This window comes from Micromonospora sp. CA-259024 (assembly GCF_050936255.1).
Taxonomy (GTDB): Bacteria; Actinomycetota; Actinomycetes; order Mycobacteriales; family Micromonosporaceae; genus Micromonospora.
In genome coordinates this window covers 112335-573707 of sequence record NZ_JBNJND010000002.1, presented here as the reverse complement: position 1 = coordinate 573707, position 461373 = coordinate 112335, and the positions used below count along the sequence as shown (strand labels likewise).

The 461373-nt window shown below is 70.9% G+C and carries 415 protein-coding genes, 5 tRNA genes, 3 rRNA genes, 3 pseudogenes and 1 riboswitch (2 of these 427 running past the window's edge); of the genes and pseudogenes, 261 read left to right on the top strand and 165 right to left on the bottom strand.

The annotated features are described in order from the left end of the window. The 9 genes from lysA to ACQEUX_RS21900 all read left to right on the top strand — a co-directional run. On the top strand, positions 1-1074 hold the 3' portion of the coding sequence (lysA, locus tag ACQEUX_RS21940; protein ID WP_433051414.1) for a diaminopimelate decarboxylase. The gene continues 312 nt to the left of window position 1, outside the view; 1074 of the gene's 1386 nt are visible here — the last part of the coding sequence; its start codon lies beyond the left edge, outside the window; its stop codon occupies positions 1072-1074. A gap of 8 nt (positions 1075-1082) precedes the next feature. Next, entirely contained in the window at positions 1083-2393 is a 1311-nt protein-coding gene (locus tag ACQEUX_RS21935) for a homoserine dehydrogenase (protein ID WP_433057051.1), read from the top strand. A gap of 139 nt (positions 2394-2532) precedes the next feature. Next, on the top strand, positions 2533-3582 hold the full coding sequence (gene thrC, locus ACQEUX_RS21930; RefSeq protein WP_433051411.1) for a threonine synthase: 1050 nt from the start codon (positions 2533-2535) through the stop codon (positions 3580-3582). Between the two features lie 152 nt (positions 3583-3734). Then, positions 3735-7001 carry an efflux RND transporter permease subunit gene (locus tag ACQEUX_RS21925; protein ID WP_433051408.1) on the top strand — a complete coding sequence of 1089 codons (3267 nt, stop codon included), beginning with the start codon at positions 3735-3737 and terminating at the stop codon, positions 6999-7001. Between the two features lie 98 nt (positions 7002-7099). Then, on the top strand, positions 7100-7375 hold the full coding sequence (locus ACQEUX_RS21920; protein ID WP_433051405.1) for a hypothetical protein: 276 nt from the start codon (positions 7100-7102) through the stop codon (positions 7373-7375). Between the two features lie 11 nt (positions 7376-7386). Further along, entirely contained in the window at positions 7387-8631 is a 1245-nt protein-coding gene (locus ACQEUX_RS21915) for an MFS transporter (RefSeq protein ID WP_433051402.1), read from the top strand. A gap of 64 nt (positions 8632-8695) precedes the next feature. Continuing rightward, entirely contained in the window at positions 8696-9640 is a 945-nt protein-coding gene (gene thrB / locus ACQEUX_RS21910; protein ID WP_433051398.1) for a homoserine kinase, read from the top strand. Positions 9641-9936: 296 nt separating this feature from the next. Then, the gene (gene rho, locus ACQEUX_RS21905) at positions 9937-12045 is read left to right on the top strand and encodes a transcription termination factor Rho (protein ID WP_433051395.1); all 2109 of its coding nucleotides are present in this window, start codon (positions 9937-9939) and stop codon (positions 12043-12045) included. 176 nt (positions 12046-12221) lie between these two features. After that, positions 12222-15614, top strand: a complete 3393-nt coding sequence (locus ACQEUX_RS21900; protein ID WP_433051392.1) for a phosphodiester glycosidase family protein — start codon at positions 12222-12224, stop codon at positions 15612-15614. Positions 15615-15673: 59 nt separating this feature from the next. On the opposite strand, the gene ACQEUX_RS21895 is transcribed toward ACQEUX_RS21900, so the two are convergent. Then, a complete protein-coding gene (locus tag ACQEUX_RS21895; protein ID WP_433051389.1) occupies positions 15674-16570 on the bottom strand; it encodes an AAA family ATPase in 897 nt (298 codons plus the stop codon). A 275-nt stretch (positions 16571-16845) separates the two neighbouring features. On the opposite strand from ACQEUX_RS21895, the gene rpmE reads away from it, so the two are divergent. Together rpmE and prfA are read left to right on the top strand one after the other, a co-directional pair. Further along, the gene (gene rpmE / locus ACQEUX_RS21890; RefSeq protein ID WP_030333150.1) at positions 16846-17070 is read left to right on the top strand and encodes a 50S ribosomal protein L31; all 225 of its coding nucleotides are present in this window, start codon (positions 16846-16848) and stop codon (positions 17068-17070) included. A gap of 132 nt (positions 17071-17202) precedes the next feature. Further along, a complete protein-coding gene (gene prfA, locus ACQEUX_RS21885) occupies positions 17203-18291 on the top strand; it encodes a peptide chain release factor 1 (RefSeq protein ID WP_433051385.1) in 1089 nt (362 codons plus the stop codon). Between the two features lie 51 nt (positions 18292-18342). Here the strand turns inward: prfA and ACQEUX_RS21880 are convergent, their stop codons facing one another. Next, positions 18343-19890: a diguanylate cyclase domain-containing protein gene (locus ACQEUX_RS21880; protein WP_433051382.1), complete on the bottom strand. Its 1548-nt coding sequence runs from the start codon at positions 19888-19890 to the stop codon at positions 18343-18345. A 73-nt stretch (positions 19891-19963) separates the two neighbouring features. Between ACQEUX_RS21880 and prmC the strand changes: the two genes are divergently transcribed. From prmC to ACQEUX_RS21860, 4 genes are all read left to right on the top strand, one after another. After that, entirely contained in the window at positions 19964-20911 is a 948-nt protein-coding gene (gene prmC / locus ACQEUX_RS21875; protein ID WP_433051379.1) for a peptide chain release factor N(5)-glutamine methyltransferase, read from the top strand. Continuing rightward, positions 20911-21558, top strand: a complete 648-nt coding sequence (locus ACQEUX_RS21870; RefSeq protein ID WP_433057049.1) for an L-threonylcarbamoyladenylate synthase — start codon at positions 20911-20913, stop codon at positions 21556-21558. The genes prmC and ACQEUX_RS21870 overlap by 1 nt, the downstream gene beginning before the upstream one ends. After that, the gene (locus ACQEUX_RS21865) at positions 21559-22170 is read left to right on the top strand and encodes a phosphotyrosine protein phosphatase (protein ID WP_433051376.1); all 612 of its coding nucleotides are present in this window, start codon (positions 21559-21561) and stop codon (positions 22168-22170) included. Between the two features lie 106 nt (positions 22171-22276). Beyond that, a complete protein-coding gene (locus ACQEUX_RS21860; RefSeq protein ID WP_433051373.1) occupies positions 22277-24391 on the top strand; it encodes a transglycosylase domain-containing protein in 2115 nt (704 codons plus the stop codon). An 11-nt stretch (positions 24392-24402) separates the two neighbouring features. Here the strand turns inward: ACQEUX_RS21860 and ACQEUX_RS21855 are convergent, their stop codons facing one another. After that, entirely contained in the window at positions 24403-25866 is a 1464-nt protein-coding gene (locus tag ACQEUX_RS21855) for an SDR family oxidoreductase (RefSeq protein WP_433051370.1), read from the bottom strand. A gap of 35 nt (positions 25867-25901) precedes the next feature. Between ACQEUX_RS21855 and glyA the strand changes: the two genes are divergently transcribed. The 13 genes from glyA to ACQEUX_RS21790 all read left to right on the top strand — a co-directional run bounded on the left by glyA (position 25902) and on the right by ACQEUX_RS21790 (position 36886). Further along, the gene (gene glyA / locus ACQEUX_RS21850) at positions 25902-27191 is read left to right on the top strand and encodes a serine hydroxymethyltransferase (protein ID WP_433051368.1); all 1290 of its coding nucleotides are present in this window, start codon (positions 25902-25904) and stop codon (positions 27189-27191) included. A gap of 7 nt (positions 27192-27198) precedes the next feature. Beyond that, positions 27199-27609, top strand: a complete 411-nt coding sequence (locus tag ACQEUX_RS21845) for a hypothetical protein (protein ID WP_433057047.1) — start codon at positions 27199-27201, stop codon at positions 27607-27609. A gap of 188 nt (positions 27610-27797) precedes the next feature. After that, positions 27798-28034: an AtpZ/AtpI family protein gene (locus ACQEUX_RS21840; protein ID WP_091405894.1), complete on the top strand. Its 237-nt coding sequence runs from the start codon at positions 27798-27800 to the stop codon at positions 28032-28034. Between the two features lie 11 nt (positions 28035-28045). Further along, positions 28046-28843: a F0F1 ATP synthase subunit A gene (gene atpB / locus ACQEUX_RS21835; RefSeq protein ID WP_433051364.1), complete on the top strand. Its 798-nt coding sequence runs from the start codon at positions 28046-28048 to the stop codon at positions 28841-28843. Between the two features lie 63 nt (positions 28844-28906). After that, entirely contained in the window at positions 28907-29134 is a 228-nt protein-coding gene (locus tag ACQEUX_RS21830; RefSeq protein ID WP_074314047.1) for an ATP synthase F0 subunit C, read from the top strand. A 26-nt stretch (positions 29135-29160) separates the two neighbouring features. Continuing rightward, entirely contained in the window at positions 29161-29700 is a 540-nt protein-coding gene (locus tag ACQEUX_RS21825; RefSeq protein ID WP_433051361.1) for a F0F1 ATP synthase subunit B, read from the top strand. Further along, complete coding sequence (locus tag ACQEUX_RS21820; RefSeq protein WP_433051358.1) at positions 29700-30521, top strand: F0F1 ATP synthase subunit delta; 822 nt, start codon at positions 29700-29702, stop codon at positions 30519-30521. The genes ACQEUX_RS21825 and ACQEUX_RS21820 overlap by 1 nt, the downstream gene beginning before the upstream one ends. Positions 30522-30660: 139 nt before the next feature. Next, positions 30661-32313: a F0F1 ATP synthase subunit alpha gene (gene atpA / locus ACQEUX_RS21815; protein WP_433051355.1), complete on the top strand. Its 1653-nt coding sequence runs from the start codon at positions 30661-30663 to the stop codon at positions 32311-32313. A gap of 4 nt (positions 32314-32317) precedes the next feature. Further along, a complete protein-coding gene (locus tag ACQEUX_RS21810) occupies positions 32318-33247 on the top strand; it encodes a F0F1 ATP synthase subunit gamma (RefSeq protein ID WP_433051352.1) in 930 nt (309 codons plus the stop codon). After that, positions 33247-34683, top strand: a complete 1437-nt coding sequence (atpD, locus tag ACQEUX_RS21805; protein ID WP_433051349.1) for a F0F1 ATP synthase subunit beta — start codon at positions 33247-33249, stop codon at positions 34681-34683. The genes ACQEUX_RS21810 and atpD overlap by 1 nt, the downstream gene beginning before the upstream one ends. Positions 34684-34905: 222 nt before the next feature. Next, the gene (locus tag ACQEUX_RS21800) at positions 34906-36048 is read left to right on the top strand and encodes an LCP family protein (protein ID WP_433057045.1); all 1143 of its coding nucleotides are present in this window, start codon (positions 34906-34908) and stop codon (positions 36046-36048) included. Between the two features lie 88 nt (positions 36049-36136). Then, complete coding sequence (locus tag ACQEUX_RS21795) at positions 36137-36418, top strand: F0F1 ATP synthase subunit epsilon (protein WP_433051346.1); 282 nt, start codon at positions 36137-36139, stop codon at positions 36416-36418. 12 nt (positions 36419-36430) lie between these two features. Further along, entirely contained in the window at positions 36431-36886 is a 456-nt protein-coding gene (locus tag ACQEUX_RS21790; protein WP_433051343.1) for a DUF2550 domain-containing protein, read from the top strand. A 225-nt stretch (positions 36887-37111) separates the two neighbouring features. On the opposite strand, the gene ACQEUX_RS21785 is transcribed toward ACQEUX_RS21790, so the two are convergent. Then, on the bottom strand, positions 37112-37684 hold the full coding sequence (locus ACQEUX_RS21785) for a cob(I)yrinic acid a,c-diamide adenosyltransferase (protein ID WP_433051340.1): 573 nt from the start codon (positions 37682-37684) through the stop codon (positions 37112-37114). Here ACQEUX_RS21785 and murA point away from each other — a divergent pair. Beyond that, entirely contained in the window at positions 37683-39125 is a 1443-nt protein-coding gene (gene murA, locus ACQEUX_RS21780; protein ID WP_433051337.1) for a UDP-N-acetylglucosamine 1-carboxyvinyltransferase, read from the top strand. The two genes, ACQEUX_RS21785 and murA, sit on opposite strands and share 2 nt — an antisense overlap. Positions 39126-39204: 79 nt before the next feature. After that, positions 39205-40053: a 3-hydroxyacyl-CoA dehydrogenase family protein gene (locus ACQEUX_RS21775; protein WP_433051334.1), complete on the top strand. Its 849-nt coding sequence runs from the start codon at positions 39205-39207 to the stop codon at positions 40051-40053. Positions 40054-40107: 54 nt separating this feature from the next. Here ACQEUX_RS21775 and ACQEUX_RS21770 read toward each other — a convergent pair whose 3' ends face one another. After that, a complete protein-coding gene (locus ACQEUX_RS21770) occupies positions 40108-40953 on the bottom strand; it encodes an ABC transporter permease (RefSeq protein WP_433051331.1) in 846 nt (281 codons plus the stop codon). Beyond that, positions 40950-41855 carry an ABC transporter ATP-binding protein gene (locus tag ACQEUX_RS21765; RefSeq protein WP_433051328.1) on the bottom strand — a complete coding sequence of 302 codons (906 nt, stop codon included), beginning with the start codon at positions 41853-41855 and terminating at the stop codon, positions 40950-40952. Before ACQEUX_RS21765 ends, ACQEUX_RS21770 begins: the two co-directional genes overlap by 4 nt. A gap of 151 nt (positions 41856-42006) precedes the next feature. On the opposite strand from ACQEUX_RS21765, the gene ACQEUX_RS21760 reads away from it, so the two are divergent. Next, positions 42007-44013, top strand: coding sequence for a protein meaA (locus tag ACQEUX_RS21760; RefSeq protein ID WP_433051325.1), 2007 nt, complete (start codon positions 42007-42009; stop codon positions 44011-44013). A 16-nt stretch (positions 44014-44029) separates the two neighbouring features. Here ACQEUX_RS21760 and ACQEUX_RS21755 read toward each other — a convergent pair whose 3' ends face one another. Together ACQEUX_RS21755 and ACQEUX_RS21750 are read right to left on the bottom strand one after the other, a co-directional pair. Continuing rightward, entirely contained in the window at positions 44030-44326 is a 297-nt protein-coding gene (locus ACQEUX_RS21755) for a DUF1540 domain-containing protein (protein ID WP_196919484.1), read from the bottom strand. A gap of 203 nt (positions 44327-44529) precedes the next feature. After that, the gene (locus ACQEUX_RS21750; RefSeq protein WP_433051322.1) at positions 44530-45147 is read right to left on the bottom strand and encodes a DUF4126 domain-containing protein; all 618 of its coding nucleotides are present in this window, start codon (positions 45145-45147) and stop codon (positions 44530-44532) included. A 72-nt stretch (positions 45148-45219) separates the two neighbouring features. Between ACQEUX_RS21750 and nucS the strand changes: the two genes are divergently transcribed. Beyond that, on the top strand, positions 45220-45879 hold the full coding sequence (nucS, locus tag ACQEUX_RS21745) for an endonuclease NucS (RefSeq protein WP_433051319.1): 660 nt from the start codon (positions 45220-45222) through the stop codon (positions 45877-45879). Between the two features lie 6 nt (positions 45880-45885). On the opposite strand, the gene ACQEUX_RS21740 is transcribed toward nucS, so the two are convergent. Beyond that, positions 45886-46545: a class I SAM-dependent methyltransferase gene (locus ACQEUX_RS21740; protein ID WP_433051316.1), complete on the bottom strand. Its 660-nt coding sequence runs from the start codon at positions 46543-46545 to the stop codon at positions 45886-45888. Positions 46546-46625: 80 nt separating this feature from the next. Then, positions 46626-48122: an aldehyde dehydrogenase family protein gene (locus ACQEUX_RS21735; RefSeq protein ID WP_433051313.1), complete on the bottom strand. Its 1497-nt coding sequence runs from the start codon at positions 48120-48122 to the stop codon at positions 46626-46628. A 255-nt stretch (positions 48123-48377) separates the two neighbouring features. Here ACQEUX_RS21735 and ACQEUX_RS21730 point away from each other — a divergent pair, with 255 nt between their 5' ends. The 7 genes from ACQEUX_RS21730 (at position 48378) to ACQEUX_RS21700 (ending at position 54844) form a co-directional block, all read left to right on the top strand. After that, positions 48378-48794, top strand: coding sequence for an FHA domain-containing protein (locus ACQEUX_RS21730; protein WP_433051310.1), 417 nt, complete (start codon positions 48378-48380; stop codon positions 48792-48794). Between the two features lie 96 nt (positions 48795-48890). Further along, complete coding sequence (locus ACQEUX_RS21725) at positions 48891-49964, top strand: alpha/beta fold hydrolase (RefSeq protein ID WP_433051307.1); 1074 nt, start codon at positions 48891-48893, stop codon at positions 49962-49964. 135 nt (positions 49965-50099) lie between these two features. After that, a complete protein-coding gene (locus tag ACQEUX_RS21720) occupies positions 50100-51890 on the top strand; it encodes a 3-hydroxyacyl-CoA dehydrogenase family protein (RefSeq protein WP_433051304.1) in 1791 nt (596 codons plus the stop codon). Positions 51891-51931: 41 nt separating this feature from the next. Beyond that, entirely contained in the window at positions 51932-52426 is a 495-nt protein-coding gene (locus tag ACQEUX_RS21715; RefSeq protein WP_433051301.1) for a SigE family RNA polymerase sigma factor, read from the top strand. Beyond that, positions 52423-53562 carry a hypothetical protein gene (locus tag ACQEUX_RS21710; protein ID WP_433051298.1) on the top strand — a complete coding sequence of 380 codons (1140 nt, stop codon included), beginning with the start codon at positions 52423-52425 and terminating at the stop codon, positions 53560-53562. Before ACQEUX_RS21715 ends, ACQEUX_RS21710 begins: the two co-directional genes overlap by 4 nt. 16 nt (positions 53563-53578) lie before the next feature. Beyond that, complete coding sequence (locus ACQEUX_RS21705; RefSeq protein ID WP_244236068.1) at positions 53579-53902, top strand: hypothetical protein; 324 nt, start codon at positions 53579-53581, stop codon at positions 53900-53902. 132 nt (positions 53903-54034) lie between these two features. Continuing rightward, on the top strand, positions 54035-54844 hold the full coding sequence (locus ACQEUX_RS21700; RefSeq protein WP_433051295.1) for an alpha/beta hydrolase: 810 nt from the start codon (positions 54035-54037) through the stop codon (positions 54842-54844). 10 nt (positions 54845-54854) lie between these two features. On the opposite strand, the gene ACQEUX_RS21695 is transcribed toward ACQEUX_RS21700, so the two are convergent. The 6 genes from ACQEUX_RS21695 to mce all read right to left on the bottom strand — a co-directional run bounded on the left by ACQEUX_RS21695 (position 54855) and on the right by mce (position 62659). Continuing rightward, positions 54855-56045, bottom strand: a complete 1191-nt coding sequence (locus tag ACQEUX_RS21695) for an AI-2E family transporter (protein WP_433051292.1) — start codon at positions 56043-56045, stop codon at positions 54855-54857. Between the two features lie 123 nt (positions 56046-56168). Beyond that, positions 56169-56300: a hypothetical protein gene (locus ACQEUX_RS21690; protein ID WP_433051289.1), complete on the bottom strand. Its 132-nt coding sequence runs from the start codon at positions 56298-56300 to the stop codon at positions 56169-56171. A gap of 279 nt (positions 56301-56579) precedes the next feature. Next, complete coding sequence (locus ACQEUX_RS21685) at positions 56580-58736, bottom strand: hypothetical protein (RefSeq protein WP_433051286.1); 2157 nt, start codon at positions 58734-58736, stop codon at positions 56580-56582. 177 nt (positions 58737-58913) lie between these two features. After that, positions 58914-60176, bottom strand: coding sequence for a DivIVA domain-containing protein (locus ACQEUX_RS21680; RefSeq protein ID WP_433051283.1), 1263 nt, complete (start codon positions 60174-60176; stop codon positions 58914-58916). A gap of 313 nt (positions 60177-60489) precedes the next feature. Next, positions 60490-61845, bottom strand: coding sequence for a crotonyl-CoA carboxylase/reductase (gene ccrA / locus ACQEUX_RS21675; RefSeq protein WP_433057043.1), 1356 nt, complete (start codon positions 61843-61845; stop codon positions 60490-60492). Positions 61846-62182: 337 nt separating this feature from the next. Further along, positions 62183-62659, bottom strand: coding sequence for a methylmalonyl-CoA epimerase (gene mce, locus ACQEUX_RS21670; RefSeq protein ID WP_433051280.1), 477 nt, complete (start codon positions 62657-62659; stop codon positions 62183-62185). Between the two features lie 62 nt (positions 62660-62721). Between mce and ACQEUX_RS21665 the strand changes: the two genes are divergently transcribed. The 6 genes and pseudogenes from ACQEUX_RS21665 to ACQEUX_RS21640 all read left to right on the top strand — a co-directional run. Continuing rightward, entirely contained in the window at positions 62722-63921 is a 1200-nt protein-coding gene (locus tag ACQEUX_RS21665) for an acetyl-CoA C-acetyltransferase (RefSeq protein WP_433051277.1), read from the top strand. 55 nt (positions 63922-63976) lie between these two features. Next, positions 63977-64981, top strand: coding sequence for a methylmalonyl Co-A mutase-associated GTPase MeaB (meaB, locus tag ACQEUX_RS21660; protein ID WP_433051274.1), 1005 nt, complete (start codon positions 63977-63979; stop codon positions 64979-64981). 257 nt (positions 64982-65238) lie between these two features. Then, entirely contained in the window at positions 65239-65655 is a 417-nt protein-coding gene (locus tag ACQEUX_RS21655; protein WP_433051271.1) for an Asp23/Gls24 family envelope stress response protein, read from the top strand. A gap of 131 nt (positions 65656-65786) precedes the next feature. Continuing rightward, the gene (locus ACQEUX_RS21650) at positions 65787-67475 is read left to right on the top strand and encodes an acyl-CoA mutase large subunit family protein (RefSeq protein WP_433051268.1); all 1689 of its coding nucleotides are present in this window, start codon (positions 65787-65789) and stop codon (positions 67473-67475) included. 219 nt (positions 67476-67694) lie between these two features. Next, positions 67695-68618, top strand: coding sequence for a tetratricopeptide repeat protein (locus ACQEUX_RS21645; RefSeq protein ID WP_433051265.1), 924 nt, complete (start codon positions 67695-67697; stop codon positions 68616-68618). Positions 68619-68684: 66 nt separating this feature from the next. Continuing rightward, positions 68685-69651, top strand: a pseudogene (locus tag ACQEUX_RS21640) (arginase family protein); the annotation flags it as partial. 691 nt (positions 69652-70342) lie between these two features. On the opposite strand, the gene ACQEUX_RS21635 reads toward ACQEUX_RS21640, so the two are convergent. Next, positions 70343-72307: a penicillin-binding transpeptidase domain-containing protein gene (locus ACQEUX_RS21635; protein WP_433051262.1), complete on the bottom strand. Its 1965-nt coding sequence runs from the start codon at positions 72305-72307 to the stop codon at positions 70343-70345. Between the two features lie 289 nt (positions 72308-72596). Between ACQEUX_RS21635 and ACQEUX_RS21630 the strand changes: the two genes are divergently transcribed. After that, positions 72597-77681: an NAD-glutamate dehydrogenase gene (locus ACQEUX_RS21630; RefSeq protein ID WP_433051259.1), complete on the top strand. Its 5085-nt coding sequence runs from the start codon at positions 72597-72599 to the stop codon at positions 77679-77681. A 73-nt stretch (positions 77682-77754) separates the two neighbouring features. Here ACQEUX_RS21630 and ACQEUX_RS21625 read toward each other — a convergent pair whose 3' ends face one another. Further along, positions 77755-78438 carry a class F sortase gene (locus ACQEUX_RS21625; protein ID WP_433051256.1) on the bottom strand — a complete coding sequence of 228 codons (684 nt, stop codon included), beginning with the start codon at positions 78436-78438 and terminating at the stop codon, positions 77755-77757. Between the two features lies 1 nt (position 78439). Further along, entirely contained in the window at positions 78440-79702 is a 1263-nt protein-coding gene (locus ACQEUX_RS21620) for a hypothetical protein (RefSeq protein WP_433051253.1), read from the bottom strand. A gap of 613 nt (positions 79703-80315) precedes the next feature. On the opposite strand from ACQEUX_RS21620, the gene ACQEUX_RS21615 reads away from it, so the two are divergent. Beyond that, positions 80316-82100: a glycoside hydrolase family 6 protein gene (locus tag ACQEUX_RS21615; protein ID WP_433051250.1), complete on the top strand. Its 1785-nt coding sequence runs from the start codon at positions 80316-80318 to the stop codon at positions 82098-82100. Positions 82101-82220: 120 nt separating this feature from the next. On the opposite strand, the gene ACQEUX_RS21610 is transcribed toward ACQEUX_RS21615, so the two are convergent. The 5 genes from ACQEUX_RS21610 to ACQEUX_RS21590 form a co-directional block, all read right to left on the bottom strand. After that, positions 82221-82607 carry a hypothetical protein gene (locus ACQEUX_RS21610; protein WP_433051247.1) on the bottom strand — a complete coding sequence of 129 codons (387 nt, stop codon included), beginning with the start codon at positions 82605-82607 and terminating at the stop codon, positions 82221-82223. Between the two features lie 81 nt (positions 82608-82688). Beyond that, positions 82689-82997 (bottom strand): hypothetical protein, encoded by a 309-nt coding sequence (locus tag ACQEUX_RS21605; RefSeq protein ID WP_433051244.1) that lies wholly within the window; start codon positions 82995-82997, stop codon positions 82689-82691. A 15-nt stretch (positions 82998-83012) separates the two neighbouring features. Continuing rightward, on the bottom strand, positions 83013-84674 hold the full coding sequence (locus tag ACQEUX_RS21600) for a sodium:solute symporter family protein (RefSeq protein ID WP_433051241.1): 1662 nt from the start codon (positions 84672-84674) through the stop codon (positions 83013-83015). A 180-nt stretch (positions 84675-84854) separates the two neighbouring features. Continuing rightward, positions 84855-85721 carry a hypothetical protein gene (locus ACQEUX_RS21595; RefSeq protein ID WP_433051238.1) on the bottom strand — a complete coding sequence of 289 codons (867 nt, stop codon included), beginning with the start codon at positions 85719-85721 and terminating at the stop codon, positions 84855-84857. A gap of 11 nt (positions 85722-85732) precedes the next feature. Next, positions 85733-86326 (bottom strand): hypothetical protein, encoded by a 594-nt coding sequence (locus ACQEUX_RS21590; protein ID WP_433051235.1) that lies wholly within the window; start codon positions 86324-86326, stop codon positions 85733-85735. 405 nt (positions 86327-86731) lie between these two features. Between ACQEUX_RS21590 and ACQEUX_RS21585 the strand changes: the two genes are divergently transcribed. The 7 genes from ACQEUX_RS21585 to ACQEUX_RS21555 all read left to right on the top strand — a co-directional run bounded on the left by ACQEUX_RS21585 (position 86732) and on the right by ACQEUX_RS21555 (position 95183). Beyond that, complete coding sequence (locus tag ACQEUX_RS21585) at positions 86732-89074, top strand: sensor histidine kinase (protein ID WP_433051232.1); 2343 nt, start codon at positions 86732-86734, stop codon at positions 89072-89074. Beyond that, entirely contained in the window at positions 89074-89496 is a 423-nt protein-coding gene (locus tag ACQEUX_RS21580) for a roadblock/LC7 domain-containing protein (protein WP_433051229.1), read from the top strand. The genes ACQEUX_RS21585 and ACQEUX_RS21580 overlap by 1 nt, the downstream gene beginning before the upstream one ends. Then, a complete protein-coding gene (locus ACQEUX_RS21575) occupies positions 89486-89875 on the top strand; it encodes a DUF742 domain-containing protein (protein WP_433051226.1) in 390 nt (129 codons plus the stop codon). The genes ACQEUX_RS21580 and ACQEUX_RS21575 overlap by 11 nt, the downstream gene beginning before the upstream one ends. Further along, positions 89856-90458, top strand: a complete 603-nt coding sequence (locus ACQEUX_RS21570; RefSeq protein WP_433051223.1) for a GTP-binding protein — start codon at positions 89856-89858, stop codon at positions 90456-90458. The genes ACQEUX_RS21575 and ACQEUX_RS21570 overlap by 20 nt, the downstream gene beginning before the upstream one ends. Before the next feature lie 74 nt (positions 90459-90532). Then, on the top strand, positions 90533-91570 hold the full coding sequence (locus ACQEUX_RS21565; RefSeq protein WP_433051220.1) for a lactonase family protein: 1038 nt from the start codon (positions 90533-90535) through the stop codon (positions 91568-91570). Between the two features lie 156 nt (positions 91571-91726). Continuing rightward, complete coding sequence (locus ACQEUX_RS21560; protein WP_433051217.1) at positions 91727-93484, top strand: substrate-binding domain-containing protein; 1758 nt, start codon at positions 91727-91729, stop codon at positions 93482-93484. A 217-nt stretch (positions 93485-93701) separates the two neighbouring features. After that, the gene (locus ACQEUX_RS21555) at positions 93702-95183 is read left to right on the top strand and encodes a sugar transferase (protein ID WP_433051214.1); all 1482 of its coding nucleotides are present in this window, start codon (positions 93702-93704) and stop codon (positions 95181-95183) included. Between the two features lie 7 nt (positions 95184-95190). On the opposite strand, the gene ACQEUX_RS21550 is transcribed toward ACQEUX_RS21555, so the two are convergent. Then, the gene (locus ACQEUX_RS21550) at positions 95191-96321 is read right to left on the bottom strand and encodes a PP2C family protein-serine/threonine phosphatase (protein WP_433051211.1); all 1131 of its coding nucleotides are present in this window, start codon (positions 96319-96321) and stop codon (positions 95191-95193) included. A gap of 58 nt (positions 96322-96379) precedes the next feature. Between ACQEUX_RS21550 and ACQEUX_RS21545 the strand changes: the two genes are divergently transcribed. Continuing rightward, on the top strand, positions 96380-97045 hold the full coding sequence (locus ACQEUX_RS21545) for a MarR family winged helix-turn-helix transcriptional regulator (RefSeq protein ID WP_433051208.1): 666 nt from the start codon (positions 96380-96382) through the stop codon (positions 97043-97045). 38 nt (positions 97046-97083) lie between these two features. Here ACQEUX_RS21545 and ACQEUX_RS21540 read toward each other — a convergent pair whose 3' ends face one another. After that, positions 97084-98322 carry an ROK family protein gene (locus ACQEUX_RS21540; protein ID WP_433051205.1) on the bottom strand — a complete coding sequence of 413 codons (1239 nt, stop codon included), beginning with the start codon at positions 98320-98322 and terminating at the stop codon, positions 97084-97086. Positions 98323-98410: 88 nt separating this feature from the next. Between ACQEUX_RS21540 and xylA the strand changes: the two genes are divergently transcribed. The 3 genes from xylA (at position 98411) to ACQEUX_RS21525 (ending at position 102553) form a co-directional block, all read left to right on the top strand. Then, a complete protein-coding gene (gene xylA / locus ACQEUX_RS21535) occupies positions 98411-99598 on the top strand; it encodes a xylose isomerase (protein ID WP_433051202.1) in 1188 nt (395 codons plus the stop codon). 8 nt (positions 99599-99606) lie between these two features. Next, positions 99607-101034: a xylulokinase gene (gene xylB, locus ACQEUX_RS21530; protein WP_433051199.1), complete on the top strand. Its 1428-nt coding sequence runs from the start codon at positions 99607-99609 to the stop codon at positions 101032-101034. Positions 101035-101128: 94 nt separating this feature from the next. Beyond that, positions 101129-102553 carry an MFS transporter gene (locus tag ACQEUX_RS21525; RefSeq protein ID WP_433051196.1) on the top strand — a complete coding sequence of 475 codons (1425 nt, stop codon included), beginning with the start codon at positions 101129-101131 and terminating at the stop codon, positions 102551-102553. A gap of 59 nt (positions 102554-102612) precedes the next feature. Here ACQEUX_RS21525 and ACQEUX_RS21520 read toward each other — a convergent pair whose 3' ends face one another. The 5 genes from ACQEUX_RS21520 to ACQEUX_RS21500 all read right to left on the bottom strand — a co-directional run bounded on the left by ACQEUX_RS21520 (position 102613) and on the right by ACQEUX_RS21500 (position 108933). After that, a complete protein-coding gene (locus ACQEUX_RS21520; RefSeq protein WP_433057041.1) occupies positions 102613-104289 on the bottom strand; it encodes a glycoside hydrolase family 13 protein in 1677 nt (558 codons plus the stop codon). A gap of 95 nt (positions 104290-104384) precedes the next feature. Further along, on the bottom strand, positions 104385-105431 hold the full coding sequence (locus ACQEUX_RS21515; RefSeq protein ID WP_433051193.1) for a LacI family DNA-binding transcriptional regulator: 1047 nt from the start codon (positions 105429-105431) through the stop codon (positions 104385-104387). Between the two features lie 68 nt (positions 105432-105499). After that, positions 105500-106468, bottom strand: coding sequence for a carbohydrate ABC transporter permease (locus ACQEUX_RS21510; protein ID WP_433051190.1), 969 nt, complete (start codon positions 106466-106468; stop codon positions 105500-105502). A 1-nt stretch (position 106469) separates the two neighbouring features. Further along, positions 106470-107516, bottom strand: coding sequence for a carbohydrate ABC transporter permease (locus ACQEUX_RS21505; RefSeq protein ID WP_433051187.1), 1047 nt, complete (start codon positions 107514-107516; stop codon positions 106470-106472). 70 nt (positions 107517-107586) lie between these two features. Continuing rightward, a complete protein-coding gene (locus tag ACQEUX_RS21500; protein WP_433051184.1) occupies positions 107587-108933 on the bottom strand; it encodes an ABC transporter substrate-binding protein in 1347 nt (448 codons plus the stop codon). Positions 108934-109183: 250 nt separating this feature from the next. Here ACQEUX_RS21500 and ACQEUX_RS21495 point away from each other — a divergent pair, with 250 nt between their 5' ends. Then, positions 109184-109957 carry a peptidoglycan DD-metalloendopeptidase family protein gene (locus ACQEUX_RS21495; protein ID WP_433051181.1) on the top strand — a complete coding sequence of 258 codons (774 nt, stop codon included), beginning with the start codon at positions 109184-109186 and terminating at the stop codon, positions 109955-109957. A 123-nt stretch (positions 109958-110080) separates the two neighbouring features. On the opposite strand, the gene ACQEUX_RS21490 is transcribed toward ACQEUX_RS21495, so the two are convergent. Genes ACQEUX_RS21490 through ACQEUX_RS21475 form a run of 4 tightly spaced genes read right to left on the bottom strand, consistent with a single transcriptional unit; the run spans position 110081 to position 111963 of the window. Beyond that, the gene (locus ACQEUX_RS21490) at positions 110081-110224 is read right to left on the bottom strand and encodes a GPGG-motif small membrane protein (RefSeq protein ID WP_165435832.1); all 144 of its coding nucleotides are present in this window, start codon (positions 110222-110224) and stop codon (positions 110081-110083) included. Beyond that, the gene (locus tag ACQEUX_RS21485) at positions 110215-110991 is read right to left on the bottom strand and encodes a metallophosphoesterase family protein (protein ID WP_433051177.1); all 777 of its coding nucleotides are present in this window, start codon (positions 110989-110991) and stop codon (positions 110215-110217) included. Before ACQEUX_RS21485 ends, ACQEUX_RS21490 begins: the two co-directional genes overlap by 10 nt. Positions 110992-111001: 10 nt before the next feature. Continuing rightward, the gene (locus tag ACQEUX_RS21480; RefSeq protein ID WP_433051174.1) at positions 111002-111277 is read right to left on the bottom strand and encodes a hypothetical protein; all 276 of its coding nucleotides are present in this window, start codon (positions 111275-111277) and stop codon (positions 111002-111004) included. Then, the gene (locus ACQEUX_RS21475) at positions 111274-111963 is read right to left on the bottom strand and encodes a nucleotidyltransferase family protein (RefSeq protein WP_433051171.1); all 690 of its coding nucleotides are present in this window, start codon (positions 111961-111963) and stop codon (positions 111274-111276) included. Before ACQEUX_RS21475 ends, ACQEUX_RS21480 begins: the two co-directional genes overlap by 4 nt. Before the next feature lie 78 nt (positions 111964-112041). On the opposite strand from ACQEUX_RS21475, the gene ACQEUX_RS21470 reads away from it, so the two are divergent. Then, a complete protein-coding gene (locus ACQEUX_RS21470; RefSeq protein ID WP_433057039.1) occupies positions 112042-112761 on the top strand; it encodes a dTMP kinase in 720 nt (239 codons plus the stop codon). Here the strand turns inward: ACQEUX_RS21470 and ACQEUX_RS21465 are convergent. Further along, entirely contained in the window at positions 112746-113438 is a 693-nt protein-coding gene (locus ACQEUX_RS21465; protein ID WP_433051168.1) for an SDR family NAD(P)-dependent oxidoreductase, read from the bottom strand. The two genes, ACQEUX_RS21470 and ACQEUX_RS21465, sit on opposite strands and share 16 nt — an antisense overlap. A 104-nt stretch (positions 113439-113542) precedes the next feature. Here ACQEUX_RS21465 and ACQEUX_RS21460 point away from each other — a divergent pair, with 104 nt between their 5' ends. From ACQEUX_RS21460 to ACQEUX_RS21445, 4 genes are all read left to right on the top strand, one after another. After that, positions 113543-114559, top strand: coding sequence for an NAD-dependent epimerase/dehydratase family protein (locus ACQEUX_RS21460; protein ID WP_433051165.1), 1017 nt, complete (start codon positions 113543-113545; stop codon positions 114557-114559). A 76-nt stretch (positions 114560-114635) separates the two neighbouring features. Then, complete coding sequence (locus ACQEUX_RS21455) at positions 114636-115550, top strand: MurR/RpiR family transcriptional regulator (protein ID WP_433051162.1); 915 nt, start codon at positions 114636-114638, stop codon at positions 115548-115550. Next, on the top strand, positions 115547-116503 hold the full coding sequence (gene murQ / locus ACQEUX_RS21450) for an N-acetylmuramic acid 6-phosphate etherase (RefSeq protein WP_433051159.1): 957 nt from the start codon (positions 115547-115549) through the stop codon (positions 116501-116503). The genes ACQEUX_RS21455 and murQ overlap by 4 nt, the downstream gene beginning before the upstream one ends. Before the next feature lie 374 nt (positions 116504-116877). Next, on the top strand, positions 116878-117867 hold the full coding sequence (locus tag ACQEUX_RS21445; RefSeq protein ID WP_433051156.1) for a sigma-70 family RNA polymerase sigma factor: 990 nt from the start codon (positions 116878-116880) through the stop codon (positions 117865-117867). 73 nt (positions 117868-117940) lie between these two features. On the opposite strand, the gene ACQEUX_RS21440 is transcribed toward ACQEUX_RS21445, so the two are convergent. Then, positions 117941-118918 carry an NlpC/P60 family protein gene (locus ACQEUX_RS21440; RefSeq protein ID WP_433051153.1) on the bottom strand — a complete coding sequence of 326 codons (978 nt, stop codon included), beginning with the start codon at positions 118916-118918 and terminating at the stop codon, positions 117941-117943. Between the two features lie 537 nt (positions 118919-119455). On the opposite strand from ACQEUX_RS21440, the gene ACQEUX_RS21435 reads away from it, so the two are divergent. Next, on the top strand, positions 119456-119938 hold the full coding sequence (locus tag ACQEUX_RS21435) for a DUF6232 family protein (RefSeq protein ID WP_433051150.1): 483 nt from the start codon (positions 119456-119458) through the stop codon (positions 119936-119938). A 47-nt stretch (positions 119939-119985) separates the two neighbouring features. Here ACQEUX_RS21435 and ACQEUX_RS21430 read toward each other — a convergent pair whose 3' ends face one another. Together ACQEUX_RS21430 and ACQEUX_RS21425 are read right to left on the bottom strand one after the other, a co-directional pair. Further along, positions 119986-120315, bottom strand: a complete 330-nt coding sequence (locus ACQEUX_RS21430; protein WP_433051147.1) for a DUF3817 domain-containing protein — start codon at positions 120313-120315, stop codon at positions 119986-119988. A gap of 25 nt (positions 120316-120340) precedes the next feature. Then, positions 120341-120763, bottom strand: a complete 423-nt coding sequence (locus ACQEUX_RS21425) for a hypothetical protein (RefSeq protein WP_433051140.1) — start codon at positions 120761-120763, stop codon at positions 120341-120343. A gap of 133 nt (positions 120764-120896) precedes the next feature. On the opposite strand from ACQEUX_RS21425, the gene ACQEUX_RS21420 reads away from it, so the two are divergent. Genes ACQEUX_RS21420 through ACQEUX_RS21410 form a run of 3 tightly spaced genes read left to right on the top strand, consistent with a single transcriptional unit; the run spans position 120897 to position 122172 of the window. Next, a complete protein-coding gene (locus ACQEUX_RS21420; protein ID WP_433051137.1) occupies positions 120897-121235 on the top strand; it encodes a DUF6158 family protein in 339 nt (112 codons plus the stop codon). Further along, positions 121235-121573: an SRPBCC family protein gene (locus ACQEUX_RS21415; protein WP_433051134.1), complete on the top strand. Its 339-nt coding sequence runs from the start codon at positions 121235-121237 to the stop codon at positions 121571-121573. The genes ACQEUX_RS21420 and ACQEUX_RS21415 overlap by 1 nt, the downstream gene beginning before the upstream one ends. 59 nt (positions 121574-121632) lie before the next feature. Then, on the top strand, positions 121633-122172 hold the full coding sequence (locus tag ACQEUX_RS21410; RefSeq protein ID WP_433051131.1) for a DUF1360 domain-containing protein: 540 nt from the start codon (positions 121633-121635) through the stop codon (positions 122170-122172). A gap of 64 nt (positions 122173-122236) precedes the next feature. Here ACQEUX_RS21410 and ACQEUX_RS21405 read toward each other — a convergent pair whose 3' ends face one another. The 3 genes from ACQEUX_RS21405 to ACQEUX_RS21395 form a co-directional block, all read right to left on the bottom strand. Next, positions 122237-122431 carry a hypothetical protein gene (locus ACQEUX_RS21405; RefSeq protein WP_433051128.1) on the bottom strand — a complete coding sequence of 65 codons (195 nt, stop codon included), beginning with the start codon at positions 122429-122431 and terminating at the stop codon, positions 122237-122239. Between the two features lie 23 nt (positions 122432-122454). Further along, a complete protein-coding gene (locus ACQEUX_RS21400; RefSeq protein WP_433057037.1) occupies positions 122455-122688 on the bottom strand; it encodes a hypothetical protein in 234 nt (77 codons plus the stop codon). A 319-nt stretch (positions 122689-123007) separates the two neighbouring features. Continuing rightward, entirely contained in the window at positions 123008-124102 is a 1095-nt protein-coding gene (locus ACQEUX_RS21395) for a 3-deoxy-7-phosphoheptulonate synthase (RefSeq protein WP_433051125.1), read from the bottom strand. Between the two features lie 273 nt (positions 124103-124375). On the opposite strand from ACQEUX_RS21395, the gene ACQEUX_RS21390 reads away from it, so the two are divergent. From ACQEUX_RS21390 to ACQEUX_RS21370, 5 genes are all read left to right on the top strand, one after another. After that, positions 124376-124588 carry a hypothetical protein gene (locus ACQEUX_RS21390; RefSeq protein WP_433051122.1) on the top strand — a complete coding sequence of 71 codons (213 nt, stop codon included), beginning with the start codon at positions 124376-124378 and terminating at the stop codon, positions 124586-124588. Positions 124589-124749: 161 nt separating this feature from the next. Then, positions 124750-126039 (top strand): M16 family metallopeptidase, encoded by a 1290-nt coding sequence (locus tag ACQEUX_RS21385; RefSeq protein ID WP_433051119.1) that lies wholly within the window; start codon positions 124750-124752, stop codon positions 126037-126039. Then, positions 126036-127373, top strand: a complete 1338-nt coding sequence (locus ACQEUX_RS21380; RefSeq protein ID WP_433051116.1) for a M16 family metallopeptidase — start codon at positions 126036-126038, stop codon at positions 127371-127373. Before ACQEUX_RS21385 ends, ACQEUX_RS21380 begins: the two co-directional genes overlap by 4 nt. Before the next feature lie 194 nt (positions 127374-127567). Next, positions 127568-128593, top strand: a complete 1026-nt coding sequence (locus tag ACQEUX_RS21375) for an aspartate-semialdehyde dehydrogenase (RefSeq protein ID WP_433051113.1) — start codon at positions 127568-127570, stop codon at positions 128591-128593. Positions 128594-128728: 135 nt separating this feature from the next. Continuing rightward, positions 128729-129169: a PPOX class F420-dependent oxidoreductase gene (locus ACQEUX_RS21370; protein ID WP_433051110.1), complete on the top strand. Its 441-nt coding sequence runs from the start codon at positions 128729-128731 to the stop codon at positions 129167-129169. An 18-nt stretch (positions 129170-129187) separates the two neighbouring features. On the opposite strand, the gene ACQEUX_RS21365 is transcribed toward ACQEUX_RS21370, so the two are convergent. Next, positions 129188-129433 carry a nucleotidyltransferase family protein gene (locus tag ACQEUX_RS21365; protein WP_433057035.1) on the bottom strand — a complete coding sequence of 82 codons (246 nt, stop codon included), beginning with the start codon at positions 129431-129433 and terminating at the stop codon, positions 129188-129190. A gap of 150 nt (positions 129434-129583) precedes the next feature. Here ACQEUX_RS21365 and ACQEUX_RS21360 point away from each other — a divergent pair, with 150 nt between their 5' ends. From ACQEUX_RS21360 to ACQEUX_RS21335, 6 genes are all read left to right on the top strand, one after another. Next, a complete protein-coding gene (locus ACQEUX_RS21360) occupies positions 129584-130000 on the top strand; it encodes a CBS domain-containing protein (protein ID WP_433051107.1) in 417 nt (138 codons plus the stop codon). Positions 130001-130255: 255 nt separating this feature from the next. Then, positions 130256-130627 carry an SCP2 sterol-binding domain-containing protein gene (locus ACQEUX_RS21355; protein ID WP_433051104.1) on the top strand — a complete coding sequence of 124 codons (372 nt, stop codon included), beginning with the start codon at positions 130256-130258 and terminating at the stop codon, positions 130625-130627. After that, a complete protein-coding gene (locus ACQEUX_RS21350; protein WP_433051101.1) occupies positions 130627-132687 on the top strand; it encodes an amylo-alpha-1,6-glucosidase in 2061 nt (686 codons plus the stop codon). Before ACQEUX_RS21355 ends, ACQEUX_RS21350 begins: the two co-directional genes overlap by 1 nt. Positions 132688-132781: 94 nt before the next feature. Beyond that, positions 132782-133534 (top strand): lysophospholipid acyltransferase family protein, encoded by a 753-nt coding sequence (locus ACQEUX_RS21345; protein ID WP_433051098.1) that lies wholly within the window; start codon positions 132782-132784, stop codon positions 133532-133534. A gap of 81 nt (positions 133535-133615) precedes the next feature. Beyond that, a complete protein-coding gene (locus tag ACQEUX_RS21340; protein WP_433051095.1) occupies positions 133616-134224 on the top strand; it encodes an isochorismatase family protein in 609 nt (202 codons plus the stop codon). A gap of 4 nt (positions 134225-134228) precedes the next feature. Continuing rightward, positions 134229-135209, top strand: coding sequence for a GlxA family transcriptional regulator (locus ACQEUX_RS21335; protein WP_433051092.1), 981 nt, complete (start codon positions 134229-134231; stop codon positions 135207-135209). Here the strand turns inward: ACQEUX_RS21335 and ACQEUX_RS21330 are convergent. The 5 genes from ACQEUX_RS21330 to ACQEUX_RS21310 form a co-directional block, all read right to left on the bottom strand. After that, on the bottom strand, positions 135091-135816 hold the full coding sequence (locus ACQEUX_RS21330) for a hypothetical protein (protein WP_433051089.1): 726 nt from the start codon (positions 135814-135816) through the stop codon (positions 135091-135093). The genes ACQEUX_RS21335 and ACQEUX_RS21330 overlap by 119 nt on opposite strands. A 72-nt stretch (positions 135817-135888) precedes the next feature. Then, the gene (locus tag ACQEUX_RS21325; protein WP_433051086.1) at positions 135889-136602 is read right to left on the bottom strand and encodes a response regulator transcription factor; all 714 of its coding nucleotides are present in this window, start codon (positions 136600-136602) and stop codon (positions 135889-135891) included. Continuing rightward, positions 136575-137696 (bottom strand): hypothetical protein, encoded by a 1122-nt coding sequence (locus tag ACQEUX_RS21320; protein WP_433057033.1) that lies wholly within the window; start codon positions 137694-137696, stop codon positions 136575-136577. The genes ACQEUX_RS21325 and ACQEUX_RS21320 overlap by 28 nt, the downstream gene beginning before the upstream one ends. Positions 137697-137778: 82 nt before the next feature. Then, positions 137779-138957 (bottom strand): sensor histidine kinase, encoded by a 1179-nt coding sequence (locus ACQEUX_RS21315; RefSeq protein ID WP_433051083.1) that lies wholly within the window; start codon positions 138955-138957, stop codon positions 137779-137781. Positions 138958-139077: 120 nt separating this feature from the next. Continuing rightward, positions 139078-139473 (bottom strand): VOC family protein, encoded by a 396-nt coding sequence (locus ACQEUX_RS21310; protein ID WP_433051080.1) that lies wholly within the window; start codon positions 139471-139473, stop codon positions 139078-139080. 136 nt (positions 139474-139609) lie between these two features. On the opposite strand from ACQEUX_RS21310, the gene ACQEUX_RS21305 reads away from it, so the two are divergent. Continuing rightward, on the top strand, positions 139610-140614 hold the full coding sequence (locus tag ACQEUX_RS21305; protein ID WP_433051078.1) for a hypothetical protein: 1005 nt from the start codon (positions 139610-139612) through the stop codon (positions 140612-140614). A gap of 6 nt (positions 140615-140620) precedes the next feature. Here the strand turns inward: ACQEUX_RS21305 and ACQEUX_RS21300 are convergent, their stop codons facing one another. After that, complete coding sequence (locus ACQEUX_RS21300) at positions 140621-141514, bottom strand: septum formation family protein (protein WP_433051075.1); 894 nt, start codon at positions 141512-141514, stop codon at positions 140621-140623. A 302-nt stretch (positions 141515-141816) separates the two neighbouring features. On the opposite strand from ACQEUX_RS21300, the gene ACQEUX_RS21295 reads away from it, so the two are divergent. After that, positions 141817-143418: an alkaline phosphatase D family protein gene (locus ACQEUX_RS21295; protein ID WP_433051072.1), complete on the top strand. Its 1602-nt coding sequence runs from the start codon at positions 141817-141819 to the stop codon at positions 143416-143418. A gap of 11 nt (positions 143419-143429) precedes the next feature. Next, positions 143430-144317, top strand: a complete 888-nt coding sequence (locus ACQEUX_RS21290; RefSeq protein WP_433051069.1) for a discoidin domain-containing protein — start codon at positions 143430-143432, stop codon at positions 144315-144317. A 100-nt stretch (positions 144318-144417) separates the two neighbouring features. Here ACQEUX_RS21290 and ACQEUX_RS21285 read toward each other — a convergent pair whose 3' ends face one another. The 3 genes from ACQEUX_RS21285 to ACQEUX_RS21275 form a co-directional block, all read right to left on the bottom strand. After that, complete coding sequence (locus ACQEUX_RS21285) at positions 144418-145467, bottom strand: hypothetical protein (protein WP_433051066.1); 1050 nt, start codon at positions 145465-145467, stop codon at positions 144418-144420. After that, the gene (locus tag ACQEUX_RS21280; protein WP_433051063.1) at positions 145467-145964 is read right to left on the bottom strand and encodes a SigE family RNA polymerase sigma factor; all 498 of its coding nucleotides are present in this window, start codon (positions 145962-145964) and stop codon (positions 145467-145469) included. Before ACQEUX_RS21280 ends, ACQEUX_RS21285 begins: the two co-directional genes overlap by 1 nt. 161 nt (positions 145965-146125) lie before the next feature. Continuing rightward, positions 146126-146509 carry a winged helix-turn-helix transcriptional regulator gene (locus tag ACQEUX_RS21275; protein WP_433051060.1) on the bottom strand — a complete coding sequence of 128 codons (384 nt, stop codon included), beginning with the start codon at positions 146507-146509 and terminating at the stop codon, positions 146126-146128. A 101-nt stretch (positions 146510-146610) separates the two neighbouring features. Here ACQEUX_RS21275 and ACQEUX_RS21270 point away from each other — a divergent pair, with 101 nt between their 5' ends. After that, positions 146611-147234 carry an NAD(P)-dependent oxidoreductase gene (locus tag ACQEUX_RS21270; protein WP_433051057.1) on the top strand — a complete coding sequence of 208 codons (624 nt, stop codon included), beginning with the start codon at positions 146611-146613 and terminating at the stop codon, positions 147232-147234. Continuing rightward, positions 147234-147704, top strand: a complete 471-nt coding sequence (locus tag ACQEUX_RS21265) for a nitroreductase family deazaflavin-dependent oxidoreductase (protein ID WP_433051054.1) — start codon at positions 147234-147236, stop codon at positions 147702-147704. Before ACQEUX_RS21270 ends, ACQEUX_RS21265 begins: the two co-directional genes overlap by 1 nt. A gap of 122 nt (positions 147705-147826) precedes the next feature. On the opposite strand, the gene ACQEUX_RS21260 is transcribed toward ACQEUX_RS21265, so the two are convergent. Continuing rightward, positions 147827-147899, bottom strand: a tRNA-Arg gene (locus tag ACQEUX_RS21260). 160 nt (positions 147900-148059) lie between these two features. On the opposite strand from ACQEUX_RS21260, the gene ACQEUX_RS21255 reads away from it, so the two are divergent. Next, positions 148060-148755, top strand: coding sequence for a hypothetical protein (locus ACQEUX_RS21255; RefSeq protein WP_433051051.1), 696 nt, complete (start codon positions 148060-148062; stop codon positions 148753-148755). 29 nt (positions 148756-148784) lie between these two features. Here the strand turns inward: ACQEUX_RS21255 and ACQEUX_RS21250 are convergent, their stop codons facing one another. Beyond that, the gene (locus ACQEUX_RS21250; RefSeq protein WP_433051048.1) at positions 148785-149795 is read right to left on the bottom strand and encodes an alpha/beta hydrolase; all 1011 of its coding nucleotides are present in this window, start codon (positions 149793-149795) and stop codon (positions 148785-148787) included. 230 nt (positions 149796-150025) lie between these two features. Beyond that, positions 150026-150466 (bottom strand): HPF/RaiA family ribosome-associated protein, encoded by a 441-nt coding sequence (locus tag ACQEUX_RS21245; RefSeq protein WP_433051045.1) that lies wholly within the window; start codon positions 150464-150466, stop codon positions 150026-150028. A gap of 304 nt (positions 150467-150770) precedes the next feature. Here ACQEUX_RS21245 and ACQEUX_RS21240 point away from each other — a divergent pair, with 304 nt between their 5' ends. From ACQEUX_RS21240 to ACQEUX_RS21230, 3 genes are all read left to right on the top strand, one after another. Further along, complete coding sequence (locus ACQEUX_RS21240) at positions 150771-151520, top strand: single-stranded DNA-binding protein (protein WP_433051042.1); 750 nt, start codon at positions 150771-150773, stop codon at positions 151518-151520. A gap of 283 nt (positions 151521-151803) precedes the next feature. Then, positions 151804-152841: a cobalamin biosynthesis protein gene (locus ACQEUX_RS21235; protein ID WP_433057031.1), complete on the top strand. Its 1038-nt coding sequence runs from the start codon at positions 151804-151806 to the stop codon at positions 152839-152841. Then, positions 152838-154382, top strand: a complete 1545-nt coding sequence (locus tag ACQEUX_RS21230; RefSeq protein ID WP_433051039.1) for a cobyric acid synthase — start codon at positions 152838-152840, stop codon at positions 154380-154382. The genes ACQEUX_RS21235 and ACQEUX_RS21230 overlap by 4 nt, the downstream gene beginning before the upstream one ends. 247 nt (positions 154383-154629) lie before the next feature. Here ACQEUX_RS21230 and ACQEUX_RS21225 read toward each other — a convergent pair whose 3' ends face one another. After that, entirely contained in the window at positions 154630-155031 is a 402-nt protein-coding gene (locus ACQEUX_RS21225) for a rhodanese-like domain-containing protein (RefSeq protein ID WP_145785474.1), read from the bottom strand. A gap of 186 nt (positions 155032-155217) precedes the next feature. Then, positions 155218-155991 carry an alpha/beta fold hydrolase gene (locus tag ACQEUX_RS21220; RefSeq protein WP_433051036.1) on the bottom strand — a complete coding sequence of 258 codons (774 nt, stop codon included), beginning with the start codon at positions 155989-155991 and terminating at the stop codon, positions 155218-155220. 54 nt (positions 155992-156045) lie between these two features. Here ACQEUX_RS21220 and ACQEUX_RS21215 point away from each other — a divergent pair, with 54 nt between their 5' ends. The 5 genes from ACQEUX_RS21215 to ACQEUX_RS21195 all read left to right on the top strand — a co-directional run bounded on the left by ACQEUX_RS21215 (position 156046) and on the right by ACQEUX_RS21195 (position 160740). After that, on the top strand, positions 156046-156567 hold the full coding sequence (locus tag ACQEUX_RS21215) for a PadR family transcriptional regulator (RefSeq protein ID WP_433051033.1): 522 nt from the start codon (positions 156046-156048) through the stop codon (positions 156565-156567). After that, on the top strand, positions 156564-157226 hold the full coding sequence (locus ACQEUX_RS21210; protein WP_433051030.1) for a uridine kinase family protein: 663 nt from the start codon (positions 156564-156566) through the stop codon (positions 157224-157226). The genes ACQEUX_RS21215 and ACQEUX_RS21210 overlap by 4 nt, the downstream gene beginning before the upstream one ends. A 142-nt stretch (positions 157227-157368) precedes the next feature. Continuing rightward, positions 157369-158712: a dipeptidase gene (locus ACQEUX_RS21205; protein ID WP_433057029.1), complete on the top strand. Its 1344-nt coding sequence runs from the start codon at positions 157369-157371 to the stop codon at positions 158710-158712. A gap of 77 nt (positions 158713-158789) precedes the next feature. Continuing rightward, the gene (locus ACQEUX_RS21200) at positions 158790-158996 is read left to right on the top strand and encodes a hypothetical protein (protein WP_030333429.1); all 207 of its coding nucleotides are present in this window, start codon (positions 158790-158792) and stop codon (positions 158994-158996) included. A 151-nt stretch (positions 158997-159147) separates the two neighbouring features. Beyond that, the gene (locus ACQEUX_RS21195; RefSeq protein ID WP_433051027.1) at positions 159148-160740 is read left to right on the top strand and encodes an ATP-dependent DNA ligase; all 1593 of its coding nucleotides are present in this window, start codon (positions 159148-159150) and stop codon (positions 160738-160740) included. A gap of 45 nt (positions 160741-160785) precedes the next feature. On the opposite strand, the gene ACQEUX_RS21190 is transcribed toward ACQEUX_RS21195, so the two are convergent. Then, positions 160786-161610, bottom strand: coding sequence for an SURF1 family cytochrome oxidase biogenesis protein (locus ACQEUX_RS21190; RefSeq protein WP_433051024.1), 825 nt, complete (start codon positions 161608-161610; stop codon positions 160786-160788). Positions 161611-161792: 182 nt separating this feature from the next. Between ACQEUX_RS21190 and ACQEUX_RS21185 the strand changes: the two genes are divergently transcribed. Both ACQEUX_RS21185 and ACQEUX_RS21180 read left to right on the top strand, forming a co-directional pair. Then, positions 161793-163196, top strand: a complete 1404-nt coding sequence (locus ACQEUX_RS21185) for a cobyrinate a,c-diamide synthase (protein WP_433051021.1) — start codon at positions 161793-161795, stop codon at positions 163194-163196. Beyond that, positions 163193-163762, top strand: a complete 570-nt coding sequence (locus tag ACQEUX_RS21180; RefSeq protein WP_433051018.1) for a GNAT family N-acetyltransferase — start codon at positions 163193-163195, stop codon at positions 163760-163762. The genes ACQEUX_RS21185 and ACQEUX_RS21180 overlap by 4 nt, the downstream gene beginning before the upstream one ends. Before the next feature lie 31 nt (positions 163763-163793). On the opposite strand, the gene ACQEUX_RS21175 is transcribed toward ACQEUX_RS21180, so the two are convergent. Further along, positions 163794-165926: a transglycosylase domain-containing protein gene (locus ACQEUX_RS21175; protein WP_433051015.1), complete on the bottom strand. Its 2133-nt coding sequence runs from the start codon at positions 165924-165926 to the stop codon at positions 163794-163796. 121 nt (positions 165927-166047) lie between these two features. On the opposite strand from ACQEUX_RS21175, the gene cobC reads away from it, so the two are divergent. Genes cobC through ACQEUX_RS21155 form a run of 4 tightly spaced genes read left to right on the top strand, consistent with a single transcriptional unit; the run spans position 166048 to position 170826 of the window. After that, complete coding sequence (cobC, locus tag ACQEUX_RS21170) at positions 166048-167142, top strand: Rv2231c family pyridoxal phosphate-dependent protein CobC (RefSeq protein WP_433051012.1); 1095 nt, start codon at positions 166048-166050, stop codon at positions 167140-167142. Then, entirely contained in the window at positions 167142-168227 is a 1086-nt protein-coding gene (gene cobT / locus ACQEUX_RS21165; protein WP_433057027.1) for a nicotinate-nucleotide--dimethylbenzimidazole phosphoribosyltransferase, read from the top strand. The genes cobC and cobT overlap by 1 nt, the downstream gene beginning before the upstream one ends. Beyond that, positions 168224-169489: a uroporphyrinogen-III C-methyltransferase gene (gene cobA, locus ACQEUX_RS21160; RefSeq protein WP_433051009.1), complete on the top strand. Its 1266-nt coding sequence runs from the start codon at positions 168224-168226 to the stop codon at positions 169487-169489. The genes cobT and cobA overlap by 4 nt, the downstream gene beginning before the upstream one ends. Positions 169490-169539: 50 nt before the next feature. Then, positions 169540-170826, top strand: a complete 1287-nt coding sequence (locus ACQEUX_RS21155; protein ID WP_433051006.1) for a hypothetical protein — start codon at positions 169540-169542, stop codon at positions 170824-170826. An 89-nt stretch (positions 170827-170915) separates the two neighbouring features. Here the strand turns inward: ACQEUX_RS21155 and otsB are convergent, their stop codons facing one another. Next, positions 170916-173477, bottom strand: coding sequence for a trehalose-phosphatase (gene otsB / locus ACQEUX_RS21150; RefSeq protein ID WP_433057024.1), 2562 nt, complete (start codon positions 173475-173477; stop codon positions 170916-170918). 41 nt (positions 173478-173518) lie between these two features. Continuing rightward, positions 173519-174919: an alpha,alpha-trehalose-phosphate synthase (UDP-forming) gene (locus ACQEUX_RS21145; RefSeq protein WP_355165123.1), complete on the bottom strand. Its 1401-nt coding sequence runs from the start codon at positions 174917-174919 to the stop codon at positions 173519-173521. 319 nt (positions 174920-175238) lie between these two features. Between ACQEUX_RS21145 and ettA the strand changes: the two genes are divergently transcribed. The 4 genes from ettA to ACQEUX_RS21125 all read left to right on the top strand — a co-directional run bounded on the left by ettA (position 175239) and on the right by ACQEUX_RS21125 (position 178823). Continuing rightward, positions 175239-176915 (top strand): energy-dependent translational throttle protein EttA, encoded by a 1677-nt coding sequence (ettA, locus tag ACQEUX_RS21140; protein ID WP_433051002.1) that lies wholly within the window; start codon positions 175239-175241, stop codon positions 176913-176915. Between the two features lie 11 nt (positions 176916-176926). Further along, positions 176927-177373: an acyl-CoA thioesterase gene (locus tag ACQEUX_RS21135; protein ID WP_433050999.1), complete on the top strand. Its 447-nt coding sequence runs from the start codon at positions 176927-176929 to the stop codon at positions 177371-177373. After that, the gene (locus tag ACQEUX_RS21130) at positions 177370-178107 is read left to right on the top strand and encodes a hypothetical protein (protein ID WP_433050996.1); all 738 of its coding nucleotides are present in this window, start codon (positions 177370-177372) and stop codon (positions 178105-178107) included. The genes ACQEUX_RS21135 and ACQEUX_RS21130 overlap by 4 nt, the downstream gene beginning before the upstream one ends. A gap of 131 nt (positions 178108-178238) precedes the next feature. Next, a complete protein-coding gene (locus ACQEUX_RS21125; protein WP_433050993.1) occupies positions 178239-178823 on the top strand; it encodes a YbjN domain-containing protein in 585 nt (194 codons plus the stop codon). Positions 178824-178844: 21 nt separating this feature from the next. Here the strand turns inward: ACQEUX_RS21125 and ACQEUX_RS21120 are convergent, their stop codons facing one another. The 3 genes from ACQEUX_RS21120 to ACQEUX_RS21110 form a co-directional block, all read right to left on the bottom strand. After that, entirely contained in the window at positions 178845-179234 is a 390-nt protein-coding gene (locus ACQEUX_RS21120; RefSeq protein WP_433050990.1) for a globin, read from the bottom strand. A gap of 159 nt (positions 179235-179393) precedes the next feature. Next, positions 179394-180767: an MFS transporter gene (locus ACQEUX_RS21115; RefSeq protein WP_433057022.1), complete on the bottom strand. Its 1374-nt coding sequence runs from the start codon at positions 180765-180767 to the stop codon at positions 179394-179396. Between the two features lie 242 nt (positions 180768-181009). Next, complete coding sequence (locus tag ACQEUX_RS21110; protein WP_433050987.1) at positions 181010-182068, bottom strand: mechanosensitive ion channel family protein; 1059 nt, start codon at positions 182066-182068, stop codon at positions 181010-181012. Between the two features lie 265 nt (positions 182069-182333). On the opposite strand from ACQEUX_RS21110, the gene ACQEUX_RS21105 reads away from it, so the two are divergent. Then, positions 182334-182870 carry an HNH endonuclease gene (locus ACQEUX_RS21105; protein WP_433050984.1) on the top strand — a complete coding sequence of 179 codons (537 nt, stop codon included), beginning with the start codon at positions 182334-182336 and terminating at the stop codon, positions 182868-182870. A gap of 64 nt (positions 182871-182934) precedes the next feature. Here ACQEUX_RS21105 and ACQEUX_RS21100 read toward each other — a convergent pair whose 3' ends face one another. Then, positions 182935-184524: a DUF6194 family protein gene (locus ACQEUX_RS21100; protein ID WP_433050981.1), complete on the bottom strand. Its 1590-nt coding sequence runs from the start codon at positions 184522-184524 to the stop codon at positions 182935-182937. A gap of 55 nt (positions 184525-184579) precedes the next feature. On the opposite strand from ACQEUX_RS21100, the gene ACQEUX_RS21095 reads away from it, so the two are divergent. Then, entirely contained in the window at positions 184580-185323 is a 744-nt protein-coding gene (locus tag ACQEUX_RS21095; protein WP_433050978.1) for a TioE family transcriptional regulator, read from the top strand. Between the two features lie 36 nt (positions 185324-185359). On the opposite strand, the gene ACQEUX_RS21090 is transcribed toward ACQEUX_RS21095, so the two are convergent. From ACQEUX_RS21090 to ACQEUX_RS21080, 3 genes are all read right to left on the bottom strand, one after another. Next, a complete protein-coding gene (locus ACQEUX_RS21090) occupies positions 185360-186133 on the bottom strand; it encodes a class F sortase (RefSeq protein WP_433057020.1) in 774 nt (257 codons plus the stop codon). Positions 186134-186208: 75 nt separating this feature from the next. Beyond that, complete coding sequence (locus ACQEUX_RS21085) at positions 186209-186733, bottom strand: hypothetical protein (RefSeq protein ID WP_433050975.1); 525 nt, start codon at positions 186731-186733, stop codon at positions 186209-186211. 105 nt (positions 186734-186838) lie between these two features. Further along, complete coding sequence (locus ACQEUX_RS21080) at positions 186839-187303, bottom strand: Lrp/AsnC family transcriptional regulator (RefSeq protein ID WP_433050972.1); 465 nt, start codon at positions 187301-187303, stop codon at positions 186839-186841. A gap of 147 nt (positions 187304-187450) precedes the next feature. Here ACQEUX_RS21080 and ACQEUX_RS21075 point away from each other — a divergent pair, with 147 nt between their 5' ends. The 14 genes from ACQEUX_RS21075 to ACQEUX_RS21010 all read left to right on the top strand — a co-directional run bounded on the left by ACQEUX_RS21075 (position 187451) and on the right by ACQEUX_RS21010 (position 200433). Beyond that, on the top strand, positions 187451-188353 hold the full coding sequence (locus ACQEUX_RS21075) for a tryptophan 2,3-dioxygenase (RefSeq protein WP_433057018.1): 903 nt from the start codon (positions 187451-187453) through the stop codon (positions 188351-188353). A 23-nt stretch (positions 188354-188376) separates the two neighbouring features. Further along, positions 188377-189699 carry a kynureninase gene (gene kynU, locus ACQEUX_RS21070; RefSeq protein WP_433050969.1) on the top strand — a complete coding sequence of 441 codons (1323 nt, stop codon included), beginning with the start codon at positions 188377-188379 and terminating at the stop codon, positions 189697-189699. Then, on the top strand, positions 189696-191033 hold the full coding sequence (locus ACQEUX_RS21065; RefSeq protein ID WP_433050966.1) for an FAD-dependent oxidoreductase: 1338 nt from the start codon (positions 189696-189698) through the stop codon (positions 191031-191033). Before kynU ends, ACQEUX_RS21065 begins: the two co-directional genes overlap by 4 nt. Before the next feature lie 23 nt (positions 191034-191056). Beyond that, complete coding sequence (locus ACQEUX_RS21060) at positions 191057-192538, top strand: 2-hydroxymuconic semialdehyde dehydrogenase (RefSeq protein WP_433057014.1); 1482 nt, start codon at positions 191057-191059, stop codon at positions 192536-192538. 22 nt (positions 192539-192560) lie between these two features. Continuing rightward, positions 192561-193358, top strand: coding sequence for a 2-keto-4-pentenoate hydratase (locus ACQEUX_RS21055; RefSeq protein ID WP_433050963.1), 798 nt, complete (start codon positions 192561-192563; stop codon positions 193356-193358). Further along, positions 193355-194290 (top strand): acetaldehyde dehydrogenase (acetylating), encoded by a 936-nt coding sequence (locus ACQEUX_RS21050; RefSeq protein WP_433050960.1) that lies wholly within the window; start codon positions 193355-193357, stop codon positions 194288-194290. Before ACQEUX_RS21055 ends, ACQEUX_RS21050 begins: the two co-directional genes overlap by 4 nt. Continuing rightward, on the top strand, positions 194287-195342 hold the full coding sequence (dmpG, locus tag ACQEUX_RS21045; protein ID WP_433050957.1) for a 4-hydroxy-2-oxovalerate aldolase: 1056 nt from the start codon (positions 194287-194289) through the stop codon (positions 195340-195342). The genes ACQEUX_RS21050 and dmpG overlap by 4 nt, the downstream gene beginning before the upstream one ends. Further along, entirely contained in the window at positions 195339-196112 is a 774-nt protein-coding gene (locus ACQEUX_RS21040) for a 2-keto-4-pentenoate hydratase (protein WP_433050954.1), read from the top strand. The genes dmpG and ACQEUX_RS21040 overlap by 4 nt, the downstream gene beginning before the upstream one ends. After that, the gene (locus ACQEUX_RS21035) at positions 196109-196531 is read left to right on the top strand and encodes a RidA family protein (protein ID WP_433050951.1); all 423 of its coding nucleotides are present in this window, start codon (positions 196109-196111) and stop codon (positions 196529-196531) included. Before ACQEUX_RS21040 ends, ACQEUX_RS21035 begins: the two co-directional genes overlap by 4 nt. Beyond that, positions 196528-197052: a 3-hydroxyanthranilate 3,4-dioxygenase gene (locus ACQEUX_RS21030; RefSeq protein WP_433050948.1), complete on the top strand. Its 525-nt coding sequence runs from the start codon at positions 196528-196530 to the stop codon at positions 197050-197052. Before ACQEUX_RS21035 ends, ACQEUX_RS21030 begins: the two co-directional genes overlap by 4 nt. Further along, a complete protein-coding gene (locus tag ACQEUX_RS21025) occupies positions 197052-198053 on the top strand; it encodes an amidohydrolase family protein (RefSeq protein WP_433050945.1) in 1002 nt (333 codons plus the stop codon). Before ACQEUX_RS21030 ends, ACQEUX_RS21025 begins: the two co-directional genes overlap by 1 nt. A 150-nt stretch (positions 198054-198203) precedes the next feature. Beyond that, on the top strand, positions 198204-199667 hold the full coding sequence (locus tag ACQEUX_RS21020; protein ID WP_433050942.1) for an amidase: 1464 nt from the start codon (positions 198204-198206) through the stop codon (positions 199665-199667). A 57-nt stretch (positions 199668-199724) separates the two neighbouring features. Next, positions 199725-200039 (top strand): aa3-type cytochrome oxidase subunit CtaJ, encoded by a 315-nt coding sequence (gene ctaJ, locus ACQEUX_RS21015; RefSeq protein ID WP_433050939.1) that lies wholly within the window; start codon positions 199725-199727, stop codon positions 200037-200039. Further along, entirely contained in the window at positions 200026-200433 is a 408-nt protein-coding gene (locus tag ACQEUX_RS21010; RefSeq protein WP_433050936.1) for a DUF5130 family protein, read from the top strand. The genes ctaJ and ACQEUX_RS21010 overlap by 14 nt, the downstream gene beginning before the upstream one ends. 97 nt (positions 200434-200530) lie before the next feature. Here ACQEUX_RS21010 and pepN (ACQEUX_RS21005) read toward each other — a convergent pair whose 3' ends face one another. After that, on the bottom strand, positions 200531-203080 hold the full coding sequence (pepN, locus tag ACQEUX_RS21005; RefSeq protein WP_433050933.1) for an aminopeptidase N: 2550 nt from the start codon (positions 203078-203080) through the stop codon (positions 200531-200533). A 219-nt stretch (positions 203081-203299) separates the two neighbouring features. Between pepN (ACQEUX_RS21005) and ACQEUX_RS21000 the strand changes: the two genes are divergently transcribed. The 4 genes from ACQEUX_RS21000 to ACQEUX_RS20985 all read left to right on the top strand — a co-directional run bounded on the left by ACQEUX_RS21000 (position 203300) and on the right by ACQEUX_RS20985 (position 206494). Further along, the gene (locus ACQEUX_RS21000; RefSeq protein WP_433050930.1) at positions 203300-203926 is read left to right on the top strand and encodes a mycothiol-dependent nitroreductase Rv2466c family protein; all 627 of its coding nucleotides are present in this window, start codon (positions 203300-203302) and stop codon (positions 203924-203926) included. Between the two features lie 192 nt (positions 203927-204118). Then, complete coding sequence (locus tag ACQEUX_RS20995; protein ID WP_433050927.1) at positions 204119-204649, top strand: hypothetical protein; 531 nt, start codon at positions 204119-204121, stop codon at positions 204647-204649. Positions 204650-204738: 89 nt separating this feature from the next. Beyond that, entirely contained in the window at positions 204739-205938 is a 1200-nt protein-coding gene (locus ACQEUX_RS20990) for a DUF1015 family protein (protein ID WP_433050924.1), read from the top strand. An 88-nt stretch (positions 205939-206026) separates the two neighbouring features. After that, positions 206027-206494, top strand: a complete 468-nt coding sequence (locus tag ACQEUX_RS20985) for a ribose-5-phosphate isomerase (protein WP_433050921.1) — start codon at positions 206027-206029, stop codon at positions 206492-206494. Between the two features lie 12 nt (positions 206495-206506). Here the strand turns inward: ACQEUX_RS20985 and ACQEUX_RS20980 are convergent, their stop codons facing one another. Beyond that, complete coding sequence (locus ACQEUX_RS20980) at positions 206507-206848, bottom strand: hypothetical protein (RefSeq protein ID WP_433050918.1); 342 nt, start codon at positions 206846-206848, stop codon at positions 206507-206509. A gap of 140 nt (positions 206849-206988) precedes the next feature. On the opposite strand from ACQEUX_RS20980, the gene ACQEUX_RS20975 reads away from it, so the two are divergent. Next, complete coding sequence (locus tag ACQEUX_RS20975; protein WP_433050915.1) at positions 206989-207534, top strand: hypothetical protein; 546 nt, start codon at positions 206989-206991, stop codon at positions 207532-207534. A gap of 184 nt (positions 207535-207718) precedes the next feature. Here the strand turns inward: ACQEUX_RS20975 and ACQEUX_RS20970 are convergent, their stop codons facing one another. Beyond that, positions 207719-207985, bottom strand: coding sequence for a hypothetical protein (locus ACQEUX_RS20970; protein WP_433050912.1), 267 nt, complete (start codon positions 207983-207985; stop codon positions 207719-207721). A gap of 343 nt (positions 207986-208328) precedes the next feature. Here ACQEUX_RS20970 and ACQEUX_RS20965 point away from each other — a divergent pair, with 343 nt between their 5' ends. From ACQEUX_RS20965 to ACQEUX_RS20945, 5 genes are all read left to right on the top strand, one after another. Further along, entirely contained in the window at positions 208329-215372 is a 7044-nt protein-coding gene (locus ACQEUX_RS20965) for an amino acid adenylation domain-containing protein (protein WP_433050909.1), read from the top strand. Positions 215373-215381: 9 nt separating this feature from the next. Beyond that, positions 215382-216293, top strand: a complete 912-nt coding sequence (locus ACQEUX_RS20960) for a pyridoxal-phosphate dependent enzyme (protein WP_433050906.1) — start codon at positions 215382-215384, stop codon at positions 216291-216293. 36 nt (positions 216294-216329) lie between these two features. Further along, positions 216330-217226, top strand: a complete 897-nt coding sequence (locus ACQEUX_RS20955; RefSeq protein ID WP_433050903.1) for a fatty acid desaturase family protein — start codon at positions 216330-216332, stop codon at positions 217224-217226. A gap of 105 nt (positions 217227-217331) precedes the next feature. After that, positions 217332-217841 (top strand): SigE family RNA polymerase sigma factor, encoded by a 510-nt coding sequence (locus ACQEUX_RS20950; RefSeq protein ID WP_347661480.1) that lies wholly within the window; start codon positions 217332-217334, stop codon positions 217839-217841. Beyond that, positions 217838-218680 (top strand): hypothetical protein, encoded by an 843-nt coding sequence (locus ACQEUX_RS20945; protein ID WP_433050900.1) that lies wholly within the window; start codon positions 217838-217840, stop codon positions 218678-218680. The genes ACQEUX_RS20950 and ACQEUX_RS20945 overlap by 4 nt, the downstream gene beginning before the upstream one ends. A 112-nt stretch (positions 218681-218792) precedes the next feature. Here the strand turns inward: ACQEUX_RS20945 and ACQEUX_RS20940 are convergent, their stop codons facing one another. Together ACQEUX_RS20940 and ACQEUX_RS20935 are read right to left on the bottom strand one after the other, a co-directional pair. Beyond that, on the bottom strand, positions 218793-219185 hold the full coding sequence (locus ACQEUX_RS20940) for a hypothetical protein (protein WP_433050898.1): 393 nt from the start codon (positions 219183-219185) through the stop codon (positions 218793-218795). Positions 219186-219276: 91 nt separating this feature from the next. Further along, entirely contained in the window at positions 219277-219888 is a 612-nt protein-coding gene (locus tag ACQEUX_RS20935) for a hypothetical protein (RefSeq protein WP_433050895.1), read from the bottom strand. 66 nt (positions 219889-219954) lie between these two features. Between ACQEUX_RS20935 and ACQEUX_RS20930 the strand changes: the two genes are divergently transcribed. Beyond that, positions 219955-220386: a hypothetical protein gene (locus ACQEUX_RS20930; RefSeq protein WP_433050892.1), complete on the top strand. Its 432-nt coding sequence runs from the start codon at positions 219955-219957 to the stop codon at positions 220384-220386. 30 nt (positions 220387-220416) lie between these two features. Further along, on the top strand, positions 220417-221271 hold the full coding sequence (locus tag ACQEUX_RS20925) for a dihydrofolate reductase family protein (protein WP_433057012.1): 855 nt from the start codon (positions 220417-220419) through the stop codon (positions 221269-221271). 369 nt (positions 221272-221640) lie between these two features. On the opposite strand, the gene ACQEUX_RS20920 is transcribed toward ACQEUX_RS20925, so the two are convergent. The 5 genes from ACQEUX_RS20920 to ACQEUX_RS20900 form a co-directional block, all read right to left on the bottom strand. Beyond that, positions 221641-222024, bottom strand: a complete 384-nt coding sequence (locus tag ACQEUX_RS20920) for a hypothetical protein (protein WP_433050889.1) — start codon at positions 222022-222024, stop codon at positions 221641-221643. Positions 222025-222486: 462 nt separating this feature from the next. Further along, positions 222487-222921: a VOC family protein gene (locus ACQEUX_RS20915; protein ID WP_433050886.1), complete on the bottom strand. Its 435-nt coding sequence runs from the start codon at positions 222919-222921 to the stop codon at positions 222487-222489. Further along, complete coding sequence (locus ACQEUX_RS20910; RefSeq protein ID WP_433057010.1) at positions 222872-223279, bottom strand: nucleoside deaminase; 408 nt, start codon at positions 223277-223279, stop codon at positions 222872-222874. Before ACQEUX_RS20910 ends, ACQEUX_RS20915 begins: the two co-directional genes overlap by 50 nt. A gap of 119 nt (positions 223280-223398) precedes the next feature. Next, positions 223399-223623, bottom strand: coding sequence for a hypothetical protein (locus ACQEUX_RS20905; protein WP_433050883.1), 225 nt, complete (start codon positions 223621-223623; stop codon positions 223399-223401). A gap of 267 nt (positions 223624-223890) precedes the next feature. Next, positions 223891-223964: transfer RNA gene (locus ACQEUX_RS20900), tRNA-Gly, on the bottom strand. Positions 223965-224278: 314 nt separating this feature from the next. On the opposite strand from ACQEUX_RS20900, the gene ACQEUX_RS20895 reads away from it, so the two are divergent. The 5 genes from ACQEUX_RS20895 (at position 224279) to clpX (ending at position 228880) form a co-directional block, all read left to right on the top strand. Then, positions 224279-224352 (top strand) — tRNA-Pro (locus ACQEUX_RS20895). A 142-nt stretch (positions 224353-224494) separates the two neighbouring features. After that, positions 224495-225841 (top strand): trigger factor, encoded by a 1347-nt coding sequence (tig, locus tag ACQEUX_RS20890; RefSeq protein WP_433050880.1) that lies wholly within the window; start codon positions 224495-224497, stop codon positions 225839-225841. A 220-nt stretch (positions 225842-226061) separates the two neighbouring features. Further along, positions 226062-226703, top strand: coding sequence for an ATP-dependent Clp protease proteolytic subunit (locus tag ACQEUX_RS20885; RefSeq protein ID WP_007464111.1), 642 nt, complete (start codon positions 226062-226064; stop codon positions 226701-226703). 10 nt (positions 226704-226713) lie between these two features. Beyond that, positions 226714-227376: an ATP-dependent Clp protease proteolytic subunit gene (locus ACQEUX_RS20880; protein WP_088988028.1), complete on the top strand. Its 663-nt coding sequence runs from the start codon at positions 226714-226716 to the stop codon at positions 227374-227376. A 208-nt stretch (positions 227377-227584) separates the two neighbouring features. Beyond that, positions 227585-228880 (top strand): ATP-dependent Clp protease ATP-binding subunit ClpX, encoded by a 1296-nt coding sequence (gene clpX, locus ACQEUX_RS20875; protein ID WP_074313784.1) that lies wholly within the window; start codon positions 227585-227587, stop codon positions 228878-228880. A gap of 24 nt (positions 228881-228904) precedes the next feature. Here clpX and ACQEUX_RS20870 read toward each other — a convergent pair whose 3' ends face one another. Next, complete coding sequence (locus ACQEUX_RS20870) at positions 228905-229282, bottom strand: cupin domain-containing protein (RefSeq protein WP_433050875.1); 378 nt, start codon at positions 229280-229282, stop codon at positions 228905-228907. A 196-nt stretch (positions 229283-229478) separates the two neighbouring features. Here ACQEUX_RS20870 and ACQEUX_RS20865 point away from each other — a divergent pair, with 196 nt between their 5' ends. Beyond that, positions 229479-230276 carry a carbon-nitrogen hydrolase family protein gene (locus tag ACQEUX_RS20865; protein ID WP_433050872.1) on the top strand — a complete coding sequence of 266 codons (798 nt, stop codon included), beginning with the start codon at positions 229479-229481 and terminating at the stop codon, positions 230274-230276. A gap of 3 nt (positions 230277-230279) precedes the next feature. Here the strand turns inward: ACQEUX_RS20865 and ACQEUX_RS20860 are convergent, their stop codons facing one another. Beyond that, a complete protein-coding gene (locus ACQEUX_RS20860; RefSeq protein WP_433050870.1) occupies positions 230280-230504 on the bottom strand; it encodes a hypothetical protein in 225 nt (74 codons plus the stop codon). A 633-nt stretch (positions 230505-231137) separates the two neighbouring features. Here ACQEUX_RS20860 and ACQEUX_RS20855 point away from each other — a divergent pair. The 3 genes from ACQEUX_RS20855 (at position 231138) to rrf (ending at position 236342) form a co-directional block, all read left to right on the top strand. After that, positions 231138-232652, top strand: a 16S ribosomal RNA gene (locus ACQEUX_RS20855). A 377-nt stretch (positions 232653-233029) separates the two neighbouring features. Continuing rightward, positions 233030-236140: ribosomal RNA gene (locus tag ACQEUX_RS20850) — 23S ribosomal RNA — on the top strand. 85 nt (positions 236141-236225) lie between these two features. Next, positions 236226-236342: ribosomal RNA gene (rrf, locus tag ACQEUX_RS20845) — 5S ribosomal RNA — on the top strand. The 16S, 23S and 5S rRNA genes sit together here, the layout of an rRNA operon. A 147-nt stretch (positions 236343-236489) precedes the next feature. On the opposite strand, the gene ACQEUX_RS20840 is transcribed toward rrf, so the two are convergent. Then, the gene (locus ACQEUX_RS20840; protein WP_433050867.1) at positions 236490-237176 is read right to left on the bottom strand and encodes a hypothetical protein; all 687 of its coding nucleotides are present in this window, start codon (positions 237174-237176) and stop codon (positions 236490-236492) included. Between the two features lie 69 nt (positions 237177-237245). On the opposite strand from ACQEUX_RS20840, the gene ACQEUX_RS20835 reads away from it, so the two are divergent. Genes ACQEUX_RS20835 through ACQEUX_RS20825 form a run of 3 tightly spaced genes read left to right on the top strand, consistent with a single transcriptional unit; the run spans position 237246 to position 241653 of the window. Beyond that, positions 237246-239864, top strand: a complete 2619-nt coding sequence (locus ACQEUX_RS20835) for a valine--tRNA ligase (RefSeq protein ID WP_433050864.1) — start codon at positions 237246-237248, stop codon at positions 239862-239864. Further along, on the top strand, positions 239861-241195 hold the full coding sequence (locus ACQEUX_RS20830) for a bifunctional folylpolyglutamate synthase/dihydrofolate synthase (protein WP_433050861.1): 1335 nt from the start codon (positions 239861-239863) through the stop codon (positions 241193-241195). The genes ACQEUX_RS20835 and ACQEUX_RS20830 overlap by 4 nt, the downstream gene beginning before the upstream one ends. After that, positions 241192-241653, top strand: coding sequence for a DUF4233 domain-containing protein (locus tag ACQEUX_RS20825; protein ID WP_433050857.1), 462 nt, complete (start codon positions 241192-241194; stop codon positions 241651-241653). The genes ACQEUX_RS20830 and ACQEUX_RS20825 overlap by 4 nt, the downstream gene beginning before the upstream one ends. 42 nt (positions 241654-241695) lie before the next feature. On the opposite strand, the gene ACQEUX_RS20820 is transcribed toward ACQEUX_RS20825, so the two are convergent. Beyond that, a complete protein-coding gene (locus ACQEUX_RS20820; RefSeq protein WP_433050854.1) occupies positions 241696-243195 on the bottom strand; it encodes a VOC family protein in 1500 nt (499 codons plus the stop codon). Positions 243196-243337: 142 nt separating this feature from the next. Here ACQEUX_RS20820 and ndk point away from each other — a divergent pair, with 142 nt between their 5' ends. Then, positions 243338-243763 carry a nucleoside-diphosphate kinase gene (ndk, locus tag ACQEUX_RS20815; RefSeq protein ID WP_091409968.1) on the top strand — a complete coding sequence of 142 codons (426 nt, stop codon included), beginning with the start codon at positions 243338-243340 and terminating at the stop codon, positions 243761-243763. 9 nt (positions 243764-243772) lie between these two features. Here ndk and sigJ read toward each other — a convergent pair whose 3' ends face one another. Both sigJ and ACQEUX_RS20805 read right to left on the bottom strand, forming a co-directional pair. Then, the gene (gene sigJ / locus ACQEUX_RS20810; protein WP_433050850.1) at positions 243773-244648 is read right to left on the bottom strand and encodes an RNA polymerase sigma factor SigJ; all 876 of its coding nucleotides are present in this window, start codon (positions 244646-244648) and stop codon (positions 243773-243775) included. After that, positions 244645-245076: a carboxymuconolactone decarboxylase family protein gene (locus ACQEUX_RS20805; RefSeq protein ID WP_433057008.1), complete on the bottom strand. Its 432-nt coding sequence runs from the start codon at positions 245074-245076 to the stop codon at positions 244645-244647. The genes sigJ and ACQEUX_RS20805 overlap by 4 nt, the downstream gene beginning before the upstream one ends. A gap of 196 nt (positions 245077-245272) precedes the next feature. Between ACQEUX_RS20805 and ACQEUX_RS20800 the strand changes: the two genes are divergently transcribed. The 3 genes from ACQEUX_RS20800 (at position 245273) to ACQEUX_RS20790 (ending at position 251170) form a co-directional block, all read left to right on the top strand. Further along, positions 245273-246823 carry an alkaline phosphatase D family protein gene (locus ACQEUX_RS20800; RefSeq protein WP_433050847.1) on the top strand — a complete coding sequence of 517 codons (1551 nt, stop codon included), beginning with the start codon at positions 245273-245275 and terminating at the stop codon, positions 246821-246823. A gap of 414 nt (positions 246824-247237) precedes the next feature. Next, the gene (ileS, locus tag ACQEUX_RS20795) at positions 247238-250384 is read left to right on the top strand and encodes an isoleucine--tRNA ligase (protein WP_433050844.1); all 3147 of its coding nucleotides are present in this window, start codon (positions 247238-247240) and stop codon (positions 250382-250384) included. Between the two features lie 96 nt (positions 250385-250480). Beyond that, positions 250481-251170: a lysophospholipid acyltransferase family protein gene (locus tag ACQEUX_RS20790; protein WP_433050841.1), complete on the top strand. Its 690-nt coding sequence runs from the start codon at positions 250481-250483 to the stop codon at positions 251168-251170. Positions 251171-251316: 146 nt separating this feature from the next. Here the strand turns inward: ACQEUX_RS20790 and ACQEUX_RS20785 are convergent, their stop codons facing one another. Further along, on the bottom strand, positions 251317-252687 hold the full coding sequence (locus tag ACQEUX_RS20785) for a hypothetical protein (protein ID WP_433050838.1): 1371 nt from the start codon (positions 252685-252687) through the stop codon (positions 251317-251319). A 157-nt stretch (positions 252688-252844) separates the two neighbouring features. Here ACQEUX_RS20785 and ACQEUX_RS20780 point away from each other — a divergent pair, with 157 nt between their 5' ends. From ACQEUX_RS20780 to ACQEUX_RS20730, 11 genes are all read left to right on the top strand, one after another. After that, positions 252845-254839 carry a TIGR03960 family B12-binding radical SAM protein gene (locus ACQEUX_RS20780; RefSeq protein ID WP_433050835.1) on the top strand — a complete coding sequence of 665 codons (1995 nt, stop codon included), beginning with the start codon at positions 252845-252847 and terminating at the stop codon, positions 254837-254839. Between the two features lie 259 nt (positions 254840-255098). After that, positions 255099-255539, top strand: coding sequence for a hypothetical protein (locus ACQEUX_RS20775; RefSeq protein WP_433050832.1), 441 nt, complete (start codon positions 255099-255101; stop codon positions 255537-255539). A 10-nt stretch (positions 255540-255549) separates the two neighbouring features. Beyond that, entirely contained in the window at positions 255550-257031 is a 1482-nt protein-coding gene (locus tag ACQEUX_RS20770; protein ID WP_433050829.1) for a hypothetical protein, read from the top strand. A 10-nt stretch (positions 257032-257041) separates the two neighbouring features. Then, positions 257042-258406 (top strand): type VII secretion-associated serine protease mycosin, encoded by a 1365-nt coding sequence (gene mycP, locus ACQEUX_RS20765; protein WP_433050826.1) that lies wholly within the window; start codon positions 257042-257044, stop codon positions 258404-258406. Positions 258407-258563: 157 nt separating this feature from the next. After that, positions 258564-259376: a TIGR03936 family radical SAM-associated protein gene (locus ACQEUX_RS20760; RefSeq protein ID WP_433050823.1), complete on the top strand. Its 813-nt coding sequence runs from the start codon at positions 258564-258566 to the stop codon at positions 259374-259376. Between the two features lie 131 nt (positions 259377-259507). Then, positions 259508-262570 (top strand): Rne/Rng family ribonuclease, encoded by a 3063-nt coding sequence (locus tag ACQEUX_RS20755; RefSeq protein WP_433050820.1) that lies wholly within the window; start codon positions 259508-259510, stop codon positions 262568-262570. Positions 262571-262679: 109 nt separating this feature from the next. Next, a complete protein-coding gene (locus ACQEUX_RS20750; protein WP_433050817.1) occupies positions 262680-263186 on the top strand; it encodes a hypothetical protein in 507 nt (168 codons plus the stop codon). Positions 263187-263352: 166 nt separating this feature from the next. Beyond that, the gene (gene rplU, locus ACQEUX_RS20745; RefSeq protein ID WP_007464063.1) at positions 263353-263667 is read left to right on the top strand and encodes a 50S ribosomal protein L21; all 315 of its coding nucleotides are present in this window, start codon (positions 263353-263355) and stop codon (positions 263665-263667) included. Positions 263668-263678: 11 nt separating this feature from the next. Continuing rightward, on the top strand, positions 263679-263933 hold the full coding sequence (rpmA, locus tag ACQEUX_RS20740) for a 50S ribosomal protein L27 (protein ID WP_030491740.1): 255 nt from the start codon (positions 263679-263681) through the stop codon (positions 263931-263933). A 93-nt stretch (positions 263934-264026) separates the two neighbouring features. Continuing rightward, entirely contained in the window at positions 264027-265499 is a 1473-nt protein-coding gene (obgE, locus tag ACQEUX_RS20735; protein ID WP_433050812.1) for a GTPase ObgE, read from the top strand. Positions 265500-265569: 70 nt separating this feature from the next. Continuing rightward, positions 265570-266019 carry a GNAT family N-acetyltransferase gene (locus ACQEUX_RS20730; RefSeq protein WP_433050809.1) on the top strand — a complete coding sequence of 150 codons (450 nt, stop codon included), beginning with the start codon at positions 265570-265572 and terminating at the stop codon, positions 266017-266019. Positions 266020-266043: 24 nt separating this feature from the next. Here ACQEUX_RS20730 and ACQEUX_RS20725 read toward each other — a convergent pair whose 3' ends face one another. Continuing rightward, positions 266044-266703, bottom strand: a complete 660-nt coding sequence (locus tag ACQEUX_RS20725; RefSeq protein ID WP_433050806.1) for a DUF6766 family protein — start codon at positions 266701-266703, stop codon at positions 266044-266046. A 63-nt stretch (positions 266704-266766) separates the two neighbouring features. Next, the gene (locus ACQEUX_RS20720) at positions 266767-267258 is read right to left on the bottom strand and encodes a DUF4383 domain-containing protein (protein ID WP_433050803.1); all 492 of its coding nucleotides are present in this window, start codon (positions 267256-267258) and stop codon (positions 266767-266769) included. Positions 267259-267488: 230 nt separating this feature from the next. On the opposite strand from ACQEUX_RS20720, the gene ACQEUX_RS20715 reads away from it, so the two are divergent. Genes ACQEUX_RS20715 through ACQEUX_RS20705 form a run of 3 tightly spaced genes read left to right on the top strand, consistent with a single transcriptional unit; the run spans position 267489 to position 269402 of the window. Continuing rightward, positions 267489-268256, top strand: a complete 768-nt coding sequence (locus tag ACQEUX_RS20715) for a hypothetical protein (protein WP_433050800.1) — start codon at positions 267489-267491, stop codon at positions 268254-268256. A 31-nt stretch (positions 268257-268287) separates the two neighbouring features. Continuing rightward, positions 268288-268755 carry a phage holin family protein gene (locus tag ACQEUX_RS20710; protein WP_433050797.1) on the top strand — a complete coding sequence of 156 codons (468 nt, stop codon included), beginning with the start codon at positions 268288-268290 and terminating at the stop codon, positions 268753-268755. Beyond that, a complete protein-coding gene (locus tag ACQEUX_RS20705; protein ID WP_433050794.1) occupies positions 268752-269402 on the top strand; it encodes a DUF3618 domain-containing protein in 651 nt (216 codons plus the stop codon). The genes ACQEUX_RS20710 and ACQEUX_RS20705 overlap by 4 nt, the downstream gene beginning before the upstream one ends. 162 nt (positions 269403-269564) lie before the next feature. On the opposite strand, the gene ACQEUX_RS20700 is transcribed toward ACQEUX_RS20705, so the two are convergent. Then, complete coding sequence (locus ACQEUX_RS20700; RefSeq protein ID WP_433050791.1) at positions 269565-270617, bottom strand: glycosyltransferase; 1053 nt, start codon at positions 270615-270617, stop codon at positions 269565-269567. Between the two features lie 23 nt (positions 270618-270640). Further along, positions 270641-271888: a cytochrome P450 gene (locus ACQEUX_RS20695; RefSeq protein ID WP_433050788.1), complete on the bottom strand. Its 1248-nt coding sequence runs from the start codon at positions 271886-271888 to the stop codon at positions 270641-270643. A 215-nt stretch (positions 271889-272103) separates the two neighbouring features. Here ACQEUX_RS20695 and ACQEUX_RS20690 point away from each other — a divergent pair, with 215 nt between their 5' ends. Then, positions 272104-272505 (top strand): hypothetical protein, encoded by a 402-nt coding sequence (locus tag ACQEUX_RS20690; protein ID WP_433050785.1) that lies wholly within the window; start codon positions 272104-272106, stop codon positions 272503-272505. An 87-nt stretch (positions 272506-272592) separates the two neighbouring features. On the opposite strand, the gene ACQEUX_RS20685 is transcribed toward ACQEUX_RS20690, so the two are convergent. After that, positions 272593-272811, bottom strand: a complete 219-nt coding sequence (locus ACQEUX_RS20685; protein ID WP_030491749.1) for a DUF397 domain-containing protein — start codon at positions 272809-272811, stop codon at positions 272593-272595. A gap of 70 nt (positions 272812-272881) precedes the next feature. Here ACQEUX_RS20685 and pepN (ACQEUX_RS20680) point away from each other — a divergent pair, with 70 nt between their 5' ends. Continuing rightward, a complete protein-coding gene (gene pepN / locus ACQEUX_RS20680; protein WP_433050780.1) occupies positions 272882-275398 on the top strand; it encodes an aminopeptidase N in 2517 nt (838 codons plus the stop codon). Between the two features lie 48 nt (positions 275399-275446). Here the strand turns inward: pepN (ACQEUX_RS20680) and ACQEUX_RS20675 are convergent, their stop codons facing one another. Beyond that, complete coding sequence (locus tag ACQEUX_RS20675; RefSeq protein WP_433050777.1) at positions 275447-276661, bottom strand: FAD-dependent monooxygenase; 1215 nt, start codon at positions 276659-276661, stop codon at positions 275447-275449. 162 nt (positions 276662-276823) lie between these two features. Beyond that, entirely contained in the window at positions 276824-277576 is a 753-nt protein-coding gene (locus tag ACQEUX_RS20670; RefSeq protein WP_433050774.1) for a PadR family transcriptional regulator, read from the bottom strand. A 342-nt stretch (positions 277577-277918) separates the two neighbouring features. Here ACQEUX_RS20670 and nadD point away from each other — a divergent pair, with 342 nt between their 5' ends. The 5 genes from nadD to ACQEUX_RS20645 all read left to right on the top strand — a co-directional run bounded on the left by nadD (position 277919) and on the right by ACQEUX_RS20645 (position 281363). After that, entirely contained in the window at positions 277919-278515 is a 597-nt protein-coding gene (nadD, locus tag ACQEUX_RS20665) for a nicotinate-nucleotide adenylyltransferase (RefSeq protein WP_433050771.1), read from the top strand. Between the two features lie 110 nt (positions 278516-278625). Then, positions 278626-279033: a ribosome silencing factor gene (gene rsfS, locus ACQEUX_RS20660; RefSeq protein WP_053656062.1), complete on the top strand. Its 408-nt coding sequence runs from the start codon at positions 278626-278628 to the stop codon at positions 279031-279033. Further along, positions 279030-279659: a histidine phosphatase family protein gene (locus tag ACQEUX_RS20655; protein ID WP_433050768.1), complete on the top strand. Its 630-nt coding sequence runs from the start codon at positions 279030-279032 to the stop codon at positions 279657-279659. The genes rsfS and ACQEUX_RS20655 overlap by 4 nt, the downstream gene beginning before the upstream one ends. A 72-nt stretch (positions 279660-279731) precedes the next feature. Further along, positions 279732-280586: a DegV family protein gene (locus ACQEUX_RS20650; RefSeq protein ID WP_433050765.1), complete on the top strand. Its 855-nt coding sequence runs from the start codon at positions 279732-279734 to the stop codon at positions 280584-280586. A gap of 3 nt (positions 280587-280589) precedes the next feature. Next, the gene (locus tag ACQEUX_RS20645; protein WP_433050762.1) at positions 280590-281363 is read left to right on the top strand and encodes an SDR family NAD(P)-dependent oxidoreductase; all 774 of its coding nucleotides are present in this window, start codon (positions 280590-280592) and stop codon (positions 281361-281363) included. 75 nt (positions 281364-281438) lie between these two features. On the opposite strand, the gene ACQEUX_RS20640 is transcribed toward ACQEUX_RS20645, so the two are convergent. Next, positions 281439-282401: an alpha/beta hydrolase gene (locus ACQEUX_RS20640; protein WP_433050759.1), complete on the bottom strand. Its 963-nt coding sequence runs from the start codon at positions 282399-282401 to the stop codon at positions 281439-281441. Between the two features lie 176 nt (positions 282402-282577). Here ACQEUX_RS20640 and ACQEUX_RS20635 point away from each other — a divergent pair, with 176 nt between their 5' ends. The 5 genes from ACQEUX_RS20635 (at position 282578) to ACQEUX_RS20615 (ending at position 288382) form a co-directional block, all read left to right on the top strand. After that, the gene (locus tag ACQEUX_RS20635) at positions 282578-283264 is read left to right on the top strand and encodes a hypothetical protein (RefSeq protein ID WP_433050756.1); all 687 of its coding nucleotides are present in this window, start codon (positions 282578-282580) and stop codon (positions 283262-283264) included. A 185-nt stretch (positions 283265-283449) separates the two neighbouring features. Next, positions 283450-284313, top strand: a complete 864-nt coding sequence (locus tag ACQEUX_RS20630; RefSeq protein ID WP_433050753.1) for a helix-hairpin-helix domain-containing protein — start codon at positions 283450-283452, stop codon at positions 284311-284313. A gap of 53 nt (positions 284314-284366) precedes the next feature. Further along, a complete protein-coding gene (locus ACQEUX_RS20625) occupies positions 284367-286730 on the top strand; it encodes a ComEC/Rec2 family competence protein (RefSeq protein WP_433050750.1) in 2364 nt (787 codons plus the stop codon). A 252-nt stretch (positions 286731-286982) separates the two neighbouring features. Further along, on the top strand, positions 286983-287963 hold the full coding sequence (gene holA, locus ACQEUX_RS20620; protein ID WP_433057006.1) for a DNA polymerase III subunit delta: 981 nt from the start codon (positions 286983-286985) through the stop codon (positions 287961-287963). Further along, complete coding sequence (locus tag ACQEUX_RS20615) at positions 287960-288382, top strand: hypothetical protein (protein WP_433050747.1); 423 nt, start codon at positions 287960-287962, stop codon at positions 288380-288382. Before holA ends, ACQEUX_RS20615 begins: the two co-directional genes overlap by 4 nt. An 82-nt stretch (positions 288383-288464) precedes the next feature. Here ACQEUX_RS20615 and rpsT read toward each other — a convergent pair whose 3' ends face one another. Beyond that, entirely contained in the window at positions 288465-288731 is a 267-nt protein-coding gene (gene rpsT, locus ACQEUX_RS20610; RefSeq protein WP_089019426.1) for a 30S ribosomal protein S20, read from the bottom strand. Between the two features lie 259 nt (positions 288732-288990). Next, positions 288991-289977 (bottom strand): phosphotransferase, encoded by a 987-nt coding sequence (locus tag ACQEUX_RS20605; RefSeq protein WP_433050743.1) that lies wholly within the window; start codon positions 289975-289977, stop codon positions 288991-288993. 61 nt (positions 289978-290038) lie between these two features. Here ACQEUX_RS20605 and ACQEUX_RS20600 point away from each other — a divergent pair, with 61 nt between their 5' ends. The 7 genes from ACQEUX_RS20600 (at position 290039) to ACQEUX_RS20570 (ending at position 297631) form a co-directional block, all read left to right on the top strand. Beyond that, positions 290039-290575 carry a DUF4240 domain-containing protein gene (locus tag ACQEUX_RS20600; protein WP_433050740.1) on the top strand — a complete coding sequence of 179 codons (537 nt, stop codon included), beginning with the start codon at positions 290039-290041 and terminating at the stop codon, positions 290573-290575. A 126-nt stretch (positions 290576-290701) separates the two neighbouring features. Continuing rightward, on the top strand, positions 290702-292579 hold the full coding sequence (lepA, locus tag ACQEUX_RS20595; protein ID WP_433050737.1) for a translation elongation factor 4: 1878 nt from the start codon (positions 290702-290704) through the stop codon (positions 292577-292579). A 697-nt stretch (positions 292580-293276) separates the two neighbouring features. Continuing rightward, entirely contained in the window at positions 293277-293561 is a 285-nt protein-coding gene (locus tag ACQEUX_RS20590; RefSeq protein ID WP_433050734.1) for a GlsB/YeaQ/YmgE family stress response membrane protein, read from the top strand. Positions 293562-294018: 457 nt separating this feature from the next. Next, a complete protein-coding gene (locus ACQEUX_RS20585) occupies positions 294019-294303 on the top strand; it encodes a GlsB/YeaQ/YmgE family stress response membrane protein (RefSeq protein ID WP_124774501.1) in 285 nt (94 codons plus the stop codon). A gap of 231 nt (positions 294304-294534) precedes the next feature. Then, the gene (locus tag ACQEUX_RS20580) at positions 294535-295821 is read left to right on the top strand and encodes a sugar ABC transporter substrate-binding protein (RefSeq protein WP_433050730.1); all 1287 of its coding nucleotides are present in this window, start codon (positions 294535-294537) and stop codon (positions 295819-295821) included. Next, the gene (locus tag ACQEUX_RS20575) at positions 295818-296804 is read left to right on the top strand and encodes a carbohydrate ABC transporter permease (protein WP_433050727.1); all 987 of its coding nucleotides are present in this window, start codon (positions 295818-295820) and stop codon (positions 296802-296804) included. The genes ACQEUX_RS20580 and ACQEUX_RS20575 overlap by 4 nt, the downstream gene beginning before the upstream one ends. Continuing rightward, positions 296801-297631 (top strand): carbohydrate ABC transporter permease, encoded by an 831-nt coding sequence (locus ACQEUX_RS20570; protein WP_355030865.1) that lies wholly within the window; start codon positions 296801-296803, stop codon positions 297629-297631. Before ACQEUX_RS20575 ends, ACQEUX_RS20570 begins: the two co-directional genes overlap by 4 nt. Positions 297632-297665: 34 nt before the next feature. Here the strand turns inward: ACQEUX_RS20570 and ACQEUX_RS20565 are convergent, their stop codons facing one another. Together ACQEUX_RS20565 and ACQEUX_RS20560 are read right to left on the bottom strand one after the other, a co-directional pair. After that, positions 297666-297980, bottom strand: coding sequence for a winged helix-turn-helix domain-containing protein (locus ACQEUX_RS20565; protein WP_433050724.1), 315 nt, complete (start codon positions 297978-297980; stop codon positions 297666-297668). Continuing rightward, the gene (locus ACQEUX_RS20560) at positions 297977-298456 is read right to left on the bottom strand and encodes a hypothetical protein (RefSeq protein ID WP_433050721.1); all 480 of its coding nucleotides are present in this window, start codon (positions 298454-298456) and stop codon (positions 297977-297979) included. The genes ACQEUX_RS20565 and ACQEUX_RS20560 overlap by 4 nt, the downstream gene beginning before the upstream one ends. A 135-nt stretch (positions 298457-298591) precedes the next feature. On the opposite strand from ACQEUX_RS20560, the gene ACQEUX_RS20555 reads away from it, so the two are divergent. Together ACQEUX_RS20555 and ACQEUX_RS20550 are read left to right on the top strand one after the other, a co-directional pair. Continuing rightward, the gene (locus ACQEUX_RS20555) at positions 298592-299233 is read left to right on the top strand and encodes an MOSC domain-containing protein (RefSeq protein WP_433050718.1); all 642 of its coding nucleotides are present in this window, start codon (positions 298592-298594) and stop codon (positions 299231-299233) included. Between the two features lie 159 nt (positions 299234-299392). Then, a complete protein-coding gene (locus ACQEUX_RS20550) occupies positions 299393-300589 on the top strand; it encodes a low temperature requirement protein A (RefSeq protein ID WP_433050715.1) in 1197 nt (398 codons plus the stop codon). A gap of 52 nt (positions 300590-300641) precedes the next feature. Here the strand turns inward: ACQEUX_RS20550 and ACQEUX_RS20545 are convergent, their stop codons facing one another. The 3 genes from ACQEUX_RS20545 to ACQEUX_RS20535 all read right to left on the bottom strand — a co-directional run bounded on the left by ACQEUX_RS20545 (position 300642) and on the right by ACQEUX_RS20535 (position 303931). Further along, positions 300642-301844 carry a low temperature requirement protein A gene (locus ACQEUX_RS20545; protein ID WP_433050712.1) on the bottom strand — a complete coding sequence of 401 codons (1203 nt, stop codon included), beginning with the start codon at positions 301842-301844 and terminating at the stop codon, positions 300642-300644. Positions 301845-302004: 160 nt separating this feature from the next. Continuing rightward, a complete protein-coding gene (locus ACQEUX_RS20540; RefSeq protein ID WP_091409805.1) occupies positions 302005-302907 on the bottom strand; it encodes a phytanoyl-CoA dioxygenase family protein in 903 nt (300 codons plus the stop codon). Positions 302908-303130: 223 nt separating this feature from the next. Continuing rightward, positions 303131-303931, bottom strand: a complete 801-nt coding sequence (locus ACQEUX_RS20535) for a hypothetical protein (RefSeq protein WP_433057004.1) — start codon at positions 303929-303931, stop codon at positions 303131-303133. Between the two features lie 376 nt (positions 303932-304307). On the opposite strand from ACQEUX_RS20535, the gene ACQEUX_RS20530 reads away from it, so the two are divergent. Next, positions 304308-305072 (top strand): SDR family NAD(P)-dependent oxidoreductase, encoded by a 765-nt coding sequence (locus ACQEUX_RS20530; RefSeq protein ID WP_433050709.1) that lies wholly within the window; start codon positions 304308-304310, stop codon positions 305070-305072. A 48-nt stretch (positions 305073-305120) separates the two neighbouring features. On the opposite strand, the gene ACQEUX_RS20525 is transcribed toward ACQEUX_RS20530, so the two are convergent. Then, the gene (locus ACQEUX_RS20525) at positions 305121-305909 is read right to left on the bottom strand and encodes an enoyl-CoA hydratase-related protein (RefSeq protein ID WP_433050706.1); all 789 of its coding nucleotides are present in this window, start codon (positions 305907-305909) and stop codon (positions 305121-305123) included. Between the two features lie 19 nt (positions 305910-305928). Between ACQEUX_RS20525 and hemW the strand changes: the two genes are divergently transcribed. Next, positions 305929-307152: a radical SAM family heme chaperone HemW gene (hemW, locus tag ACQEUX_RS20520; RefSeq protein WP_433057002.1), complete on the top strand. Its 1224-nt coding sequence runs from the start codon at positions 305929-305931 to the stop codon at positions 307150-307152. Between the two features lie 66 nt (positions 307153-307218). Here the strand turns inward: hemW and ACQEUX_RS20515 are convergent, their stop codons facing one another. After that, on the bottom strand, positions 307219-307860 hold the full coding sequence (locus ACQEUX_RS20515) for a DUF4870 domain-containing protein (protein ID WP_433050703.1): 642 nt from the start codon (positions 307858-307860) through the stop codon (positions 307219-307221). A gap of 225 nt (positions 307861-308085) precedes the next feature. Here ACQEUX_RS20515 and hrcA point away from each other — a divergent pair, with 225 nt between their 5' ends. From hrcA to ACQEUX_RS20500, 3 genes are all read left to right on the top strand, one after another. Beyond that, positions 308086-309108, top strand: coding sequence for a heat-inducible transcriptional repressor HrcA (gene hrcA / locus ACQEUX_RS20510; protein WP_433050700.1), 1023 nt, complete (start codon positions 308086-308088; stop codon positions 309106-309108). 74 nt (positions 309109-309182) lie between these two features. Further along, positions 309183-310328 carry a molecular chaperone DnaJ gene (gene dnaJ / locus ACQEUX_RS20505; RefSeq protein WP_192580165.1) on the top strand — a complete coding sequence of 382 codons (1146 nt, stop codon included), beginning with the start codon at positions 309183-309185 and terminating at the stop codon, positions 310326-310328. A 1-nt stretch (position 310329) separates the two neighbouring features. After that, a complete protein-coding gene (locus tag ACQEUX_RS20500; protein ID WP_433057000.1) occupies positions 310330-311064 on the top strand; it encodes a 16S rRNA (uracil(1498)-N(3))-methyltransferase in 735 nt (244 codons plus the stop codon). Between the two features lie 17 nt (positions 311065-311081). Here the strand turns inward: ACQEUX_RS20500 and ACQEUX_RS20495 are convergent, their stop codons facing one another. Further along, entirely contained in the window at positions 311082-311843 is a 762-nt protein-coding gene (locus tag ACQEUX_RS20495; RefSeq protein WP_433050697.1) for an SDR family NAD(P)-dependent oxidoreductase, read from the bottom strand. 46 nt (positions 311844-311889) lie between these two features. On the opposite strand from ACQEUX_RS20495, the gene ACQEUX_RS20490 reads away from it, so the two are divergent. The 8 genes from ACQEUX_RS20490 to ACQEUX_RS20455 all read left to right on the top strand — a co-directional run bounded on the left by ACQEUX_RS20490 (position 311890) and on the right by ACQEUX_RS20455 (position 319384). Continuing rightward, positions 311890-312249 carry a histidine triad nucleotide-binding protein gene (locus ACQEUX_RS20490; RefSeq protein WP_433050694.1) on the top strand — a complete coding sequence of 120 codons (360 nt, stop codon included), beginning with the start codon at positions 311890-311892 and terminating at the stop codon, positions 312247-312249. Then, complete coding sequence (locus tag ACQEUX_RS20485) at positions 312246-313649, top strand: serine hydrolase domain-containing protein (RefSeq protein WP_433050691.1); 1404 nt, start codon at positions 312246-312248, stop codon at positions 313647-313649. Before ACQEUX_RS20490 ends, ACQEUX_RS20485 begins: the two co-directional genes overlap by 4 nt. A gap of 132 nt (positions 313650-313781) precedes the next feature. Further along, positions 313782-314840, top strand: a complete 1059-nt coding sequence (locus ACQEUX_RS20480) for a PhoH family protein (protein ID WP_433050688.1) — start codon at positions 313782-313784, stop codon at positions 314838-314840. Positions 314841-314855: 15 nt separating this feature from the next. Then, positions 314856-315329 carry an rRNA maturation RNase YbeY gene (ybeY, locus tag ACQEUX_RS20475; RefSeq protein WP_433050685.1) on the top strand — a complete coding sequence of 158 codons (474 nt, stop codon included), beginning with the start codon at positions 314856-314858 and terminating at the stop codon, positions 315327-315329. Further along, positions 315305-316729 (top strand): hemolysin family protein, encoded by a 1425-nt coding sequence (locus ACQEUX_RS20470; protein WP_433056998.1) that lies wholly within the window; start codon positions 315305-315307, stop codon positions 316727-316729. Before ybeY ends, ACQEUX_RS20470 begins: the two co-directional genes overlap by 25 nt. Next, entirely contained in the window at positions 316722-317108 is a 387-nt protein-coding gene (locus tag ACQEUX_RS20465) for a cytidine deaminase (RefSeq protein WP_433050682.1), read from the top strand. The genes ACQEUX_RS20470 and ACQEUX_RS20465 overlap by 8 nt, the downstream gene beginning before the upstream one ends. Beyond that, a complete protein-coding gene (gene era / locus ACQEUX_RS20460) occupies positions 317105-318010 on the top strand; it encodes a GTPase Era (protein WP_433050679.1) in 906 nt (301 codons plus the stop codon). Before ACQEUX_RS20465 ends, era begins: the two co-directional genes overlap by 4 nt. Before the next feature lie 156 nt (positions 318011-318166). Then, positions 318167-319384 (top strand): acyltransferase family protein, encoded by a 1218-nt coding sequence (locus ACQEUX_RS20455; RefSeq protein WP_433056996.1) that lies wholly within the window; start codon positions 318167-318169, stop codon positions 319382-319384. Here the strand turns inward: ACQEUX_RS20455 and ACQEUX_RS20450 are convergent. Beyond that, on the bottom strand, positions 319371-320180 hold the full coding sequence (locus ACQEUX_RS20450; protein WP_433050676.1) for a DUF4097 family beta strand repeat-containing protein: 810 nt from the start codon (positions 320178-320180) through the stop codon (positions 319371-319373). The two genes, ACQEUX_RS20455 and ACQEUX_RS20450, sit on opposite strands and share 14 nt — an antisense overlap. Before the next feature lie 102 nt (positions 320181-320282). On the opposite strand from ACQEUX_RS20450, the gene recO reads away from it, so the two are divergent. The 5 genes from recO to ACQEUX_RS20425 all read left to right on the top strand — a co-directional run bounded on the left by recO (position 320283) and on the right by ACQEUX_RS20425 (position 323380). Beyond that, positions 320283-321149 carry a DNA repair protein RecO gene (recO, locus tag ACQEUX_RS20445; protein WP_433050673.1) on the top strand — a complete coding sequence of 289 codons (867 nt, stop codon included), beginning with the start codon at positions 320283-320285 and terminating at the stop codon, positions 321147-321149. A 40-nt stretch (positions 321150-321189) separates the two neighbouring features. Continuing rightward, positions 321190-321966, top strand: a complete 777-nt coding sequence (locus ACQEUX_RS20440) for an isoprenyl transferase (protein ID WP_433056994.1) — start codon at positions 321190-321192, stop codon at positions 321964-321966. 71 nt (positions 321967-322037) lie between these two features. Further along, positions 322038-322223, top strand: a complete 186-nt coding sequence (locus ACQEUX_RS20435) for a hypothetical protein (protein WP_433050670.1) — start codon at positions 322038-322040, stop codon at positions 322221-322223. A 159-nt stretch (positions 322224-322382) separates the two neighbouring features. Further along, positions 322383-322610: a thioredoxin reductase gene (locus ACQEUX_RS20430; protein ID WP_088988091.1), complete on the top strand. Its 228-nt coding sequence runs from the start codon at positions 322383-322385 to the stop codon at positions 322608-322610. Next, a complete protein-coding gene (locus ACQEUX_RS20425; RefSeq protein WP_433050666.1) occupies positions 322607-323380 on the top strand; it encodes a pirin family protein in 774 nt (257 codons plus the stop codon). The genes ACQEUX_RS20430 and ACQEUX_RS20425 overlap by 4 nt, the downstream gene beginning before the upstream one ends. Positions 323381-323491: 111 nt before the next feature. Here ACQEUX_RS20425 and gndA read toward each other — a convergent pair whose 3' ends face one another. Both gndA and ACQEUX_RS20415 read right to left on the bottom strand, forming a co-directional pair. Then, positions 323492-324934 carry an NADP-dependent phosphogluconate dehydrogenase gene (gene gndA, locus ACQEUX_RS20420; RefSeq protein WP_433050664.1) on the bottom strand — a complete coding sequence of 481 codons (1443 nt, stop codon included), beginning with the start codon at positions 324932-324934 and terminating at the stop codon, positions 323492-323494. Positions 324935-325036: 102 nt separating this feature from the next. Further along, a complete protein-coding gene (locus ACQEUX_RS20415) occupies positions 325037-325333 on the bottom strand; it encodes an MTH1187 family thiamine-binding protein (RefSeq protein WP_272613001.1) in 297 nt (98 codons plus the stop codon). Between the two features lie 310 nt (positions 325334-325643). Between ACQEUX_RS20415 and ACQEUX_RS20410 the strand changes: the two genes are divergently transcribed. Continuing rightward, positions 325644-325898: a hypothetical protein gene (locus ACQEUX_RS20410; RefSeq protein WP_433050659.1), complete on the top strand. Its 255-nt coding sequence runs from the start codon at positions 325644-325646 to the stop codon at positions 325896-325898. A 100-nt stretch (positions 325899-325998) separates the two neighbouring features. On the opposite strand, the gene ACQEUX_RS20405 is transcribed toward ACQEUX_RS20410, so the two are convergent. From ACQEUX_RS20405 to ACQEUX_RS20385, 5 genes are all read right to left on the bottom strand, one after another. Further along, positions 325999-326511, bottom strand: a complete 513-nt coding sequence (locus ACQEUX_RS20405) for a hypothetical protein (RefSeq protein WP_433050656.1) — start codon at positions 326509-326511, stop codon at positions 325999-326001. Beyond that, complete coding sequence (locus tag ACQEUX_RS20400; RefSeq protein WP_433050653.1) at positions 326508-328199, bottom strand: PHP domain-containing protein; 1692 nt, start codon at positions 328197-328199, stop codon at positions 326508-326510. Before ACQEUX_RS20400 ends, ACQEUX_RS20405 begins: the two co-directional genes overlap by 4 nt. A gap of 264 nt (positions 328200-328463) precedes the next feature. Continuing rightward, positions 328464-329264, bottom strand: a complete 801-nt coding sequence (locus tag ACQEUX_RS20395) for an energy-coupling factor transporter transmembrane component T family protein (protein WP_433050650.1) — start codon at positions 329262-329264, stop codon at positions 328464-328466. Then, complete coding sequence (locus tag ACQEUX_RS20390) at positions 329261-330697, bottom strand: ABC transporter ATP-binding protein (protein ID WP_433056992.1); 1437 nt, start codon at positions 330695-330697, stop codon at positions 329261-329263. The genes ACQEUX_RS20395 and ACQEUX_RS20390 overlap by 4 nt, the downstream gene beginning before the upstream one ends. Before the next feature lie 118 nt (positions 330698-330815). Continuing rightward, positions 330816-331409 carry an ECF transporter S component gene (locus ACQEUX_RS20385; protein ID WP_433050647.1) on the bottom strand — a complete coding sequence of 198 codons (594 nt, stop codon included), beginning with the start codon at positions 331407-331409 and terminating at the stop codon, positions 330816-330818. 75 nt (positions 331410-331484) lie between these two features. Beyond that, positions 331485-331589, bottom strand: a riboswitch (TPP riboswitch). A 108-nt stretch (positions 331590-331697) separates the two neighbouring features. Between ACQEUX_RS20385 and ACQEUX_RS20380 the strand changes: the two genes are divergently transcribed. From ACQEUX_RS20380 to ACQEUX_RS20365, 4 genes are all read left to right on the top strand, one after another. Then, entirely contained in the window at positions 331698-332528 is an 831-nt protein-coding gene (locus tag ACQEUX_RS20380) for an alpha/beta fold hydrolase (RefSeq protein ID WP_433050644.1), read from the top strand. A gap of 27 nt (positions 332529-332555) precedes the next feature. Beyond that, positions 332556-333305 (top strand): sugar isomerase domain-containing protein, encoded by a 750-nt coding sequence (locus tag ACQEUX_RS20375; RefSeq protein WP_433050641.1) that lies wholly within the window; start codon positions 332556-332558, stop codon positions 333303-333305. Between the two features lie 122 nt (positions 333306-333427). Continuing rightward, on the top strand, positions 333428-333931 hold the full coding sequence (locus ACQEUX_RS20370) for a DUF6328 family protein (RefSeq protein ID WP_433050638.1): 504 nt from the start codon (positions 333428-333430) through the stop codon (positions 333929-333931). A 122-nt stretch (positions 333932-334053) separates the two neighbouring features. Then, on the top strand, positions 334054-336060 hold the full coding sequence (locus ACQEUX_RS20365) for an acyl-CoA dehydrogenase family protein (protein WP_433050635.1): 2007 nt from the start codon (positions 334054-334056) through the stop codon (positions 336058-336060). Positions 336061-336120: 60 nt separating this feature from the next. On the opposite strand, the gene ACQEUX_RS20360 is transcribed toward ACQEUX_RS20365, so the two are convergent. The 3 genes from ACQEUX_RS20360 to ACQEUX_RS20350 all read right to left on the bottom strand — a co-directional run bounded on the left by ACQEUX_RS20360 (position 336121) and on the right by ACQEUX_RS20350 (position 337300). Continuing rightward, positions 336121-336288, bottom strand: coding sequence for a hypothetical protein (locus ACQEUX_RS20360; protein WP_433050632.1), 168 nt, complete (start codon positions 336286-336288; stop codon positions 336121-336123). Positions 336289-336297: 9 nt separating this feature from the next. Next, entirely contained in the window at positions 336298-336906 is a 609-nt protein-coding gene (locus ACQEUX_RS20355) for a hypothetical protein (RefSeq protein ID WP_433050629.1), read from the bottom strand. A gap of 91 nt (positions 336907-336997) precedes the next feature. Then, complete coding sequence (locus tag ACQEUX_RS20350; RefSeq protein ID WP_433050626.1) at positions 336998-337300, bottom strand: helix-turn-helix domain-containing protein; 303 nt, start codon at positions 337298-337300, stop codon at positions 336998-337000. 65 nt (positions 337301-337365) lie between these two features. Between ACQEUX_RS20350 and map the strand changes: the two genes are divergently transcribed. Beyond that, positions 337366-338148 carry a type I methionyl aminopeptidase gene (map, locus tag ACQEUX_RS20345; RefSeq protein WP_433050623.1) on the top strand — a complete coding sequence of 261 codons (783 nt, stop codon included), beginning with the start codon at positions 337366-337368 and terminating at the stop codon, positions 338146-338148. 63 nt (positions 338149-338211) lie between these two features. Here the strand turns inward: map and ACQEUX_RS20340 are convergent, their stop codons facing one another. From ACQEUX_RS20340 to ACQEUX_RS20315, 6 genes are read right to left on the bottom strand one after another with little or no spacing between them, the layout of a single operon-like run. Continuing rightward, the gene (locus tag ACQEUX_RS20340; protein ID WP_433050620.1) at positions 338212-338610 is read right to left on the bottom strand and encodes a Fur family transcriptional regulator; all 399 of its coding nucleotides are present in this window, start codon (positions 338608-338610) and stop codon (positions 338212-338214) included. Continuing rightward, entirely contained in the window at positions 338607-338906 is a 300-nt protein-coding gene (locus ACQEUX_RS20335; protein ID WP_433050617.1) for an ArsR/SmtB family transcription factor, read from the bottom strand. Before ACQEUX_RS20335 ends, ACQEUX_RS20340 begins: the two co-directional genes overlap by 4 nt. Positions 338907-338949: 43 nt before the next feature. Then, positions 338950-339816 (bottom strand): metal ABC transporter permease, encoded by an 867-nt coding sequence (locus ACQEUX_RS20330; RefSeq protein WP_433050614.1) that lies wholly within the window; start codon positions 339814-339816, stop codon positions 338950-338952. Positions 339817-339819: 3 nt separating this feature from the next. Further along, complete coding sequence (locus tag ACQEUX_RS20325) at positions 339820-340581, bottom strand: metal ABC transporter ATP-binding protein (RefSeq protein ID WP_433050611.1); 762 nt, start codon at positions 340579-340581, stop codon at positions 339820-339822. Next, a complete protein-coding gene (locus tag ACQEUX_RS20320) occupies positions 340578-341528 on the bottom strand; it encodes a metal ABC transporter substrate-binding protein (RefSeq protein WP_433050608.1) in 951 nt (316 codons plus the stop codon). The genes ACQEUX_RS20325 and ACQEUX_RS20320 overlap by 4 nt, the downstream gene beginning before the upstream one ends. A gap of 54 nt (positions 341529-341582) precedes the next feature. After that, positions 341583-341840 (bottom strand): hypothetical protein, encoded by a 258-nt coding sequence (locus ACQEUX_RS20315; RefSeq protein ID WP_433050605.1) that lies wholly within the window; start codon positions 341838-341840, stop codon positions 341583-341585. A gap of 29 nt (positions 341841-341869) precedes the next feature. On the opposite strand from ACQEUX_RS20315, the gene ACQEUX_RS20310 reads away from it, so the two are divergent. The 4 genes from ACQEUX_RS20310 (at position 341870) to dusB (ending at position 345446) form a co-directional block, all read left to right on the top strand. Next, positions 341870-342211 (top strand): antibiotic biosynthesis monooxygenase family protein, encoded by a 342-nt coding sequence (locus ACQEUX_RS20310; RefSeq protein ID WP_433050602.1) that lies wholly within the window; start codon positions 341870-341872, stop codon positions 342209-342211. A gap of 24 nt (positions 342212-342235) precedes the next feature. Further along, positions 342236-342715: an Rv0361 family membrane protein gene (locus ACQEUX_RS20305; RefSeq protein WP_433050599.1), complete on the top strand. Its 480-nt coding sequence runs from the start codon at positions 342236-342238 to the stop codon at positions 342713-342715. 114 nt (positions 342716-342829) lie between these two features. After that, the gene (locus ACQEUX_RS20300; protein WP_074313562.1) at positions 342830-344209 is read left to right on the top strand and encodes a glycine--tRNA ligase; all 1380 of its coding nucleotides are present in this window, start codon (positions 342830-342832) and stop codon (positions 344207-344209) included. A 64-nt stretch (positions 344210-344273) separates the two neighbouring features. Beyond that, positions 344274-345446, top strand: coding sequence for a tRNA dihydrouridine synthase DusB (gene dusB, locus ACQEUX_RS20295; RefSeq protein ID WP_433050595.1), 1173 nt, complete (start codon positions 344274-344276; stop codon positions 345444-345446). Positions 345447-345849: 403 nt separating this feature from the next. On the opposite strand, the gene ACQEUX_RS20290 is transcribed toward dusB, so the two are convergent. Beyond that, positions 345850-346509 carry a C39 family peptidase gene (locus ACQEUX_RS20290; RefSeq protein WP_433050592.1) on the bottom strand — a complete coding sequence of 220 codons (660 nt, stop codon included), beginning with the start codon at positions 346507-346509 and terminating at the stop codon, positions 345850-345852. 575 nt (positions 346510-347084) lie between these two features. Then, positions 347085-348860 (bottom strand): family 20 glycosylhydrolase, encoded by a 1776-nt coding sequence (locus ACQEUX_RS20285; RefSeq protein WP_433056990.1) that lies wholly within the window; start codon positions 348858-348860, stop codon positions 347085-347087. A gap of 222 nt (positions 348861-349082) precedes the next feature. Between ACQEUX_RS20285 and ppdK the strand changes: the two genes are divergently transcribed. After that, entirely contained in the window at positions 349083-351818 is a 2736-nt protein-coding gene (ppdK, locus tag ACQEUX_RS20280; protein WP_433050589.1) for a pyruvate, phosphate dikinase, read from the top strand. Between the two features lie 50 nt (positions 351819-351868). Here ppdK and ACQEUX_RS20275 read toward each other — a convergent pair whose 3' ends face one another. After that, complete coding sequence (locus tag ACQEUX_RS20275; protein WP_433050586.1) at positions 351869-352369, bottom strand: roadblock/LC7 domain-containing protein; 501 nt, start codon at positions 352367-352369, stop codon at positions 351869-351871. 253 nt (positions 352370-352622) lie between these two features. Here ACQEUX_RS20275 and ACQEUX_RS20270 point away from each other — a divergent pair, with 253 nt between their 5' ends. From ACQEUX_RS20270 to ACQEUX_RS20260, 3 genes are all read left to right on the top strand, one after another. After that, on the top strand, positions 352623-352976 hold the full coding sequence (locus tag ACQEUX_RS20270) for a VOC family protein (RefSeq protein WP_433050583.1): 354 nt from the start codon (positions 352623-352625) through the stop codon (positions 352974-352976). Positions 352977-353136: 160 nt separating this feature from the next. Then, positions 353137-354408 carry a deoxyguanosinetriphosphate triphosphohydrolase gene (locus ACQEUX_RS20265; protein WP_433050580.1) on the top strand — a complete coding sequence of 424 codons (1272 nt, stop codon included), beginning with the start codon at positions 353137-353139 and terminating at the stop codon, positions 354406-354408. Positions 354409-354423: 15 nt separating this feature from the next. Further along, positions 354424-355254 carry a siderophore-interacting protein gene (locus ACQEUX_RS20260; protein ID WP_433050577.1) on the top strand — a complete coding sequence of 277 codons (831 nt, stop codon included), beginning with the start codon at positions 354424-354426 and terminating at the stop codon, positions 355252-355254. Positions 355255-355261: 7 nt separating this feature from the next. Here ACQEUX_RS20260 and ACQEUX_RS20255 read toward each other — a convergent pair whose 3' ends face one another. Then, entirely contained in the window at positions 355262-356470 is a 1209-nt protein-coding gene (locus tag ACQEUX_RS20255; protein ID WP_433050574.1) for a low temperature requirement protein A, read from the bottom strand. 111 nt (positions 356471-356581) lie between these two features. Between ACQEUX_RS20255 and dnaG the strand changes: the two are divergent. After that, positions 356582-358484 (top strand): annotated as a pseudogene (dnaG, locus tag ACQEUX_RS20250) (DNA primase). Beyond that, on the top strand, positions 358485-359021 hold the full coding sequence (locus tag ACQEUX_RS20245) for a hypothetical protein (protein ID WP_433050571.1): 537 nt from the start codon (positions 358485-358487) through the stop codon (positions 359019-359021). A 9-nt stretch (positions 359022-359030) separates the two neighbouring features. On the opposite strand, the gene ACQEUX_RS20240 is transcribed toward ACQEUX_RS20245, so the two are convergent. Both ACQEUX_RS20240 and ACQEUX_RS20235 read right to left on the bottom strand, forming a co-directional pair. Then, a complete protein-coding gene (locus ACQEUX_RS20240) occupies positions 359031-360050 on the bottom strand; it encodes a TAXI family TRAP transporter solute-binding subunit (protein ID WP_433050568.1) in 1020 nt (339 codons plus the stop codon). Further along, the gene (locus ACQEUX_RS20235) at positions 360047-362443 is read right to left on the bottom strand and encodes a TRAP transporter permease (protein ID WP_433050565.1); all 2397 of its coding nucleotides are present in this window, start codon (positions 362441-362443) and stop codon (positions 360047-360049) included. Before ACQEUX_RS20235 ends, ACQEUX_RS20240 begins: the two co-directional genes overlap by 4 nt. A 168-nt stretch (positions 362444-362611) precedes the next feature. Between ACQEUX_RS20235 and ACQEUX_RS20230 the strand changes: the two genes are divergently transcribed. After that, entirely contained in the window at positions 362612-363544 is a 933-nt protein-coding gene (locus ACQEUX_RS20230) for an ABC transporter ATP-binding protein (protein WP_433050562.1), read from the top strand. A 77-nt stretch (positions 363545-363621) separates the two neighbouring features. Here the strand turns inward: ACQEUX_RS20230 and ACQEUX_RS20225 are convergent, their stop codons facing one another. Then, entirely contained in the window at positions 363622-363858 is a 237-nt protein-coding gene (locus tag ACQEUX_RS20225) for a flavin reductase (RefSeq protein WP_433050559.1), read from the bottom strand. Then, positions 363858-364064: a hypothetical protein gene (locus ACQEUX_RS20220; RefSeq protein ID WP_433050556.1), complete on the bottom strand. Its 207-nt coding sequence runs from the start codon at positions 364062-364064 to the stop codon at positions 363858-363860. Before ACQEUX_RS20220 ends, ACQEUX_RS20225 begins: the two co-directional genes overlap by 1 nt. Positions 364065-364270: 206 nt before the next feature. Between ACQEUX_RS20220 and ACQEUX_RS20215 the strand changes: the two genes are divergently transcribed. From ACQEUX_RS20215 to ACQEUX_RS20110, 22 genes are all read left to right on the top strand, one after another. Beyond that, entirely contained in the window at positions 364271-365074 is an 804-nt protein-coding gene (locus ACQEUX_RS20215; RefSeq protein WP_433050553.1) for a helix-turn-helix domain-containing protein, read from the top strand. Next, a complete protein-coding gene (locus ACQEUX_RS20210; RefSeq protein WP_433050550.1) occupies positions 365065-365256 on the top strand; it encodes a DUF397 domain-containing protein in 192 nt (63 codons plus the stop codon). Before ACQEUX_RS20215 ends, ACQEUX_RS20210 begins: the two co-directional genes overlap by 10 nt. A 198-nt stretch (positions 365257-365454) precedes the next feature. Continuing rightward, positions 365455-366252: an ABC transporter permease gene (locus tag ACQEUX_RS20205; protein WP_433050546.1), complete on the top strand. Its 798-nt coding sequence runs from the start codon at positions 365455-365457 to the stop codon at positions 366250-366252. 10 nt (positions 366253-366262) lie between these two features. Continuing rightward, positions 366263-367072 carry an ABC transporter permease gene (locus tag ACQEUX_RS20200; protein WP_433050543.1) on the top strand — a complete coding sequence of 270 codons (810 nt, stop codon included), beginning with the start codon at positions 366263-366265 and terminating at the stop codon, positions 367070-367072. 63 nt (positions 367073-367135) lie between these two features. Beyond that, a complete protein-coding gene (locus ACQEUX_RS20195) occupies positions 367136-368158 on the top strand; it encodes a YihY/virulence factor BrkB family protein (protein WP_433050540.1) in 1023 nt (340 codons plus the stop codon). A 261-nt stretch (positions 368159-368419) separates the two neighbouring features. Next, positions 368420-369598: an ROK family protein gene (locus ACQEUX_RS20190; RefSeq protein WP_433050537.1), complete on the top strand. Its 1179-nt coding sequence runs from the start codon at positions 368420-368422 to the stop codon at positions 369596-369598. Positions 369599-369731: 133 nt separating this feature from the next. Continuing rightward, complete coding sequence (locus ACQEUX_RS20185; RefSeq protein ID WP_433056988.1) at positions 369732-371240, top strand: sugar ABC transporter ATP-binding protein; 1509 nt, start codon at positions 369732-369734, stop codon at positions 371238-371240. Continuing rightward, the gene (locus tag ACQEUX_RS20180; RefSeq protein WP_433050534.1) at positions 371237-372364 is read left to right on the top strand and encodes an ABC transporter permease; all 1128 of its coding nucleotides are present in this window, start codon (positions 371237-371239) and stop codon (positions 372362-372364) included. The genes ACQEUX_RS20185 and ACQEUX_RS20180 overlap by 4 nt, the downstream gene beginning before the upstream one ends. 97 nt (positions 372365-372461) lie before the next feature. Further along, the gene (locus ACQEUX_RS20175) at positions 372462-373514 is read left to right on the top strand and encodes a substrate-binding domain-containing protein (RefSeq protein WP_433050531.1); all 1053 of its coding nucleotides are present in this window, start codon (positions 372462-372464) and stop codon (positions 373512-373514) included. Between the two features lie 53 nt (positions 373515-373567). Next, positions 373568-374761 (top strand): Gfo/Idh/MocA family protein, encoded by a 1194-nt coding sequence (locus ACQEUX_RS20170; protein ID WP_433056986.1) that lies wholly within the window; start codon positions 373568-373570, stop codon positions 374759-374761. 625 nt (positions 374762-375386) lie between these two features. Continuing rightward, positions 375387-376553 carry an inositol-3-phosphate synthase gene (locus tag ACQEUX_RS20165; protein WP_433050528.1) on the top strand — a complete coding sequence of 389 codons (1167 nt, stop codon included), beginning with the start codon at positions 375387-375389 and terminating at the stop codon, positions 376551-376553. Next, a complete protein-coding gene (locus ACQEUX_RS20160; protein ID WP_433050525.1) occupies positions 376537-377439 on the top strand; it encodes an SCO3242 family prenyltransferase in 903 nt (300 codons plus the stop codon). Before ACQEUX_RS20165 ends, ACQEUX_RS20160 begins: the two co-directional genes overlap by 17 nt. Then, complete coding sequence (locus ACQEUX_RS20155) at positions 377436-378428, top strand: sugar phosphate isomerase/epimerase family protein (protein WP_433050522.1); 993 nt, start codon at positions 377436-377438, stop codon at positions 378426-378428. The genes ACQEUX_RS20160 and ACQEUX_RS20155 overlap by 4 nt, the downstream gene beginning before the upstream one ends. A gap of 59 nt (positions 378429-378487) precedes the next feature. Further along, positions 378488-379096, top strand: a complete 609-nt coding sequence (locus tag ACQEUX_RS20150) for an EboA domain-containing protein (protein ID WP_433050519.1) — start codon at positions 378488-378490, stop codon at positions 379094-379096. Then, positions 379097-379951, top strand: coding sequence for a TatD family hydrolase (locus ACQEUX_RS20145; RefSeq protein ID WP_433050516.1), 855 nt, complete (start codon positions 379097-379099; stop codon positions 379949-379951). Next, entirely contained in the window at positions 379951-381150 is a 1200-nt protein-coding gene (gene eboE, locus ACQEUX_RS20140) for a metabolite traffic protein EboE (RefSeq protein WP_433050513.1), read from the top strand. Before ACQEUX_RS20145 ends, eboE begins: the two co-directional genes overlap by 1 nt. Further along, positions 381147-382568 carry an alkaline phosphatase family protein gene (locus ACQEUX_RS20135; RefSeq protein ID WP_433050510.1) on the top strand — a complete coding sequence of 474 codons (1422 nt, stop codon included), beginning with the start codon at positions 381147-381149 and terminating at the stop codon, positions 382566-382568. The genes eboE and ACQEUX_RS20135 overlap by 4 nt, the downstream gene beginning before the upstream one ends. Further along, positions 382565-383632 carry a polyprenyl synthetase family protein gene (locus ACQEUX_RS20130; protein ID WP_433050507.1) on the top strand — a complete coding sequence of 356 codons (1068 nt, stop codon included), beginning with the start codon at positions 382565-382567 and terminating at the stop codon, positions 383630-383632. The genes ACQEUX_RS20135 and ACQEUX_RS20130 overlap by 4 nt, the downstream gene beginning before the upstream one ends. A 215-nt stretch (positions 383633-383847) precedes the next feature. Continuing rightward, positions 383848-386706, top strand: a complete 2859-nt coding sequence (locus tag ACQEUX_RS20125; RefSeq protein WP_433050504.1) for a PQQ-dependent sugar dehydrogenase — start codon at positions 383848-383850, stop codon at positions 386704-386706. A gap of 75 nt (positions 386707-386781) precedes the next feature. After that, on the top strand, positions 386782-388896 hold the full coding sequence (locus ACQEUX_RS20120) for a ThuA domain-containing protein (RefSeq protein WP_433050501.1): 2115 nt from the start codon (positions 386782-386784) through the stop codon (positions 388894-388896). A 232-nt stretch (positions 388897-389128) separates the two neighbouring features. Beyond that, positions 389129-389632, top strand: a complete 504-nt coding sequence (locus ACQEUX_RS20115) for a sensor histidine kinase (RefSeq protein WP_433050498.1) — start codon at positions 389129-389131, stop codon at positions 389630-389632. 211 nt (positions 389633-389843) lie between these two features. Further along, positions 389844-390851, top strand: a complete 1008-nt coding sequence (locus tag ACQEUX_RS20110; RefSeq protein WP_030488695.1) for a sugar phosphate isomerase/epimerase family protein — start codon at positions 389844-389846, stop codon at positions 390849-390851. 64 nt (positions 390852-390915) lie between these two features. Here the strand turns inward: ACQEUX_RS20110 and ACQEUX_RS20105 are convergent, their stop codons facing one another. Beyond that, positions 390916-391320 carry a hypothetical protein gene (locus ACQEUX_RS20105; RefSeq protein ID WP_433050494.1) on the bottom strand — a complete coding sequence of 135 codons (405 nt, stop codon included), beginning with the start codon at positions 391318-391320 and terminating at the stop codon, positions 390916-390918. Between the two features lie 294 nt (positions 391321-391614). Here ACQEUX_RS20105 and ACQEUX_RS20100 point away from each other — a divergent pair. The 6 genes from ACQEUX_RS20100 to ACQEUX_RS20075 all read left to right on the top strand — a co-directional run bounded on the left by ACQEUX_RS20100 (position 391615) and on the right by ACQEUX_RS20075 (position 398024). Then, positions 391615-391687: transfer RNA gene (locus ACQEUX_RS20100), tRNA-Asn, on the top strand. Positions 391688-391846: 159 nt separating this feature from the next. Continuing rightward, positions 391847-393964 carry an MMPL family transporter gene (locus tag ACQEUX_RS20095; protein ID WP_433050491.1) on the top strand — a complete coding sequence of 706 codons (2118 nt, stop codon included), beginning with the start codon at positions 391847-391849 and terminating at the stop codon, positions 393962-393964. Then, on the top strand, positions 393954-395207 hold the full coding sequence (locus ACQEUX_RS20090) for an FAD-dependent oxidoreductase (RefSeq protein ID WP_433050488.1): 1254 nt from the start codon (positions 393954-393956) through the stop codon (positions 395205-395207). The genes ACQEUX_RS20095 and ACQEUX_RS20090 overlap by 11 nt, the downstream gene beginning before the upstream one ends. Before the next feature lie 50 nt (positions 395208-395257). Continuing rightward, complete coding sequence (locus tag ACQEUX_RS20085) at positions 395258-396205, top strand: hypothetical protein (protein WP_433050485.1); 948 nt, start codon at positions 395258-395260, stop codon at positions 396203-396205. Next, positions 396202-397884: a M16 family metallopeptidase gene (locus tag ACQEUX_RS20080; protein WP_433050482.1), complete on the top strand. Its 1683-nt coding sequence runs from the start codon at positions 396202-396204 to the stop codon at positions 397882-397884. The genes ACQEUX_RS20085 and ACQEUX_RS20080 overlap by 4 nt, the downstream gene beginning before the upstream one ends. A 66-nt stretch (positions 397885-397950) precedes the next feature. Continuing rightward, positions 397951-398024: transfer RNA gene (locus ACQEUX_RS20075), tRNA-Ile, on the top strand. Here ACQEUX_RS20075 and ACQEUX_RS20070 read toward each other — a convergent pair. The 3 genes from ACQEUX_RS20070 to ACQEUX_RS20060 form a co-directional block, all read right to left on the bottom strand. Continuing rightward, positions 397984-399636 carry a recombinase family protein gene (locus tag ACQEUX_RS20070; RefSeq protein ID WP_433056984.1) on the bottom strand — a complete coding sequence of 551 codons (1653 nt, stop codon included), beginning with the start codon at positions 399634-399636 and terminating at the stop codon, positions 397984-397986. The genes ACQEUX_RS20075 and ACQEUX_RS20070 overlap by 41 nt on opposite strands. A gap of 88 nt (positions 399637-399724) precedes the next feature. Further along, positions 399725-399973, bottom strand: a complete 249-nt coding sequence (locus tag ACQEUX_RS20065; protein WP_433050479.1) for a hypothetical protein — start codon at positions 399971-399973, stop codon at positions 399725-399727. Positions 399974-400404: 431 nt separating this feature from the next. Next, entirely contained in the window at positions 400405-401280 is an 876-nt protein-coding gene (locus tag ACQEUX_RS20060; protein ID WP_433050476.1) for a replication-relaxation family protein, read from the bottom strand. A gap of 455 nt (positions 401281-401735) precedes the next feature. On the opposite strand from ACQEUX_RS20060, the gene ACQEUX_RS20055 reads away from it, so the two are divergent. Beyond that, a complete protein-coding gene (locus ACQEUX_RS20055; protein ID WP_433050473.1) occupies positions 401736-403316 on the top strand; it encodes a hypothetical protein in 1581 nt (526 codons plus the stop codon). 62 nt (positions 403317-403378) lie between these two features. On the opposite strand, the gene ACQEUX_RS20050 is transcribed toward ACQEUX_RS20055, so the two are convergent. The 9 genes from ACQEUX_RS20050 to ACQEUX_RS20010 form a co-directional block, all read right to left on the bottom strand. Beyond that, a complete protein-coding gene (locus tag ACQEUX_RS20050) occupies positions 403379-404737 on the bottom strand; it encodes a serine hydrolase domain-containing protein (protein ID WP_433050470.1) in 1359 nt (452 codons plus the stop codon). Then, a complete protein-coding gene (locus tag ACQEUX_RS20045; RefSeq protein ID WP_433050467.1) occupies positions 404734-405657 on the bottom strand; it encodes an aKG-HExxH-type peptide beta-hydroxylase in 924 nt (307 codons plus the stop codon). Before ACQEUX_RS20045 ends, ACQEUX_RS20050 begins: the two co-directional genes overlap by 4 nt. Before the next feature lie 102 nt (positions 405658-405759). Next, positions 405760-405924 carry a hypothetical protein gene (locus ACQEUX_RS20040; RefSeq protein WP_433050464.1) on the bottom strand — a complete coding sequence of 55 codons (165 nt, stop codon included), beginning with the start codon at positions 405922-405924 and terminating at the stop codon, positions 405760-405762. 110 nt (positions 405925-406034) lie between these two features. Then, the gene (locus tag ACQEUX_RS20035; protein ID WP_433050461.1) at positions 406035-406925 is read right to left on the bottom strand and encodes a protein kinase domain-containing protein; all 891 of its coding nucleotides are present in this window, start codon (positions 406923-406925) and stop codon (positions 406035-406037) included. A gap of 11 nt (positions 406926-406936) precedes the next feature. Next, entirely contained in the window at positions 406937-407572 is a 636-nt protein-coding gene (locus ACQEUX_RS20030; protein ID WP_433050458.1) for a hypothetical protein, read from the bottom strand. A gap of 9 nt (positions 407573-407581) precedes the next feature. Beyond that, complete coding sequence (locus tag ACQEUX_RS20025) at positions 407582-408310, bottom strand: hypothetical protein (RefSeq protein WP_433050455.1); 729 nt, start codon at positions 408308-408310, stop codon at positions 407582-407584. Continuing rightward, positions 408307-408930 carry a hypothetical protein gene (locus tag ACQEUX_RS20020; RefSeq protein WP_433050452.1) on the bottom strand — a complete coding sequence of 208 codons (624 nt, stop codon included), beginning with the start codon at positions 408928-408930 and terminating at the stop codon, positions 408307-408309. Before ACQEUX_RS20020 ends, ACQEUX_RS20025 begins: the two co-directional genes overlap by 4 nt. Beyond that, entirely contained in the window at positions 408906-410810 is a 1905-nt protein-coding gene (locus tag ACQEUX_RS20015) for a radical SAM protein (RefSeq protein ID WP_433050449.1), read from the bottom strand. Before ACQEUX_RS20015 ends, ACQEUX_RS20020 begins: the two co-directional genes overlap by 25 nt. 37 nt (positions 410811-410847) lie before the next feature. Further along, positions 410848-411282, bottom strand: a complete 435-nt coding sequence (locus ACQEUX_RS20010; RefSeq protein ID WP_433050446.1) for an NUDIX hydrolase — start codon at positions 411280-411282, stop codon at positions 410848-410850. Between the two features lie 536 nt (positions 411283-411818). Here ACQEUX_RS20010 and ACQEUX_RS20005 point away from each other — a divergent pair. Beyond that, positions 411819-413198 (top strand): helix-turn-helix domain-containing protein, encoded by a 1380-nt coding sequence (locus ACQEUX_RS20005; RefSeq protein WP_433050443.1) that lies wholly within the window; start codon positions 411819-411821, stop codon positions 413196-413198. A gap of 5 nt (positions 413199-413203) precedes the next feature. Here ACQEUX_RS20005 and ACQEUX_RS20000 read toward each other — a convergent pair whose 3' ends face one another. Then, entirely contained in the window at positions 413204-414358 is a 1155-nt protein-coding gene (locus ACQEUX_RS20000; protein ID WP_433056982.1) for an alpha/beta hydrolase family protein, read from the bottom strand. A 934-nt stretch (positions 414359-415292) separates the two neighbouring features. On the opposite strand from ACQEUX_RS20000, the gene ACQEUX_RS19995 reads away from it, so the two are divergent. From ACQEUX_RS19995 to ACQEUX_RS19965, 7 genes and pseudogenes are all read left to right on the top strand, one after another. After that, positions 415293-416699, top strand: a complete 1407-nt coding sequence (locus ACQEUX_RS19995) for an APC family permease (protein WP_433050440.1) — start codon at positions 415293-415295, stop codon at positions 416697-416699. Continuing rightward, positions 416696-417709, top strand: coding sequence for an acetamidase/formamidase family protein (locus tag ACQEUX_RS19990; RefSeq protein ID WP_433050437.1), 1014 nt, complete (start codon positions 416696-416698; stop codon positions 417707-417709). The genes ACQEUX_RS19995 and ACQEUX_RS19990 overlap by 4 nt, the downstream gene beginning before the upstream one ends. Before the next feature lie 9 nt (positions 417710-417718). Next, positions 417719-418396, top strand: a complete 678-nt coding sequence (locus ACQEUX_RS19985) for a GOLPH3/VPS74 family protein (RefSeq protein WP_433050434.1) — start codon at positions 417719-417721, stop codon at positions 418394-418396. A gap of 26 nt (positions 418397-418422) precedes the next feature. Then, positions 418423-419106 (top strand): N-acetyltransferase, encoded by a 684-nt coding sequence (locus ACQEUX_RS19980; protein ID WP_433050431.1) that lies wholly within the window; start codon positions 418423-418425, stop codon positions 419104-419106. 159 nt (positions 419107-419265) lie between these two features. Next, positions 419266-420477, top strand: a complete 1212-nt coding sequence (locus ACQEUX_RS19975) for a hypothetical protein (protein ID WP_433050428.1) — start codon at positions 419266-419268, stop codon at positions 420475-420477. 143 nt (positions 420478-420620) lie between these two features. Continuing rightward, entirely contained in the window at positions 420621-421319 is a 699-nt protein-coding gene (locus tag ACQEUX_RS19970) for an AfsR/SARP family transcriptional regulator (protein ID WP_433050425.1), read from the top strand. Positions 421320-421641: 322 nt separating this feature from the next. Beyond that, a pseudogene (locus tag ACQEUX_RS19965) lies at positions 421642-422414 on the top strand (IS5 family transposase); the annotation flags it as partial. A gap of 189 nt (positions 422415-422603) precedes the next feature. Here ACQEUX_RS19965 and ACQEUX_RS19960 read toward each other — a convergent pair. The 5 genes from ACQEUX_RS19960 to ACQEUX_RS19940 all read right to left on the bottom strand — a co-directional run bounded on the left by ACQEUX_RS19960 (position 422604) and on the right by ACQEUX_RS19940 (position 433126). Continuing rightward, a complete protein-coding gene (locus ACQEUX_RS19960; protein ID WP_433050422.1) occupies positions 422604-424217 on the bottom strand; it encodes a protein kinase domain-containing protein in 1614 nt (537 codons plus the stop codon). Between the two features lie 152 nt (positions 424218-424369). Further along, the gene (locus ACQEUX_RS19955) at positions 424370-427585 is read right to left on the bottom strand and encodes a type I restriction endonuclease subunit R (RefSeq protein WP_433050419.1); all 3216 of its coding nucleotides are present in this window, start codon (positions 427583-427585) and stop codon (positions 424370-424372) included. After that, positions 427585-428847, bottom strand: coding sequence for a restriction endonuclease subunit S (locus ACQEUX_RS19950; protein WP_433050416.1), 1263 nt, complete (start codon positions 428845-428847; stop codon positions 427585-427587). The genes ACQEUX_RS19955 and ACQEUX_RS19950 overlap by 1 nt, the downstream gene beginning before the upstream one ends. Beyond that, a complete protein-coding gene (locus tag ACQEUX_RS19945) occupies positions 428844-430826 on the bottom strand; it encodes a type I restriction-modification system subunit M (protein ID WP_433050413.1) in 1983 nt (660 codons plus the stop codon). The genes ACQEUX_RS19950 and ACQEUX_RS19945 overlap by 4 nt, the downstream gene beginning before the upstream one ends. Before the next feature lie 134 nt (positions 430827-430960). Then, positions 430961-433126, bottom strand: a complete 2166-nt coding sequence (locus tag ACQEUX_RS19940) for an N-6 DNA methylase (protein WP_433050410.1) — start codon at positions 433124-433126, stop codon at positions 430961-430963. Positions 433127-433479: 353 nt separating this feature from the next. On the opposite strand from ACQEUX_RS19940, the gene ACQEUX_RS19935 reads away from it, so the two are divergent. Next, a complete protein-coding gene (locus tag ACQEUX_RS19935; RefSeq protein WP_433050407.1) occupies positions 433480-435228 on the top strand; it encodes a DUF6119 family protein in 1749 nt (582 codons plus the stop codon). A 92-nt stretch (positions 435229-435320) separates the two neighbouring features. Then, the gene (locus ACQEUX_RS19930) at positions 435321-435953 is read left to right on the top strand and encodes a hypothetical protein (protein ID WP_433050404.1); all 633 of its coding nucleotides are present in this window, start codon (positions 435321-435323) and stop codon (positions 435951-435953) included. Positions 435954-436059: 106 nt separating this feature from the next. Here ACQEUX_RS19930 and ACQEUX_RS19925 read toward each other — a convergent pair whose 3' ends face one another. The 9 genes from ACQEUX_RS19925 to ACQEUX_RS19885 all read right to left on the bottom strand — a co-directional run bounded on the left by ACQEUX_RS19925 (position 436060) and on the right by ACQEUX_RS19885 (position 443189). Then, a complete protein-coding gene (locus tag ACQEUX_RS19925) occupies positions 436060-436788 on the bottom strand; it encodes a DUF2637 domain-containing protein (RefSeq protein WP_433050401.1) in 729 nt (242 codons plus the stop codon). Continuing rightward, positions 436785-437174: a hypothetical protein gene (locus ACQEUX_RS19920; protein ID WP_433050398.1), complete on the bottom strand. Its 390-nt coding sequence runs from the start codon at positions 437172-437174 to the stop codon at positions 436785-436787. Before ACQEUX_RS19920 ends, ACQEUX_RS19925 begins: the two co-directional genes overlap by 4 nt. Then, the gene (locus ACQEUX_RS19915) at positions 437174-437425 is read right to left on the bottom strand and encodes a hypothetical protein (protein WP_433050395.1); all 252 of its coding nucleotides are present in this window, start codon (positions 437423-437425) and stop codon (positions 437174-437176) included. Before ACQEUX_RS19915 ends, ACQEUX_RS19920 begins: the two co-directional genes overlap by 1 nt. Before the next feature lie 237 nt (positions 437426-437662). After that, positions 437663-439576 (bottom strand): EAL domain-containing protein, encoded by a 1914-nt coding sequence (locus ACQEUX_RS19910; protein WP_433050392.1) that lies wholly within the window; start codon positions 439574-439576, stop codon positions 437663-437665. Next, positions 439563-440183: an RNA polymerase sigma factor gene (locus ACQEUX_RS19905; RefSeq protein WP_433056980.1), complete on the bottom strand. Its 621-nt coding sequence runs from the start codon at positions 440181-440183 to the stop codon at positions 439563-439565. Before ACQEUX_RS19905 ends, ACQEUX_RS19910 begins: the two co-directional genes overlap by 14 nt. Continuing rightward, a complete protein-coding gene (locus ACQEUX_RS19900) occupies positions 440183-440476 on the bottom strand; it encodes a hypothetical protein (protein ID WP_433050389.1) in 294 nt (97 codons plus the stop codon). Before ACQEUX_RS19900 ends, ACQEUX_RS19905 begins: the two co-directional genes overlap by 1 nt. Positions 440477-440825: 349 nt before the next feature. Then, positions 440826-441263 (bottom strand): hypothetical protein, encoded by a 438-nt coding sequence (locus tag ACQEUX_RS19895; protein ID WP_433050386.1) that lies wholly within the window; start codon positions 441261-441263, stop codon positions 440826-440828. A 75-nt stretch (positions 441264-441338) separates the two neighbouring features. Further along, entirely contained in the window at positions 441339-441983 is a 645-nt protein-coding gene (locus ACQEUX_RS19890) for a dihydrofolate reductase family protein (protein WP_433050383.1), read from the bottom strand. Positions 441984-442055: 72 nt separating this feature from the next. After that, positions 442056-443189, bottom strand: a complete 1134-nt coding sequence (locus ACQEUX_RS19885) for a GlxA family transcriptional regulator (protein ID WP_433050380.1) — start codon at positions 443187-443189, stop codon at positions 442056-442058. A gap of 212 nt (positions 443190-443401) precedes the next feature. Between ACQEUX_RS19885 and ACQEUX_RS19880 the strand changes: the two genes are divergently transcribed. Beyond that, positions 443402-444583, top strand: a complete 1182-nt coding sequence (locus tag ACQEUX_RS19880) for a low temperature requirement protein A (protein WP_433050377.1) — start codon at positions 443402-443404, stop codon at positions 444581-444583. A gap of 70 nt (positions 444584-444653) precedes the next feature. Here the strand turns inward: ACQEUX_RS19880 and ACQEUX_RS19875 are convergent, their stop codons facing one another. Beyond that, positions 444654-445862 (bottom strand): low temperature requirement protein A, encoded by a 1209-nt coding sequence (locus ACQEUX_RS19875; RefSeq protein ID WP_433050374.1) that lies wholly within the window; start codon positions 445860-445862, stop codon positions 444654-444656. A gap of 109 nt (positions 445863-445971) precedes the next feature. On the opposite strand from ACQEUX_RS19875, the gene ACQEUX_RS19870 reads away from it, so the two are divergent. Beyond that, positions 445972-449319, top strand: coding sequence for a BTAD domain-containing putative transcriptional regulator (locus tag ACQEUX_RS19870; RefSeq protein WP_433050371.1), 3348 nt, complete (start codon positions 445972-445974; stop codon positions 449317-449319). Positions 449320-449538: 219 nt separating this feature from the next. Then, positions 449539-450207 (top strand): hemerythrin domain-containing protein, encoded by a 669-nt coding sequence (locus tag ACQEUX_RS19865; RefSeq protein WP_433050368.1) that lies wholly within the window; start codon positions 449539-449541, stop codon positions 450205-450207. Positions 450208-450291: 84 nt separating this feature from the next. On the opposite strand, the gene ACQEUX_RS19860 is transcribed toward ACQEUX_RS19865, so the two are convergent. The 4 genes from ACQEUX_RS19860 to ACQEUX_RS19845 form a co-directional block, all read right to left on the bottom strand. Further along, on the bottom strand, positions 450292-451056 hold the full coding sequence (locus tag ACQEUX_RS19860) for an alpha/beta fold hydrolase (protein ID WP_433050365.1): 765 nt from the start codon (positions 451054-451056) through the stop codon (positions 450292-450294). Between the two features lie 69 nt (positions 451057-451125). Then, a complete protein-coding gene (locus ACQEUX_RS19855; RefSeq protein WP_433050362.1) occupies positions 451126-451767 on the bottom strand; it encodes a GNAT family N-acetyltransferase in 642 nt (213 codons plus the stop codon). Positions 451768-451976: 209 nt separating this feature from the next. Continuing rightward, entirely contained in the window at positions 451977-453164 is a 1188-nt protein-coding gene (locus ACQEUX_RS19850; RefSeq protein WP_433050359.1) for an NAD(P)/FAD-dependent oxidoreductase, read from the bottom strand. A 163-nt stretch (positions 453165-453327) separates the two neighbouring features. Next, positions 453328-454272 (bottom strand): RNA polymerase sigma-70 factor, encoded by a 945-nt coding sequence (locus ACQEUX_RS19845; protein WP_433050356.1) that lies wholly within the window; start codon positions 454270-454272, stop codon positions 453328-453330. A 163-nt stretch (positions 454273-454435) separates the two neighbouring features. Here ACQEUX_RS19845 and ACQEUX_RS19840 point away from each other — a divergent pair, with 163 nt between their 5' ends. Continuing rightward, a complete protein-coding gene (locus ACQEUX_RS19840; protein WP_433050353.1) occupies positions 454436-457969 on the top strand; it encodes a S8 family serine peptidase in 3534 nt (1177 codons plus the stop codon). On the opposite strand, the gene ACQEUX_RS19835 is transcribed toward ACQEUX_RS19840, so the two are convergent. The 4 genes from ACQEUX_RS19835 to ACQEUX_RS19820 form a co-directional block, all read right to left on the bottom strand. Continuing rightward, positions 457932-459248, bottom strand: a complete 1317-nt coding sequence (locus ACQEUX_RS19835) for an MFS transporter (protein WP_433050350.1) — start codon at positions 459246-459248, stop codon at positions 457932-457934. The genes ACQEUX_RS19840 and ACQEUX_RS19835 overlap by 38 nt on opposite strands. 76 nt (positions 459249-459324) lie before the next feature. After that, positions 459325-459804 (bottom strand): hypothetical protein, encoded by a 480-nt coding sequence (locus ACQEUX_RS19830; RefSeq protein WP_433050347.1) that lies wholly within the window; start codon positions 459802-459804, stop codon positions 459325-459327. Positions 459805-459841: 37 nt separating this feature from the next. Beyond that, positions 459842-460291 (bottom strand): N-acetyltransferase family protein, encoded by a 450-nt coding sequence (locus tag ACQEUX_RS19825; protein WP_433050344.1) that lies wholly within the window; start codon positions 460289-460291, stop codon positions 459842-459844. Between the two features lie 29 nt (positions 460292-460320). Then, positions 460321-460905 carry a TetR/AcrR family transcriptional regulator gene (locus ACQEUX_RS19820; protein WP_433050341.1) on the bottom strand — a complete coding sequence of 195 codons (585 nt, stop codon included), beginning with the start codon at positions 460903-460905 and terminating at the stop codon, positions 460321-460323. Between the two features lie 137 nt (positions 460906-461042). Here ACQEUX_RS19820 and ACQEUX_RS19815 point away from each other — a divergent pair, with 137 nt between their 5' ends. Further along, on the top strand, positions 461043-461373 hold the 5' end (the start) of the coding sequence (locus ACQEUX_RS19815) for an aldo/keto reductase (RefSeq protein WP_433050338.1). It continues 689 nt past the right edge of the window; the window shows 331 of its 1020 coding nt (coding positions 1-331); the start codon lies at positions 461043-461045; the stop codon falls past the right edge of the window.

Genomic DNA, 461373 nt, shown 5'->3' with positions numbered 1-461373 from the left:
ATCGCCGAGGAGGGGCTGCATCTGGACGTCTGCAGCGGAGGTGAGTTGGCCACCGCGCTCTCGGCCGGAATGCCGCCGGAGCGGATCGGCTTCCACGGCAACAACAAGTCGGTCGCCGAGCTGACCCGGGCTCTGGATGCCGGGGTGGGACGGATCATCGTCGACTCGTTCACCGAGATCGACCGGCTGACCGCGCTGGCCCGCGAGCGCGGGGTCCGGCCCCGGGTGCTGGTCCGGGTCACCGTCGGCGTCGAGGCGCACACCCACGAGTTCATCGCCACCGCCCACGAGGACCAGAAGTTCGGCTTCTCGCTGGCCGGCGGGGCCGCTGCCGCCGCCGCTTTCAAGATCCTCGACGAGGGCGTGCTGGAGTTGCGGGGTCTGCACTCGCACATCGGCTCGCAGATCTTCGACGCGAGCGGCTTCGAGGTCTCGGCCCGCCGGGTGCTCGCCCTGCAGTCGCAGATCCGCGACGCACGCGGCGTGGAGCTGCCCGAGCTGGACCTGGGCGGCGGCTTCGGCATCGCGTACACCACCCAGGACGACCCGGCGACTCCGCAGGACCTGGCCAAGCGGCTGCGCAAGATCGTCGACTCGGAGTGCGCGGCGGAGAACCTGGCCGTGCCGCACCTGTCGATCGAACCGGGGCGGGCCATCGTCGGGCCGGCCGTGTTCACCCTCTACGAGGTCGGCACGGTCAAGGACCTCGAGGGCATCCGGACGTACGTCAGCGTCGACGGCGGGATGAGCGACAACATCCGCACCGCCCTGTACGACGCGTCCTACTCGGCGACGCTGGCCTCCCGGGCCTCGGGCGCGGAGCCGATGCTCGCCCGCGTGGTGGGAAAGCACTGTGAGTCCGGGGACATCGTGGTGAAGGATGAATTCCTGCCCGCCGACGTGCAGCCCGGAGATCTTGTCGCGGTGCCCGGCACCGGTGCGTACTGCCGGAGCATGGCCAGCAACTACAACCACGTGCCCCGGCCACCGGTGGTCGCGGTGCGCGACGGCCAGGCGCGCCTGATCGTCCGGCGGGAAACCGAAGAGGACCTGCTCGCTTTGGATGTGGGATGACGTCACCTGTGCGCTTGGCGCTGCTCGGCTGCGGCACGGTCGGCCAGGAGGTGGTCCGGCTGCTGCACGAGCAGTCGGCCGACCTGGCCGCCCGGGTCGGCGCTCCGCTGGAGATCGCCGGCATCGCTGTCCGCCGGCTCGGCCGCGACCGGGGGGACCTGCCGGTCGACCCGTCCCTGTTCACCACCGACGCGCTCGGCCTGATCAAGCGTGACGACGTGGACGTCGTGATCGAGGTGGTCGGCGGCATCGAGCCGGCCCGGGGCTGGCTGGTCGAGGCGCTGCGGGTCGGCAAGAGCGTGGTCACCGCCAACAAGGCACTGCTCGCCGAGGACGGCGTGGCCCTGCACGAGGCGGCCGCCGAGGGCGGTGGCGACCTCTACTACGAGGCGTCCGTGGCCGGCGCCATCCCGTTGCTGCGCCCGCTGCGCGAGTCGCTGCACGGCGACCGGATCAACCGGGTCACCGGCATCGTCAACGGCACCACCAACTTCATCCTCTCCGCGATGGACGCGACCGGCGCCGGCTTCGCCGAGGCCCTGGAGGAGGCCACCGCACTGGGGTACGCGGAGGCCGACCCGACCGCCGACGTCGAGGGCTTCGACGCGGCGGCGAAGGCTGCGATCCTCGCCTCACTGGCGTTCCACACCCGGGTCGGCGCCGCCGACGTGCACCGCGAGGGCATCACCGAGGTGACCGCCGCGGACGTGGCCAGCGCCCAGGCGATGGGCTGCACGATCAAACTTCTCTGCATCGCGGCCCGGGGCGTCGACCCCACCGGCCAGGAGACGGTCAGCGTCCGGGTGCACCCGGCGATGATCCCGCGCAGCCACCCGCTGGCCAGCGTCGGCGACGCGTTCAACGCGGTCTTCGTGGAGGCGGACGCGGCCGGTCAGCTGATGTTCTACGGCCGGGGCGCGGGGGGCGCGCCGACCGCCAGCGCCGTGCTCGGTGACGTGGTCGCGGTGTCCCGCAACCGGCTCGCCGGGGTGCGCGCGGCCAGCGAGAGCGCGTACGCGGACCTGGCGGTCCGGCCGATGGGCGAGGCGCTGACCCGTTACCACGTCAGCCTCGACGTGGCCGACCGTCCTGGTGTGCTGGCCTCGGTCGCGAGCGTCTTCGCCCGGCACGACGTGTCGATCGCGACCGTACGTCAGGGCTCGGCGAGTGGGTCGCCCGGTCGTGACGGCGACGCCGAGCTGGTCATCGTCACCCACGTGGCACCCGACGCCGCGCTCGCCGCGACGGTCGGCGAGGTGCGCGGTCTGGACATTGTCCGGTCGGTGACCAGTGTGCTGCGGGTCGAGGGCGGGGTCTGAGTCGTTTGTCCCGGCGTGGGGAGGAACTGGTCGTCCCGCCAGGTGGGTAAGCCGGGGTGTGCCGTCGACCGCTCCGGAAGGCTGGTCCAAGGTGGCCTGATGCTCAGGTCGGCGCGGCGGTAGAGGCGAGGAGAACGACATGTGGCGGGGTCTGATCGAGGCGTACCGGGATCGGCTGCCGGTCACCCCGGCCACGCCGGTCGTCACGCTGCACGAGGGGAACACCCCGCTGTTGCCCGCGCCGGTGCTGTCCGCCCGGATCGGTTGCGACGTGCACCTCAAGGTGGAGGGCGCCAACCCGACCGGCTCATTCAAGGACCGGGGGATGACCCTCGCGGTGTCCAAGGCGGTCGAGGCCGGCAACAAGGCCATCATCTGCGCCTCCACCGGCAACACCAGCGCCTCCGCCGCGGCGTACGCGGCTCGGGCCGGGCTGACCTGCGCGGTGCTGGTGCCGCAGGGCAAGATCGCGTTGGGCAAGCTGGCCCAGGCGCTGGTGCACGGCGCGAAGCTGCTCCAGGTGAGCGGCAACTTCGACGACTGCCTGTCGCTCGCCGCGAAGTTGGCTCAGGACCACCCGGTCGCGTTGGTCAACTCGGTCAACATCGACCGGTTGCACGGCCAGAAGACCGCCGCCTTCGAGATCGTCGAGGCGCTCGGTGATGCGCCCGACATCCACTGCCTGCCGGTCGGTAACGCCGGCAACATTTCCGCCTACTGGATGGGGTATGCGGAGGAGCACGCCGCCGGCACCACCACCCGGGCGCCGAAGATGTACGGCTTCCAGGCCGCCGGGGCGGCTCCGATCGTGACCGGCCAGGTGGTCCCGGAGCCGTCGACCATCGCCACCGCGATCCGGATCGGCAACCCGGCGAGTTGGACCAAGGCGTTGGACGCCCGGGACGCCTCCGGTGGCCTGATCGCCGCCGTGACCGACCGGGAGATCCTCTCCGCGTACCGGCTGCTCGCCCGTGAGGTGGGGGTCTTCGTCGAGCTGGGCAGCGCGGCCAGCGTGGCCGGCCTGCTCCAGCAGGCCGCGGCGGGCGCGGTGCCGCCCGGTTCGACGGTGGTCTGCACGGTGACCGGCCATGGGCTGAAGGACCCGGAATGGGCGATCTCCACCGCGCCGGCGCCGCTGACCATCCAGAACGACCCGATGGCCGCGGCCCGCGCCCTCGATCTGGCCTGAGCACTTCACCGCCGGCCCGGCCGATCGGTGGTGACCGGCGGTGGGCAGGCGGTTCTTCGGGACGGCGTGGGGCGGCGGGGGTCCGGTTGATCGAGTCCGGCACACTTTCGGTTATCCCCGCCCGCATTCTCGTTCAGGAGTGAGCCAGGCCGATGTCGCTGCTCGCCAGATTCAGCCTCGCCAACCGAGGGCTGATTGCCCTCATCGCGGTGGTGACCACGGTGTTCGGAGCGTTCGCCGTGCCGTCGCTGAAGCAGCAACTGCTGCCGTCGCTCGAGTTCCCGGCCGCGTTCATCGTGGCTCCCTACCCCGGCGCCGGCCCCGAGATCGTCGAGTCGCAGGTGACCGAGCCGATCGAGAACGCCCTCCAGGGCATTCCCGGGCTGGACAAGATCACCTCCACGTCCCGCGAGGGGGCGGCCACCGTCCAGGTCACGTACGAGTTCGGCACCGACCTGGACGACGTGGTCAACAAGATGCAGACCGCGCTGAGCCGGATCGACGCCCAACTTCCAGAGAGCGTCGACCCGCAGGTCATCGCGGGTAGCACCGACGACCTGCCGGCGGTGGTCCTAGCCGCGGCCGGTACGGCGGACGAGCGGGCGCTCGCGGAGAAGCTGCGCGCGACGGTGGTGCCGGAGCTGGAGGGCGTCGAGGGGGTTCGCACGGTCGAGGTGACCGGCACCCGCGACGACGTGGTGGTGGTCACCCCGGACCCGGCGAAGCTGGCCGCGGCGCAGATCCAGCCGACGGCGATCGGCGCCGCGCTGAAGACCAACGGTGTGGCGGTTCCGGCGGGTACGGTGACCGACGGAACGCTGGCCCTTCCGGTGCAGGTCGGCACGCCGATCGCCACCCTGGAGGACCTGCGCGGCATCGTTGTCGCCCCGGGCGCGACACCCGTCCGCCTCGCTGACGTGGCGACCGTCGAGCAGCAGCTCGCTCCGGCCACCGCGATCACCCGGACCAACGGCAAGGACAGCCTCGGCATCGCGGTCACCGCCGCGCCGGACGGCAACGCCGTGCAGATCTCGCACGAGATCCGCGACCGGCTCGCCGACCTGAAGGACGCCTCCGGCGCCGAGTTGACCGTGGTCTTCGACCAGGCGCCGTTCGTCGAGAAGTCCATCGAGTCGCTGACCACCGAGGGCCTGCTGGGCCTGGTGATGGCGGTCATCGTCATCCTGGTCTTCCTGCTGTCGGTGCGCTCGACGGTCGTCACCGCCGTCTCCATCCCGCTCTCGGTGCTGGTGGCGCTGATCGCCCTGTGGATCGGCGACTACTCGCTCAACCTGCTCACCCTCGGCGCACTTACCATCGCGGTCGGCCGGGTGGTGGACGACTCGATCGTGGTGTTGGAGAACATCAAACGACATCTCGAGTACGGCGAGGAGAAGCGACACGCCATCATCACCGGCGTTCGTGAGGTGGCGGGTGCGGTGACCGCGTCCACCCTCACCACGGTGGCGGTGTTCGCCCCGATCGCGTTGGTCGGCGGGTTCGTGGGCCAGCTCTTCGCGCCGTTCGCGATCACCGTGACGGTGGCGCTGCTCGCCTCGCTGTTGGTGTCGCTGACCGTGATCCCGGTCCTCGCGTACTGGTTCCTCAAGCCGCGCGGCGGCACCGCGGACGACGAGGCGGTGCGGCGCGATGCGGAGGACAAGGAACTGCGCAGCCCGTTGCAGCGGGCGTACCTGCCGGTGATCGGGTTCGCCACCCGCGAGCGGTCGACCCGCTGGATCACCGTCGGGCTCGGCCTGCTGGTGCTCTTCGCCACCTTCGGCCTCGCGCAGAAGCTGGAGACCAACTTCCTGGACGACTCCGGCCAGGACACCCTGAACATGAGCCAGGAGCTGCCCGCCGGCAGTGGCCTGGCGGCCACCGACGCGGCGGCCAAGCAGGTCGAGTCGGTGCTGTCGCGCACCGAGGGCGTCGAGACGTACCAGGTGACCGCGGGCGGTGGGGACAACCCGTGGGCGGGCGGCGGCGGCAACAACGTCGCCAGCTGGTCGCTGGCGCTCGACGGTGACACCGACGCGAAGCAGATGCGTGAGGTGCTCCGCAAGGAGTTCGACAAGCTCGGCACCGGCGTGGGAGAGATCAGCTTCGGTGGCGGGCAGGAGGCGTCGACCAGCCAGCTGGAGGTGATCGTCCAGGCCAGCGACCCGGAGGTGCTGACCCGGGCCGCCGAGGAGGCCCGGGCGGCGATGGCCGGTGTCCCGGACGTCGAGGATGTCTCCACCAGCCTGGCTGAGCGGGTGCCGCGGGTCGACGTGACGGTCGACCGCGTCGCCGCCGGTCGGGCCGGGCTCACCGAGGCTGCCGTGGGGCAGCTCGTGTCGCAGGCGTTCCGGGGAACGCCGGTGGGACAGGTCGCGCTCGACGGCCAGCAACAGAACGTGGTGCTGCGGCTGGGCGCGCAGCCGCCGATGTCGCTGGAGGAGCTGCGGGCGCTGCCGGTGGGTCCGGTCAAGCTGGACGACATCGCGGACGTCACGCAGGCCGAGGGGCCGCAGCAGGTCACCCGGATCGACGGTGAGCGCAGCGTCTCGGTGACCGGCACGGCGACCGGCTCGAACCTGGGTGCGACCAGTCAGGAGCTGCAGAAGCGGCTGGACGGCATCGACGTACCGGGTGCGAGCTTCACCATCGGCGGTGTCAGCGCTGATCAGGCGGACGCGTTCGGCGACCTGGGCCTGGCGGTCCTGGCCGCGATCGCGATCGTCTTCCTGATCATGGTGGCCACGTTCCGTAGCCTCACCCAGGCGCTGATCCTGCTGATCTCCATCCCGTTCGCGGCGACCGGTGCGATCGGCCTGCTGCTGATCACCGGAACGCCGCTCGGCGTGCCGGCGTTGATCGGTGTGCTGATGCTGGTCGGCATCGTGGTGACCAACGCGATCGTGTTGCTCGACCTGATCAACCAGTACCGGGCGCAGGGCATGGGTGTCCGGGAAGCGGTGGTCGAGGGTGGTCGGCGCCGGCTGCGCCCCATCCTGATGACCGCGGTGGCGACCATCTTCGCGCTGCTGCCGATGGCGCTCGGGTTGACCGGTGAGGGTGGCTTCATCTCCCAGCCGCTGGCGGTCGTGGTGATCGGTGGTCTGCTCAGCTCGACGCTGCTGACGCTGATCCTGGTACCGACGCTGTACACGATGGTGGAGCACACCAAGGAGTCGCTGCGGGCTCGGCGCAGCCGGCGGCGTTCCAGTGGCCCGGCGGTGACCGACGAGGTGGCGGGCCCGAACCAGGTCGCGGTGCCGAGCGGCGGGCCTGTCCCGGCGCCGGCCGAGGGGGCACAGCCGGCCGGGCGACCCGTCCCGTCGGGGGCGCTCGTGGATGGCACGGACCAGTTCGAGGTGCTGCGACTGCCCCGTAGTCGCACCTCACCACTGCCTCCGTCCGAGCCGACCGCGTAGGTCACGGCGCACCTCTGAACGCCCCCGGCAGAGCCTGCCGGGGGCGTTCAGGGTTCACCGGCCGGTGGTGTGGCCGTCGGCGTGGGGACGTCCGAGGCATGGTGGAGCACCCCTCACCGGATGCCGCTCGCCGCACCGCAGTGGACTCCGTGGCGGTGCGCGAGTTTCCCGGCGATCCGGCCGGGCGTGCCCTGCGGATCGCGGCTGCTGTCCGGCCGGGCACCATCGTGTTCGGACACGACGTGGTCGCGCGGAGGCGACTGATCGCACGCGGCCCGACCGACATGATCAACGGGCTGCGGGCGCGGGGCGTCATCTTCGTCACGGTCTCGGCGCTGCTGAGAGCGGGTGTGGGCCCCGACCCGACCGGGTAGGGTGCCGCTCCGTGGCATCCACCCTCTCGGTCCTGACCGGCAATCGGAGCTTCCGCAACCTGTTCCTCGCCGAGTTGGTGGTCTTCGGCGCCGACTGGTTCGTCATGGTGCCCCTGCTGGTGCTGCTGCCGCACCTGACCGGCAGCGGAGTCTGGGGCGCCCTGGTGTTGGCGGTGGACACGGGCATCGTGGCGCTGCTGCTGCCGTACACCGGCACGATCGCCGACCGCTTCGACCGGCGGAAGATCATGATCGCCGCGAACGTGGCCGCGCTGGCGGGTGTGTTGCTGCTGCTCGGCGTGCGGGGCGCGGGAACGGCGTGGCTGGCGCTGGTCGCGATCGGCGTGGTGGCGGTCGCCAAGGCGTTCTACTCGCCGGCCGCCCAGGCCGCGCTGCCCAATGTGCTCCAGCCGCATGAGCTCGCCGCCGGTAACGCCATCGCCGGCTCGGCCTGGGGCACCATGACGGTGGTTGGCGCCTCGCTCGGCGGCGTGCTCAGCACCGCTGCCGGCCCGTACGCCTGCTTCTGGGTGGCGGCGGTGGGCCTGGCGCTCGCCGCCGGCCTCGCCACGCGGATCCGTCGGCCGTTGCAGGCACCCCGGGACGCCGACCAGCCGGCCCAGCGGACCTGGGCGGCGGTCCGCGAGGCGCTCGGCTACATCGGGCACCGGCCCCGGGTGCTCGCACTGGTCACGGTGAAGTCGGCGGTCGGTCTGGGCAACGGCGTGCTGACCGTGTTCCCGTTGCTGGCCGGCGTGTACGGCGTCGGCCCGCTCGGCGCCGGCCTGCTCTTCGCGGTTCGCGGGGCCGGGGCGTTGGTGGGGCCGATCCTGATGCGTCGGGTGCTGACCAACCGGGCCTGGCTGCTGCCTGGGCTCGCGTTGTCCATGTCGCTCTACGGCCTGTCCTACCTGGGCGCATCGGTGGTCCGTTGGTTCCCGCTGGTGCTGCTGCTGGTCTTCGTGGCGCACTTCGCGGGCGGCAGCAACTGGGTGATGTCGAACTTCGCCCTCCAGGGCGAGGTGCCGGACCGGTTGCGGGGGCGCGTCTTCGCCACCGACATGATGCTCGCGACGCTGGCGATCTCGGTGAGCCAGCTCGCGGTGGCCCTGGTGGTGGACGTCGTCGACGAACGGGTGGTGCTCGCCGGCTGCGGGCTGATCACCCTCGTGTACGCGGTCGGCTGGCGGATCGCCACCCGCCGACTCTCGCTCACCGACCAGGCCGCCGAGCCGGTTCCGGACCCGGCCGGCTGACTTCCGCGGTCCCAGGCTGCGGACGTCGGAACGGATCGTCGGTGCCGAGCCCTAGCATGAGCGCGTGCCGACGAACTTCACCGCCGGGCCGGTCCGGGTCCGGGTCCCCGCGACCAGCGCCAACCTTGGCCCCGGCTTCGATGCGCTGGGTCTCGCCCTCGGGCTCTACGACGACCTGGCCGCCGAGATCACGTCGGGTCGGGTCCGGGTGGCGGTGACCGGCCAGGGTGCCGGCGAGCTGCCCGACGATGACCGGCACCTGGTGGTGCGGGCCATGCGGGCCACCTTCGACGTGCTCGGTGCCCATCCCGAGGGGTTGAGCGTGGAATGCGTCAACCGGATCCCCCAGGCGCGAGGGCTCGGCTCCTCGTCCGCCGCGATCGTCGCCGGGGTGCTGCTGGCCCGCGCCCTGGTCGCCGACGGAGAGCACCGGCTGGACGAGGCGGGCGTGCTTCGGCTGGCCGCCGAGATCGAGGGCCATCCCGACAACGTCGCGCCGTGCCTGCTCGGCGGCTTCACGGTGGCCTGGTCCGAGCCGACCGGTGCCCGGGCCGTGTCCCTACCGGTCGCCGACGGGTTGCGGCCCACCGTTTTCGTGCCGGCGGAGCGCGGTTTGACCGCGACCGCCCGGGCCGCGTTGCCGGAAACCGTGCCGCATGGCGACGCTGCGTTGACCGCCGGGCGGGCGGCGTTACTGGTGCACGCTCTCACCGCCGACCCGAGGCTGCTGCTGCCGGCCACCGTCGACCGGCTCCATCAGGATTACCGCGCAGCCGGGATGCCAGGCACGTCTGCCCTGGTCAACGAGTTGCGAGCGGCCGGTGTGGCGGCTGTGGTCAGTGGGGCTGGGCCGTCCGTGCTGGCGCTCAGCGCGCCCCCGGTGAGGTTCTCGGTGGGAACAGACTGGCAGATCTGGCAGTTACCGATAGACGTCAGCGGCGCCCGGGTCGCCCGGGGTAGACTTGGACACGCCGAGCGGGACCCTGTTGCCGCAGGTCGGAAGAGTTGATTACGCTCTAGACCTAGCACAGCCGCGAAGCACGCGATCTCCTGCGGGGCGGCGCACCCCCGAAGCTCTCGGCGGTCAGCCCGTCACCCCTGCCAAGGCCCACGCCGCACCGCAGTTTCCACAGGTCGCCGCAGACGGCGAGACCTGCTCACCGACGTTGGTGGGTCGGGATACCGACCGGCTGCTGTGTCACAGACTCCCGCGACGCGTCCTTGCGAGGCGGGTGCACCGAGGCCGCCCGGCCACCTGAGTTCCGACTCCGGGCAGTCCCGGCCTTTATCGAGGGAAGGAATCCATTGAGCGACACCACCGACGTGACGTCGGATGTTTCCAACGTCGCTGGCGATGCCACCGCCGCCGCTCCCGCCCGTCGTCGGCGTAGCGGCACCGGTCTGTCGGCGATGCTGCTGCCAGAGCTGCAGAGCCTGGCCGCGTCGCTCGGCATCTCCGGCACGGCTCGCATGCGCAAGGGCGAGCTGATCGCCGCGATCTCCGAGCGGCAGGGCGGCAACGCCGCCGGGACCCCTCGACCGCGGGCCGAGGTTGCGGCCGCGGCCGCCCCGACCCGTGAGGGGGTGCGGGCCGAGGTGCGGGAGACCGCCGAGCGGCCGGCAGCCGAAGGGCGCACCGAGCAGGCGCCGGCCGAGCCGGCCGCCGAGACCGAGGGTCGCCCTCGCACCCGGCGGAGCCGGACCGCAGCGGCGGAGGCGCGTCCGACCGAGGCGCGTCCGACTGAGGCGCGCGCCGAAGAGGCGGAAGCCGGCGAGCGGGCCGACCGTGGCGAGAATCGCCGGGAGCGTGCCGAGCGGCCGGAGCGTGCCGAGCGGGCGGAGCGTGCCGAGCGGGCGGAGCGTGCCGAGCGGCCGGAGCGTGCCGAGCGGGCCGAGCGGCCGGAGCGTGCCGAGCGGGCCGAGCGGGCCGAGCGTGCCGATCGTGGCGAGCGGGCGGAGCGTGCCGATCGTGGCGAGCGGGCGGAGCGTAACGACCGGGGCGAGCGTGCCGAGCGGGGCGAGCGCAACGACCGTGCCGACCGGGGTGAGCGGGCTGAGCGTAACGACCGTCCTGAGCGCAACGACCGCGGTGACCGCAACGACCGCAACGACCGTGGTCAGCGCGTCGAGCGGGACAGCGACGACGACGACGGCGAGGGTGGCGGCCGGCGCGGCCGGCGCAGCCGTTTCCGCGACCGTCGTCGCGGGCGCGGCGAGCGTACCGAGACGGCTGCCGAGACCGGTGGACGTGAGCCGCAGGTCAACGAGGACGACGTTCTCGTCCCGGTGGCCGGCATCATCGACGTGCTCGACAACTACGCCTTCGTGCGGACCACCGGTTACCTGGCCGGCCCGAACGACGTGTACGTCTCGATGTCCCAGATCAAGAAGTACGGCCTGCGCCGCGGTGACGCGATCACCGGTGCGGTGCGGGCGGCTCGCGAGGGCGGCAACAGCGGCGACCAGCGGCGCGACAAGTACAACCCGCTGATGCGGCTGGACACGATCAACGGGATGGAGCCGGAGGAGGCGCGGCGCCGGCCGGAGTTCTACAAGCTCACTCCGCTCTACCCCCAGGAGCGCCTGCGCCTGGAGACCGAGCCGCACATCCTGACCACCCGGGTCATCGACCTGGTCATGCCGATCGGCAAGGGCCAGCGGGCACTCATCCAGTCGCCGCCGAAGGCGGGTAAGACGATGGTGCTGCAGGCGATCGCGAACGCGATCACCCGCAACAACCCGGAGTGCCACCTGATGGTGGTGCTTGTCGACGAGCGGCCCGAAGAGGTCACCGACATGCAGCGGTCGATCAAGGGCGAGGTCATCGCGGCCACGTTCGACCGTCCGCCGCAGGACCACACCACGGTGGCGGAGTTGGCGATCGAGCGGGCCAAGCGTCTGGTCGAGCTTGGACACGACGTGGTCGTGCTGCTCGACTCGGTGACCCGGCTCGGTCGGTCGTACAACCTGGCGGCGCCGGCCAGCGGCCGGATCATGTCGGGTGGTATCGACTCCACCGCGCTCTACCCGCCGAAGCGCTTCCTCGGCGCGGCCCGCAACATCGAGAACGGCGGGTCGCTGACCATCATCGCCACGGCGCTGGTGGAGACCGGATCCATGGCGGACACGGTCATCTTCGAGGAGTTCAAGGGCACCGGTAACGCGGAGCTGAAGCTGGACCGGAAGATCGCCGACAAGCGGACCTTCCCGGCCATCGACATCAACCCGTCCGGTACCCGTAAGGAAGAGGTCCTGCTCGCACCGGAAGAGCTGGCCATCATCCACAAGCTTCGGAAGGTGCTGCACTCGCTGGACTCGCAGGCGGCGATGGACCTGCTGCTGGACCGGCTCAAGCAGTCCCGTACGAACATCGAGTTCCTGATGCAGATCGCGAAGTCGACGCCGGGGGAGTAACCACCTCCAGCTGAATGACGACGAGGGGGCACGGCCGCTGCGGCCGTGCCCCCTCGTCGTGTCCGCCCTTTGCTCTGCTGTGACCGTGCTCGCCTCCCACCAGGGTGGTGGAGCTTTCTTTCTATTGGCTCAGACTTTCTTGAAACTTCTATTCATTGTCGGGTTGACTGTCGTCCATGCGTACCCGCAGACGATCCGCCCGTCGCACCGGCATCCTGCTATTGACGCCGTTGCTTGCCCTGGCCGGTCCGGTACCGGCGACCGCCACGCCGCCGGCCCCGTCGCTCGCCGTCGCTCCCCCCGCTTCGACCGCCGCCGGCCTGGAGCCGGCCGGTGGCCTGGAGACCGCGAAGACCACCCGGCCGGTGGCGCCGGGCGTGCAGCTCACCTCCTTCGACCGGTACGACGCCGACGGGTGGCTGCGTGCCGACGCGCTCACCACCGACCTCACCGGCGGAGCCACCGTCGACTACGTCAACTCCGGGGCGGTCAGTCGGGCCGAGCCGCTGCGAAAAGCGGTGGACGCTTCCCGCGCGGTCGCCGCGGTCAATGGTGACTTCTTCGACATCAACAACTCCGGTGCCGCCCAGGGCGTCGGCATCCGCGACGGCGAGCTCATCCAGTCGCCGGTCAGCGGGCATCGCAACGCGGTGGCGGTCACCGCGGACGGGCTCGGCCGGGTGATCGAGGTGCACTTCGACGGCACCGCCGCCCTGCCCACCGGGCCGGTTCCGCTGACGCAGTTCAACAACCTCGTGCAGGCCGACGGCGTCGGCGCGTTCACCGAGCTCTGGGGGACGTACTCCCGGGAGCGGGCGGTGGCCGGCGCGGCCCGGGTGGTCGAGGCCACCGTGATCGGCGGCCGGGTTACCACGGTGGCGCCCACCGCCGGCACCGGCCCGATCGTCGCCGGCAGCACCGTACTGCTCGGCCGCGATGCCGGCGCGGACGCGCTGGCCGGGCTCCGCCCCGGCGACCCGGTGACGGTGGCATGGCGGCCGAAGCCCTCCGACGGCAGCACCCTGCACGCGGCGGTTGGCGGCGGCAACGTGCTGGTCCGCGACGGGATCGTCCAGAACATCGCCGACCCGGCGCTGGCACCGCGAACCGCAGTCGGCTTCAGCGCCGACGGCCGGAAGATGATCATGTTGACGGTGGATGGTCGGCAGGCCGACAGCCGTGGCGTCACCCAGACCGAGATGGGCCGGATGATGGCCGAGTTGGGCGCCCACCACGCGCTCAACCTGGACGGCGGCGGCTCGTCCACGCTGCTGGCCCGGGAGCCGGGCGCGCAGGCCGTGCAGGTGGAGAACAGCCCTTCCGACGGCAGCGAGCGGGCCGTGCCCAACGGCCTGGCCATCTACGCGCCGACGGGCAGCGGCCAGCTCGCCGGCTACTGGGTGGAGACCGCGAGTGACCCCACCGCCGCCCCGGGCGTCTCGCCGGTCCGTGGTGGCCGACCGGACAGGGTTTTCCCCGGGCTGACCCGCAGGCTCACCGCGGCCGGCTACGACGAGACGTACGGCCCGGCGTCCGGCGCACCGACCTGGCGGGTGACCCCTGCGGTACGCGGCCACGTCGACCGCGACGGGGTGTTCCACGCCGGCACCCCGGGGACCAGCACGGTCACCGCCTCACGTGGCCGGGCCAGCGGCGCCCTGGGCCTCACCGTGCTTGGGCCGCTGGCCGGGCTCGACTCGACGGTGGAGCGCGTCGGGCTGACCGGCCGGAACGGCAACGCCGTGATCGGTGTGGTCGGGTACGACGCGGAAGGCAACACCGCGCCGATCGAGCCGGCCGACCTGAGGCTCGACTACGACCGGGACCTGCTGCGGATCACCCCGTCCAGCGACGGCAACCTCGCCGTGACCGCGCTGCGGGACACCGGCTCCGGCCCGGTCACCGTTCACGTCGGACGGGCCAGCATGGTCCTGCCGGTCACCGTCGGGCTGACCGACGTGCCGGTGGCCGGCTTCGACGACGCCGCGTCGTGGCGGTTCAGCCAGGCCCGGGCCAGTGGATCGGTCGCACCGGCGGCGGGTCACACCGGCACCGGGCTGCGCATGTCGTACGACTTCAGCCAGTCGACCGGCACCCGGGCCGCGTACGCCGATCCGCCGGCCTGGATCGAGGTGCCCGGTCAGCCGCAGGCGTTCGGCATGTGGATCCACGGCAACGGCACGGGGGAGTGGCCCAGCCTGCACCTGCACGACGCCCAGGACACCCAGCACGTGCTGCGCGGCCCGCTGGTCACCTGGACCGGCTGGCGGTACGTGGAGTTCGCGGTGCCCGCCGGCGTGCAGTATCCGGTGCGGGTGCGCCGGTTCTACGTGGCCGAGACCAACGCCGACGCGCAGTACACCAGCGAGGTGATCATCGACGACCTGGTGGCGAAGGTGCCGCCGACCGTCGACGTGCCGCCGGTGGTGCCGCAAACCGACCGGGTGGTGGTCCGCGACGGCACGGTGGACGAGGCGCCCTGGCGGTTCGCGGTGCTCTCCGACGCCCAGTTCGTCGCCGCCGACCCCGACAGCGACCTGGTTGCCCAGGCCCGCCGGACGTTGCGCGAGGTGAAGGCGGCCCGGCCGGACTTCCTGCTCATCAACGGCGACTTCGTGGACACCGCCTACCCGGCCGACTTCGCGCTGGCCCGGCGGATTCTCGACGAGGAGTTGGGCGACGCGCTGCCCTGGTACTACGTGCCCGGCAACCACGAGATCATGGGCGCCCCTATCAGCAACTTCCAGGCCGCGTTCGGCGCCACCTCGCGGGTCTTCGACCACGCGGGCACTCGGTTCGTCACGCTGAACTCGTCCACCGGGACGTTACGCGGCGGCGGCTTCGACCAGGTGCGGATGCTGCGGGAGACGCTGGACGCGGCGGCCACCGACCGGCGGGTCGGTTCGGTCGTCGTTCTGCACCACCACCCGCCGCGCGACCCCAGCCCGGCGAAGGCCAGCCAGCTCGGCGACCGTAAGGAGGCGGCGCTGCTGGAGCAGTGGCTGGCCGACTTCCAGCACCGCACCGGCAAGGGCGCGCTGTTCGTGGGTGGGCACGTGGGCACCTTCCACGCCGAGCGGGTAGACGGGGTGCCCTACGTCATCAACGGAAACGCGGGCAAGACACCGTCGACGCCGGCAGAGCAGGGCGGCTTCACCGGCTGGACGGAGTTCGGCGTGGATCCGGTCACCCCGGCCGAGGCCGACCGTGCCCGCCGCGACCCGCTCGCCGAGGGGCCCCGCTGGGTGGACGTGGAGGTCCATGCCCACGTGGATCAGCTTGCGCTGAGCGTCCCGGCCAGCGTCCGGGTCGGCGCGCCGGTGCCCGTCACCGCCACGCTGACCCAGCCCGGCGGGCGTACCGTCCCGGTGGCCGCCCCGGTCAGCGCCGACTGGTCCGGGTCACCAGGGGTGCACATCGGGCCGAGCGCCGGGGTCCGCCCATGGCACACCGCGCGCTTCGATCCGGCCACCGGAATGCTGACCGCACTACGTCCCGGTCCCCCGGTACGCCTCATGGTCACCGTCAACACCATCCGCACCGAAGCCACCATCACCACCACCCGCTGATCGCACGGAAGGGCCCCTCGTCGTCGCTTCCCACGGCGGAAGGGGCCCTTCCCAACAGCTCAGAAGTCGCCGTCCGCCACCTGGAAGACGGTGAGGCCGAGGGCTCGCCACATCTGAACCACCTGGACGCGGTCGTCGAAGACGCCGGCCACCCGGTAGCGGTCCCGGATCTCCCGGTCGTAGATCTCCCGCTTGACGATCGAGTCTTTGCGGGAGTCGCCGACGGCGCGCAGGTGCAGGCCGAGGTAGGGGACCCGGACGTGCTGGGCCAGCCACGCCTCGGTGGCCGCCCGGGCCGAGGCGTCCCGTCCGGAGCAGAAGACCACTCCGTACCCGGCCGCGTGCATCGCCCGGACCGCCGCGATCACGGCCGTGTTCGGCTGGTCCTCGCCCACCCGGGTCATGTCGTACGGGCTGCGGGAGACGGCCAGCGCAACGGTGCCGTCGATGTCCACCAGGACGATCTCCGGTGGCTCGGTCGACGGCGGGTGCACGATGCCGGGCCGTCCGGCGCGGGCCTGTGGCACCGGCAACGGCAGCACCCGCCCCTCGAGGTAACGCTCGTGCAGGCGATGAATGGCGTCCGCGCCGACCCGGTCGGCCTCCGGGCGGGCGGCGTCGCGGCGCAGGCACTCCGCCAGCGGTACGTCCGTGAAGTCGTGCACCTCGAACTCCGCGCCGTACCGGGCAGCCAGGTCGGCCCAGTCCCGCAGGGTCCGCGAGCGCAGGTTGGTGTCGTCCACGCAGACGTCCGCCCGGGCTCGCAGCAGCGCCTCGACCTGGGCCCGCTGCACGGTGGTCACCTGCGCCTCCGCCCACTGGGTGAAGAGCCGCTCGCCGTGCAGCATTCGGCGCAGGTCGTCACGGTTCACCCGGACCACGGACGGCTGGAGGGTCCGGGCGAAGGTCGTCTTGCCGGACGCCGGCAGGCCCCGGGTGGCGATCAGGCGCGTCATCTGCTCCCCTCCGACGCGGCGGGCGTACCCCCGGCGGGGTACTCGGCGGCGGCCCGCCGGGTGGATGAATGCCCCGCCGGGGGGCGGGAATGCGGATGGGGAGGCACGTGTTGACGATGCCGGACGAGGTGTGCGGCCCGATTACCGGGTCGGCTCAGGCCCATGGCACACTGGTCAATCGGCCACCGGTTCCGGTTCACGCCCGAGCCCGTCGCGTACGGCGCGACGAGCGGTGACGGCGACCCGGCGACCACCAACGAGAGGACCGAGGCGAGATGAAGGCAAACATCCACCCGGAGTACGTGACCACCGAGGTCAGCTGCTCCTGTGGCAACACGTTCACGACCCGCAGCACCGCCAAGGGCGGGGCGATCCACGCCGAGACCTGCAGCGCCTGCCACCCGTTCTACACCGGTAAGCAGCGCGTTCTCGACACCGCCGGCCGGGTCGCGAAGTTCCAGCAGAAGTACGCCAAGGTTCAGGCCAAGAAGGCCAAGTAGCTCCTCGTTCGGCGCCCGCGTCCGGTTTTCCGCCGGACGCGGGCGCCGTCCGCGTTTCACCAGTTTCCGCACGGCCGCCGGCCTTCCGGGCCGGTCCGGCCGGCGTCGCACCGTCGAAGGAGCAACCGCAGCATGAGCAGCGAGCGTCTGGCCGGTCTCCTCGACGAGTACGCGGAGCTGGAGAAGCGGCTGGCCGATCCGGCCATCCACGCCGACCAGGCCACCGCGCGCAGGGTCGGCCGCCGATACGCCGAGCTGGTGCCGCTGCACAAGGCCGCCGACGAGCTGGAGCAGGCCCGCGCCGACCTGGCCGCCGCTCGCGAGTTGGCCGCCGAGGACCCGTCCTTCGCGGGCGAGGCGGATGCCATCGCGGTGTCCCTGCCGGTGCTGGAGGAGCGCCTCGCCGAGCTGCTCATCCCGCGCGACCCGCACGACGCCAAGGACGTGATCGTCGAGATCAAGGCCGGCGAGGGTGGCGAGGAGTCGGCGCTCTTCGCCGGTGATCTGCTCCGGATGTACACCCGGTACGCCGAGCGGCACGGCTGGGTCACCGAGGTGATCGACGCACAGGATTCCGACCTCGGCGGGGTCAAGGACGTCTCACTGTCGATCAAGACCAAGGGTGTGCCGGAGGGTGGCAACGGCGTCTGGTCGCGACTGAAGTGGGAGGGCGGCGTGCACCGGGTGCAGCGGGTCCCGGTCACCGAGTCGCAGGGCCGGATCCACACCAGCGCCGCCGGTGTGCTGGTGCTGCCCGAGGCCGAGGACGTCGATGTCACCATCGACCAGAACGACCTGCGTATCGACGTGTTCCGTTCGTCCGGCCCGGGCGGCCAGTCGGTGAACACCACCGACTCGGCGGTGCGGATCACCCACCTGCCGACCGGCATCGTCGTCTCCTGCCAGAACGAGAAGTCCCAGTTGCAGAACCGGGAGCAGGCGATGCGGATCCTGCGGGCTCGGCTGCTCGCCGCCGCACAGGAGCAGGCCGACGCCGCCGCCTCGGACGCCCGCAAGGCGCAGGTACGCACGGTGGACCGCTCGGAGCGGATCCGCACCTACAACTTCCCGCAGAACCGGATCACCGACCACCGGATCGGCTACACCGCGTACAACCTGGACCTGGCGCTCGGCGGTGAGCTGGACGGGGTGTTGGACGCCCTGGCGGAGGCCGACCGCGCGGCCCGACTCGCTGGCGACACCGAGCTGACCCGCCGCTGACGGCGACGCACGGCCGCCCAGCGGAGGGCACCGCTGACGGCGGGCGGGCGGTCAGCTCGCGCGGGGGCGGGTCTTGGCGCGGAGCATCTCCCGGTCGGCCTGCTCGAAGGCGACGCTGAGCGCGTCGCGTAACCCGCTGCCGCCGGAGACCTCCGCGAACCCGATGCTCACCCCGACCGGGGTCCCAGGCACCAGCGACTCCCAATCCTCGAGTCCGACCGCGGCCTCGATCCGGCGGGCTACCTCGACGGCTTCGGCCATGCCGGTGTCCGGCAGCACCACCACGAACTCGTCACCGCCGTAGCGGGCCACGAAGTCGCCCCGGCGCATCACCCGGTTGATCACTCCGGCGATGCGCTGGAGCACCAGGTCGCCGGAGTGGTGCCCGTGCCGGGTGTTGACCGCCTTGAAGCCGTCCAGGTCGCAGACACCGATCACCACCCGTTCGCCTCGGTTGACCACGGCGGTGATGTACCGCTCCAGCCGGCGCCGGTTGGGCAGGCCGGTGAGCGGGTCGGTCAACGCCTCACCCTCGAACCGTGCCGCCTCGCGGCGCATCTCCTCGTGGTCGATGCGGGCGGCGATGCCGTCGATGTAGACGTCGCGGAGCCGGTCGTTGCGCTGGGCAGCGAGCCGGAACGCCAGCCGGTCGGCGCGGTGCGCCGCGGCGTGGTCCCCGGCTCGGGCCAGTGCGATGCTGCGTAGCCGGGCCGGTTCGGCGGCCCCGAGCGTCTCGGTGGACACCTGGATCGTGTCCAACCGGGTGACCGCCTCGATCGGCCGTCCGTCGGCGACGGCGAGGCACACCTGCCCGAGCTGACGCATGTCCCGGGCGCGGGCGCTGTCCCCACCGTGATTGATCAACCGGGCCGGCTCGGTGTCCCCGCCGGTCTCCACCTGGTCACCGAGCGCGGCCTGCCGGGCTGCCGCGTAGCCGTACGCGGCGAGGCTGCTCGGGCGCAGCCGGCCGGCCCGCCCGGTGCGGACGAAGCGGGCCAGGTCGGCGGCCACGTCCCGGAGCACCCGCAGGCAACCGTCGCTGTCGCCGTTGTGGTCCAGTGCCACGGCGTTGCGTAGCCGGATGCCCGGCGCGGCGAACGTCTCCTCCGGGATCCCGGCGGTCAGCCCGAGTTGGCGGGCCCGCTCGATGGCGCCCAGCGCGTACCCGTGGAAGCTGAGGTAGCTGTAGGCCATCGCCAGGTCGTGCCAGCCCCAGGCGGTGTCCCGGTCCGGGTCTTCCACGGCTCCCAGCGCCCGGGCGGCTCGCACGAGGTGCGTGACGCAGCGGTCCAGTGCGCCCTGGTGGTGTGCGGCGAGCGCGGCCAGGGCGTTGAGGTGCCCGTGCAGGTACGGCTCGGCGAGGTCGCGGACCGCCGCCGACGCCTCCTCGATGGCCCGGGTGAACTCCGCGGTCCGACCGAGATTGATCAGCGCGGAGAGACGCTGCACCATCGCGTCCGCCCGCGCCGCCGGGTCGGTGGTGGTGCGGATCACACGCTCCAGCAGAACGTACGCCTCCGCGGAGCGGCTGGCCTCCTGCAACGCCCGGGCGTGCGTGAGGGCGTCAACCTGGTCATCGACCCGGTCGAGCCAGCCCACCCGCCAACCTCCCGTCGTGTGCGCCTGCCCGCACCCGTTCGTCACGTCGTCCGCGACGCTTCATGATTATGTCGTGAGTACTTTGCCGCAACACCCCCCCGAAGGGACAGGTCCCACCCGCCCGTCCGCCGCGGTGGCCCGAGCGGCACGTGCGCTCGCCGCCGCCGGGGTCGGCTCGGCCCGGGTGGAAGCCGAGTTGCTGGCGGCGTACGTGCTGGGGGTGCCCCGGGGTCGACTGGCGCTCGCCGACGACCTCAGCGACGAGCAGGTCGCCCGACTCGACGGCCTGACGCGCCGCCGTGCCGGGCGCGAGCCGTTACAGCACCTGACGGGTCGGGCCGGGTTCCGGCATCTCGAGCTGGCGGTCGGCCCGGGTGTCTTCGTGCCCCGGCCGGAGACCGAGCTGCTGGCCGGCTGGGGCATCGAACAGGCCCAGGGTCGGCCCGACCCGGTGGTGGTCGACCTGTGTAGCGGCTCCGGCGCGATCGCGCTGGCGGTGGCCCAGGAGCTGCCGGGGGCACGGGTGATCGCGGTGGAGCGGTCCCCCGCCGCGCTGGCCTGGTTGCGGCGCAACGCGGCGGAGCGGGCCGCGGCGGGGGACCGCCCGATCGAGGTGGTCGAGGCCGACGTCACGGCGCCGAGCCTGCTCGCCGACCTGGTGGGTCGGGTGGACGTGCTGCTCTGCAACCCGCCGTACGTGCCGGACGATGTGGTGGTCCCGCCGGAGGTGGCCGGGCACGACCCGGCGGAGGCGGTCTTCGGCGGCGCGGACGGCCTGGCGGTGATCCGGCCGGTCGTCATCCGGGCGGCGGCGCTGCTGCGCCCCGGCGGTGTGGTCGGGGTCGAGCACGACGACACGCACGAAGCGGCGGTGCCCGGGCTGCTCGCCGAGGGTGGCCTGTTCACCGCCGTCACGGAGCATCCGGACCTCACCGGCCGCCCCCGCTATGCCACCGCGTCCCGACGGGCGGACGGCCAGCACGCCCCGATCGGGGCGGCGTGGCAGACTGACTCCTCGTGATGCTCTACGACTGCCGGTCGCCCGCCGATCGGGACCGCGGCATCGCTGCGGCGATCGAGGCGGTCAAGAACGGCGAGCTGGTCGTTCTCCCGACGGACACCGTCTACGGAATCGGCGCGGACGCGTTCACCCCGTACGCGGTCAAGGCGCTGCTGGACGCCAAGGGCCGGGGTCGGCAGATGCCGCCGCCGGTGCTGATCGGCTCGCGCCACACGCTGGACGGGTTGGTCTTCTCGCTGCCCAGCGCAGCACGGGACCTCGTGGAGGCGTTCTGGCCGGGTGCCCTGACGATCGTGGTCGAGCACTCGCCGAGCCTCCAGTGGGATCTGGGTGACAAGACGGGCACGGTGGCGGTGCGGATGCCGCTGCACCCGGTGGCGCTGGAGGTGCTGCGCGAGACCGGCCCGATGGCGGTCTCGTCGGCCAACAAGACCGGCCAGCCCGCCGCGGTGACCGCCGAGGAGGCACGTGACCAGCTCAGCTACTCGGTACGGGCGTACCTGGAGGCCGGGCCCTGCCCGGACCCGGTGCCCAGCACGATCGTGGATCTGACCGGTGAGGTCCCGCAGTTGCTGCGGGCCGGCGCGATCCCCCTGGAGAAGCTGCGCGACGTTGTGCCGGATCTCATCGACGGTCGGGGGGTCTGAGTGCCCCCGTTCACGGTTCTGCACGTCTGCATGGGCAACATCTGCCGCTCGCCGATGGCGGAGCGGCTGCTTGCCCTCGCGGTGCGGGAGCGGTTGACGCGGCGTGCGCAGGACCCGGCTCGGGCCGAGGAGCTGGTGCACAGCCACAGCGCCGGCACGGGTGGTTGGCACGCGGGCGAGGAGATGAACCCGCCGGCGGCGCGGCAGGTCACCGGCCGTGGTGGGAGCGTGGAGGGCTTTGCCGCGCGCAAGCTGCGCTCGGACCACATCGACGCCGCCGACCTGGTCCTGACCGCCACGGCCGATCAGCAGGAGTACGTGCTGGCGCTGCGGCCGGACGCGGCGGCCCGCACGTTCGTGCTGGGTGAGTTCGGCCGGCTGCTGGCCGCGGTGGACGCCGCCGCGTTGCCGTCCGGGGAGGCGACCCCGGAGGCCGTGTACGCGCGGGGTGTGGCCCTCGTGGCGGCGGCGCACGACGCCCGGCTGGGCGCCTCGGCGCTGTCCACCGACGATCTGGACGACCCGTGGGGTCGCGGCGACCAGTGTTTCAGCCGGGTGGCCGACGAGATCGAGGAGACGGTCCACCCGCTGGCCGGCGCACTGCTGCCCTGAGCCTGGTGCGAGTTTCCTCCGGGTTTGGGGAAAACCCGGGGTGAAAGGGGCGTTCCGGGTCATTCTGAACGGGTCCTAGCGTGACCGGCTCCTGCGGGGAGAGCTGATGATCCGGGCCCAACTCGACAAACTGCTGACCGTGGTAATCGCTGGAGTGCTGGCCGGGTTGGTGCTGGCCGCGGCCGCCCTACCGGCGGCCCTGGTCTTCGGGATCGGCTTCAGCGCCCTGTCGACGCCCTACTCGGAGCTGCCGAACACGCTCCGGACACCGCCCACCGCCCAGCGCTCCAACCTCTACGCCAACGACGGCACCACCCTGATCACCTCCTTCTACCAGGAGGACCGGGTGGACGTGCCGCTGCGCGAGGTGGCCCCGGTGATGCGCCAGGCGATCGTGGCCGCCGAGGACGTCCGCTTCTACCAGCACAGCGGGGTGGACCTGCGGGGCGTGGTGCGCGCGTTCACCGTCAACAAGCGCGACGGCCACACCCGGCAGGGTGCCTCCACGCTGACCATGCAGTACGTCCGCAACGTGCTCAGCAGCGACCCTCGGCTGACCGAGCAACAGCGCCAGGCGGCCACCGAGGTCACCACCGTCCGCAAGATCCAGGAGATGCGGTACGCGCTCGCGCTGGAGCGGGAGCTCGACAAGGAGGAGATCCTCACCCGCTACCTCAACATCGCCTACTTCGGCGCCGGGGCGTACGGCATCGCGGCGGCCAGCAAGCGCTACTTCTCCCGGTCGCCGGCCGAGTTGACCCTGGCCCAGGCGGCGCTGCTGGCCGGCCTGGTCCGGTCGCCGGACAGCGACGACCCGATCAACGGCGACGCCGACAGCGCGCTCATGCGGCGGTCGTACGTGTTGGAGCGGCTGGTGGAGTCGGGGCAGGTGCCGGCGGACGCGGCGGCGCTGGCGCGGGCCGAACCATTGCAGCTACGGCCCAGCCAGACCCCGAACGACTGCACGGCGGTGCCCGAGACGCACAACGACTGGGGTTTCTTCTGCGACTGGTTCACGCGCTGGTGGAGCAGCCAGTCCGCGTTCGGGGCGACCGCCGACGAGCGGCAGCGCACGCTGCGCAGGGGTGGCTTCTCCATCGTGTCGTCGTTGGACCCGGCGGTGCAGCGGGCCACCACCGAGCAGGTGCTGAAGATATATCCACCGACGAATGCCGAGGCGCTGCCGACCGCGGTGGTGCAGCCGGGCACCGGGCGGGTGCTGGCGATGTCGGTGAACCGCTCCTACAGCGTGGCGGACAACCCGGTCGGGCAGAGGAACCACCCCAACACGGTCAACCAGCTGATCGCCGGCGGCGGTGCGATCGAGGGGTACCAGGGTGGATCGACGTTCAAGCTCTTCACCATGCTGGCCGCCCTGGAGTCCGGCCTGCCGCTGTCGACCGACTTCGTGGCGCCGACCCAGCTGCTCACCAACTTCCCGGTGACCGGTGGGGCGAGCTGCGACGGTCGCTGGTGCCCGGCGAACTCCAACCCGTCGTCGATGGACGGCCCCCGCACCATGTGGAGCGCGTTCGGCCGCTCGGTGAACACGTACTTCGCCTGGCTCACCGAGCGGGTCGGCGCCGACCGGGTGGTGGAGATGGCCGAGCGGCTCGGCATCGTGCTCCGGGCCGACTCCGACGCCCGGCTGGCCCGCTACGGCGCGAAGAACTGGGGCCCGTTCACCCTGGGTGTGGCCGCGACCACGCCGCTGGACCTGGCCACCGCGTACGCCACGGTGGCGGCCGAGGGGACCTGGTGCGCGCCGCTGCCGGTGGTCTCGATCACCGACTCGGGCGGGCGGCCGGTCGACGCCGCCAAGCCGGACTGCCGGCAGGTGCTCGACGCCGACGTGGCGCGGGCGGCCACCGACGCGGCCCGCTGCCCGGTCGGCGACCAGTCGATGTACGGGCGGTGTGACGGTGCCACCGCACCTGCCCTGCGCGCGAAGCTCGGCCGCCCGGTGGCCGGCAAGACCGGAAGCTCGGAGCGGTACGAGACGGAGACGGTCGTGGCGTTCACGCCGCAGCTCGCGGTCGCCTCGATGGCGGCGAACCCGGACAATCCCCGGGACGCGGTCGGTCAGGCGGTGCAGGGCCGCATGGTGGACGCGGTCGGCGAGGTGCTCGCCGTCGCCCTGCGCGACCAGCCGGTACGCGACTTCGTCCCACCGAGCGAACGCACCGCCTTCCAGCTCACCGGAGCCCGCACCGGCAACTGACCCGGCGGTGGTCAGGGCGATCGTTCGGCGTTGCGGGCTATGTTGCGGGCCATGCCGCCGAAGACCACCGCGTGGAACGGTGCCACCGATCCCCAGTAGGCGTGCCCGCTCAGCCCGCGCGGCAGGAAGACCGCGCGTTGCTGGTAGCGGCTGCGGCCGCCGTCGCCCGGCAGCACCCGCATCTCCAGCCAGGCTCGGCCGGGCAACCGCATCTCGGCGCGCAGTCGTAGCAGCTCGCCCGGGACGATCTCCTCGACCCGCCAGAAGTCCAGCGCCTCACCGACCTGCAGGCGATGCGGGTCGCGTCGGCCTCGACGCAGCCCCACCCCGCCGACCAGCCGGTCCAGCCAGCCGCGGATCGACCAGGCGAGCGGGAACGAGTACCAGCCGTGTTCGCCGCCGACGCCCTCGATGACCCGCCAGAGCGCCGCCGGTGGAGCGTCCACCGTTCTCTCGCGGACGTCGGTGTAGGCGGTGCCGCCGGACCAGTCCGGGTCGCTCGGCAACGGCTCGGCGGGCGCGTCCGGGCCGCTCGCGGTCGACCAACGGGTCTCCACCTGGGCGTCGCGCACCTTGGCCAGCGCCAGCGCCACCGCGTCGTCGAAGCCGGTCAGCCCGTCCGGCGGGTCCGGTACGTACCGGGCGATGTCGTGTTCGTGGGCGACGGCCTCGTGGATCAGGCTCTCCACCAGGGGACGGGCGATCGCGTTCGGCACCGGCGTGATGAGGCCGACCCAGTGCGAGGAGAGCGACGGGGTGAGCGGGCGCACCGGCACGATGATCCGCCGGCGCAGCCCGGCCACCCGGGCGTAGCGCTGCATCATGTCGCGAAAGGTCAGCACGTCCGGCCCGCCGATGTCGAAGCCACGGTTGACCTCCGGCGGCAGCTCGACGCAGCCGGCCAGGTAGCGCAGCACGTCGCGGACCGCGATCGGCTGGATCCGGGTGCCGACCCAGCGCGGGGTGACCATGGCGGGAAGCCGCTCGGTCAGGTAGCGCAGCATCTCGAACGACGCCGAGCCGGAACCGATGATCACCGCGGCGCGGAGCACCGCCGTGGGCACCCCGCTGGCCAGCAGGATCCGGCCCACCTCGGCCCGGGACCGCAGGTGCGGTGACGGCACCTCGGCGTCGGGCGCCGGCTCCGGGCCGCCCAGGTAGACGATTCGGCGTACGCCGGCCGCGCGGGCCGCCGCCGCGAAGTTCGTGGCCGCCGTCCGGTCGGCCTCCTCGAAGTCGGCCCGGCCCAGCGAGTGCACCAGGAAGTAGGCGACGTCCACGTCGGCGAACGCGGCGGGCAGCGTCTCCGGCCGGCTCAGGTCCCCCTGGACGATCTCGGCCGCCGAGGCCCAGGGCACGTCACGCAGACGTACCGCCTTGCGGGCGAGGCAGCGCACGGTGTGCCCGTCGGCGAGCAGCAGTGGCGTCAGTCGACCACCGATGTATCCGGTGGCACCGGTGACGAGGCATCTCACGGTTCCCAGTGTGCGGCCCCCTAGACTCGTTCGCTGTGGAGACCGAGACGAGCACCTTCTGGGGGCCGGATTTCGCGCAGCTCAGGGCCACCGACCCGGAGATCGCCGGGGTGGTCCTCGGCGAGCTGGACCGGTTGCGGGGTGGCCTGCAGCTCATCGCCAGCGAGAACCTGACCTCGCCGGCGGTGCTGGCCGCGCTCGGTTCGACGCTGACCAACAAGTACGCCGAGGGCTACCCGGGCCGGCGCTACTACGGCGGCTGCGCCGAGGTGGACCGGGCTGAGGAGATCGGCATCGCCCGGGCCAAGGAGCTCTTCGGAGCCGAGCACGCCAACCTCCAGCCGCACTCCGGGGCGAGCGCCAACCTGGCCGCGTACGCCGCACTGGTGCAGCCGGGGGACACCGTGCTGGCGATGGACCTGCCACACGGTGGGCACCTCACCCACGGCAGCCGGGTGAACTTCTCCGGCAAGTGGTTCCACCCGGTCGGCTACCCGGTCCGGCCGGACACCGAGTTGATCGACTACGACGAGGTACGGGACCTGGCGCGGGCGCACCGACCCACGCTGATCATTTGTGGCGCGACCGCGTACCCCCGTTTGATCGACTTCGCGCGGTTCCGCGAGATCGCCGACGAGGTCGGCGCGTACCTGATGGTGGACGCGGCGCACTTCATCGGCCTGGTCGCCGGCCGGGCGATCCCGTCCCCGGTTCCGTACGCCGACGTCGTCTGCGCCACCACCCACAAGGTGCTGCGCGGCCCGCGCGGAGGCATGATCCTCTGCCGCGAGTCGCTGGCCCCGCGGATCGACAAGGCGGTCTTCCCGTTCACCCAGGGCGGCCCGCTGATGCACGCGGTCGCGGCCAAGGCGGTCGCGCTGCGCGAAGCCGCCCAGCCCGAGTTCCAGACGTACGCCAGGCAGGTGGTCAGCAACGCCCAGGCGCTCGCCGCCGGGCTGGCCGACGAGGGGATGCGCCCCGTGTCCGGTGGCACCGACACCCACCTCGCCCTGATCGACCTGCGGGAGTCGGGGGTGACCGGCGCGGAGGCCGAGCGACGCTGCGACGCCGCGTCGATCACCCTGAACAAGAACGCCATCCCGTACGACCCGCAGCCGCCGATGGTGGCCTCCGGCATCCGGGTGGGTACGCCGAGCGTCACCACCCAGGGCATGCGGGAGGGGGAGCTGCGACAGGTGGCCACCCTGATCGCCCGTGCGGTGCGCACCGATCCCGGGGCACCGGGCGGCGCCGACGAGCTGACCCGGCTCGGTGCCGAGGTGGCCGAGCTGGTCGCGGCGTTTCCGGCGTACCCCCGTGGCTGAGCCCGGGATGGTCGAGGCCGTCACCGACCGGCGTTGGCGGCTGCGACACCTGCCGGTGCTCCTGGGCGCGTCGGCCGCCCTGGCCGCGGTCGCCGCGGTGGTGGGTGGCGCGACCGGCGGCGCGACGGCCGCGCTCGGCGCGGCGGCCGGGGTGGGCGTCACGGTGCTCAGCTACACCCTCACCACGGTGGTGCTGGCCCGGGCCGACCAGATCAACCCGCAGTTGCTGTTGCCGCTCGGGCTGGGCCTGTATGCGCTGAAGTTCACCCTGTTGGGTGTGGTGCTGGTAGCGGTGGCATCCACCGGCTGGCCCGGGTTGATCCCGCTCTGCTTCGGCATCGTCGCCGGGGTGGCAGTGTGGACAGCGGTGCACCTCTGGTGGCTGACCACGGTGCACGCGCGTCGGCCGCGGGGCTGACCTGCGATCTGCCGGTCGTCCCACCCAGCGGACGCGCGGCAATGTGTCGGCCTCCGGTCATTTTCCGACGGGCGGAAGGGGAGTAGCGTGCCCACAGACGACGGCGCCCACGAGAAGCCCACACAACCACGGTTGTGCGGGGGGTGAGGCACAGCCTCGTCTTCCCGGCTGATATCGTTCGCCCCGTCATGGCTGGTGACCAAACCCCCCGTCCCGCCGGTGAACCGGACGACTATCCGTCCGGTGCCGGTCAGGGTTGGACCGCGCTCAGCTACCTCATCGGAGGCATGCTCGTGTGGGGTTTCATCGGCTGGCTGGTCGACCAGTGGCTCGACACCGGTGGCGTCGCCACCGGGATCGGCGTCGTGCTCGGCGTGACCGGGGGGATCATCCTCGTCGTCCGCCGGCTCGGCACGCCTACTTAGGAAGGGACACGGTGTTCGGACAGGCGAACGTTCTGGCAGCAGGCCAGGCGGCATTCCCACCCAGTGTGGACGACTTCTACCTGCCCGCCATCCTGCCCTGGGGTGCGGAAAACGCTCCTTGGATCACCAAGTTCACGGCGATGATCTGGATCGCGGTCGGCGTCCTGATCATCTTCTTCCTGGCGACCTACCGGAATCCGCAGCTGGTTCCGACCAAGAAGCAGTGGTTCGCCGAGTCGATCTACGGCTTCGTGCGGAACAACATCTCGGTCGACATGATCGGTCACCAGGGCGTGCGGTTCGCGCCGTACTTCACCACGCTGTTCTGCTTCGTGCTGCTGACGAACGCGTTCGCGATCATCCCGTTCTTCCAGATCTCGCCGAACTCGCACATCGCCTTCCCGGCGATCCTCGCGGTGCTCAGCTATGTGCTGTTCAACTACATCGGCATCCGGCACCACGGCTTCGTCAAATACTTCAAGCACGCCCTGATCCCGCCGGCACCCTGGTACATCCTGCCGCTGCTGGTCCCGATCGAGGCGTTCTCGACCTTCATCATCCGGCCGTTCTCGCTCGCCGTCCGTCTCTTCGCGAACATGTTCGCCGGCCACATGCTCCTGCTGGTCTTCACGCTCGGCGGCTTCGCGATGCTCAACGCCAACGCCTGGCTGGCGCCGATCTCGGTGGTTTCCTGGGTGATGACCGTGGCGCTGACCCTTCTCGAGGCGCTGGTCATCGTCCTGCAGGCATACGTCTTCACCGTGTTGAGCGCCAGCTACATCCAGGGCGCGCTCGCCGAAGAGCACTGATCCACGCACCAACCGTTGTCGTCCCGCGTGAGAGTCACGCGTGATAACCAGGAGGAACCACTAATGGATTACGTCGCCGCGGTAGAGGGCAGCACCGCCGCCATCGGCTACGGCCTCGCGGCCATCGGCCCGGGCATCGGCGTCGGCCTGGTCTTCGCCGCCTACATCCAGTCGACGGCCCGCCAGCCCGAGTCGTCCCGCATGACCCTGCCGTACGTCTGGATCGGCTTCGCCGTCATCGAGGCGCTGGCGCTGTTCGGCATCGCCTTCGGCTTCATCTGGGCCGGCTGATCCCGCCCCTAGACCGGGAGGTAACCATGATTTTCCTCGCCGCTGAGGGTGGTGAGTCGACCCACAACCCGATCATCCCGATTTGGCAGGAGATCGTGGTTGGCACGGTCGCCTTCGCCGTGCTCTGCTTCGTGCTGATGAAGTTCGTCTTCCCCCGCATGGAGCAGACGTTCCAGGCCCGGGTCGACGCGATCGAGGGCGGCATCAAGCGCGCCGAGGCCGCTCAGGCCGAGGCGAACCAGCTGCTCGAGCAGTACCGTGCGCAGCTCGCTGAGGCCCGGACCGACGCCGCCAAGATCCGTGACGACGCTCGTGCCGACGCCGAGGGCATCCGGCAGGACATCCTCGCCAAGGCGCGGGAAGAGTCCGACCGGGTCATCCAGGCCGGCAAGGACGCGCTCGCCGCCGAGCGGGCCACCATCGTGCGCGAGCTGCGTGCGGAGGTCGGCACGATCGCGGTGGACCTGGCCAGCAAGATCGTTGGCGAGTCGCTGGCCGACGAGGCACGGCGCAAGGGCACCGTCGACCGGTTCCTGAGCGGTCTCGAGAGCACGGGGGCCCGCTGATGCAGGCCGCCAGCCGGGAGTCGTACAAGGTCGCGGCCGAGCGCCTCGACGCGTACGTCCGCGGCGCGGAGCCGTCGGCGGTGGCCTCCACCGCCGACGCCATCCTCTCCGTGGCGACCCTGCTGCGGCGTGAGCCGCGGCTGCGCCGGGCGCTGTCCGAGCCGGCTCGTTCCGGCGAGGATCGCGGCGCTCTGCTCGGCGACATGCTGGGTGGGCGGATCGGCGCCGACGCGCTCGACCTGCTCGTGGCGCTGGTCTCCGGCCGTTGGTCGGCACCATCGGAGTTGCTCGACGGCACCGAGCGGCTGGGCGTGGAGGCGCTGCTCGCCAGCGCCGACAAGGCCGGCGAGCTGGGCGAGGTCGAGGACGAGCTGTTCCGCTTCGGTCAGGTCGTGGCCGGTCAGTCGGCGCTGAGCAACACGCTCGCCGACTCGGCCGCCCCGGTCGAGCAGCGGGCCACCCTGGCCCGCGAGCTGCTCGCCGACAAGGCCCGCCCGGTCACCGTCCGCCTCGTCGAGGTCGCACTCGGCGGGTTCGGGGGGCGCTCCTTCAACGGTGCGCTCACCCGGCTGGTGGAGCTTGCCGCCGACCGGCGTGACCGGCAGGTGGCGTACGTGACCGTCGCGGCCCCGTTGAGTGACGAGGACGAGCGCCGGCTGGGTGCGAGCCTTACCGCGATATACGGTCGAGAGGTCTCCGTCAAGCAGACGGTCGACCCTGCCGTCCTGGGTGGCGTGAGCGTCCGGGTCGGCTCCGATCTGTACGACGGCACCATCCTGCGCCGCCTCAACGAGACCCGCAACGCGCTCGCGAAGCGCTGAACGGCTCCGCCGCCCAGCGGCTGAGTGGCTCCGCCGCCCAGTCGGGGCGGCTCTGCCGCTCAGCGCCCGGATTGACAGACGCCATTCGGACCGGTTGGTACTAGGTATCCCGGGCCCCTGAATTTTAAGGAAGCAGAGGATGGCCGAGCTGACCATCTCGACGGAGGAGATTCGCGGCGCCCTGGAGCGCTACGTCTCCTCCTACTCGTCCGACGTCTCCCGCGAGGAGGTCGGCACCGTCGCCGACACCGGTGACGGCATCGCCCACGTCGAGGGCCTGCCCTCGACCAAGACCAACGAGCTGCTGGAGTTCGAGGACGGCACGCTCGGCGTGGCGTTGAACCTCGACGTCCGGGAGATCGGTGTCGTCGTTCTCGGTGACGCCGCGAAGCTGGAGGAGGGGCAGCGCGTCAAGCGCACCGACCGGGTGCTCTCCGTGCCGGTCGGCGACGCCTTCCTCGGCCGCGTGGTCAACGCGCTCGGCCAGCCGATCGACGGTCTCGGTGACATCGCCGACGAGGGCTACCGCGAGCTGGAGCTGCAGGCTCCGAACGTGATGTCCCGGCAGTCGGTGTTCGAGCCGCTGCAGACCGGCATCAAGGCGATCGACGCGATGACGCCGATCGGTCGGGGCCAGCGGCAGCTGATCATCGGCGACCGGAAGACCGGTAAGACCACGGTCGCCCTGGACGCCATCCTCAACCAGCGGGACAACTGGCGCACCGGCGACCCGAAGAAGCAGGTTCGCTGCATCTACGTCGCCATCGGCCAGAAGGCCTCCACGATCGCCTCCATCAAGGGCCAGCTGGAGGAGGCGGGCGCGATGGAGTACACCACCATCGTGGCCTCCCCGGCATCCGACCCGGCCGGCTTCAAGTACATCGCCCCGTACACCGGTTCGTCCATCGGGCAGCACTGGATGTACGGCGGCAAGCACGTCCTGATCGTCTTCGACGACCTGAGCAAGCAGGCCGAGGCGTACCGGGCCGTGTCGCTGCTGCTGCGCCGCCCGCCGGGCCGCGAGGCGTACCCGGGTGACGTCTTCTACCTGCACTCCCGCCTGCTGGAGCGCTGCGCGAAGCTCTCCGACGAGCTGGGTGGCGGCTCGATGACCGGTCTGCCGATCATCGAGACGAAGGCCAACGACATCTCGGCCTTCATCCCGACCAACGTCATCTCGATCACCGACGGTCAGATCTTCCTGGAGACGGACCTGTTCAACCAGGGCGTCCGTCCGGCGATCAACGTCGGCACCTCGGTCTCCCGGGTCGGTGGCGCCGCGCAGGTGAAGCCGATGCGCAAGGTTGCCGGTTCGCTGCGCCTCAACCTGGCCCAGTACCGCGAGCTGGAGGCGTTCGCCGCGTTCGCCTCCGACCTGGACAAGGCGTCCCGCGCCCAGCTGGACCGCGGTGTCCGGCTGGTCGAGCTGCTCAAGCAGCCGAACTACTCGCCGTACCCGGTGCAGGACGAGGTCGTCTCGGTCTGGGCCGGCACCGAGGGCAAGCTGGACGACATCCCGGTGGGTGACATCCGGCGCTTCGAGTCGGAGTTCCTCCAGTACCTGCGGCACAAGCACGCGGGTGTGCTGGCCGGGATCGCCGACAACCAGTGGAACGACGACATCATCGGCTCCCTGGACGCCGCGATCAGCGAGTTCAAGCAGGTCTTCCTCGGTAAGGCGGACGAGCGTCGGGTCAACGACGCGCCGGCCGCGCCGCTGGAGGGCGACGAGAACCGCGAGACGGTGACCCGCTTCCGCGACGGCGCGACCGACCGCCCGGCCGAGAGCTGATCCCATGGCGGCCCAGGTACGCGTTCTTCGTCAACGGATCCGCTCGGCGAAGTCGATGAAGAAGATCACCAAGGCGATGGAGCTCGTGGCGACGAGCCGGATCGCCAAGGCCCAGGCCCGGGTGCAGGCGTCCCTGCCGTACGCCCAGGCCATCACCGGCGTGCTCACGGCGCTGGCGTCCAACGCGCGGATCGACCACCCGCTGCTGACCCCGCGTGAGCGGGTGCGGCGGGCGGGCGTCCTGCTGGTCACCAGCGACCGTGGCCTGGCCGGTGGTTACAGCTCCAACGCGATCAGGACGGCGGAGTCGCTCATCGCGCGGCTCCGGGCGGACGGCAAGGAGCCGGTGCTCTACGTCATCGGGCGTAAGGGCGTCGGGTTCTACCGGTTCCGCGACCGGCCGATCGAGGCGAACTGGACGGGGTTCAGCGAGCAGCCGTCGTTCGAGGACGCCCGCACGGTGGGTGAAACGCTGATCAAGGCGTTCACGGCCGGTGCGGACGACGCCGACGGCAGCGCCGGGGCGGACGGGGTGCTCGGCGTCGACGAGCTGCACATCGTCTACACCGAGTTCCACTCGCTGATGACGCAGTCCCCGGTTGCCAAGATCCTCGGGCCGATGCAGGTCGAGGACCGGCCGCGCTCCGAGGGGCTGCTGCCGGCGTACGAGTTCGAGCCGGAGGCGGAGGCGCTGCTCGACGCGCTCCTGCCGAGGTACATCAACACGCGGATCTACGCGGCGTTGATCGAGTCGGCGGCGAGCGAGTCGGCGGCACGGCGGCGGGCGATGAAGAGCGCCACCGACAATGCCGAAGACATGATCGACAAGTACACGCGTGAGATGAACTCGGCCCGCCAGGCCGGGATCACCCAGGAGATCAGCGAGATCGTCGGCGGCGCGAACGCGCTGGCCGCGTCGGGAAGTGAAGTGTGATGACTGCACCAGTAGAGACCAAGACGGCCACGGGTCGCGTGGTCCGGGTCATCGGCCCGGTCGTCGACGCCGAGTTCCCGCGCGACGCCATGCCGGCCCTGTTCAACGCCCTGAACGTGACGGTGAGCCTGTCCGGCGGTGAGAAGACGCTGACCCTGGAGGTCGCCCAGCACCTGGGTGACAACCTGGTCCGCGCCATCTCGATGCAGCCGACGGACGGCCTGGTTCGCGGCGCGGAGGTGCGTGACCGCGGTGAGCCGATCACCGTGCCGGTGGGAGACGCGGTCAAGGGCCACGTGTTCAACGCGATCGGCGAGGTGCTCAACCTCAAAGAGGGCGAGACCCTGACCCCGGACGACCACTGGGGTATCCACCGCAAGGCCCCGGCCTTCGCGGACCTGGAGCCGAAGACCGAGATGCTGGAGACCGGCATCAAGGTCATCGACCTGCTCGCCCCGTACGTCAAGGGCGGCAAGATCGGCCTGTTCGGCGGCGCGGGCGTGGGCAAGACGGTGCTCATCCAGGAGATGATCACCCGTGTGGCCCGCAACTTCGGCGGTACCTCGGTCTTCGCCGGCGTGGGTGAGCGCACCCGTGAGGGCAACGACCTCATCGCCGAGATGACCGAGTCCGGCGTCATCGACAAGACCGCGCTGGTCTACGGCCAGATGGACGAGCCGCCGGGCACCCGGCTGCGGGTGGCGCTCTCCGCGCTGACCATGGCGGAGTACTTCCGTGACGTGAAGAAGCAGGAGGTGCTGCTCTTCATCGACAACATCTTCCGCTTCACGCAGGCTGGTTCGGAGGTGTCCACCCTGCTCGGCCGTATGCCGAGCGCCGTGGGTTACCAGCCGACCCTGGCCGACGAGATGGGCGAGCTCCAGGAGCGGATCACCTCCGTCCGGGGCCAGGCCATCACCTCCATGCAGGCGATCTACGTGCCGGCGGACGACTACACCGACCCCGCCCCGGCCACCACGTTCGCCCACCTGGACGCGACCACCAACCTGGAGCGGTCGATCTCCGACAAGGGCATCTACCCGGCCGTGGACCCGCTGGCGTCCTCGTCCCGGATCCTCGCCCCGGAGTTCGTCGGTCAGGAGCACTTCCAGGTCGCCACCGAGGTGAAGCGGATCCTGCAGCGCTACAAGGATCTGCAGGACATCATCGCCATCCTCGGTATCGAGGAGCTCTCCGAGGAAGACAAGATCACCGTGCAGCGCGCGCGGCGGATCGAGCGCTTCCTCTCGCAGAACACCTACGCCGCGGAGCAGTTCACCGGCGTGCCGGGCTCGACGGTCCCGATCAAGGAGACCATCGAGGCGTTCCGCAAGATCAGCGAGGGTGAGTACGATCACTTCCCCGAGCAGGCGTTCTTCATGTGCGGCGGTCTCGAGGACCTGGAGCGCAAGGCTGAGGAGCTGATGAAGGGCTGACAAGCCCATCGGATCCGTAACAAAAAGACTGCCCCGGCAACGCCGGGGCAGTCTTTTGTTCATCTTCGCGCCCTATCATCGTCGCGGTCCGTTACTCATGGCCGTCACTTCCGAGCCACCCGAGATACGGTCGTTGCGCGCGTTCACCTGAACGAGCGTTGATCTTTGCAACCTTTCGACGACGTGCGCCCGTCTTCCTCCCTGTGGGCGTAACGAACGGAGCTGCTCGTGGGTAAGGCCGGCAAGAGTGGCCGCAAGTCGTCCGTCTGGCGGGGTGTGCCGCGCTGGGCCAGGATCTGCACGGTGTTCGGCACTGTGCTGACCGTGCTCAGCGGGGCGGTGCTGGTCGGCACTGAGGTGCTCATGGCGCGCTACGAGGGGGCGGTCGGCAAGGCCGACCTGTTCGGCGACCAGGCGGCGGGTGCCCAGGCGAAGAAGAGTGAGATCAAGGGTCCGCTCAACATCCTGCTGGTCGGCATCGACCCGCGTACGCCGACGGCGGCTCCGCTGGCCGACTCGATCATGGTGCTGCACGTGCCGGCGTCGATGGACCGGGCCTATCTGTTCTCGATGCCGCGGGACCTCTACGTGGACATCCCGGCGTTCAAGAAGGCCAATTTCCCGGGCGAGACCACGAAGATCAACGCCGCCATGTCGTTCGGCAGTCGCGTGCCGGGGGCGAACCCCGACGCGGCGCGAGGCTTCGAACTGCTGGCCACCACGGTGCAGAACGTCACCGGCATCAAGCGGTTCGACGCCGGGGCGATCATCAACTTCACCGGTTTCCAGAAGATCGTCGATGCGATGGGCGGCGTCGACATGTACATCGAGCGGGACGTGAAGTCCGAGCACAAGCAGCCGGACGGTAAGCCCCGGCCGGGCAACACGCGCGGCTCGGGCTATGTCGGCCCGCAGGCGGTCTACAAGAAGGGCAACCAGCACCTGAGCGGGTGGCAGGCACTGGACTACGTCCGGCAGCGTTACCCGCAGAACGGTGTCCTGGACTCCGACTACGGCCGGCAGCGCCACCAGCAGCAGTTCGTCAAGGCCATGGTCGGTCAGGCGTTCAGCGCGGACGTGGTGTCCAACCCGATCAAGCTGGACAAGGTGCTCCGCGCCGCCGGCCAGTCGCTGATCTTCAACGGTCGGGGCAACAGCGTGGTCGACTTCGGGCTCGCCCTGAAGGACATCCGCCCCAATACCATCCAGATGATCAAGCTCCCCGGTGGTGGGCTGTACGAAGGCAAGAAATACCTGGGCGAGCAGTTCCAGGCGGGGGTCCCGGACTTCTTCGCGGCCCTGCACAGCGAGCAACTCGACCCGTTCCTGCTGGAGCACCCGGAATTCCTGAACAAGACCAAGTAGACGTGGCGCGGTTCTCCCCACCCGCGTTGGGAGCGTGTCGGCGTCAGGCTAGACTTTCGGCAATCCATCGCCGCAGCAAGGAGACAGCGTGGCACAGCAGCTTCACGTCGAGCTCGTCGCCGTTGAGGAGAAGGTCTGGTCCGGTGACGCCGAGATGGTCGTCGCCCGGACGACCGAAGGCGAGCTCGGTGTCCTGCCGGGGCACGCGCCGCTGCTCGGCCAGCTCGCCGAGCCCGGTCAGGTGCGCATCAAGCTTGCCGGCGGGGAGCAGGTCTCCTACGACGTGGCCGGTGGTTTCCTCTCGGTGAGCGCCGACGGCGTCATCGTGCTGGCCGAGAGCGCAACCCCGGTTTCCGCGCAGAGCCGCTGAGCCGTACCGGGGATGGAGATCGTCGAAGGATTCGGGATCGGCGTTGTCGTCATCCTCGGCGCGCTTCTCACCCTGTTCGTCCGGCGGGCTCTGGTCACCCGTAGCGGTGGCATCATCCGGCTCAGCGTCCGGGTCTCCACCATGCTCGACGGCCGTGGCTGGTCGCCCGGCTTCGGCCGGTTCGCCGGTGACGAGCTGCGCTGGTACCGGATGTTCAGCTTCGCGATCCGGCCCAAACGGGTGCTGTCGCGCAAGGGGCTCGCGGTGGAGCGCCGTCGGTTGCCCGAGGGTCAGGAACGGCTCTCCATGCCGGCCGACTGGGTCATCCTCCGCTGTACCAGTCACCACGCACCGGTGGAGATCGCCATGGCGCGGTCGACCGTGACCGGTTTCCTCTCCTGGCTCGAGGCCGCCCCTCCGGGGGCGGTCTCGCCGCGTATGGCCTCCCAGGACTGGCCGGCTGCCTGATCTTCGTCTTTGGTCGCCGTTGGGGTTTCCGGGGAGCCCGCCCGGCTCCGGGCGGTCAGGCTTGTTGATCGACACCGTTTTGGTGAAATCGGGGTGTCCCGCTTGCTTGGGCACCCCGATTTCGCTGATCCGGAGTTGATCAAGGTCCGACCGGGCCGGCCAAACGACGCGTGGCGGTGGCCAGATCGGGAACCCACACCTCGACGTGGTGCAGCGCGCCGACGTTCAGCGCTTGCCGCCCGGCACCCATAGCACATCTCCCGCCGGATTTGCCGTTCTTGACAGGATAAAGAGCAGATCGGAGAGCCGGTTGAGATACTTTGCCGGGAGCGTGCTGGTCCGCTCCGAGTCGTGGCTGACCAACGCCCACGCCGCCCGTTCGGCACGCCGAGCGATGGTCCGCGCCACGTGCAGCAGTGCCGCACCCGCGGTGCCGCCGGGGAGGATGAAGGAGTCGAGCTTGCTCAGGCGTGCGTTGTACTCGTCGCACCAGCCCTCCAGGCGCTCGACGTACTCCTCGGTCACGCGCAGCGGCGGGTACTTCGGCTCCGGCTCGACCGGGGTGGACAGGTCGGCGCCGACGTCGAACAGGTCGTTCTGCACCGACGCCAGCACGCCGCGCAGTTCCTCGTCGAGGTTGCCCAGGGCGAGCGCTACGCCGACCGCCGCGTTGCACTCGTCGACATCCGCGTACGCGGCGATCCGTGGATCGGTCTTCGGTACCTGCTCGTTGTTGCTCAGCCTGGTCATGCCGGCATCGCCGGCCCTGGTGTAGATGCGCGTGAGGTGGACGGCCATGACGCACAGCCTACGGATTCCCGATCTGACGATCCCGGCGCGGCCGGACACCACCTCCGGCTGGCCGGTGGTGGTGGGCCCCGGCGATGCCGGCGATCCGGCCGTCAACGATGTCGACGTCATCCGGGTCAACGGTGACGCCCGACTGGCCGGCACGGTGCACGTGGTCGGTGCCAAGAACTCGGCGTTGAAGCTGATGGCCGCCGCGCTACTCGCACCGGGCCGCAGCGTGATCACGAACGTCCCACGGATCACCGACATCGCGATCATGGGGGAGGTGCTGCGTCGACTGGGCTGCGACGTCCGATTCGACGCGGACGACCCGGTGGACCCGATGGTCGCCCGTGGTGGCGTGGCCCGATCCCGATCGGTGACCATCGACGTGCCGGAGCAGCCGGGTGCGGACGCCGACTACGACCTGGTCCGACGGTTGCGCGCGTCGATCTGTGTGCTCGGCCCGCTGCTGGCCCGCCGGGGATACGTGCGGGTGGCCCATCCCGGCGGCGACGCCATCGGGTCACGTGGGTTGGACATGCACATCTCCGGCCTGACCCGGATGGGCGCGGAGATCTCCGGTGAGCACGGGTTCGTCATCGCCTCCGCCCCGCACGGGCTACGCGGCGCGGACATCGTGCTGGACTTCCCCAGCGTCGGCGCGACCGAGAACCTGGTGATGGCGGCGGTACTGGCCCAGGGCGCCACGATGATCGACAACGCGGCCCGGGAGCCGGAGATCGTCGACATCTGCACGATGCTCAACCAGATGGGCGCGCGGATCTCCGGCGCCGGCACGTCCACGTTGCGGATCACCGGGGTGCCCGGGCTGCGACCGGTCCGGCACGCCACGGTGGGGGACCGGATCGTCGCCGGCACCTGGGCGTTCGGCGCGGCGATGACCCGGGGCGACGTGACGGTGACCGGGCTGGACCCGGCGATCCTGGAGGTCGCGCTGGACAAGGTGGTGGCGGCCGGCGGTCTGGTGGAGACCCGGGGCGACGGCTTCCGCGTGCGGATGGACGACCGGCCCCGGGCGGTGGACGTGGTGACGCTGCCGTACCCCGGCTTCGCCACGGATCTCCTGCCGATGGCGATCGGACTGGCCGCGGTCAGCGACGGCGCCTCCCTGATCACCGAGAACATCTTCGACGGCCGGTTCATGTTCGCCAACGAGATGATGCGGCTCGGCGCGGACATCAAGACCGACGGGCACCACGCGGTGGTCCGGGGGCGGGACCGGCTCTCCGGTGCCCCGGTGCGGGCCACCGACATCCGCGCCGGCGCGGGGCTGATCATCGCCGGGCTCTGCGCGGAGGGGGTCACCGAGGTCTCCCACGTGCACCACGTCGACCGGGGGTACCCGGACTTCGTGGCCGACCTGCGTGCACTCGGGGTGGCGGTCGAGCGGGGCACCACGCCGGAGGAGCCCTCGCTGGAGATCTGACACCGCAGCCACTGAGCCATCGTTCAGGCTCGCCGACTAGGGTGCAGGCAGGCACTCAATCGCAGCGAGGGAGAAGTAGATGGCGGGTCGACTCGCGGTCGTCGGGGCCGGGTTGATGGGTTCCGGCATCGCCCAGGTGGCGGCACAGGCGGGCTGGCAGGTGACGCTGCGCGACCTGGACGACGCCGCAACCACCCGAGGGCTCGGTGGCATCCGGAAGTCACTGGAGAAGTTCGCCGAGAAGGGCCGGATCGAGGCGTCGGAGGTCGAGGCGACACTCGCCCGGATCACCCCGACCACCGATCTGGAGGCCGCGGCGGACGCGGACATCGTGGTCGAGGCGGTCTTCGAGCGGCTGGAGATCAAGCACGAGGTGTTCCGCGCCCTGGACAAGATCTGCAAGTCGGACGCGGTGCTCGCCACCAACACCTCGGCCATTCCGGTCACCCAGATCGCCGCGGTCACCGAGCGGCCCGAGGCGGTCGTCGGCACCCACTTCTTCTCCCCGGTGCCGATGATGCAACTCTGCGAGCTGGTTCGCGGGTACAAGACCAGCGACGCCACGCTGGCGACCGCGCGGGCCTTCGCCGAGGAGATCGGCAAGACGGTGGTGGTGGTCAATCGGGACATCGCCGGCTTCGTCACGACCCGGCTGATCTCCGCCCTGGTGGTGGAGGCGGTCAAGCTGGTCGAGTCGGGCGTGGTGTCCGCCGAGGACCTGGACACCGCCTGCCGGCTGGGCTTCGGGCACGCGATGGGCCCGCTGGCCACCACCGACCTGACCGGCGTGGACGTGCTGCTGCACGCCTCGAAGAACATCTACACCGACACCGCCGACGAGAAGTTCTTCCCGCCGGAGCTGCTCCAGCGGATGGTCACCGCCGGCGATCTGGGCCGCAAGACCGGCAAGGGCTTCTACACGTACTGAGTCCTGGCGACGGGAAAGGGGCGGGCGCACCGCGCCCGCCCCTTTCCCGACCGCTCAGCCGTCGCGCTTGGTGGTCCAACGGAAGGTGGTCAGGCAGAGCACCACACCGATCACGCACCAGAGGGCCAGCACCAGCGCGACCCGGCCCAGCTCGAACGAGCCGCCCGGTTCCTGAGTGCCGAAGCTCTCGGGCAGGAAGACCGACCGCAGCCCCTGGCACATCCACTTGAGCGGGAACAGCGCCGCCACCTGCTGCATCCAGGTGGGCAGGTCGGTGAAGACGAAGAACACCCCGGAGATGAACTGGAGCACCAGGGCGACCGGGGTGACCACCGCCGAGCCGCTGCGGGCGGTGCGGGCCAGCGACGAGATGGCGATGCCGCACAGGGTGCACGCGGTCACGCCGAGCACGGAGACCCAGCCGAAGGTGAACCACTTGCCGGCGGTGCCCGGCAGGTCGAGGTCGAACAGCGCCACCGCGACCGCGAGCAGCAGCGCGGTCTCGGCGATGCCGATCGCCACTACCATGATCACCTTGCCGGCGAACCAGACCCACTTCGGCATCGGTGTGCCCCGGTAGCGCTTGAGCACGCCCCGGTCCCGCTCGATCGGGATCCAGATCCCGAGGTTCTGGAAGCTCACCGTCATCAGGCCGGTCGCGATCATGCCGGTGATGAAGTACTGGGTGATCTTGACCCCGCCACCGATCTCCCCGCGGAAGATCGAGGCGAAGATCAGGATCATGATGATCGGGAAGCCCATGGTGAACACCACGGACTCCCGGCTCCGCAGAAACTGGGTGATCTCCAGCCGGCCCTGCCGCAGGGCGAGAGCACCCGGGCCCAGCCGTCGGGCCGGGCGGGCGGCCAGCGGAGGCGCCGCCTTCGTCGTCACGGTCATGAGTGTCCGATCATGGTGAGGTAGACGTCCTCCAGGGTCGGCCGGGTCACCGTGAGCCCGGGGATCTCGCCGCCGTAACGCGCGGCCAGCTCGCCCACCAGGGCCGTCGGCGTGGCGCTCTGCGCGCTCTCTGGCGTCCCGTCCGGGGTACGCCAGGAGACCGTCGCCAGCGCCTCCTGCCGGTTGCCCAGCTGGTTCGGTGCGGCCACCTCGACCAGCCGGCCGCCGGCGATCACACCGACCCGGTCGGCGAGCGCCTCCGCCTCGTCCAGGTAGTGGGTGGTCAGCACGATGGTGGTGCCAGCCGCGGCGAGATCGCGGATCAGCTCCCAGAACTCGCGGCGGGCCTCCGGGTCGAAGCCGGTGGTCGGCTCGTCGAGGAAGAGCAACTCGGGGCGGCCGATGATGCCCAGCGCCACGTCGAGGCGGCGCTTCTGCCCGCCGGAGAGGGTGTGCGTGCGGGCCTTCGCCTTGCCAGCCAGCCCGACCCGTGCGATCACCTTGTCCGGGTCGTCCGCGTCGGGGTAGAAGCCGGAGAAGTGCCGGATCACCTCGGCCACGGTCAGCTCGTCGAACTCGCCGGTGCCCTGGAGCACGATGCCGACCCGGGACCGCCAGCCTGGATCCGGGTGTCGTGGGTTGCGCGAGGAGCGAGCTTGCGAGCCCCGTAGTCGCGACCCGAAGGCAAGCTCAGGGTCCGCGCCGAGCACGGCGACCTCGCCGGCATCCCGGCGGCGGTAGCCCTCCAGGATCTCCACGGTGGTGGTCTTGCCGGCGCCGTTCGGGCCGAGCAGGGCGAACACCTCGCCGCGGTGGACGTCGAGATCCACGCCCGCCACCGCCACGTTGTCGCCGTACGCCTTGCGCAGCCCTCGGACGGAGATGGCCAGCTCGTCATCCATGACGTCCAGTGTGCGTCCTGGCCGGGGCGGGGTCGTGCCCGGGGTGTGGCGGTCCGCGCCACTGCGGGAGCTTCCCACCCGGACGTCCCCGACATGGACCTGTGTGGTTTTCCACAGCCCGTTTTACTGAACGGTAACTTAAACTCCGGCCATGGATGAGATGGCATCTTCGGGGCGGCTGCCCGAGCGGGACCGCCCGTGGGTGATGCGCACCTACGCCGGGCACTCGTCGGCCGCCGCGACCAACGCCCTCTTCCGCCGGAACCTGGCGAAGGGGCAGACCGGCCTCTCGGTCGCCTTCGACCTGCCCACCCAGACCGGGTACGACCCGGACCACGAGCTGGCCGCCGGTGAGGTCGGCCGGGTCGGCGTGCCGGTGGCCCACCTCGGCGACATGCGGGCGCTCTTCGACGGTCTCCCGCTCGCCCAGACGAACACCTCGATGACCATCAACGCCCCGGCGATGTGGCTGCTCGCTCTCTACGGCACGGTGGGGTTGGAGCAGGGTGCCGAGCTGGCCCGCTGTGCCGGCACCACCCAGAACGACATCATCAAGGAGTACCTGTCCCGGGGTACGTACATCTTCCCGCCGGCGGCGTCGCTGCGGCTCACCGCCGACGTCGTGGCGTACACGCTGCGCGAGATGCCACGGTGGAACCCGGTCAACATCTGCTCGTACCACCTCCAGGAAGCCGGTGCCACGCCCGTACAGGAGGTCGGCTTCGCGCTGGCCACCGCGGTCGCCGTGCTCGACGCGGTCCGCGACTCCGGCCAGGTGCCAGCCGAGCGGATGGGCGACGTGGTGCAGCGGATCTCGTTCTTCGTCAACGCCGGGGTGCGCTTCGTCGAGGAGATCGCCAAGATGCGCGCGTTCGGCGCGCTCTGGGACGAGATCACCCGGGACCGGTACGGGGTCACCGAGGCCAAGCAACGTCGGTTCCGCTACGGCGTTCAGGTCAACTCGCTCGGCCTCACCGAGGCACAGCCGGAGAACAACATCCAGCGCATCGTGCTGGAGATGCTCGGCGTGACCATGTCCCGTGATGCCCGGGCCCGCGCGGTGCAGCTGCCCGCCTGGAACGAGGCGCTCGGCCTGCCCCGACCCTGGGACCAACAGTGGTCGCTGCGAATGCAGCAGGTCCTGGCGTACGAGTCGGACCTGCTCGAATATCCCGACCTCTTCGCCGGTTCACACGTGATGACCGCGCTGGTCGACGAGATCGTCAGCGGGGCACGGGTCGAGCTGGACAAGGTGCTGGAGCTGGGCGGCGTGGTCGCCGCCGTGGAGACCGGCTATCTCAAGAGCGCACTGGTCGCCTCGTTGTCGGAGCGCCGCCGCCGGATGGAGTCCGGCGCCGACGTGGTGGTCGGGGTCAACCGGTACGCCGAGACCGAACCCTCCCCACTGACCGCCGCCGGTGCGGAAGCCGTCGAGCAGGTCGACCCGTCGGTCGAGGCGGCCGCCGCTGACGGCGTACGCCGGTGGCGGGCTGAGCGGGATGCGGCCGCCGTCGACGCGGCCCTCTCCCGGCTCCGCGCGGACGCCGCGACCACCACCAACCTGATGCCGGCCACCCTGGAGTGTGTCCGAGTTGGTGTCACCACCGGCGAGTGGGCCGGCGCGCTGCGCCAGGTCTTCGGCGAGTACCGGGCACCGACCGGCCTGGCTGGCGGCACCGGCAGCGGCGGTGACCCGGGCCTCGCGGCCGTCCGCGAGCGGGTCATCGCCACAGCCCGTGAGTTGGGCAGCGGCCGGCTGCGGCTGCTGGTTGGCAAGCCGGGCCTGGACGGGCACTCCAACGGCGCGGAGCAGATCGCCGTACGCGCCCGCGACGCCGGATTCGAGGTCGTCTACCAGGGCATCCGGCTGACCGCGGGGCAGATCGTCGCCGCAGCCGTCGAGGAGGACGTCGACCTGGTCGGTCTCTCCGTGCTCTCCGGGTCGCACCTGGCTGCCGTGCCCGCGGTGCTCGACGGGCTGCGCGCCGCAGGCCGGGCAGACCTACCGGTGGTCGTCGGCGGCATCATCCCGGCCAGTGACGCGGACACCCTCCGGGCGGCCGGGGTCGCCCGCGTCTTCACCCCGAAGGACTTCGCCCTCACCGGCATCATCGACGACCTGGTGACCGTTATCCGTCGCGCCAACGACCTGCCCTGAACGGCTGGGACGGAGGTCAGCGGCCGGCGTAGGTCATGCAGTCGGCCATGTCGTTGTCCGGGCCGACCCTGATCGATGCGGCGTGGCACTCCAGCTGCTCGTTGTGCCGGCAGTCGGAGCGCTGGCAGGCGCCCACCTGCGCGATCAGGCTCTCCACGCCGCCCCGGACGGGCGACTCGACGAAGGTGTGGCAGTGCGCGTGATCCATGCTGCCGATCGTGATCGCGAAGGCGTGGCAGTCACCCGACTGGTTGTACGCGCACGCGGCGACCACACATTCCTGGACTCGGGGCATCTCCAACGCTGCGGTCATGCCGACCTCCTCTAGGCTCTTGCCCCGATACTAGGCATTTGCCGGCCCCCGGAACCCCGGTACGGCGAGCCTTCGATCTGCCTCTCGGCGAGATCGACTCGCCTTCATTGATCCCGGGCTGTCCCGATGCCCCGGATGGCCCGGTTTCCAGGAACCCGAGTCGACCAAGGTCGACGGCTGCCCGCGCCGCCGGCCCACTGGCGTCAGACGCGGAAGCCGGCGGCGCGTGCCGCTTCGCGTTCCCGACGGCGTTCGGAGCGTCGGCGAAGGAACCAGTAGACGAACACCACCAGTCCGAGCAGGAACACCAGCACCAGAGCCGGCAGGATGATCGCCACCAGGGAGACCACCACGCTGGTGGCGTCCTCGGCGGTGCTGGCCACCGGGGCGCCGAACCCGGCGGTGGTCGCGTTGACGACGGGGCGTGCCGCGGACTTGAGCAGGTGTACGCCCAATGCCAGCAGTACGCCGGTGACGACCGGCACCCACTGGTGTGACGAGAAGAAGCTCCCCGGGTCACTGACCGTCACCGTCTCCGACGAGGACCCGGCGCCGAAGGCCAGGCCGCCGGCGGTGGGTCGGACCACGGTCTGCACGACGTCGTTGATGTGGTCGACCACGGGCACCTTGTCCGCCACCATCTCCACGGCGAGCAGCGCGGCCAGGATGACGACCACCCAGCCGTTGCCGAGCCAGGTCCAACCACTGGGGAGGTCGATCAGGTCGGTGTAGCGGGCGAGTAGACCGAGGGTGAGCAGGGGTATGTAGGCGTTCAGCCCCGCCGAGGCGGCGAGACCGGTGCCGGTGAGGACTTCGAACACGTTTCACAGCATCGCATCGACGCGCCAGTGCCGCTCGGTGGTGTCCGGCGGGTGCTCGGCTACCCTCGTCGGGTGCGGTTGGTCATTGCGAAGTGCTCGGTGGACTACGTCGGACGGCTCTCGGCTCACCTGCCGCTGGCCACCCGGTTGCTCATGGTGAAGGCGGACGGGTCGGTGTCGATCCACGCCGACGACCGGGCGTACAAGCCGTTGAACTGGATGAGCCCCCCGTGTCGGCTGGAGGAGGCCCCCGGTGTGTGGCGGGTGGTCAACAAGGCTGGCGAGGAGTTGCGAATCACCCTGGAGGAGATCTTCCAGGACACCTCGTACGAGCTGGGTGTGGATCCGGGCCTGCGCAAGGACGGGGTGGAGGCGCACCTGCAGGAGTTGTTGGCCGCTAACCCGGGCGCCCTGGGTGAGGGGTTCACGCTGGTCCGCCGCGAATACATGACGGCGATCGGGCCCGTCGACCTGCTCTGTCGGGACGCCAACGCGGGTGCGGTCGCCGTCGAGGTCAAGCGGCGTGGCGACATCGACGGGGTGGAGCAGTTGACCCGCTACCTCGAGTTGATGAACCGTGACCCGCTACTCAGCCCGGTCGCCGGTGTCTTCGTCGCTCAGGAGATCAAGCCACAGGCCCGGGTGCTCGCCACCGACCGGGGCATCCGGTGTGTGGTCGTGGACTACGACAAGCTGCGGGGCATCGAGAAGGACGAGCTGACCCTCTTCTGACCCGGCTCACCTTCCGGTACGCACCGCGATCAGCGACTTGGGCAGGCCGAACACCCGCTCGACCAGCATGGTCGAGTCGGGGAAGTAGTGGCGCATCTGTGAGCGGTCCAGCAACTCGGTCCAGAGCACCTGGTGGATGGCGGCGTCATGGCTGCGAGTTGGCTTGTGCCCCAACGGCCAGCGCCGGGCGAGCGCGGTACGCAGTCGCACCGGCAGGAACTGCATGCCGGGCGCGATCCAGTGTGGCTCGATGGGGAAGTAGCGGTAGGGCGTCTGCACCCAGTGCCGGTCGGCCAGTGAGCGGGCGGCGGCGGCGAAGCGCAGCCGGCGTTCGTGCCCACCCACATGCTCCAGCACGGAGTTCGAGAAGACCATGTCGTAGTCACCGTTGGCGACGTGCGGCGGAAGGTCGCAGGCGTCGGCACGCTCGACGTGGGCCCATTCCGGTACGACACCCGGCGGCTGCTCCAGGTTGACGACGGTCACCCGGGCCGGCCGGACGGTGGCGCGGTGCCAGGTGCCGAGCCGGCCGCCGAGATCGACCACGTGCATGTCACCGATGTCGGGGAAGGTGCGTGCCAGCCAGTCCGAGCGATGTTGCCGCCGCCGGGCGCTCCACGACTGGTCACTGTCGACAAGGCGGTAGCGCAATCGATGAGGGCCCATTTAACGCAATGTACTGCCGTGGCCACGGAGTACAAACATGCGGATACGCCAATCTTCTGCGGAGATCGGTTATCCGACATTCACCTTCCGTACAACATCTTGATGGCCTTGACGAGCCGCGCCATGTCGGTCGGGGTCCGTTCGAAGGTCATCGACGGCAACAGTGACCGGGCCCGACGCCGGGTGATCGCCTTGGCCCGGCCGAACTCCCGCAGCCCGTCCTCCCCGTGGATCCGCCCGAAGCCGGAGTCGCCGACCCCGCCGAACGGCAGGGTGGACATGCCGGCGAAGGTCAGGGTCGAGTTGATTGAGGCCATCCCGGAGCGCAGCCGCCGGGCAATGGCCACCGCGCGTCGTCGGCCGAAGACCGAACCGCCCAGGCCGTACGGCAGGGCGTTGGCACGGGTGACGGCCTCGTCGGCGTCGCGGACCCGGCTGATGGTCAGCGTGGGGCCGAAGGTCTCCTCGCGGACGGCTGCGGACTCCTCCGGGACGTCCACGAGCACGGTCGGGTGGACGTACGGCGGCTGCACCGCGCTCGGGCCGCCGAGCACGGCACGCCCGCCGGAGGTGATCGCGGCGTCGATGTGCCGGCGGATCACGTCGAGCTGGCCGGGCATGGTGATCGGGCCGATGTCGGTGCCCTCCGCTCCGACGGTCAGCTGACCGGCGCGGGCCACCACCTTGTCGACGAAGGCGTCGAAGACCGAGTCGACCGCGTACACCCGCTCGATGCCGATGCAGGTCTGGCCCGCGTTGGTCATTCCGCCCCAGACGCACGCCTCGGCGGCGGCGTCCAGGTCGGCGTCGCTGTCGACGATCATGGCGTCCTTGCCGCCGCCCTCGATCAGCACCGGGGTCAGCGTCTCGGCGCAGGCGGCCATCACCTTCCGGGCGGTCGCGGTGGAGCCGGTGAAGGCCAGCTTGTCGACCCCGGAGCGGCACAGCGCGGCACCCACGTCGCCGAGCCCGTGCACGGCGGTGAACACCGGCTGCTCGGGCACCACCTCGACGAAGCTGTCCACCAGCCACTGGCCGACGGCGGGCGTGTACTCGCTCGGCTTGAGCACCACACCGTTGCCGGCGGCCAGCGCGTACGCGACCGAGCCGACCGGCGTGAAGACAGGATAGTTCCACGGCCCGATCACGCCGACCACGCCGTACGGCTGGTATTCGAGGTGTCCGGAGAACTCGGCGAGGATGAGCCGGGACCGCACCCGGCGGGGGCCGAGCACGCGGCCGGCGTTGCGGGCGGCCCAGTCGATGTGCTCGATCGCGGTGACGATCTCGACGATGGCGTCGGCGACCGGCTTGCCGCCCTCGACGTGCACCAACTCGGCCAACTGCTCGATCCGCTTGGCGAGCAGAGCGCGCCACCGCAGCATCCGTTCGCGGCGGCCGGTGAAGCCGAGCCCGGCCCACCACTCGCTGGCGGCGCGGGCGCGGTCGACGGCCTGCCGCACGTCGGCGTCGGTGGCGACCGGGAGGCGACCGGCCTCGGCGCCGGTCGCCGGGCTGGTCGACACCAGCAGGCCCGACTCGATCACGGGGGTGCCCGGGACATGCACAGCCGTCATGGCGGAAGTCTAGACCCGAAGATTACTCACCGGTAGTTCCCGATTTCCGGTGACGGGACCGGAGTCGCGCCGGCCAGGCCGATCGTTGATCAGTGCAGGTCACGGTGCTGATGTCCGATGCGGCCCGCCCGAATCGTCGAACGGCAGGTGGCCGGGAGGTGACGAGGAGCTGACCGGCCGGTCGGTACTGACGACTACCGTCTGATGGCAGGCTGACGCGCGGAGTGACGGTGCGGGGTGGAGGGCTGACTGTCCATGGAGGAACATCCGGAACTGATGCCGCTGTTGACGGTCGCGGGTGGCCCGATGCGCGGGGCGAGCTTTCGACTGCGGGCCGAACCACAGGTGATCGGTCGAGCGCCGACCCTCCACGTGGTCGTCAACGACCCGCACCTGAGCCGTCGCCACGCGGAGGTGTGGCTGGCCCCCGAAGGCCCGTCACTGCGGGATCTGGGCTCCACCAACGGCACCTGGCTCAACGACCGCCGGATCACCGAGGTGGAGTTGCTCTCCGACGGCGACGTGATCCGGCTCGGCCGCACCGAGCTGCGCCTGTTCGACCCCGGGGTGGCGCACACCGATCCGGTGGGGCTCAGCTTCGGCCCGTCCCGGCGTGACGTCCGACCGACACTGCCGTTGCCGTTGGCCACGCCGCCCAGCGCGCGTCGCTGACCACCGGGCCGCCGGATCTCCTGGCGGCCGGCCACACCGGGCGGCGTCGCCGGGTGGCGCTCCGGCACCTGGACCGGCACGGGTGGGCGTGGCAGCATGCCGCGGATGGAGACCGAGCAGCGGACCGTCACGGCCAACGGCATTACCCAGGCGGTACGGGTCGCCGGCCCGCCGGACGGCACGCCCGTGCTGCTGATCCACGGCAACTGCTCGTCCGCGCTGTTCTGGGAGCCGCTGGTTCGCCGGCTGCCGCCGACGCTGCGCGTGGTCGCACCCGACCTGCGGGGGTACGGCGACTCCGAGACCGCCCCGGTGGACGCCACCCGGGGTCTGCGGGACTTCTCCGACGACGTGGCCGCCCTGCTGGACGACCCGACGCTCTTCGGCGCCGGCGGCGCCCGCCCGGTGGTCGTCGGGCACTCCCTCGGTGGCGGAGTGGCGATGCGACTGCTGGTCGAAAACCCGCACCGGGTGGGCGCGTTGCTGCTCGCGGCACCGGTCTCCCCGTACGGCTTCGGTGGCACCCGCGACCTGGCCGGCACGCCGACCACCCCCGACTTCGCCGGAACCGGTGCCGGCACGGCGAACCCGGACTTCGTCGCCCGCCTCGCGGCCGGCGACCGGAGCGAGGACGCCCCGACCAGCCCACGCGCCGTGCTGCGAGCCACCTATGTGGCCGATCCCGCCTCGCTGGGCATGGACGATGACCTGCTGCTGGACACTGTTCTCTCCACCGCCACCGGGGACGACAACTACCCGGGCACGGCGGTGCCCTCGGAGAACTGGCCGGGCATCGCGCCGGGTGGACGCGGGGTGCTCAACGCGCTCGCGCCGACCTTCTTCCGGCTCGCCGACGAGCTGGTGGCCGTCGCCGAGAAGCCCCCGGTCACCTGGGTACGCGGCGACGCCGACGTCATCGTCTCGGACACCTCGCTGTTCGACCTGGCGTACCTGGGTTCGCTGGGTCTCGTGCCCGGCTGGCCCGGCGAGGAGGCCTGCCCGCCGCAGCCGATGATCGGCCAGACCCGGGCGGTGCTGGAGCGGTACGCGGCGGCCGGCGGCGCGTACCACGAGGTGGTACTGCCCGGCTGCGGTCACAGCCCGCACCTGGAGCGTCCGGCGGAGTTCGTCGCCGAACTGCTGGCCCTGGCCACCGTGTCCGCCGTCTGAGTGCTCGGAGCACCCCGCGCAGTGGTGGGTGAAATATGCCACGGCGTCTCGACAACCAAGCGTCACGTGGCAGACTCGCGCGCATAACCTTAGCGGCCGTTCAGTGGCCGTGCGGAGTGTCTGGGGAGGCCGGTCGTGGCACGCGAGTTCAGCACCGTGGGCGTGGTGGGGCTGGGCACCATGGGTGCCGGCATCGTCGAGGTCTTCGCCCGCAACGGCATCGACGTGGTGGCGGTCGAGATCTCCGAGCCGGCGCTGGAGCGCGGCCGGGTCACCCTGACCGGCTCCACGGACCGCGCGGTCGCCAAGGGCAAGCTCGCCGCGGCGGACCGTGACGCCCTGCACGAGCGGGTGCACTTCGCGGTCGGGCTGGACGCGCTGCACTCCGTCGACCTGGTCATCGAGGCGGTGCCCGAACACCTGGACCTCAAGCAGCGGATCTTCGCGGAGTTGGATCGGGTCTGCCGGCCGGAGACCATCCTCGCCACCAACACCTCGTCGCTGAGCGTCACCGAGATCTCGGTGGCCACCACCCGGCCCAACCAGGTGATCGGCATTCACTTCTTCAACCCGGCGCCGGTGATGAAGCTGGTCGAGGTGGTCCGCACGGTCGTCACCTCGCCCGAGGTGGTCGCCGACGTGGAGGCGCTCTGCGCCCGTCTCGGCAAGGTCGACGTCACCATCAACGACCGGGCCGGGTTCATCGCCAACGCGCTGCTCTTCGGCTACCTCAACCACGCGGTCGCCATGTTCGAGTCGCACTACGCGACCCGGGAGGACATCGACGCCGCGATGAAGCTCGGCTGCGGCCTGCCGATGGGCCCGCTGGCGCTGATGGATCTGATCGGCCTGGACACCGCGTACGAGATTCTGGACACCATGTACCGGCGCGGCGGGCGGGACCGCCGGCACGCCCCGGTGCCGCTGCTCAAGCAGATGGTGACCGCGGGGCTGCTCGGCCGGAAGTCCGGTCGGGGCTTCTACACCTACGAGCGGCCCGGCTCCCCGGTCGTCGTACCGGACGAGCTGACGCCGCCGGCCACGGACGCCGCGCTCGCCGACGGCGCGCGGGCCATCACCAAGGTCGGCATTGTGGGTTCCGGGACGATGGCCACCGGGATCATCGAGGTCTTCGCGAAGGCCGGCTACGAGGTCGTCTCGGTGACCCGGGGCGCGGAGAAGTCCGCGATGGTCTGCGAAGCGGTGAAGACCTCGCTGAACAAGGGCGTGGTGCGCGGCAAGCTCGCCGAGGCCGACCGGGATGCCGCGCTCGGCCGGATCAGCTGGTCGGCCACGCTCGACCACCTCGCCGACGTCGACCTGGTGGTCGAGGCGGTGGTCGAGGAGTTGAGCGTGAAGAAGGCGCTCTTCGCGAGCCTCGACGAGATCTGCAAGCCGGGCGTGGTGCTGGCCACCACGACCTCCTCACTGCCGGTGATCGACGTGGCGATGGCCACCCAGCGGCCGGCTGACGTGGTGGGGCTGCACTTCTTCAACCCGGCGCCGGTCATGCCGCTGGTCGAGGTGGTCCGCACCATCCGCACCTCCCCGGAGACCACCGCCACCGCCCGCGCGGTCTGCGCCGCGCTCGGCAAGACCGGCGTGGTCTGCGGCGACCGGTCCGGGTTCATCGTCAACGCGCTGCTCTTCCCGTACCTCAACGACGCGGTGAAGATGCTGGAGGCCAGCTACTCCACGGCCGACGACATCGACCACGCCATGAAGCTCGGCTGCGGCTACCCGATGGGTCCGTTCGAGCTGCTCGATGTGGTCGGGCTGGACGTCTCGCTGGCGATTCAGCGCGAGCTGTACCTGGAACTGCGCGAGCCCGGCTTCGCGCCCGCGCCGCTGCTGGAGCACCTGGTCACCGCCGGCTACCTGGGCCGCAAGACCCGCCGGGGCTTCCGCGACCACTCGCACCGCTGACCGGTGTCAACAGCCTGCGCCGGTGACGGCGTCTGAGTGGTGTGACCTTCGAGGAGTACGTCAGCAGCCGCGGACCGGCGCTCGTCCGGCTGGCCCGGCTGCTGACCGGTGACGAGCACCGGGCCGAGGACCTCACCCAGGACGTGCTGGCGCGCGCGTACGTGCACTGGCGGAAGATCGCCCGTGCCGATCACCCGGACGTCTACGTGCGCCGGATGATGATCAACGCCAACACCTCCTGGTGGCGCCGCCGATCCAGTCGCGAGTTGGCCACGGCGGAGTTCGCCGACCGGCCGGGGCGCGGGGACCTGGGCGGCGATGCGGCCGACCGGGACGAGATGTGGCGGCTGATCCTCGGCCTGCCCGACCGGCAGCGGGCGGTGCTCGTGCTGCGCTACTACGAGGACCTCGACGACCCGACCATCGCCCGGATCCTCGGCTGTTCGCCGGTCACCGTCCGCACCCATGCGATGCGGGCGCTCAGCCAGCTGCGGGAGCGCCACGGCGTCCCCACGACGAACGGGAGCCGGCCGTGACCGACCTCGACGAGCGGATCGTACGGGCACTCCGGGAGCAGGCCGACGGGCCCGTGGACACTGACCAGCTTCTGACGGCGGCGGTGAACGGGGGACGGGCCCGTCGGCGGCGGCGACGTGCCGTCATCGGGACAGCGCTCGGCATCACGGTGGTGCTCGGGGCCGGGGTGGCCCTTCGTACGCCGTCGGCCGCGCCGCCGCAGCCGGCCGTCACCCCCAGCCCGGTCGTGGTCACACCACCCCGGGCACCGGAAGTTCCGGGCGCATCGGCACGCCCCGACCTGGTCGGCACCGACCCGGGGCTGCTGCATTTCGGAGTCGACCCGACGGTCGCGAAGCCGGTCGCCTGGCGCTCCGCGGCCGGCGTCGAGAGCATGCGGATGGACCTGGGTGGCGGCGTGCAGGCGATGGCGGTTGTCGCCGTTGACCCACGGGCGGCCGAGACCGGTGACCCGAGCCAGCTTCATGACATCGGCCCCGACCAGGCAAGCGCCGCCACCAGCGACAAGGACGTCGCCCCGCCCGGCCTACCGAGGTACAACGGGATGATCCGTCAGCTCGACAGGGTCACGAAGGGTTGGGTGCTGCGCTGGCAGCCCGTCCCGGGCCTGTACGTCCGGGTCGCGGCTCTCGGGGAGACCAACGCCGAGGTCCGCCGGGCAGCGGCGGCGCTGCGGTTCGACGAAGCCCGCCGCTGTGTCGCGCCGGTCCAGTTGACCGCCCTGCCCCCGGGTGCCCGGATCAGAGCGTGTGAGGTGGCGGTGCGGCAGCTGTTCTGGCCCCGCACGGTGAATGTGACGGGCACCATGACGCCGACGCAGATGGCCGTTCCCGCTTTGGACCGCACCGAAGCGGCGTTGACTGTCGCACTCAACGGCGCGGCCACCCTGCCGGTGCGGCTCTACTACTCACCCCGGCCATCCAACCCCAACCGGGACAAGGCCAACCGCACGATCGCCGGCAGGCCGGTGTTCGACATGGGCGACTTCTGGCATGTGCTCGGCATCCCGAACACCCTGCTGTCCATGGGGCACGAGAACCGCTGGGAGCGGTCTCCCACGGACGCGGAGGTCAGCACCGTGATCGGAGGGCTCCGGGTAGCCGACGACCTTGGCGAGCCGGCGACCTGGGAGTGACCGTAACCTTGGCTAGGTGAGCCCCCGTCGCAACCGCCCTCGCCGGGACGAGAACGCCAACCTGGACGCCGATCGGGTCCGCCAGGGTGTCGCCTCGGTGCAGCAGTGGACCGACGGTGCCTGGCAGGTCCGCGGGATCGGCGCGGGCGCGTCGGTCAAGACGTACCGTTGCCCCGGCTGTGACCAGGAGATCCGACCCGGGGTGGCGCACCTGGTGGCCTGGCCGGCGGATGGCCTGGGTGATCTGACCGACCGGCGGCACTGGCACAGCGGCTGCTGGCGCGCCCGGGACCGGCGTGGTCCGGCGGTGCAGCGCGGCCGGGGCACCCCGCGCTACTGAGCGACCGTCCGGTGCGCCTCGCGCCACGGCTAGCGACCCGGCCGGGGCGCTTCGCGCCACGGCTTAGCGACCTGGATCACCCTGTTCGTGCCTGGGCGGGCGGCGGCGGTGAGTTCGCGACAGACTTGGGCGGTGAGCACAGCGATCCGCGCGTCGTCGATCCTGCCCGGCCGCCGGGAGGACATCGAGCTGCACACCGCCGACGGTCTGCGGTTGGTCGGCGAGCTGGCACTGCCGGCCGACCGGCCGCCGGTGGCCACCCTGGTCTGCCTGCACCCGCTGCCCACCCATGGCGGAATGATGGACAGCCACGTGTTCCGCAAGGCGGCCTGGCGGCTGCCCGCGCTGGCCGACCTGGCCGTGCTGCGGTTCAACACCCGGGGCACCAGCAGTCTGCGCGGCACCAGCGAGGGTGCGTTCGACGGTGCGGTGGGGGAGCGGTACGACGTGGCTGCCGCCATCGAGTACGCGGAGTTCGCCGAGCTGCCCAACATCTGGCTCGTCGGCTGGTCGTTCGGCACCGACCTGGCTCTGAAGTACGGCTGCGACCCGGCCATCGCCGGGGCGATCCTGCTCTCCCCGCCGCTGCGCTTCTCGGCCCCGGAGGACCTGGCCACCTGGGCCGCCTCCGGTCGGCCGCTGGTGGCGCTGGTGCCGGAGTTCGACGACTACCTGCGCCCGGCCGAGGCGCGGGAGCGGTTCGCCGCGGTGCCGCAGGCCGAGGTGATCGGGGTGCCGAGCGCCAAGCACCTCTGGGTGGGCGACGCGGAGACGGTGCTCGACGAGATCGTCCGGCGGGTCAACCCCGCCGTCGAGGTGCCGCTGCCGACGACCTGGGACGGCCCGATGGAGGCCGGCGACGTCAGCGCGTACGCCGATCGAACGGTGGCCTCGTTCGCCGACACGCCCGTTCCCGGCCCGTCCGCCCGCAAAGCCGACTGAGCCGCGCGGGTCAGCGGGTCTCCTGGCGGGGCAGCACCACCTCGCGCAGGATCAGTTGCAGCGCGGCCACCGTGGGGATGGCGATCAGCGCGCCCACCACACCCAACAGCGCCACCCCGAGCAGCGCGGCCAACAGGGCGGCCACCTCGTTGACCTCCACCGAGCGCCGCATCACCTTCGGGTAGATCAGGTAGTTCTCCACCTGCTGGTAGATGAGGAAGAAGACCGCGCAGGCGATGCCGGTGGGCAGGTCGCTGGCGAAGCCGACCAGAGTCACGATCACCGCGCCCAGCGTGGCGCCGATCTGCGGGATCAGGTCGGTCACCGCGACCACCACGGCCAGCGCGAACGGGTACGGCAGCCCGACGATCAGCGCGAACACGAAGGTGATCGCGCCGGCCAGCACCGCGATGCTCAGCGCGCCGACCATGTAGGCGCCCACCTTGGTGAGGATCGCGTCGCCGATCAGCTGCACCCGCTCGCGCCGCGACCGGGGCACCAACGAGAAGCCCAGGGAACGCAGCCGGTCGAAGTAGGCCAGGAAGTAGATGGTCAGCACCAGCACGGTCAGCGTCCGGAACACCGTGCCGAAGATCAGCTGGGCGCCGCCCAGCACCCCGCCCAGCGCCCGGCCGATGGTGTCCGCGTTGGCCGCGCCCTGCACCCGCTCCACCACGTCGTACCGCTCCACCAGGTCGTTGACCGTCGGGTTACGGCGTAATTCGTCGAGCAAGCTCGGAATCTGGTCGATGAACTGACCGGACTGCGTCACGATCGGCGGGACCAGCGCCACCACGCCGCCACAGAGCAGCAGCACCACGGTCAACGCGACCACCGCGACCGCCAGGCCGTGCGGCACGCCCCAGCGGCGTAGGCGCACCACCGCCGGGTTGAGGCCGACCGCGAGGAAGAGCGCGATCACCACCAGCACCAGGATGCCGCCGGCGTTGCGAATCCCGAGATAGAGGGTGTACGCCAGCAGCACGCCCAACGCGCCGGTGAAGCCGATCAGGAAGCTGCTGCGGCGCAGCGGGCGCCCCGGCGTGCCGAACTTTCCGGACGGGACCGCCGGCGGCTCATCCGGGTCGACTCCCGGAGCGGGAACCGGCACCGGAGGCGGCACCTCGGCGGGTGGGGAAGCGGCCGGTGGGGCGCCGGGGGTCACGTCCGGCTCGTCGGCCGACGGGTCGTGTTGCGGCACCAGAACCTCCCGGCTCAGGCCGTCGGACGGCGGGCGACGGCGACGAACGCCCGCCATGTGACGCACTCGCCATTGCCACTGCGGGTGGACGTGCGCGAGTGTGCGCCGGTCAGGTCCATGACGTCACAACTTTCTCATCAGCTCGATCGACTGCCGGCGGGAGAGCCCAATCCTTCTGATCATCTCCCAACGCGCCAGCAGCGTAGCCACCTCATCGTCGCCATCGACCACGAGGCCGTCAACCTGGTGCTCCATGCCGGAACCATGTGCGAGCTGACGTGTGGCCGCTCCTGGTTGGCGACCGAGGGGGCTGGCTCCGCCGCCCGATCATCGATCTACCCCTGACCCCGCCGCACCCCGACCGGTACGTCCTGGCCCTGAGGCGGTGCCGGCGATGCGGCACACGTAGACCTTGGACAGTTCTCGTTAGCTGGCAACGGGAACTGTCCAAAGATTGCCGGAACGCGGGCCGCGGCCGAGTCGCGCGTCGGGGGCGGCGCGGGTGGGGTGGCGCTGGGGCTGTGGGCGTACCGGTCAGTCCTTCTCGATGGTGACCTTGCTGGGCTTGGCGCTGCGCTCGTCGGTGGTCGGCTTGGTGGGCCGCTTGCCGTTCTCACCGGTGCTGGTGATCTTGGTCGGTTTGGCGCCCCGGCCGCCCTCACCCGGAACGGCGGCCACGGTCGGCTCGCCGTCCACCCCGGCGCTGGCCGTCCCACCGTCCACGGTGGTCACCGGTTCGGCCACCGGCCGCGGCGCGGACCGGCCGGTGTCCTCCGCGCCCGCGTTCGCCAGCTGCCTGGCGTCGGCGGGCTCGGCCTTGAGCCCGGTGCCCGGACCCGATCCGGACGCCGTGCCGGCGTCGGCGGTCACCGTGCCGGCGTTCGCCGTAGCGGACACGGTCGCGCCGTCGTCCCCACCGTCGGGCACGTTCCTGCGCACGCCGTCGGCGGCGGCCGGCGCGGTCGGGCCGTCGATCGGGCCGGCGACGCTCTGCAACCGCAGCTCGGCCATCTGCCGCTGGAGCTCATCGAACTCCTGCCGGGACTTCCAGGTCTCCTGCCGCAGGTCCGCGAGCTGTTGCTGGGCCTGGGCGATCTCCAGCATCACCTGGGCGAGCTGCTGCCGGCCCGCCGCCGACTCCTGCTGGGTGGCCGCCAGGTGCTGCTGGGTGGTGGCCAGGTGCTGCTGGGTCGTGGCCGCGTACTCCTCGAACTGCCGGCGGGAGGCCGCGACATGCTCGTCGGCCTTGCGGCGCTTGTCGCTTGCCTCGGCCTCGGCCCGGCTCAGCAGCTCGGCGGCCTCCGCCTCGGACCGTTGACGCAGAGCCGCCGCGTCCTGCTCGGCCGCCTGGCGGACACCGGCCGCGCCCTGCTCGATCTCGTTCTTGCGAGTGGTGTACTCGGTCTCCAGCTCGTTCTTCCGCGTGGCGTACTCGGTCTCCAGCTCGTTCTTGCGGCCGGAGTACCCGGTTTCCAGCGCGTCGCGGCGGGTGGTGAAAGCCGTCTCCAGCTCCTGCTGACGGCTGGTGAACCCGGTCTCCAGCTCCTGCTGGCGGGCCTTGTGCTGCTTCTCCAGCTCGTCGCGGCGCTTGGCGAACTCCTGCTCGGCCGTGGCCCGCCGCTGCGCCAACTCCCGGTCGGCGGCCTCCCGACGGGAGTTGACCTCCTGCTCCACCCCGGCCCGCCACGCGCCCAGCTCCTGCTGGGTCTGTGCCCGGGAGTGCTGCACGTACGCCTCGGTCTCGGTGCGCATCCGCTGCACGTACGCCTCGGTCTCGGCACGGCTGCGCTTGGCCGACTCGGCGGCCTGCGTGGTCAGCCGCTCCGCTTCCTGTTGCGCCTTGCCCCGGGTGGCCCGCCCGGCCATCGACGCGTCGTCGATGATCTGCTTGGCCTCCTGCTGCGCCTTGGCATGGGTGGCCCGGCCGGCCTCGGTCGCGGTGTCGGTGAGCCGCTTGGCCTCCTGCAGGGCCTTGGCGTGCACCTCCTTGGCGGCCTCGCGCAGGTCGCTGGCCTCCTGCCGGGCGTTGGCCAACGTCTCGCGGGCCGTCTCGCGCAGCTTGGTCGACTCCTGCTGGGCCCGGGTGTGGATCTCCTTGGCGGTGTCCCGCAGCTGGGTGGCCTCCTGCTGGGCCTTCGCCAGCGCGTCCTGCGCCGCCTTGCGCAGCTGCGCCGACTCGTCCTTGGCCGACCGCAGGATCGCGTCCGCCTCGGTCCGCCGGGCCGTGCTGTGTCGCTCCTCCTCCGCGCGCCGCGCGGCGAGGGCGATCTCGAAATCCTTCAGTGCTCGCGCGGCCTGCTCGCGGGCCTCTTCCACGATGTGCTCGGCCGCGGCACGACGGGCGTTGATCTCCTCGTTCGCCTCGGACACGATCTGCTCGGCCTGCTCCTCGGCGAGCGCGAGGATCGACTCGACCCGGGGGCCGAGGTGCCGGAACGAGGCGCGGTCGACGACGTTCATCTGCTTGCGCACCTGGGTCAGGTCGCGCTGGAGAACCTCGACCTGGCCGGCGAGCTTGTGGATCTGTGTGTACGCCTGTTCCCGTTCGGATGCGAGGGTCGCGATCTCGTGCTCGGCACGCGCGACATACCGGTCGACCTGTTTCTTCTCGTACCCCCGCAGAGCGGACTCGAAGCTGGGCTCCGTCGTCACGTCCCCGCCGAGAGCGAACAGTTCCTCGCCGTGCGACATGCCCCCATCCTCACACGCAACGGGCCCTGCTGGGGCGATACGGACGCGCCTTGTGGGAGGTACTTCACTCGGTTTCCGGCGGGGGATGCCAGGGGATGGGAAACGCATACGGCGCGAGGTCACACCGGTTACCCGGTGTCACCTCGCGCCGTCGATGCCCCGACCTGACGCCTCGCGTCAGCCGGCAGTCTCCGCGGTTACCCGCTCCTGACCGTCATCGGTCTTCTTCGCCTCCGGCTTGGCTGCCGGAGCGGCCGATGCCGGCATGCCCGGAACGATGCCGGCGAGCCCGGAGAGCATCTGACCCAGCTGCGAGGTGACCGCGTCCTTCTGCCGGGTGAGGTCCTCGACCTCGCGGCGGGCGGCCTGCGTGGTCAGCTCCGCCTCGGTGCGGGCCTCGGTGAGCAGGCGCTGCGACTCGGCCTTGGCCTCGTTGAGCGTCTTCTCCGAGTGGGCCTTGGCCTTGTCCACCGTCTCGGCGGCGTTGCGCTCCGACTCGACCCGGCGGGCCTCGGCGCGCTGCTCGATCTCCTTGGCCCGCTCCTGCGCGGCCCGGGCACGCTGCTCGGCCTCGCTGACCATCTTCTGGGTCTGCGCGACCTGGGCGGCGTGCCGCTCGGACTCCTCGCGCTCGGCCTTCTCGCGCCGCTCGGCCAGCTGGAGCTCCAGAGCCTGGAGGTCCTTGTCGCGCTTGTCCCGCGCGTCGGTCAGCAGCTTGGTCGCCTCGGCGCGCTTCTCCTCAGCTTCGCGGGCGGCCTTCGCCCGCTGCTGGGTGATCTCCCGCTCGGCGGTGGCCCGGAGGGTGGCCACCTCCCGCTCGACGGTGGACTTCAGCTCGGCCACCTCGTGTGCGGTGACCGTACGCAGCTGCTTGGTCTCGCGGTCGGCGTCCGCGCGCAGCGTGTCAGCCTCGCGGCGGGCCTGCACCCGGACCTCGGCGGCCTCGCGCTCGGCGGCCGTGCGCAGGTTGCCCGCCTCGCGCTCGGCGCTGGCCTTCATGGCCGCGGCCTCGGCGCGGGCCTTGTCGGTGATCTCGCGCGCCTCGAGGCGGGCGGCGGAGAGGATGCCCTCCGACTCGCGCTTGGCCTCGTTGCGGTGGTCGTTGGCCTGCTCCTCGGCGAGCCGCAGGATCTGCTCGACGCGGGTGCCGAGCCCGGAGAGAGTGGGCCGGCTGTTCTCCTCGAGTTGCTTGTTCGTGTCGGTGAGCTTCTGCTCCAGCGCGTTCATGCGCTGCTCGGCTTGGCGGAGCCGACGCTGGGCGTCGTTCATCCGCTGCTCGGCCTCGGCACGGGCCTGCTCGGACTGGGTCAGCGCGGCGGTCATCCGGCCGAGGAAGTCATCGACCTGGTGAGTGTTGTATCCGCGCAGGCCAACGGTGAAATCTGGCTGCGAGTTCGCGTTATCGAAGAACGCGAGAGGGGAGGACTGCTGCTGGGGCATTGGGACATACTGGCAGACGCCCCAGGGTGCTTCGCAAGAGCGGTGCGAAGCTTTCGTGCCCTCTTTACATGGTCAACTCCCGCGATCGGCGGGGCCGGACCAATCGGCGATCTTGGCAGGTCCCGGGCGGGTCGGACGCCACGCAGCGTGACGCGGAAAAGGGCCCCGGGGTTACCCCAAGGCCCTTTGTTCGATCCGGGTGGGTCTTCCGCTAATGGGGTGGAAGAACAATGACGGATCACCGCATTGGCCATCCAGCGTTCACCCGTCCAGCCGGTGACCGGGTCGGTGTCCGGACCCGGGCGTTCCGGGGTCAGTGCCCCCGGAACCGGTTGATCGCGTCCTCGTGCCGGGCCCGCAGCTCCCCGTCGCGTACGCCCAGCCCGTCGCCGGGTGCGAGGCAGCGCACCCCGACCTTGCCCTGGTGGGCGTTGCGGTGCACCTCGTACGCCGCCTGGCCGGTCTGCTCCAGCGAGTAGGTGCGGGACACCGTCGGGTGCACCTTGCCGAGCGCGATCAGGCGGTTGGCCTGCCACGCCTCGTGATAGTTGGCGAAGTGGCTGCCGACGATCCGCTTGAGGTGCATCCACAGGTAACGGTTGTCGTACTGGTGCTGGTAGCCGCTGGTGGAGGCGCAGGTGACGATCGTTCCACCGCGTCGGGCCACGTAGACGCTGGCACCGAACGTCTCCCTACCCGGGTGCTCGAAGACGATGTCCGGGTCCTCGCCGCCGGTCAGCTCGCGGATCCGCTCGCCGAAGCGCCGCCACTCGTCCGGATCCTGTGTCTCCTCGTCCTTCCAGAAGCGGAAGCCCTCCGCCGCCCGGTCGATGACCAGCTCCGCGCCCATCTTGCGGCACAACTCGGCCTTCTCCGGCGAGGAGACGACGCAGACCGGGATCGCTCCGCCGTTCAACGCCATCTGGGTGGCGTACCCGCCGAGGCCGCCGGAGGCGCCCCAGATCAGCACCACGTCGCCCTGCTTCATGTTGGCCCCGTGGTGCGAGACGAGCTGCCGGTACGCGGTCGAGTTGACCAGCCCGGGGCTGGCCGCCTCCTCCCAACTCAGGTGCCGCGGTTTGGGCATCAGCTGGTTGGCCTTGACCACGGCCATCTCGGCCAGCCCGCCGAAGTTCGTCTCGAAGCCCCAGATCCGCTGCTGCGGGTCGAGCATGGTGTCGTCGTGCCCGGCCGCGTCCTCCAACTCGACGGAGAGGCAGTGCGCCACCACCTCGTCGCCGGGTGCCCACCGGGTCACCCCGGGGCCGGTGCGCAGCACGACGCCCGCCGCGTCCGAGCCGACCACGTGGTACGGCAGGTCGTGCCGGCGGGTCAGCTCGGAGACCCGGCCGTAGCGCTGGAGGAACTTGAAGGTGGGCAGTGGCTCGAAGATGCTGGTCCACACCGTGTTGTAGTTGATCGCGCTCGCCATCACGGCGACCAACGCCTCGCCCGGCGCCAGCTCCGGCGTCGGCACCTCCTGCACGTGCAGCGCCTTGCGCGGGTCCTTGTCCCGGGTGGACATGCCGTCGAACATCCGGGCCTCCTCGGCGCGGACCACCACTCCCCGGTAGCTCTCCGGTACGGGCAGCCCGGCGACGCCGGCGAGCTCGCGGTCCGGATCGTTCGATTCCTCCGCTGCCATGATCGCTTCGAGGATGTCCTGCACGGTGACCTCCGGTTCGTCCCGCACCCGCACGGGCCCGGGTGCTGCCATCGTCGGCGCCGGTGGGCACGACCGCCATGTCGGCATTCGACACATCCGGCACCGGTCGCGCTCCTGTGGGGCCGGACGTTACTGAACGGTAGCTAGGGCGGGAAGTCCTCTGTGAAAAACTGCATCGACCGATGCGTGAAGGTGTCCGGCCACCCCGCCAACCGCGCACTGACGTGCGCGCACACCGGGCTTGGCGGGGTCGCCCCCCTGTTGATCAAGAGCTTTCGGTCGCCTTCGGGACCGAGGATGACGCAAACCTCTTGATCAACAGGGGGGTGGGGCGCGGTGGTCAGTGGGTGGTGCCGGCGGGTTGGACGAGTTCGATCAGGACTCCGCCGGCGTCCTTCGGGTGCACGAAGTTGATCCGGCTGTCCGCGGTGCCGCGTCGTGGGGTGTCGTAGAGCAAGCGCACCCCCCGCTCGCGCAGCGCCGCGCAGGCCGCGTCGATGTCCACCACGGTGTACGCGACCTGCTGCACGCCCGGCCCGTTGCGGTCCAGGAACTTGGCGATCGTCGACTCCGGGCCGAGCGGGGCGAGCAACTGCACGCAGCCGCCCTCGGTGGTCGGCCCGACGGCCAGCATCGCTTCCCGGACGCCCTGCTCGGCGTTGGTCTCGACGTGTACGCAGCGCATCCCGAACGTCCGCTGGTAGAAGTCGATCGCGACGTCCAGGTCGGCCACCGCGATCCCGACATGGTCGATCTTGCGGAGCCCGATGTCTGTGACGTAGTCCGCACCGGGCTCGGCGGGGGGGTTCTCAGCCATGGCGCTAGTCTGACCGAATAATCGTTAAGGCGTACAGCTCGGCACCCCCCTCGGAGGCAGGCATGGCTTCGGTGATCGTCAGCGGCGCGCGGACCCCGATGGGGCGGCTGCTGGGCAACCTCAAGGACCTCCCGGTCACGAAGCTCGGCGGGATCGCCATCAAGGCGGCGCTGGAGCGTGCCGGCGTCAGTCCGGACCAGGTCCAGTACGTGATCATGGGACAGGTGCTGCAGGCCGGCACGGGTCAGATCCCGGCACGGCAGGCGGCGGTCGAGGCCGGCGTGCCGATGTCCGTGCCTGCGCTGACCATCAACAAGGTCTGCCTGTCCGGCCTGGACGCGATCGCCCTGGCCGACCAGCTCATCCGCGCCGGCGAGTTCGACATCGTGGTGGCCGGCGGCATGGAGTCGATGACCAACGCCCCGCACCTGCTGATGGGGCAGCGCACCGGCTACAAGTACGGCGACGTGGTGGTCAAGGACCACATGGCGCACGACGGGCTCAGCGACGCCTGGGACTGCTGCTCCATGGGCGAGTCGACCGAGCGGCTCGGCACCAGGCACGGCATCACGCGCGAGGAGCAGGACGCCTTCGCCGCGGCCAGCCACCAGCGGGCCGCCGCCGCCCAGAAGAACGGCCACTTCGCCGACGAGATCGCCCCGGTGGTGATCCCGCAGCGCAAGGGTGACCCGCTGGTGATCAGCGAGGACGAGGGCATCCGTCCGGACACCACCGTCGAGTCGCTGGCCAAGCTGCGTCCCGCCTTCACCAAGGACGGCACGATCACCGCCGGCAGCTCGTCGCCGATCTCCGACGGGGCCGCCGCGGTGCTCGTGATGAGCAAGGCGAAGGCCAAGGAACTGGGGCTGACCTGGCTGGCGGAGATCGGTGCACACGGCAACGTGGCGGGCCCGGACAACTCCCTGCACTCGCAGCCGTCCAACGCGATCAACCACGCCCTGAAGAAGGGCGGTCTGAGCGTCGCGGACCTCGACCTCATCGAGATCAACGAGGCGTTCGCCCAGGTCGGTGTGCAGTCCACCCGTGACCTCGGCATCAGCCCGGACAAGGTCAACGTCAACGGCGGTGCGATCGCCCTGGGGCACCCGATCGGCATGTCCGGCGCGCGCCTGGTGCTCACCCTCGCGCTGGAGCTGAAGCGGCGCGGCGGCGGTACCGGCGCGGCGGCGCTGTGCGGTGGCGGTGGCCAGGGCGACGCGCTGATCATCCACGTACCGGGGAACGCAGCGGCCAACCAGTGAGCGCGACGGGTGAGCCGGTTCTGCGAGCCCCGCGGTCGCGAACGAAGATGGCACAGTGAGCGAAGCGTCTGAGCACGTCCCGGCAGGGGGCACCACCTCGGTGCGCCGCAGCCGGGACGTACCGCTGCTTGTCGAACGGGCCCGCGCGGGTGACCCACGCGCGGTGGCCCGGCTGATCACGTTGGTGGAGAACGGTGACGCGCTGCTGCCGGCGATCGCCGCCGCACTGGCGCCGTACGCCGGGCAGGCCCAGGTGGTCGGGCTGACCGGTTCGCCGGGGGTGGGCAAGTCCACCACCACGAACGAGTTGGTCCGCGCGCTTCGGGCACGCGGACACCGGGTCGGTGTGCTGGCGGTCGATCCGTCCAGCCCGTTCACCGGCGGCGCGATCCTCGGCGACCGGGTGCGGATGCAGGACCACGCCACCGATCCGGGTGTCTACATCCGGTCCATGTCCAGCCGCGGGCACCTCGGCGGGTTGGCCGCGGCGACGCCGCAGGCGGTCCGGGTGCTGGAGGGCGCCGGCTGTGACGTGGTGCTGGTCGAGACCGTCGGCGTCGGGCAGGCCGAGGTGGAGGTCGCCTCGCTGGCCGACACGACGCTGGTGCTGCTCGCCCCCGGCATGGGCGACGCGATCCAGGCGGTCAAGGCCGGCATCCTGGAGATCGCCGACGTCTTCGTGGTCAACAAGGCCGACCGGGACGGCGCCGACGCCACCGTCCGCGACATCCAAGGCATGATCGCTCTCGGTGAGCGCGGCCCTGGGCAGTGGCGGCCGCAGGTGGTCCGCTCGGTCGCCGCCCGGGGCGAGGGCATCGACGACATCGCCGCCGCGATCGACAAGCACCGGGGCTGGCTGGTCGAGCACGGTGAGCTACGCCGCCGCCAGGAGACGCGGGCCGCCGCCGAGGTCGAGGCCATCGCGCTCGGCGCCCTCCGCGCCCGGATCGGCTCGCTGCGCGACGGTACGGAGTTGGCCACGCTCGCCACCAAGGTCGCCGAGGGCGCGATCGACCCGTACACGGCGGCGGACGAGTTGCTCGCTCAGCTCGCCTCTTGACCCTGGACCTCGGCAGGGGCGAGGTGGACGTCCATGCTGGACGTCTCCGCAGACGCGGCCTGGTGGTTCGATATGTCCACGTGCGCGCGGGATGCCACCACCCGTGCGGTTGGCGAGTTGCGGCACGCAGCCTGCCCGGAAGCGAAGGTGGCTCCGGTTTTAGTAGGCTCCCAGCGCGTGGCCGAGGGCTAGGCCTCCGCGAAGCGGGCTGACGAGCCGGTCGGTCCACAATGCGTCGGGACCAGGGAGATGTGATCATGACGGACGCGGTGGAGAACGCCAGCGCAGCAGAGCCCGCGACGGACGCCGTCCGGGGCACCACGTCGGTTTCCGACGAGGTCGTGGAGAAGATCGCTGGAGCTGCCGCTCGTTCGGTGCCCGGCGTCGCCGACCTCGGTGGTGACGTGGCCCGTTTCTTCAACAGCATTCTGGACAAGGTCGGCCTGGACGAGACGGGCGACGCCCGCCGTGGCGTCTCCGCCGAGGTGAGCGGCACGACGGCGGTCATCAACGTGGTCCTGGTGATCGACTCCGGGCACGTCGTGGCCGACGTGACCGAGGCGGTGCGGGCCGCTGTGATCGAGGCGGTGGAGAAGTACGGCCTGACGGTCACCCAGGTCAACGTCACGGTCGACGACATCGAGCTGAACCAGCCGGGAGCGGCCGGGGCCTGAGGCGTGGCGGACGGGCGGTCGCGACAGTTGTCGGACCGCCTGGTTACCGGCAGGTTCGGGGCGACTTAGCGATCGTTCAGGCAAGACCTCTAGACTCGACGTGTAGTCGAGGACCGAGGAGGAGCCCGCGGATGAATGCCGACGAGATCGACGCCGGACGGGCGCGCTGGCAGGCCCGGTACGACGCCGCGCGCAAGCGGGACGCGGACTTCACCACGCTCTCCGGAATGCCCGTGGAGCCGGTCTACGGGCCGCCGGAGGGCGCCAGCTATCCCGGCTTCGAACGGATCGGCTGGCCGGGCGAGTACCCGTACACCCGGGGTCTGTATCCGACCGGCTACCGCGGACGGACCTGGACGATCCGGCAGTTCGCCGGCTTCGGCAACGCCCAGCAGACCAACGAGCGCTACAAGATGATCCTCGGCGCCGGCGGTGGTGGCCTCTCGGTCGCCTTCGACATGCCGACGCTGATGGGCCGCGACTCCGACGACCCGCAGGCGCTCGGCGAGGTCGGTCACTGTGGCGTCGCCATCGACACCGCCACCGACATGGAGGCGCTCTTCGACGGCATCGACCTGGCCGGTGTCACCACCTCGATGACCATCTCCGGCCCGGCCGTGCCGGTGTTCTGCATGTACCTGGTCGCCGCCGAGCGACAGGGCGCCGACCTGTCCAAGCTGGACGGCACCCTGCAGACCGACATCTTCAAGGAGTACATCGCGCAGAAGGAGTGGCTCTTCGACCCCGAGCCGCACCTGCGCCTCATCGGCGACCTGATGGAGTACTGCGCCCGGGAGATCCCGCGCTACAAGCCGCTGTCGGTCTCCGGCTACCACATCCGCGAGGCCGGCTCGACGGCCGCGCAGGAGTTGGCGTACACCCTGGCTGACGGCTTCGGCTACGTGGAGCTGGGCCTCTCGCGCGGCTTGGACGTGAACGTGTTCGCGCCGGGGCTGAGCTTCTTCTTCGACTCGCACCTCGACTTCTTCGAGGAGATCGCCAAGTTCCGGGCCGCCCGCCGGATCTGGGCCCGCTGGCTGCGTGACGTCTACGGCGCGACCAGCGAGAAGGCCCTCTGGCTGCGGTTTCACACGCAGACCGCCGGGGTGTCGCTGACCGCGCAGCAGCCGGTCAACAACGTCGTACGCACCGCCGTCGAGGCCCTCGCCGCGGTGCTCGGCGGGACCAACTCGCTGCACACCAACGCGCTGGACGAGACGCTGGCGCTGCCCACCGACGAGTCCGCCGAGATCGCCCTGCGTACCCAGCAGGTGCTGATGGAGGAGACCGGCGTGGTCAACGTGGCCGACCCGCTCGGCGGCTCCTGGTACGTCGAGGCGCTGACCGACAAGATCGAGGCCGAGGCGGAGGAGATCTTCGCCCGGATCCGGCAGCTCGGCGGGGAGGGCCCGCACCAGATCGGTCCGATGACCTCAGGCATCCTGCGCGGCATCGAGGACGGCTGGTTCACCGGGCACATCGCCGAGTCGGCCTTCGTCTACCAGCAGGCGCTGGAAAAGGGTGACAAGAAGATCGTCGGCGTCAACTGCCACACCGGCACGGTCGCCAAGGAGCTGGAGATCCTGCGCATCTCGCACGAGGTGGAGCTGGAGCAGCGCCGGGTGCTCGCCGAGCGCAGGGGCGCTCGGGACGAGTCAGCGGTCCGCGCGGCGGTGACCCGGATGGTCGAGGCGAGCCGGACCGACGAGAACATGATCCCCGCCATGCTGGACGCGGTCCGCGCCGAAGCGACCCTGGGCGAGATCTGCGACGCGCTCCGCGCCGAATGGGGCACCTACCGCGAGCCCGCCCGCTTCTGACCCCAACCCCCACCCCCGCGATCTTGCACTTGCTGTCCCGGCAAGCGGCGCGAATGCCGCGTTTCGGCGGCAGAAAGTGCAAGATCGCGGGGGTTCGGGCCGGGTCTGGGGCGGGGGCGGGGGTGGGTCTGGGGTGGGGTGGGACGGCGGGGTGAGAGTTGCAACGTCGGGGTTGCGGGTGAGCTGAGATCGCGGGCTCACGTGCGAGACTAGGTAACCATGAGCGACCCACGGATCACCTCGTCGATCTTCACCCGCGGCGCGGTCGACCTCAGCACGCTGCGTGGCCCCGCACCAGCCAGTACCCGCCCCGGCACGCCCCCGCAGGGCGGCCCGTCCAACGGCACCCCCGGCGCGCCCACCGCCGGCGGTGACACCGCCATCGTCGACGTCACCGAGGCGACCATCCAGTCCGAGGTGCTCGAACGGTCGATGGCCATGCCCGTCATCGTGTTCTTCGGCGCGGCCGGCTTCCCGGAGAGCGACGAGTTCGCCCCGGTCCTGGAGCGGCTGAACGCCGAGGGCGGCGGCACCTGGGTGTTGGCCCGGGTGGACGTGCAGGAAAACCCGCGAATCGCCCAGATGTTCCGGGTCCAGGGCATCCCCATGGTCTACGCGGTCGTCGGCGGTCAGCCGGTCGACGCCTTCTCCGGTGTGGTGCCCGAGGCGCAGTTGCGGCAGTGGCTCCAGGCCGTGCTCAAGGCCGGCGGTGTGGCCGTCGCCGAGCCGGAGGACCCGCGCCTCGACGAGGCGGACGACGCGCTGATGAGCGGCGATCTGGACGCCGCCGAGCAGGCGTACCGGAAGATCCTGGCCGACGCCCCGGCGGACGCCGCGGCCACGGCGGGGCTGGCCCAGGTCGGAGTGGCCCGCCGGGTGGCCGGCGCGGACCCCGCCGCCGCGCTGGCCGCCGCCGAGAGCGCCCCCGACGACGTGGCCGCCCAGTTGCTGGCCGCCGACATCGAGGTGCTCAGTGGCCTGGCCGAGCAGGCGTACGCCCGGCTCGTCGGTCTGGTCCGGCGCACCGCCGGTGAGGACCGCGAGACGGTCCGCCAGCACCTGGTCTCGCTCTTCTCCATCGCAGGCCCGGATGATCCGGCCGTCGCCTCGGCGCGCCGGGCACTGGCCAGCGCCCTGTTCTGAGTTCGTCGTACGCCAGCGCGGGCCGGCGTTCCGGCCGGCCCGCCCGATCACCGAGGACGGGAGCTCATGATGCGCCGGATCGCCGTCCTCGACGCGCCGACAAACCTGGGTCTGCGGCCGCCGACGTCCACGTCGGTCCCGGGCTGTGCCAAGGCGCCCGGAGCCCTGCGTGACCACGACCTGCTGGCCCGGCTGCGGGCCCGCGACGCCGGTTGCGTGACCCCACCCCGGTACGACCCGGGTGACTGGCGGCCCGGCGACGGCGTGTGCCACGCCCGGGAGATCGCCGACTACTCGCTGGTCCTCGCCGAACGGATCGGCTCGATCATCGATCGGGGCGAGTTCCCGGTGGTGCTGGGCGGGGACTGCTCGGTGCTGCTCGGTTCCGCGCTGGCCATGCACCGCCTCGGTGAGGCCGTCGGCGGGCGGATCGGGCTGGTCTTCGTGGACGGGCACTCCGACTTCCGGCACCCCGGCAACGCCTCCTACGTCGGCGCTGCCGCCGGTGAGGACCTGGCCCTCGTCACCGGGCGTGGGCAGGCCGACCTGGCCGCGCTGGAGGGGCGCCGGCCCTACTTCCGTGACATCGACGTGGTGGTGCTCGGCATCCGTGCACAGGACGAGTACCGGCTCGACCTCCAGGCCGCCGGGATCACCACCCGACCGGTGCCGGCGCTGCGTGCCGAAGGCGCCGCCCGGACGGCCCAATGGGCGCACGAGCAGCTCGCCGATTGCGCGGGCTACTGGGTGCACATCGACGTGGACGTGCTCGACCCCGCGGTGATGCCCGCCGTGGACGCCCCCGACCCCGGTGGGATCGCCTTCGCCGAGCTGGAGATTCTGCTCGCCGGCCTGGTCGACACCCCGCACTGCCTGGGCGTGGAGCTGACCGTCTTCGACCCCGACTACGACCCGGACGGCTCGTACGCGGCCGAGATCGTCAACACCGTGGTCGCCGGCCTGGCCCCGGTCACCGCCCCGGAAGCGGTGCCGCCGCGGCTGCTGTCGGCCCGGCCCACGCCCAGCCCACGACGCGGTAACGGCCGGTCCAGGGCCGCCGCCGCCGAGCGATCCGACCGCGCCGAGCGGCTTGACGGGCACGACCGGCTCGTCGGACCACCGAGTGTGATCGGCGGCGAGGCGAAACTCGCAGAGGTCACCTCGTGGCAGTCGTCCGTCGATGCCAGGTCGCCCGCCGAGGCCGGGTCCTCCGATGCGGGGGCCAGCGCCGCCGATCTTGCCGGCATCGAACGCTCCGGCGGTGAGGTGGCTGATGCCGGCCGCGCCGACGGTGACGCGTTCGGGGCTGTTGCCGGCGGCCCCGATGGTGACGCGTTCGGGGCTGTTGCCGGCGGCCCCGATGGCGACGCGTTCGGGGCCGGGTCCTCCGGCACCCCATCTCCTGGGCCCGGGTCAGCCCACGCCGAGCCATCGGGTGCCGCAGCTCCCATCCCGGCTCCGGTTGGGCCGGAGCCGGTCGGCCCACCCGCGTCGGCCGGCCCAGGTCTGCTCCGACGGACCTCCTCACCAGCCCAAAACCTAACGGACCGGCACAAAGCCGACACCGCCTGATTCAATTCCCGGCCGCCGGGCGAAGATCGACTCGGTGTCAACGATGTCGGGGTGTCCCGGCTGCGGGACACCCCGACATCAGCGAAAGCGAGTCGATCACGCTTGAGCGGTGCGCGCGGGCGGCTGGCACCGCGCCTCGGTGGCGTTCGTGGTCAGGGGGTTGGGAGGGCGCGGAGGAAGCGCTCGGCGATCGGGACGGCTGAGGCCGTGCTGGCGCCGCCCTTCTCCACGAAGACGGCGAACGCCACGTCACCCCGCCACCCGACGAACCAGGCGTGGGTGTGGGCCGGGTTGTCGTCGTACTCGGCGGTGCCGGTCTTGCCGTACACCTCGCCGGGCACATCCTTGAGCGCGCTGCCGGTGCCGGTGGTGACCACCTCGCGCATCATCGTGCGCAGCGCCACGACCGATTCCGGCTTGAGCTGCTCGCCCGCCGGGGCCGGCTTGGTCGGCGCCGGGTCGATCAGCAGCTTCGGCTGCTCGAACCGGCCTCGGGCGACGGCGGCGGTCGCACCGGCCATGGCCAGCGGACTGACCAGTGTGGTGCCCTGCCCGAACGACGCCGCGGCCTGCTCGGCCAGGCTGCCGCCCGTCGACACCTTGCCGGTGAAGGCGTCCGTGCCGAGGTCCCACTGACCCTCCAGGCCCAGCGAGCGGCCCGCGGCAGCCAGCCCGTCACCGCCGAGCTTCGGCGCCAGCGAGGCGAACGCGGTGTTGCAGGACTTGGCGAAGTCGGTGCGGAACGGCACCGAACCGAGCTCGAAGTTGTCCGAGTTCTTGAAGGACCGACCGTCCACGGTGAAGGTCTTCTTGCAGTCCACCGGCCCGTCCAGGGTGACCACGCCCCGGTCCAACAGGCCCAGCGTGCTGACCATCTTGAACGTCGAGCCCGGCGGCACCTGGGCGTTGAAGGCCAGGTTCTCCCCGGCCGGCCCGGGGCCGTTCGCCGCGGCGAGCACCGCGCCATCGCTGATCCGAAGCGCCACCAGCGCGGATCGGCGCGACTCGCCGCGCAGGGCCCCGTCGGCCGCGTTCTGGACGGCGACGTCCAGCGTGGTCTTCAGTGCCTGACCGGGCTGTGGCGCCCGGTGGAACAACTCGGTGCCGGTGGTTTCCAGCTTGCCGTCCTCGGCGGGACGCTCGACCACCACGGTCAGCCCGGGGCCGCCGCGCAGCCGCTCGTCGTAGCGGCCCTGCAGCCCGCCGTGCCCGACCAGGTCGCCGACGACGTACCGGTCGGGGTGCGCGGTCAGGTCATCGGCCTGCGCCGGGTCGACCGTGCCGAGCAGCGCCCGGGCGAACTCCCGGGTGGGCGCCAGGTCGATCTTGTCGGAGATGAACTTGGTGCCGGGCAGGTCGTAGATCCGGGGCTTGATCTGCCGGTACGCCTCCTCGCGGAGCGACACCACCTCGACGAATGCGCCCGGGTCGGCCTTGGCCACCCGCTCGGGCAGGTCGGCCAGGTCGACGGCGGGGACCAGCGCCGGGCGGATCGCCTTGAACGCCGCGTCGAGGTCCTTGACCAGCTTCTTGATGTCGGCGACCCCGTTGGGCTGCACGCCCACCCGGACGACGGGCCGGGGGGCCACGAGCGGTTGCCCAGCGGCGTCCAGCACCCCGGCTCGGGCACCGGCGTCGCGGCGCAGCCCCAACCGGTCACCCTTGGTGAGCTGCTCGTGCACCACCTTGGGCTCCCAGATCACCTGCCACTGGTCGTCCTTGCCCTGGGCGAGCCGCACCTCCCGGTCGTACGCCCAGCGGGTCTGGCCGGGCAGGGTCCACTCCACCTGGACGGTCGTGGTCGCGATGTCCGCCGTGACCTTCGGCTCGCCACGACGCGTCAGCGTGGGCGGGGTGGCCGCCAGCTCACCGGAGAGCTCCTTGATCTCGCGGGTCACCTCGGTCGACGGCAGCTTGGTGCCGGTCGGGTCGATCAGGCCGACCGCCTGGAGATCGCCGCTGCGCCAGCCGGCGAGGAAGGCGTCGACGGTGCGCTGCGGCCCGTCGTCACCCGAGCAGCCAGCCAGGACGCCGGCCGTGAGCAGCGCCGTGGTGAGGGCGGCGACCAGGCGGCGGGCTGGGTTCGGCCGTTGGGGCCGGGGGTACGACAGGGGCATGGAGCTGGTCCTTCCGATCTGGGACTGCCCCCGCACGGTAGTACGCGAGCGGCGTCCTCAACGTCCCCCGGGTGGGCGAACGCACCCAAAGACGGCGCCCGCCGGTGTGATGAACATCGCGTGGCGGGGTATCCCGCAGCCGGCCAACCTCGGACCCGCAACGGGTGAAAGGACAAAGTCCCGATCCGGACGTCCGGCCAGTGGTCCGCCGACGAAGGCGCAGAACGGCAGGGCCTAGGCTGGGCGGCAGAGTGACCCACAACGCGGTGGGTCGAGGGGAGTGGCACCGATGGACCGGCGTCCGGCGATCAAACCGGAACCCGACCTCCGGCAGGATGACTCCGGCCGGGACGACGACAGCTTCGATTCGGCGACCGACGGGGACGGCTACGGCCGGCTCGACACGGGAGTCACCGGGCTGACCGGGTCGAGCATCGACACCATCTACGAACTGGGCCTGCCGACCGAGGCGTTGGCCGACGACGTGGAGGACGCCGAGCTCGACGAACCTGTTCCCAACGCGGAGCGCCTGGTGGCCCAGGCTGTCGCGCTCGCCGGGGACGACCACGACGCGGCGACCCTGGTCGGCCGTTTCTGGCGGTTCGCCCCGGACGAGGAGCTGGTCGGCTTCACGGCGGAGGAGATGCTCGACGCGGCCCGGGCACACCGGGACCTCGCCCAGCAGCGGGTGCCCGGCGAGCTGAAGCTGCGGATTCACGAACCGCACGCGGACCAGCACCACACGGTCGTCGAGATCGTCACGGACGACATGCCGTTCCTGGTCGACTCGGTGACCGCGCTGCTCAACTCGTACCACCTCGACGTGCACCTGCTGGTGCATCCGCTCGTGGTGGTCCGCCGTGAGCCGCTGGGCCGGCTCACCGAGGTCTCCGCGGACGTGGAGCCGGACGACGCGATCGCCGGCGACATCATCGAGAGCTGGATGCGGATCGAGATCGACCCGGTCCGTGACGCCGCCGAGCGGGAGCGGCTGCGCCGCGAGTTGCAGCGGGTGCTCACCGATGTGCGGGAGGCGGTGGAGGACTGGCCGAAGATGCGTCAGCGTGCCCTCGCGCTCGCCGACGAGCTGTCCTCGGCCCGCACCTCCGATAACCGCCCACCGGTGCCGGAAAAGGACATCACCGACTCGGTGGAGCTGCTGCGGTGGCTCGCCCAGGACCACTTCACCTTCCTCGGCTACCGCGAGTACCGGCTGGTGGACGCCCCCAGCGGCGACGACGCCACCGGCTCGGCCGACGGCAAGGCGTTGGAGGCGGTGCTCGGCACCGGTCTGGGCATCCTGCGCTCGGATTCGCCGGATGCCCGGTCGCTGTCGTCGATGACGCCCGAGGCGCACGAGAAGGTGCTGGAGAAGCGTCTCCTCATCATCACCAAAGCCAACTCCAGGGCGACCGTGCACCGCTCGGCGTACCTGGACTACATCGGTTTCAAGATTTTCAACTCCGCCGGCGAGGTGGTCGGCGAGCGGCGCTTCCTGGGCCTGTTCTCCACCGCCGCCTACCGGACCAGCGTCCGCGAGCTTCCGGTGGTACGCCGCAAGGTCGCTGAGGTGCTGGACCGCTCCGGCCTGAGCCGGCGCAGCCACTCCGGCAAGGATCTGATCCAGATCCTGGAGACCTACCCGCGCGACGAGCTGTTCCAGATCAAGACCGACGACCTGTACCACGCGGTGATCGGCGTGCTGCGGATGGCCGGCCGTCGGCAGCTGCGGGTCTTCCTGCGCCGGGACGCGTACGGGCGGTTCATCTCCTGCCTGATCTACCTGCCCCGGGACCGGTTCACCACGCAGAACCGGCTGCGGATGCAGGACATCCTGTTGCGGGAGCTGAACGGTGTCGGGGTGGACTACACCACCCGGGTCACCGAGTCGATGCTGGCCCGGGTGCACTTCATCGTCCGTACCGACCCGACCCGGCCGCCCGGCGACATCGACGCCGACCTGCTGGCCGAGGAGCTGGCCGACGCCACCCGACTCTGGGACGACGACTATCGGCTGGTGCTCGAGCGCAAGCTCGGCGACGAGCAGGCCAAGCACCTGTTCGCCCGGTACGCCGACGCGTTCCCGGAGGGCTACAAGGACGGGCACACGCCGTACGAGGCGATGAAGGACCTGGCGAAGCTGGAGCTGCTGGAGGAGCCCGGCCAGCTGGAGATGCACCTGTTCCGCAAGCAGCTCGCGCCCCGGCCGGGCACCCGGGTGCCCGGAGCGGACCTGGCCGAGGCGATGGACGTCCGGTTCAAGGTCTACCGGTACGGCGAGCCGATGATGCTCTCCGCCGTGCTGCCGGTGCTGCACTCGCTCGGCGTCCGGGTGGTCGACGAGCACCCGTACGAGGTGGACCGGATCGACGGCCGGGTCTACCTGTACGACTTCGGCCTCATGCTGCCCGAGGGGCATCACGAGCTGGCCGAGGTGCGCCCGCACGTGGAGAACGCCTTCGCGGCGGCCTGGCGCGGCGAGGCCGAGGTGGACCGGTTCAACGAACTGGTGCTGCGCGGCGGGCTGACCTGGCGGCAGGTGGTGGTGCTGCGGGCGTACGCGAAGTACCTGCGGCAGGCCGGCACGGTCTTCTCGCAGGACTACATGGAGCAGACGTTCATCGCGTACCCGAAGCTCGCCGCGTTGCTGGTGGAGCTGTTCGAGACCCGGTTCGCGCCGGGCGAGCTCAGCGCCGAGCAGCGTCAGCAGCGCAGCGGTGAGCTGGTGGAGACGATTCGGGGCGCGCTGGACGACGTGGCCAGCCTCGACCAGGATCGGATTCTGCGCTCGTACCTGACGCTGATCGAGGCGACCCTGCGGACCAGCTTCTACCAGAAGCGCTCCGACGGGCGGCCGAAGGCGTACGTGGCGTTCAAGCTCGACCCGCAGGCCATTCCGGACCTGCCGGCGCCGCGGCCGAAGTTCGAGATCTTCGTCTACTCGCCCCGGTTCGAGGGTGTGCACCTGCGGTTCGGGCCGGTGGCCCGGGGCGGGTTGCGCTGGTCCGACCGTCGGGAGGACTTCCGTACCGAGGTGCTCGGCCTGGTCAAGGCGCAGATGGTGAAGAACACCGTCATCGTGCCGGTCGGCGCCAAGGGCGGCTTCGTGCTGAAGCAGAAGCCGGGTGACCGGGATGAGGCGGTCGCCTGCTACCAGGAGTTCGTCGGCGCGATGCTCGACGTCACCGACAACATCGTCAGCGGGCAGATCGTGCCGCCCGAGGACGTGGTCCGGCACGACGGCGACGACCCGTACCTGGTGGTGGCGGCGGACAAGGGCACGGCGACGTTCTCCGACATCGCCAACGAGATCTCCAAGGCCCACAACTTCTGGATGGGTGACGCGTTCGCCTCCGGCGGTTCCGCCGGCTACGACCACAAGAAGATGGGCATCACCGCCCGGGGTGCCTGGGAGTCGGTCAAGCGGCACTTCCGGGAGTTGGGCCTGGACACCCAGACCCAGGACTTCACGGTGGTCGGCGTCGGCGACATGTCCGGCGACGTGTTCGGCAACGGGATGCTGCTGTCCGAGCACATCCGGCTGGTGGCCGCCTTCGACCACCGGCACATCTTCCTCGACCCGGAGCCGGACGCCGCCACCTCGTACGCGGAGCGGCGCCGGCTGTTCGACATGCCCCGTTCGTCCTGGGAGGACTACAACCCGGAGCTGATCTCGGCCGGTGGTGGCATCTTCCCGCGTACCGCGAAGTCCATCCCGATCACGCCGCAGGTCCGGGCGGCGATCGGCCTGGACGACGACGTTACGCAGATGTCGCCGCAGGAGCTGATGAAGGCGATCGTCACCGCCCCGGTGGACCTCTTCTGGAACGGCGGCATCGGCACCTACGTCAAGGCGTCCACCCAGACCAACGCCGAGGTGGGCGACAAGTCCAACGACGCGATCCGGGTGGACGGGCGCAACCTGCGCTGCCGGGTGGCGGGCGAGGGCGGCAACCTGGGCTGGACCCAGCTCGGCCGGATCGAGTACGCGTTGACCGGTGGCCGGATCTACACCGACTTCATCGACAACGCGGCCGGGGTGGACACCTCCGACCACGAGGTGAACATCAAGATCCTGCTGAACACCGCGGTCGCCGACGGGGAGCTGACCACGGCCGACCGGGACGAGCTGCTGGCCGGGATGACCGACGAGGTCGCGGAGCTGGTGCTGCGGGACAACTACGACCAGGCCAGGGCGATCAACAACGCCCAGGCTCAGGCGGCCTCGCTGCTCCCGGTGCACCGCCGGATGATCAACGAGCTGGAGCGCTCGGGCGCGTTGGACCGGGCGCTGGAGGCGCTGCCGCCGGACGAGGAACTGGCGGTCCGCAGCGAGTCCGGCCTGACCGCGCCGGAGTTCGCGGTGCTGCTCGCGTACGTGAAGATCGTCCTGGAGCGGGAGATCCTCACCGAGGGGCTGGCGGACGAGGAGTGGACGACCGAGGTCCTGGTCAACTACTTCCCGACGCCGATGCGCGAGCGGTTCGCCGACCGGATGGGCCGGCACCGCCTGCGCCGGGACATCGTCACCACCGTGCTGGTCAACGAGGCGATCAACCGGGGCGGCATCTCGTTCGTCTTCCGGGTCGTCGAGGAGACCGCGGCCAGCGCCGCGGACGTGATCCGGGCGTACGTGGTGGTCCGCGAGGTGTTCGGGCTGCGCGAGCTGTGGGACGCGGTGGAGGCACTGGACAACAAGGTCTCCCCGGAGCTGCAGACCAGCGTCTACCTGGACACTCGGCGGCTGCTCGACCGCGCCGTGCGGTGGCTGGTGACCAACCGGCGCTCGCCGATCGACGTGCCGGCCGAGATCGCCCGCCTGCGGGACGGGGTGGCCCGGCTGCTGCCGGGGCTGGAGGACCTGTTCTACGGCAACGAGCGGCAGGGCATCGCGGCGCACATCGACTCGATGACCGACCGTGGGCTGCCGCGCGACCTGGCGGAGCAGGCGACCCGGCTGATGTACAGCTTCGGCCTGATGGACGTGGTGGAGACCGCGAACGCCAGCGGCCGGGACGTCGGCGAGGTGGCCTCGGTCTACTTCGTGTTGTCCGACCTGTTCCGGGTGGACTCGCTGCTGTCGAAGATCTCCCTGCTACCTCGGGAGGACCGCTGGCAGACGCTGGCTCGGATGGCGCTGCGGTACGACCTGTACGCCGCGCTGGCCGCGCTCACCGCGGAGGTGCTCGACTCCACCCCGGACAACCTGCCGCCGCATGAGCGGGTGCAGCAGTGGGAGCAGTCGAACGCGACCTCGATCCACCGTGCCCGGCGGGCGATGGGGGAGTTCGACGAGTCGCGGGCGGATCTCGCCGCCCTGTCGGTGCTGCTGCGCCAGATCCGCACCCTGGTGCGGACCTCCGCGGCCGCCTGACTCAGGTACGCCGGACGCGGTCCGGCCGGTCGGGGTGACCCGACCGGCCGGACCGCGCTTCGTTCGTCGCCGGTCACGCCACCAGGCTGGCGAAGACGACCACGTTGTCCGGGTAGCTCTTGGCGGCCTCGTCGAACTGACCGCCGCAGGTCACCACCCGCAGGCCGGGCCGGTCGCTGGGCCCGTACACCAACTCCGTGGGGAAGGCCGCCTTCGGGTACGACTTCACCGAGTCGACCTTGAAGGTGGCCGGCCGGCCATCGGCCCGCCGCACGGTGACGGTGTCGCCGGGGGTGAGGGCGCCGAGGTCGAAGAAGACAGCCGGACCGAGCACCGCCGAGTCCACGTGCCCGACGATGACCGCGTTACCGGTCTCGCCGGGGCTCGCGCCCGGCTCGTACCAACCGGCCCGGTCGGCCTGCTCCAGCGGGGGAACCTGGACTGTTCCGTCCGGGTTGGTGCCCAACGACATGATCGTCGCGTTGACACCGATCCGGGGAATCTCGATGCTGGTCGGTGCGGAACGGGCCAGCCCGACTGGCACGTCCCCCTGGTCGACCGGCTGCCCGTCGGCCGGTGGGGTACCGGTGACCTCGGGCCCGGCCTGGGCCAGTGGCTGCGGCGGGCGGGGAGCGGGCGTGGTCTTCAGGGCGGCGCCGATCATACCGGCGCCGATCATGGCCATGGTGACGACGACGGCCGCGCCGGCGGCGCGCCACGGTTTCCCGTGACGGCCGCCGGCCCGTGTCGTCGTCACGTCAGACGAGGGAACCATCGGTCCGCCGACGACGCATCAGCACGATCCCGCCCAGCGCGGCAGCGCCGAGCAGGCTCGCCCCACCGGTGGCGAGGCCACGGTCGGTGCCGGTGCTGGCGCCACCGTCACCACCGTCGACACCGCCGTGGGGCAGCACGACGAGCTCGCCCTCGCCGCACGAGCCCTTGAGTTCGTACCGACCCGGCTTGGCGTCCTTGTCGACCTTGGCCTCGCCGTAGTAGACGAACTCGCGGTCCTCATGCCGGCCGCGCTCGTCGGAGCCGCGCTCGTCCGAGCCGTTCTCCTTGGACTCCCAGCCCTTGTCGGAGCCGTACTCGTCGGAGCCGCGCTCGTCCGAGCCGTAGCCGCCGCGCTCGTCGGAGCCGTTCTCCTTGGACTCCCAGCCCTTGTCCGAGCCGTACTCGTCGGAGCCGCGCTCGTCCGAGCCGTATCCGCCGTTCTCGTCGGAGCCGTTCTCGTCCGAGCCGTAGCCGCCGCGCTCGTCGGAGCCGTTCTCCTTGGACTCCCAGCCCTTGTCCGAGCCGTTCTCGTCCGAGCCGTATCCGCCGTTCTCGTCGGAGCCGCGCTCGTCGGAGCCGTTCTCCTTGGACTCCCAGTCCTTCTTGTCTTCGTCCTTGGACTCCCAGTCCTTCTTGTCACGGCTGTCTTCCGCGTCCTGGCCGTGCTCCTCGCCCTTCCAGTCCTTGCTGCCCTCGTCGCCGTAGGCGTCGGCGGCAGCGCCGCCGCCCTGGCCGCCGTTCTCGTCCTTGCCGTTGTCCTTGCCGTTCTCGTCCTTGCCGTTGTGGTCCTTGCCGTTGTCCTTGCCGTTCTCGTCCTTGCCGTTGTGGTCCTTGCCGTTCTCGTCCTTGCCGTGGTCCTTGCCGTTCTCGTCCTTGCCGTTCTCGTCCTTGCCCTTGTGGTCCTTGCCGTTCTCGTCCTTGCCCTTGTCGTCGTGGCCGGAGGAGTTCTCCTCCTCGCTCCACTCGCGGTCCTCACCCCGGTCGTCGTGCACCGGCTTGAGCTTGACCTTGCCGGTGACCTTGGACCACACGTACGCGTGCTCCTGCCGATCCGGGCAGATCTCGAGGAGCTTGACCTCGTCGCCGGCCTTGACGACGTGCGGCTTGGCGTAGACCTTGCCGTCACGGTCCTTGCCGCCGTCGTGGTGCCCGTCGGCGAACGCGATCCCCGGTGCGAACACCAGGAGCGAGGCGCCACCGAGCGCGGCGCCCGCAACGACCTTCCCGAGCATCTTCTTAGCCATGACCTGCGTCACTCCATCCCTGTTGTCCTCAGCCCGGCGACAACCGAGCTAAGACCGACGTTAGACCGTTTCATGACTTATGAAGTGAAAGATTCGCGTTTTGACCTTTACTGCGAGTAAGCGATGAAGGGGTGCTAAGCGTCTTTCGCGGGGTCCGAGCGCCGTCCCTGCTGACCCACGGTGTTCCGTCCGCCAAACGGTGTCCGATGCTCGCCGTGCGTGGCCGACCGCGGTCGTCCGGTACCGGCTGCCGCGGTCGCGCTGGCACGACTCGGGCGCGGTCGGGGGTATCGTCCGAAACCGGCTCCGGGGTGGCCCTGCGCGCAACGCATCGAGCCATTGCCATGGAAGCGCTCCCATGCGAGAATCGGCGAACGCGGTTCGGGGAGCCACACCGCGCAGGCAGGGAGTCGAGGGCACCCGGTTCGCCGGGCGACGTCCACCGCCGATCGATCGGCCGCTGCGGCGGTCGGCACCACCACCACCCTCGCCCGTCCGGGTCGGGCACCCCCGAAGAATCCCGTTGGCGCCGGCGGCCGTCCGTGCAGGACGCCTACCGGGCCGTCTCGCCGGGCCGTACGCGAGCCCGGTCTCGCCCAAGGAGATCAGTGGCATGAATGTGTGGAGAAGGCTGTCCGGCCCACGCCGGGGCCTCGCGCTCGCCGGCGCGGGCGTCCTGGTCGCCGGTGGGTTGGTGACAATCCCGGTTACCGCGGCGCAGGCCGCGACGCAGTGCGACGTCGCCTACTCGACCACCGACTGGCCCGGCGGCTTCACCGGGAACGTCACCATCAAGAACCTCGGTGACCCGATCAACGGCTGGACGTTGAGCTGGACTTTCCCCAACTCCAGCCAGCGGGTGCAGCAGGGCTGGTCGGCCGAGTTCAGTCAGTCCGGCAGCCAGGTGACCGCGCGCAACCTGCCCTACAACGGCAACCTCGCCACCGGCGCGTCGACGAGCATCGGCTTCAACGGCGCGTGGAGCGGCAGCAACCCGAAGCCGACCTCGTTCACCGTCAACGGCGTGGTCTGCAACGGCGGCGGCCCCACCACCCCGCCGCCCACCACTCCGCCACCGACCACCCCACCGCCCACCACGCCACCGCCGACCACCCCGCCGCCCACCACGCCCCCGCCGGGCACGAGGGTGGACAACCCGTACGCCGGGGCGCGCGGCTACGTGAACCCGGAGTGGAAGGCCAAGGCGGACGCCGAGCCGGGCGGAAGCCGGGTCTCCAACAACCCCACCGCCGTCTGGCTGGACCGGATCGCCGCGATCAACGGCACTCCGGACAGCAGTTCCAACGGTGCGTTCGGGGTGCGTGACCACCTGGACGAGGCCCTGCGGCAGGGGGCCGGCTACATCCAGTTCGTGATCTACAACCTGCCCGGCCGGGACTGCTCCGCGCTCGCCTCGAACGGTGAGCTTGGCCCCGACGAGCTGCCCAGGTACAAGGCCGAGTACATCGACCCGATCGCCGCGATCCAGGCCGACGCCAAGTACCGGAACCTGCGGATCATCAACGTCATCGAGATCGACTCGCTGCCGAACCTGGTGACCAACACCTCCGGTCAGCCCGGTGGCACGGCCATGTGCGACACGGTCAAGGCCAACGGCGCGTACGTCAACGGTGTCGGCTACGCGTTGGCCAAGCTGGGTGCGATCGGCAACGTCTACAACTACATCGACGCCGGCCACCACGGCTGGCTCGGCTGGGACACCAACTTCGGTCCGACCGCCGACATCCTGAAGACCGCCGCGGTCGCCTCCGGCAGCACGGTCAACAACGTGCACGGGTTCATCGTCAACACGGCGAACTACTCGGCGCTGCGCGAGCCGTACTTCAAGGTCACGGACACCGTGAACGGCCAGACGGTGCGGCAGTCGAAGTGGGTGGACTGGAACTACTACGTCGACGAGCTGTCCTTCGCCCAGGCGTTCCGCGACAAGCTGGTCTCGGTCGGCTTCAACTCCGGTATCGGCATGCTGATCGACACGTCCCGCAACGGCTGGGGCGGCTCCGCGCGGCCCACCGGACCGGGCGCGACGACCAGCGTCGACACGTACGTCAACGGGGGTCGGATCGACCGGAGGCTCCACCTCGGCAACTGGTGCAACCAGGCCGGCGCCGGCCTCGGCGAGCGGCCCCGGGCGAACCCGGAGCCGGGCATCGACGCGTACGTGTGGGTGAAGCCGCCGGGTGAGTCGGACGGCTCCAGCAAGCTGATCGAGAACGAGGAGGGCAAGGGCTTCGACCGGATGTGCGACCCGACGTACGGCGGCAACGCCCGCAACGGCAACAACCCGTCCGGTGCGCTGCCGGACGCGCCGATCTCCGGTGCGTGGTTCTCCGCCCAGTTCCAGGAGCTCATGCGCAACGCGTACCCGGCGCTCTGACCGGAACGCTCCCGCACCCACCCGCCGCCGACAGTAGGTGAGGCACTGCCGGCGGCAGGTTCCCCCCGGGTCCCCGGCTCGACCGTGACGGTCGGGCCGGGGACCCCCCTCGTGCCCCGGTCAGGGCACGGTGCGCTCGATCGCCGCCCGACCCTGCTCGGCCAGATCACGGCGGGCCTTGTCCAGGTTCTCCGGTGTGAGGTCCTGTCCGCGGGCCATCACCAGGTCCTCCGGCTCCCAGGGTTGCTCTCCTCCGGTGCGGATGTTGTCCCCGCCAGCACCGGTGCCCGTTCCGGTCGCCCCGGTGCCGGCACCGTACGGGTCGCCGATCAACTCGTCGGTGTCCGGCGCCAGGTCGTCCGGCCGGCCCCGGGGCTCGGAGAAGGCCGGGGTGTCCCGGTCGGGGCCGCCCCCGGTTCGCAGCTGCGGGACGGTGGCGTCATCATCCACCGCCGAGGCCACCTCCGGGCTGTCCTCCAACGGCGGTTGGCGATCGCGATCGGTCATGGCTGCCTCCTGTGTCCGACACGGTGCCTGATCCCCCTCGCGTACCCCCTGGTGCCGCGCTCATGCCGCACGGCCTGGCGGTCAGCTGCCGGGCTGCTGCTCGTTGGGGGTCGGCGGTTCGGCCGGGCGCAGCCACTGCCAGACCAGCATGAGCAGGCCGAAGGCGAGCATCACCAGCCCGGCCCAGAGGTTGATCCGTACGCCCTCGGCCTTGTCGATCTCAGCCCGGCTGTCGAAGATGCCGATCAGCGTCACGATGATCCCGTACGCCACGAAGAGGCCACCGATCACCCGGCGGATGTCGAACAGCCGGGCCGCGGCCGAGCGCTGCTGCTCCGCCTGCGTCTCGTCGATCAACGGGTCCTGTGCCGGCTGGCTGTGGTTGTCCATCTGCCGACCCCTTTCCTAGAAGACCGGGATGTAGAAGAGGGCGGCCAGTGCCACCGCGATCACACCGAGCAGCACGGGGGAGCGGTACCAGACAGCGTCCCCGGCGAGCACGTCGCCCTTCAGGTCGACGCCGCCCATGCCGTAGACCAGCCCGCGCAGCTCCTCGTCGCGCTTGGGGGCGGTGAGCGGAGTGAGGACCACGGCGACGACCGCCACCGTGACGAACGCGATGCCGGCTCCCCAGAAACTCTCCTCCAGGTCAGAGTTGAAGTGGATCACGCCGCCCTTGTAGAGCAGGTACGTCGCCAGCGATGCCAGGGTGCCCAACAGCAGCGACCAGAAGCCGGCCAGCGCGCTCATCCGCTTCCAGAACATGCCGATGATGAACGTGGCGAACAGCGGCGCGTTGAACAGCGAGAAGAGCGCCTGGATGTAGTTCATGATGTTGCTGAACCCGGCCGCGATGAACGCGGTGCCGATCCCGACCACCACGGCGGCGACCGTCGCCCAGCGGCCGATCCGCAGGTAGTACTCGTCCGAGCGGCCCGGACGGAGGTACGCCTGCCAGATGTCGTAGGTGAAGACGGTGTTGAAGCCGCTCACGTTGGCTGCCATGCCGGCCATGAACGAGGCGAGCAGGCCGGTGACCGCCACCCCGAGCACACCGTTGGGAAGCAGGTCGCGCATCAGCAGCGGGATCGCGTTGTTGTACTGCAGGTCGCCGCTCTCCGCCCCGAGACCCTTCACCGTGACCAGTGCCACCAGGCCGGGGATCACCGTGACCAGGGGAATGAGCAGCTTCGGGTACGCGGCGATGATCGGCGTACGGCGGGCGGCGCTCATGTTCTTCGCCGAGAGGGCGCGCTGCACCTCGGCGAAGTTCGTCGTCCAGTAGCCGAACGACAGCACGAAGCCCAGGCCGAAGACGATGCCGATCCAGTGCGCGCCGAGCGGGTTGGCGGTGCTGCCCGTGTCCTGCCAGGCGTGCAGGCCGGCCTCGCCGAGTTTGGAGTCGCGTACCGCGTCCATCAGGCCGTTCACCCCACCGACCTTGACCAGGCCGATCACGGTGACCGGGATGAGGCCGGCGAGGATGACGAAGAACTGGAGCACCTCGTTGTAGATCGCCCCGGACAGACCGCCGATGGTGATGTACGCCAGCACGATCGCCGCGCCCACCACGACCGCGGTCCAGAGCGGCCAGCCGAGCAGGGCCTGCATGACCAGGGCCAGCGCGTAGAGGTTCACCCCGGCGATCAGCACCTGCGCGACGGCGAAGCTGAGCGCGTTCAGCAGGTGGGTGGGGCGGTTGAACCGCAGCCGCAGGTACTCAGGCACGCTGCGGACCTTCGACCCGTAGTAGAACGGCATCATCACGATGCCCAGGAAGACCATCGCCGGGACCGCGCCGATCCAGTAGTAGTGCAGCGTCATGACGCCGTACTGGGCTCCGTTCGCGGCCATCCCGATGATCTCCAACGCGCCCAGGTTGGCGGAGACGAAGGCGAGACCGGTCACCCAGGCCGGTAGGGAACGGCCGGAGAGGAAGAAGTCGACGCTGGTCCGGATCGCCCGGCGCGCGGCGAAGCCGACCCCGAGGACGGTGACGAAGTACAGCGCCAGGATGAGGTAGTCCAGGCCGTTCATGTCGAGCCGAAGACCGCCGCCGTCGTCCATCCCCGTCACCCTTCGTCCCGCTGCTTCTGGTGGAGCGGCGCCCTACTACCCGACACGTCGGTTTTCACTCCTTCGAGCCGGACGGGTTGCGTTCGGGCCTGGCCGGGCGGCTACGGCAGGAATGCGAGCGGGGGTGCCCCCGGCCGACCGGCCGGGGCACCCCCGTGGTCCGTCCCTGGCTCAGCGCCCCAGGACGCGATCCAGGAAGTCCCGGTAGCGGCGAACCGCCATCCGCAGTTGCTCGGTGTCGGCCGAGCCGGCGTCCTGCCATCCGCCCAGCCTGTTCTTCTGTGCGGCCAGCGCCGACGCGAGTGCCTGGATCGCCTCTTCCACCAGCGCCTGCGCCTCGCCGGCCGCCGCGTGCGGATCGTCCACGAAACGCAGCTGCACGTCCCGCCAGCGATCCCGGAACCCCTGTGCGGTGTCCGCGTCCAGGAGTGTGGCCGGCTCGGCCGCGACGGTCGACCCGGCGGGTCGTGAGGTCCCGGCGGACTCCAACGACCTGGCACCGTCGTCGGTGGAGATCGGCTCGGCGTCCGCGTCCGGGTCGACCATTTCCGGCGTGGCGCTCCCGTAGCCCGCCGCGCCGGCGGCCACCGCGTCCGGGTCGGTCCCCGGGGCGGCGTCCCGACGGTGCAGTTCGGCGGTGGGGTCGGCGCGCAGACCCTCACGCTCGCCGTCCTCGGCGCCGTCGCCCGGCCGGGCGGTCCGTTCGGCCCGGGGGTCCGGCTGGTCCTCCGGATGCGGGCTGGCCAGCGCGGACGCCGCCACGGCGTCGGCGACGGTGGTGGCGCCGAACGTGGTCGGCAGCGGCCCCGGCTCGTGGAACCCGCCCTCGTCGCCCGGATCGGCCGACCGGTGCCGGCGGTCGGCGTCGTTGGTCCGCTCAGCGACGGCGGTCTCGTCGTCGAAGGTGCCCCTCTCGTCCAGGGCGTCCTCGGGAACGTCCGAGCGGCCGGCCCGGTCGCCGGTGGGCGGCACCGGGACGGGCGCGGACCGGACGGCCTCCGGGTGGTCGTTGCTCACCTTCTGCTCTTCCTGGCGCATCGGTGGCCTCCTCAGCGGCTCGTGGCGTCGTGGTCCGGGTGGTGGCGCTGTTCGGGCGTACGGTTGCCGACCGGCTCCTCGCCGAGCAGATCGGCGAAGAGTGCCCGGTAGTGCACGACCGCCTGCCGCAGTTCCTCGGTGCTGGCCTCGCCCCGGGAGTTGCGCAGGTGGATGTCGTGCGCGTCCCGGTAGTTGCTCAGTGTGCGGGCGTGCTCGACGGAGAGGTGGGCAATTTGGTCGGAGAAGTCCCCGGTCGGGTAACCCTGCTCCTCGATGAGCCGGGTGACGAGTTCGTCCGCGTCACCCACGGTCTCGCCGGGCGAGTCGATGAAGCGGATCTGGAGTTCCTCCCAGGCGGCGCTGTAGCGCGCCCGGGACTCCGGGCTGAGCGGGGTGAGCGTGAGTTCGGCGTGCCGGCGTTCCCGATCGCGCAGTTCACGCTCCGCGGCGGACCGGCTGTCCTGCTCCGCCACCACCCGCTCGTACTCCGGCCCGAACCGGGTGCGCAGCGCGCGACGGCGCCCGAGCGACCGGGCGGCCACGGCCAGGACCGCGACGATCACCAGCACGACGAGCACGATGACGATTACCTGCGTGGGCGACATGGGCTCCTCCTTCGTCACCTGGTATTCCCTCCGCGCACCGATCGCCAATCCCGATCCAGGCCACTTTCCTCGCCCGACTCGCGTCCGGTGTCGGGAAATGGGCTCTCCTGCGCCGCGACGACGAGGTCCGGGGCTCGTCGCCAGGCGTAAACCTGACTCGTTCCAGACAACCTGCCGGGTCGGTGCGGCGAGGCCTACGGCCGGCGGGCGCTTCCCCGTCATCGAGTCGCTGCATGCCGGAGCGTCGATGTCAGCGCGACGGGCGGTAGTGCAACGGCCCTTGATTACGTATCCTGCCCAAGGCGCCCGCGCCGGTGCCCGGCGTCACGCCGGGCGCGCAGCCGGCCGGCGCGTTGCCCGGCGGTGCCGGCGCCCCTCCTGCCACCCCTGTACGGGCGAGGTCTGATGAAAACCCGCGACTGGCCGATCCGCTCGAAGCTGACCGCCTTGGTCGTCGCACCGGTGACCGCGCTCCTGGCGCTGTGGATCTTCGCGACCACGCTGACCTTCGGTCCCGCCCTGAACCTGCTCTCCGCCCGCACCCTGCTGTACGACCTGGGCCGCCCCGGCGAGGTCGTGGTCACCGAGCTGCAACGCGAACGCCGGCTCTCGGTGGTGCAGCTCGCCGGCACCACCGAGCTGCCGGCCCTGGCCGAACAGCGGCAGCGCACGGATCGGGCGATCGCCGAGCTGCGTCGTCGGGTTGACGGGGAGGCGTTGCGCGACGCCGCCGACGACCTGCTGGAGGACCGGGTCGACCGCCTGGTCACCGCCCTGGCGGCGCTGCCGACCGGCCGGGACTTCATCGACGACCGCATGATGGACCGCACCGGGGCGCTCGGCCTGTACAGCGGCATGGTCTCCGCGGCCTTCCAGGCGTTCGCCGCGATGGCGAACCTGACCGATCCCGGCATCAACCGGCAGGCGCTGGCGCTCACCGCGTTGGGCCGCTCCCGGGAGTTGCTCGGCCAGACCGACGCCATGCTGGCCGGCGTGTTGACCGCCGGCCGGTTCGCCGCCGGGGAGCACGCCCAGCTCGTGCAGGCCATCGGCAACCAGCGATGGCTCACCGAGAGCGCGGTGGCCGACCTGCCCGAGGCCGGGCGCGTCGCGTACCAGCGGCTGACCGAGGGCGAGGCGTTCACCAGCCTGCGCGCCATGCAGGACGCGTTGGTCGCGGCCAACCGGCCCGGTCGGCCACCGGTGGACGCGGCGTCGTGGCAGGCCAGCCACGACGCCGTACAGCAGCAGCTGCGCGACTTCGAGCTGGCCGAGGCCGACGCTCTCACCGACCGCTCGGTGCCGATGGCGGTCCGCATCCTGGCGCGGCTGGCCGCCGCCGGTGTGCTCGGACTCGTCGCCGTGGTGGTCTCGGTGCTCGTGGCGCTGCGGGTCGGTCGCACGTTGGTCCGGCGGCTCAGCGGCGTCCGCACCGCCGCCCTGGAGCTGGCCGAGCACCGTTTGCCGGACGTGGTGACCCGGCTGCGTCGTGGCGAGCAGGTCGACGTCGCCCGGGAGGCGCCGCCGCTGGAGTACGGCCACGACGAGATCGGCGAGGTCGGGCGCGCCTTCACCGAGGTGCAGCGAACGGCCGTCCAGGCTGCGGTCGACGAGGTCACCCTGCGCAGGGGGCTCAACGAGGTCTTCCTCAACATCGCCAGACGGAGCCAGAGCCTGGTGCACCGTCAGCTGCACCTGCTGGACCGGATGGAGCGGCGCGCCGAGGACCCGGACGAGTTGGCCGAGCTGTTCCAGGTCGACCACCTGGCAACCCGGCTCCGCCGGCACGCCGAGGACCTGGTCATCCTCGCCGGCTCCGCGCCCGGCCGAGGGTGGCGCGACCCGGTCGCGATGGTCGACCTGATCCGCGGCGCGATCTCCGAGGTCGAGGCGTACGACCGGGTGGACATCACCTCCGTACAGCCGGCGGGCGTGCTGGGCCGGGCAGTCGGCGACGTCATCCACCTGCTCGCCGAGCTGGTCGAGAACGCGACGGCCTTCTCGCCACCGGACACCCGCGTGACCGTCACCGGCGAACAGGTGGCCAACGGGTACGCCCTGGAGATCACCGACCAGGGGCTGGGCATGTCCGCCGCGGCGCTGGAGGCCGCCAACACCAGGCTGGGCAGCTCGCCCGAGTTCGACCCGGCGCAGAGCGCCCGACTCGGCCTGTTCGTGGTGGCCCGACTGGCGGCGCGGCACGGCGTACGGGTCCGGTTGCGACCCTCCGGGGAGGGCGGGGTGACCGCCGTGGTGCTGGTCCCCACCGACCTGGTCACCGCCGAGCCGCCGGCCGGCCCCGGCCCCGGAACGCTGGGCGCCGAGTCGGCCGACCCGGGCCGGCGGCTGCCTCGGACGGCCCGCCGGGGGACCGTGCCCCGCCCACGCACCCGCCCGCCCACGGTCCCGCCCGCCGACGCCGCCCCGGCCGCCCCCTCCACCGGAGCGCCGACCTCGGACACGTCGCCCGCCAACGGGCCCGGCGACGCGGGGTCGGCGTCCACCGACGCCACGGCCGACGAACTGGACGGCCTGCCCCGCCGGGTACGACGTCGTACCCCAGCGGCCCAGCCCCGGTCGACCGTCACCGACACCCCGACGCCCCGATCTCCGGAGGAGGTACGCCGGGTGATGGCAGCCCTGCAGGCCGGCACCGCCCGCGGGCGTGCCACCGTCATCACCCCCGCCGCTCCGGCGGCACCGGCGACGCCCCCCGAACCCCCGACCGCGACTGAGAGGGACGCCTAGTGCGGAATTCGACGAAGCCGAGTGCTGGCCTCGACTGGCTGCTCGACGAGCTGGTGCAACGGGTACCGGCCGCCCGGGAGGCGGTCGTGCTCTCCGCTGACGGTTTGCTGCTCGGCTGCTCGGCCGAGTTGGAGCGCTCCGACGCTGAGCACCTCTGTGCGCTCGCCGCCGGCTTCTCCAGCCTGGCTCGGGGCGCCAGCCGGCATGTGGACGGCGGCCCGGTCCGGCAGACCGTGGTGGAGATGGAGGCGGCGTACCTTTTCGTCACCGCCGCTGGACAGGGTGCCTGCCTGGCGGTGGTGAGCGACGCCGACGCGGACATCGGGCTTGTCGCGTACGAGATGGCGATGCTGGTCATCCGGGTGGGGGAGAGCCTCGCCGCGCCGGCCCGTTCGTCGGCGGGAGCCGGTGATGCGGGCTGAGCCGCCGGGGCCACAGCACGAGTGGCTGGACCGCGACGCCGGTCCGGTAGCGCGCCCATACACCCTCACCGGAGGCCGGGTACGCTCCGCCGTCGACGGGTTCAACCTGGTCGCGTTCGTGCTGGCCGGATCGGACGTCGACGCGGCGAGCCATCCGCACCTGCTCCCGGAACATCGGCGGCTGGTCACGTTGGCCCGCCGGCCGGTGTCGGTGGCCGAGTTGGCAGCCGAGCTGGACCTCGCGGTCGGTGTGGTCCGGGTACTACTCGGTGACCTGCTGGCTCAGGGCCTGGTGGCGGTGCACGAGCCGCCGGCCACCGGAATCCTTCCCGACGACGACATCCTCAAGGTGGTGGTCAGTGGACTCCGTGCGCTATGACCATGCGGGCACCGGCACCACCATCCCGCTGGCCCTGAAGATCCTTATCGCGGGAGGCTTCGGTGCCGGCAAGACGACGTTGGTGAGTGCCCTGAGCGAGGTGCGTCCGTTGCAGACCGAGGAGGTGTTGACCGGTGCCGGGATCGGCACCGACGACATCTCCGGGGTGGAGGGGAAGTCCACCACCACGGTGGCGATGGACTTCGGCCGGATCACCATCAACGACGATCTGCAGGTCTACCTTTTCGGCACCCCCGGTCAGGACCGGTTCTGGTTCCTCTGGGACGAGCTGGCCTTTGGTGCACTCGGCGCTGTGGTGCTCGCCGACACCCGCCGGCTGGCCGACTGCTTTCCCTCCATCGACTACTTCGAGCAGCGTGGCATTCCGTTCGTGGTGGGCGTGAACTGCTTCGACGACTCCCGCCGGTTCAACCTGGAGACCGTACGCCGGGCACTCGACCTGGACCCGGACGTGCCGATGGTGCTCTGCGACGCCCGGGACCGGCAGTCCGGAAAGATGGTGTTGATCTCTCTGGTCGAGCACGTGGCCCGGCAGCGTGGCGAGTCGGTGCCGGCGGCCTGAGATCCGGTTAACGGGCGGGCAGCGCGGGCAGCCTCTGGTTGGATCAGCGGAGGATGCCGGCGGAGGAGTGGAACGTGAGTGGTCAGGGTGAGATCGTCCACATCGGGGGTTACACCGCGCAGAGTGGCGGGCGGGGCACCGGCATCATCGCGGCACACCGTGACCCGGCGACCGGGGCGCTGACCCCGCTCGGCACGGTGGCCGTCACCCCGTCCCCCTCCTTCCTGGCGCGGCACCCCACCCATCCCGTGCTCTACGCGGTCAACGAACTGGCGGACGGTGAGGTCAGCGCCTGGCAGGTCGGGCCGGACGGCGCGTTGGAGCCGCTCGGCAGCCGGTCGAGCGGTGGCGCCGAGCCCTGCCACCTGGCGGTGCTGCCCGACGGCGGGCACCTGGTGGCGGCCAACTACGGCAGCGGCAGCGTCGCGGTCTTCCCCCTCGACCAGCAGGGGGTGCCCGGCGAGCGCACCGACCTGGTGGTGCATGAGGGGCACGGGCCCGACCCGGCGCGTCAGGACCACGCGCACGCCCACATGGTCTCCCCCGGCGCGGGCCGGGGGCCGCTCTACGCGGTGGACCTCGGCACCGACTCCGTCTACCGGTACGACCTGGATGACGCGAGCGGGCGCCTGGTGCCCCGTGCGCCACGGATCCGCACCACGCCCGGCACCGGACCCCGGCACCTGGCCCGGCATCCGGACGGACGGCGCTGTTACCTCGTCGGTGAGCTGGACGCCTCGGTCACCGCGTACGACGTGACCGACGACGGCGCGTTGCACCAGCGCGGTCGGGTCGAGGCGAGCGAGCGGGCCGGCCACGTCCAGCCGTCGGAGGTCGCGGTCGGACCGGACGGCCGGTTCCTCTATGTCGCCAACCGCGGCGTGGGCACCCTGGCGGTCTTCACGCTGGCGGGGGAGTTACCCGAGCTGGTGGCCGAAGTGGACACCGGTGGGGAGTGGCCCCGGCACTTCGCGCTGATCGGCGAGCACCTCTACGTCGCCGACGAGCGGGCCGACATGGTGCGGGTGTTCCGGCGGGACGCCGACACCGGCGTCCCGGAGCCCGTCGGAGAGCCGGTGCCGGTGCCGAGCCCGACGTGTGTGCTGCCATGAGCCGCAGAGTCGAGATGCGAGGGTGGCACTGATTTGGCGACGCCACGAGGCCGCCTCGTCACCCTGAGTGACAAAATCGAGATCAAAGTTTCTCCTGCGTAACTTTCGTCCGAACGGATGTGGCAGAGAGGGCACCTTGTACGCAAGATGGTCACCGTGTCAGCAGGCCGCCATCGCATGCGTTCGAAACTCCATCTAGCAGCCGCCGCCGGAACGGCGACGGTGCTCGTCGTCACGACCGGTGCGTGGTTCGGCTATCGGGAGTTGGTCCAGCCCAATTGCTCGGGCGAGATCCGGCTCGCCGTGGCGGTCGCCTCCGAGCTCGCGCCGGCGGTTGACGCCGCCGCGTCCCAGTGGGTCAAGGACGGCGCTGCGGTCGGCCCCACCTGCATCCGGGTCGACGTCTCGGCGTCCGACCCGGTCGACGTGGCCGCCGTGGTGGCGGCCAAGCACGGCGCCGTCCTGGCCGGAGTGGGCCAGGCCAGCGGCACCGCCGTCAGCCCGGACGTCTGGGTGCCCGACTCCTCGACCTGGCTGCTGCGGTTGAAGAAGGACGCGACCGCGTTCGCTCCGACCAACGGCGCATCCATCGCGCGTAGCCCGATCGTCGTCGCGATGCCCGAGCCGATCGCCACCCGGCTGGGCTGGCCGGACAAGAAGTTCAACTGGACCGACCTGCTCAAGCAGGTCAACAACACCAGCACGCCCCTGCGCACCGGGATCGTCGAGCCGACCCGCGACGCGGCCGGCCTGTCCGGCCTGCTCTCGCTGACCGCGGCCGCCAGTGCTGCCGGCGGCGACGCCCAGCGCAACACCGTCGGCGCGCTTCGGGCACTCGCCACCGGGCGTTCCTCGCTTCGCACCGACCTGCTGGCACGCTTCCCAACCGCGAACGACGCGACGTCCATCGCCAGCGGTCTCGGCGCGGCGGCGCTGTCCGAAGAAGACGTGATGGCCTACAACAACAAGAAGCCGCCGGTGCCGCTCGCCGCGCTCTACATGGAGCCGGCACCGATGCCGCTGGACTACCCGTACGCGGTGCTGCCCGGCATCGAGCCGAGCAAGGCGTCGGCGGCCAAGGTGTTGTTCGAGTTGCTCACCAGCCCCACCTTCCGCGACCGGCTCGCGGCGCAGTCGCTGCGTGGGCCGGACGGTAACTGGGGCGATGGCTTCAAGGCGCCGCAGGGTGCTCCGAGCCCGTCCGGCGGCGCGCCGACCGCACCGGCGAACGGCGGCACCGCGGCGGGTGGCCTCGACCCGGCCGCCATCCAGCGGGTCGTCTCCAGCTGGTCGATCGCCACCCAGTCCGGTCGGATGCTGGCCGTCATCGACGTCTCCGGCTCGATGAAGGACCCGGTGCCCAGCGCCAACAACCGCAGCCGGGAGGAGGTCACCGTGGACGCGGCCCGTCGCGGCCTCGGCCTCTTCGACGATTCCTGGTCGATCGGCCTGTGGACCTTCTCCACCAAGCTCATCGGCAACCGGGACTACCGGGAGTTGGTCCCCATTGGGCCGCTCTCCGGCCAGCGGGCCCAGCTTGAGGGGGCACTCGCCACCGTCAAGCCCTCCAGCGGCGACACCGGCCTCTACGACACCATGCTGGCCGCGTACCAGGCGGTGCAGGAGAACTGGCAGCCTGGCCGGGTCAACTCGATCGTGCTGTTCACCGACGGCAAGAACGAGGACGACAACGGCCTCAACCAGCAGCAACTGCTCGCCAAGCTCAAGCAGCTCGCCGACCCGGAGCGACCCGTCCAGGTCATCATGATCGGTATCGGCGAGGGCGTCAGCAAGGCGGAGCTGGAGGCGATCACGAAGGTGACCGGCGGCGACGTCTTCGTCACCAAGGACCCGAGTGAGATCGGCAGCATCTTCCTCAGCGCCATCGCGCGGCGTCCGCCGGCACCGCGCTGATCCGAGGCTCAGACGCGAAGGGGTCTGCCGTACCGCCGATCCGGTATGGCAGGCCCCTTTGCGGCCAGCGCGGTGGTGAAGAAAAGTGACGGCAATACGTCCGAAGCAATCGGCAGTGATAGTTGTCGAGGCAGGATGTCGACGTGTTCCGGCATAGCCGGTCCGCCTCCGGTCCGACCCGTCGGCCGGGGCCATCCTGAACAGAGTGGGAGGGCCGGTGAGCGCGGCGACACTGTTGACCCCCGCCACGGCGGCGGAGCCGGACGGCCGTCGTGCCGGGCTGGTGGCACGCGCCGACGAACGGTCCTACGTTCGGGTCCTGGTGGTGCTGGACACCACCGTCCTCATCATCGCCCTGCTCATCGGGTACGTCACCCGCTTCGGTGACGAGGAACCGACCGGCTCGGAAGTCCCGTACGTGTTGGTCGCCCCCGGGTTGGTGCTGGCCTGGCTGATCTCGCTCAAGGCGCTGGGTTGCTACGACGATCGGGTGATCGGCTACGGCGCGGACGAGTACCGGCGGGTCAGCTCGGCAAGCCTGCGCCTGGCCGGTGCCATAGCGATCGTCGGCTACATCGCCGACGTCGGCGTCTCCCGGGGCTTCCTGGGCATCTCCTTCGCGGTGGGCACCGTCGGGTTGGAGGTGGCGCGGTTCGCCGCCCGTAAGCGCCTGCACCGGGCCCGCTCGCTGGGCGCCGGCTGGTCCCGCAAGGTGCTGGTGGTCGGCGACACCGCCCACGTGCTGGAGTTGGTGCACACGCTGCGCCGCGAGCCGTACGCCGGCTACCAGGTGGTCGGCGCCTGCATCCCGGACGCGCTGCTCGCGCCGGTCGCGCAACGGCTCGGTGACGTGCCGGTGGTGGGGTCGTTCCGCGGCATCCCGGAGGCCGCCACCGCGATCGGCGCGGACACTGTCGCGGTGACCGCCTCCGGCGAGCTGACGGCCGCCCGGCTGCGTCGCCTCGGCTGGCAGCTGGAGGGGACCGGCGTCGACCTGGTCGTGGCACCCGCGCTGACCGATGTCGCCGGTCCGCGGATCCACACCCGCCCGGTTGCCGGCCTGCCGCTGATCCACGTCGAGGCGCCCGAGTTCCGCGGGGCACGCAAGCTGGTGAAGGGCCTCGTCGACCGGTCCGTCTCGTCGCTGGCGCTGACCCTGCTGCTGCCGCTGATCGCGTTCATCGCCCTGGCCATCAAACTGGACAGCCGGGGGCCGGTCCTGTTCCGCCAGGTCCGCGTCGGCCGGGGCGGGCAGGAGTTCGGCGTGTTCAAGTTCCGCACCATGGTGGTGAACGCCGACGCGCTGCTCGCCGAGTTGGCCGCCCGCAACGAGACCGACGGCCTGATGTTCAAGATGCGCCACGACCCCCGGGTCACCCGCGTCGGCCGGCTGCTGCGCAAGTGGTCGCTGGACGAGCTGCCGCAGCTGGTCAACGTGTTGTTGGGGCAGATGAGCCTGGTTGGCCCCCGCCCGCCGTTGCCCTCCGAGGTGGCCCGTTACGACGGCGACGTGGCCCGGCGGTTGCTGGTCAAGCCCGGCATGACCGGCCTGTGGCAGGTCAGCGGTCGCTCCGACCTGAGCTGGGAGGACGGCATCCGGCTCGATCTCTACTACGTGGAGAACTGGTCTCTCGCCGCCGACCTCACCATCCTCTGGAAGACCTTCGGCGCGGTACTGAACGGTCGCGGCGCGTACTGAGCCCCGGTCAGGGTTGCGGGCCGGTCCAGTCCAGGCAGACGACCACCGCGTCGTCGACCAGGTCGCCGGCCACGAACGCGCGCAGGTCACCGATCAGCGACCGGACGGCGTCCAGCGGCGCCATCGGCCCGGTCCGCCGCAGGAACCGGTCCAGTGCCGTCTCGCCGTACCGCATGTGCTGCCCGGTGGCCTCCACCACACCGTCGCTGACCACGAAGGCGCGGTCGCCGCGCTCCAGTGGGAACTTCTGCTCGTGGTAGTCGGTCGCCTCGAACATGCCGAGCGGGAACTGCGCCTCCAGGGGCTGCTGAATGACGTCCCCGTCGCGCAGGAGGACCAGTCGGGGTGAGCCCGCGTCGACCACGGTCATCATCCCGGAACGCAGGTCCAGCTCCATCAGCAACGCGGAGAGGTGCTGCGCACCCCGGTACAGGTCGTAGAGGGCCTGGTCGGCGAGGGCGGCCTGGTCGGCCAGGCTCAGCCCGGCCCGGCGCGCGTTGCGCAGCGCGTGGGTGGCCAACGAGGTGAGCAGGGAGGCGGCGACACCCTCACCGGTGCCGTTGATGGTGGACAACCAGAGCCGTTCCCCGTCGTCGGACCAGTCGAAGCTGTCGCCGCGCACCGCGTACGCCGGCTCCAACTGCCCGGCCAGGCTGAACGACGGTCGGATCCGGCTGCGGCCGGGGAGCAGGTCCCACTGCATCTCGGCGGCGAGGGTGAGGCGCTGGGCGCGCCGCGCCGCACGGTAGACGTCGGTGCCGGCGGAGACCGCCGCCAGCTCGTGGGCGAGTGCGGTGGCGATGTCGGCCAGCGCCGCGAGGACGTCCCGGTCGTCCGGGACGGGCGACAGGTACAGCACGCCCCGGCGCTCGCCACGCATGGTGACCGGCATCCAGGCGGTGCCGTCGGTGAGTATCGGCGACTGGTGGTCGAAGGCGCGCCAGGCGGGGTGCCCGGGGCTCGTGATGGAGTCACCCTCGGTGAGCGGCAGCAACTCCGAGAGCCGGTAGTCGACCTGGTAGAGCTCAACGTCGGTGATCCCGTACGACCGGGCGAGCACGTCCCCGACACTGCCGACGAGCCGGTCGGCCGGTGTCTCGTTCAGGGTACGCCGTGCCTGATTGACCGGTTCGCTCATCGTCACTCCCTCGCTGAAAGCTCGACCACCAGTGGGTTCGGAGTAGTCTCGGGCCACCATGGCCGAACTGAACGGTCCGCCGGACCCCGAGACGAGTATGGCTGCCGCGTTGGACGCGGCGGCTGCTGCACTGTTGGGCATCTGGGAATCCGCCCGAGAGGGAACCGCCAGCCGTGTTTCCGGTGCCCAACTGCGGGCGGTGATGGTGGTGGAGCAGTACGACGGGATCAACCTGCGTCGCCTCGCCACCCAACTCGACATGCTGCTCAGCTCCGCCAGTCGCCTCTGCGACCGGTTGGTCGCCGCCGGGATGCTGCAGCGTGAGCCGGGCCGCTTCGACCGGCGGGAGATCTCGCTGCATCTCACCCCGGACGCCCGCCGGCTCCTCGCTGAGCTGCGGGCCGACCGTCAGGCGCAGCTCGCCGCCGTGCTGGCCGGGATGAGCCCGGAGGGCCGCGAGGCGTTGCTGAGCGGGGTGCGGGAATTCGACGAGACGGCTCGCCGGCAGCAGGCGCAGAGCACGTCGGGGCGGGTCGAGTCGACGGAGCCGGAGGGCTGGCCGGATGACCCGGACCGGCCCACCGGGCGGTCGGGAGAGTGGCCGGTCGAGTCCGACCGGCAGACCCGCACGGTGTGGACGGACCTGTCGGGCGGCCCGGAACGGCCGGTCGGCAGCACCCGGGAGTGGCCGGCCGGCGACCCACCGGTGGCGCGGACCGCCTGAGCGGCCCGCTCGGGCCGGCGGGCCGGCCGGAGCGCCGATCAATCGGAGCGGGCCAGCCAGCCAGCGGGCTGGGCGACGATCCGGCGGACCACCGAGCCTGCGGCACCCACCGCGGCGGCCTCCGCGCCGAGCGTCGACGGCCGGACCGTGACCGGCGACCAGGCGGCGGTGAGCACCCGACCGGCGATCTCCGCGAGCACCGGAGGGCACAGCCAGGGTGCCAGCGCCGCGTAACCGCCACCGAGCACCACGGTGTCCAGGTCGAGCAGGTTGACAACGCTGGCCACCGCGACGCCGAGTGCCGTCCCGGCGTCGTGCAGCGCCCTCAGCGCATCAGCGTCGCCGGCCTCGGCCAACTCGGCCAGCCGCGCCGTCGCGGTGTCCGCGGGAAGCTCCGCCCGGGCCAGCCCGGCGGCGGCCACGATCGCCTCCTGGCCGGCGTACTGCTCAAGGCAACCCTGGCCTCCGCAGCGACACGGGCGGCCCTCGGGGTGGACCGGGAGGTGCCCGATCTCGCCGCTCCAACCGCGGACGCCGCGGAACAGCGCCCCGTCCAGCACGATCCCGGCGCCGATGCCCACCTCGCCGGAGATGTGCAGGAAGCTGGACGGGCCGGGCGGCCGGGAGTGCAGCTCGCCCAGCGCGGCGAGGTTGGCCTCGTTGTCCACCACCAGCGCCGGGACGCCGGGCACCTGCTCGATCAGCGGAGGGTGCTCGGCGAGCAGCGCGGGCACCGGCACGTCGCGCCAGCCGAGGTTCGGCGCGAGCCGGACCAGCCCGGCGTCGTCCACCAGACCGGGCACCGCGAGCGCGGCCCCGACCAGGGTGAGGCCCTGCCGGGCGGCGTCGGCCCGGGCCTCCCCGGCCAGCTCGACCAGCCGGGCCAGGGCGTCGGCGGGGGCCACCGGGCGTAGGTCGGCCCGGTGCACCGTGCGGTGCCGGACCTGGCCGGCGAGGTCCACCACGCAGACCGTCAGGTAGTCGACGTTGACCTCCAGGCCGAGCCCGGCCGGGCCCTGGTCGGCCAGGACCAGCCCGCGTGCCGGGCGGCCGGCGCCGGAGCGGGGCGCCGGATCGGACTCGCTGACCAACCGGCCGGCGAGCAGGTCCTCGACCACCGCGGACACCGTGGCTCTGGTCAGGCCGGTCACGGTCGCCAGGTCGGCCCGGGAGGGGGGTCGGTGGGCCGCGGCGATGCGGCCGAGCACCAGGGCGAGGTTGAGTTCGCGCAGGCTGCCCTGACGGACTGCGCCGGCCGGGGCGGGGGTGGGGCTCACCCCTTGACAGTGCCACAGGCCGAGCAAATAATTCAATCGTTGAACAAATACTCGACCACACCACCCCACACCACCCCGGAGGTCCGTCATGGCACCCCGCCCCACCCCCGCCGACAAGTTCTCCTTCGGGCTCTGGACCGTGGGCTGGCAGGCCCGCGACCCGTTCGGTGACGCCACCCGTCCCGAGCTCGACGCGGTCGAGGCAGTGCACCGGCTCGCCGAGCTGGGCGCGTACGGCATCACCTTCCACGACGACGACCTGATCCCGTTCGGCGCCGACGCCGCCACCCGTGACCAGCACATCGCCCGGTTCCGCAAGGCCCTCGACGAGACCGGCCTCGTGGTGCCCATGGTCACCACCAACCTCTTCACCCACCCGGTCTTCAAGGACGGCGGCTTCACCAGCAACGACCGCGACGTCCGCCGCTTCGCGCTGCGCAAGGTGCTGCGTCAGGTCGACCTGGCCGCCGAGCTGGGTGCGAGCACCTTCGTCATGTGGGGTGGCCGCGAGGGCTCCGAGTACGACCTCGCCAAGGACGTCCGCGCCGCCCTGGACCGCTACCGCGAGGCCGTGGACCTGCTCACCCAGTACGTCATCGACAAGGGCTACAACATGCGGTTCGCCCTGGAGCCCAAGCCCAACGAGCCGCGCGGCGACATCCTGCTGCCCACCATCGGGCACGCGCTCGGCTTCATCTCCCAGCTGGCCCACCCGGAGATGGTCGGCCTCAACCCGGAGGTCGGCCACGAGCAGATGGCCGGGCTCAACTACGCCCACGGCATCGCCCAGGCGCTCTGGCAGGGCAAGCTGTTCCACCTGGACCTCAACGGCCAGCGCGGCATCAAGTACGACCAGGACCTGGTCTTCGGCCACGGTGACCTGATGAACGCGTTCGCCCTGGTGGACCTGCTGGAGAATGGCGGCCCGAACGGCGGGCCGACCTATGACGGTCCCCGGCACTTCGACTACAAGCCCTCCCGCACCGAGGACATGGACGGGGTGTGGGCCTCCGCGGCGGCCAACATGAGCACCTACCTGCTGCTCAAGGAGCGGGCCGCGGCGTTCCGCGCCGACCCCGAGGTGGTCGAGGCGCTGGCCGCGAGCAAGGTCGGCGAGCTGAGCACGCCGACGCTCGGCGCGGGCGAGGGATACGACGAGTTCCTCGCCGACCGGTCCGCCTTCGAGGAGTTCGACGTCGACGCGGTGGCCGCCCGGGGCTTCGGCTTCGTCCGGCTCAACCAGCTCGCCGTCGAGCACCTGCTCGGCGCCCGCTGAGGCCCGCCATGCCGTTGGTCGCAGGCGTTGACTCGTCCACCCAGTCCTGCAAGGTGGTGATCCGGGACGTGGAGACCGGTGCCCTGCTCCGGCAGGGCCGGGCACCCCACCCGGACGGCACCGAGGTCGACCCGGAAGCCTGGTGGCAGGCGCTGCGCAGCGCCGCCGACCAGGCCGGTGGGTTGGCCGACGTGGCGGCGGTCTCCGTCGCCGGCCAGCAGCACGGCATGGTGTGTCTCGACGAGGACGGCCGGGTGGTCCGCCCGGCGCTGTTGTGGAACGACACCCGATCCGCCGACGCCGCCGCCGATCTCATCGAGGAGGCCGGCGGCGGCGCGGCCGGGCGTCGGTTCTGGGCCGAGGCCACCGGCAGCGTGCCGGTGGCGAGCTTCACCCTCACCAAGCTGCGGTGGTTGGCCACGCACGAGCCGGAGCAGGCCGCCCGGGTGGCAGCCGTGTGCCTGCCACACGACTGGCTGACCTGGCGGCTGGCCGGCGCACCGGGGTTGGGCGCACTGCGTACCGACCGGGGTGATGCCAGCGGCACCAGCTACTGGTCGCCGGCCACCGGCGACTACCGACTGGACCTGCTGGAGCGGGGCTTCGGCCGGCAGTTGATCCTGCCGGAGGTGCTCGGCCCGGCGGAGTCGGCGGGGAAGCTGACCGACGACCTGGGTGGCTCGGGCGGTGCGCTGCTCGGGGCGGGCACGGGCGACAACGCCGCCGCCGCGCTCGGCGTCGGTGCCGGGCCGGGTGACGTGATCGTCTCGATCGGCACCTCCGGCACCGTGTTCAGCGTCGCCGACGTGCCGGCGTCCGACGAGAGCGGTGCCGTGGCGGGCTTCGCCGACGCGTCCGGTCGCTTCCTGCCGCTGGTCGCCACCCTCAACGCCGCCCGGGTGCTGGACGCCGCCGCCGCGCTGCTCGGTGCCAGCCTGGACGAGTTGGCCGAGCTGGCGCTCTCCGCGCCGGCCGGCGCGGACGGGCTGGTCATGGTGCCGTACCTGGAGGGCGAGCGGACGCCGAACCGACCGCTCGCCACCGGCGCGGTGCACGGGCTGACCCTGCGTACCTCGACCCCCGCGCACCTGGCACGGGCCGCCGTGGAGGGCATGCTCTGCGCGCTCGCCGACGGCCTGGACGCACTGACCGCGCAGGGTGCCACCGTTCGCCGGGTCATCCTGGTCGGCGGCGGAGCCCGGTCGGCCGCGGTGCGCCAGATCGCGCCGCAGGTCTTCGGCTGCCCGGTCGTCGTCCCGCCGGCCGGGGAGTACGTCGCCGACGGCGCCGCCCGGCAGGCCGCCTGGGTCGCCCTGGGCGGTCCCACGCCGCCGGACTGGGCGGTCGAGGGCACCGAGGAGTACGCGGCGGAGCCCGTCCCCGTCGTGCGTGACCAGTACGCCGCCGCGCGCGGGATGGTTCTCGACCGGCGCTGATCGTCGGGATCGACGCGGGTGGGGTGCCGGGAAAGGTGGCCGGCACCCCACCCGCGTGACGACCTCCGCGACGGAGTCTGGTTGGCTGCCGGTCATGACGGTGACCAGTGGCGGGCCCGGCCAGGCCCGGGGCGGTGGCCGGGCGCACCGGCTGTACAGCGTCGTGGTGTTCGTGCTGCTCGCCTCGCTGGACAACGTGGCGATCGGGTTGGTCCCGCCGCTGTACGGCCCGATCTCCGACGCGTTCGACGTGTCGGGGCGGCTGCTCGGTCTGGTCACCGCGGTCAGCTTCCTGGTCAGCGCGGTGGCAGCGGTCGGCTGGGCGTACGTCGGCGACCGGACCAACCGCAAACCACTGCTCATGGTGGGCACACTTCTCTGGGCGGCGGGCACCGGCGGCAGCGCGCTCGCCGGTGGCTACCTGACGTTCCTCGCCGCACAACTGGTGGCGGCGGTCGGCCTCGGTGCGGTGGGCTCGGTGGGCTTCTCGGTGGTCACCGACCTGATCTCCCCGACCCGGCGGGGGCTGGTCATGAGCTTCTGGGGGCTCTCCCAGGGGGTCGGTACGCTGGCGGGCACGCTCGTCGGCGGGCTGCTCGGGGCAGCCGACTGGCGGCGACCGTTCCTGGTGCTGACCGGCGTCGGCCTGATCGCCACCCTGGCCTACCTGTTCACGTACGACATCCGGCGTGGACAGAGCGAGCCCGAACTGGCCGACAGGCTGGACGCCGGTGCCGAGTACGACTATCGGATCAGCCGCGCCGACCTGCCGCGCATCCTGGCTCGGCGGACCAACCGGTGGCTGATCCTGCAGGGCCTGACCGCGCAGGCCGCCTTCGGCTCGCTGGTGTGGCTGCCGGTGCTCTTCGCCGAACGAGCCGAGGCCCAGGGTTACTCGGCGTCGACCGCGGTGGTGGTGGGCAGCGTCTTCGCCACGCTGTTCCAGCTCGGCGGGGTGCTCTCCATCGTGGGTGGGCTGATCGGGGACGCGCTGCAGCGGCGTACGCCGGGGGGGCGGGCCCTGGTCGCGGCGGTCGGCATCCTCGCCGCGCTGCCGTTCTACCTGGTGCTGTTCTTCGTTCCGGTGACCATCGACGTGCCGGACGGCGCGACCGGCGGCGCGGTGGTCAGCGCGGTGCTGTCCAGTGTGTTCACCGAGCCGTCGGTGGGGCTGAGTCTGCTCACCGCGATCGTGGCGCTCGCCCTGACCTCGGCCAACTCGCCGAACTGGTTCGCGCTGATCGCCGACGTGAACCCACCGGAGCACCGGGGCACCGTCTACAGCCTGGGCAACCTGGTCAACGGAGTCGGTCGCGCGGCCGGAAACGGTCTGGTCGGGGTGGCGTTCCAGGGGCTGCGCGCGGCGTTCCCGCCGCCGCTGAACTTCGCCGTCGGGCTGGCCGCGTTCCAGCTCTTCTTCATACCCACCGGCGTCATGTACTGGCTCGCCTCGCGGACCTCACCGACGGACATCGACAACGTGCACGACCTGCTGCACGCCCGCGCCGACCGCCTGTAGGGAAGGGCCCCCTGTCAACGCCTCGCGTCGTACCGGGGACCCTTCCTCAACACTGATGATCAGGCGGAGCGTAGCCAGACGGTCACGTCGGTCGGGACCGCGCCGTCGTCGTCCAGGGGTGCGCTGGTGGCGAGCACCTCGGCGCCGGCCGGCACCGGCACCGGGACGTCACCGAAGTTGGTCAGCACGGTCAGCTCCCCGTTGCGGAAGGTCAGCACCTCGTCGCCGGAGGACAACCACTCCAGGGTGCCGCGACCCAGCCCGTGGGTCCGGCGCAGCCGCAGCGCCGTGCGGTACAGCTCGTACGTCGAGCCGGGCACGTCGCGCTGGCGGTCCAGCGCGTACTCCGCCCAGAGCGAAGGCTGCGGCAGCCAGCTGGCGTCGGTCGGCCCGAAGCCGTACGACGGCGCGTCGGCCTCCCACGGGATCGGCACCCGGCAGCCGTCCCGGCCGCGTTGGGTGTGCCCACTGCGCGCCCAGGTCGGGTCCTGCCGGGCTTCGTCGGGCAGCGTGGTGTGCTCGGGTAGCCCCAGCTCCTCGCCCTGGTAGAGGTACGCCGAGCCAGGCAGGGCGAGCATCAGCAGGGTGGCCGCCCGGGCCCGGTGCAGGCCGAGCGTGGCGTCCGGCTGCGGGTCGCCGACGCCGATGCCGTTGGGCCGTACGGTGCCGATCGGCAGGCCGAGGCGGGAGGCGTGCCGCACCACGTCGTGGTTGGACAGCACCCAGGTGGTCGGCGCGCCGACCGAGTCGGTCGCTTCCAGCGAGCGGGTGATCACCGCGTACTGGGCCGGCGCGGTCCAGGCGGCGAGCAGGTACTCGAAGTTGAACGCCTGGTGCATCTCGTCCGGGCGGACGTAGCGGGCCAGCCGCTCGGCCGGCTCCACCCAGGCCTCGGCGACCAGCACCCGCTCGCCGGGGTAGCTGTCCAGGACCTGCCGCCACTGCCGGTAGATCTCGTGCACGCCCTCCTGGTCCCACATCGGCGGGCGCGGCTTGTCGACCTCGTTGCCGGAGAGGATCTCCTGTGGCTCCTGCCAGTCGGCCAGGTCGGCCTGCTTGATCAGGCCGTGCGCCACGTCGACCCGGAAGCCGTCCACCCCACGGTCCAGCCAGAAGCGCAGCACGTCCAGAAACTCGGCGTGCACCTCCGGGTTGTCCCAGTTGAGGTCCGGCTGCCCGGTGTCGAACAGATGCAGGTACCACTGGCCGGGTTGTCCGTCCGGGTCGACCGTCCGGGTCCAGGCTGGACCGCCGAAGACGCTCTGCCAGTCGTTCGGCGGCTGATCGCCGGCCGGGCCGAGGCCGTCTCGGAAGATGTACCGGGACCGCTCCGGGCTGCCGGGCGCGGCGGGCAGCGCGGCCTGGAACCAGCGATGCGCGGAGGAGGTGTGGTTCGGGACGAGATCGACGATCACCCGCAGGCTGCGGGAATGGGCCTCGGTGATCAGCCTGTCCGCGTCGGCGAGGGTGCCGAACAGCGGGTCGATGTCACGGTAGTCGGCCACGTCGTAGCCGGCGTCGGCCTGCGGAGACGGGTAGAACGGGGAGAGCCACACCGCGTCCACGCCCAGCTCGACCAGGTGGTCGAGGCGGGCGGTGATGCCGGGCAGGTCACCGATCCCGTCGCCGTCCGAGTCGGCGAACGAGCGCGGGTAGATCTGGTAGATGGCGGCCTCGGTCCACCAACCGGTGACCGGGTGACCGGAGGGGGTCTGCTGCGTCGGATCGGTGTTCAGGGTCGTCTCCCGTGTCGAGCTGTGAGTGGACTGCCGGCGGTGTTGCTGTCGGCCGCGTCGCCGCCAGCCGCCGGCCGGCGGCGGATGGTTGGAGTTCAGTGTGCCCGGGGCGGTGCGGTCGACTCTCGGACCACCAACCGAGTGGGCAGGATCACCGGTGTGTCGTGACCGGCGCTCCGCTGACCCACGATGGGACCCGGAGGGTGGGCCCCGAGCGGGTCGAGCAGCATTCGGGCGGCCAGCCGGCCCTGCTCGGCGGCCGGTTGGGCGATGGTGCTGAGCCCGAGCACACCAGCCAGGTCGTGGTCGTCGATGCCGATCACGCTGACGTCCTGCGGCACCCGCAGCCCGGCCTCGCGCAGTGCGGTCACCGCGCCCATCGCCATCTCGTCGCAGGCTGCGACGATCGCGGTCGGCGGCTCACCGCGGGCCAGCAACTCGGCGGTGGCCCGCGTGCCGCCGTCGATGGTGAACGTGGACTCGACATCGAGGCTCGGGTCGGGGCGCAGGCCGGCGGAGCGCAGCTCCGCCTGGTAGCCCCGGCGTCGGTCGAGGTGCGTCGTGAAGGCCAACTCGTCGTCCGGGTCGCCGGAGATGTGCGCGATCCGGCGGTGGCCGAGGTCGATCAGGTGCCGGGTGGCGGCCCGGGCGGCGGCCACGTCGTCGATACGCACGCACGGCCAGTTGGGCACCCTGCTCCCCGAGCTGATGGTCACTCCGGGTAGGTCCAGTGCGGCGAGCGCGGTCAGGTCGGCCGGCCGCAGTGGCGTGGCGACCAGCATGATGGCGTCCACCCGCTTGTGCAGGTTGGCCGTCCGCAGGACCCGTTGGCGGAGGTGCTCCCGGCCACCCAGGTTGTAGAGCAGCAGGTCGTAGCCGGACTGGTAGAGGTACTCCTCGACCGCCTCGACGACGGTGCTGAAGAACCAGCGGGTGATCCGGGGTACGACCACCGCGACCGTGCCGGTTCGGCCACCGGCGAGCCGGGACGCGCTCGGTGAGACCTCGTAGTCGAGCTGTTCGGCGGCGGCGAGCACCCGGCGCCGGGTCGCGGCCGAGACCGTCGGCAGCCCCCGCAGGGCCCGCGAGACGGTGGCCGTGGAGACCCCGGCCAGCCGGGCGACATCATCGATCCTCGTCACGGTTTTTCCCCCGCTCGGTGCCCGGTGCCCGCCGCCGCCCAAGGGGCCGGGCGGCGGCGGGCACGCGGTCAGCCCTTGACGCTGCCGGCGAGCAGACCTCGCACGAAGAAGCGCTGGAGGGACAGGAACACGATGAGCGGTACGACGATCGACACGAACGCTCCGGCGGTCAGCCGCTGCCACTCGTTGCCCCGCGTGCCGGCCATCTCGGCGAGCTTGACGGTGAGCGGGGCGGTCTCGTCGCCGCCGCCGGCGAAGATCAGCGCGACCAGCAGGTCGTTCCAGACCCAGAGGAACTGGAAGATGCCGAACGCCGCCAGTGCCGGGGTGATCAGCGGCAGCACGATGGTGCGGAAGATCTTCGGGTGGGTGGCCCCGTCGACGCGAGCCGCCTCCATCAGGTCGCCCGGTAGCTGCGAGATGAAGTTGTGCAGCAGGAAGACGGCGAACGGGAGTGCGAAGCAGGTGTGGGCGAACCACACCTGGGCGAACTTCTGTTCGTCGACCAGGTCCCAGGCTGGCATCAGGGTGACGCCGCCGAGGGTGACGCCGGTGGAGAAGAACTTCAGCAGCGGCACCAGGGCCATCTGCAACGGCACGATCTGCAGCGCGAAGATCGCGATGTAGACCCAGTCCCGGCCGCGGAAGTTGATCCACGCCAGCGCGTACGCGGCCAGGCACGCGAAGGCGAGCGGGAAGAGCACCGACGGGATGGTGATCGCCAGGGAGTTGATGAAGGACCCGGCGAGCTGCCCGGAGGACGACGACCGCCCGAACAGGACCTGCTGGTAGTTCTCCAGGGTGAACTGCGGGTTGGTGAAGGCCGTCCACCAGCCGGTGGTCTTGATCTCGTCCTCTGGCCGGACTGAGGAGACGAGCAGGCCGAAGGTCGGGATGGTCCAGACCACCGCGATGACGATCGAGACGAGCGTCGCGGTGCGGCTGTTGAGCCGTTTGCGGACCCGACCGGCCGTGGTGGGCGGGGTGCCGTCGGTCTTCTGGGTGCCGGCGGCGACGGTGGGCGTTGCGGTCGTCATCTCAGCCCTCCCGCTGCTGACGGAGGTTGCGGATCTGGTAGATCACGACCGGGATGACCAGGATGAAGAGGAAGACCGCGAGTGCGGAGCCCTGCCCGTTCTGGCCGTACCGGAAGGCCTGGTTGTACATCTCGCTGGCGATCACGCTGGTGTCGTAGTTGCCGTTGGTCGCGGTCCGGACGATGTCGAAGACCTTGAGCGTGGCGATCGTGAGAGTCACCACCACGACGATCAGCGCGGGCCGGATGCTCGGCATGGTGATCTGCCAGAACATCTGCCACGGGCTGACCCCGTCGAGCCGGGCGGCCTCCACGATGTCCCCGGGGATGGCCTTGATCGCCGCCGAGAGCACCACCATGGCGAAACCGGCCTGGATCCAGACCATGATGACGATCAGCAGCAGCGTGTTCAGCGGTGACTCGAGCAGCCACTGCTTGGGCTCACCGCCGAGGGTGACCACGATCTGGTTGAGCAGGCCGATCTGGTCGCCCTCGCCGCGGTAGGCGTAGACGAACTTCCAGATGATGCTGGCGCCGACGAAGGAGATGGCCATCGGCAGGAAGATCAGTGACTTGGCCACCGCCTCGAACCGGGCCTTGTCCACCATTACGGCGTAGATCAGGCCGAACCCGGTCGCCACCAGCGGGACCAGGAGCACCCAGACCAGGGTGTTGATCAGGACCCGGAAGATCGAGTCGTCGGAGAACATCCAGCCGTAGTTGCGCAGCCCCACCCAGTTGGTGCTGCTCCCGTCCATCAGGGAGAGCAGCGTGGTGCGGATGGCCGGCACGACCAGGCCGATGGTGAGCAACAGCAGCGTCGGCAGCAGGAAGAAGAGCGCGAAGAGGCCCTCGCGCTGCTTGGGCCGGCGGGGCAGTGCGGCCCCACTGACGGACGCGGCGACGAGCTGGGCCTCCCGCCGTCGGGCGAACCAGGCCGGCACGGCGTCGAGCAGCAGGAGCAGACCGCCCACCACCACCACGAAGGCGACCAGCCCGTACATCAGCATGAGGAGCTTCGGCTGCTGATCGGCGAAGTCGAACTCCATCAACCCTCCCTCTCGGGTCCGCCTCGGCCGGTGGTCCGGCCCGCGTACGCGGGCCGGACCACCGCCGGGATCACTTCGGCCAGCTGCTCTCGATGCCCTGGAGCACCGGGGCGGTCGCCTTGCCGTTCAGCCAGTCGACCATGCCCTTCCAGAACGTCCCCGCGCCGACGGCGGCCGGCATCAGGTCGGATCCGTCGAAGCGGAAGGTGCCGCTCTTGTCCTGCAGGATCTGGACGGAGAGCTTGTCGATCGGGCTGGCCACGTTGGCGATGTCCAGCTTGTTGTTCGCCGTGACCCAGTTGCCGAGCTTCGCGCGGCTGTTCACGTACTCACCGGAGGCGAGGTAGGTCTGCACCGCCTGCACCTCGGGGCGGTCGGCGTAGGCGACGACGAACTCACCAGCGCCGAGAACCGGCTTGCCCTTGGCCGCGTCGATGGCCGGGAAGTAGAACGCGAACGCGTCACCGTCCTCGGCCACCTTGGTGCCCTCAGGGAACTGGTTGGCGTAGAACGACGCCTGCCGGTGCATCGCGCACTTGCCGTTGGTGATCGGCACGCCCGCCTCCTGGAAGGAGGTGGTGGTGATGCTCTTGACGCCGCCGAACCCGCCGTTGACGTACTTGTCGTTCTTGAGGATGCTGCCGGCGCGGTCGACCGCGTCGACGATCTTCGGGTCGTTGAACGGGATGGCGTGCGTGGTCCACTGGTCGTAGACCTCGGGGCCCTGCGTACGCAGGATCACGTCCTCGATCCAGTCGGTGGCCGGCCAGCCGGTGGCGTCACCGGACTCGACGCCCACGCACCACGGCTTCATGCCGCTGGCGGCGATCTTGTCGCTCAGGGCGATGAGCTGGTCCCAGCTGGTCGGGACCTCCCAGCCCTTCTCCTTGAACGTCTTCGGCGAGTACCAGACGAAGGACTTCACGTTGGCGCCGAGCGGCACGCCGTAGAGCGTCCCGTTCACGGTGCCGTACTTCAGCCAGTCGGCCGGCATGTTCTGCTCGGCCAGGGCCTTGGTGTCGGCGCTGAGGGACTTCAGCTTGCCGGCGTCCGCGAATCGCTTCACGAGGCCGGGCTGCGGCACGAAGGCGATGTCGGGGGCGTTGCCACCGTCGACCCGGACCGGGAGCTGCGCCTCGAACTCGCCGCTGCCCTCGTAGTCGATCTCGATGCCGGTGCACTCGGTGAACTGGGACCAGGAGCGCTCCAGCAGGTCGGCCTCGGCGTCACGGATGGACGCGTAGATCGACACCTTCTTGCCGTCGTGGCCCTCGTACTTGTCGTATGCGGCGCACTCCGCGGAGCCCGCGTTGTTGCTCTTCTTGTCGTCGCCGGTACCGCAAGCGGTGGCGCTGAGCGCCAGCCCGAGTACGCCGGCGATCACGAAGGCCTGGCGTGGTCTGGTAAAGACCGCCATGCCGTCCTCCTTCCTAGCCGGCGCGGTCGTGCTGGTGACCCGTCGCCGGTCCGATTGGGCGTGCACACATGTAAGCGCTTGCATCGGGTCCGGTCCACCCCCAGTCAGACACGAGCGAGTAACAATCCGGAAACCTGCGAGCTGCCTGGTGGGCGTGCTCCCGGGCTAGATCCCCGACTCTTTCGAAGATTGACGATATCTGTCAGGCTGGGCGCACCGTATCGAAGGTTTTCGACATAGGAGGAGATGTATGCGAAAGCGGTGGATCAGCCTGCTGGTGACCGGTCTGCTCGTCGGGGGAGCACTGACGCCGGCGAGCCCGGCGTTGGCCGCTCCGACCTTCAAGGTGCCGTTCCCGTGCGGCCAGTCCTGGTCCGGGCAGACCCGGTCGGGCCACAGCCCGGCGTACGCCGTCGATTTCAACCGCACCGACGACCTCGGCGACCCGGTGGTGGCCAGCGCCCCCGGCACCGTCGACCGGGTTACCGACCTCGGCGGCACGAGTTACGGCAAGTACGTCCGAATCAACCACGGTGGCGGTTACAGCACCTATTACGCCCACCTCAACGGCTTCAACGTCTCCGTCGGCCAGACGGTCGGCTACGGCAAGGTGCTCGGCTGGGTGGGCAGCACCGGTGGCTCAACCGGCCCGCACCTGCACTACGAGCAGCGCCTCGACGGCAACGACATCCAGGTCCGCTTCAACGGCGGCCTCGCCCTGTACTGGGGCACCAAGACCTATACCAGTGACAACGGGTGCTCTTCGGGCAGCGGCAACGGCACGGTCGACACCAGCGGCACCCCGCTGACCGTCCGCTCCGGCCCCGGCACCGGGTACGCCTCGGTGGGCACCGTCGCCGACGGCACCCGGGTGACCATCGCCTGTCAGACCAGCGGCACCACGGTCACCGGCACGTACGGCACCAGCTCGATCTGGGACCGGATCGGCGCCGGCCGCTACATCGCCGACGCGTACGTGTACACCGGCTATGAGGGCTACATCCCGAACGTCCCCCGCTGCTGACCGGCCGCATCCAGGTCAAACCACAGCAAAACGCCGGGGTCGCCGCGGCCGGCGCTCCTGTCGGGAGGACGAAGCTCCGGCCACGGCGACCCCGGCGGGTCCCGGTGTTACCAGGTACGAACGTCAATTGAAGATGCTGACACCACCCGGGCCGACCAACAGCCCGACAATGATGAGGACGATGCCCCACAGGATCTGCCGGCGGAACAGCGCGAGGATGCCGGCGACCACGAGTACGACTGCGAGAATCCAGAGAATCAGCTCCATGACCTCTGACTACCCGACTGGCCGATCGGAGAAACCTGGTCGGTGTCGAGTTGATCGCCAACGTGGAAGACGCTGTACGCCTGCTTGATCACCGGGTGCGCGACGTTGCGTACGCGTACCCCGCCGGGGGTCGTGCCGCGCTCGGTGCCGGCATGCGCGTGCCCGTGCAGGGCCAGCGCCGTGGGCGCCGAGTCGATGGCCTGCCCCAACTGGTACGACCCGAGGAACGGGTAGATCTCCAACGGTTCGCCGGCCAGCGTGTCCGGCACCGGTGAGTAGTGGGTGAGCGCGACCACCATGTCGCAGTCCAGGGAGCGCAGCGCCGCACCCAGGCGGTCCGCGCTGTCGGTCGTGGTCCGGACGAAGGCCTTCATCTCCGGCTCGCCGAAGTCGCTCGCGCACCGCCCGGCGAATCCGCCGCCGAAGCCCTTGACGCCGGCGATCCCGAGCCGGCCGCCCGCGCAGTCCAGCACCACGCCGTTGCCCTCCAGCACGGTGATGCCCGCGTCCTCGAGCACCTTGACCACCTGCGGCACCTGGTCACACTGGTGGTCGTGGTTGCCGAGCACGGTCACCACCGGCACGGCCAACCCGCCGAACTCCTCCGCCACGCAGCGCGCCTCGGCCTCGGTGCCGTGCCGGGTCAGGTCCCCGGCCAGCAGCAGCACGTCGGCGCACTCCGGCAGCTCCTCCAGCGCGGGTCGGAACCGGCCGACCACGTCCTCGTCCAGATGCACGTCACCCACGGCGGCGATCCGGATCACCATGGAACCTCCCTCAGGGCAGTTGCTCGATCTCCGTGGGCGCCTGGGCGCGGATCACCCCGATGTCGCTGGTGATCGGTACGTCCGGGAAGCGCTCGGACACCCGGCGCAGGATCTCCGCACGCCGGTGCGGGCTCTCCACCTCGCCGTAGAGCACGAGGGCGCGTTCCCGTCGGACCACGGTGATCCCCTGTTCGGCGACGGCGGGGTCCTCGGCGAGCAGCCGGTGGATCTCCGCTTCGACGTACTCGTCCGGTGGCCCTGCACCGATGTCGCGATGGTGGGTCACGATGTCCCCTCTCCTGGCTGGGTGCCGGTGGCCGGCACCACCTCCAGCCGGTCCAGCAGCACCAGGAACGCCTCGGCGTACGGCGAGTGCTGCGTCTCCTTGCGTACCCGTTCCCAGTCGATCTGCTCCCGCAGCGACCGGGCCAGTGGCAGTCCGCGGGCGAAGTCGCAGTAGTGCTGGGAGAAGCTGAGCAGTTTGTGCACCATCAGCTGGGTGGCGGACAGGACCGGCATGTGAATCGCGTCCACCGGCCGGATGACCGTGTCGGCGAACGTCTCCTCGGTCACCGGCGTCTCGATCGGCCGGTGGATGAGATCCACCATCCGCCCGTTGTCGAAGACCTTCACCAGCCAGTCCTCCGGTGGGCGTTCGGCGACGAAACCGGCGGCCACCAGGGCCTCGAGTGACCGTTCCACGTCGGCCTCCCGGATCAGGAAGTCGACGTCGTGCTCGCTGGAGTGGCCCCCGTGGGCGTACACGGCGAAGCTGCCGCCCAGGGCGAACGGGATCTCGGACTGCTTGAGCACGGCGGCGACCTTCTTGAGGGTGTCCACCAGACTCTCGTCCCCGCGCTCAGCCATCTGGTTCTCCCGTCGGTCGTGGTGTGGTGGACAGGCGGTTGATTCGAACTCCCGTACCCGGCATTCCGGTCGGCCACACCTGCTGGCGTCGCGGTCGGGTGCCAACAGGGATGAAGCACCACAAATCTGGCGGAGCCGGTGCGTGGGTCGGATAACCTGTCGAGGGTGGCCAGATCAACGGGGATGCGACGACGCAGGGCCCGGTTGCGCACGGTCGCCCTGATCGGCATCGACGGTTCGGGCAAGACCACCCAGGCACACCGGCTGGCCGACGCGCTGACCGCCGCCGGCCGCCCCGCCAAGTACCGCCGCAACGCCAGCGGGCGTCGTTGGCTCGGCCGGCTCGCCAACCGGCTCGGCCGGCCGGACGCGCAGCGGCTCGTCGGGCGCGACGGCATGTTGGCGGTGGAGTCCGTGCTCCGCTGGCTGGCCATCGCCGCAGCCCTGCTCAGCTGCCTGCTCACCGGCCGTACGGCGGTGATGGACCGCTACTCGGCCTGCCAGTACGCGAGCATCCGAGCCAACGGTGGGCACCGCTGGGAGCGGCTGGCCCGGGCCGGCTACCGGCTGTTTCCGACGCCGCAGGTGACCTTCCTGCTCGCCGTCGACCCGGCCGAGGCGTACCGACGCATCGAGGAGCGTGGCACCGACCACGAGTCGATCAGCTGGCTGACCGCGGCGGACACCGCCTACCGGACCCTGCCCGAGTACCCGAGCTTCGTACTGGTGGACGCCGGCCGCCCGGCCGAGGAGGTTACCGAGCAGATCCAGGCACACCTGGAAACCTGGCTGCCAGCGGACGAGGGCTCCGACCCCACCCGGCCGCCGTCCGACGTGTCCCCGCCGCCCTCCGCGCCGACGCGGGGTGACGTCAACCCGTTGGCGGCTCAGGCCCGCCCATAGACGGGGACGGTGGCGCCGCTGGTCGGGGCGGACTCCGCCGACGCGAGGAAACGGATCACCGGCGCGATCTCGTCCGGGGCCACCCAGCGGGAGTGGTCGGCGTTGGGTTGGGCGGCCCGGTTCGCCGGGGTGTCGATGACGCTGGGCAGCACGGTGTTGCAGCGCACGTCGCGGGACCGGTACTCCACCGCGACCGCGTTGGCGAAGGCCAGCACCGCCGCCTTCGAGGTGACATAGCCGGCCGCGCCGGGGAACGGGGAGACCGCCGCGCGGCTCGAGACGCAGACCACCGCGCCGCCGCCGGCCGCCACAAGATGGGGCAGCGCGGCCTGGGTGACCAGGTAGGTCGGCCGCAGGTTGACGGTGAGCATCCGTTCGAAGTCCTCGACCGGCGTCTCGTGCACCAGACCGCCGCTGGCGTACCCACCGACGAGGTTGACCACCGCCCGCAGCGGTGCCGCCGGTTCACCGGCGGCGGCCTCGACGGCCCGCGCCGCGCCCGCTGGATCGCTGAGGTCCGCGACCACCCGGACCAGCCCGTCCTCCGCCGGCTCCGGACCGGGCCGGGCCTTCCGCTCCGGTACGACCACCCGCCAGCCCGTCTCGACGAACGCGGCGACGACCGCCCCGCCGAGCCCGCCGGAACCTCCGGTCACCAACACGCTGCGCTCCGCCATGCGCCACACGCTAGCGCCCGCTCCGGTGACCCGTCGGCCGGCCGACGCTCTGCCGAGAGCAGAGTGGTTGGCGCAATCGGTCACCGGCGGCGCAGGATCGGCGGATGCGGATCCTGATTCTCGGTGGCACCCGGTTCCTCGGCCGGGCAGTGGCTCAACTCGCCGTCCGGCAGGGCCACGACGTGACCTGCGCCGCGCGGGGCGTGTCCGGCGTCGTACCGACCGGGGCCCGGTTCGTGCCGGTCGACCGGGACGATCCCGACGCGCTGGTGTCGCTTGGCGGCGAGGGTTTCGACGCGGTGGTGGACGTCACCCGCCAGGTCAGTCATGCGCGCCACGCACTCGCCGCATTGGCCGACCACGTCGGCCACTGGTCGTTCGTGTCGACGATCTCGGTGTACGCGGACAACACCACCCCGGGGCAGACGGCGACGGACGCGCCGGTGCTGGCCCCGGCCCCGCCGGACGTGGACGGTCCGGTCGGTGCGGACCACCGCTGGTACGGCGAGTGCAAGGTGAGCATCGAGCGGTTGGTCCGGGAGCGGATGGGCGTGGCCCGATCGTTCGTCTGCCGAGCGGGGCTGATCGTCGGTGCGGAGGATCCGAGCGACCGCTTTCCGTACTGGGTGCGGCGGCTGGCGGCCGGTGGGGAGGTTCTCGCACCCGGACGGCCGACCGACCGGGTGCAGTTCGTGGATGTCGCCGATCTGGCGGCTTGGTTGCTGCACGCCGCCGAGGCCCGTCTCGCCGGCACGTACGACGCAGTCGGCCCGGCCATGTCCCGGGCTGACCTGTTGGCCGGGGTTGCCGCTGGGCTGGGCGTCGCCGATCCCGTCCTCACCTGGGTCGATCAGGAGTTCCTGCTGTCCCGGGACGTACGCGAGTGGTCGGGCGAGCGGGCTCTGCCGCTCTGGGTGCGCCTGCCGGAAGGGGGAGGCCTGATGGACCGGGACGCCCGACCCGCTCTGGAGGCCGGGCTGGCGGTCCGTCCGCTGTCCGACACCGTTCGGGCGACCGCGTCGTGGATGACAGCGCACCCGGCCGCCGTACGGCAGGGTGGACTCGACCCGGTGGATGAGGCGGCGGTACTGCGGGAGTGGCAGGCTGTGCGCAACGGGTGATCCCGGCCAACCGCGCTTTCCCTCCCCTCGGACAGTCGTAGTTGACGCTCACGCCTGGTGAAAGTAAGTTTCATCCGTGGCGAAGAGTCCGAAGATTTCTGCGAGTCACGAGCCCGGTGGGCTGATCGTCCACATCAGCGGGCTGTTGCCGTCGCTGTCGCCCGCCGAGCAGCGGGTTGCCCGGCTGGTCGTGTCCGACCCGGCCGCCGCCGCCCGGCGGACCATCACCGACCTCGCCACCGCAGCGGAGACGTCGGAGGCGACCGTCATCCGGTTCTGCCGTTCGGTGGGCATGGACGGTTACCCCCAACTGCGCATCCGGCTCGCCGCCGAGGCCGCCCGCCGGATCGAGCCGCCGGACGCCCGGGTGGTCGGCGGTGACATCCCGCCGGGCGCCGACCTCGCCCAGATCATCGCCACCATCGCGTTCAACGACGCCCGCGCGGTCGAGGAAACTGCCGAGCAACTCGACCCCGCCGTCTGTGAGCAGGTGGTCGAGGCGATCAACGGTGCCGGTCGGATCGACATCTACGGCGCCGGCGCCAGTGGGTTCGTCGCCTCGGACTTCCAGCAGAAGCTGCACCGCATCGGCCGGATCGCGTTCTACTTCCCGGACGTGCACACCGCGCTGACCTCGGCCGCTCTCCTCGGCCGGGGTGACGTGGCGATCGGCATCTCGCACACCGGCACCACCTCCGATGTGATCGAGGTGCTGGAGCAGGCCCGTACGCGGGGCGCCGTCACCGTGGCGCTGACCAACTTCCCGCGTTCGCCGATCACCGAGGTGGCGGACTTCGTGTTGACCACGGCCGCCCGCGAGACCACCTACCGCTCCGGTGCGACGGCCAGCCGGCTGGCCCAGCTCACCGTCGTCGACTGCCTCTTCGTCGGGGTGGCCGCCCGCAACCGGGCCCGGGCGCGCAAGGCCCTCGAGTCGACCGCCGAGGCGGTCCAGTCGCACCGGGTGGGTGCCAACCGGAGGCGGGCATGACCGCCGGTGCGGTGGAGCCGGACGAGGACATGCCAGCACCCTCCGCCCGCCCGACGGTCCGGGTGGGCGCCCCCACCGAACGGCGTAACCCGCTCAGCGTCGACCTCGACCTGATGTCGACCCGGGACGTGCTCACCGTCATCAACGAGGCCGACCGGCGGGTGCCGGCGGCGGTCGCCGCGGTGCTCGACGAGATCGCCACCACCGTCGACCTGGCGGTCGCGGCGTTGCGCGGCGGCCACCGGGTGCACTACTTCGGGGCCGGCACCTCCGGTCGGCTCGGTGTGCTCGACGCGGCCGAGCTCGCCCCGACGTTCAACTCGCCCCGGCACTGGTTCTGCGCGCACCTGGCCGGCGGCCCGGACGCCATGTGGCGCGCCGTGGAGGACGCCGAGGACGACGACCGGACCGGCGAGGTCGAGGCAGCCAGTTGTGTGCGCGCCGGTGACCTGGTGGTCGGTCTGGCGGCCAGCGGGCGCACCCCGTACGTCCTCGGGGCGCTCGCCGCGGCTCGCGCCAAGGGCGCCTCGACGGTGCTGCTCTGCGCCAATCCGGAGGCGGAGGCCGCCCGGTCGGTCGACGTGTTCATCGGGGTGGACACCGGACCCGAGGTGGTCACCGGGTCGACCCGGATGAAGGCGGGCACGGCACAGAAGTTGGTGCTCAACACGTTCTCGACCGCCGTCATGGTGCGCCTGGGGCGGGTCTACTCGAACCTCATGATCGATATGGTGGCGACCAACGCGAAGCTTCGGGGACGAATGATCTCGATCCTGATCGAGGCCACCGGCTGTTCGGAGGAGGTCTCCCAGCGGGCCCTCGCCGAGGCCGACGGCGACCTGAAGACGGCGCTCGTCTCCCTGGTTTCCGGCGCGGAGGTCGACGCCGCCCGGGCGGCACTGGCCCGCTCCGCGGACCAGGTGCGCGGCGCCCTCGCCCTGCTCGCCTCCTAGCCCCCCACGCCCCGGGAAGCGAACCGGGCTCCGGATTGTTCAACTGGCCGGGGGGTAATAACACCCCCGTGGATGAACCGACCGGTCCACCGGTGCGTATCTGGCAGTGACCAGGATCGCAGCGTCGTGGTGACCCGGGTCGCTGTGCCCCCGCGGCGGGCGGTGTTGCCATGGTTGGGGCCCGTACGCGGTGCCCAGCGGCGAGCCACCCGACGGGTACTGACAGCAAACATGGACCGTGCTCTCAGCTACTACTCAGGCATTCGTGACACTTTCGACTCACGACATGGAATCCCCGACACGTCTCATCTGTTGTGTAGGTGTCAGCACTGATGGGCACAGCAGAAGTTACCAGGGGCTGACGGACGTGGGGAATGGCAAGGAACCGGGCAACCGGCGCGAGCGAGGGGACCGTGGGCAACGTGGACAAGAACATCGGCATGCGAACCGACGAGGTTGCCGAGGAGCGCGACCTGGTCGGCGTCTACCTGCACGAGATCTCCCGGACGCCACTGCTGGACGCCGCCAAGGAGGTCGATCTCTCCAAGGCGATCGAGGCCGGCCTCTACGCCGAGCACCTGCTCGGTGAGGAAGCCGTCTCCGCCGGTGTCGACCGGGCCGACCTGGAGTGGCTGGTCGTCGAGGGGGAGCGCGCGAAGGATCTCTTCATCCGCGCCAACCTCCGACTGGTCGTGTCGATCGCCCGCCGCTACGTGCGCTCGGGCATGCCCATGCTGGACCTGATCCAGGAGGGCAACACCGGCCTGGTCCGGGCGGTCGAGAAGTTCGACTACGAGCGTGGCTACAAGTTCTCCACCTACGCCACGTGGTGGATCCGTCAGGCGATCAGCCGGGCGATCGCCCAGCAGGAGCGCACCGTCCGTCTTCCGGTGCACCTCGTGGAGGACGTCAACCGGATGCGCAACGTGGCTCGGCAGCTGACCCGTGAGCTGGGCAGCGACCCGGAGCCGGAGCAGATCGCCGCCGCCCTCGGCGTCACCGTCGAGCGGGTCAACGAGCTGCGCCGCTGGTCGCAGGACACCGTCTCGCTGGACACCCCGGTGGGCGACGACGGCGACACGAACCTCGGCGACCTGGTCGCCGACAGTGACGCGCCGTCGCCGGAGGACATCGTCCTCAGCGGCTTGGAGCGGCAGCGCATCGAAGGGCTGCTCAACCACCTCGACGACCGGTCCGCCGGCATCATGCGGGCCCGATACGGGCTGGAGGACGGCCGCGAGCACTCGCTCACCGAGGTCGCGTCCCGGTTCTCGCTGTCCCGGGAGCGGATCCGGCAGTTGGAGATCCAGGCCCTCGGCCGGCTGCGTGAGCTGGCCCGAGCGGAGGGGCTGCAGGCAGCCTGACCTGGTAGTAATGACGGCGAACGGCCGGCGTCCGATAGGGGGACGCCGGCCGTTCGCCGTTTGTCGGTCGTGCCTAGCGGACCCGGCCGTAGCCCTGGATGGGCATCATGTTCATGCCCCGCTTGAGCACGTTGCGACCGGCGCTCGGCGCGTCGATCACCTGGCCGCCACCCACGTAGAGGGCGACATGCCCGAGCCCGCTGTAGAAGACCAGGTCGCCCGGGCGTAGGTCGCCCCGGCCGATGTGGGCGACCACACCCCACTGCATCCGGGTGTTGTGCGGCAGGGACTTCCCAGCCGCCCGCCAGGCCGCCGAGGTCAGCCCGGAACAGTCGTAGCCGTTCGGCCCGTCGCCCGCCCAGACGTACGGCTTGCCCAGTGCGCCGAATGCGTAGCGCACCGCCGCGCCGGCATCACCGGCCACCGCGGGAACGTTCTTCGCCTCAGCCGCCGCAGCCGTGGGTTCGGGCCGCTCGGTGGCCGCCCCGTACGCCTGTCGGCGCAGCTCGTACAGCTTGGCCAGGTCCTCCTCGATCTGCTTCTTCCCCGCCGCGAGCTGACGGGCCCGCGCGGCCTGCCGGGTCAGTGTGGCGTCCAGGCGGGCCTTCTCGTCGACCAGCCGCTGCTGGTCGGCGGTGAATCCCGAAATACGCTCCTGCCGCTGACGGGTCAGCTGGTCGAGCGTGCCGAGCCGGTCCAGCATCGCGGCGGAGCCGCCGGGACGCAGCAGGGCGTCCGCGGTCCGCCAGCCGCCGCTCTTGTACGCGGTGGTCGCCAGCTCGGCCACGTCGGCCCGGCTCTGCTCGGCTTGCTGTTCCAGTGGGCCGATGCGGGCCTGTAATCGGGCCACCGCGGCCTCGTTGGTCTTGATCTCCTCACGGAGCTTGTTGTACGACTCGACGACCCGCTCCAACTCGGCCGAGGACGTCTCGATCCGGCGGGTCAGGTCGGCGGGGGACGGCTCGGCACGGGCCACCGCCGTCGGGGCGATCAGCGCGGCCGACATGCCGGCCAGCGCCACGGTGCGCAGCAGGTTTCTCAGGGATGACAAGAGCGGAAGGCCCCTCTCCCACGGCCGCCGGGGCTGCTGACGCCCTCGGCGACACCGGCCGGGGCCATCCGGGCGGACGGCACTGGGCCGGACCGGCTCGCCCAACCTAACCCGGGACGGATGTCGCCCGCAGTTGAAGCAGGGGCGAATGTTGGAGAAGTGGCCGGTCATGCCCCTGCGCTGGCTGGCGCCACCGTGACTGCTGACGCTTGCTGCGAGAGGTTCGGCGCCCTCTTTACGGCCTGTTGTCGGACATGCGACTTTCGTCGTTCCGGGCGTATGCCGCCGGATTCCTGCGCCCCATAACCGATAAAACCCGAAATGGATGCTGTTTCTCGGCGATGTCCCCCGCTTGGGTGAGCTGTCGGGAGCCCGCAAATGCCCAGGTCGGCTGGCGATGCCCCAACACAATGAAGACCGGAGCCGGGAATCCCGTCGACAGGTAGCGATGCCTGTCACGGCCGGCCACCTCGGCCAACCGTCCCCGCGGGAGGAACCGTGAACCGTGAAGGCGCAAGGACGCGACCGCCGCGAACGGTGCCAGGCGCCCGCTCGACCCTGCTGTACGCGCGGCCCGGCATCATCGTGACCGTCGACCGGTTCACCGTCTGTCGAACCACGTACCGTGTCGCTGACCTGACCCACCTGCGGACCACCCGGGGCCCGCACGACCGAATCGCCGTCCGGGCCGTCGTCATCACCGCCACCATGCTCGCCGGCGTCGGGCTGCTGCTCGGCTTCACCGGCGGGCTGCAACGCCTGACCGCCGGGGCGTACCTCATCCTCGGCGCCGTGTTCCTGCTGCCGGCTGCGCTCGCCCTCGTCGGCGATCGCTGGCGGCCCCCGCCGTACGAGCTGTGGGGGTGGTACCGGGGAACCGAGGTGCTGCTCTTCAGCGCCGACGACGAGCGGCAGTTCGGCCAGGTCACCCGGGCGCTGTTGCGGGCCCGGGAAGTGAACCGGTACGGCGGCTGGGTCGACCCGCTCGCCTCAGCCGACCCGTGGCGGCCGAGCCGCTGACCCGACGGAGGCGGGCCGGCGCCGAACAGGCGAGGCCCACCGGCCGCTCAGCGGGCTACCGGCTCCGGAGCCCGTTCCTCCTGCGGCGCGGCCACCCAGGCGCTGACCCGGCGCTCGGCGTAGAACGAGACGAACGGCACGGTGCCGGCCAACATCACGAGCAGCATCCGCTTCAGCGGCCAGTCGGCTCGGCGGCTCATGTCGAACGCGGCCACCAGGTAGATCATGTAAAGGAAGCCGTGCGCCGGCCCCACCGTCTCCACCACGACCGGGTTGTCGAACGCGTACTTCAGTGGCATACCGATCACGACCAGCAGGATCAGCACCACGCCCACGATCCAGGCGATCACGCGGTACCGGGTAAGGGCAGCGCCCACCTTCGTCCGTCCTTCCGAGCCCGGCTCAGCCGGGATAGTCACCGGGCCGGGCGCCCGGATTGGCGTTCAACCATGACAGGTAGTGGTTGTAGGCGGTCAGGTCCGTGTCCTCCACGGCGTCCTCGGCAGCCGGCACCCGGGACACCCGCACCGGTCGGCGTACCGCCGGTCGGGAGCCGGTGGTGACAGCCCGCGCCGGCTCGGCGGCCGGATCAGCCGGTGGCGCGTCGGCCTCCTCCGCCCTACGCCGGGCCAGCTTCACCTCGCGCCACCAGACGTAGACGACGAAGCCTGCGAAGATCGGCCACTCGACCGCGTACCCCCAGCTCAGGCTGTTGCCGGCGGTGGCCCGGCTGATCTGCCACCAACCCAGCCCGAGGAAACCCACGGCCAACACGACCATGGCCACGTGACGCGCGATCCACGCCGGGGTCCAGAGCCGCCTCATGGCATCGAGGGTACCGGGGACCCCGGCGGTCTCCGACACCGTGTCGTAGTCGTCAGGTGGTCGGGGTGGTTTGGCGTCACCAGGTCTGGGCATCCGTCTAGACGCCAGCCCAAACGACATCAGGGGGGCGACGATGACCGGATCGATACGTGAGGACGGCTTTGCGTCCAGCGGCAGCACGGACATGAGCCCTGAGCAGCGGGTGCCCGAGTGGGGCGGCGATCCCCTCGCCGACCCGGCGGGCGCAACGGGTCTCGACGGCGACCTGCTCGGCATCGACCCGACGGAGTTGACCGACGAGGATCTGATCCGCGAAATGCACAGCCTGCACCGCACCCGCCTGGACACCCTGCGGCACGCGGCGGACTCCGCGCTCGCCAACCATTTGCGGCGTACGGCGGAACTCGAGACCGAGTACCTGGCCCGTCATCCGGGCCGGGAGGTCGACCCGAGCCGCCTGCGGGACGCCTGATGCCGGCGCGAGCCGTGCGCGGCATGTCCGCGCCACCCGAGGTGGTCTTCAACACGGCCACCGACCCCGCCCGCGCCTCGGCCTGGCTGCCGGAGCCGCTGCGCGGCGACGGCAGCCCCGCCGCCGAGATCAGCGGTGAGGAGTTGCGGGCGCGCTGGGGTGACGGTGATGGCGACGACTGGTCCGCCGAGATCCGGGTGGAGCCGGCGGACTCCGGCGGCACCCGGATCCAGCTCGACCTGGCCGACGGGTCGGGCGGGCCGGGCCCGGACCAGTTGGCCGACGAGGCGCTCGCCAACCTGGTCCGCGAGGTCGCCGACAACCTCCAGGCCGGCTGAGGCCGCCCCTGGGCGCGCGGTACGCCGCTTCCGCACCCCACGACTTTTGAGGAGACCGGGTGACCGACACTGGCCTGCGACAGAAGGCGGCGCGGCTGCGCCGGGCGTACGCGCCCCACGAACACCGGCCGCTCGGCGGCTACCTGGCGGCGATGGGCGTCTACGCCGGGGTGACCGGGGCGCTCGCCGGTCTGGTCAGGGTGACCGGTCGGCCGGTGCCGGAGCGTCCCGCCCCGTCCGACGTGGTGCTGCTCTCCATCGCCACCCACAAGCTGAGCCGGCTGCTGTCCAAGGACGCGGTGACCAGCCCGTTGCGGGCGCCGTTCACCCGCTACGACCGTCCGATCGGCAGCGGTGAGGTGATGGAGCAGGTCCGCGACTCGGGCAGCTCCACCCGGCACGCCATCGGCGAACTGCTGAGCTGCCCGTTCTGCCTGGCGGTCTGGGTGGCCACCGGGCTCACCGGTGGCCTGGTGCTCGCGCCCCGGCTGACCCGACTGGTGGCCACCGCGCTGACCGCGGTCGCCGCGTCCGACTTCCTGCAGATGGCGTACGCGACGGCGCAGCATGCCGCCGAGGGTGGGCACGGCGACGACTGACCGGACAACGAGCACACACACCAGCGGGGGCCGGCGATTGCCGACCCCCGCTGGTGTGTACGCCTCAACGCTGCATGCCGGACCAGCCGTGCGGCGACTCCGGCTCCCGTTCGTCCTCGTCCGCCCCGGTGATGATGTCCCGGTCGACGGCGGTGCGGTCGTGTTCGTTGGCGAAGTCCGGCTCGGGTGTGGTGTCCCTGCCCTTCGGCGGTTGACCCATCGCCCGCACCTTCTCGTCGTCGTCCTCGTGGTGCGTCATGTCGATGTCCCTTCTGCGGTCGCTCAGGCGACGGAGCCGCCGAGCAGGTCGCTGGCCTCGTCCACCGAGTACTCGCCCTCGGGCAGCGCGTCGATGCGGGCGAGCAGGTCCGGCGGGAGCTCGGCGGCCACCGCGTGGCGGTAGATGTCCGCCTGGGTGACCCGCTCCTGCGCACGGTAGATGTCGTCGAGCAGGTCGTCGATGGCCCGGGTGTCCGGCTCGCCGGCGTCGGGTGCGTCGTCGGTCACGCCGATCAGCTACCCGGGCCGGAATCGGTCAAACGTCACGCCAGTGGCCCGTCTGCGGCCTCCGGCCGACGACCCTGCGATACCGGCCGGCCGTCTCGGCCGGGTCTGGGGCCTACAGACAGCGCCGCCCCCGGCCGGTGGGCCGGGGGCGGCACTGGTGTCGGTGTGCAGGTCGCCTCTCGGCGAGTGGCACTGCGCGGCTCCAGCCGAACGGTATTCCGCGAAGGCTGTTTAGGTGAGGCCCGGGGACACTGGACACACCGACACCCCTGTCAACGGGCCGACCCCCGCCCGTGTTCCACCGGCCGCGGTGACGGCCGTCACGCCGTCAGGCCATCGTCGGCAGGGTGGCCCGGCGGGCCCGCACAGCGGAGGCCAGGTGGTCGAGCACCTCGGCGGTGTCGTCCCAGCCGAGGCAGGCGTCGGTGACCGACCGGCCGTACTCCAGCTCCCGGGTCGGGTCGAGTTCCTGCCGGCCGGGCAGCAGGAACGACTCCAGCATGACGCCGGTGATGCCGCGCTGGCCGGCGGCCAGCTGAGCGGCCACGTCCGCGGCGACCAGCGGCTGGTTGCGGTGGTCCTTGCCGCTGTTGGCGTGGCTGGCGTCGATCACCAGCCGCTCCGGCAACCCGGCCGCCCGGAGCAGGTCGAGCGCGCCGGCGACGGACTCCGCGTCGTAGTTGGGCCGGCCACCCCCGCCGCGCAGCACCAGGTGCCCGTCCGTGTTCCCGCGGGTGTGCATGATCGCCGGGGTGCCGGAGAAGTCGATGCCGGGGAAGACGTGCGGCACACCGGCGGCGCGGATCGCGTCCACGGCGGTGCCGATACTGCCGTCCGGGCGGTTCTTCATACCGATCGGCATGGACAGGCCGGACGCGAGCTGCCGGTGCACCTGGCTCTCCACGGTGCGGGCGCCGATCGCGCCCCAGGCCACCGTGTCGGCGATGTACTGCGGCGTGATCGGGTCGAGGAACTCGCAACCGACCGGCAGGCCGAGGCGCAGCACGTCGAGCAGCAGCGCCCGGGCCAGCCGCAGGCCCGTGTTGACGTCTCCGCTGCCGTCCAGGCCCGGGTCGTTGATGAGGCCCTTCCAGCCGACCGTGGAACGCGGCTTCTCGAAGTAGACCCGCATGACGATCAGCAGGTCGTCGGCCAGCCGGTCGGCGGCGGTACGCAGACGCTGGGCGTAGTCGAGTGCGGCCGCCGGGTCGTGCACCGAACAGGGGCCGACCACCACCAGCAGACGGTCGTCCGCACGGTCCAGCACCCGCCCCACCTCACGGCGGCCGTTCAGCACGGCCGAGGCGAGCGGGGCGTCCAGGGGCAACTCGTGGTGCAGCAGGGCGGGTGTGGTCAGCGGCACGACACGGTCGATCCGCTGATCGCTGACCCGATCGGTCTCCGGGGTCGTCACGGTGGGCATCCTTCCGCCGACCGTGCCCGGGGCCGGTGCCCGGGACGAGCCGGCTGCTCGTACGCAAAAGGGCAGGAACGACAGCTCCTGCCCAGCCGGCTCGGTCCGTGGTGACGTCAGTTCATGGTGAAGTCACCGGCTTGCGAGCCGGCTGCCTAAACCATCGATACGAACGCGTCACGGGACCAGCGTACCCGAACGGACGCGGGTGCCCGCCGAGTCGTCCCAAGATGCGGGGCGAACATCGCGTGCCGGGGGCGAGGTCGGGGTAACAGGGGTCCCATGACAGACGAGCAGAGCGATCAGGACCGGGTGGAGTCCCGTGCCCACCTCCTGCCCGAGGAGGAGACGGTGGGCAGCGACGACCCGGAGGCGCAGGCGGAGGCCATCCTCGCCGAGTCGGACGTCCGCGAGGCGGACCAGAACGCAGCCCCGGACACGGTGCTGGAACGCCGTACCTCGGATCAGACCGTCGCCGTCGAGCCGCCGGACTGAGCGGCCGCCCCCGGGCCCCGCGCGACCCCCACGGCGGACGCGACCGCGAGCCACCAGGCGCGGCGTGTCCGTCCGGGTCGCGGCGGCCTCGGTGCCCCGGGGTCGGCTCGCCGAGGACCGCACGTCACCTTTCCGCCCGCGAGATCGGATAGCGTCGGGGCATGCCCGACAGCGGTTACCCCTGGCCCATCGAGACGTCCCGACTGGACAACGGCCTGCGCGTGGTGGTGAGTGAGGACCGCACCGCGCCCGCCGTCGCCGTCAACCTCTGGTACGACGTCGGCTCCCGGCACGAGCCGGCCGGGCAGACCGGATTCGCCCACCTCTTCGAGCATCTGATGTTCGAGGGCTCGGTGAACGTGGCGAAGACCGAGCACATGAAGCTGATCCAGGGCTCCGGCGGCTCGCTCAACGCCACCACCAATCCGGACCGGACCAACTACTTCGAGACGGTCCCGGCCGAGCACCTGGAGTTGGCGCTCTGGCTGGAGGCCGACCGGATGGGCGGCCTGGTTCCCGCGCTCACCCAGGAGACGTTGGACAACCAGCGGGACGTGGTCAAGAACGAGCGCCGGCAGCGCTACGAGAACGTCCCGTACGGCGACGCCTGGCTGCGGTTGCTGCCACTGCTCTACCCGCCGGGGCACCCCTACCACCACGCGACGATCGGCTCGATGGCCGACCTGAACGCCGCCGACCTCGCCACCTTCCAGGCGTTCCATCAGACGTACTACGCGCCCAACAACGCGGTGCTCACCGTGGTCGGCGACGCCACCGCCTCGGATGTGTTCGCGCTGGCCGACAAGTACTTCGGCGCGCTGCCCGCGCGCGACGACATCCCGCCGGCTCCCGACGGCCGCAGCGTCCCGCCGACCGGGCGGGAGGCCGTCGAGTCGGTGAGCGCCGACGTGCCAGCGCCGCGGGTGTACATCGCCCACCGCAGCTACCCGTTCGGCAGCCCGGCGTACAACGTGATCACCGTGCTCGCCACCGTCCTGGGCAGCGGCCGGGGCAGTCGCCTCTACCAGCGGCTCGCCGACGGTGAGAGGATCGCCCAGCCGGACCTGGTCGGCGCGTACGGGGTGGACCTCGCGCACGCCCCGGCGCCGCTGATCGCCACCGCGACCGCCCGCCCCGGGGTGAGCGCCGAGCGGCTGGCCGAAGGGCTGGCCGAGGTCGTCGACGAACTGGCCACCGTGCCGGTCACCGCCTCGGAGCTGGACCGGGCAAAGGCGTTGCTCAGCACCGGCTGGTGGCGTCAGCTGTCCACGGTGGATGGGCGCGCGGACCTGCTCGGGCGGTACGCCACGCAGTTCGGTGACCCGGCCCGTGTCGCCGACCAGCTGCCGGCCCTGCTCGCGGTCACCGCCGAACAGATCGCCGAGGCTGCCGCCGAGGTGCTCGCCACCGACCGGGTGACCCTGACCTACCTGCCCGAGGAGACCTCATGACGCTGATCGCCGACCGTCCCGGCCCGGGCGCCGCCCGCCCGTACCGGTTCCCGCCGGTGGTCCGGCGTGCCGTGGCCGGTGGTCAGGTTGTCGCCGCGCACCTGCCCGGGCAGAACCTCGCCGTGGCCCTGCTGCTGCTCGACGTGGGCGCGGGCCAGGAGCCCGTCGGCAAGGAGGGCCTGTCCGGGGTGCTGGCCAAGGCGCTGGAGGAGGGGACCGCGCAGCGGGACGCCGCCGCGTACGCGCTCGCCGTCGAAGGGCTCGGCACCGCGTTGATGACCGGGCTGGACTGGGACTCGTTCCAGGCCAGCGTGGTGATCCCGGTGGACCGACTGAGCGCGGCCGTGGAGCTGCTCGCCGAGGCGGTCCGTACGCCCAGGCTGGATCCGGCCGACGTGCGCCGGGTCCGTGACGACGAGGCGACCGCGCTGCGGATGGACTGGGCCAACCCCGGTCCGCGCGCCGACGCCGCGCTGCGCGGGGACCTCTTCGGCGCGGAGAACCGCTGGGGGCGTCCGATGCACGGCGACCCGGAGTCGGTCGCCGGGCTGGACGTGGAGGACGTGACGGTCTTCCACTCCGAGTGGTTCCTGCGCCCCGGCACTCTGATCGTCGCCGGTGACCTGGACCGGATCGACCTCGACGCGCTGGGCGCCGCGGCGTTCGCCGGCACCGGCGGCGGCCCGGCCGAGCGGGGCGGTCCGATCGAGGTGCCGTTGCACACCGGCCGACGGATCATCCTGGTGGACCGGCCCGGCTCGGTGCAGTCCACGCTGCGGCTCGGCCACCCGTCGCCGCACCGGGCGCACCCCGACCATGTGCCGATGACGCTCGCCGGCACGGTGCTCGGCGGGGCGTTCACCTCCCGGCTCAACCACCTGCTCCGCGAGGTGCACGGCTACACCTACGGCATCCGGGGTGACTTCGCCTCGTCCCGGCGGTTCGGGCGGTTCGCGGTCAGCTCCGGGGTGCAGACGGCGGTCACCGCACCGGCCCTGGTCGAGGCGGTGGGCGAGATCACCCGTACCCAGGTCAGCGGGGTGACCGAGGATGAGCTGGAGGTCGCCCGGTCCTGGCGCGCCGGGCAGCTCTCGGTCGAGTTGCAGAGCCCTCGGGCGATCGCCTCCGCGCTGACCACGCTGGTGGTGCACGACCTGCCGGACGACTATCACGCTCGGCTGCGTGAGTCGTTGCTCGCCGCCGACGTGGACCAGGTCTCCGCCGCGGCTGCCACCCACCTGCACCCGGACGCGTTGACCCTGGTCATCGAGGGCGACGCCGCCATCATCCGGGACAACCTGACGGCAACCGCACTAGGCGACCTGATCACCTAACCCACCCCCACCGCCCCCACCGCCGACCCTGTCCCTCCCCGTTGATCATGAAGTTGTTGTCACCTGGCCCGACGTGTCGCGGCGACAACTTCATGATCAACGAAGGTGGGCGTGGAGCGGGTGGGTGTGATGCGGGACCCGGGGGGTGGGAAAGGGCTCCCGGTTGTGGGGGCGGGCTGGGTAGCCTCGCGGGCATGAGGATCGGCATTGTGGGGGCCACCGGCCAGGTCGGTGGCGTGATGCGGCGGGTGCTGGCGGAGCGCGAGTTTCCGGCGGAGCAGGTGCGGTTGTTCGCCTCGGCGCGGTCCGCCGGGCGAACGCTGCCGTGGCGCGACGGCGAGGTGACCGTCGAGGACGCCGCGACGGCGGACTACTCCGGCCTGGACATCGTGCTCTTCTCGGCCGGTAAGGGCACCGCCCAGGAGTTGGCACCCCGGGTCGCCGAGGCCGGAGCCGTGGTGATCGACAACTCCTCGGCGTTCCGGATGGACCCGCTGGTGCCGCTGGTGGTCGCCGAGGTCAACCCGCACGCGGCCGCCGACCGCCCGAAGGGCATCATCGCCAACCCCAACTGCACCACGATGGCCGCGATGCCGGTGCTGCGCCCGCTGCACGCCGAGGCCGGCCTGGTCGGCCTGGTCGTCTCGACGTACCAGGCGGTCTCCGGTGCCGGGCTGGCCGGTGTCGCCGAGCTGGACGAGCAGGTCCGCAAGGTCGCCGAGCACGCCGCCGGGCTGGCCTTCGACGGGTCGGCGGTGGAGTTCCCCGCACCACGTTCGTTCGCCGAACCGATCGCCTTCAACGTCCTCCCGCTGGCCGGATCGATCGTCGACGACGGCTCGTTCGAGACCGACGAGGAGCAGAAGCTCCGCAACGAGAGCCGCAAGATCCTGGAGATCCCCGACCTCAAGGTGTCCGGCACCTGCGTTCGGGTGCCCGTCTTCACCGGCCACTCGCTCCAGATCAACGCCCGTTTCGCCCGGCCGCTCACCCCGCAGCGCGCCCACGAGCTGCTGGCCGACGCGCCCGGGGTGGCGCTGACTGCCGTGCCGACGCCGTTGCAGGCCGCCGGCCAGGACCCGACCTACGTGGGCCGGATCCGCGCCGACGAGACCGTGGAGTACGGGCTGGCCCTGTTCTGCTCCAACGACAACCTGCGCAAGGGCGCCGCGCTGAACGCGGTGCAACTCGCCGAGTTGGTCGCCGCCGAGCGTCGCTGACCGTCGCCGTCACCGGGCCCTCGCCGACGTCGGCGGGGGCCCGGCCCCGTTCCGGGGGTCGCTGGTGGTTCGGCGCGTAGGTCCGCCGGTCGTGCTTGGATGGGATGAAGCCCTTCGTCCTACCTGGAGGAAATCGTGCCGGATGACCGCACCCAGCAGGCGTTGACCGATCTGATAGCGGGCCGTTCGATGGGTGTGCTCGCGACGATCAAGCGGGACGGGCGGCCACAATTGTCCACCGTGGTCTACTCCTTCGACCGGGACTCGGGCCTGATCCGGGTCTCGGTCACCGACGGCCGGGCCAAGACCGCCAACCTGCGTCGGGACCCGCGGGCCAGCTTCCACGTCGGCAGCGAGGACGGCTGGGCGTACGCGGTGGTCGAGGGCCGCGCCGAGCTGACCCCGCCGGCCGCCGAGGCCGGCGACGAGACTGTCGAGGAGCTCGTGGCGATCTACCGGGGGCTGCGCGGCGAGCACCCGGACTGGGACGAATACCGCCAGGCCATGGTCGACGAGGGGCGGCTGGTGCTGCGCCTGCACGTGGAGCGGATCTACGGCATGCCACCCCAGGTCTGACGCGCCCGTCGCCGCCGGTCAGCCCGGTTCGATCACGGTCACCCCAGGCCAGCGCTGCGCGGGTCGGTGTCGGGCCAACCGCTGCCGGGACAGGGCCACGCCCACCCGGGCCGGGTTGTGCCGCCATACCCCGCTCAGCAGATCCGCAAGGCCGTACGGCGCACAGACCGCCAGCCGGTCGGCCGAATCCCGGCAGACGGCCACGGCGGTCGCGTACTCCGGCCAGGTGGCGACCGCCTCGCCCACGCTGCGGTACGGCTCGATCGGGTCGCCCCGAGGGGCGGGCGTGGCGCCGGTGACCAGCAGTGTCCTGTACGAACTGCGACGCCCGGACCGATAGCCGCCGGGCCATCGGCGTTACCCCCTCCCGGGCGGCGGGTAGACGGGTCGGGCCGACACCGAGAGGGGAGCACCATGACAACGGTCGGAGAGTTCATGACGACCCGGTTGGTGACGATGGACGGCAACGACACGCTCATCGCCGCCGCGCAGGAGATGCGTGACAGCGCGATTGGTGACGTGGTGGTGACCGACGGCGACAGCGTGGTCGGTATCGTGACGGACCGGGACATCACTGTCCGGGGTGTCGCGGAGAACATGGACCCGGGTTCGACCCGGCTGAGCCAGATCACCACCCGCGACGTGGTCACCGTGAGCCAGTACGACGACGCGGTGGCCGCTGCGGACCTGATGCGTACGTACGCCGTGCGCCGGCTGCCGGTGATCGACGACGGCCGCCTGGTCGGGCTGGTCTCGATGGGTGACCTCGCGGTCGAGCGTGAACCGCAGTCGGTGCTGGCGGACATCAGCGCCGACGACCCGAACAACTGACCCGTCCGCCGCGGGCGCGCCGGTCCTCCCCTCCCGGGGAGGGCCGGCGCTGCCGTGTCCGGGCCAGGCTGGACGTCCCGCCTGGCGGGCACGCTACCCGGGGCGTCCGACACCGCCCGGCCGGTCACCCGATTCGGGCGAGGTTGAGCGGTGAGTTGACGGGGACCCGTGCGGGGACGTGCAACGCCGGCCGTCCGCGCGACGTGAGCGCGGTGGGTGGGATCCCGGGCCCGGCAACTGGGAGGAGTGGACCCGATGGTGGACGCGACCACGAGGTTCTTCGAGGACCTGGACCGGCGGGGGTACGAACCCCTGCTGGCGAAGACCTCCGGGACGATGCGCATCGACCTGCACGAGGGGGCGCAGACCCGGCACTGGCTGCTGAGAATCGACCACGGCCGGATCAACGTGAGCCAGGAGGACCAGGAGGCCGACACCGTCATCGGGGCGAGCCCGGTCCTCTTCGACGACATCACCGCGGGCCGCGAGCACGGCCTGGCCGCTCTGTTGCGGGGGGACATGACGGTGTCGGGTGACGCTCGGCTCGTCGTACAGGTGGAGCGGATCTTCCCGGGTTCCCCGGACGCGCGTGGGCCACGTCGGCGTTTCGTGGGAGAGGTGGACTGATGGGACAGAGCAACACGATCCGGATCCTGGACGGCAACACGTTCGTCGTCTGCGAGGACACCGGTGACATCGAGGCGACGCCGAGCGAGCCGACCGGGCTGTTCTCCATCGACACCCGGTTCCTGTCCACCTGGGTGCTGACGGTCAACGGCGAGCGGCTCAACTCGCTCTCCTTCGACGATCTGCAGTACTTCGAGTCCCGGTTCTTCCTGGTGCCGGGAATGGCCACGCACTACGTCGACGCCAAGTTGTCGATCATCCGGGAGCGCGCGGTGGGCGGCAGCTTCCGGGAGCAGCTCACCATCCTCAACCACGACGAGAAGCCGGTCGACCTGGAGATCCGGATGGACGCGGCGTCGGATTTCGCCGACCTGTTCCAGGTCAAGGACGAGATCCTGAACAAGAAGGGCGAGATCTACACCGAGGTCGAGTCGGAACGGCTGCGGTTGGGGTACCGCCGGGGCAACTTCCGGCGGGAGACGATCATCTCCTCGTCGATGTCGGCCCGCTACGACAGCAAGGGGTTCGCGTACACCGTCCACCTGGAGCCCAACGAGCAGTGGGAAACCGAGATCGACGTACAGACCCACGCGCTCGGGCCCGGGGGTCGGGACCTGCGGATCGGGCTTCGGGTGCACGGTGGCGAACGGCTCGCCCTCCAGCACGACCTGGAGCAGTGGATCGCGGACGCACCGAAGGTCAACAGTGAGCACGGGCGGGTGGCCAGCACGTACCGGCGCAGTCTGATCGACCTGGCGGCGCTGCGCTTCTCGCCGCTGTCGCTGGGCGGCGCCACCCTGCCGGCCGCCGGCCTCCCGTGGTTCATGACCATGTTCGGCCGGGACAGCATCCTCACCTGCCTGCAGACGCTGCCATTCACCCCGCAGTTGTCGAAGACGACGCTGCGCATCCTCGCGTCTCTGCAGGGCAGCCGGTTCGACGACTTCCGGGACGAGGATCCCGGGCGCATCCTGCACGAGATGCGCTACGGCGAGACCGCGGCCTTCGAGGAGCAGCCGCACTCGCCGTACTACGGCTCGGTGGACGCGACGCCGCTGTTCGTCGTGCTGCTCGACGAGTACGAGCGGTGGACCGGCGACGTCGCCCTGGTCAAGGAGTTGGAGCAGGAGTCGCGGGCGGCGCTGAGGTGGATCGACAACTACGCCGACCTGGTCGGTAACGGCTACATCTGGTACGAGCGGCGCAACACGGACACCGGCCTGGAGAACCAGTGCTGGAAGGACTCCTGGGACTCGATCTCCTACTCCGACGGCACCCTGCCGCCGTTCCCACGGGCAACGTGCGAGGTGCAGGGGTACGCGTACGACGCGAAGATGCGCGCGGCCCGGATGGCTCGCGAGTTCTGGGACGACCCGGAGTTCGCCGACCAGTTGGAGCGGGAGGCGGCGCAGCTGAAGGAGCGGTTCAACCGGGACTGGTGGGTGGAGGACGGGGAGTTCTACGCCCTGGCCCTGGACCCGGACGGCCGTAAGTGCGACGTCCTCAGCTCGAACATCGGCCACCTGCTGTGGAGCGGGATCGTCGAACCCGAGCGGGCGCAGAAACTCGCCGAGCACCTGGTGGGGCCACGGCTCTTCTCGGGCTGGGGCGTGCGCACGCTCGCCGAGGGGGAGGCACGGTACAACCCGATCGGCTACCACAACGGCACGATCTGGCCGTTCGACAACTCGTTCATCGCCTGGGGCCTGCGCCGGTACGGCTTCGCCGAGGACGCCGCGACCATCGCCAGCGGCATCCTGGATGCGGCGACCTACTTCGATGGCCGGTTGCCGGAGGCGTTCGGCGGCTACCCGCGGGAGCTGACCAAGTTCCCGGTGGAGTACCCGACGGCGTGTAGCCCGCAGGCCTGGTCGACCGGTACGCCACTGCTGCTCCTGCGCACCATGCTCGGTCTGGAGCCGCACGAGGGTCACCTGGCGGTCGAGCCACGGCTGCCGGTGGGGATGGGCCGCATCGAGGTGCTGGACATCCCGGGTCGCTGGGGTCGGATGGACGCGTTCGCCCGAGGCCGACTGGACCTGGACAACCTCGCCGACTGACCGGGCCGACGCGAAACCGGCGGTGGCGCGTAGCCCACGCCGCCGCCGGTTCGCCACCCAGCCGAACTTCAGCCGGGCAGGGTAGATTCTGCGGATGCCGGAGCTCGTGTACCCGCCCGTTATCGCCACCGCCAAGACGCTGTTCCGGGTCCTCGACCTGAAGATCACCATCGAGGGCGCCCACCACGTACCCCGCACCGGCGGGGCGGTGTTGGCCAGCAACCACGTCAGCTACCTCGACTTCATCTTCGCTGGCCTGGGTGCGAACGCGTCGGGTCGGCTGGTCCGGTTCATGGCCAAGCAGTCGGTCTTCACGCACCGGATCTCCGGCCCGCTGATGCGGGGGATGCGGCACATTCCGGTGGACCGGCAGGCCGGCGCGGCCTCGTTCCGGGCGGCGGTGAGCGCGCTCAAGAGCGGCGAGGTCGTCGGCGTCTTCCCCGAGGCGACGATCAGCCGGTCGTTCACCGTCAAGGAGCTCAAGAGCGGCACCGTCCGGATGGCCCGCTCGGCGAAGGTGCCGGTGTTGCCGGTCGCGCTCTGGGGCACCCAGCGGCTCTGGACCAAGGGCCGGCCGCGCACGCTCACCCGCCGGCACACGCCGATCACCATCCTGATCGGCGAGCCGATCAGCCCGGCGGACTTCTCGGACCCGAACCTGCTGGCCGACGAACTGACCACCCGGCTCAGCGCGCTCGTCGACCGGGCCCAGCGGGAGTACCCGGACGCGCCCGCCGGGCCGGACGACTCCTGGTGGCAGCCCGCGCACCTGGGCGGCAGCGCGCCCACGCCGGAGGAGGCCGCCGTTCTGGACGCCGCCGCCGAGCAGCACACCCCCAGCGCCTGACGTCGAGGTGGCCGGATCGTTCCGCACCTGGGCATGATGGTGTCTCCCAGCGTGGCCGCCGTCCGGTCAGGATCTTCAGTCATGAGCAGAGCAGCACTCGTCGTGATCGACGTGCAAGAGTCCTTCCGTCAGCGCCCGATCTGGGCGTACGGCTCCAACCCCGACCTGATCCGGCAGGTCGAACGGCTGGTCGCCGCCGCCCGGGAGCGCGGCGATCTGGTGGTGTGGGTTCTGCACTCCGAGCCGGGCACCGGTGGGTTGTTCGACCCCGCCGTCGGGTATGTGCGGCTGATCGACGGGCTGGTCCCGGCCGAGGGTGAGCCGACGCTGGTCAAGACCGCGCACAACGCGTTCACCACCACGAACCTCCAGCAGCTGCTCACCCAGGCCGGCATCCACGACATCACCGTCTGTGGCATCCGCACCGAGCAGTGCGTGGAGACCACCACTCGGATCGGCGCGGACCTCGGCTACCGGATGACCTTCGTCACCGACGCCACACTGACCTTCCCCATCCCACACCGGGACCTGCCGGAGACCGCCACGGTCGCGGAGATCCTCGCCGACCCACGCACCCTGACCAACGAGGAGATCGTCACCCGCACCGAGTACGCGCTGGCTGGCCGCTTCGCGACCATCCGGACCGTGGACGAGGTGACCGGCGCGACCCTCGCCGGCGTGCGGAGCTGACGCGATGACCCGGGTCGTCTTCCTGCTGGTCCCGCAGCTGCACCTGCTGGACCTCGCCGGGCCGGCCCAGGTCTTCTCCAGCGCCGCCGACCTCGGGTACGACTATCAGCTGCACTACGTCGCCGAGCGCGAGCAGGTGTCCACCGTGCAGGGCGTGCCGCTGGTCGCCGACACCCGGTGGCCCGAGCTGACCCCGGACGACCTGGTGATCGTGCCCGGCTGGCGGCCGGCGGCGCACGGGCCGCAGGGGCCGGTGTGCCCCGGTGACCTGCGGCGGCTGGCCGAGCACCACGCGGCGGGCGGCACCGTGGCCAGCGTCTGCGCCGGGGCGTACGCCCTCGGGCGGGCCGGACTGCTCGACGGTCGACGCTGCACCACCCACCACGAGGTCCAGGACGACCTGGCCCGCCGGCACCCGGCGGCCCAGGTCGACCGCGACGTGCTGTACGTGGTCGACGACCGGGTGGTCACCTCGGCCGGCATCGCCAGTGGTATCGACGTGGCGCTGCACCTGGTGGCCACCCGGCACGGCCCGGCGACCGCAGCGAAGATCGCCCGCACGCTGGTCGTCTACGCCCGCCGCAACGGGCACGAGCAGCAGGCCAGTGCGATGATGCGGCACCGCTCCCACCTGTCCGACTCGGTGCACCGGGTACAGGACCTGATCGACAGCCGGTACGCCGAGCCGCTGCCACTGGCCGAGCTGGCCGCCGCCGGCGGCGTGGCCGAACGGACGCTGACCCGGCTGTTCCGCTCGACCACCGGGCTCACCCCGCTCGGCTACCAGCAGCTGCTGCGAGTGGAACGCGCTGAGCACCTGATCGGGCACGGCACGACCGTGGAGGCCGCAGCGCGGACCGTCGGCTTCACCGATGCCCGGATGCTGCGCCGCCTGCGAGCCCGCTCCAGGAGGTCGGCTCCGGACCCGAGCGGTAGTAGTCGTCCCGGGAGTGGAACTCCACCGGCAGCGAGCCGGGCAGCGTGACCCGGGTTTCCCCGGCGAGCAGGCCGGGGCCGGCCCGCAGCAGCAGCACGTCGCGCTCCTGAGCCGAGAGGTCGACCAGTTGCGGGCGGGTGAGCCGGAACATGGCCACCGCCCGGCGAACCTGCCGGGCCAGGGCGATGACCTCATTGGGCGGCCCGCCGAGAGCCAACGCGGGCTGCTGGATGGTGCGCAACGCGTCGCAGACGATCAGCAACTGCGTCGGCGCGGCCCGCTCGGTTGCCGGCAGCTCCAACCGGGACGGCCACTGCCAGCGGATCTGCCCGCTCATCAGGCCGTTCAGTCGGCCGAGCGGTCGGGACCGGGGTGCGTCGTCGTCGACGACCAGCGACAACTGTGAGCCGCTGCCCGCCCAGCAGACCCGCTGGTCGGTGACCGTCACCGAGACCGGCTCGGGCAGCCGCCAACCGCGCCGCGCCTCGCTCGGCCCGAGCAGGTAGCCCGCGACCAGTAGCCGGTGCCGCCCGAGCAGCCGCTCGCCGGGCACCGGACGCAGGTTGTGGTTGCGATCCAGGGCCGGCCCCACATCGTCGTCCGGAGCGTCGAACCGGTGAGGGCCGATGAAGAAGGGGGACGCGTCGGCCTGCATCGTCACGACCTCCCGGTCAGCTGGCTGTGCTGTGAAGCCTGGCGCATCGGGCGGCCGCTGTCATGACGCCCGTTAGGGGGTCGGCCGGTCGTGCGTCGCCTGTGACCGGTAGATGCCGATCTCCTCCGGGCGGACGAGGCCGTCCTCGATCGCGCGGGCGAGTAACGCCGCCTTTGTGGCGGCTGGCCGCCCCGCCCGGGTGTACTTGATCCGCGCCCGGTCCACGTACTGCTTGACCGTGTGCTCGCTGATCTGCATCCGGCGGGCCACCGACGCCTTGGACATCGACTGGAACCAGAGCAGCAGCGCCTCACGCTCCTTGTCGGACAGCATCGGCCGGTCCGGCCGTGGGTCGCCGACCATGGCACCGGCCAGGGCGGGCGGCACGTACGGGCGGTCACTCGCGGCGGCCAGCACGGTCGCCACGCAGTGCTCCCGGCCCTCGTGCTTGGCCAGGAACGCCACCGCCCCGGCGTCCAGCGCGGCGAGCATCGTCTGCGGGTCGGTGTGCTCCGAATAGACCACCACCCGCCGCCCGGCGGCGCTCAGCTCGGCCAACTTGTCCAGCGCCATCCGCCCGTGCAACCGCAGGTCGAGCAGAACCACGTCGGCGTCCGGTGCGTCGCGCAGCACCTCGTCCGGGTCGTCGCCGGTTGCCAGCACCGTCAGCCGCGGCTCGGTGGCGAGCCAGGCGCGAACTCCCTCGACCACCACCGGGTGGTCGTCGACGATCGCCACCCCGACCGGACGATCACCGGTCACCTCCGCCACCGGGTCTGCGCCCATCTGATGTCCCCGTCCCGTTCGTAGAGGTGCTGCACCGGCCCGTCGTCGTACTCGCCGGAAGGCGGGCCGGTCGCCTCCGGCCCTTTCCGGTCGGGCGTGACCAGGCTGACGACCACCTCGTTCGGGCCGGAGACCACGGTCAGTCGGGCCCAGCCCTGGGCGTCGGCGAGAATGCCGGTGAGCGGGTCGGCCAACCGGCGTCGGATCTCCACCGGCAGCGGCGGCGGGGTGCCGATGGTGACCAGGTCGATCGGCAGGCCGTTGCGTTCGGCCAGGTCGGCGGCGGCCCGCAGCTCGTGCAGCAGCGGATCGGGCACGTCGTCGGACTCGGCGATCAGCCGGCGCAGCCGGGTCGCGGCCAGCACGCACCGACGCTGCACCTCCGGGTCGTCCGGGTCGGCCTGACCGGCGGCCAACTCGCCGAGCACCCGTCCGGCCGCCGAGCTGACCAGAGCGAGCCGGTCCCGCCGTTCCCGAAGACCACGTTCGGCGGCGTCCCGCTCCGCGGCCATCGCATGACTGGCGCCCGACACAGCGGCCCGGTCCCGAGCCAGGGCGACGATCGCCGCGCTGCCCACGAACACCGCCACCGGCAGCGAGAACGTGCCGTAGACGTACATCACGTAGCGCGCCACGTCGGCTGGGTCGGGGCCGTGCCCGAGCACGGCGACCAGCGCGATCAACGCGTGCGTGGTCAGCAGCGCGATCAGGCCGACGACCCGCCGACCCCACAGCGCCAGCACGAAGAACCAGCCGAGGGTGCCCCACACCCAGTTGGCGGCGGTGAACAACTGCTGCTCACCGACCGCGGCGAAGACCGCCGCGTCGACGGCGAGCAGCAGCCCGGCGAGCGGCCACGGCGGCAGCGGTGACCCGCGGAGAAGCCGCACCCCGGCCACCGCGCCGGCCACCGCGACGAGCACCCAGCCGCCGAGGACCACCGCCGGCGCGGCGAGGTCGGCACGTGCGGCCAGCACCGCCGGCATCCCGATCGCGGCGTGCCAGGCCAGCGCGATGGCGACGGCGACGATCCGGGCTCCCCGGTCGGACGCGTGCGCCACGGCGGCCTGCGCGGCGAGCCCCGCGGTCGACACCGGCCCCCGGGGCGCCGGGACGCCGCCTGGTGTCCCGCTCGGCACCTCCGGTGGGGCGGTGCGGGGCGCCGATGCGTCGAGGTCAGCCGACACCGGGCCACTCCAGTCGGATGCGGGTGCCCGAGCCGACCGCCGAGCGCACGTCGGCCCGCCCACCGACCGCCGCCATCCGGCCACGGATCGACTCGCGCAACCCGTACCGGTGAGGTGGGACGGTGGCCGGGTCGAAGCCGGGGCCGTCGTCGACGACCTCGACCACGACGCCGATCGCGTCCCGGCCCAGCCGCAGCGTGGCCTGCGCGCCCGGCGCGTGGCGGACCACGTTGGACAGCGCCGCGTAGGCGCTCTCGCTGATCGCGTCGGCCACGCCGGCGGGGACCGCGCACGACGCCAGATCCAGGTGGACCGAAAGCTCGGGCAGCCGGCCGGCGACCACCCGCAACCGCCCGTCCAGCGGCACCGGGCCGTCGCCGGCCACCGGGCCGACGTCGCTGAGTGCGACGAGGGTACGCAGGTCGGCGGCACACCGTTCGCGGAAGGCGGGCGAGGGCCCGGCCACCGCGCCGAGCCCCACCATCGTGAGCGTGCCGAGCACGGTGTCGTGCAGGTCGCGATTCTGCTCGCGTTCGGCGTCGCGGGCGGCCCGCGCGATCAACGCCTCCCGGGTCAGCCGCTGATGCTCGACGAACGCGCGGTCCGCACGGCCGATCCGTCGGCGCATCACCGCCGTCATCATCGCTGTGCAGGCGGTCTGCACCAGCAGGGTGGCCGCGTGCGCCCGAGCCTCGGTGGGGTTGCCGGCCGCCAGCGCGCCTGTCGCGTAGCTGGCGATGACGAGCAGCCCGGCCGGGATGGACCAGCGCGCCGGGGCGGTGGCCTGCGCGTTGATCACCGTGGCGCTGGCCAGCACGGCGATCCAACTGCCCTCGCCGGGCAGTACCTCGGGCGCCACCAGCACGGGGATGAGGAGACAGGCCACGGTGGTGACCGCGACATCACCGGCGACCAGGGCCGGGGTGATGCCGTGGCGCAATGCCCGGTGGGCGTACCAGAGTGACCAGCCGGTCAGCGCGGCAACACCGGGCAGCAACACGGCCGGCTCGACCGGCGGGGACTGCACCGACAGGGCCACCGACGCGCCGACCAGCCCGCAGGTCAGCCGCAGCAACGCCGGTAACGTGGTGAAGATGAGGCCGAACGCGCCACCGGCCGGATTGTCCAGCGTGGGCGGCGGCACGGATGGGGTGGCAACGGCCGGCATCGGGAAGTGTCCTTCCGACAGCGGCCCCGGGTCCGGGGCCGCGCGACGGAGATCGACATCGGACAATAGCATGGCCGATGGCCAGCGATGACCGGTTGTGCGTGGAGTGTCGCTAATGTGTCAGTCTGCGGTGCGGGGCTGGAGCAGGTCCCACCGGTTGCCGTAGAGATCGGCGAAGACCGCCACCGTGCCGTACGCCTCGTGGCGCGGCTCCTCCAGGAAACGCACCCCGGCCGCCACCATCCGGGCGTGGTCCCGGGCGAAGTCCTCGGTGTACAGGAACAGGCCGACCCGGCCGCCGGTCTGGTCACCGACCCGGGCCCGCTGCTCGGCGGTGCTCGGCCGCGCCAGCAGCAACGCCGTCTCCCGGGCGCCGGCCGGGCGGACCACCACCCAGCGTGAACCGTCCGGTCGGGCGGTGTCCTCCACCAACTCGAAGCCGAGGTCCCCGACGTAGAAGTCGATCGCCTCGTCGTACTCCCTGACCAACAGCGCGACAAGTCCCAGATGTGCCATCCGGCCATCATGACGGCGGGCGCTCCCGGTCAACCCGTCGGCGTCCCCGCTGGTCACCCGCGTCACGCCGCCAATCACCGCTCCGAGGCGGAACCGGATGTGCTCGCCGTCCGTCCCATCTGCTGGTGGAGAGGCGGTGAGCCGGATGCGCTCGGGTAGGTCGGTACTGGCGGTGGCACTACTCGCTGCGGCGTTGGGCGGGTGCGCGAGCATGGAAGGCGGGCCGGCGACCGAGCCCGGTCCGGCGCAGATCGTCGACACGTGGACCTCCTGCGCCACAGCGGCACCACGGGCCGGCGCGGTGTTGTCGGTGCCGAACACCGAGACGGCGACACCCACCGTGGCTGAGCCGAGGATCGGGCGCATCGACCCCGCGTTCACCCCGGTCGCCGCCGTGCTCTGTGGGCGGGAGATCCGGCCGGGTCCCACCGGAGGTCGGGAGCAGGTCGCCACGGAGCGGCGCGCCGAGGAGATCGCCTCGCTGCTCGCCGCGCTCCGGCTGCCCAACCAGCGGGCGGACGGGGAGATCGCCTGCACCCTCGACATGGTCATCCCGCCGTGGCTGGCCCTGCTCGACGACCGGGGGCGCTGGCTGCGCCCGTACCTACCGACGGACACCTGCGGCAAGCCGCGCGCCGAGGTGGGCGCCGCGCTCGCCGGGCTGCCCTGGACCACGGTGGACACCCGTACCGTCGGGCAGGTCGAATCCCCGGCGGCCGAGGCCGCCGGATGCGCGCAACAGTGGGCGGACATGGTGTGGGTGGAGACCACCAACGGACGCCCCGGCCCGCCCGTGCCGGCCACGTCTCCGGCAGCCGGACCGTTGCGTCTCTGCGTCTACCAGGTGCCCGCGTCGGAGCGGGGCGGCGGCAAACCGGCGGGTGATTTCGTGTACGGCGGCCCGCTACCGGCCGAGCGCCAGGCGAGCGTGCTCCGGGCGATGGCCAACCGCCGAGCGGTGGTCGACTGCGCCACCCCGGCGGCCCGCTTCGCGGTGCTGCGCCCGCTGGACGGTGCCGGCGGACCCGAGCGGTACGTGGAACTCGACGGTTGCCGACGCTTCCTGATCGTGCCGTCGGCCGGCGGAGCACAACTCGGCCAGGGCGACGACACGCTGGCCAAACTGCTGGGGCCTGTCTGAGCAGGTTCAGCGGATGGGCAGCACCGCTGGACCGCCGCCCGCGATGGACCGGGTGAGATTGCGACCACCGGACCAGAAGTAGCAGCGGACCCCCCGGTCACCGCGCGCCCACAGCTCCGGGGAGGGAAAGCGGTACGCGCTGCCGGTGCGGTAGGACAGGCTGGCATCGTTGGGCACCTTGGCGAAGCGAGCGACCAGGGTGCGGCAGGCGGGATGAACCGCGTCCTCGTCACGGACGGCATCCTCGTAGGAGCGGTCCGGGGCGGTCCAGATGCCGACGTACTCGAACTGGTGCGCGGTCGTGCAGCCGGCCGGCCGCAACCGGTTCCACTCGTCCTCGTTCATGCAGCCGTACAACAGTGGGGAGCGGCTACCGACCGCGTTGCGCAGCGTGCCGGCCCGGTGGATCGCCCGGTCGCTGTCACCGTTGGCGCCGTCCACCTCGTCCAGTTCGAAGATGTCGCACCGGTACCAGCGGCTGCCGCCCGTCCATCCCGCCGGTGAGGTCGGTGCTACCTGCACCGACAGACGACCGTTGCGCCAGTCGCCGCCGACGAACTCCTTGGCCCGGGCGTCGCAGTCGGCGAAGGCGGGCCGCATGGCCGCCGACCCCACCTTGGGTGGGGCAGGTCGCGCGGCCAACTCGCCGGTGAAGGTGCCGACATGGAACGTCTCCACCAGGTGGGTCTTGGCGCAGTCCACCGGTGCTTGGGTGGCCAGGTATGCCGTCGGCTCGGGGATCACGTGGCACTCGCCGGCCTGCGCGGTGAACTGCTGTGCCTGGGCCATCGCTCGCCAGTCGTCGGACAGGTCGCCGTCCGTGCCGGCCGGCGTGCCGCAGCCCGCCAGTGCCATCGTGATGAACGCTGCGGTGAGCGCTGCCCTGCCCTGGTGTCGCATGTGCATCCCCCGTTGGCCCCCGTGCCGGCGAGCGCAGCCTATGGCACCGGTGCGACGAGCCGGCACCTGCCTTCGGCGCTACCTGCCGCTACTTCTGGGCCGGGCGGGTTCGACCGGATGGGGTCGTTTCCGGATGCCTCACCTTGGCGGCGTGCTGACCTGGCACTACGTCGCCCCGATGAGTGGATGTCGGACCCGGTCCACGCTGCGCTCAGCGGCTCGCCATCCGCTCGCCATGTGGCTACCACTTAATGATCAACGACTGCAGGACTAATCGTGTCCCTTCGAGAGGAGCCCTGCGCGTGATCCCAGTGGAAGACCCCGGACCGGCCGCCCGTCTGGCCCGGCGGCGGTTCCTGACCGTCACCGGTGCCGCGACCGCGCTCGCCTTCGCCACCAACCTGCCCGGTGGGTCGAGCGCCGCCGCCGCCACCGAGAAGCTGCCCGACGACCCGTTCACCCTTGGCGTCGCCTCCGGTGACCCACTGCCCGAAGCGGTGGTGATCTGGACCCGGTTGGCGCCGCGACCGTACGAGCCGCTGGGCGGTATGCCGTACCACGCGGTCGAGGTGGAGTGGCAGGTTGCCAGCGACGAGCGGTTCCGGCGGATCGTGCGCTCTGGACGGGCGACCGCACGACCGGAGTACAGCTACAGCGTGCACGTGGACGTGCGCGGGCTGCAGCCGAGCCGGCACTACTGGTACCGCTTCAAGGTCGGCCCGTACATCAGCCCGGTCGGCCGTACCCGGACCACCCCGGCACCCGGCCAGCGGGTCGACCAGCTCACCTTTGCCGTCGCCTCCTGTCAGTCCTTCCCGGACGGCTACTACACGGCACACCAGCACATCGCCGCCGAGGACGTCGACGCCGTGGTGTTCCTCGGCGACTACATCTACGAGTACGGCGTCTCCGCATCCGGTGGGCTGCGCAACCTCGCCGAGCCGGTGCCGAGCCAGTTCCGCACCGAGGCCGACACGCTCGACCGCTACCGCCTCCAGTACGCGCTCTACAAGTCCGACCCCGACCTGCGCGCCGCGCACCAGGCGGCGCCGTGGATCCCTACCTGGGACGACCACGAGGTGCAGGACAACTACGCGGGCCTGACCTCCAGGACCAACGCCCCGGTCGAGGACTTCCTGGTCCGCAGGGCCAGCGCCTACCGCGCCTACTGGGAGCACATGCCGCTGCGCTCGCCGGCCCCGCAGGGACCGAACTACATGCTCTACCGCCGATTCACCTTCGGGCGGCTGGCCGAGCTGAACGTGCTCGACACCCGCCAGTACCGCGCCGACCAGGCATCGGGTGATGGTTGGAAGGTGGACTCGGAGGCCCGGCGTGATCCGGCGCGCGCCCTGGCCGGCGCCCAGCAGCAGCGCTGGCTGCTGGACGGCGTACGCACCTCGCACGCGACCTGGAACCTGCTCGCCAACCAGGTGATCATGAGCCGGATGGACCAGGACCCGACGGCTGGCGACCTGTACAACATGGACGCCTGGGACGGCTACGCCGCAGAGCAGAAGGCCACTCTCGACGGGCTCGCCATGCTCCGGGGGCGCAACCCGGTCGTGCTCACCGGCGACGTGCACGCCGCGTACGCGCTCGACATGAAGCGCGACTTCGCCGACCCGGCCTCGCAGACGTACGGCGTCGAGCTGGTGGCAACGTCGATCAGCAGTGGCGGCAACGGCAGCGAGGTCTCCGCGAACGGGCAGAAGTTCCTCGACAGCAACCCGCATTTGAAGCTCGTCAACGAGCGGCGGGGCTACCTCAGGGTCCGGCTCACCGAGCGCGAGTTGCGGGCCGACTACCGGGCGGTGCCGTACGTCGACCGGACCGACGCCCCGGTCCAGACGATCAGTTCTTTCGCCGTCGAGGCCGGCAACCCCGGCCTGAACCCGGTATGAGGGGGAAAGCCATGAACCGTACTCTCTGGCGCCGGCTCGCCGGCCTGTCCCGTGGCCGAAAGGCCGCTGTCGCCGGTGCCGTCGTCGCCCTGGTGGCGATCGGCGGCACGGCCCCCGCGGTCGCCAACCGACCCGACCCGACCCGGCTGAGTCTCGCCTCCGATGTCAGCCTGGTTCAGGTCACCCCGACTCCCTGCGCGAACCAGGGTTTCCAGCTCCAGTTCGGCAACACCGGACGCGCGGCCGTCTACGCCGACGCGTTCCTTGAGGTGACCGCGCCGCTGAAGCTGTCCAGGAACCTGGTCTCCAGTTACCTGCCCGCTGGCTACACACTCAAGGTGCCGATCACGGTGACGGCACCCCGGGACACCACCCCCGGCCGCTACGCGATCACCGTCCGGTCCGGTGAGCGTCGGCTCTCGGTGCCGGTGGAGGTCGCCCCGGGCCCGGTCGACACCACCGGCAACCTCGCCAGGTACGTGCCGGTCACGGCCTCCTCGGAGAACCTGCCCACGTATCCGGCGTGCGGTGCGGTGGACGGCGACCGCGACTCGAACCACTGGGCATCCACGACCGGTTGGAACGACGCGAACAAGGGGGCCTTTCCCGACTGGCTCCAGGTGACGTTCGACCGGCCCGAGACGGTCGGCCGGGTCGACGTCTACACGCTCGACTCCACCAAGTACCCGGCCGCCCGATACGGCCTGCGCGACTGGGACGTCCAGGTGCGGGTCGGCGACGACTGGCAGACCGTTGCCCAGGTGCGCGCCAACGTCGCCGGTCTGGTCAGCTCGACCTTCCCCCCGGTGACCGCGACCGCGTTCCGGATCGTGACGCTGACGAGCAACGAGACCGCCGGCTACTCGCGGGTGGTGGAACTCGAGGCGTACGCCTCCTGACAACGGTGATCGCTACATCCCGCTGGACGCCGCGTCCGGGCCGAGGTGACTCGGCCCGGACGCTGTGCATTCCGATGGTCGTTGCCTGCTGCGGCTGATGTCACCACGTGTCTGGCCGATCGAGGTCGCGGGCCGGCCGGTATCCGCCGAGGACCGCCAAGCCATCCTCCTCGGTGTAGCCGCTGCCCCAACCCTCGCGGAACGCCTCGACGAGGCATGGTTTGACTGTCATCTCCAGTACGTCGCTCCCTTGTCGGCGTGCCCGGTAGGGGCCCGCGACGAGTTCCCCGGGTCGGGCCTCGCGACCGTCCGGGGCGAGTTGCGCCCGAACCGTCAGCCAGCGACCGGATGCGTCACCGACGACGAGTGAGCCTTCGACGAAAGAGCCACCCTCCGACCGCCCGAGCGTGACCGAGCATTCGAGCAGCCGCCCGTCGGGCGGCAGCGAATCCAGACGGAACGGCACGATGCAGCGGTGGGTGCCGTCGAACCGGACCCGTTGCGCCGTGCCAGTCGCCTCGTCGCGGGTGGTCGCGTACGTGTCCAACTGGGCCCAGAGCCCGTCAGCGGGTTGCCAGCGAACGAACCACAGTTTCCGGTCACCGGACGGATCGAACCAGGCGACCCCCGGGCGGTCGCCAACCTGTACGTCGGTCCGCGGCTGCGGCCGTCCGTCCGAGGACAACGTCTGCTGCAACCCGTCCAGCGACGCGACGCTGCCGGCCAGCACGAAACGGGCCTGGCCGCCTGGGCCCCGAAACTCGACGCTCTCGGTGCCGCGTCCGGCGCGCCACGTTGCGTGTTCGGCACCGCTGACCAGGGTGTCGGTCGAGAAGTGCACCACTGCGGGATCGGCACCGACATCTTCGGGGCGTGCGGTGGCACCGGTCTGCGTCGACGCTGTCGGCAGTATGAGTGCCGTCGCCGGCATGATCGGGTCATCGGCGGTCCGACTGGCCGAGATCGCCATGACCACCGAGGTGAGGGCGACACACGCTGCTGCCATGCCTCCGGCGATCAGCCCGCGGCGACGCAGTCGTAACCGGCGACCGCGATGACGGGCGTGTTCCACGATGGGTGTCGGGTCGATGTCGCCGCCCGCGCGATGCCTGAGCGTGACGGCGAGCTGCTGATCGAGATCGCTGGACATCAGAACTCTCCTGCCCGTGCGGGGGTTGGTGCTTCCTGCCGTCTACGCAGCGATGCCAGGGCACGCCTCGCGTGTGTGCGAACCGTCCCGGCCGAACAGGCGAGGATCTCGGCGATCATCGTGTCGTCGAGATCCTCGTAGTAGCGCAGGACGATCACGGTGCGCTGACGTGCCGGCAGATCACAGACGAGCCGCCACAGTGCGTCACGTTCGGCGACTCCGGCGGCCTCGTCCACGTCGCCGGCCCGATCAGTCACGGCGGCGACGGAGATCTCCCGGCTACTGCGCTGGCGCCACCAGGAATTGTGGGCGTTGACGAGCATGCGACGGACATAGGCATCAGGACGGTCCGTCCGCGAGATGCGCCCCCAGCGGGCGTACGCCCGGGCGAGGACATCCTGAACCAGGTCCTCGGCCCGGTGCTCGTCGCCGGTCAGCAGTCGGGCGAGCCGCACCAGCGCCGACGTGCGAGCGAATGCGTACTCCTCGAACGTCACGCCCTATTAACGTCGTAGGTCGGCCAACCTGTAGACACCCACCGGGCTTTTCTTGCCGACCGGGCATGGCGAGCTTAACGGGGTGTGGTCGTTGCGGACGCTCCGGAAGTGACCGCTCCGGAGCCTCGGCGGGCGGCGGAGTTCACTTCTAACGGGTCGTGTCATCCGGCGTGGTCGAGGCGGGTGTTGTCGTACGACTCGCGGGCGTCGAGCAGTTCGTCCCAATGCTGCTCGGCCCAGGCACATGCGACCGCAATCGGTTCCAGCATGCTGCGGCCCACCGGTGTCAGCTCGTACTCGACACGCGGGCTGACCTCGGCGAAGACGGTGCGCTTGACCAGCCCGTCCCGTTCGAGGGAGCGCAGCGACCGGGTGAGGACCTTGGGGGTGACGCGGCGCAGCGGCACACGTAGCTCCGAGAACCGGCGAGGCCCATGCTCCAGGCAGCGGATGATCAGCGCCGCCCACTTGTCGCCGAATCGGATCGGATTAAGCGAGGACGGGCACAGCTCGTCGAACATGTCGGCGGGCAGAGGTTGCCTCATGGCCCAACGATAACTGGTATCCCAGAGGAAACCACGACCCTCGATAACGTCGGCAAACCGGCCGAGCGCACAGGCTCCGGCCCTGGTGAGAGGCGTTACTCATGAACATTGTGGTCTTCGGCGCGGGCGGCCGGGCCGGACGGCAGGCCGTCGCCGAGGCGCATCGACGCGGCCACCAGGTCACCGCCGTAGTGCGCAACCCCGCAGGCCACAGCGGCCTGGACGACGTGCGGGTGGTGGCAGGCGACGTCGTTGACGCCGTGAGCATCGCGCACGCAGCCGCGGGGCACGACGCCGCCATCAGTGCCGCCGTTGACCTGTCCGTGCCACCGCACGACTTCTTCACCGCATCGTCCCGCACCCTGGCCGCCGGCCTGGCGAAGGCGGGCGTGCCCCGCCTGGTGGTGGTCGGCCTCGCATCGATCATGCCCGGGCCGTCCGGTGCTGCCCTGATGGACGAGCCCGGCTACCCGAACGAGTACCGGTCCTTCTACCTCGGCCATGCAGCAGGCCTTGAAGAGCTTCAGACCTGCGATCTCGACTGGGCCTACCTGGCCCCCGCAGGCGACTTCGACCACGACGGCATGCGCACCGGCCACTACCGGCTCGCCGAACACGGCGATCCGGCCAGTCGGATCAGCTACGCGGACTTCGCGGTCGCACTGCTCGACGAAATCGAGGCACCCCGCCACCACCGCGCGGCCGCGAGTGTCCGGGAGGTGTGATGCCCACGGTCCACGACAGCCCGAACGCCTGGGTCGCCGAGCACATCCGCCGTTTCGAGGAGACCGGAGGCCGGCCACGGCCCGGCGTGAACGATCTGCTCCTGACGACGCGAGGGCGGAAGAGCGGCGAACTGCGCCGCACGGCACTCGTCTACGAACGCGACGGCGACCGCTACGTGCTGGCCGCCTCGAATCGCGGCTCAGACCACCACCCCGCGTGGTACCTCAACCTGCTCGCCGACCCGTACGTCACGGTGCAGGTCGGTACGGAGACGTTCACCGCATGCGCGCGCCCCGCCACTGCCGAAGAGCGTCCACACCTGTGGCGTTTGATGGTTTCGGCCATGTCGGAATACGCGACCTACCAACAGCGAATCACGCGGCAGATCCCCGTGGTTCTCCTGAGACGTGTTGAAGACCTGAACGGTGACGCTCTGGGCGACCACAGCGCCGATTGCGGCGAAACTTGATCTCCTCGTCGGGCCGGCCTTGATCGTGGAGCGGGAGAGCCACGTCCGTCCAGCTGTCGGCAAGGCGCTCGACAAGTTGACCCGACCGGGAGCGGGAAGCCGCTGACCTGCGGTGAGGTGGGTGCGCCCGGCAGGATTCGAACCTGCGGCCTTGGGATTAGAAGTCCCCTGCTCTATCCGCTGAGCTACGGGCGCGTGTGACGTGGATGTCGCGCCCAGAGGGTACCGCCGTCCCGCTGCCGGGCGGCGAAAAGGGTGCCGGCGTCCACGTCGCCGAGCAGGTTCTCACGTCGGCCATGTGGCGGGCATCCGGGTTCTCACGGACCGCCCTGGCCACGGACCGTACCTTTGGCTGGTGTTGCTGGATCCCGACGCCGAGAACGACGTCGCCTACGAGCTGTGCCAGATCGTCGGTCGCGCCATCCTGCCGTACCGGTCGTCGGGCGACTTCGGCACCGCCTTCTTCTTCCAGGGCGGCGACGACCCGGTGGGGGAGTCGTTGCTGACGGCGGCCGACCTGGTTGCCACGCCGGGTGGTGAGCTGGGCCTGCGGGCGAGCGTGACCGAGCCGGCCGGGGTGGCCCCGGCCGTCGTCTCCGAGGCCGAGATCGTGCCCGGCTGGGCCCGCTTTCCGGGCGACGGGGTCGCGGCGCTGCCGACCGGCGGCCTGCACCGGTACGCCGGCGACGGCGGCTGGCGGTGGCGGGTCCAGCCGGTGCCCGCAGGAATCGCCGCCGGGCCCGAGGTGATCGCCCGCCTCGGCGCCGACGCCGGTTCCGCTTTCGTGCTGGCCCATGGGGTACGCGACGACGGGTCTCGCCCGCTGGAGGTGGCGATCGAGCGGGTGGTCCGCGAGGGGGACGCCGTGCGGATCACCACGGAGTTGCCGTCCGGGTATGTCGGCGCGCCGGTCTTCGTCGTCCAGTCTGACGCCACCGGAGAGGTGTCGTTGTACTGCCTGGGCCTGGTGCTGCCCGGCGTCGGCGGTCACCCGGTGGCGACCTTCGACCGGATTCGCGCCGTCCTCCCGGCGACGTCCGCCGACCTCTGAGCCGCGACCCGCGCCGCCTTCCGGCCTGGTCAGCCGCCGGGCGTCGCCGCGCCTGCCGCGTCGGTCGGTGCCGGGTCGGCCGGGGCGGTGGGGCCGGCGGCGAGGAACGCCTCGGCCCAGCGGCCGACCTCGTCGAAGACCTTTCGGCGTACGGCGGGGCCGGAGAGTGTGAGGTCGTGCAGCCCGCCGTCGAAGCGGGCCAGGGTGACGTGCCGGCCGAGGCGGGGCGCGTACCGGACCATGTGCTCGACGTCCAGGACGGCGTCGGCCAGGGTCGCGTTGTCGTGCCACCTGGTGCCCCGGAAGGAGCGGGTCGAGCAGGCCAGCAGCACCGGCACCTGGATGTCCAGCCCGGCGCGTAGTCGGCGTTGACCGGTGCGGATCGCGTTCAACCAGCCGGCTCGGACCGGGAACCCGGCCAGCGGCTTCCACTCCAGGTCGTAGGTCCACTCGCCGCGGTGGTCGGCGTGGATGCTCTCGCCGTACACCGTGCCCAGCCCGAACGGCAGGATGCGGTGCGGCGCCCTGCGGCCCAGCCGGGAGATGGCGGCCGCGAGGGGTCGGCGCACCGCCCAGGGGGCGTTCAGGTCGAAGAACGGGCTGTTGAGCACCAGGCCGTCGATGGTCCCGGCGTCGCGGCGGGCGTCGGCCCAGAGCGAGATGATCAGGCCGCCGGTGGAATGGCCCATCGCCAGCAGGGTGTCGTGCCCGTCGTCCTTGCGGATGATCTCGGCGGCGGCGTCCAGCTCGGGGAAGTAGTCGCTGATGTCGCGGCAGAAGTTGGGGGTCTGGCCCGGGAGCAGGCTGCGGCCGTATTTGCGCAGGTCGAGCGCGTAGAAATCCCAGCCGCGCTCGGCGAAGAAGTCGGCCAGGTGGGTCTGGAAGAAGTAGTCGACGAAGCCATGCACGTAGAGAACGGCCCGCCCGGTGGGGCGCTCGGCCCGCCGCCGGACCAGGGTCGCGACGACGGGCCCTTCGTCGTCGGTGCCCAGGTCGATCGTCTGCCGCTCGTACGGCGGCCCCAGCACGTCCGGTTCCACGAACGCGACGCTACGCCGCCAACCTACCCAGCGGTAGCCCTCGTCCTGGCCCGCCCCCGCCGCCCGCCCCGCCCCCGCCCTCGCCCCGCCCTCGCCCCGCCCTCCCGCCCCCGCGATCTTGCAGTTGTTGCGGTGGCATAACGGGCAATAGCCCCGTTTCGGGGTTCGTAAGTGCAAGATCGCGAGGGCGAGGGCGAGGGCGAGGGCGAGGGCGAGGGGCGTGGGTGGGGTCAGGCTGTTTCCGCGTCGGCCCGGCTCCGGTCGGCTGCGGGCAGGTGCTCCGGGGCGGTGGTTGGGTCTACCTCGCCCTGGGGCTCCGGGATGTCGCGCAGATGCTTGTTGTGCCGGGGCTCCTGGCGGGTCTTGGCGTCGTTGAGCCGGCGGCGCAGGTCGTCACGGACGTCGTTGAGCGCGGCGTGCAGGTCCTCCTCCGCGGAGGTGGTGACGATCTTCTGCCGGCCGGCGATCCAGCACTCCAGGGTGACCTTCTGGCCGCGGGCCTCCCGGTCCTTCACCGACACCTCCAGCTCGGTGGCGTCGGCGTGAAAGCCGGCGAGCCGGGCGTCGAGGGTGGCGAACTGCTCGGCGATCCAGTTGCGGTCGCTCTGCGAGAACCCGGCACCCACTCGCAGGCACTCAGCCACGGTGGCCGGGTTCGCCACGGCGCTCATCGCCGCGCCTCGGAAGCGTTCGCGGAGCCGATGGTGGTGATCATCATGGCGCTGACCTCTCGTCGACGTGGAGCTGTCGGTGGTGCGTTGATCAAATCCATACCCAGTTCGGCTGGCCCGGGAAACCGCCGACGCCCGGCCGGGCGGGTCGGCCGTACCACATCAGGGCGTGATCAGGGTGTTGTCCACAGGTGGGTTCGTCGTCCACAGGTCGGGGCCGGGCGCTGGCAGCGGTCGTCCCCAGCGCCCAGGCTCGGTGGCGAGTCGACTCGCGCTGGCAGGCCCCGATCCCCCTGGAGGGACGATGTTCGACACCTACGTAACAATTGTCGGTAATATTCTGACCACGCCCGAGTGGCGACGTACCACCCAGAGCAACACCCTGGTGGCCAACTTCAAGGTCGCCTCGACCGCCCGGCGGCTCGACCGGGACAGCGGCCGGTGGGTCGACGGCAACTCGCTCCGCGTCCGCGTCAACTGCTGGCGCAAGCTGGCCGAAGGGGTGGCGGCGTCCGTGATGGTCGGCGATCCCGTGGTGGTCTGCGGCCGGCTCTACACCCGCGACTGGACCGACGACGCCGGCAACCACCGCACCCTCTACGAGCTGGAGGCGGTCGCCGTCGGCCACGACCTGTCCCGGGGTCGGGCCCGCTTCCTGCGCAACCGTCCGAGCATGACGACCAGCACCGTCGAGGACGCGGATGCCGAGAGCCGCGTGCACGGCGAGCCCACCGAGCCGGTGCCGGCCGGGCAGGCGCCCGTGCTGCCCGAAGACCGTCCGCTGGACGACGACTTCGAGCTGCCCGACTATGCCGCGCTGCGTACCAGCCCGTTCGCCGACGGTCCGCTGGATGACGAGGTCTCCCCGAACGGCGGGCAGATCGGGGAGGCCAACGCCCCGACGGGCCTCGACGACGAGATGGCCCTCCGGTCCGGAGAGAACGACGAAGACCTGGACGACGAGTTGGGGCCGGCGCCAGACGAGGGTCAGCCGGAGCCCGCGCAGCCCGGCCGGGGGCGGCGTGGCCGGGGTCGGGTCCCGCAGCCGGCGTGACCGGTCAGTTCAACCGTCGTGGTTCCGGCGGCGACCCAGCCGTCTGAGGTTCCGCTTCGGTCGCGGGTGCTCCCGCTGCACGGCACGACGGGGGCGGGGTGGCGACGCGACCAGCGTCGTCACCCCGCGTGGCGGCATCGGGCGGGGCTGGCGGATGCGGGTGGCCGGTTCCCCGTAAACGAGGCGCACGTCGCCGGTGGAGCACCCGTGGGTCGGGTCGGCTCACGGGACGCTCGTCTAGGCTGGCCGGCCGGAGGTGGTGCGGGTGCGACGGACAGCGCCGATGGCGAACGCGGTGGGGCTGCTGGCCGGGTACGCGCTGGACAGGCTGCTCGGCGACCCACGCCGGTGGCACCCGGTGGCCGGCTTCGGGCAGGCCGCGGGCGCCCTGGAGCGCCGCCTCTACCGACCGGATCGAACGGCGGGTGCGGCATTCACCGCGCTGGCCGTAGGCGGGCCGGTGCTGCTCGGGGCGGTCGCCACGGCGGCTACCCGGCACCGGCCGGTGACCCGAGCGGTGCTCGTCGCCGCCGGCACCTGGACCGTGCTGGGTGGCCGTACCCTGCGGCACGAAGCCACCGTCATGGGTCGGACGCTGCGCGACGGTGACCTGCCCGCTGCCCGGCGACGCCTCGGCCACCTCTGTGGGCGGGACCCGTCGACCCTGGGCGAGTCGGAGCTGGCCCGCGCCACCGTCGAGTCGGTCGCGGAGAACACGTCCGACGCGGTCGTCGCCCCGTTGCTCTGGGGTGCGGTCGCCGGCCTGCCCGGGCTGCTGGGCTATCGCGCGGCGAACACCCTCGACGCGATGGTCGGGCACCGGTCGGCGCGCTACGCGCGGTTCGGTACCCCCGCCGCGCGATTGGACGACGTGCTCAACCTGGTGCCGTCCCGGCTGACCGGGCTGCTCACCATCGCCGTGGCGCCGGTGGCGAACGGGGATCGGCAGCGGGCCTGGCGGGTCTGGCGGCGTGACCGCAACGACCACCCGAGCCCCAACGCCGGTCAGTGCGAGGCGGCGATGGCCGGTGCGCTCGGCGTCCGCCTCGGTGGCCGCAACATCTACTTCGGGCGCTCCGAGGTGCGCCCGTTCCTCGGCGACGGCCCCCGCCCGGAGGCGCGACACCTGAGGCGGGCCGCGCGGATCTCGGGCGCGGTCGGGCTGGCCGCCGTCGGGCTGGCCGCCGCGTACCCGGTGACCGTCGGCCGCCTGGTCGGTGCTCTGGGGCGGCACGGGCTGGTCGCCGCGGCCGGGGGGCGCAGGGTGGTCGGCCGGCGCGGCCCTGGTGCCGCTGCGGTTGGGCGGGGGAGCGGACGGTGAGCGGCGGGCTGCTGGTCGCCGGCACGACCTCCGACGCCGGCAAGAGCGTCCTCACCGCCGGCATCTGCCGCTGGCTGCACCGGCAGGGCGTGAAGGTGGCGCCGTTCAAGGCACAGAACATGTCGAACAACTCGGCGGTGGTCGTCGGGCCGGACGGGCGCGGCGGCGAGATCGGCCGAGCCCAGGCCATGCAGGCCGCAGCCTGCGGGCTCGCACCCGACCTGCGGTTCAACCCGGTGCTGCTCAAGCCGGGCAGCGACCTGGCCAGCCAGGTGGTGCTGCTCGGCGAGGCGGTCGACACGATCACCGCCGGCACCTTCCGGCAGCTTCGTCCCCGGCTTGCCGAGACCGCGTACGCGGCGCTGGCCGAGCTGCGTGACACGTACGACGTGGTCATCTGCGAGGGCGCGGGCAGCCCTGCGGAGATCAACCTGCGGGCCGGTGACTACGTCAACATGGGGCTGGCCCGGCACGCCAACCTGCCCGCCATCGTGGTCGGCGACATCGACCGGGGTGGAGTCTTCGCCTCGATGTTCGGCACCGTGGCCCTGCTCGACCCCGCCGACCAGGCGCTGATCGCCGGCTTCGTGATCAACAAGTTCCGGGGCGACCTCGGGCTGCTCCAGCCGGGGCTGGACATGCTGCGTCACGTCACCGGCCGTCCCACGTACGGGGTGCTGCCCTGGGCACTGGACCTGTGGCTCGACGCGGAGGACTCACTGGCCTACGGCCGGGTGCTCGGGCGCCCCGCCGCCCCGCACGGCAGCGAATGGTTGGACGTGGCCGTCGTCCGCCTGCCCCGGATCAGCAACGCCACCGACGTGGAGGCGCTCGCCACCGAGCCGGGTGTCCGCGTACGCCTCACCATCGAACCGGCCGAGTTGGCCACCGCCGACCTGGTCGTCCTGCCCGGCTCCAAGTCCACCGTCGCGGACCTCGCGTGGCTGCGCGAGACCGGCCTCGCCGACGCGGTGGCCGCACACGTGACGGCCGGGAAGCCGCTGCTCGGCCTCTGCGGCGGTTTCCAGATGCTCGGCCGCGCCATCCACGACCCGGTGGAAAGCCGCCGGGGCAGCGTGCCGGGGCTCGGCCTACTGCCCATCGAGATCACCTTCGATCCACGCAAGACCGTCCGGCAGTCGGTGGGCACCGCACACCGGGGCCTCCCGGTGCGCGGCTACGAGATCCACCACGGGTACGTCTCGCAGACCGATCCCGCCCTGACCCCGCTGCTGACCGGCGACGACGGTGTCGGTGAGGGAGCCGTACTCGGCGTGGTGCACGGCACGCACTGGCACGGGGCGTTCGAGTCCGACGAGTTCCGCCGGTGGTTCCTCACCGAGGCGGCTCGCCTGGCCGGCCGCACCGGGTTCCGGGTCGCACCGGCGACCAGCTTCGCCGCCGCCCGGGAACGCTCGCTCGACCTGCTCGGTGACCTCGTCGAGGAACATCTCGACACCGACGCCCTCTGGCGCCTCATCGAGACCGGCCCACCCCCCGGCCTTCCCTTCATCCCACCCGGCCCCCCACCGACCGAGTAACCCACCACCCGCCCCTCGCCCCTCCCGCCCCGTCGATCATGGAATCGCGGTGCCCGATCTGCCCTGATTGGACACCTTATTTCCCACCGCAACTCCATGATCGACGGAGCGAGGGCGAGGGCACGGCACGGCGCGGCGAGGGCGAGGGCGCGGCGCGGGCGAGGCGAGGGCGAGGGCGCGGCGCGGGCGAGGCGCGGGCGAGGCGAGGCGAGGCGCGGGTGGGGTGGGGGTGGGGTGGGGTGCGGGTTTAGGGGCGGATGTCGGCGGGGCGGTCGGTTGTCGGGAGGCCGGCCGCGAGCCAGGCGTCCACGCCGCCGATCATGTCGGTGGCTCGGCGCAGTCCGAGGGTCTGCAGGCTGGCGGCGGCCAGGCTGGAGCTGTAGCCCTGCCGGCACACCAGCACGATCTCCCGGTCGTAACCGGTGGCTTCCGGGATCCGCCAGGCGCTGGCCGGATCGAGCCGCCACTCCAGCACGGTCCGGTCGATGACGACCGCGCCCGGCAGGTCGCCCTGTTCGCGGCGCTGCAGTTCGGTACGGGTGTCGACCAGCAGCGCGCCACCGCGGACCGCCTCGACGGTCTGCTGCGGAGTCAGTCGGTGCAGCCCGGCGCGGGCCTGTTCGAGCAGGGCGTCGATGCCGGGGCTCATCACGTCTCGGAGCACCACCCGATCATGCCGATTCGGCCGCCACCCCGCGTGGTGAACGGTTGCGGCATCACCCGTCGTCGCCCCAATTCCCCCGGACGTGACGGGTGACCGCACACGGCCGTCAGCCGGACGTGTCCGGCCCGGTACGGCCGCCGCGGGATCGGGTGGCTGCGCTGGTGGGAATCGTCAGGTGTGGGCGGGTTGGGCGAGGGCGATGGCGGTGACCTGAGCGAACTGCTCGGGTGCGTCGAGCATGATGTTGTGTCCGGCCTCCGGCACGGTCACCACCCGCACGCCGGCCGCAGCCAGCGATTCCGCGCCGACGACCGGCCCGCTCCGACCGCCCTGGAGGTAGGTGCGCCGCATCGGCAGCCCTTCCAGGAGGTGCCGCATGGCGGGGCGGGTGCCGGTCACCAGGCCGATCGCGGTGCGGTGCAGGCCGATCGGATCGGCCAGTCGCATGGTGGCGGCCCAGGCTGGCCCCACCCGTTCCAGGGTCTCGGCAAGACCGCCGCCGAGGAACTCCGCCTCGGAGTAGCGGGCCAGGCCGCTGCTGCCGGCGGTCGGCGGCGGGTACGGGTCCAGGTTCGCCTCAATGAGCACCAGCTGCCCGACCAGGTCCGGGCGGCGGTGGGCGAGCGCGATGGCCACCGCCCCGCCCATGCTGTGCGCGACGATGTCGGCCCCCTGGACCCCGGCCGCGTCGAGCGTCGCGGCCAGCGCGTCGGCGTGCTCGGTGAGGGTGTAGCCGAACGCGGCCGGTCGGTCGCTCAACCCGAAGCCGAGGAGGTCGACGAAGAGGGATCGGTGGCCGGCCAGCTCGGGGAGGGTGGCCGCCGGCAGGAAGTACGGCGCGGACGTCGCGCCGAGCCCGTGCACGTACACCCGGGCGGGTGCCCGGCCGGCGATCTCCACCCAACGCATCTGAGCCCCGTCGGGGCCCACGGTCACCGTATTCATGGCGAAACAATACCTCCGCTCCGAGGTATATCGTCAAGAGGGCATAATGGAATCGTGCTCGAACTCGCCATCCTCGGTTTCCTGGCCGACCAGCCCCTGCACGGCTACGACCTGAAACGGCGGATCGCCCACCTCACCGGGCACGTCCGACCGATCGCCGACGGGACCCTCTATCCCGCGATCAAGCGGTTGGAACGCGCTGGCCTGCTCAGCCGGCGGGTGGAACCCGGCGCCGGCGCGGCCCCCCGCCAGATGCTGGCGCTGACCGGGCCGGGTCGGGCCGAACTGGACCGCCGGCTCCGCGAACCCGACGAGCTGGAGATCAGCGACGAGAACCGCTGGTTCGTCCTGCTGGCCTTTCTCCGGCACCTCGACGACCCGGCCGCCCGCGACCAGGTGCTCCGCCGACGGTTGGCCTTCCTCCGTACGCCGAGCAGCTTCTTCTACGAGGGCGACCGGCCGGTGCGCGCCGAGGAACTCGCCGACCCGTACCGCCAGGGGTTGCTGACCATCGCCCGAGCCACCAGCCAGGCCGAGCTGCGCTGGCTCGGGGAGATGCTGGGCGAGCCGGAGTGACCTCGGATGGCGGTCGGCCGCCGACCGACGAGGAGCGCTTCGGCGGGGTCGTCGAGGCGTACGCCGAGCTGACCCGCCGGGTGCTCGCGGGCCCCGCGCGGTTGGGGCGGACCCGGCTGGTCGCGGTCGACGGACCGAGTGGCGCGGGCAAGAGCCGGTTCGCCGCGCACCTCGCGGACGCCCTGGCGGCGCTGGCCGGCGGTGCCCGGCCGCCGGTGGTGCACACCGACGACCTGCTCGACGGTTGGGACGACCAGCTCACCTTCTGGCCCCGCCTGGACGAGTGGGTGCTTTCCCCGCTGCGCGAAGGGAAGCCCGGTGCCTACCGGCGTTACAGCTGGGTACGGCAGTGCTTCCTGCCCCGCCCGGTCCCGGTGCCGGCCGCGCCGGTGCTGATCCTGGAGGGCGTGAGCGCCGCGCGCGCCGTTGTCCGGCCGGAGCTGACCCTGGCCGTGTTCGTCACCGCGCCCGCCTCGTTGCGGCTGGCCCGCGCGGTCGCCCGCGACGGGCCGGAGATTCTGCCGGAGCTGCGCCGCTGGCACGTCGGGGAGCGCGCGCACTTCGATGCCGACGACACAGCCACCCGGGTGGACCTGGTGGTCGACGGCGCCCCGACGCTGCCGCACGACGCGGACCGGTACTACGTGCGCGTCCGCTGAGCGGAGCATCGACGTCCGGCGCCGGCCACGGCACGCTGCCCCGACCGCCGGTGTGGGTTCCGCCGGAGGCGGTGACGGTACGGGCTCCGCCGGCACGCCCCGGTAAGGCCGGCATACGATGCCGGTCATGACCTCACCGATCATGTCCGAGTCCGAGGTGCGGGCCGCCGTCGAGCGCGAGATGCCCGGCGTCCGGGCCGACCTGGAGCGCCTCGTCCGCATCCCCGGCATCGCCTTCGAGGGCTTCGACCACTCGCACGTGGAACGCTCCGCCGAGGCCGTCGCCGAACTGTTGCGCGGCTGTGGCCTGGACGTCGACATCGTGCGTTCCGGCGGCCAGCCCGCGGTGATCGGCCGTCGGGCCGCCCCGCCCGGTGCGCCGACCGTGCTGCTCTACGCCCACCACGACGTGCAGCCGGTCGGCGACCGGTCGCTGTGGGAGTCCGACCCGTTCGAGCCGGTGGAACGGGACGGCCGGCTCTACGCCCGGGGCGCGGCCGACGACAAGGCCGGCATCATGGCGCACGTCGCGGCGCTGCGCGCGTACGGTGACGCGCTGCCGGTCGGCGTGGTCCTCTTCATCGAGGGCGAGGAGGAGTACGGCTCCGACTCGCTGGAGCAACTGCTGGCCGAGCACCGCGACGAGATCGCCTCGGACGTCATCGTGATCGCCGACTCCGGCAACTGGGACATTGGCGTACCGGCGCTGACCACCTCGCTGCGCGGCATCGTCAACTGCTTCGTCGAGGTGCGCACGCTGGACCACGCGGTGCACAGCGGCATGTTCGGTGGCGCGGTTCCGGACGCGCTCACCGCGCTGGTCCGGCTGCTGGCGACGCTGCACGACGACGCCGGTGACGTGGCCGTGGACGGGCTGGTCGGCCGGGAGGGCGCCACCGTCGACTACCCGGAGGACCGGGTCCGGGCCGAGGCTGGGCTGGCCGAGGGCGTGCAGTTCATCGGCACCGGGCGGATCACCGACCGGCTCTGGACGAAGCCCGCGCTGGCGGTCCTCGGCATCGACGCGCCGTCCACCGCCGAGGCGCCGAACGCCCTGGTCCCGGCCGCGAAGGCGAAGCTCAGCATCCGTCTCGCCCCGGGCGACGACCCCAAGCGGGCGTACGCGGCGGTGCGCGCGCACCTGGAGAAGCACGCGCCGTGGGGCGCGCAGGTGACGGTCAGCTTCGAGCACGACGGCGACCCGTGCGTGATCGACGCGTCCGGGCCGATGTTCGACGCCGCCCGTTCGGCCTTCCGCGAGGCCTGGGACGGCACCGACCCGGTGGACATCGGCGTCGGCGGCTCGATCCCGTTCATCGCCACCTTCCAGGAGATGTTCCCCAAGGCGGCAATCCTGGTGACTGGTGTGGAGGACCCGCACGCGCGTGCACACGGCCCGAACGAGAGTCTGCACCTGGGGGAGTTCGCCCGGGTCTGCCTCGCCGAGGCGCTGCTGCTGGGCAAGGTGGCGGCAGCGGGCAGGTAGGTGTCGGAACGGCAACTTTGGGGCTGATCTGGCAGTTTACGGCGTGTCGGACGGCCGGCTGTTATAGCCTTTCGAACATGAGTACGAACGAGGTGATGGCCCGGTTGGGGGCCGCTGTCAGCGCGCTGGGGGACGTGGACGTCTCCGCGTGGTCCGAGGACACGCTCAACGAGCAGCTCGGTGAGCTCTCCGCCGCCCTGGTCGCCCTCGACTCGGTGCTCTCCCGGGTCGCTGGTGAGGTCCGCGCCCGGGGGCTGCGCATCGAGGAGCCCGTCTCCGCCTAGGTGTTCTGCCCAGAGAGGTTGGGGACGCGGCTGGCGGGTGGTCCGCCCTCATGAAACAGGCCCTGATCCGTCGTCCGTGTTGGCGGGCGGCACCCTGCCGACACCGCCCGGGCACGGCAATGCCCGGGCGGTGTCGGAGGTGACTGGCAGGATGAGCTGCGTGCGGTTTCTCGACCTGGCAGCCACCTCCGCGGCCGTCGGCGCCACCAGCGGCCGGCGGGCCAAGGTGGAGCTGCTCGCTGACGCGCTGCGCCGGCTCGACCCGGGCGAGGTGGAGCCCGGCGCCGGCTATCTCGCCGGTGAGCTGCGCCAACGGCAGACCGGGATCGGCTACGCGAGCCTGCGCGACCTGCCGCCACCCGCCGCCGAAGCGACCTTGACCGTGGCCGCCGTCGACGCGGCCATCGCGCAGATCGCCGCGGTGCACGGCGCGGGCTCGCAGGCCCGGCGTCGGGCGCTGCTCGGTGCCCTCTACGCAGCGGCGACGGCCGACGAGCAGCGCCTGCTCACCGGCCTGTTCAGCGGCGAGCTGCGCCAGGGTGCCCAGGCCGGGCTCCTGGCCGACGCGGTGGCCCGGGCCGCCGAGGTGCCGGTGGCGGCGGTCCGACGGGCGCTGCTGCTCGCCGGTGACCTGCGGGCCGTGGCGGTGGCCGCGTTGGCCGGAGGCGCCGCCGAGCTGGCCGGGTTCGGCCTGCGGGTCGGCCGACCGCTGGCGCCGATGCTCGCGCAGAGCGCCCCCTCCGTCGACGAGGCACTCGCCGCGACCGGCACACCGGCGGTGGTCGACGTGAAGCTCGACGGCATCCGCATTCAGGTGCACCGCTCCGGCAGCGACATCGCCGTCTTCACCCGCAGCCTCGACGAGATCACTACCCGGGTGCCCGAGGTGGTCGCCGCGGTCCGTGCCCTGCCCGGCCGGGAGCTGGTGCTCGACGGCGAGGCGATCGGCCTGGACGAGACGGGCCGCCCCCTGCCGTTCCAGCAGACCTCCAGTCGGGCCGCCCGACGCACCACCCCCAGCACCACCGGGCCCACGCCGGTCGCCCCGGCGGTGCTCGCCGCAGCCGCCAGCACGGGCACGAGCGTGCTCACTCCGTACTTCTTCGATCTGCTGCACCTCGACGGCGAGGATCTGATCGACCTGCCCGGCCGGGAGCGGTGGGCCGCCCTCGCCGGTGCGGTGGACGCGTCGCTGCTGGTCGGGCGCATGGAGGTCGACGGCCCGGAGCAGGCCGCCGCCGCGTTCGCCGCCGCGCTCGAGGCCGGCCAGGAGGGCGTGGTGGTCAAGGCCCCGGACGCCCCCTACGACGCCGGCCGGCGTGGCTCGGCCTGGGTCAAGGTCAAGCCCCGGCACACCCTCGACCTGGTGGTGCTCGCCGTCGAGTGGGGCAGTGGCCGGCGGAAGGGCTGGCTGTCCAACCTGCATCTGGGGGCGCGCGACCCGCACACCGGTGGCTTCGTGATGCTCGGCAAGACGTTCAAAGGGCTCACCGACGAGTTGCTGCGCTGGCAGACGGAGCGGTTCCTCGACCTCGCCGTGGAGCGCGGCGACTGGGTGGTCCGGGTCCGTCCCGAACAGGTGGTGGAGATCGCCTTCGACGGGGTGCAGACGAGTTCGCGCTATCCCGGAGGGATGGCGCTGCGGTTCGCCCGGGTGGTGCGCTATCGCGACGACAAGTCCGCCGCCGAGGCGGACACCATCGACGCGGTCCGTGCCATCCACGCGGGCCACCCCACCGGCTGACCGGGCGGAGCGGGCTGGGTCGAGCGTCGGCCGGAGTGGCCCGGGTCAGGCGGACGCGATCGGCGTCGGCTCGGCCGCCCGGTCCAGCGGAAGCGGGGTGGCGCCGATGCCGGCGGCGCGGCGGGCCTCTCGGCGGGCCACCCAGGCGTAGCCGAACAGGGACATCACCGCGAACAGCCACCACTGCACGACGTAGCCGAAGTTCTGCCAGTTGTTGGCGTGCCCGACCGGCACCGCCTTGAACAGCGGGTCGGCCGCCGGGGTCTGCTCGTCCAGCAGCAGGTAGGCGCCGTAGACCGGGTAGGGCAGCTCGCCGGCCAGCCGCGACACCCCGATCCGCCGTATCTCCAGCAGCCCGTCGCGCCGCGCCACCGCGCCGGCGCCGCTCTCGGTCTCGTGCACCCGGCCGACCACCGTCACGTCGCCGCTCGGAACGGCGGGCACCGGCGGGTGGGCGGTCGCCCCACCGCCCGGCGCCGGCGGGATCCAGCCCCGGTCGACCAGCAGTGCCGTGCCGTCGGCCAGCACCAGGGGTGTGAGCACCTCGAAGCCGACCCGGCTGTCCGCCGTTCGGCCACGGACCAGCACGGTGTTCGTCGAGTCGTACCGGCCGGTGGCGGTGACCCGGGTCCAGACCTTGTCCTTGGCGGGGGCCGGGCCCACCGTCCCCGGGCCGCCCGCGGGGGCGCGCAGCGCGTCGGCCAGCGGTGCCGGGGACATCCGCAGGCCCGCGTCGATCTGCTCGTTGACCTCGGTCCGCCCCCGGTAGCGGTCCAGCTGCCAGTTGCCGAGCAGCACCATGACGGCGGCGGCGACCAGGGTCAGCGCGAGAGCGCCCAGCCAGCGTGGGCTCAGCAGGAACCGGTACACGGCACCGAGGCTACTCGTATGACCGGCGCCACTGACCTGGAGCGGGTCAAGATCTGGCCGGGACCGCTTGACGGGCACCGGTTGGCGGTGCTCGCGCGTCCGGCCGGGCGGGTATCGTCACGCGGACGGATGGCCCCTGGGCCGACCGTCGCATACCCGCCGCCGCTCGCGAGGAGTCGATGATGACCGTCGTGCCGCGCCTGGTGCTCAGCGCGCCGTCCTCCGGGCACGGTAAGAACGCGCTGGCGATCGGGCTGCTCGCCGCCCTGGCCGAGCGGGGGGTCGACGTCGCCGGCTTCAAGCTCGGGCCGGACCACGTCGACGCCGCCTACCTGGGTCTCGCCTCCGGTCGGCCGGGTCGGGTGATCGATCCCCGGTTGGTCGGCGTCGACCGGCTCGCCCCGCTGGTGGCGCACGGCGCCGCCGGTGCCGGGCTCGCCGTGGTGCAGGGCAGCATGGGCCTGTACGACTCGGTCGGTGGCCGACCGGAGCAGGAGTCCACGGCCGCGGCGGCCGCCGCGCTGCGCAGCCCGGTGGTGCTCGTGGTGGACGTGGCCGCGATGGGTCAGTCGGTGGCGGCCCTGGTGCACGGTTTCCGCTCGTACGACGAGCAGTTGTGGCTCGGCGGGGTGATCCTCAACCGGGTGGCGTCCTCGCGGCACGAGGCCGTGCTGCGCGAGGCGTTGGACGACGTGGGTGTGCCGGTCTACGGGGCGCTGCGTCGCCACGACCTGCCGGCGGTGCTGCCGTCGCGGCGGCACGGTGTGGCGCCGGTGGTCGACGGGTCCGCCGACGCCGTCCGCGCGATCCGCCGGCTGGGCGAGGCCGTCGCCGCCACGGTCGACCTGGAACGGTTGCTCGGGCTGGCCCGCTCCGCCCCGCCGCTGCCGGCCCCGGCCTGGTCTCCCGAGGAGGCCCTGGGTGCGCTCACCGCCCCGGCGGACCGCCCACTGGTGGCGCTGGCGGGTGGGCCGGGCGGCAGTTTCAGCCACCCGGAGACCGCCGAGTTGCTGCGGGCCGCCGGCGCCGAGGTGGTCACCGTCGATCCGCTGCGCGACGAGGTGCTGCCGGTCGGCACCCGTGCGCTGGTCATCGGCGGCGCGCTCCCCGAGGCGTACGCCGAGCAGCTGTCGGCCAACCGGCGGCTCTGCATCGCGGTGGCCGAGTTGGCGCGTACCGGGCGTCCGGTGGTCGCCGAGGGCGCCGGGCTGCTCTGGTTGGCCCGGGAGCTGGATGGGTTGCCGATGTGTGGCGTCCTGGACGCGGTGGGCGTCAGCCGGGACGGCCTGGTGGTGGGTTACCGGGAGGCGACCGCCCAGACTGACAGCGTGGTCGCCGCCCAGGGGACGGTGCTGGTCGGCCACAAGGCGCACCGTGCGGTGCTCACCCCCCGCGCCGGTCAGCGCCCGGCGTGGAACTGGGATGGTGGCGCGCCGGAGGGCTTCGTCTGGCGCAACGTGCACGCCTCGCAGCTCACCCTGCACTGGGCCGGTCATCCGGCGACGGCCGCCCGGTTGGTCGCGGCGGCGGCGGCCGACCCGTCGCACGAGGTGGTGCCCGCGCAGCCCGGCGGGGTGTCGGTGTGATCGGTCAGGTGGCGGTGCGCCGGTTTCCGGCGTTGACCGTGTCCACGCCGCGCACGGAGGTGCGCCGGCTCACCGCGGCGGACGCGGCGGCGGCCGGGGAGATCTTCGCCGACAAGTTGACCCGGCGCTGGCTGCCGCTGCCGGACGACTCCGGCCCGATCGACGGGCACGCGTGGTGCACCGATCTGGCCCGGCAGCGGCGGGACAGCGGCGACGGTGACCACTACGCGGTGCTCCGGCGGGAGGACGACCAGGTGGTGGGTTCGCTGTGGACGCGGCGCACCGACTGGGGTGCACGCCTCACCGAGATCTCCTATGCGATGGCGCCGCACGCGCGTGGCTTCGGCCTGGCCGCCGAAGCCGTGGACGCGGTGGCCATCGCGCTGATCCTGGAGCACGGCTTCCAACGGGTCGAGTTGCGGGTGGCGCCCGGCAACCTGGCCTCGCGCCGGGTCGCCGAGAAGGCCGGGTTCAGTTACGAGGGTCTGCTGCGCAACGCCGGGTTCGTCAGCGGCGGCCGGGTTGATCTTGAGATCTGGTCGTTCGTCGCCGCCGACCTGCGCTGACTCACGCTGACCTGCGCTGGCCCTCGCCGGGTCAGCCGACGATGGCGTCCGATGGTGGGGTGAACTGGCGGGTCGGTGTGCCCTTGAGCCCGTCGCGCAGGGTTTCCGCGACCGCCGCGATCGGGATCTGGGACTGCCCGTCACCGACCGCGTTGAACGGATTGTCCGGGTCGGAGATGAAGCTCGCCGCGGCCAACTCCGGGGTGTAGCCGACGAACCAGGCGGACCGGGTGCTGTCGGTGGTACCGGTCTTGCCGGCCACCGGGCGCCCGACCGTACCCCGGACGCTGTCGGCGGTGGACCAGCCACCGCAGCTGCCGCGCGCCGGGGTGTCCCCGGTCGGGCAACGGGCCGCGTCGGTGGCCGCCCGAGCGGCGTCCGCGCTGACCACCTGCCGGCAGCGTGGCTTGGCCACCTCACGATGGATGCCGCCCGGGGTGGCGTACGTGGCCGGCGTGCCGTCCCGGTTCATGATCGCTTGCACCGGGATGGCCTCGCAGTAGCGGCCGTCGGCCGCGATGGCGGCGTACGCGTTCGCCATCTCCAGCGGGGTCGCGTCGGAGACGCCCAGGGTGAACGCACCCCACTTCTTCGCCTTGGTCGGGGACGCGTGGTCGCGGTCGACGTCGGTGCGCCACCGCAGCCCGAGCTGCTCGGCCAGCCGGACCGCCCGGTCCGCGCCGACCTGCTCCTCCAGCCACACGAAGTACGTGTTGACCGATTTGCCGAAGCCGGACCACATGGTCTGCTGGCCGCTCATCGCGCCGCTGGCGTTGGAGGGCGCCCATCCGTCGTAGACCTCCGACCGGTAGCGGTGGGGGGCATTGAACGAGGTGGACAGTGTCATCCCCGCGTCCAGCGCGGCCAGCATCGGGAACATCTTGAACGTCGACCCGGCCTGGTAGCCCGCCAGATCACCGCCACCGAGCAGTGGTGCCACCGTGTTCGGGTAGTTGGCCTTCACCTTGGGCCCGGCCTCGGGATTGGAACTCTGCGGGTTTTCGGCAAGGTCCAGCGAGTACGTCCGGTTCACCGCCATCGCCTTCACCCGCCCGGTGCCCGGCTCGGAGACCACGATCCCGTTGGCGAACGGGCTGCCGGTGGCCTCCTTCGTGCCGACGTTCTTCTCCGCCGCCTCCTGGATCTTCGGGTCGATGCTGAGCACGATCCGGTAGCCGCCCCGGCGCAGCTTGTCCATCCGTTCCAGCCGGTTCGCCCCGAACGCGGGCTGCGCACTCCACCAGTTCTTCAGGTAGTCGCAGGCGAAGCCCCAGCTGTTGTACTTCTCCAACACCGCGGCGCAGTCGTGCGGCGGGGTCGTCAGCTTCAGCCGGATCGGCTCGGACTTGGCCGCGGCGGCCGAGTCGGGGGAGAGGTAGCCAAGCTGGCTCATCCGGTCCAGCACGTAGTTGCGCCGCGCGGTGGCGTCCTTCTGGTCGGAGTCGGCCGGGTCGTACTCGGACGGGGACTTGACCAGTCCGGCGAGGGTGGCGGCTTCCACCGGGGTGAGGTCCTTCGGGGTCTTGGAGAAGAAGATCTCGCTGGCCGCGTAGATGCCGTACGCCCGGTGCCCGAAGTACGCCGAGTTCAGGTAGCGCTCCAGGATCTGCTCCTTGCTCAGCTCCTTCTCCAGGTCCAGCGCCATCCGCATCTCCTTGACCTTGCGCAGGCTGGTCTGTTGGGTGGCTTCCTGGACCTCCTTGGGCGTCGTCGCGCTGTCCCGCAGGGCCATCCGGACGTACTGCATGGTCAGGGTCGACGCGCCCTGGGAGACGCCGCTGGAACGGGCGTTGGCCACGAAGGCGCGGGCCACGCCCTTCGGGTCGACGCCGTGGTGCTGGTAGAAGCGGGAGTCCTCGGCGGCGACGATCGCCTGCTGGATGTTCGGCGACATGTCCGACAGCTTGGTGTACTGCCGGTACTCCTCGTAGAACATGGTCAGCACGGTCTTGCCGTCCGGGGCGTAGAGGTACGAGGTCTCGGCGGGCAGGGCGGTGGTCAGCAGCTTGGTCTTCGCCTCCACGGCGTGCGCGGTGGCCTTCGCGCCGAGCCCGGTGAGGGCGACCAGTGGGTACGCGGCGGCGGCGATCACGATTCCGGCGATCAGTCCGGCGCGGAGAAGAGGGACGAGTCGACCAGCGGCAGCAAGGGGTCGGTTGCTCACGTGGCCAAGTTATGACATTTCCGATTCGTACATGAGAAGAACTCTTAAACCGGCGGGTGGTGACGCGGCTTACGCCGGGATCGACTGTCCCACCGGCCACCTTCCCGGCAGGATCGCGGACATGTGTGATCAGCCGAGCGGGGTGGCCGGGGCCGAGCCGACGGCTGCCCCCGAGCCAGACCTGGCGCACCACGGTGACGCGGAGGTCGGCGAGGGCCTGATCGATCTCGCCGTCAACGTCCGCCAGGCGCGGCCTCCCGCCTGGTTGGCCGACCCGATCGCCGCGACCCTCACCGACCTGGCCCACTATCCGGACCCGGCGCCGGCCCGGGCCGCGGTCGCCGCCCGACACCGCCGTCACCCGAACGAGGTGCTGCTCACCGCCGGCGCCGCCGAGGGTTTCGTGCTGATCGCCCAGGCGCTGCGCGGCGTACGCCGGCCGGTGGTGGTGCACCCCCAGTTCACCGAGCCGGAGGCGGCTCTGCGGGCCGCCGGGCACTCGGTCGAGCGGGTGCTGCTGGACCCCGCCGACGATTTCCGGCTCGATCCGTCCCGGGTACCTGCCGACGCCGACCTGGTGATGATCGGCAACCCGACGAACCCGACCTCCGTGCTGCACCCGGCGCAGACGGTGGCCGCGCTGGCCCGCCCCGGCCGGGTGCTGGTGGTCGACGAGGCGTTCGCCGACACCACCATCGCCCCCGGGCGCTCCGGCGAACCGGAGTCGCTGGCCGAGCGGCGTGACCTACCCGGTCTGCTCGTGCTGCGCAGCCTCACCAAGACGTGGGGCCTGGCCGGCCTACGGATCGGCTATGTACTCGGCGCCCCGGAGTTGCTGTCCCGGCTGGCCGCCGTCCAGCCCCTCTGGGCCGTCTCCACGCCTGCGCTGGCCGCCGCGTCGGCCTGTGCCAGCGCCGTCGCGGTCCAGGCCGAACGCGCGATCGCCGCCGACCTCGCCGCCGACCGCGACCACCTGGTCGCCCGCCTGGCCGACCTGCCCGGTGTACGCGTCGTCGGCCGCCCCGCCAGCGCGTTCGTCCTGCTGCACCTGGCGGGAGCGACCCCGATCCGGGCCGCCCTGCGGGAACGGGGCTGGGCGGTGCGCCGGGGCGACACGTTTCCCGGCCTCGGCCCGGACTGGCTGCGGGTGGCGGTGCGCGACCGTAACACCACCGACGCGTTCATCGAGGTGCTGCGCGAGACCATGGAGGCATGATGCTGGAGACCACGATCGCGGCGATCCGACCGGCGGACGAAGCGGCTATGGCCGACGCCCGCGAGCTGCACGGCCGGCTGACCAAGCCGGCGGGCTCGCTGGGCGCGCTGGAGGACCTTTCGGTACGCCTCGCGGGCCTCGCCGGGGCCTGCCCGCCACCGCTGCCCGAACCGGCCGCGGTGGCGATCTTCGCGGGCGACCACGGGGTGCACGCCCAGGGGGTGAGCCCCTGGCCGCAGGAGGTCACCGGGCAGATGATCGGCAACTTCCTGGCCGGTGGGGCGGTGGTCAACGCGTTCGCCCGGCAGGCCGGCGCCTCGGTCACCGTGGTCGACGTCGGTGTGGCCACCCCCCTGCCCGTTCAGCCCGCCGTTGAGGCGGGCGTCCTCGACCCGTCCGCGCCCCGACTGGTCGTCGCGTCCGTCCGTCGGGGCACCCGCGACCTCGCGGTGACCGCCGCACTCACCCGGGAGGAGGCGCTGGCGGCGGTGCGGACGGGGATCCGGATCGCCGACGAGCTGATCGACGCCGGGGCCGGCATCCTGCTCACCGGTGACATGGGCATCGGCAACACCACCCCGGCCGCCGCGCTGATCGCCGCGTTCACCGGCGCCGACCCGCTCGACGCCACCGGGCGGGGCACCGGGGTCGACGACCCGACGTACGCCCACAAGGTGGGGGTGGTGCGGGCCGCGTTGGCCCGACACGCGCCCGACCCGACCGACCCGCTGGGTGTCCTGGCCGCCGTCGGTGGCCTGGAGCACGCCGCCCTGGCCGGGCTGATCCTGGGTGCCGCCGCCCGTCGCACGCCGGTGCTGCTGGACGGCGTCATCGCGGTCTCGGCCGCCCTCGCCGCCGCCGCGTTCGCCCCGGACGCGGTCTGCGCCATGGTCGCCGGCCACCGTTCGGCCGAGCCGGGCGCGACGGTGGCGCTGCGCCACCTCGGCCTCGACCCGCTGATCGACCTGGGGCTGCGCCTCGGCGAGGGCACCGGTGCGCTGCTGGCGTTGCCGGTGGTCAGCGGCGCGGTCCGGGTGCTGCACGAGGTCGCCACCTTCGACTCCGCCGGGGTGGCGGAGAAGTGACCGCCAATCCGTACCCCCTCGGGCTGCGGCTCGACGGGCGGCGGGTGGTCGTGGTGGGCGGTGGCGTGGTCGCCACCCGGCGCGTGCCCGCACTGCTGGATGCCGGCGCGGACGTCCTGCTGGTGGCGCCGGAGCTGACCCCGGCGCTGCGCGCCCGGGCCGACGCCGGCCGGCTGCGCTGGGTGCCACGCCGGTTCGCGCCCGAGGACCTGGACGGCGCGTGGCTGGTCCAGGTGGCGATCGACGATCCGGCCGCGGCGGAGTCGATCAGCGTCGCCGCCGCCGAGCGGCGGATCTTCTGCGTCCGCGCCGACGACCGGACGGCTGCCACGGCCTGGACCCCGGCGGTGACCCGGCACGGCCCGGTCACCGTGGCGGTGCTCGGCGGCGGCGACCCCCGGCGTGCGATGACCATCCGGGACGCCATCCGCGACCTCCTCGCAGCCCGTCTCGTGCCCGGCGACGCCGCTCCGACGCACGGCGCGTCCGCCGCCGAGGGGACAACCGGTGCGACCGAGGCGACCGGCGGGCGGCAGACCGGGCGGGTTGCGCTGGTCGGGGCCGGGCCGGGTGATCCCGAGCTGATCACCGTGAAGGGCTGGCGGCTGCTCACCGCAGCGGATGTGGTGGTCGCCGACCGGCTGGTGCCCGGGCTGCTCCTGGACGAGCTGCGCCCGGACGTCGAGCTGGTGGACGCCTCGAAGATCCCCTACGGCCCGTCCCGGGCCCAGGAGGAGATCAACCAGATCCTGGTCGACCGTGCCCTGGCCGGTGCCTTCGTGGTCCGGCTCAAGGGCGGCGACCCGTACGTCTTCGGGCGCGGCGGCGAGGAGCTGCTGGCCTGCGCCCAGGCCGGCGTACCGGTGACCGTGGTTCCCGGGGTGACCAGCTCGATCGCCGCTCCGGCCGCAGCCGGTATCCCGGTCACCCATCGGGGCGTGGCGCACGAGTTCGTTGTGGTCTCGGGGCACGTGGCACCCGACTCAGCGGCTTCGCTGGTGCGCTGGGACGCCGTCGCCGGTCTGCGCGGGACCCTGGTGATCCTGATGGGGCTGAAGAACCTCGCCGCCATCACGGACACTCTCATCGCCCACGGTCGGTCACCGCAGACGCCGGCGGCCGTCGTCCAGGAAGCCACGACGGGCACCCAGCGGGTGCTGCGGTCCACCCTCGGTGCGGTCGCGGCCGAGACGCTCGCCGCCGACCTGCGCCCGCCCGCCGTCGTCGTGGTGGGAGACGTGGTGGGCGCGCTCGACGGGTGAGGGAGCGGGTGGTGGCGGGGTTGTCGGTGGCTGTCGACACAATGTCGCCCATGCTCACCGTGAAGGATCCTCACGAGGCGTGGCGAACGGAACTGCTCACCCCCTTCGCGCTGCGGTGTGGACGCCCCGGCCTGACCACCCGCTTCGAGGACCTCCCCTCGAAATGGCGCGATGCTCCGGTCCGGACTCTCAGGTGCGCGGACGCGGACGGCTCCTGGGCCGTCCTGGTCACGGTGGTCCGTGGCTATCGCCAACAGCCGGGCGACTCGCTCGTCGGCAACGAGTTCGGCCGTGACCCGCACACCGCCTACGACCTGGACTCGCCCGGCGACCTGGTGTACGAGCTGCAGGTGACCGAGGACGACGGGTCCGACGAGTACGAGCTGCTGGCGTTCCGGCTCTTCGGCGACCCCCAGGCGGCCGGGGCGGAGGTGCTGCGGTGGGCCGGGAAGAAGGCGGCGTACTCGGTCAGCCCGCCGGTCGAGCGGGCCGAGATACGGCAGCGCCGGGACCGTCGACAGTTCGACCATCGCCAGGCCAGTGCGGCATCGCCGCTGGTCCGGATCGGCGCGGTGTCGGACGAGGCCGCCGCCGACCTCGACGCGATCGACCTGTCCGCGTTGTGCTGGCACTTCCCGCGCGGGAACACCGGTGCCTACCTGCGGTCCGCGGTGGTCGCACTGGCCGGCTACGGCGAGCAGCGGCAGCACCTGCGGGGCCGGTGGCTCACCGCACGGGTCGAGGGCGCGGAGTTGGTCATCGGCATCGACGACCTGATCCCGGCCAACCAGCGGCACCGCTGGGACAGCGCCCGCTGGCTGTGGGACCGCCGACAGGCGAACACCCCGGCACGGCTTCGCTGGCAGGTCGATCGGGTCGAGCAGGCCGCCCCGGCGGTCGCGGCCGTCCGCCGGGGCGCGTTGCCCGAGGCGCTGACCAACGCCGGGGTGGAGACGGATCCGGAGCTCGACGCGTTGCTGACCGGGGTGCCGTACCGGCTCTCCGATGCCGAACTCACCCCGACCTGGGTGGCGAACCTGTACCGCGGTCTCGCCGACCTCGCGCCCTGGCGGCTGGACGCGGCGTACCGAGGTTGGCGTGACGGCCGGCAGGCACAGGGGCTGCCGGTCCGGGATTCGGTTGTCCTGTTCGGCCTCGGCGGTGTCGGCGCGGCCCGCAAACCGAAGCTCGCGCTCGACCACACCGGCGACGCCCCACTGCTGTGCCTGATCCACACCGGCAGCAGCGCGGTGCTGCCGTACGCGCACTGGACGGTGCCCACCGACCTCGGCGCCCGCCTGTACGGGTGGCAATCGAGCCTGCCGTACCCGCACTGACTGACGTCTGTCGGCGTGGCGCGACTGACGGGGCCGGAACGACGACGGGGCCAGAGCATGCGCTCCGGCCCCGTCGTACGAGCGGTCGACTACTGCTTGAGCATGTTGTCCAGCAGCAGGGCGCAGCGGATCAGCCCCAGGTGGCTGTAGGCCTGCGGGTGGTTACCCAGGCCACGCTCGGCGAGCGGGTCGTACTGCTCGGGGAGCAGCCCGGTCGGGCCGGCGGTGAGCACCATCTGCGCGAACAACTCCTCCGCGTCGGTGCGGCGGCCGGTGCGCAGGTACGCCTCGATCAGCCACGCCGTGCAGATGTGGAAACCGCCCTCACGGCCGGGCAGGCCGTCGTCCCAGTGGTAGCGGTAGACGACCGGGCCGCTGCGCAGGTCCGCCTCGATGCGAAGGACGGTGGACAGGAAGCGCGGGTCGTCCCCCGGGAGCAGGCCGGAGAGCCCGATCCAGAGCGACGAGGCGTCCATGTCCTCGTCGCCGTACGCGACGCTGTACGCCTCGACGTCCTCGTGCCAGCCGTGCTCCAGCACGTTGGCGCCGATCCGGTCGCGCAGGTCCTTCCACTCGGGCCGGTCCTCGCCGCCGTGCTCGCGCATCACGTGCAGCGCCCGGTCGACGGTCATCCAGCACATCACCTTGGAGAAGACGTGGTGCCGAGGTGGCAGCCGTGCCTCCCAGATGCCGTGGTCAGGCTCGTGCCAGCGCCGGCGGACCGCCTCGACCATGTTCTCCAGGACGCGCCACTCGTCGTCGCGGACCGAGCCGCGAGCGTCGGCGACGGCCGCGATCAGGTCGGCGATCGGGCCGAAGACGTCCAGTTGCAGCTGGTGGTTGGCGAGGTTGCCGACCCGGACCGGCCGGGAACCGGCGTACCCGGGCAGCGTGTCGATGACCGCCTCGGCGCCCAGCTCGTAACCGTCGATGGTGTAGAGCGGGTGCAGTCGCTCCGGGTGGCCGCCGGTGCGTTCGATGCAGCCGTCCACCCAACGCAGCAGCGCCTCGGCCTCCTCGACGGAGCCGAGGTCGACCAGCGCGCGGGCGGTCAGCGCTGCGTCGCGCAGCCAGCAGTAGCGGTAGTCCCAGTTACGGACGCCGCCCAACTCCTCGGGGAGCGAGGTGGTCGCCGCCGCCAGGATCGAGCCGGTGGCCTCGTGGCAGAGCCCGCGCAGGGTGAGCGCGCTGCGGGCGACCAGGTCACGGGCGGTGGACGGCAGCCGTAGCGAGGCCACCCAGTCCTTCCACGGCTGCTCGGCGGCGGCCTGCCGCTCGTGGACCGGCACCCGGTGGTGCTCCAGGCTGTGCGTGCCGAAGCGCAGCTCCAGGACGACCTGCCCGCCGGCGGCGGAGAGGTCGACGACCGCCTTGGCGGTCTCGTATCCGCCGTCGTTGCCGACGTCCCACTGCACGCCGGGGGAGTAGAGCGCGACCGGTTCGTTGGAGCCGAGCACCAACAGGCCGTCGCCGAGCGGCTGCAACTGCACGGCGACCTGACCGAACTCGGGCCTCGGCGCGAACTCCACCCGGGCCTTGCCGCTGCCGGTGAGCACCCGGACCAGGGTCGAGTCGCCGGTGACGACCGCCGGGCCGTCCGGGGTGGTCTCCTGGGCCGGCTTGTCCAGCCAGTCGGTGACGGTGAGCCCGGACCACCGGGTCTCCACGGTCATCGTGCCGGAGCGGTAACGCTGGCCCAGCGGGATGCCACCGCGCTCCGGGGTGATGCTGAAGTGACCGGCCGGGCTGCCACCGACCAGGTCGGCGAAGATCGCCGCCGAGTCCGGTTTGGGGTGGCAGAGCCAGCTCACCTTCGCCTCGGGGGTGAGCAGAGCGACGGTACGACCGTTGGCCAGCATGGAGTGCCGCTCGATCGGCACCGCCCGCTCGCCGAACAACCAGTGCCGTCGGGTCTCCAGCAACAGCGCCAGCGCCCGCGCGGCCTCCAGTGGGTCGGCGACCCGGTAGCCGGCCTGGGTGTCCCCGGGGCCGATCTTGATGCCGAGGTCGGGACCGTGCAGGTGAGCGAACGCGTTCTCGTCGGTGATGTCGTCGCCGATGAACAGCACCGCGCTGGAGGCGAGCTGGGTGCGCAGCTGGTCGACCGCGGTGCCCTTGTGGGTGGCCACGACGGAGAGTTCGATGACCTCCTTGCCCTGGGTCACCGTGACGCCGTCGAAGGTGGCCGGGCCGTTGCGGACCGCCTCGATGGCCGCGGCGGCCACCTGCGGGTCGACCCCGCGGGTGTGCATCGCGACGCTGGCCGGCTTGCGTTCCAACCGGATGCCCGGGTGCTCGGCCGCGATCTCGCGCAGCGCGTTCCGGACCTGGGTGCGCACGGCGACCAGCTCGGGGGAGAGCCGTTCGACGAAGCCGATGTCGAACTCGGAGCCGTGGCTGCCGACGAGGTGCACCTCACTGGGCAGCCGGGAGAGTGCCGCCAGGTCGCGCAGCGCCCGGCCGGAGACCACCGCCACGGTGGTCTGCGGCAGCGCGGCGAGCGCACGGACCGCGGCCACCGACTCGGGCAGCGGGACGGCGGTGCTCGGGTCCTCCACGATCGGCGCCAGTGTGCCGTCGTAGTCGCAGGCGATCAGGAGCTGGGGTACCCGGGCGATCCGGCCGATGGCGGAGCGCAGCTCGGGGTCCATCACCCCGGTCGCGATCGCCGCCCCATCGTTGACGGAGGTGTTCACTCGGCCTCCGCCTCGGAAACTCCAAGCTCGGAGAGGAAAGACTTGGCCCAGTGGCCCACGTCGTGGGTACGCAGGTGACGTTGCATTGTCCGCATCCGGCGGCGTGCCTCGGTTTTCTCCACGTGCACTGCCCGGAGCAGGGCGTCCTTGACCGCGTCCGGGTCGTGCGGGTTACACAAAAATGCCTGGCGAAGCTCGGTGGCGGCGCCGGCGAACTCACTGAGCACGAGCGCCCCACCCTGGTCAGCGCGCGATGCGACGTACTCCTTTGCCACCAGATTCATTCCGTCTCGCAGCGGGGTCACCATCATCACGTCGGCAGCAACGTACATCGCGGCCAGTTCACTGCGACTGTACGACTGATGCAGGTAATGCACCGCCGGCACGCCGACCCTGCCGAATTCGCCATTAATCCGACCAACCTCGCGCTCTACCTTCACCCGAAGTGCCTGGTAGTGCTCGACGCGTTCCCGGCTGGGTGTGGCCACCTGCACCATAACCGCGTCGGGGACTGTCAACTTTCCGTCAGCCAGCAGCTCGCGGAAGGCCTTGAGTCGCAACTCGATGCCCTTGGTGTAATCCAGCCGGTCCACGCCCAGGATTATCGTCTTCGGGTCGCCCAGTTCGGCGCGAATCTGCTTGGCCCGGGCCTGGATCGCCGGGTCGGCGGCCATCCGCTCCATTTCCTGCGTGTCGATCGAGATGGGGAAGGCGCCCGCCTTCACCTGCCGACCGTCGACCTGGATCATCTGCCCCTCGTAGCGCAGCCCGAGCAGGTGCCGGGCCAGCCGGACGAAGTTCTGCGCGGCCAGCCGCTGCTGGAAACCGACCAGGTCGGCGCCGAGCAGGCCGCGCAGAAGTTCGGTGCGGAACGGCATCTGCATGAACAGCTCGATCGGCGGGAACGGGATGTGCAGGAAGAAGCCGATCCGCAGGTCCGGGCGCAGCTCCCGGAGCATCGCCGGTACCAACTGGAGCTGGTAGTCCTGCACCCAGACCGTCGCGCCCTCGGCCGCCACGTCCGCCGCGGCCTCCGCGAACCGGGCGTTGACCAGGCGGTATGCCTCCCGCCAGCGGCGCTTGTAGGCGGGCGTCTCCACCGCGTCGTGGTAGAGCGGCCAGATCGTCGCGTTGGACTGGCCCTCGTAGTAGCGCTCCAGTTCCTCCGCGCTGAGGGGCACCGGGTGCAGCCGGATCCCCTCCAGGTCGAACGGCTCGGGGGCCGCGCCGGTGCCACCGGCCCAGCCGACCCAGGTGCCCTGGTGTTCGGCGAGTACGGGATGCAGCGCGGTGACCAGCCCGCCGGGGCTGCGCCGCCACTGCCGTCCCTCGGGTGTGCTCACCTCGTCGACCGGCAGGCGGTTCGCCACTACGACAAAGGAGCTACGGACGGTCACGATCGGCCACCTCCGGGTACTGACGGGTCCACCGCGATGAGCGTACTGAGCGTAGCTGCGGCGTCTGGTGCCCCGTGCCGGAGTCTCCTACCCGCCTCGCGCTCGCCGAATCCAGAGGGTGATCTTGTCGACAGTCGGGCCCATGCGGCTCGTCGGCGTACTCCCGGGGCGGGGTGATGTGGGCGAAGCGCGCCGTACCTGTCAGGATTGACGATGGCGTGCGCGCGGCCGGCTCCCGGCCGGCGGCAGCGGGCGGTCCTCGTAGCCCGCGCCGCGCCGCCGATCAGGCGACAGCAAACCGACGGAGGTAGCCCGCACCGTGGCCCAGTACATCTACGTCCTGGAAAAGGCGCGCAAGGCGCACGGCGACAAGGTCGTGCTCGACAACGTGACGCTGAGCTTCCTGCCGGGGGCCAAGATCGGTGTGGTCGGTCCGAACGGCGCCGGTAAGTCCAGCCTCCTCAAGATCATGGCAGGGCTGGACAAGCCGAGCAACGGTGAGGCCCGGCTCATGCCCGGCTTCACCGTCGGCATGCTCGCCCAGGAACCCCCGCTCAACGACGCCAAGACCGTCCTCGGCAACGTCGAGGAGGCGGTCGCCGAGACCAAGGCCAAGCTGGAGCGGTTCAACAAGATCGCCGAGCAGATGGCGACCGACTACTCCGACGAGCTGATGGAGGAGATGGGCAAGCTGCAGGAGGAGCTGGACCACGCCGACGCGTGGGACATCGACTCCAAGCTCGAGTTGGCCATGGACGCGCTGCGCTGCCCGCCGCCGGACGCCGACGTGACCCAGCTCTCCGGTGGTGAGCGCCGCCGCGTCGCACTCTGCAAGCTCCTGCTGGAGGCCCCCGACCTGCTGCTGCTCGACGAGCCCACCAACCACCTGGACGCGGAGAGCGTCTCCTGGCTGGAGCAGCACCTGGCCAAGTACGCCGGCACCGTCATGGCGATCACCCACGACCGGTACTTCCTGGACAAGGTGGCCGGCTGGATCCTGGAACTGGACCGCGGCCGGGCCATCGGCTACGAGGGCAACTACTCCACGTATTTGGAGAAGAAGGCCGCCCGTCTGGCCGTCGAGGGCCGCCGCGACGCGAAGATGAAGAAGCGCCTCACCGAGGAGCTGGAGTGGGTCCGCTCCAACGCCAAGGCGCGGCAGACCAAGTCCAAGGCCCGCCTGGACCGGTACGACGAGATGGCCACCGAGGCGGAGAAGACCCGCAAGCTGGACTTCGAGGAGATCCAGATCCCGCCGGGCCCGCGCCTGGGCAGCACGGTGATCGAGGCGCAGAGCCTCAGCAAGGGCTTCGGCGACCGGCTGCTGATCGACAACCTGTCCTTCTCGCTGCCCCGTAACGGCATCGTCGGCATCATCGGCCCGAACGGCGTCGGCAAGACCACCCTGTTCAAGACCATCGTCGGGCTGGAGGAGCCGACCAACGGCGAGGTCCGGGTCGGCCCCACCGTCTCGCTGTCGTACGTCGACCAGAACCGGCAGGGCCTCGACGGCGACAAGACCGTCTGGGAGGTCGTCTCCGACGGGCTGGACTACCTGATGGTGGGCAAGGTCGAAATGCCGTCGCGGGCGTACATCGCCGCGTTCGGCTTCAAGGGTCCGGACCAGCAGAAGCCGACCAAGGTGCTCTCCGGCGGTGAGCGCAACCGGCTCAACCTGGCGCTGACCCTGAAGATCGGCGGCAACGTGATCCTGCTCGACGAGCCGACGAACGACCTGGACGTGGAGACGCTGTCCAGCCTGGAGAACGCACTGCTGGAGTTCCCCGGCTGCGCCGTGGTCATCTCGCACGACCGGATGTTCCTGGACCGCGTGTCCACGCACATCCTGGCCTGGGAGGGCGACGACCAGGACCCGGCCAAGTGGTTCTGGTTCGAGGGCAACTTCGAGGCGTACGAGAAGAACAAGATCGACCGCCTCGGCGCGGAGGCCGCCCGGCCGCACCGGGTGACCTACCGCAAGCTGACCCGCGACTGACCGGCCGAGAAGTGTCTGACCGGTTCGTCTATCACTGCACGCTGCGCTGGTCCGACCTGGACGCGTACGGCCACATCAACAACTCGCGCTTCCTCACCCTCTACGAGGAGGCGCGGGTGGCGTTGATGTTCGCCGGCGGCCGGGCCTGGGGGGTCGGCTCGTTCGCCGACGGGGTGGTGATCCGCCGCCACGAGGTCGACTACCTGCGCCCGGTCGACTACGCCCTGGGCCGGGCCACCGCGGAGGCTGCTCCCACGGTCCGGATCGAGCTGTGGGTGGAGGAGATCCGGGCCTCCCGGTTCACCGTCGCCTACGAGCTGTACGACGGCGAGGTGCTGGCCAGCCGGGCCCGCTCGGTGCTGGTGCCGTTCGACCTGACCCGCCAGGTGCCCCGGCGGATCACCGCAGAGGAGCGGGAGTTCCTGCTCACGTACGCGCCGCAGGGCGGCATGGCATGACCCGGCCGGGCGCCGCTGAGCCCGGTCGGGTGGCGACGCCGACGCACGGCGTCACCGGGGTGGCGGACGCGGGCGCCTTCCTGGCCCGGCTGGTCCGGCTTGATCCGGTCGCACCGGTCCGGCTGCGGCCGGCCGGCGTCCCCGGCCGGGTCGCCCTCTGGGCCCGGCTGCCGTGGCAGGTCCTGGTGGTCCGCACCGTGGCCGGTGGCCCGGCCGACGCCGACGCCGAGGACGTCACGGTGGCCGCCGCGGAGTTGCTGGCCGAGCTGGAGCGTGGTGGCGCGGCCCTGCCGGCGCGCCGGGACGCGCAGTGGCGTTGGCCGCTGCCGCCGGTGCGGGGCCGGCAGGTGGAGACCCTGCCCGCTGCCGACCTGCGACGGATCGCGGACGCCGCCGCGGGCACCCTGCGTACGGCGAGTGAGCAGGGTGTGGCCGGTCGCGCGGTGGGTCAGCGGGCGCTGCGTGACGCGCTGCTCGACCACGTGGCGGTGCTGGTCACCCCGGACGGGCCGGCAGCCGCACCGGTGGAGGTGCCGCAGCGGCTGGTGCAGGGGTTGGTCCGGATGGGCTTCCTCGGCGCCGCTGACGGCCCGGCCACCGACCACGACGCGAACGCCGTTCGGGTCCGGGTGGCCGGTCGTTGGGTCGGCCTGGTGGGACCATACGGAGCCGCATGGTTGCAGAAGGCCACGGATCTCGCCGTGACGCCCCTGGCGAATCGTCCGAACGGATGACCCCTGCTCATTCTTCTGGACTGGGGCGGTCGTTGGGGGGGTGCTTCAACTCGGCTGTCCGGGTACCGTCCATGCTCGGATCCAACGCACCGTAGGCGACTGGATCCGCTGGGGAGTGAGGTGCGCGAGCGATGCCGTGGTGGTCATGGCGCCCCGGTCCCGCCGACGGCGGCGATCCGGAAGCCCGAAGCGGGATCACAGTGGAGAGCGCGGTCCGGGTCGGGCCGCCCAGCCCTCGCCAGCCGGGGGACGACTGCCCGTCCAACGAGCGGCCCGTGCTGACCGAGATGCCCGCCACCGTCGAGCCGGTGAGTCTGCGCAGGGTTTGCGACGCACTCGATCTGCTCGACGTGCGCTACCTGGCCGACGGCGACGGCAACCTCCTGGCCATGTGGGAGCGGCACGCCGTGCTGGTCACCCTCGAAGGGCCGGAGGACGAGATCCTGGTCATGCGGGCACGTCCGCACGCCACGGTCCCGCCAGACTGGGCTGATCGGGCCTACCGGGTGGTCAACGAGTGGAACCACACCCGCCGGTTCTGCAAGGCGTACATTGGCGACCCGACCGAGCGCGGCCAGCTACCGATCTACGCCGAGCTGCAGGTGCCGCTCGGTGCCGGTACCCATGACGCGCTGTTGGTCGAGATGCTCGACTGCGGCGCGGCGGTCGCCACCAGCTTCGTCGACTGGCTGCACGACGAGGGCGCGCTGCTCTGACGCCACTGCGGGTCGGGCGGGTCAGCCGCCGTTGGCCGGGTCGTCCTCGACGTTGACCATGAAGTACGCGGCCCGCTCCAGGTAGTCCCAGAGGGTGCTCGCGATCTCCGGCTCAAGGTCGAGCCGGTCCACGGCGCGGCGCATGTTCCGCAGCCAGGCGTCCCGTTCGGCCGCGCCGATCCGGAACGGCGCGTGCCGCATCCGCAGCCGCGGGTGCCCGCGCTGGGCGGAGTACGTGTTCGGCCCGCCCCAGTACTGCATGAGGAACAGGGTCATCCGGTCCGCGGCCGGGCCCAGGTCCTCCTCCGGGTACATGGGCCTCAGCAGGGGGTCGGTGGCGACGCCGGCGTAGAACTCATCGACGAGCTTGCGGAAGGTGGGTTCGCCGCCGACCGCTTCGAAGAGGGTCATCGACGCACCGGGACGGTCGGATTCACCTGCGGGATTCACCGTTCCATCCTGCCAGGTGCTCTCCGTGCCGGCCGGACCCGCACACCGTGCGTCGGATCACGCCTGGCCGGCGCGCCCGGACACCGCTCGGCCCGCTCCTGTGAGAGTCGGCGGAACGGGTCAGGTGACCGCGTGCCGGCGGTTGCCGTCGCCGGCACGCGGGTCGGGGGTGCCCGGCGCGGTGCCTCCGTCAGCGGGGCTGTCCGGCTTGAAGGGCGGCTGGGCGTTGGCCGCCGAGGCCGCGGCGATGGCGTCATCCACCGTCTGCCGGTCCGGCCAGCGCAGCGCCGCCGCCGTCATCAGCACCACCCCGGCGGCGCTCCAGACCCCGACCACCACCGGAATGGGGAACCGCTCGGCGAGCAGCCCGGTGATCAGCACCGCGAGACCCTGGATGACCTGGACACCGGTAGCCATCACGCCGAAGGCGCGGGCCCGGAAGCCGTTGGGCAGCGCCTGGACGAACAGCCCGTTGGCCATCGGTAGCATGCCGGCGACCGCGAAGCCGCAGAGCGCGGCCAGCAACGCCACCGCCAGTGGTGGCGGGTCGAGCAGTGCCGGCACCAGCACCAGTGGGGCGAGCACCGCGAGCGGCCGCATCAGCCTCAGCCGGCGAGCCGGCCCGAACAGCCGGCTCACCAGTAACCCGCCGAGGATGAAGCCGACCGGATTGGCCACCATGATCACCGCTTGGGCGGCGCCCGCGCTCATCTCACCCTTGGCGCCCTCGTTGGCCCAGGCGGCGGCCAGCCCCTCGGGGACGATCGAGAAGAGCATGGCGCTGAACACCAGCACCGCGATCGCTCGCAGCACCGGTGTGCGGAACACGATGGAGAACCCCTGACGCGTCTCGCGCAGCAGATGGCTGCGGTGCGCGGAGCTCATCAACGCCGGGTGGTCCCGCACGCCGAGGCGGACCAGCAGCGCCGAGAGACCGAACGTGGCCGCGTTGAACAGCAACGCGACCTCCGGATCGATCGAGGCGACTGCGGTGCCGAACACGTACCCGACGACCTGGGCAGCCTGTCCGACGCTGCTGTTCAGCGACAGCCCGAGCACCAGCCGGTCCCCGGTGAGCAGCTGCGGCATCAGCGCGGACTTCGCCGCCTGGCTCGGCGGATTGGCCAGCGTCGCGGCGAAGATGAGCACCAACACCGCCTGGTACGGCAGGTTCGGGATGGCGATGAGCAGCATCAGCGACATCCGGATGAGGTCACACGCCACCATCACCCGTCGGTACGGGTGCCGTTCCGCGAGGGCGGCGAGCACGGGACCGCCGAGCAGCCAGGGCAGGAAACTGACCGCGAAGGCGGCCGCGGAGAGCGCGACGGACCTGGTCTGCTGGTAGACGAGCAGGGTGACGGCGGCCTTCGCGACGTAGTCGCCGACCCAGGAGAGAGCGCCAGCCACGAAGACGGCCCGGAACTCGTGCTGGGCGAACACCTCGCGAAAGGTGGCGGGGCCTTCCGCGGAAGGTCGCTCGTCGGGCACCATCGCCTCCATCGGCCCCCGGTCCGGCCGCTCGTGGCAGCCCGGCCGGAAGCACTCGTCAGATCTACGGATCAGCGAGGATTTGATCACGCTCCGGCGGGAACGCGTGCCCCGGATTCTGCCCGATCGTCTGACAACTAGCTAGGGCGAACGGACCGTTCGTCGCTTCCCCGACTGAACGAACGGACGATACCTGAGGGGCCGGGTGGCTCGCGACCCCTGAATTGGAGGACAGTGTCTCTGGGTCAGGTGGCCCCGCCCTGACCGGTCTCACCGTCGGGCAACGGCCGGGGCGGCAACCCCGGATAGATGCGGGCGGCCGCGATCTGCGCGGTGATTCCCGAGTTCTCCAGCGCCTCGGCGAGCCGCCGACGCAGCTCCCGGCCCACCGCGAACTGACCGTCCGCGGTCGTCTTCACCACCGTCCGGATGACCGCGCCGTCCACCGTCACCTGCTCGACGCCCAGCACCTCGGGCGCCTCCACGATCTCCGGTGACAGCTCCGGGTCCATCGCGATCGAGGCGGCGGCGGTCCGCAGGACGGCGGTGGCCTCCTCGGTACTGCTGAAACCGATCGGCAGGTCCACCACCACGAGGGCCCAGCCCTGGCTCTTGTTGCCCACCCGGATGATCTCGCCGTTGCGGATGTACCAGAGCACACCGCGACCGTCGCGCACGGTGGTGACCCGTAGCCCGACCGACTCGACCACGCCCATCGCCTCGCCCAGGTCGACGTTGTCGCCCACGCCGTACTGGTCCTCGATCAGCATGAAGAGACCCGCGATCAGGTCCTTGACCAGGCTCTGCGCGCCGAAGCCCAGCGCGACGCCGGCGATCCCGGCGCTGGCCAGCAACGGAGCGAGGTCGAAGCTGAACTCGCGCAGGATCATCAGCAGCGCGATGCCGAAGACGAACGCGGTGGTCAGGCTGCGCAACACGGAACCGATCGCCTCGGCCCGCTGGCGTCGCCGCTCGGGTACGAACTCGGCCGGGTCGACCGCGGCGCTGGGCACCCGTTCCCGCAGTGGCCGCAGCATCGTCGGCACCGCACCGTCGGTGGTCGTCCGGACCAACCGGTTGATCGTCCGGTGCAGCGCCCAGCGGGCCACCATCGCCAGCGCCACGATCAGCAGCACCCGCAGCGGCTTGAGCAGGATCCAGTAACTGCCCTCGGCGAACCAGGCCGACCTCGTCATTCTGTACAGGAATTCGCAGGAGGAACTGCCCTGGCAGTTCACCGACCCGGCGGTGGACAGGGCAAGGGGCGTCACGCTGGCGGCACTCACCCTGTCTTCGTACCGCAAGGAGCCCGAGCGCCCGCCGCCGACCCACCGGCCGGGTGACCTACCGCCGAGGGTATGGCCGGAACGGGGCGAACCGGCCATCGTGACAGGTGCGGGAAAGAGCTTCACGAGGGACCCCGGATTAGTGCGTGCAATCCGGGGTCCGATCAGGGACTATTGGCGCAACGGACGTCGGTGATCAGCCGGCGTCGACCGTGTGGGCCGTCGTGCCCGGCTCCGGTCGGCGGCGGTACGCAGCAGCCGCTGAACCGGGAGGGTGAACGCGATGCCTGACATACGACCCACGGTGGGCTCCGGCGCGTTGGTCCTCAACGCCACCTACGAGCCGCTGTGTGTCGTGTCGGTGCGTCGCGCCGCGATCCTCGTCCTCTCCGCCAAGGCGGTCTGCGTCGCCGATGGTGACGGCATCCTGCACAGTGCCCGGGACGCGCTCCCGGTGCCATCCGTGGTCCGGTTGACCCGCTTCGTCCGCGTGCCGTACCGAACACATGTCGGGCTGTCCCGGCGGGCGATCTTCACCCGGGACGGGTGGCGGTGCGCCTACTGCCGAGGCCCGGCCGAGACCATCGACCACGTCTTTCCGCGCAGCCGGGGTGGCCGGCACGCCTGGGAGAACGTGGTCGCCGCGTGCGCCCGGTGCAACCACACCAAGGGCGACAAGACCCCGGCCGAGATGGGGTGGCGGTTGCACGCGTTGCCCACCGCGCCGAAGGGCACCGCCTGGCGGGTGCTCGGGCACCGCGCTCCCGACCCCCGTTGGGCCGACTGGCTGGACCTGCGGGAGTCCGAGGCAGCCGCCTGATTCCGAACGGCGCGGTCGTGCTCCGGACCGAGGGTGGGTGCTGCGGTGCAGCAGCGGCCCGGGCTCAGTCCTGCTGGTCGGCTGCCCGGCGCGCCGCGCGCTGGTGGCGGTTCATGGCCCGGCCGTGCGCGTTGGTCAGTAGCCGGTCGATCTCAGGCAGCATCTGTGGACCAGGCATGACGATGCTGCCGAAGCCGTACAGCGCGTAGCCCGGGTGCGGCACGAGGGTGTCCAGCCGGGCGAAGTCGAACGCGTCCCGGTGGTCCTCGAACGCCTTGGGCGGGAAGCCGAACAGTCGCTCGAACTCGGCTCGGCCCAGGTCCAGGTTGAGGCGAAAAACACCGGGTCGGTCAAGCTGTGAGGCCTCGTCGAAGCCGGGCACGTCGTGCTCGACGATGGTGGCGAACGGCTGGCGGCGGTCCGGGCCGAGATAGAAGAACCGGTCGCCCCAGGCCCCCTCCGGTGCTCCGTTCTCCTCGCTCGCCACCACCTGCTCGACGCCGGGCAGCGCGAGGATCCGATCGGCGAGCACAGCCGGGTCAACGCCGGTCGGGATGTGCAGTACCGCGTCGGCGTGTTCGATGGTGGCCTGATCCAACGGGAAGTAGCGGTAGTCGTGCGCCCGCCGCTCGGCCGGACCGATCTCGGACGCTCGGACGTACCCGGGAAGGCCGGACTTCTGCTGGAGTCTGCCTTCGTAGGTCGACGCGGCGGGTGCTCCGATGTCGAGCGCGGGGCTTGCGCCGAGGCTGCCGACGATCACCGCGTACCGGTCGTCCAGCAGCGATGCGACGATCGCGCCGGCACCGGCCCACGACACATGCGTTCCGTCCATCGTCATCGTGCTCGGATGGCGCTGGAGGTGTGTGTTGTGCCCGAAGACCAGCGTGGGTCCACGGTGGGCCTCGGCCGCCCGGATCGCGAGCAGGTTCTCGGCCATCAGCGCGTCCCTGATCGCGGCCAGGCGGGCGAAGCGTTCCTCCTGCGTCAGTGGTGCGGCGGCCGCGGCGTGATAACGCAGCAACGCGACCGCGGACGTGGCGTGTACGAACGCCGCCTGCCAGCCCTCGGGCCGTCGGGGTGCCTGCAGGTACAACTCGCTCAGGAGGTCGTCGGCGATCACCCGCAGACGCTGGGCGTCGGTCGAGCGCCCGATCGATCTGCCCGGCTCCCAGATCGCGGCCGTATCGCTCCACCGAGCCTCGTCCCCGATCAGGTCGTCGATCTCCGCTGACCGGTCGAGGCTGAGGAAGTCACAGACCCGGGTGAGGTAGCGCCGTGGACTCGGAGCGCGCTCGATCTCCAGTGGGGCGTCGAAGCCGTGGAACGTCAGGCGCTCGGCAGTTGGCCGTCCGGTGTTCCACTCGCGCATCCGCAGCAGTAGGTCGCGGTTGGCCGGGGCGGCGCCGAACCCGTGGCTGAACCCTTCGGCCAGCGCACGGTCGAGCGTCACGGCGTCGGCGCCCTGCACGAACTCGTCAGCAATCAGCCCCGCCGCCCGGTCGCTCTCCAGCGCGATCGACCGGTAGCCATGCTCGGCCAACGACATGAAGGCCTCGTTGCGGATCTGCAGGAAGGCGGACTCACCATGCGTCGGCTCGCCGAGCGCGAGCAGGGTCGGCGATACCGCAAGCAGGTCGAGAGGAGAAGTCATTCCATCAACCGTATCGTTGAACCAGCGGTTGAGGCTTACGAGCGACGGGAACGCGGTGACAACCACAAAACCCTCAAACCCTGGGGTACGCCGACCAGTCGACCTCGCGCGTGTACACGGACTGTCCGCGCAGGCCGTGCGCAACTACGAACGAGATGGCGTCCTGCCGCCGGCCCAGCGCACCCCGAACGGCTACCGCCGGTTCACCGAGGTGCACGCCAAGGCGCTGAGCGCCTACCTCGCGCTGATCGCGGGCCACGGCTACGCGGCCAGCGGTGACATCATGCGTGCCGTCAACCGGGGCGAGATGGACGCGGCACTGCGCACGATCGACCGCAGTCACGCCCTGCTGCAGCGCGACCGAGAGACGTTGGACGGGGTCGAGGCAGCGGTCGCGATTCTCACCGAGACGACGCCACAGCCGCAGAGCCGGACGGCCGTGCCGATCAGCGTGCTGGCACACCGGCTCGGTGTACGACCCGCCACCCTGCGAAAGTGGGAGCGGGCCGGGATTCTGCGGCCGGTGCGCAATCCGGCGACCGACCACCGCGTCTACTCACCCGACGACGTTCGCGACGCCGAACTCGCCCACCTGCTGCGCCGCGGCGGGTACCGGCTCGACCACATCGCCGACGTGCTGCGTCGAGTGCGCGACGCCGGCGGCGCCGAACCGCTCGCCACGTCGCTTCGCCAGTGGCGGAGTCGGCTCACCGAACGCGGCCAGGCCATGCTCACCGGGGCCGCCCGGCTCGCCGAATACCTCGACGCCGAAACCGGGCCCACCGTGAGCACGCACTGATCGCCCTACGGTCCTGCCGCCGTGCAACCTCAATCCTCAACCAGCACGAGCCTTGACCAACGACGCGAAGACCACGACGTTGTCCGAGTAGCCGGTCTCGCCGCCGACCCATTGGCCCCCGCAGGTGATCAGCCGAAGGCTCGGGCGACTGAAGTCGCCGTACACCTCGTCCACCGGCAGTCGCCCCTTGTCGAACCGTTCCACCGAGTCCACCTCGAAGATCGCCACGCTCCGGTCGGTGCGGGTGACCTCGATCTGGTCGCCGGAGCGCAGCTCGCGGAGTTGGTGGAAGACCGCCGGCCCGCTGGTGGTGTCGACGTGACCGACGATCACTGACGGGCCGTACTGCCCGGGGGTCGGCCCCTGGTCGTACCAGCCGGCCTCCTGGGCTCGGGCCGCGTCCGGTACGGCGATCGTGCCGTCCGGGGCGATGCCCACCTCGTGCACGGGCGCCCGCAGGTCGATCTTCTCAATGGCGAGGCTGGTCGGATGGCTGGCGGGCAGCACCGGGAACTTCTTCGGCGGCGGTCGCAGGCCGGCGCTGAGCCGGTCCGGCAACAGGCTCATTCCGGTCACCTGTTCGACGCCGAGCATCGCCACGATCAGCACCATCAGCGCGGCCACGGCCAGCACCGGCAACCCCGGTCCCGTGCCGATCCGGCGCCGGGCCAACGGCGACCCGGCCGGGCGGCGCGGTGGCAGCGGGCGGGCAGCCGGGTCGGTGGTGGCGACGCTGGCCGAGACGGCCTGCCCGGCAACCCGACGCAGCCGGCCGGAGGCGCGGGCCACCAGCCGACCCGAGGCGCGCAGCGCCGGCCCGGCCCGGAAGCGGGCGCGGCGGTCCGGCCGCGCACGCGCGGATCTGCGGGTCATGGGTCATCCGGCTCAGGAGCCGGCTCCGGTCCGCCGCCGGCCGCCCGCCATTCCGAGGATGACCGCGGTGGCCACCAGCGCCACGCCGCCGAACACCAGCAGTGAGCCGGCACCGCGACCACCGGCCATTCCGCCGCCCCCGGTCGCCGGACCCTTGCTGGGTGAGGCCATGTTCAGCACGGTCAGTGTGGTCGAGGCCGTCTGGCCGTTCTCGCAGCGCAGGTCGACCGGGTAGTTACCGGCCTGCTTGTCACTCGGGATGGTGACCTGCCCGGTCAGGAAACCCCTGTCCGGTTTGAGCATCACGTTCCCGAACGCGTCGGAGTGCACGTTGGACTGCCGATTGTTGTTGTCGTTGTCGCAGCTCGCCCGGATGGTGACCCGGCTACCGGCCTGGGCGCTGTTCGGCGTCACCTCGACGAAGGTGTTGTCACCGGCACGCGCCGGCGAGACCGACATCAGGACGAACGCCCCGATCAGCCCGACCAGTGTCAGTGCGGACGAGAGCGCGCGGTTGATCGTGCGGATTCCCTGCATGATTTCCCCCCAACCGGCGACGACCGCCGGAACCCTCCCCTGGGCACGTGCGCTGCTTTCCCGCTGGCGCGGGGGCAAACACGCAGGCGGGCCGGGTGGGACGGGTCAGCGCTGCCGCGGGGTGGCCCCGGTGGAGGGGAGTGGGGTGATCGGCTGCCAGTCCAGCGGGGAGGAGAGGACCATCGTGCTCGACGGCTGGCCGTACGGGGCGAGCCGGTCGATGACCCCCTCGAACTCCCCGATCGAGCCGGCGGCGACCTTCAGCACGCTGCACGCGTCCCCGGTGATCCGGTGGATCTCCAGGATCTCCGGCCAGCCGGCAACCGCGGGATCGTGCAGGATGCATCGCGCGCCGTAACAGGACATCCGGATCAGCGCGACCACGGTACGGCCGGCTCGGCTCAGGTCGACATGGGCGTGGTAGCCGGTGATGACTCCGGCCTCCTCCAGCCGGCGGACCCGCTCCGCAACCGCAGGTGGCGACAGGTGCACCCGCCGGGACAACTCGCTGAAGGAGAGCCGCGCGTCGGCCTGCAACTCGCGCAGCAATGCCCAATCCATGTCGTCCACGCTCAGACCTTACTTTCGTGAACCGACTTCGCCTAGTTGCCTTTGGTTCGCCAGGAGAACGAGCCGAGAGCCGTTGATCCGGCATTCCGTAGGCCGATCCGACCGCGGGATCATGACGTCGGCCAGTCCGGGGGAGGAGACGAGATGGTGGATCAGACGGAGCGGCGGGCGCCGAACCGCCCCGCCGCGGTGCGACCGGTGACCCCACGGCAGCGCGCCGCCCGCGCTGCCCGCAACGGCGGCGAGCCGACGTTGGAGTTCGCCGAGCGGGTGCCGTACGACGCGTACGTGCAGGCCAGCACCCTGCACCAGTTGCAGCGGCCGCTGAGCACCGACCCGGGCGAGATGTCGTTCCTGATGGTCAGCCAGATCATGGAGCTGTACTTCGGGCTGACCTGCCACGAGCTGCGGGAGACCCAGCGGTTGATCCGCGCCGACCAGCTCTGGGAGGCGTTGGCCCCGTTGCGCCGAGCCAAGCTGCACCTGGAGGGGCTCAACGCCGCGTGGCAGGGCCTGCGCTGGATGACCCCGGCCGACTTCAACCGGTTCCGCAACCTGCTCGGCGAGGGCTCCGGCTTCCAGTCGGCCATGTACCGGCAGTTGGAGTTCCTGCTCGGGTTGCGTGACCCGGCGCTGATCCGGCCGTTCCGCCGGCAGACCGAGGTGTACGCCGAACTGAGCGCCGCACTGGCCGCCCCGAGCCTCTGGGACGACGTGGTCGCGTTGCTGGCCCGGCACGGCTTCGACCTCCCGGCCGACCTGCTCGACCGGGACGTGGCGGTGGAGCACGACCCGCAGCCGTCGGTCGAGGCGGCCTGGGTACGGATCTACGCTGACGCCGGCCCGGACAACCACCTGCGGCTGCTCGGCGAGGCGCTGAGCGGTGTCGCCGAGGAGTTCGGCGACTGGCGCTGGAACCACGTCAAGGCGGTGCAGCGGACGATGGGCGCGAAGGTCGGCAGCGGAGGCTCCGCCGGTCTGGCGTGGTTGCAGCGCAGCATGGCCCGGGTGGTCTTCCCGGAGCTGTGGTCGGCCCGCACCGCGATGTGACCGGAAAGCGAGAACGAGCCATGATGACCCCAGAAGCCGAGCCGCTGGGCCTCGCCGCTGGCGAGGTGAAGGCGTACCGCCTCGACGAGGCCGACCCGGGCCACCGGCACCTGTTCCACGTGCCGCCGGCCGACGGCGGCGACCACCCCGAGTCGGCGTACCTCGCCGGCAACTCGCTCGGCCTGCAACCTCGGGCCACCCGCGACGAACTCCTGGCCGACCTGGACGCCTGGGGGAGGCTCGGCGTCGAGGGGCACCTCGAGGCGGAACGCGCCTGGCTGCCGTACCACGAGCTGTTGACCGCGCCGGCCGCCCGACTGGTCGGCGGCCGGCCCGCGGAGACCGTGGTGATGAACTCGCTCACGGTCAACCTGCACCTGCTGATGGTGAGCTTCTACCGCCCGGCCGGCGCGCGCACCCGCATCGTCATCGAGGACGCCGCGTTTCCCTCGGACAGTTACGCCGTGCGCAGCCAGGCCCGGTTCCACGGCCTGGACCCGGACGACACCGTGGTCCGGCTGCGTCCGCGTGCCGGCGAGGACGCGTTGCGCACCGAGGACGTGACCGACTACCTGGCCACCGAGGGCGACCGGGTGGCTCTGGTGCTGCTGGGCGGCGTCAACTACCTCACCGGCGAGCTGCTGGACATCCCGGCGATCACGGCTGCCGGCCGGGCGGCCGGCGTGGTGGTCGGTTGGGACCTGGCCCACGCGGTCGGCAACGTGCCGCTGGCCCTGCACGACTGGGACGTCGACTTCGCCGCCTGGTGCTCCTACAAGTACCTGAACGCAGGTCCCGGTGCCCTGGCGGGCGTCTTCGTGCACGAGCGGCACCTCGGCGACCCCGACCTGCCCCGCTTCGAGGGATGGTGGAGCACCGCGGCGGCCACCCGGTTCGAGATGACCTCGGTGTCCCGACCACCGGCCACCGTGGAGGCCTGGCAGATCTCCAACCCGCCGATCTTCGCGATGGGCCCGGTGCGCACGTCGCTGGAGTTGTTCGACGCGGTCGGTATGCCGGCGTTGCGCGCACGCAGCGCGCGGCTCACCGGCTGGCTGGAGTCGCTGCTCGACGAGGTCGTCGTCGACCGGCCGTTGCGCGTGGTCACCCCGCGCGACCCGGCCCGGCGGGGCTGCCAGCTCTCGGTGCGCATCGGCGCCGGCAGCGCCGCCGAGCTGACCAAACGCCTGCGCCACGAGTACGGCGTCATCGCCGACGCCCGTGAGCCGGACATCATCCGGTTCGCCCCGGTGCCGCTCTACTCCACGTACCACGACTGTTGGCGGGCCGCCGCCGCGCTCGCCGCGACGGTCGGGCAGTCCTCGACGAAGGGCGAACCCTCATGACCTCCCGGCGCGACGAGATCGCGATCATCGGTGCCGGGTTGGCCGGCTGTCTGGCCGCCTGCTTCCTGGCCCGGCGGGGCTACCCGGTGGCTCTCTACGAGCGCCGGCCCGACCCGCGTACCGGCACGGCGGAGCGAGGTCGCTCGATCAACCTGGCGCTCTCCGAGCGTGGGCTGGACGCGCTCCGCCGGATCGGGCTGGCCGAGCAGGTGATGACCGACGCGCTGCCGATGCGCGGTCGGATGATCCACCCGGTCGAGGGGGAGCAGCAGTTCCAGTCGTACAGCGCGGCCGGGGACCGGGCGATCAACTCGATCAGCCGGGGCGCGCTGAACAACGCCCTGCTGGACGAGGCCGCCGCGCTGCCCGGGGTGCGGATCGTCTTCGACCACCGGCTGGTCGGGCTCGACCCGACCGACTGCGCCCTGAGCTTCGAGACCCCGCAGGGCACGGTCGCCGCCAAGGCATCGGTCGTGCTGGGTGCCGACGGCGCCGGCTCCGCGGTGCGCGGGCAGTTGCTGGCGTACGGGCTGCTGAACGAAAGCGTGGACTTCCTCGACTACGGCTACAAGGAGCTGACGATCCCGCCGCTGGGTGGGGACTTCGCCCTGGACCCGGACGCGCTGCACATCTGGCCGCGCGGCACCTCGATGATGATCGCGCTGCCCAACCCGGACCGCTCCTTCACCTGCACGCTGTTCTGGCCCAACGAGGGTGCCGGAAGCTTCGCCTCGCTGACCAGCCCGGCGGAGATCGAACGGCACTTCGCCGAGCACTACCCGGACGTGGTCCCGTTGGCCCCGAACCTGGTCGACGACTACCAGCACAATCCGGTGGGTGTCCTCGGCACGGTCCGCAGCACCCCCTGGCAGGTCTACGGGACCGTCGGCCTGCTCGGCGACGCGGCGCACGCCATCGTGCCGTTCTACGGCCAGGGCGCCAACTGTGCCTTCGAGGACGTGGTCGAGCTGGACCGTTGCCTGGACGAGTGCGCCGACGACTGGGCGGCGGCGCTGCCGCTGTTCCAGCGACGCCGGCAGGAGAACGCCGAGGCCATCGCGACGATGGCGCTGACCAACTTCGTCGAGATGCGGGACAAGGTCGCCTCCCCGGTCTTCCAGCTCCGGCGGCGGGTGGAGCACGCACTGGAACGGGCCCTGCCCGGCCGGTACGTTTCCCAGTACGAGCTGGTGTCCTTCTCCACCACCCCGTACGCGGAGGTTCGCCGCCGGGTGCGCCGGCAGCACCGGGTGCTCGGCGCGGTCGCCGGTGGGGCCGCGCTGCTGGTGGTCGGCGCGATCGGTGCCGCGCTGAGCCGAGGGAGGCGTCCGTGAACGGCACCTGGGATCCGCGGCTGATGGCCGGCCACGCGCCGGCCGGCCCGCAGCGGTTGCGCAACTTCGTCTCCGGTGAGTTCGTCGACGGTGGGCCGACGTTCACCAAGGTCAGCCCGGTGACCGGCGAGCCGGTCTTCGAGGTGGTCGAGGCGTCGAAGTCCACCGTGGACGACGCGGTCGCCGCCGCCCGGGCGGCGCTGCGCGGGCCGTGGGGCCGGATGGGCGAGCGGGAACGCGCCGAGGTGCTGCGCCGCGTCGCCGACGAACTGGAGCGCCGCTTCGACGACCTGGTCACCGCCGAGGTCGCCGACACCGGCAAGTCCATCGCCCAGGCCCGCACCCTGGACATCCCGCGCGGCGCGGCGAACTTCCGGGCGTTCGCGGAGATCGTCGCGACCGCGCCCACCGAGTCGTTCACGACGGTCACCCCGACCGGCGGCCGGGCGCTCAACTACGCGCTCCGCAAGCCGGTCGGCGTGGTCGCGGTCATCGTGCCGTGGAACCTGCCGCTGCTGCTGCTCACCTGGAAGGTGGCTCCGGCGCTGGCCTGCGGCAACGCCGTCGTGGTCAAGCCCAGCGAGGAGACGCCCGCCTCGGCGACGTTGCTCGCCGAGGTGATGGCCGCCGCCGGCGTACCGGCCGGAGTGTTCAACCTGGTGCACGGGTACGGGCCGGACTCGGCCGGCGAGTTCCTCACCCGCCACCCGGGGGTCGACGCGATCACCTTCACCGGCGAATCGGCCACCGGCGGTGCGATCATGCGGGCCGCCGCCGACGGGGTGAAGGCGGTGAGCTTCGAGCTGGGCGGCAAGAACGCCGGCCTGGTCTTCGCCGACGCGGATCTGGACGCCGCGGTGGCCGGTTCGGTGCGTTCCAGCTTCACCAACGGTGGGCAGGTCTGCCTCTGCACCGAACGCCTCTACGTGCAGCGCCCGGTCTTCGAGGAGTTCACCGTCCGGCTGGCGAAGCGGGCCGGTGAGCTGGCGTACGGCTGGCCGACCGACGAGGCGACCGCCACCATGCCGCTGATCTCCCACCAGCATCGGGCGAAGGTGCTCGGCGCGTACGAGCTGGCCCGCGCCGAGGGCGCCGAGGTGCTCACCGGGGGCGGCACGCCCGCCTTCGGTGACGCCCGCGACGGCGGCTCGTACGTGCAGCCGACGGTGCTCACCGGGCTCGGCCCCGACGCCCGTACCAACCGGGAGGAGATCTTCGGCCCGGTGGTGCACGTGGCGCCGTTCGACACCGAGGACGAGGCGTACGCCCTCGCGAACGGCACCGAGTACGGCCTGGCGGCGACGGTGTGGACCCGGGACGTGGGCGTCGCCCACCGGGCCGGCGCCCGGCTGGACGCTGGCATCGTCTGGGTCAACACGTGGTTCCTGCGTGACCTGCGCACCCCGTTCGGCGGGGTCAAGGCATCCGGCATCGGCCGCGAGGGCGGCGTGCACTCGCTGAACTTCTACTCCGAACTCACCAACGTCTGCGTGGACCTGTCGTGAGCAGCCGCAGCGAGGAGCGGGCATGAAAGCTGACATCGAGGCCGCCAACCGGGAGTTGGCCGACGCGCGCACCACCGGCAAGCCGTGCCCACCGCTACGCGGCCGGCTGCTCCCGGAGGGGGACGTCGAGTCCGCGTACCGTGTGCAGCAGCTCCAGGCGCGGGCCTGGCAGGGCCGCGGTGAACGCCGGGTCGGCGCGAAGATCGGGCTGACCTCCCGGGCGGTGCAGGAGACCTTCGGGGTGTTCCAGCCCGACTTCGGGATGCTGACCGACGCCATGGCGGTCGGCGACGGGGTCGAGGTGCCCATCGACCGGCTGCTCCAGCCGCGGGTCGAGGCGGAGATCGCGTTCGTGCTCGACAAGGATCTCCCGAACCCGCAGATCACGACGGTCGACCTGATCCGTGCGGTCGACCACGTGCTGCCGGCGATCGAGATCGTCGACTCGCGGATCGCCGCCTGGGACATCTCCATCGTGGACACCGTCGCCGACAACGCCTCCAGCGGGCTCTTCGTGCTCGGCACCACGCCCCGCCGGCTCGCCGACATCGACCTGCGGCTGTGCGGAATGGTGCTGGAGCACGCCGGCGAGCCGGTCTCGGTGGGCGCGGGCGCGGCCTGCCTGGGCAACCCGCTGCACGCCCTGCACTGGGTGGCCAACACCCTCGCTCGCGCCGGTGACCCGCTGCGGGCCGGGGACGTGGTGCTGTCCGGGGCGCTCGGCCCGATGGTCCCGGTCACCCCGGGGGCGTCGTACGAGGCGCGGATCTCCGGTCTCGGCTCGGTGCGCACATCCTTCAGCGACAGGGGCGGCCAGTGACCACTAACGTGGCGGTGCTGGGATCGGGAAACATCGGCACCGACCTGATGATCAAGGTGCTGCGGCTCAGCAGCGAGCTGCGGATGGTGGCGATGGCCGGCATCGACCCGGCCTCCGACGGTCTGGCGCGGGCCCGCCGTCTCGGCGTGGCCACCACCGCCGACGGCGTGGACGGGCTCGTCGCGATGCCCGAGTTCGCCGACGTCGAGCTGGTCTTCGACGCCACCTCGGCCGGCGCGCACCGCCGCCACGACGCGGTGCTGCGCGCGCACGGACGCACGGTGGTCGACCTGACTCCGGCCGCGCTCGGCCCGTACGTGGTGCCGCCGGTCAACCTGGACGAGCACCTGCACGAGCCGAACGTCAACATGGTGACCTGCGGCGGGCAGGCGACCGTGCCGATCGTCGCCGCGGTACGCCGGGTCACCCCGGTGGCGTACGGGGAGATCGTCGCGTCCATCGCGTCCCGGTCCGCCGGGCCGGGCACCCGGGCCAACATCGACGAGTTCACCGAGACCACGGCCCGGGCCATCGAGGTCGTCGGCGGCGCCGAACGGGGCAAGGCGATCATCGTGCTGAACCCGGCGGACCCGCCGCTGCTGATGCGGGACACCGTGTACTGCCTCTGCCCGGACGTCGACGCCGACACCGACGCCATCGCCGCGTCGGTGACCGACATGGTGGCGACGGTGCAGGAGTACGTCCCCGGCTACCGGCTCAAGCAGGACGTGCAGTTCGACCGGGTGCAGGCGTACCTGCCGACGCTCGGGCGGCAGCTCACCGCGTTGCAGGTGTCGGTCTTCCTGGAGGTCTCCGGCGCGGGCCACTATCTACCGGCGTACGCCGGAAACCTGGACATCATGACCTCCGCCGCGCTGCGCACCGCCGAGCGGCTGGTCGCGCTGCGCTCGTCGGAGGTGACCGCGCGATGACCGACCTGTACATCCAGGACGTGACGCTGCGCGACGGCATGCACGCCATCGCCCATCGGTACACCGTCGAGCAGGTGCGCACCGTCGCCGCCGCGCTGGACGCCGCCGGGGTGGCCGCGATCGAGGTGGCGCACGGCGACGGACTCGCCGGCTCCAGCGTCAACTACGGCCACGGCGCGGCCAGCGACGCCGAGTGGATCTCGGCTGCCGCCGAGGTGTTGACCTCGGCGAAGCTGACCACCCTGCTGCTGCCGGGCATCGGCACCATCGCCGACCTGAAGGCCGCGAAGGCGCTCGGGGTGACAAGCGTCCGGATCGCCACCCACTGCACCGAGGCCGACATCTCCGCCCAGCACATCTCCTGGGCACGGGAGAACGGCATGGACGTGGCCGGCTTCCTGATGATGTCGCACATGAACGACCCGGCGGGGCTGGCCGGGCAGGCCAAGCTCATGGAGTCGTACGGTGCGCACTGCGTCTACGTCACCGACTCTGGTGGCCGGCTGCTGATGTCCGACGTGGCGCAGCGGGTCGACGCGTACCGGCAGGTGCTGGAGCCGGAGACGCAGATCGGCATCCACGCCCACCACAACCTGTCGCTCGGCGTGGCCAACAGCGTGCTCGCCGTCGAGCACGGTCGGATCCTCGGCGCCGGGCCGCTCGGCTCGCCGGCTGGCCGGACCGTCCGTGTCGACGCCTCCCTCGCCGGTATGGGTGCGGGTGCCGGCAACGCGCCGCTGGAGGTCTTCGTCGCGGTCGCCGAACTGCACGGCTGGCGGCACGGCTGCGACGTGTTCGCGTTGATGGACGCCGCCGACGACCTGGTCCGCCCGTTGCAGGACCGGCCGGTCCAGGTGGACCGGGAGACGCTCTCCCTGGGGTACGCGGGGGTCTACTCCAGCTTCCTTCGGCACGCCGAGCGGGCCTCGGCGCGCTACGGCGTCGACGTCCGGTCGATCCTCGTCGAGCTGGGCCGGCGCCGGATGGTCGGCGGCCAGGAGGACATGATCGTGGACGTGGCACTCGACCTGGCTGGCAAGGAGCCCTCATGATCGGACCAGACATCGCGGGGATCGCCGAGAAGCTGGGCGTGGCCGCGGCCACGGCCAGCGCAATCCCGCAGCTCGCCGCGGAGACCGGTCTCGACGTGGATGCCGCGTACAGCGTGCAGGCCGCACTGCTTCAGCGTCGGGTCGACGCCGGCGAGCGGCTGGTCGGGTTGAAGATGGGGCTGACCAGCAGGGCGAAGATGGCCCAGGTTGGCGTGGACGAGGTGATCTGGGGACGGCTCACCGACGCGATGCGGGTGCCCGACGGCGGTGCCGTGGACCGGGCCGCGTACATCCACCCCCGGGTCGAGCCGGAGGTGGCGTTCCTGCTGGACCGGCTACCCGAGCCGGGCGAGCCGGTCGGCGACTTCGCCACCGCGGTTCGCGCGGTGGCCCCGGCCATCGAGCTGATCGACTCCCGGTACGCCGACTTTCGCTTCTCGCTGCCGGACGTGATCGCCGACAACACCTCGGCCGCCGCATTCGTGATCGGGCCGTGGTCGCCGGTGCCGGCGGGGCTGGACAATCTGGGCGTGCTGCTGGAGGTCGACGGCCGGGTGGCCCAGGTCGGCTCGACGGCGGCGATCCTCGGTGATCCGCGTCGGGCGCTCGACGAGGGCATCCGGCTCGCTGGCCGGCACGGGGTGCGGCTGGAGTCGGGTTGGGTCTTCCTGGCCGGCGCCGCCACCGCCGCGGTGCCGCTGCGTCCGGGCGCACACGTGCGGGCCGTCGTGGAGAAGCTCGGCACGGCATCGCTCCGGGCCTCGTCGTGACCGCGCGGGTGGTGGCCGGCAAGGCCGTCCCACGCGGGGCGTTCCCGCACGTCAAGGTCGCCGGCGGGTTCGTCTTCGTGTCGGGTACGTCGTCCCGGCGGCCGGACAACAGCTTCGCGGGTGTGTCGGTCGACGAGTTCGGTACGACGAACCTCGACATCCGGGTGCAGGCGCGGGCGGTCATCGAGAACGTCCGGGACCTGCTGCGCTCGGTCGGCGCCGATCTCGCCGACCTCGTGCAGGTGACGTCGTACCTGGTCAACATGAACGACTTCGGTGGTTACAACGAGGTGTGGGCGGAGTTCTTCGACGCGTCCGGCCCGACCCGGACGACGGTGGCGGTGCACCAGTTGCCGCACCCGCACCTGCTCATCGAGATCCAGGCCGTGGCCCTTCTTCCCTCGGGAGGTCAGTCGTGAGTGAGATCGCAGAGCCGTTCAGTTTTCCGGGATGGATCGCGGAGAACCAGCACCTGTTGAAGCCGCCGGTGGGCAACAAGGAGATGTTCCCCGGCGGGGACGACTTCATCGTGATGGTGGTGGGCGGGCCCAACCAGCGCACCGACTTCCACGTGGACCCGTACGAGGAGTTCTTCTACCAGGTCAAGGGCAACATGCACATCAACCTGATGACCCCGGAGGGGCCGCATACGGTGCACGTGCGCGAGGGCCAGATGTGGATGCTGCCGCGCAACACCCCGCACTCGCCGCAGCGGCCGGAGGCGGGCTCGATCGGCGTGGTGGTCGAGCGGGTCCGTGAAGAGGGCACGCTGGAGACGTTCCAGTGGTACTGCCCGGAGTGCGGGCACCGGGTGCACGAGGTGGAGTTGCAGGTCCGGGACATCGCGGCCGACCTGCCGCCGGTGTTCCAGGCGTTCTACGCCGACGAGGCGGCGCGCACCTGCGCGAACTGCGGCACCCTGCACCCGGGCAAGGGCTGATGCCCGCAGGTGTGGTCGACGTGCACACGCACGTCGTACCGAAGGGATGGCCGGATCTCGGCGCGGCGTGCGGTGGGTCCGGATGGCCCTGGTTGCGGGTCGACTCCGAGCGCGCCGCCATGATCATGGTAGGGGAGACGGAGTTCCGCCCGGTCGGTGCGGAGTGCTGGGACGCGTCGCGCCGGCTGGCCGACATGGACGCCGACGGCGTGGACGTGCAGGTGGTCTCGCCCACGCCGGTCTTCTTCAGCTACGACCGTCCGGCCGACCAGGCGGTGAAGGTCGCCCGGATCTTCAACGACCTGACCCTGGAGGTCACCGCGGCCGGTGGCGACCGACTGGTGCCGTTCTGCCAGGTGCCTCTCCAGGACCCGGACGCCGCCTGCGCCGAGTTGGACCGCAGCCTGGCCGCCGGGCACGTGGGCGTGGAGATCGGCAACCACGTCGGTGACCGGGACCTGGACGACGCCGGTGTGGTCACCTTCCTCCAGCACTGCGCCGAGGTGGGCGCGCCGGTCTTCGTCCATCCGTGGGACATGCCGGGCGGTCCGCGGCTGGACCGGTGGATGGCCCGTTGGCTGACCGGAATGCCCGCCGAGACGCACCTGTCGGTGCTGGCGATGATCCTGGGCGGCGTCTTCGACCGGGTGCCGGAGACGCTGCGGATCTGTTTCGCGCACGGCGGTGGCAGCTTCCCGTTCTGGCTCGGCCGTGCCGACAACGCCTGGCAGCGCCGTGGCGACCTGGTCCGGGGCGCGTCCCACGGCCCGCCCAGCAGCTACCTTGACCGCTTCAGCGTCGACTCGGTGGTCTTCGCGCCGCCCGCGCTGCGGCTGCTGGTCGACACGCTGGGGGAGGACCGGGTGCTGGTCGGCAGCGACTACCCGTATCCGTTGGGCGAACGGCCCGCCGGCGCGGTGGTCCGCGCGGCCGACTTCCTCACCGACGGCCAGCGCCACAAGCTGCTGTCCGCCAACGCCCTGCGCTTCCTGCACGGCTGACCGCAGCCCGGCCCGCTGGTGCGTCGGCCGTTCGCCCACCGCCGGTGACGGCCACTCCCAACCACCTCGACAACCTTTGCTCTGCGGCCCGTTGTCGATCGTCGGCGCGTGTCGAGTGCGCCGAGGGCTGGCGAGCGGCAGGATGACGGGATGGCCGAGCCGCACGACCTGACCGCGTTGGAGCAGGCCACCGCGATAGCCCGCGGTGAACTGTCCAGCGTCGACCTGGTCGAGCATCACCTGGACCGGGTGGCCGCGATCGGCGACACCGTGGGCGCGTTCGTCACGGTCACGCCGGAGCTGGCCCGGGAGGCCGCCCGCGTCGCCGACGCCGCGCCCGCCGACGGGCGCGGCCCGCTGCACGGCGTACCGACCGCGATCAAGGACCTCACCCTCACCGCCGGGGTTCGCACCACCTTCGGCTCCGCCGCCTTCGCCGACTTCATCCCGCCGGTCGACGCCGACGTGGTCCGGTTCATCAAGGCCGCCGGGCTGGTCAGCCTGGGCAAGACGACCACCTCCGAGCTGGGCTGCTCGCTCTACTCGGAGGGCCTGGTCGCGCCCCCGGCCCGCAATCCGTGGCAGCTCGCGTACACCGCGGGCGGGTCCAGCGGCGGCGCGGCGGCGGCGGTGGCGGCCGGGCTGGTCCCGGTCGCCCAGGGTTCCGACGGCGGCGGCTCACTGCGCATCCCGGCGTCGCTCTGCGGCCTGGTCGGCTACAAGCCCAGCCGCGGTCTGGTCTCCGGAGGGCCACTCGGCTCCGGCGCGTTCGGCCTGCCCACCAGCGGCCCGCTCGGGCGGACCGTCACCGACGTCGCCGCGCTGCTCGACGTCATGGCCGTTCCGGTCCCCGGCGAGCCCTACCTGCCGCCACCCGCGCCGCCCGGCGGCTACCTGGCCGTCGCGCGCCGGGCCGAGCCCGGCCGGTTGCGGATCGGCCGGTTCACCACGCCGATGCTCGCCGACGAGCCGGTGCACCCCGACTGCGTGGCCGCCGTGGACCGGGCCGCCGCGCTGCTCGCCGCGGCCGGCCACGAGGTGGTCGAGGTGCCGCCGCCGCTCGGGCCGACGGCGTGGCCGCTGTTCGAAATCCTCTGGTACGTGCTGGCGCTCGCCCCGGTGCCGCCACAGCGGGAGGCGGAGCTGTTGCCGCTGACCCGGCTGCTGCGGGCCCGGGGCGCCGAGATCTCCGCCGGCACCCTGGCTGCCACTCTCGGTGAGCTGCAGGCGCAGGTACGCCTCGGTGCCCGCCGCACCGCCGGTTACGACCTGCTGCTCTGCCCCACCCTGGCCGCCCCGCAGGCACCCGTCGGCTGGTTCACCGCCGACGGTGACCCGGCGGCGGACTTCGACCGGCAACGCCGCTTCTCGCCCTACTGCGCCATTTTCAACGTCACCGGCGATCCCTCCGTCTCGCTTCCGCTGGGCACCACGACCGACGGCCTGCCCGTCGGGGTGCTGCTCACCGCTCGGTACGGCGACGACGTGCGGCTCATCGCGACCGCTGCGCAACTGGAGAACTCCAGTGGCGGGTGGGATCGGCACCCCGCAATCTGGCGGGCGGCCGACTCCGCTAACGTGAATGGCGACGGCGTCGGGCGGTCGGCATCATGATCGTCCATCCGACCCGGTTGTTCGAGGTCGTCCTTCTTCCGCCTGGGGGCGTTGGGATTGTCTGTTACCGAGACGTTGCTGGTCTTCGTCGGCATCCCGTTGGCCGCGGTGCTGGTCATCGCCGGCCTGTCGTACGTCGGTAGTCGTGGTGGTGCCACCGGCGGTGGTGGTGGCGCCAAGCGCTACCGGCCGGGCCGGCCCTTCGACTTCACTCCGGTCTGGTTCCTGGGCCGTCCGGAGCAGCTGGCCGACTCGGCCGGCACCGCGCTGACCGCGGGGGCGCAGGCGCCCGCGCTGACCAGCCACAAGCTTGAGCAGGCCAGCGTCGAGGCGCCGGCCGGTGGAACCGGAGGCGCAAGTGACCGTTGGTGAGAAGCAGGCCGGGTCGGAGAATCCGCCCGAGGTGCTGGACGGGCCCTTCTCGACCCGCCAGCTGCTGCGCATCGACGAGGCGCTGCGCCTGGCCGACCAGGGCACCGGCCTGGTCTTCTCGGTCTTCGTCGGCGGTCTCGACGAGCCCATCCGCGAGCACGCCCAGCGGCTGCACCGCCAGCTCGCCGACCCCGACAAGTCGGTGCTGATCGCGGTGTCGCCCAACCAGCGTCAGTTGGAGATCGTCACCGGGCGGTACGCCCGCAAGCGCATCCCCGACACGTACGCCAAGCTCGCCGCGCTCTCCATGGTCGGCGCGTTCAGCGGCGGCGACCTGGCCGGCGGCATCATCAACGGCCTCGACCAGCTCGCCAGCCACGCCGGCAAGGGCTGAGCCCTTCCTCGCACGACGAAGCCCGGCCCGCTCTCAGCGGGCCGGGCTTCGGTCTGTCTGGGCTGTTCCAGCGCGGCCAGGCGCTCATACTCCCTGATCAGGCCTGCTGGGCGTCCTTCGCGCGGGCCTTCAGCGCGCGCAGCACACCATCGCGGCCCTCGGCGACCAGCCGGCGCAGCGGGCCGGGGTGCCCGTCACCGGCCAGCCACGCGTCGGTGGCCGCCACCGTGTCGTCCTCCACCAGGTAGGTCGGGTACGCCAACTGGGCGAACTCCTGCGCCGGCTCGCTGTCCCGGCTGGCCCACACCTGACCCACCGTCGCGAAGTACCGCTCCCGGTACGGAGCGACCAGCTCCACCTGCACCGGGTGGGCGAAGCCCTGCAACAGCGCCCGGTGCCGCCAGTTGGGCAGCGCGTCGGGGCCGGTGAGCAGCGCCCAGACGGCGGCCTTGTTCTCGGCCGTCGGCACCAGCGCGTGCACGTACGCGGCCTCCCGCTCGCCGCTGGCCGTGCGGTCGCTGGCCAGCTCCGCCTCGATCTCCGCGGCACCCGCCGCGCCGTTGGCCACCAGCGCCCCGAGGACCGACCAGCGCAGCTCGGTGTCCACGGTCAGCCCGGCCGGCATGCCGGTGCCGTCCAGCCAGCCGCGCAGCGTCGCCAGGTCCTCATCCGAGCGGGCCGCCGAGGTGTACGCGCGGGCCCAGGCCAGCTGGAATCCGCTGCCGGGCTCGGCGGCGGCGAGCGCGTCCCGGGCGGTACGGGCCAGCTCGGCCCAGCCGGTCGGCGCCCAGGCCGGGTCGGCGTAGAGGGTGAGCGCGGTGGTCGCCTGCCGCAGGGTCGCGGTGACCAGGTTGATGTCGGTCTCCGCGGGCAGCCCGCTCAGCGTCAGCGCCACGTAGTCGCGGGCCGACAGCTCGGCGTCGCGGATCATGTCCCATGCGGCGGTCCAGCACAGTGCCCGCGCCAGCGACGACTCGAAGCCGCCGATGTGCTGCACCACGGTCGCCATCGAGCGGTCGTCGAGGCGCAGCTTGGTGTAGCTCAGGTCGTCGTCGTTGAGCAGCAGCACGTCGGCGGCGCGGACGCCGCGCAGCTCGGCGATGTCGGTCCGCTCGCCGGCCACGTCCACCTCGTACCGCTCGCGGCGGACCAGCCGCCCGTCGGCCAGGTCGTACAGGCCCACGCCGATCCGGTGCGTCCGCAGGGTCGGGTACGCGGCCGGCGCCTCCTGCCGCACCGTCACCCGCTCGTACGTGCCGTCCGCGCCGATCGTCACCTCCGGGCGCAGCGTGTTGACCTGCGCGGTCTCCAGCCACTGTGCGGCGAACTTGCGCAGCTCCCGGCCGGAGGCGGCCTCCAGCTCGGTGAGCAGGTCGTCGAAGGTGGCGTTGCCCCAGGCGTGCTTGCCGAAGTATGCCCGCAGCCCGGCGACGAACGGCTCCTCGCCCACGTACGCGACGAGCTGCTTGAGCACGCTCGCGCCCTTGGCGTAGGTGATGCCGTCGAAGTTGACCTCGACGGCCTCCATGTCCGGCATCTCGGTGTAGACCGGGTGGGTGGAGGAGAGCTGGTCCTGCCGGTAGCCCCAGTTCTTCCGGATGGACAGGAACGTCGTCCACGCCTCGGTGAAGCGGGTCGCGTTGGTGTTGCACCAGTGGCTGGCCCACTCGGCGAACGACTCGTTCAGCCACAGGTCGTTCCACCAGCGCATGGTGACCAGGTCGCCGAACCACATGTGGGCCAGCTCGTGCAGGATCGTGTTGGCCCGCTGCTCGTACTCGAAGTCGGTGACCTGGGAGCGGAACAGGTAGTGCGACTCGGCATGCGTCACGCAGCCGAAGTTCTCCATCGCGCCGGCGTTGAAGTCGGGCACCCAGAGCTGGTCGTACTTCGGCAGTGGGTAGCGCACGCCGAACTTCTCGTGAAAGAAGTCGAAGCCCTGCTTGGTGATCAGGAACAGGTCGTCGGAGTCCAGGAACTGCGCCATCGACGCCCGGGAGAACACCCCCAGGTCGATGCCGTCGTGACTGTCGCGCACCTCGTGGTACGGCCCGGCGCACATCGCCGTGATGTAGGTGCTCATCCGGGGCGACTTGGTGAAGTGCAGCGTCTTGAGCCCCTCACCCGCCGGCTCCTCGTGCTGCACGGGCATGTTGGACACCGCCCGCCAGTGCGCCGGCACGGTGGCGTGCCAGGTGTAGACGCTCTTCAGGTCGGGCTGGTCGAAGCAGGCGAACACGCGCTGCGCGTCGGCCGTCTCGAACTGGCTGTAGAGGTACGTCTCGCCGTCCACGGGGTCGACCGTGCGGTGCAGACCCTGCCCGCTGTTGGAGTAGGCGAAGTCCGCGTCGACCACCAGGGTGTTGTCGCTGTCCAACTCGGACAGGATCAGGCCCTTCTCGGCCGACCAGTCGGAGAGATCGACCGGCGCGCCGTTCAACGTGGCGGAACGCACCGACTCGGCGGCCAGCTCGATGAACGTGCTCGCGCCCGGCTCGGCGCAGCGGAACCGGACCTCGGTGGTCGACCGGAACGTGCGGCCCTCGGCCGCCAGCACGGCGGTCGAGAGGTCAAGACTGATGTCGTACCCCGTCACGTCGAGCAGGCGGGCCCGCTCGGTCGCCTCGACCTGCGTCAGGTTGCGCACTCCCGGCACTGTTCGTCTCCATCCCACATCTCGCCGTACGCCCGGCGGCGCCCGTTCGCCAACCGCGCGTGGCGGCCGGCCCGACCCGAGTCTTCCATGTACCGGCAGCCCGCGGTGGCCGAGGTCACGCTCTCATTCGCATGCCGGGCGACGCGGTGCGGGTGAAGATTCGATGAGACGCCGGACTGCCGGCGCCACCCGTCGCGAAGGGACCTCACCGTGACCGATCGTGTCACCGCCGACATGTGGTTCGACCCGGCCTGCCCGTGGGCGTGGATCACCTCCCGCTGGCTGCTCGAGGTCGAGCAGGTCCGTGACGTGGACATTCGCTTCCACGTGATGAGCCTCGCCGTACTCAACGAGGGCCGGGACGAACTGCCCGAGGAGTACCGGACGTTTCTGCGCACCGCCTGGGGCCCGGTGCGGATCTGCATCGCCGCCGAGCAGCAGTACGGCGGCGACGTCCTGCGCCGGCTCTACACCGCGCTCGGCACCCGGATCCACCTCGGCAAGGAGGAGCGGGGTCAGGAGCTCTACGTCGCCGCGCTGACCGACGCCGGCCTGGACCCGGCGCTGGCCGCTGCCGCCGACAGCACCGACTACGACGAGGCGCTGCGGGCCAGCCACGAGGCCGGCATGCGCCCGGTCGGGCAGGACGTCGGCACCCCGGTCGTGCACGCGCCCGGCCCGGACGGCAGCCCCGTCGCGTTCTTCGGCCCGGTGATCACGCCCGCCCCGAAGGCGGAGGCCGCCGGCCGGCTCTGGGACGGCGTCCTGCTGGTCGCTGGCACGCCGGGCTTCTACGAGCTCAAGCGCACCCGTGAGCAGGGCCCGATCTTCGACTGATCCACGACCACCAGGCGCCCCCGTCCGGACCGCATTGCCGGCCGGGCGGGGCGCGCCGCGTCGGACGCCGGGTGCGGCGGCGGGTTTGGAGGACGGTCCTGGCGTCACCGGTGGGCGGGCGGCGTCGTTTCCCTCGGTGTCCGCCGCAGCGACCCGCAGGGCCGCACCCCGCAGCTCGTGGAGGCAATCCCGATGGCCAAGCACCGTGCGTCCGGTGACGATCAGCTGACCCGGCAGGGGGTGATCGAGACTCCCGGCGCGGCCTACTGGTCCGTTGACGACTCCCGTTGGCCGGCGGTCCGCCCGGACCTGCCCGCCCACCTGGTGGATCTGCTCGCGCCGCCCATCGTGGTGGGCGTGGCCCGGGTCCCGGTGACCTCCCGGCTCAGCCCGCCCGCGTCGGCCGACCCGCTGACGCCGGCCGTCGACTCCGTGCCGGCCGATCTTCCGGCGTCCGGTCCGGCGCTGCTCGTGCCGTCGGCGGCGGCACCGGCCCAACCCGCACCGCCTCCGCCGGCACCCGCTGCCCCGCGTCCGGTGCCGACGCCGCCGCTGAACCCGCGGCCCGTCCCGTCGCCGCCGCCCGAGCGTCCCGTGCCGGGGCCGCCCGCGACACCCCGGCGCAGCGTGACCACCGGGCCGGCCGCGACCGCCCGGCGGGGCAACGGCGGGCCGGTGACGGCGGGCCGGCATCGTCGGGGCACATCCGGCCGCGCCAACTGACAGCCGCGCCCCGGCCCGGTGCTTTCATCTGGTGGACGCTCCGCGGGTCCCCGTCGGCGGCCACACCGTCGCCGGTAGCGTCAGTGGGCATGACGGTCGTGCATCCGATCACCCGGGCCTGGGTCACCACTGGCGGCACCGGCGCGCAGAACTACGACGAGTTCGCCGACGACGCGGAGATCACCGCGATCATCGAGGCGAACCCGCACAGTGCCCTCGGCATCGAGATGCCGCACCGCGCGCCGGAGAGCCTGGGCAAGTCTTTCCTCGACGCTCTCCCGGACGCGGTGGCCCGCCTCACCGAGGCCAAGGCCGACGGCAGCTACACCCCCGCCGAGCAGGTGGTGGTGCTCTACCGGATCAGCGCGCCGGGGGAGGAGCCCGCGTACGGGATGTTCGCGATGGTGGACACCGACCAGATCTCCACCCGTGCCGACGAGCCGGGCCTGGTCATCCGCAACGAGGACGTCTTCATCGCCAAGGTTCGTGAGCGGGTGGCGCTGGCCGACGCGCTGGGGCACCTGCTCTCACCCGTACTCCTGCTCCAGACGGGGCGTGGCGACGAGCTGCACGCCGCGCTCGCGGCGGCGACGGAAACAGCCGGCGCGCCCGCCGCCACGGACACCGACCAGGCGGGGCGCACGCACGCCATCTGGCTGCTCGGCCCCGGCCCGGAGCAGGCCACGCTGACCGCCCTCGCCGGTGGCGGCGACCTGGTCGTCGCCGACGGCAACCACCGCAGCCTGGCCGCCCAGACCGGCGGCCTGCCGCGCTTCCTGGCCGTGGTCACCACCCCCGCGTCGGTGGCCATCCAGCCGTACAACCGGCTGGTCAGCGAGCTGACCACCACCCCGGCGGAGCTGCTCGACCGGCTGCGGGCGGCGGGTGCCGAGGTCGAGCCGATCGACGACCCGGTCGAGGTCCCGGCGGCCGGCGGCACCGTGCACCTCCGCCTCGACGGCCAGGGGTACGCGGTGCGCCTGCCCGCCACGGCCTCCGGCCGCCTGGAAAACCTGGACCACGCCCTGGTCGAGCGGCTGCTGCTCCGCGACGCGCTCGGGCTGGACCCGGGCGACAAGCGGATCACCTACGTCGGCGGTGACTACCCGGCGAGCTGGCTCACCGGTGAGGTCGACGCGGGCCGGGCCGAGCTGGCCATCCTGATCGCGCCAGTGACCGTGTCGGACTTCGTCGCGGTGAACCTCGCCCGGGAGAAGATGCCCCGCAAGAGCACCTGGTTCACTCCGAAGGCGCGCGGCGGTCTGGTCGTCGCCGAGCTGCCGCGCTGAGCGGCCGCCCACACGACCGTGTGACGAACCCGGCTCGGGGACGCCGCCCCTGCGACGTCCCCGAGCGCGGCCTGACAGACTGCCCGGTATGCGCGTCTACCTGGGATCCGATCACGCCGGTTTCGAGTTGAAGGTGCACCTGGCCAACCACCTGGCCATGCAGGGGTACGACGTGGTCGACGTCGGCCCGCACGCCTACGACCCGGACGACGACTACCCGACGTTCTGCCTGCACACCGGCGACCGGGTGGTGGCCGACGAGACGGGCCTCGGAGTCGTCATCGGTGGGTCCGGCAACGGTGAGCAGATCGCCGCGAACAAGGTCGCCGGGGTCCGCGCAGCGCTCGCCTGGAACGTGGAGACCGCTCAGCTGGCCCGCCAGCACAACGACGCGAACGTGGTCGCGGTCGGCGCCCGCCAGCACACGCTCGACGAGGCCACCGGCATCGTCGAGGCGTTCCTGAACACGCCGTTCTCCGGCAACGAGCGGCACGCCCGCCGGATCACCCAGGTGGCCGAGTACGAGCGGACCCGGCAGCTGCCCGACCTGCCCTGACCTCGACAGCGGTCAGCGCGGCGAGCGGGGCAGCTCCTCGCGGGGCACCCAGTTACGCCGGACGACCACCACCCGGGCCTCCGCCTCGGCCAGGTCGTCGTCGCTGGGTCGGGCCGCGTCCCGGGCCCGTAGCGCGGCGCTCAGCCCCACCTGGGACGAGCCGGAACCGACCAAGCCGCGCAGCCCTCGTTCGCCGTCGCGCTCGTCGCCCCCCGGGCTCCGGCGGCGCGGCGGCGGGTCGTCACCGTCGTGCACGCCCGCGGTGCTGGCCGTCGGGGCGTCGGCACCCCGCCCGCCCGGCTCGGGTTCGGGGTGGTGGCGCAGCCGTCGCCGTCGTCGGTCGGGATCACCCATCAGCCGACCGTACCCTGCCGGTCGTGTGATTCGACACCGTCGTGCCGGCCTGTGGCTCGGGCGGGTTCGGCGACCGATTTGCCGGCTGGCTACCCTCGGATCCAGGCGGCGGTGTCGCCGTCGGTCAGGGGGAGGACGAGATGGCAGACCAGACGCAGCCGTGGGCGGAGCGAACCGTGGAGGTGCCACCGCAGGCCGGCGTCGGTGTGCCGCCGCAGCGTGACGGGTTCCGCCGTGGGGTGGCGCCGGTGGGTCAGCCGCGCAGTCCGCGGACCGAGCCGTTCCCGGTGGTCGAGCAGGAGCCGACCGGCACCGGTTGGCCCGGTGGGCCGGTCCCGCGCCGGTCGTTGAGCTCCCGGATGGCGCAACTGCGTCGCGGCGGTGAGTGGAGCGCGGCGGCCGGCCTCTTCGCGTTCGTGTGCTGGGGGATCTGGGCGCTCTCCGGCCAGGGTGACCTGAGCGGTCCGCTGTTGGTGCTGGTGCTCAGCCTGCTGGTGGCGGTCGGCCTGTTCGCCCTGTCCCGGCTGGTCGGTCGCGTGGTGCTGGAGCGGCAGCTCGGTCGGGTCCGGCGCAGCGCGCGAGGTGCCCACCTGGCGACGGCGGTCTTCCTCGTCGGCCTCGGTGTGGCCTGGCTCCGGCAGACCGAGTGGGTCGTCTCGGCCTGGAACTGGATCTCCTCGAACTGACGCCGGGGAACGCCGGGCGGGCCGGCCTTCGCCGCCCGCCCGGGCGCCCGGTCGCGGCACGCCGCGACACCGGTCGTCTCCCCACCAGGCAGGCCGCTGCTTACCCGGCAGGCCAGGGTTCATCCGTGGCCGGCCGGTCCGACTGGTACCCGTTCGGGGCCTCTCGGGCCCGTCGGTGCGGCGGTCAGTGGGTGCCGCCGTGCCCCTCGGCGTCGGCTCGGGGCGACGCGACCCGGGCGGCCGGGTCCTCGACGCCGGGCTCGCCGCCGTCCGGGGCGACCACCCCGTCGTAGGTGTAGAGCGGCCGGCCGTCGTGGTGCTGCTTGGTGGTCTTGATGTAGCGGTGCATCATGCCGTCGATCTCCACCTCGACGAGGGCGTCGCCGCCGGTGTCGTGGGTGCTGCCGTCGCGAGGGCCGCCAGTCAGGTGCGCCGTGCTGTTCGTGTCCATGCAGACGCCCTACCCGGCCGTCACCGACCGGAAACGGGCGAAATGTCGCCGGGCTTCCGGTGGTGCTGCACCTGGAGGGTGTCCACGGCCGATCCACGGCTGGTTGACCGTCGCCGCCCCGACCAACGGCAGCAGTTCCGGATATGCGCACGGGGTCGTGCCACGCAGTTTTCGGAATTGCCGCCGGCGCCCATTCGGCCACCTGCCGAAACGCGGTCAAGGTGAAAAGAACCAGAATTCCCAGGCATGGTGCGTGGCTCATGATTTGGACACCGTTCACGTTCGATGACGGCAATTCCCCCTAGCCTTTGGCGCGAGTCCGATCGCTTAAGGAAGAGGTGCCGTGAGTCAGGCAATCGACGGTCGTCCAATCGCGCTGGACAGCGTTGGTCCGGATGAGATCTGGACGGCCATCGCTGAGCGGGCGCAGCACTTTCCCGCCGCCGTCGCGCTGGTGGAGCAGTCAGCCGAGGTGACGTACGCGGCTCTGGTGGAGCAGGTCGAGGCGCTTTCGGTCGAGCTCGTCACCGCGGGCGTCGGCAGCGGGGACCTGGTCGGCATCCGACTGCCCCGTGGTCGGCAGGCGATCATCGCGATCCTCGCGGTCCTCCGGGCCGGGGCGGGCTACGTGCCACTGGACCCGGCGTATCCGGCGGACCGGATCCGGGTGATGCTCTCCGACACCCGCCCCCGTGTGGTGATCGACGAGAGCGGGGTGTCGGCACAGTCCGGCGCGCAGGGGGCGACCTCGGATACCGCGTACGTCATCTTCACGTCCGGGTCCACCGGTCGCCCCAAGGGCGTCATGGTGTCGCGCGCGGCCCTGAGCGGCTTCTGCCGTGCCGCAGTCGACCGGTACGAGCTGACCGGGTCCGACCGGGTGTTGCAGTTCGCCTCGCTCAGCTTCGACGCCAGCGTCGAGGAGCTCTTCCCGCCGCTGGTCAGCGGGGCCACCGTGGTGCTGCGCGACGAGGACATGATCAGCCGGCCGGACCTCTTCCTCGACCGGTGCGCCGCCCTTGGCATCACCGTCCTCGACCTGCCGACGGCGTACTGGCACGAGCTGGCGGCCGCCCTGGTGCGGGGCGAGGCCACCCTTCCCACGTCGGTCCGGCTGGTGATCATCGGGGGTGAGGCGGCGCGCGCGGACCTGGTCCGTGGCTGGCAGGCGGTGGTCGGCAGCGCGGTGCGGCTGCTCAACACCTACGGGCCGACCGAGACCACAGTGGTCGCCACCGTCGCCGACCTGACCACGTGGGCCGGTGAGGTGGTGCCGATCGGGCACCCGCTGCCCGGGGTCACCTGCCGCGTCGTCGACGACTCCGGCGCGGAGGCCGAGGTCGGGGAGCTGCTGATCGGTGGCGCCGGCGTGGCGATCGGCTACCTGCACCAGCCGGACCTCACCGCCGACCGGTTCCGTCCCGGCCCGGACGGACGGCCGGAGTACCGGACCGGCGACCGGGTCCGACGCGGTGACGACGGCGCCCTCGAGTTCCTCGGCCGGGCCGACGACCAGGTGAAGATCCGTGGTTTCCGCGTCGAGTTGGGCGAGATCGAGACCGCGTTGCGCGACGCCGGACACGTCACCGACGCGGTCGTCCTCGTGCAGGACCGCGACGGCCAGCAGCGCCTGGTCGGTCACGTCGTGGCGGACCCGACCGTGGACCTCGCCGCGGTGCGCGCCAGTCTCGCCGACCGACTGCCGGCCTACCTGATCCCCGCCGTGCTGACCCGACACGACTCCTTCCCGATCAGCCCGCAGGGAAAGACCGACCGGCGGGCGTTGGCGGCGAGCATCGACGAGAGCCCGGTCGCCGCCTCGGCCGGGCTGACACCCGCGCAGGCCGAGGTCGCCACCCTGTGGGGCGCCCTGCTCGGCGTCGGCGAGGTACGCCCCGACGACGACTTCCTCGCCCTCGGCGGCAGTTCGCTCGACGCCGTCCGGTTGATCGGTGCCCTGCGGCAGCGCCACGGCCTGAAGCTCACGCTCAGCGAGCTGTACGCCGCACCGACGCTCGGCGCGGTCGCCGCCCTGCTCCCCACCGCGCCGGCCACCGAGGCGGCGCCGGTCGATGCCGTGCCCGCCGACGTCCCACTCCTGCTGAGCCCTCTGCAACGGGACTTCTGGGTGGCCGAACGCATCTGCGCCGACCTGCCCGCGCACACCCTCGGCGCCCGGTTCCGCTGGGACGGCCCGATCGACGCCGACGCCCTGACCCGGGGCCTGCGTGAGCTGACCCGGCGTCATCCGCTGCTGCGCGCCCGTTTCCCCGACGACGGGGCCGAGCCGCGCCTGGTCATCGACGCGGAGGCGGTGATCCCGCTGATCGAAGCGCCCCGGTCCGCGTCCGCCGCGTCCATCGCCGTCGAGAAGCTCGACCTGGCCAACGGGCCGCTGGCCCGCGCCGTGCTGGTCCGCACCGGCGGCGACGACGAACTCGTCCTGCTGGTCCACCACCTGGTGTACGACGGCTGGTCCGGCACCGTCGTCGGCACCGAACTGGCCGCGCTCTACCAGGCGGCGCTGGGCCATCCGGACGCCGACGACCTCAGCGCGGCAGCGGGGTTGCCCCGGCCCGCCGCCGTACCCGATCTGGCCGCACGGTACGCCGCCGCGAAGGCCGACGCGACGCTGGTGGCGTACTGGCGGAGCCGTTTCGACGACGCAGATCTGGACCTCGAGTTGCCGGCGGACCGGCCGCGCCCGGTGGTCCGGTCCTTCGCCTCCGACCGCATCAGCCGTCGACTCGACCCGCAACTGCTACGGCGGCTGACCGAGTGTGGCCAGGCGTACCAGGCCAGCCTGTTCATGGTGGTGCTCGCCGGCCTGCAGACGGTGCTGGGGCGCTACACGGGGCGCAGCGACGTCACGATCCTGTCGCCGGTGGCCGGCCGGACCAGCCCGGATCTGGAGGGTGTCGTCGGGCCGTTGCTGAACATCCTCCCGCTGCGTGGCGACCTCGCCGGGGAGCCCTCCTTCGCGGACCTGCTCGGCCGGGTCCGACAGGCGGTCCTCAGCGACCTGGATCACCAGGGTCTCGCCCTGCCCGACCTGATCGACGCGTTGCGGCGGCCCGGCAGCGCCAACCGCAACCGGCTCAGCCCGGTCGTGCTCACCGTGCACAACGTGCCCGAGGCCGGGCATCCCGGCGTGCGGTACGCGGGGGAACTGCCTCCGGCCGCGACCCTGGTGGACCTCTCCGTCAGCCTCGACTTCCCGGTCGACGGCCCGGTGCTGAACGTCGACTACGCCACCGAACTCTTCGACAAGGCCCGCGTCGAGGCGCTGCTCGGGCACCTGCTCACCCTGCTCGACGCCGCCGCGACCGCACCACAGCAGATGGTGGGCCGGCTCGCGCTGCTCACCGCCGAGGAGCAGCGGCGGATCGTGCACGGGTGGAACGACAGCGCGATCCCGGTGCCCGACGCGACCACCCTGCACCAGCTCTTCGAGCGGCGGGTGGCGGCCGACCCGCACGCGCCCGCGCTGACCTTCCGGGACACCACGATCAGCTACGGCGAGCTCAACGGCCGCGCCAACCAACTGGCCCGCCGGCTGCGCACCGACGGCGTACGACCAGGTGACCGCGTCGCCATCTGCCTCGACCGGGGCATCGACCTGTTCGTCGCCATGTGGGCCGTGCTCAAGGCCGGCGGAGCGTACGTGCCACTGGACCCGGCGTACCCGCCGGAACGCCTCGACTACATGCGGCAGGACAGCCGGGCGGCGGTGTTCGTCGACGACGAGTACCTGCGAGGCCCGCTGCCGGCCGACCGGGGCGACCTGCAGCCGGTCAACGCCAGCACCGACGCCGCCTACGTGATCTACACCTCGGGCTCGTCGGGCAAGGCCAAGGGCGTCGTCGTCAACCACGGCAACCTGGTCCACGCCGTGGCCATGTGGCAGCACGCGTACCACCTGGAGCCCGGTTGGACCTACCAGCAGGCGGCCAGCTTCTCCTTCGACATGTTCGTCGGGGAGACCCTGCGGGCGTTGTGCACCGGCGGCCGGTTGGTCGTCGTACCCCGGGAGACCCTCCTGGACCCCGCCGACCTCTACGCGTTGATGTGCGCCGAGCAGGTCCAGTGCACGGAGCTGGTGCCGGCGGTGTTGCGCAACCTGCTCGCGTACGCCGACCAACCCGGGCGGGGCCTGGACTTCGTACACCTGCTCATCGGCGGCGGCGAGAAGTGGCACGTGCGGGAGTACGAGCTGGCCCGCCGCCTCGTGGGGCCGACCAACCGGGTGGTCAACGCGTACGGCGTCACCGAGGTCACCGTCGACAACGTCTACTTCGACGGTTCGGTGGATCACCTCGCCGACGAGGCGCCCCTGCCGATCGGTCGGCCGTTCCCGAACAACCGGGTCTACGTGCTGGACGCGCACGGCCAGCCGGTGCCGCCCGGTGTGGTGGGCGAGCTGTACCTCGGTGGGCTGGGCGTGGCGCCGGGCTACCACGACCGCCCGGAGCTGACCGCCGACCGCTTCGTGCCCGACCCGTACGCGCCGGAGCCGGACGCCCGGATGTACCGGACCGGCGACTCGGCCCGCTACCACCTCGGCGGCGACGTCGACTTCCTCGGTCGCCTCGACGACCAGGTCAAGGTGAACGGCTATCGGGTGGAGCTGGGTGAGGTCGAGGCGGCACTCGGTGCACTGCCGAACGTCGTCGCGTGCGCGGTGGCGGTGCACCCGCTGCCGTCCGGCGTCGCCCAGCTCGTGGGTTACGTCGTACCCCGTCCGGGTGAGCCGGTGGACGAAGTGTCGATCCGCGACGCGCTCGCCACCACGCTGCCCGTACACATGGTCCCGGCCCGGTTGGTGAGCCTGCCCGCGCTGCCGTTGACCCCGAACGGAAAGCTCGACCGCCGCCGGCTGCCCGCGCCCGCCACCGCGACCACCGACACATCCGGTACGGCCGCCCGGACGCCGCTGGAGCGGCAGATCGCGGCCGTGTGGTCCGAGGTCCTGGGCATCGACGACATCAGCATCGACGACAGCTTCTTCGCCCTCGGCGGTGACTCGTTCGCCGCCCTCCGGGTCATCCGGCGCATCGAGCCCGCCCCGGCCCTGCTCGACCTCTACCAGCACCCGACCGTACGTCGACTCGCCGCCGCGCTGGACGACCGCGACCCCGACTCGCTCGGGAAGCGCACGTTGCTGCACCGGCTGACACCGTCGGACGCCGACCTGTCCACCGGCGGCGTCACCGTCGTGGCGGTGCCGTACTCGGGGGGCAGCGCGATCGCCTACCAGCCGCTCGCCGCCGCCCTTCCCCCGAACTGGGCGTTGCGGGCGGTGGAGCTGCCCGGTCACGACCACTCCCGGCCGGACGAGGAGTTGCTGCCCGCGCAGGCCGTGGCGGATCTCGTCATGACCGAGCTGCGGGACGTCGACGGGCCGGTCCTGCTGTACGGCCACTGCCTCGGTGTCGCGGTGACCGTCGAGGTCGCGCGGCGGGCGGAGGAAGCAGGGGTGCCACTGGTTGGCGTGGCGCTGGGCGCCGGTTTCCCCACGGCCCGGCTCCCCGGCCGCTTCTTCGACTGGTTCTACCGACTGGTGCCCACCGACCGCTTCACCTCGGACCGGGAGTACCTCGCCTACCTGCGCGGTCGCGGCGGCTTCACCGACGTGGACGATCCGGCCCAGGAGGCGTTCGTCCTGCGCAACGTCCGTCACGACGCCCGCGACGCCGAGGAGTACTTCACCGCCGCGTACCAGCGGCAGGCCGACCCGCTGCGAACGCCGGTGCTGGCGGTCGTCGGCTCCCGTGACCGGGTGACAGAGCACTACCAGGAACGCCATCAGGAGTGGGGACACTTCGCCGCGGAGGTGGACCTGGCGGTCCTCCCGAAGGCTGGTCACTTCTTCGTCAAGAGCCACGCGGAGCCGCTCGCGCGGGCACTGGTGTCGTTCGTGGAGCCGGCCGCGCCGGCAGCGGACGAGGAGACGCCGGCCCAGCCCGAGCCGGCGACGGAGCCCACGCCGCCGCGCCGTCGCGACGCCCAGCGGGTGAGCGCGGCCGAGCCGAGCCTGTCCAGGTTCGCGCTGGTCGCACTGGGCCAGCTGGTGTCCATGATCGGCAGCGGGCTGAGTGCCCTCGTACTCAGCATCTGGGTCTTCCAGCAGACCGGGTCGATCACCGACTTCGCGGTGGTGAACGCGGTCGGCCTGCTGCCCGGCATTCTGGTCGGGCCGATCGCCGGCGCGGTCGCCGACCGGTGGAACCGGCGCACCGTCATGCTCGCCAGCGACGGTGCCTCGGCGGCGGCGATGGCGGCACTCGCCGTGGCCGTGTTCTCCGGGGGCGGCCTGCAACTCTGGCACGTCTACCTCGCGGTGTCGGTGACGTCACTCGCCGGGGCCTTCCAACGGCCCGCCTACCTCGCCGCGGTCGCCCAGCTCGTGCCCAAGCGGTACCTGGGCCACGCCAACGGCATCAGCCAGCTCGGGGTCAGCGTCGGCCTGGTCTTCGCGCCCATGCTCGGCGCCGGGCTGGTCGGGCTGATCGGTGTGTCGGGCGTGATCGCGATCGACGTGGTCACGTTCGCCGTCGGCGTGCTCACCCTGCTGGCGGTCCGCTTCCCGGACCTGATGTTCCACCGCCGGGAGGAGACCTTCCGCACCGAGATCACCGCCGGCTGGCGCTACATCACCCGCCGGCCGGGACTGCGTGCCGCGTTGCGGTTCTTCGTCATCGACCACGCGTTCTACACCCTCGGCTTCGCCGTGATCACGCCGATGTTGCTGATCGAGCAGAGCCCCGCCGTGCTCGGCCTGGCCCTGGGTGCCGGCGGTCTCGGCGGGCTGGTGGGAAGCCTGACCATGGGCGTGTGGGGCGGCACCGCCCGCCGAGCGAACGGTCTCATCATCTTCATGGGCCTCGGCAGCCTGGCCATGGCCGTCATAGGCCTCGGAGACGCGCCGGTCCTCGTGGTGGCCGGGATGTTCCTGGTGACGTTCGGCGAGTCGCTCGCCGAGGGCCACTGGATCGCCCTGGTGCAGACGAAGGTCGGCTTCGAACTCCAGGGTCGGGTTCTGTCGATCTTCATCACGGTGATGATGCTGACGATGCCGATCGGCTACCTGATCGTCGGACCGCTCGCCGAACGCTACGTCCAGCCCCTGCTCGAACCGGACGGCGCCCTCGCCGATTCCGTCGGCCACCTGCTCGGCACCGGCCCCGGACGCGGCCTCGCCCTGCTCGTCATCGTCAGCGGCCTGTTGCAGCTGGCCTGGGCCGTACGCGGATGGTTCACCCCCCGCCTCCGCCTGCTCGAAGACCACCTGCCGGACGCCCTGCCGCCCGCCGAGATCGGCTCGCGCGACGAACTCCAGCGCGAAGCCGACGCCCTGCTCACCGCCGACACCCCGCACACCCGCTAAGGAAGCCCTGTGTCCACCGAAGTTCTGCCCGAGACGCCCGTCGACGCGTACGGCACACCCCTCATCGACGCCGGGGAACTCGTTCCCGGTACCCGTGTCCTGATCAAGGACGAGACCCGGTACGCCTCCGGGAGCCACAAGGAGCCGGCGGCCCGCGCGGTCGTGGCCCGTGCGGCGGCCGACGGCCACCGGCGGGTCGTCATCGCCACCTGCGGCAACTACGGCAGAGCCATGGCGATGGCCAGTGCCGCCGCCGGGATGGCCTGCACGGTGGTGCTCCCGACCGGTTGGAGTGACGGCGGTGCCTTCATGCGGGCCGCCGGCGCCGACGTGCACCTCGTGCCGGGCAGTTACGAGGACGCCGTCGACGAGTCCCGCCGGCTCGCGCTCGCCGAGGGTTCGATCGACGGGAACGTCGACGGCCCGTACGTCGATGCCGTCTTCGCCGGCCACGGCGTGGTCGCCCACGCCCTGCACCGGGCGCTCACCGAGCCACCGGCAGCGCTGTGGATCCCGGTCGGCAACGGTACGACGATCATCGCGGTGTACCGCCAGCTGCGCGCGCTCGGTTGGTCCGTACCCATCCACGGTGTCGGCTCGGCCGACAACAACCCGGTCGTCACCTGCTGGCCCGGGCCCTACCGGATGCTGCCGCCGGACGGCGTCGTCACCACCGACCACAACCAGCCGCTGGTCAACTGGCATGCCCTGCAGGGGCCCGAGGCGATGGAGGCGGTCGCCGCGACCGGGGGCCTGGTGCACGGCGCCGCCGACGACGACCTCCTCCACGCCCAGGCGCTGCTCGCCGAGCACGGCGCCCACCCCACCGCCGCCGGATCGGTCGCACTGGCCGGGCTGCTCCGGTACGCCCGCACCACCGCTCTCACCGGCACCCACGTCGTGCTGCTCAGCGGGCGCTGAGTACGCCCCACTACGGAGAGACCTCCCATGACAACCGTGGCACCCCCCATGCTGCTGTTCGCCCGAGCACGTACCTCCGTCGTCGACGAACGGATCTTCATCGCCAAGCTGGCCGCGCTGACCGTCCTCACCGTCCTCGGCGGCGTCCTCGCCCTACGCCCCGAACCCCTCGCCGCCGTTGTCGGCGTGGTCCTGCTGGCCGCCATGTACACCCACGCGGTCGAGCTGCAACACCAGGCCCTGCACCACTCGGCGTTCCGGGCGTCCTGGCCGCACCGGCTCGTCGGGGTGCCTCTCGGCCTGCCGATGTTCGTGGTCTACAGCCACTACCGGGTCCGGCACCTGCAACACCACCGCTACCTCGGCACCCCCCAGGACACCGAGTTCTTCGGCTTCGACACCCGCGTGCCGCTGACCCGGGGCATGTTGCTGCGCGGGCTGTTCGACTACTCGCGGCTGGCGTTCGTCGCCCGCGACGTCGTCCGGGCGGCGACCGGACGCTGGCGCTACGAGTTCGGCGACATCAGCCCGTCGATGCGCCGCCGGGTCGTCACCGAGCACCTGATCCTCGGAGCCACGGTCCTCCTCGTGGGCTTCCTTGCCGGCACCGGGCACCACGAGCAGGTCCTACGACTGTGGCTGCTGCCCCTCCTGCTCGCGGTGCCGGCGCATTTCCTGGTGGAGCTGCCGGAGCACGTGCTCTGCGACACCGACAGCACGGACGTGCTGCGCAACACCCGCTCGATCCGCGGCAGTCGGTTCAGTACCTGGTTCACCAACGGCAACAACCTGCACATCGAGCACCACGCCGCGATGAACGTCCCGATCAGCCAACTTCCGGCACGCCACCCCGAGACGATCCGGTACGCCGAGCACGTGGAGGAGACGTACCTGGACTTCTACCGCCGGCTGTGGCGGGCCGTGCGTCGCTGAACGCGGCCGTTCGGCGTTGATCCCGGTGAAACACGTGCGAGTTCAGGAGCAACCCTCTGCGCCAGACCCCGCGTGACTATCTCGAAACGGGGATCGGAGGCCTGAATGAGCGATCGCGACGAGGCGTTCGCCGAGTACTTCGCGGCACGGTCCGGTGCCATGCGCGGCACCGCGTACCTGCTGTGCGGCGACTGGCACCGGGCCGAAGACCTGGTCCAGACCGCTTTCGTCAAGCTCTACCTGGTCTGGAACCGGATCTCGCGACACGAGGTGCTCGACAACTACGTACGCCAGATCCTGATCCGGACGTTCCTCGACGAGCGGCGCCGTGGCTGGTGGCGGCGGGAGCGGGTGGGCGGCGGGAACGCCGAGCAGGTCGCCGCGCCCGACTCGCCGGAGAGCCGACTGGTGCTGCTCCAGGCACTGGCCTCCGTGGCACCGCGCCAGCGGGCCGTGCTGGTTCTCCGCTACTGGGAGGACCTTTCGATCGAGGACGTCGCGGCGCTGCTGGAGTGCTCTCCAGGGACGGTGAAGAGCCAGGCGGCACGCGGGCTCGACACACTGCGCGGCCTCCTGGCACCCACGTACAGCGGGATCGAGATGGGGGAGCGATGAACGAAGAAGAGTTGCGCGAGGCGCTGCGCAGCGAGATGGCGAGCACCACCCCGCCACCACCATTGAGTACGGGGGCCACGCTCGGTGCCGCGCGGCGGGCGCGACTCCGCCGTCGTGCGCTGTGGGCGTCCCTCGGGTCGGCGGCGGTCGTGTTGGCGGTCACCGGCTTCGCGGCCGTCGGCAACCCGGGCGGTCGGGTCTACCAACCGGCGGGTCAGGGGCCACCGGTCAGCCCGGGTTCGTCCGTCGACACCAAGGAGCCGTGGCCGACCGGTCCGGACGGCCGCCCGCAGGAGGACCGGACCGCGCGGGCCGGGTCCAAGCACGACCAGGGCGTCGAACTGCTCAACGAGGTCGTCTCGGCCGTGCCCGCCGGCTACAGCACGCCGGAGGATCCGGCGAACCAGCCCGCCGACCAGCGGACGCTGCGGACCCACCAGGCGCAATTCGAGGACAGGGTGAACGGCGTCGACGTGTGGAGTTACCTGTCCTCGGTCGCCGTGGCCCAGGGGAAGGGGACCGGGCGCGTGATCGTCGAGGTGCACGCCGCCGGCAACCAACTGCCGGCCGAGCCGTGCATGCTGGCTCGCGGTTTCTGGGGTATGCAGGGCGAGTGCCGGGTCGAGACCGTCGGTGCGGCGCAGGTCGGCGTGGTGGTCCGACCGGGCAGCGACGACCGGCTCGACCAGTGGTCGGCCTACCGGCACCCGGATGGTGTGGTGGTCTTCGTTGCCCAGGGCGCGAAGCTCGACGAGAGTCGGTCGGCGCTGACGAAGCTGCCGTTCACCGTGCCGCAGTTGGCGGCCCTCGCGGTCGACGAACGGTTCCACCTGAACTGACACACCGGCTCGGCTTCGCCGGGTGGGCCCAGGTGGACCGCGATCGCGGTCCACCTGGGCCTTCGTGTGCCGAGCGGGCGACGGGAATCGTCAGCCCCGCAACGGGCACGCCTCAGCGGCGCGCCGTGAGGGGTACGAGGACGAGGACGGCAACGCCAAGTGCGCTGGCGCCGACGGCCCACCACCAGAAGAATCCCGAGAAGACCGAGGCGACCAGGAGCCCGATGCCGAGGCCGGCCAGGAGGCCGAGTGCGAACAAGGTTCGTGGGGCCAGGGCGAGGTGCGGCAGTCGGCGTACCACGAGCACTTCCAACCAGGTGCCGCCCAACGCCAGCAGTGCCGCGCCGACCACGTCCACGGCGGACAGGCCGTGACCCTCGCTGAGGGGTACGAGGACTCTGCCCTCGTCACTGGCGGGGACGAAGAGGATGAGCACGCCGGCGGCGATGAGCAGAGCGGTGATCGCCACCTGCCTGTGCGGCGCGGCCCCGACATCGTGTGCCATCGCTACAGTCTCGGCCATCCGACGTGTCTGCACAGGAGCCGTATCGGCAGACTCGGATGAGCACCAGGGCGGGCCTCGGGCCTCGTGGGCGCTAGTGAGTACGCCAGTCGAGAGCGTCGAGCAGGACCCGTGCCAGGGCCGACCGGTTTGTTGCACCGATCCCTTCCAGCGCCCTGTGCACAACCTTCTCGGCGTCCTCGGAAAGTTCCTGCTGGCCCAGCATCGGCAGCATCAGGATGAGCCGTTGCGCCCAGGTCAGCCGTTCGTCCGGCAGCGCCGCCGCGGCGAGCAGTTCCGCCCAGGTCATCGCGGACGTGAACCCGTGGCCCTCGACCGAGGTGACCACCTCTGCCGGCCGGCCTGGTCGCTCCTCCACGAAGTCGAGCCCCGCCTCGTCCTCGATGTTGCGGTACACGATCCGTAGCCACACTTCTCCGTCGAGCCGCACCGAGATGACCGGCCAGCGCTCGGGGTCGTCGAGGACGGCGCCCATGGCGTGGTAGTCAGCGGTCGGGACCTCGAACGCGGCCTCCGCATCCGGGTAGGCGCCCACCGGTCCCGACAGGTAGTGCAACCAGAAGGCGGGGTGTGCCACCACGCCGTCTGCCGCGTACACGGTGGCGTCGCACTCGGTGGTGTAGTCAGGCGGGGCCATGGCCTTGTAGCCGGGAATCGTGAAGGGGGCTCCGACGGTCAGCGGCATGGCCCACATTCAACAGGGGCCGGTGCTGATGGCGTGGTGGGCATCGACCGATGTAGGGTCCGCGCCGTGGGATACCTGGTGATGCCTTCAGGCCGTCTGAACATCCCGAAGTCGGACGAGGTCGCTACGGTCGCCGCTGTCCGGGCCGCCATGGCTGTACGAGATGGTTGGTTCAACCCGGATGTGTCTCCTCCGGATGACACCCTCGCCGACATGGCGGAGGCGGCCGGAGCCTCGATCGTCCGGGACGGAGACTGGATCGAGTTCGGTCACGACGACGAGGGAGACCCCAAGTGGTCGGACCAGGCCACGGCCTTCTACGTCGCGATTGCGCCATTCGTGCGCTCGGGAATCGTCCATATCGAGGGCGAGGACGGCTCTCGCTGGTCCTACACCTACGCTGACGGGCAGATCACTCAACAGGGTTGGAACGGTTGGGACGGATCCGTCGAGCCGTTTGGCGAACCTGTGGATCTCCCTCTCCCGGACCACTCGTAGGCGCCAACGGCGGCGCGAACGTTGTCGTTCGTGCCGTGCCTGGTCGGACCAATCCTGATCGGACCGCGGATCTCCCGATCACGCTCGATGGTCGATGGGCAACGCACCGCCTGGCGCGGCGGACTGCGCCGCGCCAGTCACGTGCTGGAACCGCCCCACTGCGATGGGTACGGTGTCGAGCACCTGTCGGTCCCGGACGCTGCGGCGTCCCTCGACGAAAGGGTTGCCATGGCACGCGTGCTGCTGGACGTCACCATGTCGCTGGACGGCTTCATGGCCGGCCCCGACGTCAGCGTGGAGAACCCCATGGGCGTGGGCGGGCTTCGCCTGCACGAGTGGATCTTCAACGCCTCATCGAACGAGGTGGACGCGGAGATTGTTCGTGGCGTGCAGGCGGGCACGGGCGCGGTGGTGCTCGGCCGGCGGACGTTCGACGTCGGCATCGACGTCTGGAACGACACCCCCTTCCCGGCGCCCTGCTTCGTGCTGACCCACGAGCCCCTCGCCGAGCGGGTCGAGAAGAGCGGAACCTTCACCTTCGTCACCGACGTCCGGGACGCCTTCGCCCGGGCCACCGCCGCTGCAGGAGACCGTGACGTACGCCTGATGGGCGCTGCCGTCGGTCAGCAGTTCCTGGCCGTGGGCCTGGTCGACGAGATCCGAGTCCAGATCGCCCCCGTGCTGCTCGGCGCGGGCAGCCGCCTGTTCGAGCACCTCGGCAACGCGCACATCGAACTGGAGCGGCTCGCCACAGCGGATTCGCCGCACGTGACCCACTTGCGGTACCGAGTCCGGTCGCTTCACGAGGCGCAAACGGGACTTCCCGAGGAAGATCGAGCGGAGAGCCGCCAGTCCCCCCTATCCCCGGGGATAGGTGTCAGCTGACGTAGCCGATGGGCCGCGCGAGCATGCGGGCCGCGTTGATCTACCAGCACGGGACCAGCGAGCGGGACCGCGAGATCGCCTCGGCCAGGGACCAGCGGATCGCCCGGCAGGCTCGGGCGGAAATTCCGCAAGGGCCGCTAGTTGCCCACGGAGGGCCCGCAAGATCGGAGCGGGGGAGTGGTCGACCGGCCCAGGATCGGGGGAATAAGCCCCTGCTGGTCCGGAGTCCGTTGGAGCGGGCGACGGGAATCGAACCCGCACCGTCAGTTCGGAAGAGCGCAATCAACCGGTCGTGATGCCCGAAACGCCTAGTCGCGGCGGCCAATGCGGCTACGGTTCGCGCCCGCTCGTGCCCGTCCGTCCTCGTGACTACTGGCCCGTGGAAGGCCCACGGCGGTCCCCGGCGTGCGGCTTCGGCCAATCGACGACCGGGCACGCCTGTGCCCCGGAAGCGAGGCAGTGGTTGAGATCGCGGGCGTCGAGCCACGCCTGATGGGCTGCGTGGATCCTGCTCAGCCCGTCATGCTCCTGGCGCAGCGCCAGGAAGTCGTCCAAGCACTGAAACAGCGTTTCGATGGCTCGTGCATCAGTCTCGGGGTCCATGTCCCCCAGGCTCGTCGCGCCTTCCGGATCCGTCAGCCGAAGAACCAGGTGCCACCAGACCACGTTGTTCCCGCACCCGACACGGGTCACCAGCCACTTCTGGAGGCCAGTGAGCAGGTTGAAGTCGTTGCCGTGGTTGCAGCCTTCCACGAAGGCAACGACACTAGCGAAGTCTCCCCGGGGCATGTACATGTGCGGTCGCTTACGCACCGCCGCGAACAGCTCCCGGTGGTTCCCAATCACCAACACATTTCACCACCCGTGCAGCCCCGCTGTCCGTGCTGATCCTGCCCGCTTACTGCCATGGGCATAGGGGCAGGAAGGCGAGTCGTGCCAGGAACGATGCGGCTTGGTAGCGGATCTCCTCGTCGGGCAGTCGCAGACCGTCCGGGGAGGCTGGTAGCCCTTGTGGTGCCCGGTGAGGGGATCCGCGGCGGCATCTCTGAGGGGGGCCGGGCCGGCGCGGCGCGCTTTGCGGGCCGCCTTGATCCTTAAGAGGGCAAGTCGGTAGTGCGGCCGTTCAATCAGGACCGTTGGCGCGCTGCGGGACGGCGACCCTCGCGGTGGTGAACCGCACCAGTCGACTCGCGAAGGTGCCACGTTCGCGGCCACTCAGGCGAGACAGAACTCGTTGCCCTCGATGTCCTGCATCACGAGGCACGACTCGTTGTCGCCATCGGCGCGCAGTAGTCGCCCGCGTACCGCGCCGAGCGCGACCAGTCGTGCGCATTCGGCCTCAAGTGCGGCCAGGCGCTCCTCGCCCACGAGCCCGGTGCCGACCCGCACGTCAAGATGCACCCGATTCTTGACGACCTTGCCTTCGGGAACGCGCTGGAAGTACAGTCGCGGACCCACACCTGAGGGATCACTGCAGGCGAACGCTGAGCCCTGACGCTCAGGCGGCAGCGTGCGATTGAAATCGTCCCAACTAGCAAACCCCTCCGGTGGCGGCGGTACGACGTACCCCAACACCTCGCACCAGAAGCGAGCGACGCGCTCAGGATCTGCGCAGTCGAAGGTGACTTGGATCTGCTTGACCGATGCCATCGGCCCACCATAGAGGTGGGGGATCTGTCGTGGTCTCCACGGGCCCGCCCGGGGCAAGGTTGTGGCGCAGGGGACCGGGTCTGTGCTCGGCCGGTTGGGCGGCCTCGCGGTAGAGCTGGAGGTCTTCGAAGCCGTAGGTGGCTACGTCGTGGCTGCTGGCTCCGAAGATCAGGTAGGGGATGCGTGCCCAGTAGCAGGCCATGAGGCACATGGGGCAGGGCTCGCTGCTGGCGTACATGGCGCCGTCTTCGAGCAGGTGCCGCCCTGGCTTGCTCCCGGCGTCGCGCAGGGCCATGACCTCGGCGTGTGCGGTTGGGTCTCGCAGCTCGACAAGGCTGCTGGTGCCTTCACCGACGATTGTCCCGATATGGCGACGATGGCACCGAACGGGGTCTTCCCTTCGTCTTCCGGCGCGCGCCTCGAAATCTCAGTTGCCCTTGCGAGGAACAGTTCATCTTGCGTGTCTAGTGGGTGAGGTCACGGTCTTCCTCCTTGCCGGCCTGGTCGCCTGTTGCCGCTTGATGTGCGCTTGGGCCAGGGCTTGAGTGGGGTGACGAACCGCAGTTCGGTCCGGTCGGCTGGGTACTCGGCGTCTGAGATTTCGACGATTCTCTCGTCGGCATCCACGGAGATGCGTCGGCAGAAGATGAGGGGTATGCCGTCGGGCAGGCCCCAGAGTTGGACTTCGGCCGTGGTGGGCATCCGGGCTGTTACTTCGTCAGCCTCTGGCGCGAGCACTCGCGAGCTGATGCAGCGGATGGGGCACGCGAGCATGCGTGCGGCGTTGATCTACCAGCACGCGATCAGCGAGCGGACCGGGAGATCGCCTCGGCCATGGACTGGCGGATCGCTCGGCAGGCCCGGCGCGGAGGCGGCCAGAGCAGCTGGTGGCCCGCAAGATCGGAGCGGGGGAGTGGACGGCCGGCCCAGGATCAGGGGATGCAGCCTCTGATCTGGGCCGGAGGTCGTTGGAGCGGGCGACGGGAATCGAACCCGCACCGTCAGTTTGGAAGACTGAAGCTCTACCATTGAGCTACGCCCGCGTAGCCCCGCCGAAACGGGACGCGCCGACAGCGTACCCAATGCCTCTGCCGCCCGCGCAGCCACGCCACCGCCTGGCGGCGTCGGTGTTGTCCGCGCGCCGTCTCGCAGCGCCCAAGATCCGCACAACCTCACGGATGTCGTGGCCTCGCCGCCTCGGGAGGCCACTCTTCTCCGACGTTGTGCGGATCGTGAAGCGCCGCCCGCCAGCGCCGCCCGCCAGTGGGCGGAAGGGGGTTTTTCGGAGGCTGTGTCCGGGTGAGAGGTGGCCCCGGCACGTCCCGGGCGCGCCGACGGCATAGACTGCACGTCGCCACGGGGTGTGGCGCAGCTTGGTAGCGCACTCGCTTTGGGAGCGAGGGGCCGTGGGTTCAAATCCCGCCACCCCGACTGTCGTCCGCGGCCGGGTCGCCCCGGGTGCCGCCGTTTTCGTGCGGTCCCCGGGCGCTGCCGGTGCGTCAGGCCGGCTCACCTACACTCGATGGGCTGAATCACGCCCAGACTCAACTGAGATCCGTCAAGGAGTACGCCTGTGAAGAGCACCGTCGAGACTCTGAGCCCGACGCGCGTGCGGCTCGCCATCGAGGTGCCGTTCGTCGAGCTCGAGCCGAGCCTCAAGAAGGCGTACCGGGAGATCGGTTCGCAGGTCCAGGTTCCGGGCTTCCGCCGGGGCAAGGTGCCGACCGCGGTGATCGACCAGCGGGTGGGCCGGGGCACCGTCCTCAACGAGGCGGTGCAGGAGGCCATCCCGGAGAACATCCTCGCCGCCGTGCGCGAGCACGACCTCAAGACGCTGGGGCGTCCGGAGGTCGAGATCACCGAGTTCAACGACGGTGACGCGCTCAACTTCACCGCCGAGGTCGACGTCCGTCCGGAGATCACCATCCCCGACGCGACCACCATCGAGGTCACCGTCGACGAGCTGCAGATCGACGAGAGCGAGATCGACGAGCAGGTGAAGAACCTGCGGGAGCGTTTCGCGACCCTCAAGACCGTCGAGCGGGCCGCCGCCGAGGGTGACTACGTCCAGATCGACCTCAACGCCACCGTCGACGGCGAGGACGTGCCGGGCGGCCAGGCGAGCAACATCTCCCACGAGGTGGGCAGCAAGCAGCTCCTGCCGGGCCTCGACGAGGCCGTGGTCGGCCTCGCCGCCGGCGAGAGCACGACCTTCACCACCCAGCTGGTCGGCGGCGACTTCGCCGGCCGGGACGCCGAGGTGGCGGTGACCGTGCGCACGGTCAAGGAGAAGGAGCTGCCCGAGCTGAACGACGAGTTCGCCCAGATGGCGAGCGAGTTCGACACGATCGAGGAGCTGCGCGGCGACCTGCGGGCGCGAGTCACGCAGGGCAAGCAGGTCGAGCAGATCTACGCCGCTCGGGACAAGGCGCTGGCGCAGCTGGTCGAGGCCGCCGAGATTCCGGCCCCGGAGGGTGTCGTCCGCGAGGAGGTCGAGAGCCGCAAGCAGGCGATGATCGACCAGCTGGAGCGGATCGGCGCCTCCATGGAGGAGTACCTCGCGGCCGAGGACAAGACCGAGGAGCAGATCGACACCGAGCTGACCGAGGCGGCGACCGAGGGCGTCAAGGTCCAGCTCCTGCTGGACACTCTGGCCGACGCGGAGGACGTGCAGGTCTCCGACGACGAGTTCGGGCACGAGATCGTGCACCGGGCCCAGCGTGCCGGGATGGCCCCGCAGCAGTACTACGACCAGCTGGTGCGCTCCGGCGCGGCCGCCGCGGTCTTCGGCGACGTGCGGCGGGGCAAGGCGCTCGCGGCCGTCATGGAGCGGATCACGATCAAGGACTCGGCCGGCAACGGGGTCACCCTCGACGCGCTGCGCGCCGCCAACGAGGCGGAGCACAACCACGACCACTGATCGTCGGGTGCGGCCGCCGTCCGCCGCTGAGCGGTGGATGGCGGCCGAATCCTTTTCTGGGTACGCCCGGAAGCCAGCGTTGCCGGGTTCGCCCGGAAGCCCGCGCCGCGGGTACGCCTGACACAGCTGCGCTGAGAGCGAACAGTGCCCCGACCGGGACTCTGCCGCCCCGCACAGCGGTTAGTGTCGGGAAAGACGGTACGGAGAGCGAAGGGCTGCCATGACCGACATGCACATCCCCAAGAAGTCGCTCCGGGCGATTGACGCGCGCGGTGGCGACTCCATTGGCAACCTCGACGACTCGGTCTACAACCGGTTGCTCAAGGAACGCATCATCTTCCTGGGCAGCGAGGTGACCGACCAGGTCGCCAACCGCATCTGCGCGCAGCTGCTGCTGCTCGCCGCGGAGGACCCGGACCGCGACATCAACCTGTGGATCAACTCGCCGGGTGGCTCGGTCTACTCCGGCATGGCGATCTACGACACCATGCAGTTCATCGACAACGACGTGTCGACCGTGGCGATGGGCATGGCGGCCTCGATGGGCCAGCTGCTGCTCTGCGCGGGCACCAAGGGCAAGCGGTACGCCCTGCCCCACGCCCGGATCATGATGCACCAGCCGTCCGGTGGCCTGGGCGGCACGGCGTCCGACATCGCCATCCAGGCGGAGCAGATGCTCTACACGAAGCGGATGTTCCAGGAGCGGGTCGCGCACCACACCGGCCAGAGCCAGTCGCAGATCGAGGCGGACTCGGACCGGGACCGTTGGTTCACCGCCCAGGAGGCCATGGACTACGGCTTCATCGACAAGGTGATCATCGGGGCCGCTCAGGTTCCGGATGGCGCCGGGACCCTGAGCTGAGGAGCTGACGATGACCGATCTGAGCTTGCCGCCCCAGTTCGCGGCCGTGCACAACCGTTACGTGCTGCCGTCGTTCGTCGAGCGCACGTCGTACGGGGTCAAGGAGTCGAACCCGTACAACAAGCTCTTCGAGGACCGGATCATCTTCCTCGGCGTCCAGGTGGACGACGCGTCGGCCAACGACGTGATGGCCCAGCTGCTGACGCTCGAGGGCACTGATCCCGACCGCGACATCATCATGTACATCAACTCGCCGGGCGGTTCGTTCACGGCGATGACGGCGATCTACGACACCATGCAGTACGTCCGTCCGGACATCCAGACGGTCTGCCTCGGGCAGGCCGCCAGCGCGGCGGCGGTGCTGCTGTCGGCGGGCACGCCGGGCAAGCGGATGGCTCTTCCGAATTCGCGGATCATCATCCACCAGCCGGCCACCGAGGGCGGCTACGGGCAGGGCTCGGACATCGAGATCCAGGCTCGGGAGATCCTGCGGATGCGGACGCAGCTGGAGGACATGCTCTCCCGCCACTGCAACCGCCCGATCGAGCAGGTTCGCAAGGACATCGACCGTGACAAGATCATGACGGCCGAGGAGTCCAAGGAGTACGGGCTGGTCGACACGATCCTGACCAGCCGCAAGAAGGGTCTGCTGGCCGCCCAGGCCGCCAGCTGAGCAGTACCGGGTCAGAGGTTGGCCGGGGCTCCGTTCCCGGCCGACCTCTGACACACCCGTTTTGGGGGTCGGAGAATGCCCCGGCAGCGGGTAACGTCGGGTCCGTACCGCTTCGCCGGTCGGGCCGGTGGGGTGAACTAGCCGGGCGGCGTGCAGCGTCCGCAGATCAGGGCCGGGTCTCCGGCCGATGAGTGCAGGGAGAACGTAGGTGGCACGGATCGGTGACGGCGGCGACCTACTGAAATGCTCCTTCTGCGGCAAGTCGCAGAAGCAGGTGAAGAAGCTCATCGCGGGCCCAGGGGTCTACATCTGCGACGAGTGCATCGATCTCTGCAACGAGATCATCGAAGAGGAGTTGGCCGAGTCCGGCGAGGTGAAGTGGGAAGAGCTTCCCAAGCCGATGGAGATCTGCCAGTTCCTCGACAACTACGTCGTGGGGCAGGATCAGGCCAAGAAGGCGCTAGCGGTCGCGGTCTACAACCACTACAAGCGGATCCAGGCCGAGGCGGCCGGTGCACCGGGCTCCGGCAGTGATGCCGTCGAGCTGGCCAAGTCCAACATCCTGCTACTCGGCCCGACGGGGTGCGGCAAGACCCACCTGGCGCAGACCCTCGCTCGGATGCTGAACGTTCCGTTCGCCATCGCCGACGCCACCGCGCTGACCGAGGCGGGCTACGTCGGCGAGGACGTGGAGAACATCCTCCTCAAGCTGATCCAGGCCGCCGACTACGACATCAAGCGCGCCGAGACCGGCATCATCTACATCGACGAGGTCGACAAGATCGCCCGTAAGTCGGAGAATCCCTCGATCACGCGGGACGTCTCCGGTGAGGGCGTGCAGCAGGCTCTGCTCAAGATGCTTGAAGGCACCGTGGCCAACGTGCCGCCGCAGGGCGGGCGCAAGCACCCGCACCAAGAGTTCATCCAGATCGACACCACCAACGTGCTGTTCATCTGTGGTGGCGCGTTCGCCGGTCTGGATCAGATCATCGAGTCCCGTACCGGGCAGGGCGGCACCGGCTTCGGTGCCCGGCTCCGGTCGGTGTCGGATCGGTCGACCGATGACATCTTCAGCCAGGTCATGCCGGAAGACATGCTCAAGTTCGGGTTGATCCCCGAGTTCGTCGGCCGGCTCCCGGTGATCACCAACGTGCGCAGCCTGGACCGCAGCGCTCTCGTACGGATCCTCACCGAGCCGCGCAACGCCCTGGTCCGGCAGTACCAGCGCCTGTTCGAGCTGGACGGGGTCGAGCTGGAGTTCGACGAGCCGGCACTGGAGGCCATCGCCGACCAGGCCATGCTGCGGGGCACCGGTGCCCGTGGTTTGCGGGCCATCATCGAAGAGGTCCTGCTCTCCGCCATGTACGAGGTGCCGAGCAACCCCGACGCCGCCCGGGTCCTGATCACCCGTGAGGTCGTCCTGGAGAACGTCAACCCGACTATCGTGCCGCGCGAGTTCACGGGCCGCCGGGCCCGTCGGGACCGCGAGGAGAAGTCGGCCTGATCCTCCCCGCGTCACGCCGGTCGCTCATTCCTGACGCGGCCGGCGTGATCGCGTTCGGCGGTCCCACTCGCCCGATGGCGTGCTCGTGACCATCATCAGCCGGGCTGGTTCGTCGGTGTCGTCGCGGTAGCCGTGCTCCCGGTCGGCGTGGAACTCGATGGTCTCGCCGGTGCGCACGCGGTGGTCCTTCCCGTCGACCAGGACGACCAGGGTGCCGACGAGGACGTGCAGCACCTCCCGGGTGTCGCGCGGGTGGTCGGGGGAGCGGTGTCTCCCCGGTGCCAGCCGCCAGTCCCAGAGCTCGACGAGGTCCGGCTCGCCCAACCCGCTCAGCAGGTGGGCTGTGCCGCCGTGCTCGCCCTGCCAGAGCACGGGCGCCTGGGCGGCTGAGGTGATCTTCACGGCCCGTTCCCCGGCTGGCTCGACCAGGCGCCGCCGGCGCGCTCTTCGGCGTCTTCTTCACGCTCCTCGGCCAGGCCAACGAAAGTGCCGGAATATGGCCGGTTCAGGTTGCCGGCCTCGGCTTCGCCGCCGGCGCTCTCGTGCTCGCCACCCTTTGACGCTGTCCGCGTCCGCCCTCCGGCCGTACCCTGTGCTCATGCGTGTCGCCGTCTGCCAGCTGAACGCCCGGGATGACCGCAAGGCCAATCTGGCCGCCGCGGAGACCCTGCTGGAACGCGCGGCCGCCGGTGGTGCGGACCTCGCGGTTCTGCCGGAGTATGTCGACTACCTCGGTCCCGCCGCTCGAATGCCCGAGCCGGAGCCTGTGGACGGCGAGGTTGGCAGCTTCTTCGCCGGGGTCGCCCAGCGGCTGGGGATCTGGTTGGTGGCCGGGTCGTTCCACGAGGCGGGCCCGGACCAGGAGCACACCTGGAACACGTCGCTGGTCTTCGACCGCTCGGGCAACCTGGCCGCAAGCTATCGAAAGATCCATCTGTACGACGTGGAGATCCCCGGCCGGGTTTCCTACCGGGAGTCGGCGAGTGTCGCGCCCGGGGTACAGCCGGTGGTGGTGGACGTCGAGGGTCTGCGAGTCGGCCTGTCGATCTGCTACGACCTGCGTTTCCCGGAGCTGTACCGGCTGCTGGCGACCGACGGTGGTGCACAGCTGTTGGTGGTTCCGGCGGCTTTCATGATGCACACGGGACGGGACCACTGGGAGGTTCTGCTGCGGGCCCGGGCGATCGAGAACCAGTGCTTCGTGGCGGCGGCCGGCCAGACCGGCGACCACGAGCCGGCTCGCACCTGCTTCGGGCGGAGCATGGTGGTGGACCCATGGGGGACGGTCCTCGCCCAGGTGTCGGACGGCCCGGGGGTTTCCGTCGTCGACCTGGATCTCGACCGGCTCGCCGCGATTCGGGCCGAGTTGCCCAGCCTGGCAAACCGCCGACTCTGAGCCTCAGCCCTCCAGCAGGACGCCGATCACCGCGAACCCGGCGATGGCCGCGGCGGTGACCAGCAGCGCGGTCGTCATCCGCGACTTGCCCCGCCGGGCCAACCGTCCCACCGAGAGCACCAGGACGACCAGCACGACCGCACCGATAACCACCTGCCAGAACGGCAGCAGGAGGCCGAGCAGCGCCTCCTCGGCGAACACCGTGGCGTCGACCCCGGACTCATCCATGTCTGACACTCTGGCACGTCGGGACGGCCCGCGTCGCCGGCTGCCCGGGGGACCGTTGCGAGCCGGTCTGCGAAACCAGTGATGAACCCTGATTTGCCTTCTCCGGGCCGTCCGCGTAACTTTCTCTCTGCACGGGGGAGGCCGGACAAACTGGCCGAGAACGGGCGCCAGGCTCGTGGCGGGAACGCCGAGCGGGACTGAGGATCGGGCGGTGCGGACACACTCCGGACACGGAGTTGCGAAAGCGAAGCCGACCGGGTAGAGTTTTGAAGCCGGCAGGAGCCGGGCGGAGAGCCGCGAAGCGGTGATCGGCCGGTCTGCGGTTTCCCACGACAGTAACGACCGCCGGATACGGCGTGCGTCATCGTGGATTCGGACGAACCAGATTGATCGCCTCGAACATGAGGTTGACAATGAAAGTTCGACCAAGTAGGTTTGAGCGGTTGCCCCGAGACGGGGTTCCACTGAGGTGGGGCTTTTGATCGGTGTGTGGTTGTTCTTTGAGAACTCAACAGGGTGCTTGTAAAGCCAGTGCCAATTATGATTTATACCCCGGACTGGTCAGTTTTTCTGGCTGGTTGGGATTCCTTTGGCAACATTTGTTTGTTGTCAGGATGCTGTTCAACTAATTTTTTGTTGGAGAGTTTGATCCTGGCTCAGGACGAACGCTGGCGGCGTGCTTAACACATGCAAGTCGAGCGGAAAGGCCCTTCGGGGTACTCGAGCGGCGAACGGGTGAGTAACACGTGAGCAACCTGCCCCAAGCTTTGGGATAACCCCGGGAAACCGGGGCTAATACCGAATAGGACCTTCGGCCGCATGGCTGGGGGTGGAAAGTTTTTCGGCTTGGGATGGGCTCGCGGCCTATCAGCTTGTTGGTGGGGTGATGGCCTACCAAGGCGACGACGGGTAGCCGGCCTGAGAGGGCGACCGGCCACACTGGGACTGAGACACGGCCCAGACTCCTACGGGAGGCAGCAGTGGGGAATATTGCACAATGGGCGGAAGCCTGATGCAGCGACGCCGCGTGAGGGATGACGGCCTTCGGGTTGTAAACCTCTTTCAGCAGGGACGAAGCGAGAGTGACGGTACCTGCAGAAGAAGCACCGGCCAACTACGTGCCAGCAGCCGCGGTAAGACGTAGGGTGCGAGCGTTGTCCGGATTTATTGGGCGTAAAGAGCTCGTAGGCGGCTTGTCGCGTCGACCGTGAAAACTTGGGGCTCAACTCCAAGCCTGCGGTCGATACGGGCAGGCTAGAGTTCGGTAGGGGAGACTGGAATTCCTGGTGTAGCGGTGAAATGCGCAGATATCAGGAGGAACACCGGTGGCGAAGGCGGGTCTCTGGGCCGATACTGACGCTGAGGAGCGAAAGCGTGGGGAGCGAACAGGATTAGATACCCTGGTAGTCCACGCTGTAAACGTTGGGCGCTAGGTGTGGGGGGCCTCTCCGGTTCCCTGTGCCGCAGCTAACGCATTAAGCGCCCCGCCTGGGGAGTACGGCCGCAAGGCTAAAACTCAAAGGAATTGACGGGGGCCCGCACAAGCGGCGGAGCATGCGGATTAATTCGATGCAACGCGAAGAACCTTACCTGGGTTTGACATGGCCGCAAAACCTCCAGAGATGGGGGGTCCTTCGGGGGCGGTCACAGGTGGTGCATGGCTGTCGTCAGCTCGTGTCGTGAGATGTTGGGTTAAGTCCCGCAACGAGCGCAACCCTCGTTCGATGTTGCCAGCGCGTTATGGCGGGGACTCATCGAAGACTGCCGGGGTCAACTCGGAGGAAGGTGGGGATGACGTCAAGTCATCATGCCCCTTATGTCCAGGGCTTCACGCATGCTACAATGGCCGGTACAATGGGCTGCGATACCGCGAGGTGGAGCGAATCCCAAAAAGCCGGTCTCAGTTCGGATCGGGGTCTGCAACTCGACCCCGTGAAGTCGGAGTCGCTAGTAATCGCAGATCAGCAACGCTGCGGTGAATACGTTCCCGGGCCTTGTACACACCGCCCGTCACGTCACGAAAGTCGGCAACACCCGAAGCCGGTGGCCCAACCCTTGTGGAGGGAGCCGTCGAAGGTGGGGCTGGCGATTGGGACGAAGTCGTAACAAGGTAGCCGTACCGGAAGGTGCGGCTGGATCACCTCCTTTCTAAGGAGCACCTTCCGACGAAAGTCGGTAAGGAGCCCGCGGCCTACGAATGTTGGGTCGGGGTGCTCAGATGGCGGAGACACTGGCAAGTTTTGCCCTGGCAACGGCCGGGTTGCGTCTAGTACAGCTGCTCTTCGGGGTGGTGGGAACGAGGTGACCGGTGCGGCTGGGGGAGAATGTAAGCACCCTGTTGGGTCCTGAAGGAACAACCGTTGGTTGTTTTTTCGGAGCCGTAGCGAGCCTGTGGGTTCGTGAGGTTGCCAGGCATGGCCTGGCCCCACATACCGCTGGTCTGAGGACTGGGTTTGGTGTGGGGCGGATCGGGTTGTGGGTTGGTCGTTTGTTGAGAATTGCACAGTGGACGCGAGCATCTTTGTGGTCAAGTTGTCAAGGGCGAACGGTGAATGCCTTGGCACCAGGAGCCGATGAAGGACGTGGGAGGCCGCGATAGGCCTGGGGGAGCTGTCAACCAAGCTGTGATCCCAGGGTGTCCGAATGGGGAAACCTGGCACCAGTCATGTGGTGTCACCCACACCTGAACACATAGGGTGTGTGGAGGGAACGCGGGGAAGTGAAACATCTCAGTACCCGTAGGAAGAGAAAACAATTTAGTGATTCCGTGAGTAGTGGCGAGCGAAAGCGGATCGAGGCTAAACCGGCTGCGTGTGATACCTGTCAGGGGTTGCGTGGTCGGGGTTGTGGGACCCCGCTGAGTGTACTGACATGCACTCGAGGAGTTACAAAGTCAGTGGCTAGTCGAACAGTCTGGAATGGCTGACCGTAGACGGTGAGAGTCCGGTAGGTGAAAGTTGCTGACCTTCTGTGGGTGTTCCCGAGTAGCGGCGGACCCCTGAAATCTGCCGTGAATCTGCCAGGACCACCTGGTAAGCCTAAATACTTCCTGGTGACCGATAGCGGACAAGTACCGTGAGGGAATGGTGAAAAGTACCCCGGGAGGGGAGTGAAATAGTACCTGAAACCGTTCGCCTACAATCCGTCGGAGCCTTGCGGGGTGACGGCGTGCCTTTTGAAGAATGAGCCTGCGAGTTAGTGGCATGTGGCGAGGTTAACCCGTGTGGGGGAGCCGTAGCGAAAGCGAGTCTGAATAGGGCGATTCAGTCGCGTGTCCTAGACCCGAAGCGGAGTGATCTAGCCATGGGCAGGCTGAAGCGCGGGTAAGACCGCGTGGAGGGCCGAACCCACCAATGTTGAAAAATTGGGGGATGACCTGTGGTTAGGGGTGAAAGGCCAATCAAACTCCGTGATAGCTGGTTCTCCCCGAAATGCATTTAGGTGCAGCGTCGCGTGTTTCTTGCCGGAGGTAGAGCACTGGATGGTCTAGGGGGCCCACAAGCTTACCGAAATCAGCCAAACTCCGAATGCCGGTAAGTGAGAGCGCGGCAGTGAGACTGCGGGGGATAAGCTTCGTAGTCGAGAGGGAAACAGCCCAGATCACCAGCTAAGGCCCCTAAGCGTGTGCTAAGTGGAAAAGGATGTGGGGTCGCATAGACAACCAGGAGGTTGGCTTAGAAGCAGCCACCCTTTAAAGAGTGCGTAATAGCTCACTGGTCAAGTGGTTCCGCGCCGACAATGTAGCGGGGCTCAAGCACACCGCCGAAGCTGTGGCATTCACATTTTATCCTCGCTTGGACTTGATTCCTTGTGCAGGTGTGTGGATGGGTAGGGGAGCGTCGTGCCGCGAGTGAAGCAGCGGGGTGACCCAGTTGTGGACGCGGCACGAGTGAGAATGCAGGCATGAGTAGCGAAAGAAGGGTGAGAAACCCTTCCGCCGGATGACCAAGGGTTCCAGGGCCAGGCTAATCCGCCCTGGGTGAGTCGGGACCTAAGGCGAGGCCGAGAGGCGTAGTCGATGGACAACGGGTTGATATTCCCGTACCCGCGAAAGAGCGTCCCTGATGAACCTCGTTGTGCTAACCACCCGATCCATCCAAGACCTTCGGGTTGAGGGTGGGGAGCGTGGGAACCTGATGGGTAGTAGTCAAGCGATGGGGTGACGCAGGAAGGTAGCTGAGCCCGGCCGGTGGTTGTGCCGGGGTAAGCGTGTAGGCCGTGTTGTAGGCAAATCCGCAACACATATAGGCTGAGACGTGATGCCGAGCCGATTCAGGTGAAGTCAGTGATCCTATGCTGCCGAGAAAAGCCTCTAGCGAGTTCTTAGCGGCCCGTACCCCAAACCGACACAGGTGGTCAGGTAGAGAATACCGAGGCGATCGGGCGAACTGTGGTTAAGGAACTCGGCAAATTGCCCCCGTAACTTAGGGAGAAGGGGGGCCGGAGACGTGAAGCCCCGCGCGGGTGGAGCGTTGTATGGCCGCAGAGAGCAGGGGGAAGCGACTGTTTACTAAAAACACAGGTCCATGCGAAGAAGTAATTCGATGTATATGGACTGACGCCTGCCCGGTGCTGGAACGTTAAGGGGACCTGTTAGCTCTTCGGGGCGAAGCGGAGAACTTAAGCGCCAGTAAACGGCGGTGGTAACTATAACCATCCTAAGGTAGCGAAATTCCTTGTCGGGTAAGTTCCGACCTGCACGAATGGCGTAACGACTTCCCCACTGTCTCAACCACAGGCCCGGCGAAATTGCAGTACGAGTAAAGATGCTCGTTACGCGCGGCAGGACGGAAAGACCCCGGGACCTTTACTATAGCTTGACATTGGTACTCGAATTAGCTTGTGTAGGATAGGTGGGAGCCGGTGAAGTCCATACGCCAGTATGGGTGGAGGCAATCTTGAAATACCACTCTGGTTGATTTGGGTATCTAACTTCGGACCGTTATCCGGTTCAGGGACAGTGTCTGGTGGGTAGTTTAACTGGGGCGGTTGCCTCCTAAAAGGTAACGGAGGCGCCCAAAGGTTCCCTCAGCCTGGTTGGCAATCAGGTGTTGAGTGCAAGTACACAAGGGAGCTTGACTGTGAGACTGACAGGTCGAGCAGGGACGAAAGTCGGGACTAGTGATCCGGCACTTGCGAGTGGAAGCGGTGTCGCTCAACGGATAAAAGGTACCCCGGGGATAACAGGCTGATCTTCCCCAAGAGTCCATATCGACGGGATGGTTTGGCACCTCGATGTCGGCTCGTCGCATCCTGGGGCTGTAGCAGGTCCCAAGGGTTGGGCTGTTCGCCCATTAAAGCGGTACGCGAGCTGGGTTTAGAACGTCGTGAGACAGTTCGGTCCCTATCCGCCGTGCGCGTAGGATACTTGAGAAGGGCTGTCCCTAGTACGAGAGGACCGGGACGGACGAACCTCTGGTGTGCCAGTTGTCCTGCCAAGGGCACGGCTGGTTAGCTACGTTCGGAAGGGATAACCGCTGAAAGCATCTAAGCGGGAAGCCTGCTTCAAGATGAGGTATCCCACCCACCTTTGGTGGGGTAAGGCCCCCAGCTAGACGACTGGGTTGATAGGCCGGAAATGTAAGCCCGGTAACGGGTTCAGTTGACCGGTACTAATAGGCCGAGGACTTGACTACTAAGCTGCTACGCGTCCACTGTGCAACTCTGAACAAGCGAACACCCGTGAGTGTGTGCCGGGGTTGTTTGATATGTTCATAGAGTTACGGCGGTCATGGCGGAGGGGAAACGCCCGGTTACATTCCGAACCCGGAAGCTAAGCCCTCCAGCGCCGATGGTACTGCACTCGTGAGGGTGTGGGAGAGTAGGACGCCGCCGGACAATCTTCCAGAAAGGGTCACCCCCAACGGGGTGGCCCTTTCTGCATATCCGGAAGTAGTCGAGTGACCCGGCATCGCTGATCCCGGGGTGTCCGCATGGGAGTCACCGGCAGATCAGCGATGCGGAGCCAGGCAACGGGGTGGACCGTCAGTCTCGCGACTGCATGTCGGCGCGGAGGTTGCGCAGCAGGCCGCCGGCGTCGCTGACCGACCGCCCCGGGAACATCGCCATCACCACGCTGCCATGGTCGGCCCAGCCGCACACCGCGAAGTCGCCGCCCTCGCCGCTGGTGCTGCCGCACTTCATCACGCCGCCCAGGTCGCCCGCGGGCACCTCACGCAGCCCGCTCACCGCGCCGGTCTCGTCCGACATGAGGCCGAAAAGGCTGTCCAGGTCCCGCTCCGGCTGCCAGAGCAGGGTGGTGCCCCCGAAGATGAGCACCGAGCGTTTGTCGTCGGCCGGGTCGCGGTAGACCGTGCCGAAGCTGCGGTCCAGCTCGATGTCCGCGGCCAGACCGCTGCGCAGGTAGTCGGCTGTGCTCTTCGCTCGTTCGCTGTCGTCCCGGGTCAGGCCGGCAACCTGCTCGGGCGAGGTCAGTTGGGTGTCCTTCTGCTGCGCCACCCGCCACCCGCCGACACCCAGCACGCCGGCGCCGGCGAGGCCGACCACCAGCGCGACCGTCCAACCGATCTTGCGCCGCCGCGACCAGCCACCGGACGACTCCTCGGGGTCGCCCCCCGAATCCCGGGTGCTCAGCTGGATCGGCTCTTCGGTCAGCTCGACCGGCTCGTGACCGCCGTCGAGCGAGCGCTCGGTGAGATGTGCGTCGGACATAGCCGACACCGTACGCGAACCACAGGTGGCGCACGTCAGGTCTGCGGAAGCCCTCCGTAGACTTGTCAGGTGACCGAGAGACTGGATGCCCGACGCCCCGACGCCCCGACCCTTGCCGGCCAGTACCAGCCCGGCGAGGTAGAGCAGCGACGGTACGAGCAGTGGGTAGCCGCCGGGCACTTCCGGGCCTCCGCCGACAGCGACAAGCCCCCCTTCACCATCGTCATTCCGCCGCCGAACGTCACCGGCTCGCTGCACATGGGCCACGCGTTCGAGCACACGCTCATGGACGCGTTGACCCGGCGTAAGCGGATGCAGGGCTTCGAGGCGCTGTGGCTGCCCGGCATGGACCACGCCGGCATCGCCACCCAGAACCTGGTCGAGCGCCAGCTCGCCGCCGAGGGTCTTTCCCGACATGACCTTGGCCGGGAGAAGTTCGTCGAGCGGGTCTGGCAGTGGAAGGCCGAGTCCGGTGGTGCCATCCTGGGCCAGATGCGCCGCCTCGGCGACTCCGTCGACTGGGACCGTGAGCGCTTCACCATGGACGAGGGGCTGACCCGCGCCGTCCAGACGATCTTCAAGAAGCTCTTCGACGACGGCCTCATCTACCGGGCCAACCGGATCATCAACTGGTGTCCGCGCTGCCTCACCGCGCTGTCCGACATCGAGGTCGAGCACACCGAGGACGACGGTGAGCTGATCTCCATCCGCTACAGCGACGAGGTCGTGGTGGCCACCACCCGGGCCGAGACGATGCTGGGTGACACCGCCGTGGCGGTGCACCCGGACGACGAGCGCTACCAGCACCTGATCGGCACGGAGGTCGAGCTGCCGCTCACCGGCCGCCGGATCCCGATCGTCGCCGACGCGCACGTCGACCCGTCCTTCGGCACCGGCATGGTCAAGGTGACCCCGGCGCACGACCCGAACGACTTCGAGATCGGCCAGCGGCACGACTTGCCGGCGCTGACCGTGATGGACGAGCGTGGCGTGATCACCGTGCCCGGCCCGTTCGAAGGGCTGGACCGGTTCGAGGCGCGGCCCGCCATCGTGGCCGCGCTGCGCGAGCAGGGCCGGATCGTCGCCGAGAAGCGGCCGTACGTGCACGCGGTCGGGCACTGCTCGCGCTGCAAGACGACCGTCGAGCCGCGGCTGTCGCTGCAGTGGTTCGTCAACACCGCCCCGCTGGCCCAGGCCGCCGGCGACGCGGTGCGCGACGGTCGGGTCCGCATCGAGCCGGCCGAGCTGGCCAAGCGCTACTTCGCCTGGGTCGACAACATGCACGACTGGTGCATCTCCCGGCAGCTGTGGTGGGGGCATCGCATCCCGGTCTGGTACGGACCGGCGGGTGAGATCGTCTGCGTCGGCCCCGACGAGGCGCCGCCGACCGGCGACGGCTGGCACCAGGACGAGGACGTCCTGGACACCTGGTTCTCCAGCGGCCTGTGGCCGTTCTCCACCCTCGGCTGGCCCGAGCAGACCCCGGACCTGGCCAAGTTCTACCCGACCAGCGTGCTGGTCACCGGGTACGACATCCTGTTCTTCTGGGTCGCCCGGATGATGATGTTCGGCCTCTACGCCATGGACGGCCGGCCGCCCTTCGACGTGGTCGCCCTGCACGGCATGGTGCGCGACCAGTTCGGCAAGAAGATGTCGAAGTCGTTCGGCAACGTGGTCGACCCGCTGGACTGGATCGACCGGTACGGTGCGGACGCCACCCGGTTCACCCTGGCCCGGGGCGCGAACCCCGGCCAGGACGTGCCGGTCAGCGAGGAGTGGTGCCAGGGTTCGCGCAACTTCTGCAACAAGCTCTGGAACGCCACCCGGTTCGCCCTGATGAACGGTGCGCACACCACGGGCGACCTGCCGCCCACCGAGCAGCTCTCCACCGTCGACCGGTGGATCCTGTCCCGGTTGGCGCACGTCACCGCCGAGGTCGACGAGCAGTTCGAGGCGTACGAGTTCGCCAAGGTGTGCGACCTGCTGTACCACTTCGCCTGGGACGACGTCTGCGACTGGTACGTCGAGCTGAGCAAGCCGGTGCTCGCCGAGGGCGGTGAGCGGGCGGAGGCCAGCCGTCGGGTGCTCGGGCACGTGCTCGATCAGCTGCTGCGGCTGCTGCACCCGGTCATCCCGTTCGTCACCGAGGAGCTGTGGCTCGCGTTGACCGGCGGCGAGACGGTGCAGGCCGCCGCCTGGCCGGTGGCCGACCGTTCGCTGATCGACGACGACGCCGAGGCCGAGCTGATCGCCGTGCAGCGCGTGGTCACCGAGATTCGCCGGTTCCGGTCCGACCAGGGGCTGCGCCCGACGCAGCGGGTGGCCGCCCGACTGGACGGGCTGTCCGGCGCGGGCATCGCAGCCCACGAGCCGCTGATCCGTTCGCTGGTCCGGTTGGACCCGGCCGGAGACGACTTCCAGGCCAGCGCCACGCTGGCCATGCCCGGCGCGGTCGGTGTCGCGTTGGACACCCGGGGGTCGATCGACGTGGCCGCCGAGCGGGCCCGGCTGACGAAGGACCGCGCGGCAGCCGAGAAGGAGGTCGCGCAGGCCCGAGCGAAGCTCGACAACCCTGCCTTCATCGGTAAGGCCCCCGAGCCGGTGGTCGCGAAGATCCGCGACCGGCTCGCCACCGCCGAGGCCGACCTGGTCCGGATCGACGCTGCTCTGGAGACACTTTCCTCGTGACCGACCGTACCGAATTCGCTGCCGTCGAGGCTGAGCTGAACGCCCGTGGTTTCACCCGCATGGTCTTCGAGCTGGACCGGATCGAGTCGCTGCTCGACCTGCTCGGCAGCCCACAGCGGGCGTACCCCGCGATCCACCTGACCGGCACCAACGGCAAGACCTCCACCGCGCGGATGATCGACTCGCTGCTGCGGGCGCACGGGCTGCACACCGGGCGATACACCAGTCCCCACCTGGAGACCGTTCGGGAACGGATCAGCCTGGACGGGGAGCCGGTCAGCGAGGAGCGGTTCGCGGCGGTGTACCGGGAGATCAAACCACTGGCCGAGCTGGTCGACGCGCGGTCGGACGAGCCGCTGACGTACTTCGACATGACCACCGCGCTGGCGTTCGCCACGTTCGCCGACGCGCCGGTCGACATCGCGGTGGTCGAGGTGGGCCTCGGGGGTGCCGAGGACGCCACCAACGTCATCCAGGCCGGGGTCTGTGTGATCACCCCGATCGGGCTGGACCACACCGAGTGGCTGGGTGACACGCTCCAGGACATCGCGCTGGCCAAGGCCGGCATCATCCACCCGGGCGCCACCGTCATCTCCGCTGCTCAGGAGGACGAGGCAGCCCGTCCCCTCCTCGAACGCTGTGCCGAGGTGGGAGCAACCCTGGCCCGGGAGGGCGCCGAGTTCGGTGTGCTGGGCCGGGCGGTCGCGGTCGGCGGGCAGGTGCTCAGCCTGCAGGGTCTCGGTGGCGTCTACGACGACGTGTTCATTCCGCTGCACGGCGCGCACCAGGCACAGAACGCCGCGGTGGCGCTCGCCGCCGTCGAGGCGTTCCTGGGTGCCGGAACCCGACGGCAGCTCGACATCGAGGCGGTCCGGGAGGGCTTCGCCTCGACCAGCTCCCCGGGGCGGCTGGAGCGGGTGCGCAACGCCCCGACCATTCTGTTGGACGGCGCGCACAACCCGCACGGTATGAAGGCCACCGTCACCGCGCTGCAGGAGGAGTTCGCCTTCAGCAAGTTGGTGGCGGTCGTTGGCGTACTCGCCGACAAGGACGCGGAAGGTCTGTTGGAGCTGCTGGAGCCGGTGGTCGACCTGCTGGTGGTCACCCACAACAGCTCGCCACGGGCGATGCCGACGACGGAACTCACCGCGCTGGCCGCCGAGATCTTCGGCGAGGAGCGGGTGGAGTCGGCCGAGAATATGCCGGACGCGATCGAGCTGGCGGTGGCGCTGGCCGAGGAGGACGTCCCCGGTGAACTCAGCGGGGTCGGGGTGCTGGTCACGGGTTCGGTGGTGACGGTGGCCGACGCCCGTCGGCTGCTGAAGCGATGACCCGCCCGGAGCGGGACCCCCGCGCCACCGAGGACCAGACCGGCTCGCCGGCTGACCAGGCCGTAGCCGGCTCGCCGGCTGACCGGCCCGCTGGGGAGGAGCCTGCGGTCGGGCAGCCCCGACGCTCCGGGTTGCGCAACCCGGAGCGGGCGGTACGCGGTCTGGGCGCTGGCACGCTCAGCCTGGAGGCGCTGGTACTGCTGCTGGCGATCCAGCCGATCCGGGTGGTCGGTGGCGACCTGAGCGGCGCCGCGATCGGTGCCGTGGTGGCACTGGCGGTGGCCGCCGTCGTCCTCGCCGGCATGATGCGCCGCCCCTGGGCCTGGCATGCCGGCACCGTGCTCCAGGGCCTGCTGATGCTCGGCGGCCTGCTGCACTGGTCGCTGCTCGGGCTGGGCATCATCTTCGCCCTGGTCTGGGCGTACGCGCTGCACGTCCGCCGGGTCATCCTCGGCTGACGCCCGACCCGGTCGGCGGGAGGCCGAGGCGAGCGGGCCGGGTCAGGCGTCGGCGCGTTCGCGCCACTGGGTGAGGGCGATGCCGTGGCCGTCCGGGTCGCGGAAGGCCGCCGCCCACACCTCCAGCTTGGTGCCCCGGTTGACCACCCGGGGCGCGTACGTGAAGCGGACGCCCGACTCGCGCAACCGCTCGTACGCCGCTTCGATGTCGTCCACCTCAAGGTTGACGTGTACCAGTCGGCGGCTGATCGGCGCCGCCCCGGTCACCTCGCGCAGGACGAGTCGGGTCGTGCCGGAGGCGAGTACGGCGTTGTGGGCGCCCTGGTCGACCTCGGTGAAGCCCAGCATGTCGCGGTAGAAGCCGAGCGACCGGGAGAGGTCGGTCACCAGCAGGGTGAGCCCCACCCCGCTGATGGGTCCGGCCGGGTCCGCCGCCGCGCCGGCGTCGAACCCGAAGATCGCCTCGTCCAGTTCCTCATCGCTGACGGTCTCGCGCGCCGCACCGGCCGGGGAGGGGTCATCCAGCGGAAGGTCGAGCGGGTCGAGTGGGTCGGTCGCGCCCGGACCGGACCGCTGCGCGGGCGGCGGATCGAAGCGCTGCGCCCTGGGCGGATCGAAGCGCTCTGCGCTGGGCGGATCGAAGCGCTCTGCGCTGGGCCGGTCCAAGGGGTCCTCGGCGGGCGGGGCCACCCGGTCGTCCTCCGGCGCGTCGAACCGGTCGGCGCCGGGCTCGTCGAAGCGCTCCTCGGCGGGCGGGCGCGGCGCCGGGGTGGCCCGCCGGGGCAGCCCGCCGCTGCTCTGCTGCTCGACGACGACGCCCTCCAACACCACCGGGCCGCCCGGGCTCTGGTGCATCACCACGGGCTCGCGTTCATCCGGCACGACACCCGGGTCGTCACGCAAAGGGTCGCTGCGCAGGGGGTCGGTGCGCAACGGGTCGGGGCCGAGTGGGTCCCGGAACGGGTCACCGAGCGGGTCGCGGAAGTCGTCCCGGAAGTCGTCGTCCGGTGCGCGGTCGGCCCACGGCGGGGCATCCTGCTGGATCAGCACCTCGTCCACCGCGTCGGCGTCGGCGAACTCCGGCGGGAGGTCGGCGACGGCGGCGGCGGTCTCGGCGTGGGTCGGCACCTCGTCCCAGAGGACCTTGACGTGCCGCTGGTCGTCCAACGCGACGCGGATCGGCAGGGTCTGGCCCAGCGACGGCCACTTGGAGACCGGCACCCGCGGCTCGATGATCTTCTTGGATCGGGGCGGCAGGCCGGGCGCGTCGATCACCAGTTGCAGTTCGCAGCGGCCGAAGGCGTACTGGGTGGGTGGTTCGGAGGCGCTGTGCACGTGCCCGACGCCGACCACCCAGGTGCGCCCGCCGCCGCGTACGGTCGCCAGCGCGATCGCCAGCACCAGCAGGGCGACCCCGAGTGCCACGATGGCCCAACTGGTCATGCCCAGCCCGAACAGGACGACGAACGTGGCCACGGTGCCCAGCACCGTGCCGATCAGCTTGCGTACCGGCGCGATGGGTCGGTTCCCGCCATTCGCCACAGTGGACCTCCCGGGGGTCAGGGCCAGGCTAGGCCGAATCGGCCACCGGGGGAAAGACCGGCCGCCGCGCCGGCGCCGGGACCGGGTCGCTAGGCTGACCGTACCGATCCCGAGCGTTCAGCGCGTACAGGAGGAACCCAGCGTGTCCAGCAACAGCCCGGATGAGCGCAGCCTCGTTCTGATCAAGCCCGACGCGGTTCGCCGCGGCCTGGTCGGCGAGGTCCTCTCCCGCTTCGAGCGCAAGGGGCTGCGGATCGACGCGATGGTGCACCGGACGATGGACGCCGCGCTCGCTGACGAGCACTACGCCGAGCACGTCGACAAGGCGTTCTACCCGCCGCTGAAGGACTTCATGACCGGCGGTCCGTTGGTCGCTCTGGTGCTCTCCGGCGACCAGGTGATCGACGTGGTCCGCGGGCTGGTCGGTGCCACCGACGGGCGCAAGGCCGCCGCCGGCACCATCCGTGGCGACCTGTCGCTGTCCAACCGGGAGAACCTCGTGCACGCCTCCGACTCGACGGACAGCGCCAAGCGCGAGATCGCGCTCTGGTTCCCCGAGTTGGGCTGACGCTCCGCTTCAGCTGGCCGGGGGCAGTTTCGTCGGATTGCCGACCACGTAGATCCCGGTGATCTGGCCGTCCGCCGCGGCGATGGTGAGGGTGTACCGACTGCCGTCCGCCCGGGTGATCAGCACACCGGGTTCCCCGTTGAGCTCGATCCGGTCAATCGTCACACGGTGGCGTTGGCCGTAGATCCCGGCGTAGAAACGGGCGATCCGATCCGAACCGCCGACCGGGTTGAGGGCCGCGCGCACCCGGCCACCGCCGTCGTTCCACGCGATGGCGTCGGCAGCGACCAGACCGGTGAGTGTCGCCAGGTCACCGTCGCGGGCGGCGGCGAGGAACGCGTCCAGCAGTCGTTCGCGTTCGGCACGGCTGGCGGTGAAGCGGCGCTGCTCCTGCTGTACCCGCGCGGTGGCGCGATGGTGGAGCTGGCGGCAGTCCTCCGGGGTCCGGTCCAGGATCTCGGCGATCTCGGCGTACGGCAGCTCGAAGGCCGTGTGCAGGACGTACACCGCCCGCTCCGGCGGGGTGAGCCGCTCCAGGACGTGCAACAACGCGGTGGAGAGCGAGTCGCGTAGTTCCGCGCGGTCCAACGGCCCGAACGGCGAGGGCGTGGTCGGCACCGGCTCGGGCAGCCAGGTGCCGACGTACGTCTCGCGCGTTGCCTGCCGGGCCCGCAACCGGTCCAGGGCCAGGCGGGTGACCACCCGGGACAGGTACCTCCGTGGCTCTTCGACCGTCGACCGGTCCACGCCGAGCCAGCGCAGGTACGCCTCCTGGAGCACGTCCTCGGCGTCGTGCCGGCTGCCGAGCAGGCGGTAGGCGAGCCCGAGCAGCATCGGCCGGTGCGCCTGGAGCGCACCGGCCGCCTCTGCCGCCTCGGTGGTCACGCCTGTGCCGGAGGCTCCAACCGCATGGTCACCCCGATCCGATTCCACACGTTGATTGTGGCAATCGCGATGACGAGGTCGGCCAGTTCCTTCTCCGACCAGACCTTCGCGGCGGCGTCCCACACCTCGTCCGGCACCCCGTGCTCGCCGAGCCGGGTGACGGCGTCGGTGAGGTCCAGTGCGGCCCGCTCCCGCTCGTCGAAGAACGGCGACTCCCGCCAGGTGGCCACCGCGAACAGCCGCCGGCTCGACTCGCCGTTGGCGAGCGCGTCCTGGCTGTGCATGTCCACGCAGAACGCGCATCCGTTGATCATCGACGCCCGCAGCTTGACCAGCTCCAGCACGGTGTGGTCGACGTTCGACCGGACGTACTTCTCGAGCCCCATGACGGCCTGGTACGCCTTCGGCGCCACCTCACTGGGATTCATTCGCTGCATGACTACCTCCCCTGATCGGTTCGACACCCTCACGACGGGTGGGACGGGGGGCGGCGTGACAGCCGAGGCTGTGACTCCGGTCATGCCGACCGGACAACCAGCGTTCCGGCTCGCGTCACCCACGTCGCCGATCACGGTCATCTCCGGCCGGTAGACCGACGGGCTCAACCCATGATTGGGAGGAAGCATGACCGAGCTTGATCGACGTACCCTGCTGCGAGCTGGCCTCGTGGCCGGTGCCGGAGTCGCCGGCGGCGCCCTGCTGGGCGGCGCTGGCGCGACCGCGGCCCCGGCCTGGCGCCCGGCGGGACGCCCGGTACTCACCCACGGCGTGCAGAGCGGTGACGTCACCGCGGACTCGGCGCTGGTCTGGACGCGGGCCGACCGGCCGGGCCGGATGCTGGTCGAGGTGAGCCGTCGGCCCGACTTCCGTGGGGCGCGGAAGCTGCGCGGCCCGGTGCTCACCCCGAACGGCGACCTCACCGGAAAGGTCCGGCTGCGGGGCCTGCCGGACGCCGAGCGGCTGCACTACCGGGTCCGGGTGGAGAGCCTGGATCGGCACGGGGTGGTCAGCGAGCCACTGACCGGGTCGCTGACCACCGCACCAGGTCGGCACCGGCGACGCGACGTGAAATTCGTCTGGACCGGGGACGTCGTCGGGCAGGGGTGGGGCATCGCCCCGGACTTCGGTGGGATGTCGATCTTCCGGGCGATGCGCCAGACCCGGCCGGACTTCTTCCTGTGCAGCGGTGACACGGTGTACGCCGACGGCCCGCTGGTCGAGTCGGTGACGCTGCCCGACGGACGGATCTGGCGCAACCTGGTGACACCGGAGAAGAGCAAGGTCGCCGAGACGCTGGCCGAGTACCGGGGCCAGTTCGCGTACAACCTGCTCGACGAGCACCTGCGGGAGTTCGCCGCGGCGGTGCCGCAGATCAACCAGTGGGACGACCACGAGGTGCTCAACAACTGGTACCCGGGTGAGGTGCTGGACGACCCGCGCTACACCGAGCAGCGGGTGGACGTGCTCGCCGCGCGGGCCCGTCAGGCGTTCAACGAGTGGCTGCCGGTGCCGGTGGACGGGCCGATGTACCGGCGGCTGTCGTACGGGCCGCTGCTGGACGTGTTCGTGCTCGACATGCGGACCCACAAGGACCCGAACGACGGCAACACGTACGCCGACCCGAAGCGCGGCCTGCTCGGCCGCGAACAGCGGGAGTGGCTGATCCGGGAGTTGAAGCGGTCGAAGGCGACCTGGAAGGTGATCGCCAACGACCTGCCCATCGGCGTCGTGGTGCCGGACGGTCCGGCGGCGCAGGAGGGTGTCGCGCAGGGCGACCCGGGCGCGCCGGCCGGACGTGAGCTGGAGTTCGCCGAGGTGCTGCGGGCCACCCACCGGGCCGGGGTGACCGGCATGGTCTTCCTCACCGCCGACGTGCACTACACCGCCGCCCACCACTACGACCCGTCCCGCGCGGCGGTCGGTGACTTCACCCCGTTCTGGGAGTTCGTCTCCGGCCCGGCACACGCCGGCGCGTTCGGCCCGAACGCGCTGGACGGAACGTTCGGCCCGCAGGCGGTCTTCGTGCACGCCCCGCCGCTGGCCAACACCTCCCCGGCGGAGGGTTTCCAGCACTTCGGTGAGGTCTCCATCGACGGCGAGTCGGAGGCCCTGACGGTCCACCTGCGCGACCGCGACGGTGCCGCCCTCTGGAGCACCACCCTCCCGGCCCCCTGACCCCCAACCCCACCCCCGTCTCACCTCCCCCCGTTGATCATGAAGTTGTCGTCAGGACCCGCCGTCACGGCGGGCAATAACTTCATGATCAACGGGGGAGCGGCGGGGGCGTGGCGGGTGGGCGGCGGGTGGGGGATTACTCGGGGGCGGGGTGGTGGGGTGGTCGAGTATCGTGGGCACCGTAAGGCGATGACCCGGCCATCACCGGTGAGCCTCCGGAAGAACAGCCGGGCAACCGGCCCAGTAGAACCGGACGGGTCCGGCCCGTCACAGCCGGCCAATGAGCGGGCGGTCGATCCTGACCGCCAAGCGGGGTGGTACCGCGGGCCACCCGGGAGCGCCGTCGAGGCGTCCCCGGAGACGCTCGTCCTCGCAGACCCACCGATGAGTGAGCTGCGAGGAGAGCGACCCCCGATGGCCTATCCGTTGCACGACCCGACCGCCGCCGGTGTGCCGGCGAGCCCGGACCTGCCCGCGGTCGAGCGCCGGGTGCTGGAGCACTGGACGGCCGACAAGACCTTCGAGGCGTCGGTCGAGGCCCGTCCGGCCGGGACCGACGGCAAGAACGAGTACGTCTTCTACGACGGCCCGCCGTTCGCCAACGGCCTGCCACACTACGGCCACCTCTTCACCGGCTACGTCAAGGACGTGGTGCCGCGCTACCAGACCATGCGTGGTCGGCACGTCGAGCGGCGCTTCGGCTGGGACTGCCACGGCCTGCCCGCCGAGGTGGTGGCCGAGAAGCAGCTCGGCATCACCAGCAAGGCGGAGATCATCGACCTGGGCGTGGCCCGGTTCAACGAGGCCTGTCGCGCCTCGGTGCTGGAGTTCACCCAGGACTGGGAGCGGTACATCAACCGGCAGGCCCGCTGGGTCGACTTCGCCAACGACTACAAGACGCTCGACCTGGACTACATGGAAAGCGTCATGTGGGCCTTCAGGACCCTGCACGACAAGGGTCTGATCTACGAGGGTTTCCGGGTATTGGCGTACTGCTGGCGTTGCGAGACGCCGCTGTCGAACACCGAGACCCGGATGGACGACGTCTACCGGGACCGGCACGACCCGACCCTGACCGTGTGGTTCGGGCTGACCGCCGACGAGTCCGCGCCGGAGCTGCTGCGGGGGCCGGTCAAGCTGGGCGTCTGGACCACCACGCCGTGGACCCTGCCGTCCAACCTGGCACTCGCCGTCGGCCCCGACATCGAGTACGCGGTGCTGGAACGCGACGGCGACCGCTACGTCGTGGGTGCCGCCCGACTCGGGGCGTACGCCAAGGAGCTGGACGGGTACGAGCAGGTCGGCACGGTGTACGGCCGGGACCTGGTCGGGCGCCGCTACACCCCGCTGTACGACTTCCTCGTCGAGCAGGCCGGGGAGAACGCCTACCAGGTGCTCGGCGCGGAGTTCGTCACCACCGAGGACGGCACCGGGATCGTGCACCTGGCCCCGGCGTTCGGTGAGGACGACCAGAACGTCTGCAACGCCGCCGGCATCCCCACCATCGTCACCGTGGACGACCACACCCGGTTCACCGCGCTGGTCCCGCCGTACCAGGGTGAGCAGGTCTTCGACGTCAACAAGCCGGTGATCCGGGAACTCAAGGAGCGGGGGGTGGTGCTCAAGCAGGACACCTACACCCACTCGTACCCGCACTGCTGGCGCTGCGACACCCCGCTGGTCTACAAGGCGGTGTCGTCGTGGTTCGTCGCGGTCACCCAGTTCCGGGACCGGATGGTCGAGCTGAACCAGGAGATCAACTGGACGCCGGGGCACATCAAGGACGGCTCGTTCGGCAAGTGGCTGGCCAACGCCCGGGACTGGTCGATCAGCCGGAACCGGTTCTGGGGTTCACCGATCCCGGTGTGGAAGTCCGACGACCCGAACTACCCACGGCTGGACGTCTACGGCTCGCTGGCCGACATCGAACGGGACTTCGGCGTACGCCTCAGCGACCTGCACCGGCCCGCGGTGGACGACCTGGTCCGCCCCAACCCGGACGACCCGACCGGCAAGTCGATGATGCGCCGGGTGCCGGAGGTGCTGGACTGCTGGTTCGAGTCCGGGTCGATGCCGTTCGCCCAGGTGCACTACCCGTTCGAGAACGCGGACTGGTTCGAGCACCACTACCCGGGTGACTTCATCGTCGAGTACATCGGGCAGACCCGCGGCTGGTTCTACACCATGCACGTGCTGGCCACCGCGCTGTTCGACCGGCCGGCGTTCCGCAACTGCCTGAGCCACGGCATCCTGCTCGGCTCGGACGGGCGCAAGATGTCCAAGAGCCTGCGCAACTACCCGGACGTCTACCACGTCTTCGACGCGTACGGCTCGGACGCGATGCGCTGGATGCTGATGTCCTCGCCGGTGCTGCGCGGCGGCGACATGGCGGTCACCGAGGCGGGCATCCGGGACGCCGTCCGGCAGGTGCTGCTGCCGCTGTGGAACGTCTGGTACTTCTTCTCGCTCTACGCCAACGCGGACGGTTACCAGGCGCGACGCCGTACGGACTCGCCGCACCTGCTCGACCGGTACGTCCTGGCGAAGACGAACGAGTTGGTGTCGACGGTCGGCGCGCAGATGGAGGCGTACGACATCTCGGGCGCGTGCGCCACCGTCCGGTCCTACCTGGACGCGCTGACCAACTGGTACGTGCGTCGCTCCCGGGACCGGTTCTGGTCCGGCGACGCCGACGCGTTCGACACGCTGTCGACCGTGCTGGAGACGCTCTGCCGGGTGGTGGCGCCGCTGGCGCCGCTGACCGCGGAGGAGATCTGGCGTGGGCTGACCGGGGAGCGTTCGGTGCACCTGACCGACTGGCCGGAGGCGAGCGAGTTCCCGGCCGACCACGACCTCGTCGCCGCGATGGACGCCACCCGGGCGGTCGCCTCGGCGGCGCTGTCGCTGCGCAAGGCCAAGGGGCTGCGGGTGCGGCTGCCGCTGTCCAAGCTGACCGTGGCCTCGCCGGCGGCGGACCAGCTGCGCCCGTTCGCCGACCTGGTCGTCGACGAGGTCAACGTGAAGGCGGTGGAGTTCAGCGCGGAGCTGTCCGCGTACTGCGAGCAGGTCCTGACCGTGGTGCCCCGGGCGCTCGGCCCGCGGGTCGGCAAGCAGGTGCAGCAGGTGATCAAGGCGGTCAAGGCGGGCGACTGGGAGTTGGTCGACGGTGCCCCGGTGGCCGCCGGCGTCACCCTCGCCGAGGGTGAGTACGAGCTGCGCCTGGTGGCCGCCGACGCCGAGCACTCGGCGCCGCTGCCCGGCGGCGAGGGCGTGGTGGTGCTGGACACCGAGGTCACGCCGGAGTTGGCCGCCGAGGGGCTGGCCCGCGACGTGGTGCGGGTGGTGCAGCAGGCCCGCCGGGACGCCGACCTGGACGTCTCGGACCGGATCGTGGTGTCGGTGTCGGCCTCCGAGGAGGTGCGCGCGGCGGTGGCCGCGTACATCGACTTCGTGTCCGGGGAGGTGCTGGCCGACACGGTGGACTTCGCCGAGGGCCTCGACGGCTTCGCCGGCGAGGTGGGCGAGGGCGAGCGGGTGACGGTGACCGTCCGCCGCTCGTAAGCGCGGGTACGGACGCCTCCGCACCTCCGTCTGCGGGGTGTGGAGGCGTCCGCTACCGTGACACCGCCTGCTCGCACCTGATCTGCCGGAGGACCAGTGCCCCTGCTCTACACCATCGGCAAGCTGACCGTGGCGCCCACGCTGCGGTTGGCGTTCCGCCCGACCGTGGAGGGGCTGGAACACGTGCCGGAGACCGGCGGCGCGATCTTCGCCGGCAACCACCTCTCGGTGGCCGACGAGCTGTTCCTCGGCACGGTCGTGCCCCGGCATCTCGCGTTCTGGGCGAAGTCGGAGTACTTCAAGGGCACCGGTGTGAAGGGCGCGATCTCCAAGTTCGTGCTCACCGGCCTGGGCGCCATTCCGGTCGAGCGGGCCGGCGGCCGGGCCGCGCTGTCCGCCTTCGACGCGGCTATCCCGGCGTTGAAGGGCGGCGACCTGGTGGTGGTCTACCCGGAGGGCACCCGCTCACCGGACGGCAAGCTCTACCGGGGGCGGACCGGAGCGGCCCGGCTGGCGATCTCGGCCGGTGTGCCGATCATCCCGGTCGGCATGATCGGCACGGACAAGGCACAGCCGATCGGTGCCCGGGTGCCCCGCCCCGGCAGCGCCAAGATCACCGTACGGTTCGGCAAGCCGTTGGACTTCACCGGCCGGCCGGACGACCGCGCGTCGCTGCGGCAGATGACCGACGAGCTGATGAGCGAGATCCAGAAGCTCACCGGCCAGGAGTACGTACCCCGCTACGCCCCGCCGCGCGCCCACCCCGACCCCACCCGCGAAGCCTGACCAACCCCCCCACCCCCACCCCACCCACCCCCGGTCCCACCCCACCCGCCCGGTTGATCAAGAAGTTTGCGTCACTGGCGGGGCTGGTACTGACCGAAACCTCTTGATCGACGTCAGTCGGGGCGTGGGGTGGGGGTGCGGGAGTCTCAGGCTTTGGGTTGGACGATCTCGCTGCGCAGGGTGGACAGCAGGGCCGCGCTGTCGGCGACGGACAGCCGGGTGAACACACCGGTCGCGATGCTGCCGTGGTCGACGGAGGTGCAGACCACCACCTCGCTGCCGTCGTTTCGACCCACCGCGCAGCGCTCGTACCTGCCCCGCACACCGGTGTCCACGGTCTCGGGGGCCTCCAGCGCGTACCGCTCGCTGAGCCGGCTGATCTCGGCCTCCGCGTCCGCCTCCGGGGTCAGTCGGAAGCCGGTGCCGCCGAACACCGTCACCTGCTTGCCGCCGGGCGTGGCGTAGACGCCGGCGAAGGTGTCCTCGGCCAGCAAGTGCTCCTTGCGTACCTCACCCTCCAACTGTCGGGCGGCGTCCGCGCTGCGATCGTCCTGACGCAGGCTCAGGTCGTTCACCTGCGTGGGCAGTGCCGCCCGGGCCGGGTACTGGGCTGAGATCGGGAACCCGTAGTAGGCGGGGCAGCCGCAGCAGCAGGCCAGGGTGAGCAGCAGCAGCCACGGCCAGCGGCGACGCCGACGGACCGGGACGTACCCCTTGGGGGCCTGCCAGCCCGGCGGTGGCGGCATGGGTGGCGTGGCGGACCGCCGGCCCCGGCGCTGCTTCGGCAGCTTGGCGGGCGGTGCGGGCGGCGACATCGGCCGGGTCGGTGTCATGGGCCGGGCGGCCTGCGGTGGCCTGGGCGCGGCGTGCGGTGGCATCGGGGCGGGCGGCGGAGGCGCCGGGTGCGGCCCGAGCGGGGGAGCGGGCGGACCGGACCACTGCCGGGTCGCCGGCGGCGCCGGGTAGGGCACCGTCGGGGGCAGCGGAGGCAACTCGGCGGAGGGCAGGTCCCAGCCGCCGGTGTCCACGCCGGCCCAGGGGTCGACCGGGGTCTGGTGCTCCGGCGGCCCGACGGGAACGGGCGGCGGCGGGGTCGGCTCGGCCGACTCGCCCCAGACGGGTCGGCGCGGCAGCGGGGGCGGCACCGGGGCCGAGCCGGTCCATTTCGGCGCGGGGACCTCCGCGGTGGCGGCGGGCTCGGGCTGAGCCGACGGCTCCGTCCGGCCCGGTGCGGTCGGCCCCGCCGCGGGCGCTGGCTGGCTCAGGGCCGTGGGCTGCGTCGAGTGCTCCAGCCGCGTCGCGGGTTCCTGGCGCGTCGCCGGTTCTGGCTGCGCTGCGGGTTCCTGGCGCGTCGCCGGTTCCGGTTGCGCTGCGGGTTCCGGTTGCGTCGCGGGTTGCGGCTGGTCCGGGGGTACGGCTGGGGAGGTCGGCTCGTCGGCGGCCGCCGGATCCAGGTCCGGCTCCGCGCCCGGGGTGCTCCCGTCGGCCGGCCGTGCTCCCGGCTGGGGCTCGGGCATCGCGGCAATCTCCTCTCGCGCCGGTCCGAGGTTAGTACCGCGCCGCCACCGCCGACGACCGGGCATCGTGGCCGAGGCCACCCACGGCAACGGCACCGATCCGGGATCGTGGCGTCGCGCGCGGTCACCGGCGGACGGGCGCGTACCCTTGGGCATCATGAGTGCCCCGTCCCCGACGCCGCGCGCGACCGCGTCCAACTCCGTCTGGTCCCAGCTCGAGCCGCTGCTGCCCCAGATCTCCAAGCCCATCCAGTACGTCGGGGGCGAGTTGGGTGCGGTAACAAAGGAGTGGGACGCGGCGACCGTGCGCTGGGCGCTGATGTATCCCGACGCGTACGAGGTGGGCCTACCCAACCAGGGCGTGCAGATCCTCTACGAGGTGCTCAACGAGCTGCCCGACACCCTCGCCGAGCGGACGTACGCGGTCTGGCCGGACCTGGAGACCCTGATGCGCACGCACGGCGTGCCGCAGTTCACCGTCGACGCACACCGGGCGGTACGCGACTTCGACGTGTTCGGCATCTCCTTCTCCACCGAGCTGGGCTACACCAACATGCTCACCGCGATCGACCTGGCCGGCATCCCGATGCTGGCCGCCGACCGCACCGACGCCGACCCGGTGATCCTGGCCGGCGGGCACGCCGCGTTCAACCCGGAGCCGATCGCCGACTTCATCGACGCCGCGGTCCTCGGCGACGGTGAGGAGGCGGTCCTGGAGATCACCGCGATCGTCCGGGAGTGGAAGGCCGAGGGCTCCCCGGGGGGCCGCGACGAGCTGCTGCTGCGGCTGGCCCGCACCGAGAGCGTCTACGTGCCGCGCTTCTACGACGTCGACTACCTGCCGGACGGGCGGATCCAGCGGGTCGTGCCGAACCGGGCGGACGTGCCGTTCCGGGTGCACAAGCGCACGACGATGGACCTGGACGCCTGGCCGTACCCGAAGAAGCCCCTCGTCCCGCTCGCCGAGACGGTGCACGAGCGGTACGCGGTGGAGATCTTCCGGGGCTGCACCCGGGGCTGCCGGTTCTGTCAGGCGGGCATGATCACCCGTCCGGTGCGGGAGCGGTCGATCACCACGGTCGGGCAGATGGTCCGCGAGGGGCTGGAGTTCTCCGGCTTCTCCGAGGTGGGCCTGCTGTCGCTCTCCTCGGCGGACCACTCCGAGATCGGTGACATGTGCTCGGGCCTCGCCCAGCAGTACGAGGGCACCAACGTCTCGCTGTCGCTGCCGTCGACCCGGGTGGACGCCTTCAACATCGATCTCGCGCAGGAGCTGTCCCGCAACGGGCGGCGTACCGGCCTGACCTTCGCCCCGGAGGGCGGGTCGGAGCGGATCCGCAAGGTCATCAACAAGATGGTGTCGAAGGAAGACCTGATCCGCACCGTCGTCACCGCGTACAGCAACGGGTGGCGGCAGGTGAAGCTCTACTTCATGTGCGGCCTGCCCACCGAGACGGACGAGGACGTCCTCGAAATCGCGGACATGGCGCACGAGGTGATCAAGGCAGGTCGGGCCGCCACCGGCTCCAAGGACATCCGCTGCACGGTGTCCATCGGCGGGTTCGTGCCGAAGCCGCACACCCCGTTCCAGTGGGCCGCGATGGAACGTCCGGAGGTCATCGACCACCGGCTCAAGATCCTCAAGCAGGCGATCAACTCGGACCGCTCGCTGGGCCGGGCCATCGGCTACCGCTACCACGACGGCGAGCCGTCGCTGATCGAAGGCCTGCTCTCCAGGGGTGACCGCCGGGTCGGCTCGGTGATCCGCAAGGTGTGGGAGAACGGCGGCCGGTTCGACGGGTGGAGCGAGCACTTCTCGTACCAGCGCTGGGTGGACGCGGCGGCCGAGACGCTGCCCGCGTTCGGGGTGGACCTCGACTGGTACACCACCCGTCAGCGCGACGAGCTGGAGGTCCTGCCCTGGGACCACCTGGACTCGGGCCTGGACAAGGACTGGCTCTGGCAGGACTGGCAGGACTCGGTCAGCGAGTTCGAGCAGGACGACTGCCGCTGGACGCCCTGCTTCGACTGTGGCGTGTGCCCATCGATGGACACCGAGATCCAGATCGGCCCGACCGGCAAGAAGCTACTGCCGCTCACCCCGCTGGGCGGTAACGGCATGAAGGTGCCGGCGGGCAACCCCTCCGCCTGACCCCACCGCTGCACGCAGCGCCGGGTGGCGGCGACCGCCACCCTCCACATCCGACATGTCACCCAACGGGTCCGCGTCTCGCGGGCCCGTTGGTGCTGGTCGGGCTCCACGGCGCACCACCCCGACGCGGCGACCCACCCACCATCGACGGCGGCCTGTGCGCGGTAGTGGTGGCTGGGGCTGCCCCGACTAGGCGAGACTCGATACGCTGCGTCTGACATGGACCGACCCGGCGGGTCGGGAACGGGGGAGGAAGCGCATGGGTAACATCCCGCCGCCGAACACCGGCGATCTGCACGTCAGCGTCGAGGACCTGGACGCCGCCGCGGCGTACGTCGAGCGGCTGAAGCAGTACGTCGAGGACACCCTCAGCTACGAGATGGAGCGCATCAAGGAGCGGATGAAGGGCGACAGCAACAACGCCCAGACTGTTCCGAACGGCACCCCCTTCGGCGCGTACGAGGACGCCCGAATGCAGTGGCGGGCCCTTGAGACGTCCACGGCGAACATGGAGTTGCACCTCAAGACGCTCACCCAGAAGCTCGCCGCGCTGAAGGAGGGCACCGAGGACATCGCCAAGGCGTTCCGCGACACCGAGGCGCGCAACGCCGCCAACGGCAAGGAAATCGAGCGACTGCTGGAGTCGGCTGCTCCGCCGCCCGCTGCCGGCGGCGCGCCCACCTACCCGTACACCGCCTGAGGGGGACGTCATGGCTGGAGGAACCTGGGAGCGGTGCGTCCGCGAGGTGACGCTCTCCGCCGACCCGGAGACGGTCGGATCGGTCGGCATGGGGTGGAGCAACCTCTCCGCCGGCCTGCAACATCTGCGGGACGCGCTCGTCGGCCGATCGTTCGTCGGCCCGATCGCGACAGGTCAGGAACGCCCGCACGTCGGCGGCCTGCCCGGGCTGCTCGCCGGTTGGAAGGGCAGCGGCGGTGACGCGTACCGCGAGCACCTCGGCAAGATCGGCAAGCAGATCGAGGATCTGATCACCGACGCGAGCAACGTCAGCGGCGCGTTGACGCGGATCGAGGGCGACATCCGCAAGTCGGTCTCCACGATCCCGATCCCGCTGATGGACGACTTCGGTTTGAACGAGTGGAGCCTGCCCAACGGCACCGAGCTTGACGACGCCCGCGACGGCGAGAGCGCGTCGGGCTTCCTCGCCGCGCTGCGCCAGGACTATCAGAACAACCCCGCGTCGTACGCCGACGGCGCGTTCCGCGACAAGGCCGACGACCTGGAAGCGACCATGAAGGTCGATGGTCAGGCCGGGGACAAGGAGCGGGGCGGCTGGTGGGACACCAAGTCCCATCTGGACAACTGGTACCGGGACAATCAGCAGGCTGCGAACACGGCGATGGCGCCGCTGCCCAAGGCGGTCTACACCGAGCGTCCGAAGCTGACCGTGGTGGGGCCGGATGGACAGGGCGACACGGACGACGTCCGTCGCGACCCCCGGATTCCGCCGACGGGGCGACCGGACATCGGTGGTGGCGAATTCGGTGGGAAGCCCGACATCGGTGGCGGTCCCACGATCGGCAGCAGGCCACCGAGCATCGGCGACGGGGGCGGTCCCACGTCCAGCGTCGATCCGTTCTCCCCGCCCTCCTCCAGGGAGCTTGGCGATGGGTCGTCGCCCAACGGCTCCGGCCAGCTCACGCCCCCGCCGACCGGTTCCGGATACCCGGGCTACCCGGACGGCGACGACGGCTACAGCAGCGGTCTGGCCGGCGCCAGCCCGAGCGGCGTCGGCGGCCTGGGTGGTGGCATCGGTGGTGCCGGCGTCGGTAGCGCCGGTCTCGGCGGTGCCGGCGGTGGTTTCGGGGGTGGGCCCGGCGTCGGCGCGGCCGGCGGGATCGGCGCCGGCGGTGGTCTGGGTGCGGGCGCCGGAATCGGCATGGGTGGTATTCCCGGCATGGTGGGCGGCGGCAACGGGAAGGTCCCGCCGATGACGAGCGCGGCGAACGCGCTGCGCACCGCCGCTGGCGCGGGCGGCGCCGGGATGGCGGGCGGTGCGCGTGGCGGTGCCGGGATCGGGGGCGCCGGGATGATGGGCGGCGGCATGATGGGCGGCGCGGGTGGCGCCGGGCACGGCGGCGGCACCGGCTCGGAGCACTCGTCGTGGTTGACTGAGGACGACGATCCGTGGGGTCCCGGTGACGGGGCGTCCCCGGGTGTCCTTCGATGAGGACGGACGGATGAGGGTGAACGTCGGAGCGCTCCGGTCGGTAACTGCCTGCCTGCTGGCGGGGATCCTGGTGGTGGGGGCCGCCCAACCGGCGGCCGCCGCGCCCCGGCGGGCCGAGCAGTGGTATCTGGACGAGCTCCGGATCGACCAGGCGCACAAGATATCGACCGGGCGGGGCGTGGTCGTGGCCCTGCTCGACAGTGGCGTCGAAGCCACTCACCCGGACCTGCGGGGTCAGGTGCTGCCCGGTGGCCGCAGCTACGGCGCCTCTGGAGATGGCCGGGCTGACGAGGACGGGCACGGCACGCACATGGCCGGCATCATCGCGGCGACGAACGCCAGCCGCGACGGCGTGGACGGCATCGCCCCGGGCGCGAAGATCCTGCCCATCAAGCTGCGCAAGGGCACCGGGACCAACAGCGACACGGCGGTGGCCCTCGGCATCCGGATGGCCGTCGACGGCGGCGCCAAGGTGATCAACATGTCTCTTGGTGCCCCGGGCGCGGCCAGCCCGGAGGAGGAGAGCGCGATCAAGTACGCGTTGGACAACGACGTCGTCGTGGTCGCCGCCGCCGGCAACACCGCCAAGGGCAGCGTCGTGGTGGACAACCCTGCCAACACCCCGGGTGTGATCGCGGTGACCGGGACGACCCGGGGCGGTACGTTCTGGTCCGGCTCCGTCCAGGGGCCGGAGGCGGTGGTCGCCGCTCCGGGCGACGGCATCTACAACGTGCTCAACGAACAGGGTTACGGCTGGGGCGACGGCACCTCCGACTCCACCGCGATCGTCTCCGGTCTTGCCGCGTTGATCAGGTCGAAGTATCCGAACCTCGACGCACCCAACGTGATCAACAGGATCATCCGCACCGCCCGGGACGCCGGCCCGTCCGGGCGGGACCCGCAGTACGGCTTCGGGGTGATCGACCCGATGAGAGCGCTGACCGCGAACGTGCCGCCGGTCACCGCCAACCCGCTGCTCGACCCGGCCGCGGCGACCGACCCGGACCCGGTCGGCAGTGCGGGCGCGGATGAGGAGTTCGACCTCACCCAGCACGGCGATCGCGGTGGCCCCACCGACCAGCAGGTCATGGTGGTGGTCATCGGTGTCGCAGTGGTGCTGGTGTTGCTGCTGGGGCTGGCGGTGTTCCTCATCTGGAACCGCCGTCGGTACCGGCGGGAGGCGGCCCTGGCTGCCCACGTACCGGACGAGCTGCTCGACCAGGCGGCTCCCGCCGCGTACCCGTCGCCGGGCGCGGGTTACGCCCCGCCGCCCGGCTATCCGCCACCATCCGGTTACGCCCCTCCTTCCGGTTACGCCCCGCCATCCGGCTATGGGCCGCCGGGGGCGCCGCCCGCCCCACCGAGGGAGCGGTAACCGGTCCTGATCGTTGCTGGCCGGCTGGTGACCCCGAGGTCAGCGGCCGGCCATCGGCCTTCCAGGAGAGGTCTCTCGACCCAACCGACCGGTTTGAACCGGTCTGCCGGGCGATGTGACCGCCCCGGTTGCGTACCGTCACGGGCCCTGCGCCAGGATGGGCGGACACGCAGGTACACCCGAGGAGCCCACGATCGCCAGAAAGCCTCAACCCGAGGGCGGCCAGGCACCGGTCGTCCAGCGCGTCCGCATCCGGTACGCCAAGCGCGGGCCGCTGCGGTTCACCTCGCACCGGGACTTCGCCCGGGCGTTCGAGCGCGCGCTCCGCCGGGCCGCTGTGCCGATCGCCTACTCCCAGGGCTTCACACCGCACCCGAAGATCTCCTACGCCAGCGCCGCGCCCACCGGGGTGGCGAGCGAGGCGGAGTACCTGGAGATCGGCCTCCAGGAGGCGATCGACCCGGAGGCGCTGCGCGCCGCGTTGGACGCCGCGCTCTCGCCAGGGCTGGACGTCCTGGAGGCGGTGGTCGCCGAGGGGGGCAACCTACCGGACCGAATCGAGGCGTCGCGCTGGCACATCGAGTTGCCCGAGGTCGACACGGCGGTGCTGAGCGCCGCGGTGGACGCCTTCGTCGGGGCCGACGAGGTGCTGGTCGAGCGGATGACCAAGCAGGGCCGACGTACGTTCGACGCCCGCGCCGCAGTGATATCCATCGATGTCGTAGCGCCGACGCCGACGCCTTCCGGGGCGCCGGCCGTACCGTGTGCGATACTCGAACTGGTCGTGCGGCAGGTCACCCCGTCCGTACGGCCCGATGACGTCCTTTCCGGCCTCCGCGTGGTGGCCGACCTGGAGCCGCCGGTTTCGCCGAGGGTGACCCGGCTGGCTCAGGGCACGTTGACCGCGCAGGGTGCGATCGTGGATCCGTTGGATGCGGACCGCGACGGGGCAGCCATCGTTGGGCACTGACCGACGGTCGGTGTTCTGGCAGGCAGACTTCGGCGGTCGCGCACCACGCGCGCCCGGCGGAAACACTTTTGCGGCGACCCTGCGTGGCAGCGCTCACCCGCGCCCGGGGTAGCCAGAACTGGAGAACGTCCATGCTCGAGAACGAGCCCGAGGGCGGCGAACGGACCGGTTCACAGCCGGCCGGGGAAACCGCTGACCAGAGCACCACCACCGACGGCGCCGCCGTCGCGACCCCCACCACGGCCGCCGGTTCGGCCTCGGTGGAACCGGCTGGCGCGGAGAGCGCCGAGCCCGCCGCGCCGGTGCGGCGTACCCGGGCGACCCGGCGTCGGGCCACCCCGCTGAACCAGCCGGAGCAGACCGACGCGCCGATCGAGGCGCCCACGGGTGGGGCCGGCAGTGCTGAGTCGCCGCAGGCGGAGGTCTTCGCCCCGGTCTCCGGCGATCTGGATGTCGCACCGAAGACCCCCCGGCGCCGCCGAAAGGCCACCGCCGTCGAGACGACCGCCGAGGAGCCGCTGGTCGCCGCCTCCGCGGAGGCGGCGTCGGCCGAGGTGGTTCCGCCGGTCAAGGTGACCCGCACCCGGCGCAAGAAGGCCACACCTGCCGCCGTCGAGGAGCCGCCCGCCACCGAGCAGTCGGCCGCCGTCGAAGAGGTGCCCGCGATCGAGGAGCCGGCCGAGGAGCCGGCAGAGTCCGACCTGCGCGAGGCCGAGGCCGAGTTGAACGACACGGAGGCCCTCCCGAGCGCCACCGCTGCCGAGTCGGCCTGGACCAGTGGTGCGCAGGAGCGCTCGGGTGAGGTGTCGCCCGGTGCCGCCGTGGCCGCTGTGACGGACGAGCCGGCCGAAGTCGAGCCGGAGCAGCCGCGTACCCGTCGTCGGCGGGCCGCGCTCTCCGCGCCCACCGTGCTGTTCATGGCACCCCAGCCGGACGCCGTGCCGGTGACCCGACCGGTGGAGCCCGCACCGGTCGCGGAGGAGCCGGCCGTCGAGGAGGCCGCCGAGCCGTCCCGCCGTCGTCGGCGGGGTCGCCGCGAGGTCGAGCCGGTGGAGCCGGTCGAGGCGATCGAGGCCGAGGAGGAGCCGACCGAGGAGGCCGACGAGGCCGCCGAGGCGGATGAGGAAGACGAGGACAGCGCCGCCGCGCGCCGCCGCCGCCGGCGTGGTCGCCGCGGCCGGGGCCGGGGCAAGGGCGGGGCCGACGACGCCGAGGACGAGGAGTCCGAGGAGGCGGCGCAGGCCGATGAGGAAGAGACCGCCGAGGTCGAGGCCGACGAGGACGAGGAGGTCGAGGGCGACGGCTTGACCCGTCGTCGCCGGCGTCGTCGTCGCCGCGGTGCCGGCGACACGGAGGGTGCCGCCGACGACGGCGTACCGACCGTGGTGAAGATCCGTGAGCCGCGCCGGACCGTCGACGAGGTCCAGGGCGTGTCCGGCTCGACCCGGCTGGAGGCCAAGCGCCAGCGCCGCCGGGATGGCCGCGAGCAGCGCCGTACCCGGCCGCCGATCCTCAGCGAGTCGGAGTTCCTGGCGCGCCGGGAGGCGGTCGACCGGGTGATGGCGGTCCGCCAGCGCGGTGATCGTACCCAGATCGCCGTCCTGGAGGACGGCGTGCTGGTCGAGCACTACGTCACCCGCAACTCCTCCGGGACGATGGCCGGCAACGTGTACCTGGGCAAGGTGCAGAACGTGCTGCCGAGCATGGAGGCGGCGTTCGTCGACGTCGGCCGAGGCCGCAACGCGGTGCTGTACGCCGGTGAGGTCAACTGGGACACCTCCGGGCTGGAGGGGCGCGCCCGCTCGATCGAGCAGGCGCTGCGCTCCGGTGACTCGGTGCTGGTCCAGGTCACCAAGGACCCGATCGGGCACAAGGGCGCCCGGCTGACCAGCCACATCGCGCTCTCCGGCCGGCACCTGGTCTACGTGCCCAACGGCAACGCCTCCGGGATCAGCCGGAAGCTGCCGGACAACGAGCGCAAGCGGCTGCGGGACGTGCTGAAGAAGCTGGTTCCGGACGGCGCGGGCGTGATCGTCCGTACGGCCGCCGAGGGCGCCAGCGAGGACGAGCTGGCCCGCGACGTCAAGCGGCTCCAGGCGCAGTGGGAGGACATCCAGGCCAAGGCCGCCGAGGGTGGCGCTCCGGTGCTGCTCTACGGGGAGCCCGACCTGGTCATCCGGGTGGTCCGGGACCTGTTCAACGAGGACTTCCGCGAGCTGGTGATCGAGGGCGAGCAGTCGTACGACATGGTCGAGTCGTACCTGTCGCACGTCTCCCCGGATCTGGTCGACCGGGTGCGCCGGCACGTCGGCACGAGCGACGTCTTCGCCGAGTACCGGATCGACGAGCAGATCATCAAGGGCCTGGACCGCAAGGTCTTCCTGCCCTCCGGTGGCTCGCTGGTGATCGACCGCACCGAGGCGATGACGGTCGTCGACGTCAACACCGGCAAGTACACCGGCTCCGGGGGCAACCTGGAGGAGACCGTCACCCGCAACAACCTGGAGGCGGCGGAGGAGATCGTCCGCCAGCTCCGGCTGCGCGACATCGGCGGCATCGTGGTGATCGACTTCATCGACATGGTGCTGGAGTCGAACCGTGAGCTGGTGCTGCGCCGACTCACCGAGTGCCTCGGCCGGGACCGCACCAAGCACCAGGTCACCGAGATCACCTCGCTGGGCCTGGTGCAGATGACCCGTAAGCGGATCGGCGCGGGCCTGCTGGAGGCGTTCAGCGAGACCTGCGAGTGCTGCAAGGGTCGAGGCGTCATCATCCACACCGAGCCGGTGCCGGAGAAGCCGCGCCCTGCCGCTGCGGGGGAGAAGGTCAAGGCGGTCGCCTCGTCGGTGGCCGCCGCTCCGGCCGCCGAGCAGGGCAGCACGTCGTCCCGCCGACGGGCGCGCAAGAACGCCCCGGCCGAGCGGGCCGTGGTCGAGGTCGTCGACACCGACACCAGCGCCGAACCGGACGCCGACTACCAGGACACCATGGGCTACGACCTGTCCCGCTACGAGTCGGACACCGCCGCCGCGCCGGCGATCTCCGACAGTCAGCAGGGAGAGTCGGCTCGGCTGGCCGCGGCGGACGACCCGGACGCGCTCTCCGACGGTGAGGGCGACGACGAGGCCACCGAGGGTGGCACCGGCCGTCGCCGTTCCCGCCGGGGTGGTGCCCGTCGGCGGACGCGCCCCTGACCGGCCACGTGTTTGACGAGGTCCCTTCCCCGGCAAAGTGACGGGGGAGGGACCTCGCCGTTCCGGCCACCCCGGTTCAGGATCGGCAGCCCCGGTTCAGGAGGAGAAGATGCGTCGTCTGCTCGCCGTCACCGTGCTGGTCACCGTGCTCTCCGTCGCGGCCGGCTGCTCCACCGACCGGCCCGGGGCCGTCGCTCCGGCTTCGACCGGCGTGACCACCGGCCCGGCGCTCATAGACACGTCCCCCGGGTCGACCGGCGTGCGGGCCGGCGGTGGTGCGGCGGGCGGCGACGCCACGCAGGTCTGCGCCGCCTCCCAGCAGGCCAGTACGACCGCCGTCCGGACGTATGTGGCCGAGCTGGGCCAGATGATCGCGGCGGTGGGCGCCGGGGACAGCGGCACGGCCGAGGCTGCCCGTGGGCGGGCCGAAGCGGCGCTGGCCGGTTGGCGGACCGAGCTGCGGAAGCAGTCGGAGCGAACCACAGATCCGCAGCTCAAGACCCTGCTCACCGACATCGGCACCGAGGTGGCCGCACTCGGCGCCGACGTCGAGTCGATCGACGAGACCGAGCTCGACCGGCTCCAGCAGCGCCTCGACCAGCTCTGCGCGCGCTGACCAGGGCGGGCCGGTTTGGGGTCCGGGCCGGCAATGGCGTACTCTTGCCTGCGGCGCACTTTTGGTGTGCCGAGTTCCCGTGTGCCCGCGCCGCCGTGCACTGCTACCCGGCGAGCCGCCGCGGGGACGACCGCCAGCAGCCTCAACGACAGGGAGTCCGCCTCCGATGTACGCGATCGTCAAGACCGGCGGCAAGCAGTACAAGGTCGCCGAGGGCGACGTGATCGAGGTCGAGAAGCTCACCGGTGCCCCCGGTGACGCGGTGAAGCTCACCGCGGTGCTCCTCGTCGACGGTGACGACCTGGTGACCGACGCGGCGAAGCTTGCCGAGGTCGCGGTGTCCGGCGAAATCGCCGCGCACACCAAGGGCCCGAAGATCCGGATCCACAAGTTCAAGAACAAGACCGGCTACCACAAGCGCCAGGGTCACCGCCAGCCGTTGACCCAGGTCAAGGTGACCGGCATCTCCAGCGGGAAGTAGGTCGTCCTCCAATGGCTCACAAAAAGGGTGCGTCCAGCTCGCGTAACGGTCGTGACTCCGCGGCCCAGCGACTCGGCGTGAAGCGCTTCGGTGGTCAGGTTGTCAGCGCCGGTGAGATCATCATCCGGCAGCGTGGCACCAAGTTCCACCCCGGTGACCTGGTCGGCCGTGGCGGCGACGACACGCTGTTCGCGCTGTCCGCCGGTTCGGTCCTGTTCGGCACCAAGCGCGGTCGCAAGACCGTCAGCATCGTTCCGCAGCAGTAGTTCTCGGGCTAAGCGGGCCGCGGACCTCCGGGTCCCGGCCCGCTTAGCTTTTTTCGAAGTGCGGGGTTGGACCTCGCTGGAAGGATTGACGCCGTGGCAACGTTCGTTGACCGGGTCGTTCTGCATCTGCAGGCCGGCGATGGCGGGCACGGTTGTGTCTCGATCCACCGCGAGAAGTTCAAGCCTTTCGGTGGGCCGGACGGCGGCAACGGCGGGCACGGGGGCAGCGTGTCCCTGGTGGTCGACCCGCAGGTGACCACGCTGCTCGACTTCCACTTCCACCCGCACGTCAAGGCCGACAACGGCAAGGGCGGCGCCGGGTCGAACCGGGACGGGGCCAACGGCCACAACCTGGTGCTCAAGGTGCCCAACGGCACCGTGGTGCACACCACCGACGGCACCGTGCTGGCCGACATGGTCGGCGCCGGCACGACCTTCGAGGTGGCGCGCGGCGGGCGCGGCGGGCGGGGCAACGCCTCGCTGGCCAACGCCAAGCGCAAGGCACCCGGCTTCGCCGAGCTGGGCGAGCCCGGTGACCAGTTGGACATCGTGCTGGAGCTCAAGAGCGTCGCCGATGTGGGCCTGGTCGGCTTCCCATCCGCCGGCAAGTCGTCGCTGATCTCGGTGATCTCCGCCGCGAAGCCGAAGATCGCCGACTACCCGTTCACCACCCTGGTGCCCAACCTCGGTGTGGTCCGGCTGGACAACCACACCTTCACCGTCGCCGACGTGCCGGGTCTGATCCCCGGCGCGGCCACCGGCAAGGGCCTGGGCCTGGAGTTCCTGCGGCACATCGAGCGCTGTGCCGTGCTGGTGCACGTCATCGACTCGGCGACCCTGGAGCCCGGTCGCGACCCGGTCGCCGACATCGACGCCATCGAGGCTGAGCTGAGCCAGTACGGCGGGCTGGCCGACCGCCCACGGCTGGTGGCCGTGAACAAGGTCGACGTGCCGGACGGCCGGGACCTCGCCGAGATCGTGCGCCCCGACCTGGAGGAGCGCGGCTACCAGGTGTTCGAGGTCTCCGCGGCTACCCGCGAGGGGCTCAAGGAGCTGACCTACGCGATGGCCGAGCTGGTCGAGGCCGAGCGTAAGGCCGCGCCGCCCGCCGAGCCGACCCGGATCGTGATTCGTCCGATCGCCGTGGACGACGAGGGCTTCACCATCACGGCCGAGAAGGACGGCTCGTTCACCGTGCGCGGTGTCCGGCCGGAGCGCTGGGTCAAGCAGACCAACTTCGACAACGACGAGGCGGTCGGCTACCTGGCCGACCGGCTGGCCCGGCTCGGGGTGGAGGACAAGCTGGCCAAGGCGGGTGCGCAGCCCGGTGACCTGGTCCGGATCGGTGAGCGCGAGTTCGACTGGCAGCCGACGCTCTACGCCGGTGTGGAGTTCACGCCGGGCAACCGGGGCACCGACGTCCGCCTGGAGGAGAAGTCGAACCGGGCCTCTGCGGCGGACCGGCTCGCCGCCCGCAAGGCCCGCCGGGTGCGGTCGGCGGACGAGGTCGGCGCGGACGCGTCCGACGACCTCGACGACATCGACGACGAGGACGACGCCGAGTAGCCCGTTGCGCTCCGTGATTGGGTTGATTTCCGGAAACCTTCGCGAAATCCACCCGTTCTAGCGTGGGCTGATGCTGATCGAGTCCCGGCCCGCCACCGATCCGGAGATCGCCACCCTGGTCATCGCGCAGCAGCGTGAGCTGCGCGAGGCTGATGGCGGGTTGGACGGGCAGGTCTTCCTCCCCCACGACGACGTTCGCTACCTGGCGGTGGTGGTGAACGGTCGGGCGGTCGCCTGTGGCGGGCTCCAGTCGATCGATGCGGAGACCGCCGAGGTCAAGCGGATGTACGTCCGGCCCGCGTACCGGGGGCGGGGCATCGCCCGTCAGTTGCTGGCCGCGCTGGAGGAGTGTGCGTTCGGGCAGGGGCACTCGGTGATCTGCCTGGAGACCGGCACCTACCTGCCGGCCGCGATCGCGCTGTACACCTCGTGTGGCTACGACCGGATCCCGGTCTACGGCGAGTACGTGGACAACCCGTACAGCGTCTGTTTCGCCAAGCGGCTGCCGGTCGCGGCCTGACGGCCTCGCCGCCGCACCCGGCGCTCAGGCGCCGGTGCTGGCGTGCTCGACGGTGACGGGCTTGGACTCGGGTGAGGCGTGCTGACGCAGGACGATGCTCAGCAGGATCAGCGCGCCGACCGCCAGGAACTCGCTCTGCCAGTTCTGCATCGACTGGAACCAGAAATCGCTGGTGCCGAGGAAGTCCCACGCCCCGATCGGCGGTGCCCCGCTCTGCAACGCCTGCTCCTGGTTGTAGGCGGCGGTGCCGCCGAGCAGGTGCCCGACGAACGAACCGGCGAAGATCAGCAGCAGCGCGAGGGAGAGGCTGTTGCGGTAGACCACCAGCGGCAGGCCGCCGGCGCGCACCGGCCACGGCGACTGCGGGGTGGCCCGGCGTTCGTCGTCCTCCGGTCGGTCGGTCTGGTCCATCGGCTTCGACTCGGCCGAACCGCGCTGCACCAGGTGCGCGGTGAGCAGCACGTACCCGCCCATCTGGAGGAACTCCGACTCCCAGTTCTCGAAGACCGCCTCGGCGAAGTGCCCGGTGGTCAGGTACGCCGGCCAGCTCAGCGGTGTGGCCCCGAACTCGGTCAGCTCCTCATTGTGGGTCTGCCAGCCGAAGACGCTCTGCAGCGCCAGGAAGACCAGGAACGCGCCCAGCATGGTGACGGACAGCGCGTTGTTGCGTAGCCAACGAGGCATGTCGCACCCCCTTCGCGGATCAAGTACCCCCGCAGGAACGACAGCGAAACCCGGAGGACCAGGTCAGTGCCGGTCGGCGGGATTGTCCAGGCGCCCGCCGGTGCCCGCCTGGTTCGACAGCAACAGCCCGAGCGCGAGCATCCCGAAGCCGAGCGCGAGGTGCAGCCAGTTGTCGGCGTCGTTGACCGGCAGGATGTTCGCCCCGCCCTCCGGGTTGATGGCCTCGATGGCCAGGCCGTACAGCCAGAGAACCAGGTAGATCGCGCCCCCGCCGGCCAGGAAGAGCCGCGCGCCGGCGACGCTGCGGGCCAGCACCAGGCCGGCCAGCCCGAACAGCAGGTGCACCGCGTTGTGCAGGATCGACACCTGGAACAGCCCGAGCAACCGGGCGTCGGAGTGGTGCCCGGCGAACCTCAGCTCGCCGTAGTCGGTGGTGATGCCGGGAACGAAGCCGAGGACGCCGATCAGCAGGAAGGCGCCGGCCACGACCAACGCGGCCAGCTGGACCCGGGGTCGGGGCCCGGCCGGTCGGCCACCTCGCGCGTCTCGTGCCATCGCTGCCCCCTCCATCGATCTGCCGGCCCTCGCGAACCTCACTGTCCGCGGCGGCGACGTGACGCAGCCCGACAATCCTCCATTTTGAAGTCGGTCCTGCCGGCCGCGCAGAGAAATACACGAAGAGGTATGGAAGCCAGAACGCCGGGTAGGTGACTAGTCAGCGGCTCGGCAACGCAGCCGCATCCCCCAGCACAAACCGCGACGACTTTCCGAGCGGAAGGGACATCATGTCTTACGATCTTTCACCCACGTCTTCCACGTACGGGCAGGAGTCGACCAACGGCGGTGGCGTCCGCGACCATGCGCGCCAGGTCGGTTCCGAGGCCGCCCAGGCTGGCGGTGCGGTCGCTCAGACCGCCAAGGAGCAGGGCACCGAGGTCGGCCGTGAGGCGGCCCGGCAGGCACGCAACCTGTACGGCGAGGCCCGCACGCAGCTCGCCAACCAGACCGGTGAGCAGCAGCGTCGGGCCGCTGGTGGGCTGCGGTCGCTGGCCGACGAGATGCGGTCGATGGCCGAGCAGGGTGGCCAGGCCGGGCCGGTGAGCGAGCTGACCCGCCAGGCCGCCGACCGGGTGCACGGTGTGGCCGGCTGGCTTGAGGAGCGCGAGCCCGGCGACCTGATCAACGAGGTACGCGACTACGCGCGGCGTAACCCGGGCACCTTCCTGGTCGGCGCGGCGGTTCTCGGCGTGCTGGCCGGTCGGCTGACCCGCGGCATCTCCGCCGCTGACGACGACTCCGGCAACGGGTCCTCGACCTACCGTGGCGCTGGCGCGTACGACCCGGAGCAGACCGCCGTGATCCCGACGCCGCCGGCACCCCGCGCGGTGCCGGACGCGGTCCCGCCGGGCGGCTACCTCGACCCGACGCCCGGTACCTACGCCGAGCCCACCTCCGGCGGGTACGCCGAGCCGACCGGCACCGGCCGGCCACTTCCGCCGGTGCACCAGACCGACCCGCTGCCGGGCGTGCCGTCCAGCGGCACCCGCCCGTGAGCGACCGAGCCATCCGAAGGGAGGCGACGGCATGAGCATGCCGACGCAGGGGTCCGGCCTGGACTCCGGTTACCACCCCGACGCGGGTGCGCCGCACAGCGCGGCGGAGGTCAGGGGCAGCTCCCTTGGTGAGCTGATGCGCCAGGTGACCAGTGACCTGTCGACGCTGATGCGTCAGGAGGTCGAGCTGGCCAAGGCCGAGATCCGCCAGGAGGGCAGAAAGGCCGGCAAGGCGGCCGGGCTCTTCGGTGGCGCCGGCTTCGGCGGCTACATGGTGGCGCTCTTCCTCTCGCTGGCCCTCTGGGCGGGGCTGTCCAACGTGATGGACGCCGGCTGGGCCGCGCTGATCGTGGCCGTCCTCTGGGCCGTGATCGCCGCGGTCCTCTACTCCATGGCCAAGAAGAACGCCCAGCACGTACGCGGACTCAAGCAGACCAACGACAGCGTGCAGCGGATTCCCGACGCGCTCAAGCCGCACCCGGAGGGAGTCACCCGATGAGCACCGATCCCGATCAGATCCGCCGGGAGATCGAAGCTACCCGTAACAGCCTCAGCTCCGATGTGGACGCGCTGGCGTACAAGGTCAGCCCCAGCCGCATCGTCGACGACCGCAAGCAGCGGGCCCGCTCCGCTCTGCAGAATGTGAGGGACAAGGTCATGGGAACCGCGTCTGACCTCGGCCACGGCACCGGCCACGCCGCCCACTCGGTGGGCGACCGCGCCTCGTCGGCGGCCTCCAGCGTCAGCGACGCCGCGCACTCGGCGGCCACGACTGTCGGCGACGCCGCCCACAGCGCGCCGCGGGTGATCCGGCAGAAGTCCCAGGGCAACCCGCTCGCCGCCGGTCTGATCGCGTTCGGGGTCGGTTGGCTGGCGTCGTCGCTGATCCCGGCCTCCCGCCGTGAGCAGCAGGCCGCGACCCAGGTGAAGACCAAGGTCAGCGAACACAGCGGGGTGGTGAAGGAGAGGCTGGGCGAGGTGGCCAGCGAGTTCAAGGAGGAGCTGCGCGAGCCGGCTCAGCACGCCGCCGAGTCGGTGAAGTCCACCGCCCAGGGCGCCGCGGACGCCGTCAAGGACGACACGAGATCCGCCGCGCACGACGTCAAGGGCCAGGCCCAGCAGGCCCGGCAGCAGGTCAGCCCCTGACCGAACTCCACCTGATTCCGACAGCTCGCGGCCACCTCGCGGTGTCCGCGAGCTGTCGCGTTCCGGCACACGAACCTCCGGTCCGGGACCGGCGCCTACGGTCGTGCTCGCACCGTCTCCTCCCGGCGGAGACCGCACGATCGCGTACGGGAGGGGTGGGCTTCAGTGCGGGCGGAGGCGGCGTCGCAGGGTGTGGGTCGGGTGGGCGGCTCGGCTGATTCGGGTGTCGCCGTATCGGACGCCGCCGAGCAGGAACCGCTGAGCGACCGCGAGCCAGCCGCACACGCCACGCTCCAGCAGCCACACCGGGGCCGCCAGCGCCGTCGCCGGTGGGAAGACCGCGGTGCCGCCGGCGCGCCGACGCCCCAGCTCGGCAAGGGCGACGATGCTGGTCGCCGCGCCGAGCACCAGCGCGGGCCGCCGAGCCGCGACCGCGATGGCCAGCGCCGGCAGCACCGCGAGCGCGGTCAGCAGGCGCGCCGGCTGGGCCAGATCGTCGTACGCCTGGCGGACGCGTTGGCCGCGGAAGTGGGCGGCGTCCGGCGGCAGTCGGCGGACGTACAGCCAGGCCGGCGCCGCCTCGCTGCCGTCGTACGCGCGCATGGTGCGCATCAGCTCCAGGTTCTCGAAGAGCACGTCCGGGTGGTACCCGCCCATGGCCAGGAAGGTGCTCCGACGCACGGCGAGGGTGCCCGGGTAGTCCGCGCCGAGCGCCCGGTTGAGCAGCGTCCGGCCGGTGTCCCACCAGGCGTGCCAGGGCAGTGGGTCGAAGTAGTTCTGCGGCCGCACCAGATCCACCCGGTCCAGCAGCCGGTGTACGGCGGTCAGCCCGGCGTCGTCGTACCGGACGTCGTCGTCGGCGATCACCACGTGCTCGTGGCCCGCCGCGCGGACGCCGGTGAGCACGCCGATCACCTTTCCGTTGAGCCCGCGCTCGGCGGGGTCGGGCGGGAGGTGCCGGATCAGCCCTCGCCACGCCTCGGCGTGCCGCGCGCAGAGTTCCGGTGCCGAGCCGTCGACCACGAGCACCTCGGCCCTGCCAGCCAGCCAACGCAGGTAGCTGGTCAGCTCGGCCAAGCCGCTGTCGGTGTGCCAGCGCAGTGGCAGCACGTACGTCATCGGCAGGCGGGCCGGCGACATGTCGGCTCGGCGGTGTCCGACGTCCCACCGACGCGCGGCGCGCCGGGCGTCACCGGCGGGGCCGAACAAGGACATGACGCCTCCTGATCAGGCGGGGGTCAGGCGGTGCGGCGGATGTTGGTGAGGGTCAGGCCGAGGGGCGGCAGCGCGGGCATCCGGTGCAGGTCCAGGGCCAGGTTCTGGGCGGGGATGTCGTAGCGCATGGTGGCGGTGAGGTTGGCGACCGCCCGTTTCATCAGGTCGATGGTGATCCATTCGCCCGCGCAGCGGTGCCCGGCCCAGTGGTCACCGCCGCCCTGCGGGATCAGCTCGAACGGGTCCACGCGCCGGTCGGCGAACCGCTCCGGGCGGAACAGCTCCGGCTGCGGCCAGAGGGTCGGGTGGTGGTTGGTGCCGTAGAGGTCGAGCAGCACCCGCCGGCCACGGGGGAAGTGGTGGCCCTGCCAGTCGAAGGAACGCCGGACCCGGGCCGCCGCGACCGGGAAGAACGGGTAGTAGCGGCGTACCTCCTGGACGAAGTGTTCGGTGGCCTCGTCGTCGTCGCGGACCCGTTGCCGCCAGGCCGGATGGTCGTGCAGGGCAAGCGCGGCGAAGGCGATGTACTGGTCCACGGCGACCACCGGCCGTAGCACGTTGAGCAGTTCCACCGCCGCGATTCGCCGGGGGAGGAGCCTGCCCCGTCCGTCCCGGTGCTCGGCGATCACCGCCAGAGCGCTGCCGGTTGGTGCCGGATGGCGGCCGACCCGGGTCCGCTCGATGAGGTCGGCGAGCCAGCGTTCGGCGCGGTGCCGGGCGAGCAGGCCGCGCCAGTGCCGGGGGCCGACAACCGCCGGAGCCTCGATCATGGCGTGCAGCTCGACGGCGCGGCGGTCGACCTGCGACGCGGGCAGCGGCACCCCGGCCCAGCCGCAGACCACCCGGGTCAGCAGCCGGCCCAGCTCGTCGTAGAGCGTCACCGCCCCGGCACCCTCCCAGGCGGTGAGTCGGGTCTGCCACTCGTCGTCGAAGAGCTGGCCGAGCTGGCGGATGGCGGTGGGCGTCATGATCGACATGAACATGGCCTTGCGGTCGGAGTGCGCCGGCCCGTCCAGCCCCTGCACGCCGCCCCGACCGGTGAGCGTCCGCTGCGCCCGCAGCGGCATCGCGTCAGCCCGTTGGAAGCGTTCGTTGTCGTAGAACAGCACAGCCGCGGGCCGGCCGCGGAGGCAGATGGTCGGCGCGAGCAGGATCCGGGTCTGGAAGATGTCACTGCCGTACCGCTCGCAGCGTTCGCCGACGAACCGGTAGCCGGCGCGGAGGAACGCGAGGGTGCTGTCCGGGCTGCGGTCGGCCGGCATGGTCGGCATCGGGTCTCCTCACACGCAGGTGCTGCCGGTCACCGCCGGCTGGTTGCGTGTACCCCCGTCGCCACCGCTGAATCCCACATCGACGGCGCACCGGCTGGCCCCTCCCAGGGGCGGCGGAACCTGGTTGGCTGCTGGTGGGGCCCGCCGTCGGCGACATTGCCGGTCGACCGGCGCGGCTTCCGGCGGTCCGACGGCCACGACAGCGGGGAGGGCGAATGCGCGACAACAGGTCGCCGTACTGGCGGCAGCGGCGGGCGGTCGGGGCACTGGGAGGAGCCCGGGACGCGCGGTCACTGATCGGGCCGCCCCGGCGGCCCACCCGGCCGCACCGGTTCTTCACCGTGCACCTGGGCTTCACCGCCCCCGACGCCGCCGACGCCCGCGAGCTGGCAGTGGGGTACGCGGAGGCGCTGAACCTGCTCCGCCCGGAGGTGGCGCTCGGCGCGGCGGCCCTGTCACCGGCCGACGCGTGGCACCGGGCCGAGCGGTTGTTCTGCGGGGCGGTCGGCCCTGATGGGGAGCGCTGCGTCGACGTGGCCGGGCATCCCGGCTTCCACCATGCTCCGGGCCCCGGGGGTCTCGGCTGGGGCGGCGGCGATGGCCCCGACCATGGTTGACCGCGGGCCCCCGTCCGCGTCGCCGTGCCGGCGTCCCCACTGCGGGGGCACCGGCACGGCGACGATCACCGACGTGTCGGCGAGCGATCAGTCCAGATCGAACTCGCCGTCCTGCGCGCCGGCCACGAACGCGTCCCACTCGGCCTGGGTGAAGACCAGCACCGGTCCCTCCGGCTCGGCCGAGTTGCGCATCCCGATCAGGTCGTCGACGAAGGCGACCTCAACGGCGCTGTCGGAGGTGTCCCCCTCGGCCCGCTGCCAGACCGCCCGAGAGAGGTCGAAGTCGCCCTTGGGGTGCTGCGCCATGGTTCTTTCCTCCAGTGCCGAGGGTCGTGGTGGTGACCGTGTGCCGATCCCCATCGGGCAGGATAAGCGGATGCCGAGCCTGACCCGTGTAGAGGCGACCGCGCGTGGCGCGGCGATTACTGTCGAGTCCTATCAGGTGGACCTCGACCTGACCGGCGGCGCCGAGCTGTTCCACTCCCGCGTCGAGATCCGGTTCCGGGCGACCTCCGGCACCTCGACCTTCGCCGAGGTCAAGCCCGCCAAACTGCTGGGTGTACGCCTCAACGACCGCGACCTCGACCCCGACCTGCTGACCGACAACCGGCTGCCGCTGAGTGACCTGGCCGCGGAGAACACGCTGGTCGTCGAGGCGGAGATGGCGTACTCCAACTCGGGGGAGGGGATGCACCGCTTCGTCGACCCGGCCGACGGCGAGACCTACCTCTACGCGGTGAGTTTCCTCGACAACGTGCAGCGCATCTTCGCCGCTTTCGACCAGCCCGACCTCAAGGCCCCGTTCACCCTCTCGGTCACCGCCCCGCCGCAGTGGACGGTCGCCGGCAACGCCGAGCTGACCGCCAACCCAGCCCCCGGGCGCTGGGAGTTCGCCCCGACCGCGCCGCTGGCCACGTACTTCTTCTCGCTGATCGCCGGGCCGTACCACGTCCGGCGGGCCGAGCACGACGGTGTGCCGCTGGGCATCTACTGCCGCCGGTCGCTCGCGGAGCACCTGGACGCCGACGCCGAGGAGATTTTCACGATCACCCGGCAGTGCCTGGACCGGTTCCACCAGCTCTTCACCGAGCGCTACCCGTTCGGCAAGTACGACCAGGCGTTCGTGCCGGAGTTCAACGCCGGGGCGATGGAGAACCCAGGCATCGTCACCTTCCGTGACGACTACGTGTTCCGCTCGGCGGTCACCGACACCCAACGCGAGCAGCGGGCCGGCACCATCGCCCACGAGATGGCGCACATGTGGTTCGGTGACCTGGTCACCATGCGCTGGTGGGACGACCTGTGGCTGAACGAGTCCTTCGCGGAGTACCTGGGCACCCGGGTCACCGCCGAGGCGACCCGCTTCGACCAGGCGTGGACCACGTTCGCCATGCGCCGCAAGGCCTGGGGGTACGCCGCCGACCAGCGCCCCTCCACCCACCCGGTCGCCCCGCCGGAGGTGGCCGACGCCGACGAGGGCCTGCTCAACTTCGACGGCATCTCGTACGCCAAGGGCGCCAGCGTGCTGCGGCAGCTGGTCGCGTGGCTCGGCGACGAGGCGTTCCTCGCCGGCCTGAACGCGCACTTCGCCGCGCACCGCTTCGGCAACGCCACCCTCGCCGACCTGCTGGCCAGCCTCTCCAGCACCAGCGGACGGGACCTCTCCGCGTGGGCCGAGCTGTGGTTGCGCCAGCCGCAGGTCAACACGTTGCGCGCCGAGGTCAGTGTCGACGCCGACGGCCGTTACGCCGAGGTGGCCGTGGTGCAGACCGCGCCCGAGTCGCACCCGGTGCTGCGCCCGCACCGGATCGGCGTGGGCCGTTACTCGGTGGACGACACGGCGCAGCGCGACGAGGTGGCCATCGACCCGACCGTCGATGGCGGCCGGACCGTGCTGGGTGAGCTGGCCGGCGCACCGGCGGCCCAGCTGCTGCTGCTCAACGACGGTGACCTCACCTTCGCCAAGGTGCGTCTCGACCCGGCGTCGGCGGATGCCGTTCCGCTGGTGCTGCCCGGCCTGGCCGACCCGCTGGCGCGGGCGGTCCTCTGGAGCGAGGCGCTCGACGCGGCGACCGACGGGGAGCGGCCCGTCACCGGCCTGGTCGACCTGATTGTCGCCGCGCTGCCGGCCGAGACCGAGGTGATCATCGCGGAGGACGTGCTCACCCTCAGCCGGTCACTGGTCGACCGCTACCTCGACCCGCTGACCCGGTCCGCGGCGCTGGCCCGGGTCGCCGGGGCGTGCCAGCAGTTGCTCGACGGCGCGCAGGCGGGGGAGTCGTTGCAGCTCGCCGCCGCGCGGGGCTGGATCGCCGCGACCACCGACGCGGACCTGCTCGTCGGCTGGCTCGCCGGTCGGGACGTGCCGGCCGGGCTGAGTGTCGACGCGGAGCTGCGCTGGTCGGTGCTGCGCCGGCTGGTGGTGCTGGGCGTCGCCGGCGAGGCGGAGATCGCCATCGAGGCGGCCGCCGACAACAGCTCCACGGGCGCGGAACGGGCTGCCCGCTGCCGGGCCGCCCTGCCCGACCCGGCCGCGAAGCAGGCGGCATGGGAGATCATCGTGCGGGACACCGAGCTGTCCAACCGGCTGCTGGAGGCGACCGCTGAGGGGTTCTGGCAACCCGAGCAGGCCGAGCTGACCGCTGCCTACGTCGAGCGTTACTTCGCGGAGATGCCGGCCGCCGCCCGCCGGCGTACCCCCTGGACGGCCGACCGGGTGGCGGCCCTGGCGTTCCCCCGCTACGCCGTGGCACAGCCGACCCGGGAGGCGGCCGTGGCGCTGCTGGCCCGCGACGACCTGGTCCCCGGCCTGCGCCGGGTGGTCACCGACGCCGACGACGACCTGCGCCGTGCGCTGGTCGCCCGCACCGCGGTGGCCGCCGCTGCGGCCTGACGCCCGGTCGGGCGCGGGGTGGCTGGTGGGCCGCCCCGCGCCCCGGGCTCAGCGCAGCGCGGGCTCTGCCGTGACCGGCGCATCCCAGTCGATGACGTAGCGCTGCTCGTGGGCCACCGTCTTCTCCGGGTCCATCGCGGTGCGCACCAGTAGGGGCATCAGCAGCGGCATCAGCGTCCGGGCGACCGGCCCCGGCGCCTTGGCGTGGTTGATTCGCGCGGCGCGGGCGGCGACCTTCTCGACCCGGGCGCGGCGCAGCCGCTCGAACGCGGCGAACGCCGATGCCACGTTCGGCAGGTCGCGCAGGCAGCGGGCGAGTTGCACCGCGCTCTCGATGGCCAACGACGCGCCCTGCCCGGAGCTGTTCGACGGCGCGTGCGCCGCGTCGCCGACCAGCACCATCCGCCCCCGGTGCCAGTGCGGCACGGGCGGCATGATCTGCAACGCACCAACCACCTGAAGGTCGTCGGCGTCGCTGGTCGCCATCAGCTCCCGGCCCGGATCGTCGTCGCCGTACGTGCTGCGCAGCGTGGCCAGCCACTCCGCCGACGGCACCGTGCGGGCCTCGACCAGGCTCATCGGCCGCTGCTGCGGCAGGTTCGCCCCCCACCGGGTGCCGCCGCCGGGCTCCGGCCAGTAGAGGTAGTAGCCGCGCCGCCCGAACGCGAACGTCATCGTGCCCGGCTCGGCGTCCACCTCGTGCCGGGCCACCGCCTCGAAGCCGAGCAGCCCGGTGAACCGGGGGCCGGGCGCGGCCGGGTCGATGAGACCGCGGACCGTCGACCGGATGCCGTCGGCCCCGACCAGGATGTCGGCGGCGGCGGTGCTGCCGTCCTCGAAGCGGGCGGTCACGCCACTCTCCGTCTGCTCGGCGTCGACCAGCCGCTTGCCGTACGCGAAGGGGACGCCCTCGGCGACCGCCCGGTCGTGCAGCACCCGGTGCAGGTCGGCGCGGTGCACCACGCGCAGTGGTGGCACCCCGGCCAGCGTGGGCAGGTCGACGCGGCGGCGGCCGACGGCCATCACGGTGCGCTCGATGGAGGTGGCGATCGCGGTCACTGCCTCGTCCGCGCCTACCGCACGCAGGGCCGCCACCCCGTTGGGCGCGAGCGCGAGGGTGCCGCCGATGCCGCCGGCCCCGCTGGCGGTGGCGGGGTACGCCTCGTGGACGGTGGCGGTGATGCCGGCGCGGTGCAGCGCGAGCGCCGTCACCGGGCCGGCTATGCCGCCGCCGATGACGATCGCGGTTCGTACCGTGGTCATGGTTCTCTCCCTGGGGTGTCGTCGGTCCGTGCGCGGGCGAACCGACCTGGGAGGGAGCGCGGTTATCCTCGTGGTTGCCGCTTCGGGCCGGGCGCCTTCCCAGGTGTCGGTTCGAGGTAAGGGCTCCGGCGGGGTGTTGGCGCACCCCGCCGGGGCCGTCCGTCAGTCGGGGGCGTCGGCTTCCCGGCTGCTGGTGGTTGGGGTGTCGGTGGTTGGGGTGCCGGTGGTTGGGGTGCCGGTGGTTGGGGTGCCGGTGCTTTCGGCGTTGGCCTTCGGGGTGCTGGTTCTCTCGGCCAGCGCGATCAGCTCCGCGGGCATCTCGCCGGTCTCGTGGAAGGCCCGCCAGGTGCCCAACCCCGGGTAGCTGCCCGAGGTCAGCTCCGCGAGCAGTGCCCGCAGCCAGGCGGCCTCCGCGTCCCGCATGGCGAGGTCGTACTCCGCCTCCACCAGGAACAGCCGCGGGATCTCCCGCAGGTGTCCGTCGAGCGCGGTGCGCTCCTGGCGGATCGCGTCCTCCAACAGGTCGAGCCGCTGCCGCAGCAGGTCGGTGGCCTCGTCGGGATGCAGGGCGGCGAGGACGGATAGCCCGGCTCGGAAGCGGGGATGCTCCGGCATCGGCGTGGAGACCAACTCACGGGCCCAGTCGACAAGTTCCGCCCGCCCGGAGTCGGTGATCCGGTAGACGGTGCGTTCCGGGCGCCGACCCTCGCGGACGCTCTCCACCGCCTCGATCATGCGGTGTTTCTCCATGTTGCGGATCACCGTGTAGAAGGACCCCCACTTGAACTCCATGTCCTGGTCCTTGCCCCAGGCACGCAGTGCGGTGGCGATCTCGTACGGGTGCATCGGCCGCTGGACCAGGGCGGACAGCACGGCCAGCGCCAGTAGGTTGCCGACCTTGCGCCGCTTCGGCACGACGCCCTCCCTTGCTCGCTAGCGATTACTCGTAAACGAGTATAAGCCCACAGGCAGCCACGCCGCGACCGCCTCGCGCCGCGACCGCCTCGCGCCGCGATCCCCCGGACCCCTCGCGCCATGATCGACTCGGTTTCCGTGAAGTCGCGGTGTCCGGGCCAGTGCGACGCACCGACTTCCAGGAACCCGAGTCGATCACGCCGCAATGCCGAGTCGATCAACGCGCATCGCCGAGGCGATCGCCGTGAGCCGAGTCGATCACGCCGCAATCCCGGCGGGCTGACATACGCCCGTCGCCGGGCCGCAACGGGTGCGCCGCGACGTCCGGCCTACGATCACGGGGTGGAGGAAGATATCCGGCGGATCGGGATCATGGGTGGCACCTTTGACCCGATCCACCACGGGCACCTCGTCGCGGCCAGTGAGGTGGCGGACCGGTTCGGCCTGGACGAGGTGGTCTTCGTCCCCACCGGGCAGCCGTGGCAGAAGGCCGACGAACCGGTCAGCCCCGCCGAGGACCGGTACCTGATGACGGTCATCGCCACCGCCTCCAACCCCCGCTTCCAGGTCAGTCGGGTCGACATCGACCGCAGTGGGCCGACCTACACGGTCGACACCCTGCGCGACCTCCAGGCGGAGTACGGCCCGAAGGTGCAGCTGTTCTTCATCACCGGCGCGGACGCGCTGCAACGCATCCTGTCCTGGAAGGACCTGGACGAGATCTTCGAGCTGGCCCACTTCATCGGGGTGACCCGGCCCGGCTTCCCGTTGACCGACGAGCACCTTCCGGCGGACACCGTCAGCCTGATCCAGGTGCCCGCCATGTCCATCTCGTCGACCGACTGCCGCGCCCGGGTCGCCCGGGGTGAGCCAGTCTGGTATCTGGTGCCCGACGGTGTGGTGCAGTACATCGCCAAGCGGAGCCTCTATCAACCCTGACCACGCCCGGTATGACCCTGTTCGTGCATCTATCCGACCAGAACTGACCGGTCGAGGCGTCGCCGGGTATGAGACGCTTGGAGGATCGCACGCTTGATCGAAGGAGAACGGTGACAGTTTCCGAACGCGCTCACGAGCTGGCTATCGCTGCCGCCCAGGCCGCCGCCGACAAGAAGGCGCAGGACATCGCGATCATCGACGTCGGCGACCAGCTCGCCATCACCGACGCGTTCCTGCTCGCCGCCGCCCCCAACGAGCGTCAGGTGCTGGCCATCGTCGACGCCATCGAGGAGCGCCTGCTCGAGCTGCCGGAGAAGGCCAAGCCGGTGCGGCGCGAGGGCGAGCGCGGTGGCCGTTGGGTGCTGCTCGACTACGTCGACATCGTGGTGCACGTCCAGCACACCGAGGAGCGCGAGTTCTACGGGCTCGACCGCCTCTGGAAGGACTGCCCCACCATCCCGTTCGTCGACCGGGACCTGGTCGAGGCCGACGCCAGCGGGTCCGCCGCAGCCGAATGACCCGACTGATCGTCTGGCGGCACGGCAACACCGACTGGAACGCCGCCAACCGTGTCCAGGGGCAGACCGACGTACCCCTCAACGCGCTGGGTCGCGACCAGGCCCGCGCCGCCGCCCCGCTGCTCGCGGCGCTGCGGCCCGACGCCATCGTGGCCAGCGACCTGAGCCGCGCCGCGGAAACCGCCGCCGCGCTCGCCACGGTGACGGGGCTGCCGGTCCGCACCGACGCCCGGCTGCGCGAGCGGCACTTCGGCCAGTGGCAGGGTCTGCACCTCACCGAGGTCGCCGAGCGTTTCCCCGAGGAGTACGCCCGCTGGCAGGCCGGTGACCCGGCTCCCGGCACCGACCTGGAACCGCTGCACGACCTCGGCGCGCGGGTGGCCGCCGCGCTCATGGACGCCGCTGACGTGGCACCCGGCGGCACCGTGGTGATCGCCACGCACGGTGGCGGCTCCCGGCAGGGCGTCGGCCACCTGCTCGGCTGGGACTCCGGCGTGCTGCGCAGCATCGGCTCCCTGGCCAACTGCCACTGGACCGAGCTACGCCACGACGACGTCCGGGGTTGGCAGCTGCGCGCCCACAACGTCGGCCTGATCACCGCCCCGATCGCCGTCGACGCCGTCTGAGCGCGGCGCTCGCCTCGGCCTGGCCCACTCGCACTTCGGCGTTCGGGGCCTCGATCGGCTAGCGTGCCGGGCATGCCCGTCGCGGTCGTCATCGACTCCACCGCCTACCTGCCGCCCGAGCTGGTGCAGGCGCACCGGCTGACCGTCGTCCCGTTGACTGTCGTGCTCAACGGCGCGGAGGGGCTGGAGGGGGTGGAGACCCAGCCGGCCGACGCCACCCTCGCACTGAGCGGCCGCCGGGTCACCGCGACCACCTCACGTCCGGCGCCCGAGCAGTTCGCCCGGACGTACCGCCAACTGCTCGAGGCCGGCGCCGACGGGATCGTCTCCGTGCACCTCTCCGCCGCGCTGTCCGGCACCGTCGAGGCCGCCCGCCTGGCCGCCGCCGACCTGGCCGGCCGGGTCGAGGTGGTGGACAGCCGCTCGGCCGGCATGGGGTTGGGCTTCCCGGCCATCGCGGCCGCCACGGCCGCCGCCGGTGGCGCCGACCTGTCCGGGGTACGCGACGCGGCGCTCGCCGCCGTCGAGCGGACCACCGTCTGGTTCTACGTCGACACGCTGGAGTTCCTTCGCCGGGGTGGCCGGATCAACGCGGCCGAGGCACTGCTCGGCACCGCCCTGTCGGTCAAGCCGATCATGCACATGCCGGACGGGGCGATCGTGCTGCGGGAGAAGGTCCGGACTGCCAGTCGGGGCGTGGCCCGGCTGGTCGAGCTGGCCGTCGAGTCGGCCGGGGAGGACGACGTGGACCTCGGGGTGCACCACCTGGCCGCGCCGCAGCGGGCCGAGGCGCTGCTCGCCGCGCTGACCGAGCGGCTCGGTGACCGGCTGCACGACACGTACGTCTCCGAGGCGGGCGCGGTCGTCGCCGCGCACGCCGGCCCTGGCCTGGCCTGCGTGGTCGTCCACCGCCGAGCGAAGGGCTGAGCTGTGCCCACGTCATGCGTGGTGACCGGGGGTGGCCGTGGTGTCGGGCGGGCCGTGGTGGAACGCCTGGTGGCGTCCGGTGCCACCATCGTCGTGGTGGAGCGCGACGCGGATGCGGTCGACTGGCTCGCCGGGCACCCGGCCGCCGACCGACTCATCGCGGTGGTCGGCGACGCCGCCGACGAGCGGGTGGCCGAGCGCGCCGCCGAACTGGCGGAACGCGCCGCGCCCCTGACCGGCTGGGTGAACAACGCGGCGGTGTTCCGCGATGCCGCGCTGCACTCCGCCTCGGCCGACACGGTGCTGGACCTGATCGGGCTGAACCTGCGCCCGGCAGTGGTGGGCGCCGCGGTGGCCGTCCGCAGGTTCCTGGCCCGCGCCGCCGGTGGCGCGATCGTCAACGTTTCGTCGCACCAGGCCCGCCGGCCCGTGTCAGGCGCTCTGCCGTACGCGACGGCGAAGGCCGCCGTGGAGGGGCTGACCCGGGCGTTGGCCGTCGAGTACGGGAGGCACGGCATCCGCGCCAACGCGGTCGCGCTCGGCTCGATCGCCACCGAGCGGCACACCGAGTTCCTGGCCGCGCAGGAGCCCTCCCAGGCCGAGTGGATCGATGCCGAGCTGAACCGGCTGCACCCGGTGGGCCGGATCGGACGGGCCGACGAGGTGGCGTCCGCCGTCGCGTACCTGCTGTCGCCCGCGGCGAGCTTCATCAACGGGGTGACGTTGCCGGTGGACGGGGGACGGGCCGTGCTCGGCCTCGACCCGGAGGCCCGCTGACCCGGGCTGTCCACTGGAGCTGGCACCACCTCCCCGGCGGCGGTAGCCGCTGACGCCTGATCCCGAGGCGCAGGCTCAGCCGATGTGTTGTTTGATCAGGTCGGCGAGTTCCAGAGTGGCCTGGCGGCAGGCGGCGGCGTAGCGGGTGAACTGCAAGAAGCCGTGGGTCAGGTCGGGATGGTGCACATAGGTGAGGGCGTTGCCGGCGGCGGCGAGCTTCTGCGCGTACGCGTGCCCGACGTCGCGAAGCGGGTCGAAGCCGTTGGTGACGAGGATCGTCGGCGGCAGGTCGGCGTGCGACGGTGCGTTCAGCGGTGTGATGTACGGATGGCGGCCGTCGTCGGAGTTCTTGAGGTAGTTGCGGACCATTTCGTAGATCCCGTTGGTTTCCAGGTAGAGCCCGACGCGGTTCTCGCTACCCGAAACGGTGTCGCCCGGAAACGCGGCTTCCGGGTAGAGCGGCACCTGCAACGCGAGCTGCGGACCATTCTCGTCGCGGAGCTTGAGTGCGACGACGCAGGTCATGTTGCCCCCTGCCGAGTCGCCGCCCAGCGCGATCTTGTTGGGGTCGACGCCTTCGGAGTGGGCGTTGTCGAAGAGCCATCGGACGAAGAACTCGATCTCGTCGATCTGCACCGGGTACTTCGCTTCGGGGGCGAGCTGGTAGTCGATCGCGTACGTGATGATGCCGGCGCGCTCCGCGACCACCCGGAGCCCTACCTCGAACTCGTCGAGTGTGCCGTAGGTGAATCCGCCGCCGTGGATGTAGGCCAGCGCTCCGGTTGGCCTGCTGCTGGCCCGCGTCGGGGTGTGTCTGCGTACGGTCAGGGATCCGTGCGGTCCGGGGAGGGCGAACGTGTCGACGGTGCCAATCTCCGGCCATGGCCCGGCGCCGAGGACCGTGTGGTCACGTCGACCCTGGGCGATCGACACATCGGCGCCGAGCACCGGGCCGGTGGGCAGCCACGCCTTCAACTCGGCGTCGAGGGTGCCCCGACCGACCGAAGCCGGGATGTCCGAGCCCTTGTAGATGGGCATTGACCAACAACTCCATCAGTCCCTGGATGCCTCCGTTGCGAGGACCCTGTCTGGCCATCCTGACCGATGGGTGCGGTGAGTGCCGCGAGCACGGGGACCTTCCCGCGAACGGGTGACCACCCGCGCGTCCCGCACCTCCCGGCACGTTGTTGCCTACCGGGCCTACCCTGCTGCCCATGAGGCCTCGGGGTGGTCTTCGGTGGATCAACCGGTTGGGTGGGGTGTATCTGGCGGTGTTCACCGTCACCGGGGCGATCGGTGCCCTGGCGGGAACGACCTGGGTCCGAGCCGACAACGTGGCTGTGCCGGGCACCCTGCTGTGGTGCGGCGCCCTGCTGGTGGCCGGGCTGGTGGTCTCGCCGCCACCCCGGGTGATCATGCTGTCGGTGGCCTGGCTGATCAGTCCCCTCCTCATGTTCGTGGCAGCCGGGGGACTGTGGTCGACAGTGCTCACGCTGCGCGGTGAGCGGGTCGTGGCAACCGTCATCGACGTGCGAGACGGCAACGAGAGGGGTCGCCACCTCTACTACACCCTCGCCGATCAGCACGATCGGCGTATCCCCGGGGAACTGGGGATGTGGCCGGGGAGCAGCATCGGCGCCTCGAACAACCCGGAAGGCTCGGTGGGGCAACGCGTCATCGTGATGCGGGATCCTGAGGGACTGGTCGACCCGCGCCCGCCCGAGGAGATCGCCACCGGCCAGGGCACCCTGATCCTCCTGCCGTTTGTCTTCCTCATTCTCGCCGTGTTCTGCATGCTGGCCGGGCGGCCCTTGCCCGACGATGACGGAACGACTCGTCCGCCTCGGCGGTGGCGACCGACCGGAACGTCCGACACCGCTCGCCCATCGCCCACCTGGTAGGACGTCACCCCTGACCCGGTGCGCCGCACGCGCAGCCCCGCCTCGCCCGACCCCGCCAGTGAGCCACGGGTCGGTTCCCATAGCAGATCGGGGCTTGATCAGGGTGTTGTCCACAGTGGCGTGGCCATCCACAGGGCGATGTCACCACACCACCACCGTCCTGGCCGCCGTCATAGCGTCGCGCTGTGTCGCACGACGAGGAGACAGAGGTACGCCAGCGCCTGCGGCGGCTGACGGAGACGGTTGTCACGCCGCTGCCCCGGCCTGAGGCACCACTCGCGGACGTACCTGAGGTTGGCGGGTCGTCGCCCCTGGTCGGCGCACCGGTCGCGGGCGTACCCCCGGTTGGCGTGCTGCCGTCCCGGGTCGGCGCACCGGTCGCGGAGCCGGCACCGGGTGGCCTTGCGGTCCAGCCCTCGTCGCGGCTGCCCGGGCCTGGGGCGTTCGACCCGGGTCGGCGCGGGGTGCGGGCGCTGGCGGTCGTCGCCGTCGTGGTGGTGCTGGCCGCCGCCGGTTGGGCCTGGCGGTCGCGGCCGCAGTCGGAGCCGGTCGCCCCGCTGGTCAACGAGGCCGCGTCGGCCACTCCGGCGGTCGATCCCAGCGCGTCCGGCTCCGGCGAACTGGTCGTGGCGGTCGCGGGCAAGGTTCGCAAACCCGGGCTGGTGCGGTTGCCGGCCGGGTCCCGGCTCGCCGACGCGGTGCAGGCGGCCGGCGGCGCGCTCCCCGGCGTCGACGTGGCGCTGCTCAATCCCGCTCGCAAGGTCACCGACGGCGAGCTGATCGTGGTCGGGGTGACGCCGCCGCCGGTGCCGGGCGGTGCGGCCGGGCCACCCGGCGGTGCGGCTGCGCCCGCCGTCGCGCCGGTGAACCTCAACACCGCCACGCTGGCGCAGCTCGACGCGTTGCCCGGGGTCGGGCCGGTGCTCGCCCAGCGGATCCTCACCCATCGGGACCAGCACGGCGGGTTCAAGGCCGTCGGCGACCTGCGTCAGGTCGACGGGATCGGTGACGCACGGTACGAGCAGCTCAAGGACCTGGTGACGGTGTGACGGCCCGGCCTGTCGCCGATGACCGACCGGCCCGGGACAGCTCGACCGCGGTCGTGGCTGAGACCTCGCCGCCGGATCTGCGGCTGGCCGGGTTGGCCGTGGCTGCCTGGCTCACCGCGCTCGCCGGCCTGCATCTCGGCACCCGCCCGCTCGTGACGGTCGCCGGGGCGGCCGGTGTCCTGACGACGTTCAGCGCCCTGCACCTGCTCGGTCGCCTCGGTCACCCCCGTGCCGCCGTTCGGCGCTATGGCTGGATCGCCGTCGCGGTCGGCCTCGGCGTGGTCTGCGGTGCGGCGGCCACCGCGGCCCGCCTCGCCGTCCGGGACGCGCCACCGATCCGAGCCCTGGCCGAGCAGCGCGCGCCGGTCACCGCCGACCTGGTGGTCCGGGACGATCCGCGTCCGATCCGGAGCGCCGGCCGGCCGGGCCTGTTGCTGGTGCCGACCGAGCTGGTCCAGGTCACCGGGCCGGACGGTCGGCGGGTCCGGGCGTCGGTGCGGCTGCTGATCCTGGCCACCGACCCGGCCTGGCGAGGGCTCCTGCCCGGGCAGCGCGTCACCGCCGAGGGACGCCTCGGTGTCCCGCGCGGTGGCGACCTCACCGCTGCCGTGCTCAGCACCAACGACCCACCCGTGCGGCACGGTGTGTCGTCGTGGGCGCAACGCGCCGCCGGGACGCTCCGCGCCGGCCTGCAACGAGCCTGCGCGCCGCTGCCCGACGATCCGGGTGGCCTGCTGCCGGGGCTGGTGGTGGGGGACACCAGCCGATTGCCGCCCGCCGTCGAGGAGGACTTCCAGGCCACCGGGATGACACACCTCAATGCCGTTTCGGGCAGCAACGTGGCGATTGTCGTAGGCGCGGTGCTGCTGCTGGCCCGGTGGGCGCGGGCTGGGCCGTGGCTCGCCGCCGGGCTCTGCGGGGTGGCGCTGGTGGGTTTCGTCATCCTGGTCCGCCCGTCGCCGAGCGTCGTACGGGCCGCGACGATGGGGGCGATCGGGCTCGCCGCGCTGGCGGCCGGTCGTCCTCGGGCCGCGCTCCCCGCGCTGGCCGCCGCCATCACCGTGCTGGTGCTGGTCGACCCGGAGTTGGCCGGCGACGCCGGGTTCGCGCTCTCCGTGCTGGCCACCGGTGGCCTGCTGCTGCTCGCCCCACGGTGGCGGGACGGGCTGCGTCGGCGGGGCGTCCCGCCCGGCTTGGCGGAAGCGCTGGCGGTCCCGGCGGCCGCGCAGCTGGCCTGCGGTCCGGTCGTCGCCGGGATCTCCGGCACGGTCAGCCTGGTGGCGGTGCCGGCCAACCTGCTGGCGGTGCCGGCCATCGCACCAGCGACCATCCTCGGCGTCGTGGCGGCGACGGTGTCGCCGGTCTGGCCGGCCGGCGCCGAGTTCGTCGCGTGGCTAGCGAGTTGGCCGGCCTGGTGGTTGGTGGTCATCGCCCGCCACGGTGCCCGGCTGCCAGGCGGCACGCTGCCGTGGCCGGGCGGGGTGTGGGGCGCCCTGCTACTGACCGCGCTGACCGTCGCGCTGCTGGTCGCGGTGCGTCGGCCACTCGTACGGCGACTGGTGGCGGTGGTCGGCGTCGCCGCAGTGCTGGGTGCGCTCCCGGTCCGGTTGGTGGCCCCCGGCTGGCCACCCCCGGGCTGGGTGGTGGTGGCCTGCGCGGTGGGTCAGGGCGATGCGTTGGTGCTGCCGGTCGCGGCCGGTCGGGCGGTCGTGGTGGATGCCGGGCCGGAGCCTGCGGCGGTGGACGGCTGCCTGCGTCGGCTCGGCGTACGGGAGGTGCCGCTGCTGGTGATCAGCCACTTCCACGCCGACCACGTCGGTGGGGTGACCGGCGTGTTCCGGGGACGACGGGTGGACGCCGTGCTGATGCCGTCATCAACAGATCCGGAGAGCGGCCGGGACCTGGTCCGGGTTGCGGCGGCCGGTGGGCGGGCCTCGCTGCTGACCACCGTGGCCGGTGCTCGACACTCGGTCGGTGGGGTGGACCTGCTGGTCCTCGGTCCGCCATACCCGCTGGCCGGGACCAGGTCCGACCCGAACAACAACTCGCTGGTGCTGCGCGCCACGGTGGCCGGGGTGCGGATCATGCTGCCTGGCGACGCGGAGACCGAGGAACAGCACGCGATGGTGGCACGGGCGGCGCCCGGCCAGCTACGGGCGGACGTGTTGAAGGTCGCCCACCACGGTTCGGCGTATCAGGATCCGGGTTTCCTCGACGCGGTGCGGCCGGCGGTCGCGCTCGTGCCGGTGGGCACCGGCAACACCTACGGGCATCCGAGCCCGGGGCTGCTCGCCCGCCTGAGCAGGGGTGGCGCCCGGGTGCTGCGCACCGACACCGACGGCGACGTCGCGGCGGTTCGGACGAGCGACGGCCTGGCGGTGGCCCGGCGAGGCGTGCCAGCGGGCAGACAACCCTGATCGCACGGTGATCGACTCGGGATTGCTGACGGTGGGTCATCAGCGACGTTGGACACCGCGATTTCGCTGATCTCGTGTGGATCAAGCGAAGGGCTCCATGCGGGCGTCGAGCCGCTCACGAGAGCGCTGACCGTGTGGGCGAAATGCGGATTATATGGTTAATGAGGTGAATGTCGGGTTTTGCGCTGAGTGCGGGCTGCGCCGACCAAGCAGCGAATGAGCAGGCACGATCCCGCCGTGGGCCGTGCGAATATGGGCGGCGTGACCCCCGCCAGCCTCGCCCCCATTCTGCTCGTTCTCGGTGACGAGGAGCTGCTCGCCACGCGCGCGGTAACCGAAGCTGTCGCGAAGGTCCGCAGCGTCGACCCCGAGGTGGACGTCCGCGAGTACCAGGCCGGTGCGCTCACCGTCGGCGAGATAGCCGAGATGCTCAGCCCCTCGCTGTTCGGCGGGCGGCGGCTGCTCGTCCTGCGCTCCGGCCAGGACGCTCGCAAAGACCTGGTCGCCGCGCTGCTGGCGTACGCGAAGAACCCCGACCCGGACGTCCAACTGCTGGTGCTGCACCTGGGCGCCGCCAAGGGCAAGGCGTTCGCCGACGGGCTGCGGGCCGCCGGGGCGACGGTGGTCCCGGCCGCCAAGCTCAAAGGGCACCGCGACCGGGTGGCCTTCGTCCGTGACGAGATCCGCCGAGCTGGCGGCAAGTGCACCGACGACGCCGCCGAGGCGCTGCTCGCGGCGGTCGGCAACGACCTGCGCGAGCTGGCCGCCGCGTGCTCCCAACTGATCGCCGACACCGACGGGCGGATCGGCGCCGACACGGTCAGCCGTTACTACCGGGGTCGGGTCGAGGTGACCGGCTTCACGGTGGCGGACGCCACCATGGTCGGCGATGTGCCGGCGGCGCTGGAGGCGCTGCGCTGGGCCCTGCACGTCGGGGTTGACCCGGTGCCCATCGCCGACGCCCTGGCCGACGGGGTGCGCACGGTGGCCCGGGTGGCGTCGGCCGGGCGGGGGAGCCCGTACCAGCTCGCCAGCAGCCTCGGGATGCCCGCCTGGAAGATCGAGCGGGCGCAGCGGCAGGGGCGTGGCTGGACGCCGGAAGGCCTGGTCCGGGCCATGCAGGTCGCCGCCGAGTGCAACGCGGCCGTCAAGGGCGGTTCCGACGACCGGGCGTACGCCCTGGAGCGTGCGGTCTTCTCGGTCGCGGCGGCCCGGCAGGGCAGCACCAGGTGACGGGGGCGAACCGCCCGGCGTGGGCCACCATCCCCGTCGACGAGGAACGTTACCGGCCGCTCTACGCCCGACTTCTCGGCCTACGGTTCGTCAACCCCGGTGGGGTGCTGTGCTTCCTGTTCTTCGAGGGCACCATCGCCCTTGCGGTGCTGCTCGCCCTCGCCGAGCTGGTCACCTGGTGGGCGGTGCTGGTGCTGCCCGTCGTGGTGGCGGCGATGGTCAAGCTCAACGACATGGTGGCCGCGATCGTGGTCCGTTCCGCCGCGCTCGTGCCAGAGCAGGAACGAGACCGGTTTCGCCGGCAGATGGAGCCGGTGGTCGGCCGGGCCCGGGTTGAGTGGATCTCGCACAGCGTCACCGGCGTGGTGATCACCGCGGACCCGGTGACACCCACCCGCCGCGGCGACCCGTCAGACTGAGCGTCGGCCCGCCGGACCGTAGACACACGGAAGCCCCGGACCTGGGCCCGGGGCTTTCCGAATCAGTCTGACGGTGAAGTCGTCAGGCGGAGAGCGACACCACGCGCTTCGCGATCGCGGACTTGCGGTTCGCGGCCTGGTTGGAGTGGATCACGCCCTTGCTGACGGCCTTGTCCAGCTTGCGAGAGGCGTCCTGCATGAGCGCGGTGGCCTTCTCGACGTCACCGGCCTCGGCAGCCTCGTTGAACTTCCGGACGGCGGTCTTCAGCGACGACTTGACCGACTTGTTGCGCAGCCGGGCCTTCTCGTTCTGCCGGTTGCGCTTGATCTGGGACTTGATGTTCGCCACGCGACAGCCTCGTCTTGATAGCTCGGGTTGGTCAGCTTATTGCGCGGGATGACGAACATGCGTCATCGCTGCGCGAAGAGCCAGGTTACCAGGTCGCCCCGGACGAGCCAAAACGGGCTCGACCATCGCGCGGACGGACCCGGCTGGTCGGGACCAGGTTACGCGAACCTCCGGCTGCTCACCGTCAACCCCGGCGGTGGGCCAGCTCGCGTCACCGCCGGCTCGCGTCACCGCCGGCTCGCGTCACCGCCGGTCCGCGTCACCGCCAGCCCTGGCGGCGGGCCAACCAGTCGAGCGACTGCTCGCCGCTCCACCGCTGATGGGCGGCCAGGTGCGGCGAGGCCGTCGTCGGTGCCGCCGCGGCGCCGGTGAGGTAGTACCCGGCCAACGCGGCCAGGGTCGCGTCCAGCGCGTCCGGCGGCGCGCCCGCGGTCGCCGGGTGCTCGGCGAAGAGCCGGTCCGCGTCCAGCCCGCTGGCGTACGCGGTGAGCAGCAGGCCGGCCAGATCAAACCAGGCCGGCCCGGAACAGACCCAGGTCCAGTCGCAGAACCAGGCTCGGCCGTCCGCGTCGATCAGCACGTTGTCGACCCGCAGATCACCGTGGATCAGGCTGGTCGCCCCGGCGGCGTACCGGGGGAGACGGGACTCCAGCGCCACCAGCTCGGGCAGCCTGCCCCGTGCCGGCGCGGGTAGCGGTGGGGCCGGCTCGCGACCGGCGGCGACCTCCTCCCACCAGAGGATGTCCGACCGGGCCAGATCGGCCAGGTGTGGCAGGCCGAGCGCGGTCAGCTCGGCCGGGGGGTGGGCCAGGACGGCGGCGAGGTCGGCGTACCCGGCGAGAGTGGCGTCCAACTCTGCGGGCACCCAGGGTAGGCGCGGGGTGTGGCCGTCGACGGCGTCGGTGCAGAGCACGAACCAGCCGGCTTCGTACAGGGTCCACCGGAGGCGGGGCGCCGGCAGGTCGGTCGGCAGCCGGTCCAGGATCGCGGCCTCACGGGCGTACCAGTCGACCAGGTGCGGTTGCTCGGCGGCGGGTGCCGCCTTGACGAAGACCCGGCCACCGTCAGCGGTGTCGAGCACGGCGGCGAAGCCCCGGGTGAAGCCCGCGCCCGCGACCCGGGCGGTGACCACCGGCGCGCCGAGCCGCGCGGCGACCGCGGCCCGCAGCGCCGCCGGCAGCGTCGGCCACGACGGGCGCAGCGCGCTCGCGTGGTACGGCACCGGGGGCAGTAGGGGAGGGGACACCCCACCATGCTGCCCCGGGGTACGTGCGCGACGCACGGCGACACTGCCAGACTGCCAAGCCATGAGGACCGAGGACTTCTGGCACCTGATCGACCAGGCTCGGGCCGGCGGCGGGGGAGAGCCCGGCCCGGTCGCCGCGCGGGCCGTCGCGCTGCTCGCCGAGCGCGACCCGGAGGACATCGTCGGGTACGCCCGGCACCAGACGCGGGTGCTGGCCGCCTCGCACAAGGCGGACCTGTGGGGCGCGGCGTACCTGATCAACGGTGGCGCCTCGGCGGACGGCTTCGAGCACTTCCGGGGCTGGCTGATGACCCAGGGCCGGGCGGTCTTCGCCCGCGCGGTCGCCGAACCGGACTCGTTGGCCGAGTTGCCGCAGGTGCGGGCGGCCTCGCTCAGCGGGGAGGAGTTCGCCGCCGAGCGGATGCTGGCGGTGCCCTGGGACGCGTACCGCAAGGCCACCGCGACCGAGCTGCCGGCGGACCGGGACCCGGTGCGGACGCCGGACCTCAACGACTTCTGGGACTTCGACGACGAGGACGAGGCGCGTCGCCGGCTGCCCCGGCTGGCCGCGCTCTTCGTCGAGCCACCGATGGAGTGAGGTCTCCCCGGTGCTCCGCCGGCCGATCCATCGCCCGCACAGCGGGCGTGACCCGGCGGCGTGGGAACATAGAGGGGGTCGGCGGCGCGCCGGCCTGTTCACGTCAGCCGACCAGAACGGACCGCTGTGCCACCGAAGCTCGATCCCGGCGCGAACGCCCCTGGTGCCACCGACCCCGGTCGCATCCGGAACTTCGGCATCATCGCCCACATCGACCACGGGAAGTCGACCCTGGCCGACCGGATGCTGCAGCTCACCGGCGTGGTCGACCCCCGGCAGATGCGCGCCCAGTACCTGGACCGGATGGACATCGAGCGCGAGCGCGGCATCACCATCAAGAGCCAGGCCGTCCGCATGCCGTGGACCATCCGCGAGGGTGAGCGGGCCGGTGAGCACGCGGTGCTCAACATGATCGACACCCCGGGGCACGTCGACTTCACCTACGAGGTGTCCCGGTCGCTGGCCGCCTGCGAGGGCGCCGTGCTGCTGGTCGACGCCGCGCAGGGCATCGAGGCGCAGACCCTGGCCAACCTCTACCTGGCGCTTGAGAACGACCTGCGCATCATCCCGGTGCTCAACAAGATCGACCTGCCGGCCGCCCAGCCGGAGAAGTACGCCGAGGAGCTGGCCCACCTCATCGGCGGCGACCCCGCCGATTGCATTCGCGTCTCCGGCAAGACCGGCGAGGGTGTGCCGCACCTGCTCGACGAGATCGTCCGGCAGTTCATTCCGCCGGTCGGCGACGCCGCGGCGCCCGCCCGGGCGATGATCTTTGATTCGGTGTACGACGTCTACCGTGGCGTCGTCACGTACGTCCGGGTCATCGACGGCCGGATCAGCGCCCGCGACCGGATCAAGATGATGTCCACCGGGGCCGTGCACGAGCTGCTGGAGATCGGTGTCATCTCGCCCGAGATGGTCAAGGCCGAGGCGCTCGGCGTCGGCGAGGTCGGCTACCTGATCACCGGTGTGAAGGACGTCCGGCAGTCCCGGGTCGGTGACACGGTCACCATCAACAGCCGGCCGGCGGCCGAGGCGTTGGGTGGCTACAAGGATCCGAAGCCGATGGTCTACTCCGGCCTCTACCCGATCGACGGGTCCGACTACCCGAACCTGCGCGAGGCGTTGGACAAGCTCAAGCTCAACGACGCCGCTCTGGACTACGAGCCGGAGACCTCCGGTGCGCTCGGCTTCGGCTTCCGCTGCGGCTTCCTCGGCCTGCTCCACCTGGAGATCATCCGGGAGCGGCTGGAGCGCGAGTACAACCTCGACCTGATCTCCACCGCGCCGAACGTCGTCTACCGGGCGATCACGGATGACGGCGAGGAGATCGTGGTGACCAACCCGAGCGAGTACCCCACCGGCAAGATCGCCGAGGTGTACGAGCCGGTGGTCCGGGCCACCGTCCTGACGCCCAACGACTACGTGGGCGCGGTGATGGAGCTCTGCCAGGGTCGGCGCGGCACGCTGCTCGGCATGGACTACCTCTCCGCCGACCGGGTGGAGCTGCGCTACACCCTGCCCCTCGCGGAGATCATCTACGACTTCTTCGACCAGTTGAAGAGCCGCACCAAGGGCTACGCCTCGCTCGACTACGAGCCCTCCGGCGAGCAGGCGTCCGACCTGGTGAAGGTGGACATCCTGCTGCACGGCGAGGCGGTGGACGCGTTCAGCGCCATCGTGCACAAGGACAAGGCGTACAACTACGGCGTCACCATCGCCGCCAAGCTGCGCACCCTGATCCCGCGCCAGCAGTTCGAGGTGCCGATCCAGGCCGCTATCGGCAGCCGGGTCATCGCCCGGGAGACCATCCGGGCGATCCGCAAGGACGTGCTCGCCAAGTGCTACGGCGGTGACATCAGCCGTAAGCGCAAGCTGCTGGAGAAGCAGAAGGAAGGCAAGAAGCGGATGAAGATGGTCGGCCGGGTCGAGGTGCCGCAGGAGGCCTTCATCGCCGCCCTCTCCTCCGACTCCGGCGACGGCAAGGCCGCCGGGAAGAAGTGACCCCCGTGCCGGTGCGCCGGCACTGAGTAGCGAAAGGGCCGGCGCCTTCTCGGCCGGTGCCTTCTCGGCCGGGCGGCCCGCGTCCCGGATGGGTCGAGCGCGGCCAAGATCCACGCACTTTCGGGGAAACTGCTGCCTGCAGACGTGTTCAGGCAGCAGTTTCCCCGAAGTTGTTCGGGTCTTGCCGGCGTGAGCGCGGTGGGCCTCAGGAGTTCACGGTTGGGCGGCGCTCATAGTCGCTGCGGGACGACCGGTCGTTCGTGAAGACGGCTGCCGGCCGCCGGCCTTCGTCCGTCTGGCTCGCCTTCGTCTGGCCTGTCTTCGTCTGGCCCGCTGTCGCCTGGCCGGCCTTCGTCTGGCCCGCTGCCGCCTGGCCTGGATTCGTCTCGCCTTCGCCGGGGCTGCCCCTTCCGGCCCGGTCCGTCGGCCGTCGTGGTTGCCGGCCCGGTGCTGATGCGGGGTGGCGTGACCGCCAGGTGCGCGAAAATTTTCTGGCGGCCTCGCCGGGCGGGCGGGTCGACGAGATGGGCTCCGAGCTGTGTGGACGCGATCGCGCGAACCGGCGCATCCAGTTGGCATTGACAGCCGCCGCTGTCGACGGACGTGAGTCGGTTTGGATTTTCGGCGGTTCGGGAACTTAGCGGTCACGACAGGAAGCACACATCGTGTGTCAGAGATTCTTTGAAGGAGGGCGACCGTGGAGCTCACCGTGTGGGGAATCATCACTGCGCTTGTTGTTGGTCTCATCGTCGGCGCGCTCGGCCGCCTGGTCGTCCCGGGCCGGCAGAACATGCCGATGTGGCTGCACCTGCTGATCGGTGTCGGCGCGGCCCTGCTGGGCACGGTGCTGGCGCGGGCGATCGGCATCGCGACCGAGACCAGCGGCGTCGACTGGGGCGAGCTGCTGGTGCAGGTCGTCGTCGCGGCGATCGCGGTCGCGCTGGTGGCCGGCGTGGGTCGCCGCCGCAGCGTCACCCGATAACACCCGCACTGCGCATTCCGAAGGGCGCCCGGCCTACTGGTCGGGCGCCCTTCGTCGTCCATCCCCGGCGCAGCGGTCGCTTCCCCGCGCCAGCTCGCCATGGTCCACTCGGCTTCAAGGATCTCGGGGTGTCCCGGTCACCGGAACACCCCGACTTCCGTGATCTCGTGTCGATCACACCGGTTGCCGCCCGTCCGGCGGTCCGGCGCCGTCCGGCGGTCCGGCGCCGTCCGGCGCTGGCCTGCCGCTGCCTACCGTCGCGCGCGGCACACACTCCGCCCTCTGGCCCGTCGCCCTCGACAGCGGGCGGGGGAGAAGCGGGGGAACCTCTCCGTCTCGACCCAGTCGTGATCGTTTGGTGATCGGAGTCGGTTTGGATTTTCGGCGGTTCGGGAACTTAGCGGTCACGACAGGAAGCACACATCGTGTGTCAGAGATTCTTTGAAGGAGGACGACCGTGGAGCTCACCGTGTGGGGAATCATCACCGCGATCGTTGTTGGTCTCATCGTCGGCGCGCTCGGCCGCCTGGTCGTCCCGGGCCGGCAGAACATGCCGATCTGGCTGCACCTGCTGATCGGTGTCGGCGCGGCCCTGCTGGGCACGGTGCTGGCGCGGGCGATCGGCATCGCGACCGAGACCAGCGGCGTCGACTGGGGCGAGCTGCTGGTGCAGGTCGTCGTCGCGGCGATCGCGGTCGCGCTGGTGGCCGGCGTGGGTCGCCGCCGCAGCGTCACCCGATAACGGCCCGGCATCACCTGGCACGACAGCACCTACCGGAAAGAGCGCCCGGCCCTCGGCCGGGCGCTCTTTCGTGCTGAAGCGCCCGACTTCGGCCGATGCACAGCGCCCCTCGTCGGCCCTCTGCGGTACGGTCGCCACGCTTCGGGCAGCCCGCCCACTGTCGTAAAGGAATTCTCCGTACTAGGGTGCGGCGGAGAAGGTTAGTTCCAAGCGGCGCGAGGGAGAAGTGGCGTGAACAGGTGGAAGCGGCTGGCCCCGGTCACCGCCATGGTGGCCTCGGCCGCGATGGTGCTGACCGGCTGTGGGGGCTCCGGTGACGACGCTGCCGACGACAGCAAGCTCACCGTGTGGATGATGGGCGAGGGCGGAGACGCGCAGAACTCCTTCCTCGACGGTGTCGAGACCGAGTTCCGCCAGAAGCATCCCGACACCGACGTGGTCGTGCAATACATTCCCTGGCTGGAGGCACCCAAGAAGTTCCAGGCCGCGCTCGCCGGCGGTGAGGGTCCGGACATCACCGAGCTGGGCAACACCGAGACGCAGGGCTGGGCGGCCCAGGAGGCGCTCGCCGACGTGAGCGGTCGGATGGGCGGCTGGGCCGACGGCAAGGACCTGCTGCCCGACCTGGTCCGCAACGCGCAGCTCGACGGCAAGCAGTACGGCGTGCCCTGGTACGCGGGTGTGCGCGCGATCTACTACCGCACCGACTGGTTCGCCGAGGCGGGCGTGCAGCCCCCGAAGACCTGGGAAGAACTGGTCACCGTCGCCAAGGCCGTGCAGGCGAAGAAGAAGGGCACCTACGGCATCGCCCTGCCGGGCAACTCCGAGCTGCCCTTCTACTCCTTCCTCTGGGGTGCCGGCGGCGAGATCGCCAGCAACCAGGGCGGCGCCTGGAAGTCCGGCTACACCACTCCCGAGGCGCAGCGGGCGGTCAAGTTCTGGACCGACCTGGTGACCGTGCACAAGGTGGCCCCGCCAGCGGCGGCGGGCTGGAACGAGATCGACGCGCGTACCCAGTTCGCCACCGGCAAGGCGGCGATGGCCTTCGCCGGCAGCTGGCAGCAGGGCGCCATCAAGAAGGACAACCCCGAGATCGAGAAGGTCTGGGGTACGTTCCCGATCCCCGGCCCGGACGGCAAGGCGGCGCCCGGTTTCGCCGGCGGCTCGGACGTGGCGATCTGGAAGGACAGCGAGCGGCAGGACCTGGCCTGGGACTACCTGACCGTGCTGCTGAACAAGAAGAACTCGCAGAGCTTCGCGAGCAGCCTCGGCTTCTTCCCGGTCTACAAGGACCTGGTCGCCAGCGACACGTACGCCAGCGACAAGGTGATGGCGGCGTTCGCCACCACCATGCAGAACACCAAGCTCACGCCGCTCACCCCGAAGTGGGTGGAGGTCAGCCGGACCAAGACGGTGACCCAGGCGATGAACAGCTCGGTCATGAAGGGTCAGAAGACGGTCGAGAAGGCTACCGCCGATGCGGCCGGTGAGATGGAAAGCATCCTCAACGCCAAGTGACCACGCTGACCGAGGTGCCGGAGACGACCGCCGCGCGGGAGAACCCCGCGCGGCGGCGTCGCCGGGTTGACCGCCTGCCCTATCTGTTGCTGCTGCCCGCACTGGTGATCATCGGGGTGCTGCTGCTGTGGCCGCTCGGCCAGGTGGTGGCGATGTCCTTCTACCGGCTGAACAGCGTCCGGCAACTGCGCGGCGACCGGGAGTGGCCGTGGGTGGGGCTGGGCAACTACGCCGACATCCTCACCGACCCGTTCTTCCTGACCGTGCTGCGCAACACCGTCCTGTTCGCCGCGGCCAACGTGCTGCTCACGATGGTCCTCGGCACCCTGGTCGGGCTGCTGCTGAACCGGCTCGGCCGCAAGATGGCGACCTTCGTGGCCAGTTGCGTGATGCTCGCCTGGGCCACCCCGGCGCTGACCGGCACCATCGTCTGGAAGTGGATCTTCGACGACACGAGCGGCCTGGTCACCTGGCTGTTCAACGCGCTGCCGGACGGGCTCTCCAACGGGTTGTTCGGCCGTAGCGACTGGACCGGCTACGGCTGGTTCAACTCGCCGCTGCTCTTCTTCGCCATCCTCACCCTGGTGGTGGTCTGGCACTCGTTCCCGTTCATCGCGGTGAGCGTGCTGGCCGGTCTCAAGAGCGTGCCGACCGAGCTGCACGAGGCGGCCCGGGTGGACGGCGCGAGCCCGTGGCGGGTCTTCTGGAAGATCACCTTCCCGCTGCTGCGCCCGGTCTTCGGGATCCTGATCGTGCTCTCCACCATCTGGGACTTCAAGGTCTTCACCCAGCAGTTCGTGTTGGCCGGCGGCACCCAGGACCGGCCGACGTTCATGCTCGCCATCTACTCGTACGCCGAAGCCTTCTCTCCGCCGCCGAAGTACGGCCTCGGCGCGGCCATCGCGGTGATCCTCACGCTGATCCTGCTCGTGGTCACCGGCTTCTACGTACGGATGGTGCTCAGGCAGGAGGACGAGTCGTGAAGAAGGTCGCCCTCAACGCCGCCGGGCTGCTGGTCGCGCTCTTCGCGGCGTTCCCGGTCTACTGGATGATCTCCACCTCGCTGAAGCCGAGCAACGAGATCTTCTCGGCCACCCCGCAGCCGGTGCCGACCCACCCGACGCTGGCGCACTACCGGGAGATCCTGACCGGCAACCTGATCCCTGGCGTGAGCTTCTTCGACTTCTTCCTCAACAGCGCGCTGGTCGCGGTCTCGACGGTGGTGCTCAGCGGCCTGGTGGCCCTGCTCGCCGCGACCGCCGTGGCCCGGTTCCGCTTCAAGCTGCGGACCAGCTTCCTGATCATGCTGCTGGTGGTGCAGATGATTCCGCTGGAGGCGTTGGTCATCCCGCTGTTCCTGATGATCCAGCGGCTCGGGCTCTACAACACCCTGCCCAGCCTGATCCTCACGTACCTGGGCTTCTCGCTGCCGTTCGCGGTCTGGATGCTGCGTGGCTTCGTCGCCGCGGTGCCGAAGGAATTGGAGGAGGCGGCGGCGATCGACGGGGCGAGCCGGGCCCAGATCTTCCGCCGGGTCCTCTTTCCGCTGGTCGCCCCCGGGTTGGTTGCCACCAGCATCTTCTCCTTCATCACGGCCTGGAACGAGCTGATCTTCGCGTTGACGTTCATCAACGACCAGGGGAGCTACACGCTGCCGGTGGCGATGACCTTCTTCTTCGGCCGGGACGACACCAACTGGGGGCCGGTGATGGCCGCGTCCACCCTGTTCACCCTGCCGGTCATCATCTTCTTCCTGCTGGTGCAGCGCCGGATGGTCTCCGGCCTGGTGGCCGGCGCCGTCAAGGGCTGACCCGCTGGCCGCGAACGACCGCCGGGGCCGGTGGTCAACCGCCGGGCAGGACGGTGAGCCCCGACCGGGCGACGATTTCCTGTAACGCCGCCACGTGCCCGTCGAACGCCGCCCGACCGGCTCTGCTCAGGGTCACCGAGGTACGCGGGCGCTTGCCCACGAAGTTCTTGCGGATCTCCACGTATCCGGCCTGCTCCAGCGTGGTGAGCTGCTTGGACAGCGCCGAGTCGGAGAGCCCGAGCTGCTCGCGCAGGTAGCGGAACTCCGCCCACTCGGTGGCCGCGAGCAGGCTCACCAGGGACAGCCGGGTCGGCGCGTGGATCAGCTCGTCGAACCGGGGAGTGCTCACCGGCCGCCGCCAAGCGGTCGGGTGGTCATCACCCGGCGAAGGTAGCGCATCAGCGGCAGCCCGGTGGCGGTCATCGCGCCGGCGGTGGTGGTCGCGCCGATCGCCGCGGGCCAGGCCAGGCCAGCCGCCTCGGCGGCGAACCCGGTGCTGAGGCCGAGCGCGACCAGGACGAGCACGTAACCGGCGATGGTGGTCGCGCCGTGTACACCGATGAGGCTGGTGTGAACCTGGGCCCGGTGCCGCACCACGACTCGGCCCACGACGGCGGCCAGTCCGATCGCGTACGCTACCGACCCGACCGCGACCACCCACGGCCGGTGGGTCTCCACGGCGGCGGTGAAGGCGACTATGAGCCCGCCCAACGCAGGCCAGTACCAGTGGGGGATGAGGGCGGCGGTGACCGCCTGGTCGCGGCGGGCGTGGATCTCGGCGAGCGCGTCGGCGGCCGACGCGGGAGTGATGCCAGGCTCGGTCACGGCTGCTCCTTGAGAAGAAGGCAAAGACTTTCCTGTTAGGCAAGTAGAACATCTTCTTGCCTAACGGGAAAGTACTTTCTTCGTCGGACGCAAGGTGGCGCTTCCGGGCATCGGCGCGCCGTTAGGCTGACGGCCATGACGGGCAGGGTGGCAGCGGTGAACCTCGGCGTGGTGACCGAGGCGGATTGGGCCGGCGACGCGAGCGGTCGCAGCGGGATCGACAAGCGGCCGGTCGACGGCCCGGTGCTGGTCCGCGTCGACGGGGTGGTCGGTGACTTCATCGGCGAGCGGGCCCATCACGGCGGCCCCGACCAGGCGGTCTACGCCTACGCGGAGGAGGACGCTGCCTGGTGGGCGGCCGAGTTGGGGCGCGCCGTGCGGCCCGGTGGCTTCGGCGAGAACCTCACCACGTACGCGGTCGACGTGACCGGCGCGGTGATCGGCGAGCAGTGGCAGATCGGGTCCGCCCTGTTGCAGGTCACCAAGCCGCGTACGCCCTGCACCACCTTCGCCGGCTTCTGGGGCGTACCGGACCTGATCAAGCGGTTCACCGCCCGGGCGCTGCCCGGGGCCTACCTGCGGGTGTTGCGGGAGGGCGAGATTGGCCCGGGCGATCCGGTCGAGGTGGTGGAGCGGCCCGCGCACGGCGTGACCATCGGCGAGGTGTTCCGGGCGACCAGCCTGGAGCCGGAGTTGCTGCCCCGGCTGCTCGACGCGGAGGACCTCCCGGCGGCGCTCCGAGAGAAGGTTCGCCGCCGCCTCGCCTCCCGGGGCTGACCGCGGTGCCGCGACCGCACCCGGCCTTCATGTCCGGGTTGGGATAGCCGGCGGGCACGCCACCGGATTCGGCCGCAAGAACCGGGTGACGGAACCGGCGGCGGACCGTTGCCCGTATTGTCCCCAGAAGGGCGTGCGGCGGGGACTGGGTGGAGCGCGATGTCGATGGCAACGGACGGCGGCGCCACGGCAGCGGCGCCAACCGATCCGAGCCTGGGGCGTCCGGCGTTCCTGGAACTCTTCTTCGACCTCGTCTACGTCTTCGCGCTGGTCGCCTTGGCGACCATGCTGGCCGACGACCTGAGCTGGACCGGCCTCGCCGAGGTGCTGGTGCTGCTGCTCGCGTTCACGATGGTCTGGGCGCTGACCGTGTGGACGGCGGACACCATCGACCTGGCCCGTACGTCCGGGCAGGGGCATCTCATCTGGGTGGCGGCAGCCAGCCTGTTGCTGGCCGCGGTGGCGGCCGACGCGTACGGCGATCGGGCACTGCTCTTCGCGATCACCTTCGTGGTCATTCCCCTCAGTACCACCGCCTACTACGCCGTTGTCGTCTCCCGGGGCCGGAGCGTGCCGCGTTCGACCATCCGGATCCAGACCTGGAAGGTCGTCGCCGGCGTCGGCTGGATCGCCGGAGCGCTCGTCGGCGGCTCGGGCCAGCTGCCGATCTGGGCGCTCGCGGTCGTCGTCGAGTACGCCGCAGCGGTGTTCGGCTGGCCGCTGCCCCGGATCGGCCGCTCACGACCGAGGGCCTGGCGGCTGGTCGGCGCGCGGGTGGCCGAGCGCTACCGGCAGTTCGTCATCATCGCGCTCGGGGTGTCGATCTTCGTGACGGGAACGACCTTCAGCAGGAGCGAGTACACGCTGGAGCGAGCCGGGGCCCTGCTCGTGGTGTTCAGCACGGTGGTCCTGATGTGGCGGATCTACATCTACCGCGCGGGTGCGCTGCTGACCGACGCCATCGCCCGGTCGACCGACCCGGCGCTGCTCACCCAGTCCGCGGCGGTCACCCACCTGATCATGGTGGCCGGCATCGCCGGCGCGGCGGTCACCAGCCACCTCGTGGTGGGTCGACCGTTGGGCGAGACCCCGCCGTCGTGGGCCGCGGTCATCCTCGGCGGCCCCGCGTTGTTCCTGTTCGGTCGGGGCGTCCTCGACTTCACCGTGTTCGGACGGATCTCGCGGTCCCGGCTGGTCGGCGTGGTGCTGCTGGCGTGCCTGGCGCCGGCCACGCCCCTGCTGCCGCCGGTCCTGGTCGCGCTGCTCGCCATGACCGTGCTGGCCCTGATCGCCGTGGCGAACCTGGTCAGCACCCGACGACACGCCCGTACGCCGGCACCGCCGATGCTCGGGTGAGGCTCCATGCGGGCGGCAGGGCGACCCCTCAGCGCGCCGGCGCGGCGACCCCTCAGCGTGCCGGCGCGGTGGCCTCGACCCGTCCGCGACGTGCGGCCAGCCCTTCCCCGACCAGGGTGAGCAGCAGGACCAGGTTCGCCACCACCAGGACGGTCAGCGGCGGCAGCCGGAACACGGCGGGCGCCACCAGGGCGCACAGCAGCACGACCGCCAGCACCACGATCGCCAGCACCCGGGACCAGAGGATCCGGGCCGTCACCACGGCATCGAACAGCACGCTGCCGAGCAGGAACAGCACCGGCCCGCCGAGGATGGCGGCCATCAGCTCCACCGGCGTGCCACCGGACGGCCGAGCGATGACCACCGACGTGCCGGTCGAGACCAACACCACCCCGGCCACCATCACGAGATGGGTGTACGAGGTGGAGGTGCCGGAGCGCACCCGCTCCACCGTCGTGACGCTCGGTGGGGCCAGGATCCGCTGGACGCGCTGGAAGTAGAGCTGGAACAGCAGGACCGCGCTGACGAACGCGACCGCGCTGGCGGTCACCTGGCCGGCGGTGAACCCGCTGCGGGCCAGCCCCGTGCCGATGCTCAGGATCAACTCGCCGAGCGCGACGATGAAGATCGCCCGGTGCCGCTCGGAGAGGTGCAACCCGGTGAAGATCTGGCTGGCGAGTTCGGTTCGCCCCAGCCCCGGCGTCGGCCAGCCGAACCGTGCCGAGCCGAGGTCGACCGCCACCGCGAGCGACCAGAGCACCAGCCGAGCCGTCTCGTCCACGAACACCCCGGCCACCCAGGGCGCCACGGTGATGCCGAACCAGAAGAAGACCCGGACGCTGCGGGCCTGGATTGAACGGTTCACCCGGGTGGCGGGAATCAGGACGGCGTCGCGGACCAGGTGGATGCCGAAGTACGCGGCGACGAAGAGCCACCCGTACCTGCCGAAGGCGTACGGTGTCGCGATCGCCATCAGCAGGGTGCCGAGCATGACCAGCAGGACGGTCGCCTGGATGATCGGCAGTCGGGGGTTGAACAGGTCGGTGAGCCACGCCGTGAGCACCCAGACCCACCAGGCGGCCAGCAGCAGGACGGCGGTCTCCGCGGCGCCCCGCACGGTGAGGTTCTCGCCCAGGGTGGCGGCGAGCCGGGAGAGCAGGAAGATGTAGACCAGGTCGAAGAAGAGCTCCAGGAAGGTCGGATATTCCGGCTCGCCGCGACGGCGGAGGATCCGGGGGAGCGGAGCGGACGTCATCGCGTCTGCCTCCTGTGCCACCCCGCGCCCTGGGCAGGCGCTGCGCCCCGGCTCTGCCTACCCGTCAGGCTACCGACAGTGCGACGCCGGATGGCCCGGAAGCGGATACGGAACGGCCCCCCGCCGACGGTGGCAGGGGGCCGTTCTCAGGCGCGGGTAATCAGCGCAGCCAGGGGATGTTGCGGTCGAGCAGGCCGCGCTCCTTGAGTTCCTTGCGCAGCGGGATCTCGTCGTCGACGTACCCGTCCCAGTTGATGCCCCAGTAGTTGGCGGTGTGGGTGCCCTCACCGATCAGCTGGCGCTGCACGGGGGTGCGGTTGCGGTACCACTCGCCGTTCACGTCGGGGTGCAGCTCGTCCAGCGGACGGATCCACCGGTAGGTGTAGCCGACGAAGAGCATCTTGCGGGTGATGGTCGACAGGTTCGTCGACCGCGAGTGCCACTGCCGGCGGTCGAAGATGAAGGCGTCGCCCGGGTTGGCGGTGATCTCCACCGTGCCCTCCGGGTCGGGGTTCTGCACGGTGAGGTCGGCCGGCCGGGGCAGCGAGTTCTTCAGGTGGCTGCCCGGGATGACCTTGGTGGCGCCGCGGCCGGTCTCGGAGAGGTCCGACAGCACGTACGCGACCTTCAGCGAGAACATCGGGCGGGGCAGGTTCGGGTCCATCGTCTCCGGGTCGGAGTTCTGCCGGTACCCGTCCTGGTGCCAACCCCAGTACGGCTTCTCCGGCTCGGCGGCCGGCGGGGTGACGTCCAGGTGGTTGTGGTGGGTGTAGATGTTCCAGCCGGCCAGCCCCCACATGTACGGGAAGGCGATCGGGTGGGTGAGCAGCTCGCCGAAGAGCTCGTCGCGCTCCAGGAAGCCCAGCAGGTGCAGGGTGCCGTCCTTCTTGGTGGTGCCCTTCGCCTGCTCCTCGGCGTAGACGCGGTCGACCGCCGCCTCGAGCGCCGCCCGGTGGTCCTCCGTCAGGACGTTGCGCAGCAGGAGGAAGCCCTGCTCGTGGAACTCCTTGCGGTCAGTGTCGCTGATCGGTTCGTAACCGGTCCGGTCGCCGTAATCGAACACCGCGTCGTACCCCTCCCCATGAGGTGAAACCTTTTCTGGCACAGGCCGCCGATCGTAACGCGATGACCTCGGCGTCGGGGAGTGCGAGTTTGCGGGAGCGGGGCCCAGTGGGACCCCGTGCAGCGAGAGAACTGCGACGAGTGAGATTTCCGTGATCAATAGAGCTGTTTACAGGCCATTGTCCGATTGTGCGGTGACTGCCGGTTAAGAGATCCGGGCCCGGTCAACCCTCGTTGAACACCTCGGCCACCACCTGTCCGGCGGGGCTCTGCTCGCCGCTGACCCGACCCCAGGTGCCGTTCCGGGCGGTCCACTCCAGGTCGCCGAAGCGGACGCGCTTCACCCCGTGGTCCTGGGCGTGCGACACCAGCCAGTGCGCGTACCGCCAGCCGTCGCGCTGGTCGCCCGGGGTCACCGCCAGCCCGATCGGGTCGGCGGGGTCGGTCCCCTTCAGCCCCCAGTCCAGCACGAGATTGCGGGTCAGCTGGGCGGCTGCCGCCGCACCGTGCATCGCCGGGGTGCGCCCGACCGTGCAGGCGACCGCGCCGCTGGCGTCGCCCAGCAGGGCCCGGCTGAGCACCTCGGAGTCGTCGGCCCACTTCTGGTAGGCCTCCGGGAAGGCTGAGCGCTGCACCCGCTGGGCGGCGTCGGTGACGCGCATCTTCTCCCAGCCGCGCACCTTCTTGAGCGCCGCGTAGAACCGGTTGGCCGCGTACCGCGGGTCGCGGATCTGCGCGGGGGTGCCCCAGCCCTGGCTCGGTCGCTGCTGGAACAGGCCGACCGAGTCGCGGTCGCCGTCGGCGAGGTTGCGCAGCCCGGACTCCTGGTAGGCGGTGGCCAGCGCGACCACCACGGCCCGCTCGGGCATTCCGCGCTGCGCGCCGATCGCCGCGATGGTTGCCGCGTTGGCCATCTGGTCGGCGTCCAGTGCGACCCGGCCGTCAGCCTGCACGGTGCACTTCCGTGCCGCCAGCGGCAACTGGAGGCGGTCACCGACCTGCCGTACGACGAGCCAGATCGCGATCACGGCGATGAGGATGAGGACCACTCCACCCGCCACGGCTGTCCGAGTTCGCACCCACACCCCCAGATCGACAGTCTGACTAGCGTACGTCCCCACCCGGCCCGTCCGGGTCGTCCGCGCGGTTCGGGGCCGGGTCGGCCGTCTCCGACCTGTTCGGGGCCGGCTCCGCTCTCGCGTACCGGTTGGCGACGTTCCCGCTCCGGTCGCGATCTCACCTGCCGTGTCGCCAGCCGCCCGAGCTGGTTGAGACCTGTTGTGGGCGTCACCGAGTCGACGACGGCGGGAAGCGATTGACCAGTCAAGGACTTGAGGGTGTTGACATGTCAATCCGACCGGCCCCACATCCGGGCGCAGGTCACAAGCAAGGAGGAGTTCCATGGGAACGCTGGATGGCAAGGTCGTGCTCATCACCGGCACCGGCGGGGGTCTGGGCCGCGTCGCGGCGCTGACGTTCGCACGCGAAGGCGCGAAGGTCGTCGGGGCCGACATCCAGACCGAGGGCAACAACGAGACGGTCGAACTCGTCCGGAACGCCGGCGGTGAGATGACCGGCATCGCGCCGGTCGACCTCACCGACCCGGAGCAGGTGCGGAAGCTCGTCGAGGACGCCGCCGCCGCGTACGGCGGGCTCGACGTGGTCTACAACAACGCGGCCGCGCTCCGCTTCGGCCCGATGCCCGACTTCTCCGTCGAGGACTGGCGGTACACCATCACCGGAGAACTCGACATTCCCTACTTCGTGTCGAAGTTCGCCTGGCCGCACCTGGTCCGGCGCGGCGGTGGCGTCATCATCAGCGCCGCCTCCATGGCCGGAATGATCGGCGGCCACGTCCCACCGATGGTCGGCCACGCCGCCGCCAACGCCGGCATCATCGGCATGACCCGACAGCTCGCGCTCGAAGGCGCGCCGCACGGGATCCGCGCGGTGGCGATCAGTCCCGGGCCGATCGTGAGCCCGGCCAGCGAACGAGACCTCGGCGACAACCAGGCCGCCCGGGACGCGATCACCGGCAAGACGCTGCTCAAGCGCTTCGCCCAGCCGGAGGAGGTCGCCGAGCTGGTGGTCTTCCTCGCCTCGGACAGGGCGTCGTACATCACCGGGGCGAACTACCCGGTCGACGGCGGCGCGACCGCCTGGTGACCCGGCCGGACAGCGGGGCGCCGCCGCTCCTCGGCGGCGCCCCGACGCTCAGACGTCGAGAGCGGGCACCCACCGCGCCGGTCTTTTCTCCCGGAACGCGGTGACCCCCTCGCGTCCCTCGTCGGAGAGGAAGTAACCGGTCGAGAGAGCGGACAGCCGGGCCAGATCAGCGCGCAACTCGGCGGTGCCCGGCCGGCGCAGCAACTCCTTCGCGCCGGCCAACGCGCCGGGGGCACCGCGCACCAGCGAGTCGCAGTACCGCTGCACCGCCGCGTCCAGCCCGTCCGCCGGCACCGAGGCCGTGACCAGGCCGATCTCGGCGGCCCGCCGCCCGTCGAAGGTGTCCCCGGTCAGGTACAGCTCGGCAGCGGCGCGGGGGTGCAGCCGGGGCAGCACGGTCGCCGAGATCACCGCCGGGATCACCCCGATCCGCACCTCGGTGAACGCGAACGTCGCCTGATCGGCGCAGACCGCCAGATCGGCGGCCGCGATCAGGCCCAGCCCACCGGCCCGTGCCGGCCCGGCGACCCGGGCCAGCACCGGCTTCGGGCACTCCCAGAGCGCCGCGAGCACATCCCCCAGCCTCGCGGCCGGCACCGTCCCGCTGGCGTACGCCGCAGCGGTCTCCTTCAGGTCCGCACCCGAGCAGAAGACCGGGCCGGCGTGGTCGAGCACGATCACCCGGACAGCCTCGTCGGCGACCGCGTCCGCCAGCCCGGCCAGCAGTTGCGTCATCAGGCCGGTGGAGAGCGCGTTGCGGTTGTGCGGGCTGTCCAGGGTGAGGGTGGTCACCCCACGGGCCGTGGCGACCCGCACGAGGACGTCGGGAGAGGTCATGCCGGGCACACTAGTGGCCATGCCCGGCGTCCTTCCAGATGGTGAGACCGTCCCTGTCGACGGATCGCTGCCCGCCACCGCCACCGCGGCGGTCGGCGCGCGCGGCTTCGGCGTGTACGTGCACGTGCCGTTCTGCGCCAGTCGCTGCGGCTACTGCGACTTCAACACGTACACGGCGGCCGAGTTGGGCGGCGGTGCCAGCCGCGAGGGGTACGCCGACACCGTGCTCGCCGAGCTGGCACTCGCCGCCCGGGTGCTCGGCGACAGCCCGCCGCCCCGGGTCGACACCGTCTTCGTCGGCGGCGGCACGCCCACCCTGCTCCCCGCCGACGACCTGGCCCGCATTCTCGACGGCATCGACCGCACCTGGGGGTTGGCCGCCGACGCCGAGGTGACCACCGAGGCCAACCCGGAGTCGGTCACCCCGGAATCGTTGAAGGTGCTGCGGGCCGCCGGCTACACACGGATCTCGCTGGGCATGCAGTCGGCCTCCCCGGGAGTGTTGGCGATCCTGGACCGCAAACACAGCGCCGGCCGAGCCACCGCCGCCGCCCTGGAGGCGCGCGACGCCGGATTCGAGCACGTCAACCTGGACCTGATCTACGGGACTCCGGGGGAGCGGGCCGAGGACTTCGCCGCCTCGCTGGACCAGGTCGTGGCCGCCGGGGTGGACCATGTCAGCGCGTACGCCCTGATCGTCGAGGACGGCACCCGGCTCGCCGCCCGAATGCGGCGCGGCGAGCTGGCGTACCCCAGTGACGACGTCGCCGCGGACCGGTACCTGGCCGCGGAGGCCGCGCTGGACGCGGCCGGGCTCTCCTGGTACGAGGTCTCCAACTGGGCCCGCACCGACGAGGCCCGCTGCCGGCACAACCTGCTCTACTGGACCGGCGCGGACTGGTGGGGGCTGGGGCCGGGGGCGCACAGCCACGTCGGCGGGGTGCGCTGGTGGAACGTCAAGCACCCCTCGGCGTACGCCCAGCGGCTCGCCGCAGGCGCGTCACCCGGCCTGGCCCGGGAGGTGCTCACGGTCGACGAGGCGCACATGGAGGACGTGATGCTCCGGCTGCGGCTCGACACCGGCCTGCCGCTGGCGGTGCTCGACGCCACCGGCCGGGCCGGCGCCGAGCGGGCGCTCGCCAACGGCCTGCTCGCTGCCGAGGAGTACGCCGCCGGCCGTGCGGTGCTCACCCTGCGCGGGCGGCTCCTCGCCGACGCGGTCGTGCGTGACCTGCTGCCCTGAGCCGCAGGCTGTCCCCGGGCTGGTGGAGGCGGTGCGCCGGGCCGGCCGAGGGAGCGGCCGACCCGGTCACTTGATGAAGCTGGCCGACATCGGGTAGCGGTAGGGGGTGCCCTCGTTGGCCTTCATACCCGCGATGATCCCGAACAGGATCTGGATCACCACGACGGCGATGCTGGGCAGGAACAGCAGGCACCAGCTCACGAAGAGCAGCACGAACGCGATGATCGACCAGAGGATCTGGAAGTTCAGGGCGGCTAGCGCGTGCGCCCGGACGGTCGGCGACTGCTGACCACGGGCCAGGTAGGCGATGAGCGGGGCGACGAAGCCCAGCGGACCAAAGCTGATCAGCGCGCCGAGGGCGCCGCCGAAGTGCGCGACCAGCGCCCAGGTCTTGTCCTCGTTGTTGGCGTAGCCGCCGCCGGGGCCGCCGTAGGCGCCACCGGTCGGATACCCGCCAGCGGGATAGCCGCCGGGCGGCGGGTAACCCCCGGGCGGAGGGTAGCCACCCGCCGGAGGGTAGCCGCCTGACGGCGGTTGGTCACCGGTGGGTGGCGGATAGCCACCGGCCGGGGGATAGCCGCCCGGGCCGGGTGCCCCGGACAGTGGTGCGGTGGGTGGCTCGGCCGACGGGGACGAGCCCGGGGAGGTCGGCTCCGGCGGGTAGTTGCCGGCGTCACCCGCTCCGGGAGGGCGAGGAGGTTCAGTCATGGATGTCACGGTAGGGGCCTGTGGCAACGCCGCACCAGAGCGACATCGCCCGGCAGAACGGGCCGATCGGCCCAGCGGGGTGGCGCGGGCCGCACCGACGGGCCGCCGTTGATCATCGCGTCGGCGGGTGCGCCGACGTAGACTGGCACTCGCTACAGTCGAGTGCCAGGGCGGCCCGGCCGGCCCACGGCGCCGGCGGCCGACGTGCGACAGGAGGTGCGGAGAATGGGTCTCGACGACCGGAAACTCGCCGTGCTCCGCGCGATCGTCGAGGACTACGTCTCCACCCAGGAGCCGGTCGGCAGCAAGGCGCTGGTCGAGCGGCACCAGCTCGGGGTCTCCCCGGCCACGGTCCGCAACGACATGGCCGTGCTGGAGGAGGAGGGCTACATCCGGCAGCCGCACACCAGTGCCGGCCGGGTGCCCACCGACCGTGGCTACCGGCTCTTCGTCGACCGGCTGTCCCGGGTCAAGCCACTCAGCCCGGCCGAGCGCCGGGCCATCGAGCGTTTCCTGGTCGGCGCGGTCGACCTCGACGACGTGGTGCACCGCACGGTGCGGCTGCTCGCTCAGCTGACCCGGCAGGTGGCCGTTGTGCAGTACCCGAGCCTGGCCCGCTCGTCGGTGCGTCACCTGGAACTGGTGCCGATCTCCACCACCCGGTTGATGCTCGTCATGATCGCTGACACCGGGCGGGTGGAGCAGCGGCTGGTGGAGCTGCCCGGGCCGGTGCCCGCCGACGATGTCACCGACCTGCGCCGGCTGGTCAACGAAAAGCTCGCCGGCGCCCGGCTCTCCGATACGCCGCCGTTGGTGCAGGCGCTGGTCGAGGAGGCGCCGGTCGAGCTGCGCCCGGCGATGACCACGCTCTCCACGGTGCTCCTGGAGACGCTGGTCGAGCGGCACGAGGAACGCATCGCCCTGGCCGGCACCGCCAACCTCACCCGGGGTGGCCTGCTCGACTTCCAGGGCTCACTGCGGCCGATCCTCGAGGCCCTGGAGGAAGAGGTCGTGCTCCTCAAGCTCATCGGCGAGACCGAGCCGAGCACGACCCGGGTCCTGATCGGCGACGAGAACGAGTTCGACAACCTGCGGGCCGCCTCCGTGGTCAGCACCGGGTACGGCCCGGGCGCCACGATCGTCGGCGGCCTGGGGGTGCTGGGGCCCACGCGGATGGACTACCCCGGCACCATCGCCACGGTGCGCGCCGTGGCACGCTACGTGGGCGAGTTGCTGGCCCAGAACTGATCAGTCAGGGCCGACGGCCGGCTGCTGCCGCCGGATCGGCGCAACGCGAGACGAACATGAGGACACGGAACGCAGTGGCCAGGGACTACTACGGCATTCTCGGTGTGAGCCGGGAAGCCTCCGATGACGAGATCAAGCGCGCCTACCGCAAGCTGGCGCGCCAGTTCCACCCGGATGTCAATCCGGACCCGGAGGCTCAGGAGAAGTTCAAGGACATCAACGCCGCGTACGAGGTCCTCTCGGACGACCGGAAGCGGCAGATCGTCGACCTGGGTGGCGACCCGCTCGCCCCGGGTGGCGGCGGTGCCGGAGGCCCGGGCGGCCCCGGTGGGGCCGGTCCGTTCGTCGGTTTCCAGGACATCATGGACGCGTTCTTCGGCGGCGCGGCGGGTGGCGCCCGCGGTCCGCGTCCGCGTACCCGGCCGGGTGCCGACGCGATCCTGCGGCTCGAACTCGACCTGCACGAGACGGCGTTCGGCGTCGAGGCGCCGATCACCGTCGACACCGCCGTGCTCTGCACCACCTGCTCCGGCGCCGGCACGGCCGCCGGCACCCACCTGGCGACCTGCGAGGCGTGCGGCGGTCGGGGCGAGGTGCAGTCGGTGCAACGCACCTTCCTCGGCCAGGTGGTCTCCGCCCGGCCGTGCACCGTGTGCCAGGGCTACGGCACCACCATCCCGCACCCCTGCCCCACCTGCGCCGGCGACGGCCGGGTGCGTACCCGCCGCTCGCTGACCGTCAAGATCCCGGCCGGCGTCGAGGACGGCATGCGGATCCGGCTGGCCCAGCAGGGCGAGGTGGGCCCGGGTGGCGGCACCGCCGGTGACCTCTACGTGGAGATCCACGAGCGGCCGCACGACGTGTACTCCCGCAAGGGCGACGACCTGCACTGCCGCGTCACCGTGCCGATGACGGCGGCGGCGCTCGGCACCCGGCTGACCATCAAGACCCTGGACAGCGAGGAGACGGTCGACGTCAAGGCCGGCACCCAGCCGGCCAGCACGCTGCGGCTGCGCGCCCGGGGTGTGCCGCACCTGCGCGGCACCGGCCGAGGCGACCTCTACGTGCACCTGGACGTCCGTACGCCGACCAAGCTCGACCCGGACCAGGAGAAGATGCTCCGCGACTTCGCCAAGACCCGCGGTGAGGAGGTCGCCGAGCTGTCCAAGCAGGGCGGCTTCTTCTCCCGGATGCGCGACGCGTTCAACGGGCATGCCTGAGGTGTCCGCGCCGCTGTTCCTGGTCGAGGCGCTGCCCACCGGCGACGCGCTGACCCTGGACGGCCCGGAGGGGCGCCACGCGGCGACCGTGCAACGGCTGCGGGTCGGCGAGGAGCTGCTGCTCGCCGACGGCCGGGGCGGCACGGCCGCCGCCGTGGTCACCGCCGTCGGCCGGGGCAGCCTGGACCTCACCGTCACCTCCCGGGGGTACGCGGACGCGCCCGTACCCCGGCTGGTGACCGTGCAGGGCATCGCCAAGGGCGACCGGGGTGAACTGGCCGTGCAGGCGATGACCGAGGTCGGGGTGGACGAGATCGTGCCCTGGGCGGCCGCCCGCTCGGTGACCCAGTGGCGCGGCGACCGGGGCGTACGCGCCCGGGACAAGTGGGTGGCCACCGCTCGGGAGGCCGCCAAGCAGGCTCGCCGCCCCTGGCTGCCGGTGGTGGCCGGTGCGCCGGACGAGTCCACCGCGACGGTGGCCCGCCGGATCGCTGGTGCCGCCGCCGCGTTCGTGCTGCACGAGGAGGCCGACGAGCGGCTGACCACCGCGGAGCTGCCGTCCGGCGGGGAGATCGTCCTGGTGGTCGGCCCGGAGGGTGGCATCGCCCCGGCCGAGCTGACCGCCTTCCGGGAGGCCGGCGGGCGACCGGTCCGGCTCGGCCCGGCCGTGCTGCGCACCTCCACCGCCGGCGTGGCGGCGCTCAGCGTGCTCGCCACGCGGCTGGGCCGCTGGTAGTCCTGCCTCTTCCGGGGTCAGCTGCGCAGGTAGGAGGCACCGTTGAGGTCGACGATGGTGCCGGAGGCCCACTCGGCCTGTGGCGAGGCCAGCCAGTGCACCGCGGCGGCGATCTCCTCCGGCTGGGCCACCCGGTCGAACGGGCTCTGCGCCCGGATGGCCGCGCCGTTCTCGCCGCGCAGGTGCTCGGTGGTCATGTCGGTCGCGACGAAGCCCGGAGCGACGGTGGCGACCGTGATGCCGTACGGCGCGAGCGCCACCGCGAGGGACTGGCCCAGTGCGTTCAGCCCCGCCTTGCTGGCCCCGTACGCCGGCTGGTCCGGCTCGCCGCGGAACGCGCCACGGGACGAGACGTTGACGATCCGCCCGCCGCGGGCCCGCATGTGCTGGGCAGCGCACCAGGTGACGTTGCCGGCCCCGGTCAAGTTGGTCTCCAGCACCCGCCGCCAGCGCTGCTGCCACTGCGCGTAGGAGGCGCCGAAGATCGGGTGCGGATCGTCCCGGTCACCGTACGTCCCGGCGTTGTTGACCAGCACGTCCAGCCCGCCGAGCAGGTCGGCGGCCTGGTCGACCATGGCCCGGACCGCGTCCGGGTCGGTGAGGTCGGCGCGGACCACCACGTGCCCGGCGCCGGGCAGCTGCGCGCGCAGCTCCTCGGCCGCGTCGGCGGAGTCGCGGTGGTGGATCGCCACCCGGTCGCCGCCGGCCGCGAACGCCGTCGCCACCGCCCGGCCGATCCCGCGCGAGGCCCCGGTCACCAGTACCGCCCGATCCGTCATGCCGGCAATCCTGCCCCAGCCGGTGACCCTTCCCTACACTGCCCCGATGGGATCCGACTGCCTGTTCTGCCGCATCGTCGCCGGGGAGATCCCGGCCACCGTGGTCCGGGAGACCGACACCACGCTCGCCTTCCGCGACATCGGCCCGAAGGCGCCGGTGCATGTCCTGGTCATTCCGAAGGAGCACTACGCCGACATCGCCACGCTCGCCGAGGGTGACCGCGCGCTGACCGCGGACGTGCTGGCGACGGCCGCCGCGGTGGCCGAGGACGAGGGCCTGCTCGGCGACGGTTTCCGGCTGATGTTCAACACCGGGCCGTACGGCGGGCAGGAGGTGTTCCACGTGCACGCGCACCTGCTGGGTGGTGCGCCGCTCGGCCCGATGCTCGCCCGGGACCTGGCGTGAGCGGGCGCAGCGAGCCGACGCCCGCCCGATCCGTGGACGAGCGGTTGGGCCGGCTGGTCCGCCGGGTGCAGGCCGACGCGCGGGTGCCGGCGGTGTCGGCGGCACTGCACCGGGCCGACCGACCGCTGTGGAACCTCACCGTCGGCGAGACCGGCACCGACAGCCCGCTGGGGCCGCGTACGCAGTTCCGGATCGGCTCGGTCACCAAGACCTTCACCGCGGTGCTCACCCTCCAGTGCCGCGACGACGGCCTGCTGGACCTGGACGACCCGGTGGGCCGGCACCTGGATCTCCCCGCGCACGGCGAGCTGACCATCCGCCGCCTGCTGTCGCACACCGGTGGCCTGCAACGCGAGCCGTTCGGCGACGTGTGGGACACCCTGCGCCCGCCGAACGTCGACCAACTGCTCGCGGAGCTGGACCGGGCCGAGCGGGTGCTGCCGACCGCCCGTCGGTTCCACTACTCCAACCTGAGCCTGGCCGTGCTCGGCCACCTGGTCGCCCGGCTGCGCGGTGGCAGTTGGGCACAGGTGCTCGCCGAGCGGGTGCTCGCGCCACTGGGGCTCACCGACACCGCCGTGATTCCCCGGCCGGCGGCGGCCACCGGCTTCCTGGTCGACGCGTACTCCGACGAGGCGCACCCGGAACCGCCGACCGACTTCGGTGCGGTCGGCCCGGCCGCCCAGCTCTGGAGCACCGCCACCGACATGGCCCGCTGGGCGGCGTTCCTGGCCGACCCGGTGGCGCTCGACCCGGCCGGCGCGGTGCTCGCCCCGGGCACCCTGGACGAGATGCGCTGGCCCCTGACCACCACGGACGAGACGCTCTGGGGCGCCGGCTTCGGGCTCGGGCTGATCCTGATTCCGCAGGGCGAGCGAGTGGTGCACGTGGGGCACGACGGGGCGATGCCCGGCTTCCTGGCCGCGGTGTACGGCCGGCGGGGAGGCGACGGCACGGCCGGCGCGATGGGCGCCGCGGTGCTCGGCTCGTCCGGTACGGCGGCGGAGCTGTTCGACCTGCCGCACCGGCTGCTCGCCTCGGCGGTCGAGCACGATCCGGCCGAGATCGAGCCATGGCGGCCCGGCGCACCCGCACCGGCGGCCCTGCGGGGTGTGCTCGGCCGCTGGTGGGGCGAGGGTTTCGAGTACGTCTTCTCCTGGCACGACGGCGCCCTGCGGGCGCGCGGGGCCGGTGACCCGGCAGGACGTCCGCCGGCGATCTTCGCTGCGCTGCCGGACCAGCCGGACGTGTTCCGCACGGTCTCCGGTCGCGAGGCCGGTGAGCTGCTGCGCCTGACCCGGGACGAGTCCGGTGTCGTGGTCCGGTTGCACTGGGCGACGTACCGGTTCACCCGCCACCAGGAGACCTTCGACCGGTACGACTTCCGGGCCGGGAGTTGATCGCGGCCAGCGGAAATGGGCGCGATGCGGCCCGCGTTGAACCGATACGATGGGTGTAACGTCCGCACGCCGTGCCAGCAGGGCCGGCGCCGAGATCGAGAGCAGGTGGCGCAGGGCCCTTCGGCCCGACCTATGACCGGCACCCCACCTCCCGGCCCGCCCCGGGTGCAGACCAGGATCACCGTGCCCGACTCGAAGATCATGGTCAATCTGCTCGGCGCAGGCGACGAGATCCTCCGACTCGTCGAACGCTCGGTCAACAGTGACGTGCACGTCCGCGGCAACGAGATCACCATCACCGGTGACCCCGCGGACAACGCCCTCGCCGAGCGGGTCTTCAGCGAGCTACTCGAACTCATCGAGAAAGGCGAGACCCTGACCACTGACGCCGTCCGGCGTACCGTCGGCATGCTCGAGCAGGGCAGTGCCGAGCGGCCCGCCGACGTTCTGACCCTGAACATCCTCTCCCGTCGCGGCCGCACCATCCGCCCCAAGACACTCGGGCAGAAGCGGTACGTCGACGCGATCGACTCGCACACCATCGTCTTCGGCATCGGCCCGGCCGGCACCGGAAAGACCTACCTGGCGATGGCGAAGGCCGTCCAGGCGTTGCAGGCCAAGCAGGTCAACCGGATCATCCTGACCCGGCCGGCGGTGGAGGCGGGTGAGCGACTGGGTTTCCTGCCCGGCACGCTCAACGAGAAGATCGACCCGTACCTGCGCCCGCTCTACGACGCGCTGCACGACATGCTCGACCCGGAGACGATCCCGAAGCTGATGGCCGCCGGAACGATCGAGGTCGCGCCACTGGCGTACATGAGGGGCCGGACGCTCAATGACGCGTTCATCATCCTGGACGAGGCGCAGAACACGACGCCCGAGCAGATGAAGATGTTCCTCACCCGGCTCGGCTTCAACTCCAAGATCGTCGTGACCGGTGACATCACCCAGGTGGACCTTCCCGGCGGGACGAGCAGCGGTCTGAAGGTTGTCCGGGAGATCCTGGAAAACGTCGAAGACATGCACTTCGCCCAGTTGTCCAGCTCCGACGTCGTTCGCCACCGGCTGGTCGGGGAGATCGTCGACGCGTACGCCCGCTGGGACGCCGAGCGGGAAAACCAGCAGGCGCAGGGCGTTCATGCCGTGCCCGGGCGACCCGCCCAGGGCGGCCGTGCCGGCCGTCGCCGCTAAAGCAGAGGAAAGCAGTTGTCCATCGAGATCGCCAACGAGTCCGGTGTCGAGGTCGACACCGACGCCGTGCTCGCCGTCGCCCGGCACGCCCTCGACGAGATGGGGGTCAACCCCCTCGCCGAGTTGTCGGTGCTGCTGGTCGACATCGACTACATGACCGAGCTGAACCACCGCTGGATGGGTGGCGACGGCCCGACCGACGTGCTCGCCTTCCCCATGGACGAGGGCAGCGTCGACCACGGTCCGGGTGAGTCCGCACCGGCCGGTGGCGAGCCGGCCCTGCTCGGTGACATCGTGCTCTGCCCCGAGGTCGCGGCGAAGCAGGCGGCGGCCGCCGGGCACGCGCCGGCCGATGAGCTGCACCTGCTCACCGTGCACGGGGTGCTGCACCTGCTCGGCTACGACCACGCCGAGCCGGAGGAGGAGCGCGAGATGTTCGCGCTCCAGGCCCGACTGCTGGCGAGCTGGCGGTCGACCCGCACCCAGTGATGTCCACTCCTCCGTTACTGGCGGCCGGCCCCACCGCCGGCCTTCCCGACCTGCAGCTGATCGTTTTCGCGGCCGGCCTGGTGGTGCTGGCCGGTCTGATCGCGATGACCGAGGCGGCGCTCGCCGCGGTCTCGCCCGCCCGGGCCGCCGAGCTGGCCCGCGACGGCGTGCGTGGCGCCCGCACCCTCCAGGTCGTGGCCGGCGACGTGGTCCGGCACCTCAACCTGCTCCTGCTGTTGCGGCTGCTCGCCGAGCTGACCGCCACCACACTGGTGGCGCTGGTCGCGGTCGACACCTTCGGCGCCGGCTGGCGGGCCGCGCTGGTGACCGCCGGCGCGATGACCGTGGTCAGTTTCGTGGTGGTCGGCGTCGCCCCGCGCACCATCGGCCGGCAGCACGCGTACGCCGTGGGTCGTGCGGTGGCGCCGCTGGTCCGCTGGCTGGGCCGGGCGCTCAACCCGCTCGCGTCGCTGCTGATCCTGATCGGCAACGCGGTCACCCCGGGGCGCGGCTTCCGGGAGGGGCCGTTCGCCACCCAGGTGGAGTTGCGTGAGCTGGTCGACCTGGCCGAGCAGCGTGGCGTGGTCGAGCATGGCGAACGTCAGATGATCCATTCGGTCTTCGCGCTCGGCGACACCATCGCCCGTGAGGTGATGGTGCCGCGTACGGAGATGGTCTGGATCGAGGAGGGCAAGACGCTCGCGCAGGCGCTGGCGCTGTTCCTGCGTTCCGGCTTCTCCCGCATTCCGGTCATCGGTGAGAGCGTCGACGACGTGCTGGGTGTGCTCTACCTCAAGGACCTGATCCGGCGCTCGCGCGGCGGTGATCCGGAGGCCGAGCAGCTGCCGGTGGCCGAGCTGATGCGCCCGGCGACCTTCGTACCGGAGTCCAAGCCGGTCGACGACCTGCTGTCGGAGATGCAGGCCGCCCGTAACCACCTGGTCATCGTGGTCGACGAGTACGGCGGCACCGGCGGTCTGGTCACCATCGAGGACATCCTGGAGGAGATCGTCGGTGAGATCACCGACGAGTACGATGTCGAACGCCCGCCCGTCGAACGTCTGGCGGACTCCACGGTGCGGGTGACCGCCCGCATGCCGGTGGAGAATCTGGGCGAGATGTTCGACACCGACCTGCCCACCGACGAGGTGGAGACGGTTGGTGGCCTGCTCGCCCAGTCGCTGGGGCGGGTGCCGATTCCGGGCGCCGAGGCCGAGGTCGCCGGCCTCCGCCTGGTCGCCGAGGGCACCACCGGCCGGCGCAACCGGATCGACACCGTCCTGGTCAGCCGGGTGGAGTCGGGCCATGAGCAGGACAACGCGGGGCGCGGCGAGCATGCCGGCCCCGGCGACGACACCGACAACCATCGAGACGACGAGAGGCAACCCGCCGATGCCTGACACACCCGCCGCGCCCGCCGCCCGGCCCGCCCCCACCGCGCCGGCCCCGCTGAGTGCCGAGGACGGCAAGCTCGTCGTCCTGGCCCGGGGAGCCCGTGGACGGGTAGGCGCCGTGGAGGGCGCCGCGGTCCGGGATCAGGACGGCCGGACGTACGCGGCGGCCAGTGTCGCGCTGCCCTCGCTGACCCTCACCGCACTACAGCTCGCGGTCGCGTCGGCCGTGGCGGCCGGTGCGAGCCGGCTGGAGGCCGCGGTGGTGGTGACCGAGGCGTCGACGCTGGACGGTGCCGGGCACGCCGCGGTGCGTGATCTCTCGGTGGACGCGCCGATCCACGTGGCCGCTCCGGACGGCACGGTCCTCGGCACGGTGACCCAGTGAGCCCCGTACAGGACCCGGAGGCGCGGCCCTACCGGGCCGGGTTCGGCTGCTTCGTCGGCCGGCCCAACGCCGGCAAGTCGACGCTGACCAACGCCATCGTCGGCACCAAGATCGCGATCACCTCGAACAAGCCACAGACCACCCGGCACGTCATCCGGGCCGTGCTGCACCGGCCGGAGTCGCAGCTGGTCCTGGTCGACACCCCGGGCCTGCACCGCCCCCGTACGCTGCTCGGCGAGCGTCTCAACGACCTGGTCCGGTCCACCTGGACCGAGGTCGACGTGATCGGTCTGTGCATTCCGGCCGACGAGCCGGTCGGGCGCGGTGACCGGTTCATCAGCGGCGAGCTGGCCGAGTTGAAGGCGACCGTCCTGGCGGTGGTCACCAAGACCGACCTGGTGGACAAGCGCCGCCTGGCGGAGCAGTTGCTCGCGGTCAGCGAGATGGGCGAGTTCGCCGCCGTGGTGCCGGTGAGCGCGGTCTCCGGGCACCAGGTGGACACTCTGGTCGATGTGATGACCGGCTACCTGCCGCCGTCGCCGCAGCTCTACCCGGACGACATGCTGACCGACGATCCCGAGCAGGTGATGGTCGCCGAGCTGATCCGCGAGGCCGCCCTGGAGGGGGTCCGTGACGAGCTGCCGCACTCCATCGCGGTCGTGGTGGAGGAGATGATCCCCGAGGGTCAACTCATGAAGATTTACGCCGACGTGTACGTGGAGCGACCCAGCCAGAAGGCGATCGTGATCGGTCACCGGGCGAGCCGGCTCAAGGAGGTCGGTACGAACGCCCGCCGGCAGATTGAGGAATTGCTCGGCACCCGGGTCTATCTCGACCTGCACGTGCGGGTCGCGAAGGACTGGCAGCGCGACCCCAAGCAGTTGCGCAAGCTGGGCTTCTGACTGATCCCGCCGAGGCGGCTGTGTGGCCTTCGCATGATCGTCTTCGGTCGGGCAGATGGGAAGATTCACCTTCGGGTAGGGCCGTGGCCGTTTGCGGCGGCCGCCGCGCAGGGTAGGGGAGGTACGCCCCCGCGTCCCCGACCCAGATGCAGGATGATGCGCAACCGGTATCTCGATCTGCTCCGTTTCCTGGCCATCGTCCGAGTGGTCGTCTACCACGTCACCGGGTGGGCGACTCTCACCCTCGTCTTCCCTGCCATGTCGGTGATGTTCGCTCTCGCCGGTTCGTTGATGGCCGCGTCGCTGACCCGCTGCGGCCCGTCGGCGGTCGGCCGTCGACTGCGCCGGCTGCTGCCGTCGCTGTGGGTGCTCGCGGCGGTCTTTGCCCCGGCCATGCTGCTCACCGGGCTGCCGGTGACCCCCCGGGTGCTGCTGTGGCTGTTCCCGATCGCCGACCCGCCGGCCAACCACTGGGGTGCCCTGGCGCTGAGCGTCATCTGGTACCTGCGCGACTATCTGTGGTTCGTGCTCGCCTCACCGGTCGCGTTCTGGTTGTTTCGCCGGGCCCCACTGCCCACCCTGCTCGCCCCGTACCTCCTGCTGGTGGCGATCGAGGCGGGGATCTACCCGGCGCCGCCGGTGCTGCGGGAGTTCGGACTCTACTTCGGCGCGTGGATGCTCGGCTTCGCCCACCACGCCGGGATGTTGCGCCGGCTCTCCGGCCGGGTGCTGTACCCGTTGGCGCTCGCACTCGCGGTGGGCGGAGGTGCCTGGATCGTCGGGCATCCCGGCCCACGCGGGTACGACCTGAACGACAATCACCTGGGCAACGCCCTCTGGTCGGCCGCGTTCATCCTGGTCGCGCTGGGTCGGGCGCCGTCCGGGGTGGCCTGGCTGGGCCGAAGACGGCTGGCCGACCGGGCGGTGACCGTGGTCAACCGGCGGGCCCTCACCGTCTACCTCTGGCACATGCCGTTCGTGGTGGCGCTCACTCCGCTGGTCGATGTGGTGGGTTGGTCCCATCAGGACCCGGCGGGGTTGGCCATCCGGGTGCTGTTGGTCTTCGCGCTGGTCGGGCTGGTCACCCTGGCCGTCGGCTGGGTCGAGGACATCGCCGCCCGTCGCCGCCCGGAGCTGGTCCCCGGCGGCCGGCCGGGCCCGGCCGGGGCGGTCGTCCGGTCGGACGCCGAGCCTGCGGTCCGGTCCGGCGCCGAGCCCTCGGTCGTGCCCGGCGCCGAGCCTGCGGTCCGGTCCGGCGCCGAGCCCTCGGTCCGGTCCGACTCCGGGCCGGCGGAGGAGGGCGCCGGACGAGCGGTGGTGCCGGCGCAGCGTGTGGCCGGGAAGGTGGCCACCGTCGAGATCAGCGCAGGCTGATCGTGACGTTCCCGCTGCTGGCCGAACCGTCGAGCATCAGGGACGCGGCCGGGTCGTCGGTGACGGTGACGGTCTTGTCGCCGGAGTCGGCGTTGGATCGGACCCGGTAGCTGCCCTCGGGCACCAGCAACGTGACGTCACCGCTGGCGGCGTGTACCCGGGCCGAGGCGGGCTTGTCCAGCTCGATGGTGACATTGCCGGAGCTGGCCTCGGCGTCGACCGTGCCGCTCAGCCGCCGTGCGGTGATGTCCCCGGACGAGGCGCGCAGCCGTACCGCAGCGGTGGCCTCGCTCACCTCGATGTTGCCGGAGCGGGTCTCCACCCCGAGCGCGCCCGACGCGCCGGAGATCCGCACGTCGCCCGAGCTCAGCTGCAGGTCCACCGTGCCGACCCGACTCAGCTCGATGTTGCCGGAGCTGGCCTCGCCCTGCACGGCCACACCCTCCGGCACCGTCACCTCGTAGGAGATGCTGCACCGCGAGCCGCAGTTGGTGTCCAGCACCAGCTCGCTGCCCTCGATCTCGTACCGGGCGTTGTCCGGTTCGCCGCCCTGGTAGCGCACCACCCGCTTGATCCGCACCTCGGACGCCGGGCCGGTGCCGCGTACCACCACGTCGCCCGAGCCACCCGACACCCGGATCGTGGTCACCCGGACCGCCTCGGTGTCGTCGTAGTCGAGCCGGCGCATGGCCAGGTTGTCACACCCGGCGAGCAGGATGAGGGTGGCGGCCAGGCCGAGCGCGATGGGGGCGCTCGCGCGTCTACGGGAGCCGGTGGGGATTTCGTGCAGTGCCATGGCGAGAACGCTACGGCCGGTCACGAGCCCGGCGCATCGGGGTTCGTCCGCGCATCCACCCCGAACCGACCCTGATTTCACACCCCGAGGGAGAATGGCCCGATGGCCGGGTACCGCCGACAGCTCTACCGCGACGACGCGGTGGTGCTGCGTGTGCAGAAGCTCGGCGAGTCCGACCGGATCATCACCCTGCTCACCCGCCGGCACGGCCGGCTGCGCGCGGTGGCCCGGGGGATCCGCCGCACCACCAGCAAGTTCGGCGCGCGGCTGGAGCCGTTCGGCCACGTCGATCTCCAGCTCGCCGGTGACCCGAAGGGCAACCACGGCAGCTCCCTGCACACCGTCAGCCAGGTCGAGGGCATCGAGCTGTACGGCAAGCGGTTCCTGGGGGACTACCCGCGCTACACGGCGGCCAGCGCGATCGCCGAGACCGCCGAGCGGCTGACCCCGGTGGAACGGGAACCGTCACTGCGGCTGTTCCAACTCACCGTGGGCGCACTGAAGGCGCTGTCCCGGGGCGAGCACGCCACCACCCTGGTGCTCGACGCGTACCTACTGCGCGGGATGACGCTCGCGGGCTGGGCGCCGGCGCTGCTCGCCTGCGCGGTCTGCGGCACCCCCGGGCGGCACCGGGCGTTCTCCGTGCCGGCCGGCGGCGCGGTCTGCCCGGATTGCCGGCCGCCCGGCGCGGCCCATCCCGCGCCGGCCACCATCGACCTGATGTCCGCACTGACCATCGGCGACTGGGTGATCGCCGATGCCACCGAGATCGGCGTACGCCGGGAGTGCAGTGGGCTGGTGGCGGCGCACCTGCAGTGGCACCTGGAACGCGCGCTACGCTCGCTGCCGCTGGTCGACCGGGGTCCCTCGGCGGCCGGCACGGCCTCGCCGCCGGATGGCACCGGGGTCGTGGTGCTCCGGCCACGTGGCGACGTCGAGGCCGGGGCGGACGGCGCGAACAGGGAGTGACCGAGTGATCCGATCGAAGAAGGCCGGCCGGCGCGAGCCGATGCCGCCGACACCACACCCGTCCGGCGCCCGGCCGCCGGCGCTGCCCACCGAGGCGGTGCCGAGGCACGTGGCGGTGGTGATGGACGGCAACGGTCGCTGGGCCAAGGATCGCGGGCTGCCCCGCACCAAGGGTCACGAGGCGGGGGAGCACAGCCTCTTCGACACCATCGAGGGCGCGATCGAGATGGGCATCCCCTACCTGTCGGCGTACGCGTTCTCCACCGAGAACTGGCGGCGCTCGCCCGACGAGGTCCGGTTCCTGATGGGGTTCAACCGGGACGTGATCCGTCGCCGCCGCGACCAGTTGGTCGACCTCGGCGTCCGGGTGGTCTGGTCGGGCCGGCCCGGGCGGTTGTGGAAGAGCGTCATCTCCGAGTTGCAGACGGCGGAGGAGATGTCCCGCGACAACTCGACGCTGACCCTGCAGTTCTGCGTCAACTACGGCGGGCAGGCCGAGATCGGCGACGCCGCCGCGGCGATCGCCCGCGACGTGGCGGCCGGCCGGCTGGACCCGGCGAAGGTCACCGAGAAGACCGTGGCGAAGTACCTCTACCACCCGGAGATCCCCGAGGTGGACCTGTTCCTGCGCCCCTCCGGGGAGGAGCGGATCTCCAACTTCCTGCTCTGGCAGGCGGCGTACGCCGAGTTGGTCTTCCTGGACACGCTTTGGCCCGATTTCGACCGCCGCCACCTCTGGTACGCCTGCGAGCTGTACGCGCAGCGGGACCGACGTTTCGGCGGCGCGCTGCCCAACCCGGTCGCCCCGGTGCTCTGAGCCGAGGCGCTTATCCTTCCGTCACGCTGGGTATCACCTCCGTCAGAAGCCACTGACGGAGGTGAACCCACATGATCCAGAAGCGCATTGCCCAGTGGGCGGTGATGGCGGTCGCGGTTCCACTGGCCGCTGCCGGCGCTCGCCGACTCAGCCACACCCTGGAGGCCCGGCGGGGTCCCTCCGGGGTGACGCGGCTGCTGACCAAGGGCGCGGACCTGGTGCGCCCGCAAAAGGCCAAGCGACGCCGTCTCTGGTAATCCCCAACCCCTCTCCCTCCCGGCGCCGCCCGCACACAGTGCAGGCGGCGCCCCCCCTGTCCACCCCCGGGACGGGGGCCGGGTGCGGTTGTTTTGAGGTTGGGGAGGATTGGGGCGGGTAGGGTCCGGAGGTGGTGGGACGACGGGGTTGGGGTGGATATGCGGGATCTTCGATTCAAGATGATCATGGCGTTGAACGCGGCCGATCTCGGCGACCCGATCTGCGAGCAGGTGGCTGACATCTGTGCCGAGATCGCCGAGCAGCACTGCGCCGAGTTCGGCCACACGCCGCAGCTGCGTACCGGTGAGATCGCCGAACTGGCCACCGGAGAGCCGGCCCTGACCTGGGCGCCGTCGACTCCCGACGCCGGGCAGCGTGCCTGGTGACCGCACCCGCCGCATCCGCCGCACCCGCGGTCGACATCCGCCGCGCCGAGGACCGCTTCACCACCCGGATCTCCTGGCTGGACTCCAAGCACTCGTTCTCGTTCTCCCGGCACTACGACCCGGCCAACACCCACCACGGTCTGCTGCTGGTCAACAACGACGACGTGGTGCGCCCGGGCGCCGGCTTCGAGACCCACCCACACCAGGACATGGAGATCGTGACCTGGGTGCTGCGTGGCTCGCTGGTGCACCAGGACTCCACCGGCCACTCCGGGGTGATCTACCCGGGCCTGGCCCAGCGGATGAGCGCCGGCACCGGCATTCTGCACTCCGAGAAGAACGACGCCTGGCGACTGAACAACCAGGAGCCGCACAGCGACCCGGTCCACTTCGTGCAGATGTGGGTGCTCCCCGACGAGCAGGGCGTCGACCCCGGGTACGAGCAGCTGGAGATCGAGGACGAGCTGCTCCGTGGCGGCCTGGTGCCGATCGCCTCCGGGATGGACCGCTACGACGGCGCGTCCGCGATCCGGATCCGCAACCGGTACGCGACCCTGCACGCGGCCCGACTCGCCCCCGGCGACGAGGTCACCATTCCCGACGCGCCCTTCGTGCACCTGTATGTGCCCAACGGCACGGTGACCCTGGAGGGCAGCGGCCCGCTCGGCACCGGCGACGCGGCCCGGCTCACCATGACCGGTGGCCGGCGGGTCTCGGCGGACGAGCCCGCCGAGATTCTGGTCTGGGAAATGCACGCCACGGTCGCCTAGGCCCCCGCGATCTTGCAGTTTCGGCTTAAGTAATGGGCCTTTTGTGCCCATTTACCCGAGCAGAAACTGCAAGATCGGCGGAGGAGTAGGGCGGGGTGGGGCGGGGTGGGGTCAGGCGGGGGATTCGGTGCGGTCGCCGGCCCAGGTGGTGTGGAACGAGCCCTCGCGGTCCACCCGCTGGTAGGTGTGCGCGCCGAAGTTGTCCCGTAGGCCCTGGATCAGCGCGGCGGGCAGCCGCTCGGCGCGCAGCGCGTCGAAGTACGCCAGCGACGACGAGAACGCGGGCGTGGGCACGCCCGCCCGGGTCGCGTCGGCCACCACCCGCCGCCAGCTCGGCACACCAGCGCCGACCGCCTCGGCGAAGTACGGCGCCACCAGCAACGTCGGCAGGTCGGGCTGCTCGTCGTACGCCTCGCGGATCCGGTTGAGGAAGCGGGCCCGGATGATGCAGCCACCCCGCCAGATCGTCGCCGTGCCGCCCAGGTCGATGTCCCAGTTGTACTCCTGGCTGCCGGCGCGGATGTGGTCGAAGCCCTGCGCGTACGCGACGATCTTGGAGGCGAGCAGCGCCCGGCGGACATCCTCGACGAACGCGTCCCGGTCGGCGACCTGCCACTTCTCACCGGCGTCCGGGAACGCCCGGTGGGCCGCCTCCCGCTGGTCGACGTGCCCGGAGAGCGAGCGCGCGAAGGTCGCCTCGGCGATCCCCGTGATCGGGATGCCCAGGTCCAGGGCGCTCTGCACGGTCCACCGCCCGGTGCCCTTCTGCTCGGCCCGGTCCTGCACGATGTCCACGAACGGCCGCCCGGTCGCCGCGTCGGTGTGCGCCAGCACATCGGCGGTGATCTCGATGAGGAACGACTCCAGCTCGCCGTTGTTCCAGTCGCGGAAGATCTCCGCGATCTCCGCCGGCTTCGCGCCCAGACCGGCCCGGAGCAGGTCGTACGCCTCGGCGATCAGTTGCATGTCGGCGTACTCGATGCCGTTGTGCACCATCTTGACGAAGTGCCCGGCGCCGTCCGGCCCGACGTGCATGCAGCACGGCACACCGTCCACCTGGGCGGCGATCTTCTCGAACATCGGCCCGAGCTTGGCGTACGACTCGGCGGAACCGCCCGGCATGATGCTCGGCCCGAGCAGCGCGCCCTCCTCGCCGCCGGAGACACCGGTGCCGCTGAAGTGCAGCCCCTGCGCGCGCAGCGCCTCCTCCCGGCGACGGGTGTCGGCGAAGTGGGCGTTGCCGCAGTCGACGATGATGTCGCCCTCCTCCAGCAGCGGCACCAACTCGTCGATCACCGCGTCGGTGGGCGCACCCGCCTTGACCATCACGATCACCGCGCGGGGCCGTTCCAGCGACGCCACGAACTCGGCCATCGTCTCGCCGGGCACGAACGCGCCCTCGTCGCCGTGCTCGGCGATCAGGCTGCGGGTGCGCTCCGGCGAGCGGTTGTGCACCGCCACCGTGAAGCCGTTGCGGGCCAGGTTGCGGGCCAGATTGCGACCCATTACCGCCAGCCCGGTCACACCGATCTGCGCCGTCGCCTGCTCAGCCATCCGTGCCGCCACCTCTCGCCGTCGTACCTTCGTTCTGCGACCGTATCTCGGCACAGGGCGGCGCGGGCGTGTCGTCGACAGCCGGTCACCGGTCGATAGCGTTCAGCCCTGGGCCAGGCGATCCTCCACGTGCGCCACCTTCGCGGTGAGCGCGTCGGTCACCCCCGGCCGGACGTCGGCCTTGAGCACCACACTCACCCGCGGCGCCTGCGCGGCCACCACGTCGACCGCCCGCTTGACCACCGCCATCACCTCGTCCCACTCACCCTCGATCGTGGTGAACATGGCGTCGGTGCGGTTGGGCAGGCCGGAGTCGCGGACCACCCGCACCGCCTCCGCCACCAGGTCACCGACGGACTCACCGACACCGAGCGGGGTTACCGAGAACGCGATCAGCATGCCGCCGATGGTGCCAGGAAAACCGGCTGCGTCGGGGTACGCCCACCCGATAGTGTGCGGGCATGCGTAACTGACGCCCTCTCTCCGAGCCGGCCCGCCGCCCCGCGTCGCGGTCCGTGCGCTCCCGGGCGTCCGCATTCTCCGCTACCGGCACTGCGCCGATGGCTGTCGTGGCCGATCCGGGACCGACCCCGTCCGCCATGACCGGACTGTCTCCAGCCCGGTCCTCGTCCAACCGTGACCGCGCCGCGTGCGCCGCGACCGTCCCGGTCGCCGTGCCGTCGGCCGGTCCGCCGAGAAGGAGGCCAGGATGCCCGCCAGGCGCAACCCGAAGAAGTCCCGTAGCCCGGAAGCCGGGCCGACCGTCGAGGAGCTGACGCCGGCCAACCTCGACCAGGCGGCGATCATGCCCGCGGTGCCACCCCTGCCGATCGAGGGCTCGGGGCCGGCCCTCCGGTCTGCGCCGCCCACGGCCGGTCCGCCGGTTGCCCGCGGCAGGTCCGCCGTCGGGCACGGCAGCCAGCGGGCAGGTCAGGCCCGTCGGTACGCCTTCCGGCGTAGCTGACCGACGGGTCCGCGCGGTCGTCACCAGCGACGATCGCGCTGTCCTCGACCCACCGTCCGGTGCGTGGTCCGCCGCGGACGCGGCGGACCACACACCGGCCTCAGTGGTCGGCGCAGCAGGGGGTCGGGTCGGGCACCTCGAACGGGGCGAGACCGCCCGAGTGGTGCGGCATGGCCACCAGCACCAGCTGACCGTTGCGCCACTCCGGGCGGACGAAGTCGCGGGTGTCCAGCGGCATCTCCGGTTCGGCCGTCGTCCCACCGAGCACCACGACCCGCTCGATCGCACTCGAGTTGAGCACCTCGCCGACGGTGAGCGTGCCGACCATCCGGTCCACACCGGGGTACCGCACGGCCCTGCCGGACCGACGGGCGGTGTGCTCGGCTGCCGCCCGTTCCGCCGCGGCCCGCAGCTCGGGCGGGGTGGCGGGTAGCCCGCCCAACCAGCCCGTCGCCGTCGGCACGGCCACGCTGAGCGCCACATGGGGATACGGCGCGGTGACCAGGTGCGTGCAGGCCACCAGGTCCGGCAGGTCGAGCGACCCGAGCTGATCGGTCAGCCAGTGCTCCGCCTCCCGCAGCGTCCGATGCCCCAGGCTGAGGCCCAGGATCACAGCGGCAGCACCCAGATCGGGTTGGCGTAGAACCAGAGGTCCTCCCACGGGTCCGCGGCGCCGGTGACGTCCAGGGCCGGGCCGAACGGGTCGACCGCCGCGCCCATCAGGCCCGGCTGGCTGCGCTTGCCGTCCGTGCCTCGGATCCGCAGGTAGAACGGCTCGTCCACCCGGCCGAAGGAGTAGGTGAAGGAGACCTTGCCGGTGCCCTTGTTGACCTCGAAGGACTTCACCACCTTCGTGTTGGGGGCGGTGAACGTGTCCTTGTCGGCGACGGCGCCGGTCACCTTGCCGGCGATAACGTCGACCCGGCTGAGCACCGGCACGAACTGCGACCAGTTCGGGGTGTCCGCCAGGTCGATGTCGATCGTCACCTCGACGCGCGTACCGCGCTTGACCCGCAGCACCCCACCGAGCGGCGTACCGGATTCCCGGCGCCGGTCACCGGCGACCCGCGCCCGGACGTCGAGAGCCTTGATCAGGCCGGCGTGGTCCACCCAGACCCGGCCGGCCCGCAGGCCGTCCATCACGGCGCGGTAGCTGAACGAACTCGCCCCGACGTGCGTACGGCTGTACTGGCCGGGCCAGTAGTCGCCGGCGGTGTTGAGCAGCGGGCCGTACACCGGGTCGTTGTGCTTGCCGTTGAGGTCGAAGTTGCCGTCCGGCCCCCGCTGGGAGGTGTCCAGGTAGTTGACGTGCGAGTCGGAGTTGGCGCTGATCCACCAGGCCCGGCCCTCGGCGAGCAGGCTGTCCCAGAGCCCGCCGACGGTGGAGGTCATCCAGTCGAAGCCGCCCCAGGTGCGGTAGCTCTCCAGCGGGTAGCCGGGGAACGACGAGGGCGACGGGTTGTTGTCGTAGTAGCCTCGGGCCCGGCCGCCACCGGGCAGCCCGGCGGCCTGGTGGCCGGGAGCACCCTCCATGCCGATCGCCACACTCGGGTCGGCGTCCCGCCAGGCGCGGATCTCGTGGGGAGAGTCGATTCCTCGCCGGGCCGGGTGGTTCGCCAGGAACAGCGCACCCTCGACACGGCGCTTGCGAACCGCCTCGCCGAGGAACTTGATGCCGGCGATGGCGAGCGCCTCGTTGGCCGGGCTGTTGTCGCCGGCGTTCTTGACGGTGCCGTCGAAGGCGTTCTCGAACTCCTTGAGGACGGCGACCTCGTTGCGTCCCGGGTGGACGAAGACGGTGGCGTGCTCGGCGGCCGGGATGTTCCACTCCAGGCCCTGGTAGATCAGCAGGTCCTTGAGCTGGTCGCGCGCGGCGACGATGTCCGGGTTCACCTTGTCCACGCCGATCTTGGCGTGGGCGACGCTGCCGTGGTCGGTGACGACCATCCAGTCCAGGCCGTACGCCTGGGCGTGGCGGGCCTGGTCGACGACCCGGTACTGGGCGTCCGAGCTGTACTGGGTGTGGATGTGGTGGTCGCCGGCCAGCCACTGGAACTCCCCGGTGCGGCCGTGGTCACCGCCGGGTCCGTGGTCGTGGCCCCCCGCGAGCGCCGGGCTCCCGGCAGCCAGCACGGTGGTGGCGGCGCCTGCGCCGAGCAGGCCGGCGTTGCGCAGGAAACCGCGCCGGCTGAGGTCGGTGGGCGCCAGTTCCGCGTCCGGGATGGAGCCGTCGAGCGCCGGAGGCAGGTCACCGTCGGCGGCGAAATCGTGATCGTGCGAGTGACCGTGGCCGTGGCCCATGTGCTGCTCCAGTCTGGTCAGGAGGATTTCCCGCGGACAATCTCGTCCGGCCAGGGGAACAGCGCATGTCAGGTATACGGCCGAGATGCGAACATGCGACTCCGACCATGCTTCGAGGGGTTCGGCGTGTGCCGCGCTCGAACTCATGGCGGACGTGAAGCAGGTGTGTCGTCCGATCGACCAGTGCGCGCCGTGGATCCGAGCACCGCCTCGGGCCCGCTGACGAGGCGGTGAGCGTGGGCCAGCGACCCGATGCGCGGCGGGTCAGCCGATCAGCGGGCGGAAGGTGCCGAGCAGCACGCTCACCGTCAGGGCGGTGCCGGCCAGCGCGGCGGCGACGACGATGAGCAGCGCGTCGGCACGGGTGAAGGACTGACGGCGGGCCACGGTCCGAGGCGTCTCGGCGTCGAAGCCGCGCGCGTCCATCGCGACGGCCAGCCGGGTACCCCGGCGGATCGCCCCAACCAGCAACGCGAACGCGGTGGAGGCGAACAGCCGCAGCTTCGCCACCGGGTTGCGTCCCGCGTCGACGCCCCGCGCCCGTCGCGCCATGCTGATCATCTGCCATTCCTGACCGAGCAGCGGGACCAGCCGGAACGCGGCCAGCGCCCCGATGGCGAACCGGGCTGGCGCCTTCACGTTCTGGATCAACGCGTCGGCCAGGTCGGTGGGGTCGGTGGTCGCGAAGACGATCACACCGGGCAGGGCCACCGCGAACACCCGCAGCACCAGGCCGAGCGCGGTGAGCAGCACCCCGGTGCTCACCAACACCGGCCCCGCGTCCAGCAGGACCCGACCGGACCGGTCGGCGGCGAAGAGCACCAGGGTGACCAGGATGCCGGCGGCACTGAGCAGCAGTGGCCAGGCCCGTCGGGCCAGCACCCGGTAGCGGATGCCGAACAGCGGCAGCACGGCGAGTTCGAGCGCGATGGCGATCGCCGGGGCCACCGGGTCCAGGGTTGCCAGCAGGGTGAACGAGAACACCAGCGCGGCGGCGACCTTCGCCACCGGGTTGCGGCGGGCCAACGGCGCGTCGGGCGCGGCGACCGGCTCAATGCTGATCATCGGCTGCCGTCCGAGGCCCGCCGCAGGGTGACGGTGCGGTCGGCGAGCGCGGCGACGAAGTCCGCGTCGTGGGTGACCGCGACCACGCCGTGCCCGGCGTCGCGCAGGTCGGCGAAGAGGTCGACCAGCTCCCGCCAGGTCCGCCGGTCCTGACCGAAGGTGGGTTCGTCGCAGATCAGCAGGCGGGGCGCGGTGGCCAGGGCGGTCGCCACGCTCAGCCGCCGCGCCTCACCACCCGAGAGGGTGTACGGGTTGGCGGCGGCGAGCCGGCCCAGTCGCAGCCGCTCCAGCAGCCCGGCCACGGTCTCCCTGACGGCCGCCTCTGGCTGACCGGTCCGGCGCGGGCCGAGCGCCAGCTCGTCGAAGACGGTGCTGGTGACGAACTGGTGCTCCGGATCCTGAAAGACCGACCCGATCCGCCGGGCCAGCGCGGGCGCTCGCCAGCAGTGCGGGGGAGTGCGGTGATCCGGGCCGGCCAGCTCGGCGGACGCGGTGACCCGTCCGGTGCCCGGCCGGAGCAGCCCGCCGAGCAGCAACGCCAGGGTGGACTTGCCGGCGCCGTTGGGCCCACGTACGGCGAGCGCCTCCCCGGCGCGTACCGCCAGGTCGGTGCAGCCCAGCCGGGGCGGCAGGCCGAGCCGATCGGCGGTGAGCAGCAGCTCCCCGGGAGCGGCGGTGGCCGGTCGGGGCGCGATCGGGTGACCGGGCACCCACACGCCCTCGGCGGCGAGGGTGGTGCCGTGCGCGGCGAAGACCGCCTCGGGCGTGCCGTCCGCGCGGACCCCGCCGCCGGGTTCCAGGACGACCACCCGGTCGACCAGCGGCAGTGCCTCGGCGACCCGGTGCTCGACCAGGATCAGCGTGGTGTCCGCGTCCAGTGCGTCGGCCACCGCCCGCCGGACCAGGTCAGCCCCGGCCGGGTCCAGATTGGCGGTCGGCTCGTCGAGCAGCAGCAGGCCAGGGCGCAGGGCCAGCGCTCCGGCCAGGGCGAGGCGTTGCTGTTCGCCGCCGGAGAGCGCGGCGGTGTTGCGGTCCCGGGAGTAGGGGAAGCCGACCCGGCTCAGCGCCTCGTCGACCCGGGGCCAGATCTCGCCGGCCGGCACTCCCCGGTTCTCCAGCCCGAACGCGACGTCGTCGCCGCAGCGGGCCATCACCAGCTGGGTCTCCGGGTCCTGGAAGACGATGCCGACCCGTTCCCGCCCCTTGCGTGGGTCGAGCCCGTCGATCTCGACGGTGCCCTCCTGTTCGCCGGAGTCCTCCGGCAGCAGCCCGGCCAGCGCGCTGAGCAGGGTGCTCTTGCCGGCCCCCGAGGGCCCGAGCAGCAGAACCCGCTCCCCGGCCTCGACCCGCAGGTCAACCCCACGCACAGCCCAGGCCCGCCGCCCGGCGTGCCGCCACCCGAACCCCCGCAGCAGTACCCCGCCGCCCACCAGACCCCTCCCTCCCGCCCCTGCCCCGCCCCTGCCCCCATTACGTCCGTTGATCAAGAGGTTTGCGTCAGAAAATCGCTCTCCGTCGACGCAAACCTCTTGATCAACCCAGCCGGGTGGGTCAGATCAGGGCGCGGTCTCGGGCTACCGGGAAGCGGTCCAGGACGCCCGTGTTGGCCAGCGCCTGGGTGAGCAGCCAGCCGCCGACACCGGCGATCACGGTGGCGCTGACGATGGTGATCAGCGCGTACGGGATGCGGTAGTCGGTCAGGGCGTAGTCGGCGTTCCAGACGAAGAAGTCGAACAGTGCCGCGCTGAGACCGGTCAGCGCGCCGGCCAGCGCAGCGGTCGGCAGACGGAACGACCGGTACCGGAAGGCGGCGAACGCCAGCTCGGCGCCGATGCCCTGCACGATGCCCTGCGGGATCACCGTGCCGGCCCACTGGCTGCCCAGTAGCGCGGAGAGGACCGCGGCCACCGTCTCGCAGTAGAGCGCGGCACCGGGCTTACGGATGACCAGGCCGCCGATCACGGCTGGCATCAGCCAGACGCCGTAGAGCAGCGTCTGCGCCGGCGGGAAGAAGGCGAACGCGCCCTCGGTGGCACTCCAGACCAGGCCCCAGGCCCAGAAGATGACGCCGAAGGCGACCGCGATCACCGAGGCGACCACGATGTCGATGGTCCGCCAGCGGTTGGTGTCGGTGGTGGATGTCATGTGTTGCTCCCAGTTCTGACTGCGAACCAGGAGAAGACGCACGCCGCGCGTCCGGTGGCACCGGACGGCGGCGCGGCTGGAGGTCGACCGAACTCCCTGCGCTGGCATTACCCAGATCAGGTTCGAGGGTCTGCGGGCGTGCCCGCACTCTCAGCGCTGTGCGCTCCCCTGTCGGATGTGAAGTTGTCTCGCTGACGCTAACACCGACCGCGGCCGCTGGCCCAGCAGGGCATGCGCCTGACCTGCGGTGGGCGGCCCGCCCGCCGTCGGCTCGGTACGCTTCCGATCATGCGGGTCGACGCGCGAGGCTTCACGTTCGAGGTAACCACCGGCGGTCCGCCCGACGGTGTGCCTGTCCTGCTGCTGCACGGTTTTCCGCAGCACAGCGGCGAGTGGGACGACGTGGTGCCGGCGCTGCACGCGGGCGGGCTGCGCACGTACGCCCTGGACCAGCGCGGTTACTCGCCGGGTGCCCGGCCGACGGCGGTGGCCGACTACCGGATTCCCGAACTGGTCGGCGATGTGGTGGCGGTGCTCGACGCCCTCGGGCTGGACGCCGTCCACCTGGTCGGCCACGACTGGGGCGCGGTCGTGGCCTGGGCGGTCGCCGCCCGGCACCCCGATCGGGTCCGCACGCTGACCGCGGTGTCCGTGCCCCATCCGGCGGCCATGGCGCACGCCCTGGCCACCGACGGCCAGCAGAAGGCCCGCTCGTCGTACATTGCGCTGTTCCGCAAGCCGGGCAAGGCGGAGAAGGTGTTGCTGGCCTGGCACGCGATCGCGCTGCGCAAGCTGCTCGGCGGCGTGGGCGACGCATCCCGGGTGGAGCGTTACGCCGACCCGATGCGCGAGCCGGGGGCGCTCACGGCAGCGCTGAACTGGTACCGGGCGATGACCAGCGCCGACCTGGCCGGCGTCGGCCCGGTCGCGGTGCCCACCACGTACGTCTGGAGTGACCGCGACGTCGCCATCGGCCGGGCCGCCGCCGAGGCGTGCGCGGCGAACGTCACCGGGGATTACCGCTTCGTGTGGCTACCCGGGGTGAGTCACTGGATCCCGGACGAGGCGCCGGGCCTGCTCGCTGAGGCGATTCTGGCCCGAGCCGGCGGAACGGCCTGAACCATGCGTGCAGATCGAGGGAGGACCATGACGCTGAGTGCCGAGGACTACCTGACCGTGGTGACCGAGACGATCGGCCGGGTCGCCGCCAGTCAGCGGGAGGCGGTGGGACGGGCGGCCGACCTGATCGCCGACGCGGTGCGCGCCGACGGCGTGGTGCACGCGTTCGGCACCGGGCACTCGGAGGCCCTCGCGATGGAGATCGCCGGCCGGGCGGGCGGCCTGGTGCCGACCAACCGGATCGCGCTCCGCGACCTGGTGCTGCTCGGGGGTGACCCGGCTGAGCGGCTCGGCCCGATGCTGGAACGGGACCCGGCGGTCGCGCACCGCCTCTACGAGTTGGCCCCGGTGCGACCCACCGACGTCTTCGTGCTCGCCTCGAACTCGGGCGTCAACGGTGCGATGGTGGAGTTCGCCACGCTGGTCAAGGAGCGCGGCCACGGCCTGGTGGCGATCACCTCGACACAACACTCCGGCCGGATGACCTCCCGCCACCCGTCCGGGCGCAAGCTGTCCGACCTCGCCGACGTGGTGCTCGACAACGGCGCGCCGTACGGCGACGCGACGCTGCCGATTCCGGGCGGCGGCGCGGTCGGCGCGGTCTCCTCGATCACCGCGGCGCTGCTGGCCCAGCAGGTCACCGTGGAGGTGGTGGCACGGTTGCTGGCGGCGGGGGAGCGGCCGCCGGTCTACCTGTCGGCGAACATCCCGGACGGTGACGCGCACAACGCGGCACTGGAGGCCAGATACGCGGGTCGGATCCGACGCGGCTCCTGAGGTCGCCTCGGTCGGGTGCCCGGGAGATGTCGTGAACTTGTTTCGCGCCCGGCCGGGTGGGGCATTGGCGTTGCTGCCGGCGGCCGGGACCGCCGGCAGTAGCGTCTCACCGGAGGTAGCGCGTGTCCAAGGAGACCGAGAAGCAGCGTTGGCAGCGCAACTTCGCCGACCTGTTGCAGGAGTTGCGGGTCGCGCAGACCGGCGTGCAGATCCTCTTCGCCTTCCTGCTCACCCTGCCGTTCAGCAGCGGGTTCACCCGGACCAGCCAGTTCCAACGGGATGTCTACATCGTCGCGCTGCTCGCCGCGGCCGCCGCCACCGCATTGATCATCTCGCCGGTGGCGTTCCACCGGGCGCTGTTCCGGCAGGGGCGCAAGCCGGAACTGGTGCGGTTCGCCCACCGGATGGCCACGGGTGGCCTCGCCTTCATGCTGATCGCGATGGTCAGCGCGGTGCTGCTGATCACCGACTTCGTGCTGGACCGGCCGATCGCTTTCGTGCTCAGTGCGCTGACCGGCCTGTGGTTCCTCATGTTCTGGGTGATCCTGCCGTTCGCCCGGCGTAACTGGGGTGAGGACGACGTCGACGACGACGATGACGACCCGGACATGCTCAGCGGCCGCTGAGCGCACCCGGCCAGCGGAAAAGCGATCTTCTCGGAGCGCTACCCCTGGGTAACAACCGGGGGTAGCGTGGCGGGTAGTCGCGCACGTCGACGCAGCCACACCGAGGTTCGAGGGGGCTAGCCGTGACCACGACGCAGAACGGCCGACCGGCACCGGACGGCCCCGACTCCGCAGCCGCACCCAGCACCGCCGGTGCCGTGGCCCCGTTGCCGGCGGAGGCCGGGCAGGTCTCCGAGAAGGAGGCCCGGCAGGTCGCCGAGGCCGCGCGGGAGTCCACCTGGGACCGGCCCAGCTTCGGCAAGGAGCTGTTCCTCGGTCGGTTCCGGCTCGACCTGATCGACCCGTGGCCCCGCTCCGATCCGGACGACGTGGCCCGCGCCGAGGAGTTCCTTGGTCGGTTCCGCGCCTTCCTCACCTCGGAGGTGGACGGCGCGGCGATCGAACGGGACGCGTCCATTCCGGACTCAGTGTTCCACGGCCTGGCCGACCTCGGCGCGTTCGGCATGAAGATCGACCGGAAGTACGGCGGGCTCGGGCTGAGCAACCTGCACTACTGTCGGGCGCTGATGCTGGCCGGCTCGGTCAGCCCGGCCATCGGCGCGCTGCTCTCGGCGCACCAGTCGATCGGGGTGCCGCAGCCGCTCAAGATGTTCGGCACCGCCGAGCAGAAGCAGCGCTTCCTGCCCCGGCTCGCGGCCGGCGAGGTGTCCGCGTTCCTGCTCACCGAGCCGGACGTCGGCTCCGACCCGGCCCGGCTGGCCACCCTCGCCGAGCCGACCGAGGACGGCACCGGTTACCGGCTCAACGGGGTGAAGCTCTGGGCCACCAACGGCATCGTGGCCACCCTGCTGGTGGTGATGGCCCGGGTGCCGGCCACCGAGGGGCGTCGGGGCGGCATCACCGCGTTCGTGGTGGACGGCGACAGCGCGGGCATCACCGTGGAGCGCCGTAACGAGTTCATCGGCCTGCGCGGCCTGGAAAACAGCCTCACCCGGTTCCATGACGTGTTCGTGCCCGCCGAGAACGTCATCGGCGGCGAGGGCAAGGGTTTGAAGATCGCCCTGACCACGCTGAACACCGGCCGGCTCTCGCTGCCGGCGATGTGCGTGGGTGCCGGCAAGTGGGCGTTGAACGTGGCCCGGGGGTGGGCCGCCGACCGGGTCCAGTGGGGTCGCCCGGTGGGCGAGCATGAGGCGGTCGCGCAGAAGCTCTCCTTCATCGCCGCCACCACGTACGGCATGGAAACCATGCTCGACCTCTGCTGCCTGCTCGCCGACGACGACCGCAACGACATCCGGATCGAGGCGGCGCTGGTCAAGCTGTATGCCAGCGAGATGGCCTGGAAGATCGCCGACGAGCTGATCCAGATCCGGGGCGGGCGTGGCTACGAGACGGCCGACTCGCTCGCCGCTCGCGGCGAACGCCCGGCCGCCGTCGAGCAGATGCTGCGTGACCTGCGGATCAACCGGATCTTCGAGGGCTCCACCGAGATCATGCATCTGCTGATCGCCCGGGAGGCGGTCGACGCCCACCTGTCGGTGGCCGGCGACATCATCGACCCCGAGGCGGGGCTCGGTCGCAAGGCCCGGGCCGGCGCCCGAGCCGGGGCCTTCTACGCGAGGTGGCTGCCCACCCTCGCCGTGGGCCGGGGGCAGAGCCCTTCGGCGTACGCCGAGTTCGGGCCGCTCGCCGCGCACCTGCGCCAGGTCGAGCGGTCATCGCGCAAGCTGGCCCGGTCGACGTTCTACGCGATGTCCCGCTGGCAGGGAAAGATGGAGCGCAAGCAGGCGTTCCTCGGCCGTGTGGTGGACATCGGCGCCGAGTTGTTCGCGATGTCCGCGGTCTGCGTCCGGGCATCCGCCGAACGGGACAGCCGACCGGAGAACGTCGAGCTGGCCGACCTGTTCTGCCGGCAGGCGCGGGTGCGGGTGGACGCCCTGTTCAGCGCACTCTGGGACAACACCGACTCGGTCGACACCGCCGCCGCGAAGCGGATCCTCGCGGGCCGCTACGCGGACCTGGAGGAGGGTGTGGTCACCCCGCCCGACGACCTGCCGTGGGTGGCCCGCTGGTCGCCCGGTCCGTCCACCGCCGAGGACGTCCGCCGTCGCATCCCCCCGAAGCCGTGACCCCCGTCGCCCGTCGCCACCCCGCGCCGGGCGACGCGGATGGGGCGTCGATGGCGCCGGTCAGCGGGAGACCGCCCAGGCCAGCACCGCGGCCAGGAGCAGGCCGTTGAGCACCGCCAGGACCAGGTACGCCGCAGGCGGGATCTTCCTGCCCCGTCGTACGAAGGAGACCAGGACGGCGGCGTAGCCGAGCAGCAGGACGGCGATGACGACGAGGAAGTAGAACACCCGACGACCTTAGCGGCCTCGGCCGCGCAGACCGAGTTGGCGTAACTCCAGCGCGGCCAGCGCGTCGACGGTGGCGTCGTCGCCGCGCCGCCACGCCTCGGCGACGTCCGGCGCGATCCGGGTCAGTCGGTCCAGTGGCTGGGTGGCCAGCGCCCGCAGGGCGAGCAGGTCCCGGCCGGCCGGTCCGGCGGCCAGCCTCGCGGCGGACCCGGCGCGACGCATCCAGCGGACCCGCAGCGGCAGCCAGCCGAAGATCACCAGGCCGAGCGGGAAGATCAGCACCGCGATGGTGAGGGCGAGGGCGAGCTGGTCGACCAGGTGCTGCTGGTCGCGGCCGGCGTCGGCGAGCGACCGGGCGGCGTCGGCGGCCCGCTGGAACGGCGCGGTCAGTTCGTCGCCGACCAGCGGCACCCGGCCGACCTTGCTGCCGGCGTCGCCCAGGTTGTCGGCGAGCCCGCTGCCGGCACCCTCCAACTTCTGGCCGGGTACGGCGAGCTTCTGCACGAGGTCGTGCAGCCAGAGCGCGCCACGGATCGCCACGTACACCCAGGCGACGACGAACAGGTCGGTGAGCAACTGGCGGGCGGCGGTCGGAAACCGATCGGCGTAGATCTTCACGCCGGACAGCGTGCCACGAACGACCTCGACCCGACACCCGTCGGATCGAGGGGCGGGACGACCCCCGACCACAGGGCTGCGAGGGCGAGACCTACGACGCCAACCGCTCTCCCGCGTTGCGACCCGATCCTGCGAACTCGGCCCGGCCGTCCGACTGGTTGATGGCTGACCACACCGCGTCGAGGGAAAGGCCGAGGACGTCGGCGATCGCGGCGATGGTCGAGAAGGCAGGGGTGGCTACGCGACCGGACTCGATCTTTCGGAGGGTCTCCGGCGAGACACCTGCGTCCAGCGCGGTGACGAGCATCGAACGGTCTCCCCGGGCTCGGCGCAGGAGGGCGCCGAGGCGCTGTCCGCGCTCGACCTCCGCGGGAGTGAGCGGCAACCTGACCATGCTGTGATTCTAGTACCGGGATAATATGGCCGGGATACTTATTGGTCGCGCGAGGAAGGCGCTGCATGATCGAGATCCTGAATCCCACAGACCTCCTGCGAGCGCGAGACGCCGGTGCCCTGGTCGCCAACATCCTGCAGACACTCAGGAACCGCAGCACGGTCGGCACGAACCTCCTGGACATCAACCTGTGGGCCCGCAACATGATCACCGAGGCCGGGGCGCTGTCCTGCTACGTCGACTATGAGCCGTCCTTCGGGCGCGGGCCGTTCGGCCACTACATCTGCACGTCGGTCAACGACGCCGTGCTCCACGGACTGCCGTACGACTACACGCTTGCCGACGGCGACCTGCTGACGCTCGACCTCGCCGTCTCCCAGGGTGGGGTTGTCGCGGACTCCGCCATCAGCTTCATCGTGGGTGACTCGAAGCCCCCGGAGGACGTCGCGATGATCAACGCGACCGAGCGCGCCCTGAGCGCCGGCATCGCCGCGGCCGGACCGGGGGCGCACATCGGCGACATCTCCCATGCCATCGGCTCGGTCCTCAGCGAGGCGGGATATCCGATCAACACCGAGTTCGGCGGTCATGGCGTCGGATCGACGATGCACCAGGACCCGCACGTCGCGAACAAGGGTCGGCCCGGTCGCGGATACCGACTGCGCCCCGGGCTGCTGCTGGCACTGGAGCCATGGGTCATGGCGGACACCGCCGAGCTGGTCACCGATGCCGATGGGTGGACGCTCCGAAGCGCGACAGGCTGCCGGACAGCGCACAGCGAGCACACGATCGCCATCACCGACGACGGAGCCGAAATTCTCACTCTGCCCGCGCAGGCGCAAGCGTGAGCCAGCCGCGTTTCCCACTCCCGGCCCGCGCCGGTGCTCGCCGGACACAGGCCCGGCAGGTGCTCAGCGGACGCAGGCCGGGCAGGTGCCGAAGATCTCCAGGGTGTGGCTGACGTCGGCGTAGCCGTGCTGCGCGGCGACCCGGTCGGCCCAGCTCTCCACCGCCGGGCCGGCCACCTCCACGGTGCGCCCGCAGGCCCGGCAGACCAGGTGGTGGTGGTGCCCCACGCTGCACCGGCGGTAGAGGTGCTCGCCGCCCGGCGGGCGCATCACGTCGATCTCGCCCGCGTCGGCCAGCCCCTGCAGGGTGCGGTAGACGGTGGTCAGGCCGACCCGCTCGCCGCGCTGCCGCAGCATCGCGTGCAGGTCCTGGGCGCTGTGGAAGCCCTCCATCTCGGCCAGCAGCGCGCTCACCGCCGAGCGCTGCCGGGTGTTGCGCACCGCGGCGCTGCTCTCGCTCATGATCCCTCCCCGGCGTGGCTGACCGCGTCCGCCACGATGTGCGCGACGTGCTCGTCGACCAGGCTGTACGCGATCTCCCGACCTCGGCGTGAACCCCGCACCACACCCGCGCCGCGCAGCACGCGCAGGTGCTGCGAGACCAGCGGTTGCGCGGCGCCGAGCTTCTCCACCAGCTCGTGCACACACCGCTCGCCGCTGGCCAGCTCGCTGACGATGGCCAGCCGGATGGGCGCGGACAGTGCGCGGAGCAACTCGCTGGCTCCGTCGAACCCGTCGTAGCCCGTGGCGCTGGTCATCCTGCAACGATAACCAATACCGCCGACATCCCGCTGATCAGGATCAACTCAGCACGACCTCGTGCGGTTCCGGTGTTGGCGTGGCGGCCGGTGTCGCCCGGCGGCGCAGTGCCCGCCAGACGCCGCCCGCCACGGCCACCACCAGGAAGGAGGCGATCGCCACCAGCACCACCGAGGCGCCCGGCGCGGTGTCCGCCGTCGCCGCCACCCAGACACCGGAGCCGGCGGCGAAGAGCCCGAGCGCCATCGCGGCGGCCATCGTGCTGCGGAAGCCTCGGGTGACCTGCTGGGCGGTGGCGACCGGCACCACCATCAGAGCGCTGATCAGCAGCACCCCGACGGCCCGCATCGCGATGGTCACGGTGACCGCGGTGGCGACCGCGATCAGCAGGTTCAGTGTGCGCACCGGCAGGCCGGAGACCCGGGCGTACTCCTCGTCGTGACTGACCGCGAAGAGCGCCGGGCGCAGCGCGATCATGGTGATCAGGATCGCCGCACCGAGCACCGCGATGGTGGTCAGGTCTCCGGGCGAGATGGTGGTCAGCGACCCGAACAGGTACGCGTTGAGGTTCGCGCTGGTCGCGTCGGAGAGGCCGACCAGCAGTACGCCGCCCGCGATGCCGCCGTAGAAGAGCAGAGCAAGGGCCAGGTCACCGGACGTGCGGCCGCGTGCGCGGACCACCTCGATGGCGATCGCGCCGATGGTGGCGGCGATCACCGCCACCAGCACCGGCGAGCGGTTGAGCAGCAGGCCGGCGCCGACGCCGGTCAACGCCACGTGCCCGACGCCGTCGCCGATCAACGCCAGCCGGCGCTGCACCAGGTAGATGCCGAGTGCCGGCGCGGCCAGGCCGATCACCAGCGCACCGATCAGGGCGCGCTGCATGTAGGGGTACTGGAAGAGTTCCATGGGTCAGTTGCTCCACAGCCCGGCGGGCTCGTCGTAACAGTGCGGGTGCACATGGTCGTGGTCGGGCTCCGCGTGATGTCCGGCCGGGTCCGGCACCGCGCCGTCGTGACAGATCCGACCCTCGTGGACGACGACAGCCCGGCTGATCACCGGTCGCAGCGGGCCCAACTCGTGGGCCACCAGCAGCACCGTCCCGCCGTCGGCGACGAAGTCGCGCAGCGCGCCCGCGAACGCCTCCTGGCTGGCGGCGTCCACCCCGGCGGTCGGCTCGTCGAGGACCAGCAGCTCCGGTTGGCCGGCCAGTGCACGGGCGATCAGGGTGCGCTGCTGCTGGCCGCCGGAGAGCGTGGACACCGGGTCGGCGGCCCGGTCGGCGAGCCCGACCGCGCGCAGCGCGGCGTCGACGGCGGCTCGGTCGGCCCGACCCGGCGGGCGGAGCACCCCTCGGCGGGCCAGCCTGCCGGAGGCCACCACCTCGCCGACGGTGGCCGGTACGCCGCCGCCGGCGCCCAGGCGCTGTGGGACGTACCCGATGCGGGCCCACTGCCGGAAGCGGCGCAACGGCCGGTCGAAGAGGGCGACCGAGCCGGCGCTGATCGGCACCAGGCCGAGCACGGCGCGGATCAGGGTGGACTTGCCGGAGCCGTTGGCGCCGAGCACCGCGACCACCTCGCCGGCGGTCACGGTGAGCGAGATGTCCCGAAGGACGGGGCGGCCGTCGTAGCCGACCACCCCGTGCTCGACGGTGATGACGGGTGAGGTCACGAGCAGCCCAAGGCCGATTGCAGGGTCTGCAGGTTCGTACGCATCACCGAAAGGTAGTCCCCGTTGCTGCCGGCGGCGAGCCCTTCGATCGGGTCCAGCACCGCGGTCTTCGCGCCGACCTGACCGGCGATGGTCTCGGCCACCTTCGGGCTGACCAGGGTCTCGAAGAAGATCGTGGTGGCCTGGTGCTCCTTCGCCTCCTCGATCACGTGCGCGAGCCGCTGCGGCGAGGGCTCGACATCCGGGCTCAGCCCGGTGATGCCGACCTGCTCGAGCTGGTACCGGTCGGCCAGGTAGCCGAACGCGGCGTGACTGGTCACGATCTCCCGCCGCTGGCAGGTCGCGAGGCCCTGCCTGAACTCGCCGTCCAGGGTCGTCAGGTCGGCGCGCAGCGCCGCGGCGCGGGCGGTGTAGTCGGCGGCGTGGTCCGGGTCGGCCTTGCCGAGCCGCTGGGCGAGCTGGTCACCGATGCCGGCCAGTCGGGTCGGGTCGAGCCAGACATGCGGGTCCTTGCCGCCGTTCTCCTCGGCGTGCTCCTCTTCGCCCGCGCCCTCGTGGTCGTGCCCGCCGGCGGCCGCGTCCAGCAGTGGCTGGACGCTGGTCACGTCGAAGGACCGGTCGCCGCCGTTCTGTGCGACGGCGTCGTCCACCGCCGGCTGGAAACCCTTGAGGTAGACGATCAGCTCCGCCTCGGTGACCTGGCCGACCTGGCTCGGGTTGAGCTCCAGGTCGTGCGGCTCGGCACCGGGCTTGGCGAGGTTGGTCACCCGGACGGCATCGCCGCCGACCCGCTCGGCGAGGAACTGGAGGGGGTAGAACGCGGCCACCACGTCGACCCGTTGGGGATCGGCGCCGGCGGCACCACCGGTGGAGCAGCCGGCCCCGGCGCCCAGAGCGAGGAGGGCGGTCGCGGCGGCCAGGACACGGGACGTGGCGCGGTTGGTCATGTCATCAACTGTCCGCGACAACGATAATGATTGTCAAAAACGCATGGGTGCATGTCAGAGCAGCTTTGCGAGGCCCACCGCCACCAGCAGGGTCAGCATCACCAGTCGAATCAGCCGATTCCGCGGTGCCTGAACCGCCCAGGTCGTGACCAACAGGGCGATCAGGACCGCCGCGAGCGCGAGCGTCAGCAGCCCGCCGATCACCCCCGGCGTGAAGAACGCCACCAGCACCACCACCAGGGTGAGCAGGAACACCGACGTCGGGTTCGCCCCGGCCAACCGGGCCAGCAGAGGGCGCTGCGTACGCTGCATCCCACAGACTCTACGAGGAGGGACCCCCGTTGCTGGTGACCAACCGGTTCGTGGTCGACGTCGATCTCGCCGACAGCTTCACCGAACGGGCGCACGCCGCCCTCACCGCACTGGCCGCCCGCCCCGGCTACCTGCGGGGTCAACTGGTCCGGGCGCTCGACGACCCCCGCCACTGGACCCTGGTCACCGAATGGGAGTCGGTCGGTACGTACCGGCGGGCGCTGGGTGCCTTCGAGGTCAAGGTCAGCGCCGTGCCGCTGCTCGCCGAGTCGGTCGACGAGCCCTCCGCGTACGAGGCGCTGGCCACCGCTGCGCCCGGCGGGGCCGTGGTCGTCGCCGATAGTGATCGGGCTGCGGGTCCTTACCGCTGAGCCGCCGGACACTACGCTGCTCCTATGACCGCACCCGCCCCGCCACCCGGTCCCGGCGTGGCTCCGCCGTTCGCCGCGCCGCCCACCGAGGGCCGCCGGACGCGGCTCTGGATCGGCCTCGGCGTCGGCGCGCTCGCCGTGGTGCTCTGCTGTGGCGGGGGCGGCACCGCCGTCGTCGGCCTGGCCGTCAGCGGTGTGCAGGCCATCCGGGAGCAGGCCCGCACCGTGACCGGCGACTACTACCAGGCGCTGGTCGAGCGGAACTACGGGCGGGCGTACGACCAGCTCTGCGACGACGCGCAGCGGCGCGAGTCACGGCCCGAGTTCGAGCGGCGCGCGGCCGCCGAACCTCAGGTCGCCGCGTTCCGGGTGGGTGAGGTGGACACCACCAGCCTGACCGTGCCGGTCGACGTGACGCTCGACGGCGGCGACCGGGAACGGCAGCAGGTCAGCCTTGGCCAGGACGGTCAGACCGGCGGCGTGGAGGTCTGCGGGGTCAGCTGACCCGCCCCCGGTATTCTGCTGGGCTCGGGGCCACGGTGGTCGTACCGTTGTCCCGAACCGACCGTTCCATCCACATCTCGCCCCCGCCGACCGCCAGCCGGCGTAGGAGGAAACATGCCAGCCGACCGTATCGACGCCGTCGTCAGCCTCGCCAAGCGCCGAGGCTTCGTTTTTCCCTCCAGTGAGATCTACGGAGGCACCCGATCGGCGTGGGACTACGGTCCGCTCGGCGTGGAGCTGAAGGAGAACGTCCGCCGGCAGTGGTGGAAGACCATGGTCCAGCAGCGCGACGACGTGGTCGGCCTCGACTCCGCGGTGATCCTGGCCCGCAAGGTGTGGGAGGCGTCCGGCCACATCGCCGAGTTCGTCGACCCGCTCACCGAGTGCCAGTTCTGCCACAAGCGGTTCCGGGCTGACCACCTGGAGGAGGCCTACGCCGAGAAGCACGGCAAGCCGCTGACCTCGCTCGCCGAGCTCAACTGCCCCAACTGCGGCAACAAGGGCACCTTCACCGAGCCGAAGATGTTCAACGGCCTGATGAAGACCTACCTGGGCCCGGTGGAGAGCGACGAAGGGCTGCACTACCTGCGCCCGGAGACCGCGCAGGGCATCTTCGTCAACTACAAGAACGTCGAGACGGTCGCCCGCAAGAAGCCGCCGTTCGGCATCGCGCAGACCGGCAAGTCGTTCCGCAACGAGATCACCCCGGGCAACTTCATCTTCCGGACCCGGGAGTTCGAGCAGATGGAGATGGAGTTCTTCGTCGAGCCGGGCACCGACGAGCAGTGGCACGAGTACTGGCTCCAGGAGCGCTGGAACTGGTACCTCGACCTCGGTCTGTCGGCGGACAACCTGCGCCTCTACGAGCACCCCAAGGAGAAGCTCTCGCACTACTCGAAGCGGACGGTGGACATCGAGTACCGCTTCCAGTTCGGCGGCACCGAGTTCGCCGAGCTGGAGGGCGTCGCCAACCGCACCGACTTCGACCTCTCGACGCACAGCAAGCACTCCGGCGTCGACCTGTCGTACTTTGACCAGACCAAGAGTGAGCGCTGGATGCCGTACGTCATCGAGCCCGCCGCCGGTCTGACCCGCGCGGTGCTCGCCTTCCTGCTGGAGGCGTACGACGAGGACGAGGCGCCGAACACCAAGGGCGGCGTGGACAAGCGCACCGTGATGCGGTTCGACCCGCGGCTCGCCCCGGTCAAGGTGGCGGTGCTGCCGCTGTCCCGCAACGAGGCGCTGTCGCCGAAGGCCAAGGACCTCGCGGCGCTGCTGCGCAAGCGCTGGGTGGTGGAGTTCGACGACTCGCAGGCGATCGGCCGCCGCTACCGCCGCCAGGACGAGATTGGCACCCCGTTCTGCGTGACGGTCGACTTCGACACCCTGGACGACAACGCCGTGACGGTCCGCAACCGGGACACCATGGCCCAGGAGCGGGTCTCCCTGGACCAGGTCGAGCGCTACCTGATCGAGCGCCTGCCCGGCTGCTGAGACGGCGCGCACGGGGCCTCGGCCGACGCGGAAAGCGCCGGTCGGGGCCCCGTACACTTGTCCGGTGACTGCCTCGACCCTTCCTGCGCTGCGCCCGTTGACGCTCGGGCGGTACCAGGTGTGGCCGCCGGTGGTGCTCGCGCCGATGGCCGGGATCACCAACGTCGGGTTCCGGCGGCTCTGCCGGGAGCAGGGCGGAGGCATCTACGTCTGCGAGATGATCACCACTCGGGCGCTGGTCGAGCGGAACCCGAAGACGCTGCGCATGATCGCGTTCGGCGACGACGAGAAGCCGCGTAGCCTCCAGCTCTACGGCACCGATCCGGAGGTCACCGCCGCCGCCGTGCGGATTGTCGTGGAACGCAACCTGGCGGACCACATCGACCTCAACTTCGGCTGCCCGGTGCCCAAGGTGACCCGGCGTGGCGGCGGGGCGGCGCTGCCGTGGCGGCGCCGGCTCTTCGCCCGGCTGGTGAAGGCCGCGGTGGACGCCGCGTCGCCGGCGGGGGTGCCGGTCACGGTGAAGATGCGCAAGGGCATCGATGACGAGCACCTGACGTACGTCGAGGCCGGGCTCGCCGCCCAGGACGCCGGGGTCGCCGCCGTGGCCCTGCACGGGCGGACGGCGGCGCAGCGCTACTCGGGCACCGCCGACTGGGATGCCATCGCCACGCTCAAGCAGGCCCTCGACGTGCCGGTGCTCGGCAACGGCGACATCTGGGAGGCCGACGACGCGCTGCGGATGGTCGCGCACACCGGCGTGGACGGCGTGGTCATCGGGCGCGGCTGCCTGGGTCGACCGTGGCTCTTCGCCGACCTGGAGGCCGCCTTCAACGGCCGGCCGGAGCGTCGGATGCCCACCCTCGGCGAGGTGGCGGTGACCATGCGCCGGCACGCCGAGCTGCTGGTCGACCAGTTCACGGCCGGCGCACGCAACCCGGCCCGGGGTGAGCGGGACGGCTGCACCGACTTCCGCAAGCACGTCGCCTGGTATCTGAAGGGCTTCCCGGTCGGCGGCGAGCTGCGCCGCTCGCTGGCGATGATCGAAAGCCTGGCTCAGCTCGACGACCTGCTCGGCAAGCTCGACCCGGCGGAGCCGTTCCCGGTGGCCGCCCTCGGGCAGCCGCGCGGCCGGACGAACTCCCCGGGCAAGGTCTTCCTGCCGGACGGCTGGCTGGCGAGCCGGGACGACGACGCCGTCCCCGAGGGCGCCGAGCTGGACGACTCCGGCGGCTGACCCTGCTGGCGAGTGGCGGGCACACGCACCGACCCGGCAGCTGATCCGCGCTGGCGAGTTGGCGGACGCACGCACCGACCGGCAGCTGATCCGTGCTGGCGAGTGGCGGACGCACGACCCACCCGGTGCCTGAATGAACGTGGCGGTCGCCAGAGCGTCTCTGCCTGCGGGGCTGTCGCGCTGTCGAGCTGATGTCGCAGACGAGTCACCGCCTCGGCGACACTCCGAATCGCTTACGACATCAGCTCCAAAGGACCAGCGTCCCGTCCCGTCCCGGCACTGACCCTAACGACGACGAAGGGCCGTCCGCGCGGCCGGACGGGCCTGACCCGAACGACGGCGAAGGGCCGGGCCCCGTGGTGGGGTCCGGCCCTTCGGTGGTGTGGTGGTGCGGTGGTGCGGGTCAGCTGGTGGCGTAGCCGCGGGTGGCGATCCAGTCGGCGAGGTGTTCGACGGTGACCTCGTAGGAGGCGGTGTTCGGGTCGGCGGAGTCGGCGATCTTCACCACGTTCCCGTTGTCGCGGTACCCGACGACGCTGATGTAGTGCCCACCCTCGAAGGAGTGCACCCCACCGTCAACATCGGTGGTGGTGCCGGCGATGTTCGCGACCACGGCCCGACCGTCGTCGACGGTGCGCACGATGTCGCCGCGCAGCTTGTCGGTCTGCTTGTCGTCGGCGCTCGGGTTGCTGATCTCCACGCTGTGGTAGGCGTCGTTCTTACCGGTTTCCTTGTTCAGGACCGGGGTGATGTCGTTGATGGAGTTGGTGCCGGCTTCGGTGGTGCCCATTTCCTTGGCCATGGCGTCGACGCTGATGTCCTTGCCCTGTACGGACAGGGCGTTGCGGGCGGCGGCGGGGCCGCAGTAGTAGAAGTTCGGCTGGGCCTCGTAGCGCACACCGAGCTGACGCTCACCCGAGGGCTTGCGGTCGGTTTGGGTCTGGGTGGTCGGCTTGGCGTCCGACGCGGCGTACGCGGCGGTGACGGGGCCGGCGATGGCGCCGCCGGTGAAGGCGAGCCCGGCAGCGGTCAGGGCGGTCTTACGGATCAGATCGGTACGCATGATGGCGTGCTCCTCTGCAATGGGGGATACGCGCGGCACCCAGAAACGGGGGCGTGTGCCGTGCGGGAAGTTCAGAAAAAGGGGGGATCTGCCCGGCCGGCTCGGGGGCCTGCTCGGGTGTCCGGGGGATGTAACGGCCCGGGCCTGCCGGGCATTCCGCCGGGCTTGCGGGCCCGTCGCGGTGCTCGGGCGACCCGAGGATGTAACCGTCGCGGCCGGTCGGGTCTTCCACGGCTGGCGGCTACCGGGGGATGTAACCGTGGCGGCCCGGCGGGTGTTCCCGGCTGGGGCGCCGCACGCCAGAGCCCGGGGGCTACGGCGGCATGCCAGGTATAACGACCCCGGCCGGCCACCGATTCCACGCCGAGGGTGGCCCCGGCCACCATACAAACCGGGCCAAACGGAACTTATCAGTCAGGCGGGCATCCCAGCACGACGGACCTCCGGCAGTGATCCACTCGGGCTTCACGATGACGCGGCATCCTCGTTGCCGGGATGCCCCCATGTTGGTGAACCCGAGTGGATCATGGCGAACTGTCCGGTTATTGCCGACAGGTGCGGACTCGGCCCAGGGCTCAGAGTGTCGCGGCGTCGGCCTGGCTCGGGCGACGCTGCGACGGGATGGTCGGCCAGGGGATCTCGGGTGCGCGGTGGAAGGAGATCCCGGCGGTGGCCCAGCGCGGGCCCTGGCCGGCCAGCCGGTCGCGGAAGCCGTCCCAGTCGTGTGTCGCGCGGGGAGACCAGCCCAGCTCGGCGATGGCGGGCAGCCGGGGGAGGAGCAGCAACTCGATGTCGGCCAGCGAGGTGACCGATTCGGTCCAGAGCGGGGCCTCCACGCCGAGCACCGCCGCCTCCGGCACGTCCGTCACGTGTGACCCGGGATCCCAGTCGTACGCCTTCCGCACGTCGATCAGGCCGGCCCAGTCGTGCCCGATCGGGGTGTCCGGGGCGTACTTCATGTCCAGGTAGGCGTGGTTACCGGGCGAGACGATCAGCCGGGCACCCTCGCGTACGGCCTCGACCGTGATGGGGTCTTCGCCGTTCGTGCCCCACCACTGGAGGACCCGTCCGTCGACGTGGGCGGCCGGTGCGAGCTGGTGCCAACCGACGACGGTCTTGCCGAGGCCGGCCACGATGCGCTGGACCCGCTCGACGAAACCGGTGTACACCTCGCCCTTCACCTTGAACGCCTCGTCACCGCCGATGTGCAGCCACGGCCCGGGTGTGATCGCGGCCAGTTCGGCCAGGACGTCGGTGACGAAGTCGTACGTCCGCTCATCGGCCGGGTCGACGTAGCTGAAACCGACCTCGGTGCCGGTGTACGGCGGCGGCGCGATCTTGTCCGGCGCCAGCTCCGGGTACGCGACCAGCGCCGAGTTGGTGTGCCCCGGGAGGTCGATCTCCGGGACGACGGTGATGTGACGGGCGGCCGCATAGGTGACGATCCGCTCGTAGTCGGCCTTCGTGTAGTGCCCGCCAGGGCCGCCACCGACCTCGGTCGCCCCGCCCACGGTGGCCAACCTCGGCCAGGCGTCGACGGCGATCCGCCAACCCTGGTCGTCGGTGAGGTGCAGGTGCAGGTGGTTGAGCTTGTAGCGGGCCAGGTGGTCGACGACCCGCAGGACGTCCTCGACGGCGAAGAAGTGCCGAGCGACGTCGAGCATCGCGCCCCGGTACGGGAACCGGGGCGCATCGGTGATGGTGCCGCCGGGCAGCGTCCAGTGTTCGGTGACCGGGACCGGGCTCTCGATCGCCGGTGGCAGCAGTTGGCGCAGGGTCTGCACGCCGTGGAAGAGCCCGGTGGCGGTGACGGCGGTGATGCGTACCCCGTTGGGGGTGACGTCGAGTCGGTAGCCCTCCGCGCCGAGATCGGCGGCCTCGTCCAGCACCAGCGCGATGCCGTCGACGGGCGCCGGCGCGGTGGCGTCGGTGACCGGCAGCGGGTATCCGGTGGCCGGTCGGAGCAGCCCGGCGAGTTGCGCGGCGACCGTCAGCGCGGCGGGGTCGGCGCTGGCCACGATGACCGCTTCGGCCGGCAGCACCCAGTCCTCGGTCGGGTCCGGCTGGACCTGCTGCGGGGCGGGCACGACGTCGGCCAGCCGGTGGAGGGCCGGTGGGGCGAGCAGCTTGCCAGCGGTCCGCTCGGCCACCCGGGCCAGCGTGGCCGCGTCCGTTTCCCGCCCGGGCGGCGGCACCGGGCTGGTGGGCCCGGTCGCGGCCGGGGTGGTGGCGGGGCCGGGGGAGGGGATGGTCGACACGGCGGCGACTCCGGGGGTGTATTCGCGTGGGTTATGGCAAAAGTGAGGTTCACCGGCTGGCGTGCCGTCAAGCGTACGGCGCTCGGCCGGGATGCGTGATGGTGCACGTGGAAGCGTTCCCAAAAACCGGTACGAACACGGATAGTCGTGATGGCTGTGCCAATTGTCACCGAACGGTCCCAGGTCACTCGATGTTCGCTTAACCTTCGCCCACCGATCGGCGTCGACCCGGGGATTACCGGTGGTCCGTCCGGGGGTACAAGAAACTGAACCTTCGTTAAGTGTCAATCCGGCGCGTGTGTTGTGGAGGCTCTGGTGGCAGCGCAAGAGACCGTCGATCACAAGTACGTCTACGACTTCTCCGAAGGCAACAAGGATCTCAAGGACCTGCTCGGCGGCAAGGGGGCCAACCTCGCCGAGATGAGCAACCTCGGCCTGCCCGTTCCGCCCGGCTTCACCATCACCACCGAGGCATGCCAGGCGTACCTCGCGACGGGACGGGAGCCGGACGGGCTCGCCGCTCAGATCGAGGCGCACCTGGAATCGTTGGAGCGCGCGATGGGCAGGCGCCTCGGCGACCCACAGGACCCGCTGCTGGTCTCCGTTCGCTCCGGTGCCAAGTTCTCCATGCCCGGCATGATGGAGACCGTCCTCAACGTCGGCCTCAACGACCAGAGCGTGGTCGGCCTCTCCGCGCAGGCGAGTGGCGCGGGCGGCCAGGCCGCCTCCGGCGGCGCAGACAGGTTCGCCTGGGACTCCTACCGCCGCCTCATCCAGATGTTCGGCAAGACCGTCTGCGAGGTGCCGGGCGAGGAGTTCGAGCACGCGCTCGACGACATCAAGCGGGCCAAGGGCACCCACAACGACCTGGACCTCGACGCCGACGACCTGCGCGGGCTGGTCGACGCGTACAAGAAGATCTTCCTGAAGCACACCGGTCGGGAGTTCCCGCAGCAGCCGCGCGAACAGCTCGACCTCGCCATCCGGGCGGTCTTCGAGTCGTGGAACGCCGAGCGCGCGGTGCTCTACCGTCGCCAGGAGCGGATCCCGGCCGACCTCGGTACCGCGGTCAACGTGGTGACCATGGTCTTCGGCAACCTCGGCGCGGACTCCGGCACCGGTGTCTCGTTCACCCGCGACCCGGCCAGCGGTGCGCAGGGCATCTACGGCGACTACCTGGCCAACGCCCAGGGCGAGGACGTGGTCGCCGGCATCCGCAACACCGTGCCGTTGCAGGAGCTGGAGCGGCTGGACAAGAAGTCCTACGACGAGCTGCTCAGCTTCATGGCCCGGCTGGAGGAGCACTACAAGGACCTCTGCGACATCGAGTTCACCATCGAACGCGGCAAGCTGTGGATGTTGCAGACCCGGGTCGGTAAGCGCACCGCCGCCGCCGCGTTCGTCATCGCGGGGCAGCTCGTCGACGAGGGCCTGATCGACCTGGACGAGGCGCTGCACCGGGTCAACGGCGCGCAGCTTGCCCAGCTGATGTTCCCCCGCTTCCAGCTCGACCACGAGTTCCAACCGGTCGCCAAGGGCATCGGCGCCTCCCCGGGCGCGGCCTCCGGCAAGGTGGTCTTCACCTCCGCGCGCGCCGTCGAGCTGGCCGCCGAGGGGGAGTCGGTGATCCTGGTCCGCCGGGAGACCAACCCGGACGACCTGAACGGCATGATCGCGGCGAAGGGCATCCTCACCTCGCGCGGCGGCAAGACCAGCCACGCCGCGGTGGTGGCCCGGGGGATGGGGAAGACCTGTGTCTCCGGTGCCGACGAGATCGACGTGAACGTGCCGGCAAAGCGGTTCACCGTGGCCGGGCAGACCGTGAACGAGGGCGACGTCGTGTCGATCGACGGCACCACCGGCAAGGTCTACCTGGGCGAGGTGCCGGTCATGCCGTCGGAGGTGGTGCAGTACTTCGAGGGCAGCCTCGACCCCGAGCACATCGACAACGCGCTGGTCCGGGCCGTACACCGGATCATGACGCACGCCGACGGGAAGCGGCGGCTCGCGGTCCGCACGAACGCCGACACCGGCGCGGACGCCGCGCGGGCCCGACGCTTCGGCGCCGAGGGCATCGGGCTGTGCCGCACCGAGCACATGTTCCTCGGCGACCGGCGGGAGCTGGTCGAGCGGCTGATCCTGGCCCGCGCCGAGGGTGAGCGGGAGGCGGCGCTCGCGGCACTGCTGCCGTTGCAGCGGGCCGACTTCGAGGAGATCTTCCGCGAGATGGACGGTCTGCCGGTCACCGTCCGCCTGATCGACCCGCCGCTGCACGAGTTCCTGCCGCCGCTGGAGCAGCTCGCGGTCAACGTCGCGGTCGCTCAGGAGCGCGGCGAGGACGTCGCCAAGGAGGAGGCGCTGCTCGCCGCCGTCCGGCGGATGCACGAGGAGAACCCGATGCTCGGGCTGCGGGGCGTCCGCCTCGGCCTGGTCATCCCCGGCCTGTTCGCGATGCAGGTCCGGGCGATCGCCGAGGCGGCCGTCACCTGCGCCCGCGCCGGTGGGGTGGCCAAGCCGGAGATCATGGTGCCGCTGGTCGGGGCCGTGCAGGAGCTGGAGACGGTCCGCGCGGAGGCTGAGAAGATCATTGCGGAGGTGGTCGGGGACAGTGGGGTCGAGGTGCTGATCGGCACCATGATCGAGGTGCCTCGGGCGGCACTGACCGCTGGGCAGATCGCCGAGGCGGCGGAGTTCTTCTCCTTCGGCACCAACGACCTGACCCAGATGGGCTGGGGCTTCTCCCGCGACGACGTCGAGGGCGCGTTCTTCTGGCGGTACCTGGAGCTGGGCATCTTCGGTATATCGCCGTTCGAGTCGATCGACCGCGACGGCGTCGGTCGGTTGGTGCGGATCGCCGCCGAGGAGGGCCGGGCCGCCCGGCCCGGGCTGAAGCTCGGTGTGTGCGGCGAGCACGGCGGCGACCCGGACTCGGTGCACTTCTTCCACGAGGTCGGCCTGGACTACGTGTCCTGCTCACCGTTCCGAGTGCCGGTGGCCCGGCTGGAGGCCGGCCGGGCGGTCGTGGAGACCGGCGGCTCGGACAGCCGCTGAGGCAGGGCCGGCGGTGGACCGGGCGACCGGGCCGCCGCCGGCACCGACGCTCAGATCGGCGGGCGACGCCAGGTGGGCCGGGACGAGCGGCGCAGTTGGGCCGGCAGGGTGGCCATCGGGGTACGCACGGCCAGCGGGGCGTGCGCGTCCGGAACAGCGGTGGCGCCGGTCCCGCTGCCGCGAATGTCCAGTACCGAGCCGGCCCGCCGGGCCACGGCACGCGCCTCCTCGTGCAGCGCCTCCAGATCTTCCGTGACCGAGACGGTGACCAGGGTCAGCAGAGCGCTGCGCCCGGCCGGGTAGGTCACCACGCAGCCGGCGGTCGTGCGGACGACCGACTCCCGGAACTCGCCCCGGTGGACGGTGTCGGCCACCCGGTGACCGAGCCCGAAGCTGGCCGCGGCGAGCGCGGCGAGGTGGGTGGCGTCGGTGCTGGGCAGGTCGCTGGAGATGAGCAGCCCGTCGGTGCCTGCCAGCACCGTCCCGGCGACCTCGGGTCGGCGTCGGCGCAGCCCGCGTAGTTCCGTTCCCACCACCGTGTCTGCGTCCACGAGACTGTCCCCTTACCGGTCGGGCTCTGCGCGTCGGTCAGCTGGTCACGTTCCGCGCTGGGAACGCTACCGGCGGCCACTTCGACCCGCGAGCCCATAACCCTCGGCAATCGGTTGACAACTCCCAGCCGATCGGCGGTTGTGGACTCTTCATCGATGCGTCGGGGTCGGGTCGAGCAGCTGTGGCGGGCGTAATCTTGGCTCGCTCGCACACGGCCGATTGCCCACGCCGTCGAACGGGAAGGATGACTGCATGACCAGCGTCTGGGAGAGCCTGACCGTCGACGCCCGTGATCCGGCCCGACTGGCCCGTTGGTGGGCCGAGGCCCTCGGCTATCAGGTCGTCACCGAGAAGCCGGACGAGGTGGAGATCCGCCAGTCCGCCGACCGCCTGCCCGGCCTGGTCTTCGTGCCGGTGACCGACGACAAGGAACGCAAGAACCGACTGCACCTCGACCTGCGCCCCGCCAACCAGGAGGCCGAGGTCGAGCGGCTGGTCGACATGGGCGCCCGGCACGTCGACATCGGCCAGGGCGACGTCGACTGGACGGTGCTGGCCGACCCGGAGGGCAACGAGTTCTGCGTTCTGCGTGAGCGCGAGGAGTGAGCCGGGTTTGCGAGCCCCGCAGTCGCGAACCAAGCAGGCATCGTGAGCGCGAGGAGTGAGCCGGGTTTGCGAGCCCCGCAGTCGCGAACCAAGCAGGCATCGTGAGCGCGAGGAGTGAGCCGGGTTTGCGAGCCCCGCAGTCGCGACCAGCGGCGGCTGCGTGAGCGCGAGGAGTGAGCCGGGCGCGGCGGACGCCCGGCTGGTCGAGGAGCCGCCCAAGGACACCGGGCACCGCCGGTCACCGTACGAGCGCGACCGGGCCCGGGTGCTGCACTCCGCGGCGTTCCGCCGACTGGCCACCAAGACCCAGGTACACACCGCCGGCACCGACGACTTCCTGCGTACGCGGTTGACCCACTCGCTGGAGGTGGCCCAGATCGCCCGGGAGATGGGTGCCCGGTTGGGCTGCGACCCGGACGTGGTGGACGTCGCCGGGCTCGCCCACGACCTCGGGCACCCGCCGTTCGGGCACAACGGTGAGGCGGCCCTGGACCTGCTCGCCACACCGTGCGGCGGCTTCGAGGGCAACGCGCAGACCCTGCGGGTGCTGACCCGGCTGGAGGCGAAGGTGCTCGCCCCGGACGGTTCGTCCGCCGGGCTGAACCTGACCCGGGCGTCCCTCGACGCGATCGGCAAGTACCCGTGGCCGCGCCGCCCCGGGCAGCGCAAGTTCGGGGTGTACGCCGACGACATGGCCGTCTTCGGCTGGATCCGGGCGGGTGCGCCCGGCGACCGGCGCTGCCTTGAGGCGCAGGTGATGGACTGGGCCGACGACGTCGCGTACTCGGTGCACGACGTGGAGGACGGCATCCACGGCGGGTACGTCACGCTGCGCCCGCTGCTCGCCGACGCCGACGAGCGGGCCGGGCTGTGTGCCGACGTGGCCGCCACGTACTCCGGGGAGTCCGCCGCCGACCTGACCGAGGTGCTGGTCGAGTTGCTGGCCGACCCGCTGCTCGCCCCACTGGTCGGCTACGACGGGAGCCATCGCGCGCAGGTCGCGCTGAAAGCCACCACCAGCGGGTTGACCGGCCGGTTCGTGTCCGCGGCGGTGGCCGCCACCGAGGAGCGCTTCGGTCCCGGCCCGCACCGCCGCTACGCCGCCGACCTGGTGGTGCCCCGGCTGGTCCGGGTGCAGTGCGCCCTGCTCAAGGGCATCGCTCTGCGCTACGTGATGCGTCGAGCCGGCTTCCGGGGCCGCTACGAGCGGCAGCGGACGATGCTGGCCGAGCTGGTCGCTGCGCTGGTCCGGCGGGCCCCGGACGGGCTCGACCCGATCTTCGCCCCGCTGTGGCGGGCCGCCCCGGACGACCCGGCGCGACTGCGGGTGGTGATCGATCAGGTCGCCTCGCTCACCGACCCGGCGGCGGTGACCTGGCACACCCGCCTCGTCGGCGACGGCGCACCGCCGCTGGGGCGCGGCGCAGCTTAGGTTAGCCTAAGTGACATGACGGAACGCCCCAGGAACGTCACCTCGGTCCGGGTGCTGCGCACCGAGCGGCCCACCCCGCACCTGATCCGGCTCGTCCTCGGTGGCGACGAGCTGGCCGACCTGCCGGTGGGAGAGTTCACCGACCACTACATCAAGGTGGTGTTCCCGCAGCCCGGCGTCGCGTACCCGCAGCCGCTGGACCTCGCCGCGATCCGCCGGGACCTGCCCCGGGAGCAGTGGCCCCGGCTGCGCGCGTACACGGTGCGACGCTGGGATCCGTTGGCCGAGGAGTTGACCGTGGACGTGGTGCACCACGGCGACGAAGGGCTGGCCGGTCCGTGGGCCGCCGCGTTGCGCCCGGGCGACCCGGTGCACTTCGTCGGCCCCGGTGGGGCGTACGCCCCGAGCCCGGACGCGGACTGGCACCTGCTGGTCGGCGACGAGAGCGCCCTGCCGGCGATCGCCGCGGCCCTGGAGCGGCTGCCGCTGGGCGCGCCGGCCCACGTCTTCGTGGAGATCGCCGACCCGGCGGAGGAGCAGAAGCTGCTCAGCCCCGGCGCGGTCCAGCTCACCTGGCTGCACCGCGGTGACCGCCCGGTGGGCGAGGCGTTGGTGGCGGCGGTTCGGGAGTGGGAATTCCCGCCCGGCCAGGTGCACGCCTTCGTGCACGGCGAGGCGACCTTCGTCCGGGAGCTGCGTCGGCTGCTGCGCCTCGAGCGGGGCGTGCCCGCCGGTCAGCTCTCCATCTCCGGTTACTGGCGGCGCGGGATGGACGACGAGGGCTGGCGCACCACCAAGGCCGACTGGAACCGGCAGGTGGCGGCCGAGGAGGCCACCGCGGCCTGAGCGCGGCTCAGCGGCCGGTCTCGCGGCTCAGGTCCTGACTCGTCGCGGTGAGTCGCCGGGTGAGCAGCACGGCGTACCCGACGATCGCCGCCGAGAGCAGCATCAGCATCAACCGTGGCTCGTGCACCGTCGCGGTGATCACGATGGTCGATGCCACCCCGTAACCGGTGATCGCCAGGCGGGTGGCGCCCGGCCGGTTCCACAGCCAGTACAGCGCCAGCCCGCAGAGCATCCAGACGATGACCGAGGTGGCCAGCAGGAGCCGCAGCTCCAGCGGCAGCCGGGCCGCGTCGCGATCGGCCAGCCGGACCACCTGTCCGAGCGCCCAGCCGAGCAGCAGCAGCGCCCCGCCGAGCGGGATGTGCAGGTAGCCGTACGCCTGGCCCCCGCGCAGTCGCGTCTGGGGCAGGCGGGTGGTGACGAAGGTGGTGTAGACCCACCAGACGGCCGCCGGCACCAGGAAGGCCAGTCCAGCCGTGACGATCATGTGCGGCCGAGGATGGTCGGGCACCGCGAAGAGCAGGCTGGCCAGCGCGCTGCCCAGCACGATGATGGTGAACTGCCCGATCCGTTCCGGCAGGTGACGGTTGTCCACCGGACACCGGTTGAGCCAGCGCTTGCCGATCCACGGTGTGGCCAGCTCGATGACCATCGCGATGATCCACAGCGTCGGGCGCGCCGTGGCGGGGGTGGCCAGCGACACCAGCCAGATCAGCCAGCCCGACCCGAAGCCGGTCAGGTAGACCGTGGTCACCGTGCGGGCCATCGAGCTGGTCGGTCGGGCACGCAGGTACAGCACGAGCAGCACACCCCGCACGATCAGATACCCGACCGGCAGGAGCACGCTCTCCGGCACCTCGTCGACGCCGAGCGTCATCGCGCCCGCGCCGACCAGCGCGACGAGCACCAGCAGCCGGTGCGGCGCGTCGTCCGGGTCGAACCGGGTGTCGTAGTAGACCTGCCCCACCCAGGCCCACTGGACCACCACGAAGAGCCCGAGCACGGCCAGTACGGCGGTCGGCGAGGGGGTTGGGTTGCCGCCCAGCCGGGACACCACCGCCGCCAGCGCGTACACGAAGATGAGGTCGAGGAAGAGTTCCAGCCAGGTGGCGTGCCGGTGGCCGGCCTCGTCCGCCCGCGGGGCCAGGCCGCGCAGCCCCAGCCGACCGGCCAACCACGCCGTCGGCCGGAGGTCGTCGGCCCGTACCCTGCGCATCTGGTCATGGTCCCCGCGGGGCCCCCGGGGACGGGCGGAAACCGGCGAGCCGGCGGCCGTCGCCACACCCGGCGTCCCCCGGCGGGCACGTCGTCGGTCCAGCAGGGCAGGATGTACGGCGAGGGGGTGGCGCATGGCTGGGCGGATCCGGGACGAGGACATCGCACTGGTCCGGGAACGCACCTCGATCGGGGATGTGATCTCCGAGACGGTCACCCTGAAGTCCGCCGGCGGTGGCAACCTCAAGGGTTTGTGCCCGTTCCACGACGAGAAGAGCCCGTCGTTCAACGTCTCGCCGGCCCGCAACGTGTGGTACTGCTTCGGCTGCGGAGCCGGTGGCGACGCGATCAAGTTCCTGATGGACGCCGAGCACCTCAGCTTCGTGGAGTCCGTCGAGCGGCTGGCCGGCCGTGCCGGCATCCAGCTGCGCTACATCGAGGACGACAAGGGCACCCCGCGCCCTCGCCCGCAGCAGGGCCAGCGCCAGCGACTGGTCGCCGCGCACGCCGCCGCGGTGGAGTTCTACCGGGCGCAGCTCAGCACCGCCGGCGCCCGGCCGGCACGCGAGTTCCTGGCCCAGCGGGGCTTCGACCGGGCCGCCGCCGAGCGCTACGGCTGCGGCTTCGCGCCGGAGGGTTGGGACCTGCTCACCAAGCACCTGCGCCAGCAGGGCTTCACCCACCAGGAGCTGGTCACGGCCGGGTTGTCCCGGGAGTCCCGGTCCGGCACGCTGATCGACCGGTTCCGCCGCCGGCTGCTCTGGCCGATCCGCGACCTCGCCGGTGACGTGATCGGCTTCGGGGCGCGCAAGTTGTTCGACGACGACGACGGCCCGAAGTACCTGAACACCCCCGAAACGCCGATCTACAAGAAGTCGCACGTGCTCTACGGCATCGACCAGGCCAAGAGAGAGATCGCCAAGCAGGGCCGGGCGGTGATCGTCGAGGGCTACACCGACGTGATGGCCTGCCATCTCGCCGGGGTGACCACGGCGGTGGCGACCTGCGGCACCGCGTTCGCCGCGGACCACATCTCGGTCCTGCGTCGGCTCCTGTTCGACAGTGACGAGGTGGCCGGCGAGATCATCTTCACCTTCGACGGTGACGCTGCCGGTCAGAAGGCCGCACTGCGCGCCTTCGAAGACGATCAGCGCTTCGTGGGGCGCACGTTCATCGCGGTCAGCCCGGACAACATGGACCCGTGTGATCTGCGACTGGCCAAGGGTGACCTGGCGGTACGTGACCTGGTCGCCCGCCGCGAGCCGCTTGTCGACTTCGCGCTACGACACGTGATCGGCCGCTTCGACCTGGACACCGTCGACGGCCGGGTCGAGGCCATGCGCCACGCCGCGCCGCTGGTCGCGCGACTCAAGGACCGGGAGAAGCGCCCGGAGTACGTCCGCAAGCTCGCCATGGACCTCGGCATGGAGATCGAGCCGGTGCAGCGGGCCGTGCTCGCCGCCGCCAACACCCCGCCGCCCGGCACCCGCGACGCCGGGTCCGCCGCCCGGCCCGCTCCGGCCCGTTCCGAGCCGGCCGCGGACAGCCCGCAGTCGATGGTCGAGCGGGAGGCGCTGAAACTCGCCCTCCAGCAGCCGGTCCTGGCCGGGCCCATGTTCGACGCGGTCGAGGCCACGGAATACCGCAACCCGGTGCACGTCGGGGTGCGGACGGCCATCGCGGCGGCCGGTGGGGCCGCGGCGGCGACCAGCGGCGCGGTCTGGATCGAGAAGGTCCGCGACGCCTGCGACGACCTGGCGTCGGCGGCGCTGGTCGGCGAGTTGGCGGTGGAACCGCTGCGGATCGACGGAGAACCGGACCCACGCTACGTGTCGATCACCATGGCGCGGGTGCAGTTCGGGTCGGTGACCGCCCGCATCCGGGACCTCAAGTCGCGCATCCAGCGCATCAACCCGGTCAACAACAAGGACGAGTACTTCGCCGCCTTCGGCGAGCTGCTGTCACTGGAGCAGCACGCCCGGGCGCTGCGCGAGCAGGCCGCGGGAGGCCTCTAGATGGGACTGTTCAGCCGCAAGCCGAAGCTGCCACCGGCCGACCGGCCGCCGCTGGCCGCCGACGAACGGGTGCTGGCGTGGGCGGCCGCCGGCAACGGCGAGGGCGACGGGGTGGTGGTCGCCACCAACCTCGGGCTGTGGCTGCCCGGTCGAGGTCACCGGCTCGGTTGGCACACCATCCTCAAGGCGGTCTGGTCCGGCCGGGAGTTGACCGTCACGCCCGCCGAGACGCTCGTCGAACGCGACGGTTACACGCTGGTCGCCGACGGCCCGGCCGAGACGTACCTCCTCCTCGACCCGGGTGAGCTGCCACATCAGGTGCGAGCGCGGGTGACCCGTTCGGTCGCGTACACCGAACACCACCCGGTCCCCGGCGGTGCGGCGCGGGTCGCGGCCCGGCGCGTGGCCGGGGTCGACGGTCTGACCTGGACGGTCCGACTCGACCCCGGCGCCCCGGCGGACGATGAGGCCCTGCTCGCCGAGACCGACCGTCTGGTCACCGTGGCCCGGGCCGCCACCGCGCCGGTCGACGGCTGACCGACCGGGTCAGTTGGCGCCCAGATCCTTCAGGGCCTTGTCAGCGCCGCGATGCAGCGGCACCGGCTCGGTCCTGCGGGCGGTGTCCAGCGAGATCCCCCGGGCGGCCGGGTTCGCCTGAGCGAGGGTGTCCCGCTTGTCGAACACCGTCCGGGTGATCGCGCAGGCGACGTTGGCGTCCAGATCCTTGCGGACCAGCAGCACGTTGGGCACGACGATGGTCGGGGTGTCCGCCGCAGTCCGGTACGCGTCCCGGCCGATCGTCCCCGCCTGGTAGGCGGGGCTCGACTCGGCCATCTTCGGCAGCAGGGCCGCGATGTCGACGAACCGCACCGAGTCGCCAGCGGTGGTGAACAGGTCCGTCAGGCCTCCGGTGGGCAGGCCGCCGGACCAGAAGAAGCCGTCGATGCTGCCGTCCTTGATCCCCTCGACCGTCTTGGTCAGGTCCAGGCGCTGCGCCCGGATGTCCTTCGCGGGGTCGAGGCCGGCGGCTTCCAGCAGCCGGTTGGCGATCACCTCCGTGCCGGACTTCGGGGAGCCGGTGGAGATCCGCTTGCCGCGCATGTCGGCGACCGACGTGATCCCGGAGTCGTTGCGGACCACCACCTGGGTGTAGTTGTCGTAGATGCGTGCCAGCGCCTCGACCGGCTGCGGTGCGCTGAAGCTGCCCTTGCCCTCGACCGCGTTGACCGCCGTGTCGAAGAGGGAGAACGCCACGTCGTACTGGCCGCTGACCAGCTGCTCGACGTTCTGCACCGAGGCGCCGGTCTCGGCGGCGGTGCCGCTGAGCTTGCCGCCGGTCGCCCCGGACAACTGCCCGGCCAGGGCGTTGCCGACCACGTAGTAGACGCCTGTCGCGTTGCCGGTCGCGATGCCGACGCGGGTTTCCCGGCCGACCTCGCAGGTGACCGCACTGGCCGCGTCGTCCTTGGCCGCGCCGCCCTGCTGACCTCCGCAACCCGTGGCGCCCACCGTGACGATGGCGAGCACGCTCAGGCCCGCCGCGAGCCGTACGTCGATTCGTCTCACAGTTTCTCCTCCCGGAGGTTGGCGGACGACCCGGCTCGGGGCCGACCGGCCCGGCCGGCGGATCCGCGTCGGATGAACACACCGGTCGCCGCGACGGCGGCCAGAACGGCGCCGACGATGACCGGCACGGGTTCGAGCCAGAGCAGGGTGACGCCGGCGAGGGCACCGAGCACACGCTCCGGAACGCCGGCAGGTCCCACGCCGGGCAGCCAGCCACCGGCGGCGACGGCGAGCACCGCCACGCTGAGCGCGGTGACCACGGCGGCGAAGGCGATCCGCGGTACGCCGCCGATGCCGAGCAGGCCGAGCCCGGCCGGCGTGATGACGAACGCGATCGGGATCAGGTACGCCGGCAGCGCGTACCGCAGGGTCTGCCACATGGTCGGCACCAGCCGGCCGCCGGTGACCGCGGCGGCGGCCACCGAGGCGAGCGCGGTCGGCGGGGACACCTCGGACAGGACCGCGAAGTAGAAGACGAACATCGCCGCGGCGGGCGCGGTCACGCCCAGGTCGAGCAGGGCCGGACCGACGATCACCCACCCGATCACGAACGAGGCGGTGACCGGCACGGCCAGGCCCAGCAGGCTGAGTGCGACGGCCGCGAGCAGCGCGGTGAGCAGCAGAACCAGCGTCGGGTCCGAGGTGGCCGCCTCGGCGCCGCCGATCAGCAGCGCCGCCGCCTGCGGCCCGAGGCCGGTCTTCGTGGTGGTCGCCGTGATGATGCCGGCGGCGGCGCAGACGGCGGTGACCGCGAGCACGCCGCGTACCCCGGTGACGAGCGCGGTCACGAGCCGCGCGGGGGAGAGTCGGTGCGTACGGTCCAGGAAGGACAGCGCGACAGCGAGGATGGTGGCGAACACGACCGCCCTCGTCGCGGACACGCCGACCGCGAGGAACACGATGATGGCGACCAGCGAGGCGAAGTGGTAGCCGAACCGGGCCAGCAGACGCCAGGGCGAGCCGGCGTCGACCACCACGGGGCGTACGCCGGAACGGCGAGCGTCGATCTCCACGGAGAGCAGGATGCCGAGGTAGTAGAGCACCGTCGGCACGGTCGCCCAGCCCAGGACCTGTAGGTACGAGACGCCGAGGTACTCGGCGATGATGAACGCCGCCGCCCCCAGGGTGGGCGGGGAGAGGATCGCACCCACCCCGGCCGCGGCCAACATGCCGCCGGCCCGCTCCGGGGGATAGCCGGCGCGGCGCAGCAGCGGCCAGGTGACCGCGCCGATGCTCACCGTCGTCGCGGCGCCGGAGCCGGAGACGGTGCCGAGCAGGAAGCCGGAGGCGACCGCCGTCCGGCCGGCGGCGGTACGCGAGCGGCGGAACGCCGCTGCCGACAGCTCGACGAAGAACCGCCCGGCCCCGGACAGCTCCAGCACCGCGCCGTAGATGGTGAACAGCACGATGTACGAGGCGGCCACATCCAGTGGAGTGCCGTAGAAGCCGCTGTCGGAGTTGTAGAACGCGTCGATCAGTTGACTGAAGTCGAGCCCGGCGTGGGCGACCGGCCAGGACTGCGGCAGCAGCCCGCCGTAGTAGCCGTAGCCCAGGAACAGCAGGCAGACCGCGGGCAGGATCCAGCCGGTGGTGCGTCGGCACGCCTCCAGCAGCAGGAGCAGCAGCACGGTGCCCAGCACCAGGTCCATCGGCACCAGCAGGCCCTGCCGGTCGAGGAAGGCGTTGTAGCCGCCGCCACCCGTGCCGATCCAGACCGGCAGGACGGGGTAGAGGCAGGCGGCCACCGCCAGCGCGACCAGCACCCAGTCCGTCGCGGTGGGTCGCGCCGACGTCGGATGTGGCAGGGCCAGGTCGGCTGCGCTGTCGTTCCTGGCGGCGCTGTCGTTTTTGGCGGTGCGGTCGGTGTGGTGTCGCCGGGCGCGCAGCCGGGCCGGCAGCCGCAGGCCGGCCGGGTAGGCCAGGAAGACCAGCGGGAGTACGCCGGCCAGGAAGATGATCAGGTAATACTTGCTGCCCTGCGACAACGGGCGGAACACCTGCCAGAGGGCCAGCCCGCCGATCGCCAGCGCCGCCACGGTGAGGAGCAGGCCCGCCGGGCCGGACAACACCCGGCCCGGCTTCTCGTCCTCGAACCGGGCGGCCATGTCCCGGGTCGCCCGCTCGGCGACGGAGTGGTCGTCATCGGTGCTGCGCGCGACCGTGGCGGTGCTGTGCCCGCTCGTGTCGGTGGCACCCGCGCTCGGATCGGCGCTGTGCTCCTTCGTGCCGGTGGCACCCGCGCTCGGGTCGGCGCTGCGTGTGGCCGCGCTGGGCTCGGTTGTCGGCCGAGGCCGGGGTGGTGGGCCGCCGGTGCCCGACGCGGGCTCACCGACGGGAGAGTTGGCTGGTCGGACGGGTGGCGACGAACCATCGGGCGAGCTGATGGGCGACACGAGGGGACGATACACGTCGATCGGCCGGCCGGTGGGGCATTGATCGGCGTTTCGCCGTTGGCGGTTGGGGCGGCGGGGCGGCGGTCTCGTCGCTGATGCCGCACGCGGTCCCGCCGTCTGCGCGTATTTGCGTGGAGGGCTGTCGGACCCTCCGGTTAGGGTCGGGCGGTGACCTCGGGGCGACCACTCATTCAGGCTCGGGGGCTGGTGAAGCGGTTCGGCGACTTCACCGCCGTCGACGGCATCGACGTCGAGGTGCGCTCGGGTGAGGCGTTCGGCTTCCTCGGGCCCAACGGCGCCGGCAAGTCCTCCACCATGCGGATGGTCGGCTGCACCTCCCCACCCAGCGGGGGTGAGCTGCGCATCCTCGACCTGGATCCGGTCCGCGACGGGCCGGCGATCCGGGCCCGACTCGGCGTGTGCCCACAGTTGGACAATCTCGACCCGGAGCTGACCGTCCGGGAGAACCTGACCGTCTACGCCCGCTACTTCGGCATCGCCCGCCGGGCTGCCCGCCAGCGCGCCGACGAGCTGCTCGACTTCGTCCAGCTCACCGAGCGCGCCGACAGCAAGGTCGAGCCGCTCTCCGGCGGGATGAAGCGCCGGCTGACCATCGCCCGCGCGCTGGTCAACGAGCCGGAGATCGTGCTGCTCGACGAGCCGACCACCGGGCTCGACCCGCAGGCCCGGCACCTGGTGTGGGAGCGGTTGTTCCGGCTCAAGCAGCAGGGCGTGACGCTGGTGCTCACCACGCACTACATGGACGAGGCCGAGCAGCTCTGCGACCGGCTGGTGGTGATGGACGGCGGGCGGATCGTCGCCGAGGGCTCACCCCGGGCGCTCATCGAGCAGCACTCCACCCGCGAGGTGGTCGAGTTGCGCTTCGCCGCCGAGTCGCAGGAGCCGTTCGCCGGCAAGCTCGACGGGCTGGGGGAGCGCGTCGAGGTGCTGCCCGACCGGGTTCTGCTCTACGTGCCCGACGGCGACGCGGCGGTCGCCGAGGTCTCCGCGCTGGGCCTCAACCCGGCCAACGTGCTGGTGCGGCGCAGCGGCCTGGAGGACGTCTTCCTGCACCTGACCGGCCGCACCCTGGTCGACTGACTGCCCTTGGTGATCGTTGGCAGTTCAGCCACAACGTCTCCGGCGTGTCGCACCGCTGAACTGCCAACGATCACCGCTCATCGGGCTCTGGCCCAGGTGAGGAAACGGTCGGTCAGCCGGTCGCTTCCAGTCTGGCCGGCGATGTCCCCGGCCGCCTCGTCGAGCAGCGCGGCGAGGTAGATGAGCAGGCCCAACCGGTTCTCGCGGTACTCACCCAGCAGCGCCAGACGGGCGGGGGAGCAGGGCCACGCGGCGCCGCAGACCCGGCAGCGCCAGGACGGGCGCGCCGCCACGTGTGGCTGGTAGCGGGGCATCAGCGCCCATCCCGGTCCTGAGCCCACCGGCGGCCTCCGTTCGCCCGCCACTGCTGCGCCCGGGTCAGTCGGCCCGGGCTGCCCGGCCCGTCGGTCGGGAAGACCTCGGTGGGGGCGGTCGCCCAGGTCGGGTGCTCGGTGGGCGTACGCCGGGGGAGCGCCGCGGGTGGGGTCGGGGGGCGGCACCGCCAGAACCTGAGTCGCACGAGGGAACCTCCATCGGGTGGGTTGGAGCGCCCCGGATGGTCACGGGGCGCTCCCGGCCTGGTTCCGCCCGCCGTCCGATCCCGTGAGCGGTCCCGCTGCGTGACAGTCTGCTGAGGAGCCGACTACGGTGGGAGGTTCCGCGCGCCGACGACCAGCGCGTACGGCGACCGGTCCGGCACGGTACGAGGATGTACGGAGGCTGTCCGTGGAGAGTTCGTCCATGCTGGAGCACTTCGCGGAGGAGTTGCGGCTGGCCCGGGCCGCCAGTGGCATGTCACAGGCGGCGCTGGCCGAGGCGTTGAGCTACTCGGGGGCGCTGGTCGCCAAGGTGGAGACCTCCGAGCGCCGGCCGAGTCTGGACTTCGCGCGTCGGTGTGACGCCGTGCTCGCCGCCGACGGTCGGTTCGAACGCATCCAGCGGCGGATCAGCCGGGAGGCCGTGGTGCCGTGGTTCCGCGACTGGGCCGGCATCGAACAGGAGACCACGGCACTGCGCTCGTTCGAGCCGCTCTACGTGCCCGGCCTGGTGCAGACCGAGGGGTACGCCCGCGCCATCCTGGCCGGCGCCGGGCTGTTCGCGGCGGACGAGGTCGAGCAGCAGGTGACCGCCCGGCTCGACCGGCAGGGCGTGCTCACCCGGGACCGACCGCCGCTGCTCAGCCTGGTCGTCGACGAGTACGCGCTGCGCCGCCACGTCGGCGGCCCGGAGGTGATGCGCGAGCAGTTGCGCCACCTGGTGAAGCTCGGCTCGGCCCTGCCCCGGGTCCGAATCCAGGTCGTGCCGCTCAGCGCCGGTGCGTACGCTGGGCTCGATGGTCCCTTCGTGATCGCCACCGCATCCACCGGTGAGGATGTCGTCTACCTGGACGGGCAGCGCCACGGGCAGGTGATCGACCGGGCCGAGTACGTGCGGCAGATGGTCGAGGTGTGGGAGTCGATCCGGGGTGAGGCACTATCGCAGCAGCAGTCCCTCGACCTGATCGCGGAAGTGGCGGAGACATGGAGCTGACCGGCGCCCGGTGGCGCAAGAGCACCCGCAGCAACGGCAGCGGCGGTAACTGTGTGGAGGTTGCCGACAACCTTCCCGGGCTGGTGGCCGTCCGCGACTCCAAGGACCCGACCGGTCCGGTGCTGGCCTTCGCGCCCGACGCCTGGCGCGCGTTCGTCGGGTCCGACGCCGTTCGCCGGTAGCTGGCGGCCACGGCGTTGCCGATCCGCCCCTCGATCCACTCGGCTTCCGGGAAGTCGGGGTGTCGCGGTGGTTTTGACACCCCGACATCCTGAAAGCCGTGTCGATCATCGGGCCGAAACCCGGGCGACACGTTGACGGGGTCGCCCTAGGGTGACCGCGGCCTGTCGTACCTCAGGGGTAGGAAGGTCGGGACGGGGGTGGTGGTGGTGAATGTGGCGGGATCGGCGCGCGTGCCGTGGGTGCCGGCGTACGCGGTCTTCGAGCACTACCTGGTGGGCCTGCGACGCACCTGGCGGGCCGGGGTGTTCTCCTCGTTCCTGCTGCCGGTGCTGACCGTGCTCGGCTTCGGGCTGGGCGTCGGCGCCTACATCGACCAGGGCGTCGGCGGGGTGCGTTACCTCGACTGGCTGGTCCCGGGGCTGATCGCCTCGACCGCGCTCCAGGTGACCGTCGGCGACTCGACCTGGCCGGTGTTCAGCAACTTCCAGTGGGTCAAGACCTACTTCGCGCAGAGCGCGTCGCCGTTGCGGGTGGGCGACATCGTGGCTGGCCACCTGGCCTTCGTGCTGTTCCGGGTGCTCACCACGATCGCGGCGTTCCTGCTGGTCACCGGGCTGTTCGGGGCGTTGCGGTCGCCGTGGGCGGTGGCCGCCCTGCCGGTGGTGGCGTTGCTCGGGCTGGCCGTCGCCGCGCCGACCTTCGCGTACACCGCCTCGGTGTCCACCGACAGTTGGCTCGCGATGCTCTTCCGGTTCGCGGTCATCCCGATGACGCTCTTCGCCGGGGTGTTCTTCCCGGTCGAGTCCCTGCCCGAGGCGCTGCGCTGGTTGGCGTACGTGACGCCGCTGTGGCACGCCGTCGACCTGTGCCGCGCGGCCACGCTCGGCGTCGCCCCACAGTGGTCGATCGCGGGGCACCTGGTCTACCTGGCCGCCTGGGCGGTCGCCGGCTGGCTGCTGGCGCTGCGCGCGTTCCGTCGCAAGCTCGTCGTCTAGGGAGGCTGTCGTGGTCACGCTGATCCTGCCCCGGCTGGTCGACGTCTCCGCCGCGTCCCGGCGGTCGGCGTCGGTGGTCGAGCGCAACGTCGCGGCGCTCAAGTCGGTCTACTGGCTGCTGCTGCTCTCCGGCTTCGTGGAGCCGCTGCTCTATCTGCTCTCCATCGGGGTGGGCGTCGGGACGCTGGTCGGCGACCTGCCGCTGCCCGACGGGCGGCTGGTCACGTACGCCGAGTTCGTCGCTCCGGCGATGCTCGCCTCCTCGGCGATGACCGGGGCGCTCGCGGAGACCACCTTCAACTTCTTCGGCAAGATGAAGTACATGAAGCTGTACGACGGGATGATCGCCACCCCGGTACGGCCGTTCGAGATCGCCCTCGGTGAGCTGGGTTGGGCGATGCTGCGGGGCAGCGCCTACTCGGCCGCGTTCCTCGGTGTGATGGTCGCGCTGGATCTGACCAGCGTCACCCGTGCGCTGACCGCCCTCCCGGCCGCGGTGCTGGTCGGGTTCGCCTTCGGGGCGCTCGGCATGGCGATCTCCACCTTCATGCGCAGCTGGCAGGATTTCGACCTGATGGGCTCGGCGCAGTTCACCCTCTTCCTCTTCTCCGGCACGTTCGTGCCGGCGCAGGCCTATCCGACCCTGCTGCACTGGCTGATCGAGGTCACCCCGCTGTACCGGTCGGTGCACCTGATCCGCGGTGTCGCCCTGGGCGCCGACGGCTGGGGCTGGCTGCTCGACGTGCTCTATCTGCTGGTGATGGTGGCGGTCGGCCTGCTGGTGGCCGCACGCCGGATGGGCAGGTTGCTCTACCGGTAGGGGTTACCGGCGGGCGTCCACGGGGCATGTCGGGGGCGACACAGCCGATGAGGAGGAGGGGCGATGGCCTCGGACGAGTCTTCCGCCCACCGGGGCGAGCGTGATCCCGCCAGCGCGCCGGTCGGGCCCGACGCGGGGCCGGACAGCCCCACCGATCTGCCCGGCAGCGGCTGGAAGGCAGCGCTGCGCCGGACGATCAGCGAATTCCGGGACGACAGCCTGATCGACTGGGCGGCGGCGCTGACCTACTACGGAGTGCTGTCCATCTTCCCCGGCCTGCTGGTGTTGATCTCCCTCCTTGGCCTGCTGGGCGAGAGCGCCACCCAGGGCGTCCGGGACACCGTCGACCAGGCGGTGCCGGAGGGGAACATCCAAAAGATCATCACTGACGCGATCGACACCGCGCAGCAGAACGACGGCCTGGCCAGCCTGGCGGCGATCATCGGTCTGGTGGCCGCGTTCTGGTCCGCGTCCGGTTACATCGGGGCGTTCATGCGCGCCTCGAACACGATCTACGACGTGCCGGAGGGGCGGCCGGTCTGGAAGACGCTGCCGATCCGGCTGGGCGTGACCGCGGTGATCGGGGTGCTGCTGCTGGCCAGCGCGGTGATCGTGGTCTTCACCGGCCGCCTCGCCGAGTTGGTCGGCGACGCGATCGGCCTCGGTTCGACGGCCGTCGCGGTGTGGGACGTCGCCAAGTGGCCGGTGCTACTGATAATGGTCAGCCTGATGTTCGCGATCCTCTACTGGGCCTCGCCGAACGCCCGGCACGGCGGTTTCCGCTGGGTCAGCCCCGGCGGCGTGCTGGCCGTGGTGATCTGGCTGGTGATCTCGGGTCTGTTCGCCCTCTACGTGAGCAACTTCGGCGCGTACAACAAGACGTACGGGGCGTTGGCCGGCGTGATCATCTTTTTGGTGTGGCTCTGGTTGAGCAACATCGCGATCCTGCTGGGTGCCGAGTTCGACGCGGAGCTGGAGCGCGGCCGGGCCATCTCGGCCGGCCACCCGGTCGACGACGAGCCGTACGTCGAGCTGCGCGACGACCGCAAGCTCCGGAAGAAGCGGAACTCCGCAGGCCGCCGCTGACGGACCCGCACCATCCGCCCCGCCACGGGAGACCAGCTGGCGGGGCGGTTCCATGTTCGTCGATGGCACTCGGGGCGAGCGGACGCGGGCGGCCCGTGATCCTTTTCTTGATCGACTAGTAGCTTTTGTTCTTTCGGACAAAAGTTGGTCTCAGAACGGTTGAAGCTCTGGACACGCGGTGCGGAACGCTCCTACTGTGTCGGACACAACACATCGCCATTGCGTCGATGTGAACGAGGCCAATGAAGAGGTGACTCCCCGGTGCGGACCGTCGACCCCCTGCACGTTCGACTGTTGCGGTTGCTCCGCGACGAGGGGGCCGTGTCCCGGGCCGAGTTGGGCGACCGACTCCAGATGCCGCGGCCACGCCTGTTGGCCGAGCTGGATCGGCTGGTCGCGCTGGGTTACGTCGCCGAGGCCGGGCTCGCCGCCTCCCGGGGTGGGCGTCGCTCCACGCTGGTCGAGCTGAACCCGAAGCTGCGCTTCGCCGCCGTCGACCTGGGTGCCAGCTCGATGGACGTCGAGGTCGTCAACGGTCGTCTCGAACCGGTGGCCCACTACGCCGAGTCCGCCGACATCCGCAACGGGCCGAAGGTGACCCTGCAACGGGTCAACGAGCTGCTGCACAAGGCCCGCGTCGACGGCGCGTACGAGCGGTTGGACGCCGTGGGCATCGGCGTACCGGGGCCGGTCAGCTTCCGCGACGGTGTGCCGGTCTCGCCCCCGATCATGCCCGGCTGGGACCGGTTCCCGGTGCGCGAGCTGCTCAGCCGGGAGCACGGCTGCCCGGCGGTGGTCGACAACGACGTCAACATCATGGCGATCGGCGAGCGGCACGGCGGGGTCGCTCACTCGGTGGACGACTTCCTCTTCATCAAGATCGGCACCGGCATCGGGTGCGGCATCTACCTCACCGGCGAGGTCTACCGGGGCACCGACGGCTGCGCTGGCGACATCGGCCACATCCAGGTCGACTCGCACGGGCCGATGTGTTCCTGCGGCAACGTCGGCTGCCTGGAGGCGCTGTTCAGCGGCGCCGCGCTGGCCAAGGAAGCCACCGCCGCCGCGCGCAGCGGGGTGTCGCCGGCGCTGACCGAGCGGATGGCCCTGCGGGGTGTGGTGACCGCACTGGACGTCGCCGAGGGCGCCGTCGAGGGGGACGTGACCTGCATCCAGCTGATCCGCGACGGCGGACGGCGGGTCGGCGGGGTGCTCGCCGGCCTGGTCAGTTTCACCAACCCGTCGATGATCGTGATCGGCGGCGGGCTGGCCCAGCTCGGGCACATCCTGCTCGCCGAGATTCGCAGCGTGGTCTACCGCCGGTCGCTGCCGCTGGCCACCGGCAACCTGCCCGTCGTGCTGTCCGAGCTCGGCGGCCGTGCCGGTGTCACCGGCGCAGCCGTGCTCGCCAGTGACGTCGCCTTCGGGGAGGCCTCATGAGGTTGACCGAGATCCCGTCGTGAGCGAGGAGGAGACTGTGGCTCTGCCCGAGGATGACCCCGCCACCGCGTCGGCCGAGGCCGTCGCCGAGGCGCCGCTGGTCGAGGCTCCCGCCGACACCGTCGTGGGCGAGGTGGTCCTGCGCCTCACCGATCTGGTCAAGACGTTCCCCGGGGTACGCGCGCTGGACGGCGTGCAGCTGGAGGTGCGTGCCGGCGAGGTGCACTGCCTGCTCGGGCAGAACGGTGCCGGCAAGTCCACCCTGATCAAGGTGCTCTCCGGGGTGCACCAACCGGATTCCGGGCAGGTGGAGTGGCGCGGCGAGCCGGCCAGCTTCGCCAACCCGCAGGCCGCCATGAAGGCCGGCATCGCCACCATCTACCAGGAGCTCGACCTCGTCGAGGATCTGTCGGTGGCGGAGAACGCCTTCCTCGGCCACGAGCACCGCAGTTTCGGGTTCGTCCGGCGCGGCACGATGGCCCGGCACACCCGGCAGATCCTCAGCCGGCTCGGCCACGGTGAGATCCCGCCCGGGCGGATGGTCCGGTCGCTGCCGGCCGCCGGTAAGCAGATCGTCAGCATGGCCCGGGCGCTGTCGCACGAGGCTCGACTGATCATCATGGACGAGCCGAGCGCGGTGTTGGCCCACGACGAGGTCGGCAACCTGTTCCGGATTATCCGGGAGCTCACCGCGCAGGGCATCGCCGTCATCTACATCTCCCACCGCCTGGAGGAGATCCGCGAGATCGGCGACCGGGTCACCGTACTCAAGGACGGCCGGACCACGGCGGCGAACCTGCCGGCGCGCGAAACCCCGACCCGCGACCTGGTCAGCCGGATGACCGGCCGCACCATCGAGTACGTCTTCCCGGACCGGCCGACCGACGACTCCGTCGGAGCCGATCTGCTCCAGGTGAAGGGGCTGACCCGCACCGGCGAGTTCGCCGACGTTTCGCTGAACGTGCGGGCTGGGGAGATCGTCGGCATCGCCGGTCTGGTCGGGTCCGGCCGCTCCGAGCTGCTGGAGACCATCTACGGCGCCCGTCTCGCGGAGGCCGGCTCGGTCCGGATGGACGGTCGGGTGTTGCGTCCCGGCGTCGGCGCGGCGGTGCGGGCCGGTATGGGGATGGCTCCGGAGGAACGCAAGAGTCAGGCGCTGCTGCTCGGTGAGCCGATCTACCGCAACGTCACGCTGGCCACCTTCAGCCGGTACGCGCGGCTCGGCTTCACCGACGCGGCCAAGGAACGGGCCGAGGCGGATCGGATCGCCGAGAGCCTGGAGCTGCGGCCCCGGGACGTCAATCGGCCGGTACGCACGCTCTCCGGCGGCAACCAGCAGAAGGTGGTGGTCGGGCGGTGGCTGCTCGGCGGCACCAAGTTGCTGCTGCTCGACGAGCCCACCAGGGGCGTGGACGTGGGTGCCCGGGCTGAGTTGTACCAGGTCATCCGGTCGTTGGCCGCCCAGGGCGTCGGAGTGCTGCTGGTCTCCAGCGAGGTGCCCGAGGTGCTTGGCCTGGCCGACCGGGTGTTGGTGATGCGGGAAGGGCGGGTCGTCCGCGAGGCCGCGGCCGGCGAACTCGACGAGAACACTGTGCTCGACCTCGTGATGGCGGGGTCCTTGATGGAAGGCGCACCGGCATGAGCGACGCGACTCCCACTCCCACCGCGACACCGGAGCGCCCGCAGCTTCCGGCGCAGTCGCCGCCGGTGGACCCGGCGGAGACGGCGGTGGCCACCGACAAAGCAGCGGGCGCAGGTCGGCTCTCCTGGTGGCGAGGTGACGGCGGCGACGGAGCGAAGCGCAACCTCGGCCTGATCGGTGTGCTGGCCACGCTCATCGTGGTCGGCGCCATCACCAAGCCGGACCTCTACGGCGACCCGAACTGGGTCTGGAACAACGTGCTGGCGATCCTGCAACTCGCCTCGGTCGTCGGCGTGGTCACGGTCGGCATGACCTTTGTGATCATCGGCGGCGGGATCGACCTGTCGGTCGGGGCGATCGTCGCGCTGGCCGGTGTCTGGTGCACCACGGTGGCCACCCAGAGCTACGGCGCCGGCGGCATGATCTTCACGGCTCTCGTGGTCGGCATCTGCGTCGGCCTGGTCAACGGCGTGCTCATCTCGTACGGCAGGTTGGTGCCGTTCATCGCGACCCTCGCGATGCTGGTGGCCGCGCGCGGCCTCGCGGCGTCGATCTCCAACAAGCAGACCCAGGTGTCGAGCAGCACCTTCATCAACGACATCGCCGCCCGCAAGGTGCTGGGGATCCCGATCCTCGTCTACATCCTCGGCGCGGTGGTGGTGGCCGGATGGATCCTGCTCAACCGGACGACCTTCGGCCGGCGGACCATCGCCGTCGGCGGCAACCCGGAGGCGGCGCGTCTGGCCGGTATCAACGTCCGCCGGCACACCATGCTGCTCTACGCGCTCTCCGGTCTCTGCTGCGGCATCGCCGCCATCATGCTCACCTCGCAGGCCACCTCGGCGCAGGCGGCGATGGCCAACCTGTACGAGCTGGACGCGATCGCCGCCGCGATCATCGGCGGGACGCTGCTCAGCGGTGGGCGGGGCACGATCGTCGGCTCGCTGCTCGGCGTCATCATCTTCGCCACGATCACGAACCTCTTCGCCATCAACGGCCTCTCCATCGAGGCACAGAACATGGTCAAGGGCGGCATTATCGTCGCCGCCGTCCTGGTCCAGCAGTTCCAGTACAAGTCCGTCACTCGGCTCCTCGCGCGGAACAGGGTCACCACCGCAACCTGACGCACCGCACCGTTGTCCCTGGCGACGTCGAGATCTTCGACAGTGGCCGGACCTCGCACACCCTCACCCATAAAAACCCGCTCCCAGGAGGTCGTTCATGACCCAGCACAGTCGCGACCTGTCGCGCCGCCGGTTGCTCTTCGGTGGAGCCGCAGTCGGCGCCGCCACCCTGCTGACCGCCTGCACCAGCAACGAGACCCCGGCTGCCAGCACCCAGACCAAGGCCGCCGGAGGCGGCGAAGGCAACAACGCTCCGGGCAAGAAGGTCGTCATCGGCTTCTCCGCCCCGGCGGCCGACCACGGCTGGATGGGCGCGATCCACGCCAACGCCAAGGCCCAGGCCGCGGCCTACTCCGACGTGGAGTTCAAGGAGGTCGACGGCGGGTCGAACTCCGAGGCCCAGCGCTCCACGCTCGGCACGCTGATCGCCCAGAAGCCGGACATCATCGTCGTGCTGCCGCACGACGGCAAGGAGGTCAACGCCGTTGCCCTCCAGGCGATGCAGGCGGGCATCCCGATCGTGAACCTCGACCGGGCCTTCCCCGACGCGCTGGCCTCGCGGCTGGTCATCAAGGGCGACAACTACGGCATGGGTGTCTCGGCCGGGCACTTCATCGGCAAGCAGCTCAAGGACAAGGGCGTCAGCAACCCGGTGATCGGTGAGATCGCCGGTCTGGAGATCCCGCTGACCGTCGAGCGCAGCGCCGGCTTCGCGGCGGCCCTGGCCACCTACGGCTTCAAGGTGAGCAACCGCCGCTCGGCCGAGTTCACCTCGGACAGCGGCCAGCGCGAGGCGGCCCAGCTGCTCCAGGCGCTGCGGAAGATCGACGCGATCTGGAACCACGACGACGACCAGGGCATCGGTGTGCTCGCCGCCATCAAGCAGGCCAACCGGTCCGAGTTCTTCATGGTCGGCGGTGCCGGCTCGAAGCTCGCGATCGACGCGATCAAGGCCGACAACACCGTGCTGAAGGCGACGGTCACCTACAACCCGTCGATGGCCTCGTCGGCGGTCTCGCTGGCGCGGCTCATCGCGCAGGGTCGGGGCCTGGGCGACCTGACGGAGCTGCAGGTTCCGAAGGAAGTGACCCTGGCCTCGGAGACGATCACCAAGGAGAACGCGAGCAGCTACGACAAGCTCGGGTTCTGACATACGGGGGGAGACCCACCTTGTCCACGACAGACAAAGAACTGCGGGTCGGCATGGTCGGCTACGCGTTCATGGGCGCCGCGCACTCACAGGCGTGGCGGACCGTGAACCGCGTGTACGACCTGCCGGCGCGGGCCCGGATGGCGTTGATCTGCGGTCGGGACACCGGGAAGGTGGCTGATGCCGCCGACCGGCTCGGCTGGGACGCGTACACCACGGACTGGCGTGACCTGATCAACCGGGACGACATCGACGTGGTCGACATCTGCACCCCGGGCGACAGTCACGCCGAGATCGCCCTCGCCGCGTTGGCCGCCGGCAAGCACGTGCTGTGCGAGAAGCCGTTGGCCAACACGGTGGCGGAGGCACGGGCGATGACCGCTGCGGCGGACGTCGCCCGGGCCGCCGGAGTGCGGTCGATGTGCGGGTTCAACTACCGCCGGGTCCCCGCGGTCACGATGATGCGCCAGATGGTCGCCGACGGACGGCTCGGGGTGATTCGACACGTCCGTGCGACGTACCTGCAGGACTGGATCGTGGACCCGCAGTTCCCGCTGGTGTGGCGGTTGCAGAAGGACAGGGCGGGCTCCGGCGCGCTCGGTGACATCGGTGCGCACATCATCGATCTGACCCAGTTCGTCACCGGCCAGCGGATCAGCGGGGTCAGCGCGGTCACCGAGACCTTCGTTAAGGAGCGGCCGTTGCCGGCCGGGTCGAGCGGGTTGGCGGCCACGTTGGACGGCGTCGGCTCCGTCGACGGCAACGGTGCGGCCACCGGGCCGGTCACCGTCGACGACGCCGCGGTCTTCGTGGCCCGGCTCGACGGTGGCGCCCTGGCCACGTACGAGGCGAGCCGGTTCGCCACCGGGCGTAAGAACGCCCTGCGTGTCGAGATCAACGGCTCGCTGGGCAGCGTGGTCTTCGACCTGGAGCGCCTCAACGAGCTGGAGTTCTACGACGCCACCCGGCCCAGCGTGGAACAGGGTTTCAACCGGATCCTGGTGACCGAGGGCGAGCACCCGTACATGTCGGCGTGGTGGCCTCCGGGCCACATCATCGGCTACGAGCACTCGTTCACGCACGAGATGCGCGACTTCATCGAGGCGGTCGCCACCGGCGTCGACCCGGCTCCCTCCTTCGCCGACGCGTTGCAGGTCCAGTTGGTGCTGGACGCGGTGAGCCGTTCGGCGGAGCTCGGCTCCTCCTGGGCCGAGGTGGAACCGGCGCTGACCGCGGCGGCTGTCTGACCACTGACCATCCGCGATGGCGGTATTCGTGCCGTCATCGCCCAACCGGCTTTCCGGAGCCGACCGGCGAGGGACCGACCGCGGATTGCGCCCCGCGGACGGGACGAGGCCGGCACCGGAGAGCGTGCAGCCGGGCCGTACGGCCCGGTGGCGCACGAGCAGGACGGTCGTCCGGTGCGACCGGACCGGGATTCCCCGGCCGCACCGGAGGACCGCCACCACCCCGGAAATCCGGAGGACCTGATGGAACCGCCCGCCGCTGCCCCCACCCGTACCGCGTTCGCTCGCCGTTCTTCGGCGTGGCGTGCTCCGGTCGGTGATCTGGTGGGCGCGGCGGCCTGAGACGCCCGGTCGGGGCAACGCCAACGCCCCGGCTGGTCGGATGCGGGGGAGGCAGGGTCGAGACGCCGACCCGACCCTGCCTACCAAGCCCCGTCTGCTCGCACCCGCTCCGGGAACCGGTCCGGCGTCGTCGCCGCCGACGCCGACGTCGGAAACCGGGACTTCCCGGAGCGGGGCGGGCGGGCGGGGCCCCCTCCACCCTGGCCGTATCTTTCCGAAGAATATTCTGATATTCCTATATTTAGCGGTACCGACGGTTCCTCCTGAACGGGGAAGGAGCACCATGCGAACGGGTGTCTGGCTGGTTGGAGCGCGCGGTTCCGTCGCGACCACCAGCATCGTCGGAGGGCTCGCGCTGCGGGCCGGCCTGGCCGGGCCGACCGGCTGTGTCACCGAGCTACCCGAGCTTCGTGGTCCCGCTCTGCCGGCCTTCGCCGACCTGGTCTTCGGCGGGCACGACCTGGCCACCACCCCTCTGTACAAGCGCGCCGAGGCGCTGGCCGACGCCGGTGTCGTGCCCTGGCGGCTGGTCGCCGCGCTCCCCGAGGAGCTCGGCGCGGTCGAGCAGGAGCTGCGCCCGGCACCGGTCGGCGCCACCCAGGCCGATCGGGCCGCCTCCGTGGTCCGCGACCTCACCAGCTTCCGCGAGCGGCATGAGCTGGACCGGGTGGTGGTGGTCAACGTCTCCGCTACCGAGCCGGCCCCGCGACCGCACCCCGGGCACGCCGACCCGGCCGCCCTGCGCGCCGCCCTCGCCGGGCCGGACGAGGTGTTGCCGACCAGCTCCCTCTACGGGTATGCGGCACTCCTGGCCGGCTGCCCGTACGTCGACTTCACCCCGTCCACCGGGCTGCGGCTGCCGGCGCTGGCCGCGCTGGCCGAGGAGGCCCGGCTGCCCTACGCCGGCCACGACGGCAAGACCGGGGAGACCCTGGTCAAGTCGGTGCTCGCGCCGATGTTCGCGATGCGCAACCTGGCCGTGCGCTCCTGGTCCGGGGTCAACCTGCTCGGCGGTGGCGACGGCGCCACCCTCGCCGACCCGGCCGCCAACGCGGCGAAGGTGCAGAGCAAGCAGCGCGTGCTCGGCGAGACGCTGGGCTATGTCCCGCAGGGCGGCACCCGCATCGAGTACGTCGAGGAGCTGGGCGACTTCAAGACCGCCTGGGATCTGATCACCTTCGCCGGTTTCCTCGGCACCGGCATGCGGATGGAGTTCACCTGGCACGGTTGCGACTCGGCGCTGGCCGCGCCGCTGGTGCTCGACCTGGCCCGGCTCACCGCGGCCGCGCACGCCGCCGGGCATGTGGGCCCACTGGCCGAGCTGGGCTTCTTCTTCAAGGACCCGCTCGGCACGCCAACCCACTCGCTGGGCGAGCAGTGGGCCCAGCTGACCGACTTCACCCGACAACTGCATGCCGGCCGGGACGGTGCCCATGGCCACGCTGGCTGACCTCGCCGAGCTGGTCCGGGCGCCGGCCGCGCTCTCGGTGCCCGGTGACGTGATCGCCGGAGCGGCGGCGGCCGGCACGTTGAGCCCACGTACGCCCGCCCTGGCCGGCGCCTCGGTGCTGCTCTACTGGGCCGGCATGGCCGCCAACGACTGGGCCGACCGTCGCCTGGACGCCGAGGAGCGGCCCGAGCGGCCGATCCCCAGCGGGCGGGTGACCCCGGCCGCCGCGGTCGGCCTCGCAGCCGGCCTCACGGCCGCCGGCGTGGGCCTGGCCGCCGCCGTGGGCGGTCGCCGTGCCGCCGTGCTCGCGGTGCCGCTGGCCGCCACCATCTGGGGGTACGACCTGCTGGCCAAGAACACCGCCGCCGGGCCGGCCGTGATGGCCGCCTGCCGAGGGCTGGACGTGCTGCTCGGCGCGTCCGGCGGTCGGTTGACCCGGGCGTTACCGGCGGCGGCGACCGTCGCCGCGCACACCTGGACGGTCACCGCGCTGTCCCGCCGGGAGGTCAGCGGCGCCGATGCCACGCTGCCGATGCGCACGCTGGCCGGCACCGCCCTGGTCGCCGCCAGTGCCGCCGTCGCGGCGCCCCGGCGCGCCGACCCGGCCAGTGGGGGTGCGGTCCCGGCGCGCTGGGCCCGTCCCGCCGCGGCGTTGCCCGCCCTGCTGGCCGGCTGGTACGCCGCCCGCTATGGCGCGGCCCAGGCCGAGGTTGTCCGGGACCCGTCGGCCGGGAGGGTTCGCGCCGCGGTCGGCGCCGGGATCACCGGGCTGCCCGCCCTGCAGGGGGCGCTCACCGCCCGTGGCGGGGCCGGCCTGCTCGGGTTGGCCGTCGCGGCTGCCGCGCCGCTGGGTCGGCGGCTGGCCCGGAAGGTCTCCCCGACATGACCGCTCCGCACCCCCGACCCGCTCCGCCGGCCGCCGACGCCACGACGCTGCGCCTCGGGTACGGCACCAACGGCTTCGCCAACCACCGTCTCGACGACGCGCTCGCCGTACTCGCCGATCTCGGCTACGACGGGGTGGCGCTCACCCTGGACCACGACCATCTGGACCCGTTCGCGCCCGGGCTCACGCGGCGCGTCGCCGCCGTCGGCCGACGGTTGAACGCGCTGGGTCTGACGGTGGTGATCGAGACCGGGGCCCGTTACCTGCTCGACCCGTGGCACAAGCACGCACCGACGCTGTTGCACGACGACCCGACCAGACGGATCGAGTTCCTGCGCCGGGCCGTCCGGATCGGCGCCGACCTGGGCGCGGAGGCGGTCTCCTTCTGGGCCGGTGTCCGGCCCGAGGCGGTGTCACCGCAGTGCGCCTGGGACCGGCTGGTGGCCGGCTGCGCCAGCGTGGTCGACGCGGCCGACACCGCCGGTGTCACCCTCGGCTTCGAGCCGGAGCCGGGGATGCTGGTGCAGGACATCGCCGACTGGCGTCGGCTGCGGGCCGCCCTCGGTGACCCGGCTCGCTTCGGCATCACCCTCGACATCGGGCACTGCCGCTGCCTTGAGCCGTGGCCGGTGCCGCAGTGCGTCGCCGAGGTGGCCGGGCACCTGGTCAACGTGCAGATCGACGACATGCGCCGGGGCGTGCACGAGCACCTGGAATTCGGCGACGGCGAGATCGACTTCCCGCCGGTGCTGACGGCCCTGGCGGACGCCGGCTACCACGGGCTGGTCGCCGTGGAGTTGCCCCGGGACTCGCACGCCGCGCCCGCCGTGGCCGCCCGGTCGATCGAGTTCCTGCGCGCCGCCGCCGCGACCGCGGCGGCCGGTCCGCGGACCACCGAGGACGAGGTGCCCCCGGGCGCCCTTTGCTCTGCTTCAACGGACGCACCAGCGCCCGTCCGATTTGCGGACAGTGGCCGTCGCGTGGAGTGAAGCAGAGCAGAGGGTCGCGCCTGGGGTGCCTGCGGAGCAGCACAAGGGGAGGAGACGGGATGACACCGGATTCACTACGGGCCGCGCTGCGGGGCGTACCTGATCCCGATTGGCTGGACACGGCGCTGAGCCGGGTCGCGGCCGAACCCACCGCGATCACCCGGCTCTTTCCCGCCGCCGGCCGGCGCTGCGGCCGGGCCGCGTTGCCCGACGCCCCCGGCTGGACCGCCGACGACGCGGCCCGGGTCCTGCTGCTCACCGCCCTGCCCGGCGACCACGCCGCGTACGCCGACAGCCTCTACCAGCACGGTGACGCGTCCGAACGGCGAGCCGTGCTGCGGGCTCTGCCGCTGTTGCCGATCGGGGCCGCCGGGGTGCCGCTGCTGCACGACGCGATCCGGACCAACGACACCCGGTTGGTCGCCGCCGCGCTCGGCCCGTACGCCCGGCACCTCGACCCGGCGGCCTGGCGGCAGGCGGTGCTCAAGTGCGTGTTCAGCGCCGTTCCCCTCGCCGCCGTCGCCGACCTGGACGCCCGGGCCGACGGGGAACTGGCCGCGATGTTGGCCGCACTGGCCGCCGAACGGCACGCGGCCGGCCGGGAGTTGCCCGCCGACGCCACCGACCTGCTCGACCGGCTCACCACCGCACTGCCCCGGGAGGCGTGAATGCGCATCTTCGACCCACACATCCACATGACCTCACGCACCACCGACGACTACGAACGGATGGCCGCCGCCGGAGTTCGCGCCGTGGTGGAGCCGGCGTTCTGGATGGGTCAGCCGCGTACCAGCTCCGCCTCGTTCGTCGACTACTTCGACTCGCTGATCGGGTGGGAGCCGTTCCGGGCCGGTCAGTTCGGGGTGCGACACCACGCCACCGTGGCGCTGAACCCCAAGGAGGCCAACGACCCGCGCTGCCGGCCGGTCCTCGACCTACTGCCCCGCTACCTGGACAAGGACGCGGTGGTGGCGGTCGGTGAGATCGGCTACGACTCGATGACCCCGGAGGAGGACGAGGCGTTCGCCGCGCAACTCGCCCTCGCCGTGGCGCACGACCTGCCGGCGCTGGTGCACACCCCGCACCGGGACAAGGCGCGCGGCGTCGAGCGCACCCTGGCCGTGGTCGCCGAATCGGGTATCGGCCCGGGTCGGGTGGTGGTCGACCACCTCAACGAGGTGACCGTCAAGCTGGTCCGGGACACCGGCTGCTGGCTGGGCTTCTCCATCTACCCGGACACCAAGATGACGCCGTCGCGGATGGTGGAGCTGCTGCGGGAGTACGGAACGGAACGGATGCTGGTGAACTCGGCAGCCGACTGGGGACGCTCGGACCCACTGCTGACCCGGGCCACCGGCGAGGCGATGCTGCTGGCCGGGTTCAGCGACGACGACGTCGACCGGGTGCTGTGGCGCAACCCGGTGGAGTTCTACGGGCAGTCCGGTCGCCTCGACCTGACCGACCTGGACCTCGCCGCCGTGGACCCGCAGACCGGCAACTCGATCCTGCGCGGCGGCAGCTGATGCGGCTGCGGCACGCCGGCGGCGACACCGTCCACCTCGGCTACTGCACCAACGTGCACCCCGCCGAGGAGTTCGCCGGCATCCTCGAACAACTGGACACCTACGCCGTGCCGGTCCGCGAGACGCTCGGCGGCGACCTGCTCGGGCTCGGCCTGTGGCTGGCCGCCCCGGTCGCGGCCGAGCTGGCCGCCGACCCGGCGCTGCGCCGCCGGCTGCGCACCGAGCTGGACGCGCGCGGGCTGGAGGTGGTCACCCTCAACGGCTTCCCGTACGCGGCCTTTCAGGCGCCCGTGGTCAAGCAGGACGTGTACCACCCCGACTGGACCACCGAGCAGCGACTGACGTACACGCTGAACCTGGCCCGGGTGCTTGCCGACCTGCTGCCCGACGACGCCGCCCGGGGCTCGATCTCCACCCTGCCGCTGGCCTGGCGGCAGCCGTGGGACACCGACCGTGCCGACGCGGCCCGGCGCCGGCTGGACCAGCTCGCCGCCGGCCTGGCCGGGGTCCAGCGGGACACTGGCCGCGAGGTGCGGGTCGGCTTCGAACCGGAGCCCGGCTGCGTCGTGGAGAGCACCAGCCAGGCAGCCGCGCTCCTGTCCGGAGTGGACACCGAACGGTTGGGTGTCTGTCTCGACCTGGCCCACCTGGCCTGTGCCTGGGAGGAGCCGGCCGACGCACTGGCACGCCTGCGGGCGGCCGGGCTGCCCGTGGTGAAGGTGCAGGTCTCCGCCGCCGTCGAGGCGGCCGACCCGGAGGGCGGTGCCGACGCGTTGCGCCGCTGGGTGGAGCCACGCTTCCTGCACCAGACCCGGGGCGCCGGTTGTGCCGGCCTGGCCGACCCGGCCGACCCGGCGTACGCGGCCGACGACCTGGACGCGGCACTGGACCAGGCGCTGCCCGGCCCGTGGCGGGTGCACTACCACGTGCCTCTGCACGCCCCACCGGAGGAACCTCTCGGTTCCACCCTCCCGGTGCTGCGCGCCGCGTTGGCGGCGCTCTTCACCGGCCCCACGGCCGGCTGCGACCACCTGGACGTGGAGACGTACACCTGGGGGGTGCTGCCGGCCGCACGGCGGCCCGGCACCGACGCGGAGCTGGCCGTCGGCATCGCCGCCGAGCTGGCCTTCGCCCGTGACGAGCTGGTCGGCCTGGGCCTGACCACGGAACAAACCATGACCGTGGGGGTGACGCGATGAGCCGGCGACTGGTGGTGCTCGACGTGGTCGGGCTGACCCCCCGACTGCTGGCGCACATGCCCCGGCTGCGCGGGGTCGCCGACGGCGGCTTCCGAGCCGAGCTGGGTACGGTGCTGCCCGCGGTGACCTGCTCGGTGCAGTCCACCTTCCTCACCGGCGAGCCGCCGAGCGGGCACGGGATCGTCGGCAACGGGTGGTATTTCCGGGAGCTGGGTGAGGTGCTGCTGTGGCGGCAGCACAACGCGTTGGTCGGCGGGGAGAAGCTCTGGCAGGCGGCCCGTCGGGCCGAGCCCGGCTACACCGTGGCCAACGTCTGCTGGTGGTACGCGATGGGCGCGGACGTCGACTGGACGGTCACCCCACGACCCGTGTACTACGCCGACGGGCGCAAGGAACCGGACTGCTACACCGACCCACCGGAGCTGCACGACGCGCTCACCGGGCGGCTGGGCACCTTCCCGCTGTTCACCTACTGGGGGCCAACGGCCGGGCTGCCCTCATCCCGGTGGATCTGCCAGGCGGCCGAGCAGATCCTGGCCGACGTGTCACCCGACCTGACCCTGGTCTACGTCCCGCACCTGGACTACGACCTGCAACGGTACGGCCCGTCGTCGGCCCAGGCCGCGGCCGCGGCAGCCGAGCTGGACGCGGTGCTCGGGCCGCTGCTGGACGCCGCCCGGGCTCGCGACGCCACCGTGGTGGTGCTGTCCGAGTACGGCATCACCGACGTGTCCCGGCCGGTGGACGTCAACCGCCTGCTGCGCGCCGAGGGGTTGCTGCGGGTGCACACCCAGGCCGGCATGGAATACCTCGACCCGTGGACGTCGAAGGCGTTCGCCGTCGCCGACCACCAGATCGCCCACGTCTACGTACGGGACCCGGCCGACGTGCCGGCGGTGGCGAAGCTCTGCGCCGGGCTGCCCGGGGTGGCCGAGGTGCTCGACGCCGACGGCAAGGCCGCGCACGGGCTGGACCATCCGCGCGCCGGCGAACTGGTGTTGGTGGCCGAGCCGGACGCCTGGTTCACCTACTACTACTGGTTGGACGACGACCGCGCGCCGGACTTCGCCCGGCTCGTGGAAATTCATCGGAAGCCAGGTTATGACCCCGCCGAGCTGTTCTTCGATCCCGCCGCTCCCGGGGCGGCAAAGCGGAGGGCGGGGGTGGCCCTGGCCCGTAAGAAGCTCGGTATGCGCTACCTGATGAGCGCGGTCGGCCTGGACGCCGGTGCGCGGGCGGTGCGGGGCTCACACGGGCGGCTGCCGGACGACCCGGCGGACGGCCCGGTGCTGCTCTGCTCCGACCCGACCGTCGCCCGGGACCGGATCGCGGCCACCGAGGTCAAGGCGCTGCTGTTGGAGCTGGCCGGGCTGAGCACCGGCGGCACGGACGGTGCTGGGCCGGGGGAGGGGTCATGACGCTCACCGTCGCGCCCACCGACACGAGCGGGCTGCGGGCACGCTTCGACGCGGAGCTGGCCGGGTTCCTCGACCGGCAGGGCCCGGACTGGCCGGACGGCGCGCCGCGCGGGGTTTTCACCGCGCTGCAACGGTTCGTGCTGGCCGGTGGGAAACGGTTACGCCCGCTCTTCTGCTACTGGGGCTGGCGCGGGGCGGGGGCCGCCGACGGCACCCCGATCGTGGTGGCCGCGGCGGCCCTGGAGTTGTTCCACGCGTTCGCGCTGATCCACGACGACATCCTGGACGGCAGCGACCGCCGTCGGGGTGAGCCGTCGGTGCACCGGCTCTTCGCCGATCTGCACGCCCGCTCGTCGTGGCGCGGCGACCCGGAGGCGTACGGCCGCAACACCGCGCTGCTCTGCGGGGACCTCTGCGCGGCCTGGTCGGACCAGATGTTCCACGAGTGCGGGCTGAGCACCGAGCAGGTGCACCGGGGGTACGGCGTGTTCGCGCTGATGCGTACCGAGGTGATCGCGGGAGAGTACCTCGACCTGGTGTCGGGTGTGGGTGACGGCTCGGTGGCCAGCGCCCTCACCGTGATCCGGATGAAGGCCGCCCGGTACACGGTCACCCGGCCGTTGCAGATCGGCGCGGCTCTGGCCGGCGCGGGGCCGGAGCTGATCGAGGCGTTGGGCGAGTTCGGTGATCCGTTGGGCGACGCGTTCCAGCTCCGCGACGACGTGCTGGGTGTCTTCGGGGACCCGGCGGTCACCGGCAAGTCGGTCCTGGACGACCTGCGTGAGGGCAAGCCCACGGTGATGATGGCGCTGGCCCGCAGCGCCGCCGATCGGCCGCAGACCACCCGGCTGCGGGAGCTGTTCGGCAACCCGGCGTTGGACGCCGAGGGCGCGGCGGAGCTGCGCGGGATCATCGAGGCGACCGGTGCCCGGGAGCGGATCGAGCAGATGATCCGGGTGCGGACCGAGGCGGCGCTGGCCGCGTTGCAGAGCGCGATGGTGGCCGACGAGGCCCGCTCCGCGCTGGTTGCGCTGGCCGCGCAGGCGATCGACCGCCGCGCCTGACCGGCGACTTTTCGCCAGATCGACAAAAGTTGATGCTGGATCGCCGGAAGGTATGGACACATTGACACTCGCAATTTAGTGTCGTGACCAACACCACAATGTTTCGTCGAGGTGAACCGGCGGCGCGGTAACCCATCGACCCACCACCGCTACGGCATCCGGCGCGACGGCGCGCGCCCGGCCTGGCAGTCATTCGTCAGGAAGGGGCAGCACAGATGTCCATGAAGGACGCTCCCAAACATCGATCCCGACGATGGTTCTCCGCCGGATCGGCAGTGTTGCTGGTGGCCGCGGCCGGCACTGTCGCACTCGGCGCCGGCCCGACACCCGCACAGGCGCATCCGATCAACGCGACCGACTTCCAGCAGGTCGAGCTCGCCCGCGGCGTGGCCGACATGGGTGAGCCGATGTCGCTGGCCGTGCTCCCGGACCGCTCCGTCCTGCACACCGCCCGCAACGGCACCCTGCGCCGCACCGACGCCAACGGCACCACCTCCCTGATCGGCACCCTGTCGGTCTACACCCACGACGAGGAGGGGCTGCAGGGCGTCGGGGTCGACCCGGGCTTCGCCACCAACCGGCAGATCTACCTCTACTACGCCCCGCCGCTCTCCACCCCCGGCGGCGACGCGCCGGCCACCGGCACCGACTTCTCGGCCTGGAATGGCGTCAACCGGCTCTCCCGGTTCACCCTCAACGCCGACTTCACGCTCAACCAGGCCAGCAAGGTCGACGTGCTCGACGTGCCGGCCAGTCGCGGCGTGTGCTGTCACGTCGGTGGGGACATCGACTTCGACGCCGCCGGCAACCTCTACCTGTCCACCGGCGACGACACCAACCCGTTCGAATCCTCCGGCTACTCGCCGCTGGACGAGCGGACCAACCGCAACCCGGCGTACGACGCGCAGCGCAGCGCCGGCAACACCAACGACCTGCGCGGCAAGATCCTGCGGATCAAGGTGAACGCGAACGGGACGTACTCCATCCCGACGGGCAACCTCTTCGCGCCCGGCACGGCCAGGACACGGCCGGAGATCTACGCGATGGGGTTCCGCAACCCGTTCCGGATCAGCGTGGACAAGGCCACCGGCGTCGTCTACGTCGGTGACTACGGCCCGGACGCCGGCTCCACCAGCTCCACCCGGGGGCCGTCCGGCCAGGTCGAGTTCAACCGGGTCGCGGCGCCGGGCAACTACGGCTGGCCGTACTGCACCGGCACCAACACCACCACCGAGACGTACAACGAGTGGGACTTCGCCACCAACACCAGCGGTGCGAAGTACAACTGCACCGGCGGGCCGACCAACAACTCGTTCCGCAACACCGGCCTGACCACTCTGCCGGCCGCCCAACCGGCCTGGATCCGCTACGCCGGTGACGCGGGCACCCCGACGGAGTTCGGCGGCGGCTCCGAGTCCCCGATGGGCGGCCCGGTCTACCGGTACAACGCCTCGTCGACGTCGACGACCAAGTTCCCGCAGTCGTTCGACGGCCAGTTCTTCGCCACCGAGTTCGGCCGAGGCTGGATCAAGCCAATCCACGTCAACTCCGACGGCTCCCGGGGCACCATCGACACCTTCCCCTGGGTCGGCAAGCAGGTGATGGACTCCGCGTTCGGCCCGGACGGCGCCTACTACGTGCTCGACTACGGCACCGGCTACTTCAACGGCGACGCCAACTCGGCGCTCTACCGCTTCGACTACGTCGGCGGCGGCAACCGGGCACCGACCGCGGTGGCCAGCGCCAACCGGACCTCCGGTGCGGCCCCGCTCGCGGTGACCTTCTCCTCGGCCGGCTCGTCCGACCCCGAGGGCGGCGCGCTGACCTACTCGTGGGCCTTCGGTGACGGAACCACCTCGACCGCGGCCAACCCGTCGAAGACCTACACCGCCAACGGCACCTACACCGCCACGCTGACGGTGCGCGACCCGCAGGGCGCCACCGGCAGCAGCAGTGTGCAGATCAACGTCGGCAACACCGCGCCCACGGTGACCATCAACAACCCCGGCAACGGCCAGCTGTTCAGCTTCGGCGACACCGTGCCGTTCAGCATCACGGTGACCGACCCGGAGGACGGCACGATCGACTGCACGAAGGTCAAGATGACCTACGTGCTCGGGCACGACCAGCACGGGCACCAGATCACCTCGCAGACCGGCTGCTCGGGCACGATCACCATCCCGGTCGACGGTGAGCACGACGACGCGGCGAACATCTTCGCGATCTTCGACGCCGAGTACACCGACGCCGGTGGGCTGACGACGCACACCCAGCACACGCTGCCACCACGGCACCGGCAGGCCGAGTTCTACGGCACCTCGTCCGGGATCAACGTGTTCAGCAAGACCCCGGCCGAGGGCGGCAAGACCGTCGGCGACATCAACAACGGTGACTGGATCGCGTTCCAGCCGTACCGGCTGGGCAACGTGACCTCGTTCAACGCCCGGGTCTCCTCGGCGGGCGCGGGCGGCACCCTCCAGGTCCGCGCGGGCTCGGCCACCGGCACGGTGCTCGGCTCGGCCACGGTCCCGGTGACCGGCGGCTGGGAAACCTTCACCACGGTCACCGGCACGATCACCAACCCGCCGACCGGCACGACCACCCTCTACCTGACATTCGCCGGGTCGGGCACCGGGGCGCTCTACGACCTGGACGCGTTCACCTTCGTCACCGGTACGCCACCGACCGGTGGGGCTGGGCCGATCAAGGGTCTGGGCGGAAAGTGCCTGGACGTGCGCAACGCCGCCACCGCCGACGGCACCCAGATCCAGATCTACACCTGCAACGGCAGTACGGCGCAGAACTGGACGGTCACCCCGAACTCCACGATCAGGTCATTGGGCAAGTGCCTGGACGTGTCGGGTGCTGGCACCGCCGACGGCACCAAGATCCAGCTCTGGACCTGCAACGGGACCGGGGCGCAGAACTGGGCCGCGCAGGCCGACGGCACGGTACGCAACGCGGCGTCCGGCAAGTGCCTCGACGTCTCCGGCAACAACTCCGCCGACAGCACGGTGGTCCACCTGTGGACCTGCGTCGCCGGCGCCGCCAACCAAAAGTGGATCCTGCCCTGAGCTGACAGGAGGGGCTCCTCGGCAACGCCTAGAGTGGTGCGAGGGGCCCCTCCTAACCGCAATTAGGAGAGCGATATGCGCAGACTCCTGCGACCCGTCCTCGGTGCGGCCATGGCCGCCCTCGCCGTCATCGCCTGCACCACCCCGGCCAGCCCGGCCAGCGCCGCCGACGCCCCGTACGACGTGCTGGTCTTCTCCAAGACCGCCGGCTTCCGGCACGACGCGATCCCGGTCGGCATCCAGACCATCCGCGACCTGGGCGCGGCGAACAACTTCACCGTCACCGCCACGGAGGACGCCGCCGCGTTCACCACCGCCAACCTCGCCCAGTACGAGGCGGTCGTCTTCCTCAACACCACCGGCGACGTGCTCAACGCCACCCAGCAGACCGCCTTCGAGTCGTACATCGGCTCGGGTCGCGGGTACGTGGGTGTGCACGCCGCCGCCGACACCGAGTACGACTGGCCGTTCTACGGCAACCTGGTGGGCGCGTGGTTCGCCTCGCACCCGGCGATCCAGCAGGCCAACATCAAGGTGGAGGACCGGGGGCACGCGTCGACCGCGCACCTGCCGCAGACCTGGACCCGCACCGACGAGTGGTACAACTACCGGACCAACGCCCGGTCGACCGCCCACGTGCTGACCACGCTGGACGAGTCGTCGTACTCCGGTGGCGGGATGGGCGCCGACCACCCGCTCACCTGGTGCAAGAGCTACGGCGGCGGCCGCTCCTTCTACACCGGCGCCGGGCACACCCAGGCGTCGTACGCGGAGCCGGCGTTCCGGGCCCACCTGCTCGGCGGCATCCGGTACGCCTCCGGTCGGAGCAAGGCCGACTGCCGGCCCGAGACCGGCTACACGCCGATCTTCAACGGCTCGACGACCGGCTGGTCGCAGGCCGGCCCGGGCAGCTTCACCAACTCCGACGCCACCCTGACCTCGGTGGGCGGCATGGGGCTGTTCTGGTACAACGCGAAGCAGTACACCAACTACTCGCTGAAGCTGGACTGGAAGCTGGCCGGCGACGACAACTCCGGCATCTTCATCGGTTTCCCGCCGTCCAGTGACCCGTGGTCCGCGGTCGACAACGGCTACGAGATCCAGATCGACGCCACCGACGCCGCCGATCGCACGACCGGGTCGGTCTACACCTTCAAGTCCGCCGACACCGCGGCGCGCGACGCGGCGCTCAACGCACCGGGGGAGTGGAACACCTACGAGCTGCTGGTCGAGGGTGAGCGTCTGCAGATCTTCCTCAACGGGGTGAAGATCAACGACTTCACCAACACCAACCCGGTCCGTTCGCTGGCCGGTCACATCGGCATCCAGAACCACGGCACCGGTGACGACGCCTCGTTCCGCAACATCCGGATCAAGGAGCTGGGCACCACGCCGCCGCCGACCGGGAACACCACGGTCCAGGCCGAGGCGTTCAGCTCGGCCAACGGGGTCACCCCGTTCACCAAGGCGGGCGCCAACGGTGGGCAGACCATCGGCTACATCGACCCGGGTGACTGGGCCGCGTACAACGGTGTGAACCTGACCGGGGTCACCTCGTTCACGTCCCGGGTCGTCTCGGGTGGCGCCGGCGGCACCATCCAGGTGCGCACCGGTTCGGCCACCGGCCCGGTGCTCGGCTCGGTCGCGGTGCCGAACACCGGCAGCTGGACGACCTTCGCCAACGTCACCACCGCCCTGTCCGGCGTCCCGTCCGGCACCCAGAACCTCTACCTCACCTTCACCGGTAGTGGCACGGGGCTCTTCGACGTGGACGACTTCACCCTGGTCAAGGGGAGTGGTGGCACTCCCGGTGTCGGCCCGATCAAGGGTCTGGCCGGCAAGTGCCTGGACGTGCGCAGCGGCGGCACCGCGGACGGCACCCAGATCCAGATCTACACCTGCAACGGCGGTACGGCGCAGACCTGGACCGTGACGCCGAACTCGACGATCAAGGCGCTCGGCAAGTGCCTGGACGTGTCGGGCAGCGGCACCGCCGACGGAACCAAGATCCAGCTCTGGACCTGCAACGGCACCGGTGCGCAGAACTGGGCGGCCCAGGCCGACGGCACTCTGCGCAACCCGTCGTCGGGCAAGTGCCTGGACGTCTCCGGGAACAACTCGGCGGACAGCACCGTCGTGCACCTCTGGACCTGCCTGGGCGCGGCCAACCAGAAGTGGACGCTGCCCTGACCGATTGAGTCCTGGGGCTGCCCCGCCGGGCGTGCCCTGACCGGCGAGGTGCGGTCATCCCCGTAAGCGCGATGCCTCTGAGTCATATTGATGACTCAGAGGCATCGTGTTCTCGGCACTCACACCGACCCGCCGACAACCCGGGGCCGCCGGTCGGCGTGGCACCCACAGACCCGGCGGCAGTCGGGACGCCGCAGATCGGCTCACAGCCGGCTGCCGTACCTTGACCTGCATGGGGCGGTTCGCGCAGTGGCGCGGGATGGTGCTGGCGCAGGGGCACCGACTGCGCGATGCGCTGCGCCCGCCCGACGAACCTGACGATCCGTTCGAGCCGGCACCCAGCCTCAATCGCCTCGACGCGCTGGTGGAGGGCTTCGCCGCGGGCCAGCCGGTGCGCTGGAGCCTGGCCGGGCAGCCCCGGCCGCTGCCCGGCCCGGTCGACGTCGTGGCGTACCGGATCATCGAGGAGTCGCTGACCAACGCGTGTCGGCACGCCCCGGGCGCGCCGGTCGCGGTCCGCCTGCGCTACGACGCCACGGGCATCACCATCGAGGTACGCGACGAGGGCGCTGGTCCCGCGCCGGCAGGCGGGGCCACCCAGGGCGCCGGGCGGGGTCTGCTCGTCGTACGCGGGCGCGTGGAGCGGCTCGGCGGCACGTTCTCCGCCGGCCCGCGCGCCGGTGGCGGCTTCACCGTACGTGCCGTCCTGCCCGCCCCCGAGGAGATGGCCGAATGATCAACCGGCTGCGGGGCTTTCGCGATGGGGTGTCGCGGAAATAGGGTGGGGGCGGCGACCGTGCTGGTGGCCGGTGACCCGGTGGGAGGCGCAACCCGCCGGGCCCAGGTGTGTTCCGCACCCACCGGTGACCACCCCGACGCCACGTACGCCCAGTCACCCTCGCCCTGGTCCGCACAGGGAATCCCCATGACAACAGGGGAGAAGGACAATGGCGCGACCCATCACGCTCTTCACCGGCCAGTGGGCCGACCTGCCGTTCGAGGAGGTCTGCCGGCTCGCCTCCGAGTGGGGCTACGACGGCCTGGAGATCGCCTGCTGGGGCGACCACTTCGAGGTCGACAAGGCGCTCGCCGACGACTCGTACGTCGAGCGCAAGCGGGAGACCCTCGCGAAGCACAACCTCGAGGTCTTCACGATCTCCAACCACCTGGTCGGTCAGGCGGTCTGTGACCACCCGATCGACGAGCGGCACCAGGACATCCTGCCCGGTCGGATCTGGGGTGACGGGGAGCCCGAGGGGGTTCGCCAGCGGGCCGCCGAGGAGATCAAGGACACCGCGCGGGCGGCCGCGAAGCTCGGGGTGAAGACGGTCGTGGGCTTCACCGGTTCGTCGATCTGGCACACCCTCGCGATGTTCCCGCCGGTCCCGCCGTCGATGATCGAGCGCGGCTACCAGGACTTCGCCGACCGGTGGAACCCGATCCTCGACGTGTTCGACGAGGTGGGGGTGCGGTTCGCGCACGAGGTGCACCCCAGCGAGATCGCGTACGACTACTGGACGACGAAGCGGACGTTGGAGGCGATCGGCAACCGGCCCGCGTTCGGGCTGAACTGGGACCCGTCGCACTTCGTCTGGCAGGAACTGGACCCGGTGAACTTCATCTTCGACTTCGCCGACCGGATCTACCACGTGGACTGCAAGGACGCGAAGGTGCGTACCGGGGACGGCCGGCGTGGTCGGCTCGCCTCGCACCTGCCCTGGGCGGACCTGCGTCGCGGGTGGGACTTCGTCTCCACCGGGCATGGCGACGTGCCCTGGGAGGACTGCTTCCGCGCGTTGAACGCGATCGGGTACACCGGCCCGATCTCGGTCGAGTGGGAGGACGCCGGAATGGACCGGCTGGTCGGTGCCCCGGAGGCGTTGCAGTTCGTCCGCCGGCTCGCCTTCGACGCCCCGAGCGCCGCCTTCGACGCGGCGTTCAGCAGCAAGGACTGACCGCACCCCGGACAGACCACGGGCCGGTCGCCCTGCGGCGGCCGGCCCGTCGACGTGCGATCGGTCAGAGCGTGCTGGCGTTCGTGCCCGAGCCGGACGGCTTGGTGCGGGGGTTGGTGGACGACGGCGACCCGGAGGTCGTGCCGACCGTGTGGGTGCCCGCCTTGGCGCCCACGGTGGCGGGCGTGCCGGCGAACGCGTCGTCGGCGGCGGTCAGCTCCTGCTTGCCGGTGCTGCCGTTGCCGGTGCCCAGCTTCTCGCCCAGCTTGGTCTGGCCGAGCTTGTCCTTGCCCTCGCTGTAGAGCTTGTTGGCCTGGGCCTGAGCGACCCCGGCCGCTTCCTGGACGGTCGGGTGGTCGAGCACCTTGCGGCCCCGGACCACGAGCTCTTCGTACTTCTCCCGGCCGGCACGGGCGCCCAGGACGAATCCCGCAGCCAGCCCGCCAAGAAACATGATCTTTCCGCGCATGGCGGCTCCTTCCGTACCTGACGCGCCGTCGCTCCGGCGAGTTGTCCCGTCGGAAGCGACCAATTCGCGCCTGCGTCCTCTGTCCGCAGCTAACTACCCATCCTGCTCCCCGCTCAAGCATGCTTGTGCCGGGATGGCGATTTACCCTAATTGTCGATGCGTCCCGGACGCTGACCTGCGCGTCTTGATCATTGTGGGGGTGGGGCGTAACCCACTGGACCGCCACCGGGGAATGTCCTGTACTCTTGTCCCGTCGCACGGCGCCGGCGAGAACCGGGGTCGCGCGGTGCACGGTCCCCTGTAGCTCAATTGGCAGAGCAGCCGGCTGTTAACCGGCAGGTTATTGGTTCGAGTCCAATCGGGGGAGCTTCTCCACCCAGCGCCCGTCGGCAGTACGCCGACGGGCGTTTTCGTGCGCGTGGCCCCGGTTTCGCCCTCCCGCGACGCACTCGCCCGGCAGGATGGTCGATGTCGACCTAGACTCCCGCTGCGTCGATTTATGCGTCGATCCTTGAGGTGAGTACGGATGGCCGGACGAGGCGGCAGGGCCACGCTGATCGCGGTGGCGGTCGTGCTCGCCTGGCTGGTGATCGGCGGCGTGGCCGGGCCGTACGCCGGGCGCCTCAGCGAGGTCGCCACCAACGACAACGCCGCCTTCCTGCCCACCGACGCCGAGGCGACCCGCGCCCAGGACCTCGCCGGCCGGTTCGTCGAGCGGCAGACCATCCCGGCTCTGGTCGTCTACGAGCGCCCCTCCGGAATCACCGACGCGGACAGGCAGCGGGTCAGCGCCGACGCCGCCCGGTTCGCCCAGCTGCCCGGCGTGGTCACCCCGCTGCCCCCGCCCATCCCCAGCGAGGACGGCCAGGCACTCCAGGTCGTCGTGCCGGTGGACGACGCCGACGGGGAGCGGATCGGCTCGGTCGTCGAACAGTTACGCGACATCACCGGCGGTGACCGGGACGGATTGACCGTGGACGTCTCCGGACCGGCCGGCCTGCTCGCCGACCTGATCGAGGTGTTCTCCGCCATCGACGGGCCACTGCTGCTGGTCACCCTGGTCGTGGTGCTGATCATCCTGCTGGTCGTCTACCGCAGCCCGGTGCTCTGGATCTTTCCGCTGCTGTCCGCCGGGATGTCGTACGCGCTCGCCTCGATCTTCGTCTACCTGCTCGCCGACGCCGACGTGGTCAAACTCAACGGGCAGGCCCAGGGCATCCTCACCGTGCTCGTCTTCGGCGCCGGCACCGACTACGCGCTGCTGCTGATCGCCCGCTACCGGGAGGAGCTGCACCGCCACGACCGCCCCTGGGACGCCATGCGAACGGCGTGGAAGGGCGCCGCCCCGGCCATCATCGCCTCCGGCGGCACGGTCATCCTGAGCCTGCTCTGCCTGCTGCTGTCCAGCCTCAACTCCAACCGGGCGCTCGGCCCGGTCGCCGCCATCGGCATCGCCGCCACCCTGCTGGTGATGCTCACCTTCTTGCCCGCGCTGCTGCTGCTCGGCGGCCGGTGGGCGTTCTGGCCCCGCCGCCCACGGGAGGACCAGGCCGACCCACGGGCCGAGCACGGCATCTGGAGCCGAATCGCCGGCTTCGTGGCCCGGCACGCCCGACCGATCTGGCTGAGCACCGCGGTCGTGCTGGCCCTCCTCACGCTCGGTCTCACCCAGCTCGGCGCCACCACCCTCGGCCAGTCCGACCTGTTCACCCAACGCACCGACTCGGTGGACGGCCAGGAGGTGATCTCCCGGCACTACCCGGCCGGCACCGGCAGCCCGGCCATCATCTTCACCACCGAGCAGACCGCCCGGCAGGTGGCCCAGGTGGCGCAGGGCGTACCCGGCGTCGCCGAGGTCCGCCCGCTCACCGCCGGCCCCCAGACCGGCCCACCCGACCCGAACGCCGCACCGAAGGTCGTCGACGGGCGGGTGCAACTGGAGGCGACCCTGGCCGACCCACCCGACAGCGACGGCGCCGAGCGGACCATCCGCGAACTGCGGGGCGCCGTACACCAGGTGCCCGGCGCGGACGCGGTGGTCGGCGGCTTCACCGCGATCGACGTGGACACCTCGGACGCCGCCAAGCGCGACCAGAACGTCATCATCCCGGTGGTGCTGGTGGTCATCGCGGTCATCCTGGCCCTGCTGCTGCGCGCCCTGCTCGCCCCGTTGCTGCTGATCGCCACCGTCCTGCTCAGCTTCGCGGCGACCCTCGGCCTCTGCGCCCTGCTGTTCCGCCACGTCTTCGACTTTCCCGGCGTGGACTCGTCGTTCCCGCTGTTCGCGTTCGTCTTCCTGGTCGCACTCGGCATCGACTACAACATCTTCCTGATGAGCCGGGTCCGGGAGGAGTCGGTCAAGCGTGGCACCCGGGCCGGTGTGCTCGCCGGCCTCGCCGTCACCGGCGGGGTGATCACCTCCGCCGGCATCGTGCTCGCCGCGACGTTCTCCGCGCTGGCCGTCCTGCCGCTGGTGGTGCTGGTCGAGCTGGGCACCGCGGTCGCGATCGGCGTACTGATCGACACGATCATCGTCCGGTCGCTGCTGGTGCCGGCACTCGCGTACGACATCGGGCCGAAGATCTGGTGGCCGGGCCGGATGGCCCGGGCGAACGGCGAGCGGGAGGCGCGCGGTGCTCGCTGAGACCGACGTGGTCATCGTCGGCGGCGGCCTGGCCGGCCTCGCCGCCGCCCGCCGGCTGCACCGCGCCGGCGTGCCCTGGCGGCTGCTGGAGGCCGGCAGCCGGCTCGGCGGTCGGGTCGCCACCGACGTCGTCGACGGCTACCTGATCGATCGCGGCTTCCAGGTGCTCAACACCGCCTACCCCCGACTCGGCACGATGCTCGACACCGGCCGCCTCACCCTCGGGTACTTCACCTCCGGGGTGCTGGTGCGCAGGGGCGACGACCTGCTGCGGCTGGTCAACCCACTGCGGGAGCCGACCGGAGGGCCGCGCACCGCGCTCGCCGGGGTCGGCTCGCTGCTCGACCGGCTACGCTTCGCCGCGCTCGCCACCGGCTGCGCCACCCTGCCCACGTCCCGGCTGCTCGCCGCGCCGGAGACCAGCACCGAGACGGCGCTGCGCCGCGCCGGCCTCTCCGACGCGATCATCGAGGAGCTGCTGCGGCCGTTCCTGTCCGGGGTGTTCATCGACCGGGAGCTGGCCACCTCCAGTCACGTCCTGGCGATGGTGCTGCGCTCCTTCGCCCGGGGCCGGATCGGCCTGCCCGCCGAGGGGATGGCCGCGTTGCCCAGGGCCGTCGCCGCCCCGCTGCCGGCCGCCCTGCTCGACCTGGACACCCCGGTCGCGGAGGTCGCCCCCGGCCGGGTCCGCACCCAGGCCGGCGACATCCGTTGCCGCGCCGTCGTGGTCGCCGTCGACCCACCCGCCGCGTCCGCGCTGCTTCCGGCCCTGGCCACGGTACGCATGCACAGCTACACCACCTACTACCACAGCGCACCCGAGCCGCCGCTGAGCGAACCGATCCTGCTCGTCGACGGCGACCGGCGGGAGATCGTGGCGAACACGGTGGTGCTCAGCAACGCCGCCGCAACGTACGCACCCGCCGGACGGCACCTGGTGGCCACCTCCGTGGTCGGCCCGACGGCCCCGCCCGAGCCGACCGTACGGGCCGAGTTGACCCGGCTGTACGGATGTTCCACCGCCGACTGGACCCACCTCACCACCGTCGCCGTGCCGCAGGCACTCCCGGCCGCGCCCCCGCCGCAGGGACGGCTGCGTAAGCCGGTGGCGCTGGGGGAGGGCCTGTTCGTGGCCGGTGACCACCGGGACAGCCCATCCATCCAGGGCGCTCTCGCCAGCGGCTGGCGCGCCGCCGGAGCCGTGCTGGACGAGCTGCGAACGGCGTCGACCAGCGACGGATGACCGGAAAAGCGGGACGCCGCAGCCGTAGTTGATCACCTATGATCCCCGCCATGCCCGCCCCTCTCCCGGCCCCCACGTTCGACGCCGGTGCCGCGTACCCCGAGGTCAACGACCTGCGTAAGGCGCTGGACGCCGCCGACTGGCCCGCCGTGCAGGCGCTGTTCGCCGACCGCGACCCCGCCGTCCGGACGCTGCTGGTCGCGGCGGCCGGCGAGCAGGAAGGGACCGAGCCGTTTCTGCGGCGGGTGTACGACGACGACCCCACCGACGCCCTCGCCGGCACGCTGCTCGGCAACTGCCTCATCCGCACCGGCTGGCGGATCCGCAGCGGTGCCCGGGCCCAGCACGTCAGCCGGAACCAGTTCGACCAGTTCCACGACCACCTGCGGCGGGCCGAACAGGTACTCATCGACGTCACCGCCCGGCACGAGGACGACGCGGCGGCCTGGACGCAACGGATCACCCTCGCCCGGGGTCTGGAACTGGGGCAGAACGAGACGCGTCGCCGTTACGACCGCCTCGCCCGACATCACCCACACCACCTGCCCGCCCAGGCCAGCCTGCTCCAGCAGCTCTGCCCAAAGTGGAGCGGCGACTGGGAGCGGGCCTTCGCCTTCGCCCGCGAGTGCGCCCAGACCGCGCCCGACGGGGCACCCAACGCCGTGCTGATCGCCGAAGCGCACATGGAACGCTGGCTGGACTTCGACAGCCACCAGGAGCAGACGGACTACCTGCACAGCGTGCGGGTGGCGAACGAGATCATGCAGGCCGGGCGACGTTCCGTGTTGCACCCCGACTACGTCGACCGAGCGGACTGGGTCTGGGTCCGCTCGACGTTCGCGGTGATGTTCAGCGTGACCGGCCAGTGGTCCGCCGCCGCGAACCAGTTCACCGCGCTCGGCAACCTGGGCACGGAATACCCCTGGGGCTACGTCGGCGGAGCCGACGGCTTCACGAAGTACCGCGCCGAGGCATACGCGAAGGGTGGCCTGTCATGATCCAGCACCTGGACGTGGACGGCGTACCCACGCTGCTCGCCCCCACCGGCGGGCCGATGCACGCCGGGTTGACCTTCCGGGTCGGCACCGCCGACGAGACGCTCGCCCGCGCCGGCATCACCCACCTCATCGAGCACCTCGCGCTCGCACCGCTCGGTCTCGCCGACTACCACGTCAACGGCGCGACCGCTCCCGCGTTCACCACGTTCCACACCCAGGGCTCCGAGGCGGACATCGCGGGATTCCTCACCGCTGTCTGCGGGCACCTCTCCGACCTGCCGGCAGCGCGGCTGGACGTCGAGAAGGAGATCCTGCGCACCGAGTGGAGCAGCCGGGGCGCCGTCGCGATCGACGAGATCCCGCTCTGGCGCTACGGCGCCCGGGACTTCGGCCTGAGCAGCTACCCCGAGTGGGGGCTGAGCGCACTCACCGCCGACGACCTGCGCGAGTGGACGGCCCGCTGGTTCACCCGGGAGAACGCGGTGCTCTGGATCGCCGGTGACCGGGTGCCCGCCGGGCTGCGCCTCCCGCTGCCCACCGGCGTCCGCCAGCCGGTGCCGGTGGCCTCGTCGGCGCTGCCGCAGACCCCGGCGTACTTCGTCAGCGGCGCCCGGGCCGTGGTGCTCGACTCCGTGGTGCGGCGGCGAACCGCCGCCAGTGTCTTCGCCGGGGTGCTGGAGCGCGAGCTGTACCGGTCGCTTCGCCAGGACGCCGGCCTGTCCTACACCACCACCACGGGGTACGAGCCGCGTGGCGACGGGTACGCGTCGCTGTGGGCACTCGCCGACGCGCTGGCGGAGAAGCAGGACGCCGTGCTCGGCGGCTTCGTCGACGTCCTCGCCAAGCTGCGGGTCGGGCGGATCGAGCAGGCGGACCTCGACGCCACCGTCGCCAAGCGGGAGGACTTCCTCGGCACCGCGGAGGTGGACGCCGCTCGGCTGCCGTCGTACGCCCTCAACGTGCTGACCGGGCAGCCGAACCCCAGCATCGACGAGCACCGGGCCGAGCTGAAGACCGTCGACCTCGCCGACCTGCACGAGGTGGCCGGGGAGATGACGGCGTCGGCACTCCTCATGGTGCCCGGCGGGCACACCGCCGACTGGGCCGGCTTCGTCGCCGCACCCATCCACTCCGCCGACACCGTGGAAGGCACCACCTACCGGGCGAAGGAGGGTGCCGGCGGGATCCGCATCGGCACGGACGGTGTGACCTACCTGCGGGCAGAGGGACCGTTGACCGTCCGTTACGACGACTGCTCCGCCATGCTCGCCTGGCCCGACGGCGCGCGACAACTGATCGGCGCGGACGCCATCGTGCTGCACATCGAGCCCACCATGCTCGAGTTGCCCCCGGGGACGATCCAGGCCATCGACACCGGGGTGCCGGCCGACCGGCACGTCACCATGCCGACCCGCACACCGGACCAGATTCCGCAGCCCAGGCCCATCGTCCGCCCCGCCGAGCCCGCCGGACGCTCCTGGTGGGAGATCCCGGCGATGGTGCTCAGCGGGCTGGGCACCCTGCTGATGGGCGGCCTCTGCCTGCTGCTGACCATCGGCATGTTCGCCGCCGACAGCGAGCCGGATGACACATGGTTCTGGGGCGTCATCGCGGTCGGCTGGGTGCTCACTGTTATCCTCGCGTTGCCCATCGTGCTGCTCAAGCGACGGCGGCGGTGATGAGGTGGGGCCGGATCGCTGCTGGCCCGTGATCCACCGGGCGGGTTAAGATCCGGCGCGGTGTCAGGGGCGGTAGCTCAGCCGGTTAGAGCAGGGGACTCATAATCCCTCGGTCGCGGGTTCGAGTCCCGCCCGCCCCACCGACCGCACCATTGTGCGAACCGGTGGTACTCCTGAAGTGCCCTCGTCCGTTTCGGGCGGGGGCATTGTCGTGTCGGTGGGGATCTTGAACACGGGTACGACTCCCTGGTCGGTGAGTTGGACTTCGGCGATGAGCGTTTCGATGGCGGCTTTGCGTTCGGTGGCGGTGCCGCTGGTCATGATGGCGCTGAGGTGGTCGCGGATGCGGGCGACGGTGCCGGGCGGCGGGGGCTCGGGCTGGGCGGTCAGGCCGGCGTCGAGTTCGGTGTGCCGGGCCTGGAGTTGGGCCAGTCGCTGGCGGAGTTCGCGGATGCGTGGTCCGGCGGTGGCGTCATCCATGGTGCCGTTCTCGAACGCCGCGTGATACCGGTCGATCGCGTTCTCGGTGCTGGTGATCTGGTGGGCGATGGCGGTGAGTTCGGCCCGCCGGTCGTCGCTGGTGGTGTCGTGTTGGGCGTGGGCGCGGTCGATCATGGCGGCGAGGACGGGTTCGGCGGTGGTGTAGAAGTCGAGCAGGGCCCGCAGGATCATGTGGTCGAGGTCGTCGGCGGGGAGCCGGGGTGCGGTGCAGGTGGCGTGTTTGCCGTAGCGGGTGCGGGTGAAGCAGGTGTAGTAGCGGTAGCGGCGGGTCCGGCCTTTAGCGGATGTGCCGATGTAGCGCTGTCCGCACTGCGGACATGTCAACAGGCCGGTGAGGTAGTAGTCCGAGTCGGACATGGCCCGCTGGGTTTGGACGTCGCCTCGGGCGTTGGCGATGTACTGGGCTCGTCGGAAGGTGTCCCGGTCGATAAGTGCGTCGTGGGCGTCGGGGACGAGGATGTCGCGGTAGGCGATGTCCCCGACGTAGGCGGGGTTGTCCAGGATCCGGTTGATGGTGTGTCCGGACCACTTTTTGCCGGTGCGGTTGGGGACGCCGCGGGCGTTCAACTCGGTGGCGATGGCGCGTGTGCCGAGACGGTCGCGCGTGTAGAGGTAAAAGATGTCCCGCAGGATGGGTGCCTCGTCGGGGTGGGGCACCAGGCGTTGGGTGTCGCGGTCGACGAGGTAGCCGTAGGGGCGGTTACCTCCCGCCCATTGGCCTTTGCTGGCTTTCGCGGTCATACCACTCTTCACCCGGTCGATGATCATGTTGCGTTCGAATTCGGCGAACACGGCGAGGAATTGCAGCATCATGCGACCGATCGCACCGCCGGTGTCGACGGGTTCGGTGGCGGAGGCGAATCGCACGTTGGCGGCGTCGAGGGTGGCGGCGAGATCGATGAAGTGAGCGAGGCTTCGACTGAATCGGTCTACTCGGTAAACGAGTAGGACGTCGAACATGCCGGCTTTCGCGGCGTCGAGTGCCTTCTTCAAGCCGGGGCGGTCGGTGGTGGCCCCGGAGGCGTCATCTTCGAATTCGCAGACGATGACCCAGTCGGGGTGGCTCTCGACGTACTTACGCAGGGCGGTGCGTTGGGCGAGCAGGCTGAAGGGCTGGTGCTCGTCGTCGGTGGAGCGCCGGATGTAGATGCACACCCGGCACGGGCCGGTCGACGTGTCGGGCTGGGTGCTCGTGGGGGCACGTCGGCCGCGTCGCTTCGGTGCGCTGGTGGGGGTGGGCTTGCCTGACATGAGGGTGGTTCCTCCGTGCGGGGTTGGGGTGGCTCGGCCGACGGGCGGCCCACGCGCGGGTGGGCCGCCCCGGTGTCGGGCGAGGGTTTCAGGCGGCGAGGTCGGGGTGTTCGCGCCAGAACTGGTTGAGTAGGACGGCGAGGGCTTCGGCGGCGTTGTCGAGGTCTTCGGCGGTCATGGGAATGGTTTCGACGCGTGCGATACGCATCGGAATCGTCGTTTCCTTTCCGCCGGTTGAGGTGGTTCTCGCACCGCCGTTATTGGTGGCGGTACCGGAATGCGGATCGTCAGGATAGCTCCGGACGGCATTTTCGTCGTCATGGGGCGCGGTGGCCACGGTCCTCCGAAAAGCGTGTGTCGCTGCTGGGGTCGGAGTCCTTCGTTCATGCGGTTTCCTTTCCTACGCGAATGCGCGAATGCGAATGCGCGCGATGATCCGATTGATGTGGAAAAGCCCACTGGAGGCGGTCACGGCTGCCTGGCGTGAGGGGCGCGGACGATAGCTCGCAGCGCTGTCACCGGCAGACGATTCGGACTGTCAGCGACTCGCGACAACTCACGCAGGGGTCGGAGAGCGGCTGACAGTTTCGAAGGCTTGCTGTCGTGGCGAGAGCAGAGGTACCGTCCGCCCTTCCTCGACGGAGAAAGGCGCGGACAGTTACCGCTCGCACGCGCGCCGCGGGGCCGCCTGGTCAACGGCGGGATGGCCCTTGTCGCCGCCTGTGTGGGCGCGTGTCCGGTCACCGGGGATGGGTCCGCCGCTGTGGGTCAGCCGGCCTGCTTGGTGCGGCTGCCTCCGACAGGGAGGTCGGCCAAACGCATCGACGCCCCGCGGTAGCGGTGCAGCCACCACATCGCCTCGGCCGGGGTGACGCCGGTGACCTCGGCGTGCACGGCGGTAGCCACCGGGTAGATGGTCCCGGCGGCGGCGAGTTCCTGATGCAGGTGCCGCTCCCGCTCCGGGGAGTGCAGCCAGAACAAGACCGGCCAGATCCGGCCGGTGGCGTGCGCGAGTTCCCGGTAGCCGTCGATCTTGTCGACCAGTCGGGAAAGCGGCCGTTCGGTGCCGAGGTCGTACTCCAGGAAGAACGGCACCCTGCGGTCGCCTTCGACCCAGATGCCGTGCCCATCCGGCCGCGACTTCGGCGTATAAGCGCGGGCCGCGACATCGTCGTCGGGCTCGGCGAAGGCCCCCGTCTGCTGGCAACGTCCAGCCGGCCACCAGCGCGTTAACTCGCTGCCGGGATGGGTGCGGGCGTGACCGGCCAGGGCGGTGAAGAAGCCGTTGACCCCGAGCAGATGCGGCAGGTTCGCCCGCCTCGTCAGGTGCCAACGCTTCCGCCGGGCCTGGTCCCTGCGCGGCAGGTCCTCGCCTCGCTGCGCGGCGACGACCTCGACGCCGAGCTGCGCCAGCACGTAGTGGAAGGGGTAGGAACCACCATCGGGCTTCTGCGGCCGGAACCGGTCCACTACCCCCAACTTCTGCATCAGGGCCCGCAGGCGTTCCTGGGCGTAATCGACCGAGGGGAAAAGGGCATTGGCGATCTGGAAGGAGGTGAGAACACCGTGATCGGCCAGCCAACCGAGCAGGACGAGGTCGCGGCCGGTGAGCTGGGACTGCACACGAAGCAGCTGATCAGGCATGCGCCATCACCATCCCAGGGGGGAGAGACCCAGTCGGAGGGTCTGTCGCATCACGACAGACGGCGCTGACAGCGGCCCTGACCTGGGCTGTGAGCCGAACCGAAGGGTCCGTTCGGGGGTCCTGTTGAAGCGGGACGCCAAGTGGGAGAGTCGGCCGGACCCGCAACGGGAGGTCAAGCCCGACTCTGTCAGCGGGAGACGTTGATGATGTGGTAGCCGCCAGCGGCGGCGGTGAACATCGATGCGTGAACAGGGTGTACTCCAAGGTGACGAAGGGGCATTTGTAGAGGTCAGATGGAACCGGTGTAGCGGCGCCGCGAGGGTGGGTGGATTTGTCTGCGCCGGGGTTCACCCGCCGGCCCGATGTCGCCATGCGCGTCTGACTCCACCTGCGTCCAGGCGAAGACGAGTGTCGCTGCTTGCGGATCAGCTCGTGGCCGTCGAAGGTCGAGAGCGTGCAGAAATGGGATCCGCTGAAGGAACACCAACTACTGTTGTTGCGGCGGATCGGTGACGGGGACGACCTGAGTGGCCCCGACGGGGTTGACCAGCGTCTCTCGGCCCGGGCGTTGCAGGCCCGTCGGCTCGTTGACGTCAGCCGCCGAGGCGGCGTGTGGCGGGCCCAGATCACCGACGCCGGCCGCTTCTACCTCGACAACGGCATCCACCCCGACCACCCGGACCGCCTCTCGGCCGGGAGGGCGGCACCCCGCCAGCGCGCCCGGACCACCGTCACCGCCACGCAAGGTAAACCAGCCCCGACCCAGCCGCGAGCCGGCGAGACGACCACGGCGGCCGGCTCGACGCGGTCCACAACCGCCGCGACGATCGAACAGGCCAGGCAACTCGTCGAACGCCTTCAAGCCGAGGACGGGACTTTGCGAGTCGACAGCCCCGACATTGAGGAACGCGCCCGGTATCGGCGGGTCATCCACGCCGCCAAGCAGCACGGCCTCGTACCCGCCGGGTTCCACCTCAAGCACACCGGCCGCGCCGCCGGAGACCTCATCATCCGCCTGTCCAACGACGACGACCCGGACGAGACGGACTGGAACCGGATCCGACTCAACACCCGCCGCGTTACCACCGACCCTGACCTCGTGTTTGCCGTCTTGGCAACGAATCCCGCCGGGCTGGAAGTCACGAAAGCATCCGTCCCCCGGGCGCTGGACCTGATCCGCGGCCTCGCAGCCGAAGCCCGACGACGAGGTCATCGGGTCGGGGTGAACACCAAAACCAAGACCCCGTCGGTCTACCTTCAAGTCGACAAGACCCGTCGCAAGGTCAGGCTGATCGAGGAGTACGACGACATCCCCCACGTCCCCACCGAGGATGAGGCCCGACAGTTGCGGCGTAACCGGTGGATGGTGCTTCCCAAGACCGACCGGGTCGCCTCCGGCCGGCTGCGAATGGAGATCGCCCGCACCGGCTGGGATAAGAAGGACACCTGGACCGACGAAAAGCGCACCACCCTGGATAAACGCCTTCCCCGCATCATCCGGGACGTCGAAGCCGGCATCGCCGCCGACGAGGAAGCGAAACTGGCCGCCCAGCGAGCCCATGACGAATACGTCGCCGAGCAAGAAAGGAAGCGGGCGGAAGAGCGTCGCCGCTGGCAGGCCGCCATCGACGAGGCCCGCCCTCAGGCCGCAGAGCTCCTGCGTAAGAAGGCGTTCCGGCGGGCCTACGATTCCTGGATCTCCGCCAACGAGATCCGCGCCTTCTGTGACGCCCTCGGACAGGCCGCGCCCGAAGAACCGGCCGAGTCGGAGAACCGCAACCGTTGGATTGAGTGGGCGCGAGACGTCGCCGACCGTCTCGACCCCACTCAAGGAGATCGAGCTCTTGCCGGGATCGGCTTCGACATCGAACCCAAGCCCGGCGACCTACGGCCTTTTATCGGCGACTGGAGCCCACACGAGCCCCACCGCGAATACCGCTCCGAGCGCGACCAGCAGGCCATCGACAACGCCCGACTCCAGGCGGACACCTGGCATCACGGCATGCGTGGACGAGCCACCTGGTGGCGAAAATAGTCACAACCTGTAACCGCAGTTCGACCCATCCCCAGCTGGGCGTTGTGGTGGGTGGCCGTGGGTCAGTCGGACCGTCGTTGATAGTGCAGGCCCGGTGCGCGGTCGAGATCAAGAACGAAGCCGTTCGGCGTCGACATAACCTCATTCGCCGTCGAAGAGGTGTCGAGTGTGAGCGTGTAGCCGTCCGCGGCGTACGTGGACCCGGTGCAGGTGAGACGGTCGAATGTTCCCCGACGCCACAAGTACAGCGAGCCCGCACTGCGGGTCAGGCGTACGGCGCCAGGAACCTCGTCGCAGACAAAGGTTCCGAGCGACGTGTGAGCCGGTTCGGTGTCGGCGCTGCCCGTGGAGGTGGTGGTCTTGGGCGCAGGAAGGCTTGCCAACGCGCGAGACAGCAGTTCGCCCGGATCAGCGCCGGATTCAAGGGTGGGGTCGGCGAGGGCCGCGGCGAGCACCTGGTCGGCGGCGATTCCGGCGTGGTTTGACAGGCAGATAGCGCGGAGCCCTGAGTTGGTGAGGTGGGCGGCGGCGGAGAACCCCTGTTCGTGGCCGTAGTGGAAGACGGCGGTGCGGCCGGGGCGCGGATCGGCGTACAGCCCAGCGCCGTATTTGAACGGCGCGTGATCGCTGGGCTGGTAGCTGAGGTGCTGTTCGAACGGGAGCGCGTCGTCGACCGAGAGGTGCCATTCGTGCCAGAGGTGGGCGAGCCAGCGGTCCAGGTCCGCGGCGGCGCACCACAGGGAGCCGGGGCCGGGCAGAGTGACCGGGCGCTGCTGGTGCTGCCATCCGCCGGCGACGGCCTGGTAGCTGGCGGCGGCACCGGGGATCACCTCACGTGGATCGGTCTTGAAGCGGGCCGAGGCCATGCCGAGCGGGATGAAGACCTGCTGGCTGGCGATCTCGTGAAGTCCGGCGCCGTATGCGTGCGTGAGCGCTTCAGCGAGGAGGAGGTAACCGGTGTTGCTGTAGAGGAAGCGGCTCGGCTCGACGGCGCGGTGCTGCTGACGGTAGGCGAGTTGCAGCAGGTCGTCGGCGGTGTAGTGGTCGAGTTCGCGGAAGCCGGCCAGGGACAGCAGGGACTCGGCGTCCCGGATGCCGCCGCGGTGCTGCATGAGGTCGCCGACGGTGACGTCGGGGATGTGGAAGCGGGGCAGGATGTCGTCGACGGGCCGGTCCAGGGTGAGAAGGCCGTCGCGGGCGGCGCGGATGCACAGGTACGCGGTGATCTGTTTGGCGACGGAGCCGATGTTGAAGGCGGTGTTCTCCCCGATGGGCGCGGCGAGTTCGAGACTGGCCAAGCCAGTGTGCGCCTGCGCCGTCGGATGGCCGGCCTGGCCGACGCGCAGGATGACGCCGGGCTCGCCCAGCCGGACCGCGAGGGCGGTCTCGGTAGCGGGGACCGAGGTGTCGGTGGAGTTCACAGGCTGAGGGCTTCGCGGTGGACAGAGCGCAGGCGTTCCCGCAAGGTGGGGTCGGTGATCAGGGCGAGTGCGCGGTCGTGGTCGGCGGCGGTGGTGGCAAGCAGTCCGCGCTGCTGGTCCAAGTAGGCGGTCAGGAATCGGTACAGGTCGCCGCTTGTTTCGGGCAGGACACGAGCGGTGTAGATCATGGTGAGGGGGAAGGCGAAGCAGGCGTGCAGGAAGCCGAAGGCGGGCCTGCTCGTCTCCTTCCAGGGGGAGTAGAACCTGACTTCGTCACTGATCTCGCAGGCGGTGGCGCCAAGGGCGTCATTGAGCCAGTTGTGGCCCGCCTCGTGAATCAGGTCGCGAGCCAGGACGACGGGCTCGTTGATGTGGTCGCAGTAGATGGTGCCGGGCAGCCGGCTGAGGGTCCAGCTGTCGAGGGTGTCGCCGAGCTTCTTGTGGCGCAGCAGGCAGACGACGACTGCGTGGCCGGCGAGAAGATCGGCGAAGCCGGTCTTCTCGCCGTTGGCGTATGCGGCGGCGGCCAGTTCCCGTAGGTCCGGCGGGGCGGCGGTGGTGTCCGAGTTCAGTACGTAGTAGGGGGTATCGGAGATCGTCGAGCGGGGCAGGCGGTCCAGTTCGGGGGCGAGGACTATGCGCGGACCGACGGCGGTGGGGGTCGATAGCGCTGAGGCGTTCGCGTCCGGGTGGGTGCCGTACCAGTTGAAGGTGGCGGTCTCGCGGGAGCGGGCGGCGGCCTCGGCACCTTCGAGGACGTGGTGGGCCAGGCAGTAGTCGAAGGCGTCCGACCCCGAAAAGTCGGGGATGTTGGCGGTCGGCTGGACGGCGGGCTTGAGAACGGCGCGAATCCGGCGAGTGCGGTCGCGGTGGTGGGCCTGGATGGGGGCGAACGAGAAGGAGATGGTGGGCGCGTCCACGGGGTGGGTCCTTCCGACAGGCTGGGCCTGGGGCCGGCCCCGTGAGGGTCCGGCCCCAGGAGGTACTCACTGACGGCGGGCCGTCGGTGTGATGCGGGGCGTTCAGGCGTCGGTGCCCTCGGGTGCCGCGGTGCTCGCCGGGGCCTCAGCGGTCGGCCAGCCCTCGGCGGAGACGCTGGAGGTGTGGCGGGTGCTGCGGACGGTTTCGTCGTCGCCGCGAAGGTCGTCCACGGCGGCGAGGAAGTCGCTGATCCGGTCGTTGTCCATGAGTGCGCTCGTCCTTTCCAAATGGGGGTGTGGGTCCTGCGCCTTCTGGAGCCGATTCCTGTGGCGGTGAGCGGGCGGTGGGCACCGCGTCTCCTTCCGGTTGATGTGGGTCAGCTGCTGCGTTGGGCCGGCGTGGCGGCGGGGGTGACCGCCTGGCGCAGGGCGTCGCGCAGCTCTCTCATGGCGGGCCGGTCCTCGGGTGCTGGGGCGAGCGCCGCGGTGATGATCGGGCGGAGTCCGGCGGGCGCGATGTGCAGTCGGGAGGGGCCGTGGCGGGGGATGTCGGCGCACAGGTAGCGGTAGGTCAGGACTCCGAGGCTGAAGGTGTCCGCCGCTGGGGTGGCGCGGTCGTAGGAGGTGGCGTACTCCGGGGGCCAGTGCACCTCCGGGGCCCGAGCGGTGGGGCCGCGCGGGGTTTCTGTGCGGCGCGCGGCGCCAAGGTCCGTGATCATTCCGTGGCCGTCGTGAATGAGGACGTTCTCCTGGTAAACGTCGCGGTGCACGATCCCGCGTTCGTGCAAGGTGCTCAGGCCCTCGGCGACGTCGGCCAAGATGCTTAGCCCGGCCGTCGCGTCGTCTCGGCTGAGGTTGGTGGCGAGGCGGGGCCGGAAGTTGCCTCCGCGGCAGTGGGGCATGGTGTACCAGTCGAACCGATCGGTGCTGCCCTGCTCCAGCAGGGGCACGACCTGCTCGGCGCCTTGGGCGGCGTGGGTGACGGCGATCTCGTGGCGGAAGTCCTCACGGCGCAAGGCCCTCTCGGCCTCGGTCATCTCCGCGTACCAGTAGAAGCCGTAGGCGGCCTTGCGGGTGGCCCCGTCGAGCTCGGCCAGGACGTGGTTGCTGCCGAAGCCGGCCTTGAGAACCACCGGAGGCGTCCCGTTGCGGCTGGCGAGCACCAGGGTGCTGGCGCGGGTGAAACAGAGGAGGTCGTGGACGCGCCAGCCGGCGTCACGAAGCTGGTCAAGGACCCAGGCGGCGGGGTGCATCGGGTGCAGGTGCATGGGCTGCCTCCTCATGGTCGCGCCGCATCCGGTGCGGTGTGGCGTAGCCGCTCCAGGCAGGCGGCGGCCAGCCGGTCGAGGTCGGGCTTGGTTGTGCACGGGTGGCGCAGCACGGGCAGGCCGGTTGCCTCGGTCCACGCGTTGACTGCCTGCTCGTACAGATCGGCATACCGAGCGGCGATCGGGCGGTCCTCCCCGAAGCGACGCGTTGTGGGCCGCTCGGACAGCCGGGCATGGCACAGCTCGGGCTCGGTGGTGAGCAGGACGATCAGGTCCGCCCGCGCGGACGTGACCTCGGCGAGCTGCTGAACGTAGTGGGCAACAGGACGGTCGTGCAGCAGGGCGATCAGGCAGGCGGTCGACAAGGTGAGCCGGTCGGCGATGACCGGGCCGAGGGACAGCGCGGGGGCGAGGTTATGGCGGGCATGGAGTTCCAGGTCGCGGCGGACCGCGGCCACCGCCCGCACGCCGTCTGCTGCCGGCCGGCCGGCCCGCAGGCTGACGATGGAGCGGGTCGCTTCCAGCGACAGCCAGGAGAATTGGCCGATGTGCCCGAGGCGGATGTTCTCGCAGGCGGCGTTGGCCAGGATCCGGTCGCGTAGCGTGCTCTTCCCGGCTCCGGCGATTCCTTCCAAGGCCAGCAGCATGCCTCGCTCCTAGTTCTTCTCGGCGATCAGCCAGCTGATGAACTTCGCGACGCGGCCGAGAGAGACCGGTTTGGTGCCGTGGGTGAGCTGGGAGCCATAGAGCAGGGCGGTGCCGGGGGCGGGGCTCACGCTCCATCGGGTTCGGGGCATGGCCGCATACCAGTCAGCGGAGTGGTCGGCTCCGTCGTGGGCCAGCCACATACCGCCCGCGTATCCCTGTTCCTGGGCGTCGTGCTCCAGCCGGGTGTTCCACAGGCGGTCGCTGGACGTGCTTTCGACGTAGAACGCGCCGCCGGCCTCGGCCTCACGGATCACGACACTGATGCCGGCGATCTGTCGCGGCCAAGCGAACTGGTCGGGGGCAATGCCGTCGAGGTGGCCGGTGATGTGCTGGCCGGGGCCGTACTCGACGTAGGTCCAGGGCCGACAAGCGGTGATCGACGGCATGACGCGGGACAGAGCGGGGCGGGCGCGGTCGAAGGCGTGCTGAAGCAGTGCCTCGGCTCTGTCCGGGATCCTTGGGACCTCGATCCGTCCGGCCGGCTCGTAGACGGCCATCGCCTGCTCCTTGGAGCGACCGGGAATCTCATGGATGGAGGTGGCCCGCCTCGCGCCGAAGCGGAGCCGGGCCTCATCGCTGAGGAAGTCGTTCATCATGGCTGCGAGCTGGTCCCGCTCCTCGGTGTCGACGAATCCCTCGACGCTGCCGACCGCGACGGTCTCGGCGATGTGAATCACGAGTCGGTCCTCCTCGTCTCGAGCACTCGGCGGACGTCGTCCAGGCCGGTGCAGTGATTGAGCCAACTGGCCACAGGGTGGTGAGGGTTGGCGGTCGGATTGGCCCACAGGGCCAGCAGCTCGCCGGTCAACGGCAGCTCCTCCGCGCCGGGCAGCGGCTCCCACACCGTCAACTGGTCCAACGCCGGGCACCAAGCGACGTGCTGTGTGGCGAAGGCCCGCCCCAGCCGTGCCGCCGCCGCGAGCCGGCAGGAGCGCAGGAGCGTTTCGGCAGGCTCAGCCCGCTGGTAGCTGCGGTGCTCGGTCTGCGCCCATCCAGCCCCGACCGCTGCGGCTGCGACCACAACGCGGCAGGTGGCACAGCACGCGCCGTTAACCATCGGGCACGGATGATCATGGGTGGGGAGGGTGGCGGCGACCTCAACGAGAGCCGCCCAGGCGGAGTCAGTCAACAACTCGCTGACGGTTTTGCGGCCCGAGTCCGGGCCATGGTTGCAGCACACCGGACCGGGCCGGCGCGAGGCGCTGGGAAGGAGTGCGGGCTCGATGAACAGGGCGTGGAAGTACACGATCCGCCCCAGCAACTGATGGATCGTCAGCGAGGCCGTGACGCTACCCATACCGCCTCCTCGCTGGTCGAAGCAGTGCTCTGAGGCGCTGGGCAATAGCAGCCGTCCTCGGTGGGCCGCTCGCCGCGTAGCGCGTCGGTGACGGCGCGGGTGGCCGCGTCAACGGCGTCGAAGTACGCCGGCCAGCCGTGCCTGGTGCCCCGACGCAGCACCAAGTCGAGCACGGGGCTCGCACGTCCGGTGGTCTCGCACCTCAGCTCCGCCCGTCCGACGGCCACCTGCACTGCGGCGGGTAGGTCGGTGGTCACTGCGGTGATCGCGCGGCATAGGGCGGCAGCAACTCGCGCGTACTCGGTTCGGTCACGCGGAAGGATGCCGATCCGGCGCTCGGCGGGCGGCAGATCAAGTCCTGGATAGAGATGTCCCTGGCAGCTGTCGTACGTGATCAGGCGCCAGTCCTGGGTGACGGCGTCGACCAGGGAGCGAACGCCGGGCTCGATCGCCTCTCGCCACTGGGGGTGGGCCGGGTCGAGGTCATCGGCCTCGTGCACGCCGGGCAGGCCGACGGTGTTGATGTTGCCGTGCGAGCTGGTGCGTAGCCGTACAGGTGGGCGGTTCGCCTCGGGGTGGTCCCAGTGGGCGAGGAAGGAGGCGACGTCGCGCATGCTGTTCGGCGTACGAGGGTGCGAGCGCACCTTGCGGCACCAGGCCCCTTCCGGGTGGGCGGGCTGGGCGAGGAGTGCGGCGATGCCGTCGATCATCCGCATCCGGTAGTCGCAGTAGGCGTCCTGGTCACCGGCCTGGTCCTGACGCCAACGGGTGGCCACACAGCCGCCGCCGCAGCTGGACCGGTATGCGCAGGTGGTGCACCGCTCCATGAGTGCCTTGCCCTGGTTCAGCAGCGGCAGCCGCCGCTGAGCCGCGACGACCGCCTTCTGCCCGGAAGGCTGGTCCAAGAGGGTGAGCTGGGCCTGTGGCCAGGGCAGTTCGTCACAACTGCCGAGCCGTCCGTCCGGATAGACCGTGAAGACGTGGTCGCACTTCAGGTTGGAGAAGTGACAGAAGCCGGTATCCAGCCCGCGCAACCGTCGGATGGTGGATACGGACGGTTCTAGCTTCAGCCGGGCGAAGTGGCCAGCGCCGATCCAGCGAACGGTGGCGGCGAGTACAAATTCGGCGTACTGGTCCGGGGTGGTCGCCCACCCGGGCCCTTGCGAGCCGCGCAGAGCCGCGCGCTGAAGGATCCGGCTTGCGGGAACGCGCTGCCCCTGGGCAGCGGTAGGGCCTTGAACGGAGGAATCGAAGCAGGGTACGAAGCTGACGGCGTTGACCGCCTCGAAGCCGGCGAGGTGGTCCAGGACGGCCTCGGCACGGCCGAGCACGGTCGGAGTGACCGCGGCGATCACGCCCACCTTCCGGCCGCGCCCAGCCAGCAGCCGCAGGGCGGTGGCCACGCGGGGGTAGACCGGCTGGCCGTCGTATCCAACCCGCCAGGCGTTGCCCGCCGCGTCCCCGTCGAGGGAGATGCCGATCTGGAGGCGCGGGTACAGGGCGTCAAACAGATCCAGCCACTGCTCATCGAGCAACATGCCGTTGGTTTGCATCGATACCCGCACGACGCTGCGCTGGGATGCCAGTTCGCGCAGGACCTCGGCGACATGGTCGCGTCCGGCCGTCAGCGGCTCGCCGCCATGCAGTTCCACGGCGAGCGGACGCCCCGAGAAGAGCTCGGTGAGACGACGCACTTGACTCGCGTCGATCCGGGCTCCCCCCGGGACCTCCTTGCGTTTCTCGTAGCAGTACAGGCAGTCGATGTCGCAGGTTTCACCCCGTAGCTTCAAGATCACCGATACGGCACTGTCGGCGTCTTCGACGTCGAGGCCGCGGTACAGATGGGCCATCGGGTCGTGCTGATCGGTGGTGCCATACATCGGCTGCCTCCCAGGGGTGGCCGTGACCGGGCGGGGATCAGTCGTACAGGCGTCCCAGCAGGGCGCCCTGGCCGGACTGGAGGATGTGGGCGGCCTCCAGCGGAATCCAGAAGCATTCGAAGTGCGTTGGTTCTTGCTCCCCGTCGTGGTCCTCCTGGCTCATCCACCGCTCCGACGTCGGCTCGGTCAGTTCCAGGTGGAAGACGTGGCGGCGCTGGAGCTCGAACCGGTACGGGCTGATGTCGTACTCGGTCTCGCCGAGCTTCCGCACGACTTTGAAGTCCTTCAGGCCGGTCTCCTCGCCGGCCTCGCGCAGCGCCGCCGCCTCCGGCGTCTCGCCGGCGCGGATGCTGCCGGCCGGAACCTGGATGCCGACTTCCTCGTAGCTGTAATCGGTGTGCCGGAAGACCAGCAGTTGACCGTCACGTACGACGTAGCAGAGAACCTTTTCCTTGGTGACCCGCTCCGGCATGGGAGAACCTCTCTTCATTCGTTGACTTCAGAAGCTCGTAGGCCCACAGGTATTAACGGAACTGCACGCGCTGCTGAGCAGCGCCCGCCGACCCGCTAGGCAAACGACCTTGAGTCTAGGTTTGGTTACCGAACGTCATGAAGAGCCAAGTGACCCATGAGGAGGGGCGTTGCACTGGGCTCATCGCCTGATGCCCGAGCTGCGGGCTCTGTCCCAATCCCAGCACCCGTCACGACCACGGAGGATGGCCTCGTCTCGTGCTCCATTACCACCTCCGAGGGTTCCTCAAGATCCGAAGCGGATTGACGAGTGGTCGGCACCCCGTCCTCCACACCCTCACCCTTCGAGCCGCAGTCGTGAACACCGAGCATGCGGACGGAGTGGTTGTCCGCATGGCGCTCGCCCCATGAGCGGGTTCGGATCGACACCATTTCGTCGTTCCTGGTTGCGCCGCGCTGAACGCTGAGTGACCCTAGGTGCGCGATGTCCACGCTGCTCAATGCCATCCGGAAGTGGGCGGCCTGAAAGGCGGTGTCATGGGCCAGACTCCGCGGGCGCTTCAACCGTCCATGTCTGAGCGCCACTTCTTCGGTGCCGAGCTACGTCGGTTACGGGAGCACGCCGGTTTCTCGCAGGCGCGGCTGGGTGCCATGATCCGATTCAGTGCCGACCTGGTGCGTCGAGTCGAGACGGCGGACCGGTTCCCCTCGCGGGAGTTCGTCGAGGCATGCGACAAGGCGTTGACGACCGGTGGTGCCTTGATGCGCCTGCTACCGCTGCTCGAGAAGAATCGGGTCAACGCGGCCAAGCTAGCGACGGCGCCGACGGGCACCATCACCCTGCTCTCCACTCAGCCGGCGGAGAACTCGGGGTTGGCCGACATGGTCGTCCGGGTTCCGTTCCAGCCAGGTGTCCTCGATCGCGCCGCTCTGGACTGGCTGAGCGCTGCCGCCGGCCCCCGACTGTCTGCGGCCGGGCGACCCGGCTCACCTGATCAGGTTCGCGAGGAGGACCTCAGCTCCGCTGAGACCGCTCTGGCGATGTTCCGGCAGCTGGACCACACCCACGGTGCCGGACGAGTCCATGCCCAGGTGCAGCGGTATGTCGAAGGGGAACTGAACCGCCTGCTGGCGAATAGCCCCGCCTCGGAAGCGATCGGTCGGCGCCTGTACAGGCTGGCGGCGGGCTTCTTCGAACTGTGCGGGTATCAGGCAGTCGACACCGGAGCCCACGGTCTCGCTCAGCGCCGCTACTTGCGCGCTCTGCGGCTGACGCAGGCCGCCGACGACTGCCTCTACGGCAGCTACCTGCTCGCCGTGAACATCGGCCACCTGGCGCTGCACTGCGGCCATCCCGAGCCGGCGCTGCGGATGGCGCTCACGGCGGTGAGGGGTAGTGAGAATCAGGCAACGCCCGCCGTGGAAGCCGCGCTACACGCCGTGGTGGCGCGGACGTACGCCCGCCTCGGACGCGAAAGCGACTGCATGGTCCACCTCGACATCGCAGAGAGGCGACTGAATCGCAGCAGCAGGACCGAGGACGAGCCGCTGTGGATCCAGTACTTCGATCCGGCCTATCTCGCCGACGAGCTTGCCCACTGTTTCCATGATCTAGGCCGACCGCAGCAGACCCAACGGCACCTGGGCGATGCCCTTGCCGCGCTGAGTCCCACACATGTCCGCCGACTGGCCATCGACACCGCGCTCCTGGCCTCATCGTTGGCTGCCGCTGGCCGAATCGACGAAGCCTGCGCCGCCGGCCGAGTGGCGGTGGATCACGCCGCGCGGACCACCTCGCACCGCTGCTTGGAGCGCATCGTTGAGGTGCAAGCCGATCTTGAGCCCTACCGGTGTGAGCCGGAGGTCCGTGAGTTCGGCGAGTACGTGCGTTCTCAGCTACCGCTGGCTGCGGTGTAGTCCCCTTAACCGGCAGCGGCAGCCGCCATCACGGAACGGTAGTGCGCGAGTTCCGCTTCCAGCGCCGTGCCCGCCTGGGAGGAGGTCGCCACGTAGTGGCCGACGTCGGGAAGAAGCAGCAATTCGTGGGGCACGCCGTGGGCCGTCAGTTGATCGGCGAGTTCCCGCACATCCTCGACCACCGCCACGTCATCGGCGGTGCCGTGGACGAGCAGCACCGGCCGCTGAACGGTTGCGGCATTGACCCGCCCGGCACCGCCTCGCAGCCGTCTGGCGTGCGCGCGCTGGAAGCGGGGCACGGTTTCCGCCCAACGGTCGGGATCCACGATCGCTGACACGGCCGTGGCGGCAGCGAACGGACCGCTCTGCGCCACCGCGTGCAGGGCTGTGTATCCGCCGGCGCTGGCTCCGCGAATGAAGACTTGACCCGGTACGGCTCGTCCTGTTGCGAGCAGGTGGTCCGCCACCGCCGCGCAGTCATCAACGTCGTCGAGGCCCCACCGGCCGTACAGCGACTCCCGGAAGACCCGGCCGTACCCGGTGCTGCCGAGATAGTCGACGTCCACGACGGCGAACCCCCGACTGGTGAAGAACTGCGCCTGCCAGTCCAAGCGCAGGAGGCACGAGGCGGTAGGCCCAGGATGGGCCCTCAGGATCACCGGTGCCCGCCAGTCCGCCGCCGAGGCCGTCGGCGGATACACCAGGGCAATTACCTCTCGATCACCCGCGACATGAACCCGCAGTTCCGTCGGCGTCGACACTTGCGCCCCGTCGAGTTTGGCGTGCTCCGACCGGGCAAGCACCTCCACCCGAGGGTCGCCGGCCGTGAGGTGCACGAGCGCGACCTGTGGGGCCGCGGTCGGCGACGACCCGATCAATGCCACCGTGGTTCCCTGAACGGCCAGATAGGGCTTGATGGACGTATATGGAAGGTCGATCGGGCGAACAGTGCCGTCAGGGTCGATGACGACGAGGCGGTGCCGCGGCCCGTGCTGCACCGCCACGACGATCCGGCCGTCGTCAAGGAAGTCGTACGACGCGTAGCCCAGCTCCCACGGCTCGGCCGCGCACTCACCCGCGATCGGTGCCACCAGTTTCACCTGGTGACCGTCCCACCGGTAGAGGTTCCACCAGCCGCTGCGGTCGGACACAAAGTACAACGCCCCGTCGGGACCCCACCTCGGCTCCACCGCTGACTCGTCGGAACCGCCGGCGATCCTCACCGGGCGCTCGGGGTGACCATACGGCGAGTAGAAGGCGACCCACACCTCGCACGCATCCCAGGGCATGTCGCGCTCGCTCCAAGCGGTCCAGGCCAACGAACCCGGGCCTGGCCGAGGTGCGCCGAGAAATCCCCGGGAGACGGCGAGAGTCCGCATCTGTGGAGCACCTGTGAGCGCCACCGCGATGAGGTCGTCACCATGCTCTGACTCCCGCACAGCCAGTAACTCGCCGTCGCCGATCGTCAGGTCGCCGAAGGATCCCGCACAGACCAACTCGAGTTCATCGTCGTGAAGACGGCTCCGGTAAAGGCCGTCTCCGCCAACGCACCACAACGTCCCGTCAACGACAGCGAACGTCCCGCCTCCGTACGCGTGAACGCCGCTGGTGACGTCGAAGCCCACCGGGCTGACGTCTCGCACACCCTCGCCGGGTCGCCAACATGTCACCGTTGCGACCCCGCCGGCTTCGGGGCGGGTCTCCAACCAGTACAGCGCGCCATCCCCGGAACGCAGCTGGTCGTAGCTCACGGAGGCGCGAACCGCGTCCTCCGTCGAGACCTCAGCGATCCTGTCCGCCAGCCTCACGGCTCCTCCTCGAACAACCGCCGGTGCCGGCGCGAGTGCTCCCCAGACACGGCCGACTCTACGCGCAAGCACTTCACCTCTGCCGCTAGACGGTACGGCTCGAACTGTCGCCGGGCCGCTCAAGTTCGGGAGCAACAAACTCGATGCGGACAACATCCTTTGTCCGCATTTCCGGTATCGACCGCGCCATTCGAATCGAGCGACCATTCGGAGCGTGAAGCAATTCACACGCGGCCCAACATTGGATGTTTCGCTGCGGCCGACACGAACTCTTCGGAAGGGTGCAATGCAGCTACAAGATGAATTGACGCGCTACGGCTACCGCCAGGAGTTAGCCCGGAGGCTTCGGTTCCGGGACCTGGTCGCGTACGGGCTGGTGTACATGGTGCCGATCGCGCCGATGGCGATCTTCGGCAGCGTCTATGCCGGCTCCGGTGGGATGGTGGCTCTCGCATACGCCATCGGCGTGGTGGCGTTGGTCTTTACCGCGTTCTCCTACGCGCAGATGGTCAAGGCGTTCCCGATGTCGGGCAGTGTCTACAACTACGCGGGCCGGGGCATCAGCGCGCCGGTCGGCTTCCTCGCTGGCTGGGTGATCCTCCTCGACTACGTGCTGGTTCCGGGACTGCTCTACCTGGTGGCATCGGTAGCGATGCACGCCACGGTGCCTGCGGCGCCTGTGTGGCTTTGGCTGCTGGGGTTCGTCGCGGTCAACACGATCGTCAACTCGGTCGGCATCCGGATGACCGCTGTGGTGACCCGGGTGATGCTGATCGGTGAACTGATCGTCCTGGCGATCTTCCTGGCCGTCGCCGGCTGGGCCCTCGCGACCGGGAAGGGCCGGTTCAGCTGGGAGGCGTTCTACAACGCCGACACCTTCACGTGGTCCCTCGTCGCGGGGGCGGTGTCGATCGCGGTGCTGTCCTTCCTCGGCTTCGACGGCATCAGCATGCTGGCCGAGGAGACCAAGGGCGGCTCCAGGCAAATCGGCCGCGCGATGGCCGCCGTCCTCATCCTGGCCGGCGTGCTGTTCATCGCCCAGACGTGGCTGGCCGCGATGCTCGTCCCGGAGCCGGCCTCGCTGCTCAGTGACGGGGATCCGAACGGCACCGCCTTCTACGACGCTGCGCAGGTGGCTGGCGGAGGCTGGCTGGCGACGTTGTGCGCGGTAGCAACCGCGATCGCGTGGGGCCTGCCGAACTCGATGGTTGCGCAGGTCGCCACGTCCCGGCTGTTGTACGCGATGGCCCGCGACCGGCAACTGCCCGCGTTCCTGGCGAAGGTGTCGATCCGCCGCAACGTGCCGATCAACGCCACCCTGCTCACCGGCGCCGTGTCGCTCGCCCTCGGCCTCTACATGGCCACCCGCGCCGACGGGATCACCCTTCTGTCGTCGCTGATCAACTTCGGGGCTATGGTCGCCTTCCTCGTGCTGCACGTATCCGTGGTCGTGCACCACCTCATCCGCCAGCGCAGTGGCAACTGGTGGGCGCACCTGGTCATGCCCGGGATCGGGTTCGCGATCCTCGCCTACGTGGTGGTCAACGCCAATATCGCCGCGCAGCGCCTCGGTCTGGCCTGGCTCGCCCTCGGCATGGTCGTTCTCGCCGGCCTGTACCTGGCCGGCCGCCGGCCCGCGCTGTCGGGTTTGGCGCCCGCGCAGCCGCAGGCCCGTCACGTGGAACGGGTGTGACCGGCATGGACACGATCACTTACCGTCCGGCTCGCGATGAGTTGGCCTACACCTTCGGTGGCCGGATGCCGGTGGCCCACGTCCGCTCCGGCGACGTGCTGCGGGTGTTCACGGAGGACTGCTTCGGCGGTCTCGTGCGCGGGCCGGCGGATTTGCCGTCGCGGGTGTGCCGGATGCCGTACCTGAACCCGGTGTCGGGGCCGTTCTTCGTCGAGGACGCTGAGCCCGGCGACACCCTCGCGATCCACCTCGCTGCCATCGAGCCCGCCCGGGACTGGGGAGTCTCGTCGACGTTCCCGCACTTCGGAGCACTTACCTCGACCTCGCACACCGCTACGCTGCAGCCGCCGCTTGAGGAGCGGGTGTGGGTGTACGACATCGACCGGCAGGCCGGGACGATCCGCTTCCACGCCACGGGCAGCGACCATAGCGTCGACCTGCCCCTGGACCCGATGATCGGCACGATCGGCGTCGCGCCGGGCGGCTTCGAGGCCCGCTCCACGATCGTCCCCGACGCCCATGGTGGGAACCTTGACACCCCCGAACTGCGCGCCGGGAGCACCCTCTACCTGGGGGTGAACGTGCATGGGGCGATGCTCGCCCTGGGCGACGGGCACGCCCGCCAAGGCGAGGGCGAAGCCTGTGGGGTCGGGGTGGAGATCGCCACGACCACCACGCTGATCATCGAGGTCATCAGAGGAACCGCGACGGTGTGGCCCCGAGTGGAGACCGATCGGGAAATCATGTCGATCGGCTGTGCCAGGCCCTTGGAGGACGCCTACCGGATCGCCCACCGCGACCTGATCGGCTGGACGAGCACGCTCACCGGCCTGGATGAGCTCGACGCCTACCAGCTCGTCTCGCAGGCCGGCAGGGCGCCGATCGGCAACGTGTGCGACCCGAACTACACCGTCCTCGCCGCCGCCGACAAGACGCTGCTACCGGCCCCGACCGCCGCCTACGGCGGGATGCACGCCCGGCTGCGGCAGCACGCGGCCGGACTGCGATAGGGGCCGGCGATGACCGCGTCGATTCCGCAACTGCCGCTGCGCGACGAGTTGTTCCTGCTCGGCCACGACGACGACACTGGTCAACCCCACGTCCACCGCCGAGCCCTCGCCCTCGGGATGGCCGGCGCGGTCCTGACCGACCTGTTCCTCGCCGGGCGGATCGCCCTCGATGACGACGGCCGCCCGGGCGGGCACCAGCGGCTGTGGTTGCACCTGGACCGGCCCGTCGGCGACCTGATCGCCGACACCGCCATCGCCTCCGTCCGCTACGCCAACCCCTCCCCGACGCTGCGGGGATGGCTGACCTGGTTCGCCGACGACCTGTACGAACGCACCCGCGCCGGCCTGCACGCCGGCGGGATCTTGCGCCACACCACGCACCGCCGACTCGGCGGCCTGGCCCGCGCCGACCGCTACCTCGTTACCGACACCAAGTGGGCGGTCGTCGCCCGGGCCCGGCTGCGGTACCTCGCCGTCGGCCGCGACCAGCCCGACAACCACACCGCCGCCCTCGCCGGCCTCGTCGCCGTCCTCGGCTTGACCGAACACCTCTACCTCGACGACGACACCGCCGCCCTCACCGCTCAACTGCGGGCTATCGCCGAGCAGCACCACCGGCCGGTACGCGACATCACCACGGCCGTCGACGCCGCCGTCGGTGACCTCGCCACCGCCGCCTACCGCTAACTACTCAAGGACAAGGAGGCCGACCCATGGACGCTGACACGCGCATCCGAGCCGCCCGCTGGGCAGACAAAGACCCCGTCGCCGCGCTGATCGCCGCCGCCCTGCACCCCACCCCCCTGGCCGCATGGCTCATCCCCGACCCGGAACCGCGACGCCGGGTGCTCACCGACGTCCTCGCGATCTGGGTGGAGCACGCCATGTTCTACGGCGACAGCCACGTCACCGACGACCTGACCGCCGCCACCGTCGGGTTCCACCGCTACCGGCCCATCCCACCACCAGCCAACTACCGCAGCCGACTGACCGACGCCGCCGGGCCGCACACCGACCGTTTCGACCAGCTCGACACCCTGCTGTCCGCGTCGCGGCCCACCGAGCCGCACTACCACCTGGCGTTCCTCGCCGTACCCCCCGACGCCCAACGAACAGGGCGGGCGACCGCGATGCTCACCCACCACCGCAGCCGACTCGACCGCATCGACCTGCCCTCCTGGACCGACACCACCACCGACGCCCACACCCTGTACACCCGCCACGGCTACAACCCACGACCAACGATCAACTTGCCCGACGGGCCGACCCTGCAGCCCATGCGCCGCAACCCCGGCCCGCGCCCCGACACCTGGCCCAGCAACCTCGCCCGCCCTGCCGCACCCCGGCCAGATGGCTCTCAACCCGCCAGCAGCAGGCCGGCGATGAGGTCCCGATAGCAGCAATGCCCGCAAAGGTCACGCCCGGAACCCGCCCGGCGACCTGCGTCGTCGTCGTCGCCTTGGGCGACCGCCGCTACCTGGCCAGCTCCCGCCGCACTGTCCAGGCTCGCCGTCACCCCCCGCCCCTGACGCATCTGTCCGAGGAACAAGCAGCCGATGGCCTACCCCCGCAAGTACTCCCACGACTTCATCGACGCCACGATCCAACAGGTGACCGCCCTGCGCGACAGCGGACACCGCGGTCCGATCACCGCCGTCGCCCGCGAGCTCAACCTCGACCGGCGCCTCGTGCAGGAATGGATCAGCAAGACCCGAACCCCCAGCGCTACACCACCGGCCCCACCCGACCCGCCACCGCCTCAGCCCGCCGAGGATCCGGCACCGGCACTCCTACCAGCCGAACTCCTGCATTGCCGCACGTGCCAACAGCCCATGACCAATACCCGTGACGGCAACCGGCTCGTCTACCAGTGCCCGGGTAACTGCCGGCGGCACGGACTCGACGCCGTCGTCGTCGCCGACACCCTCGGTCGGGCGATCCTGCGCCACGCACCCGCCATCGTCACCGCCCCCGGCCAACCCAAGAGCACCAACCTCGCCGCAGCCCAAGCTGGCCGGATCCTCGCCCGCGTCACCGCCGGATCCACCGCCACCGACCTGCGCTTCACCTGGCGCACTGTGCCCGCCCCCACACCCGGCCAACCAGGTCCCGCCTTCGCCGAACGGCTACGATCCGCCCGCGCCCTCGCCGGCACCGACCCGCAGCGCGCCCGAGAAACGCTGCGCGAAGCCCTCGCCACCGCCGACCCGACCACCACCGAACCGACACACGCCGACGCCGCCCACCTCTACGCGGAGTTGCTGACCCGGCTCGGCAACCCGGCAGCGGCCATCCGCTGGGCCGGCTCCGCCCGCCACAGCCGCGCCCACCTGCACGGACCCTCCGCCCGGTCCACCCTCGCCGCCGTCCACACGCTCGCCACCGCCCACCGGCAGGCCGGGCACCACCAGCGCGCCTACCACGCGTACCGACACCTCGCCGACCAACTCACCGCCACCGCCGGACCCGACGCGCACCCCACCCTCGTCATCCAGGCCACCCTCGCCCTCGTCCTGCGCGACCTCGGCCACTGCGGCGCCGCCCGACGCCTCCTCGCCAACACGATCACCGCGCACCGCCGCACTTGCCCCCACCATCCCGCCACCGCCCGCATGCTTCACCACCTGCACGAAATGTGGCAGCACTGCGCACAACGCGAGCACGACCATCCAGACATCGAACTCGGCACCGCAGACGAACAGCGGCAGCACGGCCAGACAGGGGCTAAGAACGTGTGGCGCTCCGTCGGTCACGTTTCTGGCCGCTGAGCGTTCCGCACGAGTTCGGCGGGTTCACGACAGGTCGACAGGATCTGTACCGTGTCAATGATGAGCATCGAGCCCTCGCAGGCGACGCCGAGGGCGGTCACTGGCACCCAGCCATGAACGACTCCCGACCCGGGGACCCTCCCGTGATCAGCCCTGCGGTTGGCGCCGACGCGCACCCGACCGGCGCTTGTGCCACGGGTGACACCCTCGGCCAGCGAGCCAGTGTCGGAGCGAACCGGGTCCGGATCCGGGTGCTCGGCCCACCGACCATCCTCGGCGTCCCCGAGGAGCAGCACGTCCGCCCCCAGGCTTTGGAGTTCCTCGTCTACCTGATCGTGCGGGGAGGGTCGGCCTACCAGCACGAGATCCTCGGCGATCTCCTGCCCGAGCCGCCGCACCGCCTCGCGGCGCAGCGGCTGCACACCTACACCTACAACCTGCGCCAAATCTTCCGCTCCGCCGGCGGGGACAACATCTACCTGCGGCTGCGGCGACACCACTACACCCTCAACACTGAGGTTCTCGACGTCGACCTTTGGGCCATGCGCGAGGCGATGATCGCCGCGCAACGCGGCGCCGACCCCGCAGCCAGCGTCACCGCCTTGCGCCGCGCGGTCGCCGCCTACCACGGGCCACTCGCCGCCGACACCGGATACCTCTGGCTCGCCCGGCACCAGCAAGCGGTAGCCCACGAATTCGTGACCGCGGCCGTGACCCTCGCCGAAGTCCTCGCTGACAGGCCCGCCGAAGCCATCGCCGTCCTCGACGTCGCCGCCCGCCAACACCCGGACAACGCACTCCTCGCTACGGCCGTTGCCAGGATCCGCGATCGGTCAAGCTGACCACCGTCGCCCCAGAGAGCGCCGCTGCCGCGACTGACCAGAGGTTCCCTACACTCCCAAATCGGCTCCTGTCAGATTCTGCGAACGCCTCAATTTTGTGATCTTGAAAGATCCACCCGAAGGGCTGATGAGCAGAACAGGCCAAGGTGCCCCAAAGGAGACATCGGCGGACCCGCTATACCGGGACGGGAGCCCAGGCGGATCTCGCCTGATGCGGCTCTGTCGGACCCCTTAGAGCTGCTAACGAAATGATGTTGGGCGTGTCTTCGGGGCGTGAGGATCGTTCTGACGGAACGTGAGGAGGGGTGCGCAGCCGCCGTGGATCGTCTCGGACGATCTGTGGGCCGAGATCGCTCCGTTGCTGCCACCGCGTCCACCGCGGCGGCACCGCCAGCCCGGGCCCAAGCCGCTGGATGACCGCAAGGTGTTGTGCGGCATCTTGTTCGTGCTGCACACGGCGATCCCGTGGATGTACCTGCCTCAGGAGTTAGGGTTCGGTTCGGGGATGACCTGTTGGCGCAGGTTGCGGGACTGGAACGACGCCGGCGTGTGGCAGCGACTGCACGAGGTTCTGCTCGGCAAGCTGCGGGCCGCCAACCAGCTGGACATGTCTCGGGCGGTGATCGACGGCTCCCACATCCGGGCGCTCAAGGGCGGCCCAAAACCGGTCCGAGCCCGGTTGACCGCCGCAAACCAGGCTCGAAACACCACGTCATCACCGACGCCGGCGGCATCCCTCTCTCCGCTAGCCTGACCGGCGGCAACCACCACGACGTCACCCAGCTCATGCCCCTGGTCGACAAGATCCCCAGAATCAAAGGCATCCGAGGTAGGCCGCGGCAACGACCGCAGCGGCTCTACGCCGACCGCGGCTACGACTACGACCGCTACCGCCGTGAGCTCCGCGCCAAGGGCATCACCCCGGTCATTGCCCGACGCGGCACCGACAACGGGTCAGGACTCGGCACCCTACGCTGGGTCGTCGAGCAGACCATCGCCCTGCTGCACTGGTTCCGCCGCCTACGCATCCGCTGGGAGATCCGCGACGACATCCACGAAGCCTTCCTCACCCTCGCCTGCGCCATCATCTGCTGGCGACGCCGCCCGCCAGGTTGCCGCCCCGCTCTGCCGCAAGCGTCCAGGCGACCGTCTTGTCTGCGGCTCGTTGCAGCGGGTGGCAGCATCGAGAACCGCCGGATCGACTCGCTCGACCAGGCCGCCTCCTGGGGCTGCCCACGTGAGGTCGCAATCCTGGCGGACGCCCTGTAGATCCTTCAGAAGCGTCTATTCGAGGCCAGTCGACGACGCCGTGTCGTCGGTCCACTCGATGCGGGTGAGTAGATCTCGGACCTCCTGCGCGTCCGGGTCGTCCGGGCCACGTACGGAAAGGAGATCTTGGTGGAGCGAACGAAGGACCTCAGCGGCTTCACGTAGCCGATGTTCGGCGAGAAGCATGATACCGATTTGATGGCGTAGCTCCAGCGCCTCCGGGCTACGGCCGTTGCAGTCGCGCCGTACGTCCCTTAGCAGGGCACGGAACCCGGCGAGCGCGGCCTCATTGTCGCCAAGCTCGGCGTGGCAGTACGCGGCCTGTTTTCGGCACTCCAGGACTCGTTCGTCGTGGTCGCCAACTACGCGGGCATAGGCTGCGGCGAGCGCGTCGAAGGCGTCCAGCGCCCGGCGGAAGTCACCGCCGAGGAAGAGGGCCGCCGCCTGAATGCTGCGAAGTTCAAGCACCCGCGGGTGCTCGGTCAATGCCTGGGCGTCTATCGATGAAAGCGCGTCTTCAAGGATGTTGACCGCTTGGGAAAAGCGCTCCTCGTCGATTAGCCCGGTGGCCTGCTCCTCGGCGGCTTCTAATGCGGCGGCGAGCGGGCCAGGCAAGACCTGCCCCTGGCGAGCTGGAGCGGCCGGGGGCGAGGTCCTTTGCGGGCCAGGCTGTGGGGCCATGGGCCGACGCGGGGCAAGTGGGTGCCGATAGGGCCGGGTCGGATCGGGCCGATCCTCTGCCAAAGCTCCACCGTAGTTGCCCGCGCCGGCTCTCGGAGCGCCTGGCACGGGCAGGAACGGGGCGAGCCGATCGAATACCTCCTGAGCCGAGGCGGGACGGTCCTCGGGCGCCTTCTCCAGCAGATCGAGCACAAGTTGCTCGATCGTCTCGTCCACGTCGGGCCGTAGTGCCCGTAGCGGGACCGGCTGTTCGTGTACGTGCTGAAGGGCAGGGTCGCTCGTACCGTCGAAAAGCTTGTTGCCGGTGAGCATTTCGTGCAGTAGGCAGCCCACTGCGTAGAGGTCGCTGCGTGGGCTGACGCCGACGCCGTGGAATTGTTCTGGCGACATATAGTGACGGCTGCCAACGATGCGCCCGGTTTCGGTCAGCCGCGTGACGTCCGTGCCGAGCACCGCGGCGACGCCAAAGTCGAGCACCTTGACATTGCCACCGCTGTCTATCATGACGTTGCTGGGCTTGAGGTCCCGGTGGACCACCGGAATCGCGTGGGCGTACGAGAGCACGGCGCAGACCTGGGCCGCGATGGCGACTGCCCAGTGGGTGGGCAGGGGACCTTCCTCGGAGAGGAGGTCGGCGACGGTGACGCCCCGTACGAACTGCATTACTAGATAGAGCCGCTCGATGTCATCGATGTCTCGGTCGATCGCAGCGTCGTACACCGCCGGCACGCCTGGGTGCTCGATCTTCGCGGTGACCCGAGCCTCGCGGCGGAAGCGGTCGGCGAGTTCCCTGCGCAGCGCGGCGGAGTAGTGGTGCTCGCTGCGGATCTGCTTTATGGCAACCTGGCGGTCGAGGACAGTGTCGTAGCCCAGCCAAACTGTGCCCATGCCGCCACCGTCAAGCAGGCTTACTTCGTACCGGTTGACAATCCGCCGTGGCTGGGACAATGCGCGCTTCCTCCCCGCGATCGTGTGCGACCAGTCTGTCGTGGACGGTCTTTCGCTGTCCATGCCCTCGGCCGGCCGATCCCCGACTGAGGTCGTCGCCAGTGGCCCGCTGGGGCCGCCAGCGGGCCACTGGCGACCAGGACCATGACCGATCAGGCAGCGTTGGAGAGGCCGTGCCGCCGGCGGATCATCCGGTACGCGGCACGCCGTGCCTCCCGAGTCAGCCGCCCCTGGAACTCGTCGTCGGTGAAGAACTTTTCGGTGAACTTGGTGTCAGCCTCGGCCCGCTCGATCATGATGTCGCGGAAGCGGGCGTTGAAGGGCAGCTCGAAGTCGCCCTCGTTGCGGCTGGCCACCGCAGCCTGCTGCAGGTCCGGGTCCTCAGCCGCAGCGACGATTCGCTCCTCGTACTTCAAGCGGTCTGCCTCGCTCAGCCCGAGTCCGTACCGTTCGTTGAACTCCTCAATGATCTCCGACAGCAGGGCTTTGTCTGGATCCTTGGCGGTGCCGGTTCCGCTGGTGTCGAAGCCAGGCAGCAGTTGGGCGCCCTCTGGCTCCAGACTCATGTCGTGGTCGCCGGTCTTGCCCACGCGCAGATGGGTTAGGTCGACCTCGCCGATGTCCACGGCCGGGTCCTGACGGCGAGGCAGCCGGTTGAGCAAGTGCTTGCCGAACAGGTACAGCGCTTCGAGATCATCATCGGTGAACTGCATGACCTGGGAGAGGAAGCCGTACTTGCGGATGAAGTCGGTGAGGTCGGAGCGGAACATCTCGGCCGCGTCCTGGTCCTCGGCGGCGAGCCGCTCGAAGCGCTGCCGCGCCGGGTCGGTGAGCTGGTACAGGGCGGCATGACGGCGATCCCAGCTACGGGCGGGCGGCTGCCCGGCGCCCGAGGTGCCGAGTGCGGGCTGTGCCTTCAGATACGCCAGCGCGAACTCCAGCAGCTCAGACTCGACCAGGACCTGGTGGTCCATGACTACCCGCTGAGCCGAGTAGAGCAGGTTCGGGTCGCTCGGGGCGGCGCGGGCCTCCTCGAAGTACGGCTTGAAAGCGGCCTGGATGTCCTCGGCCTCATTGGCGAAGTCCAGCACGAACAGGTCGTCCTGGCTCTTCAACGGGTGGGTGCGGTTGAGCCGGGACAGGGTCTGCACGGCGGCGACCCCGGCGAGTGGCTTCTCCACGTACATGCTGGTGAGCAGCGGCTGGTCGAACCCGGTCTGATACTTGTCCGCGACTACAAGGAAGCGGTACTCGGCACGCGCCGGCGCTCCGCCCGGCTTGCCAGTACGGGCGGCCGCGTACGGGTCGTCGGCGCGGGTGTAGGCGAACGCATCCGGCAGCTCCTTAACTGAGATACCGTTCAGCCCGGCTTCGGTCACTTTGACCTTGTCCACCTCTAGCTCGTTCGAGAACGCGACCAGGACTCCGTACTCCGGGCAGCCCAGGTCGTCGGTGGCCTTGAGTAGCGCGTGGTACATCCGCACGGCGCTCTCCCGAGAGCGGGTCACCACCATTGCCTTGGCCCGGCCGCCGAGCCGTTCTGCGGCCCGGGTCTGGAAGTGGTGGACGATCACCTCGGCGTGGGCGCTAAGGGTGGCGGGGTTGAGGTAGACCAGCCGGGCCAGCTGCGCGCCGGCCTTGCTCGGATTGACCTCAATCTCCTCCGCGCCCTCCTTGGCCACCCGCCAGTACGTCTTGTAAGTGGTGTAGTTGCGAAGCACATCGAGGATGAAGCCCTCCTCGATCGCCTGCCGCATCGAGTAGATGTGGAACGCCCGCATCTCATCCGTGGCCGGGTCGTGTACGCCCCACTTGTTCAGGGTCTTCTGTTTTGGCGTGGCGGTGAACGCGAAGTAGGACACGTTCGGGCTCTGCTGCCGGGCCATCGCGGACGAGATCAGCGGCTCGCTGTCCTCGTCATCGGTCTGCTCGGCGCCCTTGCCGCTCAACACTTTGCTCAGCTTGCTGACCGAATCGCCGGAGTGCCCGGAGTGCGCCTCGTCCACGATCACGGCGACGCGCTTGTCTTTCAGGCTGCTGACGCCGGTTAACACGTATGGAAAGGTTTGTACCGTCACGATGACGATCTTCGTAGCGGTGTTGGTGAGCGCGGCGGCGACCTCGGAGGACTTCGAACCGCCGGAGCCGGTGATCAGTTCGACGACGCCCGGGGTGTGGTCGAACTGATAGATCGTGTCCTGGAGCTGCTTGTCCAGCACCTCCCGGTCGGTCACCACCACGATCTTGTGGAACACCGGCTTGTTCGGCTCGATTCTTCCTGCCGCGACCGCCTCCGGATCGAGCGCCCATGGCTCGGCCGACCCGTGCAGGGTGGAGAGCCGGTGGGCGAGCCAGCCGATCGTGTTCGACTTGCCCGAGCCGGCGGAGTGCATCACCAGGTAGTTGTTGCCCGAGCCGTGCCGGGCAGCGTGCGCGGTAAGCTCACGCACCGCGTGCCACTGGTGATAGCGGGGAAAGATCAGCGTACGGTCGTGAACGCTGGTCCGGCCGTTGCCGTTACCGCGGCCTTTGGCCTTGGCCGACTTCGGATCCTCCACGTGCAGGAACCGCTTGAGCAGGTCCAGCCAGCTATCCGGCTGCCACACCTGTTCCCAGAGGTACGACGTGCGGTAGGCGGGACCGCCATCGACGGCGACCGGCGGATTGCCGGCTCCGCCTGAGTTGCCGGGGCCAGCCGTGCCCTGATTGAGCGGCAGGAACGCCGTCCTATCCCCACGCAGGCGGGTGGTCAGGAACACCGCGTCCTCGTCCACCGCGAAGTGGACCAGGGCACGCCGGGCGAAGAACAACTCCTTGGGATCGCGGTCCTTCCGGTACTGCTTCTTGGCGTCCTCGACGGTTTGCGGGTGCTGACTGGCCGAGCTTTTCAATTCTGCGGTGGCGACCGGGATCCCGTTGACGAACAGTGTCAGGTCGACGGACTCCTGGGGCGTCGCGACCGAGAAGCGCAGTTGCCGGGTCACCGACAGCCGGTTGCGTCGGTAGTTGTCGAGGGCATCCCCGGCTACCGTGTGCGCCGGCCGGAAGTACGCCAGCCGGATCCGTACGCCCCGGTCCTTCACGCCGTTGCGCAGTACGTCGAGCACTCCCCGTTCGTCGATCTCCCGCGCTAGGAACCGCACGAACTGCTGCTGCGTCACGTCCGGGTCGCCACCCGCGTACGCAATCAGGGTCTGCCAGGCGTCGATCTGGGTCGCCCCGATGAACTCGAATAGGTGGCCCGCGTCCAGCCCAACCTCCCGCCGGTACGACTCCCGATCGCCCGGCAGCCATCCCAATGCGAGCAGCGACGAGACGACTTCGTTCTCGAACGCCTCTTCCGTCAGTATCCGAATCCCGTCGGCCATCACACATCCACCCCCTGCGTGATCGTCACGTCAATCTGCCCGGTAACTGCGGCCGTAATAAGCGCCTGCCGCCGCTCGACGAGTGCGTCTTCCTGTTGTTTCAACTTTTCTAACAAGCTGTCGATTGTGCCAATTTGGGTATCCAATATGTCCACGCGCTGTGACTGCTCGCGTAAGGGAATCCGGGGAATGCGCATTTGCTTCATTGCCCCCACGTTGAAGTGGGATTGGATTGTGCCCACGGAGTGCTCGTCGATATGTTGCCGAGCATGGCTAGAGTTTAAAAAGTACTCCGTGAAGCGCGGGTTCAAGTCACGACTCAGCCTGATGATCACCAGATCGATGCAGTTCGCTCGGTCAAATTCTTGAGGAACGACGACAGTCGCGCCGGCCTGCCCCGTCCGGACTACCACCAGGTCGCCTTTCCGTAACTGCGACTTGCGATAGAGTGAATGACCTTCATTGCTGATGTGAACCATGTTGTCGGTTACTATCCGACCAGGCTGAATATTTACCCCTCGAAGTGCGGGAACGCCGCCGTGATCGACGTACCAAGCTGCGGGCGTTACGACGATCCCGACAGTGACTTCTTGGACCAAATACTTCAATGGCACCATACTGGACCTGATCGAATCAGTAGTCAGGCCTAGTCCCTGTTCGATTGCTCGCTCACGCTTCAGAAGCAGCAGGTTTGTCATTCGATGCCGTAACTGTCGCAGTCGATCGATGCGGATTAGCTCAGCGTCGAGGAAGTCGGCAATCCGGCGCTGCTCCTTCCTTGGTGGCAAAGGTACGGGAAGCTTCTTGATGTCCCTTTGAAACAGGTGAGGAACACCCATGCCGTCCTTGAGGGAATCTATAAGTCCTTGAGTAGCGGAGCTTGCAATGACATATCGAAGGAACCCTGGGTGGATATCGAAAGATCTCAGGACGGCGATTGAACCGTTGATCGTGGCCGGGCGAGGTAAATCACGCACAATATTGACGATGCCTAAGGTGTTTCCGTCCTTGGCCAATAGAACATCGCCGACGGATAGCTTCAGTTCTGGCGATTCTTCGTATCGATGCTCCGAGATGTAGTTAACGTTATCGAAGTCGATTTGGCTTGTTTTGATGTTTGGCGTCGCCAAAAACACATGGCCGTCTGGCTGATACTCGGAAGCCGTTAAAGCTTTCCAGCCGATTCGCGCGTTCACCGTCGCAACACGGTCGATACGAGAGAGGCCCCAGTGGTCGGGAGTCTGTGTGAATGCTTCGATCACCTTGTCACCTCGCCTAGGAGGGCCTGAATCTCGGCTTCCAGCGTCTTGAGTTCAGCATCGATCTCGGCGAGTGGGCGGGGGGGCTTGTAGACATAGAAGTGACGGGTGAAGGGGATCTCGTAGCCGACCTTGGTTTTGGTGTGGTCGACCCAGGCGTCCGGGACGTGCGGCAGTACCTCGCGCTCGACGTACGCATCGATGTCCTCGTTCAGCGGTACGTTCTCGTTATCGCGCAGCTCCGGGTCAGGCTCGGGGGCGCCCTTTAGTAGTTGCACCTCACCCTCGGGGTCGCGCACGCCGACGATGTCGCGAAGCACCTTCTGGAACGGCGCTCCGGTGGGCCAGAGCATGCCCGCTTCGGCCATGCTCGTGCGGAGCGCGGCCCAGGCAGCCTTCTTGGTCGGCCACACCGAGCCAAGTAAGGGCTTGATCGCACCCTCGAACGCCTCGGCGCCAACTAGCTTCTGGATCGCCTTCGACTCGCGTACCTGGGTCAGGGTCTCCTCGGTGACCTCGAAGCGGAGCTTGAGTGAGCGTTCGATGGTGATGCGGTGGTAGCCGAATTCGCGGTTGCTGAAGATCTTCACCTTGCCGTGCAGCTCGTGCTCGGGGTCAACGGCGATGGTCGGCGCGTCCGCGTACATGCGCATGATCTCGTCGATCTGCTTCTGGTCGATCATCTTGCGCTTGTCGCCGAGCGACTTACGCATCTTGACCCAGTAGTCGCGGGCGTCGATCAGCATGACCTTGCCCTTGTGGATAGCGGCCTTGCGGTTGGTGAGGATCCAGAAGTAGGTCGAGATGCCGGTGTTGTAGAAGAGCTGGTCGGGCAGGGCGACGATTGCCTCCAGCCAGTCGTTCTCCAGGATCCAGCGGCGGATCTCCGATTCGCCCGACTCGGCGGCGCCGGTGAAGAGCGGCGATCCGTTGAAGACGATCGCGAGCCGGCAGCCGCCCTCGCTGACCGGCCTCATCTTCGAGATCATGTGCTGGAGGAAGAGCAGCGAGCCGTCGTTGATCCGGGGCAGCCCGGCACCGAAACGGCCGTTGAAGCCTCGATCCTCGTGCTCGTCTTTGATGTGCTGCTGGACCTTCTTCCACTCCACGCCAAAGGGCGGATTGGAGAGCATGTAGTCGAATGTACGGTGCGGAAGCTGATCGTCGCTGAACGAGTTGCCTAGTCTGATGTTATCGACGTCCTGATTTTTGATCATGAGGTCGGAACGGCAGATGGCCCAGGACTCCGCGTTGAGTTCCTGGCCGAAGGCGTACACCTTGGCGCTTTTGTTGTGGCGTCGGATGAACTCCTCGGCGCCAGTGAGCATGCCGCCGGTGCCGCACGCCGGGTCGTACACCGTACGAGATGCGCTTGGCACTTTGAACTCGTCCAGGTCTGGAGCGATGAGTAGTCCGGCCATCAGATCGATAACCTCACGCGGGGTGAAGTGCTCACCGGCGGTCTCATTGGAGGCTTCCGCGAACTTCCGAATCAGCTCCTCGAAGGCGTAGCCCATATCCCGGTTCTCCACCACGTCCGGGTGCAGGTCGAAGGCGGCGAACCGGGCGACGACCAAGTGGAGCAGCTTGGCTTCGGCGAGCGTGGCCACCTGTTCGGCAAACTTGTAACGGTCGAAGACCTCGCGGGCGTTCTCCGAGAACCCGTTGACGTAGCTCATCAGGTTCATCGCGGCGTCGTCCGGCGCATCTGCGACCGCTTCTAGGGTGAGTTCGGTGATGTTGTAGAAGCTGTGTCCCGCCCGTTTGGGTAGGAATGGTGCGGGGTCAAGGTTCTTGGCCTCCCACTTGGCCTTCTCCTCCAGCACTGCGTCCCGGGTCGGCTCGAGCACGCATTCCAAGCGGCGCAGCACCGTGAACGGCAGGATAACCTTGCCGTAGTCGGCGCGCTTGAAGTCGCCTCGCAACAGGTCGGCGACCTGCCAGATGAAGTTCGCCAGATTCTTCGGTGTGGTGTCGCTCACCGGGGTGGTCCTCTCGGTTACGTGCGCTTCAAGGTGCGGCGGGACTGGTGGAGCAGATCGGGCGCGTGTCGCAAGGGACTTCCGGGATTCTCTCCAGCGGATCATGCGGAGGGAACCATCCGAATTTCCGGTTGTTACGGTGCGGATGGACTTGCCTCGGTGGCGAAGGTGAGACCCGAGGCGATCGCGTCGATAGAGCTGCGCGCCAGTTCTAATCCGAGGTCGTGGGCGGCGCGCAGGTTACGGGTGAAGTCGGAGAGGCGTTGAAATGTCCGGCCGTATGCCCGTTGGGTGTCGAGCGGCAGAAGCGGGACGCGCACTCGGCGCAGGTCGACCCGGATGTCGCCGCCGAGGCTGCTGCCCACTCGTTCGGCCTGTCGGGCGCCGTCGTTGCTGGACAAATAACCGGCCAGGAACCAGGGGTCGAGCACCGCCGGATCGACGCGTACCAAATATACGGTCGACGCCGGGTACGCGCCGATATCCTCCGCCGCTGCGACCCGGGCTGTGAGTCGATGCGCGACTATCGGCACCAGGATGTCGCCCGTCCGAATCGGGGGATTGCGGACCTCGTCGCCGTCGACATCACCCACCTGCGACGGTGGCTGTCCACGTACGATGTCAGTGCCGGTCACGATCCGTCCCTCGATCCTGTGTACCGATCGTGCTTCCTCCTGGTTATGGGCCGCGCCGAGGCTGGACGCCCGCCGGATGAAGACCACTCCAGTCTTGGACAGGTCGCTGAGGGGCACGGAGCGTACGGTCTCGTGGTCGAGATCCGGCAGTGCGGCGGTGTCCACAAGGGTGTCTCCGAGAGTGGACAGTAATCGGGTGAACCGTTCACGAGCAGAGGTCAGCTCCTCGCCGGAGACTGTCGGTGGCGGGGGCAGCGGAAGATGGCGGCGGGGCGTGAGGTCGGTCTCCTCATCGAGGAGGTCAGTTACCGGTACCGCGCGTGCCACGCCGGGACGGTCGGGGAAACCAGCCGGGTCGGCGCAAAACTTCTCCCAGCTCTCGGTGACCAGTTTGCACACCTGAACCCAGGTTGGGGTGATATTGCTACCGGCCGCCGACTTGGTGGTGCCGGCACCGCCCGTCGCGTCCATGACCAGGAGATGGTCGGGGGTCAGGCGATCCACGGGGCGGCGGAGGATCCAGATCTGTAGCGCCAGGGAGTAATGTGCGGCCAGGCCCGGCGGAAGCGAGATGATCGCCCGTAGCGCACCTCGTGCAAGCAGCTCCTTGCGGTTGCGCCGACCGGATGGCCGGAATGCCACCGCGGGGGGCATGAGTATGACGACCGCTCCGCCGGGCACGACGTGGGCCAGCGACTGCTGCGCCCACGCCAGCTCCGATTCTCCTCGCGCTGGAGCGCCGTATGCCCACACGGGAGATTGCAACAGCTCGTCGTAGCCCCAGTTGCGGTCGGCGAACGGGGGATTCGAGACAACTGCGGCAGCCTGTTCGAGCGGGAAGGCCGGCCGTCGCAGCGAGTCGCCGGGCTCGATGTCAAAGGTCATGGGTCTCTCGCCGGGATGCGAGAATGCGAGGCGCAGGGCGGCGAGGCGGGCGATCGACGGGTCAAGTTCCTGGCCCAGGATCCGCTGGTATCCGCGAGCGGCGGCCGTCAGCAGTATGGTTCCGCTGCCGCAGGCCGGGTCTAGCAGGGTGCCGGCTGGTGTCCCGGCCAGCTGCACCATGAGTTCGGCCAGTTCCGGAGGCGTCGCCGTGAACCCGGCCCGGCCACCCGTGTCGAGGAACCGGGAGCAGAGCGTCTCAAAGGTCTTGGCCGGGCCATCGGCCTCGCCCGGTTCGGCATCGCGGGCAGCGTCGACTGCGGCGGTCAGCACCGTGGCGAGGCGGGAGGCCTCAGGCTGTCGCAGGCCCCGGGTGAGGCCGGCGACGTCGGTCCCTAGCATCCCGGCCGGGAACATCCGCGCGGCCCGGGACAGCAGGTCGGAGAGTTCGGCCGGCTCGGTCGGAACGGCGACGTCGGGGTGTTCGCGTAGGTGAAGCATCAGTAGGCCGACCGCGCTGAGCGCGTCTCCGGGCGCCATCACTGCTCGCACCGAATCGAATGCCTGCCACAGTCGCTGGTCGGCGGGGATGCCTCCGGTCCTGCCCTGGCTCCTTAGCCAGGACTCGACCTCGCCGAGGTCGAAGCGCGGGCTGCGATCGGTGCCGCCGACCGCCTTGGGGAAGTCGTCGTGCCGACGCCGCCAGTTGCTGACAGCGGTCGGCTTCACCCTCGCGATCCGGGCGATATCGGCCGAAGTGACCTCCACATGATCTGTCCCCATGCCGCCCCCTCTGTCTCGCCGAGACTCGTACGCACTATACACAGGTTCGTGGCTACGAACATTCACGAGAGATGCCCAACTAGACAACCAACGTGGTTGACACTGTTCACAGACTCTGTTCTCCTTGTAGTCGAACAGTGCCTGAGGGGAACTCGACGCCGGTATCTCCTCCTCGGGTAGCGCGCCCCCGGACTTTCGTCACGAGCGGACCGCCGGGATCGATCCATGAACGTAGCAACGCCGCAAGGGCCTACGTTTCGCCAGACGCGACTGTGTCGCGGACCAGCGACCTGCTGGTCCGCGGGCGTCGCCTGGCATCACCCAGCTTCCTGATTGAGAAGAACGGATCAGCCGTGCATGAGACCGCGACACATTCATCACTAGACCCCAGGGGCAACGCTCGCGCCGACCGGCACGCTGCCGGAGCCCGGCACGGGCGCAACGCCGCAAAGTTCCACCGTCGCGCCGGTACGTACCGCACCACCCTGTACCGGCTCGACGGTGTTTCCCCGGATCCGCAGGGCCTGCAGCGGGCCCTGAACCACCGCTACCTGCGTGAGCAGGACTTCGAGATCACCGCGACCACCGTTGCCGGTGCTCAAGGGCTCGTGGTGCACGGGCACGTGCCACGGGATAAGGCCGACTGGTGCGCCGTCATCACAGAGCTCACCGGTGACGACGTTGCCGTCGGCTACAGCAGCGCAGGGGGCGCGCTACTCGTGGTCGTGGACGACGAGGTGTACGCCCTCACCTACGGCACTGTTGGCCGCTACATGATCAACCTTGACCTCGTCGACCCCGGATTCGGTATCGCTTTCGCGATCCGCGCCATCGAACCCGAGCAGATTAGGCGGGTGACTCGCCGCGTGCTCGCGTCCACAGGCCGGGTCGACCGCAGCCTGGTGCCCGGCGGCCAGCATATTCGCCACTACGGCATCGAGCAGTGGGGTGAGATTGTCGGACAGTTGTGCGGCACTCTCCTCGAAAACGAGCGGCTCGCCGTCACCCGGTTCGCCACCCGGCCGGTCTCGATCGCGGGCGCGAACTCGCTGCAGATCCCCCTCAGTGTCGATCCGGTGGGCCTGCTTGACGACCTTCGTGAGATCAGCCGCGCCTGCGCTGGCGACACGCCGTCGCCAGAACTCGAGTTCGTCGCGCAGATCCAGCCGCTGCCGACGGGCACTCGCACCGAGGAACTCGACCGGCGGCTCGACGACCTGCTCGGCGAGAGTGAACCGCAGGCGCTCGGCCTCGCGGTGCCCATCGTCCAAGTCGAGTACGAACCGTTCGCGGCCTCGTATCAGGTCAAGGTGCCATACCGGCGTACCTACCTCCCCGAGCTCGACCTCGACACCATCCTCGAACGGGCGCAGAGCCGGCCGCCGGGCAGACGGCTGAACGCGCTGAAGACGGGCAGCATCGGCTTGTGCGCCGATGCCGACGGCGATGACTTGTTGAGTCCGCCCACTGCAGCACACAAGTGGATCACGGCGGAGATCGCGCTCGGGTCCTCACACATGATCTATCACGAGGGCAGGTGGTACGAGATCGGAGACCGCCACCTGGAATTCTTGCGAAACGAGATCGAAGCCCTCCTGAGCCGGCCGTCCACCGTCGTCCTGCCGCCCTGGACCAGCGACCTCGCCGATGAGGACGCCTACAACAGGGAGGCCGCGTCCGCACATGGCTACGCGCTTCTCGACAAGCGGCTCCTGAAGACCCGGCAGCACAAGCGCGGCCACGGCATCGAAGCATGTGACCTGCTCGGGCCCGGCAACGAGCTGATCCACATCAAGAGGTCGGTGCGGTCATCCCCGCTGAGCCATCTGTTCCTGCAGGGCGAGGTCTCCGTGGATGCGCTACGCCACGAGCCAGACGCCCGCGAGCGGCTGGTCGAGCTGGTGCACGCTCGTCACCCGAGCCATCTGATCGACGCGACGTTCAAGCCGAGCAAGGTCGTGTACGGCATTGCCCTTGGCTCCGGCAAGCCGCTCACCGTCGACACTCTCTTCACGTTCTCGCAGGTCGCCCTCTACCGGGCGGTCCGGCGGCTGCGCAGCGAAGACATCGACGTCGAAGTCGTCGCGATACCGACCTGCTAACCCGTGGTGACTGGGCCGGTGCAGGTCGGCCCAGTCGCCTACTGTGCACTCATCTACTGAACCACCGGAAGGGAATTATGGTCGACGAAGTTGTGTCCGAGGACGACGACTACGACGAGGAGTTGGCTGAGCAGATCGACGCACTCCGGGGTGACCTCAGCAGCGTGTACGGGCAGATTGTCGAGATGAGCTCGGAGATCGACGACTACCTCGCCGAGTATCGCTACGACGCTGTTGAACAGACGATCGAATCTATCTCGGCTCTGATCACCAGCACTGCCGTCGAGGATCTCGCCGAGCTTGGCCGCCTCTGCTTAGGCGCAGACAGCGACCCTGGATCCGATGAGACGGTCGTCGTCGCTCAGGTTCCCCGGTTGGCCGCCGGCGATCTCCCAGTGGTTATCGAGCCCGAAGAGGGCGATGATTATGACGAGGTTGTCTCGTCCCTGCGTGAACGTGAAGATCGTTGTGCCGACCACGTCCGCCGACTGTTTGACTGTGCGGAGCAGCTATGGGAGCAGGCGACAGCGGCGGCCGAGGCTGGGCGCCTTGGGCAGGCCGACGAGGCTGTTAGCCGCCTTCGGGAGCTGCCGGCCGAGCTAACCTCCGCCTACTCGCTATGGGAACTCTCCCTGGTTGCCCTCTACAACGACGACCCCGGCAATCTTGGCTACGTCGGCGACATGGTCGCTACGTTCGAGTCCCGGCTCGTCGGCCATCGATAGCAAAGTAAGGCGGGCGGTCCAGCTGCCAACCGGGATGGGGTAATCGGTGCCTGTACCGATCACCCCTACTCAGCGCTAGCGCCCTCCGATAGACATGGGGATCAGGTCAGGTGACCGCATTGCGGTCCAAGTCCGAACCGGCTGTGGTTGGCCGACGGGTTTCGGACATCAGCAGACGGCGGACATGCCGCTCGGACACCCCAGCTTCGGCCGCGATATCCGCGAAACGGGCGTCCGGACGTTCCGCCCGCACCCGTGCCACAACGTCCGCTGCTGGTCCTCGCCGACCACGCGGAGGGTTCGAGGTGCCCACGCTGGGACCATTGCTCTCTTGCGGAGCCGGTGCCCTGCCGGGGCCGGATGCCAGCTGATCGATCTTCATGTCCGATTCCTCCACGGTGCCAGATGGGCCGCCTTCGGCGGCCTTCTCTGTTTCGTTCGGTGAAGCAGTGACCGATTGGCCTCGGGCAGGTGGCTTGGCTCGGGACAGCATCTCGACCACCAGCAACATTGCCACAGCCGGCCACGCCGCGACGATGCGGGCACCGAGGGTCGGCTGGGCGGCGGCGATGTTTGCCGCGACGCTGGCCGCCACGCCCGCTGCGAACGCGATCCGTGCCGACCACCGCACGCTGCGCTCGTTGCGGTTGTCCTCGACCATCGCGGCGGACGCGACGATCAGCATTCCGTCGACCGAGATCGGCAGGACATAGGCGATCTCGGGACGCTCGCCGTACCGCAACGCGACGTGGACCATATGGCTCCACGAGGACCAAGCGGCAATAGTGGCCACGGCGGCGGTGCTGACATTGCGAGCGAGCTGGGCCGGTGTCACCGGACCATCCCCGTTCGGAGCTGGCGCCGGATGGTCCGGACCTCCTCGGGGTCAACGGCCGTACGTCCGCCGATGATCAGCAGGGTCTGGACATCGGCCCACCGCTGCCATCGGCGGACCACCTCGCCTAGGCCCAGACCTGTCGCGGCGACGATGTCCGTCAGGTCGGCCCCGCTGCGCAGGGCGGCGTGGATGGTGATCGGTTGCCAGCGGCTCCACCACGACACCACGGCTGCGGCCAACGCCAACTCCGTCAACGCGTCACGCTGGCTCGGCGCTGCGGGATGTCCGAGCGCGTGATCGTGCAGGTCGAGCAGCACCTGGAATGGGTTGATCCGCTCGGCGTCGACGAATCGGACTGGCGGCCCGCTGTTCTCGTGATTCATCACCGCCTCCCTTCAGGCAGGAAGGCGTTGAGCATCGAAACGGCGCGTACGAAGGTCTGGTATGCCTCCGGCTCCGTCACGAGGCTGCTGGTCAGCGAGTCGTGGAGGTGGGCCACGATCTCGATCACGAACCGCATTCGCACAGCCTTTGGTGCGGGAAGGCTCAGCCCGGCTCGGAGGGTATCGGTGAACGAGTCGCGGTTGCTGAGTTGCGCGATTGCGTCGGCCAGGGCATCCGGTTTCGACGTCATCGGGCATCACCCCGACCCCGTGACGTGCGCAAACGCAGCGGCAACGGGTCACCGGCGATGGTGGCGGGATGGTTCGCATGGTGATGCCTCCGGCCCACCAGTACAAACGCTAGATGGCCGATCTTCGCGTGGTGCTACTCGTGGTGCGAGCGCGCTAGGGTCGGCCGATGGCGACGGCGAACGGGCGCGCGAAGCTGGGACCCTACGTGCTCCTGGCACAACGGTCGAGGCTCCTGCTCAGCCCATGGCGGTGTGCTGGGGCGGAAGCCGCAGTTCGATTTCGATCGTCCGTACCGGCTTCTCGGGGCTCACCGCAATCGGTTCCGGTCTTCCGGTCTTGTAGCCCTGGGCGAAGTCGACTCCACAGCTCTTCAGGAATTCCAGCGTCTCCTCGTCCTGGACATATTCGGCGGCAACACGGATGCCGAGCGTGTGGCACAGCTCCACCAGCTTCGAGACGACGGCCTGGTCGGCCGGCGACCGGCAAAGATCGACGATGAACACCCCATCGATCTTCACTAGGTCCACCGGAAGGTATTTCAGGTGAGCGAGGGCGCCGTATCCCGTACCGAAGTCGTCCAACGCGAGGTGGCAGCCGATCTCTCTGATCCCCGTTGCGAAGGCGAGGGCCTCGTTGCGGTTCTCGATGAGGGTGGTTTCGGTGATCTCGAAGGTCAGGCATTCCGGCTTCACCCCGTGTCGGCGGATCGCCTCAGTCACGTAGGTGAGCAGCCCCGGGTCGGCGAGGGACTTGCCGGATATGTTGACCTGATAGTGGGAGGTCTGGGCGCCGCGGCCGATCAGTTCGAGGGCATGGTCGATGACCCACTTGTCCACGGTGAGGATTTCGCCGACGCGCTCGGCCATGTCGAGGAAGGCCCACGGTGCCACGGACTGGCCAGTATCGCTCCGAACCCGCAAAAGGATCTCGTGGCGAGTGACCTCGTTGAGGCGGAGGTCGACAATGGGCTGGGCGTAGAGGGCGAACCTGTTGGCAGACACTGCCTGTCGTACCTGTGACCGGCATTTGTCCATCCGGTCCTTGGTCGCCGCCGGCTCACTGAGGACGGTGGTCGGGACGCCGCTGCGGCGCGCGTCGCGGGCCGCGTGTTCGCCGTCGATGAGCAGGTCGAATCCGGTTGCCGATACCCCGCTCCCGAAGAGCACCATGCCCGCCCACGTGTAGAGGCGCAAGGTCTTGTGCTGGACGCTGAACAGGTGGCGTCGGAACGTGTCGACGATCCGAGCTGCCAGGGCCTCGGGAGCCTCCGTGTGCCCTTCGGTCGGAGCGAGGAGTACGCCCCACAGGCCGGGGCCGACTAGACCGCAGGTCACCTCGTCGCCCACGATTGTTCGCAGGTGCTGTGCGACCTCTGCCGTCAGGTCGTCGTGGTTCTCGTCGGTGAGTGCGTCGGGCAACCGGGTGGTGGGTTCGGTTGCCACGACGATGAGTGCTCCGCCAGTGGTGCGGCGGGCTCGGTCGACCTCGTCGGTCAGGTAGCTGCGGGTCGGCAGTCCGGTGACGATGTCCAGTGCGGCCAGGTCGGCACACAGCATTTCGCTGCGAGTGGCGAGCCTGCGACGCTCTTGCCGGGCGAGTTCGAACGCGGTGGCATCTGCGCCGGTGGCGATGATCCCCGACGGTGTGCCGTCGGTGGTGAGGATCTCGATGTGGCAGTGCACGTGACGGACGGTGCCACCCGGATGGATCACTCTGAACGTGACCTCGTCGGGGCGGCGGCGGTCCCATGCCGTCCGCACTACCTTGCGAACCGTTTCCACGTCTGCGGGATGGACGAGGTTGGCAAGCCTTTCGGGCGTGAGGCGCAGCGTTCCCGGAGCATGCCCGAAGATCATCGCCATCTCATCCGACCAGATGAGGCGCCCGAAACCATCGGACTTCCCTCCACCGGTTGTCCAGGTGATCGTGCCGAGCTTCGCCAGCTGCGCGGCACGGGCGACTCTGGTCGCCTCGTCGACAACCGCGGTCAGCGGATCGACGAGGTCGGCATCGACAATGATCTCGTATCCTTCGGCGACGGACAGGTCGTACTGGCCCTGCGCGGCCCGCGCCACACGGCGTGCACGGGCGAGTTCCAGAGGACTGGGTTGATTTGTCTCGGCCAACGTCAGAATGTCATCGAGGTCCACGGCTGCCTCCCTGGCGCCGGCGGCCTTCCGAGTCCGTATAGCCGGCTTCCTCGGCCAGCTCACGCAGGCGTTTCCTGGCAGCGAGCTTGTAGGAGCGGATGCTGGTTTCGGCCAATCCGAGGATGCGCGCGATCTCCTGGTTGGAAAAGCCCTCGCGAGACATCTGGAACACTTCGGCCTGCCGCGACGGAAGGTGGTGCAACCAGGTCCTCAGCGTCTCCTGGGCTTCCCATACGTCGGCGATGTCCGTGTGCGGTGCCGGGGGCAGGTCTTCCGGCGCGACTGCGGCTTCGCGCTGACGTCGTTGCAGCTCCTTGCGGATCTTGTTTCGGCCCGTGATGATCACCCAGCCGATCGGCTCGGTGTAGGTACGGATCTTGAACCACTGGACGCGCCCGTGCAGGTACGCCTCGTTGAGAGCGTCCTGAACCACCTCGCGGTCCCAGCACGCCGCCCGGAGAATTCGCTCCACCGTGTGGTAACTGCCCTCGGCGAAAGCGGCGAACTCCTGGTCATGCTCTACTTTGAGGCGCGCGGCCTCCGCCCTGCGCGCCGCTTCACTGTCGACCGGCTCCGGTGTCAGGGCGGCGGTGCCCTCCACCCCCATCACGCGGCCTCCCTGGTGTCGTCGCGTCGCGTCGCGTCGCGGCTGCCCAGCTCCACCTCGCGATGCCCGTCCCGATCACGCTCCACGATCCGCACGACATCGTGGTCGGCCTCCGCCAGCCTGATCAGCCAGGTCGCCCGGGCGGCGGTTCGTGTCGACGCCTCACGCTCCTCGTGCAGACGTGTTCGGTGCGCAACGTATGCGCGTACCAACCCTGCCGCCGTTCCGGCGATGGCAAGAGCCAAGGCCAACGCTCCGTGATCGGAGACGGCCGTCGCCAGCGTTTCGTTCATCGTTTCCCCTCGTCGTCCCCGGTTAGCTAATTACTATCCGTGGCGAGGGGTGAATGTAGATGTCTTACCGTCCACAATATTCTGATTGATCACTGATCAAGCATTTGAACTGCTGATACTCCCCAAAGTCATGCTACCGGCACGTGGAGCGAGGATTGTTTACCTCCGCCGTCTCGCCCCATAGTCTGCGCGTCCGACTACGGACGGTGAAAGGCTGATCACGTAGGCCGGGTGGGATTCAACCGACTGGATTGACGACTGAGAGCTACCAGTGCGTCCTTGGGCCAGCAGCCCGGTGGGGCGCCGCAGCCCCAGCCCAGGGTGGTGACACCGTCTGGTCAAGTCGGCCTCAGCCAACGTGCAGCAGCAATACCTGGTCGTCGCGGAGTTCGGCGATGTTGTCGCGCAACAGCGTCAGCCCGTCCAGACCGGCCGTGCCGCTCTCCTCGAAGTCCATCCCCATCTCGTCGAAGTGGGCGGCCAGCTCCTCCTCGCGGTGCCTGGCGGGGTCGAGCTGATCCAGTAACCGCTTGTGGGCGGGAGTGATGAGCACGGTCAGGCCGTACACGCGGTTGATGGCCTCCGACTCGGCATCGAACTCCGACTGCTCCAGGTCGATGCCACGCTCATCCAGATAGGTCAGGACGTACAGCATGCAGTAGCCGGACCAGTCGTACTCCTGCCGCGCCGTGCCCCTGTGTTCCGCCAGGTACGAGTGGAACGACGACGGCGATGTGCGGGCCAGGCTGGCCAGCTCGGTGACGCTGTCCCTGGGGACCAAGGTCAAGGACGCGATCGCAGACACCACACTCTCCCTCGTATGGCTCTGCCGCTACGGCCTTCAGTCGGCTCGCCGGGCAGGCTACTGGGAGGGAGTGACACCGCTTCCGGGCAGCACGCGGTAGGTCACGTGCACGACCGACGTCGCCGCCCGCGACGTCACCTGTTCGAGTTTCAGCGGCGGGACGCCCTCGAACAGCCGCACGCCGGCGCCGAGGGTGAGCGGCACGATGTGCAGCCGCAGCTCGTCGACCAGGCCGGCGGCGAGATACTGGTTGATGGTGGTCGCACCCCCGTGGATCGAGATATCGCCGTCGCCGGCTGCCGCGCGTGCCTGTGCGAGTGCCGACTCGATTCCGTCGGTGACGAAGTGGTACGTGGTGCCGCCCTCCATCGGCTGCGGCTCGCGCGCGTGGTGGGTGAGCACGAAGACCGGCGTGTGGAACGGCGGATTGTCACCCCACCAGCCGTTCCACTGCCGATCCCACTCGCCACGCACGGGGCCGAACATGTTGCGCCCCATGATGACCGCTGAGGCGGCATTGATCTGGTCGACCTCGGCCCGGTTCTCGTCGCCGGCGTCGAACATCCAGGCATGCAGTCTGCCGCCCCAGCCGTCACCGCCGTCGTCACCGAACGGGCGCTCCTCGGTCTGGTTGAGCCCGGCCGAGTACCCGTCCGCCGAGACTGTCTGATTGACGATCACCTTGCCGGTACGTGTGGTCACTGCTCACTCCTCCGTGTCGGATCCGAAAGCATCGACATGTACAACCTTAAGGTCAGCCTGCGGCCACGATGATCAGTGCCAAGTGCTACCGCGATGGGCCAACGGTCGACGAGTCGTGGCCGGCGCGCCAACGACTGCTGAGTCATGGCCACGATCCTGCCGGCGACGCGGCGGTCGGCACCGCTTCGGGATCGATCGTGTCCGAATCGCTGGGACGCGGGGCCGAAGCCGTGGTATCAACCGGGGGCGCCGCAGCGTGCACCGCCCGGTAGCGGGAGGCGGCACGGCGTACCGATCGACGAACGCCTGCCGCAGCGATTCGGGTGTGCCGAATCCGCAGCGTCGTGCCACGGCCCTCAGGGGCAGCCCGGTCGATGCCAGCAGGTGCGCGGCCGCCTCGGTCCGCACCCGACGCACGTAGTGCCCCGGAGTCTGCCCGAGGTGCTCGACGAACAGTCGCGACAGGTGGCGCTCGCTGACCCCGGTGAGCCGGGCCAGCGCCGCCGTGCTCAGGTCGTTGGCGAGGTGGCTCACGATGTGATCGCTGATCCTGCGGACCATGACGTCGTCGGTGGCCCGGCCGGCCAGGAACATGCTCATCTGGGCCTGCCCGCCGGGCCGTTGCAGGTACGCCACCGTGCCCATCGCCACGCCCCGAGCCAGCGCCGCCCCGTGATCCTCCTCGATGAAGGCGAGCGTCAGGTCCAGTGCACTCGTCACGCCACCCGAGGTCGCGACGGTGCCGTCCCGGACGTAGATCGGTTCGGCGTCGACCCGCACGTCGGGAAACCGGTCCGCCAACCGGTGGGCGTACATCCAGTGCGTGGTGGCCCGCCGACCGCTGAGTAGGCCGGCCTCGGCCAGCACTGTCGACCCGGTGCAGACCGAGGCGACCCGCTCCGCCAGCCCGGCCAGCCGCCGGACGTGGCCGACGAGGTGCGGACTCGCCGCCGCCCACTCATGGCCTTGGCCACCGGTCACCAGCAACGTGTGCACCGGCCCGGTGAACCGTTCCAGGCCCACCTCGCCCGCCAGCCGCAGCCCCGAGTCGCAACTGATCTCCCGCCGGCCGGGGGTGGCCAGGACGACCCGGTACGGCGGCGTGGCGCCGATCCGGTTGGCGATGTCGAGGCTGGACGTCACGCAGGCGATGTCGAGCAACTCCGCCCCGTCGTACCCGACGACGAGGAACACCCGTTCGCGCATGTCAACAGCGTAGGCTACCCCCGGGGGGTATTGGTAGCGCTGTCGGTCAGGCGGTGCGGCGGTGTCAGGGTTTCGCGGCTTGCCTCCTGCCGAACCAGCTTGCCGACAGCTACCTGCGGATCCGCGGCGAACACAACCGCGCGCCCGTTGAGGCCCCCGGGAGCGGCGATGCCACTACGATAGTGGGATAATTCCGGCAGAATGAGTCCCCGATGGCTGATGACGTCGGCGTGGTTCGGGAAGCGACGGGCGAACATCGCCCAGCTTTTCTCGAACTCTTCTTCGACCTGGTGTTCTTCCTCGCGCTGATCGTGCTCGCGGCGGACCTGTCCGCGACACTGACCTGGTTGGCCGCCGCGCAAACCCTGATCCTGTTTCTGGCGTTCGCACTGGTGTGGGCCCTGTCCTCGTGGGTGGCGGACACCTCCGACCTGAATCGTCCGCGTGGTCAGGTGCAGGTCTTCTGGGTGATGACGGGCAGCCTGGTGATGTCGGCCGCGGTCCCGGAGGCGTTCGACGGACGAGGGCTGCTCTTCGCGATCGGGTATCTCGCGGTCCAGCTCGGGTCGGCCACGTACCTACTGATCACCGGTCGCCGACAGATAGTACGGATCCGTAACCGTCGAATCCTCTTCTGGGCCGGCATCTCCGGGGTGGCCTGGCTCGCCGGCGCGCTCCTTCCCAATACTCCGCGCACAGTGCTGTGGGCACTGGCGATAACGATCGAGTACACGGCGGCCGTGCTCGGCTGGCCCACACCGAAACTCGGCCACTCCGTGGGGTGGGAGTGGAAAATCGTCGGTGAGCGCATCGCCGAACGCTACCGTCAACTTCTGATCATTGCGCTCGGGGTATCGGTCTTCACATCCGGGCTGACGCTCAGCCCCGACAACTACACGATCTATCGGGTCGCCGCCTTCGGGATGGCGTTCGCCACGGCGGTACTGATGTGGCGGATCTACATCTATCGTGCCGGTGAATTGCTGCCCGATGCCATCGTCGCTTCCACCAATCCATCCAGGTTCGGTCAGTTCGCGGCGGTGAGCCATCTCGTCATGGTCGCCGGCATCATCCTCTCCGCGGCCGGCACCGCACTCGTCATCGACGACCCGTTGCGCCCTGCCCACCCGGGCTGGGGTGCGACCATGCTCGGCGGCCCGGTGCTTTTCCTGGTCGGCCGCAGTGTGCTCGCCTACACCGTCTTCAGCCAAGTGTCGTGGACCCGCCCCATCGGGATCATCGTGATCGGTCTGCTCGCGGCCGCCTTCCCCGTCCTCCCGCAACTCACGATCATGGCGCTCGTCACGTTCATCCTGCTCGGCATCGCATTGGCGGACAGTTTCAACTTCGGAATACGACCGGGGCCGGCCACGCCCCCACGGCTACCTTTCTGATTCCTCGCCGTCGAAATGCCAGGGCTCGACACTGCCGCTCGGTGACGGCGATCGGACGCCGGAGGTGTCTTTACGAACTCCGTCCGCCAGCGGCTTGGGCACTTGGAGAGGGCGACCGGGGGAGCGCGACCGCCAACTCGACGACCAGCGTCGCGGCGAGCACCACGTCGATCAGGATCAGTACGGTGAACATCGGCAGCATATGCAGTGCCGGCATTATGGCGAGCAGCACAAACATCCCGATGAGTCGGGGGCGGAACGACCGGCGCACCACCAGATCAAACAGTGAACTGCCGAGCAGGAAGAGCGCGGGTCCGCCAGTAACGGCGATCGTCCACGCCACGTTCTCCCTGTCCAGCGGGTCACGCGCGGCCAGGTCGGCGGCTGTCGCGAACACCACGATTCCGGCGACCATCACCAGATGGCTGTGCGACATGAGGATCCCTCGACGCGTTTGCTCCAGGAGCGTGATGGATGGTCCGGCGACCAGTTCCCGCACTCTGTTGATGTAGATCTGGAAGACCAGGAGTGCTCCGACGAACGCGGCCACTGCCGCGGCGACGCTCTCGAACGCGAATGGGCCTCCGACGACGCGCAGGCCGACGCCGAGGATCATCTCCCCGATCGCGATGACGAGGATCTGAAGGTGCCGCTCGTGGAGGTGGGGACCGGCGAAGATCCGGGCGGCCAATGCGGTGCGGCCGAGGCCCGGCGTCGGCCACCCATAGGTTGCCGAGACGTATTCGATGACGAGCGCGGCGGCCCACAGCACCAACTGGGTGTGGCCCTGCGCGATCGCCCCGCCGATCCAGAGGGGACTGGTGAGACCGTGCCAGAAGACGACCCGGACGCTCCTGGCCTGCACGGTTCGATTGGCTCTGGTAGCGGGGATGAGCACACCATCGCGGGCAACATGGATGGCGAGGTACGCGCCGGCGAAGAACAGGGCGCGCGTTTCGAACGCGGTCGGCATCACGAGCGCCATCAGCATGACGCCGAGCATGATGGCGATCACCATTATCTGGATCTTCGGCAGCCGCGGGTTGAACAGGTCGGTCACCCAGACTGTCAGTACCCAGGCCCACCACGCGGTGAGGAGCAGTATGAGCGTCTGGAACGCGCCGTCCCAGGTCAGGTTCTGGACCAGATCGTGCGACAACTGGGCGAAAACCAATATGAAGGCGAGATCGAAGAAGAGTTCGAGGAACGACGGAGGTGCGGCCTGACCCGGAGGGCGGCCGATCGCCGATGTCGACTGACCGTGCCGCAACCACTTCATGTCCTCTTTTGTACCATCTCTCCGATATGCGCCGCCGCCTCCAGTGGTCCGATCCGGTCGCACCGAGTCCACAGCGGCGCCAGCCGGTACGACTAACATTGTCCAGGTCATGCTGCTGCGGGTGCTGGGAGCGTTCGGGCTCGAGCTCGACAACGGCGAACCGGTCGACCTCGGTGGCCCCCGCCAACGTGCCGTGCTCGCCCTGCTGCTGTCTGCCCGTGGCGAGGTCGTCTCCGTCGACCGGATGATCAACAATCTGTGGCAGGGTGAGGCACCACCCCGGGCCATCGCCTCACTGCAGGTGTACATCTCGAATCTGCGGCGGCTGCTGGAGCCGTCCCGTGAACGCCGGACACCGGCCCGGCTGCTGGTGACCGCCCCGCCCGGGTACGCGATCCGGGTGCCCGCGGACGCCGTTGACGCCTGGCAATTCGAGCGGCTGCTCGCCGAGGCGAGGTCGGTCAGCACCACCGATCCGGCTCGCGCCGGCCGGCTGCTGGACGCCGGGCTCGGACTGTGGCGCGGCGGACCGTACGCCGAACTCGCCGGGGAGCCGTGGGTGCAGCCGGAGGTGACGCGGCTGGAGGAGCTGCGCCTCGTGGCCCGGGAGTTGCTGCTCGACGTGACCCTGCGCACCGGGAGGGCGGCCGAGGCGGTACCGGAGGCGGAGGCACTGACACGACAGACGCCCCTGCGGGAGGAGAGCTGGCGGCTGCTGGCGCTGGCGCTGTGGCGTACCGGTCGGCAGGGCGAGGCACTCGCCGCGTTGCGCCGGGCGCGCGCGACCCTGGCCGAGGAACTCGGCCTGGACCCGGGACCGGCGCTTGTCGAGGTGGAACAGGCGATCCTGGGTCAGCGCCTCGACCTGCTGTCGACGGCGGCAGGGACACCGGCAACGGCGCCGGCCGTGCCGTACGACCGTGCCGCGCCCCCGCCTCCGGCACGACCGGACGCGGAGCGATCGACCACGCCGGCGCCGGACGAGGTGTTCGTCGGGCGGGAGGCGGAACTGGCGGCCCTCGGGGAGACGGCGGCCGAGGCGATTGCTGGCGGGCCCCGAATCGTGCTGCTCACCGGGGAGGCCGGTGCTGGCAAGAGCAGTCTGCTCGCCCGCTTCCGGCGGGAGCTCGCCGCCCACGGTTGGCTGGTCGCCGTCGGCCGCTGTCCGGAGGTCGAGGGCGCTCCGCCGGCCTGGGCGTGGGTCGAGGCACTCCGGCAACTCGCCAGGGAGGCGCCGCCCGGGGACTTCGCTCCGGCGCTCGCACCGCTGCTCGACGACACCGATCGCGACCTCGGCGGCGACGTCGCCGCCGGCCGGTTTCGGCTGCACCGCGCGGTCGCGACGTGGCTGCGCGCTGCGGCGGGCCACCGACCGATCGCCATCCTCCTCGACGACCTGCACGCCGCCGACGCCGAGACGTTGCTGCTGCTGACCAGCGTCACCGAGCTGACCGATGCGGCCATCCTGTTCGTCGCAGCGTTCCGGCCCACCGACAACCGCGAGCGGCTCGCCGAGAACATGGCGGCGTTGGCTCGCCGGTCCCCGCGCCGGATACCGCTCGACGGACTCGCAGCGGCCGACGTGCAGCGGCTCATCGACTCGATCATCCGGACGACCGTCGACACGGACACGGTCGCCGCGTTGACCGAGCGCACCGGCGGAAACCCGTTCTATGTCCGGGAGGCGGCCCAGTTGCTCGCCTCCGAGGGGGCACTCGTGGCCATGTCCGAGGTGCCGGAAGGGGTGCGCGACGTGCTGCGCCGACGCCTCTCCCGGCTGCCGCGACCGGCGGTCGCGGTGTTGCGCCTCGCCGCCGTCGCCGGGCGGGAGGCGGACGTGGAGACACTTGTCGAGGCCGCCGACGCCGACGAGGACACTGTGCTCGACGCCTTGGAGGCCGGGCTGGTCGCCGGCCTGCTCACCGAACCGGCGCCGGGGCGGGTGCGGTTCGTGCATGATCTGGTCCGCGACACCATCTACACCGACATCTCCCAGCTACGCCGCTCCCGTATGCACGCCCGGGTCGCCACCTGCGTCCGCCGGCTGCGTCCGGACGACCACCCGGCGCTGGCCCACCACTACGCCCGCGCCGCGTCGTCCGACACCGCGCGGCTCGCCGTCGACTACGCGATCCGCGCCGCCGAGCTGGCCGAGCGACGGTACGCGTACGACGTCGCGGTTGAGCTGCTCAGCAACGCCCTGGACAGTGCCGAGGTGGTCCCCGGGGATCGCGCCGCGCTGCGGGTGGACCTGCTCGGCCGGTTGCTCCGCGCGCAGGCCCGCGCCGGCGCCAGCGGAGCCGCCCGCAGGACCCGTGCTCGCGCCGTCGACGTCGCCGTCGCCTCGGGCCGGGACGAACTGCTCGTCGCGGCGTTCACCGCGTGGAAGGTCGCCACACCGTGGCTGATCCGTGCGTACGGGGTTGTGGAGCACGAGGTCGTCGAACCTCTCACGCGGCTGTTGGGCAAGGGCGACCTGGATCCGGTCGACCGTTGTCGACTGCTGGAGGCGCTGACCAGCGAGCTTGAGGGCGAGTCCGACCCACGCGGCCCGGCGGCCGGGCTGGAGGCGTTGGCCATCTCGCGCGAGTTCGACGACCCTGAGCTGCGCGCCCTCGGGCTCGCCGCCCGCCTCCGCACCCTGCGATTCGACCGGCAGGCGCCACAGCGGCGGGGCCTTGCGCTGGAACTTCGCGACCTCGCCACCGAGCATGGCCTGGTGACCTACCACTGGCTGGCCGAGCAGGCGCTCGGCCAGAGCGCCGCCGCGCTCAACCAACCGGAGGAGCTGCACGCCAGCATCGCCCGGCAGGCGGCGATGGTCAGCACCTACCGGCTCAACGAGGCGATGGCGATCGGCCTCGCCACGCAGGGCGTACTCGCCCACGTCGCGGGTGACTTCGTGACGGCACAGCGCCGCTACGACGAGGCCGCCGGCCAGATGCGACAGCAGGGTTCGCTGCACGCCGACACCCTCCGCTACTACTCCACCGCGACCCTGCTGATCAGCCAGCGGCGCCTCGGTGAGTATCTGGAGCCGACCCGGGTCTCGCGCGAGATGTTCGGTCCGGCTCTCGACGACCTGCTGGCGCTGGCCCTCGTCCAGAGCGGCAGGGTCGACGAGGCCAGGACCGTGCCGGTCGGGGTGCATCCCTGCCGTCCCGACTACTTCCAGTCGACGGCTCTCACCGTACGGGCGATGGTCGCCGTGGCGCTGGGCCGCAGGGACCTGGCGCAGCCCATCATCGACGAGCTGCTTCCGGTACGCGAACAGCTGGCCGGTTTCTCCAGCACCGCGTTCACGCTGCGCCCGGTCGCGCTGACACTCGGCGAGCTGTTTCGGCTACAGGGCCACCCGGACCTGGCGGTATGGCACTTCAGGCTGGCGGCGGAGGTGGCCCGCCGGTGGAACGCGCCGTACTGGTTGGCGGAGGCGGAGTCCGCGCTCGCCGTCTGACGGCGGCTTCGTCCGGCGGCCGTTCCCTCCCTGTCCGGTCCGTCCGAGGACGGGCGGACACGCGATTGGTGATCTTTAAGTCGGTTGCAAGTGCTGTCGGGCAGGCTTCGACGGGCAACTCCGGCGCGAGAACCGTCGCCCCGGAGCGCCAACCCGAAAACGCCTGAACAGGTAGCGCCCCCCGGAAAGGTCGCAGTGAACCCGAACCACAACGAAGCCATGGCCGACGTGCGCGACATGTACATGGCGCACGCCAGCCTCCGTCGTGAGATCAGCCTGCTGCCGAAGCTCGTCCAGGATGTCGCCCCGGGCGACACCGGACGCGCCGAGGTCGTCGGCGGCCACGCCAGCATGGTGTGCGGTGTTCTGCACCAGCACCACGAGGGCGAGGACCTGCTGCTCTGGCCCCGGCTGAGCGAGCGGGGCGGCGCGGAGGCCGAGGCCATCGTCCCCCTCATGCACGACCAGCACCACGCCATCGAAGAGGCCAACGCGGAGGTGTCCCGGCTGCTCCCCGGCTGGCGTGCCACCGCACAGGGTGGTGCCGAACTCGCCGCCGCCTTCGAACGGCTGCGCGTCGCGCTGGTCGAGCACATGGCGACGGAGGAGAGTCAGCTTCTGCCGCTGGCGGAGAAGTACATCACCGCCGCGGAGTGGAAGGAGATGGGCGAGCACGGAATGCGCGCGACCCCGAAGAAGTACCTCGCGCTGATCGCCGGCATGACGATGTACGAGGGTGACCCCGAGGTGGTCAAGGGAGTTCTCGCCGAGGCTCCGCTGCCGGTCCGGCTGATCATGCCGATCGTCGCTCGCCGCGCTTACGCCGCCCATGCCAAGCGTGTCCACGGCACCGCGACCCCACAACGCTTCTCCACGCCCGCACGCTGAGCGGACCCTGTCCCCGGATCTGGTCCGCGAACTCGGCCGCCGGGGACAGGCCGGGCTGGGCTGGGCGGCTGAAGCTCCCCGGGTTCAGTCGTGTCCGGAGAGAAAGGCACTCACAGCGGCGGCGAACTGCGCCTGAGCATCGTGATGCACCACGTGACCGGCTGGCAGCTCGACAAGACGAGCCTGGCCGGCGCGTCGGGCGATCATCTCGCCGGCGTGGCCGGCCGCCAGTTCGTCGCTGCGTGTGCCACGAATCAGGAGAGTGGGGCAGGTCACCGAAACCCAGTCCTTCCAGTGGTCACCGCTCAGTGCCTTCTGGGACGCCACCGTGTCGCCGATGTCGAACGAGAAGCCCCAGCCGTCTCCGGACTGGCGGAAGGAACATTCCAGATAGGGCGCCGCCGCACCGAGGGCCGAGGCCAGCGCATCACGGGACGGCGCGTGGCGGGGGAGGCTGGTCGTGAATGACCAGTCGACGTCCACGACCGCGCCGATGTCCTCGACGATCAGCGCGGTGACCAGGTCCGCGTACCGGCCGGCGTACTGGTAGGCGTTCACTCCGCCGAGTGAGTGGCCCAGCATCGCCACCGGGCCGACTTCCAGATGCCGGTGGAACGCGGCGACGTCGGCAACGTAGTCGTCACGCTCATAGCTCTCGGCACGGTCCGACGCTCCGTGCCCGCGCTGATCGAGCGCGATCACCCGCCACCGCGGTGCCAACGCCTCGGCCAGCGGCGCGAATGCCGACGCTTCGTTGTAGTGCCCGTGAAGAGCCAGCAGCGGAGCACCCGAACCACCAAAGTCCAGATACGAAAGCCTTCGACTCCCGGCCGTGAGAAATCCGCGCATGGCCTGGGATGTTAGACCCCCCGTTTCCGCACTCCGGAGCGGTGAGCGGCCGCCCGTCTGGGGGAATGCCTACGCATCGAGCATGAGGGCCTCGGCTCCCACCGGGCGAAACCCGGCCGCTTGGAAGGCGCGAACACTGCGTGCGTTGCCAGCCGCCTGCTGTGCCCAGACGGGTTGCCCGTCGGGCACCAGATGCCGGGCGGCCGTCGCCAGCGCGCACCCCAGGCCCTGGTGGCGTCGTCCCTCGTCGACTTCGATCGCTGTCTCCCAGCGGCCTGCCACGCCCCGGCCGAGAACGACGACGCCGCCGTCGGCCGCCCAGACGCGGACGTCGTCACGGCGCTTACGTGCCCTGGCCTCGCGGGGATGTTCGGAGTCCACAAGCTCCCTCAGCTTCAGCGGGGGCGCACCGGCAAGGGGGCTTGCGACTGTCAGTAGGTCGATCGTGTCCATTGACCGCCCGGTGCGGTCGAGCAGCGCACCCAGGAAACGTGGATTCATCGTCGCAGCCAGGCCGTCGCAGTCGAGAGAAGCCAGGGTGCGGCGTACCCATTCGGGGTCTTCGTCGGTGAACACCACGGAGTGCGCGGTGAAGGCGATGACTCCGGCGTCGCGGTGGCTCGGCTGCGGCACCACCGTGGTCCCGCCGTCCGGGGGCGGGAAGTGCCCGTGTGCCGCCGCGTCCAGGATGTCGGCGATCAAACTGCCCATGACGTCTTCTCCTCGGTTCCGGCCGGCACTGTTCGGTCCTCGTCGCGGCGGCGAAGATCGCCGTCTCCGATGATCTCCCGCCGGGCGAGGACCGCCGCCGGTGGTCACCGACCGCCTCCACGCTCATCTTCGGCGAGCGAGCGTGAGATTCTCGTGCCGTGAGTCGGCGCAGGGGTCGCGGGCAGCGGCGGAGGCGGCCTCTACTGTGCTCACGACGTGGCCGTGCGGATCTCCGATCGGGTCTCGGTGATGCGGCGGCGGCGGACCGGGTACGGCATCGGGTGGGAGATGCCCCAGGCCGCGCCCGTGCAGACGAACTCCTTGTAGCGGGCCGCCAGCCTGCCCGTGATGAGGGACGGCTTGGCCCGGTCGTCGGCGGTCACGAACTGGATGATGCCGTCGCGGCGGCCGAGGCTGATGCACTGGTTGAAATAGCGCAGCGGGGCCTTCGGGATCCTGGTCCGACCGGTCAGGCGCGCGGCGATCGCGTCGGCGGCCTGCCAGGCCATCGGGCTCCCCGAGGCGCAGGACATCCGCAGCGGTTTGCCGCCGGGCCCTTCGGCGAGGCCGGCGTCGCCCACCGCGTACACGTCGGGGTGCGAGACCGAGCGCATCGTGGCGTCGACGACGATCTGTCCGGTTGCCGCGACCTCGATGGTCGTGGCGGCGGCGATGGGATGGACGGCGAAGCCGGCCGTCCACACGGTCACCTGGGCCGGGATCACCCGGCCTCCGCCGGTGACCGCTTGGGTCGCGTCGACCTTCGCGATGTCGGTGTGCTCGTGGACGGTGATGCCGAGCCGACGGAAGACTCCGTGCAGGTGCTGCTGCGCCTTGTCGTTGAGCCAGTCGCCGAGGCCGCCGCGGGCGGCGATCGCGACCTCGAGGTCCGGCCGGGCCTCCGCGATCTCGGTGACCGCTTCGAGGCCGGTGAGGCCTCCGCCGACGACGAGCACGGTCGCGCCGGCCGCGAGGTGGGCGAGGCGGTCGCGCAACCGCAGCGCCGACGGCCTGCCGGCGATGTCGTACGCGTGCTCGGCGACGCCGGGGACGCCGTGGTCCGCGGCCGTGCTGCCGAGGGCATAGACGAGCGTGTCGTACGCGATCTCGTCGGCGCCGTGCTCGTCGACGAGCGCGACGGTTTTGCGGTCGGCGTCGACGGCGGTGACCCGCGCCAGTCGGACCTCGACGCCGGTGCCCGCGTAGACATCGCTCAGCGCCCGGCGCCTGAGGTGCTGCCCGCTGGCGAGTTGGTGCATCCGGACCCGCTCGACGAAATCGGCGTCGGCGTTGACGACGGTGATCTCGATGTCGTCGGGGTGGAGCCGGCTGGCGAGGCGCCCGGCGGCGATGGCCCCGGCGTATCCGGCTCCGAGGACGACGATGCGGTGCTTCATGGTGTCACTCCTGTCTCGGCGGTGGTCGCTTCCTGAACCGGACAGCGGCGCGATTCCTGACAGGAGCCGACTATGACCTGGGTCACCGGACGCCCAGGCCGTGATCTGCGGCTACGAGACCGGCCTGATCACCGCCGGTGAGAACTAGCACCTTCTCGGCACGTCACCAGATGTGCAGGAGGGGTTCCCCGTGCTCCGACGCCGACCACTGGCGGGTGGCGCGTACGAGCTTGTCGGGGTTGACCTGGCTGTGGATGGCCGCGACACCCTCCGACGTCACCTCCAGCGAGACGACACCGACGACCCGGTCACCGAACACGACCACCAGCGCCGGCCCGCCGTTGGCGACCTCGACGTAGAGAGCGAGGCTGCCACCCAGCACGTCCCGCTTGACCCTGCTGGGCGCGAACAGGCCGCGCAGGAACCTCGCCACCGCCAGCGCGCCGACGACCGGGGTCGTCCGCGCCGGGATCTTGCCGCCGCCGTCGCCGGTGCTCGTCACGTCGTCGGTCAGCAGCTCGACCAGCGGTTGGATCTCGCCGCTGGTGGCCGCGGTGAGGAACTCGGCGACGACCTTCCGCGCGGCGGCCCAGTCAACCTCAGCACGGGGCCGGCCGGAAGCGATGTGTTGTCTGGCACGCCGGTAGATCTGCTGGCAGTTCGACTCGGTGATGCCGAGGATCTCGGCGATCTCGCCGTGCGAGTAACCGAAGGCTTCGCGCAGCACGTACGTCACACGCTCGTTGGCCGACAGTCGCTCCATGAGGGTGAGCACCGCCACCGAGACGGATTCGCGCTGTTCGACGGTGTCGACCGGCCCGAGCATCCGGTCCCCGGCGAGGACCGGCTCGGGCAGCCAGGCACCCACATAGGTCTCCCGCCGGGCCCGTGCCGAGGTGAGCTGGTTGAGGCACAGGTTCGTGAGCACCTTCGTCAGCCACGCCTCGGGCGTCTCGATTCTCTCCCGGTCGGCGGACTGCCAGCGCAGGAACGTGTCCTGGACGGCATCCTCGGCGTCGCTCGTCGAGCCCAGCAGGCGATAGGCGATGGCCTCCAGGCGGCCTCTGGAGCGCTCGAACACCTCGACCTCGTCCGGACTGAGCGGCATGGTTCGACAGTATCCACGCGTCTCGCGGGTCTTGGCGCCGAGTGGACGTGGCGCAACGTGGCCAGGACGGCTTAACCGTGCCGTTACGCGATCTCTAGAGCCTTGGTGCCACGCGTTTCCCTACTGCGCAGGAGTCGCATTGCTCGTCCATTCGATACTGGCCGTGCTGACGGCCGCCACGATGGGCACCCCGCTGCCCGTCACGCCGGCGGCGGCCGCGCCGGCCGCGCCGGCCGCCGGGTCGTCATCACGTACGGTCACGCTCATCACCGGCGACAAGGTGACCGTGACCGGCACGGCGGTGACCGGCGTGGAGGCCGCCGGAGGGGTGCGCATCAGCACCTTCGGCGGCGAGACGTACGCCTATCCGGACGCCGCGCTGCCGTACGTCGCCTCGGGTCTGCTCGACGACGACCTGTTCAACGTGACCCGGCTGATCGCCGACGGGTACGACGACGCGCACGCCGCCCGGCTGCCGCTGATCGTCGAGTACGGAACGGGTGCCCGAGCCCTTCCGAAGAGCGCCGCCGAGGTGCGGCCGCTGGAGAGCATCGGCGGTGCCGCGATCACCGTGGCGCGCTCGCGGGAGTTCTGGTCGACGCTCGCCGCTCCGGGGACGTCGATGCGGGGTGGTGTCTCGCGGATCTGGCTGGACGGCAAGGTGCGCGCCGCGTTGGCGGACAGCACGGCGCAGATCGGCGCCCCGCAGGTGTGGTCCGGCGGGGACACCGGCGTGGGCGTGGACGTCGCCGTGCTGGACACCGGCGTCGACCGCGAACATCCGGATCTGGCCGGCCGGATCGAGGAGGCGACCAGCTTCGTTCCCGGCGAGGAGGTGACCGACCGGCACGGGCACGGCACCCACGTGGCGTCCACGATCGCCGGAACCGGCGCGGCGTCGGGCGGTGCCGAACGGGGTGTGGCGCCGGGCGCCGACCTGCACATCGGCAAGGTGCTCAACGACCAGGGCGAGGGCCAGGACTCCTGGATCATCAGCGGGATGGAGTGGGCGGCCCGTACCGCCCGGGCACGGGTGGTCAACATGAGCCTGGGCGGCCGGCCGACCGACGGCACCGACCCGCTCAGCGCCGCGGTGGACCGGCTCAGCGCCGAGACCGGGACGCTGTTCGTGATCGCGGCGGGCAACAGCGGGCCGGACGCGCAGGTGGTCGGCGCACCCGGCGCGGCCGCGTCGGCGCTCACCGTCGGCGCCGTCGACGCGCAGGACCGGCTCGCGGTCTTCTCCAGCCGGGGCCCGCGCCACGGCGACAACGCGCCCAAGCCCGACCTGACCGGGCCGGGCGTCGACATCCTGGCCGCCAGGTCCCAGTACGCGGCCGAGGGTGCGGGCGCGTACCAGACGATGAGCGGCACCTCGATGGCCTCACCGCACGTGGCCGGGGCGGCCGCCCTGCTCGCCGCGGTACACCCGGACTGGACCGGCGCGCGACTCAAGGATGCGCTGATGAGCACCAGCAAGCGGACGCCGCAGCATCCGCTCGACTGGGCCGGGAGCGGTCGCGTCGACGTGGCCGCCGCCGTGCACGCGACGGTGTTCGCGACCGGCACCACCTTCGCCGGGCTGCGCTGGCCGTACTCGCCGGGGCAGCAGGCCGAGCAGACCATCACGTACACGAACACGGGTGACCAGGCGGTGACGCTCGACCTGGCGGTCGCCGGGGAGGCCTTCACGCTGCCGCAACGGCGGATCACCGTGCCCGCGCGGGGAACCGCCACGGCAGCGGTGGTCTCGCCGCTCGACCCGATGCCCGACGGCACGTACGCGATCGGGTCGGTGACCGCCACCGGGCCGGACGGCATCTCCGTTCGCACCGTCGTCGGTCTCAACCGGGAAGCCAAGCACGCGAACCTCACCGTGACCGGCAAGGGCACGGACGGCGGGCCACTGAGCGGCGTCCTGATCGTCAAGGACGTGCTGCACGACACCGTCCCGAAGGCCTACGAGGTGGACGCCAGCGGAACGCTGAAGGTGCGCCTACCGGCGAGCACCTGGGCGATGTGGATGTACGCCGACGTGCGAGGCGCCAACGGGCCGCACTCGCTGGGCCGCGCCGTGCTGGCCGCGCCCGAGGTGGTCCTCGACAGCGACCGCGAGGTGCTCCTGGACGGCAGGAAGCTCACCCAGGCCCGCGCGGAGACCCCGTCGCGGACCAGCCTCGCGCAACTGCGGGTCGACCTGTTCCGGTCGCATCCCGGGAAGTACCCGTTCGGCGACGACTACCTCGTGGGCCCGCAGTACGACAGCATCTGGGCGACGCCGACCGGCCGGAAGGTGACCCAGGGCGCCTTCACCTTCGGCACCCGGTGGAGTTCCAGCCAGCCGCCGCTGTCGCTGACCGTGGCCGGTGAGCGCTTCGACGATCTGCTTGCGCAGTCCGGCTCGTCGACGCTGCCCGAGGGCGTCTACCGCCGTGGTGCGGTGCTGATCCCGGCGGGTGGATCGTTCGCGGCGGCTCGCGGCAGGGTGGCGGTTGTCCGGTACGTCGACGTTCCGACCGCGATCGCGCAGGCGGACGCCGCCCACCGGGCCGGCGCGACGATGCTCCTGATCGTCAACACCGGTTCGGGCCGGCTGGACGCCTGGCGGGAGGTCGGCGACCCCAGTACGCCGCTGCCGGTCGCCGCCATCGCCCGCGACCAGGGGGAGCGCCTGCTGTCCCTGCTCGGTCGGTCGACGGTCACCGTGGAGTCGCACCCGGCGCCGCGCTACGTCTACGACCTCAACCGGTGGCACACCGGCGCGATCCCCGCCGACCTCACCTGGCGGCCACGGGAACGCGACCTGGCCCGGGTGGAGCAGGACTTCCGCGGTCGCAGCGCGGGCATGGGTTACCTGACGCGTGGCGACGCCCACCCCGACCGGCCCGGCTCGGCTCTCCTCGGCCCGATCCTGCCCATCCCGGCGCAGGGCAGGCGCACCGACTGGGTGTCCAGCGGCACCTGGCGTGAGCAGGCCGGCGTGCCCGAGATGACGATGATGTCGGAGGCGCAGGCGTATCCGGTCGGCCGCACCACGACCACCTCCTGGTTCGCGCCGATCGGCCGGCCCCGGCTCTTCGACGACGGCCCGCTCCCGGCCCCGGCGCGGATCGGCGAGCTCGTCGGTGTCTTCGGCCTGCCCGTCTTCGGCGACGGTGACCCGCACCACCAGGGCACGCTGGCGCAGGGTGCGACCCAGACCACCGCGCTCTACGAGGGCGGCACCGAACTCGCCAAGGCCGACGGGGACTTCCTGGTCGCCGAGGTCGGTGCGGCCGCGAAGTCCCTGCGGTTGGTCACGCAGAGCTCCCACGACGGCAGCGTGACGCCGTACAGCACCCGGACGGACACCGAGTGGACCTTCCGCTCCCCGGCGCCGAACCTGGAGCAGGTGGAGCCGATCACGCTCGATCTGGTGCAACTCGACTACCAGGTGGCGACCAGCCTGTCCGGGGTGGCGTCGCGGCATGCCCGACTGGAGGTCACCGCGGCGCGGATCGACGGACGGCCCCTGGGCGCGGCAACCCGCGTCGAGGTGTCCTACGACGACGGTCGCACGTGGCGGCGACTCGGGAGCGCCGGCATCCTCGACGCCCCGAAGTCGGCGCGGTTCGTCAGTGTCCGGGCGACCGCCACCGACGCCGCGAACCACGGCACGGTCACCCAGACGGTGATCCGCGCGTTCGGCGTCCGCTGACCTGATCCCGGCCCGGCCCACGGGCCGGGCCGGGATCTACCCGCTCGGCGGGTCCGCACGGAGTCGCCAATCGGCGGTTCCGACACCGTGTCACGTGGCCCCGTCCGGCGATCAGGCGTGTGTTCCGTCGGGACGACAGGCGGTCGGAGGTGGCGGCCACGGCCGCCAGGCAGATCACCACGGCGGCGATGAGCGGTGGGCGGGCGCCGAGGTGGACGGCCGCGGAGCCGAGGGGGATCGCCACCACGAGCGGCCCGAACATCGCGGTGTTGGCGGTCGCGGAGACCCGGCCCAGCAGTGTTGCCGGGGTGTGCGTCTGCACGGCGGTCACCGCGGCGACCAGGGTCCAGGGCAGGCCGACGCCGGCGAGGGCAGCGCCGCCGACCGTGACCGGCCACCACGGCAGGCACCGCGCCAGGCAGCCGAGAGCGAACAGCACCGTCCCGGCCATGCCGACGCCGACGGGGTTCCACCGGCTGATCAGCCGCCCGACGACCAGGCCGCCGACGATGGAACCGGCGCCCTGCGCGCTGGCCAGCACCCCGAGGAACGTCGTCGGCAGGTGCAGCTCCGAGACGACGATGGTGTAGACCGCCGCGGTCGAGAAGCCGGACATGGCGATCGACACGGCGGCGAGCACGATCGGCACCCGCGTCGCCTGTTGTCCGAACAGGACCGAAATCCCGGCACGAGGGCCGTGACGCCGCTGGGTTGGCTGCTCGGGTGGCGTCCGGTGCAGGCGTACCGCCGCGTACAGGATGGCGACCAGGACCGGCATGGCCGCGCTGAGTACGACGACCGCGTGACCGCCGCGCCAGGCGTAGAGACCGGCGCCGGCCAGTGGAGCGACGAGCTTCATGCCTTCCTGCGCGCTTGAGCGCCACCCGTTGACCTGGCCGAGTTCCGACGACGGCAGCGCGGACGGCAGCAGGGCGGTTTCGCCGGCGTCGATCAGGACGTAGCTGACGCCGTAGGCGCACGAGACGGCGAAGATCAGCCAGGTCTGCCCGGGCCCGCGCACCGCCAACAGTGCCGGCAGCACGGCGGCCAGCATGAGGTTGACGGCGATGACCAGCGGACGCCGGGGCGCCCGGTCCAGCACACCGCCCAGCCACGGGCCGGCGAGCACCGGTGCGTACACGCAGAGGCCGGCGAGTGCCGCGAGGCCGGTGGAACCGGTCAGGTCCAGGATCCAGATGCCGGCGACCAGGGACATGGCGCTGCTGCCGAAGCCGGATAGGAGCGAGATCGCCACGAACAGCCCCGCGTTGCGGCGCATGAGCCCTCCAGGGTGAGCCGGGATGGCTCACACCCTGGTTCTTGAGTCTTTGCAGCGCAATACTGGCGACACCCTGTCAATGAATCGTTGACAGGGTGTCGGTCAGCTTCGTTCCGACGGCCTGGACCGGTGGTGGGAGCCGCCCGCCCGCCTCGGCCAGATCCGCGGCGAGGTGCAGGGCCAACGCGTACAACGAGCCCGGGTCGGCATCCAGCGCGACGTCCACAGTGCTGCGGACGAGCGCCGCCCGGCGGAAACGGGTGTCCCACCGTCGATCTGCCGCGATCCACCGATCGAGGTCGGCCACGGCGCCCCGCAGCGTCCTGATCTGCGGCGACAGGCGGAGGTCGAGCTGCTGCCGCCGCGACCACCGCGCCGCCACCAGGCGTTGGCGTCGCTGCTCGGCGGCCTGCCGGCTGCCGAGGCCCAGGGCCGTCGCGATCTGCGCCCACGTCGCGCCGTCGTGGCGCGCCCGGTCGATGAGGTCCAACTCCTGCTCGTCCAGTCGGGCACGGGTGGCGCGAACATCGGCCAACTGAGCCAACTCCACCGTCACGTGTCAACGTTACATTGACATCGGGGTGGACGCCTGATCACGGTGACGGCGTGGGCTCGCGCACCATGAACACGTCCACCGGGTCCTCGGTCTCGACCGTGAAGCCGTGCCGCTCGTACAGCCGCCGGGCCGGGCTGCCCCGCAACACGTTCAGTCGGACCACGGTGCCGGCGCGGTCGCACCGGTCCAGCAGCCCACGCAACACGGCCGTGCCGATGCCACTGCTTTGTCGGTGCGGGGCCAGGTAGAAGTGCTCCAGCCAGTGAGCGTCCGCTGCCGGGCGCAGCGCCACGGAGCCGGCGAACACGCCGCCCACCTCGACAATCCAGGTGTACGCCGGTGCGAACCCGTCGCGCAGGCGCTGCCGTACCCGCTGCTCGTCGTACCGCCCGAGCCGCTCCAGGTCGGCCCGCAGCACCACCGCCCGCAACTCGGCCACGGCCTCGACGTCCGCCATCAGAGCGGGTCGCATCTCCCAGTCCGCCATGATCACAAAGCTATCGCTGTCGGCCGGCTCTAGCGTTGGCGCAGCCCCGCGATGAGAAGGCCGACCATGCGACGCGCGTCGTAACGGGGATCGCCGGCGCCGATGCAGAGGTTGCCGACGCCGCGCAGCAACTCGAAGGCATTCACGTCGGCGCGGATCTCGCCCGCCGTGGCGGCGGCGTCGAGCAGCTGGGCGCACACCGGCACGAGGCGGTCGATGAAGTAGGCGTGCAGGGTCTCGAAGGCGGCGTTGTCGGACTGCAGCGCCTCGGCGAGGCCGTGCTTGGTGACCAGGAAGTCGACGAAGAGGTTGATCCAGCTGGCCAGGGCGGCGTGCGGTGTGCCGCTGGACGCCAACAGCGTCGGGCCGGCCTCCGCGCACGCTTCGACCTGGTGTCGGTAGACGGCGACGATGAGGTCGGCGCGCGTCGGGAAGTGGCGGTAGATCGTCCCGACACCGACGCCGGCCCGGGCGGCGATGTCGCGTACGGGCACGTCGACACCGGAGGTGACGAAGGCCGAGGCGGCGGCGTCCAGCAGTGTCGCCTCGTTGCGCCGGGCGTCAGCCCGTTTCCGTGGGACCGGCTGCCCCGACCCGCTGTCGATGTCGGCCACCGCGCCGTTTCCTCCATCACTTGGCAAACGGAACAGCGTTCCGTATGTTTGTTATCGGAACATGGTTCCGCTTGCTCAGGATGCCAGAGCAGGTGAACCAGAGCCAAGCCACGTCGCCGTCTCACGGAGGAAAAATCATGCAGTACCGCACCTTGGGCCGCACCGGCGTCCAGGTCAGCACACTCGCACTGGGCGCGATGAACTTCGGCCAACTGGGGCGTACCACCCAGGACGAGGCGACGGCGATCGTCGACGCCGCCCTGGCGGGCGGAATCAACCTGATCGACACCGCCGACATGTACAGCCAGGGCGAGTCGGAGGAGCTGGTGGGCAGGGCCATCGCCGGTCGTCGCGACGACATCGTTCTCGCCACGAAGGCGGGTATGCCCATGGGCGACGAGCGGAATCATCGGGGCAGCTCGCGCCGCTGGTTGGTCACCGAGTTGGACAACAGCCTGCGCCGCCTCG

Excerpts from the sequence above, each read along its gene's own strand:
- thrC (WP_433051411.1), top strand. The coding sequence starts at position 2,533 with ATGTGGCGGGGTCTGATCGAGGCGTACCGGGATCGGCTGCCGGTCACC.
- ACQEUX_RS21925 (WP_433051408.1), top strand. The coding sequence starts at position 3,735 with ATGTCGCTGCTCGCCAGATTCAGCCTCGCCAACCGAGGGCTGATTGCC.
- ACQEUX_RS21920 (WP_433051405.1), top strand. The coding sequence starts at position 7,100 with ATGGTGGAGCACCCCTCACCGGATGCCGCTCGCCGCACCGCAGTGGAC.
- ACQEUX_RS21900 (WP_433051392.1), top strand. The coding sequence starts at position 12,222 with ATGCGTACCCGCAGACGATCCGCCCGTCGCACCGGCATCCTGCTATTG.
- ACQEUX_RS21895 (WP_433051389.1), bottom strand. The coding sequence starts at position 16,570 with ATGACGCGCCTGATCGCCACCCGGGGCCTGCCGGCGTCCGGCAAGACG.
- rpmE (WP_030333150.1), top strand. The coding sequence starts at position 16,846 with ATGAAGGCAAACATCCACCCGGAGTACGTGACCACCGAGGTCAGCTGC.
- prfA (WP_433051385.1), top strand. The coding sequence starts at position 17,203 with ATGAGCAGCGAGCGTCTGGCCGGTCTCCTCGACGAGTACGCGGAGCTG.
- ACQEUX_RS21870 (WP_433057049.1), top strand. The coding sequence starts at position 20,911 with ATGCTCTACGACTGCCGGTCGCCCGCCGATCGGGACCGCGGCATCGCT.
- ACQEUX_RS21860 (WP_433051373.1), top strand. The coding sequence starts at position 22,277 with ATGATCCGGGCCCAACTCGACAAACTGCTGACCGTGGTAATCGCTGGA.
- ACQEUX_RS21845 (WP_433057047.1), top strand. The coding sequence starts at position 27,199 with ATGGTCGAGGCCGTCACCGACCGGCGTTGGCGGCTGCGACACCTGCCG.
- ACQEUX_RS21840 (WP_091405894.1), top strand. The coding sequence starts at position 27,798 with ATGGCTGGTGACCAAACCCCCCGTCCCGCCGGTGAACCGGACGACTAT.
- ACQEUX_RS21830 (WP_074314047.1), top strand. The coding sequence starts at position 28,907 with ATGGATTACGTCGCCGCGGTAGAGGGCAGCACCGCCGCCATCGGCTAC.
- ACQEUX_RS21825 (WP_433051361.1), top strand. The coding sequence starts at position 29,161 with ATGATTTTCCTCGCCGCTGAGGGTGGTGAGTCGACCCACAACCCGATC.
- ACQEUX_RS21820 (WP_433051358.1), top strand. The coding sequence starts at position 29,700 with ATGCAGGCCGCCAGCCGGGAGTCGTACAAGGTCGCGGCCGAGCGCCTC.
- atpA (WP_433051355.1), top strand. The coding sequence starts at position 30,661 with ATGGCCGAGCTGACCATCTCGACGGAGGAGATTCGCGGCGCCCTGGAG.
- ACQEUX_RS21810 (WP_433051352.1), top strand. The coding sequence starts at position 32,318 with ATGGCGGCCCAGGTACGCGTTCTTCGTCAACGGATCCGCTCGGCGAAG.
- atpD (WP_433051349.1), top strand. The coding sequence starts at position 33,247 with ATGACTGCACCAGTAGAGACCAAGACGGCCACGGGTCGCGTGGTCCGG.
- ACQEUX_RS21790 (WP_433051343.1), top strand. The coding sequence starts at position 36,431 with ATGGAGATCGTCGAAGGATTCGGGATCGGCGTTGTCGTCATCCTCGGC.
- murA (WP_433051337.1), top strand. The coding sequence starts at position 37,683 with ATGACGCACAGCCTACGGATTCCCGATCTGACGATCCCGGCGCGGCCG.
- ACQEUX_RS21785 (WP_433051340.1), bottom strand. The coding sequence starts at position 37,684 with ATGGCCGTCCACCTCACGCGCATCTACACCAGGGCCGGCGATGCCGGC.
- ACQEUX_RS21775 (WP_433051334.1), top strand. The coding sequence starts at position 39,205 with ATGGCGGGTCGACTCGCGGTCGTCGGGGCCGGGTTGATGGGTTCCGGC.
- ACQEUX_RS21770 (WP_433051331.1), bottom strand. The coding sequence starts at position 40,953 with ATGACCGTGACGACGAAGGCGGCGCCTCCGCTGGCCGCCCGCCCGGCC.
- ACQEUX_RS21765 (WP_433051328.1), bottom strand. The coding sequence starts at position 41,855 with ATGGATGACGAGCTGGCCATCTCCGTCCGAGGGCTGCGCAAGGCGTAC.
- ACQEUX_RS21760 (WP_433051325.1), top strand. The coding sequence starts at position 42,007 with ATGGATGAGATGGCATCTTCGGGGCGGCTGCCCGAGCGGGACCGCCCG.
- ACQEUX_RS21755 (WP_196919484.1), bottom strand. The coding sequence starts at position 44,326 with ATGACCGCAGCGTTGGAGATGCCCCGAGTCCAGGAATGTGTGGTCGCC.
- ACQEUX_RS21740 (WP_433051316.1), bottom strand. The coding sequence starts at position 46,545 with ATGGGCCCTCATCGATTGCGCTACCGCCTTGTCGACAGTGACCAGTCG.
- ACQEUX_RS21735 (WP_433051313.1), bottom strand. The coding sequence starts at position 48,122 with ATGACGGCTGTGCATGTCCCGGGCACCCCCGTGATCGAGTCGGGCCTG.
- ACQEUX_RS21730 (WP_433051310.1), top strand. The coding sequence starts at position 48,378 with ATGGAGGAACATCCGGAACTGATGCCGCTGTTGACGGTCGCGGGTGGC.
- ACQEUX_RS21725 (WP_433051307.1), top strand. The coding sequence starts at position 48,891 with ATGCCGCGGATGGAGACCGAGCAGCGGACCGTCACGGCCAACGGCATT.
- ACQEUX_RS21690 (WP_433051289.1), bottom strand. The coding sequence starts at position 56,300 with ATGGAGCACCAGGTTGACGGCCTCGTGGTCGATGGCGACGATGAGGTG.
- ACQEUX_RS21685 (WP_433051286.1), bottom strand. The coding sequence starts at position 58,736 with ATGTCGCACGGCGAGGAACTGTTCGCTCTCGGCGGGGACGTGACGACG.
- ACQEUX_RS21680 (WP_433051283.1), bottom strand. The coding sequence starts at position 60,176 with ATGCCCCAGCAGCAGTCCTCCCCTCTCGCGTTCTTCGATAACGCGAAC.
- mce (WP_433051280.1), bottom strand. The coding sequence starts at position 62,659 with ATGGCTGAGAACCCCCCCGCCGAGCCCGGTGCGGACTACGTCACAGAC.
- ACQEUX_RS21665 (WP_433051277.1), top strand. The coding sequence starts at position 62,722 with ATGGCTTCGGTGATCGTCAGCGGCGCGCGGACCCCGATGGGGCGGCTG.
- ACQEUX_RS21655 (WP_433051271.1), top strand. The coding sequence starts at position 65,239 with ATGACGGACGCGGTGGAGAACGCCAGCGCAGCAGAGCCCGCGACGGAC.
- ACQEUX_RS21650 (WP_433051268.1), top strand. The coding sequence starts at position 65,787 with ATGAATGCCGACGAGATCGACGCCGGACGGGCGCGCTGGCAGGCCCGG.
- ACQEUX_RS21645 (WP_433051265.1), top strand. The coding sequence starts at position 67,695 with ATGAGCGACCCACGGATCACCTCGTCGATCTTCACCCGCGGCGCGGTC.
- ACQEUX_RS21635 (WP_433051262.1), bottom strand. The coding sequence starts at position 72,307 with ATGCCCCTGTCGTACCCCCGGCCCCAACGGCCGAACCCAGCCCGCCGC.
- ACQEUX_RS21630 (WP_433051259.1), top strand. The coding sequence starts at position 72,597 with ATGGACCGGCGTCCGGCGATCAAACCGGAACCCGACCTCCGGCAGGAT.
- ACQEUX_RS21620 (WP_433051253.1), bottom strand. The coding sequence starts at position 79,702 with ATGGCTAAGAAGATGCTCGGGAAGGTCGTTGCGGGCGCCGCGCTCGGT.
- ACQEUX_RS21615 (WP_433051250.1), top strand. The coding sequence starts at position 80,316 with ATGAATGTGTGGAGAAGGCTGTCCGGCCCACGCCGGGGCCTCGCGCTC.
- ACQEUX_RS21610 (WP_433051247.1), bottom strand. The coding sequence starts at position 82,607 with ATGACCGATCGCGATCGCCAACCGCCGTTGGAGGACAGCCCGGAGGTG.
- ACQEUX_RS21605 (WP_433051244.1), bottom strand. The coding sequence starts at position 82,997 with ATGGACAACCACAGCCAGCCGGCACAGGACCCGTTGATCGACGAGACG.
- ACQEUX_RS21600 (WP_433051241.1), bottom strand. The coding sequence starts at position 84,674 with ATGGACGACGGCGGCGGTCTTCGGCTCGACATGAACGGCCTGGACTAC.
- ACQEUX_RS21595 (WP_433051238.1), bottom strand. The coding sequence starts at position 85,721 with ATGCGCCAGGAAGAGCAGAAGGTGAGCAACGACCACCCGGAGGCCGTC.
- ACQEUX_RS21590 (WP_433051235.1), bottom strand. The coding sequence starts at position 86,326 with ATGTCGCCCACGCAGGTAATCGTCATCGTGCTCGTCGTGCTGGTGATC.
- ACQEUX_RS21585 (WP_433051232.1), top strand. The coding sequence starts at position 86,732 with ATGAAAACCCGCGACTGGCCGATCCGCTCGAAGCTGACCGCCTTGGTC.
- ACQEUX_RS21575 (WP_433051226.1), top strand. The coding sequence starts at position 89,486 with ATGCGGGCTGAGCCGCCGGGGCCACAGCACGAGTGGCTGGACCGCGAC.
- ACQEUX_RS21550 (WP_433051211.1), bottom strand. The coding sequence starts at position 96,321 with ATGAGCGAACCGGTCAATCAGGCACGGCGTACCCTGAACGAGACACCG.
- ACQEUX_RS21545 (WP_433051208.1), top strand. The coding sequence starts at position 96,380 with ATGGCCGAACTGAACGGTCCGCCGGACCCCGAGACGAGTATGGCTGCC.
- xylA (WP_433051202.1), top strand. The coding sequence starts at position 98,411 with ATGGCACCCCGCCCCACCCCCGCCGACAAGTTCTCCTTCGGGCTCTGG.
- xylB (WP_433051199.1), top strand. The coding sequence starts at position 99,607 with ATGCCGTTGGTCGCAGGCGTTGACTCGTCCACCCAGTCCTGCAAGGTG.
- ACQEUX_RS21525 (WP_433051196.1), top strand. The coding sequence starts at position 101,129 with ATGACGGTGACCAGTGGCGGGCCCGGCCAGGCCCGGGGCGGTGGCCGG.
- ACQEUX_RS21510 (WP_433051190.1), bottom strand. The coding sequence starts at position 106,468 with ATGACGACCGCAACGCCCACCGTCGCCGCCGGCACCCAGAAGACCGAC.
- ACQEUX_RS21505 (WP_433051187.1), bottom strand. The coding sequence starts at position 107,516 with ATGGAGTTCGACTTCGCCGATCAGCAGCCGAAGCTCCTCATGCTGATG.
- ACQEUX_RS21500 (WP_433051184.1), bottom strand. The coding sequence starts at position 108,933 with ATGGCGGTCTTTACCAGACCACGCCAGGCCTTCGTGATCGCCGGCGTA.
- ACQEUX_RS21495 (WP_433051181.1), top strand. The coding sequence starts at position 109,184 with ATGCGAAAGCGGTGGATCAGCCTGCTGGTGACCGGTCTGCTCGTCGGG.
- ACQEUX_RS21490 (WP_165435832.1), bottom strand. The coding sequence starts at position 110,224 with ATGGAGCTGATTCTCTGGATTCTCGCAGTCGTACTCGTGGTCGCCGGC.
- ACQEUX_RS21485 (WP_433051177.1), bottom strand. The coding sequence starts at position 110,991 with ATGGTGATCCGGATCGCCGCCGTGGGTGACGTGCATCTGGACGAGGAC.
- ACQEUX_RS21470 (WP_433057039.1), top strand. The coding sequence starts at position 112,042 with ATGCGACGACGCAGGGCCCGGTTGCGCACGGTCGCCCTGATCGGCATC.
- ACQEUX_RS21465 (WP_433051168.1), bottom strand. The coding sequence starts at position 113,438 with ATGGCGGAGCGCAGCGTGTTGGTGACCGGAGGTTCCGGCGGGCTCGGC.
- ACQEUX_RS21460 (WP_433051165.1), top strand. The coding sequence starts at position 113,543 with ATGCGGATCCTGATTCTCGGTGGCACCCGGTTCCTCGGCCGGGCAGTG.
- murQ (WP_433051159.1), top strand. The coding sequence starts at position 115,547 with ATGACCGCCGGTGCGGTGGAGCCGGACGAGGACATGCCAGCACCCTCC.
- ACQEUX_RS21445 (WP_433051156.1), top strand. The coding sequence starts at position 116,878 with ATGGCAAGGAACCGGGCAACCGGCGCGAGCGAGGGGACCGTGGGCAAC.
- ACQEUX_RS21425 (WP_433051140.1), bottom strand. The coding sequence starts at position 120,763 with ATGAGGCGGCTCTGGACCCCGGCGTGGATCGCGCGTCACGTGGCCATG.
- ACQEUX_RS21420 (WP_433051137.1), top strand. The coding sequence starts at position 120,897 with ATGACCGGATCGATACGTGAGGACGGCTTTGCGTCCAGCGGCAGCACG.
- ACQEUX_RS21415 (WP_433051134.1), top strand. The coding sequence starts at position 121,235 with ATGCCGGCGCGAGCCGTGCGCGGCATGTCCGCGCCACCCGAGGTGGTC.
- ACQEUX_RS21405 (WP_433051128.1), bottom strand. The coding sequence starts at position 122,431 with ATGACGCACCACGAGGACGACGACGAGAAGGTGCGGGCGATGGGTCAA.
- ACQEUX_RS21395 (WP_433051125.1), bottom strand. The coding sequence starts at position 124,102 with ATGCCCACCGTGACGACCCCGGAGACCGATCGGGTCAGCGATCAGCGG.
- ACQEUX_RS21390 (WP_433051122.1), top strand. The coding sequence starts at position 124,376 with ATGACAGACGAGCAGAGCGATCAGGACCGGGTGGAGTCCCGTGCCCAC.
- ACQEUX_RS21385 (WP_433051119.1), top strand. The coding sequence starts at position 124,750 with ATGCCCGACAGCGGTTACCCCTGGCCCATCGAGACGTCCCGACTGGAC.
- ACQEUX_RS21380 (WP_433051116.1), top strand. The coding sequence starts at position 126,036 with ATGACGCTGATCGCCGACCGTCCCGGCCCGGGCGCCGCCCGCCCGTAC.
- ACQEUX_RS21375 (WP_433051113.1), top strand. The coding sequence starts at position 127,568 with ATGAGGATCGGCATTGTGGGGGCCACCGGCCAGGTCGGTGGCGTGATG.
- ACQEUX_RS21360 (WP_433051107.1), top strand. The coding sequence starts at position 129,584 with ATGACAACGGTCGGAGAGTTCATGACGACCCGGTTGGTGACGATGGAC.
- ACQEUX_RS21355 (WP_433051104.1), top strand. The coding sequence starts at position 130,256 with ATGGTGGACGCGACCACGAGGTTCTTCGAGGACCTGGACCGGCGGGGG.
- ACQEUX_RS21350 (WP_433051101.1), top strand. The coding sequence starts at position 130,627 with ATGGGACAGAGCAACACGATCCGGATCCTGGACGGCAACACGTTCGTC.
- ACQEUX_RS21345 (WP_433051098.1), top strand. The coding sequence starts at position 132,782 with ATGCCGGAGCTCGTGTACCCGCCCGTTATCGCCACCGCCAAGACGCTG.
- ACQEUX_RS21340 (WP_433051095.1), top strand. The coding sequence starts at position 133,616 with ATGAGCAGAGCAGCACTCGTCGTGATCGACGTGCAAGAGTCCTTCCGT.
- ACQEUX_RS21335 (WP_433051092.1), top strand. The coding sequence starts at position 134,229 with ATGACCCGGGTCGTCTTCCTGCTGGTCCCGCAGCTGCACCTGCTGGAC.
- ACQEUX_RS21330 (WP_433051089.1), bottom strand. The coding sequence starts at position 135,816 with ATGCAGGCCGACGCGTCCCCCTTCTTCATCGGCCCTCACCGGTTCGAC.
- ACQEUX_RS21325 (WP_433051086.1), bottom strand. The coding sequence starts at position 136,602 with ATGGGCGCAGACCCGGTGGCGGAGGTGACCGGTGATCGTCCGGTCGGG.
- ACQEUX_RS21315 (WP_433051083.1), bottom strand. The coding sequence starts at position 138,957 with ATGCCGGCCGTTGCCACCCCATCCGTGCCGCCGCCCACGCTGGACAAT.
- ACQEUX_RS21310 (WP_433051080.1), bottom strand. The coding sequence starts at position 139,473 with ATGGCACATCTGGGACTTGTCGCGCTGTTGGTCAGGGAGTACGACGAG.
- ACQEUX_RS21300 (WP_433051075.1), bottom strand. The coding sequence starts at position 141,514 with ATGCGACACCAGGGCAGGGCAGCGCTCACCGCAGCGTTCATCACGATG.
- ACQEUX_RS21290 (WP_433051069.1), top strand. The coding sequence starts at position 143,430 with ATGAACCGTACTCTCTGGCGCCGGCTCGCCGGCCTGTCCCGTGGCCGA.
- ACQEUX_RS21285 (WP_433051066.1), bottom strand. The coding sequence starts at position 145,467 with ATGTCCAGCGATCTCGATCAGCAGCTCGCCGTCACGCTCAGGCATCGC.
- ACQEUX_RS21275 (WP_433051060.1), bottom strand. The coding sequence starts at position 146,509 with ATGAGGCAACCTCTGCCCGCCGACATGTTCGACGAGCTGTGCCCGTCC.
- ACQEUX_RS21270 (WP_433051057.1), top strand. The coding sequence starts at position 146,611 with ATGAACATTGTGGTCTTCGGCGCGGGCGGCCGGGCCGGACGGCAGGCC.
- ACQEUX_RS21265 (WP_433051054.1), top strand. The coding sequence starts at position 147,234 with ATGCCCACGGTCCACGACAGCCCGAACGCCTGGGTCGCCGAGCACATC.
- ACQEUX_RS21245 (WP_433051045.1), bottom strand. The coding sequence starts at position 150,466 with ATGAGCGCCGTGGCGAACCCGGCCACCGTGGCTGAGTGCCTGCGAGTG.
- ACQEUX_RS21240 (WP_433051042.1), top strand. The coding sequence starts at position 150,771 with ATGTTCGACACCTACGTAACAATTGTCGGTAATATTCTGACCACGCCC.
- ACQEUX_RS21235 (WP_433057031.1), top strand. The coding sequence starts at position 151,804 with ATGGCGAACGCGGTGGGGCTGCTGGCCGGGTACGCGCTGGACAGGCTG.
- ACQEUX_RS21225 (WP_145785474.1), bottom strand. The coding sequence starts at position 155,031 with ATGAGCCCCGGCATCGACGCCCTGCTCGAACAGGCCCGCGCCGGGCTG.
- ACQEUX_RS21220 (WP_433051036.1), bottom strand. The coding sequence starts at position 155,991 with ATGAATACGGTGACCGTGGGCCCCGACGGGGCTCAGATGCGTTGGGTG.
- ACQEUX_RS21205 (WP_433057029.1), top strand. The coding sequence starts at position 157,369 with ATGTCCGAGTCCGAGGTGCGGGCCGCCGTCGAGCGCGAGATGCCCGGC.
- ACQEUX_RS21200 (WP_030333429.1), top strand. The coding sequence starts at position 158,790 with ATGAGTACGAACGAGGTGATGGCCCGGTTGGGGGCCGCTGTCAGCGCG.
- ACQEUX_RS21195 (WP_433051027.1), top strand. The coding sequence starts at position 159,148 with ATGAGCTGCGTGCGGTTTCTCGACCTGGCAGCCACCTCCGCGGCCGTC.
- ACQEUX_RS21185 (WP_433051021.1), top strand. The coding sequence starts at position 161,793 with ATGACCGTCGTGCCGCGCCTGGTGCTCAGCGCGCCGTCCTCCGGGCAC.
- cobC (WP_433051012.1), top strand. The coding sequence starts at position 166,048 with ATGTGTGATCAGCCGAGCGGGGTGGCCGGGGCCGAGCCGACGGCTGCC.
- cobT (WP_433057027.1), top strand. The coding sequence starts at position 167,142 with ATGCTGGAGACCACGATCGCGGCGATCCGACCGGCGGACGAAGCGGCT.
- ACQEUX_RS21155 (WP_433051006.1), top strand. The coding sequence starts at position 169,540 with ATGCTCACCGTGAAGGATCCTCACGAGGCGTGGCGAACGGAACTGCTC.
- otsB (WP_433057024.1), bottom strand. The coding sequence starts at position 173,477 with ATGGACCCCGAGCTGCGCTCCGCCATCGGCCGGATCGCCCGGGTACCC.
- ACQEUX_RS21130 (WP_433050996.1), top strand. The coding sequence starts at position 177,370 with ATGACCCGGCCGGGCGCCGCTGAGCCCGGTCGGGTGGCGACGCCGACG.
- ACQEUX_RS21125 (WP_433050993.1), top strand. The coding sequence starts at position 178,239 with ATGCCGTGGTGGTCATGGCGCCCCGGTCCCGCCGACGGCGGCGATCCG.
- ACQEUX_RS21120 (WP_433050990.1), bottom strand. The coding sequence starts at position 179,234 with ATGACCCTCTTCGAAGCGGTCGGCGGCGAACCCACCTTCCGCAAGCTC.
- ACQEUX_RS21115 (WP_433057022.1), bottom strand. The coding sequence starts at position 180,767 with ATGGTGCCCGACGAGCGACCTTCCGCGGAAGGCCCCGCCACCTTTCGC.
- ACQEUX_RS21105 (WP_433050984.1), top strand. The coding sequence starts at position 182,334 with ATGCCTGACATACGACCCACGGTGGGCTCCGGCGCGTTGGTCCTCAAC.
- ACQEUX_RS21100 (WP_433050981.1), bottom strand. The coding sequence starts at position 184,524 with ATGACTTCTCCTCTCGACCTGCTTGCGGTATCGCCGACCCTGCTCGCG.
- ACQEUX_RS21085 (WP_433050975.1), bottom strand. The coding sequence starts at position 186,733 with ATGCAGGGAATCCGCACGATCAACCGCGCGCTCTCGTCCGCACTGACA.
- kynU (WP_433050969.1), top strand. The coding sequence starts at position 188,377 with ATGACCCCAGAAGCCGAGCCGCTGGGCCTCGCCGCTGGCGAGGTGAAG.
- ACQEUX_RS21065 (WP_433050966.1), top strand. The coding sequence starts at position 189,696 with ATGACCTCCCGGCGCGACGAGATCGCGATCATCGGTGCCGGGTTGGCC.
- ACQEUX_RS21060 (WP_433057014.1), top strand. The coding sequence starts at position 191,057 with ATGGCCGGCCACGCGCCGGCCGGCCCGCAGCGGTTGCGCAACTTCGTC.
- ACQEUX_RS21055 (WP_433050963.1), top strand. The coding sequence starts at position 192,561 with ATGAAAGCTGACATCGAGGCCGCCAACCGGGAGTTGGCCGACGCGCGC.
- dmpG (WP_433050957.1), top strand. The coding sequence starts at position 194,287 with ATGACCGACCTGTACATCCAGGACGTGACGCTGCGCGACGGCATGCAC.
- ACQEUX_RS21040 (WP_433050954.1), top strand. The coding sequence starts at position 195,339 with ATGATCGGACCAGACATCGCGGGGATCGCCGAGAAGCTGGGCGTGGCC.
- ACQEUX_RS21025 (WP_433050945.1), top strand. The coding sequence starts at position 197,052 with ATGCCCGCAGGTGTGGTCGACGTGCACACGCACGTCGTACCGAAGGGA.
- ACQEUX_RS21020 (WP_433050942.1), top strand. The coding sequence starts at position 198,204 with ATGGCCGAGCCGCACGACCTGACCGCGTTGGAGCAGGCCACCGCGATA.
- ACQEUX_RS20995 (WP_433050927.1), top strand. The coding sequence starts at position 204,119 with ATGGCCAAGCACCGTGCGTCCGGTGACGATCAGCTGACCCGGCAGGGG.
- ACQEUX_RS20990 (WP_433050924.1), top strand. The coding sequence starts at position 204,739 with ATGACGGTCGTGCATCCGATCACCCGGGCCTGGGTCACCACTGGCGGC.
- ACQEUX_RS20985 (WP_433050921.1), top strand. The coding sequence starts at position 206,027 with ATGCGCGTCTACCTGGGATCCGATCACGCCGGTTTCGAGTTGAAGGTG.
- ACQEUX_RS20980 (WP_433050918.1), bottom strand. The coding sequence starts at position 206,848 with ATGGGTGATCCCGACCGACGACGGCGACGGCTGCGCCACCACCCCGAA.
- ACQEUX_RS20975 (WP_433050915.1), top strand. The coding sequence starts at position 206,989 with ATGGCAGACCAGACGCAGCCGTGGGCGGAGCGAACCGTGGAGGTGCCA.
- ACQEUX_RS20970 (WP_433050912.1), bottom strand. The coding sequence starts at position 207,985 with ATGGACACGAACAGCACGGCGCACCTGACTGGCGGCCCTCGCGACGGC.
- ACQEUX_RS20950 (WP_347661480.1), top strand. The coding sequence starts at position 217,332 with ATGAGCGATCGCGACGAGGCGTTCGCCGAGTACTTCGCGGCACGGTCC.
- ACQEUX_RS20945 (WP_433050900.1), top strand. The coding sequence starts at position 217,838 with ATGAACGAAGAAGAGTTGCGCGAGGCGCTGCGCAGCGAGATGGCGAGC.
- ACQEUX_RS20940 (WP_433050898.1), bottom strand. The coding sequence starts at position 219,185 with ATGGCACACGATGTCGGGGCCGCGCCGCACAGGCAGGTGGCGATCACC.
- ACQEUX_RS20935 (WP_433050895.1), bottom strand. The coding sequence starts at position 219,888 with ATGCCGCTGACCGTCGGAGCCCCCTTCACGATTCCCGGCTACAAGGCC.
- ACQEUX_RS20915 (WP_433050886.1), bottom strand. The coding sequence starts at position 222,921 with ATGGCATCGGTCAAGCAGATCCAAGTCACCTTCGACTGCGCAGATCCT.
- ACQEUX_RS20905 (WP_433050883.1), bottom strand. The coding sequence starts at position 223,623 with ATGCCCACCACGGCCGAAGTCCAACTCTGGGGCCTGCCCGACGGCATA.
- ACQEUX_RS20885 (WP_007464111.1), top strand. The coding sequence starts at position 226,062 with ATGACCGACATGCACATCCCCAAGAAGTCGCTCCGGGCGATTGACGCG.
- ACQEUX_RS20880 (WP_088988028.1), top strand. The coding sequence starts at position 226,714 with ATGACCGATCTGAGCTTGCCGCCCCAGTTCGCGGCCGTGCACAACCGT.
- ACQEUX_RS20865 (WP_433050872.1), top strand. The coding sequence starts at position 229,479 with ATGCGTGTCGCCGTCTGCCAGCTGAACGCCCGGGATGACCGCAAGGCC.
- ACQEUX_RS20860 (WP_433050870.1), bottom strand. The coding sequence starts at position 230,504 with ATGGATGAGTCCGGGGTCGACGCCACGGTGTTCGCCGAGGAGGCGCTG.
- ACQEUX_RS20840 (WP_433050867.1), bottom strand. The coding sequence starts at position 237,176 with ATGTCCGACGCACATCTCACCGAGCGCTCGCTCGACGGCGGTCACGAG.
- ACQEUX_RS20825 (WP_433050857.1), top strand. The coding sequence starts at position 241,192 with ATGACCCGCCCGGAGCGGGACCCCCGCGCCACCGAGGACCAGACCGGC.
- ACQEUX_RS20805 (WP_433057008.1), bottom strand. The coding sequence starts at position 245,076 with ATGAATCCCAGTGAGGTGGCGCCGAAGGCGTACCAGGCCGTCATGGGG.
- ACQEUX_RS20800 (WP_433050847.1), top strand. The coding sequence starts at position 245,273 with ATGACCGAGCTTGATCGACGTACCCTGCTGCGAGCTGGCCTCGTGGCC.
- ileS (WP_433050844.1), top strand. The coding sequence starts at position 247,238 with ATGGCCTATCCGTTGCACGACCCGACCGCCGCCGGTGTGCCGGCGAGC.
- ACQEUX_RS20785 (WP_433050838.1), bottom strand. The coding sequence starts at position 252,687 with ATGCCCGAGCCCCAGCCGGGAGCACGGCCGGCCGACGGGAGCACCCCG.
- ACQEUX_RS20780 (WP_433050835.1), top strand. The coding sequence starts at position 252,845 with ATGAGTGCCCCGTCCCCGACGCCGCGCGCGACCGCGTCCAACTCCGTC.
- ACQEUX_RS20775 (WP_433050832.1), top strand. The coding sequence starts at position 255,099 with ATGGGTAACATCCCGCCGCCGAACACCGGCGATCTGCACGTCAGCGTC.
- ACQEUX_RS20770 (WP_433050829.1), top strand. The coding sequence starts at position 255,550 with ATGGCTGGAGGAACCTGGGAGCGGTGCGTCCGCGAGGTGACGCTCTCC.
- mycP (WP_433050826.1), top strand. The coding sequence starts at position 257,042 with ATGAGGGTGAACGTCGGAGCGCTCCGGTCGGTAACTGCCTGCCTGCTG.
- ACQEUX_RS20760 (WP_433050823.1), top strand. The coding sequence starts at position 258,564 with ATGGGCGGACACGCAGGTACACCCGAGGAGCCCACGATCGCCAGAAAG.
- ACQEUX_RS20755 (WP_433050820.1), top strand. The coding sequence starts at position 259,508 with ATGCTCGAGAACGAGCCCGAGGGCGGCGAACGGACCGGTTCACAGCCG.
- ACQEUX_RS20750 (WP_433050817.1), top strand. The coding sequence starts at position 262,680 with ATGCGTCGTCTGCTCGCCGTCACCGTGCTGGTCACCGTGCTCTCCGTC.
- rplU (WP_007464063.1), top strand. The coding sequence starts at position 263,353 with ATGTACGCGATCGTCAAGACCGGCGGCAAGCAGTACAAGGTCGCCGAG.
- rpmA (WP_030491740.1), top strand. The coding sequence starts at position 263,679 with ATGGCTCACAAAAAGGGTGCGTCCAGCTCGCGTAACGGTCGTGACTCC.
- ACQEUX_RS20730 (WP_433050809.1), top strand. The coding sequence starts at position 265,570 with ATGCTGATCGAGTCCCGGCCCGCCACCGATCCGGAGATCGCCACCCTG.
- ACQEUX_RS20725 (WP_433050806.1), bottom strand. The coding sequence starts at position 266,703 with ATGCCTCGTTGGCTACGCAACAACGCGCTGTCCGTCACCATGCTGGGC.
- ACQEUX_RS20720 (WP_433050803.1), bottom strand. The coding sequence starts at position 267,258 with ATGGCACGAGACGCGCGAGGTGGCCGACCGGCCGGGCCCCGACCCCGG.
- ACQEUX_RS20715 (WP_433050800.1), top strand. The coding sequence starts at position 267,489 with ATGTCTTACGATCTTTCACCCACGTCTTCCACGTACGGGCAGGAGTCG.
- ACQEUX_RS20710 (WP_433050797.1), top strand. The coding sequence starts at position 268,288 with ATGAGCATGCCGACGCAGGGGTCCGGCCTGGACTCCGGTTACCACCCC.
- ACQEUX_RS20705 (WP_433050794.1), top strand. The coding sequence starts at position 268,752 with ATGAGCACCGATCCCGATCAGATCCGCCGGGAGATCGAAGCTACCCGT.
- ACQEUX_RS20700 (WP_433050791.1), bottom strand. The coding sequence starts at position 270,617 with ATGTCCTTGTTCGGCCCCGCCGGTGACGCCCGGCGCGCCGCGCGTCGG.
- ACQEUX_RS20695 (WP_433050788.1), bottom strand. The coding sequence starts at position 271,888 with ATGCCGACCATGCCGGCCGACCGCAGCCCGGACAGCACCCTCGCGTTC.
- ACQEUX_RS20690 (WP_433050785.1), top strand. The coding sequence starts at position 272,104 with ATGCGCGACAACAGGTCGCCGTACTGGCGGCAGCGGCGGGCGGTCGGG.
- ACQEUX_RS20685 (WP_030491749.1), bottom strand. The coding sequence starts at position 272,811 with ATGGCGCAGCACCCCAAGGGCGACTTCGACCTCTCTCGGGCGGTCTGG.
- pepN (WP_433050780.1), top strand. The coding sequence starts at position 272,882 with ATGCCGAGCCTGACCCGTGTAGAGGCGACCGCGCGTGGCGCGGCGATT.
- ACQEUX_RS20675 (WP_433050777.1), bottom strand. The coding sequence starts at position 276,661 with ATGACCACGGTACGAACCGCGATCGTCATCGGCGGCGGCATAGCCGGC.
- ACQEUX_RS20655 (WP_433050768.1), top strand. The coding sequence starts at position 279,030 with ATGACCCGACTGATCGTCTGGCGGCACGGCAACACCGACTGGAACGCC.
- ACQEUX_RS20650 (WP_433050765.1), top strand. The coding sequence starts at position 279,732 with ATGCCCGTCGCGGTCGTCATCGACTCCACCGCCTACCTGCCGCCCGAG.
- ACQEUX_RS20640 (WP_433050759.1), bottom strand. The coding sequence starts at position 282,401 with ATGCCCATCTACAAGGGCTCGGACATCCCGGCTTCGGTCGGTCGGGGC.
- ACQEUX_RS20635 (WP_433050756.1), top strand. The coding sequence starts at position 282,578 with ATGAGGCCTCGGGGTGGTCTTCGGTGGATCAACCGGTTGGGTGGGGTG.
- holA (WP_433057006.1), top strand. The coding sequence starts at position 286,983 with ATGGGCGGCGTGACCCCCGCCAGCCTCGCCCCCATTCTGCTCGTTCTC.
- ACQEUX_RS20600 (WP_433050740.1), top strand. The coding sequence starts at position 290,039 with ATGAGGACCGAGGACTTCTGGCACCTGATCGACCAGGCTCGGGCCGGC.
- ACQEUX_RS20555 (WP_433050718.1), top strand. The coding sequence starts at position 298,592 with ATGACGGGCAGGGTGGCAGCGGTGAACCTCGGCGTGGTGACCGAGGCG.
- ACQEUX_RS20550 (WP_433050715.1), top strand. The coding sequence starts at position 299,393 with ATGTCGATGGCAACGGACGGCGGCGCCACGGCAGCGGCGCCAACCGAT.
- ACQEUX_RS20545 (WP_433050712.1), bottom strand. The coding sequence starts at position 301,844 with ATGACGTCCGCTCCGCTCCCCCGGATCCTCCGCCGTCGCGGCGAGCCG.
- ACQEUX_RS20530 (WP_433050709.1), top strand. The coding sequence starts at position 304,308 with ATGGGAACGCTGGATGGCAAGGTCGTGCTCATCACCGGCACCGGCGGG.
- ACQEUX_RS20525 (WP_433050706.1), bottom strand. The coding sequence starts at position 305,909 with ATGACCTCTCCCGACGTCCTCGTGCGGGTCGCCACGGCCCGTGGGGTG.
- hemW (WP_433057002.1), top strand. The coding sequence starts at position 305,929 with ATGCCCGGCGTCCTTCCAGATGGTGAGACCGTCCCTGTCGACGGATCG.
- ACQEUX_RS20515 (WP_433050703.1), bottom strand. The coding sequence starts at position 307,860 with ATGACTGAACCTCCTCGCCCTCCCGGAGCGGGTGACGCCGGCAACTAC.
- hrcA (WP_433050700.1), top strand. The coding sequence starts at position 308,086 with ATGGGTCTCGACGACCGGAAACTCGCCGTGCTCCGCGCGATCGTCGAG.
- ACQEUX_RS20495 (WP_433050697.1), bottom strand. The coding sequence starts at position 311,843 with ATGACGGATCGGGCGGTACTGGTGACCGGGGCCTCGCGCGGGATCGGC.
- ACQEUX_RS20490 (WP_433050694.1), top strand. The coding sequence starts at position 311,890 with ATGGGATCCGACTGCCTGTTCTGCCGCATCGTCGCCGGGGAGATCCCG.
- ACQEUX_RS20480 (WP_433050688.1), top strand. The coding sequence starts at position 313,782 with ATGACCGGCACCCCACCTCCCGGCCCGCCCCGGGTGCAGACCAGGATC.
- ACQEUX_RS20465 (WP_433050682.1), top strand. The coding sequence starts at position 316,722 with ATGCCTGACACACCCGCCGCGCCCGCCGCCCGGCCCGCCCCCACCGCG.
- ACQEUX_RS20455 (WP_433056996.1), top strand. The coding sequence starts at position 318,167 with ATGCGCAACCGGTATCTCGATCTGCTCCGTTTCCTGGCCATCGTCCGA.
- ACQEUX_RS20450 (WP_433050676.1), bottom strand. The coding sequence starts at position 320,180 with ATGGCACTGCACGAAATCCCCACCGGCTCCCGTAGACGCGCGAGCGCC.
- recO (WP_433050673.1), top strand. The coding sequence starts at position 320,283 with ATGGCCGGGTACCGCCGACAGCTCTACCGCGACGACGCGGTGGTGCTG.
- ACQEUX_RS20440 (WP_433056994.1), top strand. The coding sequence starts at position 321,190 with ATGCCGCCGACACCACACCCGTCCGGCGCCCGGCCGCCGGCGCTGCCC.
- ACQEUX_RS20435 (WP_433050670.1), top strand. The coding sequence starts at position 322,038 with ATGATCCAGAAGCGCATTGCCCAGTGGGCGGTGATGGCGGTCGCGGTT.
- ACQEUX_RS20430 (WP_088988091.1), top strand. The coding sequence starts at position 322,383 with ATGCGGGATCTTCGATTCAAGATGATCATGGCGTTGAACGCGGCCGAT.
- gndA (WP_433050664.1), bottom strand. The coding sequence starts at position 324,934 with ATGGCTGAGCAGGCGACGGCGCAGATCGGTGTGACCGGGCTGGCGGTA.
- ACQEUX_RS20415 (WP_272613001.1), bottom strand. The coding sequence starts at position 325,333 with ATGCTGATCGCGTTCTCGGTAACCCCGCTCGGTGTCGGTGAGTCCGTC.
- ACQEUX_RS20410 (WP_433050659.1), top strand. The coding sequence starts at position 325,644 with ATGCCCGCCAGGCGCAACCCGAAGAAGTCCCGTAGCCCGGAAGCCGGG.
- ACQEUX_RS20400 (WP_433050653.1), bottom strand. The coding sequence starts at position 328,199 with ATGGGCCACGGCCACGGTCACTCGCACGATCACGATTTCGCCGCCGAC.
- ACQEUX_RS20395 (WP_433050650.1), bottom strand. The coding sequence starts at position 329,264 with ATGATCAGCATTGAGCCGGTCGCCGCGCCCGACGCGCCGTTGGCCCGC.
- ACQEUX_RS20385 (WP_433050647.1), bottom strand. The coding sequence starts at position 331,409 with ATGACATCCACCACCGACACCAACCGCTGGCGGACCATCGACATCGTG.
- ACQEUX_RS20380 (WP_433050644.1), top strand. The coding sequence starts at position 331,698 with ATGCGGGTCGACGCGCGAGGCTTCACGTTCGAGGTAACCACCGGCGGT.
- ACQEUX_RS20375 (WP_433050641.1), top strand. The coding sequence starts at position 332,556 with ATGACGCTGAGTGCCGAGGACTACCTGACCGTGGTGACCGAGACGATC.
- ACQEUX_RS20350 (WP_433050626.1), bottom strand. The coding sequence starts at position 337,300 with ATGGTCAGGTTGCCGCTCACTCCCGCGGAGGTCGAGCGCGGACAGCGC.
- map (WP_433050623.1), top strand. The coding sequence starts at position 337,366 with ATGATCGAGATCCTGAATCCCACAGACCTCCTGCGAGCGCGAGACGCC.
- ACQEUX_RS20340 (WP_433050620.1), bottom strand. The coding sequence starts at position 338,610 with ATGAGCGAGAGCAGCGCCGCGGTGCGCAACACCCGGCAGCGCTCGGCG.
- ACQEUX_RS20335 (WP_433050617.1), bottom strand. The coding sequence starts at position 338,906 with ATGACCAGCGCCACGGGCTACGACGGGTTCGACGGAGCCAGCGAGTTG.
- ACQEUX_RS20330 (WP_433050614.1), bottom strand. The coding sequence starts at position 339,816 with ATGGAACTCTTCCAGTACCCCTACATGCAGCGCGCCCTGATCGGTGCG.
- ACQEUX_RS20320 (WP_433050608.1), bottom strand. The coding sequence starts at position 341,528 with ATGACCAACCGCGCCACGTCCCGTGTCCTGGCCGCCGCGACCGCCCTC.
- ACQEUX_RS20315 (WP_433050605.1), bottom strand. The coding sequence starts at position 341,840 with ATGCAGCGTACGCAGCGCCCTCTGCTGGCCCGGTTGGCCGGGGCGAAC.
- ACQEUX_RS20305 (WP_433050599.1), top strand. The coding sequence starts at position 342,236 with ATGACCGCACCCGCCCCGCCACCCGGTCCCGGCGTGGCTCCGCCGTTC.
- ACQEUX_RS20300 (WP_074313562.1), top strand. The coding sequence starts at position 342,830 with ATGCCAGCCGACCGTATCGACGCCGTCGTCAGCCTCGCCAAGCGCCGA.
- ACQEUX_RS20290 (WP_433050592.1), bottom strand. The coding sequence starts at position 346,509 with ATGCGTACCGATCTGATCCGTAAGACCGCCCTGACCGCTGCCGGGCTC.
- ACQEUX_RS20270 (WP_433050583.1), top strand. The coding sequence starts at position 352,623 with ATGACCAGCGTCTGGGAGAGCCTGACCGTCGACGCCCGTGATCCGGCC.
- ACQEUX_RS20260 (WP_433050577.1), top strand. The coding sequence starts at position 354,424 with ATGACGGAACGCCCCAGGAACGTCACCTCGGTCCGGGTGCTGCGCACC.
- ACQEUX_RS20255 (WP_433050574.1), bottom strand. The coding sequence starts at position 356,470 with ATGCGCAGGGTACGGGCCGACGACCTCCGGCCGACGGCGTGGTTGGCC.
- ACQEUX_RS20245 (WP_433050571.1), top strand. The coding sequence starts at position 358,485 with ATGGGACTGTTCAGCCGCAAGCCGAAGCTGCCACCGGCCGACCGGCCG.
- ACQEUX_RS20225 (WP_433050559.1), bottom strand. The coding sequence starts at position 363,858 with ATGCCCCGCTACCAGCCACACGTGGCGGCGCGCCCGTCCTGGCGCTGC.
- ACQEUX_RS20210 (WP_433050550.1), top strand. The coding sequence starts at position 365,065 with ATGGAGCTGACCGGCGCCCGGTGGCGCAAGAGCACCCGCAGCAACGGC.
- ACQEUX_RS20195 (WP_433050540.1), top strand. The coding sequence starts at position 367,136 with ATGGCCTCGGACGAGTCTTCCGCCCACCGGGGCGAGCGTGATCCCGCC.
- ACQEUX_RS20180 (WP_433050534.1), top strand. The coding sequence starts at position 371,237 with ATGAGCGACGCGACTCCCACTCCCACCGCGACACCGGAGCGCCCGCAG.
- ACQEUX_RS20175 (WP_433050531.1), top strand. The coding sequence starts at position 372,462 with ATGACCCAGCACAGTCGCGACCTGTCGCGCCGCCGGTTGCTCTTCGGT.
- ACQEUX_RS20170 (WP_433056986.1), top strand. The coding sequence starts at position 373,568 with ATGGTCGGCTACGCGTTCATGGGCGCCGCGCACTCACAGGCGTGGCGG.
- ACQEUX_RS20165 (WP_433050528.1), top strand. The coding sequence starts at position 375,387 with ATGCGAACGGGTGTCTGGCTGGTTGGAGCGCGCGGTTCCGTCGCGACC.
- ACQEUX_RS20160 (WP_433050525.1), top strand. The coding sequence starts at position 376,537 with ATGGCCACGCTGGCTGACCTCGCCGAGCTGGTCCGGGCGCCGGCCGCG.
- ACQEUX_RS20155 (WP_433050522.1), top strand. The coding sequence starts at position 377,436 with ATGACCGCTCCGCACCCCCGACCCGCTCCGCCGGCCGCCGACGCCACG.
- ACQEUX_RS20150 (WP_433050519.1), top strand. The coding sequence starts at position 378,488 with ATGACACCGGATTCACTACGGGCCGCGCTGCGGGGCGTACCTGATCCC.
- ACQEUX_RS20145 (WP_433050516.1), top strand. The coding sequence starts at position 379,097 with ATGCGCATCTTCGACCCACACATCCACATGACCTCACGCACCACCGAC.
- eboE (WP_433050513.1), top strand. The coding sequence starts at position 379,951 with ATGCGGCTGCGGCACGCCGGCGGCGACACCGTCCACCTCGGCTACTGC.
- ACQEUX_RS20135 (WP_433050510.1), top strand. The coding sequence starts at position 381,147 with ATGAGCCGGCGACTGGTGGTGCTCGACGTGGTCGGGCTGACCCCCCGA.
- ACQEUX_RS20130 (WP_433050507.1), top strand. The coding sequence starts at position 382,565 with ATGACGCTCACCGTCGCGCCCACCGACACGAGCGGGCTGCGGGCACGC.
- ACQEUX_RS20125 (WP_433050504.1), top strand. The coding sequence starts at position 383,848 with ATGTCCATGAAGGACGCTCCCAAACATCGATCCCGACGATGGTTCTCC.
- ACQEUX_RS20120 (WP_433050501.1), top strand. The coding sequence starts at position 386,782 with ATGCGCAGACTCCTGCGACCCGTCCTCGGTGCGGCCATGGCCGCCCTC.
- ACQEUX_RS20115 (WP_433050498.1), top strand. The coding sequence starts at position 389,129 with ATGGGGCGGTTCGCGCAGTGGCGCGGGATGGTGCTGGCGCAGGGGCAC.
- ACQEUX_RS20110 (WP_030488695.1), top strand. The coding sequence starts at position 389,844 with ATGGCGCGACCCATCACGCTCTTCACCGGCCAGTGGGCCGACCTGCCG.
- ACQEUX_RS20105 (WP_433050494.1), bottom strand. The coding sequence starts at position 391,320 with ATGCGCGGAAAGATCATGTTTCTTGGCGGGCTGGCTGCGGGATTCGTC.
- ACQEUX_RS20095 (WP_433050491.1), top strand. The coding sequence starts at position 391,847 with ATGGCCGGACGAGGCGGCAGGGCCACGCTGATCGCGGTGGCGGTCGTG.
- ACQEUX_RS20085 (WP_433050485.1), top strand. The coding sequence starts at position 395,258 with ATGCCCGCCCCTCTCCCGGCCCCCACGTTCGACGCCGGTGCCGCGTAC.
- ACQEUX_RS20080 (WP_433050482.1), top strand. The coding sequence starts at position 396,202 with ATGATCCAGCACCTGGACGTGGACGGCGTACCCACGCTGCTCGCCCCC.
- ACQEUX_RS20070 (WP_433056984.1), bottom strand. The coding sequence starts at position 399,636 with ATGTCAGGCAAGCCCACCCCCACCAGCGCACCGAAGCGACGCGGCCGA.
- ACQEUX_RS20060 (WP_433050476.1), bottom strand. The coding sequence starts at position 401,280 with ATGCCTGATCAGCTGCTTCGTGTGCAGTCCCAGCTCACCGGCCGCGAC.
- ACQEUX_RS20040 (WP_433050464.1), bottom strand. The coding sequence starts at position 405,924 with ATGGACAACGACCGGATCAGCGACTTCCTCGCCGCCGTGGACGACCTT.
- ACQEUX_RS20035 (WP_433050461.1), bottom strand. The coding sequence starts at position 406,925 with ATGCACCTGCACCCGATGCACCCCGCCGCCTGGGTCCTTGACCAGCTT.
- ACQEUX_RS20030 (WP_433050458.1), bottom strand. The coding sequence starts at position 407,572 with ATGCTGCTGGCCTTGGAAGGAATCGCCGGAGCCGGGAAGAGCACGCTA.
- ACQEUX_RS20020 (WP_433050452.1), bottom strand. The coding sequence starts at position 408,930 with ATGGGTAGCGTCACGGCCTCGCTGACGATCCATCAGTTGCTGGGGCGG.
- ACQEUX_RS20015 (WP_433050449.1), bottom strand. The coding sequence starts at position 410,810 with ATGTATGGCACCACCGATCAGCACGACCCGATGGCCCATCTGTACCGC.
- ACQEUX_RS20010 (WP_433050446.1), bottom strand. The coding sequence starts at position 411,282 with ATGCCGGAGCGGGTCACCAAGGAAAAGGTTCTCTGCTACGTCGTACGT.
- ACQEUX_RS20005 (WP_433050443.1), top strand. The coding sequence starts at position 411,819 with ATGGGCCAGACTCCGCGGGCGCTTCAACCGTCCATGTCTGAGCGCCAC.
- ACQEUX_RS19995 (WP_433050440.1), top strand. The coding sequence starts at position 415,293 with ATGCAGCTACAAGATGAATTGACGCGCTACGGCTACCGCCAGGAGTTA.
- ACQEUX_RS19985 (WP_433050434.1), top strand. The coding sequence starts at position 417,719 with ATGACCGCGTCGATTCCGCAACTGCCGCTGCGCGACGAGTTGTTCCTG.
- ACQEUX_RS19980 (WP_433050431.1), top strand. The coding sequence starts at position 418,423 with ATGGACGCTGACACGCGCATCCGAGCCGCCCGCTGGGCAGACAAAGAC.
- ACQEUX_RS19975 (WP_433050428.1), top strand. The coding sequence starts at position 419,266 with ATGGCCTACCCCCGCAAGTACTCCCACGACTTCATCGACGCCACGATC.
- ACQEUX_RS19955 (WP_433050419.1), bottom strand. The coding sequence starts at position 427,585 with ATGGCCGACGGGATTCGGATACTGACGGAAGAGGCGTTCGAGAACGAA.
- ACQEUX_RS19940 (WP_433050410.1), bottom strand. The coding sequence starts at position 433,126 with ATGGGGACAGATCATGTGGAGGTCACTTCGGCCGATATCGCCCGGATC.
- ACQEUX_RS19920 (WP_433050398.1), bottom strand. The coding sequence starts at position 437,174 with ATGAATCACGAGAACAGCGGGCCGCCAGTCCGATTCGTCGACGCCGAG.
- ACQEUX_RS19915 (WP_433050395.1), bottom strand. The coding sequence starts at position 437,425 with ATGACGTCGAAACCGGATGCCCTGGCCGACGCAATCGCGCAACTCAGC.
- ACQEUX_RS19905 (WP_433056980.1), bottom strand. The coding sequence starts at position 440,183 with ATGGGGGTGGAGGGCACCGCCGCCCTGACACCGGAGCCGGTCGACAGT.
- ACQEUX_RS19900 (WP_433050389.1), bottom strand. The coding sequence starts at position 440,476 with ATGAACGAAACGCTGGCGACGGCCGTCTCCGATCACGGAGCGTTGGCC.
- ACQEUX_RS19885 (WP_433050380.1), bottom strand. The coding sequence starts at position 443,189 with ATGCGCGAACGGGTGTTCCTCGTCGTCGGGTACGACGGGGCGGAGTTG.
- ACQEUX_RS19880 (WP_433050377.1), top strand. The coding sequence starts at position 443,402 with ATGGCTGATGACGTCGGCGTGGTTCGGGAAGCGACGGGCGAACATCGC.
- ACQEUX_RS19875 (WP_433050374.1), bottom strand. The coding sequence starts at position 445,862 with ATGAAGTGGTTGCGGCACGGTCAGTCGACATCGGCGATCGGCCGCCCT.
- ACQEUX_RS19870 (WP_433050371.1), top strand. The coding sequence starts at position 445,972 with ATGCTGCTGCGGGTGCTGGGAGCGTTCGGGCTCGAGCTCGACAACGGC.
- ACQEUX_RS19865 (WP_433050368.1), top strand. The coding sequence starts at position 449,539 with ATGGCCGACGTGCGCGACATGTACATGGCGCACGCCAGCCTCCGTCGT.
- ACQEUX_RS19860 (WP_433050365.1), bottom strand. The coding sequence starts at position 451,056 with ATGCGCGGATTTCTCACGGCCGGGAGTCGAAGGCTTTCGTATCTGGAC.
- ACQEUX_RS19855 (WP_433050362.1), bottom strand. The coding sequence starts at position 451,767 with ATGGGCAGTTTGATCGCCGACATCCTGGACGCGGCGGCACACGGGCAC.
- ACQEUX_RS19850 (WP_433050359.1), bottom strand. The coding sequence starts at position 453,164 with ATGAAGCACCGCATCGTCGTCCTCGGAGCCGGATACGCCGGGGCCATC.
- ACQEUX_RS19845 (WP_433050356.1), bottom strand. The coding sequence starts at position 454,272 with ATGCCGCTCAGTCCGGACGAGGTCGAGGTGTTCGAGCGCTCCAGAGGC.
- ACQEUX_RS19835 (WP_433050350.1), bottom strand. The coding sequence starts at position 459,248 with ATGCGCCGCAACGCGGGGCTGTTCGTGGCGATCTCGCTCCTATCCGGC.
- ACQEUX_RS19825 (WP_433050344.1), bottom strand. The coding sequence starts at position 460,291 with ATGGCGGACTGGGAGATGCGACCCGCTCTGATGGCGGACGTCGAGGCC.